The sequence below is a fragment of the Burkholderia sp. R-40 genome, assembly GCF_049942845.1.
Lineage (GTDB): Bacteria > Pseudomonadota > Gammaproteobacteria > Burkholderiales > Burkholderiaceae > Burkholderia > Burkholderia ambifaria.
The window spans coordinates 112,734-570,718 of sequence record NZ_CP187967.1 but is presented as its reverse complement, the minus strand read 5'-3'; the positions used below and the strand labels follow the sequence as shown (position 1 = coordinate 570,718).

The window sequence follows — 457,985 nt, the reverse complement described above, 5'->3', positions numbered from 1 at the left end:
GGCAACCTTGTACTGCTTGCCGCCGGTTTTTATGACCGCGTACATTGAGAACCTCACTCTGGATCCAAATTTTCCGCACACCACGCGCGGAAAACACGTGATTATACATGGGCTTAGCACCCAAGTCAAAGCCGATCCGCGATTGCCGCGCGCAGGCCCTGGCCGGACGGCCAAAATCACGGTGCACGCGCGTCCGACAGACCGGGATATCGCGGATTGGACTTATAATCCGCCGCATCACCCATTTCGATCATCATGTCGTCGTCCACCGCCTCCCCCACCCTCAGCGCCGCCCACCTGCTCGCCCCGATCACAAGCGACATGGAGCAGGTGAATCGCGTTATCCGGCAAAGCCTCGCGTCCGACGTGCTGCTGATCAACCAGATCGCCGAGTACATCATCGGCGCGGGCGGCAAGCGGCTGCGTCCGGCCCTGCTGTTGCTCGTCGCCGGCGCGCTCGGCGAGACGTCGCACCAGCGGCACGTGCTGGCCGCCGTCGTCGAGTTCATCCATACGGCCACGCTGCTGCATGACGACGTCGTCGACGAATCCGAGCTGCGGCGCGGCCGCCAGACGGCCAACGCGCTGTTCGGCAACGCGGCGAGCGTCCTGGTGGGCGACTACCTGTATTCGCGCTCGTTCGAGATGATGGTCGGCGTCGGCAAGATGCGCGTGATGGAAATCCTGTCGGAAGCAACGACGATCATTTCCGAAGGCGAGGTACTGCAGCTGCTGAACATGCACGACGCGGACGTCGACGAGACGCGCTACATGCAGGTGATCCGCTACAAGACGGCGAAGCTGTTCGAAGCATCGGCCCGCCTCGGCGCGGTGCTCGCGGGCGCCGATGCGCCGACCGAAGCCGCCGCGGCCGAATATGGCCGCCGGATCGGCACCGCGTTCCAGATCATGGACGACTGGCTCGACTACGCGGGCACGGCCGAAGCGATGGGCAAGAATGCCGGCGACGACCTGCGCGAAGGCAAGCCGACGCTGCCGCTCATCTATCTGATCGAACGCGGCACGCCCGAACAGTCGGCGCTCGCACGCGAGGCGATCGAACAAGGCGGCACCGATCGCTTCGACACGATTTTCGACGCGATCACGCGTTCGGGCGCGCTCGACCATACGCTCGAATGCGCGCGCCAGGAAGCACAGGCCGCCGCTGCCGCGATCACCGCGTTCCCGGATTCGATCTACAAGGAAAGCCTGCTCGCGTTGTGCTCGTACTCGACGTCGCGGCAGTCGTAAGCGCGCGGAAAACACGAGGCGCTATGCTGCCTCGAAAAATTTCTTCGCCAAGGTATTCCCTTTTTAAAAAAACATCGCTATAGTTATGTTCTTGCTCGACGACGCAGCGGTCTTGAAGAAGACGGCGAAGTCGGAAGAGTCCAAATCGGGGTGTAGCTTAGCCTGGTAGAGCGCTACGTTCGGGACGTAGAGGCCGGAGGTTCGAATCCTCTCACCCCGACCAGATTTAAAAAAACCGTGCACCGCGTGCACGGTTTTTTTTTGCCTGCTTTTGCCTGACCACGCGGGCCCTCGTGCCGCGCGCGACACATCACGGCCGCCGGCCTCTGCTATATTCCCTCCATCCCTGTCCTTCACTGCCCATTCTGACGCGTGGACCAAATTCCCTTATGGGCGCAAATCGGCGCCGTCTTCCTGCTTCTCCTCTGCTCCAGCTTCTTTTCCATTTCCGAGACCGCGATGATGGCGCTCAACCGTCATCGGCTGAAGCATCTCGCCGGCCAGGGCGTGCTCGGCGCGAAGACCACACAAGGTCTGCTCACGCGCACCGACCTGCTGCTCAGCGTGATCCTGATCGGCAACAACCTGTTCAACACGATCATCCCGGTCCTCACGACGTCGCTCGCGCTCCACACGTTCGGCCGTAACAACCTCGCGCTGTCGATCGCGACCGGCATCGTCGCGTTCCTGATCATCGTGTTCGCGGAAATCGCACCGAAGATCGTCGGCGCGACCTTTCCCGAGCGCATCGCGCTGCCCGCGAGTCTCGTGATCGCGCCGCTGATGCGCGTGTTCAAGCCGATCGTCTGGTTCGTCAACGCGCTCGCGAACGGCGTGCTCTGGGTGCTGCGCATCAATACGAAGAAGGGCCGCGACCAGCGGATGTCGGCCGACGAACTGCGCGCGATCGTGCTCGAGTCGAGCAGCTTCATGCCGACCAAGCACCGCAGCATCCTGCTCAATCTGTTCGACCTCGAGAACATCACGGTCGACGACGTGATGGTGCCGCGCCGCCAGATCGAGTCGCTCAACTTCTACGCGCCGCTCGACGACATCCTGCATCAACTCGAGACCTGCTATCACAACCGGCTGGTCGTCTATGAAGGCGACATCGACAAGGTGCTCGGCGTGCTGCACGTGCGCAAGACGCTCACCGCGCTGCACAACCAGGATTTCGACCGCGAAACGTTGCGCACGCTGCTCGCCGAGCCGTACTACGTGCCGTCGGGCACGCCGGTCGTCCAGCAGCTGCAGTATTTCCAGGAAAGCCGGCAGCGCACCGCGCTCGTCGTCAACGAGTACGGCGAGCTCGAGGGGCTCGTCACGCCCGAGGACATCATCGAGGAACTGATCGGCGAATTCACGACGTCGATGCCGCGCGGCGAACGCGCGGGCGGCTGGGATGAAAACGGCGAATGCATCGTTGCCGCCAGGATGCCGCTGCGCGAACTGAACCGCTGGCTGCATCTGCAACTGCCGACCGACGGGCCGAAGACGCTGAACGGCCTGATCCTCGAGATCCTCGAGGAAATTCCCGACGGCGACGTTTGCCTGAAAATCCGCGACGTGATGCTCGAAGTCATGCGCAGCGACGACCAGGCCGTGCGCACCGTCAAGCTCTTCAAGCCGCGCAGCACGCGCGCACGCGCCGTCGCGCGCTAGCCGAACGGCCGACTGTCGGCACCGCCCGCGATACGTGACCATTGACCGGTCACGATCAACAGGCGGCCGAGCGCCGGCTCACATGCACTTCCCACCTCCCGGGGCGCCGCTGCGCACGCAGCGGCCACCTGCCTCCACCGACGCATCGCCCGCCGAGCCGCCCCATTCGCTCGATGCGGCGCAACTCGACGACTCGCCCGCCGTACGGCTGCTGACCGACACGCTGCACGCCGCCCGCGTGCGCGACGCGTCCGACATCCACGTCGAACCATTCGAAGCAGGCTGGCGCATTCGCCTGCGCATCGACGGCGTCCTGCATGAACACGCGCGACCGCCCGTCCATCTGCGCGACGCGCTCGTGACGCGCATCAAGGTGCTCGCACGCATGGACATCGCCGAGCGCCGGCTTCCGCAGGACGGCCGGCTGCGCATCACGGTCGACGCAGGCCTGCGAGGCGATTACCGGGTCAGTTCGCTGCCCACGCTGTTCGGCGAGAAACTCGTGTTGCGCCGCCTCGAAACGCTGCCGCCCGACCTCACGCTCGCGCGCCTCGGCTTCGACGCGCGACAGGCCGCGGCGATGGAGGCCGCGATACGCGCGCCGCACGGTCTCGTGCTCGTCACCGGCCCGACCGGCAGCGGCAAGACACTGTCGCTCTACTGCGCGCTGCAGATGCTCGATCGCGACGCGCACAACGTATGCACGGTCGAGGATCCGGCCGAGATTCAGCTCGACGGCATCAACCAGGTCGGCGTGGTGGAGAAAGCCGGGCTGACCTTCGCCACGGCGCTGCGCGCGCTGCTGCGGCAGGATCCGGACGTCATCATGGTCGGCGAGATTCGCGATGCGGAGACGGCCGACGTTGCGATCAAGGCCGCGCAGACGGGGCACCTCGTGCTGTCGACGCTGCATACGAACGATGCGCCGGCCGCTGTCGCGCGACTGCTCGATATCGGCGTCGCGCCGTACAACCTGGCCGCCGCATTGCGCCTCGTCACCGCGCAACGGCTCGTGCGGCGTCTATGCGTGAGCTGCCGCACGCGTTCGGACGCGCCGGCGCACGCGCTGCGCGATGCGGGCTGCGATCCGGCGGCACTGGCATCCGGATGGCGCCCGTTCGTCGCACGCGGCTGTGCCGCCTGTCACGGTATCGGTTATCGAGGCCGCATCGGCCTGCATCAGACGATGCCGGTTTCACCGGAGATGGCCGAACGCATCGTCGCGCGCGCAAGCGTCGGTGCGCTCACGCAATGCGCGGCGGCCGAAGGCGTGCGCAGTCTGCGCGACGCGGCACTCGCGCACGTTCGCGACGGCACGACGAGCGTCGCGGAAGCCCTGGCCGCGACGCCCGACGCGTGATCGCCATGCATGCGCCGCCTCACGAAACCCGCTTCGCGTGGCGCGGCCGTCGTCGCGACGGCACGCCGTGCCGCGGCAACGTCATCGCATTCGATGCAGCCGCCGCACGTGCGGCGCTCGCGCGCGACGGCATCGCGGTGCTGGCGCTCGACATCCGCGGCACGGCCCAGCCACCGGCGGCCGGCGCACGCGAGGTCACGCGCTTCACGCGCCAGCTCGCGAGCCTGCTGCAAGCCGGGCTGCCGCTCGCACCATCGCTCGAGATGCTTGCCCGCACCCGTACGCGCGACGGGCTCCCGCGCATCGCCGCAGGTCTCGCACGCGAGATCGTCGGCGGGCAGCGCTTCGCCGCCGCGCTGGCACGCTATCCGTCCCAGTTCGGCACGCTGTATCGCCAGTTGATCGAGGTCGGCGAAGCATCGGGAGCGCTCGGCGTCGTGCTGACCCGCGTCGCGGAGCACCGCGAACGCGCCGACGCGCAATGGCGCAAGCTGTGTGCCGCACTCGCTTACCCGGTCGCCGTCATCGTGTTCGCGCTCGCGATCTCGGCCGCGCTGATGGTATGGGTCGTGCCAACATTCCGGCAGATCTTCGACGGATTCGGCGCAGCACTGCCGGCGCCGACCCGCGCGCTGCTCGCTCTGTCCTCCGCGACATCGGCCTGGGGCGGCACGTTCGTCGCCGGCGCCGCGGTGGCGGGGCTCGTCGCACACCACGCGCTGCGGCGCTCGCCGCCGCTGCGCTACACGGCCGCGCGGCACGTGCTGAATGCGCCGTTGGTCGGCAGCGCGCTTACGCGGTTCGCGGCCGCGCGCTGGTGCCGCTCGCTTGCCACGCTGCTCGGTGCCGGCGTACCGCTCGCCGATGCATTCGCCACGCTCGAACGCACGGCCGGCCACCCGGTGTTCGAGCAGGCCACCGCGCAGATCGCCGCGCGCGTGCTGCGCGGCGCGCGTCTTGCCGATGCGATGCACGCGGCGGGCTGCTTCCCCGACGACGTGGTACAGCCGATCGCCGTCGCCGAAGAAACCGGCGCACTCGACACGATGCTCGCCGACATCGCCGCGCTCTGCGAGCGTCAGCTCGACGCGCGTCTCGATGCGCTCGCCGCGCTCGGCGAGCCCCTGATCGTGATCGTCCTGGGTGCCCTCGTCGGCGGCCTCGTGATCGCGATGTATCTGCCCATCCTTCAGCTGGGCAACGTGGTGTAGCATCGCAACCGTTTCTGTCGCCTTTCAAGCCCGAACCCGAGCCCATGACGCCCGCGCCCCTGACCACCGTTTTCGATTCGCCCGACAGCACATTGCTCGCGCTGGCGATGCTGCCGCCCGCGGTGCAATATGCATTCGCCGTCGTGCTCGGGCTGTGCGTCGGCAGCTTCGTGAACGTCGTCGCGCACCGGATCCCGGTGATGATGCAGCGCGCATGGCAGGCCGAAATCGCCGAAGCGACGGGCAGCGCGAGTGCCGCGCCGGACGACGGCTATCCGCCGCACTACGATCTGTGGCGCCCGCGCAGCGCGTGTCCGCACTGCGGCCACGTGCTGCGCGCGTGGGAAAACATCCCGCTCGTCAGCTACCTGATGCTGCGCGGGCGCTGCCGCCAGTGCGGCCATGCGATCGGCGTGCGCTATCCGCTCGTCGAGGTCGCGGGTGCGCTGCTCGCCGCCGGCTCGCTCGCCGCGTTCGGCCCGACCGCCGCCGCACTCGCCGCGTTCGGGCTCTGCGCCGCGCTGCTGGCGATGAGCGCGATCGACATCCAGACCGGCTACCTTCCCGATTCGATGACGCTGCCGCTGCTGTGGGCAGGGCTCGCACTGAACCTCGGCGGCACGTTCACGTCACTGCGTTCGGCCGTGGTCGGCGCGATGGCCGGCTACCTGTTCCTGTGGTCGATCTACTGGCTGTTCAAATGGCTGCGTGGCATCGAGGGCATCGGCTTCGGCGACCTGAAGCTGCTCGCCGCGCTCGGTGCATGGATGGGCTGGGCCGCGCTGCCGCAGGTCGTGCTGTTCGCCGCGGTGACGGGCGCGGTCGTCGGGCTCGTCGCGACCTGGCGCGGGCGCATGCGCTTCGAGGAGCCGATTCCGTTCGGCCCGTTCCTCGCGGCCGGCGGCGTCGCGACACTGTTTTTCGGCACCCCTTTCTATCTGGCGCTCGGCGGCTGACATGACGCACCGAACCCGTCCGACTTGTTCGCTGCGTCGCGGGGAGGAGGTTCGTTTCCTCGTGGCGGCCCGGCGGAGGCTCACATGTTTGCAATAGGACTCACCGGCGGCATCGGCAGCGGCAAGACGACCGTCGCCGACATGTTCGCCGCACGCGGTGCATCGCTCGTCGATACCGACCTGATCGCGCACCGCATCACCGCGCCGGCCGGTCTCGCGATGCCGGCGATCGAACACGCATTCGGGCCGGACTTCGTCGCGGCCGACGGCTCGCTCGATCGCGCGAAGATGCGCGCACTGATTTTCAGCGACGACGACGCGCGCCGGCGCCTCGAAGCGATCACGCATCCGCTGATCCGCGCGGAGACCGATCGCGAGGCCCGTGAAGCGCGGGGCCCGTACGTGATCTTCGTCGTACCGCTGCTCGTGGAGTCAGGTAACTGGAAGGCGCGCTGCGATCGCGTGCTGGTCGTCGACTGTCCGGTCGAAACGCAGATCGCACGTGTGATGCGGCGCAATGGTTTCACGCGCGAACAGGTCGAAGCGATCATCGCAAGACAGGCGACGCGTGAAGCGCGTCTCGCGGCGGCCGACGACGTGATCGTCAACGATGCGACGGCGCCCGATATGCTTGCCGCGCAGGTCGATGCACTGCACCAACGCTATCTCGGATTCGCGGCCGCCGCGCACTGACCGCCGCCGCAATCGTGATGGTGTACGAAATTGGCGCGTTGCTAGGGTAGAGAGTGAGCATTAGAATGTCCTGCATTGTTTCAATTCCTACCCCGAGAGGCGAGCGCGCTTGATTCTTTACGAGTATCCGTTCAACGAGCGAATTCGCACGCTGTTGCGCCTCGAAGACTTGTTCGAGCGCTTCGCGTTCTTTTTGGCTCAGGAGGACCCGCGTGAACATCACGTCGCGCTGACGACGCTGTTCGAAATCGCCGAGGTCACGGGCCGCGCGGACCTGAAATCGGATCTGATGAAGGAGCTCGAACGTCAACGTCAGACGCTCGCTCCCTTTCGCGGCAATCCGGGCATCGAACAGAATGCGCTCGAAGCCGTGCTCGGTGAAATCGAGCAGACGCTCGCCAATCTTGCGCAGATGCAGGGCAAGACCGGGCAGCACCTGGTCGACAACGAGTGGCTCGCCAGCATCCGCAGCCGCGCGGTGATTCCCGGCGGCACGTGCAAGTTCGACCTGCCGTCGTACTATGCGTGGCAGCAATGGCCCGCGGAACAGCGGCGCCAGGACATCGCGAAATGGATCATGCCGCTGCTGCCGCTGCGCGACGCCGCGGCAATCGTGCTGCGGCTCGCTCGCGAATCGGGTCAGGCGTCGAAGGTGATGGCGATGCAGGGCAGCTACCAGCAGATGCTGTCGGGGCGCAGCTACCAGCTGATGCAGGTGCGCGTGCCGCCGGAACTGCGCGTGATTCCCGAAGCGAGCGCCAACAAATACATGCTGTGGGTACGGTTCACCATGCAGGACGGCGACGTGCGGCCGCGCGCGGTGGACATCGACGTGCCGTTCCATCTGACACTGTGCAATCTGTAACGGCCCCGCGCCGGTTCGACGCTTTCGTATGACTACCGTTGTGAAATGTCCTTCGTGCGGCGCAGAAGTGCGCTGGACGCCTGAAAACAAGTTCCGCCCGTTCTGTTCGGCCCGCTGCAAGCAGCTCGATCTCGGCGCATGGGCCGCGGAAAAGTACCGGATCGGCGGGTCCTCCGACGAAGGTCCGTCGTCCGAGGAAGACGGCACCGACGACCGCCGCGACAGCTGAGCGTCGCGCGGTACCGCCGCAGGCGGATGCGGCCCGCTTTTCAGGCGAGCCGCCGCGGCGTCATTGGGACGCTGCTTCCTTCTCGAGCAATTCCAGCACCGGCAGCGCCGCCGGCAACAGTGGCGCGACGTCGACCGGCAGTTGCTGCCACACGAACGCCTGGCCTTCCTTGCTGTGCGGCTCGCCCGTCCAGCCCGTCACCTTGCAGAAATAGAGCCGCACGTATGCATGCGGATAGTCGTGCTCGAGCGTATGCCAGCGGTGGCTCGCGGTGACGACGATGCCGAGTTCCTCGTGCAGCTCGCGCGCCAGCGCGTCCTCGACGCTCTCGCCGGCTTCCAGCTTGCCGCCCGGGAACTCCCAGTAGCCTTCGTACGGCTTACCCTGCAGCCGCTGCGCAAGCAGGTAGCGGCAGCCACCGAGCGGGCTGCCGGGCTGTACCATCACGCCGACCGCGACTTCGGTCACCTTGCGGCCGTCGGGCGCGCGCACGGCGCCCACTGCGGAATCCGTGCTCATGCCTGCTCCTTGCGACCCGACCAATCGCGCGCGAACTGCCACGCGACGCGCCCCGAGCGCGAACCGCGCTCGAGCGCCCACACGAGCGCGTCGCCGCGCGCCGTCTCGATCTCGCCGTCCGCGCAGCCGAAATGACGCAGCCAGTGCGCGACGATGTCGAGATAGTCGTCCTGCTTGAACGGGTAGAAGCTGACCCACAGGCCGAAGCGCTCCGACAGCGAAATCTTTTCCTCGACCACTTCACCGGGGTGGATCTCGCCGTCCGGCAGATGCTTGTACGACTCGTTGTCGCTCATGTACTCGGGCAGCAGATGGCGGCGGTTCGACGTCGCGTAGATCAGCACGTTGTCGGACTGCGCGGCGATCGAGCCGTCGAGCGCGACCTTCAGCGCCTTGTAGCCCGATTCGCCTTCCTCGAACGACAGATCGTCGCAGAACACGATGAACCGCTCCGGACGCTGCGCGATCAGGTCGACGATGTCGCCGAGATCGTGCAGGTCGTCCTTGTCGACTTCGATCAGGCGCAGCCCGTCCTTCGCATAGGCGTTCAGGCACGCCTTGATCAGCGACGACTTGCCGGTGCCGCGCGCACCGGTCAGCAGCACGTTGTTCGCCGGCTTGCACTGCACGAACTGTCGCGTGTTCTGTTCGATCAGCCCTTTCTGCCGATCGATGTTGTGCAGATCGTCGAGCGTGATCGACGACGCGGCCGGCACCGGCTGCAGATAGCCGCGCCCCTGGCGCTTGCGCCAGCGGAACGCGGTGGCGGCATTCCAGTCGACAGCCGCCGGTGCGGGCGGCAGCATCCCCTCGAGGCGGCCGAGCAGCGCTTCGGCACGCGTCAGAAACTGTTCGAGCTTGTCCATGTCGTCCGAGCGCTCCCGATCAGGAGCGGTAATCCGCGTTGATGCTCACGTAATCGTGCGACAGGTCGCACGTCCAGACGGTAGCCTGCGCGTCGCCGCGGCCGAGCAGCACGCGGATCGTGATTTCGCTCTGCTTCATCACGCGCTGGCCGTCCTCTTCCTGGTAAGCCGGGTTGCGGCCGCCGGCCTTCGCGACGAGCACGTCGTCGAGATAGAGATCGATCTTGTCGACGTCGAGATCCGTGACGCCCGCATAGCCGATCGCCGCGAGAATCCGGCCGAGGTTGGGGTCGGATGCGTAGAAGGCCGTCTTCACCAGCGGCGAATGACCGATCGCGTAAGCGATCTGGCGGCACTCGGCGACGCTCTTGCCGCCTTCGACCTGCACCGTCATGAATTTCGTCGCGCCTTCGCCGTCGCGCACGATCAGCTGCGACAGCACCTGGGCGACCTGCGTGACCGCTTCGCGCAGCGCCGCATAGGCCGGCGAGTCGGTCGACGTGATCGCGGGCAGCGTGCTCTTGCCGGACGCGATCAGGATGAACGAGTCGTTGGTCGACGTGTCGCCGTCGATCGTGATGCAGTTGAACGAGCGATCGGCCACTTCCTTCACGAGCGTGTCGAGCACCGCCTGCGCGACGTTCGCATCGAACGCCAGGAAGCCGAGCATCGTCGCCATGTTCGGCTTGATCATGCCCGCGCCCTTGCTGATGCCCGTCAGCGTGACCGTGTGACCGTCGATCGTCACCTGGCGCGACGTGGCCTTCGGCAGCGTGTCGGTCGTCATGATCGTCTGCGCGGCGTCGTACCAGTTCGCGGCCTGGCGGTTCGCGAGCGCGGCCGGCAGCCCTGCCTTCAGGCGGTCGATCGGCAGCGGCTCGAGAATCACGCCGGTCGAGAACGGCAGCACCTGTGCGGCGTCGATGCCCGCGAGGCGCGCAAGTTCCGCGCAGGTTTCGCGCGTGTGCGCGAGGCCCGGCTCGCCGGTGCCCGCATTCGCATTGCCCGTATTCACGACGAGCGCACGGATGCCCGCGCCGCCCGCACGCACGATGGCCAGGTGCTCGCGGCATACGATCACCGGTGCGGCGCAGAAGCGGTTCTCGGTGAATACGCCGGCGACCGTCGCCCCTTCGTCGACGGAGATGACCAGCACGTCCTTGCGATTCGGCTTGCGGATGTTCGCTTCCGCCCAGCCGAGCGTGACGCCGGCGACGGGATGCAGTTGGGCGGGATCGATCGACGGAAAATTGACAGCCATGGGGCACACCTGCCGGATGGAAAATGCCGGCACGCGCCGGCATTGATTGGAAGAACCGACGGCCGCACGAGCGGCCGCCGCAACTCACTTCACTGACTCGAAACTGCGGATGAAGCGGCACGCCGATGCGCGCCGCCGCCGATCATGACAGCTTCCCGTGACATTGCTTGTACTTCTTGCCGCTGCCGCACGGGCATGGGTCGTTGCGGCCGACCTTCGGCAGCTCGCCGGCGTGGCCGTGGGTCATCGCGCTGCCGACCATGTCGGCCGTCGCGGTGGCCGCCGTGGCGGCCGCGACGTTCGCCACCGGCGCGCCGGATTCCGCGTAGTCGGCGTGCTGGTACTCGACGTTCTCGAGATGACCGCTGCGCTCCTCGATCTGCTCGGCGGCCTCCTCGAGCTGCTCGGGCGACTGGATCTGCACGTTCATCACGATGCGCGTGACTTCCTGCTTGATCGCATCGAGCATCGCGGCGAACAGCTCGAACGCTTCGCGCTTGTATTCCTGCTTCGGGTTCTTCTGCGCATAGCCGCGCAGGTGGATGCCCTGGCGCAGGTGGTCGAGCGCCGCGAGGTGCTCGCGCCAGAGGCGGTCGACCGTCTGCAGCATCACCGAACGCTCGAACGCGCTGAACGATTCGCGGCCGACCATCGCGACCTTCGCCTCGTACTGCTCGTCGGCGGCGGTCGTCACGGCGTCGAGAATCTCGTCGGCCGTGATCGACGACGACTCGTTCACCATTTCCTGGATCGCGAGGTCGAGCTGCCAGTCGTTGCGCAGCGCTTCCTCGAGCTCGGGCACGTCCCACTGTTCCTCGATGCTGCCTTCCGGCACGAACTGGCGGACGACTTCAGTGATCACGCCGTGACGCATCGCCGAGATCGTCTCGGTGATGTCGTGGGCTTCGAGCAGTTCGTTGCGCTGCTGGTAGATCACCTTGCGCTGGTCGTTCGACACGTCGTCGTATTCGAGCAGCTGCTTGCGGATGTCGAAGTTGCGTGCTTCGACCTTGCGCTGCGCGGATTCGATCGAACGCGTGACGATGCCGGCCTCGATCGCCTCGCCTTCGGGCATCTTCAGGCGATCCATAATCGAACGCACGCGGTCGCCCGCGAAGATGCGCAGCAGCGGATCGTCCAGCGACAGGTAGAAGCGCGACGAACCCGGGTCGCCCTGGCGGCCCGCACGGCCGCGCAGCTGGTTGTCGATCCGGCGCGATTCGTGGCGCTCGGTGCCGATGATGTGCAGGCCGCCCGCGGCCTTCACCTGCTCGTGCAGCGTCTCCCACTCGTCGTGCAGCTGCTTGATGCGGCGCGCCTTTTCGTCGGCCGGGATCGCTTCGTCGGCTTCGATGAACGCCGCCTGCTTCTCGGCGTTGCCGCCGAGCACGATGTCGGTACCGCGGCCGGCCATGTTGGTCGCGATCGTGATGCGTTTCGGACGGCCGGCTTCCGCGACGATCGCGGCTTCACGCTCGTGCTGCTTCGCGTTCAGCACTTCGTGCGGCAGCCCGGCCTGCTTCAGCAGGTGCGACAGCAGTTCCGAGTTCTCGATCGACGTCGTGCCGACCAGCACCGGCTGACCGCGCTCGTAGCACTCGCGAATGTCGCGGATCACCGCGTCGTAGCGCTCCTTGGCGGTCTTGTAGATCTGGTCCTGCTTGTCGATCCGCTTCGGCGGCCGGTTGGTCGGGATCACGACCGTCTCGAGGCCGTAGATCTCGTTGAATTCGTACGCTTCGGTGTCCGCCGTACCCGTCATGCCCGCGAGCTTCGCGTACATCCGGAAGTAGTTCTGGAACGTGATCGATGCGAGCGTCTGGTTCTCGCTCTGAATCTTCACGTGTTCCTTCGCCTCGACCGCCTGGTGCAGGCCGTCGGACCAGCGGCGGCCCGCCATCAGGCGGCCCGTGAATTCGTCGACGATCACCACTTCGCCGTTCTGCACGACGTAGTGCTGGTCCTTGTAGAACAGCGTGTGCGCGCGCAACGCCGCGTACACGTGGTGCATCAGCGTGATGTTCTGCGGCGCGTACAGGCTCTCGCCCTCGCCGATCAGGCCCCACTCGGCGAGCAGCCGCTCGGCCTTCTCGTGGCCCGACTCCGTCAGGAACACCTGGCGCGATTTTTCGTCGAGCGTGTAGTCACCCGGCTTCTCGACGCCCGTGCCGTCGGCCTTCTCCTCGCCGATCTGGCGCTCGAGCAGCGGCGGCAGCGCGTTCATCCGCACGTACAGTTCGGTGTGATCTTCGGCCTGGCCCGAGATGATCAGCGGCGTACGCGCCTCGTCGATCAGGATCGAGTCCACTTCGTCGACGACCGCGAAGTTCAGTGCCCGCTGCACGCGCGCTTCGGTCTCGTAGACCATGTTGTCGCGCAGGTAGTCGAAGCCGAACTCGTTGTTCGTACCGTAGGTGATGTCCGACGCGTAGGCCTGCTGCTTCTGCTCGTGCTCCATGCCGGACAGGTTGATGCCGACCGACAGACCGAGGAAGTTGTAGAGACGCGCCATCCATTCGGCGTCGCGCTGGGCGAGATAGTCGTTGACCGTCACGACGTGCACGCCGCGGCCGGCCAGCGCATTCAGGTACACGGGCAGCGTCGCGACGAGCGTCTTGCCCTCGCCGGTGCGCATTTCCGCGATCTTGCCGTAGTGGAGCACCATGCCGCCGATCAGCTGCACGTCGAAGTGGCGCATCTTCAGCACGCGGCGGCTCGCCTCCCGGCAGACCGCGAACGCCTCGGGCAGCAGCTTGTCGAGCGACTCCCCGGCCGCGACCCGCTGGCGGAACTCGTCCGTCTTGCCGCGCAACTGGTCGTCCGTCAGCTGCTCGATCTGCGTTTCGAGCGCATTGATCGTCTCGACGGTCTTTTGATATTGCTTGACGAGCCGCTGGTTGCGGCTGCCAAAAATTTTCTGGAGAAAACCGGTTGTCATCGGATCGGATCCTGCGTCGCAGCACCGGCGCCCGGCGCGTGTTGCGCGCCCCGACGCCCGAGCCTCGGCGGCTTAGCGAATTAGTGGAATCAAACGAGGAATTTTAGCACGCGGGGACGCATGCGCCCGTGTGCCGGCTGGACGCGCGCCGCGCGGCGAACCCGCGCGGGCCGCCGGACGCACGGCCCGAAAGCCGCCCGTGCGCGTGCCGGCGCGGGTACAATCGGCGTCAACGTCCGCGCAGGTGCGCGCCCGAAGAATGCCTCGATGAACCGATTTTCCAAGCGTTTCGGCCCGCTCTCCGCGTATCGCCCCCAACCCGTGTCCGAAGTGCTCAACCGCACCGACGCGTTCGCCGCGCTGCGCGCCGGCGTCGAACAGGTGGCGTCGCTGCAGCGCGACCTCACCGCGCTCCTGCCCGACTATCTTGCGAATCATGTCGAACCGGGCTCGATCAAGGACGGCACCCTGACCCTCTTTGCCGCGCACAATGCGCTCGCTGCCCGGCTGCGACAGGTCGAGCCGCGGCTGCTTGCCGAGCTGCAGAAGCGCGGCTGGCCGGTGTCGGCGCTGCGCGTACGCGTGCGGCCGAAGGACGCGCCGGAGCCGCCGCACGTGAAGCAGGCGCGCATGACGACCGTCGGCGCCGCCGCGTTGCGCGAACTCGCCGATCACCTCGAGCCGTCGCCGCTGCAGGCCGCGCTCGCGCGGATGGCCGCGCGGCACGGCGCGAAATCGTCGCGCTGAGCGCGCCGCCGACCGCGCCGCCCAGCAAAAAAGCGACCCGAAGGTCGCTTTTTTTATTCGCTCGGGACGAACGCCGATCAGGCGAAGGCCGTCTGCGCGTCGAACGCAAATCCTTTCGGCGCGGCTTGCGGATCGTCGAACGTGACGATCTCGTACGCGTCTTCGTGGGCGAGCAGCTCGCGCAGCAGCGCGTTGTTCAGCCCGTGACCCGACTTGTATGCCGTGTACGACGCCAGCAGCGGATGGCCGACCACGTACAGGTCGCCGATCGCGTCGAGCATCTTGTGCTTCACGAACTCGTCGTCGTAGCGCAGCCCGTCGTTGTTCAGGATCCGGTATTCGTCGAGCACGATCGCGTTGTCCATGCTGCCGCCGCGTGCGAGACCCAGCTCGCGCATCATTTCGACTTCGTGGGCGAAACCGAACGTGCGCGCGCGCGCGATCTCGCGCACGTACGACGTGTTCGCGAAGTCGACCTCGAGTTCCTGGCCGGTCTTGTCGACCGCCGGATGACGGAAGTCGATCGTGAACTTCAGCTTGAAGCCGAAATACGGCTCGAGACGCGCGAACTTGTCGCCGTCGCGGATTTCGACCGGCTTCGTCACCTTGATGAAGCGCTTCGGCGCGTTCTGCTCCTCGATGCCCGCGGACTGGATCAGGAACACGAAGGACGCGGCGCTGCCGTCCATGATCGGGATTTCCTCGGCCGTCACGTCGACATAGAGATTGTCGATGCCGAGGCCGGCGCATGCCGACATCAGGTGCTCGACGGTCGACACGCGCGCGCCATCCTTCTGCAGCACCGACGCGAGCCGCGTGTCGCCGATCGACATCGCGGATGCCGGGATGTCGACAGGCGTGGGCAGGTCGACGCGCGAGAAAACGATCCCCGTGCCCGGCGCGGCCGGACGGAGCGTCAGTTCAACCTTGCGGCCCGAGTGCAGACCGATACCCACGGTCTTCACGATCGATTTGATGGTGCGCTGCTTCAGCATGGTCTTCTTCAACTTGATTGAGAATATCAATCAGGAGTTATATTCGATAGGTGAGATTATAGCGTAATTCCCTATTCAACGCTGTTGGAAACTGCGTATCAATCTGTTTCGACTGTTTACCCGCGCCGATACGGGACGGGCCGATGCCCGGAACGGAGGCGTTTCCGGTCATCGGCCCGTGTTACAACTGCCCCGACGGCGGTGAGCAGCGTTGCCGGCAGGCAACGGCGCACCGCACGATCAGGGCGTCAACGTCGCGAGAACACTCGCCGCATCGCTCACTTCGAACTTGCCCGGCGCTTCGACGGCCAGCGTCTTGACCACACCGTCGTCGACCACCATCGCGTAGCGCAGGGAACGGATTCCCATGCCACGCGCGGACAAATCCTGCGTCAGCCCCAGCGCATGAGTGAAAGCAGCGCTGCCGTCCGCCATCATGCGCACCTTGCCCGCGGTGTGCAGATCACGTCCCCATGCGCCCATCACGAATGCGTCGTTGACGGACACGCACCAGAGCTCGTCGATGCCCGCCGAGCGCAATTGCTCGGCGTGCTCGACATAGCCCGGCACATGCTGCGCCGAACAGGTCGGCGTGAAAGCACCGGGCAATCCGAAGATCACCACCCGCTTTCCCGCCACCTGGTCGCGCACGCTGAAGGCGTTCGGCCCCAGCGTGCAGCCTGCGCGCGCGTCGTCGATGAACTCGAACAATTGCGCGTCGGGCAGCGCGTCGCCCACTTGAATCATGGCTGGTCCCTCATAGCGATACGGTTTTTCAGCGTATTGCGGACAGCACGTCCCATCCCGCTCCACTCATGCGAAGAGGGCACGTTTCCCGGCCCGGCGTCGCATCCGACGCGGCCTGTCGTGGTCCGTGGCATCCGTCACGCCGGCGTTACCGCGGCAAATCTCAGCGATTGCGCCGCGGCTTCGCCTGTGTGCGTCGTCAGTCAGCCTGCTTGCGCAGGAAAGCCGGGATGTCGTACGTATCGACACCCTTCTCCTGCAGCGCCTGCACGTGCGATGCCGCGGTTTCGCGCGAGTTGCGCCACACCGCCGGCGTATCGAGCGCGCCGTAGTCGGCCGTGCTGACGTGTTGCGGCTGCGCGTAACCGTGCGAAACCGCGCTGACCGGCTGGTTGTCGGTGCCCGTGCGCAGCAGCGTCATCGGAGCCGATTGCTGCTTCTTCGCCGCACGGCCCAGACCCGTCGCCACGACCGTCACGCGCAGTGCATCGCCCATCGCGTCGTCGTACACCGCACCGAAGATCACCGTCGCATCTTCCGCCGCGTAGCTCTTGATCGTGTTCATCACTTCGCGCGTTTCCGACAGGCGCAGCGAACGGCTCGACGTGATGTTGACCAGCACGCCGCGCGCGCCCGACAGATCGACGCCTTCGAGCAGCGGGCTCGCCACGGCCTGTTCCGCCGCGAGGCGTGCGCGATCGACGCCGGCGACCGTCGCCGTGCCCATCATCGCCTTGCCCTGCTCGCCCATCACCGTCTTCACGTCTTCGAAGTCGACGTTCACGAGACCATCGACATTGATGATTTCGGCAATGCCCGCGACCGCGTTGTTCAACACGTCGTCCGCGCACTGGAAGCACTTGTCCATCTCGGCGTCATCGCCCATCACGTCGAACAGCTTGTCGTTCAGGACGACGATCAGCGAGTCGACGTGATCCTCCAGTTGCTGCGAGCCTGCTTCCGCGACGCGCATGCGCTTGCCGCCTTCGAATTCGAACGGCTTGCTGACGACGCCAACCGTCAGGATGCCCATCTCCTTCGCGATCTGCGCGACCACCGGCGCCGCGCCCGTGCCCGTGCCGCCGCCCATGCCAGCGGTGATGAACACCATGTGCGCGCCGCGCAGTGCATCGGCGATGCGCTCACGCGCTTCTTCCGCCGCGGCACGGCCCATTTCCGGCTTCGCACCGGCGCCCAGGCCCGTGTTGCCCAGCTGGATCACCGACGATGCGCGCGAACGCGACAGCGCCTGGGCGTCCGTGTTCATCACGATGAAGTCGACGCCCTGCACGCCGCGGTTGATCATGTGCTGAACGGCATTGCCGCCAGCGCCGCCAACGCCGACCACCTTGATGATGGTGCCGTTGGTTTCGGTTTCCAGCATTTCGAATTCCATTGTTGCCTCCGTCAAGAAAATAAGACTACTCGGCCGTTATTCGGCAGGAGATCGGGCAACCCCCTGTCGCGCGCCAGCCGCCGGCACCGGCGCGAATTTCGATTCGGTTCATCCCCAGGACAACATCGGGCCGCCCCGCGTTTTCCTGGCCCCCTCGGGGGCAGGCTCGGCGTACCGAGCCGTGGGGTACTCAAAAATTACTCAGGAACCATTCCTTCATCCGCGAGAAGATCTGCCCCGCGTTGCCGGACTGCACGGCGACCTTGCGGCCGCGCATGCGCTGCGCGCTGCCTTCGACGAGCAGGCCCATCGCCGTCGAATAGCGCGGATTGCGCACCACGTCGGCGAGGCCGCCCGCGTATTCCGGCGCGCCGATGCGCACCGGTTTCAGGAAAATGTCTTCGCCGAGCTCGACCATGCCCGGCATCATCGACGCCCCGCCGGTAATGACCACGCCGGAGCTCAGCAGTTCTTCGTAACCCGACTCGCGCACGACCTGCTGCACGAGCGAGAACAGTTCCTCGACGCGCGGCTCGATCACCGCCGCGAGCGCCTGGCGCGACAGCGTGCGCGGACCGCGTTCGCCGAGGCCCGGCACTTCGACCATCTCGTCCGGATCGGCGAGCGCCTGCTTGGCGATGCCGTAGCCGACCTTGATGTCTTCCGCGTCCGGCGTCGGCGTGCGCAGCGCCATCGCGATGTCGCTCGTGATCTGGTCGCCGGCGATCGGAATCACCGCGGTATGGCGGATCGCGCCTTCGGCGAAGATCGCGATGTCGGTCGTGCCGCCGCCGATGTCGACCAGCACCACGCCGAGATCCTTCTCGTCTTCCGTCAGCACGGCCAGCGACGACGCGAGCGGCTGCAGGATCAGGTCGTTCACTTCCAGCCCGCAGCGGCGCACGCACTTGACGATGTTCTGCGCGGCGCTGACCGCGCCCGTCACGATGTGCACCTTCACCTCGAGGCGGATGCCGCTCATCCCGATCGGCTCGCGCACGTCTTCCTGGCCGTCGATGATGAATTCCTGCGTGAGGATGTGCAGCACCTGCTGGTCGGTCGGGATGTTGATCGCCTTCGCGGTCTCGATCACGCGCGCGACGTCGGTCTGCGTGACTTCCTTGTCCTTGATCGCGACCATCCCGCTCGAGTTGAAGCTGCGGATGTGGCTGCCGGCAATCCCCGTGAACACGTTGGTGATCTTGCAGTCGGCCATCAGCTCGGCTTCCTCGAGCGCGCGCTGGATCGACTGCACGGTGGCCTCGATGTTGACCACCACGCCCTTCTTCAGACCTTTCGATTCGCTCTGGCCGAGGCCGATGACCTCGTAATGGCCTTCGCCCTTCAGCTCGGCGACGATGGCCACCACCTTCGACGTGCCGATGTCGAGGGAAACCAGCAGATCCTTGTAGTCTTTGCTCATAAAGTGCTCTTGCGTGTGATCTCTCGTTACTTCTTGCGCTTGTCGGTATCGGTCAGGAACCGCATGCCTGCCGCACGAATCGCGAATCCGTTCGGATAACGCAGGTCCGCGTACTCGATGTCGTTGCCCCAACGCTCCGTGACGGCCGGCCATGCGGCGACGAGGCGCTGGCTCCGGTCATGCAGGGTCTCGCTGGTGCGCTCCTTGCCCAGTTCGACCTGCATGCCGTTCGACAGCTTCACCGTCCACGCGTAGCGCGCCGACAGCGTCACTTCTTCCGGCGCCGCCTTCAGCGGCGCAAACCAATTCGCGAAGTCGCGATACCGCGTGACGACTTCCTTCGCACTGCCCTCCGGGCCGTCGAACGCCGGCAGTTCCTGATCGAGCTCGCCCTGGTTCGCGGTGAACAGCTCGCCGTCGACGCTCACGAGCTGCGCGCTGCCCCAGGTCCCGAGCGGTTTGTACTCCTCGAGCGTGACAGCCAGCGCATTCGGCCACACCCGGCGCACGCTCGCGTGACGCACCCACGGCATCTGCTCGAACGCGGCCCGCGCCGAGTCGAGATCGACCGTGAAGAAATTGCCTTTCAGCCGGCCGACCACGCCCGCGCGCACCGTCGGCGAGTTGATGTGCTCGGTGTCGCCGTCGATCCGGATCTCGCGCAACGCGAACGTCGGACGCTGGATCAGCCAGTAGCAGCCGGCCGCCGCCAACACGAGCAGCAGCAGCGCGTACAGCGCGCTGGCGGCAAGGTTGAGTTGGCGAACGTTGTTCCACATACGTCGTTCCGTTCCTGCGTCAGTCGTTGAGCGTAAGCGCCAGCACCTTCACGACCAGCTCCGAATAGCTGATGCCGATCGAGCGCGCGGCCTTCGGCGGCAGCGAATGGTCGGTCATCCCGGGGGCCGTGTTCACTTCCAGGAAATACGCGTTGCCAGCGGCGTCGAGCATGAAATCCGCGCGGCCCCAGTCGGTGCAGCCGAGCACGTCGAACGCGCGGCGCGCGATGCGCTTCAGTTCGGTTTCCTGCTCCGCCGGCAGCCCGCACGGAATCAGGTACTGCGTATCGTTGGCGACATACTTCGCGTGGTAGTCGTAGAACTCGCCCGCCGGCACGATCTTGATCAGCGGGAGGTCGAGATCGCCGGCGATGCACGCGGTGTATTCGCCGCCGCCTTCGATGCTCTTCTCGACGATCACGATCTTGTCGTGCGTCGCGGCTTCCGACAGTGCGGCGGGCAACGCGTCGGCCGTCTTGACCTTCAGCACCGCGACGCTCGAGCCTTCGCTCGCCGGCTTCACGAACAGCGGCAGGCCGAGCTTCGCCACGATGTCCGTCGCGCGCGCAGCGTAGTCGTCGCCGCGCATCACCGTCTCGAACGGCGGCGTCGGCACGCCCGTCTGCTGCCACACGAGCTTCGTGCGGAACTTGTCGAGGCCGAGCGCCGAGCCGAGCACGCCGCTGCCCGTGTAGCGGATCCCGTAGAAATCGAGCGCGCCCTGGATCTGGCCGTTCTCGCCATAGCCGCCGTGCAGCGCGTTGAACGCGCGCACGAAGCCTTCATCCTTCAGCGCCGACAGCGGCCGCTCGGCCGGGTCGAACGGATGCGCGTCGATGCCCGCGTCGCGCAGGCCCTGCAGCACGAGGCGGCCCGAGGTGAGCGACACCTCGCGCTCGGCGGATTCGCCGCCGAACAACACTGCCACCTTGCCGAAACGTTTCGGATCGATCCCGCTCATGTCATGCCTTCTGTTGAATGTGTTGCACGATCTTCGCCGGCACGCCGCCGATCGAACCCGCGCCCATCGTGATCACCACGTCGCCGTTCCGGGCGACCCCCGCCAGTGCGTCCGGCACGTCGTCGACCGACGCGACGAACACCGGGTCGACCTTCCCCACCGCACGCAGCGCACGCGACAGCGCATCGCCGTTGGCCGTCGCGATCGCCGCTTCGCCCGCGGCATAGACTTCCGTCAGCACCAGCGCGTCGACCGTCGACAGCACGTTGACGAAGTCGTCGAAACAGTCGCGCGTGCGCGTGTAGCGGTGCGGCTGGAACGCCAGCACGAGGCGGCGGCCCGGAAACGCGCCGCGCGCGGCCGCGACCGTCGCGGCCATCTCGACCGGGTGGTGGCCGTAGTCGTCGATCAGCGTGTACTGGCCGCCGTCCGCGCTCGGCACCTCGCCGTAGCGCTGAAAGCGTCGGCCGACGCCGTTGAATTCCGCCAGCGCCTGCTGGATCGCGTCGTCCGACACGCCGAGATCGGTCGCAATCGCGATCGCCGCGAGCGCGTTCTGCACGTTGTGCAGGCCCGGCAGGTTCAGCACCACCGCGAGCGGCGCACGACCTTCGCGGATCACCGTGAAGTGCATGCGGCCGTCGCGCGCGTCGATGTCTTCGGCGCGCACCTGCGCATCCGGCGACAGGCCGTAGCGCACGACCGGCTTCGAGATGAACGGGATGATCTGCCGCACGTTCGGATCGTCGACGCACACGACCGCGCTGCCGTAGAACGGCAGGCGCTGCGTGAATTCGATGAACGCCTGCTTGAGCCGCGCGAAATCGTGGCCGTAGGTGTCCATGTGGTCGGCGTCGATGTTCGTGATGACTTCGATCACCGGATACAGGTTCAGGAACGACGCGTCCGACTCGTCGGCCTCGGCGACGATGAAGTCGCCCGTGCCGAGCCGCGCGTTCGCGCCGGCGCTGATCAGCCGGCCGCCGATCACGAAGGTCGGATCGAGGCCGCCCGCCGCGAGCACGCTCGCGACGAGGCTCGTCGTCGTGGTCTTGCCGTGCGTGCCGGCAATCGCGATCCCCTGCTTCAGGCGCATCAGCTCCGCGAGCATCACCGCGCGCTGCACGATCGGCACGCCCTGGTGCCGTGCGGCCAGTACTTCGGGATTGTCCGAGCGCACGGCCGTCGACACGACGACCGCGTTCGCGCCCGCGATGTTCGCCGCGTCGTGGCCGATCGAGATCCGCGCGCCGAGCGCCTCGAGACGATCGGTCACCGCGTTGCGCGACAGGTCCGAGCCGCTGACCTCGTAGCCGAGGTTGACGAGCACTTCGGCGATGCCGCTCATGCCCGCGCCGCCGATCCCGACGAAATGAATCTGTTTGACGATGTGTTTCATTTGATTTCTTCCAGGTTCGCGCCGGCCACCGTCGCGCAGATGCGCGCGACTTCGTCGGTTGCCTCGGGCTTGGCCAGCGAGCGCGAACGTTCCGCCATGTCCGCGAGCGATGCACGCGACTGGCTGCGCAGCCAGTCGGCGAGCAACTCCGCCGACAGGTCGCGTTGTTGCACCAGCACCGCCGCGCCCGCATCGGCGAGGAACGCGGCGTTGGTCGTCTGGTGATCGTCGACCGCGTACGGGAACGGCACGAACAGCGCCGCCACGCCCACCGCCGCGATCTCCGACACCGTCATCGCGCCGGAACGGCAGATCACGAGATCCGCTGCCGCGTACGCGCTCGCCATGTCGTCGATGAACGGCACGAGCCGCACGGCGTCGCCGCCCGCGAAACCGGCCGCTTCGTAATTCGCCTTCAGCGCGTCGATGTGCTTCGCGCCGGCCTGGTGCACGACGCGCGGGCGCTCGCCCGGCGCCAGTAGCGCCAGCGCGCGCGGCACGACTTCGTTCAGTGCGGCCGCGCCCAGGCTGCCGCCGACCACCAGCAGGTTCAGCGGGCCGCTGCGCGATGCATAGCGTGCTTGGGGCGTTTCCGTGCGCGCAAGTTCCGCGCGAATCGGGTTGCCGGTCCATTCCGCGTGCGGCAGTGCGCCGGGGAACGCGACGAGCACGCGCTTCGCGAATTTCGCGAGCACCTTGTTCGCGAGGCCGGCAATCGAATTCTGCTCGTGCAGCACGAGCGGACGGCCCGACAGCGCGGCCATCACGCCCGCCGGGAACGTGATGTAGCCGCCCATCCCGAGCACGACGTCGGGCCGCACACGGCGCAATGCGCCGAGGCTCTGCCAGCACGCGCGCAGCAGGTTGAACGGCAGCGTCAGCTTGGTCTTCAGGCCCTTGCCGCGCAGCCCGCCGAAGCGCACGTATTCCATCGGAATGCCGTGTTTCGGCACGAGCGTCGCTTCCATCCCGGCCGGATTGCCGAGCCATACGACGCGCCAGCCCGCCGCTTCCATCCGGTGCGCGACAGCGAGCCCCGGGAACACGTGGCCCCCGGTGCCGCCTGCCATCACCATCAGCGTGCGTCGCGACGCGGTCATACCTTCCCTCCCCGCATCAGCACGCGATTTTCATAATCGACCCGCAGCAGCACCGCGAGCGCGACGCAATTCAGCAGAATGCCCGAGCCGCCGTAGCTCACGAGCGGCAGTGTCAGGCCCTTGGTCGGCAGCAGGCCGAGGTTCACGCCCATGTTGATGAACGTCTGCGCACCGAACCAGATGCCGATGCCCTTCGCCGTCAGGCCCGCGAACGTGCGGTCGAGCGCGAGCGCCTGGCGGCCGATCTCGAACGCGCGGCGCACGATCCAGTAGAACAGCAGGATCACGACCAGCACGCCGATGAAGCCAAGTTCCTCGCCGATCACCGCGAGGATGAAGTCGGTATGCGCTTCCGGCAGGTAGTTCAGCTTCTCGACGCTGCCGCCGAGGCCGACGCCGAACCACTCGCCGCGGCCGAACGCGATCAGCGAGTGCGTGAGCTGGTATGCCTTGCCCTGCGCGTAGCGTTCGTCCCACGGATCGAGATACGCGAAGATCCGCTCGCGACGCCACGGCGACAGCCACACGAGCATCGTGAACGTGCCGACCGCCGTCGCGACGAGGCCGCCGAACAGCTTGCCGTTCACGCCGCCGAGGAACAGCACGCCCATCGCGATCGCGGCGACCACCATGAACGCGCCCATGTCCGGCTCGAGCAGCAGCAGCGCGCCGACGAGACCGACCGCGAACGCCATCGGCAGAAAGCCCTTCGCGAAGCTCTGCATGTATTCCTGCTTGCGCACCGTGTAGTTCGCCGCGTAGATCGTCACCGCGAGCTTCATGATTTCCGACGGCTGCATGTTCGTGATGCCGAGCGGAATCCAGCGGCGCGCGCCGTTCACGCCCTTGCCGACGTGCGGAATCAGCACGATCACGAGCCCGACGAGTGCGATCAGGAAGAGATGCGGCGCGTATTTATCCCACGTCGACACCGGTACGCGGAACGCGATCACCGCCGCGATGAACGCGACGCCGAGCGACACGCAGTGACGCATCAGGAACGCGTAATCGTGATACGCCGCGTATTTCGGCGAATCGGGCATCGCGATCGACGCCGAATACACCATCACGACGCCGAGCCCGAGCAGCGCGATCGCGACCCACAGCAGCGAGTAGTCGAAATCGAGCATCCGCGAGCGGCTCGGCCGCACGCCGTTGACGACGCTGGCGAGACCGCCCGTCGCGGCGCGCGTGGCCGACGCGACGCGGCCGCCCGCGGCATTGCCGCCGGTGCCGCGCCGGTCGTTGAAACGGGAGACGAGGCGATCGGACCAGCTCATGTCGTCGCTCCTTTGTCGATGGCGATTTCGTCCACGGCCGCGCGGAACACGTCAGCGCGGTGGGCGTAGTTCCTGAACATGTCGAGGCTCGCGCAAGCGGGCGACAGCAGCACCGCGTCGCCCGGCTCCGCGAGCTCGGCCGCCGCATGCACCGCCGCCTCGAGCGTCGTATGGTCGGCAAGCGGCACGCCCGTCTCGGCGAGCATGTCGCGGATCGCCGGCGCATCGCGGCCGATCAGCATCACCGCGCGGCACCACCGCGCGACCGGCGCGACCAGCGGCGCGAAATCCTGCCCCTTGCCGTCACCGCCCGCGATCAGCACGATCTTCTGCGCGAGCCCGTCGAGCGCGGCCACCGTCGCGCCGACGTTCGTTCCCTTGCTGTCGTCGACGTAGTCCACGTCGTCGATCGTCGCGACCACTTCGACACGATGCGCTTCGCCGCGATATTCGCGCAGCGCGTGCAGCAGCGGCGCGGCCGGCAGGTCGATCGCACGCGCGAGCGCGAACGCGGCCAGCGCGTTCGCCGCGTTGTGCAGCCCGCGGATGCGCAGCGCGTCGGCCGGCATCAGGCGCTTTTGCGCGATGTCAGGCGTATGCGCGCCGTCGCGCTTGCGCCGGCGGCTCGTCGTCTCGTCCGGCGCGTCGCGGTCGACCGCCTCGACCAGCCACGCGATGCCGTTGTCGCGCGACAGGCCGTAGTCACCCTGCTGCGCCGGTTCGTTCAGGCCGAACGTGACCGTGCGCGCCGCATCGGCCGCGCCGACGGCCGGCGCGAACTTCATCACGGCCGCATCGTCGCGATTGAGCACGCGCGTCGTCGTCGCGCCGAAGATCCGGCCCTTCGCCGCCGCATACGCGTCGAAGCTGCCATGCCAGTCGAGGTGATCCTGCGTGATGTTGAGAATCGCGGCCGCATCGGGCGCGAACGTGCGCGCCGTCTCGAGCTGGAAGCTCGACAGTTCGAGCACCCATACGTCAGGCAGCGCCGTCTCGTCGATCGCGCCCGCGAGCCGGTCGAGCATCGCCGGGCTGATGTTGCCGGCGACGGCGACCTTCTTGCCCGAACGCTGGCACAGCAGGCCGGTGAGGTTCGTCGTCGTGGTCTTGCCGTTGGTGCCGGTAATCGCGAGCACCTTCGGCTGGTAGCCGCTCGTGCCGAGCGCGCGCAGCGCCTGCGCGAAGAATTCGAGCTCGCCCCACACCGCGATCGCGCGCTCGTTCGCGGCTGCGATCAGCGCGGCGAGTGCCGGTTCGAGCGGCGACAGGCCAGGGCTCAGGCCGACGATCTCGACACCGCCGTCGAGCAGCGCGGGCGTGAACGGCCCGCCGACGAACTCGGCATCGATGCCTTCGGCCTGCAGCGCGGCAAGGTTAGGCGGCGCCTCGCGGGTATCGGCAATACGCAGCCGGCACCCGTGCCTCGCGCACCATCGCGCGATCGCGAGGCCCGATTCCCCGAGCCCCAGTACGAGCACCATCGGCCGCTGCCGATCTCCAAACATCTCGCCAGACATCCTTTTACCTTTCCTTTACCGCAACTTGAGGGTGGACAGACCGAACAGGCACAGCATCAGCGTGATGATCCAGAAACGCACCACCACCTGCGTTTCCTTCCAGCCGGACAATTCGAAATGGTGATGCAGCGGCGCCATCTTCAGCAGGCGCCGCCCTTCGCCGTAACGCTTCTTCGTGTACTTGAACCACGACACCTGCAACATCACCGACAGCGTTTCCGCGACGAAGATGCCGCCCATGATGAACAGCACGATTTCCTGGCGCACGATCACCGCGACCGTGCCGAGCGCGCCGCCGAGCGCCAGTGCGCCGACGTCGCCCATGAACACCTGCGCGGGGTGCGTGTTGTACCAGAGGAACGCGAGCCCTGCCCCGCCCATCGCCGAACAGAAGATCAGCAGTTCGCCCGCGCCCGGAATGTGCGGGAACAGCAGATATTTCGAATAGACCGAGCTGCCCATCACGTACGCGAACACGCCGAGCGACCCGCCGACCAGCACGACCGGCATGATCACGAGGCCGTCGAGGCCGTCGGTGAGGTTCACCGCGTTGCTCGCGCCGACGATCACGAAGTAGGTCAGCACGATGAAGCCCCACACGCCCAGCGGGTAGCTGATCGATTTCAGGAACGGCAGCATCAGGTCGGCACGCGCGGGCAGCCCCATCGACAGGCCGCTGCGCACCCACGCCATGAACAGGTCGAACACGCGCACGTTGTTCGCCTCGGACACGCTGAATGCCAGGTAGACCGCCGCGAACAGCCCGATCACCGATTGCCAGAAATACTTTTCGCGCGACGACATCCCGCGCGGATCCTTGTAGACGACCTTGCGATAGTCATCGACCCAGCCGATCACGCCGAAACCGAACGTGACGAGCATCACGATCCAGATGAAACGGTTGGTCAGGTCGCCCCACAGCAGCGTCGCGACCGCGATGCCGATCAGGATCAGCACGCCGCCCATCGTCGGCGTGCCGGACTTCACGAGGTGGCTCTGCGGGCCATCCTTGCGCACGGCCTGCCCGACCTTCATTTGCGTCAGCTTGCGGATCACCCACGGTCCGCACACGAGCCCGATCCCGAGCGCGGTGATGGTGGCCATCACCGCACGGAACGTCAGGTACGTGAACAAGCGCAAAAAGCTTGCGTCGCCCTGCAGCCATTGCGCCAGCGCCAGCAGCATGCTTCCTTCCTTCTACTCAGTGTGCGGCGGGCACCGTGCCCGCCGCGGATTGGTTCGTCAGCGCGTCGACCACGCGCTCCATCTTCATGTACCGCGAGCCCTTCACGAGCACCGTCGCCTGCGCACCGTAGCCCGCCGCGAGCAACGCCGCCACCAGCGCGCCGACGTCGCCGAAATGGCGGGCCGTGTCGCCGTACGCCGTGCACGCATCGCGCGATGCGTCGCCGAGCGCGAACAGCGCATCGATGCCGCGCTCGCGCGCATACGCGCCGATCTCGCGGTGGAATGCCGGGCCTTCGTCGCCGACCTCGCCCATGTCGCCGATCACCAGCACGCGCGGCGCCGGTTGCGCGGCCAGCACGTCGATCGCCGCGCGCATCGAGTCGGGGTTCGCGTTGTAGGTGTCATCGACGACCGTCGCGCCCGCGAGGCTGCCGACGTCCGCCTGGCGGACCTGCAGACGCCCCTTGACCGGCTCGAACGATTCGAGGCCCTGCTTGATCGCGGCCAGTTCGATACCGGCCGCGAGCGCCGCCGCCGCCGCCGCCAATGCGTTGCGTGCGTTGTGCTCGCCGAGCGCGCGCAGGCGCACCTTCACCGCGCCCGACGGCGTGTCGATCGCAAGCTCGCCGCCGTGCAGGCGACCCGTGACCTGCGCTTCGACCTGCCGTTCGGCATCGTGCAGCGCGAAATCGAGGATCGGGTTGCCGGTCGCCGCGACGCGCCAGATGCTCGCGTACGCATCGTCGGCCGGGAACACCGCGACGCCGTCCGGCGTCAGCGCGTGGATCACGGCCGCGTGCTCGAGCGCAACGGCTTCGACGGTAGCCATGAATTCCTGGTGCTCGCGCTGCGCGTTGTTGACGAGCGCGACGGTCGGTGCCGCGAGGCGCGCGAGGACTTCGGTCTCGCCCGGATGGTTCATCCCGAGTTCGATCACCGCGACGCGATGCGCGCCGGACAGGCGCAGCAGCGTCAGCGGCACGCCGATGTCGTTGTTCAGGTTGCCGGCCGTCGCCAGTCGCGCGTCGGCGCCGACTGCCGCCGCGAAGATCGACGCGATCATTTCCTTGACGGTCGTCTTGCCGTTGCTGCCCGTCACCGCGACGAGCGGCACCGCGAAGCGCTTGCGCCAGCCGTGCGCGAGCGCGCCGAGCGCGGCACGCGTTTCACCGCCCTCGACGACCGGCATCGCGAGACCCGCCGGCACGTGCGCGACGAGCGCCGCGGCTGCGCCACGCGCGGCCACGTCGCCCAGGAAGTCGTGCGCGTCGAAGCGGTCTCCCTTCAGCGCGACGAACAAGTCGCCCGGGCCGACCGTGCGGCTGTCCGTCGACACGCGCTCGAACGTCGTGTCCGGATCGCCGTGCACGGTGGCGCCGGGGATCAGGCGGGCGGCTTCGCCGAGACTGAGCATCGTCATTCGCCGCCTCCCTTGACGTGCGTCGCGCGTGCAGCGAGCGCGAGCCGCGCGTGATCCTGATCGGAGAACGCGCGCTTCTTGCCCATGATTTCCTGCGTCGCCTCGTGCCCCTTGCCGGCCAGCACGACGACGTCCTCGCGGGCGGCGCCGCGCACGGCCTGCAGAATCGCGCTTGCGCGATCCTCGATGCGGCGCGCGTGATCGGGCGCCGTCATGCCCGCGATGACCTGGTCGATGATGCGCTGCGGATCTTCGCTGCGCGGGTTGTCGCTCGTGACGACGACTTCGTCGGCGAGCCGCTCGGCGATCGCGCCCATCAGCGGGCGCTTCGTCGCATCGCGATCGCCGCCGCAGCCGAACATGCACACGAGCCGGCCGCCGCGCGCGGCCGCGATCGGGCGCAACGCGTCGAGCGTCTTCTCGAGCGCATCGGGCGTATGCGCATAGTCGATCACGACGAGCGGTTCGTCGTTCTGCAGCCGGCCGCCCAGACGCTGCATGCGGCCATTGACGGACTCGAGCCGTGCGATCTCCGCGACCGCCGCGTCGAACGGCACGTCGGCCGCGAGCAGCGAGCCGAGCACCGCGAGCAGGTTGCTGACGTTGAACACGCCAAGCGTGCCGACCTCGACGTCCGCGTCGCCCCACGACGAACGCAGGTGGAATGCCGTGCCCGTGGCGGTGGCGCGCACGTCGAGCGCGACCAGCTCGCGATCGGCGTCGGGCGCCTGCGTGTCGCCGATTCCGTATGCGATCGTACGCACGCGGCCGGCCAGCTTCTCGAGCAGCCGGCGGCCGGCTGCGTCGTCGCGATTGACGACCGCCGCGCGCAGGCCGCGCCACGCGAACAGCTTCGCCTTCGCGGCTTCATACGCGTCGAACGTGCCGTGATAGTCGAGGTGGTCCTGGGTGAGGTTCGTGAACACGGCGATGTCGAATGCCGTGCCGTTCACGCGGCCCTGATGCAGCGCGTGCGACGACACTTCCATCGCGACGGCCTTCGCGCCCGCGTCGTGCAGCTGCGCGAGGCTGCGCTGCAGCTGCGGCGCGTCCGGCGTCGTGAAGCCGGTCGGCACCAGATGCCCGTGCATGCCGCTGCCGAGCGTGCCGATCACCGCGCACGGCTGGTGCAGCGCCGTCAGCGCGGCGGCGATCCATTGCGTGCACGACGTCTTGCCGTTCGTACCGGTCACGCCGATTGCGAGCAGGCTGTCGCTCGGGTCGCCGTACCAGCCGCTGGAGATCTCGCCGGCCAGTTGGTCGAGCGCCGGCACCGCGAGTGCGACGGGCACGGCCGGCGCGGCCGCGAGGCCTTCCGGCTGATACAGCACGGCGGCCGCGCCACGCGCGACGGCATCGGCAATGAAGGCGCGATTGTCTGCGCCGTCGACCGCATAGCCGAGAAACACGTCGCCGGCCCGCAGGCTGCGCGTGTCGGCATGCAGTTGCGCCGCGGGGGCCACATGCTGGCGCAGCCACGCAAGCGCGGCTGCGATCTGCTGATGCGCCGGATGGGAACTGCGAGCGGCGCTCATCGAACAACTCCTGGTGAATTACGTGTCGTGCTGGATACGATCATATGCTTCGCACCGCTACCCGCGGCGAGCTTTTGCGGACCCGGCTTCGCGGGTGCGCCCGGTGCGTCGTCGGACACGACCAGCTGCTTGATCGGCATGTTCGGCGGCACGTTCAGCGCGCGCATCGTATCGCCGGCGATCGCCGAGAATACGGGGCCGGACACCTGGCCGCCGAAGTGGCTGCCGGCGGTCGGTTCGTCGACCGACACCGCGACGACGATGCGCGGATTCGGCATCGGCGCCATCCCGACGAACGACGCGCGGTACTTGCGCGTATAGCCGTGGCCTTCATGCTTGTACGCGGTACCGCTCTTGCCGCCGACGCGATAGCCCGGCACGGCGGCGTCCGGCGACGTACCGCCCGGCGCGACGACCGTCTCGAGCATCGCGCGTACTTCGCGGGCGGTGGTCGGGTTGAACACCTGCGTGCCGGCGATCGGCTGATTGGGGTCGGTCTTGAAAATGGTCACGGGCATCAGCTCGCCGTCGTGCGCGATCGCCGTGTACGCGCGTGCGAGCTGGAACAGCGACACCGACAGGCCATAGCCGTACGACATCGTGGCCTGCTCGATGCGGCGCCAGCTCTTCCACGGACGCAGGCGGCCGGCTACCGCGCCCGGGAACCCGACCTTCGGCGCCTGGCCGAGGCCGATGCTCGTATACATATTCCACATTTCCTCGGGCCGCATCGTCATCGCGATCTTCGTCGCGCCGATGTTGCTCGACTTCTGGATCACGCCGCCGACCGTCAGCGTGCCGAAGCCCGCGTCGTCGGTGATCGGCGCGCCGTCGAGCACGAAGTGGCCGTTGCCCGTCTCGACGAGCGTGTTCGGCGTCACGCGGTGCAGGTCGAGCGCGAGCGATACCGTGAACGGCTTCATGATCGAGCCCGGCTCGAACACGTCGGTCATGATCCGGTTGCGCAACTGCTCGCCCGTCATCCGCGAGCGGTCGTTCGGGTTGTACGTCGGGTAGTTGACGAGCGCGAGCACTTCGCCGGTACGCACGTCGACGACCATCGCCGCGCCAGCCTTCGCCTTGAACTTCTCGACGGCGGCCTTCAGGTTCGCATAGGCGATGTACTGGATCTTGCTGTCGATCGACAGGCCGACGTCCGTCCCGTTGTGCGGGGGAACCTGTTCGGCGACGTCCTCGACGATGTGCCCCAGCCGGTCCTTGATCACGCGGCGCACGCCGGACGTGCCGGACAGCAGCTTCTGGTCGCCGAGCTCGACGCCTTCCTGACCTTCGTCCTCGACGTTCGTGAAGCCGATAAGGTGCGCGGTGATCTCGCCTTCCGGATAAAAGCGCTTGTACTCATTGCGCTGATAGATACCGGGGATATCGAGCGCGGCAACCTTGTCCGCGACGTCGATCGGCACCTGGCGCTTCACGTAGACGAAACCCTTGTCTTCCGACAGCTTCACGCGCAGTTCCTTCGGCGTCATGCCGAGGAGCTTGCCGAGCTGGTTGATCTTGTCCGCGCCGAGATCGTCCGGCACGGCGTCCGGAATCGCCCAGATCGCGCGCACGGGCAGACTCGTCGCGAGCACGAGCCCGTTACGGTCGAGGATCTTGCCGCGCGTGGCGGGCAGTTCGAGCGTGCGCTGATAGCGGCTTTCGCCCTGCTTCTGATAGAACGCGTTGCCGGGCCCCTGGATCCAGAACGCCCGCGCGGCGAGCGCGACGAACGCCATGAACAGCATGAACACGACGAGTTTCGAGCGCCACATCGGCAGGTGCACGCCGAGCACCGGGCTCGACGAAAATTTCACGTCCTGGCGCTTTTGCGACGGCTTCATCGCGCGCCTCCGTGGCCCTTGGCGGCCGCGTCGGCCGACGCGGGAATCGGCGCGTCGATCGCCTTCACGGCTCCCGGCGGCAGCGTCAGGTATTGGGTGCGGCCCGTCGTGATCGGCTGCATCTTCAGCGAATCGTTCGCGAGTTGCTCGATGCGCGACGTCTTCGACAGCGCGCTCTGCTGATATTGAAGCTGCGCATAGTCCTGCTGGAGCTGACGCTCCTGCGACTGCGCGCGCTGCAGCTGGATGAAGATCTGGCGCTGCTGGTTCGTCGAGTTGACGACCGACAGCGCGCAACCCATCACGATGATCAGCAGGAAGATGTTGAAGCGGCTCATGGCGTGACGCGCTCCGCGATGCGCATCACGGCCGACCGGGCGCGCGGATTCGTGACGACTTCCGCTTCGCTCGGGAATTGACGGCTGATTATCTTGAGCGGCGGGCTCGGGAGGTCGACGGCACGGATCGGCAGGCGACGATCGACCGCGGGCGCACTCGCGTGCGCCTGCATGAATCGCTTGACGATCCGGTCCTCGAGTGAATGAAAGCTGATGACCACCAGCCGCCCCCCTTGCTCCAGCAACGACAATGCCGCGTCTAGTACGACTTGCAGGTCCGCAAGCTCTTGATTGACGTGAATCCGTATAGCCTGAAAGGTGCGGGTTGCCGGATCCTTGCCCTTCTCACGGGTTTTGACGACGTGACCCACGATTTGGGCAAGCTCGCCCGTGGTGTCGAGAGGCCCAAGACGGTCGGACTCTGCCCGGCGAGCAACAAGCGCCTTTGCAATCTGAAAAGCAAACCGTTCTTCCCCATAATCCCGTATCACCTCCGTCAATTCCTGCACCGAAGCCCGCGCGAGCCATTCGGCCGCCGACTCCCCACGCGTCGGATCCATTCGCATGTCCAGCGGGCCATCGGCGCGAAAGCTGAAGCCGCGCGCCGGATCGTCCACCTGCGGCGAGGACACGCCCAGGTCCAGCAACACACCCGACACCTTCTCGATACCGCGCGCCGCAAGCGCGTCGCGCATCGATGCAAAGCTGTCATGCACGATCGAGAAGCGCGCATCCTCGATGCGCTGCGCCGTCTCGATCGCCCTCGGATCCTTGTCGAACGCGATCAGCCGGCCGGCCTCCGCCAGCCGCGCGAGTACCGCGCGGCTATGGCCGCCGCGCCCGAACGTGCCGTCGACATAAATGCCGTCCGGCCGCGTCACGAGCGACTCGACTGCTTCGTCCAACAGCACGGTCCGATGCTGCAATTCATTTCCCATCGCGGGCGTCTCCGTCACCGCAATCAGAACGTAAAGTTCTTGAGCGCATCGGGCATGCCCTGCGCCATCGCTGCCTGCTCCTTCGCGATGTAGGTCTGCGAATCCCACAGCTCGAAGTGACTACCCATTCCCAACAACATGACTTCCTTTTCCAGTCCGGCTGCCATCCGCAGCTCGGGCGATACGAGAATCCGGCCCGCGCTGTCGAGATCGACATCCATCGCATTGCCGAGAAAAATCCGCCGCCACCAATGGGCGTCCATCGGCAGCGCGGCGATCTTGGCGCGGAATACTTCCCATTCGGGGCGCGGAAACAGCAACAGGCAGCCGTCCGGGTGCTTGGTCACAGTCACCCGTCCTTCTGCCTGTCCTTGCAGCGCTTCGCGATAGCGAGACGGCACCGACATCCGCCCTTTCGCATCGAGCGTCAGCGCCGACGCCCCTTGGAACACTTTCCGCTCTCCCGTTCAGGGCACCGAAGCACCCGCCCAACGCTCAAGAATTTAGCCCGAACAGCCCGCCAAATCACACAAAAATACACTTTCTCACACTGTCTCCCACTTTAGAGGAAGGGTTTGGCACGGTCAAGGGAGCGGCCCGCTTTTTTGACGAATTTTGTTAGTTAGAACAAGGACTTACGCGCACATGCTCATGCCACCCCTCATACCAAAAACCGTTATAAATGAATGGGCTAGGGAAGCTTGTGAAGGTGATACGTGAGAAAGGCGGGCCAGACTGGCGTGCGGACGGGACTTTCGGGGGCGGGAAAACGCGGAAAAAACGGGCGGTATCGAGCTCTGCGGACCGGCGCGGCGTCGTGCGTCGCGCCGGCCCCGGATGTCAGAGATAGTACGCTGTGCGCGTCATGACTTTCGACGCGGCGCGCATCAGCATGCGCGCGGGCAGCGGCAGTTCGATGCCGCCGGCGTCGGTCGCGGCCTTGCCGTGCTTGACCTCGTCGACCCGCATCTGCTCGACGATCGCGCGCGACGCCGTGTCGGTGGCCGGCAACTCGGAAAGGTGCCCGTCGAGGTGGCTCTCGACCTGACGCTCCGTCTCCGCCATGAAGCCGAGGCTAACCTTGTCGCCCAGCGTGCCGGCAGCGACGCCGATCGCGAGCGCGCCGGCGTACCACAGCGGGTTGAGCAGGCTCGGACGCGAATCGAGTTCCTTCAGCCGATGCGCGGTCCACGCGAGGTGATCCTCCTCTTCGCGCGCGGCTTCCTCGAACATTGCCTTCGACGACGACGAGCGCGCGGTCAGCTTCTGCGCCTGATAAAGCGCCTGCGCACAGACCTCGCCGACATGGTTCACGCGCATCAGCCCGGCGGCATGCGCGCGCTCCGCGGGCGTCAGTTCGCCGACGGGCGGCTCCGCCGGCACGGGCACCGGGCGGCTCATCCGGCTAATGCCGGTCAGCGAGCGCAAGCCGCGATCGAATTCGCTGATCAGTTCATCCAACACCATCCTGTTCTCCTGGCTGCGTGTGCCGCCGCGGGCGGCAAAGGCACGTGCTCCGCTGCGTAACCGACTTGATTATTCAGCGGAAATTGCGGTTAACCCGTGATTTTAACCATTGTTGCATAAAGGAAACATGGCGACCTTGAGCGACGGCATTTCGCTTTGTCCGAAAAATCGGTTTTGCTACATTACGTGCGACTTCTTGCGAAGTTGGTGGGGCCCGTCAACAGAACATAACTATCCGCCCCGCCAAAAAAATTCAGTGATTCTTGGAGATCCGTTAATGAAAAAGTCGCTTCTCGCGCTCGTCGCGCTGGGCGCGTTCGCTGGCGCAGCTCATGCGCAAAGCAGCGTGACGCTTTACGGCATCATCGATGAAGGCTTCATCTTCAACAACAATGCGAAGGGCGGCCATCTGTACGGTCTGTCGAGCGGCGTGATGCAAGGCAGCCGCTTCGGCCTGCGCGGCACCGAAGATCTGGGCGGCGGCCTGAAGGCGGTCTTCGTGCTCGAGAACGGTTTTGACGTCAACTCCGGCAGGCTCGGCCAGGGCGGCCTGATGTTCGGCCGCCAGGCTTACGTCGGCCTGTCGAGCCAGTTCGGTACGGTCACGCTGGGTCGTCAGTACGACTCCGTCGTCGACTTCGTCGGCCCGCTCGAGGCAGGCGATCAGTGGGGCGGCTACATCGCTGCTCACCCGGGCGACCTCGACAACTTCAACAACGCGTACCGTGTGAACAACGCGGTCAAGTACACGAGCCCGACCTACGGCGGCTTCTCGTTCGGCGGCATGTACAGCTTCGGCGGTCAGGCCGGCCAGTTCTCGCGGAACCAGGTCTGGTCGCTCGGCGCCGGTTACAACAACGGCCCGCTGGTGTTGGGCGTCGGCTACTTGAACGCCCGCACGCCGGCGAACTTCGGCGGCATGTTCAACACCGGCGCATCGGCTGCCACGACGGCCGTGTCGTCGCCGGTGTACGGCGCGTACGCGAACAGCGCAAACACGTACCAGGTCATCGGTGCGGGCGGCGCATATACGTTCGGCGCGGCGACGATCGGCGCGACGTACTCGAACACGAAGTTCAAGGGCTTCTCGGTGGGTCCGTTCGTGAACCAGACCGCGACGTTCAACAACGGCGAAATCAACTTCAAGTATCAGTTGACCCCGGCGCTGATCGTCGGCGCCGCGTACGACTACACGCAAGGCAGCAAAATCGACGGCAACTCGGCAGCCAAGTACCACCAAGGCTCGCTGGGCGTCGACTACTTCCTGTCGAAGCGCACGGACGTCTACGTGATCGGCGTGTACCAGCATGCATCGGGCAACGCGCTCGACGCAGCAGGCAACGTCGTTCAGGCACATGCTTCGATCAACGGTCTCGACCCGTCGACGACCAGCAACCAGGTTGCAGCTCGCGTCGGTATCCGTCACAAGTTCTAATCAGCTTGTCTGACAAGCCGCTGCATATTGAAGGCGCCTTCGGGCGCCTTTTTCTTTGTTGAGCCGGGAAGCGAAGCGGTGAGCGGGACGGTCGCAGCACATCGCGGCGACTGCAACGTACCGTTCGCGGAGCTCCATCGACGCGCACGCCTTAGCCGATTGCTCGCGGAATGCGCCGAGCGCCAGTCGTCGCGCTTGAGGCATTCCATCGGCTGAGACGCATCCGGTCGAACGCGCGCGCCGTTCCAGCGATTGCCGCATCGGTGCCCCGCAGCCGCGACGTCGGCATCACAAACAAAAAAACCCGGCACAGGCCGGGCTCGTTGTTCGACTTCGGGGTTACGCGCGTCCGTCGCGCAATTCGCGCCGCAGGATCTTGCCGACGTTCGTCTTCGGCAGCTCCGTGCGGAACTCGACGAGTTTCGGCCGCTTGTAGCCGGTGAGCCGCTCCTTGCAGTACGCGAGGATGTCCTTGTCGGTCAGCGCCGGATCCTTCTTCACGACGAACAGCTTCACGGCTTCGCCCGAGTGCTCGTCCGGCACGCCGACCGCCGCCACCTCGAACACGCCCGGGTGGGACGCCACCACGTCCTCGACCTCGTTCGGATACACGTTGAAGCCGGATACCAGGATCATGTCCTTCTTCCGGTCGACGATCTTCACGTAACCGCGCGCGTCCATCACGCCGACGTCGCCGGTCTTGAAGAAACCGTCCGGGAACATGACCTTCTCGGTTTCATCCGGACGGTTCCAGTAGCCGGCCATGACCTGCGGTCCGCGGATACAGATCTCGCCCGGCTCGCCGAGCGCGACGTCCGCGCCGGCATCGTCGCGGATGGCAACCTCGGTCGACGGCAGCGGCAGGCCGATCGTCCCGCTGTACTCGGTCGCCGTCACGGGATTGCAGGTGGCGACCGGCGACGTTTCGGACAGGCCATACCCTTCGACGATCGCCGTATGGGTCTTCTCATACCAGCGCTTCGCGACGCTTTCCTGGATCGCCATGCCGCCGCCGTTGGCGATCGCGAGCTTCGACAGGTCGAGCTGGTTGAATTCGGGATGGTTCAGCAGCGCGTTGTACAGCGTGTTGACGGCCGGGATCGTCGAGATCTGGTAACCCTTCAGCTCCTTGATCATGCCGCCGATGTCGCGCGGGTTCGGAATCAGGATACCCATGCCGCCCGTGCGCATCGTCAGGAACCCGCAGACCGTCAGCGCAAACACGTGGTAGAGCGGCAGCGCGACGACCGTCACGAACTGCTTCACGTCGGGGTACTTCTCGTGCGCCGGATGGTGCCACGCGCCGGCCTGCAGCACGTTCGACACGATGTTCCGGTGCAGCAGCGTCGCGCCCTTCGCGACACCCGTCGTACCGCCCGTGTATTGAAGGAACGCGACGTCGTCGGGGCCGAGCTTCTGCGGCTTGAACGTCTGGCGCGCACCTTCCGACAGCGCGGCCTTGAAGCGCGTAAACGACGGAAGCTGCCAGGCCGGCACCATCTTCTTCACGTTGCGCACGACGTAATTGACCAGCCAGCCCTTGATGCCCAGCAGGTCGCCCATCGACGCGACCACCACATGCTTGACCGCCGTATTCGCAATGACGGCCTGCAACGTCGACGCGAAGTTCTCGAGGATGACGATCGCCTCCGCCCCGCTGTCCTTCAGCTGATGTTCGAGCTCGCGCGGCGTATAGAGCGGGTTGACGTTGACGACGGTGTAGCCCGCGCGCAGCACTGCGACGATCGCCACCGGATACTGCAGCACGTTCGGCATCATCAGGGCGACGCGCGCGCCGCGCGCCAGACCGCGCGATTGCAGCCATGCGCCGAACTGGCGCGACAGCGCATCGAGCTCGCCGTACGTGATGCTCTTGCCGATGCAGACGAACGCCTTGCGGTCGCGATACTGCCTGAAGCTTTCGTCGAGGAGATCCGGAATGGAAGGGTATGGGGACGCGTCAATTTCGGCTGGAACGCCGGGTGGGTACGATTTCAGCCAAATTTTTTCCATACTGCGCGTCTCCTCACAGATTTTCGAATGGTCGTGCTAAAACGCATCGTAACGGCTCGCAGGTCCCGCGACAACAGGGTTAGATGCTCACTTCCAACTTTCGAGCGATTTCGTCTGATCATATCTCGAAGTTCGGTCAAATCCGCTCAACTTCGACCAGACAATCGTAGAACGTCGCCGAGTTACCGAGATCGGTCAGCGCCTGGCTTGTCACTTCATTCGTGTTGCGCCCATCCGCCGATAGCTTCTTCCACCAGATCGACAGCCCGACGACGAGCCCTGGTCGCGCGCGGTCGGTGACTCTCGCAACTGCCTGCATCGAGCCGCGGTCGTTGAAGATGCGTACGACATCGCCCTCGTGGATGCCGCGCGCATCGGCGTCGGCCGGATGCAAGTCGAGGTGCGGCTGGCCTTCCGTGCTGCGCAGGCTGTCCACGTTGACGAACGTGCTGTTCAGGAAGTGCCGCGCCGGCGGCGAAATCATCGCGAGCGGATAGCGGGCGGCGAGTTCAGGCGCGGCCTCCGCCGATTCGAACGGCGGCAGGTAATCGGGCACCGGGTCCATGCCCATCTGTTCGAGTCGCGCGCTATGGAACTCGCATTTGCCGGACGGCGTACGGAAGCCGCCATTCGCGAAAGGCGCGTCCGCCACCTTGAGCTTCAGCCAGCCGGCACGCTTCAACGTATCCCAATTGCTGTCGAGCGCCGGGTCGTCCCAACGGAGCGCGGCCTGCGCGACCTCTTCATCGCTGTGAAAAAGCGCGGGCTCGTCGAGCCCCATGCTGCGGGCAATGCCACGAAAGATTTCGGTGTTTGGCCGTGCGTCGCCGACTGGCGGAATCGCCGGCAGATTCGCCATTACATAGGTGTGGCCGTACGACTTGTGGACGTCGAGATGCTCGAGCTGGGTTGTGGCCGGCAACACAATGTCGGCGAAATCGGCCGTATCGGTCTTGAAGTGTTCGAGAACGACCGTGAACAGATCTTCGCGCGCGAACCCCGCCGCTACTTTCGACGAGTCGGGCGCGACCGCGACTGGATTCGAATTGTAGACAATTACCGCTTCGACCCTCGGCCCGAAAGCCGCGTCGCCCGGATTCAGCAACGCATCGCCGATCGTGTTCATGTTGATGACGCGCGGCTGCTTGTGCGGCCAGCCGGGCATCAGATCGGGGCGCAGCAGCGCCGCGTGATTGACCGGCGCCGCTTCCGACGACGACAGCAGCAGGCCCCCTGCCCGGTCGCGCCACGCGCCCGTCAGCGCAGGCAGGCTCGCGACCGCGCGCACGGCATTGCCGCCGCCGCGGACGCGCTGCATCCCGTAATTGAGCCGGATCGCTGCCTTGCGAGTCGCACCGTAACGACGTGCGAGTTCGATCAGCTCCGACGCTTCGATGCCGCAGATCCGGGCGACACGTTCCGGCGGATAGGACAGGGCTCGCGCCTTGAGCGCGTCGAAGCCGAGCGTATGACGCGCGATGTAGTCGTGATCGAGCAGATCTTCGGTAATCAACACATGCATCATCCCGAGCGCGAACGCACCATCGGTGCCGGGTTTCAAAGCGATGTGCTGGTGACATTTCTCCGCCGTCAGCGAGCGGTACGGATCAATCGCGACCAGACGGGCACCGCGACGCTTGGCTTCCTGCGCGCGGGTCCAGAAGTGAAGGCTCGATGCGATGGGATTGGCGCCCCAGATCAGGATCAGCTCGCTTTCCTCGAAATGCTCGAGATGCATGCCGACGTTTCCGCCGTACGTATAGCGCAGGCCGGCCGCGCCGGCCGCGGAGCAAATTGCCCGCTCGAGCCGCGACGCGCCGATTTTGTGGAAGAACCGCTGCGCAATGCCTTCGCCCTGCACGAGCCCCATCGTTCCCGCATAGCTGTACGGCAGGATCGCCTCCGGCGCGCGCGCGGCGATTTCGCCGAGACGGCGGCCGATCTCGTCGAGCGCTTCGCTCCAGCTGATCGGCGCGAATCGCCCTTCTCCCTTCGCTCCGATGCGCTTGAGCGGAACGGTAAGACGGTCCGGATGATGAACGCGGTCCGCATATCGGCTGACTTTCGTACACAACACGCCTTGCGTGGGCGGATGGTCGGGATCGCCCGTGACCTTGAGCGCCCGGCCGTTTTCGACGGTCACGCGCATCGCGCAGGTGTCCGGACAATCGTGTGGGCATACGGCCCGAGCTATCTGAGTGGCGGCGTTCATCGTTTCGGATGCGACTGCGTGGAGAGGATTCGCAAATTTTACGTGGACGGGCCGAATAAGACGTCGATTCGTACGAATTTTCCGTCTATTTTGGAGAAAAGCAGAAGCGGAGGATGGAGAATATCGACGGTTGAGCGGCTTCGAACGGCCGGTGCGGCGGTACGGGTGTAGATGCAAACCCAGATGGCGGCTTCGCCGCGCCGATGCGGATAGCAAGGTTTGATCGGGGATAGAGACGAATAGGGCAATGAACTGATCTGGCTGCCATCGCTCTTTCCGCCGCGCCAATGCAAAAACCCCCGCCTTTCGGGCGGGGGTTTCTGGCTTAGGGAGCCTGACGATTACCTACTTTCACACGGGAATCCGCACTATCATCGGCGTAGAGTCGTTTCACGGTCCTGTTCGGGATGGGAAGGGGTGGGACCGACTCGCTATGGTCATCAGGCAAAGAGGGTTGTCACGTTGCTTCGCAACGCGACCAATCTGGGAAGAAGCAGTAATTTAGATTGTGTGTATCACACACGAGAATCCAACCGGTCCGACGCGCTCTGTCAGCGCGAAACAGACTTGTTATAGGATCAAGCCTTACGGGCAATTAGTATCAGTTAGCTGAACGCATTACTGCGCTTACACACCTGACCTATCAACGTCCTGGTCTCGAACGACCCTTCAAGGGGATCTAGTCCCCAGGGATATCTCATCTTAAGGCGAGTTTCCCGCTTAGATGCTTTCAGCGGTTATCTCTTCCGAACATAGCTACCCGGCGATGCCACTGGCGTGACAACCGGTACACCAGAGGTTCGTCCACTCCGGTCCTCTCGTACTAGGAGCAGCCCCCTTCAAATATCCAACGCCCACGGCAGATAGGGACCAAACTGTCTCACGACGTTTTAAACCCAGCTCACGTACCTCTTTAAATGGCGAACAGCCATACCCTTGGGACCGGCTACAGCCCCAGGATGAGATGAGCCGACATCGAGGTGCCAAACACCGCCGTCGATATGAACTCTTGGGCGGTATCAGCCTGTTATCCCCAGAGTACCTTTTATCCGTTGAGCGATGGCCCTTCCATACAGAACCACCGGATCACTATGACCTGCTTTCGCACCTGCTCGACTTGTCGGTCTCGCAGTTAAGCACGCTTATGCCATTGCACTATCAGCACGATTTCCGACCGTACCTAGCGTACCTTCGTACTCCTCCGTTACGCTTTGGGAGGAGACCGCCCCAGTCAAACTGCCTACCATGCACTGTCCCCGACCCGGATCACGGGCCAAGGTTAGAACCTCAAACAAACCAGGGTGGTATTTCAAGGACGGCTCCACCGAAACTAGCGTTCCGGTTTCATAGCCTCCCACCTATCCTACACAGATCGGTTCAAAGTCCAATGCAAAGCTACAGTAAAGGTTCATGGGGTCTTTCCGTCTAGCCGCGGGTAGATTGCATCATCACAAACACTTCAACTTCGCTGAGTCTCGGGAGGAGACAGTGTGGCCATCGTTACGCCATTCGTGCAGGTCGGAACTTACCCGACAAGGAATTTCGCTACCTTAGGACCGTTATAGTTACGGCCGCCGTTTACCGGGACTTCAATCAAGAGCTTGCACCCCATCATTTAATCTTCCGGCACCGGGCAGGCGTCACACCCTATACGTCCACTTTCGTGTTTGCAGAGTGCTGTGTTTTTATTAAACAGTCGCAGCCACCAGTTTATTGCAACCCCTTCACCCTCCTGGCGCAGGCCAGTCAAGCTACAAGGGCGTACCTTATCCCGAAGTTACGGTACCAATTTGCCGAGTTCCTTCTCCCGAGTTCTCTCAAGCGCCTTAGAATACTCATCTCGCCCACCTGTGTCGGTTTGCGGTACGGTCATCGTTAGACTGAAGCTTAGAGGCTTTTCTTGGAACCACTTCCAATTGCTTCGCTCCCTAAGGAGCTCGCGCCACACCCTTGAATTGCGCACCCGGATTTGCCTAAGTGCCTTCTCCAATGCAGCGACCGGGACTTCCAACACCCGGACAACCTTCCGCGATCCGTCCCCCCATCGCATCTAACAATGGTGCAGGAATATTGACCTGCTTCCCATCAGCTACGCATTTCTGCCTCGCCTTAGGGGCCGACTCACCCTACGCCGATGAACGTTGCGTAGGAAACCTTGGGCTTACGGCGAGGGGGCCTTTCACCCCCTTTATCGCTACTCATGTCAGCATTCGCACTTCCGATACCTCCAGCACGCTTTTCAACGCACCTTCGCAGGCTTACGGAACGCTCTCCTACCATGCGTGCATAGCACGCATCCGCAGCTTCGGTATATAGCTTAGCCCCGTTACATCTTCCGCGCAGGACGACTCGATCAGTGAGCTATTACGCTTTCTTTAAAGGGTGGCTGCTTCTAAGCCAACCTCCTGACTGTTTTAGCCTTCCCACTTCGTTTCCCACTTAGCTATATTTGGGGACCTTAGCTGGCGGTCTGGGTTGTTTCCCTCTTGACACCGGACGTTAGCACCCGATGTCTGTCTCCCGTGATTGCACTCTTCGGTATTCGGAGTTTGCTATGGCGGGGTAATCTGCAATAGACCCCCCAACCATGACAGTGCTCTACCCCCGAAGGTGAGACACGAGGCACTACCTAAATAGTTTTCGGAGAGAACCAGCTATTTCCAAGTTTGTTTAGCCTTTCACCCCTATCCACAGCTCATCCCCTAACTTTTCAACGTTAGTGGGTTCGGACCTCCAGTACGTGTTACCGCACCTTCATCCTGGCCATGGATAGATCACTTGGTTTCGGGTCTACGCCCAGCAACTGAACGCCCTATTCGGACTCGCTTTCGCTACGCCTGCCCTATACGGTTAAGCTTGCTACTGAACGTAAGTCGCTGACCCATTATACAAAAGGTACGCCGTCACCCCTTGCGAGGCTCCGACTGTTTGTATGCATGCGGTTTCAGGATCTATTTCACTCCCCTCCCGGGGTTCTTTTCGCCTTTCCCTCACGGTACTGGTTCACTATCGGTCGATCACGAGTATTTAGCCTTGGAGGATGGTCCCCCCATCTTCAGACAGGATTTCACGTGTCCCGCCCTACTTGTCGTACACTTAGTTCTTTCATACTGTTTTCGCCTACGGGGCTATCACCCGCTATGGCCGCACTTTCCAGAGCGTTCGGCTAACAATACAAATAAAGAGTACAAGGCTCATCCCATTTCGCTCGCCACTACTTTGGGAATCTCGGTTGATTTCTTTTCCTGCGGTTACTTAGATGTTTCAGTTCACCGCGTTCGCTTCGCATGGCCTATGTATTCAGCCATGGATACTCCAAAAGGAGTGGGTTTCCCCATTCGGACATCTACGGATCAAAGCTCGTTTGCCAGCTCCCCGTAGCTTTTCGCAGGCTACCGCGTCCTTCATCGCCTGTGATCGCCAAGGCATCCACCACATGCACTTGTTCGCTTGACCCTATAACGAGTCTGTCTCGTTACAGGTTGAGTTCTCGCGTTGTGCCGTATTCCAATTGAGCCGAACAATGAAGTTCGAATCATCTTGAGATACATCGATACAATCACAACCCGGATAGTTTTCACGTCCATCTCAAGACGCTTCCGCTATCCAAATTACTTACTTCTTCCAGATTGTTAAAGAACGACAGCCGATATCTGTTGATATCACTCTGACTGGCTCAATCGCCAATGACAAAAATTCGATGACGTCGAACACTTGTCATTGAGGATTGGTGGAGGCAGACGGGATCGAACCGACGACCCCCTGCTTGCAAAGCAGGTGCTCTCCCAGCTGAGCTATGCCCCCATGTGTACAGAGATCTCAGGTTTCAGCCTAGCGGTAGAGGTATTCGTAAGCGCTGAAGCGCTAACGATCACCGACACGTCAGACAATGGTGGGTCTGGTTGGATTCGAACCAACGACCCCCGCCTTATCAAGACGGTGCTCTAACCGACTGAGCTACAGACCCCTGAGTCTGTCTTTAATTTACAGCCGATAAGCGTGAGCGCTCAACTTTGCGAGATAGCTCTGGAAAGGAGGTGATCCAGCCGCACCTTCCGATACGGCTACCTTGTTACGACTTCACCCCAGTCATGAATCCTACCGTGGTGACCGTCCTCCTTGCGGTTAGACTAGCCACTTCTGGTAAAACCCACTCCCATGGTGTGACGGGCGGTGTGTACAAGACCCGGGAACGTATTCACCGCGGCATGCTGATCCGCGATTACTAGCGATTCCAGCTTCATGCACTCGAGTTGCAGAGTGCAATCCGGACTACGATCGGTTTTCTGGGATTAGCTCCCCCTCGCGGGTTGGCAACCCTCTGTTCCGACCATTGTATGACGTGTGAAGCCCTACCCATAAGGGCCATGAGGACTTGACGTCATCCCCACCTTCCTCCGGTTTGTCACCGGCAGTCTCCTTAGAGTGCTCTTGCGTAGCAACTAAGGACAAGGGTTGCGCTCGTTGCGGGACTTAACCCAACATCTCACGACACGAGCTGACGACAGCCATGCAGCACCTGTGCGCCGGTTCTCTTTCGAGCACTCCCACCTCTCAGCAGGATTCCGACCATGTCAAGGGTAGGTAAGGTTTTTCGCGTTGCATCGAATTAATCCACATCATCCACCGCTTGTGCGGGTCCCCGTCAATTCCTTTGAGTTTTAATCTTGCGACCGTACTCCCCAGGCGGTCAACTTCACGCGTTAGCTACGTTACTAAGGAAATGAATCCCCAACAACTAGTTGACATCGTTTAGGGCGTGGACTACCAGGGTATCTAATCCTGTTTGCTCCCCACGCTTTCGTGCATGAGCGTCAGTATTGGCCCAGGGGGCTGCCTTCGCCATCGGTATTCCTCCACATCTCTACGCATTTCACTGCTACACGTGGAATTCTACCCCCCTCTGCCATACTCTAGCCTGCCAGTCACCAATGCAGTTCCCAGGTTGAGCCCGGGGATTTCACATCGGTCTTAGCAAACCGCCTGCGCACGCTTTACGCCCAGTAATTCCGATTAACGCTCGCACCCTACGTATTACCGCGGCTGCTGGCACGTAGTTAGCCGGTGCTTATTCTTCCGGTACCGTCATCCCCCGGCTATATTAGAACCAAGGATTTCTTTCCGGACAAAAGTGCTTTACAACCCGAAGGCCTTCTTCACACACGCGGCATTGCTGGATCAGGCTTTCGCCCATTGTCCAAAATTCCCCACTGCTGCCTCCCGTAGGAGTCTGGGCCGTGTCTCAGTCCCAGTGTGGCTGGTCGTCCTCTCAGACCAGCTACTGATCGTCGCCTTGGTAGGCCTTTACCCCACCAACTAGCTAATCAGCCATCGGCCAACCCTATAGCGCGAGGCCCGAAGGTCCCCCGCTTTCATCCGTAGATCGTATGCGGTATTAATCCGGCTTTCGCCGGGCTATCCCCCACTACAGGACATGTTCCGATGTATTACTCACCCGTTCGCCACTCGCCACCAGGTGCAAGCACCCGTGCTGCCGTTCGACTTGCATGTGTAAGGCATGCCGCCAGCGTTCAATCTGAGCCAGGATCAAACTCTTCAGTTTAAACCTGTTACTGTTTTCGGTTCGGTTAAGAACCGGTCGCTCACTCAAAGCTGACAGGAATATGAATCACTTCATAAACCTGACTTACTTTAGTGTGAGACTCTTGATACTTTCGCCATCTGATCCGAAGATCAGCTCGCTTCCATCAAGCGCCCACACTTATCGGCTGTTAATTTTTAAAGAGCATTTCTGCGAGAAACCTTCTGTTTCTCAGCAGCGCTGCGTTTTCAGCAGCAGAGAAGCGAGATTATGAACCGTCTTTCTTCGCTCGTCAACAACTTTCTGAACTGCTTCGTTGCGACGGCGAGGGGTTCAACTTCGTGTGCGCCGGGGTTCCTACAGCAACCTTCGTCAGCACCGCTTCCCTTTCCTCCCGCGCTCCGTTTCCGTTAGCGCGAAAGAGGCGTGATTCTAAGCACCCGCCCCTGTCCACGCAACCCCTTTGTGAAAATATTTTGAAAAAGCCCCGGTGCGCTGCCGCGCACGGGGGCTTGGGGTTCGTTGCACCAGGAGATCCTGCCGGCGACCGACACCAGTCGCCACCGAATCAGCGGTGCTTGAATACCGGCTTCCGCTTCTCGACGAATGCCGCCATCCCTTCCTTCTGATCTTCGGTCGCGAACAGCGAATGGAACAGTCGACGCTCGAAATGAACGCCCTCGGCCAGCGTCGTCTCATACGCACGGTTCACCGACTCCTTGACCATCATGACCGCCGGCAGCGAAAACTCGGCGATCGTCGTCGCCGCGGCAATCGCTTCGTCGAGCAACTTGTCGGCCGGCAGCACGCGCGAAACGAGCCCTGCCCGCTCCGCCTCGGCCGCATCCATGAAGCGCGCGGTCAGGCACATGTCCATCGCCTTCGCCTTCGACACCGCGCGCGGCAGGCGCTGCGTGCCGCCCGCACCCGGCATCACGCCCAGCTTGATTTCGGGCTGGCCGAACTTGGCTGTATCCGCCGCGAAGATGATGTCGCACATCATCGCGAGCTCGCAGCCGCCGCCGAGCGCGAACCCCGCCACGGCAGCAATGATCGGCTTGCGGATTTCGCGGACGGTCTCCCAGTTACGCGTGATGTAGTCGCCGCGGTACACATCCATATAGGAATAGGTGGCCATCATGCCGATGTCGGCCCCGGCCGCGAATGCCTTCTCGCTCCCCGTCACGACGATCGCGCCGATCTCGTCGTCCGCGTCGAACGCTTTCAGCGCAGCGCCCAACTCATCCATCAACGCATCGTTCAGCGCATTGAGCGCCTTCGGGCGGTTGAGCGTGACCAGCCCGACACGCCCGCGGGTCTCCACCAGGATGTTCTCGTAAGACATCTATTTCTCCTCGATCAATGAAATGAGAAACGCCTCGCACACGCGAATAGTTTGATGCTACCATTCTCCGACCAACCGGTCGGTTAATTAATCGATCCAATCCCTCTCAACGTCCATCAGGCTGCCGTCATGACCCATGCACTGTTCACGAAGCACGAAGACACGCTGAAACACGCCCTCGCCGCCATCGAGAGCCGCGGGTACTGGAGCCCGTTCGCGGAGATGCCGAGTCCCAAAGTGTACGGGGAAAGCGCCAACGCGGAAGGTGAAGCGGCGTTCAAAGCACACCTCGGCAATACGTTCGCGCTCGGCCAGCCGGCGTCCGGCGGAACCGTGGGCGCGGAGCAGTCGCCTTACGGGATCGCACTCGGCATCCGCTATCCGAAATCGACGCCCGACGAGCTGATTGCGGCCGCGGCCGCTGCCCAGCGGGCATGGCGCGAAGCCGGCCCGAGCGCGTGGATTGGCGTCAGCCTCGAAATCCTTGCGCGGCTGAACCGTGCAAGCTTCGAGATTGCCTACAGCGTGATGCACACCACGGGCCAGGCGTTCATGATGGCGTTCCAGGCCGGCGGCCCGCATGCGCAGGATCGCGCACTCGAAGCGGTCGCCTATGCGTGGGACGAACTGCGTCGCATCCCCGCCGATGCGCACTGGGAAAAGCCGCAAGGCAAGAACCCGCCGCTCGCGATGCACAAGCGCTATACGATCGTCCCGCGCGGCACCGGCCTCGTGCTCGGCTGCTGCACGTTCCCGACCTGGAACGGCTACCCCGGCCTGTTCGCCGACCTGGCGACCGGCAACACGGTGATCGTCAAACCACACCCGGGTGCGATCCTGCCGCTCGCGATCACGGTTCGCATCGCCCGCGACGTGCTGCGCGAGGCCGGCTTCGATCCGAACGTCGTCACGCTTCTCGCAACCGAGCCGAACGACGGCGCCCTCGTCCAGGACGTCGCGCTGCGTCCTGAAATCAAGCTGATCGACTTCACGGGCAGCACGCAAAACGGCACGTGGCTCGAACGCCATGCCCATCAGGCCCAGGTTTATACGGAGAAGGCCGGCGTCAACCAGATCGTGATCGACTCGACCGACGACCTGAAGGCCGCGGCGAAGAACATCGCGTTCTCGCTGGCGCTGTACTCCGGCCAGATGTGCACCGCACCGCAGAACATCTACGTGCCGCGCGACGGCATCCGGACGGCGGACGGCCACGCGAGCTTCGACGAAGTCGCGCAGGCGATCGCCGTGTCCGTGCAGAAGCTGACCGGCGACCCGGCTCGCTCGGTCGAACTGATCGGCGCGATCCAGAACGACGGCGTGACCGCGCGCATCGACGACGCCCGCAAGCTCGGTCGCGTGCTCGCCGACAGCCAGACGCTCCAGCACCCGGCGTTCGCCGACGCGCGCGTGCGCACGCCGCTGGTGCTGCAGCTCGACGTGGCCGACCGCGCGAAATTCACGCAGGAGTGGTTCGGCCCGATCTCGTTCGTGATCGCGACCGACTCGACCGCCCAGTCGCTCGATCTCGCCGGCGAAATCGCCGCGGAGCATGGCGCGCTGACGCTCTCCGTCTACAGCACCGACGAGAAGACCCTCGACGCCGCGCACGATGCGGCGGTGCGTGGCGGCGTCGCACTGTCGATCAACCTGACGGGTGGTGTGTTCGTCAACCAGTCGGCCGCGTTCTCCGACTTCCACGGCACCGGTGCAAACCCGGCCGCCAACGCCGCGCTGGCCGACCCGGCGTTCGTCGCCAACCGGTTCCGCGTGGTGCAAAGCCGCGTCCATGTTGCGCCGAAGGCCGTGCCCGCGGAAGTCGGCCAGACTGCATAACCCGAATGGCCGACGTGCAAACGCCGCCACATTCCTTACCATGAACGAATTCGCCACCCGGCGGGTTCGTTGCACATCGACACACCCATGACCGACGCCTACATCTGCGACGCGATTCGCACCCCCATCGGCCGCTACGGCGGCGCCCTGAAAGACGTTCGTGCCGACGATCTCGGCGCGGTACCGCTCAAGGCGCTGATCGAACGCAACCAGAACGTCGACTGGTCGGCGATCGACGACGTGATCTATGGCTGCGCGAATCAGGCCGGCGAAGACAACCGCAACGTCGCGCGCATGTCCGCGCTGCTCGCGGGCCTGCCGACCGCCGTGCCGGGCACGACGCTGAACCGGTTGTGCGGCTCGGGCATGGACGCCGTCGGCACGGCCGCGCGCGCGATCAAGGCGGGCGAGGCACGCTTGATGATCGCGGGCGGCGTCGAAAGCATGACGCGCGCGCCGTTCGTGATGGGCAAGGCCGCCAGCGCATTCGCGCGCCAGGCCGCCATGTTCGACACGACGATTGGCTGGCGTTTCATCAATCCGCTGATGAAACAGCAATACGGCGTCGATTCGATGCCCGAGACGGCCGAGAACGTCGCGGTCGACTACAACATCAGCCGCGCCGACCAGGATCTGTTCGCGCTGCGCAGCCAGCAGAAGGCCGCGCGTGCGCAGCAGGACGGCACGCTCGCCGCCGAAATCGTCCGCGTCACGATTGCGCAGAAAAAGGGCGACGCGCTCGTCGTATCACTCGACGAGCATCCGCGCGAAACATCGCTCGAAGCGCTCGCGAAGCTGAAGGGCGTCGTGCGTCCCGACGGCTCGGTAACGGCCGGCAACGCGTCGGGCGTCAACGACGGCGCATGCGCACTGCTGCTCGCCAACGCGGAAGCCGCCGATCAATATGGGCTGCGCCGCCGCGCGCGTGTCGTCGGCATGGCGAGCGCCGGCGTCGAGCCGCGCGTGATGGGTATCGGCCCGGCGCCGGCCACGCAGAAACTGTTGCGCCAGCTCGGCATGACGATCGACCAGTTCGACGTGATCGAGCTGAACGAAGCGTTCGCGTCGCAGGGTCTCGCGGTGCTGCGCATGCTCGGCGTCGCCGACGACGATCCTCGCGTGAACCCGAACGGCGGTGCGATCGCGCTCGGCCACCCGCTCGGCGCATCGGGTGCCCGGCTCGTGACCACGGCGCTTCACCAACTCGAGCGTACGGGCGGCCGCTTTGCGCTCTGTACGATGTGCATCGGCGTCGGCCAGGGCATCGCGATCGCGATCGAACGCGTGTAACCGACGCGCCGCGCGCCTATAACGAAGTCATGAAGGAGACTCTGCATGTCATATCAGGCGATCCAGCTGGATATCGATCAGGCGGCCCGCGTGGCCACGATCACCCTCAACCGTCCGGACAAGCTGAACAGCTTCACGCGGGCGATGCACCGCGAACTGCAGTCGGCGCTCGATGAAGTCGACGCGAGCGGCGCGCGTGCGCTGATCCTGACGGGTGCGGGGCGCGGCTTCTGCGCGGGCCAGGATCTGGCCGACCTCGACTTCACGCCAGGCGCGTCCACCGATCTCGGCACGCTGATCGACGAGCACTTCAATCCGCTGATCCGCCGCCTGCAACGCATGCCGATTCCGGTGATCGCCGCCGTCAACGGTACGGCGGCCGGCGCCGGCGCGAATCTCGCGCTCGCATGCGACATCGTATTTGCCGCGCGCTCGAGCAGTTTCATCCAGGCCTTCGTCAAGATCGGGCTCGTACCCGATTCGGGCGGCACCTGGTTCCTGCCGCAACGCGTCGGCATGGCCCGCGCGCTCGGGCTCGCCCTGACCGGCGACAAGCTCGGCGCCGAACAGGCCGAACAATGGGGCTTGATCTGGCGTGCGGTCGACGACGACGCGCTCGCCGCGTCGGCCCGACGGGTCGCCAACCAGCTCGCGCAGCAGCCGACGCTCGCGATCGCATCGATCAAGCAGGCGATGCGCGACAGCATGACGAATACGCTCGACCAGCAGCTCGACCTCGAGCGCGACCTGCAGCGCAAGCTCGGCCAGTCGGCCGACTACGCGGAAGGCGTACAGGCGTTCATCGAGAAGCGCGCGCCGCGCTTCGAGGGGCGTTGACATGACCACGTCCACCGACACGCTCGCCCCCGATGCGCTCGCCCGTGCGACGGCGCAGGCCATGTACGATGCGGACGCCTGCAGCCGCGCGTTCGGCATGGAAATCGCCGAAGTGCGCGCCGGCTACGCTCGCCTGCAAATGCGCGTACGGCCGGAATTCCTGAACGGACACCAGACCTGCCACGGCGGCATCATCTTCACCCTCGCCGATTCGACGTTCGCGTTCGCGTGCAACTCGTACAACCTGAATACCGTCGCGGCGGGCTGCTCGATCGAATACCTGCGCCCTGTATACGGCAATGACCAACTGACGGCCGAGGCGATCGAACAGACGCGCAACGGCCGGTACGGCATCTACGACATCCGCGTCACGAACCAGGCAGGCGAAACGGTCGCCATGTTTCGCGGCAAATCGGCCCAGATCAAGGGCACGGTCCTCCCGGAAGACCGCTGACGCGCACGGCTCGCTCATAACAATCACTGGAGACACGCATGACCACCCCGCTACCGCTCGAGCCGATCGAGACCGCCTCACGCGACGAGTTGACCGCGCTGCAACTCGAACGCCTGAAATGGTCGCTCCGGCATGCGTATGAGCACTCCCCCGTCTATCGCCGCAAATTCGACGAAGCGGGCGTGCATCCCGACGACCTGAAAACGCTCGCGGATCTGTCGCGCTTCCCGTTCACGACCAAGAGCGACCTGCGCGACAGCTATCCGTTCGGGATGTTCGCGGTGCCGCAGGACCAGATCTCGCGCATTCACGCGTCGTCGGGCACGACCGGCAAGCCGACCGTCGTCGGCTATACGGCGCGCGACATCGACACGTGGGCGAATCTCGTCGCGCGCTCGATCCGCGCGGCCGGCGCGCGCCGCGGCGACAAGGTTCACGTCAGCTACGGCTACGGGCTATTCACGGGCGGGCTCGGCGCGCACTACGGCGCCGAACGCGCGGGGCTGACGGTGATCCCGTTCGGCGGCGGCCAGACCGAGAAGCAGGTGCAGCTGATCCAGGATTTCCGGCCCGACATCATCATGGTGACGCCGAGCTACATGCTGTCGATCGCCGACGAGATCGAGCGCCAGGGCCTCGATCCCGCGCAAAGCTCGTTGCGCATCGGCATCTTCGGCGCGGAACCGTGGACCAACGACATGCGCGTGGCCATCGAGCAGCGCATGGGCATCGATGCGGTCGATATCTACGGGCTGTCCGAAGTGATGGGTCCGGGCGTCGCGTCGGAATGCGTCGAGACCAAGGACGGGCCGACCATCTGGGAAGACTACTTCTACCCGGAAATCATCGACCCCGAGACCGGCGAAGTGCTGCCGGATGGCGAACTCGGCGAGCTGGTGTTCACGTCGCTGACGAAGGAAGCGTTGCCGATCGTCCGCTACCGGACGCGCGACCTCACGCGTCTGCTGCCCGGCACCGCGCGCACGATGCGCCGGATGGAAAAAATCACCGGGCGTTCGGACGACATGATGATCGTGCGGGGCGTCAATGTCTTCCCGACGCAAATCGAGGAACAGCTGCTGAAGCAGCACGCGCTCGCGCCGCACTATCAGATCGTGCTGACGAAGGAAGGGCCGCTCGACGTGCTGACGCTCAACGTCGAACCGTGTCCCGAAACGGCCCCCGACACGGCGGCGATCCACGCGGCCAGGCAGGCGCTCGCGCACGACATCAAGTCGCTGATCGGCGTGACGGCCGTGATCAACGTGCTGCCCGTGAACGGGATCGAGCGCTCGGTCGGCAAGGCACGCCGCGTGATCGACAAGCGCAAGGGCTGACATTCGCCGCGGCCCCCTCGCCCCGCGAAGCAGCAATCGCGTGCACAAAAAAACAGCCCGAACCGGCCAATAAACCGATCGGGCTGTTTCGTCTCGATGCCCGGCTACACGTGCACGCCGGCACCGCCGCGCATCACGAACATCACGAATTCGGGAACAGCAGCCACATCCGGCCGGTCTGCTTCATCCGCCCGGCCTGATCGCCGGCGTCGTCGCCGAGCCCCCAGAAATAGTCGGCCCGCACGCCGCCCCGGATCGCCGAGCCCGTATCCTGCGCGAACACGAGCCGGTTCATCGGCGTATTCGTCAACGGACGCGTGGTCTGCAGGAACACGGGCGTGCCGAGCGGGATCGACGAAGGATCGACCGCGATCGAACGCTCGGGCGTGAGCGGCACGCCGAGCGCGCCGATCGGGCCGTCCGCACCGCCGTGCGGCGCATCTTCCTTGGTCGGCATGTCACGGAAGAACACGAAGCGCGGATTCGTGTCGAGCAACGCGTCGACGCGAGTCGGGTTCGCCTTCGCCCACGCCTTGATGCCCTGCATCGTCGCCTGTGCAGGCGTCAACTCGCCGCGATCGAGCAGCCACTTGCCGATCGAACGGTACGGCTGGTTGTTGGTCCCGCCGAAACCGACCCGCATCACCGAGCCGTCGTCGAGCAGCACGCGTCCGGAACCCTGCACCTGCAGGAAGAACGCCTCGATCGGATCGTCGACCCACACGAGTTCGTTGCCGTTCAGGATGCCGGCGCGCTCGAGCTGCGCGCGAGCGGGCAGCGCGGCGCCGGCGCGATAGCCTGCCGGCCAGCGGTACAGCGCGTACTGGTAAGGGCCGCGACGCACGCGCGAGCCGTGCAGCAGCGGCTCGTAGTAGCCGGTCACGAGCCCGTCGAGCGTGCCGTCGGTGTTCGCCAGCTGAAACGGCGTGAAATACGTTTCGAAGAATGCCCGCGCGCCGCTGACGTCGAGTTCGTCGAGGCGATCGGCCGCCGCGCAGGCGCGCTGCCACGCCGGCTGGCGCGCGAGCCGCACGCAATTCTGCCGCAGCGCGGCCGCCGCGCCGATCAGCGAATCGTCCTGCCAGCCGGGCACCTGCTGCCAGGCGACCGGCGTCAGCCGCTTCGCGGCGATCTGCCCCGGCACGATCGCCGTGCCGGTCGGCGGCTTGAGCGTCGACGTTCGCGTCGGCGCGCCGCCGCACGCGGCAAGCAGTGCGGCCGTCGCGGCCGCTACAACCCAGCCGGCCAGCCGGGGCCCAAACCACATACAATGTCCGTTCTTGATGGAAACCGCCATGTCAGATTTTCTCGACCAATATCCGATGCTCATCTTCGCGCTCGAAGCTTTCGTAGCGCTCGCCCTGCTGATCTTCATCGTCGTGTGGACGTCGTCGGGCAGGAAGAAGCATGCCCGCGGCAACGACCGCCAGCCGCGCTGATCGCCCCGCCCGCACGCTCAATGCAGCGTGCGCGGCATGTGCAGCGCAAATTCCTCGACCGGCGCCTCGAACCGCTCGCCGTCCTCCGCCACGCAGAAGTACGCGCCGCGCATGGTGCCGACCGGCGTCGCGATCACGGCCCAGCTCGTGTATTCGAAGTGTTCGCCCGGCTGCAGCAGCGGCTGGTGCCCGACGACGCCGAGCCCCTTCACTTCCTGCACGTGGTTTTCGCTGTCCGTGATGATCCAGTGACGCGCGATCAGCTGCGCCGCGACCTGCCCGGTATTGCGGATGGTCAGCGTGTACGCGAATGCATATTGACGTCGATCGGGGTCGGATTGTTCCGGCAGGTAGCTGGTTTTCACCGAAACGGTGAACTGATACTGACTCATGATGTTTCCGCTGTAGGTAAGCACCCGCGCCAACTCGAGCGGCCAGGCCGCGGGCGCGCCGCATTGGTTCGGCATTCTATGCGCAATCGGGCCGCAACCGCACGGCCTGTCGCCGCGCAGCGGGTCGCCGGACGGTAGAATGACGGTTTTGCGCCGCAGCGTCCCCGCTCCCCTGTCATGACTCAATTCCGCATCGCTCCCAGCATCCTGTCGGCCGACTTTGCACGGCTCGGCGAAGAAGTCCGCAACGTGGTCGCCGCCGGCGCCGACTGGATTCACTTCGACGTGATGGACAACCATTATGTGCCGAACCTGACGATCGGCCCGCTCGTCTGCGAGGCGATCCGCCCGCACGTGCAGGTGCCGATCGACGTGCACCTGATGGTGCGCCCGGTCGACCGGATCGTGCCCGATTTCGCGAAAGCCGGCGCGAACCTGATCAGCTTCCACCCGGAAGGCTCGGACCACATCGATCGTACGCTGTCGCTGATCCGCGATCACGGCTGCAAGGCCGGCCTCGTGTTCAATCCCGCCACGCCGCTGAACTATCTCGACCACGTGATGGATCGCCTCGACTTCGTGCTGCTGATGTCGGTGAACCCCGGCTTCGGCGGCCAGTCGTTCATTCCGGAAACGCTGAACAAGCTGCGGGAAGCGCGTGCCCGCATCGACGCGTACACCGAGCGCACCGGCCGCGAGATCCTGCTCGAGGTGGACGGCGGCGTGAAGGCCGACAACATCGCGGAAATCGCGGCAGCCGGCGCGGACACCTTCGTCGCGGGTTCGGCGATCTTCGGCAAGCCCGACTACCGCGCGGTGATCGACGAGATGCGCGCCGCGCTCGCTACCGTCGAGCGGAGCTGACGCCGTGGCCGATTCCTCGCTGGCGGGTCGGGCACCGGCCGAAGCCGACGGCCCGATCCGTTTCGCGGCGCCGCGCATCGATGCGGCGCTGATCGACCTCGACGGCACGATGGTCGATACGGCCGACGATTTCACGGCCGGGCTGAACGGCATGCTCGCGCAGCTCGGTGCGCCGGCCACGTCGCGCGACGAGGTGATCGGTTACGTCGGCAAGGGCTCCGAGCATCTGATCCAGAGCGTGCTGAAGCCGCGCTTCACGCCCGACGAAGCGCACGCACGCTTCGACGACGCGCTCGCGATCTATCAAACCGAGTACGCAAAGATCAACGGCCGTCACACGCGCCTCTATCCCGAGGTCGCGGCCGGTCTCGACGCGTTGCGCGCGGCCGGCATCCGGCTCGCGTGCGTGACGAACAAGCCGCACCGCTTCGCGGTCGAGCTGCTCGAGCAATACGGGTTGATCGATCGCTTCGGCATCGTGCTCGGCGGCGACAGCGTCGCGCGCAAGAAGCCTGATCCCCTGCCGATGCTGGCGGCCTGCGACGCGCTCGGCGTCGCGCCGGACGCGGCGGTCGCGATCGGCGACTCGGAAAACGACGCGCTGGCGGGCCGTGCGGCCGGCATGGCGACGCTGACGGTGCCGTACGGGTACAACCACGGCAAGGCTATACAAACGATAAATTCGGATGGTATAGTCGATTCGTTGCTGGTCGCAGCACGCGCGATCACCGCGCACAACGCCGGCCGGCCAACCATCTGATTATTTCTTCCATCCGCATGTTTCTGAATAAAAAACGGAGTCTGAGCAGCATCGACCGGGGAGCCTGGCCCTGGCGTCGCTGGTCGCGCTAACCTCTTCGGTGAGGTACGCTGAGGCACGTCTTCAGCGCCGTTTTTTATCTCGCTGCGCATCCGCGCGCCGATCGTCGCACCACCTCGAGTTCTACCGCGCCCGAACGCTTGCGTTCAGGATCGGCCGCAGGCTCGCGACGCTCACGCCCGGAATGCCGGCCGGCAACAGGCACTTCTCGATCGACCGCCCTTTCGCCGACGGCAGCCCGCGCAGCGTCAAGTGATCCCTGGCGCACACCGCCGCTCGTCCCGAACAGGACCGGAACATGACCGAACTCGAATTCCAATCGCTCGCGAACGAAGGCTACAACCGTATCCCGCTGATCGCGGAAGCGCTCGCCGACCTCGAAACACCGCTGTCCCTCTACCTGAAGCTGGCCCAGCCTGAACGTGCGGGCGCCAACTCGTTCCTGCTCGAGTCGGTGGTCGGCGGCGAACGCTTCGGCCGCTATTCGTTCATCGGCCTGCCCGCACGCACGCTGGTGCGCACCCGCAACGGCGTGTCCGAAGTGGTGCGCGACGGCGAGGTCGTCGAGACGCACGACGGCGACCCGTTCGAATTCATCGAGTCGTTCCAGGCGCGCTTCAAGGTCGCGCAGCGCCCGGGCCTGCCGCGCTTCTGCGGCGGCCTCGCCGGCTATTTCGGCTACGACGCGGTGCGCTACATCGAGAAGAAGCTCGCGAACACCGCGCCGCGCGACGATCTCGGCCTGCCCGACATCCAGCTGCTGCTCACCGAAGAAGTCGCGGTGATCGACAACCTCGCCGGCAAGCTCTACCTGATCATCTATGCGGATCCGGCCCAGCCCGAGGCCTATACGAAGGCGAAGCAACGCCTGCGCGAGCTGAAGCAGCGCCTGCGTACGACCGTACAGCCGCCCGTCACGTCGGCGAGCGTGCGCACCGAGACGTTCCGCGAATTCAAGAAGGAAGACTATCTGGCCGCCGTGCGCCAGGCGAAGGAATACATCGCGGCCGGCGAACTGATGCAGATCCAGGTTGGCCAGCGGCTGACGAAGCCCTACCGCGACAATCCGCTGTCGCTGTATCGCGCGCTGCGCTCGCTGAATCCGTCACCGTACATGTATTACTACAACTTCGGCGATTTCCACGTGGTCGGCGCGTCGCCGGAAATCCTGGTGCGCCAGGAAAAGCGCGGCGAAGACCAGATCGTCACGATCCGTCCGCTCGCCGGCACGCGCCCGCGCGGCAACACGCCCGAACGCGATGCGGAACTCGCGACCGAACTGCTGAACGATCCGAAGGAAATCGCCGAGCACGTGATGCTGATCGACCTCGCGCGCAACGACGTCGGCCGCATCGCGCAGATCGGCTCGGTGCAGGTCACCGACAAGATGGTGATCGAGAAGTACTCGCACGTGCAGCACATCGTCAGCTCGGTCGAAGGCAAGCTCAAGCCCGGCATGACGAACTACGACGTGCTGCGCGCGACGTTCCCGGCCGGCACGCTGTCCGGCGCGCCGAAGGTGCGCGCGATGGAACTGATCGACGAGCTCGAGCCTGTCAAGCGCGGGCTGTACGGCGGTGCCGTCGGCTACCTGTCGTTCTCGGGCGAGATGGATCTCGCGATCGCGATCCGCACCGGCCTGATCCACAACGGCAACCTGTATGTGCAGGCGGCGGCAGGCGTCGTCGCCGATTCGGTGCCCGAATCCGAATGGCAAGAGACCGAAAACAAGGCTCGCGCGGTGCTGCGTGCGGCCGAACAGGTCCAGGACGGCCTCGATAGCGACTTCTGACCGGAGACTGACCATGCTGCTCATGATCGACAACTACGACTCGTTCACCTACAACCTGGTCCAGTACTTCGGCGAACTGGGCGAGGACGTGCACACGTACCGCAACGACGAAATCACGCTCGACGACATCGCGCGGCTGAACCCCGACGCCATCTGCCTGTCGCCCGGCCCGAGCAACCCGCAGCACGCGGGCATCACGCTCGACGTGCTGCGCGAATTCGCGGGCAAGAAGCCGATTCTCGGCGTCTGCCTCGGCCACCAGGCGATCGGCGAAGCGTTCGGCGGCCGCGTGGTGCGCGCGAAGACCATCATGCACGGCAAGGTGAGCCGGATCGAAACCGACTGCCGCGGCGTGTTCGCCGACCTGCCGAAGCATTTCGACGTCACGCGCTACCACTCGCTCGCGATCGAACGCGAGTCGCTGCCCGACTGCCTCGAGGTGTCCGCGTGGACCGACGACGGCGAGATCATGGGCGTGCGCCACAAGACGCTGCCGATCGAAGGCGTGCAGTTCCACCCGGAATCGATCCTCTCCGAGCACGGCCATGCGCTGCTCGAGAATTTCCTGAAGCAGAATCGCGCCGCGGCCCACGCGGCCGCGCCGGCCGCCTGACGGGAGACGCACGATGACGATTACCCCGCAGGAAGCGCTGCAGCGCACGATCGAGCACCGCGAAATCTTCCACGACGAGATGCTGCACCTGATGCGGCTCATCATGCGCGGCGACATGTCGCCCGTGATGGCGGCCGCGATCATCACCGGGCTGCGCGTGAAGAAGGAGACGATCGGCGAGATCGCCGCCGCCGCGACCGTGATGCGCGAATTCGCGAATCACGTCGAGGTGCAGGACAACTCGAACTTCGTCGACATCGTCGGCACGGGCGGCGACGGCTCGCACACGTTCAACATCTCGACCGCGTCGATGTTCATCGCGGCCGCGGCCGGCGCGAAGGTCGCGAAGCACGGCAACCGCGGCGTGTCGAGCAAGTCCGGCAGCGCCGACGTGCTCGACGCGCTCGGCGTGAACATCGACCTGCAGCCCGACCAGGTTGCCGCGTCGATCGCCGAAACCGGGATGGGCTTCATGTTCGCGCCGAACCACCACCCGGCGATGAAGAACATCGCTGCCGTGCGCCGCGAGCTGGGCGTGCGGACGATCTTCAACATTCTCGGCCCGCTGACCAATCCGGCCGGCGCGCCGAACCAGCTGATGGGCGTGTTCCACCCCGACCTCGTCGGCATCCAGGTGCGCGTGATGCAACGTCTCGGCGCGCAGCACGTGCTGGTGGTGTACGGCAAGGACGGGATGGATGAAGTGTCGCTCGGCGCCGCGACGCTCGTCGGCGAATTGCGCGACGGCCAGGTGCACGAGTACGAGATCCATCCGGAAGACTTCGGCCTGCAGATGGTGTCGAACCGCACGCTGAAGGTGGAAAATGCCGAGGAATCGCGCACGATGCTGCTCGGCGCGCTGGACAACCAGCCGGGTGTCGCACGCGAAATCGTTACACTGAACGCGGGCACCGCGCTCTACGCGGCCAATATCGCCGAATCGATCGCGGACGGCATCCAGCTCGCCCGCGAAGCGATCGCGAGCGGCAAGGCGCGCGCGAAGGTCGACGAACTCGTGCGCTTCACGCAGCAGTTCAAGCGCTGACTCCCCTTACGAATCAAGCAGGAACCCACATGAGCGACATTCTCGACCGAATCATCGCCGTCAAGCGCGAAGAAGTCGCGGCGGCCATGCGCAGCGCGCCGCTCGAGGCACTGAAACTGGAAGCATCGGCGCGTGACCTGCGCGACTTCGTCGGCGCACTGCGCGCGAAGCAGGCGGCCGGCCACGCGGCGGTGATCGCCGAAGTGAAGAAGGCGAGCCCGTCGAAGGGCGTGCTGCGCGAGCATTTCGTGCCGGCCGACATCGCGCGCTCGTATGCGGCCCACGGCGCCGCGTGCCTGTCGGTGCTGACCGACGAGCAGTTCTTCCAGGGCAGCGTCCGCTATCTCGAGGAAGCGCGCGCGGCCTGCACGCTGCCGGTGCTACGCAAGGACTTCATCGTCGACGCGTACCAGATCCTCGAAGCACGCGCGATGGGCGCCGACGCGATCCTGCTGATCGCGGCCGCGCTCGACACGCCGCTGATGCAGGACCTCGAGGCGTATGCGCACTCGCTCGGCCTCGCGGTGCTGGTCGAAGTCCACGACCGCGACGAGATGGAACAGGCGCTGACGCTGAAGACACCGCTGCTCGGCATCAACAACCGCAACCTGCGCACATTCGAGACGACGATCCAGACCACGCTCGACATGCTCGACATGATTCCGCCGGAACGGATTGTCGTGACCGAGTCCGGGATCCTGTCGCGCGCCGACGTCGACACGATGCGCGCGGCGAACGTGAACGCGTTCCTCGTCGGCGAAGCGTTCATGCGCGCCGACCAGCCGGGCGAGGAACTCGCGCGGATGTTCTTCTGATGGCGATCGAAACGGAAATCAAGCTCGCGCTGCCGGCCGGTCAGGCCGATGCCGCGCGGCGCTTTTTCGCCACGCTGACCGGCGAAGACGGCGACGTCATCACGCTCGCGAACGTCTACTACGACACGCCCGATCTCGCGCTGGCCCGTTCAAAGAGCGCGGTGCGCGTGCGCCGCACGCCGCATGGCTGGCTGCAGACCTTCAAGACGGTCGGCAGCGCGCAAGACGGCCTGCATAGCCGCCACGAATGGGAGTTGCCCGTTGCCGGCGATGCGCTCGAAATCGACGCGCTCGTCGCTGCGTGCGACGTGCCGGACGCTGCCGCCGCACTGCGCGACGCGGCGCCGGCGCTGCACGCACTGTTCCGGACGGATTTTTCGCGTACGCTGTGGCGCATCGCAATCGCCGGTGCAACCGTCGAGGCTGCGGTCGACGTCGGCGAGATCGTCGTCCAGACGGAAAACGATACGCGCCGCGAACCGATCAGCGAAATCGAACTCGAACTGATCGACGGCCCGGAAGCGGCGCTCGCGACGCTCGCCGCCGAACTGCAGCAAGCGCTGCCGGGCCTCGCCCCCGAAAACATCAGCAAGGCGCAGCGCGGCTACCGGCTGCGCGCGCAATAAACACGCATCACGCATGGCAACCCGCAAGACTCTCCGCACGCCGCAGCAGGCGTCGCTGTTCGACGATCCCGTGCCGGAAACGGCGCAGGACGATGTTTCCGCCATGGCACCCGCGCCGGCCGCTGCCGGGCGCAAGCCCGCAAGGAAGGCCGCGGCAGGCGCCCCGGTTTCCGCCGCGCCGCAACCCGCGCGCCCCGTCGGCGCGAACATTCCTCACCTCGCCGCGCAGTTCGACGCGCTGCCGGCAGTCTGGCGCGACGTGTTGAAACCGTTCACCGACAGCGACGCGTATGCGCCGCTGTGCCGCTTCGTCGACGACGAGCGCGCGGCTGGCAAGACGGTCTACCCGACCGACGTGTTCCGCGCGCTGCGCCTGACGAGCCCGGACGACGTGAAGATCGTGATTCTCGGCCAGGATCCCTACCACGGCGACGATCGCGGCACACCGCAGGCGCACGGCCTGGCGTTCTCGGTGCCGCCGGCCGTCCGCACGCCGCCGTCGCTGCGCAACATCTTCAAGGAAATCGCCGCGAATTTCGGTCACGACACGCCGCGCCACGGCTGCCTCGACACTTGGGCGCGCCAGGGCGTGCTGTTGCTCAACACCGTGCTGACGGTCGAGCGCGGCGCGGCCGCGAGCCACGCGAAGCGCGGCTGGGAGCAATGCACGGACACGCTGATCCACGAACTGGCCAATCGCCATCGCGGGCTCGTGTTCATGCTGTGGGGCGCGCACGCGCAGGCAAAGCGCGCGCTGTTCGATGCGAGCGCCCACTGTGTGCTCGAGGCGCCGCATCCGTCACCGCTGTCCGCGCACCGAGGCTTCCTCGGTTGCCGCCACTTCGCGCTCGCGAACGACTATCTCGTCGAAGCGGGCCGCGAGCCGGTCGACTGGCGCTTGCCGGAAGTGGCCGAAACGCTCGCGTAATCGCGTTCCGCTTTTACCCGCACCACGCAAAACGCCGCGCCCTTTCGGGACGCGGCGTTCTTTCATCCGGCGATGCAACGCGGGTGCGATGCACCCGTGCGGGCCTTACGCGGCAGCGATCGCTTCGCGTGCGCTGGCGAGTGCCGCGCTCTGCGAATCCGGCCCGAGGTTCAGGCCTTCCGCGTGGATGAAGCTCACGTCGGTCAAGCCGATGAAGCCGAGGAACGTGCGCAGGTACGGCGTATGGCTGTCATTCGGGGTACCGAGGTACTTGCCGCCGCGTGCCGTCACCACGTAGACCTTCTTGCCCTTGATCAGCCCTTCCGGACCGTTCTCGGTGTAGCGGAACGTGACGCCTGCGCGGGCGATCCAGTCGAAATACGCCTTCAGTTGCGACGAGACGCCAAAGTTGTACATCGGCGCACCGATCACGATGATGTCGGCGGCTTGCAGTTCGGCGATCAGCGCATCGCTCTTCGCGACGATCGCATTCTGTTCCGCGCTGCGCTGGTCGGCCGGCGTGAAGAATGCGCCGAGTACCGATTCGTCGAGGTGCGGCAGACCGTCGGCCAGCAGGTCGCGAACCACGACGTTGGCGCCAGCGTTCGATTGTTGCAGCTTTGCCGTCAGTTCGTTGGCCAGCAGCGTGGATTGCGCACCTTGCGAGCGCGCCGCGGAATTGATTTGCAGAATGGTCGTCATGTCAGGCTCCAGTTGGGCTGCGCTTCGGTAGCGCGAGTGACGCCATTGTGCGTGGCCGCATCGTCGCGAAAAAGCGGCTCAGGGGCGACGGATTGTTGCACCAGCAGAACAATCGATGGTCGCGCCCCTAAAGCCGCTCGTGCAGGATCAGCCCTTCAGCCACGCTTCCCTGGCCTTGCGCGCGGCGGCCGGTTTCGCGGCCGCCGTGAGCCGGTAGCGCATGACTTCAGGCCCGTCCAGCTTCAGCTTCGCGGTCCGCAGCTCGTCGCGGCGGAATGCGTGCACTTCGACCTTGTCGCCCGGCCGGTAGCGCGCGAGCAGCGCGTCGAGATTCGTGCCGGTGACGCGCAGCCCGTCGAGCGCGATCAGCGTGTCGCCGGCCGACAGCCCCGCGCGATGCGCGCCGCCGCCCTCGTACACCGCCGCCAGCGTGCAGTCCGCCCCGCCGCGCAGACGCGCGCCGATCGTCGGTTTCGCGGCCGCGCCAGCCGCGACCTCGGGCGCGAGCGTCACGCCGAACGGCGCGAGCAGTTCGGCGAGCGGCAGGTCGCGCGTGCCGTGCACGGCGTCGGCGAACAGTCGGCCGAGGGCCACGCCCGTCGCCTCCTCGATCAGCGCCTCGACCTCGTTTTCCTCGACGCCCGCCTGCTTGCCACGATAGAACTCACGGCCGTAGCGCTGCCACAGCAGACGCATCACGTCGTCCAGCGACTTGCGGTCGCGCGTCTGCGCGCGGATCGCGAGATCGAAGGCGAGCGCGACGAGCGAACCCTTCGTGTAATAGCTGACGATCGCGTTGGTCGCGTTCTCGTCCTGGCGGTAATACTTGATCCACGCGTCGAACGAGCTGTCCGCGACGCTTTGCTTCAGGCGCCCCGTGCCGCGCAGCACGCCGCCGACGGTACGGCCGAGCGCCGCGAAATACTCGTCCTGCGACATCAGCCCGCTGCGCACGAGCATCAGGTCGTCGTAATACGACGTGAAGCCCTCGAACAGCCACAGCAGCGACGTGTAGTTCTCCCGCGCGAGGTCGTACGGCACGAACGCGGCCGGCTTGATGCGCTTCACGTTCCACGTGTGGAAATACTCGTGGCTGCACAGGCCGAGATACGTGCGATAGCCTTCCGTCGTTTCCGACCGGCCCTTCACCGGCAGATCGGTGCGGTTGCAGATCAGCGCGGTCGACGCACGGTGCTCGAGGCCGCCGTAGCCGTCGCTGACCGCGAGCGTCATGAACACGTAGCGGTCCATCGGCGCCTTCTTCGATTTCGGCTCGAACAGCGCGATCTGCGCTTCGCACACGCGCTTCAGGTCGGCGCGCAGTCGTTCCATGTCGAGCTGCGTCACGCGCCCGGCGATCACGATGTCGTGCGGCACGCCGTGCGCGTCGAACGTCGCGAGCGCGAATTCGCCGATCGTCACCGGATGGTCGGTGAGTTCGTCATAGTTCGCGGCCCGATATGCGCCGAACCCGTAGCGCCTGGTGCCGCGCGCCTCGGGCAGCGACGTGCCGACGCGCCATGTGCGGAACGCCGCGCCCGCCGGTTTCGCGATGTCGACTTCGCACGGTGCATCCTCGCGGCCGGCGACGCTCAGGAACACGGCCGTGGCGTTGAAGAAACCGCCCGATTCGTCGAGATACGCGGAGCGGACCGACAGATCCCACGCGTACACGTCGTAGCGCAGCGTCAGCGTGCCGTTCACCGGCGCGGCCTGCCACGTGTTCTTGTCGGTTTTTGCGATCCGCACCTTGCGGCCCGCGTCGTTGAATGCGGCAAGCGTCACGATGTTGCGCGCGAACTCGCGCACGAGGTAGCTGCCGGGAATCCATACCGGCAGCGAGAAGCGCTGACCTTCGGGATCGGGATCGGTGACCGTCACCGACACTTCGAACAGGTGCGCGGCAAGATCTTTCGGGGCAATCGAATAACGGATCGGCTGGGTCATCGTGGCAATCGGTCGGAAATCGGACGGAATATGGCGGCGGAAACGAAGAGAGGCGCCGGCAGATACCACGGGCGCCCCTCGCTGGCCGGGCCATGCGGCCCGGCGTGCCGGTCGGTTACTTGCTCGACGCGAGCGCCTGGTTCAGCTGATCGGCCGACACCGCGCCCGGCAGGCGACGGCCGTCGGGCAGGAAGATCGTCGGCGTGCCCGTCACGTTCATCCCGCGGCCGAGCGCGAGGTTCTTGTCGAGCGCACTCGTATCGCAGTTGCCGGCGCCGGACGGCGCGCGATGCTCGAGCATCCAGCCTTCCCAGCTTTTCGCGCGGTCGGTCGCGCACCAGATCGCCTTCGACTTCGTGGTCGAATCGGGCGACAGCACCGGGTACAGGAACGTGTAGACGGTCACGTTGTCGACCGACTGAAGCGTCGTCTCGAGCCGCTTGCAGTACGGGCAGTTCGGATCGGAGAACACCGCGATCTTGCGTGCGCCGTTGCCCTTGACCACCTTGATCGCGTTCGCGAGCGGCAGGCTCGCGAAGTCGATCTTGTTCAGGTCGGACAGGCGCGCGTCGGTCAGGTTCTTGTGCGTCTTGGTGTCGACGAGATCGCCGAGCAGCACGTAGTCGCCGGCTGCATCGCTATAGATGATCTGCGTGCCGAGGTTCACTTCGTACAGGCCCGCGACCGGCGATTTCGACACGCTCTTGATCGGCGCGTCGCTGCCCAGACGCGCTTGCAGCGTGGCTTTCAACTTGTCGGTGGTCTGGTCGGCCTGCGCGGTGCAGCCGAGCGTCGCCATCGTGACGGCCAGCGCCAGCGACGCGATGCGGATCGTTTTTTTCATCCTGTTGTTCCTTCAGCTCAATCGGAGTGCACGTCACAGTGTACGCCGTAACGGAGCCCTGTCCGACAGGCCGGGCGCGCGAAGGTTCGATCAGCCGAGCGCGCCCGATACGAGCCAGCGCTTCACGAGCGGCTGCGCGCCGACGAACGCCATGCCCGCATTGCGCACCGCCTTCGCGAACGAGCCGGGCACCGCGAACAGCCGCTGCAGCCCGTCGGTCGCGACCATCAGCGCGCGGATGTCCTCGCGGCGCGAACGCTCGTAGCGGCGCAGCAGCACCGTGTCGCCGAGGTTGCGGAAGGATTCCTTGTTCGCGATCGCATCGGCGAGCGCCGCGACGTCGCGCAAGCCGAGATTCATCCCCTGCCCCGCGAGCGGGTGGATCAGGTGTGCGGCATCGCCGACGAGCGCGACGCGCGGGGCGATCAGCTTGTCGACGGTCTGCAGCGCGAGCGGGAAACCGGCGGCCGGCGTCACGCATTCGAGCGTACCGAGCTGCCCGTGCGACACGCGCTCGACTTCGGCCGCGAGTTGCGCGGGATCGAGCGCGAGCAGTTCGTCCGCGTGCGCGGTGTGTGCGGACCACACGAGCGACACGTGACCATCCGGCAGCGGCAGCAGCGCGATGATTTCGCCGTCGCGGAACCATTGGGTGGCGGTCTCGCGGTGCGGAAGCGATGCCTTGAAGTTCGCGACGACGCCCGTCTGACGGTAATCGCGCCGCTCGATCCTCGCCCCCATCTGGGAACGCACCCAGGAATGCGCGCCGTCCGCGCCGACCACGAGGTCCGCTTCGAGCACTTGCCCCGACGACAGCGTGAGCACGGCCGCATCGTCGCGCACGTCGAAGCCTTGCGCGCGCGCATCGAACCACGTGAGGTTCGGCTGGAACCGCAGCGCGGCGTCGAGCGACGTCTCGATCAGTGACGATTCGGCGATCCACGCAAGCTGCGGAACGGACGCCTGGTAGGCGGAGAAATGCAGTTCCGCATGGGCGTCGCCGTACACCCGCATGTCGTAGACCGGCGCGAGCCGGCCATGGTCGAGCGCCTGCCAGACCCGCAGCCGCTCCAGCAATGCCTGCGAGCTGGACGACAGCGCGTAGATGCGCGTGTCGAACGCGAGATCGGCGGGGCGCGGCGCCGCCGGCTGGGCGAGCAAGGCGGTCTTGTAGCCGGACTGGGTCAGCGCGAGCGCGGCCGTCTTGCCGACGAGCCCGCCGCCGACCACGGCGACGTCGAAGGTGTGGTGGGCAGTCATGGCGGGCATTATAGCCGCCGGGCCAATCCCTTACGCGGCCGGACTTTGCGGGAAATCAGCAGAATCGCGGGCCGGGCCGGCCGCGCGGCGGCCCGTCGCATCTGGCGTTCCGGGGCAAGGCCGGAAACCGGGGCGTCGGCACGGTACAATAGCGGCTTCGAACATCGGCCCGCCGCGCCCCAGGCGCCGGCCGTCCCTATTTTTCCCGCGCCGCCGCGCTTTGTCCGGCCGCGCCGCCTCACCGGTCCGAAGGATTCCATGAGCCTCAAATGCGGCATCGTCGGCTTGCCCAACGTCGGCAAGTCCACCCTGTTCAATGCGCTGACCAAGGCCGGCATCGCCGCCGAGAACTACCCGTTCTGCACGATCGAGCCGAACGTCGGCATCGTCGAAGTGCCCGACACGCGCCTGAAGGCGCTCTCCGAAATCGTGAAGCCCGAGCGCGTCGTGCCGGCCGTCGTCGAATTCGTCGACATCGCCGGCCTCGTCGCGGGCGCGAGCAAGGGTGAAGGCCTCGGCAACCAGTTCCTCGCGAACATCCGCGAAACCGATGCGATCACGCACGTCGTGCGCTGCTTCGAGGACGACAACGTCATCCACGTCGCCGGCAAGGTCAGCCCGATCGACGACATCGAAGTGATCAACACCGAGCTCGCGCTCGCCGACCTCGCCACCGTCGAGAAGGCGCTCACGCGCTACTCGAAGGCCGCGAAGTCGGGCAACGACAAGGAAGCGGTGAAGCTCGCCGCGGTGCTCGAGAAGGTGCGCGCGCACCTCGACCAGGGCAAGGCCGTGCGCGGCCTCGATCTGTCGGACGAAGAGCAGGCGCTGCTCAAGCCGTTCTGCCTGATCACCGCGAAGCCGGCGATGTACGTCGCGAACGTGAAGGACGACGGCTTCGAGAACAACCCGCACCTCGACGCGGTGCGCAAGTACGCGGAAAGCGAGAATTCGCCGGTGGTCGCGGTGTGTGCGGCGATCGAGGCGGAAATCGCCGATCTCGACGATGCGGACAAGGAAGCGTTCCTCGCCGACATGGGCATGGAAGAGCCGGGCCTCGACCGCGTGATTCGCGCGGGCTTCAAGCTGCTCGGCCTGCAGACCTATTTCACCGCGGGCGTGAAGGAAGTGCGCGCGTGGACGATCCACATCGGCGACACGGCACCGCAAGCGGCCGGCGTGATCCACACCGACTTCGAGCGCGGCTTCATTCGCGCGCAGACGATCGCGTTCGACGACTTCGTTTCCTACAGGGGCGAACAGGGTGCGAAGGAAGCCGGCAAGATGCGCGCGGAAGGGAAGGAATATGTCGTGCACGACGGGGATGTGATGAACTTCCTGTTCAACGTCTGAACGTTGCGTGATCGCTTCAGAGAAAAGCCCGCTCATGCGGGCTTTTTTCTTTTCGGCACACCGGCCGCGTCGTAACAGGCTCGTCGGGTTTCGATCCGGCTATGCCAGCGGCATGCTGACTACTCGACGCTGTCGCATTGGATTGCGCGAACCGACGCGTGCTCGATACGGTTGCGCGGATGGTATTTCGACCAGACAAACTGACTGAAATAGCTTTCTGCCACCTCCGTCCAAGTCCGGAGCCCGTCGTCTTCCTTCAGTACATGCCTGGCGTTGACCAGCAACCAGGAAATCACGGCCTGACTGTCGCGACACTTCGCGCATTCTCCTGACGTACAACAGCGCGCAAGCGAGGCAAAATCGGCGCGATACGCATTGAAGCTCGGTAGTGCGGGCCACCCTGATGCGAAACGATCCACGTTTTGCGGATGATCCTCACTGACGCTCGGACAACTCGCAGCATTGAATACTCCCCAAGCGGTCTCGCCCCGCATCAGGGCGGCCAGATAATAGGGATGGCTTGCAATGGTTTCAGGGTATTTCGCCTTCAAGTCGAGCAGCACGTCCAGCAACTGCTCCTCCCCCCGCCGCCGCAGCGGACCTTCAATGTCGTAGGGGCTGTAGTAATTGAACAGCAACCGATTCCCATTATCTCGAATCTTGCGCACCGTTTCCTCGATGTACGCAATACCGTCAATCGTCACTGCGTAGACAAAACCCGCACGCTCGTCATCGCGATAGTTTGCCAATGCCTTGCCGAGCAAGCCGGTGAAGCGCTTTCCGTTCGGGCCGATCGCACGCAATTCGTCGTCGAGTGGCCCACCGCCAAATACGGAAATCGCGATGGTGATGTCCTCGAAACCTTCATACGGGATTCTTCGAAGCCCGTTCGTCGATACGGATACCTTCGGCATGTGTTTCCGGAACATCCGTATCCGATCGAGATGCAATGCGGGCTCGCCGCCGATCAACAGCGGCGCATTGATCCCGCGCGCAGCCTCCTCCTTCACACGCTGCTCAAAGCGAAGCGCATCGTTCAACTCGTGTGATGCCGTATCGAATTCGTTCTCGAAAAACCAGCACCCTTTGCAACGAAGGTTGCATTGATTCGTGAGATGGTAAAGCGACGCACGCGTCTCCTTCGCCTCGTTTCTAACGGCCTTGAAGCGCGATTTCATTTCACTTGAATCATCCATCGTGGTCTCCTGATGAGAGGGTGAAAGCGACACGTGCCGTCAGCGCAGCAATCCCCTGGTGAGTTCCGGCCACAGCGACGAATGCTCGCGCCGGAACATGCCGACGTGCCCGATTGCTCGGCCGTCGGGGTTGTCGGGATGGATGAAGTGGACGTCGGACTTGGCTCTCGGCAGCAGGCGCAGCCAGTCTGCGATATTGGCTGGCGTGGCAAGGGGGTCGTCGGTTGCGGCCACAACGATGACCGGAGCGGTAAATTCGTCGTAGTAGTGGCGCGCCACCCCTGATCCGAATTCGTTTGCCACATATCCCGGCCGACTGCACCATCGGGCCCACTGAATTCCGACGCGCGGCGGCAGATCATCACCCCAGCCGAGTGCTTTAGCCGGAACGTACCCGAGCAAACGAACGGAAAGCGGCACATACATATGCGCAAGCAACAACGCCGCGAAACGTTTTGGCCAGCGAATGTTGCCGACATAGCCGGAAGACGCGGAGATTGCGCACAACGAACGAACCGACGCATGATTCGGCATCAGGCCGACCAATTGTGCGCCTGCGCTATGTCCGATCAAATGGGCGTCGCGCGCACCGGTTTCGCCAAGCAGCCAGTCGAGCGCCGCCGGCATGTCGAGCTGCCCCCAGTCCTGTTTCCGCGCACGGGAGTCGCGGACGTGACCGGTATCGAGCGACGCGCCGATCCCTCGGTAATCGAATACGAACGTCGAATGTCCGGCTTTGCTCAGCCAATCCGCGAACAGGAAGTAAAAAGACTGCCGGATTCCTGTCGCAGGGCAGATGAGCACGGGGGAACGATCGCCGTCGGCCGCGGGGAAATAGGTGCCGTTGAGCCGGAATCCGTCGAGGGCGGAGAAAGCGATGCTGACGCGAGTTGTCGAACGCCCAGTCATTGTTTCGACTTCGACACGGTCGACGAATGAAAAAGCGTATCGCTCGCGCAATTGGATATCAGGCCCTGCCCGATAATGCCGACCATCGACAAAGCGCCCCAAATTGATTCATTCATCGATTCACCTCGGTAATCGAAGCGATCAATGTAAGAGCAAGTCTTTGTCGATGAAATCAGACGAGTTCGATTATTACGCGCTAATTACGGCTTGCTTCTCGTCTCTCACAACGCGTCACGCGTTACCTTCAGCCGCCGCATTGGATAAAAAAACGGCCCGACCGGGAAATTACCGATCGGGCCATGTTTCGCGACGCGGGCTTTCCGCCCGCCATCACTTCACTCCATCACATCGCCGATACCCGCCGCCCCGCTCCTGCCCGCGCATCACGCCCCCGCTTGTTCACCCACGCGGCAAACAGCACGATCAGCGCCAGCACGGCCGTCGCCCCCACTTCCATCCGGTGTTCCTCGCTGACGAACATCACGGTCAGCGTACCGCAAATGAACAGGATCACCGCCCACGTGAGCCACGGGAACAGCCACATCCGCAGCGGCAGGTCGGCGCCGCCCGATTCGAGCGTCTTGCGCATCCGCAGCTGCGAGATCGCGATCACGAGATACACGAGCAGCGCGATCGCACCCGACGTCGCCAGCAGGAAGCCGAACACCTGTTCCGGCATCAGGTAGTTGGCGATCACGGTCAGGAAACCGAACGCCGTCGATGCGAGCACGGCCGCACGCGGCGTGCCGGTCGAATCGGTGCGGTGCAGGAACGCGGGCGCGTCCTTGCGCCGGGACAGCGAGAACAGCATCCGCGACGCGGTGTACAGCGCGGAATTCAGGCAGCTCGCGACCGACACGAGCACGATCACGTCGATGATCGCCTTCGCGTTCGGCACGCCGATCAGCTCCATCGCGCGCTGATACGAACCGTGCTTCGGCAGCAGCGGATCGTTCCACGGCACGATGGCCGCGACGACGAGGATCGAGCCGAGATAGAACAGCGTGATGCGCCAGATCACCGAGTTCGTCGCACGCACGATCTGGCGTTGCGGGTTATCCGATTCGGCGGCCGCGATCGTCACGATCTCGGTGCCGAGGAACGAGAACATCGTCGTCAGCATCGCCGCGAGCACCGCGCCGGCGCCGTGCGGCATGAAGCCGTCATGCGCGAACAGGTTCGACACGCCCGACACGGCCGGCGCAGGAACGATGCCGACGATCGCCGCACCGCCGATGCACAGGAACACGACGATCGCGACGACCTTGATCAGCGCGAACCAGAATTCGAATTCGCCGTAGTTCTTGACCGAGAAGAGGTTGGTGATTGTCAGCAGCAGCGTGATGCCGAGCGCGAAGATCCAGGTCGCGACGCCGGGGAACCACGCATTGAGAATGGTCGCGGCGGCCGTCGCCTCGATCGGGATCACGAGCACCCAGAACCACCAGTACAGCCAGCCGATGGTGAAGCCTGCCCAGTGGCCGATCGCGCGATCGGCGTAGGTCGAGAACGAACCGCTGTCCGGATGCGCGACGGCCATCTCGCCGAGCATGCGCATCACCAGCACGACCAGCACGCCCGCGATCGCATACGCGAGGATCGAAGCCGGGCCGGCCTCGGCGATCGCGTGGCCGGAGCCGACGAACAAGCCCGCGCCGATGACGCCGGCAATCGACATCATCGTCACGTGACGCTGCTTCAGGCCCGTGCCGAGGCCTGTGTTGCTTCCACTCATATGTCTCTCTCCAAAAAACGATTCCGGTACGACCGGGGGTCTCGTGAAGGCGGCGCGGGGAGTTGTCGTTGTTGAACCCGGCAGCCCGCCGCGCGTGCGCGGCATGCGGGCAGAAAGCCGGATCGAGCCTGTTTCGGTCGGTGCGCGACGCAGTCTGCGAAGCTGCGGGTGCGATGCGGCACTCGGGGATGCCGGCGCATCGCGTGCGCCCTTTCCGTCGGCTGTCGGTCAGCCGCCTTCGAAGCGAACGAGTGTAAGCATCAAACGGTTCTTCACTAAGAACCAATTGAAGAATTTCGATGGAACCACTTGTTGCATCGATGTGAATCGATGCAACGGTTGGTCCGGTTGGTATCCGCTTGGCGCTCCCGCCGGGATCGGGCAATCGAAGGCGAGGCTGCTCCCCGGTATCGCGGCGGCCCGTTCCGTCGAAAAGGTTCGTTCGCCGCGCGCAGGCGCCGCCCCGGACGCTCAATTCGCCGCGCCTGGCCCTTCGTCCCGCCATTTGGCCGGCACGATCGCCTGCCATTCTCGCAGAAGGAGATTTTTCACGGCGTCGGGATGCGCGGCCGACAGGCGCACCAGCACGATGGGCCAGCCCGCGTAGTGGTCCGTCACGTAATAGACGTCGGGCTCCGATTCGATCAGCCACGCGCGCTCGTCGGGGCCGACGCCCTTCACGACGAGCGTGTCACCGTCGTCGCGCAAGCGCGCGAGCATCTTGCCCTTCACCTTGAGCGCGGGCGTGCCGTACGACGTGCCCTCCTCGACACCGCGCCATGCCAGCGCGATCCGTCGCACTTCGTCGAATGTCACGATGCGCCTCCTTCCGTCGATGATCGACGCCCCGCACACCGTAGCGGAAATCGTGGATGGCGCCTAGCTGCGAGGTGTCAGGCCGCGCGGCCGGTGACGCGTGCCTAGCGGCCGGCCGCGCGCGCCGTCAGCGGCGCGCGTCCGGTAGTGGCGACGATCGCGAACGCAATCGCATTGGCGGCCGCGCTGGCCAGGATCGGCACGAGATAACCGCCGCCCGCGTCGTAGATGAAACCGGCCGCGGCGGGCCCGATCAGCGTGCCGAACGCAACGCTCGTGTACAGCACGCCTATGATCGCGCTCACGTTGCGGCCGCCGAAGTAGTCCATCACGACGGCCGGCAGCACGGCGACCCAGCCGCCGTAGAACACGCCGAACACGAGTGCGAACGCGGCGAGCGTCGCGACGCTTCCGGCACCGGCCCACGCAACGAGCGCGACGGCCATGCCCGCGAACATCGCGAGCAGCGACGCGCGGCGGCCGAAGCGATCGGCGAGGCCGCCGAGGAAGAAGCGCCCTGCCGTGCTGCCGACGCCGATCGCGCCGAGCAGCAGCACGGCCGTCGACGGCGCGACGCCATGATCGAGCGCGTACGGCACGAGGTGCACGAACGGCACGAAGACGCCGAACGAGCACACGAGACACGCCGCGTAGAGGCTCGCGAACGGCCGCGACGCGACGGCCTCGCGCACGGTCGCACCGGCCGGAACCGCTGACGCGGCACCCGGCAGCGCATCGCCCGCTTGCTTACGCGCCACATCGCCGTCGGGCAGCAAGCCGCGCCCGCGCGGGTCGTTCTCGATCAGCAGCGACATGCCCGCGCCCACCACCACCACGATCGCCGCCAACGTGACATACGCGCCTCGCCAGCCGACGTGCGCGATCAGCGCGGACGCGAGCGGCGGCATCACCAGCGTGCCGACGCCGATCCCTGCGACCGCGAGCCCCGACGCGAAGCCGCGCCGCCGCACGAACCAGCGTTGCACGGCACCGACGGCCGGCACATACGCGCAGCCGACGCCGAAGCCGACACCGAGCCCGTACGCGACATAGACCTGCAGCAGCGTATGCGCGGCACCGGCCGCAGCGAGACCGGCGGCCGTCAGCAACATGCCGGCGACGGCGAGCCGTCGGGAGCCGAAGCGATCGGCAAGCGGGCCGCTGACGATGCCGAAGCCGAAATACAGGAAGCCGGCCAGCGAGAACACGAGCGAGATCTGCCCGCGCGACGCGGCGAAATCCCGCTGCAGCGATTCGACGAACGCGCTGAACGTGTACGCACTGCCGAAGCCGACGAACGTGACGGCGAACGCGGCCGCCACCACATACCAGCCGTAGAAGACGCGCGATGCGCGCGGGCCGCTCATGACGATGCTCCTCCCGGGTTCCGCCGGGCGCCGCGCGGCACCCGAATTGCCTCATGGATATAGTTGAACTATGTTGATCGCATCGGCGCCGCAAGTCAGTCGCGACGAATGCGATCCGATGCGACAACGGTACTCGCGCGCACCCATTGCCTCAAACGATATTTCATCGGCCTTTCGCTTTAGAAAAACTGAATGAACCGTTCCCGCCTGCCGCCCCTCAACGCGCTGCGTGCGTTCGAGGCGGCGGCCCGCCACCTGTCGGTGAAATCCGCGGCGCAAGAGCTGTCGGTCACGCCCGGCGCGGTGAGCCAGATGATCCGCACGCTCGAGCGCCACCTCGGCGTGCAGCTGTTCGAGCGCGTGAACCGCGGCATCCTGCTGACCGCCGCGGGCCGCGACTACCTGCCGCCCGTGCGCAACGCGTTCCGGCAGATCGCCGACGCGTCGCAGCGCGTGTCGGGGGCCGCCGACAGCGGCGTGCTGACGGTGAGCGTCACGCCGTTTTTCGCGTCCGCGTGGCTCGTGCCGCGCCTCGCGCAGTTCCGCGACGCGTGCCCGGAAATCGACCTGCAGATCGTCACGAGCCATGCACTCGCCGATTTCTCGCGCGACGGCGTCGACGTCGCGATCCGCCACGGTCTCGGCCGTTACATCGGCTTGTGCAGCGAACGGCTGCTGACGGTGGAGATCGTCGCGCTTGCGGCACCGGCACTCGTCGCGCGGCTGGGCATGCCGGCCACGCCCGCCGACCTGGCCGGATGGCCGCATCTGCACGACGCGGAGCGCAAGGGCTGGCACATCTGGTTCGACGCGCAGCGGATCGACGATTTCGGTCCGCCGCGCGGCCCCGCATTCGACGATTCCGGTCTGTTGCTGCAGGCGATTCTCGCCGGCCAGGGCGCCGGCCTGCTGCCCGCGGCGATGGTGCGCGACGAGCTCGCGAGCGGCCGGCTCGTGCAGCTTGCCGACATCGCGTGGCTCGACGACTTCGCGTACTACCTCGTCTATCCGCCGCATCACGCGGAACGCACGAAAGTCGCGGCGTTCCGCCGCTGGATTCTCGAGGCCGCGCAAGCCGACGGCGCGGCATCGATGACCGGCGCGGCGTAGCGTCGCCGCACGTCGGTGCAGCAGCACCGATCGTCAGCCGATCGGCTAACATGCGGCCCGGGATCGACAGCAGATAACAACATCCGGAGAGAGACCATGCCTGCCCAGCTCCGCCGCGCGATGCGCATCGCAACCCTGTCCGCCGCGCTGTTCGCCGCGTGCGCTGCCGTGCCGCCTGCGGCGCACGCGTATCGCGCGTCACCCGGCCACGGCTACAGCAACGAAGCCGACCTCGACCGGCACGACACGTACCGCAATCGCGACGGCGACACCGTCCATGCGCCGGCCCATTCGAAATCGGGCCGCGTGCCCGAGGGCGCGAGCGCGCGCTGCCGCGACGGCACGTACAGCTTCAGCCGCCATCGGCGCGGCACCTGTTCGGGGCACGGCGGCGTCGCCGCGTGGCTGTGAACGCGGGTCGGCCGAATGGCCGGCGCGGTGCCAGCGGCAGCCGGCGGCGAAGTACAATACGCGCTCGCGCCGCCAACCCGCGGCGACACCGCCACGCCCCGCGCGGCACGCTCCGTACCGAATCACCCGACGCCACGCAGGCCCATGCGCCGCGAGGCAGTCTCAACCCATTCTGACTTTCACACCCAAATGGCCCAATACGTTTTCACGATGAACCGGGTCGGCAAGATCGTGCCGCCCAAGCGCCAGATCCTGAAGGACATCTCGCTGTCGTTCTTTCCCGGCGCGAAGATCGGCGTGCTCGGCCTGAACGGCTCGGGCAAATCGACGCTGATCCGCATCATGGCGGGCGTCGACAAGGACATCGAAGGCGAAGCGACGCCGATGCCGAACCTGAACATCGGCTACCTGCCGCAGGAACCGCAGCTCGACCCGACGAAGACGGTGCGCGAAGCCGTCGAGGAAGGCCTCGGCGACCTGTTCCAGGCGAACAAGAAGCTCGAGGAAATCTACGCCGCGTATGCGGAGCCGGACGCCGACTTCGACGCGCTCGCGGCCGAGCAGGCGAAATACGAAGCGATCCTCGCGTCGAGCGACGGCGGCAGCCCGGAGCAGCAGCTCGAAGTGGCCGCCGACGCGCTGCGCCTGCCGGCGTGGGACGCGAAGATCGAGCACCTGTCGGGCGGCGAAAAGCGCCGCGTCGCGCTGTGCAAGCTGCTGCTCGAGAAGCCGGACATGCTGCTGCTCGACGAGCCGACCAACCACCTCGACGCCGAATCGGTCGACTGGCTCGAGCAGTTCCTGGTGCGCTTCCCGGGCACCGTCGTCGCCGTCACGCACGATCGCTACTTCCTCGACAACGCAGCCGAGTGGATTCTCGAACTCGACCGCGGCCACGGCATTCCGTGGAAGGGCAACTACAGCAGCTGGCTCGACCAGAAGGAAGAGCGCCTGAAGCAGGAAGAAGCATCGGAATCGGCGCGCCAGAAGGCGATCAAGAAGGAACTGGAGTGGGTGCGCCAGAACCCGAAGGGCCGCCAGGCGAAGTCGAAGGCGCGTATCGCGCGCTTCGAGGAGCTGAATAGCCAGGAATACCAGAAGCGCAACGAAACGCAGGAAATCTTCATTCCGGTCGGCGACCGCCTCGGCAATGAAGTGATCGAGTTCAAGAACGTCAGCAAGGCGTTCGGCGATCGCCTGCTGATCGACAACCTGAACCTGAAGATCCCCGCCGGCGCGATCGTCGGCATCATCGGCCCGAACGGTGCCGGCAAGTCGACGCTGTTCCGGATGCTGACCGGCAAGGAACAGCCGGATTCGGGCGAAGTCGTGATGGGCCCGACCGTGAAGCTCGCGTATGTCGACCAGAGCCGCGACGCGCTCGACGGCTCGAAGACGGTGTTCGAGGAAATCTCGGGCGGCGCCGACGTGCTGACGGTCGGCAAGTACGAAACGCCGTCGCGTGCGTACATCGGCCGCTTCAACTTCAAGGGCGGCGACCAGCAGAAGATCGTCGGCAACCTGTCCGGCGGCGAACGCGGCCGCCTGCACCTCGCGAAGACCCTGATCTCCGGCGGCAACGTGCTGCTGCTCGACGAACCGTCGAACGACCTCGACGTCGAAACGCTGCGCGCGCTGGAAGACGCACTGCTCGAGTTCGCCGGCTCGGTGATGGTGATCTCGCACGATCGCTGGTTCCTCGACCGTATCGCGACGCACATCCTCGCGTTCGAAGGCGATTCGCAGGTCACGTTCTTCGACGGCAACTACCAGGAATATGAAGCCGACAAGCGTGCGCGCCTCGGCGAGGAAGCCGCGAAGCCGAAGCGCCTGCGCTACAAGCCGATCAGCCGCTGAACGGCGCGGCCCGGGCACCCGGCACTGCGGCAACGTGGGCCGGATGCCGAAAGCGGCCGCCACCGGATCGGCAAAACGAAAAAGCGGGCCGTTGGCCCGCTTTTTTTGTCCGGCTGCCGTTCGGCCGCCTACGCGAGCGCGCCCAGTTCACGCAGGCGCGCCTCGGTCGCGGCCGCGCTCGTGTGATGAATGCCATGCCAGCCGAGCGCCGTCGCGGCCGCCGCGTTCCCCGCGTTGTCGTCGATAAACACGAGCTCGTGCGGCGCGATGCCCGGCAGATGCGGATCGATCCGCGCGTGCATTTCGCGATAGATCGCCGGATCGGGTTTCACGAGCTTCACGCGGCCCGACACGACGATGTCCTTGAAGCGCCGCAGCACCGGGAAGTTGTCCCATGCATACGGAAAGGTCTGCGCGGACCAGTTGGTCAACCCGAAGAGCGGCATCCCTTGCGCGTCGAGGCGGTCGACGAGCGCGGCGCCTTCGTCGAGCACGCCGCCGATCATCTCGTGCCAGCGTGCATAGAACGCGCGGATCAGCGCCTCGTGCTCCGGAAACTTCGCGACGAGCTCGCTCGTTCCGTCGTCGATCGTCTGCCCGCCGTCCTGGCGGATCACCCAGTCCATCGCACACACGTGCGTGAGGAACCAGCGACGCTCGGTTTCGTCCGGAATCAGTTGCCGGTACAGATAGTCGGGGCTCCAGTCGATCAGCACGCCGCCGAAATCGAACACCACGGCCTTGATCGTCATGCGAACTCCGTTGCAAGCACGTCCGCGAGCGGGCGCGGGCGCACCGCGTTACCCGACAGCGTATTGTTTTCCCACACGAAGTGATGATGCGCGACGATCTGCGCGGCCGACAGGTGCGTGCGCTCGTTCGTCGTGTGCAGATCGGAGACGACGGTCGTCCGGTAGCCGAGCAGTGCCGCGCGGCGGGCGGCCGAATCGACGCAGAACTCGGTCGCATAGCCGCAGATCAGCACCGAACGGACACCGTGCCCGTCGAGCTGCGCGGCGAGCGACGTGTCGTGGAACGCATCGCTCACCTGCTTGCGAATGCGCCAGTCGGCGCCTCCGACGATCAACGCTTCGTGCAGTTCCCAGCCGGGCGTGCCGGGCACGATGTCGTCGTCCGCATCGCCGTCGTGCTGCACGAAGCACACGGGCGCGTGGGCCGCGCGCGCCGCCGCCGTCAGCCGGTTGATGCCCGATACGACGTCGTCGAGCCGGTACGCGGGCCTCGCCCGCTGCACCAGCCCGCGCTGCATGTCGATCACGATCACTGCGGTGTCTGCCATCGGTTGCCCTCTTGGTCATGGTCCGGCCGACGTGCCGGCCGGTATCGCGTATTGCGTATTGCGTCAGATCGGCTGCGTGCGCGCGTCGAGCCACGCCTTCGCGTCGCCGCTCACGTGCCGGCCGACACGCTCGCGCACGGTCGCGTGATACGCGTTCAGCCACGCGCGCTCTTCTTCATGCAGCATCTCGACGAGCACGCAGCGCGTGTCGATCGGGCACAACGTGAGCGTCTCGAACGCGAGGAAGTCGCCGAACTCGGTCTGCCCGCCCGCGCGGTTCACGACCAGGTTCTCGATCCGGATGCCCCACTTGCCGGGCCGGTACACGCCCGGCTCGATCGACGTGATCATCCCTTCTTCCATCGCCGTGTGCGGCTCGGCCGGCGCGTAGTGCGAGATGACCTGCGGGCCCTCGTGCACGTTCAGGAAGTAGCCGACGCCGTGGCCGGTGCCGTGGCCGTAGTCGAGCCCGGCCGCCCACATCGGCGCGCGCGCGATCGCATCGAGCATCGGCGAGCGGATGCCGCGCGGGAAGCGTGCGCGCGACAGCGCCATCATCGACCTCAGCACGATCGTGAAATCGCGGCGCTGCAGGTCGCTGAGCGTGCCGACCGGCACGACGCGCGTGATGTCGGTGGTGCCGGTCGTGTACTGGCCGCCCGAATCGACGAGCAGCAGGCCGTCGCCGGCGATCGTCGCGTGCGACTCGGGCGTTGCGCGATAGTGCGGCATCGCGCCGTTCGCGTTGAAGCCGGCGATGGTGGCGAAGCTCGGCGACACGTAGCCGGGGCGCCGTGCGCGCGCGGCCGTGAGTTGCTCGTCGATCGTCAGCTCGGTGATGGTCTCGCGGTTCACCGCCTGCTCGAACCACGCGAAGAATTCGGCAAGCGCGGCGCCGTCGTGCTCCATCGTCACGCGCACGTGCTCGATCTCGGCGGACGTCTTGCGCGACTTCGCGAACGTCGACGGGTTCACCGCCTCGATCAGCTTCACGCTGGCCGGCACGGCCTCGAGCGTGCCGAACGTCACGCGGCGCGGATCGATCAGCAGCGTCGCGCCGTCGGGCAGCGCCGCGAGCGACGCGTGCACGGCGTCGTATGCGCGGACCTCGACGCCGTCCCGCGCGAGCGACGCGGCCAGCGCCGGCGACACCTTGCCGTCGGCGACGAACAGCGTCGCGCGATCGGCGCCGATCAGCGCGTGCGCGACGAACACGGGATTGAAGTTGACGTCGGCGCCGCGCAGGTTGAACAACCACGCGAGATCGTCGAGCGTCGACACGAAATGCCATTGCGCGCCCTGCGCGTGCATCGCGCGGCGCACTTCGGCGAGCTTGCTCGCGCGCGTCGTGTCGGCCTGCGGCGCCAGGTGCTCGAACACCGCGTCGCCCGGCAACCCCGGGCGCTCCGGCCAGATCGCGTCGAGCAGGTCGAGATCGGTGCGCAGCGCGATGCCGCGCGCGCTCAGCGCGGCCGTCAGCGCACGTGCCGCCGTGACGCCGAGCACGGCGCCGTCGACGCCGACCGTCGCACCGGCCGGCACGTTCTGCGCGAGCCAGTCGACGTGGGGCGCGCTCTGCTGCCCGCCCGTCATCTTCATCAGCTGGACGCCCGTGCCGGCGAGTTCGGCCTCGGCCTGCACCCAGTAACGGCTGTCGACCCACAAGCCCGCGAAATCCGCGGTCACGACCAGCGTGCCGACCGAGCCCGTGAAACCGGACAGCCAGCGGCGCGCCTGCCAGCGCTCGGGCAGGTACTCGGACAGGTGCGGATCGGCGGACGGCACGAGATAGGCGGCCAGATCCTCGCGGACCATCGCGCCGCGCAGCAGCGCGAGGCGGGCCGGCACCGGCGAGACTTCGGGGAGACGGGCATTCATGATTTCACCTGAGCGCTTTCGCGACGGGCCGACAGGGCGACCGTCACGGCTACGGCGAGGAACGCGACGCCGGTGCAGACCGGCCATTCGAGCGTTTCGCCATCGTAAAACAGTCCAGAGAGGTTGCCGGCCATGCGCGCGGCGGCGGCCCCCGCGATGCCGACCAGCACCACGATCCACCATGCCGGCCGGCCCGTGCGCCGCATCGGATGCAGCCACCGGCCGAACAGCCCGACGGCCGCTCCCAGGACAAGGATTCCAAACCAGTTCATTCGACGCCTTCTATAAATTCAGATTCGTCCCATAGGCGTGAACGTTGCCAGCGGCTAGCATCGATTCATCCATCGAACCCGAGTCAGCCGGGCGCCGCGAACATTCGAGTGTAGGGGCCGACCCGACGTTATGGCAAGCGCGCACCGGCAGCCGTATTGAAGAAATCCTCATGCGAATCGCCCTGATCGAGCCGGAGGCACGTCATGCTGCGCTCCTGAACCGCCTGCTCTTCGCCGGCGGTCATGTGTGCCACGCGTTTCCGTCCAGCGCGGCATTCTTCGAGTGGCTCGCCACCGATACCTGCGACATGCTGATCACCGGCAACTGGGCCGGCGATCAGCCCGCCGAGGAAGTCATTCCGCGGGCGCAGGCGATCCTGCCCGGGCTGCCGGCCATCGCCGTGATGCAGTTGCCGCGCGAAAGCGAGGTCGTGTCGTGCCTGCACGCGGGCGCCGACGACTGCCTCGTGCGCCCGGTGAGCGGGCCCGAGCTGCTTGCAAGGGTCAATGCGCTGAGCCGGCGCGCCGGCGTCCGGCGGCCGCCGAATCGCTCCCGAGAAATGTTCGGAGAATACGCATTCGACGCGACCCACAGCCTCGTGCGCTTCGGCGACGCGGTCGTCGCACTCACGCCGAAGGAGTTCCGCTTCGCGCAGCTGCTGTTCGCGAATCTGTCCCGGCCCGTGTCGCGCGCCCATATCCTCGAAACCGTCTGGGCGCGCCGGCGCGACATGAAGTCGCGCACGCTCGACACCCACGCATCCCGGCTGCGCAGCAAGCTGCAGTTGCTTCCGGAGCACGGCTACCGGCTTCTGCCGCTCTACGGCTACGGCTATCAGCTCGACCGCGTGCCGATCGAGCCCCCAAATTCGAGGCCACGCCACGCTGATGCCCGGTATGCCGCGAGTGAGGAAATCGCTGAAACGCTATAATATGGGGCTAAACGATAGCCCTCGATATGCAACTCCTCACGATCGGAATCAACCACCACACTGCGCCTGTCGCCCTGCGCGAACGCGTGGCGTTTCCGCTCGAGCAAATCAAGCCGGCTCTCGTCACGTTCAAGAACGTGTTCCTCGGCCCGCACGCGCCCAATGCGCCGGAAGCGGCGATCCTCTCCACCTGCAACCGCACCGAACTCTATTGCGCGACCGACGATCGGGCCGCACGCGAGGGAGCGATTCGCTGGTTGTCGGAGTACCACCGGATTCCCGTCGACGAACTCGCGCCGCACGTCTACGCGCTGCCACAGTCGGAAGCCGTCCGGCACGCATTCCGCGTCGCGTCGGGCCTCGATTCGATGGTGCTGGGCGAAACGCAGATTCTGGGCCAGATGAAGGACGCCGTGCGCACCGCGACGGAAGCCGGCGCACTCGGCACCTATCTGAACCAGCTGTTCCAGCGCACGTTCGCCGTCGCGAAGGAAGTGCGCGGCACGACCGAGATCGGCGCGCAATCGGTGTCGATGGCCGCCGCCGCGGTGCGTCTCGCGCAGCGCATCTTCGAAACGGTGTCGGATCAGCGCGTGCTGTTCATCGGCGCCGGCGAAATGATCGAGCTGTGCGCGACGCACTTCGCCGCGCAGAGCCCGCGCGAGCTCGTGATCGCGAACCGCACGGCCGAACGCGGCCAGCGGCTCGCCGAACGCTTCAACGGCCGCGCGATGCCGCTGTCGGAGCTGCCCACGCGGATGCACGAGTTCGACATCATCGTGTCGTGCACCGCGTCGACGCTGCCGATCATCGGCCTCGGCGCGGTCGAGCGCGCGGTGAAGGCGCGCCGCCACCGGCCGATCTTCATGGTCGACCTCGCGGTGCCGCGCGACATCGAGCCGGAAGTCGGCAAGCTGAAGGACGTATTCCTCTACACCGTCGACGATCTCGGCGCGATCGTGCGCGAAGGCAACGCATCGCGTCAGGCCGCGGTCGCGCAGGCCGAGACGATCATCGAGACGCGCGTACAGAATTTCATGCAATGGCTCGACACGCGCAGCGTCGTGCCGGTGATTCGTCACATGCATACGCAGGCCGACGCGCTGCGCCGTGCGGAAGTCGAGAAAGCGCAGAAGCTGCTCGCCCGCGGCGACGATCCGGCCGCCGTCCTCGAAGCGCTGTCGCAGGCGCTCACCAACAAGCTGATCCACGGCCCGACGAGCGCGCTCAACCGCGTCAACGGCGCCGATCGCGATTCGCTGATCGACCTGATGCGCGGCTTCTACCAGCACGCGCCGCGCTCGAACGACCAGTCCGGCCACTAGCGCCGCCCGGTTGCCCTGCCGTCGGCCGCGAGCCGGCCTATCCTTTCCGAATACCCCTTTTGCCCGGGAGCGCCGCTCCACACCATGAAGACGAGCATGCAACGCAAGCTCGACCAGCTGTCTACCCGGCTGGCCGAACTGAACGACCTGTTGAGCCGTGAAAACGTCACGGCCGACCTCGACCAGTACCGCAGGCTCACGCGCGAACACGCGGAACTCGGCCCGGTCGTCGAGCAGTATGCGCTGTGGCGCCAGTCGCGCAACGACGAGACGGCCGCACAGGAACTGCTCGCCGATGCATCGATGCGCGATTTCGCCGAAGACGAGATTCGCAGCGCACGTGAGCGCATGGTCCGCCTCGAAGCCGAATTGCAGAAGATGCTGCTGCCGAAGGACCCGAACGACGATCGCAACATCTTCCTCGAAATCCGCGCGGGCGCCGGCGGCGACGAATCGGCGCTGTTCGCAGGCGATCTGCTGCGCATGTACCTGCGCTTCGCGGAGCGCCAGCGCTGGCAGGTCGAGATGATGTCGGAAAGCGCGTCGGATCTCGGCGGCTACAAGGAAGTGATCGTGCGGATCGCCGGCCAGGGCGCGTACTCGCGCCTGAAGTTCGAGTCGGGCGGCCATCGCGTGCAACGCGTGCCGGCCACCGAAACGCAGGGGCGCATCCACACGTCCGCCTGCACGGTGGCGGTGATGCCGGAAGCCGACGAGATCGGCGAGGTCGAGATCAATCCGGCCGACCTGCGGATCGACACGTTCCGCGCGTCGGGCGCGGGTGGCCAGCACATCAACAAGACCGATTCGGCGGTGCGCGTCACGCACATCCCGACCGGGATCGTCGTCGAGTGCCAGGACGACCGTTCGCAGCACAAGAACAAGGACCGCGCGCTGAAGGTGCTCGCCGCGCGCATCAAGGACAAGCAGTATCACGAGCAGCACGCGAAGGAAGCGGCGACGCGCAAGAGCCTGATCGGCTCGGGCGACCGCTCGGAACGGATCCGCACGTACAACTTCCCGCAAGGCCGGATGACCGACCACCGGATCAACCTGACGCTGTACCGGCTCGAGGCGCTGATGGACGGCGATCTCGACGAACTGATCGGCGCGCTCGTCACAGAGCACCAGGCCGAACTGCTCGCGTCGCTCGGCGATACCGACTGAGGCCGCGATGCCCGACACCACCGCCGACGATCTGCTGCGCGCGTCGCCGCTCGACGCGGTCGATGCGCGCGTGCTGCTCGCGCACGCGCTCGGCTGGACCCGCACGCAGCTGATCACGCGCGGCGATGCCCCGCTCGAGCCCGCGTCGATCGAGCGCTACCGCGCGCTCGAAGCGCGCCGCGTGGCCGGCGAGCCGGTCGCGCAGCTCGTCGGGATGCGCGAATTCTTCGGCCGGCCGTTCGATGTGACGCCCGACGTGCTGATTCCGCGCCCGGAAACCGAACTGCTCGTCGAAGCCGCGCTCGACGCGATCGACGGTCGGCCGCATCCGGCCGTGCTCGATCTCGGCACCGGCAGCGGCGCGATCGCCGTGTCGATCGCGGCGGAACGGCCCGACGCACGCGTATGGGCGCTCGACCGGTCGCCTGCCGCGCTCGACGTCGCCCGGCGCAACGCGGACAAGCTGCTCGACGCGCGCCGCCCCGGCGGCCCGCTGCACTGGCTGCAGAGCGACTGGTATGCGGCGCTCGATCCGGTGCTCGCGTTCGACACGATCGTCAGCAACCCACCGTACATTGCGCAGCACGATCCGCACCTCGCGCTGGGCGACCTGCGTTTCGAGCCGCGCGGCGCGCTCACCGACGACGCCGACGGCCTGAGCGCGATCCGCACGATCGTCGCAGGCGCCGGCGCTTTCCTGAAACCGGGCGGCACGCTCTGGATCGAGCATGGCTATGACCAGGCCGAAGCCGTGCGCGCGCTACTCGTGTCGCGCGGCTTCGTCGCGGTCGAATCGCTCGCCGATCTGGCCGCGATCGAACGCACGACCGGCGGCCGCCGGCCCGGCTGATGGCCGGCTCGCCCGGTTGAAATCCGCTATCATTTCGATCTAACGCCCCGCAAACGCAAGGTCAGTCATGGACACCCAACAACGTATCAAGCAAATCGTCGACGAAAACCAGGTCGTGCTCTTCATGAAGGGCAACGCGCAATTCCCGATGTGCGGCTTCTCGGGCCGCGCCGTGCAGGTGCTGAAAGCCTGCGGCGTCGACCAGTTCAAGACGGTCAACGTGCTGGAAGACGACGAAATCCGCCAGGGCATCAAGGAATTCTCGAACTGGCCGACCATCCCGCAGCTGTACGTGAAGGGTGAATTCGTCGGCGGCTCGGACATCATGATGGAGATGTACCAGTCGGGCGAACTCCAGCAACTGTTCGCTGCCGCGTAACGTCCCCTTCCCGATGGCATCTCCCAGCGCGCCGCCACGCCGGCTGATCGTCGCGATCACCGGCGCCACCGGCGCGGTCTACGGCGTGCGGCTGCTCGAATTGCTGCGCGCCGCCGGCGGCGTCGAAACGCATCTGCTCGTTTCGAACGCCGGCTGGCTCAATATCCAGCATGAACTGAAGCTGACAAAGGCCGAGGTCGAAAGCCGTGCGGATGTCGTGCATTCGGTGCGCGATGTCGGCGCGACGATCGCGTCGGGCTCGTTCGCGACCGACGGAATGGTGATCGCACCCTGCTCGATGAAGACGCTTGCGAGCGTCGCGCACGGGCTGTCGGACAACCTGATCACGCGCGCGGCCGACGTCACGCTGAAGGAACGCCGCCGTCTCGTGCTGATGGTGCGCGAAACGCCGTTCAACCTCGCGCATCTGCGCAACATGACCGCCGTGACCGAAATGGGCGGCATCGTGTTCCCGCCGCTGCCCGCGTTCTACGCGATGCCGAAGACGATCGAGGAACTCGTCGACCAGACGGTCACGCGCGTCCTCGACCTGTTCGCGCTCAGTGCGCCGATGACGACGCCATGGGCCGGCATCCGGCCCGCGCAGTAAGCTGCTCGCCGGCGCTTCCGCGCCGTTCTTCACGCATCTTCGTCGATTCAGCCGCCTTCCGGCTCGATCCGGCCATTTCAAGCTGCCGCCTCCCCTCGAGCACGCGGAAGCACCCGCATTAACAACCAGCACGATTCAATTAAATTCCTCGCGGCCGATTTATCAATGCGTGGTGCGCGCCTATAGTCACAGGCAAACCCTTTTGCAGGCTCCCCACCATGAACCGCTTGCCTTCGCTTTACCTGTCCCACGGCGCGCCGACGCTGCCGATCGACCCGACGCTGCCGTCCGGCGCGTTCACGCACCTCGGTGCCGAATTGCCGCGCCCGCGTGCGGTGCTGATGCTGTCCGCACACTGGGGCACGCAGCAGCCGGTCGCGAGCGTGGCCGCGCATCCGGAAACGATCCACGACTTCCATGGCTTCCCGCGTGCGCTGTACGAGATCCGCTATCCGGCCCCGGGCGCGCCCGAGGTCGCCGAGCGGGCGGCCGCGCTGCTGAACGCGGCCGGCATCGCGACCGCGACGACCGAGCACGGCCTCGATCACGGCGCGTGGGTGCCGATGCTGCTGATGTTCCCGGAAGCCGACGTGCCGGTCGCGCAATTGTCGATTCAGCCGCGCGCGGACGCCGCCCATCACTTCGCGCTCGGTCGCGCGCTGCGGCCGCTGCGCGACGAAGGCGTGATGGTGATCGGCTCGGGCCAGATCACGCACAACCTGCGCGCCGCGGATTTCGGCGCGGCGCCCGAGGATGCGGACCCGCGCGTCGCGGAGTTCACCGACTGGTTCGAGGCGAAGCTCGCCGCGCGCGATGTCGACGCGCTGCTCGACTATCGCCGCCAGGCACCGCACGCGGTGCTGATGCATCCGACCGACGAACACCTGCTGCCGGTGTTCACCGCGCTGGGTGCGGCCGATGACGATTACCGGCTCGGCATCCAGTCCCTCGGCACGTATCAACGCGTGCTCGCGATGACGAATTACGTGTTCACGAGCGCGGCCGTCTGAGCCCAACGGAACCGGCACAACCGGCGCGCCCCAAACAAAAAGCCCGCCCGAGCATCGCTCGGACGGGCTTTTATGCGCTTTCCGCCACCGCCGATTCCGGTGGCAGGTCAGGCGTCAGACACCGACCCCTTCGAGGATCTCGTCGTGCGCTTCGCGCTCGTCGAGATATTGGGTCCGGTAGCCCGTGTTCACGCCCCAGAAGTAGAACACCAGCGAGATCGCCGCGACGATCACCATGTCCCAGCCGTACGGCATCAGACCATGGCCGCCGAACTCCTTGCTGCCGATCAGCGACAGCACGGCCATCGTCGGCAGGTACGCGACCAGCCACCATGCGGCCTTCAGGTCGGCGCCCCAGCCGCTCCAGCCGGACTTGGCCTGGAAGAAGAAGTACACCGGCAGCGCGACGATCATCAGCAGGATGATCTCGCCCGTCAGCGGCCACTTCGCCCAGTACAGGATCAGCGATGCGCAGACGAACGCGAACGGTGCGATCAGCTTCATCAGCGGAATCGACAGCGGACGCTCGATGTCGGTCGCCGCGCGGCGCAGCGCCATCAGGCTGATCGGGCCGGTCAGGTACGAAATCACCGTCGCCACCGAGATCACCGCCGCGAGCGAGCTCCAGCCGCGGAAGAAGAACAGGAAGACGAACGACACGAGCAGGTTGAACCACATCGCCTGGCGCGGCACGCCGTAGATCGGGTGCACGTTGCCGAACATCTTCGGCATCGTGTTGTTGCGCTCCATCGCGTAGATCATCCGGGTGGTCGTCGCCATGTAGGTCGTGCCGGTACCGCTCGGGCTGACGAACGCGTCGACATACAGCAGGATCGCGAGCCAGTTCAGGTTCAGCGCGATCGCGAGTTCCGCGAACGGCGACGAGAAGTTGAAGTGCTCCCAGCCCTTCGCGACGTCGACCGGATTCACCGAGCCGATGTACGCCATCTGCAGCAGCACATAGATCACGAGTGCCAGCAGGATCGACGTGATCACCGCGAACGGCACGCTGCGCGACGGATCGCGCGCTTCGCCGGCCAGGTTCACCGGGCTCTGGAAGCCGTTGAACGCGAACACGATGCCGCTCGTCGAGACCGCGGTCAGCACGGCCGACCAGCCGTACGGCGCGAAGCTCGCGTTCGATGCGGTGCCGAGGTTCTCCGAGTGGAAGCTCGCCAGCATCAGGCCGAGGATCGTGAGGCCGGGGATCAGGAACTTGAAGATCGTGATCGCGGTGTTCGCCCGCGCGAAGGCCTTGACGCCCCAGTAGTTCAGCATGAAATAGATCACGACCAGCACGGCCGACAGCAGCAGGCCTGGTGTCGTCAACTCGCCGTTCACGAACAACGCGTGCGCCCAAGGATACGGCCACGTGCTCATGTACTGGATCGATGCTTCGGCCTCGATCGGGATCACCGAGACGATCGCGATCCAGTTCGCCCATGCGCTGATGAAGCCCACCAGCGAACCATGCGAGTAGCGCGCATAGCGCACCATGCCGCCGGACTCGGGGAACATCGCGCCCAGTTCAGCGTACGTCAGCGCAATCGCGAGAATCACGACCGCGCCGATGATCCATGCGCAGATCGCCGCCGGACCGGCGATCTTCGCGGCCTTCCAGGCGCCGAACAGCCAGCCCGAGCCGATAATCGAACCCAGTCCCGTCAGCATCAGTGCAAACGGGCCGATGTTCCGTTGAATAGAACTCTTCACATCCTCTCCTGTGTCTCAAAAAGCGTGGTCGGCCAGCTGTCCGGGATCGGCTCGGACAGCGCCGCGCGCGTCATTTTGGGGGGAGGGATTACCCGATCAGGGCAACCCCTCCAGCGGCGCGTAGTTTAACGGTTGCACCTGCAAGATGGCGCCAAAATCGTTCGTCCCCTACAAAAAATTCGCGTCGCTTGCAAGGTTTGTAAACCTGAACTCCGCAATAACCCTGAGTGTATGGAAATCCGGTTGACCGCGTGAGCGATTAGCCGTATAAACAACGTTGCAGGATTTCAAGCGGCGAGTGAATTGGTTCTTTCGTAGTTCGCCCATCAACGGTACTCCGGTTGGTCCTATTACCCCCTTCCTTGATTTTCCGCACCCCATGGGCCTCGGCCCCGTTTTATCTTTTTAGGAATAAGTAACATGGCAACCGGTACCGTCAAGTGGTTCAATGACGCAAAGGGCTTCGGCTTCATTACCCCGGAAGGCGGCGGCGACGATCTGTTCGCGCACTTCTCGGAAATCCGCGTCGAAGGCTTCAAGACGCTGCAAGAAAACCAGAAGGTTGAATTCGAAGTGAAGACGGGCCCGAAGGGTCTGCAAGCTGCGAACATCCGTCCGGTCTAAGTTCGGCGCGATTATTTCGTGTAAAAAAGCCCCGCTTCGGCGGGGCTTTTTGTTTTATGGCGCGGCAGTGATGCTGCCGCTGCCCGTCCGGCTTATCTTCGTTCAGCCGAACAGCCGCTGCGCGTGAATGCCGAGCCCCGTCGCGACGCTGGCGAGGCGATCGCCGAACACCGGCTGCGCGTCCGGAAATGCGCCGGCGAGCGCACCCGACAGAAACGCGAGCCCGGTCGAGCCGCCGGTGAAATACAGCGCGCCGAGGTCGCGCGGCGCAACGCCCGCCAGCCGCACCGTTTCGCGCGCGGCGTCGACGATGCGCGCGGTGTCGTCGACGCTCGCCTCGACGAGGCGTTCGGCGTCGAACGCGATCTGCAGATCCTCTTCCACGTCGTTCAGGTCGATCATCGTCTCCCCGCCCGCCGCCACGCCGATCTTCGCCTCTTCCGCGCGTGCCATCAGCGCATGCCCGAGCCGCTGCTCGACCACGCGGGTGAGTCGGTCGTACTGCCGCCCATCCTGGTACAGGTGCTTCATCAGCTTCAGCTCGCCCAGCCGCTTCGGCGTGTAGACCGTGTTGATCAGGTGCCAGGTCGCCAGGTCGAAGTAGATCCGGTTCGGCAGTTCGCGCCCCTCGGGATCGAGCGCGCGATAGCCGAACGCCGGCAGGATCGCCGCCAGCTCGACGCGGCGGTCGTAATCGGTGCCGGCGACGTGCACGCCGTGGTGCGCGAGCACGTCGTCCTTGCGCTCGAGGCGCGCCATCCGCTCCGGCCCGACCCGCACGAGCGAGAAGTCCGACGTACCGCCGCCGATGTCGGCAACCAGCACGAGCCGTTCGGCCTGCTGGCGCGACTCGTAGTCGAACGCGGCCGCGATCGGTTCGTACTGGAAATGCACGTCGGTGAAACCGACCGACCGCGCGGCCGCTTCGAGCTGGTCCTGCGCGAGGCGGTCGGCGCGCGGATCCTCGTCGACGAAGAACACCGGCCGGCCGAGCACCGCGCGGCCGATCGGCGCGCCCGCGCGTGCCTCGGCCTTGCGCTTCAGGTGCGTCAGGAAGCGCGCGATGATCTCCGTGTACGCCATCGCGCTGCCGTCGCCGAGATCGGTCGTGGTTTCCGCGAGCGGCGAGCCGAGGATGCTCTTCATCGAGCGCATCAGCCGGCCGTCGAAACCGTCGATATACGACGCGAGCGCCGCGCGGCCGTATTCGACCGTCTGCTCGTCGTTGTTGAAGAAGATCGCGGTGGGCAGCGTCAGGTGGTCGCCCTCGACGGGCGCGAGGCGCATTCCATCGCCGTCGGGCAGCGCCACGGCGGAATTGGACGTGCCGAAATCGATCGCGCAGTAAGTCATCGGAAGGTGCCGCAGCATGGCCGGCGCGGAAAACGGAAAGGACGGGCTTTTTAACATGAAGCCCGCCGGATCACAACCGGGGCCGGCCAGCGGTACGGCGCAACCGGCCCGGGGGCGCAGAGGGGGCGCGCCGGCAGGCGCGTCAGGGACGACAGGTGCGGCCGGGGGCCAAACGCATCCCGCCGCCTGCCCGGGGAATCAGGCTGCCGCTTCGAAACCCTTCTTCCATGCACCCGCATAGACGACCTCGCCGAGCGCGTGACGCGTGCGGGGCGCCTTTTCGCGGTCGCGCAGCACCGGATCGAGCTTGTCGACGTTGCCGTAGTGGCCGAGCGAGATGAGCGCCGGAATGGCGACGTCGGCCGGAATCTCGAACGCGTCGCGGAACGCCTTCGCGTCGAAGCCGCTCATCTGGTGCGCGGCAAGGCCCAGCGCGTGCGCCTGCAGCACCAGCGACATCGCAGCGGCGCCCGCGTCGTACAGCGCGGTCGACGCCGGCTCGCCCTTCGGCGTGAGCGTGTGCGAAGTCACGGCGATCAGCACCGGCGCCGGCGCGTTCCACGCCTGGTTGAACGGCACCAGCGTCGCGAATGCGCGCTTGAACGCCGCTTCGTCCCGCGTGCGATCGAATACGATGAAGCGCCACGGCTGCGCGTTGTACGCGGACGGCGCCCAGCGCGCGGCTTCGAGCACCGCGTGCAGATCGGCGGCGCTGATGGGCTCGTCCGAATACGCGCGCGGGCTCCAGCGGCCCGCGATCAGTTCGTGAATCGAAACAGTGGTGGGAGCAGGTTTGACAGACATGCGGTTCCTCGCTGACATCGATGAAGGGGCGCGAACGCGCGCCGAACCGCAAGCATAACCGCTTGAGCCATCACGCGCCCGATCGTCCCGCGCAATGCAAATCACCGATCCTGCATTGACCGGCCGCCCAACTTCCGTTCGGCCAGGGGAAGCCGCGTCTGCCGTCCCGCCTCGGAACGACGGCTCGGCTTCGTCGACGCGGCCGCCCCGGCCGCGCAGCCGCGCACGGGCCAGCCGAAGCGCCGCTCAGGCGGCCTGCGCGGCGGCGCGGGACGGGCCGCGGTTGATTCGCAGCACGATCAGCGCGCCGACGATGCAGAGCCCGCCCGAGATCATCGACGCGATCGTATAGGTGCCGAGGCTCGCACGCAGCAACCCCGCGCCGAGCGCCGCGAATGCCGCGCCGAGCTGGTGGCCGGCGACGATCCAGCCGAACACGACCGGCGCCGCGGCCTTGCCGAACACATCGGTGGCGAGCCGCACGGTCGGCGGCACGGTCGCGATCCAGTCGAGCCCGTAGAACATCGCGAACAGCGGCAGCCCGAAGAAATCGATGCCGAACGCATGCGGCAGGTAGATCAGCGACAGCCCGCGCAGCCCGTAGTACCAGAACAGCAGCACGCGGTTGTCGTAGCGGTCGGACAGCCAGCCCGACAGCGTCGTGCCGAACAGGTCGAACACGCCCATCGCGGCGAGCAGCGACGCGCCCTGCACTTCGGTCATCCCGTAGTCGCTGCACATCGCGATCAGGTGCGTGCCGACATAGCCGTTGGTGCTCGCGCCGCAGATGAAGAAGCTGAAGAACAACAGCCAGAAGTCGCGCGAGCGGCTCGCCATCAGCAGCGTGCGGAACGCGACCGCGAGCGGGTTCTCCTTCGTCGCGTCGGGCGCGGCCGGCGCATCGGCCGGCTCGCCGTACGGGCGCAGCTGCACGTCGGCCGGCCGCTCGGGCAGCAGGAACGCGACCAGCGGAATCACGATCGCGGCCGCGACCGCGACGACGAGCACGACCGGCCGCCAGCCGTGGCGCTGCGCGATGGCCGCGAGCATTGGCAGGAACACGAGCTGGCCGGTGGCCGTGCTCGCGGTCAGGATGCCCATCACGAGGCCGCGCCGCGCATGGAACCAGCGCGTGACGAAGGTCGCGGACAGCGTCAACGCGACGACGCCGGTCGAGCAGCCGACCATCAGCCCCCAGATCACGACCATCTGCCAGCTCTGCGTCATCATCGACGACAGCGCGACGCCCGCGCCCATCGTCACCAGCGCGGTCAGGATCGTCGGCCGCAGCCCGAAACGCTGCATCGCCGCGGCCGCGAACGGGCCCGTCAGGCCGTACAGCGCGATGTTCACCGATATCGCCAGCGAAATCGTCGCGCGGCTCCAGCCGAGTTCGCGCTCGAGCGGCACCATCAGCACGCTCGGTGTCGCGCGCGTGCCGGCCGCCGCCAGCAGGATCAGGAAAACCACCGCCGCCGCGAGCCATCCGTAGTGGAAGCGCCCGCCGATTCGTGTCACCGCCCAATTCATGTTGTCGCTCTCCAGTTGCCGGCCCGGCGCCCGCGCGCCCGCCCGCCTCACCACCAGGCCACCTCCGCCGCACGCTGCATCGGCTGACCCGGGCCGATACGTGGCATTTGTCTGTTGATCCGCTCGGCATTGTTACCGCTCGGTCACAAGTTTGTTGCGATCGTAGTGACCAGTCGGTAACATGTCAAGCAATTCCATCACGCAGTCGAGGGTCATCATGTCGGGCATCGAGGCCGTCAACAAGCCGCCGGCACGCCGCACGCGCCGGCCGATCGCCGCGGCCGCGGCGCACGAACATCTGCTGCGCGCCGCCGAGGAGCTGTTTTACAAGGAAGGGGTGCGCGCGGTCGGTGTCGAGGCGGTCGTGGAACGGGCGGGCGTCAACAAGATGAGCCTGTACCGCCAGTTCTCGTCGAAGGACGAGCTGATCCTCGCGTATCTGGAACGGATGGATGCGTGCTTCTTCGCGCGTTTCGATTCGAGCATCGCGAAGCATCCGGGCCAGCCGAAGGCGCAGTTGATCCAGTATTTCGTCGACCTCGCAGAGCGCGCGACGCAGAAGGACTATCGCGGCTGCCCGTTCGTCAACGTCGCGGCCGAATTCCCCGATGCGTCGCACCCGGCGCGCGAGCGCGTCGCGCAGAACAAGGAACAGCTGATGAAGCGGCTCGTCGCGTTGTGCGAAAGCGCCGGCGCACGCCAGCCGCAAGCGCTCGCCGATGCGCTCGCGCTGGTGGTCGAAGGCATCTACGCGGCCAGCCAGACGTACCGGCACGGCGAAACGCCGATCGGCACCGCGCCCGCGCTGGTCACGCAGCTGATCGAGGCCGGCTGCGCGTGACGGGCGGCGCACGCCCGAACTCCGCCGATCCGCTCCAGCTACAATGCGGCCCTCGCTGCCGCTTCGCCCGATTGCCTTCGCCATGACAGACACCCGCCCCGACTCGCACGACGACATCCTCGCCGCCACGCGGCACTGGCTCGCGCGCGCGGTGATCGGACTCAATCTGTGCCCGTTCGCGAAAAGCGTCTATGTGAAGGAACAGGTGCGCTATGCGATCAGTGAAGCGACGACGCTCGAGGACGCACTCGCCGACCTCGAAACCGAGCTGCGCGCACTCGAGGCGGCGGATCCGCAGCAGGTCGACACGACGCTCGTGATCTATCCGCGCGCGTTCGCGGATTTCGTCGACTACAACGATGCGCTGTTCTTCGCCGAGCGGCTCGTGCAGCAGTTGCGGCTCGACGGTGTGCTGCAGATCGCGAGCTTCCATCCCGAGTACCGGTTCGAAGGCAGCGAAGCCGACGACATCGAGAACTACACGAACCGCGCGCCGTATCCGATCCTGCACCTGCTGCGCGAGGACAGCATCGCGCGCGCGGTCGACGCGTTTCCGGACGCGTCCGCGATCTACGAGAAAAACCAGGAAACGCTGCGCCGCCTCAGCCACGACGGCTGGCGTGAATGGATGCGCCGGCCGGGCGACGACGTCTGACGCGTCGCGCGACGGCCGGCTACCGCGCGGCCGACGGGCCGCGCGCGTCAGTCGGCCTCAGTCTGCTGCCGGCTCGACGGTCTCGCCTTCCGCCGCCGCGGGCGCCGGCACGAAGAAGCGCTCGTTCAGTTCGGCGAGCCCGAACATGCCGAGGATCTCGTTCAGCCGCTCGCCGGGCTTGCGGCGCGGCAGGTTCTTGTACTGCGCGATGATCAGCTCGTTCTTCATCGAGTGCTCCCAGCCGACCAGCTCGGTCACGCTGACCTGGTAGCCGTGCGCCTCGAGTTGCAGACAGCGCAGCACGTTGGTGATCTGGCTGCCGAATTCGCGCGTATGCAGCGGATGCCGCCACACTTCCGTCAGCGCATTCGCGAGCGACTTGCCCTTGTTCCTGCGCAGCACGCCCGCGACCTCCGCCTGGCAGCACGGCACCAGCACGATGTGCTGCGCGCGCTTCGCGAGCGCGAAACGGATCGCGTCGTCAGTCGCCGTGTCGCATGCATGCAGCGCGGTCACGACATCGACCGTTTCGGGCAGCTTCGGCGACGTGATCGAGTCGGCAACCGACAGGTTCAGGAACGACATCCCGCCGAAGCCGAGTCGCGCGGCGAGTTCGGTGGAACGCGTGACGAGCTCTTCGCGCGTCTCGATGCCGTACACGTGCGACGCGAACGCCGGCGTGCCGTGCCCCGGCTGCTGCTTGAAGAACAGGTCGTACAGGATGAAGCCGAGATAGGACTTGCCGGCGCCGTGATCGACGAGCGTGACGGCGCCCTTGTCGGCCTGCACGCTCGCGAGCAGCGGCTCGATGAACTGGAACAGGTGATAGACCTGCTTCAGCTTGCGGCGGCTGTCCTGGTTCAGCTTGCCGTCGCGGGTCAGGATGTGCAGTTCCTTCAACAGCTCGACGGACTGCTCCGGACGGATTTCGTAGGTCTTGTTCGACATCGTGAAGCGGCGCCGGGCCATGGTCGGGTGACCACGGCCCGGCGGCGTGAATTCGTGAGGAATGGCGACAGTTTACCGAAAATGCGCGATCAGGCCCGCGCGCCGAGCCGCCAGAGCGACGTGAGCTCGGCGCGGCGTGCAGCGTGCAGCGGATCGTCCGCGTCGGTCGACTTCGGATGCGCGGGGCGGATGTCTTCGCGGCCGAGCACGACGAGACCGGCTTCATCGATCCATTGCAGCAGCGTGTCGCGCGGCCGCAGGCCGAGATGCTCGGCGAAATCGGACAGGATCAGCCAGCCTTCGCCGCCCGGTTCGAGATGCTCGGCGAGCCCGGCGAGGAACCCGCGCAGCATGCGGCTGTCGGGATCGTAGACCGCGTATTCGATCGGCGCGCTCGGGCGAGCCGGCACCCACGGCGGGTTGCACACGACGAGCGGCGCGCGGCCGGCCGGAAACAGGTCGGCTTCGACGACCTCGACGCGATCGGCGTGGCCGAGCCGCGCGATGTTCTCGCGTGCGCATGCTAGCGCGCGCGGATCCTGATCGGTCGCGACGATGCGCTCGACGCCGCGCGATGCGAGCACGGCCGCGAGCACGCCGGTGCCGGTACCGATGTCAAATGCGAGCGACGTTGCCGGCAGCGGCGCACGCGCGACGAGCTCGACGTATTCGCCGCGCACCGGCGAAAACACGCCGTAATGCGGATGGATCGGCGCACCGCCGAGCGCCGGAATCGGCACGCCCTTCTTGCGCCATTCGTGCGCGCCGACGAGACCGAGCAGTTCGCGCAGCGACACGACCGACGGCGCGCCGCCCGGCCCGTACGCTTCCTCGCATGCGGCGCGCACGTCGGGCGCGCGGCGCAGCGGGATCGTGTAGTCGGCATCGAGCGGGATCAGCAGCATCCCGAGCGTGCGGGCGCGCTGCGATTGCGCGAGCCGGTGCAGGTTGAATGCGTCGGCGCCGGCCGCGGCCTTCGCCTTCTTCGGCTTGCGTTCGACGCGGCGGGCCATCGCCTGCACGAGCTGGCGCGCATTCTGGAAGTCGCCCTGCCAGACGAGCGCGGTGCCCTCGCATGCGAGGCGGTACGCGGCATCGGCGGTGAGGCGGTCGTCGGCCGGCACGGCGCGCTTCGGCGGCTGCACGCCGGCTTCGGAGCGCCAGCGCACGGCATGTTCGGCGCCGTCGGCGTCGGTCCAGTGGAAAACGGGGAAATCGGTCACGCGAGCTCGGCTACGGTTGGCTTCAGACAGGCGGCGAGAATTCACCGCGCGGACGACACCATACCGCGCTTTGTCCGGCCTCGCAAAAACGGGGGCCGCGGCGCCCGCCCGAAGGCGTTTGCCGCGGCACGATCGTCTATCAGGCGAGATCGAAAGTCTCTGCGTCGGGCGCGTCGCGCTTGACGGCAGCAATCCCGTTGTCGCGGCCTTGCGTGCTCTTGTACGTTTCACTCGTACCGATAACCTGGCGGTTTGCGGCCTTCAGATTGAACATGTACTCGCCGTTGTGCGCAACCTTCCGCTCATAACGTTCGTCCAGCGGCGCATTCTCGCGGACGGAAGCGATGCCGGTTTGCGCGCCGCGCTTCTCCTCGTACCGCTCGCTCGCGAGGATGATCTCGCCATTCGCCGACTTCAAATGGAAGAAGTACTGACCGTTCGTCGCCTTTTTGATCTCGAACTTTGCAGCCATGTGCTTACTCTCCTAAAAGAACGTCCGACCCTCGGACATTGACCAGTGTAGGAGCCGCAACCACCACAATCCAACTTCCGCCAAGCAGACTGTTGAAGACTGTCAATTCGTCAACTTTTCGTGACATTTGGCCGACGTTGCCGGCACATCTACCCGCCCCATCCCGGCGTCGTCGGCATGCGCAACGTGCCCGCGTCGCGGAAATGCACGCTGCCGAGCACACCGCCCGCGAGCCGCCCGCGCAGCGCGTAGGGCAGCTCGCCGCTGGCCGCCGCACCGGGCAGGTTCCACGCCTGCCGCGCGGCGGCGAACGCCGAGACCGAAACCGGCACGTCGATCACCGTCTCGCCGAAACGCGGCACGACGCCCGAGCGATCGCTGACGCCGCTCGCGAACGGCGTGCCGTTCAGGTCGAGCGCGACCGAAATGCCGTCGTACTCGATCGGCGCGTCGTTCGGGTTCTGCACGCGCAGCTTCAGGCTGAAGCGCATCTCGAGGCCCTGCCCGATCAGCGGGTCGAGCCCGGCGACGGACACGCTCACGGGCTCGCGCGTGAAGCCCGCGCAACCGCCGAGCACGAAGGCGGCGGCGAACAGCAGCAGCACGGCGCGCAGCGGCGCGGTAAGGAACAGGGCTCGTGGCATCGGCTGGCCTCCTTGCGGCAATCGATCGACAGGTCGTCGATGCATTGTACCGAGCGCGCCCCCGCCACCCCGGACTTCGTAGTTTTCGCGTAGCGCCGCGATCGTTAATAGATTAAAACTACGGAAAGCGGCGACTAAACGGAAAGTGAATTAATGCCCGCCGGCATTCAATGGCACATGGAAAATTCAATTGAGTCACTTTCTAATTTTTTCGTTTCCTTAACCCAAAACCATCAAGTATATTTACGCATCCTTCGAGCAGGCCGACAAACCTTGATGCCGCATGACGGCGATTTTACGGAACGGCGACACGCCGTCCTTCCGTCCGGCGGCCTGGTACGGCCAGCCCCGTGGGTCGTCGGTTCAAAGGGAATGCACGCCCGTGCAGGGCGGGCAGCCGCGTGTCGTGCGCGCGAAATCAATTCAGTACAACACGCGCACGGCCATTTTGAACCGGCAAGTTAACCGACATCCGGAAACACAGAGGGGGCAGTAAACGATGATTACCTTCACGTAGTCGACTGACCGTCTTTTCGAATAATCCGTCATTGGCATTTCTCATCGCCGCTGATTAACGGCGAGGGATTGTCTTTGCCGGCGTTTTCGCAGCACTGAACGATTCTTTCAACAATCGAGGTTTCAGTCATGTCGATCAACATTCACAAGATGCGTTATCTACCGCTGGTCGCCGCACTCGTACTCGCCGGTTGCGGCGGCGACGACGGCGGCGTGGGCTCGGCTTCCGCACTCAGCTCGGCCGGCGCGCCGCACTCGGGCTCGGCGCCCGCCGCCAACACGCCGCCGAGTGCCTCCAACGTCGACAAGAGCGTGTCGCCTGTCGAGCTGCCGGACACCGTGGTGCCGGTCAACTACCGGCTGTGGTTCCGCCCGAACGACGCGCTGGACGCGTTCGACGGGCGCGCCGACGTCGAAATCAAGGTGCTGAAGCCGGTCAACAACATCGTGATCGCCGGCCACCGGATCAAGTTCACGAACGGCCGCATCACGCTGCAGCCGGGCAACATCCAGCTGATCGCGACGCCGCAGGACAAGGGCGACTTCTACCAGCTGCGCCCCGCGGCCGGCACGATCGCGCCGGGCAACTATTCGCTGCACATGGAGTGGTCGGGCATCATCAACTTCAAGTCGTACGACGATCCGGCCACGCAGACGGGCGGCAGTTGCGGCGACGATCCGTATCCGGGCTGCTCGGCCGCGGAAGGCGTGTTCCGCGTCGACCTGAAGGGCACCGACGGCAAGACGAGCGGCGCGATCCTCACGCAAGGCGAAACCAACCTGTCGCGCCAATGGTTCCCGGGCTGGGACGAGCCGGCGTTCCGTCCGACCTATGAAGTGACGGCCGAAGTGCCGCAAAGCTGGCGCGTCGTGTCGAACGCGGCCGAGAAGCCGGCGACCAACGTCGGCGGCGGCTACAAGCTCGTGCAGTTCGAGAAGACCCCGCCGATGCCGTCGTACCTGCTGTTCTTCGGCGGCGGCATGTTCGACACCTACGAGGACGATTTCTCGAGCCCGCTGCCGGGCGGCAAGGGCGGCCTGCACCTGCGCGTGTTCACGCCGCCGGGCATGAGCGACTGGGCGAAGCCCGCGATGGACCGCACCAAGCAGGCGCTCGATTACTACTACCGCTACACGGGCATCCCGCTGCCGCTGACGAAGTTCGATACGGTCGCCGCGAACGACGCGTTCAAGGAGCAGAAGGACCTGAACTTCGGCGGGATGGAGAACTGGGGGTCGATCCTCGAATTCGCCGACGACATCCTGCCGCAGCCGGGCCAGCCGATGTCGCGTTACGGTAACGAGGTGCTGACACACGAAGTCGCGCACCAGTGGTTCGGCGACCTCGTCACGACCGACTGGTGGGACAACGTCTGGCTCAACGAGTCGTTCGCGACGTTCTTCGAGACGAAGACGACGATCCAGTTCTTCCCCGACGAGTTCAGCTGGCTCGATCAGGTGAAGAACAAGTACCGCGTGATCAATCGCGACATCGGCCCGAACGCGTTCCCGGTCGCGCCGAACTTCAACGACTGGGCGTCGAACGACTTCGTGCTGAGCGCGAGCGCGTTCACGTACGACAAGGGCGGCCACGTGCTGAAGACGCTCGAGAACTATCTCGGCGAGCAGACGTTGCGCCAGGGCCTGCAGCAGTATCTGGTCGACTACTCGTTCGGCAACGGCACGCCGAAGCGCCTGTGGGATGCGCTGTCGAAGGCGAGCGGCCAGTCGGTCGGCCCGATCGGCGACAGCTACGTGCGCCAGACGGGCGTGCCGCTGATCTCGCTCGACACGCAGTGCGATATGACGAAGAACCAGACGATCGTCACGCTGAAACAGCAGCCGTTCCCGAACAAGAACGCGTATCCGGGCCTGCAATGGACGGTGCCGATCACGCTCGCGTACGGCCAGGGTCTCGCGAAACACACGACGCTCGCGCTGAAGGATACGCAGGCGCAGACGCGGATCGACGGCTGCACGGGCGTGGTCGCGGATCCGAGCGGTCTCGACTACTACGTCGTGAACTACAGCGACGCCGCGTGGAGCGGCCTGCTCACGCAGGTCAACGGCTCGACCGATCCGGTGCTGCTCGCGAACCTGAAGAGCGAGGCCGCGCTGCTCGTCGCGAACAACCTCGCGCCGGCTTCGCGTTCGACGTCGATCGGCTCGGTCGCTTCGCCGGCCGCGATGAAGCTGCGCCAGACGCCGAGCTTCGGCGGCATCGCGCCGACGGCGAAGGAACGTCCGTCGCTGCGCTATCAGGGCATGTTCAAGCCGCGCAAGACGCTGGTTCAGTAACGTTGTCCGGCCGGCCGGTGCCGCGCGGTTCGCGGCGCCGGCCGGCGTTCAAGTCCTCACGTCCTTCGGCAGGCCCCGCATGCGGGGCCTGTTTTTTTGTCGGGTCCGCTCGCGCCGCACCGGCAACGGCTAGCGATCGTCGCGCCGACGAAACGCCCACCATGCGGCGAGCGCGGTAAAGCCCGCGACGAGCAGCACCATCAGCCAGAAGCCGTGCTTGTTCTCGGAGAACGGCACGCCGCCGACGTTCATCCCGAAGAAGCCCGCGACGATGTTGATCGGCAGCGCGACCACGGTGACGAGCGTCAGCGTGAACAGCGTCCGGTTGTTCTGCTCGTCGAGCCGCGAGCCGATCTCTTCCTGCAGCAGCTTGATCCGCTCGTTGAGCCCCGACAGATCGGCGAGCACGAGCGAGAACTCCTCGGTCGATTCGCGCAGCTCCTGCACGTCTTCGGGATGCAGCCACGCGGGCGGTTTCGCGAGCAGCCGGAAGATCGAGCCGGGCTCGGGCGCCAGCATGCGCTGCAGGCGCGTCAACGTGCGGCGCATCGCGCCGAGTTCGACGCGATTCGACGTGAGCCGTTGCGACAGGAAGCGATCCTCGATGCGATCGACGTCGACGCTCGTGCGCCGCATGATCTGGATCAGCAGGTCGGCCTGGTCGTGCAGCAGGTGCACGAGCAGCTCGACCGGCGACCGGAACCGCTCGCCGTCGCGCACGCCCGCGCGCAGCGTGTCGACCGAGCGCAGCGGCTTGAGGCGCGCGGTGACCATGATGCGCCGTTCGACGTGGACGAACAGCGTCGCGATTTCCGACGGCGTCAGTTCGAGATTGAACATCACGTCGTTGACGATCGCGCGCAGTGCGCCGTCCTCCTGCTCGATGCGCGTCGAGCGCGACCCTTCGTGCAGGAATTCGAAGAAGCTGTCGGGCAATCCGAGGTGCGTGCGCATCCAGCGCTCGCTCGCGCCGTGCGCGAGATTGAAGTGCAGCCAGACGAAATCGTCCGATGCGCTCGCATCGCGCTCGCGGCACGTGCGCAGCCATGCAGCGGCCGCTTCGGCGTCGAGCATCACGCCCGCTCCGCCCGGGACGAAGCGGAATCCGCATACCATGCCGGACGTATCGGCACCGTAAGTCTGTACGATCAGGTCCATCGTGTCGAAGGTCGTGCGGCGCGCGCCGCGCCGCGCATCGCGCATCGCGGCGCCACGCCGGGAAATGAAACGAAACGTATGCCCGACGGATGTGACGTTCTCGTGACACTGTCACATACGCCCCGTCCCGGCCTCGTCAGCCTATCCCAAAAAGCAATGCGCCGCCCGTTGGGCGGCGCATGTGCGATAAGCGAGCCGGCGCGAAGCCTTGGATTACTGCCGCGGCTCCGACTGCGCGGCGGTAGGGCAGGCCGGATCCTTGCCCCAATGGCCGTCGCAGACGCGCCAGCGGCACAGCTGATCCTCGAAGAAGCCGCGCTCCGAGCAATCCTTCACGCGCGATGCGAGCGAACCGCCCGTCGTGGCGGCGGCCTTGTTCGGCACGGCCTGCCCCTTCTGTGCGGCGGCCTTCTTGTCGGCCGGCTTCGTGCGTGCGACGAGCGCGGCGAGCAGATCCGCATCCGGGTCGTCCTTGCCGGACGCCTTCGCGCTCGCGGTACGGGTCGTCGCTTCGCGACGCTTCTTCGCCTGCGCGAGTTCAGCCTGCTGTTCCTTGTGATGCTTGCGGGCATCCGCCTTCGTTTCGGCCTTGCCGCGTGCGGCGACCTTGTCGCCCTTCGCGGTGTCGGCCTTCGCCGTTTTCGTCGCTGCTGCTGCGGCGGCGGCCGTCGTGGCGGCGGCGCCTGCCGTGGCTGCGCCCGACGCATCGTCGGCACCGCTCGCGAGCGCGCGCGACAAGCGGCTGCTGTCCGCGCCCGACGCAGAGGATGCGGACGCAACGGTCTGGGACGCGGCATCGTCATTGACGATCGTCGCGGGTTGCGCGGCGGGCGCGGCCGACGCTGCATTCTGCGCGACCTGCGCGGCGGCACCGCTGGCCGTCTCGGCCTTCGCCGGTGCCGGCACGGGCGCGGCGGCCACGACGGCCTGCTCGCCCGATTGCTGCTGCCAGCGCCACGCGCCCCAGCCGCCGACGGCGACCACGAGCGCGACGACGGCCGCGATCGGCCCCTTCAGCGAACGGCGCGGGGCCTCGGCTGGCGGCGTGACACGTCCTTCCAGATTCGCGAGAATGCGCGATTGCTGCGGCCCACCCCCGCCTGCCGGTTTGGTATCGGACAGCAGGCTGGGCGGGGTTTTCGAATTTGAATTTTCCGGCGCACTCATTCAGCGTCTCATTGAATCCTGGTTTAATTCACCGCGATAATATAGCCCGGCCTCTCAAGGCAGCCTGATTCTAAGAGCAAGCATTGCAAAACACAATCAATTCCAATTTCCGGGGATTTCCTTGATTGCCGTCGCACTCGTCGCCTATTTCGCCCTCGCCGTCGCGGTCGCGGCCCTGTTGCTTTTACCGGGTATCCGGGCGACCGTTTTCGAATCCGTGGCCCAGTTTCACGGCCGCATGACGCGCCGCGCGAACGATCGCGCCGCACGCACGCGCAGTCAAATTGTTAAATCGGCAACCGCGACGCGCGGCGCATTAAGTGGCGTGCAAAATTTACTGGTTCGGCGGCGCTTGATGATTATGGTGTCGGCAGGTATTCTTGCGACGCCGCCATTGGTGGCCATTGCGTTACGCGGTCGGCAATTATTTCAGTACGACGACACGGCGCGCGTGCCCGACGAGAAGATCGCCGCGCTGTTGCAGGGCGAACAACTCGTGCCGCCGCCGCCGTTGCCGCCGGAAGTCTTTGCCACGAAGGAAGTCGAACAGGTGCGGCCGGCGCTGAAGGATGCGAGCCGCGACTGGAACCTGCTGGATCCCGATTTCCGTACGCGTTTGCTGCTGGTCTACAAGATCATGCACGAACAATATGGTTACGAGATGGCGCTGCTGGAAGGTTATCGGAGTCCGGAACGGCAGAACCGGCTCGCGCAGATGGGCACCAACGTGACCAATGCGGCGGCCTTCCAGAGTTACCACCAGTTCGGGCTCGCGACGGACAACGCGTTCCTGCGCGACGGCAAGCTGGTCATTTCCGAGAAAGATCCGTGGGCGATGCGCGGCTACCAGTTGTACGGCCAGGTTGCCGAGCAGGTCGGACTGACCTGGGGCGGCCGATGGAAGATGATGGATCTCGGGCACGTGGAATACCATAAACCCGGTTTTAAACTGGGACGCGGCAGCTAGTCACGGCTGCCGAACAAGAAATAATGAGGGCGGCATGGGGCTTTTTAATCACCCGGCAGGAAACGATTTGGGCGGCGCAATCGATCGGGCATTCCGGTGCGCGATTTTTTCAGGCCGCCGCATCCGTTTTAATTCTCACAGCGTCCTTTCGTTATTGCGCGCGCCTTCTCCGATGCCGCGGGCGCATTGATGCCAGCCCCCTTCATCCCGTTTGACAGCATGGCGACACATCGCAGCGCCACCCTTGCCGCTCGGCGCGCCTGCGTCGCCTCACTGAATCGCACCGGAACCTGAACGTCCTATGCAACGCATCCTCAACGTGCTGACTCATCCGCGTACGCTCTCGATTGTCGGGATCGTCGCGCTAGCGGCGATTCTCTTCATCGTCGCCGACATGCTGCAGCTGCCGCTCCTGTGGGCGGCGCTCGCCTTCGCGGCGATCCTCGTGCTGTGGCTCGGCGTCGCGTTGTGGCGCCGCTGGCGCGTGAAGCGCGCGAACCAGCAACTCGGCCAGGTGCTGGAGGAGCAGGCGGAAACCGGCAAGATCGCCGCGCCGGCCGCGGCCGCGCTTGCGCCCGACTCGAAGACAGCCGACCTCGACGTGCTGCGCACGCGCCTGTCCGACGCGGTGAAGACGATCAAGACGTCGAAGATCGGTCAGGTGTCGGGCGGCTCCGCGCTGTACGAACTGCCGTGGTACATCGTGATCGGCAACCCGGCCGCGGGCAAGAGCAGCGCCGTGCTGAACTCCGGCCTGCAGTTTCCGTTCGCGGACAAGAACAGCGCCGTGATCCACGGCATCGGCGGCACGCGCAACTGCGACTGGTTCTTCACGACCGAGGGGATCCTGCTCGACACGGCCGGCCGCTACTCGGTGCACGAGGAAGACCGCAGCGAATGGCTCGGCTTCCTCGGCCTGCTGAAACGCTACCGTCCGAAGGCGCCGATCAACGGCATCATCGTCACCGCGAGCATCGCCGAACTCACCGGCAACCGCCCCGAATTTGCGATCAACCTCGCGAAAAACCTCCGTCAGCGCGTTCAGGAGCTGACCGAAAAGCTCGAGGTGTTCGCGCCGGTCTACGTGATGTTCACGAAGGCCGACCTGATCACCGGCTTCACCGAATTCTTCAGCAGCAGCGACAAGCACGAGTACGACCGCGTGTGGGGCGCCACCCTGCCCTACGAGCCGGACGAGAAGCGTGACGTCGTCGCGCTGTTCGACGAGCGCTTCGAGGAGCTGTACGAAGGGCTGAAGGAAATCAGCGTCGCGCAGCTGTCGCTGTCGCGCGGCAACCAGCTGTCGCCGGGTCAGCTGAGCTTCCCGCTCGAATTCTCGACGATCAAGCCGTCGCTGCGCGCGTTCCTCGCGACGCTGTTCGAGAACAACCCGTTCCAGTACAAGCCGATCTTCCGCGGCTTCTACTTCACCAGCGCGCTGCAGGAAGGCGAAACCAACAGCGCCGCCGCGCAGCGCATCGCGCACCGCTTCGGCCTCGACGCGAACGCGCTGCCGAAACCGCACAGCGCGTTCTCGAAGAACGGCTTCTTCCTGCGCGACCTGTTCTCGAAGGTGATCTTCGCGGACCGCCAGACCGTGCGGCAGTTCGCTAGCCCGACCAAGACCCGGCTGCGCTACGCGACCTTCTTCGGCTTCGTCGCGGCCCTCGCGCTCGCACTCGGCGGCTGGACCTGGTCGACGATCGGCAACCAGCAGCTCGTCGCGAACGTGCAGGCCGATCTCGACAACGTCACGCGCCTTCAGCAGGGCCGCAACGACCTGCAGTCGCGCCTGCAGGCGATGGACATCCTCGAAGACCGGATCGAACAGCTCGAGCAGTTCCGCCGCGACAAGCCGGTATCGGTGTCGCTCGGCCTGTACCAGGGCGACCGTCTCGAGCAGCATCTGCTGACCGAGTACTACAACGGCGTGCGCCAGATCCTGCTCGCGCCGGTCTCGCAGAACCTCGCGTCGTTCATGAAGGACGTGAACGCGCACCCCGAACAGCTCGTGCCGATGACGCGCCCGCCCGAATCGGGTGCGGTGCAGGGCGGCGCGGTGCCGGTCTCGACGAACCCGCCGGGCGCCGCACCGCCGGCCGGCGCCGCGCAAGGCGCCTCCGCCGCGACGGCCGCCGCGCCGCAACAGCCGGCTGCGCCGCAGGGCGGGCTGTACAGCGACGCGTCGCCGACCAACGTGCAGGACGCGTACAACGCGCTGAAGACCTACTTGATGCTGTCCGACAAGCGTCATGTCGAACAGGCGCACCTGACCGACCAGCTCGCCCGCTTCTGGCGCGGCTGGCTCGAGACGAATCGCGGCAACATGCCGCGCGACGAGATGATCAAGAGCGCCGAGCGCATGATCTCGTTCTATCTGTCGCGCGTGACCGACGACGACTGGCCGATGATCGACGCGAACCTCGCGCTCGTCGACCAGACCCGCGAGAACCTGCGCCGCGTCGTGCGCGGCATGCCGGCCCGCCAGCGCGTCTACGAGGAAATCAAGGCCCGCGCGTCGACCCGCTTCGCGCCGATGACCATCGCGCGCATCGTCGGCGACGGCAACCAGGGGCTGGTCGCCGGCAGCTACGCGATTCCGGGGACGTTCACGCGTGAAGCCTGGTTCGACTACGTGCAGCCGGCGATCCGCGACGCGGCGACCAAGGAGCTGCAGGCGAAGGACTGGGTGCTGAACACGTCGACGCAGGACGACCTGACGCTGGAAGGCAGCCCCGAGCAGATCCAGAAGACCCTCGTCGGGATGTACAAGACCGAATACGCGCAGCACTGGCAGAAGTTCATGCAGGGCATCGCGGTGCAGGGCTTCAGCAGCTTCGGCCAGGCCGTCGACGGGATGAACCGCCTCGGCGACCCGCAGGATTCGCCGATCCGCAAGATCCTCGAGACCGCGTACGACCAGACGTCGTGGGACAACCCGTCGCTCGCGAACGTGACGATCAAGAAGGCGCAGACGGGTGTCGTGAACTGGGTCAAGCAACTGTTCACGCGCTCGCAGGCCGGCCAGATGGCGGCCGCGAACATCGACATCAACGGCAATCCGGCCGAGGTGCCGATGGGTCCGATCGGCCAGGAGTTCATCGGGCTCGCGCGGATCGTCGCGACGCACGACGGCACGTCGATGCTCAAGGGCTACATGGATTCGCTGTCGAAGGTGCGCACGCGCTTCAACGTGATCAAGAACCAGGGCGACCCCGGCCCCGGCGCGCGCCAGCTGATGCAGCAGACGCTCGACGGCAACGGCTCGGAACTCGCCGATTCGCTGAAGTTCGTCGACGAGCAGATGCTGACCGGCCTCACCGATTCGCAACGCAAGTCGCTGCGACCGCTGCTGGTACGCCCGCTGATGCAGGCGTTCTCGGTGGTGATCCAGCCGGCCAGCGCCGAAGTCAACAAGGTGTGGAACGCGCAGGTCTACCAGCCGTTCCAGAGCTCGCTCGCGACGAAGTACCCGTTCGCCGCGAATGCGAAGGTCGAGGCCGGCGCAGGCGAAATCGCGCAGGTGTTCGGCCCGGACGGTGCGATCGCCAAGTTCGTCGGCACGACGCTGGGCCCGCTCGCGGTGCGACGCGGCGACACGCTCGCGGCCCGCACGTGGGGCGACATGGGCATCGGCCTCACGCCTGACTTCACGAACGGCTTCGCGCGCTGGGTCGCTCCGCTCGCCGGCGGCGCCGCAGGCGGCGCGGCCGCGGCGGCCGAACCGCAGACCGTGTTCCAGATCCTGCCGCAGCCGAGCACGGGCACGACGGAATACACGATCGCGATCGACGGCCAGCAACTGCGCTACCGCAACACGCCGCCGCAGTGGACCAATTTCGTGTGGCCGAACCCGCAGGGTTCGCCGGGCGCGACGCTGTCCGCGACGACCTTCGACGGCCGCACGGTGCAGCTCGTCAACGAGCCGGGCCGCTACGGTCTCGAGAAGCTGATCAACTCCGCGCAGCGCAAGCGCCGTCCGGACGGCACCTTCGACCTCACGTGGATCCAGGGCAGCGTGAACGTGTCGGTGACGATGCGCATCATCAGCACGTCGCAGCCGACGGGCGGCGGCGGCGACCAGCCGCAGCAGCAGAGCCTGCGCGGCCTGCAGCTGCCGTCGTCGGTCGCCGACGCGAGCGCGGGCGCGGCACAGAACGCGACGCAGGCCGGCAACGGCGCGCCGGCCGCGGCACCGGCCGTCACGGCCGCCACCGCAACGAATGCACAGGGGGCGCAATGACGCAAACCGTTCAGGCGCAGATCGCCTACTTCGGCAAGATTCCGTCGCGCGGCGACTTCGTGAAGAGCCCGCACAATCCGCAGTTGCTGCAGACGCTCGATCGCTGGATCGCGCAGGCGCTCGAACTGCTCGCGGAAGATCCGCGCTGGAAGATCGTCTACGAGGATGCGAAGCCGATGCATTTCGCGTTCCTCGGCTCGCGCAGCAAGCTCGCCATCGCCGGCCACATGGTCGCGAGCCACGATGTGTCGATGCGCCGCTTCCCGTTCCTCGGCGCGACCGCGCTGGAAGTCGACCGGCCGCTCGCGTTCCTCGCGCGCAGCCCGCTCGCGTTCGCGCGGCTGTGGTCGCGCGTCGCCGCGCAGATCCCGCCGCTGCTGGCCAAGGAGGAGCCGCCCGGCGCGCTGCAGGCGCTCGGCGACACGCAGGTGCCGATCGACGTCGGCGGCCCCGGCACGTCGCATGACGGCACCTTCAACGACTTCATCGAACACCAGTCGCTGTACGGCCTGCAGCAGATGCTGCTCGAAAGCGGCCATCCGGTCCGGCTGCGCGGCGCGATGCTCGCGCTCGGCTCGCTGTTGCGGCCCGTGATGCAGAGCGGTTCGTCGCACATCGAGCGCGGCCTCACGCTGCCGCTGCCGGTCGATCCGTTCTATCGCAGCCTCGTCGCCGCGTTCTGGCTCGAACTGATCGCACCGTTCGTCGCGCAGGCCGACTTCGAGCTCGCGATCTTCATCGGCTCGATCGCCGAGCGCGAGCGATTGATCATCGGCTTCAACGGTGCGTCTTCGAAGACGCTGCTGAGCGTCGTCGACCCGCAGACCTACGCCGCCCACAACATCGACATCGACGATCCCGAGTGGATCGACGCCCATGCGCAAAACGATCACCAGATCAGCAAGCTCGTCAGCTACCTCGACCAACCGCAACTCTCGCTGCGCGTCGCCATCGACGCATTCCGCGAAGCGTTCATCGGAGGCTGACCGGATGCAACGCACGATTCACATCCGCCGCGCGCGCTTGTCGCACTTCTCGCGCTTCTCGCCCTTCGTGGCCGCCCTCGTCGCCGCCGGCTTCATCGGCAGCGGCGCGGCCTACGCGCAGAACACGGGCGGCGCGACCGTCACGCCGGTCGGCAACGGCACGGTCGCGACCGCCGCCCTGCCCGCGAATTCCAACCCCGCCGCCGCACCGGCCGCGGGGTCCGGCACGGTCGTGCACGGCACGGCCGGCACGATCGCGCCGCCGCCCGCGAACGCGACGCCCGGCCAGGTGGTGGCCGGCGGCAAGGTGCCCGACGAGGCGACCAAGGCCGCCGTGCTGCAGAAGCTGCGCGACACCTACGGCGCGGCGAACGTGGTCGACCAGATCGAGGTCGGCGACGTCGCGACGCCGCCGAACTGGAGCGCGAACGTGCAGAAACTGCTCGGCGCGCAGCTCAAGCAGATCAGCAAGGGGCAACTGAAGATCAACGGCACGCAGATCGAGGTGAAGGGCGAGGTGCATAACGAAGCGCAGCGCCAGCAGCTCGCGAGCGACATGGCGAACACGCTGAACCCGACGTATACGATCAAGAACGGGCTGCGCGTGTCGGCGTCCGAGCAGGGGCTGCTCGATCAGACACTCGCGAACCGCACGATCGAGTTCGAGACGGGCAGCGCGACGCTCACGCCGCAAGGCAGGCAGATTCTCGATCAGATGGCGGCCGCGTTGTCGAAGTTGCAGAACCGCACGGTCGACATCATCGGCCACACCGACAACTCGGGGAACCGGACGTCGAACATCGCGCTGAGCCAGGCGCGCGCGGATGCGGTGAAGGGGTATCTGATCACGAAGAGCATCCCGCCGCAGCAGATGACGACGACGGGGGTCGGCCCGGATCAGCCTATTGCGCCGAATGATACGGCGGAGGGACGGGCGAGGAATCGACGGATCGAGTTTCGGGTGGGGCAGTAAGCGGCGATTCCGCGACATGGCGAGCCGGGGGCACGATACCGGCAGACTCGTTCCGCGGATTGCGCACGCCCATCTACTCCGCTGTATCAACGCGCCGGTCGCCGGGCCGACCGACTACTGAATCCAGCCATATTCCAGTGAAATACGCACTGCGCTGCTTGCGGTCGGCCATTCTTCTGGTCGTCGGTGGGTTCTTCGTGCTGGCGGGTGCAGCTGCCACGATCAATTCGGCCATCCTCGTTCGCGCTCGTGCGTGGCCTCACGTCCCCGCCGTTGTCGAGCGATGTGAGGTGTCGCTGCGATATGGCAAATCCAGTGTGACATGGGAGGCGCGCGCCCTCTTCCGCTATGGCGCGGGGCAGATGCAGCAGTACGAGACGACGTGGCAGCCTGCCGGGTCGCCGGTGTACTCGCGTTCGGCCGCCTCGAACATCAGCCACGAACAGCTTGTTGCGTTCACGAAGACGTACTGCAACGCGGCCGCGAACGACGGCCTGCGCGTTTCGTCGATGTTTCCGGGTATTGCGCGGCGCAACGAAGCGGTGGTGGGCGGGGCGTGGGTACGGGAAATCGGATTCGGTCTGTTCGCTCCGGTTGGCGGGTTGATGCTGTGTGCGGTGGGTATTTCGCTGCTGCCGTGGATTGAGGAGCGCAAAAAGCCGTCGATGAATCGGAAAGCGCGGCGTGCACGGAATCGCGTCAGTGGTTCGTGATCGGGGGACGTGCTGACTGGTTTCGGATCACGCTTGGTCGCGCCCGCCCATGTGAGGCCGCCGACCGCCGTAGCGCGTAGCCCGGGCATTCACTGATCGCGTACCTGTTTCAGGTAATCCAGAAAGGTCTTCGTTCGTTGCTCCGTCAAATCGCACGCCACCATCCTGCTCGCGCAATCACCCCCCTTACTGCCCAAGAATTACCCTTTTTCCGGTTTCACGTTCCAGTTTGAGTGGCAGATAAATGTGGAAATATGCCAACCGTACAAAGAAGTGCCCGACGATGAGACAAGAAAATGGAAATCCAATGACCGATAGCATCATGAACAGGATGTGAGGACCACCCGATGCCTCATATAAGCGCCCCGCAAGCATCGCGTATGCAGTACCAGCCGAACCGATCAGTGAAATCAGCCAAATCGGCGGAGCCGGCAGCCAACGCCACGATCTCCGAAACATTGAGACACCACGGTCCAATGTATCGGGAAATATAATCGTGTCCGGCTCGACAACAATCATCCGCCCGACCAACCCTAACTGCTCCGTCGCACGTCGATAATTTTTCCAGGTCACTACTATCGAAGCCACGGTAATACCAATGCAAAACAAAAGCGCGGGCGCACGGATGCTAGCCGGCATCGGAGCAAACCCAAAATAGAACAACCAGTGCGATCCCATGACCATCCAGATGGGCAATGCCCCGAAGAGAGCCGCGATGCCCTCCCAGTACAAGCGCTTCGCGCGACGATTCAATAGATAATGTGCATAGAGGATCGCCGGACAGGTCAACTCTACTGTCAGAGCGATTTGCCATGGAAGATTTGAAGATCGAAATGCTTTGAACGCAATCCAGTAAAGCGCTAGTGGCACAAGACCAAGTACGCCACAAATCATTGCGAGCTTGGCATGATCATCGATTCTCGTTCTGCCTTTCAATTCTGCATCGCCATCATATAAACGCTCTCGCTCGACCTGCCTCACGGAATTGCTCCCATCGGAAAAATCTCCCATTTCGACTGAGAGTAGGTCGCCGGATAATCATTCGCCAACCGCTCCTCCAGAAAAACGCCGACTCCACGAATCATGTTGGCGAGATGATCGCCAATCTTTTGTCCTGCGTCGTCTTTCTGATTAAACGGCGCAGCGACGATATAGCTGAATGTCCATGTAACTATGACGGCCCCCACCGCGATCATCCAAACCGGCGCTGTAATAGCCGCACCCGCAACCATGGCGCCACCTGCGAATACAAATGAAATCGTCGCGGTTGCAGCAACGGTCGCGAGCCACATCTGCGCCACATCGATTCCGATCGTCGCGAGCAGGTTCGCAAAATCCTGCTTCCTTTTACCGTTCTTATCGACCGTTTCGTAGTCCTGCATCCACGCCATTGTGTCCATCGCGATGGCAAACCCCATCGCCCTTCCGGTCATCGTCTTGAGATTGATTGCGGCGTTGGCTGCTTCCCAAGTTGCACGCGTACCCGAGGAGAGAGATCCTGTCCCACCCAATAGCGTCATGACCTGGACGTCTTTTGATCTAGCCCGATATGTAGTCAGAAGAAAACCCAGCAGATCCCTTTCCTTCCTGGATGTCTGGAAGAACATCGTGAATTCGCCGTTCGAGTTGCGGACAATGATGAACACGCGATTCCAGAATCCCTTCAATGGACCATTCGGCCCAAAGGTATCCCATCCATACGCTAGTCCACCTGCAACTTGGGCAGTCAGGAAATTCCTGGAAATTGTGTCTAGTGGATCCCATTTGAACGACTCCGCCCCACTCGCAAAGAACGCGACGAGTTCAGGAGGAACCATCGAGCCACTGGTCTGTTTGATTTTGAACGCATGGACCGTAGGCAATACGTCTCTCGACCGGGTCGCTTTCGCCTCCGAAAAAGGTATCGGTGCCGATGCATATTGTCCAGGGTTGAGCAACCTCGCCCCGGCATCATTGCCCTTGACCGAAGCGCTCCTGGTTGACGGTATCGAGGTCGCAGGATGTTGTGCATCATGCGGCACGCTCCCGATCGAACTCAACTCTTTCGCGAGACTTTGATTATCGTGCAGGATGATCAGCATCGGTGCAGGCTTGTCCTTCGGGTCGTCCGTGCAACCCTTCGTGCAATCAAGCTTGCTGACGGGATAGCGGCCGAGCACCTTTTCACCCTGCTTTAGAACCAGACTCCCCTCGAATGTGCGGCCGAGCCAGATGTGGCACGGCTCCCCATCCTTGAACGTCGTCTTGCCGACATTCACTTTCTGCCTGGTGTCGTAAAAGCGCCCAGTCGGTCGATCAGGGTGCGTCGTGGTGACGGTATACGTCGCACCCGGGTGAAGCTTGATGTCGAATACCACGTCTCGATGCTTGCGCAACAGCACCGTCAATTCCGTCTCGGCCGCGCACTTGACCGGCTCACCCGGCAGATCGATACAAACGTTATGTTGGACAAGAGGCCGAGGCATGTTCACTCTCCCGTTCGTTTAACCTGACTGGCCACGAACTCGTCAAAATCGATGTTCTTCAGTTCCGCCCGGCCTTCCGCGTCGAGCGCGACGCTATGTTCGGTCCCGTCCTCGGTCGCGAACTTGATCGGCTCCCCGTGCGGCACGTTGCCGTCGGCATCCACATAGCGAATCCGCATGTCTGCCTTCTTGCCTTCCGCCTTGAATGTCTTGTGCATACTCGTCGGCCCGCTGAACGCATGCTGTCCGCCCTTCACGTCGATCTTGCCCGGCGCATGAATCTCGATGTTGCCTCCCTTGATCCGGACATACGCGCCGCCTGACGTCAGCAGAATTTCTTCCTTTGCGGCGGCTTCGACCGTTGCCGTCGCCGACAGCACCTTGACGGTCTTCTGCGCGACCATCTCGACGTTGTCCTTCTGCGCCTGTATCTCGACCGCGCCTTTCCCTGCAAAGAGCTTCATGCCCGCATTCTGTGCAAACAGACTGAGCTTCGCCTTGACGCTCGCCACCAGTGATTTGCCGCTGACGAGATGCGTGCTCTGACCGCTGACGACGTTGACGTGTCGGTCCGCTGCCAGATGCACCGACTGCTGCGACGCTACCCCGATCCCCGCCGGGCTGGCGAACAGCATCACCGGCTCCTTGAACGCATTCGCGTTCCCCGTCCCGCCGCCGGCGGTCCGGCCACCGCCCGCCGTCGCGCCCGGCACGCTATTCCGCGTCGCATCGGTGAATTGCTTCAGCGCGTCGTGACCGGTGCCGAGACTCTCCGCCTGGTGCGTCTCGCTGACCTGCGACATCGACTCGATCAGCCCCTCCGCATTGACGAGCTGCTGCTGCGCTTCGCTCACGTCGAGCGGCTGGCTGTTCGCCTGCTTGGGATGCGTCGTCACGTACAAGCCCTGCCCGGCACGCATCGCGCCGTACGCGTCGGTGCGCAGATCGAAGCCCGAGCCGAGATACGCGCCGCGCGTGTTGCCGTTCTGCTCGATCAGATAGCCGAGATGAAGGAGCGAATTCGCGCTGCTGCTGAACAGGCGCGCGCGGTTCTGCCCGGTCGCGTCGTCGAGCACCATCTCGTTGTGCCCCGATCCCGCATACTCCTTCGAGCGGAAACCCGACAGGATCCCGTTGCTATGCCATTGCGGCTTGACGGCCCCGTTGTAGACGCGGTGCATCACGATCGGCCGGTCGCAGTCGCCGCCGATGTAGCCGATCAGCACTTCCTCGCCAACGCGCGGAATATGAACGGCGCCGTAACCGCCACCGGTATCGGACTGCACGACGCGCATCCAGCACGACGCATTCTCGCGCCCTTCGCTCTGCCGGTCCCAGACGAACATGACCTTGATTCGGTTCAGCTCGTCCGTGTAGACCTCCTCGCCCTTCGGGCCGACGACGACGGCCGTCTCGAGCTGCATCGCGGGCTTGCGATGCTCGAAGGGGCTCCGATACGGCACGCTCGCGCGCTGCGCCTCGACCTCGACGAGATAAAACCCGGCGGAGCCGTCGTCATGCCCGACCTCGAACGCAGCCGCATCTGCATGACAGGCCTTCACCCGCGCCAGCTGGTCCTGCAGGCTATGCGGGAAGGTCGCCTCGTGGTCCGAGAGCGGCAGATTGTTCTCGATGTATCGCGTGACGCCGATGGCCGCGAACTCGCGATCGCCGGCCGAATCGCGGTCGTGCTCGGGATGACCGGTCAGCGTGAAGCGTCGGCCGGCATCGATCGCGCGCACGCCGCCCACGCCGAAGAAGCGCTTCGCGCGCGACTCCCACTCCTCGAGACGAATCTTCGACAGATGTTCGCCGCGCGCCTGGCCCGGATACGTATACGCGCCGGTGTATTCGTAGATTTCCGCCTGGCCAGGCAGGTCGCCCTGGCCGGCCTTCGTCGGCAGCATCGTGCCGTTCGGACTACCCGCCGACGACGGCGATTTGTAGTCGAACGTGCGCGTCGTGTGCTGCGTGCTTTGCAACGTCCGCGACGCCGCCCATTGCGTGAAACCGGCAGTTTCGGTGCCCATGCCCGACGGGTCGAACGTGACGGCATTCGGCGACAGCGCGTCGATCGCATGCAAGTCATCAGTGATGACGAGCGTGTGCGCCTTCCCGTCTTCGCTGTGCCGCCAGAAACCGAACAACCCTTCGTCCTCCATCAGCCGGTGCACGAAGTTCCAGTCGGTTTCGCTCTGGCGACAGTATGACCGGGACGGCAACGGCTTCGACAGCGCGAACTGGTATTGGCCCTTGGCCTGCGGATGGCTGTCGAACACATCGGCGAGGATCGCGTCGACGGGCTTGTCCTGCCAGTACCGCATGTCGCTGCGGAACTTGAGGAAGTGCATCCACGACGCGAAGCGCAGCTGGTAACTCGACAGGCCGCCGTCCGCGCCGAGCCGGCGCGCCGTGTGGATATAGCCGTTGATCGGCAGATACGACTTGTCGGCCTGCTGGATCCATAGCGTGATCGGCTGCGCGATCAGCGTCTTGAGCTCGATGTCGCTCGCGGTGGATACCAGATCGAGCACAACGCTGAAGTCGCGGCCGAGCTCGGAGCGCGCCACCGCGCGGCGCGGAACGAGCGCATTGCTCGGCAGCGACGGGATGTCCGTCTTCAGCAGGCGGTCCTGCTGAATCAGGCCGCCGCGAATCGCCTGTGCAAGTTCGGTCACGTTCATGCGTCACCCTTTCTTCTCGTTCATCGCGAGCCTGCCAGCCCGCGCTCTCAGGTCTCGAAGCCGTCGCCCACGACTGCCTCACGACTGCTCATCAGGCCTCACCCCCAGCAGCTCGCGGATATGCGACAGCGACCCGTCGTCCTTCACCACGCTCTCGAGCCACTTGTGCAGCGGCATGTCGGCCCATTCGGCGGCCTTGTCCGCGAGATACGCGACCGGGCTGTGCGGCTCGGTCTGCCGGAAGTAACGCGCGACGGCGCGCAGCTGGTCGACGGCCTGCGCGCGGTTCTGGATGCCGGCAATCATTTGCGTCATCGGAGGACGCGGAGCGGTCTGCGACTGCACATGGGTCTCCTGGATGGGGAACGCGTCGCCGAAGCTCGGCTCGACGCGCTCGGGCTGCGCCTGCGGTGCCGACGGCGCCTGCGGCGCGCTGCCCGTATAGCCCTGCTCGCGCGCAAAGCGCTCGGCGAGCCGGTACACGGTCTCGAACGCGTCGCGCGCCTGCCGGAAGCTCGGCGCCGAATCGCCCGCACGTTCGACGAGCCGCTCCTCGAACGCGTCGAGCGAGAACTCGAACGCCTTCAGATTGGCGAGCAGCGTCGTGTAGAACGCGATCGGCGTCACGCGCCGCGACGCATCGACCTGCTCGACCGACGGTTTGCCGCGCGCGATGTCGTCCGCGTGTTCGGGGTCGCGCTTCACGGCCTGCGCCACATGCTGCGCGACTTCCCAGTCGAGCGTGGTGAACGCGTTCGACGCGCCTTCCGTCACGGGGATGCCGCGCAACAACTCGGCCGTGCGGCCGGACAGCCACGCAACGTTGCCGAGCCGGTATTCGACGTCGTCGCCTTCCGGCAGCGGATGTACGGTGTCCCAATAGTCGCGGCACAGGCCTTCCAGCAGCGCATAGCCTTCGGTGAGGCCGGTGATGCCGTCCTCCAGCGCGAGCGCCTCGGTCAGCCACACGGCGAGCCGCAGGTCCTTGGTGCGCGTGCGCAGCAACTCGCCCGCGTGATCGACGACGAAGCCCCAGTCGGCCTCCTTGATCTCGGTCACCCACTCGCCCTGGTCGAGCGTCGGATCGTCGTAGCGCCGCGCGTCCTGGATCGCGTCGAATTCGTTCGAGAACAGCAGGTCGTCGCCGCTGGGCGACGCATCGCTGATCGGCGTCAGCAACTCGGGAAGATTGATCGGCATGGTTCGGTCAGTTCATCAATGCGTGTTGCGCGGCCGTGCTCATTCGACGGTGTACGCGAATTCGCCGGCCTCGTCCGCGCGCACCGCGATGCGCGCGATGGCCGCGCCGTCGGCGATCCGGCCGAGCACGTGGCCCGCGATCTCCGGCAGCAGCGTGCCGTTCAGGATGTGGTCGACGTTGCGGGCGCCCGAGTCGACCTCGGTGCAGCGCGCGAGCACCGCATCGACGAGCGATTCGTCCCATTCGAACGCGGCCTTGTGGTTCGCGTCGATGCGGCGGCGGATTCGCTCGAGCTTCAGCTCGATGATCTCGGCCAGCACGTCGTCGGAAATCGGGTAGTACGGCACGACCTTCATCCGGCCGAGGAACGCGGGCTTGAACGTCTTGTACAGCTGCGGGCGCAGCGCCTCGGCGAGCGCGTCCGGATCGGGCAGCTCCTCGGCCTGCTTGTTCAGGCACGCCTGCATCACCGCGGCCGACCCGACGTTCGACGTCAGGATGATCAGCGTGTTGCGGAAGTCGATCTCGCGCCCTTCGGCGTCGTCCATCGTGCCCTTGTCGAAGACCTGGAAGAACATCTCGAGCACGTCCGGGTGCGCCTTCTCGACCTCGTCGAGCAGCACGACGGAATACGGGTTGCGGCGCACGGCCTCGGTCAGCACGCCACCTTCGCCGTAGCCGACGTAGCCCGGCGGCGAACCCTTCAGGCCCGACACGCTGTGCGCTTCCTGGTACTCGCTCATGTTGATCGTGACCATCTTGCGCTCGCCGCCGTACAGGATGTCGGCCAGCGCGAGCGCCGTCTCGGTCTTGCCGACGCCCGACGGCCCGACGAACATGAACACGCCGCGCGGCTTGTTCGGATCCTCGAGGTTCGCGGTCGCCGTGCGCACGCGCTGCGCGATCGCGTCGAGCGCATGGTCCTGGCCGATCACGCGCGCGCTCAGCAGCGGCTGCAGGTTCAGCACGGTGTCGATCTCGTCCTTCACCATGCGGCCGAGCGGAATGCCGGTCCACGCGGCGACGATCTCGGCGACGACGTGGCCGTCGACCTGCAGCGGCACCATCGGCTCGCCGCCCTGCAGCGCGTGCAGCGCCGCGACGCGCTCCGTGAGCTTCTCGCGAGTGGCCGACACGTCGACCGGCTCGCCGTCTTCCGACGGGCCGCGCGCCTTGTCGAGCGCATCACGCAGTTCGGTGATCTCGGCGACGATCACGCGCTCGGCTTCATAGCGCGCTTCGTCCTCGGCCAATTGCGCGAGCGCCGTGTCGCGCGCGCCGCGCAGCTCGCCGAGCCGTTCGTCGTGCGACGCGCCGCCCGCCGATTCGCGCTCCAGCGACGCGATTTCCGCGTCGATGCGCTCGATGCGCTTCTTCGTGTCGTCGATCGCCGCCGGCGTCGCGCTGTGCGCGAGCGCGACCTTCGCGCACGCGGTGTCGAGCACGCTGATCGCCTTGTCCGGCAGCTGGCGGCCGCTGATGTAGCGATGCGACAGGCGCACGGCCTCGGTGATCGCGTCGTCGAGGATCCGCACGTTGAAGTGCGTCTCCATCAGCCCGGACATCCCGCGCAGCATCGCGGCCGCGAGCGGCTCGCTCGGCTCCTCGACCTTCACGACCTGGAAACGCCGCGCCAGCGCCGCATCCTTCTCGAAGTACTTCTTGTATTCGCTCCACGTCGTCGCGGCGATCGTGCGCAGCTCGCCGCGCGCGAGCGCGGGCTTCAGCAGGTTCGCCGCGTCGTTCTGGCCGGCCTGGCCGCCCGCGCCGATGATCGTGTGCGCCTCGTCGATGAACAGGATGATCGGGTGCGCGCTCTTCTTCACCTCGTCGATCACGCTCTTCAGACGGTTCTCGAACTCGCCCTTCACGCTCGCGCCGGCCTGCAGCAGGCCCATGTCGAGCACGTGCAGCGCGACGCCGCGCAGCGGCGGCGGCACGTCGTCGGCCGCGATCCGCAACGCGAGACCCTCGACGACCGCCGTTTTGCCGACGCCGGCCTCGCCGGTCATGATCGGGTTGTTCTGGCGGCGGCGCATCAGGATGTCGATCGCCTGGCGGATCTCCGCTTCGCGGCCGATCACCGGATCGATCTTGCCGTCGCGCGCACGCTGCGTGAGGTTGGTCGTGTACGTGTCGAGCGCGGGCGTCTTCGACGGGCCGGCCGCGGGCGCGGCGCCGTTGGCGGCCGGCGCGACGTCGCCGTCTTCCGCATCCGGCTGGCGCGGCTCGGCCTCGCTCGAGCCGCCCATGATCTCGTCGAACTTGTGCTTCAGGTCCGTCACGTTCATTTCCGCGAACTGCGGCGACATGCGCTGCGCGAACTGCGCGAGATCAGGCGCGGTCAGCAACGCGAGCAGCAGGTGCCCCGAGCGGATGCGGCCGAGCTGCGAATCGAGCGACGCGATCAGCCACGCCTGCTCGAACAGCGCGATCAGATGCACGGAGAAAACCGGCGTGCGCGTGTTGCCCGTCTTCAGCCGCGTGAGTTCGCGCTCCAGATCGGCACGCAGCGCATGCGGATCGACGCGGCTTGCGCGCAGCGCGAGCGGCAGGTCGCCCGTCGCTTCGTCGAGCAGCGCGAGGAACAGGTGCTCCAGATCGACCTCGTAATGGCCGCGCGCCAGGCACGCGCTCGCCGCACGCTCGGTCGCGTGCCGGCACAGCGGGTTCAGTTTCGTGATCAGGGTCTTCAGAGGCGTGCTCATGGCGTCGATCTCAGGTTCGATTGCGTGTTTGTTGTCGTTTGGAATCAGTGAATCACGTGCAGTTCGTAGCGGGCGTCCGAGCGGTCGTGGAGCGCGTCGCGCGTGCAGAGGAACGCGTCCCAGCCGAGCCGCGAGCCCGCGCCGAGCACGCTCGCGCCCACCTCGGTGCGCTTCAGCACGAGCTTCACCTCGTATTCGAGCGTGACGCCCGCGAGCAGCGTCAGCATTCGTTCGAGCGCGACGGCGTGCGCGCCGCCGGGCAGGAACGCCTCGTAGTCGCGCTTGGACAGCGGGCCGACGACGATCCTCGCGCGCATGTCGCGCTGCCACACACGTTCGCCGACGAGCGCCGTCGCGCCGAGCACCGCGTTGACCTCGCCGAGCACGCTCAACTGGTCGGGCGGCACGTCGTACCATTTGCCGACGAACTGGTCGATCTTCACCGGCACGCGGAAGTAGTCGGACAGCGCGCGCTGCAAGTACGCGGCCGACATCGGCCGGTGCCGCGCGGCGAGCGCGTAGCCTGCGACGGCCTCGTCGAGCACGCCGCCCGCGCCGGCCGCGAGGTTGTCGCGGATCTCGTCGCTCGGCACGCCGGCGATCGCGAGCAAGAGCGGCAGGTAGCGCTCGTCGCGATCGAGTTCGTAATGGAACGGCAGCCGGTATTTCTTCCACGCCGCGTAGAACAGCGCGGTCGCGCGGTTCGAGAACACGTCGAAGAACGCGCGTGCCGCGTGGTCGCGCTTCAAATGCTCGCGCGCGACGATTTGCTCGGTGTAGTGCAGCGGCAGCGCGCCCTGAGCGCCGAGCAGCCCGAAGAACGCCGGCGTCAGCTCGACGTGACCGAGCTCGCCGGCCGCGAGCGCGGCGCCGCGCTCCTCATCCGAATCGAGCAGCGCGCCGCCGTCGTGGAACGAGCGCGCGCCTTCGATCTCGCTCGGCGGAAAGCCGAGCGACAGCGTGTTGCGGAATTCGATGTGCTGCGCGACGACGTCGCCCTGCCGCCATGCGCCGGGCGCATCGGACGCCTGCCGCGCGAACAGCCCTTCGAGCACGCGCACCGCCTGGAAGAATTCGAAGCGGTGCGGCTCGTCGAGCAGCGCGTCGACTACGCCAGGATCGATTCGCCGGTTCGGGGCTTGCATCGGATGATCTCCTCGCCGGTGCGCTTCGACACCACGACTAGTTGAACGAAACTGTTGAGGTGGACATACAGCCCGAAGAAGCTGTCGAGCACGCGCACGAACGACGCGAGGCTCGCGCCGACGAAGTGCTCCTCGTCGATCGTCAGCCGGATCTCGATGCCGCGCACGAAGGTCGCGAACGGCTTGCCGGGCAGCCACTGCACGGCGCCGCGCTGCTCGACGCCGGCGAGGCCGTCGATCTGGCGCATCGACACGGCGGTGCGCCGCAGGTCGTACAGCGTCAGCATTTCCTTGAGCGGCGCGAGCCCGTGCGCGACCAGCGACACGTGGTTCAGCGCGAGGTGCGACACGAGCCGCCAGTGCGCGGCGCGGCCGCGCTCGAAACGTACGCTCTGGGTCGGGCGCCGCAGCAGCGAGATGCCGCTCGTCTGCGCGCCGCCTTCCTGGAACAGGTCGCCGCCTTCGAGGCCGAACGCGAGCATCGAAGGCAGGTCGCGGTTCGTGCAGGTGAGGTCGAGGCTCAGCGTGTCGGTCTGCGGCGACGTCGGCTCGAAGTCGATGTCGACGATCGAGATCTCCGTTTCGTATCCGGGGCTTTTCTGCGCGACCCAGTCGTTGCGGCGCGCGAACCAGTAATGACCGATCCGCGCCGATTCGCCGTGATGCAGCGAATAGAACGGCCGGAACTCGATCACCGATTCCTCGTGCGCCTGCTGCCGGACGAGCTTCACCGAATCGATCGAATACACCTCGTACGCGAACGCCCGGCGCGCTTCGGCGATCACCGGGTACGACACCGCGCGGTGCGTGATACGGATCGGCTCGCCGTGCTGGCGGAACAGGTTGACGATCGGCGTGCAGAACAGCCGGAAATGGCTGGCCGTCAGCAGCTCGAGCAGCCGCGCGACGTGCGAATCGCTGCGCACGTCCTGCAGCACCAGATGCAGCGTCGCGCGCTGGCAGCGGCCGGCCGCGCGCGCGATCGCCGCGACGTCGAAATCGACGAAATCGAACTTGTCGGGGAACGCGAAGTATTCGGTGAGCAGGCGATAGGCGGGGTGCGACTTCGCCGGGTAGTCGATCAGCGCGTCGTCCTCGTCGAAGCCGGCGTGCGCGATCGGCAGCTTGCGCAGCGCGGTCCAGCGGCCGTTGCGTTCGGGCTCGACATACGCGCCGAGCACGTTGACGAACAGGCAGTCGGTCAGCGCGGCGACGAACGACTGTTCGCCGTGCAGGTGCGCGCGCAGCGTCGGCAGCTTCAGCGCGCCGAGATCGAGCTGCGCGGCGAGCGATTCGAACGTGATCGAGATCACGCCCGTCGCGTTGGACGGCAGCACCGTCGCGCTCGGCGCGAGCGCGACCGGCATGTAGCGCGCCTCCGAAATGCGGATCGGCGCGAGCGTCACGTCGTACGCGGTGCGGAACCGGCACTGCACGCCGCGGATCGGACGGCTCTTCAGCTCGGTGCCGCGGTCGATCACGACCGGTTCGGTCTGCTGGCCGGGCGAAGCCGGCGTGAATTGCGCGATCGAGCACGACGGGAACGGCCGCAGGTAGTGCGGATACAGCACTTCCAGCAGCGCTTCGGTGAATTCCGGGTAGTCGTCGTCGAGCTTCTTGTTGATGCGCGCGCCCAGCAGCGCGAACGACTCGATCATCCGCTCGACGTGCGGATCCTCGCAGTGCTCGCCGGACAACGCGAGCCGCGCGGCGATCTTCGGATAGCGTTCGGCGAAATCTCGCGAATAGCGCCGCAAAAACGATAATTCGCGCTCGTAATACGGCAGCAATTCTTCCATCGACGACCCCGAACCTCAATATTTCCTGCCGGACCCTGTTCCTCCACCGGGCGGTCCGGCCCGCTCGGCGGCTTGACTCACAGCATTCTTGCCGCGCGTGTGCGCGTGACCGAATACTGCAGCGTCGACGGCTGCAGCATCGCGTCGAAACTCACCGGCTCCTCGGCCGGATGCACGACGAGCAGCGCCTGGATCGCGAAGTAAAGCGCGTTGGTCGACTGCTCATTCAGCTCGAACGTCACCTGCACCTGCTGCAACCGCGGCTCGTGGCGCGCGATGGCCTGCTGGATCGACTTGCAGATGAACGCGCGGTCGTAATGACTCGCGAGGCTCAGCCCCGCGAAATCGTTCAGCCCGTAGGTCAGCACCGACTTCTGGCATTCCGGCAGCTCCGCCAGTTCGAGTTCGGTGTGCGCGATACGGGTGTTGAGGATCGCCTCGACGTCGCGGGCGACCGTGTTCTTGAGCTCGTCCAGCGACAATTGCCGCATCGCTGCCGAGGCCGGCAGGTGCGGTTCGTCGTCGAACAGCTTGTCGAGAAAACTGGGTTCGAATCGTTTCATCAGCCGGCTCGCACAGCGAAAACGGCAACGGGACGCAGCGCGCCCCGTTGCCGCAACCGACCTTAGACCGCGTAGGTCTTGTCGTTCTTCGTCAGACTCCAGGCGCCTTGCGTGTTGCCGCCCTGGTTGCCGCCGATCTTCTGCTGGGTTTGCTTCCACTGCACAGCTGCGTACTTCAGCGAGAACGTCTCGAGCGGCAGACCTTCCTCGCGAACGCTCGGGGCGATGCTCGAGATGATCACGTACTTGAGCTTGACTTCCAGATACTGCACGCGCTTGCCTTCACCGTCAGCGCGCGAGAAATGGACCGTCACCTCGTCGAACGTGGTGCCGCCCGAAGCGTGTTGGTACAGCAGCGGGCTCGACGAATCGATTTCCTTCGTGAAAATCATGTCGCCGTGCTCGCAACGCGTCATCGTGTGACCGCCAGCGGTCGATGCGGTTGCCGAACGCGGTTGAACGATCGAGTGATCCCACGATTTCAGCTCGATCCAGCCCTGGTGGTCCTTGTCCGCGGACTCGCCCTTCACCGCGGGACTACCAAACTGCAAGTGCATATGTAACATGGCCCTTCGACTCCCCAAAGAGGTGGTTTTAACGTCCTACCCAGGCGGCCCGCCCGGGCGATTTGCTCGCTTATGAATTTGCCGGTTTGGGCAGATCAGCGACAAGTCGCAGAGAAATCGAGAGTTCGTCGAGCTGAAAGTGCGGGCGCAGGAACGCGACCGAACGATACGAGCCCGGCTTCCCCGGAATCTCTGACACTTGTATGGATGCCTCGCGCAGCGGGAATTGCGCCTTCTGTTCCTGCGATGCGTTGTCGTCGAGCAGGACGTACTGCGAAATCCACCGGTTGAGGAAAGTCTCCACGTTCTGCGCCGATGCGAAGCTGCCGATCTTGTCCCGCATCATCGCCTTCAGGTAGTGCGCGACGCGCGATACCGAGAAGATGTACTGAAGCTGGGCGGACAGGACGGCATTCGCATTCGCGCTGTCGGTGCTGTATTTTTTCGGTTTCTGCACCGATTGCGCGGCGAAGAACGCAGCGTAATCCGAGTTCTTGCAATGAACGAGCGGGATGAAGCCGAGGTCGCTCAGCTCCTTCTCGCGGCGATCGGTGATCGCGATTTCGGTCGGGCACTTCAGCGCGACTTCACCGTCGTCGGTCTTGAACGTGTGGGTCGGCAGATCCTCGACGAGGCCACCGCCTTCGACGCCGCGGATCGCCGCGCACCAGCCGAAGTCGTCGAACGCGGCGGTCAGGCGTGCCGCGAATGCCCATGCCGCGTTGCACCACAGGTACTTGTCGTGCTCGGTGCCGTCCACGTCCTCGACGAAGTTGAAGTTCTCCGCGGTCTGGCCGTCCTTCGGATTGAACGGCAGGCGGCCGAGGAAGCGCGGCAGCGTGAGGCCGACGTAGCGCGAATCCTCGGAATCGCGGAACGACTTCCACTTCGCGTATTCGACCGTGTCGAACACCTTGCCGAGATCGCGCGGCTTGCCGAGGTCGGAGAACGACTCGAGGCCGAGCAGCTCCGGCGACGCCGACGCGATGAACGGCGCATGCGCGGCGGCCGCGACGTGCGACATCTGCTCGATGAAATACATGTCTTCCGGCTGGCGCGAGATCTCGTAGTCGCCGATCAGCGCACCGAACGGCGAGCCGCCGAACGTGCCGAACTCTTCTTCGTAGACCTTCTTGAACAGCGCGCTCTGGTCGAACTCGCTCGCGCCCTTGAAGTCGCGCACGAGGTCGCGCTTCGGTGCGTGCAGCGCCTTGATCTTGATCGTCTGGCCCGTGTTGCTTTCCTTGACCAGGTAGTCCATCCCGCGCCACGTGCTTTCGAGGCGCTGGAATTCCGGCGCATGCATCACCGCGGAGAGCTGCGTGGAGATCAGGCGGTCGAGCTCCGCGACGCGCGCGTCGATCGTCGCCGACAGGTTGTCCGACACGATCACCGTGCCGTCGAGCACCTGATGCACGAGTTCGCCGATCAGGTCCTTCGCACGCGCATGCTCGGAATCGGATTTCGCGACCTTGCTCTTCTCGACGATGTCGTCGAGCAACGAAGTCCCGGCGGCGTATTCCGCGCCGCTCGCTTGGGCCGCAGCCGTTTGCTGGTTCATCTCAATACTCCGTCGTCATTCGCCGTCTTTGTCGCCGCCCGTGCCCTTCGCGAGCTCCTGCAGCTGCTGCGTGTTCTTCAGCACTTCCGACAGCAGATCCTCGAGCTTGTCGTTGCCGGCGAGCTTGTTGCGCAGGTCGGCGAGCTTCGAACGCGCGTCGAGCAGGCGGCGCAGCGGCTCGACCTGTTCGACGACTTCGTCCGGGCTGAAATCCGACAGCGAACGGAACTTCAGGTCGACCGCGAACTTGCCGCCTTCCGGGCTCAGGCGGTTTTCCACCTGAAACGCGGCGCGCGGCTCGATCGCCTTCATCACGTCGTCGAAGTTGTCGCGGTCGATATTGACGAACTTGCGGTCGCGCAGCTTCGGCTGCTCGATTTCCGACTGGCCCGCCAGATCGCCGACGACCCCGACGACGAACGGCAGTTCCTTCACCTCGATCGCATCGCCCTTCTCGACCTCGTAGGTCAATTGGACGCGCGGCGGCCGAATTTTCTGCAAGCTTTTCTGAATGCTTTCTTTCTTGGCCATCTCGACGGCTCCCAGGTTAGTTGTGGTTATCGCGTCAGTTGCGGTCAGTTGCGCAGCGCGCTGAATGGATCGGCTCCGCCCTTCTGCCCCGCGGCGGCCTGCGGTGCCGCAGGCGGCGTCGGCGCGGTCGTTGCCGCTTCAGCGGCCGGTGCCGCACCGGCCTTCGGACGATGAACGATACGGCGCGGCGTACGCGCCTTCGTGACGCGTTGCTCCGGCGGGAACAGCGCCGATTCGCCGAGCGTGTCGCGCAGCTGCTTCGCGAGCGCCTGCGCGTCCGACTTCGCGTCGCCGGCGAGCGACGCGTCCTGGCGCAACTCGCCGAGCGACTGCGTCGCGATCCGCAGGCCCGCGACGGCCAGCACGCTCTTCGCCTGGCGGTCGGTCGCGTCACGCTGCAGCGCTTCCTGCGCGGCGACGATCGCCTGGCCATAGTGGTTCTGGGCAAACTGGATCTGCGCGATGCGCGACCACGGCTCTTCGCGCGTCGGATCCGCCTTCGCGAGCTGCTGGTACAGGCCGAGCGCCTTGTCCTGGTCACCCGACTTCGCAACGGCGTCCGCATCGGCCAGCGACTTGTTGAACACCTCGGCAGTCGGCGCCGGCGGCTGGCTCGCGCAACCGGCGATCACGCCGCAAGCCAGCACTACCCCAGAAAGTTTTGCGAAGAGACGGTCTTTCATCTTATATCCACCGGCGCGTGAGTATTAAAATCGTTGAGAATCTGGTTCTTTTGCTTTGCATGAAGCGCGCGGGTATAGTACCGATCAATTTTTCATAATTCAATCGCTGCGTGCAGAGTAATTCCTTTTAAAACCGAGCGCTACCCCTCGAAACGCCTCCGGCAAAGGCCCGGCGGCGGCTTTCCCATCGACCGGAATGCGCAAGTTTTACTTGGCCAGCCAGGCGTCGCCGGGGCGACGGAAAAATTTTCCGGGGGCGCGCTGCGCCGCACGTTTGCTTAATAGTTGAACACCAGATAAGCCGGACAGGCGCGGAGCGCGCGGAAGGCCCGGTAGTTTTGACAGGGGAGTTAAAGGCGGCACGCCGGAAATACGATGAGATCAATGATTCGCTATGCGCTGCCGCTCATTGCCTGCGCGCTCCTGGCCGGATGCGCGGCCGCCCCGTTGCTCGGCTCCGCCGCGAGCGCCGTGCTGCAGGCTGCCGGCGTCGGCAAGCCCGATCTGCCGGATGCCCAGAAGCCCCCGCGCAACATCGGGCTCACGCTCGCCGCCGCGCCCAACCTGAATGCCGCGAACGATCGCAAGCCGCTCGCATTAGTGGTAAGACTCTACGCGCTGAAGGATCCGACGTCGTTCCAGCAGGCGCCGTTCGACGCGTTCACCGATCCGACCAAGGAAAAGGCCGCGCTGGGCGCCGATCTGCTGAACGTGCGTGAAATCACGCTGATTCCGGGCCAGCGCTATATCGCGACCGAAAAGGTATCGCGCGAAGCGCAGGCATTCGGCATCGTCGCGCTGTTCCGCGATCCCGCCATCCAGCGATGGAAACTGACGTTCGACCCGGCGAAGTCGGAGAAATCCGGCATAATCATCGGCCTGCATAATTGCGCGATGACGGTCACCGATGGCTCCGTGATCGCCCCGCAACAAGGGGCGCCTTCGCAACCGCTGAATTTGCTTTCGTCGGTCAGCTGCGGTTAAAGACATGACGCGCGAATGTCAATTAACAAGAGTTAACAATTGGCGAGTTAATTCGGGCATGACCAAATCGATTACATCGCAACGCCACATTAACCGGATTTGACATGAGTTATTCGGCCAAGGTGCTGTGGGGGGAAGGGCTGTTCCTCCGGCCTCAACACTTTCAGCGGCAGGACGCCTACCACGAGGCGCGCCTGTTCGAATCCATCCAGGCGATCCAGCCGTACAACTGGGGCGTGCGCTCGGTGCGCATCGATCGCGATGCGCTCGGCAGCAACGTGCTGCGCGTGGCCGAACTCGCGCTCGTGTTCCCGGACGGGGCGCTGTATGCCGCGCCGCAGGCCGACGACCTGCCGCCGCCGATCGCGCTCGACACGCTGCCCGACGGCATCAACGAATTCGTGTTCTACCTCGCGCTGCATCCGCTGCGCGAGAACGGCACCAACTACAGCGACGATCCGGCTGCGGGCTTCATGACGCGTTTCGTCAGCGAGCAGACGAGCGTCGCCGACAACTTCACCGACGCCGCCGAAGCCGACATCACGTTCCTGAAGACGCAGGTCAAGCTGATCGCGCACAGCGAGCCGCGCGACCAGCTGCTGTCGGTGCCGCTCGTGCGCGTGCGCCGCACCGCGACGTCCGGCTTCGAGATCGACGACAGCTTCGTGCCGCCGTGCCTCGCGATCGAGGCTTCGCCGATCCTCCACCAGCGCTTGCGCCAACTGGTCGACGCGCTGCAGGCCAAGGTCAACGCGCTGTACGGTTTTCACCGCGAGCCGTCGAAGAACATCATCGAGTTCCGCTCGGGCGACATCGCATCGTTCTGGCTGCTGCACACCGCGAACGCCGCGTTCGCGACGCTCGCGCACTTGCACCAGCATGCGGCGCTACATCCGGAACGGCTGTTCCAGGAACTGCTGCGCCTCGCGGGGCAACTGATGACGTTCTCGAAGGGCTATACGCTCGCCGACCTGCCCGTGTATCGCCACGATGATCCGGGCCCGAGCTTCGCGCGTCTCGACCTGATGCTGCGCGAGCTGCTCGACACCGTGATTTCGACGCGCTACTTCGCGATCACGCTCGACGAGGTGCGTCCGTCGTTCCACCTCGGCCGCCTCGATTCCGGCAAGATCGACGACAAGACCGAGTTCTACCTGGCCGTGTCCGCGGACATGCCGAACGTCGAGCTCATCGATGCCGTGCCGGCCCGCTTCAAGGTCGGTGCGCCCGACGACGTCGACAAGCTCGTGCTGTCGGCGATGCCCGGCGTGCGGCTGTCGTACACGCCGCAGGTGCCGCCCGCGATCCCCGTGCGGCCGGGCGCATGCTATTTCTCGCTCGATTCGCGCGGCGCGCTGTACGAGCGCATGCTGCAGGCCCAGTCCGCGATGATCTACGCGCCGACTGGCATCAATGACCTGAAATTCGAACTGATCGCGGTCACCTCATGAGCTACGCGCCCTCCCTGTTCGGCGACAACACGCCGGCACCGCTGCAGACCCCGGCGTCGACCGACGCCGCGTTCCAGGCCCGTTCGCTGGTCGACCTGCTGTACGACGGGTTCTTCATGCTGTTCCTGCTCAAGAACGGCCGCGAGCCGGACAGCGCGAGCGAGTTCAGCACGAAGATCCAGGAATTCCTGTCGGATTTCGAGCGTGGCGCGAAGAAGCTGAATATCGCCGCGGAAGACGTGTACGCCGCGAAGTTCGCGTATTGCGCGGCGGTCGATGAAATGGTGCTGTCGTCGCAGTTCAAGATCCGGACCGACTGGGAGCGCCGGCCGCTGCAGCTCGTGCTGTTCGGCGAGCAGCTCGCGGGGGAGAAGTTCTTTCAGTATCTCGAGGAGTGCCGCGCGCAGGGCGCGGCGCGGTTGCAGTCGCTCGAGGTGTTTCATATGTGCCTGCTGCTCGGCTTCCAGGGCAAGTATCTGCTCGAGGGGCCGGAGAAGCTGGCTTATCTCACCGCGCGGCTAGGCGACGAGATCGCGCATATGAAAGGCAAGCGCGCACCGTTCGCGCCGCATTGGCCGCTGCCCGATCAGATCGCGCATCGGTTGAAGCGTGAGGTGCCGGTGTGGGCGATCGGGGCGGTGTTCGCGCTCGTGGCGCTGCTGGGGTTTCTCGGGCTCAATACGTATCTCAAGGATAAGACGCTGCAGGCGTTGGCGCCTTATTCGCAAGTCGTCAAGGTCGGACCGGAGTCTGCGAATTTGACGATTTCGTTGCCTTGAGGGGCAGGCTTCGTTCCGCGCTGATGCTTCATCGAAAAAGGACCGCTCGGCGGTCTTTTTTCCTGTGGCGCGTGGCACGTTGCGCGCGCCGTCAGAGCAGGATGAACTCGTCGTTGTCGACGTAGAACACGAATGCATCGAACAATTGCGCGACTGTTGGTTCGTCGACCTGGTCATGCGCATTGATCACGATGTCCTCGATCGTCGCGCTGTTCAGGGTCACGCGCCAGTCGGGTTGTGTTGCGATCGCGGACGGCGTGGCGGCATCGGAGAACGCGCCCTCTGTCTCAAGCGTCCATGGCATCGGCGGCAGACAGAGCCAGCCGGAGAAATCGCCCGGGCTTTCGAGAATGTGTTTCAGCGACGCTGTGGTCGCGACGGTGGTCGACATGGGTTGCACAGTTGTAACGGGAAGTGCTTTGCGGGGCGCCGCAGGGTCGCTTTGGCAAGTCGTCATTATGCCAACTCCGCACGCATGAGGTTGGACCTGCAACCGTTGTCGACTCATGCTCTGCCGCCCATCAATCGAGGCACAGCGTGATCGCCTGACTCGCGAAGATCTCCGTCACCCCCTGCTTCAGGCGTTCGAGTCGGTGGGAAGGTCATGGTCCGTGAAGCCGACGATGTGGACGCCGTCCTCGAACGTGTAGGTCGCGACGTTCGCAAAGAAAGAATCTGAAGTCCATTGCGCGTGGCACCTTACGGACGAGCACGCCAGTTCCATCGAGCGCCTCGAAGGAAATATCCTTGCCTAACAAGAATCATCCGTTATCCGAAATGAACGAATAGAGCATCTCCAAAACTTCCTCTCTCGAATAAAAAAACTCTTCTCCTGCGCTCATCCCCCGAGCACATCAAATATTTCATTGAGCCTCTTATCCCCATAGCGATACACCCTCGCATCGAGGGACTTTAGATATACAAATTTCGCAAGCACTTCAGGATCCTAGGGTTGTTCAACGAAGAAATCGATTACCTCACGCATCAGTCGCAATTTCTCGTCACGATCATTCATTTTCAGCACCTACCGGTCAGGCAATTCTGCTTTGATACTCGCCAAAACACTTGGCGCAAACAGAGACAAGCTTGTCGAAGACAGCCGCATGCTGCTCCTCGAAATCCGGTCCAAACGGCGTATCACCAGGCTCGGGCAGACTGAACTGTTTCGCGACCTCCGTCGAGACGAAGTACGAAATGTCGGGGCGTCCGTCTCCCAGCCAGTCGATGTCGTAACGGAGCATTTCCAGGCGCCCTGCATCCGTTTTCATGTCGGCCGCGATATCGCTCGAAACGTGTATCACATCGGTCGCGCCATGCGATTTACAAAGTATCCTGCCCATGCCTCATCCTATTGACGTTTCCCATTCGCAATTATCCAGTTGATGGTTTCGCGCGTTGTGGTTGGTACATTCTGCGCGCCGCCCGCTCGCAAGATGTCTCCGACGTGCGTCACGCAACTGTTGGTATTTTCGTCATACACGCCATCGGGATGTCCCAAACGCTTGGCTTGCTCTTTGTACGCAGCGGTAGCATCCGGCAAATCGACGTGGATCGTGCTCTGAACCGTAGACGCGGGCGCCATATGCTGCCCGGTAATAACAGTATTGTGCTCAGGACTGAGTCCCGTGCAATACAGAACTCAGTCCTTGGGCGCCTAGCCTTTATTCGTCCAACTTCGTGGGTCAGTTCATCGGCAGTCTTTTTTCCTGCGGCGCGTGGCACGTTGCGTGCGTCGTTAGAGCAGGATGAACTCGTCGTTGTCGACGTAGAACACGAATGCATCGAACAATTGCGCGCCCGTTGGTTCGTCGACCTAGTCATGTGCGTTGATCACGATGTCCTCGATCGTCGCGCTGTTCAGTGTCACGCGCCAGCCGGGTTGCGGGGCCGTGGCGGGCGGCATGTCGGCTTCAGTGTGGTCGGCGTCTTCGGTGAACGCGCCCTCTGTATCGAGCGTCCATGGCGTCGGCGGCAGACATAGCCAGCCGGAGAAGTCGCCGGGGTGTTCGAGGATGTGCTGAGGGAAGCGGCTCGCCGACAACACCCGTGGAAGCCCGTCATCTTCTAGCACGTCAAAATCCGAGCAATGTCCTCAAGCTCATCAACGGAAAAATCACTAACCGCCTCAAGAGAAACTCCGTAATCCAGATCAAATTTCACATTGAACTGCTTTCCCATATACTCACAACACAAAACATCAGCCTCCGGCAGACGGACCACTTTTTGGAGGGAAATTCCACCCTTTCCCGCGAGCAACGCACTGCGAACGCTCTCGAAATCCAGAGCATTCAAACCTTTCGAATTAAATTCCCGCATCGTTAAGTACCTTATCGCAGTCAAGATCCCCGATCGTCGTCTTTCAATACCGGACCTCGATCGCTGCAGCCCGATCGGGTCTTTGCTGATGAACTGTCCGTTGCTTGAATCACGCGCCGGTTATAGATCATCTCCCGTTATGCCGCCGTCTCGAATGCTAGTCAGTGCGTCGACAAGGTCGCGAGCCAAAGGCTTGATTTCATCTTCTGTGAGCACGCCAAGCGGCACAACAACGAAGCGCTCGCCTCCTCTGAGATCGAGGGCAAAGCAGTAATCCCCGCCATCCGTACCAATACCCACGAACCCGTACCCCATGCGCTTCGTGATTGAATGCAAGGCATTAAGTTCGACGACCTGCTCGACGGTCCACAGGGCCAGATAGAGGTCACCAACCTTTCCCTCGCCCCCGTCCGACCACAGGAGGAGATCCTTATAGTTCGGTGGGAGCGAAGCGCACAGACTCGTTTCCAGGCTCGCGATGGCCGCCGGTGTGGACGGGGCGTTTCTGTGGAAGCCAGCGCCCAGCAATGTGGTGAAGTCCGTCATTTGATGGCTCCGAGTCGATCGAAGTATTTATCCGCCTTCTTCAAGGCACGCTTGCGGCAAGCATCCGAGACTCCGGTGGAAGCGTGCGGTCCTGATCTCACCTCTCCCCAAGCGCCTTTGAGATTCATCAACAGATCGGTAAGGCGTAGCACTCCACATACTGCGGCTCTTTACCTTTACTCCTTACTCCATCTTTTTATATCTATCAATCGAACCCCGTCCATCTCGAAGAAATCGAAATCAACAGCCAAAGACATGTCGGCCGATATAAAAACCAGATCATCCAATATCTCAGCCCCAAATTCGAGCGCTACGTTTAGCAACCCTATCGCCCCAACCTTCAGCAAGCCGCAATACTTCCAGTCCTCGTCAATCAGAATATAAAATTCGCGTCCAAAATTTTTAATGAGCGAAAATTCGGAACGAACTTCCTCCGTAGGAATGCGCATTGTTTCCCGACTAAGTCCAGCACGAATCAGCCTGAATCGCTCTAAAATCGAATCCGTTTCCTCAAGGGAAAGCAATTCTGGACGATCAAGCGATGGAAATAACGCCGCCACCTTGGAAAGGTAAGTGCCGCAAATCTTCTTTCCGTTGGCCCTCCTGAAAAGAAGCTCTTTCCGGTACTCACTTACATCGTTTTCACTCACTGACACCCCCTAATTGGCATTTTTTGCAGCGGATCGTTCTCCGGTACATAGCGGTCGGTACTCTTCCACTCCGGCGCGGTGCCCCCTCAACCGGTTCTGCCACATCTACGCGAGCGGTACAAATGTCCCCGCTCGTAGATTTCGTGTGTCCCCCGCTCACCATCGCTTTCGTACGCCAACGTGTCACCATCCCACCCGAACATCGGCCGCTCACCGTACGCCTCCTTCGCAATACGGCGACCGAACGTCGAATCCTTCGCGATAGACCGTCTCAAGTGCGGACGTTCTACCGATGTGGTTCGGTGCAACTTCGTCTCATAAGGATGTGTTCCTTCGCGGAGTTACTCGTATTGCTCGCGTTCCCGTCTGATCAATTTTTCGAGGTCCATCGGCGACATGAGTGTCCCGCGATCACTCGGTGCCGCAAAGACAGCGCAACTTCGCTGATCATTCGCCATCCCTGGCAGCCATCGCTCTAGAAAATCCTCTAGCGCAATCGCCTTTGGGCGAAATCCTTGCCATTGATCAGTCGCGCACAACGTTGCGAACGCCTCCTCAGGCCAGAAAGGCACCACCGTCGTCGCGCCGGCGCTGGCCGTGGCCCATCCCTGATCAAAGAGGCTCCAGACAACTTCAGAGTCGGCGACCTTGCGGAGGAAATATTCGCATCGGGATTGCGCATCGAGTCGTAGCACGTTCTCTATCTTCTTTGGATGTGCTGACATTAGTAACCTCCGATTTGATGCGGGGTCTTATGTAGGTCGGCGTAGTGTGGACTAAGGCTCGCTTTATTTAGCATTGAATTCCCCACATTTACACGTCACCCCAAACCCACCGCCACTATCGAACGATTTGACTCAGAAAATTACCCTCCACCAATTTCTTACCCCATTTGAAGGTAAAATCCTCCAAAATTACCTCCTTCATCATGGCCACCGCCATCCGATAAAAACAAATACCCCATCCCATCAGACAAAATACCGGTCGTTAATGGAAGCGCCAAATCGAGATCACCGCCGTATATCGAAAGCCGACGCCGAAACCCTTCGATATTGATCGGCGACTGGAGCCAGGCATCGACACCATCAACCTTGGACGCTAAATTTTCGTCATCGTCGATTTCTTTACTCATCGCCCTCTCCATTCTTCCACGTTCCAGCACAACACCCTGGCTTTCGCTTCGCTCAGAATCACCTTCATCATAAGCAATCACTACCGCATCAGATCGCACGTCTCGCGCGCGAAGTTTTTTGTAATGAGTCACAGTGCGCATCTCATAAGGAATAAACACGGATATCCATCGCGCACCGCTCACTTGATCGGAGAACCATGTTGCCGGGACGCTAAATAGGTGGACCAAAGGCTGCTCCTCAGCGCCAGTTGGCCATTGAATGCCTGAAGGAAGCTTGACGCCGCCGCCGACATATCCATCTCCTGGCGTAGGTCCCTTGTTGCTAAAGATCACTTCGGTATACATATTCGCCACCCCATATCATTCGCCAAATCAACACTTGAGCCACTTCAAATATGTGACCGAAATCGATTGATTTATCAATTAACGGCTCCCGACATACCCCCAGGCAACGCCCTCAATACGAATCCAATCGCATGAGAATTTCAACGCAACTTGGTTCTTGCAAGAAAACCGAACGGACACCCGATCGTCCATATCCTTTAAATCAACCTCTTCCACGATATTTTTTTGTCCCCATTGGAAAAACGAAAAATCGCACACCCCAACAAACGAAATTCCGATATAAACCTCATCGTAATTCTGCGGCCACCGCGTAGGGTGCTTTGTTGGTTTTTGTCTCGTTGCAAGCGTAATTGATATCCTTGGCTCGTCTCGAGCGACACGAACCTCGGTTAGCTCTGCTCCAACAAGGGAAGGAAATTCTCCATAAATTGAAGTGACCGCCTGGGGATTCATCACTTTCGTTGTCGTATTCATTTCCTGTTTTGATAGTTGCAGCAGTAGTGATCATTCATATGTTCGCGCACCAGATTGCCGACCGCATCAAAAAAAACTGCACGTGGCTGTATCGATTCACCGCGTCGATCCGCCTGCCGCTCCGATCGTAGGTCAACCGTTTCTCGCTTGTTCTCGCGTTCTGCCAGCTCGATGCCTCGGCCATCACCTCGCCGGCCCTCGGGCCGCTGCCTGACGCGCTACAGTTTGTCTTTTCTTCTTCATCGGCATATCCATGACCTTTACCTCTCATGATATGCCGCGCTCACAAAATGACGGATAGGTCCGCCCCTCCCCTCCTGACCTATTCTTCTTAGTTGAGTCCGGCGACCATGTTGCAGACATGCTCTAATCGACCGCACGAACTGATCGCTATCCTGCAAACGGAACGGTCTTTGAGGTGCCCCGCTCCACACACTCACACCCGACTAGCTTTCCGTCCAGTACAAAGCAAGAACCTATATATACCCCACTCTTAATCCCATAATTCTGCAATAGTGTATCGGGCGGCAACGCCTCCAACTCCGTTATCAAACTAGCTAGTCCAAACGTTTTCAGTTTGAGACTCGCAGTATTGGTCTGGCGCGACTTCGCCTGAGCAAGGACAAAAGACGCTCGCTCAACGCGAGGATAGCCAGGAATTTCAACCACATCCGCAGAGACCAGAACGGAATCTAGGGCGTCCTTCCATTCGTTGGCGAACATGTTCGCCAACATCATCGTGATGCGTTCGATTCCGCTCGTCATCGACATCCCTCCCGCGAAACATGCATACCTGTACGGGTATCTGTTTGCAACATTTCTGCCTGATCCCAATCATTGATATGCGTCCAGCTCCATGCCCAAGAATCGCCATGCGCAGGCGCTCCCCGCGCCCGGAAAGGACAAAGGCCGATCATGTGACTCCCACCTAAAAGTAGGTCTGAATCTCTGGATACTCGTCCAAGAAGGCTGAGCTATGTATGAACTCGTTCAGGTCACCCTGCGTGCTTTTGGCGGCATCTACTATCGCCCTCATCTTCTCTGCGTCGTTCGAATTCACAATCCTGCCGACCAACAGTAGCGGCCACTCGTGGGCGCTCGCGTTTCGGAGAAGGTCTGAAAACTTGATTGCAAGTCGCTCCGCATACAGTTTTGCATCGGCTTTATCAAGGACGACCAAAATTGATTCCTGTATCCCGTAGTCGTCGTCATCGCAAAAAGTATCTAACAACGTATCTATAACACGTCCGTCGAGCTGGTCTTGAACATCTCTTGCCAGCTTCACGAACGTCCTCGCGTCTGTCGGATGCTCATAGCGCGTCAACGAAAGCAGGTTATTTCGCCATTGCTCGAATTCGGTTTCAGCCATGGGAAATCCCCTACTTGGTTAAGAATCTACTGATGCCACACATAGCGGCACCGTTCGACGAGCAGATCGTACGCCTCGCGCGGCCCTTTTTTCCTATACCTGTGACGCAAAATACCAAATCAAGAAATCGTTAAATGTGGCCCAGCGAGCTTGGACCTTCCCTTTTATGAAATCATTTAGAACCAGAATATCGAGATCATAGACAGCACCATCGTTCTTGCTGTATAGGTACATCCCTTCGCCTTCATCCGAAGTTAAGGCTAGATAGTGCTCCGGAATACCATATCGATCCCTTGCATACTCTGTTTGGTCCGGAACAGTGGGAATAGACGGCCCTTCGATATCAAGCAACTCTGCAACAGGTCGAGGACTTATAAAGCTGCCCTGATATTTAAGGTAAAACTGGCCAAAATCGGTACCTGGCGCAACGCCCAGATCCTGAAGCGCCCTCATGGCTGTCTTCGGATCACCTCTAGCAATATCTCCCGTAGATTCGGCCAGATACTGGTCGACTGTTGATGGAATCACAGATTGCATCCTCCATTTTTTTGAGGTGTTCGCCTCTGACGCGTGATCCTGCCAGTATTTGTCTCGATCAATGTCAATCCGCTTGGCCTGAGTCGTTTCAAGAAAGAGATCTGGGGACCGTGTACAAAAGTACAGACCTCACATACACTGCTTTTTCCAGTAGGACATTGCTCGGAATATGGAGCATCGAAGGAATACTAATTTGCAACGAGCAATGGAAGGTGGCGCACCATTTATGATGAAAGATTTTGCACCACAGCAATCAATTGCATCGCCACCAATAAATCGACTCGCTGCTTCGCCGCCCCCACTTAACTCGAGCCCTACAAACCAATCAAGTACTTCGAAACTGCTGGATACTCGCCCCTGAATTCGCTAGATTTCAGAAATGAAATAAATCCCATCCTCTCTTCATCGCTCGACTGCAACACATTTCCCATCAAAAACTCAAAATCTCCGGATTCCAATTCGATCCCTACAAGCGTAACCGCCCATCGTTTTTGAGGAGCTCGTTCAATTATCCCCCCAAGCTCACGAATCAATGCGGGGTAAAATATGTGGCGATCGGCCGCCTCCACGACATTTCGAGTTCGTTCTTGAATTCCAAAATCGTCTGCATCCGAGAACGTTCTAAGAAGTTCCACTACGACTTCGTAGCTCATGTTCTCCTCAGCTGCTTTCAATAGCTCTAAGAATTCATCGCATTTTTCTTCGCTTGCGAAATCCGCACAAGCATGTAATCGGTCACGCCATGGATCAAAAGCAAAATAGGTTTTCTGTCTTTTTAGCATTTCAGATGTGCTTGCACGTCACAGCACTTCCGCCAAGCACTTCGCACAAACTGCAGTAAATAGCCCTATCGCCTTCTCCATCGCATGCTCATCGGTAAACCTGCACATTTCTACCGACTCCCAAATCCCGCCCATACCTCGAAGAACAGACAGGTCCTCCGCCATTCCGTAGCCGGGATATTCCAACTCCTCATAAACCAACGTTATGGGAAAAACGCGCCCCGCGGCGGGCTTCACGCCCGACCGGATCATATCGAGAACGTTTCTGGTTACCAACTCGGCAGGTTGAGAGCCGTGTTTTTCACATATCGCGTGAGCCATATTACCTAACCTTCATTTTAAATCCACGTTGCGTAAGATACCTCGACTGACCCAGCGGTCCCGAGGGAACGGTCTCGCCACCAGCCCGCAATACATTAGCAACGTGGTCAACGCAGCTATTCGATCTCTCATCATATTGACCCAATTCGCGTCCGATTTGGGACTGCTGATAAGCGATCGCCGCATTGGCGTTGGGAAGTGGCACTTCCGTAGTATGCAAAACAGGATCGTTAACCATCAGCCTTTCACGTCTCTCGTTTACCACCGTCGTAGTCGTATCGCCCGTGATGACTTGATGCGTATGAACGGACGCAGTCGGGCCCTGGACTTCAACCGTATAGTGCCCCGTCCGACTACCGGTGTCGTAGTGTCGGATCACCGCTTTGCCGGCGCATGGTGTGAGCCCGAGAGGATCGACCCATTGAATCGGATTCGGTGTATAGCGGAACTCGTTGATTCCACCGGCCAAACCGACAGGATCATTCGATATGAACCGTCCAATGTCGGAATCGTAATATCGGTGCCGGTTATACGAGAGCCCCGTCTCATCATCAACCTGCTGCCCCTGAAACCGCAGCGGGTTCTTCACCACGATCCCCGCCGCCTTCGACACCCGCGCAATAACCTCGCGCGCTTCCCCCCAAGCCTTGTACGACGCCTCCCACACCACGTCACCATCGCCATCAGTCAGCAGCTGCGGCGTGCCGATCTGGTCACAGTGATAATAGAACAGCGCCGCGCCACCCCGCCGCTCCGGTACCTTCTGCAGTGGATCCTCCTCCGGCACATACCGATCGGCACTCTTCCACTCCGGCGTCGCGATCCCCTCGACAGGCTCCGCCACATACTGCGCCAGCGGTACAAACGTCCCCGGCTCGTAGATATAGTGCGTGCCCCGCTCGCCATCGCTCTCGTACGCGAGCGTGTCGCCATCCCACCCGAACACCGTCCGCTCGCCGTTCACTTCCTTCGCAATGCGACGACCGAACGCGTCATAGAAATACCGCGCCTGACTCTGCCGCGACGTCTCCGCAACCCGCGCAGACAGCAAGCGATTGAACTCGTCCCACTCGTATTCCTGCTCGCCCGCCGGCGTACGCTTGCGCACCAGATTCCCGCGCGCGTCGTACTCGAAGTGCATCCCCGCATACGCCTTCAGCAGGTTGCCCAGCACCTTCGGCACCTCGACCGGCAACGTGCTTTCCGGCCGCACCGGGCTCGGACGAGAGGCCGGCGTCTCCGTGGTCCGCGCCGGATCGATGATGTTGCTCGCCGGATCGAACGCGAACCGTTCCTTCGCGACCGGACCGATCGCCTCGATCAACCGTCCGACCGGATCGTATCGATAGTCGATCCCACCCTTGCGGCTATCCTCGATCCGCGACAACTGCCCCGCCGCGTCATAGCGATACCGCCGCTCGGCGAGCGGCGCGGGCGATGTCGACCGTTGAATCGTCTGCTGCAGCACGCGCCCTGCCGGATCGTAGTGCGTGCGCTGGCCGATCTTGCTCGACAGCACGCGCACCGTCTCGCGATGAAGATCATCACGCTCGAACTGCACGCGCTCCTCGCCATCGAGCAGCATCCCGTGCACGTGGCCGGAACCGTACATCAACCAGTCGACGGCATGCCCATCCGGCCGCACGGTCCTTCGCCGGTTGCCGAGTTCGTCGTATTCGTGATGCCACACGTAGCTGCGTCGTTCGCCGAACAGATCGTACGCGTGATGCTCGCGCACCAGATTGCCGACCGGATCGAAGAAGAACTGCACGCGGCTGTATCGATTCGCGGCGTCAATCAGCCGGCCGCTCGGGTCGTAGGCAAACCACTCCTCGCTCTCCCCCGCGACCCGCTTCAGCAGACGGCCGTTTGCGTCGACATCGATCGACGTCACGCAACCTGCTTCGTCGACCGAAACAAGGCGGCCGCTGTCCGGATCGTATTGATAGCGCGTCGACTTGCCGTCGAACGCAACTTCCTCGATCAGCCGCCCGGCCGGATCGTAGTGGAACTGGTACGTCGCAAAGTTGGCATCGGTCAGCGCACTCAACCGGCCGAGACGGTCGTAGCGATACGCAATCGTCTGGCCGAGCGCATCCGCGCGGCTCGCAATGCGGCCAACCGCATCGTAGCCATATCGCGTCGATCGATTGAGTTGATCCGTATGCGCGAGCATTCGCCCTTCGGCGTCGTACTGCACGTGTTCGACACCTGCCGGCGAGCGAATCTCCGTCAATTGGCCATTCGCACCATAACCGTAGGCAACCACGCCACCGGATGCGTCCTTGGTCTCGATCACGCGGCCAATATCGTCGTACCGCCACTCCGTCTTCTTTCCGGAGCAGTCCGTATAGCTTGTGACCTGGCCCGCCTCGTTGTACTCGAGCACCTTCGAGCCGCCTTTCGCATCGGTGATCTGCGTCGGCAATCCCTTGTCGTTGTATTCGTACTTCGTCGAATGCTCGAGCGGATCGATCTCCTCGACGAGGTTGCCCGCATCGTCGTACTTGCGCTGCCACACGTGTCCGTTCGGATCGACGAGCCGGATCATCTGATCCTTGTCGTCGTATGCCATCGCGACGACGCTGCCGTCCGCACGCTCGTGCTGGACCAGATTGCCGCGCGCGTCGTATTCCCGCCGCTCGATGCTGCCATCCTGGCGGATATGCAGCACCAGATTGTGATGCGCATCGCGCCGGAACCACTCCTGGTTGCCGTCCGGATACACGATCCGGTACACGTAACCATGGATATTGAAGTAGTAGCGCGTCATCTGACCGAGCGCGTCGGTCACATAGGTCAGGCGGATATTCGGGTTCCACGCGAGCCGGAGATCGAGGCTGCCGTCATCGGCATATTCACGGATGCATTTCGCGTCCGCGTTGTCTTCGGCATCCGCGCCATCCCATTCGAGCGTCATCCCGCGGCCGGTGCGATCGGTGTAGCGCGTCACGAGGTGACGGCGATATTGATACGTCCGTGCATTGCCGTGCCGATCGACCGCGCGCACGAGGTCGCCTGCCGCGTCGTACTCGTAGCTCGCCAGCGTACGACGCGCACCGTCCTTGAGCACGTGCTCGATCTGCAGGATCCGGCCATGCTTGTCGTGCTCGAACGCGAGCACATTGCCGCTTGCGTCGATGACGCGCGCCAGGCGATCAAGCGCATCGTAGTCGAGCGTGATCGTGTTTCCGGCGCGGTCTTTCTGCATCGCGAGCCGGAACGCATCGCCGCGGCGCTCGTACACATGCAGCATGGCGTGGCCGTATGCGATCGTCACCCACGTATCGTCGAGTCGCGACAGCGTCAGGTTCTCCGACAGATCGTCGTGCACCGCGCCGGCTGCAAGCGCCGGATACTCGATGCTGCGCCCTTCCGCATCGCGATAGATCCACTGACCGTTCCTGATGTCGATGCGCGTCGTATAGGGGGTGATCCACCGCGCACCCAGTTCGCCGTCGTCATACGCGGAAAGCCGGGAGCGGTACGTCCGCTCCCACACGAGCGGCAGCGCGCCCGGCAGGTCGAAATCGACATGCGAGAACGTTTCGTCACCGAACGCGAAATCGATGGATGCGGGCGATGCCCCGACGCCGCAAGACTTGCACGCGCTCTTCCCCGGCCCTTCGGATGGGGCTTGCCCGTTGGTTTTCTCCAGCCCCTCCTGCCCGCGCGTCTTCTTCGCCTGGCTCGTCCCTGCCGCCTTGACGTCCGCACTCTGCTCATGAAGCTTCGCGCGTGCCTTGACGCGCCCGACAGCCTCGATCAGTTGCAGGACCAGCCACATCATCTTGCCTTCTTCGCTGCCGGCAAGCGAACGGATCGACTTCGCGATCTTCGGCGCCTCGGTCCGCAGGAACGTCACCGTGCCGCGAAACGGCTCCAGCCATGCGTCGGGCGCGAGCGTCGCCATGGTGCCGGCCGTCTTGTTCACGGCCTTCTTCCCGAGCGCCTTGGTGCCTTCGTACGCGAACTCGATGCCATCGCCGACACGGCTCGGGCTGTACCACGGCCGGGCGTCCGCCATTTTTTTGGCGAGCTGCTGCTGGCGCCTCAGATTGGCGTTGGCGTCGAAGAGCTGCCCGTGCAGCGCCTTGTCCATGCCCGTCGCCAGCGCGAGCATGATCTCCTCGGCTTTCGAGGCGCATCCGTCGAGCAGCTCGACGAGGCCGGCCTTCAGCTTGTTGAGAAAATCCTCGATCTCGGTCGCGCAAGTCGCGTTGATATGCGTGACCAGCACCGAGATGATCGCCGCGCCGAGATTGCTGCGTGTCGCCAGCAATTCGTGACGAACGAGCGCGAGCAGCGGGCGCGCCGACATCCGGAACGGCGCGAGCGTCGGCGGAATCGGAATGATGCCGAGCAGGTTGATCGCGAGGCTCATGTAGTCGAGCACCTGACCGCCGCGCTTCTCGACGATCTCGGCAATGTCGCCGAGCGCGTCGACCATCGCCATGATGTTGCCGACGATCGGCACCGCGCCGGCAAAGGTCTTTACATCCTCGAACGTGATGTGGTTGCCGCTGATCCGTCGCAACCACGCATCGAAGCGGTTGCCGCCCGCGGCGACATCCTTGGGGGAAACATCGCTGAGCCAGGTAACGGCCTGTTCCTTCTCGGCGCCCGGTGGAAGTTGTTGTGCCATGTCGTTTTTCGTTCAATTCGTTTTTTTTAGACGGCTGACAAGCCGCCCTCTCAGGATTTCAGCGGTCCGCCAAACCCGGGGGTCGGCAGCTTCATGCCGCCCGCGGCTGACGCCACCGTCGTGGCGCCCTTGCCCGCGATTCCAGTGACGCCGGGCAACGCACCCTGCAGCGCCCCGGACGCGGCATTCGCGGCCGGCGCGGCCAGCGCCGCAAGCCCGCCCTGACGTGCGGCCTGCACCATCCCGGCCACCTGCTTCGCGGCACCGCTCAGGCTGGAGGCCGTCTGCAACGCCGACGCGACGCCCGCCCCACCCAGCGCACTCGCGGCGGCCGGCAATGTGGAACTCGCGAGCCCGCCGAGCGCAGCGCCCGCGCTGCCGCCGCTCACGAGCCCCATCGCCGCCGTGGTCGCCGCGGGCGCCATTCCCTGCAACTGGCTCGCAAGCTGCCCGCTCGCCGCTGCCTGCGCGGCTTCCGGCGACGGCTCGACCGGCTCTGCCGGCCACTTCGCCTGCTTGAAGTAATTCGCCGGCTGATTCGACTCGCGCGGGTCCTTGCCGAACTCGACGCGTACCGCGCCCGGCGGCAAGCCGCTCACGACCGTATAGCCGCTGTTGTCGAGCGCGCCCTTCTTCAGCACGGCGCCGTTCACGTCTTTCACCGTAAACAACCCGCCCTTCACCGCTTCGCCGTTTACGTACTTGTGAAACAGTTCGAGCTGCCCCGGCTGATCCGGCCGCGGGCTCGGCAGCGGATAGCCCATGCTCGCCGGCCCCGCGAACGTATGCGACGCGCCCTTCACGTCCACCGCGCCCGGCGTATGAATCTCGATGTTGCCGCCCTGGATGCGGATATACCCGCCGCCGCTGGTCAACAGAATTCCCTGATCGGCCGCGATCTCGATTCGGTCGGTTGCGGACACAACCTTCACCGCCTTCTGCGCGGTCACCTCGACATTGTCCGACTGCGCCTGGATCTCGACCTTGCCCTTGCCAGCGAACAGCTTCATCCCCGCGTTCTGCACGAACAGGCTCAGCTTCTGCCCAATACTGCCGATCAGCGACTTGCCCGCCGCAACATGCACGCTCTGTCCGCTCGCGACGTTCACGTGATCGTTCGCTGCCATGTGCAGCGACTGCTGCGTCGACATCCCGATCCCAGACGGGCTGCCGAACAGCATCACCGGCTCCTTGAACGCGTTCGCGCTGCCCGTGCCGCCGCCTGCCGTTCGCCCACCCGACGTGCTGCCCGATACGTTGTTCTGCGTTGCGTCGGTGAACGCGCGCATCGTGTCTTGCGCGTCCTTCAGGCTCTCCGCCTGATGCTGCTCGCTCACGCCCGACATCGCCTCGACCAGGCTCTCGCCCGTCACGAGCTGCTGCTGCGCTTCCTTAACATCGAGCGGCTGGCTGTTCGGCGCCTTCGGGTGGGTAGTGACGTACAGGCCCTGGCTCGCCCGCACCGCGCCATACGCATCCGAGCGCAGGTCGAACCCGCTGCCCAAATACGAGCCGCGCGAATTGCCGTTCTGGTCGATGATGTAGCCCAGATGCAGCAGGCTGTTCGCGCTGCTGCTCATCAGCTGCACGCGGTTCTGCCCGGTCGCGTCGTCCATCACGAGCTGGTTGTAGCCGCCGCCTGAATACTCTTTCGACCGGTATCCGGACAGAATCCCGTCGCTATGCCACTGCGGCTGGTTCGCGCCGTTGTACACGCGCCCGACCGCGAGCGGCCGGTCGCAATCGCCGCCGACGTAGTCGATCAGCACTTCCTCGCCGATGCGCGGCACATGCACGCCGCCGTAGCCGCCACCAGTATCCGACTGCACCACGCGCACCCAGCACGACCCGTTCTCGTTACCCGGGTTCAGACGGTCCCACACGAACTGCACGCGAATCCGGTTCAACTCGTCGGTATAGACTTCCTCGCCCTGCGGCCCAACGACCATCGCCGTCTCGAGATGCATCTTCGGCTTCTCGTGTTCGAACGGGCTGCGATACGGCACGCTCACGCGCTGTGCCTCGACTTCGACAAGGTAGAAGCCGACCGAGCCGTCGTCATGCGGCACGCGAAACGCGGGATCGGCACCGTAGCCCTCCTGCGCTTGCGTCAACGCGTCGCGCAGGCTGTACGGAAAGTCCGCGCTGCTGCTCGCGACGGGCAAGTTGTTCTCGATCCACCACTCGACACCGATCGCCGCGAACTCGCGCTGATCTGCCGGATCGCGATCGTGTTCGGGATGATCCGACAGCACGAAGCGCCGGCCGGCATCGATCGCGCGCACGCCGCCCGCGCCATGGAAGCGCTTCGCCTGCGACTCCCATTCCTCCATCCTGATCTTCGTCAGATGGTCGCCGCGCGTCTGGTCCAGATACGTGTACGCCCCGGTGTACTCGTAGACTTCGAGCTGATCGGGCAATTCGCCCTGGCCGCCCATCGTCGGCAGCGTCGTGCCCTTCGGGTTCGACGGTTGCGATGGATTCTTGTAGTCGAATGTGCGCGTCGTCCGCGTCACGCTCTGCAGCGTGCGCGTGCCCGACCATTGCGTGAACGCGTCGGCTTCGCTCGCCGCGCCGCCGCGATAGAAGCGCACGGTTTCCGGCGACAGCGACGCGAACGCCTGCAGGTTGTCGGTGATCACGAGCGTATGCGACTTGCCGTCGTCGGCCTGCTGCCATGTGCTGTAGAGGCCTTCGCTCTCCATCAGCCGGTGCACGAAATGCCAGTCGGTGTCGTGCTGACGCGTGTATGAACGGCTCGGCAGCGGCTTCGACAGCGCGAACCGAAAATGCCCCTGCGCCTGTGGATGCTGATTCAGCACATCGCTGATGATCTGATCGACGGTCGTGTCGTTCCAGAGGCGCTGGTCGCGACGAAACTTCAGGAAATGGGTGAAATCGGCGAACGTGAGCTGATAGGTCGTGAGCCCGCCGTCGGCGCCGAGGCGGCGCGCGGTATGGACGTAGCCGTTGAGCGGCCGGTAGCTGCGATCGCCTTGCTGGATCCACAACGTGACGGGCTGCGCGATCAGTTTTTTGAGTTCCAGATCGCCATCGACCGACAGCACGTCGAGCGTGAATTCGTATGCGCGCCCGATGCGCGCACGGCCGACCGCCCGCTGCACGGTCAGCACGTTGGCCCCCAATGGCGTATCGAGCTTCAGCAGCCGGTCCTGCTGAAGCAACCCGCCGCGCAATGCGGCAATCGTGTTCTGCATGTTCATGGCAACGGCCTTTTCTTCTTGTGACGCGCCCTCGGATGGCGCGCAATGCGATTTCGCTCGCGCGATTTTACAGACAAATTACGGCATGAAAGGAAAAATGACCCTGATTTAAAAGCGCATTTCTAAACGCATCATGGGCGACGTCACGCTGCACGGCCACCGCCGCCCGCTGAAATCTGATTGCAATCAGGGCCAATTCGACTTTCGGCGCGCGCTGGTTGCGAGTAGTGTCTACGTGCCCGTATTCCGGCCCAGCCCGGGCACGCCCGATGCCCGGCGCACCATTACCACACTGAACACTGGAGATCTGCGATGAAACGTTCGAAGTTTCTGCTGTCGGGGCTGCTGCTCGCGTCGGCCCTCGGTTTCACGGCCGTCGCCGCACACGCGGAAGACCTGCTCGACTCAGTGAAGAAAGCCGGCGTGCTGCGCGTCGGGCTCGAAGGCACGTATCCGCCGTTCAACTCGCGCGGCACCTCGGGTCAGCTCGAGGGTTTCGACGTCGACGTCGCGAATGCGGTCGCCGGCAAGCTCGGCGTGAAGACGCAGTTCATCCCGACCGAATGGAGCGGGATCATCGCGGGGCTGCAGGCCGGCAAGTTCGACGTGATCGTCAACCAGGTCACGATCACGCCGCAGCGCAAGGAAGTGCTCGACTTCAGCCAGCCGTACACGTACTCGGCCGCGCAGCTGATCCAGCGCAAGGACGACACGCGCAACTTCAAGTCGCTCGAGGATTTCAAGGGCAAGAAGCTCGGCGTGACGCTCGGCACCAACTATGACCAGATGGCGCGCAGCGTGCCGGGCATCGAGGTGCAGACGTATCCGGGCGCGCCGGAAAAGCTGCGCGACCTCGCCGCGGGCCGGATCGAGGCGACGCTCGACGACCGCCTGATGCTGCCGTACATGATCAAGACGTCGAACCTGCCGCTGCGCTCGGGCGCGGTGCTGAACGGCGGCAAGCAGGAAATGGCGATCCCGTTCCGCAAGGGCAATCCGAAGTTCGAGAAGGCGATCAACGATGCGCTAGATTCGCTGCGCAAGGACGGCACGTTGAAGAAGATCTCGATGCACTGGTTCGGCAGCGACGTGACGGTGCCGCTCGCGCAGTAAGCGGTTCGCCGCGCTTTCATCGCGTCACGTCCTTCGCCGCGGCGAAGGCGTGACGCTCTTCTGCGGTCTGTTCGCTTCCCCTCAGGCAGCTTCGTCGAAGCGCGCGAGCAGCAGCTGTCCGATCGGCGTCAGCGCCGGGCGTGCAGCCACCGCATTCACGCGTACCTGCGTATCGTCGACGAGCCGCTTTTCGACGAGCACGGCGAAAGCCGGGTTCGACGGGTCGACGCTGTCCGGCGCGCGAGCAATGCGCAGCAGCATCGAAAATTCATGTGGACTCAGCATGGTCCGTGTCTCCTGATCGTCCGCGATTCAACTCAATCGGCGTCGATCGTGTTTTCGAATGGAATGGCGCGGTAAATGGTCGGTGCGCTGTCGGGAGCGAGATCCCGGTTGGCCGCTTGCGCGACGCGGGCACGGCGTCGCGTGCGGGGTGCGCACGCCCGGATCGCGACGATGGTGCCGCGACGGGAATGTGCAACGTTAGGGGTGCAGCGTGACGCGGGCGTGACAGGGGAAGGGGGGTGTTGCGAGGTTTGCTGGCTGGCGGAAATGCGCAGCGCGGGAGGCATGCCGATCCGCGCGACATGGCAGATGGGAGTGGATTGCGCCGAAAAGAAAAAAGGGGTTACGGAAAAATTCCGTAACCCCTTTTTCGGATTTGGTGCCGGCTGCAGGACTCGAACCCGCCACCTGATGATTACAAATCAACTGCTCTACCAGATGAGCTAAGCCGGCGTAAGCGCGAGATTCTACCTCATTTCACGATCTTGAGGCGAGGTCTGCTGCCGCCTTTCGAGCCGTCGCCGTCGGTTTTCGGCGGTTCGTCGGCACCTTCGGACGGCTCCTCGTTCGTGCCGATATCGACGACAGGCGTCAATACGGCAGGCGACTCGTCACGCGACGCCTCGTCGGCCGGCGCGGCATCGTCTTCGAACGCACCCGAATCCTCGCCCTCACCCGCCACTGCATCGACCTGGAACGCCATCCCTTGCCCGTTCTCCCGCGCGTAGATCGCGAGCACGTTGGCCACCGGAATCTCGATCTTGTGCGCCTTCCCGGAAAACCGGGCGGTGAACTCGATCCACTCGTTACCCATCTGCAGCTGGCTCGTCGCCTCGAAGCTGATGTTGAGCACGATCTCGCCGTCACGCACGAACTGACGCGGCACGCGCGTCGAGTTGTCGACCCTCACCGCGATATGCGGCGTGTAACCGTTATCGGTGCACCACTCGTACAGCGCGCGCAGCAGATATGGCTTCGTTGAAATCTCTTGCATCACAATCCTCGAACCCGGAGCGGGCACACGGCACGCCGCGCCGCCCGCTCCGTCATGCCTTCATTGCATCATCAACGACGCATGACCTTTTCGGACGGCGTCAGTGCTTCGATATAGGCCGGACGGCTGAAGATCCGCTCGGCATACTTCATCAGCGGCGCGGCGTTCTTCGACAGCTCGATGCCGTAGTGATCCAGACGCCACAGAAGCGGCGCGATCGCGACGTCGAGCATCGAGAACTCCTCGCCGAGCATGTACTTGTTCTTCACGAAGATCGGCGCGAGCTGCGTCAGGCGATCGCGGATCGCGAGGCGTGCCTTCTCGTGATTCTTCTCCGCTGCCTTGCCCTTCTCGTTCTCGAGCGTGCTGACGTGAACGAACAACTCCTTCTCGAAGTTGAGCAGGAACAGGCGTGCACGTGCGCGCTGCACCGGGTCGGCCGGCATCAGTTGCGGGTGCGGGAAGCGCTCGTCGATGTATTCGTTGATGATGTTCGATTCGTACAGAATCAGGTCGCGCTCGACCAGAATCGGCACCTGACCGTACGGGTTCATCACCGAGATGTCTTCCGGCTTGTTGAACAGGTCGACGTCACGGATCTCGAAATCCATGCCCTTCTCGAACAGCACCAGCCGGCAACGCTGGGAGAACGGGCAAGTTGTGCCGGAATACAGAACCATCATATTTGCGTTTCCTCAAAAAAGCCGAGGGCCGGCACGCGGCGCAACCCCTTTCACGGGTTCCGCCTTGCGCCGGCCCCACGCCGGTCAGGCGTGTTTACTTGATATCTTTCCAGTACGCGGCATTGAGCCGCCAGGCCAGGAAAGTCAGGACACCGAGAAAGATCAGCACCCACACGCCGAGGCGTTTGCGGGTCTGCTGGGCCGGCTCGGACATCCATGTCATATAGGCCACCAGGTCGGCCACCGCAGCGTCATAGTCCGGCGGCGACAACGTCCCCGGCGTGACCTGCTGGAAGCCGACGAGCGTGTGGACCTTCTCGCCCGTCTCCTCGTCCGTCTTGTCTTCGAATTTGGCAGTGCGCTGCCCCTGCAGTTGCCACAATACATGGGGCATGCCGACGTTCTCGAACACCGCGTTGTTCCAGCCGGTCGGCCGCGCATCGTCGCGGTAGAAACTCCGCAGATACGTGTACAGCCAGTCGCGGCTGCGCGCCCGCTCCTCGACCGACAGGTCGGGTGGCATGGTGCCGAGCCAGTTCTTCGCGTCTTCGGGCCGCATCGCGACGGACATCGTGTTCCCGACCTTGTCGGTCGTGAACAGGAGATTCGTTTCGATCTCCTTCTGGGATATGCCCAGATCCGTCAGACGGTTGTAGCGCATCAGGTTCGCGCTGTGGCAGTTCAGGCAATAGTTTACAAACAATTGCGCGCCGTGCTGAAGCGAAACGAGATTTTCCGTGTTATCGGGCGCCCGGTCGAGCGGAAAATTACCTTCCGCGCGAACGGCCGGCGCCGCCAGCAGCGCAACGGCCGTCGCCCCGATCAGCGCGAGCGTCGAAAGCAGTTTCTTCATGTCGTTCTCTCCTCGCTCACATTAATGGGGCTTGAAGCGCACCCGCTCCGGCGGCTGCTTGAACGTGCCAAGCGGCGTCCAGACGGGCATGCCGAGGAAGAACGCGAAGTAGATCAGCGCGCAGCCCTGCGCAATCAGCGTCGCGACCGGCGATGGCGGCCGTGTGCCGAGGAACGCGAGGGTCAGGAACGCCACGACGAAGATCCCGAGGAACACCTTGTGGAACAGCGGCCGGTAGCGGATCGACTTCACCGGGCTGCGGTCGAGCCACGGCAGGAAGAACAGCGTGATCACCGCCGAGCCCATCACGACGACGCCCCAGAACTTCGACTCCGTCAGGAACATGAACACGACGATCGCCGCGGCCAGCACCGGCAGGCCGACCTTCCACTTGCCGCGCGCGCGGATCAGCGCAAGCACGCCGAGCAGCGCGATCACGATCATCAGCACGATCTTGAACGGGTCGGTGGTCGCGCGCAGCATCGCGTAGAACGCGGTGAAGTACCAGACCGGCGCGATCTCCGGCGGCGTCTGCAGCGGGTTCGCCGGCACGAAGTTGTTCGCCTCGAGGAAGTAACCGCCCATCTCCGGCGAGAAGAACACGATCAGCGCGAACACCATCAGGAACACGCAGACCCCGAAGAAGTCGTGCACCGAGTAGTACGGATGGAACGGGATGCCGTCGAGCGGAACACCGGTCGCGTCCTTCTTCGCCTTGATCTCGATGCCGTCCGGGTTATTTGACCCCACTTCATGCAGCGCGACGAGGTGCGCGATCACGAGGCCGACCAGCACGAGCGGAATCGCGATCACGTGGAACGCGAAGAAGCGGTTCAGCGTGACGTCCGACACGACGTAGTCGCCGCGAATCCACAGCGACAGGTCCGGGCCGACGAACGGGATCGCCGAGAACAGGTTCACGATCACCTGCGCACCCCAGAACGACATCTGGCCCCACGGCAGCAGGTAGCCGAAGAACGCCTCGGCCATCAGGCACAGGAAGATCGCGCAGCCGAAGATCCACACGAGCTCGCGCGGCTTCCGATACGACCCGTACATCAGCCCGCGGAACATGTGCAGGTACACGACGACGAAGAACATCGACGCACCGGTCGAGTGCATGTAGCGGATCAGCCAGCCCCATGGCACCTCGCGCATGATGTACTCGACCGACGCGAACGCGAGCGTCGAGTCGGGCTTGTAGTTCATCGTCAGGAAGATGCCCGTGACGATCTGATTGACGAGCACCAGCAGCGCGAGGGAGCCGAAGAAGTACCAGAAGTTGAAGTTCTTCGGCGCGTAGTACTCGGAAACGTGCTTCTTCCAGGTGGACGTGAGCGGGAAGCGCTGGTCGATCCAGCCGGTGAGACCTGTGGTGGAGACTTCCTTGTTGTCGACGGCCATCACGCTTCTCCTTTCTCGTCCTTGCCGATCACGAGGGTCGTCGCCGACGTGAACATGTAGGGCGGGATGTCGAGATTCTGAGGCGCCGGCTTGTTCTTGAACACGCGACCGGCGAGGTCGTAGGTCGAACCGTGGCACGGGCACAGGAAACCGCCCGGCCAGTCGTCCGGCAGGTTCGGCTGCGGACCCGGCGTGAAGCGTTGGCTAGGCGTGCAGCCGAGGTGCGTACAGACGGCCATCACGACGAGAATGTTCTTGCGATCGGTGCGCGCGCGATATTCGTTCGCGCAATACGCGGGCAACGGCATCGAATACGGGGATTTCGTGGTCGGATCGGCCACTTCCTTGTCGGCCTTGACCACATCGGCCAGCATCGAATCGGTGCGATTCAGGATCCAGACGGGCTTGCCGCGCCACGGCACCGTGACCATCTCGCCGGGCTTCAGGCTGCTGATGTCGACCTCGACCGGCGCACCGGCCGCTTTCGCTCTCGCGGACGGCGCAAGCGACGCCGCGAAAGGTACAACGGTGGCAACACCTCCCACGCCACCTGCTACGGATGTCGCAATCAGCCAGGTACGGCGGCCGCTGTCGACGCGTTTCTCTTCCTTGTCTCGCATCACACGCCCCACTTCTGAGTTGGATTTTCCGTCACGACTTTCCATTCCGCCGCTAGTTTGCTCGAATGGAGTCGTCATTTACAAGGCCCGGAGATGAAAATCCCTTCGAAGTGGTTGATAGTTAAGGGTTTTCCCCCACTATCGGAGCAATTAAATCATTTCACTTTTAAGCACTTGCTACATTGTGAAATTTCGATGCGGTGCCGCAAATCCGTCGTTCAGACCGGATTATGAATATCGATAAAAAGGTGTTCGATATCGAATTCTTCGGACAAGTGGCGTCCCAGCGCCTGGATTCCGTAGCGTTCGGTGGCATGGTGCCCTGCCGCAACGAACGCGACGCCGCTCTCCGCGGCCGCGTGCGTGACGGATTCCGACACCTCGCCGGTCAGGAACACGTCGGCGCCGGCGTCGATCGCGGCATCGAAATAACTTTGCGCGGCGCCGGTGCACCACGCGATGCGGCGCAGCTGCATGTCCGCATCGCCGAGCACGAGCGGCGTGCGGCCGAGCGTGCGCTCGACCTTCGCGACGAAGTGCTCGAGCGTGACGGGCATCGGCAGCGTCGCCATCCAGCCGAGGTCGCCGTCGCCGAAACGCTGATCGCCGATCAGCCCGAGCTTCTGGCCGAGCTGCGCGTTGTTGCCGAGCTCGGGGTGCGCGTCGAGCGGCAGGTGGAACGCGAACAGGTTCAGGTCGTTCGCGAGCAGCAGCTTCAGGCGCTGGTACTTGCGGCCCGTGATCTGCGGCGCCTCGTTGCGCCAGAAATAGCCGTGATGGACGAGCACCGCATCCGCCCCCCATTCGAGCGCGGCTTCGAGGAACGCGACCGACGCCGTCACGCCGGTGGCGATCTTCTCGATCTTGCGGCGCCCCTCGACCTGGAGGCCGTTCGGGCAATAGTCCTTAAAGCGCGCGGTTTCAAGGGTATTGTTCAAGTACAATTCAAGTTCGATCCGATCCATATAAACCTCTAATCCATTCAGATGCTTAGACGCTTCTGGCTGTTCTTCGCGCAGGCGGTGACCGTACTGCTCGCGCTGATGTTCATCGTCGTGACGCTCAAGCCGCAATGGCTGCAACGGCAAGGACAGCTCGGCAAGCAGCTCGCCACGCCGATCGTTGCGCTGCGGGAAGTGGCGCCGGGCATCGGCGGCGCGCCGGCGACCACGTCGTACGCGGAAGCCGCGCAAAAGGCGATGCCCGCCGTCGTCAACGTATTCTCCAGCAAGGACGGCTCGCTGCCGCCCGATCCGCGGGCGAAGGATCCGCTGTTCCGCTATTTCTTCGGCGACCGCAACGCACGCAAGCAGCAGGACGAACCGGCCGCCAACCTCGGCTCCGGCGTCATCGTGAGCCCTGAAGGTTACATTCTAACGAACCAGCACGTCGTGGACGGCGCCGACCAGATCGAAGTCGCGCTCGCCGACGGCCGCACGGCCACCGCGAAGGTGATCGGCAGCGACCCCGAGACCGATCTCGCCGTATTGAAGATCAACATGACGAACCTGCCGACGATCACGCTCGGCCGCTCCGACCAGTCGCGCGTCGGCGACGTCGTCCTCGCGATCGGCAACCCGTTCGGCGTCGGCCAGACGGTCACGATGGGGATCATCAGCGCGCTCGGCCGCAATCACCTCGGCATCAACACGTTCGAGAACTTCATCCAGACCGACGCGCCGATCAACCCCGGCAACTCGGGCGGCGCGCTGGTCGACGTGAACGGCAACCTGCTCGGCATCAACACAGCGATCTATTCGCGCTCGGGCGGCTCGCTCGGCATCGGCTTCGCGATCCCCGTGTCGACGGCGCGCACCGTGCTCGAAAGCATCATCACGACGGGCTCGGTCACGCGCGGCTGGATCGGCGTCGAGCCGCAGGACGTCACGCCGGAAATCGCCGAGTCGTTCGGGCTCCAGCAGAAGACGGGCGCGATCGTCGCGGGCGTGCTGCAGGGCGGTCCGGCCGACAAGGCCGGCATCAAGCCGGGCGACATTCTCGTGAGCGTGAACGGCGACGAAATCACCGACACCACAAAGCTGCTGAACACCGTCGCGCAGATCAAGCCGGGCACGTCGACCAAGGTGCACGTCGTGCGCAAGGGCAAGGAGTTCGACGTGAACGTCGTGATCGGCAAGCGCCCGCCGCCGCCGAAGCAGGCGCTCGACGAACAGGACAGCGACAGCGAGTGACATCCAGCGGGCGGCGCGTCTGCGCCGCTTGCACGCAGCAGCCGGAAACGAAAAACCCCCAAGTGCTGGAATGATGTCCAACGCTTGGGGGTCGACTGAATTCGCGGCCCTTCCGCTTTGCAATGAAGCGCTTTCGTCGCGGTGAAGCCGTGATCCCACCCTCACCACCTGCCCTTCCCGCCGCTCGTCGGCTGCGATGTTGCTTGCGACGGCAGCCAGCATGCCGGCCACCGCGCACCGTTTCCTGCTCAACTGGCGGCGCCGTTCTCCGGCTCGGGTTCTTCCGTCGTCGGCTTCGGCACGAAGAACCGCGCGGCCAGCAGCCCGACCTCGAACAGCACGATGAGCGGCAGCGCGAGCATCAGCTGCGAGAACACGTCCGGCGGCGTGACGACCGCCGCGACGACGAACGCGCCGACGATCACGTACGGCCGCATCTCCTTCAGCTTCTTCAGCGTCAGCACGCCCATCCGCACGAGCAGCACGACGATGATCGGCACCTCGAACGTGACCCCGAATGCGATGAACATCCCGAGCACGAAGCTCAGGTAGTTGTCGATGTCAGTCGACATCTCCGCGCCGAGCGGCGCGTTGTAGTGCGCCATCACGCGGAAGATCGTCGGGAACACGAGGAAATACGCGAACGCCATCCCGCACAGGAACAGGAAGTAGCTGCTGCCGACGAGCGGCATGACGAGCTTCTTCTCGTGCTGGTACAGGCCCGGCGCGACGAACGCCCAGATCTGGTACAGCACGATCGGCAACGCGATCACGAGCGCGACGAGCATCGTGACCTTCATCGGCACGAAGAACGAGCCGGTGACGTCGGTCACGATCATCCTGCCGCCCTTCGGCAGGTTTTCCATCAGCGGCCGCGCGAGCAGCCGGAAGATGTCAGGCGCCCAGTACACGAGCCCGAGGAACACGACGATCACGGCCAGCCCCGCGCGAATGATGCGATCGCGAAGCTCGACGAGATGGGAAATGAAGGTTTCTTCCGGGGCGTCGCCCGGGTTCTGCTGGGGGTCGCTCACACCGGCCCTCGGTAGGATTGACGAGCGAGCATGCGCTCGACTCAGAGAAAGCGCGTCGGCCGGCGCAGGCTGGCCGGCTGGTGGCGCGCGACACGCGCGGCGCCCGACTGCACGTGCGTGCGGCGGGTCGTCGCGCGCTTGTACCAGACAGGCATCGCCGCCTGCTTCACACGCCAGTTGCGACGCTTGCGCGCAAGCGCGGCCGTACTGCCGCGCCACGACGGCGCCGCGGGGGTGTCGGAGCCGTACGTGCCGGCATCGACCGAGCCTTCGTTAAGACCGCCGACCGCGGAATGCCACGTGTCGTTCAGTTCCTTCTCGTGCTCGCGCAGGTTGTCGTGAATCGTCGTCTCGACGTTGCGCGCGGCCGACTCGAAATCGGTCTTCATCGTCCGCAGCGCGTCGAGTTCGATTTCGCGCGAGACCTCGGACTTCACGTCGTTGATGTACCGCTGCGCGCGGCCAAACAATGCGCCGGCCGTACGCGCGACGCGCGGCAGGCGCTCGGGGCCGAGCACCACGAGCGCGACGACGCCGATCAGCGCCATCTTCGAAAGACCGAGATCCAGCATCGCGTATGCCTGTCAGCTTGCCGGCGTTACGCCTTGTTCGAGTCGGAACGCGTCGTTTCCTTCGCGTTGACGTCGACCGTGCCCGTGCGCGGCAGTTGCTGCGCATCCGCCGGCGTCTCGCCTTCCTTCATGCCGTCCTTGAAGCCCTTCACGGCGCTGCCGAGGTCGTTGCCGATGTTGCGCAGCTTCTTCGTACCGAAAACCAGCGCGACGATCAGCAGCACGATCAGCCAGTGCCAAATGCTCAATCCACCCATGATGAAACCTCTCCTCAACCATGCCGCGTGGCGGCGCAAATCGCCGGCGGCACGCCGGCTTCGACTATCGATGCGGGGAAACGCCCCGCTACGTCAACCCATCCGCAACCACGGGCGCGGACCGGCCAGGATATGCGCGTGCAGGTGGTAGACCTCCTGCCCGCCGCCGGGGCCCGTGTTGATCACCGTGCGAAAACCGGTTTCGCCGCCCGTGTAGGCCACGCCGAGCTGGTCGGCCAGACGCGCGACGAGCAGCATCAGCCGGCCGAGCATCGGCGCATCGGCTTCGCTCGCCGCCGACAGCGTCGGCAGGTGCAGGCGCGGAATCACCAGCACGTGCGTCTCGGCCGCCGGGCGGATGTCGCGAAACGCGACGAATTCGTCGTCCTCGTGCACCTTCTCGCTCGGGATCTCGCCCGCCGCGATCTTGCAGAACAGGCAATTCGGATCGTGACTCATGTTGCTCCTGCGAAACGCCCCGCGCGCCGGTCAGAACCAGGCCTGCGGATCGAGCGTCTTGTTGTCGTTCAGGTACAGCCAACCCTTGATGATACGGTACAGCGTCCAGATCCACGTGACAAACATGATCACGAATCCCACCACCACGAACATCAGCGCGAAGCCGATCACGTAGGCGATCAGCGCGCGCCAGAACGTGCGGATCTGCCACTCGAAATGATCGGCGTACTGCGTGCCGGCCACGTCGTCGCGCTTCACGTAGTTGATGATGATCGCGATGATGCCGGTCACGCCGCCCGTCAGCCAATGAATCGCGTAGAGGCCGTACAGCACGTGCGTCAGCGTGCGCAAGCCCTTCAACCGCTCGGCGTCCGCTGCGCCCGGCAGCGACGGCGTCGGAAACTCGCTCGGCGTATCGGTCATGATGCTACCCCCGTTAGATGACAATTCTTACAGCTTACCGCACTGTTGCCGGCGCGGCAGGCCGCGAGCCGTCACCCGCCGTTTTCCTCGCGCTCGCGGCGCTTGCGCAGCGCCTTTTCCTCGATGCCCGACAGCCCTTCGCGGCGCTCGAGCTCGCCGATCACGTCGGCCGGGCTCAGGTCGAAATGCGACAGCATCACGAGGCAGTGGAACCACAGATCGGCCACTTCGCCGACCAGCGCCGTCGGCGCGCCGCCCTGGCGCACGTCCTTCGCGGCCAGCACGACTTCGGTCGCTTCTTCGCCGATCTTCTTCAGCACCGCGTCGTCGCCCTTGTGAAACAGGCGCGATACGTACGATTGATCGGGGTCGCCGCCCTTGCGGCTATCGATCACGGCCGCGAGGCGCAGCAGCGTGTCTTCGGTCGATTGCGTCATTTGTAGATGTGTTCGGGGTCTTTCAGCACCGGATCGACCGCGACCCAGTCGCCGCCGTCCACCGTGCCTTCGAATTTCTGGAAGAAGCACGAATGCCGGCCGGTGTGGCATGCGATGCCCGACACCTGCTCGACCTTCAGCAGCACGACGTCCTCGTCGCAATCGAGCCGCACCTCGTGCACGTGCTGCACGTGGCCCGACTCCTCGCCCTTGAACCACAGGCGCTTGCGCGAACGCGAATAATAAACCGCGCGCTGCGTTTCGATCGTCTTCGCGAGCGCTTCGCGATTCATCCACGCGAACATCAGCACGTCGTTCGTCGACGCTTCCTGCGCGATCACCGGCACGAGGCCGTTGTCGTCCCAGCGGACCTTGTCGAGCCACGCGGGCAGCGCTTTCGTTTCCGTATTCATCACAGCCTCACCGGAATGCCCTGGTCGGACATGAAGCGCTTCGCCTCGCCGACCGTGTGCTCGCCGTAGTGGAAGATGCTGGCGGCCAGCACCGCGTCGGCTCGGCCGTCCTTGATGCCGTCGGCCAGGTGCTGCAGCGAGCCGACGCCGCCCGACGCGATCACCGGCACCGGCACCGCGTCCGACACGCCGCGCGTGAGCGCGAGGTCGAAGCCCGACTTCGTGCCGTCGCGGTCCATGCTCGTGAGCAGGATCTCGCCCGCGCCGAGCTCGGCCATCTTGCGCGCCCATTCGATCGCGTCGAGGCCTGTGTTCTTGCGGCCGCCGTGCGTGAACACTTCCCAGCGCGGCGTCTCGCCGTCGGCCGACACGCGCTTCGCGTCGATCGCGACGACGATGCACTGCGAGCCGTATTTATCGGCCGCGTCGCGCACGAGCTGCGGGTTCGCGACCGCCGATGAATTCATGCTGACCTTGTCCGCGCCCGCGTTCAGCAGGCGCCGCACGTCCTCGACGGCGCGCACGCCGCCGCCGACGGTCAGCGGAATGAACACCTGCGACGCGACGGCTTCGATGATCGGCAGGATCAGGTCGCGCTGGTCGGAGGTCGCGGTGATGTCGAGGAACGTGAGTTCGTCGGCGCCCTGGTCGTCATAGCGGCGGGCGATTTCGACCGGGTCGCCGGCATCGCGCAGCTCGACGAAATTGACGCCCTTGACGACGCGCCCGGCGGTCACGTCCAGGCAGGGGATGATGCGTTTAGCTAGAGCCATGATGTTGCGCCAAAGGCCGCGATGGGACGGCCGGTTACGGAAGCCTCGCGCGAGGCTTCCGGTCGGGGCCGCCCGCAGGCAGCCCCGGCGAACGGGACAACCGCGCTTACGCGTTGTCGAGTTCGCCGTTCAGTTCGTCCGCGCGCTTTTGCGCGGCCGCGAAATCGAGATCGCCGGAATAGATCGCACGGCCGCAGATCACGCCTTCGACGCCGTGCTCTTCCACTTCGCACAGGCTGTCGATGTCCGCGAGGTTCGACAGGCCGCCGCTGGCGATCACCGGAATGCCGACCGCCTGAGCGAGCTTCACGGTCGCCTCGATATTGATGCCCTGCAGCATCCCGTCGCGGCCGATGTCGGTGTAGACGATCGATTCGACGCCGTAGTCCTCGAACTTCAGCGCGAGATCGATCACTTCATGACCCGTCAGCTTGCTCCAGCCGTCGGTCGCGACCTTGCCGTCCTTCGCATCGAGGCCGACGATGATGTTGCCCGCGAACGCGGTGCACGCATCCCGCAGGAAGCCCGGGTCCTTCACGGCCGCCGTGCCGATGATCACGTAGGACAGGCCGGCGTCGAGATACTTCTCGACCGTCTCGAGGCTGCGGATGCCGCCGCCGAGCTGTACGGGGATTTCGTCGCCGACTTCGTCGAGGATCGCTTCGATCGCGTCGAGGTTCTTCGGCTTGCCGGCGAATGCGCCGTTCAGGTCGACCAGATGCAGCCGCCGGGCGCCGAGATCGACCCACTTGCGGGCCATCGCCGCCGGGTCCTCGGAGAAAATCGTGGCCTGGTCCATATCGCCCTGTTTGAGGCGCACACACTGACCGTCTTTGAGATCGATGGCCGGAATCAGCAGCATAGCAATCGGGTGTCGTCGTGGAAGAAGAAAAGAATCCGGCGCGCACCGGTCGATCCGGTACCGCGCCGCCTCGCTAGTTTAGTACAACTCTTTCGGCGCTTTCGTGTGCGCGCATCGTGCGACAGGCCGTTCCGGCCCGCCGACTGTGGCACGCACGCGACGCTCACGGCTTCCAGTGTACGAAGTTGCGATACAGACGCAACCCGACTTCCGCGCTTTTCTCGGGGTGGAATTGGGTCGCGAAGAGATTGTCCCGCGCGACCGCGGACGTAAACGGCGCGCCGTATGCCGTTTCGCCGACCGTGTGGGCCGGGTTGTCCGGCCTCACGTAATAGCTGTGTACGAAGTAAAAGTACGCGTCGTCGGGCACGCCGTCCCACAGCGGGTGCGGCTGCGACTGGCGCACGCGGTTCCAGCCCATCTGCGGCACCTTGAAGCGCGAGCCGTCATCCTGCAGCCGGCCGTCGAGCTCGAAGCGCACGACCTTGCCGGGCAACAGGCCGAGGCCCTTCGTGTCGCCTTCCGCGCTCCAGTCGAACAGCATCTGCTCGCCGACGCACACGCCGAGCAGCGGCTTCGTGCGCGAGGCCTCGATCACCGCGTCCTGCAGCCCCGATTCGCCGAGGCAGCGCATGCAGTCCGGCATCGCGCCCTGGCCGGGCAGCACGACGCGGTCGGCCGCGCGAATCGCGGCCGGCGTGTCGACGATCGCCACGTCGGCGGCCGGTTCGGCCTTCTTGAGCGCCTGCGCGACCGAGCGCAGGTTGCCCATCCCATAATCCACAATCGCAATCGAAGTTTTCATCTCAGTGCAGGCAGTAGCGCCCTCAGTCCGTTGACGATGAATTCCACCGCCAGCGCCGACAGCATCAGACCCATCAGCCGCGTGGCGATGTTGATGCCGGTGCGGCCGATCCAGTTCGCGATCGGCTCGGCGAGCCGCATCGCGACGAAACACAGAAAAGCCAGGGCCGCGCCGATCGCGACCAGCCCGGCCCGCTCATACCAGTGATGCGAGTTCGCCGCATAGATGATCACCGTGCTGATCGAGCCGGGGCCCGTGAGCAGCGGAATCGCCAGCGGCACGACCGCGATGTTGTCCTTCGACTCGGCCTCGTAGCGCTCCTCCGGCGTCGATCGCGTGTTGCCGATCTGCGCGTTCAGCATGTTGATCGCCATCAGCAGCATGATGATCCCGCCGCCCACTTCGAGCGAGCCGACCGAAATGCCGAAGAAGTCGATGATCTGCTGCCCGAGCAGCGTCGTCACCGTCATCACGCAGAACACCGACACCGACGCGATCCGGATCGTGCGGCGCCGCTCGCCGTCCGTTTGCTGCGCGGTCAGGCTCAGGAAGAACGGCACCGCGCCGACCGGGTTGATCAGCGCCAGCAGCGAAATGAACGATTTGAGCAGATCCATCGCAAGCCGGCGCGTCGCGCCGAAGCCGTGAGGTTGTCCCGGGCTTGCGCCCGTCCGGAAGGTTAGAGGCTGCCCTTCGTCGACGGAATCTGCCCCGCCGCGCGCTCGTCGAGCTCCACCGCCGCACGCAGCGCCCGGCCGAAGGCCTTGAACACCGTTTCGAGCTGATGGTGCGCGTTGATCCCGCGCAGGTTGTCGATATGCAGCGTGACGCCCGCGTGGTTCACGAACCCGCGGAAGAATTCGATCGACAGGTCGACGTCGAACGTACCGATGCGCGCACGCGTGAACGGCACGTGGAATTCGAGACCCGGCCGGCCCGAGAAGTCGATCACGACGCGCGACAGCGCCTCGTCGAGCGGCACGTACGAATGGCCGTAGCGGCGAATGCCCTTCTTGTCGCCGATCGCCTTCGCGACGGCCTGGCCGAGCGTGATACCGACGTCCTCGACCGTGTGGTGGTCGTCGATATGCGTATCGCCATGCGCTTCAACCTCGAGATCGATCAGACCATGACGCGCGATCTGATCGAGCATATGGTCGAGAAACGGCACGCCGGTGGCCAGCTTCTGCCGGCCCGTACCGTCGAGATCGAGCTTCACACGGATCTGCGTTTCGCTGGTATTGCGAACGACTTCCGCCACACGCATGGCAATTCCTTGATTGAGTCTGATGTAAATGGGGATTGATCGTCGCGCGCCGCCGCGCCCTGGGCTCAACCGGGCAGCGCGAGTTTCAAGGCAGCCAGCAGGCGCGCGTTTTCGTCGGGAGAACCGACGGTCAGCCGCACGCATTCGGCCAGCAACGGATGCATTTTACTCACGTTTTTGATCAGCACCCGCTCGGTGAGCAGCGCATCGAACACGGCCGCCGCGTCCGGCACGCGCACCAGCAGGAAATTGCCGGCGCTCGGGAACACCGTCGCGCCCGGCAGCGCGGCCACGGCCTGCGCAAGGCGCGTGCGTTCCGCACGCAGTTCGGCCGCCTGCGCATCGAGCACGTCGAGGTGGTCGAGCAGGAAATCGGCGCTCGCCTGGGTCAGCACGTTGATGTTGTACGGCGGGCGCACCTTGTCGAACTCGGTCAGCCATGTGGGCAGCCCCGCGAGATAGCCGAGGCGGATGCCGGCCAGGCCGAGCTTCGACACCGTGCGCATCACGACGACGTTGTCGAACTCGGCGGCGCGCGGCAGCCACGAGCGTTCCGCGAACGGCTGATACGCCTCGTCGATCACGATCAGGCTGTGTTGCGCGGCCGCGATGATCCGCTCGACGTCGGCTTCGTCGTACAGCGTGCCGGTCGGGTTGTTCGGGTACGCGAGATAGACGAGCGCGGGCCGGTGCTCGGCGATCGCCGCAATCATCGCGTCGGCGTCGAGCGTCAGGTCTTCCTTGAGCGGCACGCCGACGAATTCAAGCTGCGCGAACTTCGCGGACAGCTCGTACATCACGAAGCCCGGCACCGGCGCGAGCACCTTGGCGCCCGGCTTCGCGCATGCCACCGACATCATGCTGATGATTTCGTCCGAGCCGTTGCCGAGCAGCACGTCGCATGCGGCCGGCACGCCCATCGCGCGGCGCAGCTTGTCGAGCAGCGCGCCCGGGCGCGGCGCCGGGTAGCGGTTCAGCGCGACCTGCGCGAGGCGTTCGCCGAGCGCGGCCGCGAGCGGCGCGGGCAGCGAATACGGGTTCTCCATCGCGTCGAGCTTCACGAAGCCGCTCGCGTCGGGCACCGGGTAGCTCGTCATCGCGAGCACGTCGCGGCGGATGATGTCTTGGGGCGTCGTCATGGTCTCAAGCCGGCGTGCTTCGCGCCGGCGTCAAATGGTCTCGGCACGGCGGCGGCTGCCGCCCTGCGCAGGGTCTCCTCGTCGACCGCGGCCGGTGCGTCGGCACCGGCCGCGGCGCGTGTCACCCCTTCATCCGCAGCTCGGCGCTGCGCGCGTGCGCCTGCAGCCCTTCGCCGTACGCAAGCTCGGAGGCGATTTCACCGAGCGTCTGCGCCCCTTCGGCGCTGACTTCGATCAGGCTCGAGCGCTTGATGAAGTCGTACACGCCGAGCGGCGACGAGAAGCGCGCGGTGCGCGAGGTCGGCAGCACGTGGTTCGGGCCCGCGCAGTAGTCGCCGAGGCTTTCGCTCGTGTAGCGGCCGAGGAAGATCGCGCCGGCGTGGCGGATCTGCTGGCCCCATTGCTGCGGCTCCAGCGCGGAAATCTCGAGGTGCTCGGGCGCGATGTCGTTCGCGATCCGGCACGCTTCGGCCATGTCGCGCACCTTGATCAGCGCGCCGCGGCCTTCGAGCGACGCACGGATCACCTCGCGGCGCGGCATCGTCGGCAGCAGCTCGTCGATCGCCTTCTCGACGCGCTCGAGGAACGCGGCGTCCGGGCACAGCAGGATCGACTGCGCGAGCTCGTCGTGTTCGGCCTGCGAGAACAGGTCCATCGCAACCCAGCTCGGATCGGTCGTGCCGTCGCACAGCACGAGGATTTCCGACGGGCCGGCGATCATGTCGATGCCGACCGTGCCGAACACGCGCCGCTTCGCCGATGCGACGTACGCATTGCCCGGCCCGCAGATCTTGTCGACCGCCGGCACCGTGGCCGTGCCGTACGCGAGCGCGCCGACCGCCTGCGCGCCGCCGATCGTGAACACGCGATCGACGCCGCCGAGCAGCGCCGCGGCGAGCACGAGATCGTTTTTCACGCCGTCCGGGGTCGGCACGACCATCACGATCTCGCCGACGCCCGCGACCCGCGCGGGAATCGCGTTCATCAGCACCGACGACGGATAGGCGGCCTTGCCGCCCGGCACGTACAGGCCGACGCGGTCGAGCGGCGTGACCTTCTGGCCGAGCACCGTGCCGTCGCTTTCCGTGTACTGCCAGCTATGCGTGCCGCACTCGATCTTCTGCTTCTCGTGGTACGCACGCACGCGTGCGGCGGCCGCTTCCAGCGCCGCGCGCGCCTTCGGCGCGAGGCCGTCGAGCGCCGTCTGCAGCGCGTCCTGCGGCAGTTCGAGCGCGGCGACGCTGCTCGCGTCCAGCCGGTCGAAACGGTTCGTGTACTCGAGCACCGCGGCGTCGCCGCGCGACTTCACGTCGGCGAGGATCTGCGCGACCGATTGCTCGATCGCTTCGTCCTCGCTCGCCTCGAACGCGAGCAGCGCGCGCAGCGCGGCGCCGAAGCCGTCGCTCGTCGAATCGAGTTTGCGGATGGTGATGGCCATGGGAGTTCCGTTACGGTGATGCGCTCAATTGCCATTCTGCGACGCGCGTTCGAACGCGTCGAGAATCGGCTTGAGCGCCGCGCGCTTCAACTTCAGCGCAGCCTGGTTCACGACGAGGCGCGACGAGATCGCCATGATCTCCTCGACCTCGACCAGATTGTTCGCCTTCAGCGTGCCGCCCGAGCTGACGAGGTCGACGATCGCGTCGGCCAGCCCGACCAGCGGCGCCAGCTCCATCGAGCCGTACAGCTTGATCAGGTCGACGTGCACGCCCTTCGCGGCGAAGTGTTCGCGTGCCGTTTCGACGTACTTGGTCGCGACCCGCAGGCGCGCGCCCTGGCGCACCGCGTTCGCGTAGTCGAAGCCGGCCGGCACCGCCACCGACATCCGGCAGCGTGCAATGTTCAGATCGATCGGCTGGTACAGGCCCGAGCCGCCGTGCTCGACCAGCACGTCCTTGCCGGCCACGCCGAAATCGGCCGCGCCGTATTCGACATAGGTCGGCACGTCGCTCGCGCGCACGATGATCACGCGCAGGTTCGGATCGGTCGTCGGCAGGATCAGCTTGCGCGACGTTTCCGGATCCTCGGCCACCTGCACGCCGGCGGCAGCCAGCAGCGGCAGGGTTTCCTCGAAAATCCGGCCCTTCGACAGGGCGAGGGTCAGCGGCGCGGTCATGCTTGGCTCCCGGAGAGGCGGCGCACGTTCGCGCCGACGGCGGTCAGTTTGGTTTCCATGCGGTCGTAGCCGCGGTCCAGGTGATAGATGCGGTCGACGAGCGTTTCGCCTTCGGCGCGCAGCCCGGCGATCACGAGGCTCGCCGATGCGCGCAGGTCGGTCGCCATCACGTTCGCGCCGGACAGCTTGTCGACGCCCGTCACGAGCGCGGTGTTGCCGTCGATCGTGATGTTCGCGCCGAGCCGGTTCAGCTCCTGCACATGCATGAAGCGGTTCTCGAAGATGGTCTCGACGATCTGCGCGGTGCCCGTCGCGACCGAATTCAGGGCCATGAACTGCGCCTGCATGTCGGTCGGGAACGCCGGGTATTCCGACGTGCGGATCGTCACCGCCGACGGGCGGCGGTCCATCCGCACGCGCAACCAGCTGTCGCCTTCCTCGATCGACACGCCAGCCTCGCGCAGCTTGTCGATCACCGCGTCGAGGATGTGCGGGCGCACGCCCGTCAGCAGCACGTCGCCGCCGGCCGCCGCGACCGCGCACAGGAACGTGCCGGCCTCGATGCGGTCGGGAATCACCGAATGGCGTGCGCCATGCAGCCGCTCGACGCCCTGGATCACCAGGCGATCGGTGCCGATGCCCGAGATTTTCGCGCCCATCGCGACCAGCAGATGTGCGAGATCGCTCACTTCCGGCTCGCGCGCCGCGTTTTCGATCACCGTCTCGCCGTCGGCCAGCGTCGCGGCCATCAGCAGGTTTTCCGTCCCCGTCACCGTGATCATGTCGGTCACGATGCGCGCGCCCTTCAGGCGCTTCGCGCGCGCTTCGATGAAGCCGTGCTCGATGCTGATCTCGGCGCCCATCGCCTGCAGGCCCTTGATGTGCTGGTCGACCGGACGCGCGCCGATCGCGCAGCCGCCCGGCAGCGACACCTTCGCCTCGCCGAAGCGCGCGAGCAGCGGCCCGAGCACGAGAATCGACGCGCGCATCGTCTTGACGAGCTCGTACGGCGCGACGAGATTGTCGACGCGCGACGCGTCGAGCTGCACGCGGCAGCCGTCCGTTTCGCTCTTCACGCCCATCTGGTTCAGTACCTTCAGCGTGGTGCGCACGTCCTTCAGGTTCGGCACGTTGTCGAGCTCGACCGGCTCGGCGCTGAGCAGCCCCGCGCACAGGATCGGCAGCGCGGCATTCTTCGCGCCCGACACGACGATCTCGCCCGCGAGCCGGCGACCGCCTTCGACCACCAGCTTGTCCATCCCGTGTCCCTGCGATTCCCCGTTGGCGGCCGGGTGTGCCGTGGCGACGCTCTGGACGGCGTCGCGCTCGTTGACGGTGACTTGCACTCAGTGGTTCCGGTTATGCGTTCTGCCATTCGGCGGGCGTCAGCGTCTTCATGCTGAGCGCGTGGATTTCCTGTTTCATGCGATCGCCGAGCGCCGCATAGACGAGCTGGTGCCGCTGGATCGGCCGCTTGCCTTCGAAGGCCGCCGACACGATCGTCGCGAAGAAATGCTGGCCGTCGCCTTCGACTTCCAGATGGGTGCAGGCGAGACCGCCGGCGATGTATTGCTTGACCTGTTCGGGAGTCGGCAACATGAGGGGGCTCCTGTCGGCGCGCGCCGCCCGTGGGCGGCCGCCGCCTGTCGATATCAATGACGCAGTTTGTAGCCGGTCGCGAGCAGCCGCATCGCGAAGATCGCGAGCAGCACGAAGAAACCGGTGACGATCGCGAGGCTCGCGAGCGGGTTGATGTCGGACGCGCCGAAGAACCCGTAACGGAAGCCGTCGATCATGTAGAAAAACGGGTTGAGACGCGAGATCTCGCGCCACACGGGCGGCAGCGAGTGCGTCGAATAGAACACGCCGGACAGGAACGTCAGCGGCATGATCAGGAAGTTCTGGAACGCGGCGAGCTGGTCGAACTTCTCGGCCCAGATCCCGGCGATCAGCCCCAGCGTGCCGAGGATCGCCGAGCCGAGCAGCGCGAATGCGATGATGAACAACGGCGCCGCGAAATGCATCGGGACAAACCAGATCGTCACGACGAACACGCCCGCGCCGACCGCGAGGCCGCGCACGACGGACGCGAGCACGTACGCGCCGAAGATGTCGCGGTACGACAGCGGCGGCAGCAGCATGAACACGAGGTTGCCGGTGATCTTCGACTGGATCAGCGACGACGAGCTGTTCGCGAACGCGTTCTGCAGCACGCTCATCATCACGAGGCCGGGCACGAGAAAGCTCACGTACTCGACGCCCGGATACACCTCGACGCGGCCCGACAGCGCGTGGCCGAAGATCGTCAGATACAGCAGCGCCGTCACGATCGGCGCGCACACCGTCTGGAACGACACCTTCCAGAACCGCAGCAGTTCCTTGTAGAACAGCGTGCGAAACCCGCTTCCCGCCACGACGGCGGGCTCGGGCGTTTGCAGGGAACGGGGCGGTCGCGCCTCGCCGGGCGAACGCAGTTCGCGTGTGGGTTGTTGATTCATGCCAGCCCCTCGATCACCTCGGCCCCGTTCATCACCTGGACGAACACATCTTCGAGGTCGGCCTTGCGGACCTCGATTTCGTCGAACGTGCAGCCCGCCGCGCGACACTGCGCGAGGATGCGCTCGACATCGTCGTAGTTCGTCAGACGCAGCAGATGCTCGCCCGGCGCGCGCGCGGCCGGATCGGTCTCCAGCCCTCGCAGCTCGGCGGGCAGCGCGCCCGTCGCGAGCCGCAGGTACAGCTGCAGCCCCGCGAAGCGGCGCAGCAGCGCGTCGGTGCGGTCGAGCGCGACGACTTCACCGCGACGCAGCATCGCGATGCGGTCGCACAGCGACTCGGCTTCCTCGAGGTAATGGGTGGTCAGGACGATCGTGTGGCCCTCGCGATTCAGCCGCGAGATGAATTTCCACAGCGTCTGGCGCAGTTCGACGTCGACGCCGGCGGTCGGCTCGTCGAGCACGATCACGGGCGGGCGATGCACGAGCGCCTGCGCAACCAGCACGCGGCGCTTCATCCCGCCCGACAGCGCGCGCATGTTCGCGTCGGCCTTCTCGGTGAGGTCGAGATTGGCCATCACTTCGTCGATCCAGTCGTCGTTGCGGCGCAGCCCGAAATAGCCGGACTGGATCCGCAGCGTCTCGCGAACGGTGAAGAACGGGTCGAACACGAGTTCCTGCGGCACGACGCCGAGCGCGCGGCGCGCACCGCGGAAGTCCTTGACGACGTCGTGGCCGAGCACGGAGATACTGCCTTCATCGGCCCGGGCGAGCCCGGCGAGGATACTGATGAGCGTGGTCTTGCCTGCGCCGTTCGGGCCGAGCAGACCGAAAAACTCGCCTTCCTCGACCGACAGGCTGACGCCCTTGAGCGCCTGAAGCGATTTGTAGCGCTTCTTGACGTGACGGATTTCTATGGCTGACATGACTGTGCGCGACGCAAGGGCCGCGACGCCTATTCTGTGCTTGCTGCGGATGAAAATGGGGGCCGGACGCCGATTGGCTGCCCCGCAAAACGCTTGATTATAGGGCAAACCGGCTGGAGAGGCCGGCGCTGAAGGCGCGCGGCCTGAAGCGTGCGCGCGCCGGCTGGCGCGGCAGGCTTCGATCGGACAGGGTCAATGTCGCCCGGTGCCTTCGATGAGCGCGTCGACGCCGTAGGCGTTCGCGAGGCTGGCGAGCTTCGGGGGGAGATTGAGGATGTCGAGGGTCGCGCCGCGGGCTTTCGCGGCGCGTTGCCATGCGAGCAGCACGGCGAGCGCGGACGAGTCGAACTGCGTCAGCGCCGCGCAATCGACGGCGGTGGCGCCCGCGTCGATGCGCGCGAGACCGTCCGCGAGCGCGGACTTCGCGCTCGCGACGGTCAGCGAGGAGCCGGCCGCGAAGCCGCTCACGAAGCTTGCTTGCCCGCGGCAAGTTCCTGGTTGCGCTGCGTCAGGAACTTGATCAGGCCGTCCACGCCGCTTTGCTGGATCTTCTCGTTGAACTGCTGCTGGTACGTCTGGATCAGCCACGCGCCGAGCACGTTCAGGTCATACACCTTCCAGCCGTTGGACGTCTTGTACAGGCGGTAGTCGATCTGGACCGGCTGGCCGTTGTTCAGCGCGACCGTCTTCACGACGACGTCGGTGTCGGCCGGATCGGCGCGGAACGGCGGGTACTGGATCTGCTGGTCCGGCTTCAGCTGCGCCAGCGCGCCCGAATACGTGCGGATCAGCAGCAGCTTGAACTGCTCCTGAATCTGCTGCTGCTGCTCGGCCGACGCCGCGCGCCAGTTGCGGCCCATCGCGAGCTGCGTGGTGCGACGGAAATCCGTGTACGGCAGGATGTCCTTGTTGACGATCGTGATGATGCGGTTGGTGTCGCCCTGCTTGATCGTCTGCTGCTTGACCTCGTCGAGCACCTGCTGGGTCGCCGTCTTGATCAGCGCCTGCGGGTTCGACTGGTCGACTTGCGCGTGAGCTGCGCTGCCGAACGAGAACAGCGCCGCGAAAACGGGAATCAGGAACAGTTTTTTCATCATAGTGACCTGCATGAAGAGTCGATGCGGAGGTTGGAGCCGGTAGCTTACGCGCAAGTTCGCGAACGCTACCGACTGAATCGTTTCCGGCTGTAACGAATGTAAATGGGTCAGTGCAGCCGGATGCTCGGGAAGCGGAACCCGCCCGGCGACGGCGGCGCCACCTGCATCGCCGGCACGTTCGTTTCGCTGGCCGGGTTCGGCGCTTCGGGCGTACCCGACGCCGGTGCGGGCGCCGCCGCGCCCGATGCGCCTGCCGGCGCCGTCGCGCCACCCACCGCCGCCGCGCCCGCCGTACCGGCCGCGCCGGCTGCCGCCGGTGCCGCGCCGTCGTCCGGCAGATCGTACTTCGGCAGCGCGTCGTTGCTCGATGTCGCCGCGGCCTCGCCGCGCGCGTTGCTGATCAGCATCTGGCGGCGTTGCAGGTACGCGTTACGGACGAACGAGTACTTGTCGAGCGCCGCGGCATCCAGCACGTCGCCCGCGCCGAGCAGGTTCGCGCGCGTATTGACGAGATTCACGCCGAACAAGCCCCAGCTCAGGCCGTCCGGCTTCACGTAGGTGAGCGGGTTGCCGACATAGTCGACGCCGAGGCCTGCCGTGTCGCGCAGCGTGCTTGGGCCGAGCAGCGGCAGCACGAGGTACGGGCCCGACGGCATGCCGTAGCGGCCCATCGTGATCCCGAAGTCGGCCGTGTGCTTCGGCAGTTTCGCGATCGTCGCGACGTCGAACAGGCCGCCGACGCCGAACACCGTGTTGATCACGACGCGCATGATGTCGCCGACGCCGTCCGCGATCCGCAGCTGCACGATGTTGTTCGCCGCGATGTAGACGTCGCCGATGTTCGAGAAGAAGTTCGTCACGCTGTCGCGCACCGGCTGCGGCACCACGTACTGGTAGCCCTTCGCGACCGGCTTCAGCGCATACGTGTCGACCGTGTCGTTGAACTTGTACATCGACCGGTTGAAACCTTCGAGCGGATCGCCCTTGGTCGGCGTCTGTACGGTCGCGCAACCGCTCAACGCGGCGACTGCCGCCACTGCGAGCGCGGCGTGCCTGATGCGGATCGTCTGCATGGTCATTCCCTCTTGTCTTTCTCTCGTGTGGTTATTGGGCGGCCGAGCCGGCCACCGCGGACGCCGGCACCGCGACCGGTGCGGGCGCGGCCGGCGCTGCCGGTGCAGCCGATGCGCCGGATGCCGGCTTCGCGCCGCCCGCGTCGGCCGCCTTGCTGTACAGGAACTGGCCGATCAGATTCTCGAGCACGATCGCCGACTGCGTCATCGTGATCGTATCGCCCGACTTCAGCATTTCGGTGTCACCGCCCGGATCGAGGCCGATGTACTGCTCGCCGAGCAGGCCGGACGTCAGGATCTTCGCCGACGAATCCTTCGGGAACGGGTATTGGCCGTCGACGTCGATCGTCACGAGCGCCTGATACGTATTGCTGTCGAAGCCGATCGCCTTCACGCGGCCGACCACGACGCCGGCGCTCTTCACGGCCGCGCGCGGCTTCAGCCCGCCGATATTGTCGAATTTCATCCGCACCGAGTAGGTCGGCTGAAAGGACAGCGAGCTCATGTTGCCGACCTTGAGCGCCAGGAACAGCACCGCAAGGAAGCCCACCACCACGAACAGGCCGACCCAGAAGTCGAGAGCAGTCTTTTTCATCGTCATCCCAAAATTTGGCTTGGCTGAGGCTTAGCTGAACATCAGCGCGGTCAGCAGGAAATCGAGGCCGAGTACGGCGAGCGACGCGAATACGACCGTCTTGGTCGTCGCGCGCGACACGCCCTCGGGCGTGGGCTTCGCTTCATACCCTTGAAACAGTGCAATGAAGGTCACGGCGAACCCGAACACGATGCTCTTGATCACGCCGTTGCCGACGTCGGCCCACACCTGGACCCCGCCCTGCATCTGCGACCAGAACGCGCCCGGATCGACGCCGATCAGCACGACGCCGACGAAATACCCGCCGAGCACGCCGACCGCGTTGAAGATCGCGGCGAGCAGCGGCATCGCGATGATGCCGGCCCACAGGCGCGGCGCGATCACCGTCTTGATCGGGTCGACGGCCATCATCTCGAGCGCGGTGAGCTGCTCGCCGGCCTTCATCAGGCCGATCTCGGCCGTGAGCGACGTGCCCGCGCGGCCGGCGAACAGCAGCGCGGTCACGACCGGGCCGAGCTCGCGCACGAGCGACAGCGCGACCAGCAGGCCGAGCGCCTGCTCGGACCCGTAGCGGTTCAGCGTGTAGTAGCCCTGCAGACCGAGCACGAAGCCGACGAACAGGCCCGACACGGCAATGATCACGAACGAATAGTTGCCGAGGAAGTGGATCTGCTTCGTGACGAGCCGCGGCCGGCGCAGCAGCGGGAAGAATTCCAGCACGAGGCGCACGAACAGCCGCGTGCCGTAGCCCGCGCGCTCGAGGCCGCCGATGACGTAACGTCCGATCGCGCTGATCATGCGCGCCCTCCGCCGAGCCCGAAATCCGCTGCCAGCGGCGGGCTCGTGTAATGAAATTTGAACGGGCCGTCCGGCGCGCCGTCGATGAACTGCCGCACGCTCGGCTCGGTGGACGCGCGCAGCTCGGCGGGCGTCCCCTGCGCGAGCACGCCGCCGTTGGCCAGAAAATACACGTAATCGGCGATCGCGAAGGATTCCGGCACATCGTGCGTGACGAGGATCGACGTCGCGCCGAGCGCCTGGTTCAGCGTGCGGATCAGGTTCGCGGTGATGCCGAGCGAGATCGGATCGAGGCCCGCGAACGGCTCGTCGTACATGATGAGCTGCGGATCGAGCGCGATCGCGCGCGCGAGCGCGATACGGCGCGCCATCCCGCCCGACACCTCGGACGGCATCAAGTCGCGCGCGCCGCGCAGCCCGACCGCGTTGAGCTTCATCAGCACGAGGTCGCGGACCAGGTCTTCGGGCAGGTCGGTGTGTTCGCGCAGCGCGAACGCGACGTTCTCGAACACCGACATGTCGGTGAACAGCGCGCCGAACTGAAACAGCATGCCCATCTTGCGGCGCAGCGCGTACAGGCCGTCGCGCGTCTGCGCGCCGACGTCGGCGCCGTCGAACAGCACCTGGCCGCGGCTTGCACGCACCAGGCCGCCGATCAGGCGCAGCACGGTCGTCTTGCCGCAGCCCGACCCGCCCATGACAGCGACGACCTGGCCGCGCCCGAAGCGCAGGTTCAGGTTCGACAGGACGAGGCGCTCGCCATAGCCAAAGTCGACGTCGCGAAGTTCCAGCAGAGTCTCGGTAGGAGTGGGGCTCACGGAGCGGACAGTCCTTTAACGCAGAACGCCGAATTATAGGGCCTGCATTGGAATGATGTCGTGACGGCGTTCCAGGCCCTGCGGTCAATGATTGTCAAATTGTCGGGCAAAACATTGCTGCAACGCAACAACCGCCGCCCGATAATCGCTAGCGCCCGTGATCGCACTGACGACCGCGACGCTGCCGACACCCGTCGCGAGCACGTCGGGCAACGCGTCGAGGCCCACGCCGCCGATCGCGACGAGCGGCGCCCGCGCGCCCGCGAAGCGCGCATAGCGGGCGATCCGCGCGAGTCCCTGCGGCGGCGCCGCAACCGCCTTGGTCGCGGTCGCGTACACGGGGCCGAGCGCGAGATAGCTCGGCCGCTCGTGCAACGCCCGCAACATTTCGTAATAGCCGTGGCTCGACAGCCCGAGCCGCAGGCCGGCGCGCGCGATCGCGGCCAGATCGGCCGTCTCCAGGTCTTCCTGACCTAGATGTACGCCGTACGCCCCTTCTTCTACCGCGATCTGCCAGTGATCGTTGATGAACACGCGCGCATCGGGATAGCGGCGCCCCGCCGCGACCGCACGCGCGATTTCAGCGCGCAACGCGGCAGGGTCCGCGTCTTTCACGCGCAGCTGCACGGTCCGCGCGCCGCAATCGAGCACGCGCTCGACCCATTCGGCGTCGGGGACGACCGGATAGAGGCCGAGTTGCGCGGGGCACGGCGGAAATGCGGGCTCCGGCGCGGCGGCCAGGCCGGCGACGCGCGGAAATCGCGCGGCGTCGACCGGCCACGCATCCGCGCCGCGCGTTTCGTCGCCGTCACGCCACGCGAGCGCCAGCACCAGCGCGTCGATCGGCGCGAAACCACAATCGAGGAATGCGGCGAGTGCCGCGATCCAGTCGTCGCCGAGCGGATGCGCGGCTTCCAGCGCATGGCGCACGCCCGCGGCATGCAACGTCGCGCCGTGTTCGTCGAACTCGATCGCGACCGCATCCGGCGCCGCGGGGCGCGATGCCGCCGACGCGCGCGCCTGCGCGGCATGGTCGCCGGCCGACACGATCAGCACGTCGCCGTCGACCGGCACGTCGGGCGCCGCGACGCACAGCCGCCACGGCGTCGTGCCGGCCGGCCAGTCGCCCAGGCGGGCGCGAATCCGCTCGGCCGCTTCGGCCAGCTCGTCGGCCGGCGGCCAGAACGCATCGGCGAAACGCGCGCTCATGCGCCGCCCCCGTCCTGGTGCCAGAACGGCATCCCGACGACCGGCGTGCTCGCGTGCGCGGTCTCGCGCGCATCCATCGGCCCGGCGAGGTAGGCCGCACGGCCGGCCTCGACGCCCTGCGCGAACGCGCGCGCCATGATCTCCGGATGCGTGGCCTGCGACACGGCCGTGTTCAGCAGCACGCCGTCGAAGCCCCACTCCATCACCTGGCACGCATGCGACGGCACGCCGAGCCCGGCGTCGACGATCAGCGGCACGTCCGGCAGCCGCTCGCGCAGCACGCGCAGCCCGTACGGGTTCACGACGCCCTTGCCGGTGCCGATCGGCGCGCCCCACGGCATCAGCGCCTCGCAGCCGACGTCGAGCAGGCGCCGGCCGATCACGAGATCCTCGGTGCAGTACGGCAGCACCTTGAAGCCGTCCTTGACCAGCTGCGCGGCCGCCTGGATCAGCCCGACCGGGTCGGGCTGCAGCGTGTAGTCGTCGCCGATCAGCTCGAGCTTGATCCAGTCGGTCTCGAAGACCTCGCGCGCCATGTGCGCGGTCGTCACCGCCTCGGCGACGGTCTGGCAACCGGCCGTGTTCGGCAGCAGCGGCACCGCGTGACGCTTGAGCAGGTCGAAGAAGCCGGCTTCGGCGGTGCCGCCCGTCATCTGGCGGCGCAGCGCGACCGTGACCATTCCCGGACGCGACGCGGCGATCGAATCGGACAGCGACTGCAGCGACGGATAGCGCGACGTGCCGAGCAGCACGCGGCTTGCGAAGGTTTCACCGTACAGCGTCAGCGCGTCGGCGGAAGTGAGGGACGTCATGTCGTTTTCCTGGAAGAGCGGGGGCGAACCGGCGGCGCTCAGCCGCCCGCGACGGGGTGCACCACGTCGAGCTTGTCGCCCGTCGCGAGCGCGCGCGCCGCATGCTGCGTGCGCGCGACGAAATTGCCGTTCAGCGCGACCGCGTACGGCGGACGCGCGCCGAACGCGACGAGCGCGTCGGCCACCGTCGCGCCGTCGGGCAGCGTCAGGGTCTGTTGGTTGATCTGGATATCCATGAGGCTTGATCGAATTCGGTCGGCGGCGCGCATCAGGCCGGCTGGCGCGCGTCGTCGCGGTGATGAAGGAGCGCCGGCCAGCGCGCGGCATCGCGCCACGCGGTGAACGCATCGGCATCGGAGAACGCGCCGCCGAGCGCGGCCTGCGCGAACGCGACCGCCGCATGCGCGACTTCCGGCGCGATCATGAAGCCGTGCCGGTACAGGCCGTTGACGGCGAGCGTCGTCGCGCCGTCCCAGATCACCGCCGGGCGGTGGTCGGGCAGCGTCGGGCGGCACTGCGCATTCAGTTCGAGGATGCGCGCCTCGCCGAACGCCGGGTGCACGGAGAACGCCGCGCTCAGCAGTTCGAGCGCGGAGCGCACGCTGACGGGAGACATGTCCTCGCCCTCCACCTCGGTCGCGCCGATCACGTACAGGTCGTCCTGCTTCGGCGCGATGTACAGCGGATAGCGCGGATGCAACAGCCGCACGGGCCGCGTGAGCCCGATGCCCGGCGCGTGCACCCGCGCGACTTCGCCGCGGATGCCGCGCAGCGCGGGCAGCGCGGCTTTCGCGCCGAGGCCACGGCAGTCGATCGTGAAATGTGCGTCGGGCCGGTTCGCGTTGTCGATCGTCGCGTGCCAGTGCAGCTCGACGCCGCGCTGCGCGAGGCCCGCCGCCAGCGCGCGCAGCGCCTGCCGGTTGTCGAGCTGCCCTTCGCGCGGCAGCAGCAGCCCGCGCGCGAAGCGCCCCGCGAGCGCGGGCTCGGCCGCGTCGACCTGCGCGCCGGCCAGCGTCACGAAGCCGCCGTCGAACAGCTCGGCCGGCGTGTTCGCGCGCACGCGCCGCTCGAACAGCGGCGCCTCCGCCCGATCCGCGTGATGCCAGACGACGAGCGTGCCGTGATGCTGGAAGAACACCGGTTCGGGCAGTTCCGCGAGCCACTGCGGCCAGCGCGCGAGTGATGCGACGCCGAGCTCGGTGATCAGCAGCTCGGCGCTCGCCGCCTCGGCGAGCGGCGCGAGCATCGCGGCCGCGATCCACGCGGCCGACTGCTCGCCGTCCGGGCCGCCGCGCTCGTACAGCGCGACGCGATGCCCGTCGCCCGCGAGCCGCCACGCGATCAGACGGCCGACGAGGCCGCCGCCGAGCACCGCGAAATCCGGTCGTGAAGCGTGGACGTTCATCGCGCGCCCTCCCCGCAAACCGCGCAGGCCCGTGCGACGGACGTCGACGTGCGCGCGCCGCCCTGTGCGAACGCACACGACAGCGGATCGGGAACAGCGCAAAAGACTGAAGATTGAGCGGTCATCATTCCTTCCGTAACGCGCAACGCGCGTACCCAAAAGGACGAAACCGGCAGCAAAGGCCGGCCGGGCGGGACTCGGGCGCTGACCATGTGGGATGGCGGCCAGCGCGGCCCGGCGGGATCAGAAACTTCCCTCGCCGGTATTACCCGGATCGGGTGCGAAGGGTCTTTCTCAGCCTCGCCGCGTCGCCCGGAATGAACCGTCGGCCGCGCTCGAAGCACCCCTGTTTCGTCGTCGGCCATTAGACCATAAAAGCGGAAAGCGCCGCAAACTGTCCCCCTTGCGGCAAATTCGCCGTCGCGCAGCGCCGCTCTGGCACAATGCCCGCAGGCCGGCCGCGCGAGCGGCCGGTTGCCGCGTCACCGCCGGCCCTTAAGCGCCGTTTAAGACGCGCGGGCGACCATCCGTGCGCCCGCCGTCAGTCGGCGCCGCGCCCCGGCATGCCTTATCGCGGCGCGCGCCCGGCTTCGCCCGGCCCGCGCGCCGGCTACTCATCAGGAAGCACATGACCCAATCGATCGATCCCGTCCGCTCCGCCTCAGACGCGCCGCAGGACGAGCGCCCGGTATCCGCATGGAGCCTCATCAAGCCCTACTGGGTGTCGTCCGAATGGAAAACCGCGTGGGGATTGCTCGTCACGATCATCGTGATCAATCTCTGCGTCGTCTGGATCAACGTCAAGCTGAACAAGTGGAACGCGCAGTTCTACAACGCGCTGCAGTCGAAGGACGTCCACGACTTCCCGAACCTGCTGATGCAGTTCTCGGCACTCGCGTTCGGCTTCATCATCCTCGCGGTGTACGGCCGCTACCTACGGCAGATGCTCGGGTTCCGCTGGCGCCAGTGGCTCACCGACCGCTTTCTCGGCCAGTGGCTCGGCGATCGCGCGTTCTACCGGATCGAACGCGACCGCCTCGCCGACAACCCCGACCAGCGGATCACCGACGACCTCCAGTCGTTCGCGACGACGACGCTCGCGCTGTCGCTCGACCTGCTGTCGACGGTCGTCACGCTCGTGTCGTTCATCACGATCCTGTGGTCGCTCGCCGGCGCGCTGACGCTCTCGCTCGGCGCGACGCCGATCACGATCCCCGGCTACATGGTGTGGGCGGCCGCGTTGTACGCGGTGGTCGGCTCGCTGATCATCCAGAAGGTCGGCCACCCGCTCGTGTCGATCAACTACCAGCAGCAGCGCGTCGAGGCCGATTTCCGCTTCGGGCTGATCCGCGTGCGCGAGAACGCCGAGCAGATCGCGTTCTACGACGGCGAGAAAACCGAGACCCGCAACGCGCAGAGCCTGTTCATGCGCATTCGCGACAACTGGTGGCGCGTGATGAAGTACACGAAGCGCCTCACGTTCGTGCTGAGCTTCTACGGGCAGATCGCGATCATCTTCCCGCTCGTCGTCGCCGCGCCGCGCTATTTCGCGGGCGCGTTCTCGTTCGGCGTGCTGATGCAGATCTCGTCCGCGTTCGGCACCGTCAGCGATTCGTTCTCGTGGTTCATCAACAGTTACTCGACCCTCGTCGAATGGCGCGCAACCGTCAACCGTCTGCGTGAATTCAAGCGCGTGATGGGGACGTCGCACCTGAAGGAAAGCCTGTCGCCGGCAACCGAGCACGGCGGCATCAACCTGCACTACGTCGATGCCGCGAAGCTGTCGACATCGTCGCTGAAGCTCGCGCTGCCGAACGGCACCGCGCTCGCGAACATCGGCAGCCTGACGATCGAACCCGGCTCGCGCTGGCTCGTGATCGGCAAGTCGGGTTCCGGCAAGAGCACGTTCATGCGCGCGCTTGCGGGCCTGTGGCCGTTCGGCGACGGCGCGATCGACGCGCCGGTCGGCGCGCGGATGATGTTCGTGCCGCAGACGAGCTACTTGCCGATCGGCACGCTGAAGGCCGCGCTCACCTATCCGGCCGCGCCCGACGCGTTCACCGACGACGCGTGCCGCGACGCGCTGCGCGCGTGCCGCCTCGAAGACTACGTCGGTCGCCTCGACGAGACCGGCCACTGGACGCGCGTGCTGTCGCCCGGCGAACAGCAGCGTCTCGCCGGCGCGCGCGTGCTGCTGCACAAGCCGGACTTCCTGTTCCTCGACGAAGCGACGAGCGCGCTCGACGCGGACAACGAAGCGCGGCTCTATCACCTGTTCGCCGAACGGCTGCCGAAGGCCGCGATCGTCAGCATCGCCCACCGCGAGTCGCTGGCCGCGTTCCACGTCGGCATGATTAACGTCGAGCGCGTGACCGACACCGACAAGGTTGCCGCGTAAGCGCAAAAACAAAAGGCCGGCGCACACCGCGTCGGCCTTCTCTCGTTCGTCCTCCCCCCTTCCCGCTACGCCCGCCCGATCGGCACCGACACGATCGGCACATGCGACACACCGTCGTGCGACAGCCGGCTTTCGAACAGCGTCAGCGCGACGAAGCGCACCGCGACCGGCCGGCCGGTCGCGCCGCCGTGCGCGGGCTGTCCGTCGGCATCGCGCGGCAGCCGCGCGAGCGTCACATGCGGCCGGAACGGCCGGCGGTCGGCCGGCACGCCCAGTTCGCGCAACAGCACGGATAAATCGGCATTCAGCGCCGTACAGGCGGGATCGGCGGCGAGTTCCGCGACGATCAGCCGCGCGCGCGGCAGGCTCGGCCACCACGCGATCCGCTCGACCCGCTGCAACGGCAGCGCATGCGCGCTCGCTAGCGCCGGCAGCCGTTCGGCCAGCGCGTCGCACCGTGCGCGTTCGATCGCGCCGATGAACGCGAGCGTCACGTGCAGTTGCGCGGGCAGCGTGCGCCGCGCACCGCGGGTCACCGGCAGCGCGTGCAGCGCGTCGCGCGATGCCGTATCGGGCATCAGCGCGACGAACGCACGGAGCCGGTCGCCGTTCATGACTCGCGCACCGCGACGCGGGCTTCGGCCACCACGTCGTTCACCGCATCGCCTGAAGCCGGACGCAGCGGCAACGGGCCGTGCTCGCCCCACACGTCGGCCGGCAGCACGCGTGCGAGCTCGGGAATCGTGTTGCGCGTGAACACCGGTTCGGCAATGCCCTGCGCGCGCTGGTGGCGATAGTCGCGCCACGCGGCATGCGCATACTTGCCGAGCGCGAGAATCGCGACCAGGTTGATGATCGCCATCAGCCCCATGCTCGTATCGGCCATCGCCCACACCAGCGGCAGTTGCCCGACGCTGCCGAACATCACCATCCCCAGCACCGCGATGCGGAACAGCGGCAGCACGCCGCGCCGCTTCGTGATGAACTCGACGTTGCCTTCCGCGTACGCGTAGTTGCCGATCACCGACGAGTACGCGAAAAAGAAGATCGCGACGGCCATGTAGATGCCGCCCCAACCGCCGACGTGGCTCGCGATCGCGCGCTGCGTGAGCGCCGCGCCTTCCATGCCGGTGCCGAGCTCGTACTGGCCCGACAGCAGGATCACGAACGCCGTCGCGCTGCAGATCACGATCGTGTCGACGAACACGCCGAGCATCTGGATCAGCCCCTGCACGACCGGATGCCGCACGCTCGCGGTCGCGGCCGCGTTCGGCGCGCTACCCATGCCGGCTTCGTTCGAGAACAGCCCGCGTTTCACGCCCATCGCGACTGCCTGGCTGACCGCATAGCCGGTCAGGCCGCCCGCCGCCTGCTCGAGCCCGAATGCGCTCTTCACGATCAGCGCGAGCACGCCCGGCACCAGTGCCGCGTGCGTCGCGACCGCGTAGACGGCCAGCGCGAGGTAGCCGATCGCCATCACCGGCACGATCACCTGCGCGACCGACGCGATGCGGCGAATGCCGCCGAAGATGAGCGGCGCGGTGAGCAACACGAGGCCGAGGCCGACCGTCTCGCGGCTCCAGCCGAACGACGTGTGAAACGCATCGGCGATCGCATTGGCCTGCACCGCGTTGAACACGAAGCCGAACGCGAGGATCAGCGACAGCGAGAACAGCACGCCGAAGCCGCGCGAGCGCAGGCCCGTCTGGATGTAGTACGCGGGGCCGCCGCGATAGCTGCCGTCCGGATGCGACACCTTGAAGATCTGCGCGAGCGTCGCCTCGACGAACGCGGACGACATGCCGACGAGCGCCGTCATCCACATCCAGAAGATCGCGCCCGGCCCTCCGACCGTCAGCGCGACCGCGACACCCGCGATGTTGCCGGTGCCCACGCGGCTCGCGAGGCCGGTCGCGAACGCCTGGAACGACGAGATGCTGCCCGGCTCGCCCTTGCTGCCGACCAGCTTCATGCTGAGGAACAGCGCCTTCAGCTGGATCATCCGGAACCGCAGCGTGAACCACGCGCCCACGCCGAGCAGCAGCGCGATCAGCACGTAGTTCCACAGCACACCGTTGACGGCATCGATCAGCCCTTGCACGAATGCTTCCATCCAGAATCCTTGTAAATGGGATAAGTCATATTCGGCGGTCGCGCGAACGCTGCCGGAGGGGCGACATGATATGACAGTTTCCAAGGATTATTACGAATTGAAAGGAAACGGAATCGGGGAAAATCAACGTCCGATGTGATCAGGTTAGGCGACGCTTCGGGGAGATGATGAGGAGTCGGAGCCGCCGCAAACCCGCACGGCCGGGGGGCATCGACGGCCGACGCCTGCGACACCTCCACGCGCCGGCCATAAAAAAAACGGGCGCCCTTTCGGACGCCCGGCTGGTACGGCAGTGGCCCGCGAACCGCGCTTATCGCGGCAGGTTCGAATGCCCCATCAGATACGCATCGACCGAGCGCGCGCACTGGCGGCCTTCGCGGATCGCCCAGACGACGAGCGACTGACCGCGACGCATGTCGCCTGCCGCGAACACCTTGTCGACCGACGTGTAGTACGAGCGATCGCCTTCGGTTGCCGCACGCGCGTTGCCGCGCGCGTCCTTCGCGACGCCGAACGCCTCGAGCACGGTGGCTGCCGGCTGCGTGAAGCCCATCGCGAGCAGCACCAGGTCGGCCTTCATCTCGAATTCGGAGCCCGGCACTTCCTGCATCTTGCCGTCCTTCCATTCGACGCGCACCGCGATCAGCTTCTCGACCTTGCCGTTCTTGCCTTCGAGACGCTTCGTCGCGACCGCCCAGTCACGCTCGCAACCTTCTTCGTGCGACGACGACGTGCGCAGCTTGATCGGCCAGTACGGCCACACGAGCGGCTTGTTTTCCTCTTCCGGCGGCTGCGGCAGCAGCTCGAACTGCGTGACCTGCTTCGCGCCGTGACGGTTCGACGTGCCGACGCAGTCCGAACCCGTATCGCCGCCGCCGATCACGATCACGTGCTTGCCCTTCGCGAGCAGCTGGTCGACGAGCTTGTCGCCCGCGTTCACGCGGTTCTGCTGCGGCAGGAAGTCCATCGCGAAATGGACGCCGGCGAGCTCGCGGCCCGGGACCGGCAGGTCGCGCGGCGTTTCCGAACCGCCAGCGATCACGACCGCGTCGAACTCTTCCTTCAACTGCTCCGGCGAGATGGTTTCCTTCGCGAGGCTGCCGATCGACTCGGGCAGCGGATCCTTGCCGATGAACACGCTGGTGCGGAACGTCACGCCTTCCGCTTCCATCTGGCGCATGCGGCGATCGATCAGCCACTTCTCGAGCTTGAAGTCGGGGATCCCGTAACGCAGCAGGCCGCCGATGCGGTCGTTCTTCTCGAACACCGTCACGTCGTGGCCCGCACGCGCGAGCTGCTGCGCGACGGCGAGGCCCGCGGGGCCCGAACCGACGACCGCGACCGTCTTGCCGGTCTTGTGCTCGGGCGGCAGCGGCTTCACCCAGCCTTCCGCCCAGGCCTTGTCGATGATCGCGTGCTCGATCGACTTGATGCCGACCGGATCGTCGTTGATGCCGAGCGTGCATGCTGCCTCGCACGGCGCCGGGCAGATGCGGCCCGTGAACTCGGGGAAGTTGTTGGTCGAATGCAGGACTTCGATCGCCTGCTGCCAGTCCTGGCGGTAAACGAGATCGTTGAAGTCCGGGATGATGTTGTTGACCGGGCAGCCGTTGTTGCAGAACGGGATGCCGCAATCCATGCAGCGCGCGCCCTGGACCTTCGCGTCCGCGTCGGTCAGCGCCGCGACGAATTCCTTGTAGTGCTTCACGCGCGTGAGCGGTGCTTCGTACGCCTCGTGGCGGCGTTCGAACTCCAGAAAACCGGTTGCCTTGCCCATAAGGTGCTCTTCTGTTCGGTGTATCGGGTGGGGGAGCCGCGCGCGGCAGTCATGCGCGCGCGGCATTCGCTATGTCGTTCGTCGCTCAGGCGGCCAGTACTTCCTTCGCCGCCTTCTTCGCACCGATCTCGCCCAGCGCGCGCTTGTATTCGTGCGGGAACACCTTCACGAACTGGCGGCGCGCCGCGTCCCAGTTTTCCAGCAGCGACTTCGCGCGCGGCGAACCCGTGAACTGGAAATGACGCTCGACGAGCCCCTTGAGCAGCGCTTCGTCCGTCATGCCTGCATGCCAGAGCGCGCGGTCGACCGTACGCTCCTGCTCGGCCTGCTGCAGTACCGGATCGAGTGCGACCATCGACTTGTTGCACTTCGCCGCGAACGTGCCTTCCGGATCGTAGATGTACGCGAGGCCGCCCGACATGCCGGCCGCGAAGTTGCGCCCGGTTTCGCCGAGCACGACGACCGTGCCGCCCGTCATGTATTCGCAACCGTGGTCGCCCGTGCCTTCGACGACCGCCGTCGCACCCGAGTTGCGCACGCAGAAGCGCTCGCCCGCGACGCCGCGGAAGAACGCCTCGCCTTCGATCGCGCCGTACATCACCGTGTTGCCGCAGATGATGTTTTCCTCGGACTTGCCGCGGAAGTCGTTGGTCGGACGGATGATGATCCGGCCGCCCGACAGGCCCTTGCCGACGTAGTCGTTGCCGTCGCCGACGAGGTCGAGCGTCACGCCCTTCGCGAGGAACGCGCCGAAGCTCTGGCCGGCCGTGCCCTTCAGCTGGATGTGCACCGCGTCGTCGGCCAGGCCGTCGTGGCCGTGCTTCTTCGCGATCACGCCCGACAGCATCGCGCCGACGGTACGGTTCACGTTGCGCACCGGCTGGATGAACGACACATGCTCGCCGTTCTCGATCGCGGCCTTCGCCTTCTCGATCAGCACGTGGTCGAGCGCGCGCTCGAGGCCGTGATCCTGCACGTCGACGTGACGCCGCGCGACTTCCTCGCACTCCTCCGGCTGGTAGAACACGCGCGAGAAGTCGAGGCCCTTCGCCTTCCAGTGCTCGACGCCCTTGCGCGTATCGAGCAGGTCGGCGCGGCCGATCAGGTCGTCGAACTTCGCGATGCCGAGCTGCGCCATGATCTCGCGCACTTCTTCAGCGACGAAGAAGAAGTAGTTCACGACGTGCTCGGGCTGGCCCTTGAACTTCGCACGCAGCACCGGATCCTGCGTCGCGACGCCGACCGGGCACGTGTTCAGGTGGCACTTGCGCATCATGATGCAGCCTTCGACGACGAGGGGTGCCGTCGCGAAGCCGAATTCGTCCGCGCCGAGCAGCGCGCCGATCACGACGTCGCGGCCCGTCTTCATCTGGCCGTCGGCCTGCACGCGGATCCGGCCGCGCAGGCGGTTCAGCACCAGCGTCTGCTGCGTTTCGGCCAGGCCGAGTTCCCACGGCGTGCCCGCATGCTTGACCGACGACAGCGGCGATGCGCCCGTGCCGCCGTCGTGGCCAGCGATCACCACGTGATCGGCCTTCGCCTTCGCGACACCGGCCGCGACCGTGCCGACGCCGACTTCCGACACGAGCTTCACCGAGATGCTCGAGCTCGGGTTCACGTTCTTCAGGTCGTGAATCAGCTGCGCCAGATCCTCGATCGAGTAGATGTCGTGGTGCGGCGGCGGCGAGATCAGGCCGACGCCCGGCACCGAGTAGCGCAGCTTGCCGATGTATTCCGACACCTTGTGGCCCGGCAGCTGGCCGCCTTCGCCCGGCTTCGCGCCCTGCGCCATCTTGATCTGGATCTGATCGGCCGATGCGAGGTACTCGGCGGTGACGCCGAAGCGGCCCGACGCGACCTGCTTGATCTTCGAGCGCAGCGAATCGCCATCCTTCAGCGGAATGTCGCTGACGATCTCGTCGCCGATCACCGACTTCAGCGTCTCGCCCGACTTGATCGGAATGCCGCGCAGCTCGTTGCGATAACGCTTCTCGTCCTCGCCGCCTTCGCCGGTGTTCGACTTGCCGCCGATCCGGTTCATCGCGATCGCGAGCGTCGCGTGCGCTTCGGTGCTGATCGAACCGAGCGACATCGCGCCCGTCGCGAAGCGCTTGACGATGTCCTTCGCCGATTCGACGTCGTCGATCGGGATCGCCTTGGTCGGCTCGACCTTGAACTCGAACAGGCCGCGGAACGTCATGTGACGCTTGGTCTGGTCGTTGATCAGGTGCGCGTATTCCTTGTACGTCTGGTACGAGTTGCTGCGCGTCGCGTGCTGGAGCTTCGCGATCGAGTCCGGCGTCCACATGTGGTCTTCGCCGCGCACGCGGTACGCGTACTCGCCGCCCGCGTCGAGCATGTCGCGCAGGACCGGGTTGTCGCCGAACGCATCGCGGTGCAGGCGGATCGCTTCTTCCGCGACTTCGAACAGGCCGATGCCGCCGACCTTCGACGCCGTGCCCTTGAAGTACTTCTCGACGAGGTCGCTCGACAGGCCGAGCGCTTCGAAGATCTGCGCGCCGGTGTACGACATGTACGTCGAGATGCCCATCTTCGACATCACCTTCTGCAGCCCCTTGCCGACCGCCTTCGTGAAGTTGTAGACGGCCTTCTCCGGCGACAGGTCGCCCGGCAGGCCTTCGGCCATCTTCGCGAGCGTTTCCATCGCGAGGTACGGGTGCACGGCTTCCGCGCCGTAGCCCGCGAGCAGCGCGAAATGGTGCGTCTCACGTGCCGAGCCCGTCTCGACGACGAGGCCCGTGCTCGTGCGCAGCCCTTGCTGGACGAGGTGCGTGTGGATCGCCGACGTGGCGAGCAGCGCCGGAATCGCGACGTGTTCGGCGTCCGTCTTGCGGTCCGACACGATCAGCATGTTGTAGCCCGACTTGACCGCGTCGACGGCTTCCGCGCACAGCGACGCGAGGCGTGCCTCGATGCCTTCCTTGCCCCATGCGACCGGGTAGCAGATGTTCAGCTCGTATGCGCTGAACTTGCCGCCCGTGTACTGGTCGATCGCGCGGATCTTCGCGATGTCCTTGAAGTCGAGCACCGGCTGCGACACTTCGAGACGCATCGGCGGGTTGATGTTGTTCGTGTCGAGCAGGTTCGGCTTCGGGCCGATGAACGACACGAGCGACATGACCATGTTTTCGCGGATCGGGTCGATCGGCGGGTTCGTGACCTGCGCGAACAGCTGCTTGAAGTAGTGATAGAGCGTCTTGTTCTTGTTCGACATCACCGCGAGCGGCGAGTCGTTGCCCATCGAACCGACGGCCTCCTCGCCCTGCTGCGCCATCGGCGCCATCAGGAACTTCAGGTCTTCCTGCGTATAGCCGAACGCCTGCTGGCGGTCGAGCAGCGCGGCGCCCTGCGTGCGGCCGGCCGCGACGTCCTCGGCCTTCGGCTCGATCTCGTCGAGCTTGATGCGCACGGCGTCGATCCAGCTCTTGTACGGCTTCGCGTTCGCGAGGTTGTCCTTGAGCTCCTTGTCGTCGATGATGCGGCCGTGTTCCATGTCGATCAGGAACATCTTGCCCGGCTGCAGGCGCCACTTCTTGACGATCTTCGATTCGGGGATCGGCAGCGTGCCGGCTTCCGACGCCATGATGACGAGGTCGTCGTCCGTGACGATGTAGCGCGCCGGGCGCAGGCCGTTACGGTCGAGCGTCGCGCCGATCTGGCGGCCGTCGGTGAACGCGATCGCGGCGGGGCCGTCCCACGGCTCCATCATCGCGGCGTGGTATTCGTAGAACGCGCGGCGGTTGTCGTCCATCAGCGTGTGCTGTTCCCACGCTTCCGGGATCATCATCATCACCGCGTGCACGAGCGGGTAGCCGGCCATCACCAGCAGTTCGAGACAGTTGTCGAACGACGCGGTGTCCGACTGGCCCGGGTAGATCAGCGGCCACAGCTTCGGCAGGTCGTCGCCGAGCACGTGCGATGCGATCGCGCCGGTACGCGCGTTCAGCCAGTTCACGTTGCCCTTCACGGTGTTGATCTCGCCGTTGTGCGCGATCATCCGGTACGGGTGAGCGAGTTCCCATGCCGGGAACGTGTTGGTCGAGAAGCGCTGGTGCACGAGCGCGAGCGCCGACACGACGCGCGCGTCCTGCAGGTCGCGGTAATACACGCCGACCTGGCCTGCCAGCAGCAGCCCCTTGTAGACGACCGTGCGCGCCGACATCGACGGCACGAAGTATTCCTTGCCGTGCTTGAGCTTCAGCGCCTGGATGCGGTGGCTCGCGGTCTTGCGGATCACGTACAGCTTCCGCTCGAGCGCGTCCGTCACCATGATGTCCTTGCCGCGGCCGATGAAGATCTGGCGGATCAGCGGCTCGCTCGCCTTTACCGTCGGCGAGATCGGCATCGCATGGTCGACCGGCACGTCGCGCCAACCGAGCACGACCTGCCCCTCGGCCCGCACCGTCCGCTCGAGCTCCTGCTCGCACGCGAGACGCGATGCGTTTTCCTTCGGCAGGAAGATCATCCCGACCCCATATTCTCCGGCCGGCGGCAGCGTCACGCCCTGCTTCGACATTTCCTCGCGATAGAACGCGTCCGGAATCTGGATCAGGATGCCGGCGCCGTCGCCCATCAGCGGATCGGCACCGACGGCGCCGCGGTGATCGAGGTTCTCGAGGATCTTCAGACCCTGCTGGATGATCTCGTGGCTCTTCTTGCCCTTGATGTGAGCGACGAAGCCGACGCCGCAGGCGTCGTGTTCGTTTTGCGGGTCGTACAGACCTTGTGCGGCGGGCACCGCGGCGAGCGGCTTCTGGTGGTCGTTCATGGGGACACCGTCGTAAAGGGGGCCTCGAGGGCCGTTGAACCATTTTTTTGTTGCCGTCGATCCCGCTCCCGACGGGAGACGGCACGGCCGACAGTGGTTGGGCGAGCTTCACCCGGGCCACCGGAATTCGGAATATACGCGACGAATCAAAGGAATAGCAACAAAAACCGCTTGATCGAACCCCAATTAAAGCCGCGCGCTGATCTGGTGCTCTTTTATTGGGGCCGTATCGTTTTGGTGCAAAAAGAAGCGGCGCCCGCGGCGCCGCCCCGTTATCCGCCTGTCCCGCGCTATTGCTGGATGGGCGGCGTGTTTTCACGCACCTTTCTGGGGCGTCCGCGCGGCAGCGGCGACACGCGACGATTCGCGGTGCGGGCCGCCCACTCGCGGTAATTCTCGCCGCCGAGCACCCAGCCCTTCAGCGTCGCTTGTTGAAGCTGATCGGCCTGCCGCTCGTCGAGCGGCTGTTCGCACAGCTCCTTGTACGCACGCTGCCGGTCGAACGGCGTGTTGCCGAGCGCCCAGTAGAGCGGATGGTCGGTGATCAGGCTGTCGACGGTGAGCCCGACGTGGTGCCGGTAGCTCGACCAGCGATAGGCGTCGGGCGTCGCAACCAGCTGCGCGCGCACCGGGCTCATCTCGACCACGCGGCTCGCGAGCAGGAAATAGCGCTCGCCTTCGATCACGGTCGCCCGATAGCGGCCTTCCCACAGCGTGCCGCGACGCGAATAGCGCCGGTTGAAATGCGCGACGTAGCGGCGGCCGACCGCCTGCATCGCCTTCGGCAGGCTCGCCTCGTCGCTCGGCGTCACGAGGAGTTGCACCTGACGCGGGAGCAGCACATAGGCATGCACCGAAAGATGGTGATCGCGTGCCGCGGCCTTCAGGCAATCGATGAAGAGTTCGTAGTCCTGGTCGTCGACGAACGCGGGTTGCTGATCCAGGCCGCGCAGTATCACGTGCTGCGGCTGGTCGGGAACGTAGAGTCGTGCTAACCGTGCCATGCTGAATGTCCGTTTGAACGCGTTAGGAAATACCCGAAGGTCCGAAAGTGCGCACCTGCGTAGAATGCCTGTCCCTACGGGGCGCGGAAGCGTACGGTCGTGCGAATCCTAGGGAGAAAGCTCTAACTTGCGAGCTTGTTTGGTTTTAAACGCAGTCGTCATAATGAGCACGCCTTTGATCGGAGGAGACACAATGAAACGAAAACTGGCCATTACGGGGGCCGCAGCGCTCGCATTCGCATTTGCGGGCGGCCCGGCACACGCACAATCCGCAGGTGACTTCTACGTCAGCACCGGCTGGCTGCACCTGTCACCGCAGGACAGCAGCGACCCGCTGTTCGTCTACCGCGTCGGCGGCACGCCCATCAACCAATCGATTCCCAATACGGGCGCCGGCATCAACGACGCCGATACGCTCGGCCTCGCCGCGGGCTACTTCGTTACCGACCACATCTCCACCGAGCTCGTCATGGGGATACCGCCGAAGTTCGACATCACCGGCAAGGGTCGGTTCGAAAACTTCGGCGTACTCGGCCGTGCGTACCAGTGGAGCCCCGCCCTGTTGCTTCGCTACCACTTCAACGACGCCAACGCGAAGTTCCGTCCGTATCTCGGCGTCGGCGCGACGTATGTCTGGTTCACCGGCGCAAAGATCACGAACAGCAGCTTCGAGAACGGCGTGCTCGGCGGCCCGACCAGCGCCACGACCAGCAACCAGTGGGCGCCCGTGCTCAACGCCGGCTTCACGTACAACTTCACGAAGCACTGGTTCGGGGGCCTGTCGATCTCGTACATCCCGGTCAGCGTGACCGCCACCTTCACGACGGCCCGCCGTACGCCGGTCGGCACCCTGACCGAAACGTCGAAAGCGAAGATCTCGCTGAACCCGATCGTCACGTACCTGAACGTCGGCTACCGCTTCTAAGCGTAGTCGAATATTTGGGGAATGGTTAATCCTGCTGCAATTTGTAGCGGATTTTTCCCGACGTAACGTCTCCACGATGCAAAACGCCCCGGTGGGAATCCCGCCGGGGCGTCGTTTTTTCGCGTCACGCAGGTTCCCGGACAGAATTTTGCCCGGGGTAAGCGGCGCTATACGAGGTCGTCGAGTGCTGTCGGGCCGATCAGGTCGATCCGGTCCGTGCAGACTGCGTCGACGCCCCAGCGCACGAGTTCACGCGCCCGGGCGAGGTCGTTGACCGTGTAGACCAGGATGCGCAGCCCGGCCGCCTTGATCGCCCGCACGAGCGGTTCGTCGAGCCGTTTGTGGTCTGCATGCAACGAAACGCAGCCGAGCGCCCCGACGACCTGCGCATGCCAGTCGTCCGGCACCGCTTCGTAGAGCATCCCGCGCCGCAACGCCGGCGCGGTCGCGCGCGCCTGTTGCAGCGCATCGAACGAAAACGACGACAGCAGCGGCGGCACCGCCGCGCCGTGCCAGTACGCAGCCGCGTCGGCCGCCACGCGCTGCCCGGTTTCGCGCTCGCGCCCCGGGCACGGCTTGATCTCGACATTCGCGGCCAGCCCGTGCGCGATGCAGCGCGCCGCCGCCGCCTCGAGCGTCGGCATCCGCTCGCCCGCGAAGCGCGCGTCGAACCACGCGCCGGCGTCGAGCGCGGCCAGCGCCGCATAACGCATGCCCGCCGCCGGCCCGCTGCCGTTCGACGTGCGCTCGACCGTGTCGTCGTGGAGCAGGAACGTCACGTCGTCGGCTGACAGCTTCGCGTCGAACTCGACCATCCGGTGCCCGCGCCGCGCGCCCTCGTCGAGCGCGGCGAGCGTGTTCTCCGGCGCGAGCGTGCCGCCGCCGCGATGGGCGACCACGCGCGGATAGGGCCAGTCGGTGCGAAGGGTCATCGTCGGTCTCTCGGCAAGTGCAGCAGGTTCAGCCGGCGCGCTTGCCGGTCTCGGGATCGAAGAAATGCAGCCGGTGCGCGGGCAGCGCGGCGCCCAGCGCCGTGCCGCGCGCGGGACGATCCGCGTGCGGCAGGCGTACCACGACGTCGTGGTTGCCCCAGCGGCCGTGCGCGAGGTTGTCCGCGCCGAGCAGCTCGCACGAATCGACCGGGAGCGATGCCTGCGCGACGCCGGGCTGCGGCGTCATGTGCTCCGGGCGCACGCCGAGCACCCAGTCGCGCCCGGTGGCGATCGTGGTGCCGATGCCGGGCGCGCCGGCGACCGGCAGCGCCGGGCCACCGCCCGCGACCGCAAAGGTCGCGCCATCCTCGGACAGCCGGCCATGCATCAGGTTCATCGCCGGGGAGCCGATGAAGCCCGCGACGAACACCGTCTCCGGCTTCTCATACACGTCGACCGGCGCGCCGATCTGCTCCGCATAGCCGCGGTTCATCACGATCACGCGCTGCGCGAGCGTCATCGCCTCGATCTGGTCGTGCGTCACGTACACGCTCGTCGTCGCGAGCCGCGCATGCAGCCGCTGGATCTCGAGCCGCATCTGCACGCGCAGCTTCGCATCGAGGTTCGACAGCGGCTCGTCGAACAGGAACACCGACGGCTCGCGCACGATCGCACGCCCCATCGCGACGCGCTGCCGCTGGCCGCCCGACAGTTCGCGCGGGCGCCGCGCGAGCAGCGGCTCGAGTTCGAGGATCTTCGCGGCCGCGGCCACCCGCGCGTCGATCGTCGCGCGCTCGATGCCGCGGATCTTCAGCCCGTAGCCCATGTTCTGCGCGACCGTCATGTGCGGATAGAGCGCGTAGTTCTGGAACACCATCGCGATGTCGCGATCCTTGGGCTCCAGCGCGTTGACCACGCGGTCGCCGATCGCGATCTCGCCGTCCGTCACCGTCTCGAGCCCCGCGATCATCCGCAGCAGCGTCGACTTGCCGCAGCCCGACGGGCCGACCAGCACGACGAATTCGCCGTCGGCGATCTCCACGTCGATGCCGTGCAGCACGTGCTGCTTGCCGTCGTAGGATTTCCTGACGCCCTTCAAGCTCAGAGCAGCCATACTTGGTCCTTCTCCCGGTTGCCGTCCGTGTTCATTTCTCGGAATCGACGAGGCCGCGCACGAACCAGCGCTGCATCGCCAGCACGACGACGAGCGGCGGAATCATCGCCAGCAGCGTCGCCGCCATCACGTATTGCCATTCGGTCGCGGCGTCGCCGCTCGCGATCATCGTCTTGATGCCCACCACCGCCGTCGACAGCGACGCCTCCGTCGTGATCAGGATCGGCCACAGATACTGGTTCCAGCCGTAGATGAAGGTGATCACGAACAGCGCCGCGATGGTCGTCTTCGACAGCGGCAGCACGACGTCCCAGAAGAAGCGCATCGGCCCCGCGCCGTCGATGCGCGCGGCGTCCATCAGCTCGTCGGGCAGCGTCATGAAGAACTGGCGGAACAGGAACGTCGCCGTCGCCGACGCGATCAGCGGCAGCGTGAGCCCCGCGTAGGCGTTCGTCAGGTGCAGCGTCGACACCACCTGCACGGTCGGGAAGATCCGCACCTCGACCGGCAGCATCAGCGTGATGAAGATCAGCCAGAACGCCGTGTTGCGGAACGGGAAGCGGAAATAGACGATCGCGTACGCGGACAGGATCGACACCGCGATCTTGCCGACCGCGATCCCGAGCGCCATCACGAAGCTGTTCGCGAGCAGCCGGCCGAACGGCGCGGTCGTGCCGCCGCTGCCGTGCCCCCAGATGTACGCGATGTTCTCCAGCAGGTGCGTGCTCGGCACCAGCGACAGCGGGATCGTGAACACTTCCTGCGCGTTCATCGTCGCCGCGCAGAATGCGACGTAGACGGGGAACACGATCGCCACGACGCCCGCGATCAGCACCGCGTGGCAGAACAGGTCGAAACCCTTGCGATTTTCGATCATGCGTATTGCACCCTGCGTTCGACGAAGCGGAACTGGATCACCGTGAGCCCGACGACGATGATCATCAGCACGACCGACTGCGCGCCCGAACTGCCGATGTCGAGCCCCTGGAAGCCTTCCGTGAAGATCTTGTAGATCAGCGTCTTGGTGCTTTGCGCGGGGCCGCCCGCGGTGGCCGCGTCGATCACCGGGAACGTGTCGAAGAACGCGTAGACGAGGTTCACGACGAGCAGGAAGAAGCTCGTCGGCGACAGCAGCGGCAGCACGATGTTGAAGAAGCGCCGCACCGGCCCGGCGCCGTCGATCGCCGCCGCCTCGATCAGCGAACGCGGAATCGCCTGCAGCCCCGCATAGAAGAACAGGAAGTTGTAGCTCACCTGCTTCCACACCGACGCGAGCACGACGAGGAACATCGCCTGGCTGCCGTTCAGCGCGTGATTCCAGACAATGCCGCCCTTTGCGAGCGCATAGGTGACGAGACCGATGCTCGGGTTGAACAGGAACGCCCACAGCACGGCGGCGATCGTCGGCGCGACCGCATACGGCCAGATCAGCAGCGTGCGGTACACGCGCGCGCCGCGGATCACGCGGTCGGCGCACGCGGCGAGCAGCAGCGACACGACGAGCCCGCTGACCGTGACGAGCGAGCTGAACACCAGTGTCGTGCGGAACGAGTCGAGGTACAGCGGATCGGCGAACAGGTGCGTGAAATTCGCGAAGCCGACGAATTCGCTCGACGTGCCGAACGCATCCTGCATCTGCGTCGACTGCCACAGCGCGACGCCGGCCGGCCACAGGAAGAACACGGCGGTGATCGCGAGCTGCGGCGCGATCAGCAGGTACGGCAGCAGGCTCGCGCCGAAACGGGAACGGGAACGGGATTCCATCGCGGGCATCCGGTCAGGCGAAACGGAAAGGGAACCGCGGCGCCGGCCCGCGCGCATGCGCGAGGCGGCGGCCGGCGGCACGGACGCGATGCGGGATCAGCCGCCCGACTTCTCGAAGCGGCGCAGCAACTCGTCGCCGCGCGAGGCGGCCGAGTCGAGCGCGTCCTTCGGCGACTTCTTCTGCGCCCAGACCTGCTCCAGCTCTTCGTCGACGACCGTGCGGATCTGCGGCATGTTGCCCAGACGCAGCCCCTTCGTGTAGGGCAGCGGCGGCTTGTTCAACATCTGCTTGATCGCGGTTTCCGCGCTCGGGTTCTTCGCATAGAAGCCCTGCTGGCGCGTGAGGTCGTACGCGGCCGTCGTGACCGGCAGGTAGCCCGTTTCCTGGTGCCACTTCGCGGCGACCGGCGGCGAGGCGAGGAACGCGAGGAATTTCGCGACGCCCTTGTAGGTCGCCGGATCCTTGCCGGCCAGCACCCACAGGCTCGCGCCGCCGATGATTGCGTTCTGCGGTGCGCCCTTCACGTTCGCGTCGTACGGCATCATGCCCGTGCCGTAGCTGAACTTCGCGAACTTCTGCACGTTCGCGAGCGCACCCGACGACGTCGTCAGGATCCCGCAGTCGCCGCTGTAGAACTTCGCCGACGCTTCGTCCTTGCGGCCCGCGTACGTGAACGTGCCGTCCTTCTGCATCTGCTGCAGGAACGCGATGTGGGCGATCTGCTGCGGCTTGTTGAATTCGAGCACCGCGTCGGCGCCGTCGAAGCCGTTGTTGCGGCTCGCGAACGGCAGCGCGTGCCACACGCTGTAGTTCTCGAGCTGGATCCAGCCCTGCCAGCCGGTCGTGAAGCCGCAGGTCATCCCGGACTTGCGCAGTTTCTCCGCATCGGCCTGCACGTCCGCCCACGTCTTCGGCGGCTGGTTCGGATCGAGCCCGGCCTTCTTGAACGCGTCCTTGTTGTAGTACAGCACCGGCGTCGAGCTGTTAAACGGCATCGACACGAGATGGCCCGTCTTCGCATCGCTGTAGTAGCTCGCGATGGTCGGCACGAACGCCTTTTCGTCCAGCGGCACGCCGGCCTGCTTGAACACGTCGTAGACGGGCACGACGGCCTTCTTCGCCTGCATCATCGTCGCGGTGCCGACTTCATAGACCTGGAGGATCGCCGGCGCGTTGCCGCTGCGATAGGCGGCGATGCCGGCCGCGAGCGCCTGGTCGTAGGTGCCCTTGAAGACCGGCACGATCTTGTAGTCGCTCTGCGATGCGTTGAACTGCGTGGCGAGCTCGTTCACGCGCTCGCCGAGCGCCGACTCCATCGCATGCCAGAACTGGATCTCCGTCGCGGCGAACGCCGCATGCTGCACACCGAACATCAGCGCGCCGCCAAGCGCGATCAAGCGAATCGTGGTCCCCGCAGGCTTCTTCTTCATCGACCTCTCCTATGAAAACGTTACCAACAGCGTGTGCAACATTCCCGTCGCCATTGAACCGGCGAAGTCTAGTGATCGTTTGTGACAGTCAGTTGTCGTTGACGACGAACAGGCGCTGGTATTCCTTCAGCGCGAAGCGGTCGGTCATGCCGGCGATGTAGTGCGCGACGAGGCGCGGCTGCTGCGCTTCGTCGTCCGACTGGTACGGCGGCGGCAGCAGGCGCGGATCGTCGATGAACGCGTCGAACAGCCCGGTGACGACGCGCTGCGCCTTGTTCGCCATGCGCATCACCTTGTAATGGCGGTACAGGTTCTTGAACAGGAAACGCTTGAGGGCGGCCGCTTGCGCGGCGACCGCTTCGCTGTGCGCGACGAGCGGCGGCGCCGCGCGCACGTCGTCGAGCGACGCGGGCGCGACGCGCATGAGATTGCGCGTGGTCTCGTCGATCAGGTCGACGATCAGCGTGTTGATGATGCGGCGCACCGTCTCGTGCACGAGGCGGCGGCCTTCGAGATGCGGGAATTCCGCCAGCGCGGCCTCGTAGTGACGCTGCCAGAGCTCGACTTCGGCGAGCTGCCCGATCGTGATCAGGCCCGAGCGCAGGCCGTCGTCGACGTCATGGTTGTTGTATGCGATTTCGTCCGCGATGTTCGCGAGTTGCGCCTCCAGCGACGGCTGGCGCCCTTGCAGGAACCGTTCGCCGAGCGCGCCGAGCTTGCGCGCATTCTCGCGCGAGCAGTGCTTGAGGATGCCTTCGCGCGTCTCGAAACACAGGTTCAGGCCGTTGAACGCGCCGTAATGCTCCTCGAGCTCGTCGACGACAGCCAGGCTCTGCAGGTTGTGCTCGAAGCCGCCGTGCTCGCGCATGCATGCATTCAGCGCGTCCTGCCCGGCATGGCCGAACGGCGTATGGCCGAGATCGTGCGCGAGCGAGATCGCTTCGACGAGATCCTCGTTCAGGCGCAGGTTGCGCGCGACCGAGCGCGCGATCTGCGCGACTTCGAGGCTGTGCGTAAGACGGGTGCGGAACAGGTCGCCTTCGTGATTGACGAAGACCTGCGTCTTGTATTCGAGCCGGCGAAACGCGGTCGAATGGACGATGCGGTCGCGGTCGCGCTGGAATTCGGTGCGCGCCGCCGGCGGCGTTTCCGGATGGCGGCGGCCGCGCGACTGCGACGCGTGGGCGGCATACGGAGCGAGATGGGCTTCCAGCGCCGCCAGCGTCGGCGGCTCGACCAGCGTCGCGACGGATGCGCGGCCGGCCTCGGGCAGTTTGCTGCTGGATGTCTCGCTCACGTCTGCTCCATGTCAGTGGCGCCGGGGCATCCGGGGCGCCGTTACCGGGTCGTCTGCGCCAGTGTAGCGAACACCGCTTCGTCGGGCGCCTGGGTGATCAGCGTATCGCCGAATCGCTTCAGCAGGATGAACTTGATCGCGCCGGCTTCGGCCTTCTTGTCGACACGCATCAGCTCCATGTAGCGCGCATCGCCGAGTGCCGGCCCGCGCACCGGCAAGTGCGCGGCGGCAATCACGGCATCGAGCCGCTGCCGCGACGCTTCGTCGAGGAGGCCGAGCCGCACCGACAGGTCGGCCGCCATCACCATCCCGCAGCCGACCGCTTCGCCGTGCAGCCATTCGCCGTAGCCGAGCCCGGCCTCGATCGCATGGCCGAACGTATGACCGAAGTTCAGGATCGCGCGCAGGCCGCCTTCGCGCTCGTCGGCCGCGACCACGCTCGCCTTGATCTCGCACGAGCGCTTCACCGCATGCGCGAGCGCGGCCGGCTCGCGGCGGTTCAGCGCATCGACGTTCGCGTCGATCCAGTCGAAGAATGCCGCATCGGCGATCGCGCCCGTCTTGATGACCTCGGCCACGCCGGCCGCCAGCTCGCGATCGGGCAGCGTGGTCAGCGCGCCGATATCGGCGATCACCGCCTGCGGCTGGTAGAACGCGCCGATCATGTTCTTGCCGAGCGGATGGTTGATGCCGGTCTTGCCGCCGACCGACGAATCGACCTGCGACAGCAGCGTCGTCGGCACCTGGATGAACGGCACGCCGCGCATGTAGCACGCGGCGGCGAAGCCGGTCATGTCGCCGATTACGCCGCCGCCGAGTGCGACGAGCGTCGTCTTGCGGTCGGCGCGCTCGGTCAGCAGGCCGTCGAAGATCAGGTTCAGCGTTTCCCAGTTCTTGTAGGCCTCGCCGTCCGGCAGCACGACCGTCGATACGCGCTTGCCGAGCGGCGCGAGCGCCGCGCGCAGCGCGTCGCCGTAGAGCGGATCGACCGTCGTGTTCGTGACGATCGTGACCGACGAACCGGTGACGTGAGGGGCGAACAGTTCGGTGCGGCCGATCAGGCCGGCACCAATGTGAATCGGGTAGGCGCGCTCGCCCAGGTCGACGTTGACGGTAATCATGCTTGTAGCGGCTTGGCGATGACGCCTGCGAGTTCGAGTTGCATCAGCACCATGTTGACGAGGCCGTTGACCGACGGACGGCCGGTCTCGATGATGAAGTCCGCGCATTCGCGGTACAGCGGGTCGCGCACTTCGTAGAGCGCTTCGAGACGCGCCTTCGGGTCGCCGGTCTGCAACAGCGGGCGGTTCTTGTCCTTGCGCGTGCGCAGCCACAGATCGTGCGGATTGGCGCGCAGATAGATGACGATGCCGTGGCCTTTCAGGCAATCGCGATTTTCGGCGCGCAACACCGCGCCGCCGCCCGTCGCGAGCACGATGTTCTCGCGCTGCGTGAGATCGGCGATCACCTGCGATTCGCGGTCGCGAAAGCCGGCCTCGCCCTCCATCTCGAAGATCACCGGAATGCGCGCACCCGTGCGAGCCTCGATTTCGTGGTCGGAGTCGAAGAACGTCCTGTCGAGCCGGCGCGCGACCGCACGGCCCACGGTGGTCTTACCCGCTCCCATAAGGCCGACGAAAAATACGTTTGCGTGTGGGTCCCGCGCTTGCAACGGCTTCCTCTGCTTGAATCTTGCTGGTGTGTGGCGCAGCTTACTGGCAAAGCGGCTGCCTTGTCGAGCCTGCGCCACCGGCTTCCGGCCCCCTTTTTCCCGCGTCCGCATCGCCCGCGCCGGACGTCGCGCACTGCGTGCCGACGACCGTCGGCGTGATGAAGACGACGAGTTCGCTGCGCTGGTCGCGCCGCGCGCGGTGCCGGAAAAGCGCGCCCAGTACCGGTATTTTGCCCAAGAGCGGCACCCGCGTCACATCATCCCGGTTCAACTGCTCATAAATCCCGCCGATCGCGACCGTCCCGCCGTTTTCGACCTCCACGCGCGTCTGGACGTGCTTCGTATGAATCGCCGGGCCGGCCGCGGTCGGCTCGCCCATGCTGTCCTTCGTCACGTCGAGGTCGAGCACGACGCGCCCGTCGGGCGTGATCTGCGGCTCGACCTCGAGCTTCAGCGTCGCGCGGCGGAACTGCACGCCGCTCACGCCGTTGCCGACCTTGGCCTGATACGGCAGCTCCGAGCCCTGTTCGACGATCGCCTTCACGCGGTCGGCCGTGACCACGCGCGGGCTCGAGACGATCTGGCCCCGCCCCTGTGCCTCGAGCGCGCTCAGCTCGACGTCGAGCACGCGGCTGAGCGGCGCGGCGAACAATGTGAAGCCGGCCGTCGCCGCCTCGAATCCGCCGAGCGGCCGCGCGGCGAGGTCGAGCGCGTTGCGCGTGTCGGTCGCGGATGGCGCGCCATCGGCGGTGGGTGCCCGCCCCTGCGCGCGCAACGCGACGCGAGCGCCGAGGTTACGCGAGAAGCCCTGTTCGCCTTCGACGATGCGCGCCTCGATCCGCACCTGTCGCGACGGCCGGTCGATCGCGTCGATCAGCCCCGCGATCTGCGCGATACGCGGCGCAAGATCGGTGACGAACAGCAGGTTCGTGCGCGGATCGGCCGCCGCGGCACCGCGTTTCGACAGCAGGCGCTGGCCGGTCGCACCGGCCAGCAGCCGCTGCACGTCCAGCGCACGCGGGTAATGCAGCGCGAAGGTCCGGCTCGCGAGCGGCTCCAGCTCGGCCGCACGGGCGTGCGTTTCGAAGCGCTCGCGCTCCCGCGCCGCGAGTTCGGCCGCCGGCGTGACCCAGATCACGTTGCCGCGCCGCGACATGGCCAGCCCGTGCGTATCGAGCAACGTATCGAACGCATCGCGCCAGCGGACATTGTTCAGACGTAACGTCACGGTGCCGCGCACCTGTTCACCGACGATGATGTTGAGCCCGGTGAATCGTGCGAGCGCATCGAATGCAGCCGCGAGCCCGGCGCCTTGCAGATTCAGCGAGATCCGCCGCGCGTCGTCCGCATCGCCGGGGTGCCGCGCCGCGGCGTCGCTCATGCGCGTGGGCGGCGGCAATGGGATCGGTGGCCCTTCCAGCAACGGCACCGGCGCGGTCGTGCCTGCCCGAACTGCTGCACGTGCGGCCTGATCGAACGGTTGGGGGCCGTCCTGAGTGGGGGTGGCACCGTTCATGCCGTCCGCGCCATCGAGCGCGCCGTGCGGCAGCGGTGTGTCTTCGACAGACGCCGGCATCGATGCGATCGACCAGCCGGCCGGCGGCAACGGGGGCAACGGAGGCAATGGCGGTAGCGCCGCGTGCGCCGTGGCCACGCATGATGCGACCTGGAATGCAATCGCCCACCATCCGTATTTCGTCATGGACGACCTCCGTCGTCCATGACGAACCGGCGCGCGCCATCGGCCGTCGCAAGCGTCACGGCGTCGGCATCGACGCGCATTAGCCGCGCGGCCCCAAGCGCTTCGCCCCGCGCGACGGTCGCGAATCCGCCGTCACCCGCGTCGAACAACGCGAGCCCGGCGCGCGCGTCGCGAATTGTGCCGGCCAGACGCGGCACCGCATCGTCGGCTACCGTGAGCGACCCCGCGCCGCCGAATGGATCGTCGCCTGACGCACCGGCGAGCATGGGCGCCGCGCCACCCGGCAAACGGGCTCCCGGCAGCGCCGGAAACACGTCTATCGTCATGTCGACCCGCGCCGTGGGCGGTTTTCGTTCGATATGCAGGACCGACGGCACCACCAGCGCGGGCAAACCCGCCAGCCCGCCCATCAGCCGCAGCAGCGCCGGAAAGCCGCCGTCCGCGACGATCCGCACCGTACGCCGGCCATCCGGTGCTGCATCGTCCGCGCGCTGCGGTTCGATCGACACGATCCGCAGACCGCTCGCTCCGGCCAGGTCGGCCAGTTCCAGCATCAGCGCGGGCCACGCCGGCGCACGCGTCGCGCTGACATTGCGCCCGGCGGCCGAGCCCGGGGCCGGGTCGTGCCGTTGCGCGGCGGCGAGTGCCCGCTGGGTGTCGGCGGCACGCGCCTGTGCCGTTGCGAGCAACGCGCGACTGCGCGCGAGCCCGCTCCAGTCGCCGGCATCCATCAGATGAATGCCGCCCACCAGCACGGACACGAATGCCACCACGCAGCCGATGGCGTGCGCGGTGGCCGGCGATACCCGCGCCACGTGGCCAAGCGCCCCGGCAACGCCCGGCACGGACTTATGCACGATCGCCGTCATGCGCCGCCTCCCGCTGCGCCTTGCGGCGACGCGTCGTGCCAGCGCACCTGTACGGAAAACCGGAACGGCGCGGCTGAAGCCGTGACCGGCGTGGCCGAAGCCTGTGTCAGCTCTCCGATATCGAATCGCCAGTCGCGCTGCTCGGCCGCGATCCGCGCGAGCCACCGCGCGGCCGCCCGGTAACTCGTCGCGCGCGCGTCGAGCACGGCGCCGGACGAAGTCGTGCGCAATGCGTCGAGCCGCACGGTGTCGTCGCGCACCTGCGCCAGCGTCGCGAGCAGCCCGGTGGCACGCCGGTAAGGCGCGGCAAGCACGACCGACCGCGCATCGCGTTGCGCGAGGTCGGCGGCCGCGCCGGCGGCACGCCGGAGGGCCGCGACCTTGGGCTCCAATTGCCGCAGTTGCGCCTCCACACGCGCCCGCTCGGCATCCACGCCCCATCTCCACACAGTCTGCGCGCCCGTCCATACGCAGGACCCGAATACGCCGAGCACGATCGCGGCCCCGCACTGTGTGGCACGGCGCCGCCGCAACGCGTGCGCCAGCCGCTCACGGTACGGCAGCAGATTGAAGCCGCCGAGCGCGGCGTGGCCGAGGATAACCCGCCCGAACCCCGTATCGGCCATCATTCCCACACCCCGCGCAGCGCCAGCCCGACCGCGAGGGCAAATGCCGGAGCGTCCGGCACACCGCCGGGCTCGCCCGGCAGCCCGTTCCATCCCGTGCAGTCGAACGGCACCGCCGCCACGCCGAGTGCATCTCCGATGTCGGCGACCGACGTACCGCAGCGGGCGATGCAGCGCGCGTCGCCGGCCACGAGCACGCAGCGCACCGGCTCGAATACGCACTGGCGCAATGCATCGGGGAGCGCCGCCTGCACGTCGCCGGATACCGCGAGCATAGGCGCGGCAACCGGACCGTCGACCCGCCATCCGCGCACACCCGTGTCGCCGAACCAGAATGCGGCGTACGGGCCGTGCGCGTCGAGCTCGAACTGCGCGGCATGGCGCAATGCGCGCAGCGCGGCGGCCGACTCGCCGTCGACGGCCGTCAGGTCGATGCCGGCCTGCGCGGCCACGTCGATCCGCCGCTCGAGCAAGGCCTGCGGCGCCACGGCGACCGCGATCTCGCCCGAATGCGCGCCGTCTTCCTGCCGCCAGTCGAACGCGAAACTGTCCGGCGCCAGCCCCGAGATGCGTTCGGCCGCCTGCCGGGCGGCGTGGGCGACATCCTCGCGCCCCGCCAGGTCAAGCGTTGCCGTGCGCATCTCGTCGTCGCGCAGCGCCATCACGCCATGCGCGCCGCAGCGCACGCCTGCCGCCGACAGCCGCGACACGGCGGCCGCCAACGCCCGTGCGACCGCGGCCCAGCGCGCGTCCTCCGGCCCGTCCGCGAGTCCTACCGGCTCCCGCTCGAGCCCTTCGACCCGCACATCCGCGCCCCGGCCGCGCCGGCTCAGCACGGCCACCCTCACCTCGTCCGCTCCGACGTCGATGCCCGTCGAACGGTGCCTGCCCGGCGCGAACCGCGCCGCCCATCGTGCTGTCATCCCAGCCTCCCGCGCTCGTTGCGGCCCACGCCGCGTTTCCGATGCCTGATTCTGCAAAGTGGCGCGTGCCTCCGACAGTCGGCCGGACGGCCAGGCATGGCGCGCGGCGGCCGCGCGGACGTTATGCTGGCGGCACCGCGATGCGCCGCTTTTCGCCGGCCACCCGTCGCGTCAGGGCCGGTCTTACCGGGCAGCTATAATCGCGGGACTGTTTTCCGGTATGCCTATGCAATCCACGTCTCCTACGTCCCCGCCTCCCCCGCCGGAGCCGAAGAAACGGCCCTGGTGGCAGAAAGCCCTGATCGGCGTCGCCGCGATGTGCGTGGCCCTCGTCGTGGCCGGCGGCCTCGTGCTTGGCTACGCGCTCGTCGTCGCGTGGCCGAACATGCCGTCGCTCGACGCGCTGACCGACTATCGTCCGAAGGTACCGCTGCGCATCTACACGTCCGATCACGTGCTGATCGGCGAATTCGGCGAGGAACGCCGCGACATCGTCCATTTCAAGGAGGTGCCCGACTCGCTCAAGAAGGCGATCCTCGCGATCGAGGACGCGCGCTTCTACGATCACGGCGGCGTCGACCTCACCGGCATCGCCCGCGCGGGTTTCGTCGCGCTGACGAACGGCCATGCGTCGCAGGGCGCGAGCACGATCACGATGCAGGTCGCGCGCAACTTCTTCCTGTCGAGCGAGAAGACCTACACGCGCAAGATCTACGAGATGCTGCTCGCGTACCGCATCGAGCGCGCGCTGACGAAGGATCAGATTCTCGAGGTCTACATGAATCAGATCTATCTCGGCCAGCGTGCGTACGGCTTCGCGAGCGCCGCGCGCGTGTATTTCGGCAAGGACCTGAAGGACATCACGCTCGCGGAAGCGGCGATGCTCGCGGGGCTGCCGAAGGCGCCGTCCGCGTATAACCCGGTCGTCAATCCGAAGCGCGCGAAGGTCCGCCAGGAATACATCCTGCAGCGGATGCTCGAGCTGAACTTCATCACGCGCGAGCAGTACGACGAAGCTGCCGCGCAGCCGCTCGTCGTCAAGGGCGCGGGCCGCGAGTTCAGCGTGCACGCCGAGTACGTCGCGGAAATGGTCCGGCAGATGATGTATGCGCAGTACCGCGAGGAAACCTACACGCGCGGCTTCAACGTCGTCACGACGATCGATTCCGCCGACCAACAGGTCGCGTACACCGCGCTGCGCAAGGGCATCATGGATTACGAGCGCCGCCACGGCTATCGCGGGCCGGAAGGCTTCATCGAGCTGCCGGCCGGCGCCGACGACCGCGAACAGGCGATCGACGACGCGCTGCTCGAGCATCCCGACAACGGCGAATTGATCGCGGCGGTCGTCACCGCGGCCACCCCGCGCCAGATCACGGTAGCCTTCATCGACGGCAGCACCGCGACGATCGAAGGCGACAACCTGCGCTTCGCGTCGAGCGCGCTGTCGGCCAACGCGCAGCCGAACCGCCGCATCCGCCCGGGCGCGATCGTCCGTGTCGTGAAGAACGATGCCGGCAAGTGGTCGATCACGCAGTTGCCGCAGGTCGAGGGCGCGTTCATCTCGATCGTCCCGCAGGACGGCGCGATCCGCTCGCTCGTCGGCGGCTTCGACTACAACAAGAACAAGTTCAACCACGTCACGCAGGCGTGGCGGCAACCGGGTTCGTCGTTCAAGCCGTTCATCTACTCGGCGTCACTCGACAAGGGCCTCGGGCCGGCCACGGTGATCAACGACGGCCCGCTGTATTTCAGCGCCGCGGAAACCGGCGGCCAGCCGTGGGAACCGAAGAACTACGGCGGCGGCTTCGAAGGTCCGATGTCGATGCGCACCGCGCTGCAGCGCTCGCGCAACCTCGTGTCGATCCGGATCCTGAACCAGATCGGCACGAAGTACGCGCAGCAGTACATCACGCGCTTCGGCTTCGACGCCGACCGCCATCCGGCCTACCTGCCGATGGCGCTCGGTGCGGGCCAGGTCACGCCGCTGCAGATGGCCGGCGCGTACTCGGTGTTCGCGAACGGCGGCTTCCGCGTGAACCCGTATCTGATCGCCGAAGTGACCGATCCGAACGGCGCGATCGTCGCACGCGCGCAGCCGCTCATCGCCGAGCAGAACGCGCCGCGCGCGATCGACGCACGCAACGCGTACGTGACGAACAGCCTGCTGCAGAGCGTCGCGCAGCGCGGCACGGGCGCACGTACCAACATACTGAAGCGCACCGACCTCGCGGGGAAGACCGGTACGACGAACGACTCGCATGACGCGTGGTTCGCCGGCTACCAGCACACGCTCGCGGCGATCGCGTGGATCGGCTACGACAACCCGCGCAGCCTCGGCGATCGCGAAACCGGCGGCGGCCTGTCGCTGCCGGTCTGGATCGAATACATGGGTGCGGCGTTGAAGGGCGTGCCGGAGTTCAAGCCGACGATGCCGGACGACGTCCAGTCGATCGGCGGCGAGCTGTACTTCACCGAGTTCACGCCGGGGCACGGTTTCGTATCGACGGTCGGCGTGCCGCAGGCGCCGGCGGTGCAGGACACCGAGGAACCGGTGCCGCACGTCGACGAGCAGGAAAAGCAGGACATCATGAACCTCTTCCGCGGCCACTGACGAACGGCCCGGCCATGAAAAAGCGCCCCGCTGGGGCGCTTTTTCTTTGTGCATTGATCCGACGTATCGGCGCCCGGCGGGCGAGCGAGCGTCGTTATGCGCGGAACGTGATCGGCAGGCCGGCCTGCTGCGTCGCGTAGTCGGTGAGCGCCGAGAAGAACTCGGTGCCGGTGCGCGTATCGCGCCATTCGCCGTCGACGAAACGGTAATGGAATCCGCCCGCCTTCGCGGCGATCCACAGCTCCTTCATCGGCGGCTGCAGGTTGATGATGATCTTCGAGCCGTTCTCGAACGTGAGCGTCAGCACGCTGCCGTTGCGCTCCAGATCGATGTCGTGATCGCCGTCGTTCGCGGCGTCCACGGTACGTTCGACGGACGCCAGCACAGCCTCGGCACGGGCCAGGTATTCAGTATCGGACATGCTAAACTCTATCGGTTAAATAATTGCTCAGGGACGATCATGCGAGTCGTTTTCCGGATGAGCGCGATTGTAGCGGCTTTGGCGATTCTTGCCGGCTGCGGGCAACGCGGTCCGCTCTATCTGCCTACCGTGCCCCCGTTGCCGGCGAAGCCCATCCAGCAGCAGGACACGCCGCCGTCGGACGTCAAGCCGACCGATGAAAACGCGTCCGACAGTATTCCCGATTCTTCCGGCACGCCGCTCACGCTGTCGCCCGAGCTGTCGAGCAGTGCGCCGAAGCCCGCCACGCCGGCATCAGGCCCGGCCGCCGCGCAGTAGTCGCGCGCCGCCGCCGCGGTTTCTCTCGCGCCCCAAGGCGATGACTTCCGGTCATCGCCTTTTGTTTTTTAGGTCCGCACGTCAGGTACGGACGCGCCGCCAGCCCCATGCAAGCAACCGCCAACCGAGCAGCACCGCGACGATCGTCGCGTAGAGCTTCGGCTGCGCGAGATCGTGCTTGCCGGCCCGCATCCACCAGAAATGCAGCACGGCGAACAGCGCGATCGCATAGATCGCGCGATGCAGCGTAGCCCAGCGACGGCCGAGCCGGCGCACCATCGCACGCGGCGATGTCACGGCCAGCGGAATCAGCAGCACGAACGCAGCGAAGCCGACCGTGATGAACGGACGCTTGCCGACATCCTTCAGGATCGCGAGCACGTCGAACCACTTGTCGAACCACAGGTACGTCGTGAAATGCAGCGTCGCATAAAAGAACGCGAACAGGCCGATCATCCGGCGAAAACGCAACAACGCAGGAACGCTCGTCACGTGCCGAAGCGGCGTGATGGCGAGCGTGATGCAGAGCATGACCAGCGTCCAGAGGCCGGTCGAACGCGTGATGAATTCGATCGGGTTCGCACCGAGCCGGTCGGTCAGCCCGAACAGCACGAGTCGCGCGAGCGGATAGAGGCCGGCCGCGAAAACCAGCACCTTGGCGGGCACCAGCCAGCGCGGCGTCGTACGCACGGCGCCGCCCCGGGAACTACCCGCGGCTGCCGTGCGCGTGCCGGACGCGCGCACGGGCTCCAGTGTCGAAGGAGGCATGTCGTTTCTCACCGTCGCGCTCAGAAATTCTTTTTCAGATCCATGCCCTGATACATCGATGCGACGAGATCGCCGTAGCCGTTGAACATCAGCGTCTTGCGCTTCGGCGTGAAGAAGCCGTCCTCGCCGATCCGGCGCTCGGTCGCCTGGCTCCAGCGCGGGTGGTCGACGTTCGGGTTCACGTTCGAATAGAAACCGTATTCGTTCGATGCATACGTGTTCCAGCTCGTCTTCGGCTGCTTGTCGACGAAGCGGATCTTCACGAGCGACTTCGCGCTCTTGAAGCCGTACTTCCACGGCACGACGATGCGCACCGGCGCGCCGTTCTGGTTCGGCAGCACCTGGCCGTAGACGCCCATCGTCAGCAGCGTCAGCGGATTCATCGCCTCGTCCATCCGCAGCCCTTCCGAGTACGGCCAGTCGAGCACCGGCGTCGACAAGCCCGGCATCTGCGACGGATCGGCCAGCGTGATGAACTGCACGTATTTCGCGTTGCCGGTCGGCTGCACGCGCTTGATCAGCTCGGACAGCGGCACGCCGATCCATGGAATCACCATCGACCAGCCCTCGACGCAGCGCAGCCGATACACGCGCTCCTCGAGCGGCGCGAGCTTCAGCAGTTCGTCGAGATCGAATACCTTCGGATGCAGCACCTCGCCCTCGACACTCACGCGCCACGGGCGCGGCCGCAACGTGCCCGCGTTCTGCGCCGGGTCGCCCTTGTCGGTGCCGAATTCGTAGTAGTTGTTGTAGGACGTGATGTCCTTGAACGGCGTCACCTTGTCGGCCGCGACGAACTTCGGGTTGGTTTTCGCCACGAGCTTCGCGGCCCGCGCGTCGGGCGACGCATACGCGGCGAACGCCGCGCCGCTGCCGCCCAGCAATCCGCCCGCCGCCGCCAGGCCGGCTGCCTGCAATACGCGCCGCCGGTTCTCGAACACCGCGCGCGGCGTAATCTGGCTCTGCGCGATATCACCGCCGGTCAGTACGGTGCGCAAAGGGGTTTTGATCCACATCGTGCTGCTCCTCCTGCATGCGCGGCGCGCACGCTTCATCAGCGTTCGACCCGGCCGATCATGCACCGTTCGGCGCCCCGGGCCCGCCGCCCGTTACAAAACAAAACCGCCGGGCACGCAGTGCGCCGGCGGTCTTTTGTCGGACGAGCGTCGGAAATCTTACAGCTTGCCGTAGCTGTGCAGCCCGGACAGGAACATGTTGACGCCGAGGAACGCGAACGTCGTCACGAGCAGGCCCGTCAGCGCCCACCAGGCGGCGACCGCGCCGCGCAGGCCCTTCATCAGGCGCATGTGCAGCCAGGCCGCGTAGTTGAGCCACACGATCAGCGCCCAGGTTTCCTTCGGGTCCCAGCTCCAGTAGCCGCCCCATGCTTCGGCGGCCCAGAGCGCGCCGAGGATCGTCGCGATCGTGAAGAACGCGAAGCCGACCGCGATCGACTTGTACATCACGTCATCGAGCACCTCGAGCGTCGGCAGGCGATCGGCGAGCACGCCGCGCTCCTTCATCAGGTACGCGACCGACACCATCGCCGACAGCGCGAAGCTGCCGTAGCCGATGAAGTTCGCCGGCACGTGGATCTTCATCCACCAGCTCTGCAGCGCCGGCACGAGCGGCTGGATCTGCTGCGCATCGCGCGCGACCGAGTACCACATCAGGAAACCGACGGCCGCGCTGATGACCAGCAGCACGAACGCGCCGAGTGCGCGCGTGCCGTAGTGGCCTTCGTAATACAGATAAAGCAGCGCGGTGATCAGGCTGAACAGCACGAACACTTCATAGAGGTTCGATACGGGGATATGCCCGACGTCGGCCCCGATCAGGTAGGACTCGTACCAGCGCACCATCAGGCCGGTGAAGCCCATCAGCACGGCGACCCACGTGAGCTTCTGGCCGATCGCGGAGCCCGACTCCGAGCGTGCGAGCAAGCCGATCCAGTAGAAGATCGTCGCGAGCACGAACAGCGCGCTCATCCACAGGATCGCGGACTGGCTCGACAGGAAGTACTTGAGGAAGAACGCCGAATCGGCGCGCGCGAGATCGCCCTGGTAGATCTGGATCGACAGCAGCGACAGCACCGCGATCGACGCCATCATCAGCCGGGCGGGCTTCCAGCGCCAGCCGAGCACGACAAGCGCCGGCACCGTGCCGATCATCACCGCCTTGTCGTAGTAATTCATGTGTTCGTTGTAGTGCACGAACGCATAGCCCGCGCCGACCACCAGCGCCAGCGCGAACAACCAGTCGATGACCGACAGGCGCGCGAGGAACGGACGGTCGTCGAACAACGGCGCCGGATTCGAGGCCTTTGCCGGCCCCGAAGGGGAAGAGGAAACTTGAGTGAGATCCATGATGTTACCGGGTGGAGTTCTCGGAATCGGAACCGCCGCCGGCGGGCGGACGGGCAGTCGCTGCCGCGCCTGCGGGCGCGGCGTCGCGCGGTGCGGCGCGCAAGGCGGCGCCGGCCGCGTCGCGCGTCTGCACGAATTCTTTCTCGAAATCGAAGGTCTTGCGGGCCGTGGACATCGCCATCACCACATCGACGCCCGAACCGGCATCCTTGAGCCAGAACCAGAGGCGCCGCTCGCGCACGTAGAACATCGAGAAGATGCCGGCGACCAACAGCAGGCTGCCAAGATACACCAGATTCTTGCCAGGTGCGCGCGTCAACTGAAATACCGAAGCTTGCACCTGCTTGAAGGAGTCAAGCTGCAAATAGACCGGCGATCCATACAAAAAGCTATCCGATAGCGCATTGATCGCGTTCTGCACGAAGCGGATCGTGTCGGTGCCCTGCTGGGCGGCCGGCTCGCCGGCGCGCTCGCGCGCGATCTGCCAGACCTCCCACATCGAGCCCTCGAGCATGCGCAGCAGCAGGCTCGCCGCCTTTTCCTGCTCGGCCTTCGGCACCGAACGGTCGATGAACGTCGCCACCGCCTGGAACCCGCCGATCGGCTGGCCGTCGGCGCCGCGACCCACGCTGTCGTCGCTTGCCGCGAAGAGGGTCAGCACCTTGAAGGCGCTGTCCTGCAGACGGCCGCGCAGCGACGCTTCGGTCGTCGGCAGCGAACGCTGAGCGAAACGCGCGGCGGCGTCGGCACGCACGGCCGGATCCTCGAGCGCGGCGCGCAGGCGCATCCATTCGCCGATCGAATCCTGGCTGTCGGCCGGAATTCGCATGTAGCGGAACGGATCGTTCGGGCTCCCGCGCACGCCGGCGAGGAACACACGCGTGCCGCCCATGTCGACCGGCAGCATGTAGTTGTTGAACTCGCGCGCCTGGCCGTCCTTGCCGCGAATCTTGTACTGCACCGACGGGCCGATGTTGTGCAGCTGCATCGGCTTCGACGTCTTCGCGCCCGAGCCGAGCCGCTCGTCGAACACTTCCTTCAGCGACTCCGTCTTCGCGACGCCGCGCACGTCCGGCTTGCCGTTCGCGTCGGCCATGTTTTCGACGTTGATCGCACGGAAGTCGGAGAACTCGATCGTGTCGCCGTCGCTGCCCGGCATCTGCAGCGGCGCCGTACTGCCGATCGTGCCCTTTACCGCGAAGGACTTCGCGTTGTCGCCCGTCATCGGGTAGGCCGTCATCTGCATCTGCGATCCGCCGTCCTGGAAGCTCGACTGGTAGATCGACACGCCCTTGTACGTGAATGGCTTGTTGACCTCGACGCGTGCCGGGATCTTCTGGCCCGTCTCGCGATCGATCACGACGATGTCGCTCGCGAACAGCTTCGGCATCCCCGTCGTGTAGTAGTCGACGATGAACTTGTTGAGCTGGATGGAGAACGGCAGGTCCTGGATCAGCGAGCCGCTCGGCTGGTTCAGGATCGCGGTCGACACGAACTGGCCTTCCGGCACCCACGCGTAGCCGCGGAACGTCGGGTTCGACGTGGACAGCCGGTGGTCGGGCGAGATTTCGCTGATCGTCGCGCTCGTGTTGACCGGGCTCTTGCCGAACATCCACATCTGGAATTTGATGGGCAGGTTGCTGTCGAGCAGGCCGCCGATGCAGATCACGACGATCGCGAGGTGCGCGGAGATGTAGCCCCACTTCGTCAGCGCGCCGCGCTTCGCGGAGATCAGCGTCGCGCCGTCGGTTTCGCGCACCACGTGCTTGTAGCCGGCCTTCGCGACGAACGTGGCGAGCGTGGCCGCGACGGTCGCACGCGTGCCGGACGCCGTGTATTCGGCCTTGTGATGGAACGCGCGCAGGCTGCCTTCGCGGACCTTGTCCTTCCAGCTCTTCGCATCGGCGAGCATCTTCGGCGCATTGCGGATCACGCACAGCGAGATCGACGTGACGAGGAAGATCAGGATCAGCATGAACCACCACGCGCTGTACACGTTGTACAGGCCCAGCGAGCGGAAGATGTCCGCCCAGAACGGGCCGAACTGGTTCACGTAATTCGGATACGGGTCATCCTGGGTCAGGACCGTGCCGATGATGCTCGCGATCGACAACACCACCAGCAGCGCGATCGCGAAGCGCATCGAGCTCACCAGCTCGATCGCGCGCCTGGACGCACTTTGACCCGACTTCGACTGCAACCCCGACGTGGTAACGCTCATTCAAACTCCGACTTTGGGGGAAACAGCCCCCACGCTCACTTTGTGTTCGCTGCCCCGGAAGGGGCGGTCAGCACTCCCGGGGCGGCCCGGCGAGTGCCGACAAAAAAGGGCGAGGCCACCGCGATCGCGCGGCGCCCCACCCTTTTCTTGTTCTGACTCCGGCCGCCCTTCGGGCGCCGGTCATTCCATTCGCGACGGCCCGTTCAACGCAGGCCCGCGATGTAATCCGCGACGGCCTTGATCTCGTTGTCCGACAGACGCGATGCGATCTGATGCATCGCCTCGTTGTTGTTGCGCGCGCCGGCACCCTGCTGGAACGCGGTCAACTGGGCAACCGTGTAATCGGCCCATTGCCCCGACAAACGCGGGTACTGGACCGGCAGCCCCTGCCCCGTCGGCCCGTGACAGCTCGCGCAGGCGGGGACACCCTTTTCCGCGATGCCGCCGCGATAGATCTTCTGGCCGATCGGCACGGTCGCCGCATCGCGCGCGGTGCCGAGCTTCGTTGCCTGCGAGCCGTAATAGGCGGCGACGTTGCGCATGTCGTCCGCACTCAACGCGCTCGCGAACCCGACCATCACCGGATTGGTCCGCGCCGGCCCCTTCGCGCCCGACTGGGTCTTGAAGTCGTTCAACTGCTTGACCAGATATTCGGGATGCTGGCCGGCGAGCTTCGGGAAACTGCCCGACGCGCTGTTGCCGTCGGCGCCGTGACACGACGCACACACCTGCCCGGCAATCGCCTTGCCGCGGTCCAGATCCGGCTTTGCCGCATCCGCCGCGTTTGCCTCCGCTACGAAACCTACGAACCCTGCTGCAACCTGAAGCACCATCAGAGACTTGCACAGTCGATTCATTCGCACACCCTGTTTCGTCTTGTGGGAATTTGAGGTTCTGCAAAAAACGACGTCGACCAGTCTACCGCAGAAGCTACATAAAAGCGCGAGGCAGGCGCCCGCAACTCTTCGGCAAAACCGGCGTATTGTACAATATCGCGCTGAAAGCTCCCGCGCCTATCGGGGCTACCCCGCCTCCACCCCAGCGGCTCGCGCCGCCCCGTCCCACCGGTTCCCCATGGCCTTTTTGCTCCATCAAGCCCGCTTCTATACGACCGTCAATCATCTGCGCGACCTGCCGCCGACGGTCCAGCCGGAAATCGCGTTCGCGGGCCGCTCGAATGCCGGCAAATCGACGGCGATCAACGTGCTGTGCAACCAGAAGCGGCTCGCCTTCGCGTCGAAGACGCCCGGCCGCACGCAGCACATCAATTACTTCTCCGTCGGCCCGGCCGCCGAGCCCGTCGCGAACCTCGTCGACCTGCCCGGCTATGGCTATGCGGAAGTGCCGGGGGCCGCGAAGGCCCACTGGGAAATGCTGCTGTCGTCGTACCTCGCGACCCGTTCGCAGCTGTGCGGCCTGATCCTGATGATGGATTCGCGCCGCCCGCTGACCGACCTCGACCGCCGGATGATCGAGTGGTTCGTGCCGACCGGCAAGCCGATCCACACGCTGCTGACGAAGTGCGACAAATTGACGCGACAGGAAAGCATCAATGCGCTGCGTAACACGCAAAAGGGGCTCGACGCGTACCGCGACCAGGGCGTGAAGGGCAAGCTGACCGTCCAGCTGTTCTCGGCGCTGAAGCGCACCGGGCTGGATGAGGCGCACGAACTGATCGAGAGCTGGCTGCGACCGTCCGTCGCCGACGAAAAAAGCGAGCCTGTAGCACAATGAGCGGGCAACGCGCGGCCAGGATTGGCTGTGCGCACCTGACGGCACCTGCGGATTCGGCCGGCTCATAAAAAAACCCGCCGTCGAACGGCGGGTCAAACAGCCTAATCGAATAACGACAGGCACCCGCTCAGGGAGGAGAAGCGGGGAGCAACACGCGACGCGTGCCGCTCGATCGCTATCATATACCAACGGTCTCGAAAATGACCTAAGGGTTCCGTAAGGTTCTTCTTGCCCTGATTTCTGCCAAATCGCCATGAGCTTCCATCCGCTTCATCGTCCGCGCCGGATGCGCCGCGACGACTTCTCCCGCCGCCTGATGCGCGAAAACCGCCTGACCACCGACGACCTGATCTATCCGGTGTTCGTCGTCGAAGGCACCAACGAACGCCAGCCGATACCGTCGATGCCCGGCGTCGAACGCGTGTCGGTCGATCTGCTGATGCAGGTTGCCGAGCAGTGCGTCGAACTCGGCGTGCCCGTGCTGTCGCTGTTCCCGGCCATCGAGCCGTCGCTGAAAACGCCCGACGGCCGCGAAGCGGCCAATCCGGAAGGCCTGATCCCGCGCGCGGTGCGCGAGCTGAAGAAGCGCTTCCCCGAACTCGGCGTGCTGACCGACGTCGCGCTCGATCCGTACACGAGCCACGGCCAGGACGGCGTGCTCGACGAAAACGGCTACGTGATCAACGACGACACGATCGAGATCCTGGTCGACCAGGCGCGCGCGCAGGCGGAAGCCGGCGTCGACATCGTCGCGCCGTCGGACATGATGGACGGCCGTATCGGCGCGGTCCGCGAAATGCTGGAAAGCGACGGCCACATCCATACGCGCATCATGGCCTACTCGGCCAAGTTCGCGTCGGCGTTCTACGGCCCGTTCCGCGATGCGGTCGGCTCGGCGTCCAATCTGGGCAAGGGCAACAAGATGACCTACCAGATGGATCCGGCGAACAGCGACGAAGCGCTGCGCGAAGTACGCCTCGACATCGACGAAGGCGCCGACATGGTGATGGTCAAGCCCGGCATGCCGTATCTCGACATCGTGCGCCGCGTGAAGGACGAGTTCCGCTTCCCCACCTACGTGTACCAGGTGAGCGGTGAATACGCGATGCTGAAGGCCGCCGCAATGAACGGCTGGCTCGACCACGACAAGGTCGTGCTCGAATCGCTGCTCGCGTTCAAGCGCGCGGGCGCCGATGGCGTGCTCACGTACTTCGCGCTCGATGCCGCGCGTCTGCTGAAAGCGCAGCGCTGAGCCGCGCGCCGGCAGGCACAATGAAAAACGGCGGGACACTTCGGTGTCCCGCCGTTTTTCATTTGCAGTCCGGTCGACGCAAAGGTCGCCGGTGCACGGGGACGAGCGCGTTACACCGTCGGTACCGCTGCGCGATCGAGGCTGCGCAGGAATGTGTCGGCCGCCTGATAGCCGACCACGCGGCCGATTTCGTGGCCGTTGCGATCGAAGAAGATGATGCCCGGCGGCCCGAACAGGTTGAAGCGCTTGAGCAGCGCCTGGTCGTCCGGATTGTTCGCGGTAACGTCCGCTCGCACCAGATGAAGCTGCGCGAGCCGCGCCTGCACGCGCGAATCCGTGAACGTCAGATGCTCCATCTCCTTGCAGCTCACGCACCAGTCGGCGTAGAAATCGAGCATCACGGGCCGGCCCGAGGTCTTCAGCAGCGTGTCGAGCTCGCCACTGGAGCGCACCGACGCGAACGCCGGCCCCTGTTGCGCGGCCGCCGGCGCATCGCCCGACGCAACCGTGCGCGCCGCGAGGACGGCCAGCGGCTTCACCGGGTCGTTGGAACCGGCCGCGAGACCGACGAGCAGCGTCGCGGCCCAGATCGCGAGCGCCGCACCGAGACCGCGGCCGAGGCGGCGCCAGATCGACGCGGCGCCGGCATGCGGCGTGAACAGGCCGAGTGCCGCGGCAGCAACCAGCAGCCACAACGCGGCGAGGACCATCTTCAGCCCGCCTGCGAGCACCGGCCACACGATCCACAGCGCGGCGGCGAGCAGCACGATGCCGAAGAACACCTTGACGCTGTCCATCCAGGCGCCCGCGCGCGGCAACACCGTACCCGCGCCGATGCCGACCACGAGCAGCGGCACGCCGAGCCCCAGCCCCATCGCGAACAGCGCGGCGCCGCCGAGCAACGCATTGCCGGTATGCGCGATGAACGCGAGCACCGCAAACAGCGGCGCCGTCATGCATGCGCCGACGACCAGCGCCGACAACGCGCCCATCGCGGCGACCGCGATGAAGTGGCCGCCCTGGCGCGCGCTCGATGCTTCGGCCGCGCCGTTCTGCCAGCGCTCGGGCAGCGCGATGTCCTTGCCCGAAATCAGCGATACCGCGAAGGCGGTGAGGAGCACGCCGAACGCGCCGAGCACCCACGGGTTCTGCAGCCACGCACCGAGGCTCTGGCCGACCAGCGCCGCAGCGATGCCGAGCACCGTATAAACGAGCGCCATGCCGACCACGTAGGTGAGCGACAGCGCAAAGCCGCGCGCATGCGTCGCGCGCGTGCCCTGACCGATGATGATCGCGGATACGATCGGAATCATCGGATACGAGCAGGGCAGCAGACTCAGCACGACGCCCGCGACGAAATACAGCGCGACGATCGTGAAGAAGCCGTGCCCCTCGAGCAGCGACTGCGCGAAATCCGCGCTCGTGACCTTGTCGAACCAGCTGCCCGAAGCCGTCGCGCCACCGGCCGGCGCGCTCGCGCCCAGCGCCGCGCCGTCGACCTTCACGACATGCTCGGCAGGCGGATAGCAGATCCCTTCGTCGGCACACCCCTGCGACGTCACCGCGAGCTCGAACGGCCCCGCCGCCTGCTTGACCGGCACGTGAATCACGACTTCGTCGCGATAGGTCTCGACTTCCTTCTGGAACGTCTGGTCGAACTTCACGTGTCCGGGCGGGAATGTCGGGTCGCCGAGCGTCGCCTGCCCGCTCTTCACCGCGAACGCGAACCGCTCGCGGTACAGGTAGTAGCCGTTGGCGACCTTGAAGCGGACGTCCACCTGCCCCGGCGATTCGCTCGCGCTGAACTTGAACGCCACCGACGGATCGAGAAAATCGTCGGCCGCGCGCGCGACCGACAGGCAGCCCAGCGCGAAAAAGAACGACAACAGGATCGCGAGGAATCGCGGTGCGCGCATGCGCACGGAAAGCGCCATACCGTTAAACATGAAATAGACGTTGAGTTTCGCTGTTCACCCACTGGCCGTACCCGGCCGAGGCCGTCGCCTGCCACGAGACGATTTCCGGCGTCTCGTACGGATGATGCGCGAGAATAAATCGCTCCAGTTCGAGCGAGCGCACGGGGCTTGTCTTGAACAGCAACTGGATCTCGTCGGCCGTTTCGACCTTCCCCTGCCAGTGATAGCGCGACTTGATCGCACCGAGTTCCGACACGCACGCGGCCAGCCGCGCGTCGAGCGCACCGTCGGCGAGCACTGCGGCCGTCGCCGCATCCGGCACCGTCGTCAGCATCAACACCACCACCATACGCCCTCCTGGCTGGTTTACCGGCTTTCGCCGCCGCCGATCGCGCGAGTACCCGCGCCGACCGTCCCGTATCGTAGCGCAGCGCGCGCGACGCTGCCGGCACGGGGCTGCGACAATCGATCGCAGCCAGTCGGCCGCCAAAAACAAAAAGGGCCAAGCAATTGCTCGGCCCCTTTCAGATACTGCTGCGTACGGGAAGCTTACTCAGCTTCTTGCACGTTTTCCGTTTCGTCGACTTCCGGACGATCGAGCAGCTCGACCAGTGCCATCGGTGCGTTGTCGCCAACGCGGAAGCCGAACTTCAGCACGCGCAGGTAGCCGCCCGGACGGTTCGCGAAACGCGGACCGAGCACGTCGAACAGCTTCGCCACCGAGTCACGATCGCGCAGGCGGTTGAACGCCAGGCGACGGTTTGCCAGCGACGGCTTCTTGCCGAGCGTGATCAGCGGCTCGACGACTTTACGGAGTTCCTTCGCCTTCGGCAGCGTCGTCTTGATGACTTCGTGCTCGATCAGCGAGTTGGACATGTTACGGAGCATAGCCAGACGGTGGCTGCTCGTGCGGTTCAGTTTCCGCAGACCATGACGATGGCGCATTTCAGTTTCCTTGATTCAAAGTTTTGATCCAGCTCTTCTATCGCACCGCTGGGGTGCACGGGCCGGTAACGAAAAAAGCAAGATGCGGATTTTAAAGGAAAATCCGCATCTTTGCCAACTACAGCAACAACCGGGCTTACTTGTCGAGACCAGCCGGCGGCCAGTTTTCGAGCTTCATGCCCAGCGTGAGACCGCGCGAAGCGAGCACTTCCTTGATCTCGTTGAGCGACTTGCGACCGAGGTTCGGCGTCTTCAGCAGCTCGTTTTCCGTGCGCTGGATCAGGTCGCCGATGTAGTAGATGTTCTCGGCCTTCAGACAGTTCGCCGAACGAACCGTCAACTCGAGATCATCCACCGGACGCAGCAGGATCGGATCGATCTGCGGCGCGCGCGACGGTGCTTCGGCAGCCGTTTCCGTGCCTTCCAGTGCCGCGAACACGGACAGCTGGTCGACCAGGATGCGGGCCGATTGACGGATCGCCTCTTCCGGGGTGATCACGCCGCTCGTCTCAATGTTCATCACGAGCTTGTCGAGGTCGGTACGCTGCTCGACACGTGCGCTTTCAACGGCATAGCTCACGCGGCGAACCGGCGAGAACGATGCGTCGAGGACGATGCGGCCAATGATCTTGGCCGTGTCTTCGCCGTAGCGACGGACGTTGCCGGGCACGTAGCCGCGACCCTTTTCGATCTTGATCTGAACGTCGAGCTTGCCGCCCTTCGACAGGTGTGCGATCACGTGATTCGGGTTGATGACTTCGCAATCGTGCGCCAGCTCGATATCGCCGGCCGTGACGACGCCTTCGCCTTCCTTGCGCAGGGTAACCGTCACTTCGTCACGGTTGTGCAGCTTGAACACCACACCCTTCAGGTTCAGCAGCAGGTTGACGACGTCCTCTTGCACGCCATCAAGCGTCGAGTACTCGTGCACCACGCCTGCGATCGTGACTTCGGTCGGCGCGTAGCCAACCATCGACGACAGCAGCACGCGGCGAAGCGCATTGCCCAAGGTGTGGCCGTAACCGCGTTCGAACGGTTCCATGACCACCCTCGCGTGGTTCTCGCCAAGCGATTCCACGGCGATGATCTTGGGTTTCAGCAAACTGGTTTGCATGGGCTTTCCTTTTCAATACCCTCGGCTCGTTACACCGATAAGGCTGACCGGTAACAACCAGAAAATAAACAGCCGAGGCCCCCCCTTGCGAAACGCAATCGGGGTACCTCGGCCGTCAATCGGATTAACGCGAATACAATTCGACGATCAGGCTTTCGTTGATGTCGCCTGCGATGTCAGCGCGTTCCGGCATTTGCTTGAACGTGCCTTCGAACTTCTTCGCATCGACTGCAACCCAGCTCGGCATGCCGCCTTGCTCGGCCAGCGACAGCGCTTCGACGATACGCGCCTGCTTCTTCGCCTTTTCGCGGATCGCGACGATGTCACCCGCCTTCACTTGCTGCGACGGCACGTTCGCGACGACGCCGTTCACGGTGATCGACTTGTGGCTCACGAGCTGACGCGCTTCAGCGCGGGTCGAGCCGAAGCCCATGCGATACACGACGTTGTCGAGACGCGACTCGAGCAGTTGCAGCAGGTTTTCACCCGTGTTGCCCTTGCGGCGGTCGGCTTCAGCGAAGTAGCGGCGGAACTGACGCTCCAGCACGCCGTAAATACGCTTGACCTTCTGCTTTTCGCGCAGCTGCGTACCATAGTCGGACGTACGTGCGCCCGAGGTACGGCCGTGCTGACCCGGCTTGCTGTCGAGCTTGCACTTGTCGGCGAGCGAGCGGCGCGCGCTCTTCAGGAACAGGTCGGTGCCTTCACGGCGGGACAGCTTGGCCTTGGGGCCGATATAACGTGCCACGTTGCATTCCTTTATCAATCAGTCACGCGGATCGCAATCCGCGCTAGTTCGCGCCCTTTGGGGCGAACGGTGGGCTTAGTCAATCAAAAAAGCAACGCCCGTCGACGCTACGCGGCGACAGGCAAATGCGCCAGCACGAACGTGCCAGCAGCATTCTTAGATACGACGGCGCTTCGGCGGACGGCAGCCGTTGTGCGGAATCGGGGTGACATCCGAAATCGCGGTGATCTTGATGCCGAGGCCATGCAGTGCGCGCACTGCCGACTCACGACCCGGGCCAGGGCCCTTGATCCGCACTTCCAGATTCTTCACGCCGTATTCCATCGCCACGCGACCGGCCGACTCAGCAGCAACCTGAGCAGCGAACGGCGTCGACTTCCGCGAGCCCTTGAAGCCCTGGCCGCCCGACGTCGCCCATGCCAGTGCATTGCCCTGGCGATCGGTGATCGTGATGATCGTGTTGTTGAACGACGCGTGAACGTGCACCACGCCTTCAGCGACGTTCTTCTTAACCTTCTTGCGAACGCGTTGCGCCGCGGTATTCGAAGCCTTAGCCATTACGTTTTCCTGTAACTGTCAGTTCCGCTTACTTCTTCAGCGCTTGCGCTGCACGACGCGGGCCCTTACGGGTACGTGCGTTCGTACGCGTACGCTGACCGCGCATCGGCAGGCCCTTGCGATGACGGACACCACGGTAGCAACCGAGGTCCATCAGGCGCTTGATGTTCATCGTCACTTCACGGCGCAGATCGCCTTCGACGATGAACTTGCCCACTTCTTCACGCAGCTTTTCGAGGTCTGCGTCGGTCAGGTCCTTGACCTTCTTCGAGAATTCCACGCCAGCTGCCGAGCAGATGCTGCGCGAGCGCGTGCGGCCGATACCGAAGATTGCCGTCAGGCCGATCTCGGTATGCTGGTGATTCGGGATGTTAACCCCTGCGATACGAGCCATTGTTTTTCCTCAAACAAAAAGCGCAAACAAACGCGCGGTCAGCCTTGGCGCTGCTTGTGGCGCGGATCCGAGCTGCAGATCACGCGAACGACGCCTTTGCGCTTGATGATCTTGCAATTGCGGCAAATGCGCTTAACCGATGCCATCACTTTCATGATAATACCCTTTTTTCAAATCACTTCGCCCGGAACACGATCCGCGCACGAGACAGATCGTAAGGCGTCAATTCAACCGTGACCTTGTCGCCCGGCAGGATGCGGATGTAGTGCATCCGCATCTTCCCGGAGATATGCCCCAACACGACATGGCCGTTTTCCAGCTTCACGCGGAAGGTAGCATTCGGAAGGTTTTCAATCACCTCACCCTGCATCTGGATTACATCGTCTTTGGCCATAGTCCTGAATTAACGCATTGGGATGTTGCCGCCCTTGAAGTTTGCCTTCTTGAGCAGCGACTCATACTGTTGCGACATAACGTACGACTGCACCTGCGCCATGAAGTCCATCGTGACGACGACAATGATCAGCAGCGACGTTCCACCAAAATAAAACGGCACGTTCCAGCGCAGCACCAGGAATTCCGGCAGCAGACACACGAAGACGATGTAGATCGCACCAGCCAGCGTCAGACGCGTGAGGATGCGGTCGATGTATCGTGCGGTCTGATCGCCCGGACGAATACCCGGAACAAACGCGCCGCTCTTCTTCAGGTTGTCCGCGGTTTCCCTGCTGTTGAACACCAGTGCGGTGTAGAAGAAGCAGAAAAACACGATTGCCAGCGTGTACAGCAGCACATAGACCGGCTGACCCGGCTTCAGCGCCTCCGCGACGTTATGCAACGTGTTGGAGATCCAGCTCCCCGTCGGCTGACCCGTGCTGAACCAGCCGAGAATCGTGGCCGGAAACAGGATGATCGACGATGCGAAGATCGGCGGAATCACGCCCGACATGTTCAGCTTCAGCGGCAAGTGCGACGACTGCCCACCGTAGATCTTGTTGCCGACCTGGCGCTTCGCGTAGTTCACGAGGATCTTGCGCTGACCGCGTTCGATGAACACGACCAGGTAAGTCACCGCGGCAATCAGAACGACGATGATGATCGCCGAAATGATGCTCATCGAACCCGTACGCACCAGCTCGAACAGCCCACCGACGGCATTCGGGAACCCTGCTGCGATCCCGCCGAAGATGATGATCGAGATGCCGTTGCCCAGACCACGCTCGGTGATCTGCTCACCCAGCCACATCAGGAACATCGTGCCGGTTACCAACGTCACAACCGTCGTCAGTCGGAACAGCATGCCGGGGTCGATCACGAGGCCAGGCTGGTTTTCCAGCGCAGCCGCGATACCGAACGCCTGGAAGGTCGCGAGCACCACGGTGAAATACCGCGTGTACTGCGTGATCTTCCGTTGCCCTGCCTGCCCTTCCTTCTTCAGCGCCTCGAGCTGCGGCGAGACGATCGCCAGCAACTGCATGATGATCGACGCCGAGATGTACGGCATGATCCCCAGCGCAAAGATCGTGAAGCGGGAAAGCGCACCACCCGAGAACATGTTGAACATGCCCAGGATGCCGCCCGCCTGGCTCTGGAACAGCTTCGCCAGTTGATCCGGATCGATGCCCGGCACGGGGATGTGCGCGCCGATGCGATAGACGATCAGCGCCAGGAGCAGGAACATCGCTCGCCGACGCAGATCGCCGAATTTCGCCGTGCTTCGACCGGGTTTTGCAAGACTCGGGCTGTTAGCCAAGTACCTTCTCCGATGAATGCAAGTAACGACGCGCTACGCGTGTCACTCGGCGAACGAACCGCCAGCCGCTTCGATCGCAGCGCGCGCACCCTTGGTGGCACCGAGACCCTTCACGACGATCTTGCGCTTCAGTTCGCCCGTCGCGATGATCTTTGCGCTCTTCGTCAGCTCGCCGACCAGGCCGGCTTGCTTCAGTGCGAGCAGATCGATCTCATCGACCGGCAGCTTCTCGAGGTCGCCCAGGCGCACTTCACCGACGAATTCCTTCGTCAGCGACGTGAAACCGCGCTTCGGCAGACGACGTTGCAGCGGCATCTGACCGCCTTCGAAACCGACTTTGTGGAAGCCGCCCGAACGCGATTTCTGACCCTTGTGACCACGGCCAGCCGTCTTGCCGAGGCCCGAACCGATGCCACGGCCGACGCGACGCTTGGCGTGCTTGGCGCCAGCGGCCGGCTTCAGGTTATTCAATTCCATATCAACTCCTTGATCCGTAGGGCCGCTTACGCGATGACCTTAACGAGGTACGAGACCTTGTTGATCATGCCGCGGACCGCCGGCGTGTCCTGCAGCTCGCTAACCGAGTTGAGTCGGCGCAGGCCCAGGCCACGCACGGTCGCGCGGTGCGATTCGCGGGTCCCGATCAGGCTCTTAACGAGCTGAACCTTGACAGTTTTTTCAGACATGGTGACCACCCGGGCTTAGCCCAAAATATCTTCGACGGACTTGCCGCGCTTCGCCGCGATGTCTGCCGGGGTCGACTGCTTGCGCAGACCGTCCAGCGTGGCGCGAACGAGGTTGTACGGGTTCGTCGAACCGTGGCTCTTCGCCACGACGTTCTGAACGCCCATCACGTCGAACACTGCGCGCATCGGGCCGCCGGCGATCACGCCCGTACCTGCCTTCGCCGGAGCGAGGAGGACAGCGGATGCGCCATGCTTGCCGTGCACTTCGTGCTGCAGCGTGCCGTTCTTGAGGGGCACCTTGAACATGTTGCGGCGAGCTTGTTCCATTGCCTTCTGGACAGCGACCGGCACTTCCTTCGCCTTGCCCTTGCCCATACCGATGCGGCCATCGCCGTCGCCAACCACGGTCAGTGCGGCGAAGCCGAGAATACGGCCACCCTTCACGACCTTGGTCACGCGGTTGACCGAAATCATCTTTTCGCGAAGGCCGTCGTCGCGCTCGTCAGCCTGAACTTTCGCTTGCATCTTTGCCATGACGAATTCCTTCCTTAGAACTTGAGCCCAGCTTCGCGAGCTGCCTCAGCCAGCGCCTTGACGCGGCCATGGTAGCGGAAGCCCGAGCGGTCGAAGGCGACGGATTCGATGCCGGCGGCCTTTGCCTTCTCGGCAATACGCTTGCCGATCAGCGTCGCAGCATTAACGTTGCCACCCTTGCCCGACTTGTCGGCCAGTTCGGCGCGCACTTCTGCTTCGAGCGTCGACGCGCTGGCGAGCACCTTGGTGCCGCACGGCGAGAACACTTGAGCGTAGATGTGCGTGTTCGTGCGATGCACGGCGAGACGCGCGACCTGCAGCTCAGCGATCTTGATACGCGTCTGGCGAGCGCGGCGCAGGCGAGATTGAGTCTTATCCATGATTGCGCACCCTTACTTCTTCTTCGTTTCTTTGAGGATCACAACCTCGTCGGAATAGCGCACGCCCTTGCCCTTGTAGGGCTCCGGCGGACGGTAACCGCGAACTTCCGCAGCTACTTGACCGACTTGTTGCTTGTTGATCCCCTTGATCACGATTTCGGTTTGCGTCGGGGTTTCAGCCTTGACGCCTTCCGGCATCTGGTGCACCACCGGGTGCGAGAAACCCAGCGACAGGTTCAGCTTGTCGCCTTGCGCCTGCGCACGATAACCGACGCCAACCAGCGTCAGCTTGCGCTCGAAACCCTTGGTCACGCCTTGCACGGCATTCGCGATGATCGCGCGCATCGTGCCCGACAGTGCATTTGCTTCGCGGCTTTCGTCGACCGGCGACAGATTCAGCGTGCCGTCGTTGTTCGCCACGTTCACGAGCGGATTGATCGCTTGCGTGATGGTGCCCAGCGGGCCCTTGACGGTGATTGCACCGTCGGCCAGCTTGACTTCCGCGCCTTGCAGCGCGATCGGGCTTTTACCTACTCGAGACATGTTTCTCTCTCCTCGGCTTTAAGCGACGTAGCAGATGACTTCGCCGCCGACGCCGGTAGCGCGCGCCTTGCGATCAGTCATCACACCCTTCGGCGTCGACACGATTGCCACGCCCAGGCCGTTCATGACCTGGGGAATGTCGTTGCGGCCGCGGTACACGCGCAGACCAGGCTTCGACACGCGCTCGAGGCGTTCGATGACCGGGCGACCTGCGTAGTACTTCAGCGCGATATTCAGTTCGGACTTCGCACCTTCCGCCTTGACGGCGAAATCGTCGATATAGCCTTCGTCCTTCAAGACTTGCGCGATTGCAACCTTGACCTTCGACGAGGGCATCGCGACCGATACCTTCTCGACCATCTGCGCGTTGCGGATGCGAGTCAGCATATCGGCGATAGGATCACTCATGCTCATTTACGTTTCTCCTATTACCAGCTCGCCTTGGTCAGGCCAGGAATCTCGCCACGGAATGCGATTTCACGAATCTTGTTACGCGCGAGGCCGAATTTACGGAACGTGCCACGCGGACGGCCCGTGATCGCGCAGCGGTTACGCTGGCGGGTCGGGTTTGCGTTGCGGGGCAGTTGCTGCAGCTCCAGGCGTGCTTCGTAGCGCTCTTCTTCCGACTTGCTTTGGTCTTCGACGATCGCCTTCAGCGCTTCGCGCTTTGCTGCGAACTTCGCGACCAGGCGGGCGCGCTTCTTTTCACGTTCGATCAGTGCCAGTTTAGCCACGGTAACCTCAGTTTCTGAACGGGAACTTGAAGCTGGCGAGCAGTGCCTTTGCTTCGTCGTCGGTCTTCGCAGTGGTCGTGATGCTGATGTTCAGCCCACGCAGTGCGTCGATCTTGTCGTAGTCGATTTCGGGGAAAATGATCTGCTCTTTCACACCGATGTTGTAGTTGCCACGGCCATCGAAAGCACGACCCGACACGCCGCGGAAGTCACGCACGCGGGGCAGGGCGACGGTCACGAAACGGTCGAGGAATTCGTACATCGCACGGCCGCGCAGCGTCACCATCGCGCCAATCGGATAACCTTGGCGGATCTTGAAGCCTGCGATTGCCTTGCGTGCCTTCGTGACGACCGGCTTCTGGCCGGCGATCTTCGTGAGGTCGCCAACGGCGTTCTCGATGATCTTCTTGTCAGCGATCGCTTCGCCAAGACCCATGTTCAGCGTGATCTTGGTGATGCGCGGCACTTCCATGACCGACTTGTAACCGAACTTCTCGATCAGGCCGGGCACAACCTTTTCTTTGTAAAACTCTTGAAAACGAGCCATTTTTTACTCCGCTGCGTCAGGCGCTCAGTACGGCACCGGTCGTCTTCAGGAAGCGAACTTTCTTGCCTTCCTCGACCTTGATGCCAACACGCGACGCCTTGCCATTCGCGTCGACCAGTGCGACGTTCGAAATATGCAGGGGCATCGTCTTCGCTTCCACGCCGCCCGTCGTACCCTTCATCGGGTTCGGCTTCACATGCTTCTTGACGAGGTTGATACCTTCAACCGTCACATGTTCAGCACCGACAGCCAGCACGACGCCGCGCTTGCCCTTGTCCTTACCAGTGACGACGATAACTTCGTCACCTTTGCGAATCTTGTTCATCGCGACTCCTTACAGCACTTCCGGCGCCAGCGAAACGATCTTCATGAATCGTTCGCTACGCAGCTCACGCGTCACCGGCCCGAAAATGCGGGTGCCGATCGGCTCAAGCTTGTTATTCAAAAGCACAGCGGCGTTGCCGTCGAACTTGATCAGCGAGCCGTCTTGACGGCGAACACCCTTGGCGGTGCGGACCACCACGGCGTTGTAGATTTCGCCTTTCTTCACGCGCCCGCGCGGCGTTGCTTCTTTGACGGTCACCTTGATGATGTCGCCAATGCCGGCATAACGACGCTTCGAGCCGCCGAGCACCTTGATGCACATGACTTCACGCGCACCCGTGTTGTCGGCTACTTCGAGCCGAGATTCGGTCTGGATCATGGTTTGTCTTTCCCAACTTAATCCGGATGCACCACCATGATGCATTCGGTCAGTCTTGGTCCCGTCAGCCAATCGGCTGCTTGGGTTGGAACAGCAGCGACGGCAAACGAAACCCGCCATCGCAATTCGGTGAATCTTTCGGACAGGCTGGCGCCAGTCCGCTTCCCCCACCAACTTCGCCCGCGACGGGGCTCCCATAAAGAGGGAAGACCAGGATTATAACAAATAATCCTGGTCACGCAAGCAAAAACTTTGCGATTTCAAGCACTTCGTGGAGAAGTGCCTGTTACTGCCTACTGCACGGACCCGCTTAGATCACGCGAGCCGCTTCGACGAGGCGCGACACCGTCCAGGCCTTCGTCTTCGAAACAGGACGGGTTTCCTGGATTTCGACGAGATCGCCTTCGTTGCAGGTGTTCGCTTCATCATGCGCGTGGTACTTCTTCGAGCGCACGACATACTTGCCGTAGATCGGGTGCTTGACGCGGTGCTCGATCAGCACGGTGACGGTCTTGTCCATCTTGTTGCTGACGACCCGACCGACCAGCGTCCGCTTCAGCGAGGTTTTCACGCTATCGTTCATTTCTGGTTCGCCTTCTGAGTCATGACGGTCCGCACACGTGCGATGTCGCGACGAACCTTCTTCAACTGGCTCGTGTTCGTGAGCTGCTGGGTCGCGAGTTGCATGCGCAGGCCGAATTGCGCCTTCAGCAGGTCCGCCAGCTCCTTGTTGAGCGCGGCCTGGTCTTTCTGGAGAAGTTCGGAAGCCTTCATGTTTTCTCCTTAGGCGCCGAGCTGGCGCACGATGAATGCCGTCTTCAGCGGCAGCTTGGCTGCAGCCAGACGGAACGCTTCGCGTGCCAGTTCTTCGGTTACGCCGTCCATTTCATAGAGCATCTTGCCCGGCTGGATCTCTGCGACGTAGTACTCCGGGTTACCCTTACCGTTACCCATACGCACTTCGGCCGGCTTCTGCGAAATCGGCTTGTCCGGGAAGATCCGGATCCAGATACGACCGCCACGCTTGATGTGACGCGTCATTGCACGACGCGCCGCTTCAATTTGACGTGCGGTCAAACGACCGCGACCGATCGCCTTCAGGCCGAAATCACCGAACGACACTGCGTTGCCGCGCGTCGCCTTGCCGGTGTTACGACCCTTCTGCTCTTTACGATACTTTCTGCGTTTCGGTTGCAGCATCGTTATTCTCCAGTCTTGCCGTCTTCGGGCTTGCCGGCGCCACGGCGCGGTGCGCCACGGCGAGCACCCGGAGCGCCGCCTTCGCCGTCACGGCGCGGACGACGGTCGCCCGGACGCGCATTGCGACGCGGACGCTTGTCTTCGGCTACTTCTTCGACCACCGGCGCATCGTTGCGGCCGAGCGTGTCGCCCTTGTATACCCACACCTTGACACCGATGATGCCGTAGGTCGTCTTCGCTTCCGAAGTCGCGTAGTCGATATCGGCACGCAGCGTGTGAAGGGGCACGCGACCTTCGCGATACCACTCCGTACGAGCGATTTCGATACCGTTCAGACGGCCTGCGCTCATGATCTTGATGCCCTGGGCACCCAGACGCATCGCGTTCTGCATCGCACGCTTCATCGCGCGACGGAACATGATCCGGCGCTCGAGCTGTTGCGTGATCGAGTCAGCGATCAGTTGCGCATCGGTTTCCGGCTTGCGGATCTCTTCGATGTTGACGTGAACCGGCACGCCCATGCGGCGTTGCAGTTCCGTCTTCAGCTGTTCGATATCCTCGCCCTTCTTGCCGATGACGACGCCCGGACGCGAGCTGTAAATCGTGATGCGCGCGTTCTTTGCCGGACGCTCGATGACGACCCGACCGACCGAAGCGTTCTTCAGCTTCTTCTTCAGGTACTCACGAACACCGATGTCTTCCTGCAGCATCGCCGCGAAATTGTTGTTGTTCGCGTACCAACGCGAAGCCCAATTGCGGCTGACAGCCAGGCGGAAGCCAGTCGGATGAATTTTCTGTCCCATCGTATGGCTCCTTAATTCCCGACCGTCACAGTGATGTGACAGGATTGCTTCTCGATGCGGTTACCGCGGCCCTTGGCGCGCGCGGTGAAACGCTTGAGCGATGCAGCCTTGTCGACGTAGATGCTCTTGATCTTGAGCTCGTCGATATCAGCGCCTTCGTTGTGCTCCGCATTCGCGATTGCCGACAGCACAACCTTCTTCACGATGCCAGCCGCCTTCTTCGGCGAGAACGTCAGGACGTTCAGCGCCTTGTCGACCGGCAAACCGCGGATCTGGTCAGCCACAAGGCGCGTTTTTTGCGCCGAGATGCGGGCACCGCGATGAATTGCTTTCACTTCCATCTTGATTGCCCCTTATTTCTTGGCCTTCTTGTCGGCCGCGTGACCCTTGAACGTACGGGTCAGTGCGAACTCGCCAAGCTTGTGGCCGACCATGTTTTCCGAGATGTACACCGGAACGTGTTGACGGCCGTTGTGAACAGCGATCGTCAGGCCGATGAAATCCGGCAGAATCGTCGAGCGACGCGACCAGGTCTTGATCGGCTTTTTGTCGCGCGAAGCTGCAGCCGCCTCAACTTTCTTCAGCAAATGGGCGTCGCAGAACGGACCTTTTTTTACAGAACGTGCCATTGCCTACTCCTTAACGCTTGTGACGGCGCTGAACGATCATCGTCGTCGTGCGCTTGTTGCTGCGGGTGCGATAACCCTTAGCCGGCGTACCCCACGGGCTCACCGGGTCGCGACCTGCAGCCGTCTTGCCCTCACCACCACCGTGCGGGTGATCAACCGGGTTCATCGCAACGCCACGCACCGTCGGGCGGATACCGCGCCAGCGGTTCGCGCCAGCCTTGCCGATCTGGCGCAGGCTATGCTCTTCGTTGCCGACTTCACCGATCGTTGCACGGCACTCGATGTGCACGCGGCGGATTTCGCCCGAACGCAGACGAACCTGCGCGTAGACGCCTTCGCGTGCCAGCAGCATGGCCGACGTGCCAGCCGAACGCGCCATTTGCGCGCCCTTGCCCGGCAGCATCTCGATGCAGTGGATCGTCGTACCGACCGGAATGTTGCGGATCGGCAGCGTGTTGCCTGCACGGATCGGCGCTTCCGAACCCGACATCAGCTGTTGGCCGACGGTCAGGCCCTTCGGGGCGATGATGTAGCGACGCTCGCCGTCTGCGTAGAGCACCAGCGCGATGTTCGCGCTACGGTTCGGGTCGTACTCGAGACGCTCGACCTTTGCCGGGATGCCATCCTTCGTGCGACGGAAATCGACGATACGATAGTGCTGCTTGTGACCACCACCCTTGTGACGCGTGGTGATACGGCCGTTGTTGTTACGGCCGGCGGTCGAGCTCTGCGAGTCGAGCAGTGCCGCGAACGGCTTGCCCTGGTGCAGATTCTTGTTGACCACCTTGACCATCGCGCGGCGACCCGGCGAAGTCGGTTTAACTTTCACGATTGCCATGATTACTTGGCCTCCGCTTCAAAGTTGATTTCCTGGCCGGGCTTCAGGCAAACGTACGCCTTCTTCACGTCCTTGCGGCGACCCATCGAACGGCCGAAACGCTTTTGCTTGCCCTTCTGGACCAGCACGTTGACCGAATCAACTTCAACCTTGAACAGCAGCTCGACAGCCGCCTTCACTTCCTGCTTCGTGGCATCCGGTGCGACTTCGAACACGACTTGCTCGTTCTTGTCGGCAACCAGCGTCGCCTTTTCCGAGATCACCGGTGCGAGCAGGACCTGCATCAAACGATGATCGTTTTTGCGAATCTCGCTCATGACAGCAACTCCTCGATCTGGGCGACCGCAGCCTTCGTGACCAGCACTTTCTTGAAGTAGATCAGCGACAGCGGGTCAGCGTAGCGCGGCTCGACAATCGCCACGTGCGGCAGGTTGCGCGAAGCCAGGTACAGGTTCTCGTCGACCGTATCCGTAATGATCAGCACGGAGTCGAGACCCATGGTCTTGAATTTGTCAGCCAGCAGCTTGGTCTTCGGCGCTTCGAGGATGATGTCCTCGACGACCGACAGACGGCCTTCACGGGCCAGCTGCGAGAAGATCGAGCAGAGACCTGCGCGATGCATCTTCTTGTTGACCTTGTGCGAGAAGTTTTCTTCCGGCGAGTTCGGGAAGATGCGACCACCGCCACGCCACAACGGGCTCGACGACATACCGGCACGAGCGCGGCCCGTACCCTTCTGACGCCACGGCTTCTTGGTGGTGTGCTTGACTTGCTCACGGTCCTTCTGTGCGCGGTTACCCTGGCGAGCATTCGCCTGGTACGCGACGACGACCTGGTGGATCAGCGCTTCGTTGTAGTCACGACCGAACACGACGTCCGACGCGTTGACCACTGCACCTTCCTGACCATTTTCGTTCAGGAGCTTGAGTTCCATTATTTCGCCCCCTTGGTCTTGACGGCCGGCGTCACGAAAACCTTGCCGCCCTTCGCGCCCGGAATCGCGCCCTTGACGAGCAGCAGCTTGCGCTCTGCGTCGATACGAGCGATTTCGAGGTTCTGCACCGTCACCGTAACGTCACCGAGGTGACCCGTCATGCGCTTACCCGGGAAAACACGACCCGGATCCTGCGCCATACCGATCGAGCCCGGCACGTTGTGCGAGCGCGAGTTACCGTGCGTGGCACGGCCGGAGGAGAAGTTGTAACGCTTGATCGTACCGGCGTAGCCCTTACCGATCGACACGCCCTGCACGTCGACCTTCTGGCCTACTTCGAAAAGATCGGCACCGACAACGGCGCCATTCGACAGCTCAGCTGCCTTGGCCGCGTCAATGCGGAATTCCTTGAGGATTTCACCGGCTTCGACACCGGCTTTGGCGAGATGACCTGCCAGCGGCTTCGTCACGCGCGATGCGCGGCGGGAGCCGAATGCAACCTGCACGGCCGTGTAGCCGTCGGTTTCAACAGTCTTGATCTGCGTCACGCGGTTGTCCGACACGTCCAGCACGGTGACGGGAATCGAATCCCCTTCAGCCGTGAAGATACGGGTCATGCCAACCTTGCGACCTACGAGTCCAAGGCTCATCATTTTCTCCATTCCCGACTGCGATTGGTCGGGGCTGATTTACAAAATGCCGGGCACGCAAGGCCCAACTTTTTTATGCGAATACGCGAAAAGCCAAGCATTATAGCCCGACTTCACGATTTCCGCAAGCAATCAAAGACTTAGCGCCACCCGACAAGCCGGTTGGCGCTGAAAGCCTTACTGCAGCTTGATTTCCACGTCGACACCAGCCGGCAGATCGAGCTTCATCAGCGCGTCAACCGTCTTGTCGGTCGGATCGACGATGTCCATCAGGCGCTGGTGGGTACGGATTTCGAGCTGATCGCGCGACGTCTTGTTGACGTGCGGCGAACGCAGGATGTCAAAACGCTGGATGCGCGTCGGCAGCGGCACCGGGCCACGGACGATTGCACCAGTCCGCTTCGCGGTATCGACGATCTCGGCAGCCGATTGATCGATCAAACGGTAGTCGAAAGCCTTCAGGCGAATGCGGATTTTCTGTTGCTGCATGACGATTCCTTGAAAAGAGCGAGGCGATGTTGCATCGCCGGACACTAAAAGAACGCGAAACCTGTTGCCTGCGGGGAGCGAGGCGACACGTCCCGAACGGTACTTCCACTGCTAAGCCCGCGATTCTACACGAAAATTCGCAGCGGTGGTGGGCGTTTGTCAATACCGCGACGCACGCCACAAAGACAAAACCGGGTGCCAGATCAGACTGGACACCCGGTTTCGACGGTACAACTGCCTACCGTGGAATCGCGGACCCCGGAGGGATCCGCGGATCGTCGATATTACTCGATGATCTTGGCGACGACGCCGGCGCCGACGGTACGGCCACCTTCGCGGATTGCGAAGCGCAGACCTTCTTCCATCGCGATCGGAGCGATCAGCTTCACCGTGATCGACACGTTGTCGCCCGGCATCACCATTTCCTTGTCCTTCGGCAGCTCGATCGAGCCCGTCACGTCCGTCGTACGGAAGTAGAACTGCGGACGGTAGTTGTTGAAGAACGGCGTGTGACGGCCGCCTTCGTCCTTGCTCAGCACGTACACTTCAGCCGTGAAGTGCGTGTGCGGCGTGATCGAACCCGGCTTCGCCAGAACCTGGCCACGCTCCACGTCTTCACGCTTCGTGCCGCGCAGCAGGATACCGACGTTGTCGCCTGCCTGACCTTGGTCCAGCAGCTTGCGGAACATTTCAACGCCCGTGCAGGTCGTCTTCACCGTCGGCTTGATACCGACGATTTCGATTTCTTCGCCGACCTTCACGATGCCGCGCTCGACACGACCCGTCACCACCGTACCGCGGCCCGAGATCGAGAACACGTCTTCCACCGGCATCAGGAACGCGCCGTCAACTGCACGCTCCGGCGTCGGGATGTACGTGTCCAGTGCGTCTGCCAGGCTCATGATCGCCACTTCGCCCAGCTCGCCCGTGTCGCCTTCCAGCGCCAGCTTTGCCGAACCCTTCACGATCGGCGTGTCGTCGCCCGGGAAGTCGTACTTCGACAGGAGTTCGCGAACTTCCATCTCGACCAGCTCGAGCAGTTCAGCGTCGTCCACCATGTCGCACTTGTTCAGGAACACGATGATGTACGGAACGCCAACCTGACGCGCCAGCAGGATGTGCTCACGCGTTTGCGGCATCGGGCCGTCTGCTGCCGAGCAAACCAGGATCGCGCCGTCCATCTGCGCTGCGCCCGTGATCATGTTCTTCACATAGTCAGCGTGGCCCGGGCAGTCGACGTGTGCGTAGTGGCGGTTAGCCGTTTCGTACTCGACGTGTGCCGTGTTGATCGTGATGCCGCGCGCCTTTTCTTCCGGTGCCGCGTCGATCTGGTCGTAAGCCTTCGCTTCGCCGCCGAACTTCTTCGTCAGAACCGTCGTGATCGCTGCCGTCAGCGTCGTCTTGCCGTGGTCGACGTGACCGATCGTACCAACGTTCACGTGCGGCTTGGTCCGCTCGAATTTACCTTTTGCCATGATTCTCTTCTTTCAAAAATAATCGATTGTGATAACGAATTACTTCGACTTCGCGCTGATGATCGCTTCAGCAACGTTGCGCGGAGCTTCGGCGTAGTGCTTGAACTCCATCGTGTACGTTGCACGACCTTGCGTCAGCGAACGCAGCGACGTCGAGTAACCGAACATTTCCGACAGCGGCACTTCGGCGCGAACGATCTTGCCGCCGCCAACCATGTCTTCCATGCCCTGGACGATGCCGCGACGACCCGACAGGTCGCCCATGACGTTGCCCATGTAGTCTTCCGGCGTCTCGACTTCGACAGCCATCATCGGCTCGAGGACGACCGGGTTCGCCTTGCGCATCGCTTCCTTGAACGCCATCGAACCGGCCATGCGGAACGCATTTTCGTTCGAGTCAACGTCGTGGTACGAACCGAACGTCAGGTGAACCTTCACGTCGACGACCGGGAAGCCAGCCAGCACGCCCGACTTCAGCGTGTCCTGGATACCCTTGTCGACCGCCGGGATGTATTCACGCGGAATCACACCACCCTTGATCTCGTCGAAGAACTCGTAGCCCTTGCCCTGTTCGTTCGGCTCGAGCGTGATGACCGCGTGACCGTACTGGCCGCGACCACCCGACTGCTTGACGAACTTGCCGTCGACGTCCTTCGCCGTCGAACGGATCGTTTCGCGGTATGCAACCTGCGGCTTGCCGACGGTCGCTTCCACGCCGAATTCACGCTTCATCCGGTCGACCAGAATTTCGAGGTGGAGCTCGCCCATGCCCGAAATGATGGTCTGGCCCGACTCTTCGTCGGTCTGCACGCGGAACGACGGGTCTTCCTGCGCCAGGCGGTTCAGCGCGAGGCCCATCTTTTCCTGGTCAGCCTTGGTCTTCGGCTCGACAGCCTGCGAAATCACCGGCTCCGGGAACACCATGCGCTCGAGAACGATCGGGTTTGCCGGATCGCACAGCGTGTCGCCCGTGGTCGCTTCCTTCAGGCCGACTGCAGCGGCGATGTCGCCCGCACGGACTTCCTTGATTTCTTCACGCTGGTTCGCGTGCATCTGCAGAATACGGCCGAGGCGTTCCTTCTTGCCCTTGGTCGAGTTCAGCAGCGTGTCGCCCGAATTGACGACGCCCGAGTACACACGGAAGAAGATCAGCTGGCCGACGAACGGGTCGGTCATGATCTTGAACGCGAGCGACGAGAACTTCTCGTCGTCCGACGCCTTGCGCTCCGCTGCTTCGCCGTTTTCCAGCTCGCCCTTGACCGGCGGGATGTCGACCGGCGACGGCAGGAAGTCGATCACGGCGTCGAGCATACGCTGCACGCCCTTGTTCTTGAACGCGGTACCGCACAGCATCGGCTGGATTTCGCACGCGATCGTACGGTCGCGCAGCGCCTTGACGATGTCGGCTTCCGGCAGATCGCCTTCTTCCAGGTACTTGTTCATCAGGTCTTCGTTGGCTTCAGCAGCCACTTCGACCATCTTTTCGCGCCATTCCTTGCAGGTCTCGGCGAGCTCTGCCGGGATGTCGACGTAGTCGAACTTCGTGCCTTGGGACGCTTCGTCCCAAATGATCGCCTTCATCTTGATCAGGTCGACCACGCCCTTGAAGTTTTCTTCCGAGCCGATCGGCACCACGACCGGAACCGGGTTCGCCTTCAGGCGCAGACGGAGCTGGTCGTAGACCTTGAAGAAGTTCGCGCCGGTACGGTCCATCTTGTTGACGAACGCGAGACGGGGAACCTTGTACTTGTTGGCCTGGCGCCACACCGTTTCCGACTGCGGCTGCACGCCGCCCACTGCGCAGTACACCATGCACGCGCCGTCGAGCACGCGCATCGAGCGCTCCACTTCGATCGTGAAGTCGACGTGGCCCGGGGTGTCGATGATGTTGATGCGGTGTTCCGGATAGTTGCCGCCCATGCCCTTCCAGAAGGCCGTGGTAGCAGCGGACGTGATCGTGATGCCACGCTCCTGTTCCTGCTCCATCCAGTCCATCGTGGCTGCGCCGTCGTGGACTTCACCGATCTTGTGGTTCACACCGGTGTAAAACAGAATGCGCTCGGTCGTCGTCGTTTTGCCGGCGTCGATGTGAGCGCTAATACCGATATTACGGTAGCGCTCGATAGGAGTCTTGCGAGCCACTTTGATCCTCTACTGGGATGACATGATGCAGCCCTGCTGCATCATGCTTCAACACAAACGGGCGAGGCGCCTGAAAAGCGCACCCGCCCGGAATTTATTTCCGCTAACAGCCCTGACAGGCGCTTAGAAACGGAAATGCGAGAACGCGCGGTTGGCTTCTGCCATGCGGTGAACTTCGTCGCGCTTCTTCATCGCGCCGCCACGGCCTTCGGCCGCTTCGGAGAGTTCACCTGCCAGGCGCAGAGCCATCGACTTCTCGCTGCGCTTCTTCGCAGCCTCGCGCAGCCAGCGCATCGCCAATGCCATACGACGCGACGGGCGCACTTCGACCGGAACCTGATAGTTGGCACCACCAACGCGGCGGCTCTTCACTTCGACCACCGGCTTCACGTTGTTGAGCGCAACCGTGAACACTTCCAGCGGGTCCTTGCCACCCTTGGTCTGGATTTGTTCGAATGCGCCATAAACGATGCGCTCTGCGACCGACTTCTTGCCGGACAGCATCAGCATGTTCATGAACTTGGCTACATCAACGTTGCCGAACTTCGGATCCGGCAACACTTCCCGCTTGGGGACTTCGCGACGACGCGGCATGATTCTTCCTTTACCTGTTCAGTTGGAGCTGTATCCAGCTCCGCGGCCACCAACAAACCCGATCACATCTTCACGACTAACCAGCTTGGCCGGGTGACCACTTACTCGACAGCACCGGCAATCCGGCACTCCCGCCTTGACCGCCCTTGGGCGATCCCTGATCAAAAACTGCTTACTTGGCAGCCTTTGCACGCTTCGCGCCGTACTTCGAGCGCGCTTGCTTACGGTCCTTGACGCCCTGGGTATCCAGCGAGCCGCGAACCATGTGGTAACGCACACCCGGCAAGTCCTTCACACGGCCGCCGCGGATCAGCACAACCGAGTGTTCCTGCAGGTTGTGGCCTTCACCGCCGATGTACGAAATCACTTCGAAGCCGTTCGTCAGACGAACCTTGGCGACCTTACGGAGTGCCGAGTTCGGCTTCTTCGGCGTCGTCGTGTACACACGGGTGCACACGCCGCGACGCTGGGGGCAGTCCTGCAGGGCCGGGCTCTTGCTCTTCGTCGTTTCCGACTGACGGCCTTTGCGAACCAGTTGGTTGATGGTTGGCATTGTTTATTCCTGAAATTGAACAAAATCTGCACATCGATTTCGGGCAAAGCGAGAATCGACGCACAGTTGACTTCCGACACCGGCGAGTTGGACACGAACGTTGGAACGCGACGCGGCCTGCCGATTACCGGAACCCAACATCATATTCCGGAAATACCAACTAAGTCAACGGCTTGCGTGATTTGCCGGCCGCGCGGCCGGTTTACCGGAAGGGTCGGAACACCTGTGTCATGCCGATTCGACGACGTCGATGATCTCGTCGCCGAAGCGTTCGAGCTTGCGCACGCCCATGCCGGGGATATGGCGCAGGTCCTCGATCGTCTCGGGCGCATTGCGCGCGATCTCGGCGAGCGTGGCGTCATGGAAGATCACGTAGGCCGGCACGCCGTCGGACTTCGCGGTTTCCGCGCGCCACGCACGCAACGCATCCCAGCGGGCCCGCTCGCGCGCGCCCATGCCCGCCGTCGGGTCGACCCGCGTGCCGCTGCGGCTGGACGACTGGCGCGTGCGCTGCGGCTTCACGTAGCGGCGCAGCGTGACCTTCTCCTCGTTCTTCAGCACCGGCTTCGCGGCCTCGGTCAGCATGAGCGCGCCGAATCCGCCATGGTCGACCGCGAGATAGCCGTACGCGACGAGCTGCCGGAAAATCGCGCGCCACTCTGGCTCGGACAGCGACGCGCCGATCCCGAACGTACTGAGCTGGTCATGACCGCGCTGCAGCACCTTCTCCGTGCGGCCGCCGCGCAGGATCTCGATCAGATGGCTCGAGCCGAAATTGAAGCCGCTCGCGCGCTGCGCGCGGAACACGCACGACAGCGCCATCTGCGCCTCGCGCGTCGCATCCCACGAATCGGGCGGCTCGAGGCAGGTGTCGCAGTTGCCGCACGGCTGGCTCGCCTCGCCGAAGTAGTTCAGCAATCGCACGCGTCGGCACGAGATCGTCTCGCACAGCCCGAGCAGCGCGTCGAGCTTCGACGTCTGGACGCGCTTGTGCGCGTCGTCCGCATCAGACTCGTCGATCATCTTGCGCTGCTGGACGACGTCGCCGAGGCCATACGCCATCCACGCGTTCGCCGGCATCCCGTCGCGGCCCGCACGGCCCGTTTCCTGGTAGTAGCCTTCGACGCTCTTCGGCAAATCGAGGTGAGCGACGAAGCGCACGTCCGGCTTGTCGATGCCCATGCCGAACGCAATGGTCGCGCACATCACGACGCCTTCCTCGCGCTGGAACATTTCCTGGTGCTTCTGCCGCACCTCGAACTCCATCCCCGCGTGATACGGCAGCGCCCGCACGCCCTGCGCCTTCAGCCATTCGGCCGTTTCCTCGACCTTGCGGCGCGACAGGCAGTAGACGACGCCCGCGTCGGTCGTGCCGTCTGCGTTCGTATGCTCCGCGCGGATGAAGTCGAGCAGCTGCGCGCGCGCGTTGTCCTTCTCGACGATCCGGTACCGGATGTTCGGGCGATCGAAGCTCGACACGAACACGCGCGCATCGTCGAGCGCGAGGCGATGGATGATCTCGTCGCGCGTGATCGCGTCGGCGGTGGCCGTCAGCGCGATACGCGGCACCGACGGGAAGCGCTCGTGCAACACCGACAGCTGAATGTATTCGGGACGGAAGTCGTGACCCCACTGCGACACGCAGTGCGCCTCGTCGATCGCGAACAGACCGATCCTCGCGCGTTCGAGCAGCTCGAGGAAGCGCCCCGTCATCAGCCGCTCGGGCGCCACGTACAGCAGATCGATCTCGCCTTCGCGCAGCGCGCGCTCGGTGGCCGCGGCTTCGGCGCCCGACAGCGTCGAATTCAGATACGCCGCGCGCACGCCGACTTCGCTGAGCGCGGCGACCTGGTCCTGCATCAGCGCGATCAGCGGCGACACGACGATGCCCGCGCCCTGCCCCGCCTCGCGGCGCAGCAGCGCCGGGATCTGGTAGCACAGCGACTTGCCGCCGCCGGTCGGCATCAGCACGAGGCAATCGCCGCCGCCGGCGACGTGTTCGACGATTTCGCCCTGCTGGCCGCGAAATGCGGAATAACCAAAGACTTCGTCGAGGATTTCGAGGGCGCGGGACATGAATGAGAAGGAGGACGGCGGAACGATGACCGCAATTTTAACAACCCGCTCGCGCAGCGCACGGCGAATCGTGAAACGTTGGCCCATCGGACAGGGTTCGTGCGCGCGCATGACGGGCCTGCGCAACCGTGCGGCAAGCCCGTCATGAACGTGAACGACGGATAAAAAAAACCGCCCGGCGGACCGGGCGGCTTCGATGACAGCGAATACGGCAACGTAAGGCGGCTCGCGCCGCCCATGCTGCTTACTCGGCTGCCGGGTGTTGCGGCTCTTCCGCCGGCGTGCTCGGCGTACCGAAGTCGAATGCCTCTTCCGCAGCGATCTGGTCGAAACGCTCGCGGTCGGACATCTCCTTCGCCTTGCGCGCCTTGTGGAACGCGAGACCCGTACCGGCCGGGATCAGACGGCCGACGATCACGTTTTCCTTCAGACCGCGCAGATCGTCGCGCTTGCCCATGATCGCCGCTTCGGTCAGCACGCGGGTCGTTTCCTGGAACGATGCCGCCGAGATGAACGAGTCGGTCGACAGCGACGCCTTCGTGATACCGAGGAGCACGTTGTCGTACGAAGCCGGGCGCTTGTCCTCGGCGATCATGCGATCGTTCTCGTCCAGCATGTCGGAACGCTCGACCTGTTCGCCCGGGATGAAGCGCGTATCACCGTTGTCGGTGATCTGCACACGACGCAGCATCTGGCGAACGATCACCTCGATGTGCTTGTCGTTGATCTTCACGCCCTGCAGACGATACACGTCCTGCACTTCGTCGACGATGTAGCGCGACAGCGCCTCGATACCCTGCAGACGCAGGATGTCGTGCGGATCGGCCGGGCCGTCCACGATCATTTCGCCCTTGTTGACGACCTGAGCATCGTGGACCAGCACCTGCTTTTCCTTCGCGATCAGGAACTCGTGCTGATTGCCTTCGAGGTCCGTGATGACGAGACGCTGCTTGCCCTTCGTGTCCTTACCGAACGACGTCGTACCGGTGACTTCCGCGAGAATGCCGGCATCCTTCGGCGAACGCGCTTCGAACAGTTCCGCCACCCGCGGCAGACCGCCGGTAATGTCACGCGTCTTCTGCGCTTCGGTCGGGATACGTGCAAGCACTTCACCCACCTGCACTTGCTGGCCGTCCTTCACGGTGATCAGTGCGCCGACCTGGAAGCCGATCTGCACCGCGTGTTCCGTGCCCGGGATCTTCACTTCCTCGCCGTTCGCGTCGAGCAGCTTCACCTGCGGACGCACGCTCTTCGAAGCTTGCGAACCACGACGCTTCACGTCGATCACGACCAGCGTCGACAGGCCGGTCACGTCGTCGATCTGCTTCGCGACGGTCACGCCTTCCTCGACGTTCTCGAACTTCACCGTACCACCGTACTCGGTGATGATCGGACGCGTCATCGGATCCCACGTCGCCAGCTGCGTGCCGGCCTTGATCGCCGCGCCGTCGAGCTGCAGCAGCGTCGCGCCGTACGGGATTTTGTGACGTTCGCGCTCGCGGCCGATATCGTCGGTGATCAGCGCCTCGCCCGAACGCGAAATGACGATCTGCTCGCCCTTCGCGTTGGTGACGTAACGCATCGTGGCCGTGAAGCGCACGATACCGTTGCTCTTCGCTTCGACCGACGACGCCACTGCCGCACGCGATGCCGCACCACCGATGTGGAACGTACGCATCGTCAGCTGCGTGCCCGGTTCACCGATCGACTGTGCCGCGATCACGCCGACTGCTTCGCCGACGTTCACGAGCGAGCCGCGGCCGAGGTCACGGCCGTAGCAGGCCGCGCACAGACCGTAACGCGTTTCGCAGGTCAGCGGCGTGCGCACGCGCACTTCGTCGATGCCGAGGCGTTCGATTTCCTCGACCGCCGTTTCGTCGAGCAGCGTGCCCGATTCGTACAGCGTTTCCTGCGTTTCCGGGTTCACGACGTCCGCGACCGCGACGCGGCCGAGGATACGGTCGCGCAGTGCCTCGACGACTTCACCGCCTTCGACCAGCGCCTTCATCGCCACGCCGTTCGACGTGCCGCAATCGTCCTCGACCACCACCAGATCCTGCGTGACGTCGACGAGACGACGCGTCAGGTAACCCGAGTTCGCGGTCTTCAGTGCCGTATCAGCCAGACCCTTACGTGCACCGTGGGTCGAGATGAAGTACTGCAACACGTTCAGGCCTTCGCGGAAGTTCGCGGTAATCGGCGTCTCGATAATCGAGCCGTCCGGCTTCGCCATCAGGCCTCGCATACCGGCCAGCTGACGAATCTGCACCGCCGAACCCCGGGCGCCCGAGTCGGCCATCATGTAGATCGAGTTGAACGACTCCTGGCGCGTCTCGTTGCCGTCGCGGTCCGTCACCGGCTCCGTCGACAGCTGCTCCATCATCGCCTTGCCGACCGCTTCCGACGTTGCCGACCAGATGTCGACCACGTTGTTGTAGCGTTCCTGCGCGGTGACGAGACCCGACATGTACTGGCGGTCGTACTCCTTCACCTTCTTCGCGGCGTCGCCGACGATCGTTTCCTTCTGCGGCGGCACGAGCATGTCGTCCACGCAGATCGAAATGCCGGCACGCGTCGCGAGACGGAAACCCGACTGCATCAGCTGGTCGGCGAACACGACCGTCGCACGCAGACCGCACTTGCGGAATGCGGTGTTGATCAGGCGCGAGATTTCCTTCTTCTTCAGCGGCTTGTTCAGCACCGAGAACGGCAGGCCGTGCGGCAGGATCTCCGACAGGATCGCGCGACCGACGGTCGTCGCGTACAGCGAGATCTTCGGCACGAATTGCGGCGCGCCTTCGGACGTGTCCTCGTTGCGAACCATTTCGGTGATCCGCACGTTGACGCGCGACGCCAGCTCGACTTCCTTGTTCTCGTACGCGCGGATCACTTCCGACACGCCGGTGAACGACAGGCCTTCGCCCTTCGCGTTGATCGCTTCGCGGGTCGCGTAGTACAGACCCAGCACGATATCCTGCGACGGCACGATCGACGGATCGCCGTTGGCCGGGAACAGCACGTTGTTCGACGCCAGCATCAGCGTACGCGCTTCCATCTGCGCTTCGAGCGACAGCGGCACGTGAACGGCCATCTGGTCACCGTCGAAGTCGGCGTTGAACGCCGCGCAGACGAGCGGGTGCAGCTGAATCGCCTTGCCTTCGATCAGCACGGGTTCGAACGCCTGGATACCGAGACGGTGCAGCGTCGGCGCACGGTTCAGCATCACCGGGTGCTCGCGGATCACCTCTTCGAGGATGTCCCACACCACCGGCGTCTGGTTCTCGACTTCCTTCTTCGCAGCCTTGATGGTCGTCGCGACGCCCATCACTTCCAGCTTGTTGAAGATGAACGGCTTGAACAGTTCGAGCGCCATCAGCTTCGGCAGACCGCACTGGTGCAGCTTCAGCGTCGGGCCGACCACGATGACCGAACGGCCCGAGTAGTCGACGCGCTTGCCCAGCAGGTTCTGACGGAAACGGCCGCCCTTACCCTTGATCATGTCGGCGAGCGACTTCAGCGGACGCTTGTTCGCGCCCGTCATCGCCTTGCCGCGACGACCGTTGTCGAGCAGCGAGTCGACGGCTTCCTGCAGCATCCGCTTTTCGTTGCGGACGATGATTTCAGGCGCCTTCAGCTCGAGCAGACGCTTCAACCGGTTGTTACGGTTGATCACGCGGCGATACAGGTCGTTCAGGTCCGACGTCGCGAAACGGCCGCCGTCCAGCGGCACGAGCGGACGCAGTTCCGGCGGCAGCACCGGCAGCACTTCGAGGATCATCCACTCGGGCTTGATGCCCGAGCGCTGGAATGCCTCGAGGACCTTCAGGCGCTTCGCGTACTTCTTGATCTTCGCTTCCGAGCCGGTGTTCTTCAGCTCGGTGCGCAGCGTCTCGACCTGCTCGTCGATGTTGATCGCGCGCAGCAGTTCACGCACGCCTTCCGCGCCCATCTCGGCACGGAATTCGTCGCCGTATTCCTCGACCTTGTTGTAGTAATCCTCTTCGGTCATGATCTGCCGCGCCTTCAGCGGCGTCATGCCCGGTTCGATCACCACGTACGCTTCGAAATACAGCACGCGCTCGATGTCGCGCAGCGTCATGTCGAGCACCATGCCCAGACGCGACGGCAGCGACTTCAGGAACCAGATGTGCGCGACCGGCGAGGCCAGCTCGATGTGGCCCATGCGTTCGCGACGCACCTTCGCCAGCGTCACTTCGACGCCGCACTTCTCGCAGATCACGCCGCGGTGCTTCAGACGCTTGTACTTGCCGCACAGGCACTCGTAGTCCTTGATCGGCCCGAAGATCTTCGCGCAGAACAGACCATCGCGTTCCGGCTTGAACGTGCGGTAGTTGATGGTCTCCGGCTTCTTCACTTCGCCGAACGACCACGAACGGATCTTGTCCGGCGAGGCCAGACCGATCTTGATCGCGTCGAAAACTTCTTCCTGTTGGACTTGCTTGAATAGATCGAGCAGAGCTTTCATTGCCTTCTCTCCGTAGTCCGATTAATTGCGGTCGAGATCGATATCGATACCGAGCGAGCGGATTTCCTTCACGAGCACGTTGAAGGATTCCGGCATGCCTGCATCGATGACATGATCGCCCTTGACCAGGTTCTCATAGACCTTGGTCCGGCCGTTCACGTCGTCCGACTTCACCGTCAGCATTTCCTGCAGCACGTAGGACGCGCCGTACGCTTCGAGTGCCCACACTTCCATTTCACCGAAACGCTGGCCACCGAACTGCGCCTTACCACCCAGCGGCTGCTGCGTGACGAGCGAGTACGGGCCGGTCGAACGCGCGTGCATCTTGTCGTCGACCAAGTGGTGCAGCTTCAGGTAGTGCATGTAGCCAAGCGTCACGCGACGTTCGAACATTTCACCCGTGCGGCCGTCGTACAGACGGACCTGGTTCTTCGACGGGTTCATGCCGAGCTGTTCGGCGATGTCGTCCGGGAACGCGAGGTCGAGCATCTTGCCCATTTCTTCCTCGGTCGCACCGTCGAACACCGGCGTCGCGAACGGCACGCCTTCGCGCAGGTTCTTCGCGAGTTCGAGGATCTCGTCGTCGGTGAAGCTTTCCAGATCTTCCTTGCGACCCGAGTCGTTGTAGATCTTCGTCAGGAACGAACGCATTTCCTCGATCTTCGCCTGACGCTGCAGCATTTCGCCGATACGCCAGCCGAGGCCCTTCGCGGCCCAGCCGAGGTGCACTTCCAGAACCTGACCCACGTTCATCCGCGACGGCACGCCGAGCGGGTTCAGCACGACGTCGGCCGGACGGCCGTCGGCCATGTACGGCATGTCTTCGATCGGGACGATCTTCGACACGACACCCTTGTTACCGTGACGGCCTGCCATCTTGTCGCCAGGCTGCAGACGGCGCTTCACCGCGAGGTACACCTTGACCATCTTCAGCACGCCCGGCGGCAGTTCGTCGCCTTGCGTGAGCTTCTTGCGCTTCTCTTCGAACGCGAGGTCGAACTGGTGACGCTTTTCCTCGATCGAGTTCTTGATCGCTTCGAGCTGCGCCGCTGCTTCGTCGTCCGCCAGGCGGATGTCGAACCAGTGGTAGTGGTCGAGGTCTTCCAGGTAAGCCTGGTCGATCTTCGTGCCCTTCGCGAGCTTCTTCGGGCCGCCGTTCGCGACCTTGCCCACGAGCATGCGCGCGAGACGCTGGAACGCGTCGCCTTCCACGATGCGCAGCTGGTCGTTCAGGTCGAGACGGTAGCGCTTCAGTTCGTCGTCGATGATCTGTTGCGCACGCTTGTCGCGCTGGATGCCTTCACGCGTGAACACCTGGACGTCGATCACGGTGCCGCTCATGCCCGACGGCACGCGCAGCGACGTGTCCTTCACGTCCGATGCCTTCTCGCCGAAGATCGCGCGCAGCAGCTTCTCTTCCGGCGTCAGCTGGGTCTCGCCCTTCGGCGTGACCTTGCCGACCAGCACGTCGCCCGCTTCGACTTCCGCACCGATGTACACGATGCCCGATTCGTCGAGACGGCCGAGCTGGACTTCCGCCAGGTTCGAGATGTCGCGCGTGATTTCTTCCGGCCCGAGCTTCGTGTCGCGTGCAACGACGTTCAGCTCTTCGATGTGGATCGACGTGTAGCGATCGTCGGCGACCACCTTCTCCGAGATCAGGATCGAATCCTCGAAGTTGTAGCCGTTCCACGGCATGAACGCGATCAGCATGTTCTGGCCGAGCGCGAGCTCGCCCAGGTCCGTCGAGGCGCCGTCGGCCAGCACGTCGCCGCGCGAGACCTTGTCGCCCATCTTCACGATCGGACGCTGGTTGATGTTCGTGTTCTGGTTCGAACGCGTGTACTTGATCAGGTTGTAGATGTCGACACCGACTTCACCTGCGACCGCTTCGTCGTCGTTCACGCGAATCACGATACGGCCTGCGTCGACATAGTCGACGACGCCGCCGCGGAACGCCTGAACCGTCGTGCCCGAGTCGACCGCGCAGGTACGCTCGATGCCCGTACCGACGACCGGCTTCTCCGGACGCAGACACGGCACGGCCTGACGCTGCATGTTCGAACCCATCAGTGCACGGTTCGCATCGTCGTGCTCGAGGAACGGGATCAGCGAGGCTGCAACCGACACGATCTGCGACGGCGCGACGTCCATGTACTGGATACGGTCCGGCGTGACCATCATCGTTTCGCCGGCTTCACGCGACGACACGAGTTCGTCGACCAGCTGGCCGTTCTCGTCGATCGCGGCGTTCGCCTGAGCGATCATGTAGCGGCCTTCCTCGATCGCCGACAGGTAATCGATCTGGTCGGTCACCTTGCTGTCCACGACCTTGCGGTACGGCGTCTCGAGGAAGCCATACTCGTTCAAGTGCGCGTACAGTGCGAGCGAGTTGATCAGGCCGATGTTCGGACCTTCCGGCGTTTCGATCGGGCACACGCGGCCATAGTGGGTCGGGTGCACGTCACGAACTTCGAAGCCTGCGCGTTCGCGCGTCAGACCGCCCGGGCCCAGTGCGGAAACACGGCGCTTGTGCGTGATTTCCGACAGCGGGTTGGTCTGGTCCATGAACTGCGACAGCTGCGACGAACCGAAGAACTCGCGAATCGCCGACGAAATCGGCTTCGAGTTGATCAGGTCGTGCGGCATCAGGTTTTCGCTTTCGGCCTGGCCGAGGCGTTCCTTGACCGCGCGCTCGACACGCACGAGACCCGCGCGGAACTGGTTTTCGGCCAGTTCGCCGACACAACGCACGCGGCGGTTGCCGAGGTGGTCGATGTCGTCCACTTCGCCCTTGCCGTTGCGCAGCTCGACGAGGATCTTGATCGTCGCGAGGATGTCGTCGTCCTGCAGCGTCATCGGGCCGGTGATCTCGTCACGGCCGACGCGGCGGTTGAACTTCATGCGGCCGACCTTCGACAGGTCGTACGCTTCTTCGCTGTAGAACAGACGGTTGAACAGCGCCTCGACCGCTTCTTCGGTCGGCGGCTCGCCCGGGCGCATCATGCGGTAGATCGCAATGCGCGCGGCCGTCTTGTCGGTCGTTTCGTCGACACGCAGCGTCGACGAGATGTACGGACCCTGGTCCAGATCGTTCGTGTAGAGCGTCTGGATTTCCTTGATGCCCGCTTCGCGCAGCTTCTCGAGCACGCTTTCCGTCACTTCGTCGTTCGCGCTCGCGATCACTTCGCCGGTGTCGCCGTCGACGACGTTCTTCGCCAGCACGCGGCCGAGCAGATAGTCTTCCGGCACCGAGATGAACTTGGTCTTCGCGGCTTCGAGGTCGCGAATGTGCTTCGCGTTGATCCGCTTGTCCTTCTGGACGATGACCTTGCCGTCGCGATCCGTGATGTCGAAGCGCGCGACTTCACCACGCAGGCGCTCGGGCACGAACTCGAGTTGCGCGCCTTCGTCCATCAGCGTGAAGTTGTCGAACACGAAGAAGTTCGCGAGGATCTGTTCCGGCGTGAGGCCGATGGCCTTCAGCAGGATCGTGACCGGCATCTTGCGGCGACGGTCGACGCGGAAGTACAGGATGTCCTTCGGATCGAATTCGAAGTCGAGCCACGAGCCGCGGTACGGAATGATCCGTGCCGAGAACAGCAGCTTGCCCGAGCTGTGCGTCTTGCCCTTGTCGTGTTCGAAGAACACGCCCGGCGAACGGTGCAGCTGCGAGACGATGACACGCTCGGTGCCGTTGATGACGAACGAGCCCGTCGGCGTCATGAGCGGAATTTCGCCCATGTACACTTCCTGCTCCTTCACTTCCTTGACGACCGGCTTGTTCGGCGATTCCTTGTCGAGGATGACGAGGCGGACCTTCGCGCGCAGCGCGGAGCAGTACGTCAGGCCCCGCTGCTGGCATTCCTTGATGTTGAATGCCGGCGAGGACAGCGCATAGCTCACGAACTCGAGGCGCGCGAAACCGTTGTGCGAAACAATGGGAAATACCGATGTGAAGGCGGCCTGCAAACCTTCAGGCTTGCGTTGCGTGCCCGGCACATCGGCTTGCAGAAACGTGCTGAATGATTCAAGCTGGGTGGCCAGCAAGAACGGAACTTGGTGAACGATGGGGCGCTTCGCGAAACTCTTGCGAATGCGCTTCTTCTCGGTGAAGGAATATTGCATACGATCTCCGAATCACGGCGGGTGCTGTCGAGGCGGGATACCTGGACGTTTCTAACCCGAGTGTTCACCGACTGAGACCCGATGGCCGCCCGATGGCTTGAACGAGCCGAGAAGCTTGGTGGTTGGCCGCTACCAACCGCTGGCTGACGGCAGCGGATGCCTGTGTTGCCCGCTACCCGACCAAACTTGCCTTCTGCAGTCGCTTCAGAAGACAAAGAGAAACGCCAATCGTGACCATTGACAACGATTCGGCGGTTTTCTTTGGCTTCTGGGGCCAATTATTCGGGCTCCCAAAAGAGTGCCAGAATAACGTCCCCACAAAGCACAAAAAGGCCGGCGGTGAAAATACCGCCAGCCTTCGCACAGCGCGTCGAAACTTACTTGACTTCGACCTTCGCGCCCGCGTCTTCCAGCTTCTTCTTGGCTTCGTCAGCAGCAGCCTTGTCGACGCCTTCCTTGACAGCCTTCGGTGCGCCGTCAACGACGTCCTTCGCTTCCTTCAGGCCCAGGCCCGTCAGTTCGCGAACTGCCTTGATGACTGCAACCTTGTTGCTGCCTGCTTCAGTCAGGACGACCGTGAATTCGGTCTTCTCTTCTGCAGCAGCAGCAGCGCCGCCGCCTGCCGGGCCAGCGACTGCCACTGCAGCTGCCGACACGCCAAACTTCTCTTCGAACGCCTTGACCAGTTCGTTCAGTTCCAGAACGGTCATCCCTTCGACTGCTGCCAGGATGTCTTCTTTTGCGATTGCCATTTGAAATACTCCTAAATTGAATTCGGATACAGCCAGCGATCAGTGACGCTGATGCATGTTCGCTTACGCAGCTTCTGCTTGCTTCTTCTCGGCCAGCGCGGCGAGAGCACGCGCGAAGCCCGAAACAGGCGATTGCATAACGAACAGCAGCTTCGAGAGCAGTTCTTCACGGCTCGGGATGCTTGCCAGCGCTTGCACGCCAGCCTTGTCCATCACCTTGCCATCGAACGAACCAGCCTTGATGACCAACTTGTCATTGCCCTTGCTGAAGTCGTTGACGACCTTAGCAGCGGCAATTGCATCTTCAGAGATGCCGTAGATCAACGGACCAGTCATCTGCTCTGCCAGCGGAGCAAACGGCGTACCTTCAACAGCGCGACGCGCCAGCGTGTTCTTCAACACGCGCAGGTACACCTGCTTCTCACGCGCTTGCGCGCGCAGCTTGGTCAGATCGCCAACCGCAATTCCACGATACTCAGCCAGCACAACGGTCTGGGCCTTCGCGACTTGCGCGGCAACCTCAGCGACGACGGCTTGCTTGTCTTCTCTATTAAGCGGCACGGTTAGCCTCCAGAAACGATACGTTCGGTGCGGCCGGCATGGCCGAAACCTCACGCACCTCGTTCAACAACGGCGTCCGACCTCGTTAGGAGTATTTCCACCTCACGCCGTGAATCGCTTCACGACCTGCGGCTTCACCACTGCAAAACTTTTTCGGGTTCGCCATCTGCGTTGGCTTGAATTAAGGGATCGCCTGCCTGCTGCGCCCCACCAACGGTCTTTGATAACCGGTTGCCCGCCCTACTGCACGAACAACCGCCCAAAGCCCATGTAGGCCGCCTCGCGAACGAAGCGGCCCGAATACTTGCTTACTGTGCTGCCAGCGTAGCCTGGTCGACACGCAGGCCAACGCCCATCGTGCTCGACAGAGCGACCTTGCGCAGGTAGACACCCTTGCTCGTTGCCGGCTTCGCCTTCTGCAGCGCTTCGATCAGTGCCGACAGGTTCGAGCGCAGTGCTGCAGCTTCGAACGATGCACGGCCGATGGTCGCGTGGATGATACCGGCCTTGTCGACACGGAATTGCACCTGACCAGCCTTCGCGTTCTTGACTGCCGTCGCGACGTCCGGCGTGACCGTGCCGACCTTCGGGTTCGGCATCAGGCCGCGCGGGCCGAGGATCTGACCGAGCGTACCGACGATACGCATCGTGTCCGGCGAAGCGATCACGATGTCGAAGTCCATCTGGCCAGCCTTGATCTCCTCAGCCAGGTCTTCCATACCGACGATTTCCGCGCCAGCTGCACGTGCTTGCTCGGCCTTCTCGCCTTGCGCGAACACGGCAACGCGAACCGACTTGCCCGTACCTGCCGGCAGAACGACCGAACCACGAACGACCTGGTCCGACTTCTTCGCATCGATGCCGAGCTGGACTGCGACGTCGATCGATTCGTCGAACTTCGCGCTCGCGCATTCCTTCACGAGTGCCAGTGCGTCTTCGATCGCGTACAGCTTCTGACGGTCGACCTTGGCGGCAAATGCCTGACGGCGCTTGGAGATCTTAGCCATTTACACGCCCTCCACAGTGATGCCCATCGAGCGTGCGCTACCAGCGATGGTGCGAACGGCTGCGTCCAGATCAGCTGCCGTAAGATCCGGCATCTTGGTCTTCGCGATTTCTTCGGCCTGAGCGCGCGTGATCGAACCGACCTTGTCGGTGTGCGGCTTGCTCGAGCCCTTGTCCACCTTCGCCGCCTTCTTGATCAGGACGGTCGCCGGCGGCGTCTTCATCACGAACGTGAAGCTCTTGTCAGCGAATGCCGTGATGACCACCGGCACCGGCAGACCCGGCTCCATACCTTGAGTCTGCGCGTTGAACGCCTTGCAGAACTCCATGATGTTCAGGCCGCGCTGGCCCAATGCCGGACCGACCGGCGGCGACGGGTTGGCTTTACCTGCAGGAATCTGCAGCTTGATAAAGCCGACAATCTTCTTTGCCATTTGTAAACCTCGTTGGAACGCCAGGCGGCGTTCGGTGAGTGATAACGCGCGTTCGCCGCTGGCTACTGACGCTCCTCAACGGCCATAACGCGGGCCGTAAGCGCGAAGGTGGGCAGCCAAGGCTGCCCACCGAATCGGGATCAAACTTTTTCGACCTGACCGAACTCGAGTTCGACCGGGGTGGAGCGGCCAAAGATGGTGACCGACACACGCACGCGCGATTTTTCGTAGTTGACTTCTTCGACCGTGCCGTTGAAGTCCGTGAACGGGCCTTCCTTGACACGCACCATCTCGCCAACTTCGAACAGGGTCTTCGGGCGCGGCTTCTCGACGCCTTCCTGCATCTGCGACATGATCTTTTCGACTTCCTTGGGGGAAATCGGAGTCGGGCGGTTACGCGCACCGCCGACGAAACCGGTGACCTTCGCCGTATTCTTCACGAGGTGCCACGTTTCGTCCGTCATTTCCATTTCCACCAGCACGTAGCCGGGGAAGAAACGACGCTCGGTCACTGCCTTGTGGCCGCCTTTGACTTCGACCACTTCTTCGGTCGGAACCAGGATCTGGCCGAATTTGTCCTGCATGCCAGCACGTTCGATGCGCTCTTGAAGCGCGCGCTGCACGCTCTTCTCCATGCCGGAGTAGGCGTGCACGACGTACCAACGCTTTCCGCTCGGGGATGCCGGAGTATCGCTCATATCATTTCCATCCCAGAATCGCCGAGAAAATCACCCACTCGATCGATTTGTCGCTCAACCAGAGAAAAATCGCCATCACGAGCACGAAGCCGAACACGACGAGCGTGGTTTGCGTTGCTTCCTTGCGGGTCGGCCAAACGACCTTGCGGACTTCCTTGTACGAATCCTTGGCAAACGCGATAAGGCCCTTGCCGGGCGCGGACATCAGACCGACGGCCACGCCGGCGATGATACCTACCGCCAATGCGGCACCGCGGACATACCACTGCTGGTTGGCCAGCCAGAAGAAGCCCACGAATCCGGCCAAGACCAACAATACGCCCAGGGCCAGCATCAGCTTATCGCCGGAGGTATTTACAGTTTCGACGGATGGATTCGCCATAACACCTTAAAACAAATGCCACGTGGGACCACGTGGCGATTTTTGGCAGGGGCAGAGGGAATCGAACCCCCAACCTTCGGTTTTGGAGACCGACGCTCTGCCAGTTGAGCTATACCCCTAAACCATGTTGGGGCCGGCTGCTGCCAGCCCCAAAACTGTCGATCAACGAATAACTGGCTTACTCGATGATCTTGGCGACGACGCCGGCGCCGACGGTACGGCCACCTTCGCGGATTGCGAAGCGCAGACCTTCTTCCATCGCGATCGGAGCGATCAGCTTCACCGTGATCGACACGTTGTCGCCCGGCATCACCATTTCCTTGTCCTTCGGCAGCTCGATCGAGCCCGTCACGTCCGTCGTACGGAAGTAGAACTGCGGACGGTAGTTGTTGAAGAACGGCGTGTGACGGCCGCCTTCGTCCTTGCTCAGCACGTACACTTCAGCCGTGAAGTGCGTGTGCGGCGTGATCGAACCCGGCTTCGCCAGAACCTGGCCACGCTCAACGTCTTCACGCTTCGTGCCGCGCAGCAGGATACCGACGTTGTCGCCTGCTTGACCTTGGTCCAGCAGCTTGCGGAACATTTCAACGCCCGTGCAGGTCGTCTTCACCGTCGGCTTGATACCGACGATTTCGATTTCTTCGCCGACCTTCACGATGCCGCGCTCGACACGACCCGTCACCACCGTACCGCGGCCCGAGATCGAGAACACGTCTTCCACCGGCATCAGGAACGCGCCGTCAACTGCACGCTCCGGCGTCGGGATGTACGTGTCCAGTGCGTCTGCCAGGCTCATGATCGCCACTTCACCCAGCTCGCCCGTGTCGCCTTCCAGCGCCAGCTTTGCCGAACCCTTCACGATCGGCGTGTCGTCGCCCGGGAAGTCGTACTTCGACAGGAGTTCGCGAACTTCCATCTCGACCAGCTCGAGCAGTTCAGCGTCGTCCACCATGTCGCACTTGTTCAGGAACACGATGATGTACGGAACGCCAACCTGACGCGCCAGCAGGATGTGCTCACGCGTTTGCGGCATCGGGCCGTCTGCTGCCGAGCAAACCAGGATCGCGCCGTCCATCTGCGCTGCGCCCGTGATCATGTTCTTCACATAGTCAGCGTGGCCCGGGCAGTCGACGTGTGCGTAGTGGCGGTTAGCCGTTTCGTACTCGACGTGTGCCGTGTTGATCGTGATGCCGCGCGCCTTTTCTTCCGGTGCCGCGTCGATCTGGTCGTAAGCCTTCGCTTCGCCGCCGAACTTCTTCGTCAGAACCGTCGTGATCGCTGCCGTCAGCGTCGTCTTGCCGTGGTCGACGTGACCGATCGTACCAACGTTGACGTGCGGCTTGGTCCGCTCAAATTTACCCTTGGCCATTTTCGACTCCCAAAAGGAATTCACATGTTGCGCCGCGCGCAAACAGACACTGACTTGTAACTGCTGGTGCCCATGGGCAGGATCGAACTGCCGACCTCTCCCTTACCAAGGGAGTGCTCTACCACTGAGCCACATGGGCGGTATTACGCTTCAACTGCACGAACTGGAGCGGGTGAAGGGAATCGAACCCTCGTCGTAAGCTTGGAAGGCTTCTGCTCTACCATTGAGCTACACCCGCACGGGCCACTAACGATTCCCTACCGCTCTTTGCGCTGATGTTCTGGTGGAGGAGGTTGGATTCGAACCAACGTAGGCGTAAGCCAACAGATTTACAGTCTGCCCCCTTTAGCCACTCGGGCACCCCTCCGTAGAGAACTGACGATTATGGGGGTGCATCGCACTCTTGTCAAGCACATCCGGAAGATTATTTTCATTCTCTTCCAGCGCGCTGCGCGACTCACCCGACACCCACGCTCGCCCGGCTAAGGCAAGCACGAGAGGATCGCCACACGGCGCCCACATCCTCGTCAGACTCCGCCTTCAGCTTCGATTTGCATCTTCGCTGAAAACGAAAGACCGCCATCATACGGCCTCCCGCTCATAATGCCAAGCGGGTAGATGAAAAAAATCCGCAATTTCCATGCCGGGCGGATTTGCGGGGCGTCCGTAGAGGGCTCGGGGCGGGTGAAGTTGGTTATCAGGAACGCGCTCCGACGTAACGCCAGGCATGGGACGGCCGATGTCTCTGTGGTTGTCAGGACACCAACGCTGAACCCGGATTCGGAGAACAGGGGCTACCGCTCTCGTCGACGTCCCCGCGGCCCATCTAACCGTCAGGAAAGGGGCCGTCTGGTCGCGCCGATTCGTCACCCAGACAAAAAGCTGCGCGTTGCCAATCCGCGCCGCACGATCAAGCCGACTCCCCTGCCCTCTCACGCCGCGAGCGAAATCCTGCCTTTCTTGTTGCCCGCGCGCGCGCCGTTCTTCGCACCTACCCCCGGCCCATGCGGGGCACCCCAAATGCGTGGTGCCGCCTAGAGAGGATCGCGGCAATCCCGCCGCAGTCGCTTTCCGAGAGCAGCGCCTCAGAGCGCGGGAACACACGGTGGCCGTCACGGAAGGTGACACGTTAAAGCCGGCCATCGACGCCGGGTGTGCGATCGCGGCCGAGAACGGGATGACGCCCGCCCACCCAACCGCACGCGCCACCGGCTCGCAAGCCGCAGCGCGCGTGGCAGCATCCGCGTCGCCGACTGGAAAGGCGGCGTCCCGGCCCGGCGCGCGCATGCGAACCATCGCGTGAGGGTGCATACGCGCCACGAGCGCCGGCAGATGCGATCAGTGCGCGTGGCCGCAGAACGACGTATCGACCTACCGTATCGGGGCGCGCAGCGACCATGACGCCTCCCAGGGCGACACCGACAGCTCGGCCGGCTTTGATGTCCTGCAGCGGCTGATACGCTACGATCCGCGCGCGCATGCATAGCTGCCACACTGGCTGCGCGGCGGGGGGCTCGGCGACCGTGCGGCACGCGCAGCCCGCGCTGCGCGGGCCCTCGTGCAAGCCGACCGACATGAGCGCCTGGTCGGGCTATCGCAGTGAAGCCGCGCTCATCCTACTTATCGATACGACGCTCGCCGTGTTCAGTTGAGCGCGGATAGTGACTGTTTTGGCGGCCCCGCCTATTCGCACGGCGAAGAAGTCCATGTCCTTCGAGACGGTCAGCCTGTTCTCATCAAAAGCAACCGCGCGGGCTCTGACGAAATCGGATCGGCAGCCCAGGGTTTTGTCTCCCTGTCGTCTCAATGTCGGCGGAAGGCCTGACGAGAATTTCGCTCGGCACTCGGGCGCCGAGAAGCACGGTCTTGCAGGTGCGTTCTGCCCGCAAGAGCGTCACTGATTTGCGGCTAGACGCATCAGTCGCGCGCCGGCACCCCCAACGACATTACCGATATTGAACGGAGATAGCCGACGTAAGCACGCCGATGGGCTGCAATAATGGCTCGCCCCGGCGTGACGAATCGGCGAGTCGTGCATTGCGCTCGAGGCGGCAAATTACGGGAGAAAGGTCGGGAAACGAGATCATTCCGGGCATGAAGCGACCACCAATGACAGCCAGAAGAATGACGAACCCTTTGCCTTCCGCAAGGGTGATCGGCGGGGTTGCCGATGGTCAATCGTTCGAATGATGGAAGCTGGCGTGGAGCTCAATGGCAGCGCCAACAAGAACCTCCGATGCCGCAGATCTCGCTGCGCGGTTTCGATGCTGTCGAGCGTGATGAGAACCGGGATGCCCCGGCCTGACGTCGTCAGATCAAACCCAACGATTCGGCGTCGCTCCCATTCCCGCTCTGCGCGCGGTGCAAGCTCACTGTCGTGGCCGCGGAGATAGCGACGATACGGATGCGACCTGCGTGAGGATCCTGCCCGGCCAGCTCACCTGCCCGCCGGCGCCAAGGGCCCCACCTCGCTGTCATCGCGTTTCCGCCGCGCCAATGCAAAAACCCCCGCCTTTCGGGCGGGGGTTCTTGGCTTAGGGAGCCTGACGATTACCTACTTTCACACGGGAATCCGCACTATCATCGGCGTAGAGTCGTTTCACGGTCCTGTTCGGGATGGGAAGGGGTGGGACCGACTCGCTATGGTCATCAGGCAAAGAGGGTTGTCACGCTGCTTCGCAACGCGACCAATCCGGGAAGAAGCAGTAATTTTGGTTGTGTGTATCACACACGAGAATCCAACCGGTCCGACGCGCTCTGTCAGCGCGAAACAGACTTGTTATAGGATCAAGCCTTACGGGCAATTAGTATCAGTTAGCTGAACGCATTACTGCGCTTACACACCTGACCTATCAACGTCCTGGTCTCGAACGACCCTTCAAGGGGATCTAGTCCCCAGGGATATCTCATCTTAAGGCGAGTTTCCCGCTTAGATGCTTTCAGCGGTTATCTCTTCCGAACATAGCTACCCGGCGATGCCACTGGCGTGACAACCGGTACACCAGAGGTTCGTCCACTCCGGTCCTCTCGTACTAGGAGCAGCCCCCTTCAAATATCCAACGCCCACGGCAGATAGGGACCAAACTGTCTCACGACGTTTTAAACCCAGCTCACGTACCTCTTTAAATGGCGAACAGCCATACCCTTGGGACCGGCTACAGCCCCAGGATGAGATGAGCCGACATCGAGGTGCCAAACACCGCCGTCGATATGAACTCTTGGGCGGTATCAGCCTGTTATCCCCAGAGTACCTTTTATCCGTTGAGCGATGGCCCTTCCATACAGAACCACCGGATCACTATGACCTGCTTTCGCACCTGCTCGACTTGTCGGTCTCGCAGTTAAGCACGCTTATGCCATTGCACTATCAGCACGATTTCCGACCGTACCTAGCGTACCTTCGTACTCCTCCGTTACGCTTTGGGAGGAGACCGCCCCAGTCAAACTGCCTACCATGCACTGTCCCCGACCCGGATCACGGGCCAAGGTTAGAACCTCAAACAAACCAGGGTGGTATTTCAAGGACGGCTCCACCGAAACTAGCGTTCCGGTTTCATAGCCTCCCACCTATCCTACACAGATCGGTTCAAAGTCCAATGCAAAGCTACAGTAAAGGTTCATGGGGTCTTTCCGTCTAGCCGCGGGTAGATTGCATCATCACAAACACTTCAACTTCGCTGAGTCTCGGGAGGAGACAGTGTGGCCATCGTTACGCCATTCGTGCAGGTCGGAACTTACCCGACAAGGAATTTCGCTACCTTAGGACCGTTATAGTTACGGCCGCCGTTTACCGGGACTTCAATCAAGAGCTTGCACCCCATCATTTAATCTTCCGGCACCGGGCAGGCGTCACACCCTATACGTCCACTTTCGTGTTTGCAGAGTGCTGTGTTTTTATTAAACAGTCGCAGCCACCAGTTTATTGCAACCCCTTCACCCTCCTGGCGCAGGCCAGTCAAGCTACAAGGGCGTACCTTATCCCGAAGTTACGGTACCAATTTGCCGAGTTCCTTCTCCCGAGTTCTCTCAAGCGCCTTAGAATACTCATCTCGCCCACCTGTGTCGGTTTGCGGTACGGTCATCGTTAGACTGAAGCTTAGAGGCTTTTCTTGGAACCACTTCCAATTGCTTCGCTCCCTAAGGAGCTCGCGCCACACCCTTGAATTACGCACCCGGATTTGCCTAAGTGCCTTCTCCAATGCAGCGACCGGGACTTCCAACACCCGGACAACCTTCCGCGATCCGTCCCCCCATCGCATCTAACAATGGTGCAGGAATATTGACCTGCTTCCCATCAGCTACGCATTTCTGCCTCGCCTTAGGGGCCGACTCACCCTACGCCGATGAACGTTGCGTAGGAAACCTTGGGCTTACGGCGAGGGGGCCTTTCACCCCCTTTATCGCTACTCATGTCAGCATTCGCACTTCCGATACCTCCAGCACGCTTTTCAACGCACCTTCGCAGGCTTACGGAACGCTCTCCTACCATGCGTGCAAAGCACGCATCCGCAGCTTCGGTATATAGCTTAGCCCCGTTACATCTTCCGCGCAGGACGACTCGATCAGTGAGCTATTACGCTTTCTTTAAAGGGTGGCTGCTTCTAAGCCAACCTCCTGACTGTTTTAGCCTTCCCACTTCGTTTCCCACTTAGCTATATTTGGGGACCTTAGCTGGCGGTCTGGGTTGTTTCCCTCTTGACACCGGACGTTAGCACCCGATGTCTGTCTCCCGTGATTGCACTCTTCGGTATTCGGAGTTTGCTATGGCGGGGTAATCTGCAATAGACCCCCCAACCATGACAGTGCTCTACCCCCGAAGGTGAGACACGAGGCACTACCTAAATAGTTTTCGGAGAGAACCAGCTATTTCCAAGTTTGTTTAGCCTTTCACCCCTATCCACAGCTCATCCCCTAACTTTTCAACGTTAGTGGGTTCGGACCTCCAGTACGTGTTACCGCACCTTCATCCTGGCCATGGATAGATCACTTGGTTTCGGGTCTACGCCCAGCAACTGAACGCCCTATTCGGACTCGCTTTCGCTACGCCTGCCCTATACGGTTAAGCTTGCTACTGAACGTAAGTCGCTGACCCATTATACAAAAGGTACGCCGTCACCCCTTACGAGGCTCCGACTGTTTGTATGCATGCGGTTTCAGGATCTATTTCACTCCCCTCCCGGGGTTCTTTTCGCCTTTCCCTCACGGTACTGGTTCACTATCGGTCGATCACGAGTATTTAGCCTTGGAGGATGGTCCCCCCATCTTCAGACAGGATTTCACGTGTCCCGCCCTACTTGTCGTACACTTAGTTCTTTCATACTGTTTTCGCCTACAGGGCTATCACCCGCTATGGCCGCACTTTCCAGAGCGTTCGGCTAACAATACAAATAAAGAGTACAAGGCTCATCCCATTTCGCTCGCCACTACTTTGGGAATCTCGGTTGATTTCTTTTCCTGCGGTTACTTAGATGTTTCAGTTCACCGCGTTCGCTTCACATGGCCTATGTATTCAGCCATGGATACTCCAAAAGGAGTGGGTTTCCCCATTCGGACATCTACGGATCAAAGCTCGTTTGCCAGCTCCCCGTAGCTTTTCGCAGGCTACCGCGTCCTTCATCGCCTGTGATCGCCAAGGCATCCACCACATGCACTTGTTCGCTTGACCCTATAACGAGTCTGTCTCGTTACAGGTTGAGTTCTCGCGTTGTGCCGTATTCCAATTGAGTCAAACATAGAGTTCGAATCATCTTGAGATACATCGATACAATCACAACCCGGATAGTTTCCACGTCCATCTCAAGACGCTTCCGCTATCCAAATTACTTACTTCTTCCAGATTGTTAAAGAACGACAGCCGATATGGTGTTACTCATATCACTCTGACTGGCTCAATCGCCAATGACAAAGATTCGACGACGTCGAACGCTTGTCATTGAGGATTGGTGGAGGCAGACGGGATCGAACCGACGACCCCCTGCTTGCAAAGCAGGTGCTCTCCCAGCTGAGCTATGCCCCCATGTACAGATGACCTCAGGTTTCAGCCTAGCGGTAGAGGTACTCGTAAGCGCTGAAGCGCTAACGATCACCGACACGTCAGACAATGGTGGGTCTGGTTGGATTCGAACCAACGACCCCCGCCTTATCAAGACGGTGCTCTAACCGACTGAGCTACAGACCCCTGAGTCTGTCTTTAATTTACAGCCGATAAGCGTGAGCGCTCAACTTTGCGAGAAGCTCTGGAAAGGAGGTGATCCAGCCGCACCTTCCGATACGGCTACCTTGTTACGACTTCACCCCAGTCATGAATCCTACCGTGGTGACCGTCCTCCTTGCGGTTAGACTAGCCACTTCTGGTAAAACCCACTCCCATGGTGTGACGGGCGGTGTGTACAAGACCCGGGAACGTATTCACCGCGGCATGCTGATCCGCGATTACTAGCGATTCCAGCTTCATGCACTCGAGTTGCAGAGTGCAATCCGGACTACGATCGGTTTTCTGGGATTAGCTCCCCCTCGCGGGTTGGCAACCCTCTGTTCCGACCATTGTATGACGTGTGAAGCCCTACCCATAAGGGCCATGAGGACTTGACGTCATCCCCACCTTCCTCCGGTTTGTCACCGGCAGTCTCCTTAGAGTGCTCTTGCGTAGCAACTAAGGACAAGGGTTGCGCTCGTTGCGGGACTTAACCCAACATCTCACGACACGAGCTGACGACAGCCATGCAGCACCTGTGCGCCGGTTCTCTTTCGAGCACTCCCACCTCTCAGCGGGATTCCGACCATGTCAAGGGTAGGTAAGGTTTTTCGCGTTGCATCGAATTAATCCACATCATCCACCGCTTGTGCGGGTCCCCGTCAATTCCTTTGAGTTTTAATCTTGCGACCGTACTCCCCAGGCGGTCAACTTCACGCGTTAGCTACGTTACTAAGGAAATGAATCCCCAACAACTAGTTGACATCGTTTAGGGCGTGGACTACCAGGGTATCTAATCCTGTTTGCTCCCCACGCTTTCGTGCATGAGCGTCAGTATTGGCCCAGGGGGCTGCCTTCGCCATCGGTATTCCTCCACATCTCTACGCATTTCACTGCTACACGTGGAATTCTACCCCCCTCTGCCATACTCTAGCCTGCCAGTCACCAATGCAGTTCCCAGGTTGAGCCCGGGGATTTCACATCGGTCTTAGCAAACCGCCTGCGCACGCTTTACGCCCAGTAATTCCGATTAACGCTCGCACCCTACGTATTACCGCGGCTGCTGGCACGTAGTTAGCCGGTGCTTATTCTTCCGGTACCGTCATCCCCCGGCTATATTAGAACCAAGGATTTCTTTCCGGACAAAAGTGCTTTACAACCCGAAGGCCTTCTTCACACACGCGGCATTGCTGGATCAGGCTTTCGCCCATTGTCCAAAATTCCCCACTGCTGCCTCCCGTAGGAGTCTGGGCCGTGTCTCAGTCCCAGTGTGGCTGGTCGTCCTCTCAGACCAGCTACTGATCGTCGCCTTGGTAGGCCTTTACCCCACCAACTAGCTAATCAGCCATCGGCCAACCCTATAGCGCGAGGCCCGAAGGTCCCCCGCTTTCATCCGTAGATCGTATGCGGTATTAATCCGGCTTTCGCCGGGCTATCCCCCACTACAGGACATGTTCCGATGTATTACTCACCCGTTCGCCACTCGCCACCAGGTGCAAGCACCCGTGCTGCCGTTCGACTTGCATGTGTAAGGCATGCCGCCAGCGTTCAATCTGAGCCAGGATCAAACTCTTCAGTTTAAACCTGTTACTGTTTTCGGTTCGGTTAAGAACCGGTCGCTCACTCAAAGCTGACAGGAATATGAATCACTTCATAAACCTGACTTACTTTAGTGTGAGACTCTTGATACTTTCGCTATCTGATCCGAAGATCAGCTCGCTTCCATCAAGCGCCCACACTTATCGGCTGTTAATTTTTAAAGAGCATTTCTGCGAGAAACCTTCTGTTTCTCAGCAGCGCTGCGTTTTCAGCAGCAGAGAAGCGAGATTATGAACCGTCTTTCTTCGCTCGTCAACAACTTTCTGAACTGCTTCGTTGCGACGGCGAGGGGTTCAACTTCGTGTGCGCCGGGGCTTCTACAACCTTCCTCGTCAGCACCGCTTCCCTTCCTCCCGCGCCGTGTTTCCGTTAGCGCGAAAGAGGCGTGATTCTAAGCACCCGCCCCTGTCCACGCAACCCCTTTGTGAAAATATTTTGAAAAAGCCCCGGTGCGCTGCCGCGCACGGGGGCTTGGGGTTCGACGGACTACACACCACCCGCGATCCTGATGCAGCTGGCGACTGGTCGCACTCCCTCTCTATATATATGTACTGGGCGATTTCACTTGCCGCCAACCGCGGCGTGCAGTTGCTCCATCGGCACCGCGTCGGCCATTGCCGTATAGCCGGCGTCGCTCGGGTGAATGCCGTCACCGCTGTCGTATCGGCGCAGCAGCACGCTCGGGCGCGCCGGGTCGCGCAGCACCGCGTCGAAGTCGACCACACCGTCGAACCCGCCGCCGCTCCGAATCCACCGGTTCACCTCGAGCCGGATCGCCTCGCGCCCGGCCGGCAATGCCGCAGGCGTAAGCGTTGCACCGAATACCTTCACGCCCTGGCGGTGCGCGGCCTCGATCAACCGGCGGTAGCCGTCGATCAACGATGCGGCCGTGACCTGCGTATGCGGGCTGTCACAATCGAGCCCCGCCCGCGGCGGCATCGCCGCGAAGTTGATGTCGTTGATGCCGATCAGCACGATCGCCGCCTTCACCCCCGCGCGCGAAAGCGCATCGCGCTCGAACCGCGACGCGAGCGACGTGCCGTAGCACGCCGAATCGCTGAGCAACCGGTTGCCGCTGATCCCGAGATTCACCACGCCGAGCGTATTCGAACCTGCCGCGGTCAGCCGAAGCGTCAGCGCATCCGGCCAGCGACGGTTGCGGTTCAGGCTCGAGCGCAGCCCGTCGGTGATCGAATCCCCGATCGCCGCGACACTCGCCCGCGCGGCTCCGGCCTCGACGGCCAATTCGGTCACCCACGCATATTGGGTAAAGCGCGTGCGGAATGCGCCGGCACCCGGGTCGTTCACGTGATCGCCCGGCGCCGATACGTAATTGAATTGGTTCGACACGCGGTGCCAGGCGGTCATCCGCTGGTTCGCCCCCATCCGCAGGCTGATCGCATACGGCCGCCCGGCTGTCACGTCGATCGCCACCGGGTCGCTTTCGAGCTCCTGGCCCGACGCGAGCGTCACCGATGCCTTGCCGCCGAAGCGCACGGCCGTGCTCGCCCCATCGGCAAGCGTCGCGCCGTCACCCGCGCGCGCAAGACCTGCGGCGTCGATCACCAGCGGCGCGCGACCGTATGCATTGCTCACGCGAATCCGCGCGGCATGTCCCGATACGGTCGGATAGACGATCTGCCGAACGGTCCGCCCGGCCACGTCGGGCGCACGATAGAGCGGCGGCGGCGCAGCCAGGTCGGGAATCGGCTGCAAGGCAGTCGCCCACGCGGCGACCCAACCGGCCTGGGCCGAGGCCGAGGCCGCGAGCGGCGACAGGAACATGGACGCGCCCAGCACGGTCGCGACGAAACTGCTTCGAAATGACATCGGCGAAATCCTCATCGGAAAGCGGGCATTGTGCCGCAGAAGCCGCCGATCTCACGCGCCGAACCGCCTTCCCGTGCAGCGATCGAGCCCCGACGCCTCTCGTTTACCCCCAGTCTTGCCGCAAATGCACAAGAAATTTATTAACCGACCGGTCGGTTGGTTTATACTTCGCACACATTCAACCGGACGGGAATCTCCGCCATGTACACGCAATCCCTCGACATCCCCGGCAACGTCGCGCCGCTCGACGCCGCAGCCGAGTCGCCCGAGCAGGCGCGGTTCGACGCGGTCATGGCCGCGGACGGCAAGATCGAACCGCAGGACTGGATGCCCGACGCCTATCGCAAGACGCTGGTCCGCCAGATCTCGCAGCATGCGCACTCGGAAGTGGTCGGCATGCTGCCGGAAGGCAACTGGATCTCGCGCGCGCCGAGCCTGAAGCGCAAGGCGATCCTGCTCGCGAAAGTCCAGGACGAAGCCGGCCACGGCCTCTATCTATATAGCGCGGCCGAAACGCTCGGCGTTTCGCGCGATGCGCTGATCGACGCGCTGCACGCCGGCAAGGCGAAATACTCGAGCATCTTCAACTACCCGACGCCGACTTGGGCCGACGTCGGCGTGATCGGCTGGCTGGTCGACGGCGCCGCGATCATGAACCAGATCCCGCTGTGCCGCTGCACGTACGGCCCGTACGCGCGCGCGATGATCCGCGTGTGCAAGGAAGAGTCGTTCCACCAGCGCCAGGGTTTCGATGCGCTGCTGTCGATGATGAAGGGCACCGACGCGCAGCGCGCGATGGTCCAGCAGGCCGTGAACCGCTGGTGGTGGCCGGTGCTGATGATGTTCGGCCCGAGCGACGCCGACTCGGTCCACAGCAGCCAGTCCGCGAAATGGGGCATCAAGCGGATCTCGAACGACGATCTGCGGCAGAAGTTCGTCGACGCGACGGTCGACCAGGCGAAGGTCCTCGGCGTGACGCTGCCCGACCCGGACCTGAAATGGAACGACGCGCGCGGCCACCACGACTACGGCGCGATCGACTGGGATGAATTCTGGCGCGTCGTCAACGGCGACGGCCCTTGCAACAAGGAACGCCTCGCGACCCGCGTGAAGGCGCACGACGACGGCGCGTGGGTACGCGAAGCCGCGCTCGCGCACGAAGCGAAGCGCCGCGCCCGCGCCGAACAGCACGCCGCCTGAGCGGCAACCCTCGAATACAGGATTCAGGAGAGAGTGATGAACAAGGAATGGCCGATCTGGGAAGTGTTCGTGCGCAGCAAGCAAGGGCTCGACCACAAGCATTGCGGCAGCCTGCACGCGGCCGACGCGTCGATGGCGCTGCGCATGGCGCGCGACGTCTACACGCGCCGCCAGGAAGGCGTGAGCATCTGGGTGGTGCCGTCGTCGGCGATCACCGCGTCGGATCCGGCCGAGAAGGCCGAGCTGTTCGAACCGGCGGGCGACAAGATCTACCGTCACCCGACGTTCTACACGCTGCCCGACGAAGTCAACCACATGTAACGCCCGCGCCATGACGATCACGCCCGAACACCTCTCCTACGTGCTGCGCCTTGCGGACAACGCGCTGATCCTCGGTCAGCGCAACGCCGAATGGTGCGGCCACGGCCCGATCCTCGAGGAAGACATCGCGCTCACCAACATGAGCCTCGACCTCATCGGCCAGGCCCGCATGCTGTATACGCACGCAGCCGAACTCGAGCGCCAGCTCAACGGCGCGGCGAAGACGGAAGACGATTACGCGTACTTCCGCACCGAGCGCGAATTCGCGAACTTCACGCTCGCCGAGCTGCCGCACTACGGCCCGATCGCCGGCACCGCGCACGCCGACAAGGACTACGCGGTGACGATCGTGCGCAACTTCCTCTACGCGACGCTGATGCTGCACGTGTGGACGGCGCTCGAAACGTCGACGGACGCGCACCTCGCCGCGATCGCCGCGAAATCGGTGAAGGAGACCCGCTATCACGTGCAGCACGCGCGCGAATGGCTGGTGCGCCTTGGCGACGGCACCGACGAATCGCATCGCCGCGCGCAGGCCGCGCTCGATTACCTGATTCCGTACACGCGCGAATTCTTCGCGGCCGACGCGATCGACGACGCCGTCGCCGCACTGGGCATCGCCCCGGCACCGGCCGCGCTCGAAGCCGCGTGGCGCGCGGACGTGGACGATGCGCTCGCGGAGGCGACGCTCACCCTGCCGGCACCCGTCCAGCATGTGACGACCGGCAAGCAGGGCGAGCACTCCGAGCACATGGGCTACCTGCTCGCGGAAATGCAGAGCCTCGCGCGCCAGCACCCCGGCGCGAGCTGGTAACCGGCCGACCCAACGGAGCCCGACGATGTCCGTCCAGACCGCCACACCCGCCGACGCCACGCCCGCCGCGCACCGCAACGATCCGTTGCTCGCGCGTGCGTGGGACGTGCTCGAAGCGGTGCCCGATCCCGAAATCCCGGTCGTGTCGATCCGCGAGCTCGGCATCCTGCGCGACGTCCGTCGCGCGGACGACGGCCTGCTCGAAGTCGTGATCACGCCGACCTACTCCGGCTGTCCGGCCATGTCGCAGATCGCCGAGGACATCGCCGCCGCGCTGCAGGCCGCCGACCTGCCGCCGCACCGGATCGAGACGGTGCTCGCGCCCGCGTGGACGACCGACTGGATCACGCAGGAAGCGCGCGAGAAGCTGCGCGCCTACGGCATCGCGCCGCCCGTCGGTCAGTGCGGCAGCGCCGCGCCACGGGAAACCGTCGTGCGTTTCGTGCCGCGGCCGGTCGCGGCGCCCGTTTGCCCGCGCTGCGGCTCCGCCCGCACCGAGCGTCTCGCGCAATTCGCGTCCACGGCCTGCAAGGCGCTGTATCGCTGCGTCGACTGCCGCGAACCCTTCGACTACTTCAAACCCTATTGATCATGGCGACTCCGCAATTTCACCCGCTGCGTATCCGCGACGTGCGCCCCGAGACCGCCGACGCCGTTACCGTCTCCTTCGACGTGCCGCCGGAGCTGCGCGACGCGTTCCGCTTCACGCAGGGCCAGTTCGTCACGCTGAAGACCCATATCGACGGCGAGGAAACGCGCCGCTCGTACTCGATCTGTGTCGGCACGACCGACTACGACCGCGACGGCGAACTGCGCATCGGCATCAAGCGCGTGCGGGGCGGCCGTTTCTCGAACTTCGCGTTCGACACGCTGAAGCCCGGCCACACGATCGACGTGATGACGCCGGACGGCCGCTTCTTCACGCACCTGAACGCCGATCACGGCAAGCAGTACGTCGCGTTCTCCGGTGGCTCGGGCATCACGCCGGTGCTCGCGATCGTGAAGACGACGCTCGAACTCGAACCGCGCAGCACGTTCACGCTGATCTACGGCAACCGCAGCGTCGACGCGATCATGTTCGCGGAGGAGCTCGAGGACCTGAAGAACCGCTACATGGACCGCTTCGTCCTGTATCACGTGCTGTCGGACGACCAGCAGGACGTCGAGCTGTTCAATGGCGTCCTCGACCAGGCGAAATGCGCGGAATTCCTCGCCACGCTGATGCCCGCCGACGCGATCGACGAAGCGTTCATCTGCGGCCCCGCGCCGATGATGGACGCAGCCGAAGCCGCGCTGAAAGCAGCCGGCGTGCCGCAGGCGAAGGTGCATGTCGAACGCTTCGGCACGCCGCTGCCGCAGGCCGGCGCCCCCGTCGTCGAGATCACCGACACGACGCCGGCCGCGGACCTCGAAATCGTGCTCGACGGCAAGAAGCGCAAGCTGCGTCTGCCGTACGAAGGCGTGAGCCTGCTCGACGTCGGCCTGCGCGCGGGCCTCGCGCTACCCTACGCGTGCAAGGGCGGCGTGTGCTGCACGTGCCGGGCGAAGGTGGTCGAAGGCGAAGTGCGGATGGAAAAGAACTACACGCTCGAGGAACACGAAGTGAAGGACGGCTTCGTGCTCACGTGCCAGTGCCACCCGATCAGCGACAAGGTAGTCGTAAGCTTCGACGAGCGTTGAGCGGCGTCGGACCGGCACGGCGTGCCGGTTTCTCGTCGTCACACATCTCGCTTACACTAGGGGCCGCCGGCCGGCTGGACGTCATCGCGTCCGCCCGTCCGGCGGTTTTCTTTTGTTCGATGACAGGCCGATGAGTACCATTCACGTGATTCAGGGCGGCACCGCCGCCGCGTCGCTACGCGAGGCGCTCGCGCAAGCCGGACGCGACGAGCGCGTCGTCGGATTGCTCGACGATCTCGCGGTCGGGCCGCTGAAGGGCGCCGACGAGACGCCCGACACGCGCGCCGCCTTCTGGCAGCGCGTGCTCGGCGATCAGATTCCCGACTGGAATGCGGAAATCCAGGGCGAGTTCGCCCGCCTCGACCAGCTCGCGATGGACACCGGCCAGGTGGTCGTGTGGCACGCGCCGAGCGTTGGCGACAAGCTGCTGCTGCGCCGCGTCGCCTATCACCTGCGCAACGTGCCGCAGCGCCTGAACGAGGTGCGGCTGTCGGCCGCCGACCTCGACGCACCGCAGCGCGCAGCGCTGACCCGCACCGACCAGGCCTGTTCGACCGGGATGTTCTCGCCGGCGGCGCTCGCCCGCAAACGGCCGATGGCCGCGCCGGTCTCGGTGCTGCGCATCGGCCGCCTCGCGCTCGAATGGCAGGAGGCCAAGCACCTGAATGCCGAGTTGCGCTACTGGGTGAGCAACACGATCAAGAGCGGCCAGTACGCCGACCTCGACGCGCTGATCGCCGCGCATGCGGAACCCGGCTGGCAGCCCGCACGGCGCGTGGTCGGCGGCATCATGGCCGGCGCCGACCGCGGCGGGCTATTCGTCAGCGACTCGATCGCCTGGTGGCGCTGCCGCGAGCTCGCGGCAGCCGGCCGGCTCGAGCTGCAGGACGACGCGCCGGCCGCCCTCTCTTTCACGCAGGTACGCGCGCCCGCCGCGCCCCGCTAACGCTACTCTTTCGCATTCCACCATGGCCCGTACCCGAGCGCCCGACCACGAATCCCAGCGCGAGCAGATCCTCGATCTCGCCGCCGAGAAATTCGCGCAAACGAGCTATCCGAGCACGTCGATGTCCGATCTCGCGACCGCGAGCGGCACGTCGAAGGCGCGTCTCTATCACTATTACGAGAGCAAGGAAGCAATCCTGTTCGACCTGCTCGACCGCTACACGAAACGGTTGATGCTGATCATCGCCGAGGTCGAAGGCGCGAGCCAGCGGCGCGGCCTCAGCGAGCGCGACGCGTTCGCCGAACTGGTGCGGGCGTTCCTCGCCGAGTACGAGACGTCGCACAGCCGCCACGTCGCGCTGCTCAACGACGTGAAGTATCTGGAGGATGCGCAGCGCGAAATCGTGCTGGATCGCCAGCGCGACATCGTCGCGGCCTTCGCGCGCCAGCTCGCGCGCGCCTATCCGGACCGGATCTCCAAGGAAAACCAGACGTCGGTCACGATGATGGTGTTCGGGATGATCAACTGGACGTTCACGTGGCTCAAGCCGGGCGGGCGCCTCGGCTACCGCGACTTCGCCGAACAGGTGATCGACCTGATGGAGCGGGGGCTGTCGGCCAGCGCGTGATTGCCGCAGAGCAGCATGCGTTGCGTGGCGGGCACACTGCGGCAGCCCGCCGGGCATTTCATATGATGAATTTTTAATCCGTTAAAAATCAAATAGATAGAAAATGAACTAAGCGGATTTAGAATTTCCCCTCAGCACAAATAACGTCAAATACGGGTTTTCCCCAACCCCGCTCGGGTAAAATGCTGTTGCGTCGCACAACACACATGTGCAGCAACACACTGAGGAACCCACGATGAACACGCAATCCAACCGCCGTGCCGATGCCGTCGGCCACGCCGGTACTGCGCCGGTTCTCGTCAGGGAACTGGCTTCCAAAGACCGTGAGCGCATGCTCACCCACTTTCTCTCGCTCGACGAAGAGGACCGCCTGCTGCGCTTCGGGCAGATGGTGCCCGACCACGTGATCGAGAACTATGTCCGGACGCTCGACTTCGGGCGCGACACCGTGTTCGGCGTGTTCGACCATGCGCTCGAACTGATCGGCGTCGGCCACCTGGCTTACCTGCCGGTCGAAGGCGACAAGCGCACGGCCGAATTCGGCGTGTCGGTGCTCGAAAGCGCCCGCGGCCGCGGCGTCGGCTCGAAGCTGTTCGAGCGCGCGGCGATCCGCAGCCGCAACACCCGCGTGACGATGCTGTACATGCATTGCCTGTCGCGCAACGCGACGATGATGCACATCGCGAAGAAGTCCGGCATGCGGATCGAATACGCGTACGGCGAAGCCGATGCGTACCTGTCGCTGCCGCCGGCCGACCACTCGACGATCCTCGCCGAGATGCTGCAGGAACAGGCCGCGGTGTTCGACTATGCGCTGAAGCGCCAGGCGCACCGCACGTCGAAATTCATCGAATCGCTGATGCCCGCCACGCTGACGGCGTGACATCGGCCGACCGGGCTGCCCCGCGGGGCGCCCGGCCTTCTTTTCTTGCCCCCTTCTCCCGGCGCCGCGCGCTAGCGCACTGACCGGATCGGCAACGCCGTCGTCTCCTTGAAGCACTCGAGCGAGAAGCTCGTCTTCACGTCGATCACCGACGGGTGGTGCAGCAAATGCTCCTGCACGAAGCGGGAGAAGTGCGCCATGTCCTCGACCTGCACGCGTAGCAGGTAATCCATGTCGCCCGTCATCGCATGACACGCGACCACTTCCGGCCAGGTCTGCACGGCCGCGCGGAACAGTTCCGCGTGGGTCGCGCCCGCGCGCGCCGATGTCTCGTCGGCACGGACCGGCGCCAGGCCGCCGCGCTTCTCAAGCCGCACGCTCACATAGGCGAGCAGGTCGAGCCCGAGCTTCTGCGGATCGAGCAGCGCGACGTAGCCGGTGATCACGCCGATTTCCTCGAGCCGGCGGATCCGCCGCAGGCACGGGCTCGGCGACAGGTTCACGCGCTCGGCGATCTCCTGGTTCGACAGGCGGCCGTTCTCCTGAAGAATCGCGAGAATCCGCCGGTCGATGGCATCCAATTCGGCCTGCGCCATTTTCTGCCCTCCGATGATTATTTCGAGACTGTAAATTGCGTCATCGTAGGCACCGACAACTAAGTTCGCAAGTTTACGCTCCACCCTGCCCGCTACACTTTGTCGCATGGAGCGATGCGTTGCGCGCGCCGCGGCACGCATCTCCTTCGACTTGAAACCGGCCGGGTTCCCCACCTCGCCCCGGCCGCTCGCACCGCACACAGGAGACACGGCATGCAGATCCCCAACTGGGAGAATCCCGTCGGCACCGACGGCTTCGAATTCATCGAATACACCGCACCGGATCCGAAAGCGCTCGGACAGCTGTTCGAGCGGATGGGTTTCACCGCGATCGCACGCCATCGCCACAAGGACGTGACGGTCTACCGCCAGGGCGACATCAACTTCATCATCAACGCCGAACCCGATTCGTTCGCACAACGCTTCGCGCGCCTGCACGGCCCGTCGATCTGCGCGATCGCGTTCCGCGTGCAGGACGCCGCGAAGGCGTACCAGCACGCGCTCGACCTCGGCGCGTGGGGCTTCGACAACAAGACGGGCCCGATGGAGCTGAACATCCCGGCGATCAAGGGCATCGGCGATTCGCTGATCTATTTCGTCGACCGCTGGCGCGGCAAGAACGGCGCGCAGCCGGGTGCGATCGGCGACATCAGCATCTATGACGTCGACTTCGAGCCGATCGCCGGCGCGAACCCGAACCCGGTGGGCCACGGCCTCACCTACATCGACCACCTGACGCACAACGTGCATCGCGGCCGCATGCAGGAATGGGCCGAGTTCTACGAGCGCCTGTTCAACTTCCGCGAGGTGCGCTACTTCGACATCGAAGGCAAGGTGACGGGCGTGAAGTCGAAGGCGATGACGTCGCCGTGCGGCAAGATCCGGATCCCGATCAACGAGGAAGGCTCGGACACGGCCGGCCAGATCCAGGAGTACCTCGACGCGTATCACGGCGAAGGCATCCAGCACATCGCGCTCGGCACGAACGACATCTACCGCGCGGTCGACGGCCTGCGCGGCAAGGAAGTGAAGCTGCTCGACACGATCGACACCTATTACGAGCTGGTCGACCGCCGCGTGCCGAACCACGGCGAATCGCTCGACGAGTTGAAGAAGCGCAAGATCCTGATCGACGGCGCCCGCGACGACCTGCTGCTGCAGATCTTCACCGAGAACCAGATCGGCCCGATCTTCTTCGAGATCATCCAGCGCAAGGGCAACCAGGGCTTCGGCGAAGGCAACTTCAAGGCGCTGTTCGAATCGATCGAGCTCGACCAGATCCGCCGCGGCGTGGTCCAGGACAAGGCCTGACGCTCACGGCCGCGCGCACATCGGCGGCACAAGAAAAAAGGGCGGGAATCTTGCGATTCCCGCCCTTTTGTCGTTCTGCGCGTTTCGGCGCGGCCCGGCGGCCGCGCGAACGGATCAACGCACGTTCGCCTTCGCTGCGATGGCGCGCTGGGCGGCCGGCTGCGCGGCGGCGTCCTGCGCCGGCGCGATCTGACGCATCTGCGCGCCGGCTGCCGCCAGTGCGCTCGCGCCGCGCGCGTGCACCGGGCCGGTCATCGCGAAAAACGCCGCGGACACGATCAGGAAACTCTGGATATGACGTGTGTTCATTGCACCTCCTTAAAAACTGCCGGCGCCTCCCCGGTTGCGTCGAAACGGGCCGACGCGGCCGGGCACCTCCGGCAGGCCGACAAGATTAACGGCATTTGTACGAAGATGGGGCCGGCTTTACATGCTTTTACATGATGTAACGCATGGCGGCACGCCGTTTTGTCGACGCGCGGTGGCCAACCGGCCGATGGGCGACGGGTTTATCCCAGTGCTACCATCGCTTAAAACCGGCCAATATGCCGGCCACTGCCGAGACGTTCACAAGACGTCGACGCACTTGAAGCTTTGGTGATCCCAAACTGGGTGGAGGAGACTGTTCAATGAATGCCCCGCTAGACGCAGACCAACGCGCTTCCCTCGAAGCCGCGCTGAAGTCCGTCACGCTCGACGACAAATACACGCTCGAACGCGGCCGCGCGTACATGAGCGGCATCCAGGCGCTCGTGCGCCTGCCGATGCTCCAGCAGGAACGCGACCGCGCCGCCGGCCTCAACACGGCCGGCTTCATCTCCGGTTATCGCGGTTCGCCGCTTGGCGGCCTCGACCTCTCGCTGTGGAAGGCCAAGCAGCACCTCGCCGCCCACCAGATCGTCTTCCAGCCCGGTCTCAACGAAGATCTCGCCGCCACCGCCGTATGGGGCTCGCAGCAGGTGAACCTGTACCCCGGCGCGAAGTACGACGGCGTGTTCGGCATGTGGTACGGCAAGGGGCCGGGCGTCGACCGCACCGGCGACGTCTTCAAGCACGCGAACTCGGCCGGCTCGTCGCCGCACGGCGGCGTGCTGGTGCTCGCCGGCGACGACCACGCGGCGAAATCGTCGACGCTCGCGCACCAGTCCGAACACATCTTCAAGGCCTGCGGGCTGCCGGTGCTGTTCCCGTCCAACGTGCAGGAATATCTCGACTTCGGCCTGCACGGCTGGGCAATGAGCCGCTACTCGGGCCTGTGGGTCGCGCTCAAGTGCGTGACGGACGTGGTCGAATCGTCGGCGTCGGTCGACATCGACCCGCATCGCACCGAGATCGTGCTGCCGACCGACTTCATCCTGCCGGAAGGCGGCCTGAACATCCGCTGGCCCGACCCGCCGCTCGTGCAGGAAGCGCGGCTGCTGGACTACAAGTGGTACGCGGCGCTCGCCTATGTGCGCGCGAACAAGCTCGACCGGATCGAGATCGACTCGCCCACCGCGCGCTTCGGGATCATGACGGGCGGCAAGGCGTACCTCGATGTGCGCCAGGCGCTGAGCGACCTCGGCCTCGACGACGAAACCTGCGCCCGGATCGGCATCCGCCTCTACAAGGTCGGCTGCGTGTGGCCGCTCGAGGCGCAAGGCGCGCAGGCATTCGCGCGCGGCCTCGACGAAATCCTCGTCGTCGAGGAAAAGCGTCAGATCCTCGAATACGCGATCAAGGAAGAGCTGTACAACTGGCCCGATGCGCAGCGCCCGCGCGTATTCGGCAAGTTCGACGAGAAGGACGGCGCCGGCGGCGAATGGTCGGTGCCGATGGGCAACTGGCTGCTGCCCGCGCACTACGAACTGTCGCCCGCGATCATCGCGAAGGCGATCGCGACGCGCCTCGAGAAGTTCGAGCTGCCGTCCGACGTGCGCGCGCGCATCGCCGCGCGGCTCGCGGTGATCAACGCGAAGGAAATGGCGCTCGCGAAGCCGCACGTGCAGACCGAGCGCAAGCCGTGGTTCTGCTCGGGCTGCCCGCACAACACGTCGACCAACGTGCCGGAAGGCTCGCGCGCGATCGCCGGGATCGGCTGCCACTACATGACGGTGTGGATGGACCGCAGCACGAGCACCTTCAGCCAGATGGGCGGCGAAGGCGTGCCGTGGATCGGCCAGGCGCCGTTCACGGACGAAAAGCACGTGTTCGCGAACCTCGGCGACGGCACCTATTTCCACTCGGGCCTGCTGGCGGTGCGCGCGGCGATCTCGTCGAAGGCGAACATCACCTACAAGATCCTCTACAACGACGCCGTCGCAATGACGGGCGGCCAGCCGGTCGACGGCGTGCTGACGGTGCCGCAGATCACGCACCAGCTCGCGTCCGAAGGTGCGAAGAAGATCGTGATCGTCACCGACGAGCCGGAAAAGTACGACGACCAGAAGGCGCTGCTCGCGCCGGGCGTGACGATCCATCACCGCGACCAGCTCGACGACGTGCAACGCGAGCTGCGCGAGATCGCCGGCACGACGATCCTGATCTACGACCAGACCTGCGCGACGGAGAAGCGCCGCCGCCGCAAGCGCGGCACGTATCCGGATCCGGCGAAGCGCGTCGTGATCAACGACGCGGTGTGCGAAGGCTGCGGCGACTGCTCGGTGCAGTCGAACTGCCTGTCGGTCGAGCCACTTGAAACCGAATTCGGCACGAAGCGCCAGATCAACCAGTCGAGCTGCAACAAGGACTTCTCGTGCCTGAAGGGCTTCTGCCCGAGCTTCGTCACGGTCGAAGGCGGCCAGTTGAAGAAGCCGAAGGCCGTGTCGGTCGACGGCGGCGCGCTGCCGACGATTCCGGAGCCGGCGCTGCCGGCGATCGATCGTGCCTACGGCGTGCTCGTCACGGGCGTCGGCGGCACGGGCGTCGTGACGATCGGCGCGCTGCTCGGCATGGCCGCGCACCTGGAGAACAAGGGCGTGACCGTGCTCGACGTCACGGGCCTCGCGCAGAAGGGCGGCGCCGTGATGAGCCACGTGCAGATCTCGCACGCGCCGACCGACATCCACGCGACGCGGATCGCGATGGGCGAAGCCGACCTCGTGATCGGCTGCGACGCGATCGTCACGGCCGGCGACGAATGCACGTCGCGGATGCGGCACGACACGACGCGCGTGGTCGTCAACAGCGCGCAGACGCCGACCGCCGAGTTCATCAAGAACCCGAACTGGGCGTTCCCGGGCGTGTCCGCCGAAAACGACATCCGCGCGGCGGCCGGCTCGGCCGTCGACTTCATCGACGCGAACCGCTTCGCGGTCGCGCTGCTCGGCGACGCGATCTACACGAATCCGTTCGTGCTCGGCTACGCGTGGCAGAAAGGCTGGCTACCGCTTACGCTCGCGTCGCTCGAACGCGCGATCGAGCTGAACGCGGTGTCGGTCGAGAAGAACCGGGCGGCGTTCGACTGGGGTCGCCGCGCCGCGCACGACCTCGCGAGCGTGAAGCAGGCCGCGGCCGGCGACGCGCGCCCCGTGCAGGGCGCGACGGTGATCGCACTGCACACGAAGAAGGCGGTCGATGCCTTGATCGCGAAGCGCGTGGAGTTCCTCACCGCGTACCAGAACGCCGCGTACGCATCGCGCTATGCCGCCTTCGTCGACCGGGTGCGGGCTGCCGAACGCGCGCTGGCGGACGGCGACGCCGTGCAGGAGCCGCTGACCGAAGCGGTCGCCCGCAATCTGTTCAAGCTGATGGCGTACAAGGACGAATACGAGGTCGCGCGGCTGCAGTCCGATCCCGCGTTCCTCGCGCGCCTGTCATCGCAGTTCGAAGGCGACTGGAAGCTGAAATTCCACCTCGCGCCGCCGCTGTTCGCGAAGACGGACGCACACGGCCATCTCGTGAAGAAGGCGTACGGCCCGTGGATGATGTCCGCGTTCCGGTTGCTCGCGAAGGCGAAGTTCCTGCGCGGCACGGGGCTCGACCCGTTCGGCCGCACCGAGGAGCGCCGCACCGAGCGCGCACTGATCGGCGAGTACGAAGCGCTGATTGGCGAAGTGCTCGGCAAGTTGAACGCGGCCAACCGCCCGCTCGCGCTCGCGCTCGAGCTCGCGGCGCTGCCGGACGGCATTCGCGGCTACGGCCACGTGAAGGAGAACAACCTGCGCGCGGTGCGCCAGAAGTGGAACACGCTGCTCGCGCAGTGGCGTTCGCCGACGGCCGGGCAGACGAGCCAGCAGGTCGCGTAACGGTACGCGGCGGGCGTTCGCGGTCGGGACGCCCGCCCCGTGCGGCAAGCAGGGCACAAAAAAACGCCACGGAACGCGGGTTCCGTGGCGTTTTTCATGGCGCCGCGCGTGATGCGCGGCCCACGCGGGCGCGAACTTACTTCGTGTTCGCGTTCGCGGCGGCAACCGCCGTCATGTTGATGATCCGGCGCACGGTCGCGGCCGGCGTCAGGATGTGAACCGGCTTCGCCGCGCCGAGCAGGAACGGGCCGACCGTCACGCCTTCGCCGCCGACCATCTTCAGCAGGTTGTACGCGATGTTCGCCGCTTCGACGTTCGGCATGATCAGCAGGTTCGCTTCGCCCGACAGCGTCGTGCCCGGGAACGCGGCCTTGCGGACCGCTTCGGACAGCGCCGCGTCGCCGTGCATTTCGCCGTCGACTTCGAGGTTCGGTGCACGCTCGCTGATCAGCTTGCGGGCTTCCGCCATCCGGCGCGACGACGACGACGGCGCGCTGCCGAAGTTCGAGTTCGACAGCAGCGCGGCCTTCGGCGTGATGCCGAAGCGCTCGATCTCGGCGGCAGCCTGGATCGTCATGTCGGCGAGCTGTTCCGCGCTCGGCACTTCGTTCACGTACGTGTCGCACATGAACAGGTTGCGGCCCGGCAGCATCAGCAGGTTCATCGCCGCGTAGTGCTCGGCGCCGTTCGCACGGCCCAGCACCTGCTCGATGAACTTCAGGTGCGTGTGGTACGTGTCGATCATCCCGCAGATCATCCCGTCCGCATCGCCCAGGTGCACGAGCATCGCACCGATCAGCGTGTTGAACTTGCGCAGCGCGGCCTTCGCGACTTCCGGCGTGACGCCGTCGCGCGCGCCGATCTCGTGGTACGCCTGCCAATAGCGGTGGTAGCGCGTGTCGTCTTCCGGATTCACGATCTCGAAATCGACGCCGGCCTTCAGCTTCGAGCCGATCTTCTGCAGGCGCATCTCGACGACCGACGGACGGCCGATGATGATCGGCTTCGCGATCTTTTCCAGCAGCACGAACTGCGCGGCGCGCAGCACGCGCTCGTCCTCGCCCTCGGCGAACACGATGCGCGCCTGCTTCTGCTTCGCGGTCGCGAACACCGGACGCATCACCATGCCGGTGCGGTAGACGGTCGCGCCGAGCTGCTCGCGGTACGCGTCCATGTCCTGGATCGGGCGCGTGGCGACGCCCGAATCCATCGCGGCTTGCGCGACGGCCGGCGCGATCTTGATGATCAGGCGCGGGTCGAACGGCTTCGGAATCAGGTATTCCGGCCCGAACTCGAGCGAGTGGCCTTCATACGCCTTCGCGACTTCCTCGCTCTGCTCGGTTTCCTGGGCCAGTTCGGCGATCGCGCGCACGCACGCGAGCTTCATTTCTTCCGTGATCGTCGTCGCGCCGACGTCGAGCGCGCCGCGGAAGATGAACGGGAAGCACAGCACGTTGTTGACCTGGTTCGGGTAGTCCGAACGGCCGGTCGCGACGATGGCGTCCGGGCGCACCGCCTTCGCGTCTTCCGGGCGGATTTCCGGTTCCGGGTTCGCGAGCGCCAGGATCAGCGGGCGGTCGCCCATCGTCTTGACCATGTCCTGCTTCAGCACGCCCGCGCTCGAGCAGCCGAGGAACACGTCCGCGCCGACGATCGCGTCGGCGAGCGTGCGCGCGTCGGTGGTCGCCGCATAGCGCTGCTTCGACGGATCGAGGTTGCCGCGCCCTTCGTAGATCACGCCCTTCGAGTCGGCGACGAGGATGTTCGACTTCGTCAGGCCGAGGTTCACGAGCAGGTCCAGACACGCGATCGCTGCCGCGCCCGCGCCCGAGCACACGAGCTTCACGTCGGCGAGGTTCTTGCCGACGACCTTCAGGCCGTTCAGGATCGCGGCCGACGCGATGATCGCGGTGCCGTGCTGGTCATCGTGGAAGACGGGAATCTTCATGCGCTCGCGCAGCTTCTGCTCGATGTAGAAGCATTCCGGCGCCTTGATGTCCTCAAGGTTGATGCCGCCGAGCGTCGGCTCGAGCATCGCGATCGCCTCGACGAGCTTGTCGGGGTCGGACTCCGACAGTTCGATGTCGAACACGTCGATGCCCGCGAATTTCTTGAACAGGCAGCCCTTGCCTTCCATCACCGGCTTCGCAGCGAGCGGGCCGATGTTGCCGAGGCCGAGCACGGCGGTGCCGTTCGTGATGACGCCGACGAGGTTGCCGCGCGACGTGTACTTCTGTGCGTCGAGCGGATCGGCGTGGATCGCTTCGCACGCAGCGGCGACGCCCGGCGAATACGCGAGCGACAGATCGAGCTGGTTCGACAGCGGCTTGGTCGGGGTGACCGAAATCTTGCCGGGTTTCGGGTTCAGGTGATAAGCGAGTGCAGCCTGCTTCAGTTGTTCGTCCATGATTGACCTGCGAGAGACATGCGAAATTTTGACGGTTCAGTACACAGCACCTTGAGCCGCGTCTGCCGGGATCGAGGGGATGGTCGACTGCGAGACGGCTCGCGACGCGCCGGGTCGGCACGCCACCGAACCTTGGCGGGTGGGCAAGAGGAAGTACAAAGTACTGAACGATTTCTAAGGGTCGCCTAGTGTACACCCCCTAAATGACCTCTGTTGGTGCACCGCGGCATCCCTGGCATCGGCCTCCGCGTGATCGTGCCCCGTTTGTTTCGCCGGTGGTGAGCCGCGCGTCGAACCTGCGCGAGTTCCGCCGAAAACTGGCCCGAATCGGGTAAAATAGCGGGCTACGCGCGCAGCGATGCGATTGGCCCGCCGATCGCACCCCCGCCCCTCCGGCAGGTTCCCCTTGCTGCGCCGCCGGGCCCGCGCCCGCTCTTCGCTCATCACCCAAGGAATGCCCATGACAGGCTACGATCGTCAGTCGATCTCGGATACGACCGCCAAAATCCTGCTCGAAGTGCAGGCGGTGCACTTCAACGCCGAAAAACCGTTCATCTTCACGTCCGGCTGGGCAAGCCCCGTCTACATCGACTGCCGCAAGCTGATCTCGTATCCGCGCGTGCGTCGTGCGCTGATGGAAATGGCGGAAACGACGATCATGCGCGACGTCGGCTTCGAGCAGATCGACTCGGTGGCGGGCGGCGAGACGGCCGGCATCCCGTTCGCGGCATGGCTCGCGGACCGCATGATGGTGCCGATGCAGTACGTGCGCAAAAAGCCGAAGGGTTTCGGCCGCAACGCGCAGATCGAGGGTCATCTGGAAGAAGGCTCGCGCGTGCTGCTGGTGGAAGACCTGACGACCGACAGCCGCAGCAAGATCAACTTCGTCAACGCGCTGCGCACCGCGGGCGCGACGGTGAACCACTGCTTCGTGCTGTTCCACTACAACATCTTCAAGGAAAGCGTGTCGGTCCTGAAGGACATCGACGTCGACCTGCACGCGCTGGCGACCTGGTGGGACGTGCTGCGCGTCGCGAAGGCATCGGGCTACTTCGAGACCAAGACGCTCGACGAAGTCGAGAAGTTCCTGCACGCGCCGGCCGAGTGGTCGGCCGCGCACGGCGGTGCCACGGCCCCGAAGGAATGACGCCGCGCCGGCCCGCAGGCCGGCACCGTGGCTGAAAGAGCCGCTCGCCTGATCGCGAGCGGCTTTTTTTCGTCCGTCGATCCGCATCACGCCGCGCCCGATTGCCGGCAATGGCATGCATCGCTCATCGAACCCTAATGCTAGACTTGATCCATCGCCTCCATTAGCTGCGCAGGCAACGCACAACGCCAACAATGCCGGGAGCATCGATCCGGTTCACGTGACGGGAGAAGCGCCATATGCGTGTGGATCGCCGGATCACTTCGCCTGCGTGCCCGGGTCGTCCGTCTCCGTTCATCGTCGCCGTTCTCTGCGCTGCCGCGTGCGCTGCGTTCGCCGCCCTGCCCACGCGGGCGGAAGGCCCGTTCACCGTGTCGAGCGACGCGCTGACGCCCGGCGGGCGCGTGCCCGCCGCGAACGTGTTCGACCGCGGCGACTGCAAGGGCGAGAACCGCTCGCCGCAGCTCAGCTGGCACAATCCGCCGCCCGGCACGCGCAGCTATGCGATCACGATCTTCGATCCCGATGCGCCGGGGCACGGCTGGTGGCACTGGGCCGTCACCGGCATCCCGGCGAGCGTCACGAGCGTGCCGGCCGATGCGAGCGCGTCGGGCTTTCTGCGGCGCATCGGCGCGAGCGAGGCGCGCAACGACTTCGGGATCGACGGCTACGGCGGCCCGTGCCCGCCGCCCGGCAAGCCGCACCGCTACGTGATCACCGTCCATGCGCTGAAAGGCACCGACCTGCGCGTCGCGCAAGGCCGCCCCGCCCCGATGTTCGAGCACGAGATCGGCACGCTGACGATCGGCACCGCCCGGCTCACGGTCAATTACGGGCAGTAAGCGGTCGCGCACGTCCGGCGTCGCGACTGCCCGCGCCAGTGAAATCCCGTGCGTGCGACGCACGCTTTTCTCCCGTCATTTCGGCTTGCTAGACTCCGCTGCACCGCTCGCGGCATCCCGCCGCGCATCGGTCGCGCCGCCCGAGTGCGGCGCGTGTCGCGGCAGGCCATCGCGCCTGCCCTTTCGCCCCCTTCCGGAGAACGCTTCATGTCGAACATCGTCATCGTCTATCACAGCGGCTACGGTCACACGCAGAAACTGGCCGAGGCCGTCCATGCAGGCGCGCAGGATGCCGGCGCCACCGCGCGCCTGATCGCCGTCGGCGAACTCGACGACGCAGGCTGGGCCGCGCTCGACGCGGCGGACGCGATCGTCTTCGGCGCGCCGACCTACATGGGCGGCCCGTCCGCGCAGTTCAAGCAATTCGCCGATGCCACGTCGAAACCGTGGTTCACGCAGAAATGGAAGGACAAGATCGCCGCGGGCTTCACGAACTCCGCGACGATGAACGGCGACAAGTTCTCGACGATTCAGTATTTCGTCACGCTGGCGATGCAACATGGGATGGTGTGGGTCGGCACGGGCATGATGCCGGCCAACTCGAAGGCGGCCACGCGCAACGACATCAACTACGTCGGCGGCTTCACGGGTCTGCTCGCGCAGTCGCCGGCGGACGCGACGCCCGACGAGGGCCCGCTGCCCGGCGACCTCGAGACCGCGAAGGCGTTCGGCGCGCGCGTCGCCGAAGCGACGACGCGCTGGATGGCCGGCGGCCGCTGAACGCGCCGTGGCGCCCGCCCGCTCGCGCCGCGGGTCGCGGGTTCGCGGTTCGGGGGGCAGCGCAGCGCACGCGCGTGAAAGGGACGCAAGACGGCCCGCGGGCCGTCTTTTTTCGCCCCGTGCGGTGCAGGTCCGCCGGATGACGTCTTAAAATGGCGGTTTCAGGGCGCCGCGGCTCCCGTTTCATTCAGCGAGAACGAAATGAGCACCAAAGTTTTTGTCGACGGCCAGGAAGGTACGACGGGCCTCAAGATCTTCGAATACCTGTCGGCGCGCAACGACATCGAGATCCTGCGCATCGAAGAAGCGAAGCGCAAGGACGTCGACGAGCGCCGCCGCCTGATCAACGCGTCGGACGTCACGTTCCTGTGCCTGCCGGACGTCGCGTCGCGCGAATCGGCATCGCTGGTCGAGAACCCGGACACGACGCTGATCGACGCAAGCACCGCGTTCCGCACGAGCGCCGACTGGGCATACGGCCTGCCGGAGCTGACCCGCGCGCAGCGCGAGAAGATTCGCACGTCGAAGCGCATCGCCGTGCCGGGCTGCCACGCCTCGGCCTTCGTGCTCGCGATGCGTCCGCTCGTCGACGCGGGCATCGTCGCGCCGACCTTCGCCGCGCACAGCTACTCGATCACCGGCTACAGCGGCGGCGGCAAGTCGATGATCGCCGAATACGAAAGCGCGGCGCCGGGCGGCAAGCTCGCGAGCCCGCGTCCGTATGCGCTCGCGCTGGCGCACAAGCACCTGCCGGAAATGGCCGCGCACACGGGCCTCGCGCACGCACCGATCTTCACGCCGATCGTCGGGCCGTTCCTGAAGGGCCTTGCCGTGACGACCTACTTCACGCCCGAACAGCTCGCGAAACGCGCGACGCCACAGGACGTGCAGCGCGTGTTCGCCGAGTACTACGCGGACGAACCGTTCGTGCGCGTCGCGCCGTTCAACGCGGACGCGAACCTCGACAGCGGCTTCTTCGACGTGCAGGCGAACAACGACACGAACCGCGTCGACCTGTTCGTGTTCGGCAACGAAGAGCGCTTCGTCACGGTCGCGCGCCTCGACAACCTGGGCAAGGGTGCATCGGGCGCCGCGATCCAGTGCATGAACCTGAACATCGGCGCCGCCGAGGACGCCGGCCTCAACCGCTGATCCCGCTTGCACGCGATGCAAAGCCGGCCGCTGGCCGGCTTTTTATTTATGCGTCGCAGGCAATATATAAAATCCGGCTCGTGCATTTACAAATATTTACAAGCTTTCCATTGCGCGATTACCGGTGAATTAATTTCGTTCTCCTTTTCTCCTGTCAATCCCGAATAGGGATAAACCGGATACCCTCGCTTTAAACGCTTCCGTTATACGCGGGAAGGCTCCGCGAGCCGCCCGTGCGTGGCAATCGCCCAACTTCAGCGGCACTCTAGCGCCCTCCGCGCGTTTTAATTCTTACTGAAATCGCCAGCCTGCAAGGATTCCTAACGCCCGCTTTGTTTCAATCGCCTTTTTTAGACGAGTTCATCAATTGACAGCAAAAATCCGCGCAGCGACATTAGCTCGCACAATTAAACGATTGGAGACAGCGGCATGTCGCACGCCTTATCGAAGGGGGTGGCAACGGCCTTTGCCATCGCACCTTTCCTGATTGCCTGTGGTGGAGGGGACGGCGGCTCGCCCGCGCCCATCAACACCCCCCAATGTTCCGGATCGGACTGCGGCACGCAAGGCCCGCCGCCGTCGCAGCCCGTCAACGGCTCGCTGTGCCCGGCCGATGCCGACATCGTGAAGAGCACGTACCTCGGCGGCGCCGGTAGCGGCGAGGTCGTCAGCGTCAACATCGACGCGGTGGCGATGACCTACACGCTGAAGTGGCTCGAATCGCCGATTCCGCTCGCGACCGGCACGGTCACGCCGACCCGCGCCGGCACCACGATCACCGGCAAGGTCATCCACCCGCCGACCGGCACGCTGCCGACCGCGGAGCAGACGCGCTGCGCGTTCGTCCTCACGCCGGGTTCGGGTAAAGCACCGAACGGCTCGACCTATTCGACGGCCGCCGACTTCAACCATGCGAACCCGCCGATGCTGCTGGTCGGCATGGGTGTCGCGGGCGGCGGCATCCCCGGCGCGACGGTCCAGTACGACGGGCTGACGATCAGCGTGGTCGGCCTGCCGGTCTTCAAGAACGTCGGCCAGGTGCCGAACCGCCATTTCGACTTCTATCCGTTCCTCGGCTTCGCGAACACGACGACCGACCTCACGAAGCTGCCGGGCACGTACAACGCGCTGCTCTACCACCTCGTGCCGTCGGGCAACTACGCGACGAAGGGCACGAATTCGAGCGAGACGTTCGATGCGAACGGCGCGTGTACGTCGACGAGTGCGGGCGGCTGCCAGACGACCGGCGATCCGTGGACCGTCAACACCGCGAACGGCGGCTATCTCGACAGCGCGAAGGCACCGCAGATCCTGCCGCAGACGCAACTGCCGCTGATCGGCGCGACCGGCAAGTCGGCGACCGCGCACATGGTCATCGGCCAGCTCAACGGCGCGACCGTGCCGGTGGTGGTCCGCACGGGTTCCGTGTATCTGGGCACCGACCTCGCGCTGCATACCGATGCGAAGGTCGACGACGAATCGGGCATCGCGGTGCTCGGCGCGGCGAGTGCGATCCAGTCGGGCGCGATCGATGGCGGCTACGCGGGTGCGGACTCGAACTTCAAGTACACGGCCGCGCTGATCCGTGGCAGCAACGCGTCGTTCATCAACCCGACCACGCAGGCTGAAGAAGACGGCTTCACGCTCGACTACGGCCAGACGACGGCCGGCCTGCTGAACGCGACGACGAAGCCGCCGAGCGGGGCAACCTACCCGTCCGCAACAGGCGTCGTGATCGCGACGGGCGGACTGTACGCGGCGCTGATCCAGGGCACGGTGAACGGCGGCGTCACGCCGACGTCGGCGAACTCGAGCACGTCGTCGACACCGTACTTCGGCGTGGGTGCGCAGATCAGCAAGTAACGATGGGGACGCGGCGGCGGCCGGTTCGCCGCCGCGGGATGCAGGGAAGGCACGAAGCGACGGCGCCCGGCACGGCGCGGGCAGCACGAGCACAAGCAATAGAAGCGGTCGACAGGGAGCTGGCCGCCGGACAAGACAAATCTGGAGGAGCAACATGAAGCGCAACCTCATTCTGGCGGCGGCCTTTGCCGCCCCCCTTCTTTCCGCCTGCGGCGGCGGCAGCGACAATCCGCCCCCGCTCGTCGAAGACCGGCTCTGCCCCGCGTCGCTCGACTACAACACCGTCTACACGGGCGGCGCCGGCAGCGGCGAACTGGCCAAGGTGCAGCTCGACACGACCAAGATGACCTGGCAGGTCACCTATGTCGAATCGCCGGTGCCGCGAACGACCGGCACCGTTACCCCGACCCGCGCGGGCACCATCGACAGCGGCACGCTCACGCAGGAAACGATGCTGCCGACCAACAAGCTGAACCAGTGCGCGTTCCGCCTGAACGGCGCGAGCCTCGATGCGTCGCGTCCGGCGCGCATCTTCGTCGGCTTCGGCGTCGCGGGTGGCACGATTCCCGGCAAGGAAATCCAGTTCGCCGGCGTGCTCGGCCAGGCTGCCGTGCCCGACACGAAATTCCCGTACTACCCGTTCATCGGCTTCTCGTCGATCGAGACCGACATCACGAAGGTCGCGGGCACATACAGCCACGTCGGCTTCGGCGAAGTGCCGTCGCAGAACTTCGCGCCGGCGTCGATCGACGCGAAGGTGACGATCAACGCGAACGGCACGTGGACCAAGTGCGATTCGACCGGCCAGTTCGCCGGCGGCGCGTGCACGCAGCAGGGCACGAACTTCGTGCAGTCGGCCGACGGCAGCGGCGCGTTCCAGACGAACAACTACGCGAGCCAGCTGAAGCCGACGCTGTCGGCGACGCCGCAGGGCAAGGGCTTCATGATCGTCGGCAAGCTGCGCAACCAACTGGTGCCGATCCTCGTGCGCACGGGTGTCGCGAACCCGAACCCGACGCCGGACAGCAACGGCGTGCCGGGCCTGACGGCCGACGACGAATCGAGCATCTCGATCCTCGCGCCGCAGACCGCGGTCGCGGCCGGCTCGCAGAACGGCGAGTACATCGGCGTCGACAGCCGGTTCGACTACCGGACCACCGCGCTGATCAATAACCAGGCCACGCTGCTCGATCCGTTCCAGCCGTCGCAGGCCTCGCTCGCGACGCCGCTCGACCTGGACTACACGCAGAAGGTGCCGGGCACGGTCACGACGATCCATACGGGTTCGGGCAGCACGTCGCCGACCGGCAAGTTCATCTTCACGGGTGGCGTGTTCGGTTTCCTCGACAACGCGGGTTCGACGCCGTATTTCACGATCGGCGCGTTCGTCCAGTAAGCGGAGGCAAGCCGTGATGAAGAAGACCCTTCTCTGCGCGGCGGCCGGCGCCGCCGCCCTGGCGCCGCTCGCGGCGCACGCGCAGAGCGCCGGCAGCAACGTCGTCACGCTGGGGTGGTTCCACGTGATGCCGCAGCAGAGCAGCACGCCGATGACGACCAACGTCGCGCCGACGCCGATCAACACGCCGCTGCGGCTGCCGCCGTCGTTCACGTCGCAGGGGACCGGGCTGCGCACGAGCGGCGCGGATACCGTCGGCCTGACGGTCAGTCATTTCCTGACCGATCACATCGCGGTCACGTCAGTGGCCGGCGTACCGCCGGTGTTCAAGGTATCGGGCCAGGGGACGATCCGGCCGCCGGGCCCGGCCGGCGCGCTCGGCACGCAGAACATCGGGCTCGGCTCGGTGAACCCGATCGTGAAGAGCGTGCGGCAGTGGAGCCCGGCGCTGATCCTGCAGTACTACTTCGCCCAGGCGAACGCGAAGTTCCGGCCGTTCCTCGGCCTCGGCGTGTCGTACAACTGGTTCAGCGACCTGCAGCTCAACACGAACTTCATCAAGCAGACGCAGGACAACCTCGGCGCGATTCTCGCGGCGGGCGCGGGCAAGCCGGGTACGACCTCGGTGGAGGCGAAGGCGTCGTCGTCGTGGCAGCCGGTGTTCAACGCGGGCCTGCAGTACAACATCACCGAGCATTTCGGGCTGGTCGCGTCGGTGACCTACATCCCGCTGAAGACGACGTCCACGGTGACGATCAAGGCGGCCGACGGCACGGTGCTCTCCGAGTCGAAATCGGACCTGAAGGCCGATCCGATCATCAGCTATGTCGGGATGACGTACAAGTTCTGACGCCGGCGACGGAAGGGACGCAGGAAGGGGGAATGGATGAATGGATGGCCCGCGGCAAAATCGCGGGCAAAAAAAAGCCCGCCTAAGAGGCGGGCTGAATCCATATCAGAGGAGACATGGAGGAGACAGGTGTAACTATAGCGAATCGATTTCCGCATTGCAACATTTCCGTCGAGAAAATCAGGATTTTCCCTCGAATGCGCACTCTAGATCGCTAGTTCGACTCCGACCCCTTCTTGTTCTCCCTGTCGAGCACGCCTGCCAGCGCGTCGCGCAGCAGCGCGACCGGCCGCGTCAGGCGGCCCGGCAGCGCGCCGTGCACGACCCACACGTTGATCCGCGTCTCCAGCCCCGCCGTTTCCACCACCCTCAGCGCGTCGCGATGCGCGCTGCGCGCCAGCGCGTTCGGCGGCGCGATGCCGATGCCGGCGCCGCGCGCGACGAGCGACAGCTGCAACTCCGAACCGAACGCCTCGACCGCGACGTCGAACGGCAGCCCGGCCGCCCCGAGCGCACGGCTCAGCGCCGAACGCATCCCGCAGCCGTCCTGGCTCAGCACCCACGGGAAACGCGACAGCACGTCGAGCGACAGCGGGCCGTCCGGCAGCGGGAAATCGCGCGCGGCGACGAGCACCGTCGGCTGCGTGCCGAGCAGCGTGGCCGTCAGCGCGTCGGGCAGCGCCGCGCCGGCCGGCGCCATCACCGTCGCGACATCGAGCGTGCCGCGCTCGATGCCCTGCACGAGCGCCGGCGACCAGCCGGCCGTCACGCGCAGCGTGAGCCGCGGAAACGCGTCGCGCAGCCGGTCGATCGGCTGCTCGAGCGCCAGCTCGGACAGGAACGGCGGCACGCCGATGCGCAGTTCACCTGACGGCTCGCTGTCCGGTGCGCCGGCCGCCATCAATTCGTCGACCGCGCCCAGCACGTTGCGCGCGAGCGCATAGACGTCGCGGCCGGCGGCGGTCGGCTTCAGCGGCTTGCTCTGACGCTCGAGCAGCGGCATGCCCAGCAGCGTCTCGAGGTTCTGCACGCGCCGCGTGAGGCCCGGCTGCGTCAGATGAAGCTTCGCGGCGGCGGCGACCATCGACCCGCTGTCGACGACCGCGACGAACGCCTGGAGATCACGCGTATTCAAAGCAAACTCGCATAATCATGTTAGACATATTTCAATTGTCGCATAAACATCGGCCACCTACGATGGGGATTCCTTCGCTCTGCTCCCCAGGCTTCCGATGAACTGCCCTGCCGACTCCCACCCCGCCGCCGGTCGCTCCGCGCTCGGCGCACCGCCCGCGCTGAGCGCGGGCATGACGCTCTTCTTCGCCGCGACGGTCGGCGTGATCGTGATGGACCTGTTCGCCGCGCAGCCGCTGACCGGCCCGATCAGCGCCGACCTGCGGCTGCCGCCCGGCCTCACCGGGCTCGTCGCGACGCTGCCGCAGCTGGGCTACGCGGCCGGCCTCGTGCTGCTGGTGCCGCTCGTCGATCTGCTCGAGAACCGCCGCCTGATCGTCGTGACGCTCGTCGCGTGCGCAGCCGCGCTCGCGCTGCCGGCCTTCACGCGGTCCGGCACCGTGTTCCTGCTCGCGACGCTGGCCGCCGGCGCCGCGTCGAGCGTGATCCAGATGCTGGTGCCGATGGCCGCGTCGATGGCGCCCGAAGCGCAGCGCGGGCGCGCGGTCGGCAACGTGATGAGCGGGCTGATGCTCGGCATCCTGCTGTCGCGGCCGCTCGCGAGCCTGATCGCGGGCACGGCCGGCTGGCGCGCGTTCTACGCGCTGGCCGCGCTCGCGAATGCGGCGATCGCGGCGGTGCTCGCGCTGCGCTTGCCGCCACGCGTGCCGTCGGTGACGGCCAGCTATCGTGCGCTGCTCGCCTCGATGGGCCGCCTGCTGGCCGACGAACCGGTGCTGCGCCGGCATGCGCTGTCGGCCGCGCTCGCGATGGCCGCGTTCAGCGCGTTCTGGACCGCCGTCGGGCTGCGGCTCGCGCAGCCGCCGTTCGGCCTCGACCTGCACGGAATCGCGCTGTTCGCGTTCGCCGGCGCGAGCGGCGCGATCGTCACGCCGCTGGCCGGGCGCGCCGGCGATCGCGGCCATGGGCCGGCCGCGCAGCGCCTCGCCCACGTGACGATGCTCGCGGCGCTCACCGTGCTCGGCATCGCCGGCGCCGGCTGGTTCGGCTTCGATGCGCACGCGCATCGCGACGTCGCGCTGGCGCTGCTGGCCGGCGGCGCGGCGCTGCTCGATGCAGGCGTGATCGTCGACCAGACGATCGGCCGCAGGGAAATCAATTTGCTGAACCCGGCCGCGCGCGGGCGTCTGAACGGGCTGTTCGTCGGGCTTTTCTTCGTCGGCGGCGCGCTGGGCGCCGCGCTCGCGGGCAGCGCGTGGGCGTTGGGCGGGTGGAGCGCCGTGTGCGGTGTCGGCTTCGCGTTCGCAGGCGCGGCCGCCGCGTTCGGCGTGTCGGCCGGGCGCCGCAGCGGCATCACCGTGCGGCCGCGCGCGTGACGCGCTCCCGATGTGAAAACGCCCCGCCCTCTGACGAGGTGCGGGGCGTGCGGCGGGCCGCGCGGCCGGAATCAGTGGCGAACCAGCGCCATCATCGCGCCGAAGCCGACGAAGATGCCGCCCGTCAGCCGGTTGAAGACCTTTGCGACGCTCTGGCTCTTCAGCGTCGCGCCGATGCGCGTGCCGAACGACGCGTAGACGAGATACCAGCTCACCTCGATCACCGCGAACGTGACGACGAGGATGCCGAATTGCGGCAGCGTCGGCTCGGCTGCATTGATGAATTGCGGCAGCAGCGCGGCCGCGAACAGGATCGCCTTCGGGTTGCTGCCCGCGACCAGGAAACCATTGCGGAACAGCGTCCAGCGCGATGCCGACGCGCCCTGCGAAACGGCGTCGACGTCGCCGGCCGGCGCGTCGTCGATGCGGGCGCGCCACGCCTTCACGCCGAGATAAATCAGATAGGCCGCGCCCGCGAGGCGCAATCCATCGAACATCGCCGGCCATGCCTCGAGGACCGCCCCGAGCCCCGCCGCGGACACCGCCAGCATCAGCACCAGCGCGCTCAGGCAGCCAGCCATCGTCGCCGACGAGCGGCGCAGCCCGTGCCGCGCGCCGTGCGTCATCACGAGCAGCATGTTCGGACCCGGAATCGCCGACACGACGAACACCGTCGCCACGAAAAGCCACCACGTATGCAGGTTCATGACCGCCCCGACCGAAAGAGAAACGAAATGTCGATTATGCCGCGTGCGCGGCGTTGCTGTCGCGCGTCGGCTCAGCGGCCCGCGCGGCGCAGCGCGACTTCGCCGAGCACCGCGAAGTCCTGTTCGCCGCCGCCGTGCGCGAGCGCATCGAGCAGGCTGTCGCGCACGACGCTCGCCACCGGCAGCGGCACCGACACCGCGTCGCCGGCCTGCAGCGCGAGCCGCACGTCCTTCAGCCCGAGGCGCGCCTTGAAACGCGCGGGTTCGTAGCTGCGCTCGGCGATCATCCCGCCGTAGCCTTCGTAGACCGGCCCCGGAAACACGCTGTTCGTGATCACGTCGAGGAAATCGCGCATCGCGACGCCGTGCGCGCCGAGCAGCGCGGACGCCTCGCCGAGCGTCTCGATCGCCGACGCGAGCGTGAAGTTCGCCGCGATCTTCGCGACGTTCGCATGCTGCGGCAGCGAGCCGAACCGCCAGGTCTTCTGGCCGATCGCGTCGAACAGCGGCTGCACGCGGTCGATCGCCTCGGCCGGCCCGCCGGCCATGATCGTCAGGCGCGCGGCGGCCGCGACGTCCGGGCGCCCCATCACGGGCGCGGCGACGTACTGGAGGCCGCGCGACGCGTGGGCGTGCGCGAGCGATTCGGCGAGCGCGACCGACACCGTCGCCATGTTCACGTGGATCAGGCCGCGCGGCGCGTCGGCGAGCAGCGCATCGTCGAATACTTCGCGCGCGGCCGCATCGTCGGCGAGCATCGAGAACACGGCATCGCCGCGAAACGCATCGGCCGGCGTAGCGACGATCCGCGCGCCCAACGCGGCGAGCGGCTCGGCGCGCTCGCGCGACCGGTTCCAGACCCGCACGGCGTGCCCGGCCTTCAGCAGGTTCGTCGCGATCGCCTGCCCCATTTCGCCCAGTCCGATAAATCCAAGATCCATTTCCCGCTCCTTCGACCCGTGAAGCGGGGAGTTAAACACAGATGGCGGCGGCCTGCAGCCCCCCGCCACCGGCCGCGCGCGGTGCGATACTGCGCGCATGGCGACCGCGACCTTCCGCTTCCACGGCGAACTGAACGCGTTTCTCGCACGCGCGCAGCGCGAGTGCGCGTTCGCGCACGCGTTTGCGCGCGATGCGACGGTCAAGCACGCGGTCGAGTCGCTCGGCGTCCCGCATACGGAAATCGGCCGGCTCTGCGTGAACGGCGCGCCGGCCGCGCTCGACCGGCCGCTTGGCGACGGCGACCGTGTCGACATCCATCCGGAACGCGCGCGGCCGGCCACCGAATCGCCGCTGCTACAGCAGCAACCCGAGCGCTGGCGCTTCATCGCCGACGCGCATCTCGGCGGCCTCGCGCAGCTGCTGCGCCTCGCCGGCTTCGACACCTGCTACGACAACCACTACCGCGACGACGAACTCGTCGCGCTCGCCGCGCGCGAAGGCCGGATCGTGCTGACCCGCGACCGCGAGCTGCTGAAGCGCCGCGCGGTCGTACGCGGCTGCTACCTGCACGCGCAGCAGCCGGACGCGCAGTTGCACGAGCTGTTCGCGCGGCTCGACCTCGCGCCGCACATGCGCCCGTTCCGGCTGTGCCTGCGCTGCAACGCGCCGCTGCACGCGCTCGATGCGGCGGACGCCGCGCCGCGCGTGCCGCCCGGTGTCCGCCAGCGGCACCGGCGCTTTGCCGCGTGCGACGTGTGCCGGCGCGTGTTCTGGGAAGGGTCGCACTGGCGGCGCATGCGCGCGGTGGTCGACGCGATGCGCGCGCTGCCGCCCGTCGCGGCGGACGCACCGGACGCGTAAAAAAACCCCGCAGGCCGGAGCGTGCGGGGTTTCTCGACGGGCGGCCGGCGCTGCCGGCCCCGACGAAGCGTGCTTAGTTTGCTGCGCCTGCGTCGTTCGTGCCGGCTGCCGAAGCGGCTGCGGCCTTCGCCTTGCCCTTGGCCGAGCCGTGCTGCTTCAGTGCGTGCTTCGGCTTGGTGTGATCCTTCTTCATCGGTGCCGAGGCGGGAGCCATCGCGCCGCCGTCTACCGGCTGCGAAGCCTGTGCGAATGCCGAAACCGATGCGAGAGCGAGTGCTGCGGTCATGATCGAAGCGAGCGTCTTCTTCATTGTTCTTCCTTTAGCGGAGAAAAAATCAAACGTACCGGTAAGAGATGCGAGGCATCCGCATCGGGACATCAGTCGCGCCGGGTTGACGGTCGCCGCCGGGCGGGTCGGCTTTCGCCTCTTCGCCGCGGCAAATACTGACGCACTCGGTCCATAACGCACCGCCCGCACCGCGAGTTGACACGCTGCACCCAACCCTCGGGTTTCCCCCGACGTACGGGCTTGCGGCCCGCCCGACGCGCCGCCACGACCGGCGTCAATCGTCCGACAAACCGGCTCTCGCGCCCGCCGCGGCGACGCTATACTGGCGTCCTTCCGTCCCAACCGGAGCGCGGCCGGTCACACTACCGCCGCCGTCGCGAGGCGCCCAAATTGCCCGACCACAATCTGGACAAACTGAAAATCGACCGGCGTCCGATCGCGCCCGCGCCCCGCCGGCGCCGGTGGGTCCGCTATGCGGTCGCCGCCGTGCTCGTGATCGTCGCGATCGTCGCCGCGCTCGCGCTCACCGGCCGGCCGACAGTCGACACGACCTCCGTCACGTCCGCGTACCCGTACCAGAACGACACCCAGCTCAATGCGACCGGCTATGTCGTGCCGCAGCGCAAGGCGGCGGTCGCGTCGAAGGGCCAGGGGCGCGTCGAATGGCTCGGCGTGCTCGAAGGCACGCGCGTGAAGAAGGGCGAGATCATCGCGCGGCTCGAAAGCCGCGACGTGGAAGCCTCGCTGGCGCAGGCCCGCGCGCAGGTGCTGGTCTCCCGCGCGAACCTCGGCGTCGCGCAGGCGGAACTGAAGGACGCGCAGATCGCGCTGCGCCGCAGCGCCGTGCTCGCCCCGAAGGGCGCGGTGCCGGCCGCCCAGCTCGACACCGACACGGCCCGCGCGAACAAGGCGCGCGCGACGCTCGGCAGCGACCAGGCCGCGATCGCGTCCGCCGAAGCGAATGCGCAGGCCGCGCAGGTCGCGGTCGACCAGACGGTGATCCGCGCGCCGTTCGACGGCATCGTGCTCGCGAAGCACGCGAACGTCGGCGACAACATCACGCCGTTCTCGTCGGCGTCGGACAGCAAGGGCGCCGTCGTGACGATCGCCGACATGGACACGCTCGAGGTCGAGGCCGACGTCGCGGAATCGAACATCGCGAAGATCCGCGCGGAACAGCCGTGCGAGATCCAGCTCGACGCGCTGCCCGACATGCGCTTCGCGGGCCGCGTGTCGCGCATCGTGCCGACCGTCGACCGCTCGAAGGCGACGGTGCTCGTGAAGGTGCGCTTCGTCGACCGCGACGAGCGGGTGCTGCCCGACATGAGCGCGAAGATCGCGTTCCTGTCGAAGCCCGCGTCGGCGCAGGACCGCCAACCGGTGACGGCCGTGCAGGCGAGCGCCGTGGTGGAGCGCGACGGCCGGCCGGTCGTGTTCGTCGTGAAGGACGACACCGTGCGCGCAACGGCGGTGACGACCGGCACGCGGATCGGCGAACTCGTCGCGATTCGCGGCGTGAAGCCCGGCGACACGGTCGTGCTCGCGCCGGGCGCGAAGCTGAAGGACGGCGCGAAAGTGACCGTCGCGAAGAAGTAGCGTGGCGCGCGTGAACGACGCCTCGCCTCCCCTCGTCGAGATCAGCCACGTCGCGAAGTCGTACCGGCGCGGCAACCAGGTCGTGCCGGTGCTGACCGACATCACGCTCGACATCGGCGAAGGCGACTTCGTCGCGCTGATGGGGCCGTCGGGTTCCGGCAAGAGCACGCTGCTCAATCTCGTCGCCGGCATCGACCGGCCCGACAGCGGCGAGCTGCGCGTGGGCGGCCTCGACATCTCGCGGCTCGAGGAAGCGCAGCTGGCCGAATGGCGCGCGGCGAACGTCGGCTTCATCTTCCAGTTCTACAACCTGATGCCCGTACTCACCGCGTTCGAGAACGTCGAGCTGCCGCTGATGCTCACGCACCTGTCGCGCCGCGAACGGCGCGAGCGCGTCGAGCTGGTGCTCGACATGGTGAACCTCGGCGACCGGACCAGTCATTACCCGTCCGAGCTGTCGGGCGGCCAGCAGCAGCGCGTCGCGATCGCGCGCGCGCTGATCACCGATCCGGTGCTGATCGTCGCCGACGAGCCGACCGGCGACCTCGACCGCGCGTCGGCCAGCGACGTGCTCACGATGCTGCAGCGGCTGAACGCCGAGCTCGGCAAGACGATCATCATGGTGACCCACGATGCGCACGCGGCCGGCGCCGCGCAGTCGCTCGTGCATCTGGAAAAAGGGGAGCTGATCGATGGGCACGCCGTCTGACCGGCGGGAGCGCGCGCGATGTACGTGCTGAAGCTGATCGCGCGCAATGCGCTGCGGCACCGGCTGCGCACGCTCTTGACCGTGCTCGGGCTGACCATCGCGGTGCTGGCGTTCGGGCTGCTGCACACCGTGGTCGACGCGTGGTACGCGGGCGCGGCCGCCGCGTCGAGCGGCCGGCTCGTCACGCGCAACGCGATCTCGCTCGTGTTCCCGCTGCCGGTCAGCTACGAGAACCGGATCCGCGGCGTCGACGGCGTGACGGCCGTGGTTCGCTCGAACTGGTTCGGCGGCGTGTACCGCGACCCGAAGAACTTCTTCGCGAGCTTCGCGGTATCGGAAAACTATCTCGACCTGTATCCGGAATTCCTCCTGCCCGCGCAGCAGCGCGCCGACTACGACCGCGACCGCCGCGGCTGTCTGGTCGGGCGCCAGCTCGCGACGCAGTTCGGCTTCAAGGTCGGCGACGTGATCCCGCTGAAGGGCACGATCTATCCGGGCACGTGGGACTTCGTCGTGCGCGGCATTCTCGACGGCCGCGACGACTCGACGATCACGCGCCAGCTGGTGTTCCACTGGGACTACCTGAACGAGACGGTGCGCAAGCGCACGCCGAAGCAGGCCGATCAGGTCGGCGTGTTCGTGCTCGGCGTCGCGAATCCGGACGACGGCGCCGCGATCGCGCGCAACGTCGACGCGGTGTTCAAGAACTCGCTCGCCGAAACGCTGACCGAGACCGAGCAGGCGTTCCAGCTCGGCTTCGTCGCGATGTCGAACCAGATCATCGCGGCGATCCGCGTCGTGTCGTACGTGGTGATCCTGATCATCATGGCCGTGATGGCGAACGCGATGGCGATGAGCGCGCGTGAACGGACCGCCGAATACGCGACGCTGAAGGCGCTCGGCTTCGGCCCTGGCTTTCTCGCGCTGATCGTGTTCGGCGAATCGGTGGTGATCGCGGTGGCCGGCGGCGGGCTCGGGATACTCGCGACGCCGCCGGCCGCGAGCCTCTTCAAGCAGGCCGCGGGCGGCATCTTCCCGGTGTTCAAGGTATCGACCGAGACGATGGCGCTGCAGGCCGCATGCTCGATCGCGGTCGGCATCGCGGCCGCGCTCGTGCCGGCGTGGCAGGCCGCGCGCGTGCGCGTGGTCGAAGGCCTGCGGGCGATCGGCTAGGCGCGCTCATGGCGATTCCGTTGACCTACATCGCGCGCAACCTGTGGACCCGGCGGCTCACCACCGCCCTCACCGCGGGCGGGATGGCGCTCGTGATCTTCGTGTTCGCGACGGTGCAGATGCTCGATGCGGGGCTCACGAAGACACTCGTGTCGACCGGCGAGCCCGACAACGCCGTGGTGATCCGCAAGGGCGCCGAAACCGAGATCCAGAGTTCGATCGACCATCAGCAGGCCAACGCGCTCGAGATGCATCCGGCCGTCGCGCTCGGTCCCGACGGCCGGCCGCGGGTGTCGAAGGAAGCCGTCGTGCTGATCTCGCTCGTGAAGACGTCGACCGGCAAGCCGTCGAACGTCGTGATCCGCGGCGTGTCGCCGGCCGGCCTCGCACTGCGACCGCACGTGAAGCTCGTGGCCGGCCGCACGTTCGCGCCGGGTTCGTCGGAGATCGTCGTCGGCAGCGCGATCGCGAAAGGCTTCAGCGGCACCCAGCTCGGCGACAGCCTGCATTTCGCGCAGCGCGACTGGACCGTGGTCGGCGTGTTCGACGCCGGCGGCAGCGGCTTCGACTCGGAGATCTGGGGCGACGTCGACCAGCTGATGCAGTCGTTCCGGCGCACGAGCTACTCGTCGATGGTGCTGCGCATCCCGAGCGCCGACGGCTTCGCGCGCTTCAAGGCCGATATCGACGTCGACCCGCGGCTGACCGACGAGGCAAAGCGCGAACAGACTTTCTATGGCGACCAGTCGAAGGCGCTGTCGCGGTTCATCAACATTCTCGGCATCACGCTGTCGACGATCTTCTCGATCGCCGCGATGATCGGCGCGATGATCACGATGTACGCATCGGTCGCGAACCGCACCGCCGAAATCGGCACGCTGCGCGCGCTCGGCTTCAAGCGCATGAACGTGCTCGCCGCGTTCCTGCTGGAGGCGCTGCTGCTCGGCTTCGTCGGCGGCGTCGCGGGGCTCGCGTGCGCGTCGCTGATGGAGTTCGCGTCGTTCTCGACGACCAACTTCCAGACCTTCTCCGACCTGTCGTTCCGTTTCGTGCTGACGCCCGCGATCGTCGTGAAGACGCTGGTGTTCTCGCTGGTGATGGGCCTCGTCGGCGGGTTCCTGCCGGCGATGCGCGCCGCGCGGCTGAACATCGTCGACGCGCTGCGCGCGCGGTGACGCGCGCGGCCGCTCACGCCCGGCGCTCGCGCGGCACCCACGCGCCGTGGAAGCCGGCGGGCACGCGACGCGGCAGGTGCACCGTCGCGACCGGCGCCGCATCGATCGCGCGGGCATCGAGGATCACGACGTCGCTCGTATCCGTCGCCGCGCGGTAGACCACCACCAGCAGCCAGCCGTCGTCTTCGTCGGTACCGCCCGGGCGCTGCACGAACACCGGCTCGCCGTTCTGGTCGCCGGCCGGCACCGCGTAACGCGTCGTCGTGCCGCGCACGTGGTCGAAGCGCATCACGCCGCGCATTTCCGCGTTGTTCGGCTGCTCGACCGCATACAGATAGCGGTAGCCGCGCCCCGTCCTGCTTTCGTTGATGCGCGGCAGCTCGATGCCGCCGTCGGCGAGCGGCCCTTCGTCGACCAGCCCGTTCGCGGTATCGATCACGTAGCGCCACAGCTCGCCGAGCGGGTTGTCGGCAAAGCGGCCGGTGCGCGCGTCGAGCCGCAGGAACCACGGATAGCGAACCACGTCGAGCACGATGCACGACGCGTCGCAGTCGTACGCGTTCACGACGTGCTGGATGAAGCACGGCTCGATGCCGAACCAGCGCACGTCGCCGCCGTGGCGCGGGATCACGCCGATCCGTGCGTCGCGGTCGTCGTGCCAGCGCAGCGGCATCCGGTGCCCCTGCTTCAGCATCGCGAAGTCGTAGCCGACATTCAGGTCGAGCAGCAGGCTGCGGGTTTCGGTGATCGCGAGGTCGTGCATCATCGACGGCGCGCGCACGTCGACGGCGAGGTCGACGCGCTGCACGCCGTGCGCGTCCGCAACGCCATAGCGCAGCCACGGTTCGCGCCAGTCCGCGCGAAACAGGATCAGCTCGCCCGTCACCGGATCGACCTTCGGATGCGCGGTCATCGCGCCGCCAAGGGCCGCGTGCCGCGCGGGCGCGCCGAGCGTGTCGAGCGCGGCCGTGATCGCGAGCGGCGCGCCGCCTTCGGCCAGCGCCAGCAATTCGCCCGCGTGCTGCAGGAGGTTCACGTTCGGATTGGTGTCGGGCAGGTGCGGCGCCTGCGCGGGTGCATGCACGGCGGCCCAGCGCCGCGTGCGCGCCCAGCGGTTCCGGTAGCCGGCCGCGCGGCCGTTTTCGAATGCGATCGCATGCAGCATCGCCGCTTCCGGCCACCACGACAGTACGTCGTTCCCGTCGAAGCGGCCGCCCGGCGGATTCGGGCCGTTGCGCAGCAGCGTGCCGTCGAGTTCGGGCGGGATCGTGCCGGTCACGCGCAGCCCGACGACGTCGACTTCGTCGGCGACCGGCGCGATCGCACCCCGGTTCAGGTCGAATACGGTCATCGCATCGGCGCGCCGTCAGCAGTCTTCGGTCGACGGCGGCAGATCGCCGCGCGCCAGCGCGAGCGCATGGTCGCGCACGTCGTCCGGCCAGCCGGCGATCAGCTCGGCCAGCCGCGCGAGGTCGTTCGCATACAGCGCACGCGCGGCTTCCTCGAAACCCGGCAGGTCGCCCGCGATCGCGGACATGAAGTGGTACGCACGCGCTTGCGCGTCGCGACGCCGGTCGGCCGCCGCATGCGTGCGCCGCGCGTCCTCGACGAGCTTGCGCAGCGCGACCGACGCGCCGCCCGGCTGCGCGGCGAGCCAGTCCCAGTGACGCGGCAGCAACGTGACTTCGCGCGACACGACGCCGAGCTTCGGGCGGCCGCGGCCGCGTGGTTCGCCCTCGCCGGTCGGCTCGCCGGCGGGTGCGGACGCATCGGCTGGCGCCGCCGCGTATCGCGCGCGGACTTCGTCCGCCGTGCCGCGCAGGTCGAGGTCGATCGCGCGGCCGGTCGCGTCGTCGAAGATCAGGATCGTGCCGGGCGTTGCGTCGCCGGCAGCCTGCCGGACCGCAGGCGCGACCGTCGCGAGCGGACCCGACACGAGCCGCCGGTGGCCGTCGAAGGCCGTGTACGAAGGAAGGAGCGTGGAGAGTGTCATCGTGGTCGCCCGCAGGCTGGAATCAGAATGACGCTATTTTTATCCGGGTATAAATTGAATGTCAATATTATCCGGGTAAAAAATGTTGCTCGACGCGCCACCGATTGATTCAATTCCTGAATCGATCAAGTCAGCAATTGGCATGAAAGCGCAATATTCGCCATGACAGAATGATCCGGACGCCCCGACTCGCGGGGCATCGACATCCGGTCTCCGGCCGGCAATACCACCACGAAAAGACGCGCGCACCCGACGCGCCGCCGCACGACGGCACCTTCCGCCCTTCGGAGGAGACAGTCATGAATCCGCTTCACGCATTGCCGGCATCCGTGTCGGCAACGGCCCGGCGCACCCGCGTGCGCTGGCTCGTGCTGACCGTGCTGTTCGCGGTCACGACGATCAACTATGCGGATCGCGCGGCGATCGCGATCGCCGGCCCGGCGCTCGCCCGCGCCATGCACCTGAGCCATGTGCAGATGGGCTTCATCTTCTCGGCGTTCGGCTGGTCGTACGTGATCGCGCAACTGCCGGGCGGCTGGCTGCTCGATCGCTTCGGGTCGCGCATCGTCTATGCGTTCAGCATCTTCTTCTGGTCCCTGTTCACGCTGCTGCAGGGCGGCATCGGCTTCTTCAGCGGTGCGGCCGCGTTCGCGCTGCTGTTCGGGCTGCGCTTCCTGGTCGGTGCGGCCGAGGCGCCGTCGTTCCCGGCCAACAGCCGGATCGTGTCCACCTGGTTCCCGGCCGCCGAACGCGGCACCGCATCGGCAATCTTCAACGCCGCGCAGTACGCGGCGACCGTCGTGTTCGCGCCGCTGATGGGCTGGCTCGTGCACGCGTTCGGCTGGCAGTCGGTGTTCGCGGTGATGGGCGTGCTCGGCTTCGCGTTCGTGCTGGTGTGGAACCGCACGATGTACGACCCGAAGGCGCACCCGCGCGTCAACGATGCGGAGCTCGACTACCTCGCCGAAGGCGGCGCGCTCGTCAACATCGACCAGGCGACCGGCGCGCGCGACGGCGGCCCGTCGATGCGTCACGTGAAGGCCCTGCTGAGGAACCGGATGCTCGTCGGCGTGTACGTCGCGCAGTACTGCATCAACGCGCTCACCTACTTCTTCATCACGTGGTTTCCCGTCTATCTCGTGCAGGCGCGCGGTATGTCGATCCTCAACGCGGGGCTGGTCGCGTCGATCCCGGCCGTGTGCGGGTTCCTCGGCGGGATTCTCGGCGGCCTCGTGTCCGACGGGCTGCTCAAGCAGGGCCGGTCGCTGTCGGTCGCGCGCAAGGTGCCGATCGTGATCGGCATGCTGCTGTCGATGTCGATGATCGTCTGCAACTACACCGACTCGCACGTGCTTGTCGTGCTGTTCATGGCGCTGTCGTTCTTCGGCAAGGGCCTCGGCGCGCTCGGCTGGGCCGTCAACGCCGACACCGCGCCGCGCCAGATCGCCGGCCTGAGCGGCGCGCTGCTCAACACCTGCGGCAATCTTTCCAGCATCACGACGCCGATCGCGATCGGCTATATCGTCGACCGCAGCGGCTCGTTCAACGGCGCGCTGGTGTATGTCGTCGCGCACGCGCTCGTCGCCGTGATCTGCTATCTGTTCGTCGTCGGCGAAATTCGCCGCGTCGAGCTGAACTGAACTGAACGGCGCGGGCCGCGCCGGCGCGTCCGGCGGCCCGTGCATCACCGGAACCAGGAGCGAACCGATGTCCGAATCCCGCCGTGCCGGCACGCCGCGCGTCACGCGCATGCAGGTGATCCCCGTCGCCGGCCGCGACAGCATGCTGCTGAACCTGTGCGGCGCGCACGCGCCGTATTTCACGCGAAACCTCGTGATCCTCGACGACAGCAGCGGCCACACGGGCGTCGGCGAAGTGCCCGGCGGCGAAGGCATCCGGCATGCGCTCGAACGGATGACCGACCTCGTCGTCGGCCAGTCGATCGGGCGTTACCAGGCGACGCTCAACGCGGTGCGCGCGGCGCTGTCCGGCGCGGCGGCGGGCGCCGGCCGCACGATCCAGCACGAAGTGACGTCGGCCGGCGAGGCGGCCGTGCTGCGCCAGCCGCACGAGATCAACCTGCGGCTCGACAACGTGATCACCGCGATCGAGGCCGCGCTGCTGGACCTGCTCGGCCAGCATCTCGACGTGCCGGTCGCCGCGTTGCTCGGCGAAGGGCAGCAGCGCGACGCGGTGCCGATGCTCGCGTACCTGTTCTACATCGGCGAGCGGCGCCGCACCGACCTGCCGTATCGCGACGAAACGCAGGCAACCGATCCGTGGTTCCGCCTGCGCAACGAAGCCGCGCTCACGCCGGCCGCGATCGCGCAGCAGGCCGAGGCCGCGGTCGAACGCTACGGCTTCGCCGATTTCAAGCTGAAGGGCGGCGTGATGGCCGGCGCGGACGAGATGGAGGCGATCGCGGCGATCAAGGCGCGCTTTCCCGACGCCCGCGCGACGCTCGACCCGAACGGCGCGTGGTCGCTCGACGAAGCGGTCGCGCTGTGCCGCGGGCAAGGTCATCTGCTCGCGTACGCGGAGGACCCGTGTGGGCCGGAAGCCGGCTACTCGGGCCGCGAGGTGATGGCCGAGTTCCGGCGGGCGACCGGCATCCCGACCGCGACCAACATGATCGCGACCGACTGGCGGCAGATGGATCACGCGGTGCGGCTGCAGGCGGTCGACATCCCGCTCGCCGATCCGCACTTCTGGACGATGCAGGGTTCGGTGCGGCTCGCGCAGCTGTGCCGCGACTGGGGGCTCACGTGGGGTTCGCACTCGAACAATCACTTCGACGTGTCGCTCGCGATGTTCACGCACGCGGCCGCGGCGGCGCCCGGCACGATCACCGCGATCGACACGCACTGGATCTGGCAGGAAGGCGACGCGCGGCTCACGCGCGAACCGCTCGAGATCGTCGGCGGCCAGGTGGCCGTGCCCGAGCGGCCGGGGCTCGGGATCGAGCTCGACATGGCGCAGGTCGAGGCCGCGCATGCGCTGTATCGGGAGGTGGGCGGCACGGCGCGCGATGATGCGATGGCGATGCGGTATCTGGTGCCGGGGTGGACGTATGATCCGAAGCGGCCGAGTTTCGGGCGCGGGTGATGGCGGCTGCAGCCGGCCTCATGCGCAAACCGCGCGAGCCGGTCGCCGGCTCGGCGGCCGATGCACTACGCATTGCATTGCGCTGCGCTTTGCGCCGAACCCATGCACGTTATCGGTATTCATCGATTTCGAGCACGCCCCCGATCGATTCAATGAGCTTGCGCGTGGCCTCCGACACATAAGGCACACGATTACCCGTCTCGTTGTCCCAGTAGCAGAAGAATCGCATGCGCGCGCCAGCCCGTTCGATGCGCTCACGGAGATCGTCGCGGGGCAATGAGAGGCGGTCGATCAGGTACCGAAGATGCGGCTCCAATCGATCGCTACGAACAGCAGGCTTGCTTTCCAACGCCCAAAGGTTGAGCTTTCCGGGCCGCGAACCGAGGCGTCCCGACGGTAGCAGATAGGGCTTTCCTCGCGTGATCGTTCGACTGGGGAAGACGCCGAAAAAGGCGGTCCACGTGTCCGGGTGCACGTCCTCCGACGAAATAATGAACGTCGCGTATGCGAAGATGTTTTCAGAAGGCGCCGGAGAGTCAGGGTGCATAGTCATGAATGTTGTCCAGAATTACGCCTTTGAACTCGACGTCTCCGCTGTCGTGAAAGATGAGATTGTCGGCTGGTCCCAAGCCGTTTGCCGGCTTCAGCACATGCAGCATCTGCCCGAACGTCTTGCGATCGTACCCGAGCATCTTTGCCGCAAAGTTCGGGTTGTTGGTCGAGGCGGCCAATGATTCGACGCCATCGCTCGCTGCCCCACCAACGTAATCGAACGGATGCGCATCCCCGAGCAAAGTATCGGCACGTTGCGCAAACTCGGCTGTGTGCCCTTCAGCGACAACGCCTTCCAGATAATCGATCAACGAGTCGGCAGATACGTCGCTCCACGTTGCCCACTCCGGAAGCGGCTTGTCTACCGGTAATGCGGGCACCGACGGCACGCTTGCGCGCCGAAGGCGCCGTGAAAACGGCCGTGTCGACGGTTGATCGGCAACACCGCCAATACTTGGCACCGCACGGTCGATGGATACCGACACTCGTCCGTCCTCGATCGCTGATTTCAGCGCAGCAACCGGATCGCCTTTGAATAGACCAAGCTGCAATTCCCGAAGAAAGCCGGCAGCGCCTGTCGTCAGCCCCGTGTACTTCGGCCAATGGAGCATCAATTCCAAGACAGCGGAGCGGTGTTCGAGCGACTGTCGTGATCCACCGTCGGTGGACAGCGTCGCTCGCCTGCCGAACCCCATATCGATCGTCACCGAGGCCATGCCGCACTACTCCGCCATTATCATCCGGCGAATTGGGCAATGCGGAGCAGTTTCCGGTCAACCGGTGACGGAGGACTCCGCCAGCAGAATACGACTCGTGTCCGTTGAAAATTGCAGAGCTGTCACGTGAGGAGATGCCGATAAGGGTGTAACGGAGCCCCCGATCAAATTGCGCCCAACCGTTACGGTTCGGTACGCCCCAGATGGGCTCCTGCATGCTATGCGTCTTCAGCGCGCGGCGAGTCGGAAGCGGCCGAGTTTCGGGCGTCGCCAATAGGCACGCGTTCGCGTCGGCGGTCAGGCGTCTTCCGTCAGGCGGCCCGCACTATCGGCTCCGCGCACCCGGCAGCGCGGCCGCGCTCCGCGCGATGCTGCGCGCGATCCGGTCCGCATGCGCCAGCCCGGGATCGAGCCCCGGGTCGTAGATCGTGAAGTCGATCCCAGCAACGCGCCCGGACGCGACGAGCGGCCCGAGCAATGCATCGAGCCCATCGAAGTCCAGCCCCGGCGAGCCGGGCGAATCCACGGCAGGAAGTTGCGACTGATCGAGCACGTCGAGATCGACGTGCAACCACACCTGTCGAAGCGCGCGCCTGTGCAGCCAGTCGACGAGTTCGCCAGCGACCGCGGCAGGCCCGCGCGCGAGCAACTGCTGGATCGTCGTTTGTGTGATCGCCGTTCGAACGATATCGCCGTAGGCCGCCTCGAACTCGGCGGTTTCCGCGTCGCGCTCGCCGACCTGGCATACGTCGCGATCGTCGACGAGCGGACCATCGAGGTCCGGCCAGCACGTCAGCAGCGGCTCGCCGCGGCCGGTCGCCAGCGCGAGATCCATCCCGGCCGCGGAGCCGAGCCGCGTCGCCGTGTCGTAATTGCCCGGATGGAAGAAGTCGCTGTGCCCGTCGACGTGGACGAGCCCGCGGCCCCCTGCGTGCCGGTTGCCCAGCAGGCACCCGAGCAGGATGCTGCAGTCGCCGCCGAGCACGATCGGAAAGGCGCCCCGTGCGAGCGCACCGGCGACGTGCGCGGCGAGTTCCAGCGAGAACGCGCGGATCGACATGCCGTTACGGATGCGGGTGCCGGGTTGCGGCTCGAACGCGTAGGCAGGATGCGGAAGCCACGCGACGCGCGCGCCCAGACGCGCGGCGAGGCCGGTGGCGAGCAGCGCGTCCGGGCCGCGCCACGTGTCGGGCTCGCGGCCGGCGCCGTTCGGCTTCAGGCCGAGGCTGCTCGGCGCGGCGATGAGTTCGATCGGCCGAATGACGCCGGTTGATGAATGTTCGGCCTGCAGGTCGGATGAAGCGGTCGGCTCCGTCATGACTTCTCCTCGCGCAATCGCGGTCGTCGGGCGTGATAACCTGTAAAAATGCCATCAAAGGTTAGCATCGATTTAACCCATGTCAATGACTTCACCGGTTATGGAAGCGCACACGTTCGTGGCGCGCGATTTCATCGGCGGTCACGCCGTCCTCGACTTCGTCAACACGGTGACCGGCCGCGACGACACGCCGCGCGACTGGCTGCCCGATTACGACGCGTATCTGGCGTGGCTGGCGTCGGCGACCTTGCTCCCCGCGCTCGACCTGAAGCGGCTCGCGGCCCGCGCGGCCGAAGCCCCGGCGGCGGCCGACCGCGCGTTGCGCGATGCCAAGGGCCTGCGTGAAGCGTTGTTCGGGATCTTCGATGCGCTCGCACACCGCGCATCGCCGGCCGCAGCAGATCTCGCCACGCTGGAGCACGCGTGGCGGAGGGCGGTGAACAGGCAGCGGCTGGTCGCGACGGCTGGACGAGTGGCATTCGGCTACGCGCCGGATACGCGCGGCGACGCGGATCTGCACCTGCCCGCCGAGCGGATTGCGCTCGACGCCGTGAAGCTTCTCGACGCGATACCGGACGGCCGGCTCCGAATGTGCGCGGGGCCGAATTGCGCGTGGCTGTTCATCGACGGGTCGAAGACCGGGCGTCGCAAGTGGTGCGACATGGCAACCTGCGGAAACGTCGCGAAGGCGCGACGGCACTACCACGCGACGAGGCAGGGGCTGGCGGGGGCGGCGCACGATCACGACGCGGCCGAATAGGAGCGGGCCGCGTCGAAAGGGATACACGGGGCGCCGGCGCTATGCGCGGCATGCTGGAAAACAAAAAGGGCTCGGTCTTGCGACCGAGCCCTTCGGATTCCGTTGGTGGAGCGGAGGAGGATCGAACTCCCGACCTTCGCATTGCGAACGCGACGCTCTCCCAGCTGAGCTACCGCCCCAACAGACAACCATCATACACATGCATTTCCGCGCTTGGCAATAGGGCTTGCCTCACCCCCGACGGGTCACTTCGACGGCGCGCCGGCCAGCACCCAATCGACCACGGAACGCAGATCCGCGTCGCTCAGGCGCGGGTGCGCCGGCATCGGAATCGCGCCCCAGACGCCGGAGCCGCCGTCCTTCACCTTCTTCGACAGCTTCGCAACGGCCTGCGGATCGGACTTGTAGCGGGCGGCGATGTCCTTGAACGACGGGCCGACGAGCTTGCGGTCCACCGCGTGGCAGCCCATGCACGCATTGCTGCGCGCGACCTTCAGGCCGTCGCCGACATCCGCGTGCGCGGTGCCGAGCGCGCCGGCCGCGAGCGCACCGGCCGCGGCGCCCTGCACGAACCACTGCTTGATTCTGATTTGCATCGACTTCATTGCGGCGTTGCCTTCGGGTTGCCCGGATGCACGCTCGACGAATTCGAGATCGGCGCGGGCGGTTGCAGCGGGGCGGACTGGACCGATGCATCGGGCACCGCACCGACCGTCGCGGCGTCCGCGGGCGCGGCGGCGGCCTGCGCGCCGGACGCAGTGCTCGGCGACGCTGCCTGCAACGCCTGCGCGTCCTGCGGCTTGATGTACTGGAACACCTTCACGACCTTCTCGACGCCCGGCACCTGGCTCGCCGCGTCCGCGCCGCGATTGCCTTCGTCGACCGTCACGAGACCCAGCAGGTAGATGTTGCCGCGCTCGCTGACGACCTTGTAATAGTTCGCCGACAGCCCCTTCGTCGCGATCAGCTCGGACTTCACGCGCCCTTCGAGGTACGAGTCGTTCGCGCGCGACGACAGCGACGATGCCGGCTCGACCGACAGCTCGTTGACGATCGCGCTCACGTTGTTGATGCCGCGCACGATTTCCTCGGCGCGCTGCTTCGATGCGTCATTCGGCACTTCGCCCGTCAGCAGCACGCGACGGTTGAACACCGTGACGTTCACGTGCGACTGGTCCGGCAGCCCGTTGTTGATCTGCGTGAGCGACTTGACCTGGATCTCGCGATCCTCGGTCTGCGCGCCGAGCGTACGGCGATCGGTCGCGATCAGCGCGCCGCCGCCGGCCGCCGCACCCAGCACGCCGAGCACGCAGCCCTGCAGCGACATCGCGAGGCCCGCCGTCAGCGCGGCGAGCAACGTGGTTCTGACGAGCGTCTGTTTGACGCGGCTTTGATTCATCGACGGCTCTCCTTCGTTCAATCCTCACCCAGCAGCATCGCGTCGATGCCGTCGCACAGGCAGTGGATGGTCAGCAGATGGACTTCGTGGACGTGCGCCGCGCGCGAGGCGGGCACGCTGATTGGAATATCGGTATCGGACAGCGCGGCTGCGACAGCATGGCCGTCGCCGCCCGTCAGCGCGACGACGGTCATCTCGCGCTCGTGCGCCTCGTCGATCGCGGCCAGCACGCGCGGCGACGCGCCGCTCGCGTCGAGCACCAGCAGGATGTCGCCGGTCTGCCCGAGCACGCGCACCTGCTGCGCGAACAGCTGATCGGCAGCGGCCGCCCCGGTGAGGCCGCTCTGCGACGCATCGGTGGCCAGCGCGATCGCCGGCAGGCCCGGACGCTCGCGCTCGAAGCCGCCGACGAGCGACACGGCGAGGTAATGCGCGGCGGCGGCCGACAGGCCGTCACCGCATGCAACGATCTTGTTGCCGTTCGCCAGCGCGGCGAACATCGCGTCGACCGCGGCTGCAATCGGCAGCGACAGCGCATCGGCCGCTTCGGCGTGAAGCGCGGCGCTGTCGCGAAAATGTTGCTGAATACGTTCGACTGACATCGATTCCTGGTGAACTGGGCGCGTGGCACGCAGCACGCAACGTCATGGGTGCGGCGAGTTTACCGCACTCCGGCACCGTCTCCAGCGGTATGGCAAGAACTCTTTACATCTCGTCACAGCTCGCGGCTACACATCGTCGGCACGAAATGCGTCATGCAGCCACTCGAGCCGGCCGGCCTCGAACGCGACGACGTCGAAACGGCACGCGGCACCTGCGCCGTGCCGCACCCAGAAATGAAGCGCGGCCGCGACCAGACGCCGCCGCTTGCGCCAGCCGACGCTCGCGGCCGCACCACCGTGCCGAGTGCTGCGCCGCGCGCGCACCTCGACGAACACGAGCGTGCCGTCGGGCGTGCGCATCACGAGATCGAGCTCGCCGCCGCGCATCGTCACGTTGGCCGCGACGAACGCGAGACCGCGGCGTTCAAGGAACTGCCGCGCGCGCTGCTCGAACGTCGCGCCGACCGATCTGGATCCTGCCGCGCCGGAAAAGTTGCCGCCGCCGCGCGGCAAACCGCGCCCGCTAGCCGGCGCGGCCGGCGCCGCGTGGCACAATGCCGTCCTTGTTCCGCTTGCGCCGCGATTGCGCGCATTGCCTGCCATGACTGCCCTCCTCGAACTCGCGCAAACGCAGCACTACCCGGACGCCGCGCTCTATGTGGTCGCGACGCCGATCGGCAACACCGCCGACATCACGCTGCGCGCGCTGCACGTGCTCGGCCTCGCCGACCGCATCGCGGCCGAAGACACCCGCAACACGGGCCAGCTGCTGGCCCGCTACGGGATCTCCAAACCGCTCGTCGCCGTGCACGAGCACAACGAACGCGAAGCGGCGCTGCGCGTGATCGAGCTGCTGCGCGCCGGCGAACGCGTCGCGTACGTGTCGGACGCCGGCACGCCCGGCATTTCGGACCCCGGCGCGCGGCTCGTCGACGCCGTGCGCGCGGCCGGCTTCCCGGTGATTCCGCTGCCGGGCGCGAGCGCGGCCGTGACCGCGCTGAGCGTGACGGGCGACTGGGCCGGCGCGTTCACGTTCGCGGGCTTCCTGCCGCCGAAGGCGAAGCAGCGCGCGAACGCGCTGCAGGCGCTCGCGCGGCACCCGTACGCGCTGGTGTTCTACGAAGCGCCGCACCGGATCGCCGACACCGTCGCCGCCCTCGCCGACGCGTTCGGCCCCGCGCGCCGGCTGCTGATCGCACGCGAGCTCACCAAGCTACACGAGCAGCTGTTCCAGGGCACCCTGGCCGAAGGACAGAGCTGGCTCGACGGCGATGCGAACCGGCAGCGCGGCGAGTTCGTGCTGGTCGTCGAAGGCGCGCCGGCCGACAGCGGCGAAGCCGACGACACCGCGCACGACGCGTTGCTCAAGCTGCTGCTGGAAGAAGTGCCGGTGAAGAGCGCGGCGAAGCTCGCGGCCGCGCTGACGGGCGCGTCGCGCAACACGCTGTATGCGCGCGCGCTCGTGCTGAAGGAAGGCTTGATGGAAGACTGACGGGCGAGCGCGGGCGGCACGCGCCGCCCGACCCGCGAAAACGCAAAAGGGCTGCCCGAAGGCAGCCCTTTTTGCATGAGCGGACGAACCGCCGCGTTACTTCGACGATAGCGACGCGAGCATTTCGTCGCGTGCCTCGCGCGCTTCCTGCGGCGACAGCCCTTCGATCTTCACGCGACCCGTGCCGGAGTGCACGAGGCCGATCACCCTGGCAGCGGCATACGACAGGTCGAGCACGCGGCCACGCTTGTACGGCCCGCGATCGTTGACCTTCACGACGACCCACTTGCCGGTCGACGAGTTCGTCACCTTGATGTACGAGGACAACGGCAGCGTGCGGTGCGCGGCGGTCAGCGCGTTCATGTTGAAGCGCTCGCCGTTCGCGGTGCGGCGGCCGTGGAAATCCCGGCCATACCACGATGCCCGGCCCGTCTGGCGGAAGTCGGACACGTCCTTGCCGTCGATCGGCTCGGCGTCCGCCAGCGACGACTTCTTCGCGTCCTTGCTGTCGGCAGCCGGCATCGATGCCAGCGCAGAATCGAAACTCAGTTGCTGCTTGTCGTCGTCCGCCTTGGCGGCCGCGGCCGTCTTGCTGACCGCGTTCTTCTGGTTGGCGCTGCCGGTGGTCTGGCTGGATGGCACCGCACAGCCCGTCAGCGCAAAAAATAATGCAATGGTCCCGAATCGAGTCGGAAAACGAAAATTCATCGACGTGTCGCCTTGTGGTTCGGGCCGCACCGATACAACGCTGCTCAACAACGCGGATACACGGCCCGGACGGCAAATGCGGGCACGCCCCGCTCGGATGCGAGCAGGCGGCTAGCATGGGCGCGGCTTTCGTCTCTGCCGCAACCGTCCTGATTAGTTTTCACGTCTGGCGCAACCTGTCCCCGGCAGCCTGACCAGACCCCACATGCCGCCATCGAACATGGCTTTCACGTTCGCGCGCGTCGCGTACAGCCAACGCACAGGAACGGCGGCACAGGCCTCATCCGGCGGCGCGGCAGCAAGGCCGCAGACGGGCGCGCAGCACCCGGCCGGACAAGACGTGAGCACCGAATGCTCGGTGCTGGATACACCGCCGGACTCCCCGGCGGTCGATGCTTGACGGTGAATCCGACGCCCTCATTTAACGGGGCCGAAACACCAGCGAATTGCGTGAAATTCACGCGCAATGGGCGGCATTATACATAAATCAAAAGGTCATCTCGAAAAGGCCCCCGCCCGGACCATTGATTCTCTCTATGGCGGTAACAATCGGGATGCTCGGGGATTGCCCGCACGCGCGCGTCCGGCGCTGCGCCGCAGGAGCGGCAGGCCGTGCGCGCGACCGGTACAATCGCTCCTTTTAGCCGCCGGTGTCTCCATGAAAGTCACGCTCATTCCGGTCACGCCGTTCCAGCAGAACTGCTCGCTGATCGTCTGCGAAAAGACCGGCCGCGCCGCCGTCGTCGATCCGGGCGGCGATCTCGAACGGATCGAAGAGGAGATCGCGCGGCAGAACGTGCAGCTCGAGAAGGTGCTGCTCACGCACGGCCACATCGATCACTGCGGAGGCGCGAAGGCGCTCGCGACGCGCTACGGCGTGCCGATCGTCGGGCCTCAGGAAGACGAGCGCTTCTGGATCGAGCAGCTGCCGACGCAGAGCCAGCGCTTCGGCTTCCCGGCCGCCGAGACGTTCGAGCCGGACCACTGGCTGAACGACGGCGACACCGTGCAGGTCGGCGACGAGACGCTCGAGGTCTATCACTGCCCGGGCCACACGCCCGGCCACGTCGTGTTCTTCAGCCGCGCGCATCGCGTCGCGATCGTCGGCGACGTGCTGTTCGCCGGCTCGATCGGCCGCACCGATTTCCCGCGCGGCAACCATGCGGACCTCGTGCGCTCGATCAAGGAGAAGCTGTGGCCGCTCGGCGACGACGTCACGTTCGTCCCGGGCCACGGCCCGGTGTCGACCTTCGGCGACGAGCGCCGCACGAATCCGTTCGTGTCCGACAAGGTGTTCGGATGAACCAGACCGCCATTCCCGAAATCTACGTCAGCACCGACGTCGAGGCCGACGGCCCGATTCCCGGCCCGCACTCGATGCTGAGCTTCGCGTCGGCCGCCTATACCGAGGACAAGCAGCTGATCGCGACGTTCTCCGCGAACCTCGAGACGCTGCCGGGCGCTCACGCCCATCCGGTGCAGGAAGCGTGGTGGAAGACCGAACCGCAAGCGTGGGCCGCGTGCCGGCGCGACCTGCAGGCGCCCGAGGCCGCGCTCGTCGCGTACGTCGAGTGGGTCGAGGCGCTGCCGGGCAAGCCGGTGTTCGTCGCGATGCCGGCCGGCTTCGATTTCACGTTCATGTTCTGGTACATGATGCGCTTCACCGGGCGCTGCCCGTTCTCGTGGTCGGCGCTCGACATCAAGACGCTCGCGTTCGCGATGACGGGCCTGCCGTACCGCAAGGCGATCAAGCCGCGCTTTCCGAAGCACTGGTTCGACGATCATCCGCACACGCACGTCGCGCTCGACGACGCGATCGAGCAAGGCACGCTGTTCTGCAACATGCTCGCCGACCTGCGCCGTCAGCAGGCGGCGCTCGCGGGCCTCGCGGTATCCGATACCGACCGGTCGGAACAGGCAGGGGCGGGACAAAACCCCACGGATCCGCGCGCAAATTAGAGAATCTCGCTCACCGGCACGCCGCCAGATTGCCTTTCCTTTCCCGGCCCTCTAACATTGAGCATGTTGTAGCTGCCGCATGGAGGCGCAGGTGACGCTCGATTCCTTTTCGCAAAAAATCCTTCGCCTGTTGCAGCTCGACGCGCGCCGTTCCGTACAGGAAATCTCCGACCAGGTCGGCCTGTCGAGCACACCGTGCTGGCGCCGCATCAAGGACATGGAACAGTCCGGCGTGATCCAGCGCTACACCGCGCTGCTCGATCGCGAGAAGCTCGGCCTGCACGTGTGTGCGCTCGCGCACGTGCACCTGACCCGCCACAACGAAGGCGGCGTCGAGCAGTTCGAGCGTGAAATCGCGACCTGCCCGGAAGTGACCGAGTGCTACAGCACGACGGGCGAAGCCGATTACATCCTCAAGATCGTCGCGCCCGACATCAAGGCCTACGACGTCTTCCTGCACGAACGGATCTTCAAGATCCCGGCGGTGTCGCAGGTGCGCACGAGCGTTGTGCTGCGCGAAATCAAGTTCGACACGCAGTTGCCGCTGTAACGCGCGGCCCGCGGCCGCCTGCGCCGCTCACGGCTGCGCGGGCAACCCGCGCGTGAATCCGATCCGGCGCGCGCCGAACTGGCGCTTGAGCGTGTCTACATCGAGCCGACCGGCCAGCGCCGCGTCGGTGTCGCCCGCGCCGGCGTCCAGCGTCACGTCGATCTCGAGCCCCGTACTCAGATAGTGCAGGTTGATCGCGGCCGGATGCAGCCCGCGCTGCGCGAGCGCGGCCTCGAGCCGCGTCGCGATCTCGGCGCGCGGCGGCAACGCGAGCGCCGGACGGCGCGCTACGTCGTTCTCGGGATCGACGTGGATCAGCGCGTCGAGCACGCGCGGGTCGCGCAGCACGCGCGCACGCGCGGTTTCCGCGATGTAGTGCCCTTCGGATACGGAGATCATCGGATCGACGAGGATGTGCGCGTCGACGAGCGCCGCATCGCCCATCTTGCGCGTGCGCAACTCGTGCACGTCGCGCACGCCCGGCGTGGCCACGAGCAGCGCGCGGATCTCGGCCGACGCGGACGTGTCGAGCGCGCGATCCGACAGGTCCTGCAACGCGTCATAGCCGAACGTCCAGCCCATGCGCGCGACCATGAAGCCGACGATCGCGGCGGCGATCGGGTCGAGCAGCCGCACGCCGGCGAGGCTGCCGACGATGCCGATCGCGACGACGAGCGACGACGCGGCATCCGAGCGCGCATGCCACGCGTTCGCGACGAGCATCGCCGACCGCACGCGCCGCGCCTCGCGCAGCATGTAGCGGAACAGCGCCTCTTTCGACACGAGCACGGTCAGCGCGACGATCAGTGCGGAAAAATGGACGGCCGGAATGTTCTCGAGGTTCACGAGACGGTTGCCCGCGCGCCAGAGCATGCCGATACCGACCGCGATCAGGATCGCCCCGAGGAACAGCGATGCGACCGTCTCGTAGCGGCTGTGTCCGTAATTGTGATCGGCATCCGGCGATGCACCACTATGGCGATTCGCAACCAGTACGACAAAATCCGAGATCAAATCGGAAATCGAATGGACGCCATCGGCAATCAATGCCTGCGAATGCGCAACCACACCCACGGCGATCTGAAACGTCGCAAGCACCACATTCAGCACGATACTGACGAGGGTGCTCTTGCGCGCCACCGTGTGCTTATCCGCGCTTTGCGCGTCGCCAGAAAACGTGGACATGAAATACGAGATATCGGTTGGGATACTGAATTCTATCAAACAGCGCCCGCGCGGCATTCGAGTAACACGAAATTTTCCATTTAAATCAACCGCTTATGCGAACGGGTCGCATTTTCATTCACGCACGTTTTCTGACATTTTCATGACAACGCGCAACCACTCGGATGCCACAATGCAAAAAGCCGCGCTCCTCGACGGACACGCGGCTCTTTTTGAGGCGACGACTTAAACAGATGTTTAAATCGTGAACTGTTCGCGGTTCTTGCCGGCGATCCAGCGCGGCGGCTTGCCGCGGCCCGACCACGTCGCGCCCGTTTCAGGATCGCGGTACTTGGCGGCCACGCCTGCGCGCGGGCGACCCACCTTGCCTGCCTTCGCGCGGTTGAGGCCGAGTTCGGCGAGCGAAAAGCCGTAGTCGGCAATTTTCTGCTTCACGTCATTCAGCACTTCGGCGTATTCGCGCGACTTCGCTTCTTCGATTTGCTTCTCCAGCTTTTCCCGCTGGGCCAGCAGGTCCTTGTAAGAAGACATAGTTTCCCTTTCTATATGATCAATGGCGCCGGTCTCAGCCAGCTCACCATTCATGGAATATTTGTGCCTCGGATTTTCGAAGGCAGAGATTAGCACAAAAAAGATTTGATAGAAGCGGGATTCATGGAAATCCCGAGACCAATTGTAATTCACGCATGTCATTTTGACCGGCAACGGCCTTTTCTCAAATTTTCATGCGCTTGCATAGAGATTAGGACATTACCGATTCCGGTAATAGGGCTATCAACATACGCAATTACCCTGCATTCTGGAAAATCAAACCTTTCATCCCACGACAGGTTTGTGTAAATCGTATGGCGTGGTTCGCCATACAGACAAATCGGCATGCGCGGCGTCACGTCACATCCGCCGCGCATGCGATTAACCGCTCGCGCAGGGCGCCGGCGTCGCCCGGCAGCGGATCGAAAGGCGTGCGGACGCGGCGGCCGTCGCAGCGCCAGTCGGCGCCGTGGCGGTCGACGCCGAGCAGGTCGAGCCCGTCGCGGCGCGCGCCGCTCGATTCGTACGCGTCCCACAACGCCCGCTCGTCGTCGAACCCGAGCGGCGGCAGTGCATCGAGGCTCGTGCCGTCCACCCAGCCCATCCGGCCGAACCCGCCGATATAGCGCAGCCGCTCGATGTCGAGCGCCCAGAACGCGAAATCGCCGAGCGCGAGATAGCGCGCCGCGTCGGGCTCGTAGCGCGTGTAGCGCGCGGCGACATGCGGATCGTCGCCGAGCGGCACGAAGCGGCCGAGCAGCGTCGCGCGCTCGGCGTTCAGCACGTCGCCGTCCGGCGCGTCGACGACGAGAAAGCCCGCGCGCGGATCGGCGGCGAGGTTGCGCGTGTGCTCGGCGAGGCCGCTCACCAGGATCACGGGCCGATGATTCGGATCGGGTGCAAACGGCACGACCGTCGGATACGGAAAACCTTGCGGGTCGCGCGCGTGGGTCGCGAGCGTGCCGAGCGCGCAGCGGTGCAGCAGATGCAGGGCAAGGGCTGGATCGATGTTCACGGTGACTCCTGCGGTCGGAAGGACTGGGCGGCAAGGATGGCGAAGGCGCGCAGCACGGGCAAGCTTCGGCGCACGCCGCCTGCGCATCGATGTTACCCGCGGCGGCGGCCGGCCGGGCATCGGCCGGATGGCTGATGCGGCCCACGCCGGCGGAGCACGCGGAGCACGCGGCGTGGGTGGCGTGGGTGGCGTGGGTGGCGTGGGTGGCGTGGGTGGCGCAGGTGGCGCAGGTGGCGCAGGTGCCTCAGGTTGCGCAGGCGGAGACCGAGATCAGCCGAATGGCCAGCGCGCCGGCAAGACCGTAAGCGATTCGATAGAATCGGACGAATCCGATGGGCGCGACGCGCCCGTATCTCGTCAATTCAAGCGAGTTCCATGTCCGAGTCCTCCTCCCGATCGTCGTCCGACTTCGCCGCGCCGCCCGACGCGCATCGCACGCTGGCCTTGCCGGTCCGCCAGCGCGCCCGCACGGCCACGATGGCGCTGTTCTTCGTCGCCGGCATGATGTACGCGTCGTGGGGCGTGCATGTGCCGACCGTACGCGACAAGTTCGCGTTGAGCCCCGGCCTGCTGTCGATCGCGCTGTTCGCGGTCGCCGGCGGCTCGATCGCCGCGATGCTGACGATCGCGCGCTGGATCGCGCGGGTCGGCTCGCGCACCGCTTGCCTCGTCGGCGGCCTCGTGATGTCCGCGTGCGCGGCGCTGATCCTCGTCGTGCCCGACTACTGGATGCTGCTCGTCGTGCTCGCGCTGTTCGGCTTCTCGATGGCGACGCTCGACGTCGCGATGAACGCCGAGGCGAGCGCGGTCGAGATCGCGCTCGGCAAGCCGATCATGTCGTCGCTGCACGGGATGTTCAGCATTGGCGGGATGTCGGGGGCGGCAGCCGGCGGCGCGCTGCTGTCGGCCGGCATGGCGCCGGCCGTGCATCTCGCGCTCGCGGCGGCCATCAACGCGGCGGTGCTGCTGGCCGCGATCCCGGCCGTGCTCCCGCACGTCCCGCATCACGAGCACGCGCACGGCGGCGGCAACCGCTGGCGCTCGGCCGCGCTGTGGATGCTCGGCGGCATCGCGTTGCTTGCGCTGATCGCCGAAGGCGCGATGTACGACTGGGCGACGGTCTACATGCGCGACGTCGTCGCGGCGAGCCCCGCGCTCGCGAGCGCCGCCTACGCGGCGTTCTCCGGCGGAATGGCGATCGCGCGTTTCGCGGGAGACGCGGTGCGCGCGCGGTTCGGCGCGCCGCAGCTCGTGTTCGCGAGCGCGTCGCTCGCGTGCGCCGGGATGATCGGCGCGCTGCTGCTGCCGAACCCGATCGCCGTGCTGACGGGTTTCACGCTGATGGGCCTCGGCCTCGCGAACATGATGCCCGTGCTGTTCGCCGCCGCCGCGCGCGTGAAAGGCATCCACGCGGCCGAAGGTCTCGCGCACGTGGCCGGGCTCGCGTACTTCGGACTGCTGTTCGGTCCGGTCGTGATCGGCGCGGTCGCGCAAACCGCGAACCTGACGGTCGGCCTGGCGGTCGTCGCGCTGTGCGCGGCGCTCGTCGCGGTGATCGCGCCGAAGGTGCTCGCGCATCTGAAAATCTAGCGCACGACGCACGGGGTACGGGGCACGGGCCACACCACCCGCCGCGAGCCCGCCAAAAAGAAAGCGCGCCCGCGTTGCCGCGGGCGCGCCTTCACCCCTTCTGTCGACCGCTTGTCAGCTTACATCTTCACTTCGTCGAGCAGCGTCTTCTTGCCGCTCTTGTAGTTGTACAGCGAGATCACGCCGTGCCGCAGGTCGCCCTTCGAATCGAAGGTCGTCGTGCCGATCACGCCCGTGTAGTTCGTCGCCGGCATCGCCGCGAGGATCTTCGCCGTGTCCGTCGAGTTCGCGCGCTTCATCGCGTCGGCGATGATGTACACGGCGTCATACGTGAACGGTGCGTAGATCTGGATCGGCTGGCCGAAACGCTTCTCGTACTTCGCCTTGAACGCGCCGCCGCCCGGCATCTTCTCGAGCGATGCACCGGCTTCCGAGCACACGACGTTGTCGGTCGCGTCGCCGGCCAGGTCGGCCAGCTTCTCCGTGCACACGCCGTCGCCTGCGAGGATCTTCGCGCGCAGGCCGAGCTGCTTCGCCTGTTTCGCGAACGGGCCGCCGGTGGCGTCCATGCCGCCGTACATGATCGCGTCCGGGTTCTCGCCCTTGATCTTCGTCAGAATCGCGCGGAAGTCGACCGCCTTGTCGTTGGTCGCGTCGTGCGACATCACCTTCAGGCCGAGCGCCTTCGCCTTCTTCTCGAACTCGTTCGCGAGACCCTGGCCGTATGCGGTCGAATCGTCGACCACGGCGACGCTCTTGATGCCCTTCGAGTGCGCGTAGTTCGCGAGTGCCGGGCCCTGCTGCGCATCGGTCGCCACCACGCGGTACGTGGTCTTGAAGCCTTGCTGCGTGTAAGCCGGGTTGGTCGCCGACGGCGAGATCTGCACGATGCCCGCATCGCTGTAGATCTTCGAGGCCGGGATCGACGTGCCCGAGTTCAGGTGGCCGACCACCGCGACGACCTTGTCGTCGACGAGCTTCTGCGCAACCTGCGTGGCCTGGCGCGGGTCGGCCGCGTCATCCTGCGCATCGAGTTGCAGCGTGATTTTCTGGCCGCCGACCGTGAGACCCTTGGCGTTGATCTCCTCGACTGCGAGACGTGCACCGTTTTCGTTGTCCTTCCCCAGGTGTGCAATGCCGCCCGTCAAGGGCGCGACGTGGCCGATCTTGACGACTTGATCGGCGGCCGCGTTGCTTGCAGCTGCAACGCACAGCATCGCCGCGGCGGTGATCGGCAGCAGCTTTTGCATCTTGATATTCATGTAAGTCTCCAGTTTCGGTCCCAATAAAACGCCATCGCCCGGTGCCCCGCTGCCATCCCTGTGTTTGCATCACTGGACGATTCGCCGGTTGCATCGTTCATGCACTTGGCATCAAGCACGTGAAGACAGTCGCTTTTAGCGGCTCCCCGTCCGTACTTGCGCGCAAGTGTAGGTGATCAAATTAATTTGTGGGACTTTTTTGGGGTAGTGGTAACACTACCGATACGGTGCTTTGGAATGACTGCTCGAATATCGTCGCAAGCCCCGCCCGATAAGGGTTTCCGCTAATTACGGACGGCTGGAGGGAAGGTCGATTTAAAGCATTCCCGGGTCATTTCGATTCGGTATTTTGTGCCCGGGATCATTGAATGAAACGCGCGTGACAGCGCGCGCGTTTCTTCATGCGACAGACGCGCCGACACGAAGCGGTCACACGGGCGCGACGTCGCGTTCATGCGACGATTGCGCGCCATTCGGCGTCGAGCGCGTCGACGAGTTGCGACGTCGTCAGCGCGGCGTCGCGCCGCCGCGCGAGCGGCGCGCCCTGCCCGGCCCACAGCGACAGGTAGTCGCCGTCGTTCGCGCGCGCGGCGGCCTGGCGCAGCGGCTGGGTCAGCGCGTTCTGCACCGGATACGGTGCGGCATCGGCCACGCGTTCGCCGAGCCGCGCCATCAGCGTGTTGCGCAAGCCGCGCGCATGACGCCCGGTGATCGCGCGCGTCACCTGCGTCGACGTATCGGCGCTCGCGAGCAGCCGCGCCTTCCAGTCCGCCGCGATCGCGCTTTCCGCGCACGTCAGGAACGCGGTGCCGAGTTGCGCGGCCTGCGCGCCGAGCGCGAGCGCGGCAGCGATCCCGCGGCCGTCCATGATGCCGCCCGCGGCAAGCACGGGCAGGCCGGTCGCGTCGACGAGCTGCGGCACCAGCGCGAGCGTGCCGATCAGCGCATCCTCGGCCGGGCCGATGAAGGTGCCGCGATGGCCGCCGGCTTCTGCGCCCTGCGCGGACAGCGCGTCGGCACCGGCCGCCCGCCATGCGAGCCCTTCGGCGACGTGCGTCGCGGTGCCGATCACGTAGGTGCCGGCCGCCTTCAGGCGCGCGACGTCGGCCGCGTCGAGCACGCCGAACGTGAAGCTCGCGACCGGCACCCGCAGCGCGACGAGCGCATCGAGCTGCGCGCGGAAGTCGGGGGCGTAGCGCGCGGGCGCGGTGCCGGGCGGCAGCCCAAGTTCCGCGTTCAGCGGATCGATCGCGGCGAGCGCGCGGGCGACGCTCGCCGCATCGGGCGCGGCTTCGGACAACACGAACAGGTTCACGGCGAACGGCCGCGCGGTCGCCGCGCGAATCGCGTCGACTTCGGTCGCGAGACGCGCCGGCTCGAACGCGCCGGCGCCGAGGCTGCCGAGCGCGCCGGCATTGGACGCGGCCGCGACCATCGCGGCCGTGGTGGCGCCGACCATCGGCGCCTGCACGAGCGGCAGGCGCAGGCCGAAGCGTTCGGAAAACGGGGTGGAAAATGCACGGGCGGACATGGCGAATCCTTCGATGACGATGCGCGAAAGCGCTTTGTAAAAGCCGATACGTCGACTCTAGCGAAGCCGCGCAGCGCCGAAAAATGAATAATCGAGATCGAAACGATCGCTGCACGAGAAGCGGGTTCGGGCGCGGCTGCGACCAGCGCTAACACCCGGCACGCCCGCGCCTGCACCCGCTGCAACACCACAGGATTGGTGGCACACTAGGCCGCCCCTTTTTTCCATCCGCGGCGCGCCCGTCGCGCGCCCGTTCGCCAGGAGTTCAAACGTGACTGCCCAATGGATCGACATCCCGACCGGTAACGACAGCTTCGGCGCCTATCTCGCGCTGCCCAAGCGCGGCAAGGGCCCCGCCGTCATCATCATCCAGGAGATCTTCGGCGTGAACGCGCACATCCGCGCGGTCGCCGACCAGTACGCGGCCGACGGCTTCGTCGCGCTCGCGCCGGACGTGTTCTGGCGCACGCAGCCGCGTGTCGAGCTGACCTACGAAGGCGCCGACCGCGACAAAGGCATCGAGCTGATGAAGAAGACCGACATCGGCCTCGCGGTCGCGGACATCGGCGCGGCCGCCGACGCATTGCGCGCACGCCCCGAAGTCGCCGGCAAGCTCGCCGCGATCGGCTACTGCTTCGGCGGCCAGCTCGCGTACCGCGCGGCAGCCGCGGGCAAGGTCGATGCGGCAGTCGCCTATTACGGCGGCGGCATCCAGAATGCGCTCGACCTCGCCGGCAAGGTCACGCAGCCGATCCTGTTCCACTACGCGGAGAACGACCACGGAATCCCGCTCGACGCCGTCGAACAGGTGAAGGGCGCGTTCGCGGGCCGCCACAACGCGTCGTTCCACGTGTACCCGGGCGCCGAGCACGGCTTCAACTGCACCGACCGCGCGTCCTACAACCAGCGCGCGGCGGCCCTCGCGCACGGCCGCACGCTGACGTTCCTCGCCGAGCAGCTGTAAAGGCCGCCCGGCCGGTAACGGGCCCGGCACGCCGGGCCCGCGTTATCCTCCTTTCATCGCCACAGGTCACAACGGGGGTGACTGCGATGCACTCGGACTACTTGGCGCATGACGCGATCGGCCTCGCCGCACTCGTGCGCGAACGCAAGGCGAGCCCGCGCGAGCTGCTCGACGCCGCGATCGGCCAGGCCGAAGCGGTGAACGGCGCGGTCAACGCGATCGTGCTGCAGGACTACGAAGCCGCGCGCAAGCGCACGGAGTCGGCCGTCGACGCCGGCACCGACGCGCCATTCGCGGGCGTCCCGTATCTCGTGAAGGATCTCGGCGCGGCGGTCGCCGGGCTGCCGCTGTCGATGGGCAGCCGGCACTACCGCTACTTCGTGCCCGCCGACGATTCGCCGCTGATCGCGCGCAGCCGCGCGGCGGGGCTCAACGTGTTCGGCAAGACCAACACGTCGGAAATCGGCCAGATGCCGTACACCGAGCCCGAACTGTTCGGCGCGTGCCGCAATCCGTGGAACCTCGATCACACGCCCGGCGGCTCGAGCGGCGGTGCGGCAGCCGCCGTCGCGGCCGGCATCGTGCCGCTCGCGCATGCGTCCGACGGCGGCGGCTCGATCCGGATCCCCGCGTCGTGCTGCGGGCTGTTCGGGCTGAAGCCGAGCCGCAACCCGGTGCTGGTCGACCTGCCGTCGAACGGCGAGCTGGTGGTCCAGCACGCGGTGTCGCGCAGCGTGCGCGACAACGCGCTGCTGCTCGACGTGACGACCGGCCAGACGCTGCCGCCCGGCGCACCCGGCACCTTTCTCGGCGAGCTCGACACGCCGCCCGGCCCGCTGCGGATCGGCCTCGTCACCGACCCGATGCTCGCGCCGGCGCTCGACGACGACACGCGCGCCGCGCTCGACGACGCGGCCGCGCTCGCCGAATCGCTCGGCCATCACGTCGAACCGGCGACGCTGCACATCGACTATGCGCGCGCGGCCGAGACCTTTCTCACGCTGTGGGCGACGATCGCCGAGGAGATGGTGCTCGGCGCGCGCACGATCACCGGACGCACGCCGAAGCGCGCCGAATTCGAACCGGCGACGTGGGCGATGGCCGTGATCGGCCGGCGCATCGCCCGCGCGCGGCTGCAGGACGTGCTCGAATGGCAGCGCCAGCTCACCGTGCAGATCGCGGGCCTCGTGTCGCGCTACGACGTGGTCCTGTGCGCGACGCTCGCGGGGCCGCCGGTCAGGATCGGCGCGCTGCAGCCGACGCCGTTCGAAGCCGCGCAGATGAAGCTGCTCGGCGCGCTGCCGGTGAAGCCGCTGCTGCGGGAAATGCTGGCGAAGACGTCGGAGAAGGCGTTCGCGTGGGCCGGCTGCACCGAGCTGTTCAACCTGACGGGCCAGCCGGCGATGTCGGTGCCGCTCTACTGGAATGCGCGCGGGCTGCCGATCGGCGTGCAGTTCGTCGCGCGTCACACCGACGATGCATTGCTGCTGAAGCTTGCACGCCAGCTCGAACAGGCGCGGCCGTGGTTCGACCGGCGCCCGCCGTTGATGCAGGCGCAGCGCTGACGCCAGCACCATCGCCACCGCCATCGCGCTCGGCCGATGGCGAAAAAAAACCCGCCGGTTTTGGCCGGCGGGGTTTCATCGCATGCAACCGCGCGATGGCGCTTACATCGCGAGCAGTTCGCAGATGGTCCGCGTCGCGGACGCCGTGTTCAGCGTATAGAAGTGCAGCCCCGGCACGCCCGCGTCGATCAGGCGCTGGCACAGGCTCGTGACGACGTCCGCGCCGAACGCGCGGATCGCGTCGCGATCGTCGCCGAAACTCTCGAGCCGGCGCGCGACCCAGCGCGGCACTTCCGCGCCGCACATTTCCGAGAAGCGCATCAGTTGCGTGAAGTTCGTGATCGGCATGATGCCCGGCACGATCGGCACGTCCACACCCAGCTTGCGCGCATCGTCGACGAAGCGGAAATACGCGTCGGCGTTGAAGAAGTACTGCGTGATCGCGGAATTCGCGCCGGCCTTCACCTTGCGCGCGAAATTCTCGAGATCGGCTTTCGGCGAGCGCGCTTGCGGGTGGTACTCCGGATAGCCGGCGACTTCGATGTGGAACCAGTCGCCATGCTCGGCGCGGATGAAGCTGACGAGTTCCGACGCATAGCGGAGCTCGCCCACCGCGCCCATCCCCGACGGCAGGTCGCCGCGCAGCGCGACGATGTGGCGGATGCCGTGCGAGCGGTACTGGTCGAGGATCGCGCGCAGGTCGGCGCGCGACGAGCCGATGCACGACAGGTGCGGCGCGGCTTCGAGGCCGTCCTTCTGCATGTCGAGCACGGTGTCGAGCGTGCCCTGCTGCGTCGAGCCGCCGGCGCCGAACGTCACGGAGACGAATTTCGGCTTCAGCGGCAGCAGCTGCGCACGCGTCGCGCGCAGCTTCTCGACGCCTTCCGCCGTCTTCGGCGGGAAGAATTCAAACGAGAGTTCGATCGGTTTCATGATTCGCAAGAGTGGGCCCGGCCGTCAGCCGATGTCGCGCTGCCCGAAGATCAGCGCGGACAGCAGCCACGACACGATGCTGTACAGGATCGAACCGAAGAACGCGGACCAGAAACCCGACACCTCGAACCCCTTGAGCAGCGACGACGCGAACCAGAAACACAGCGCGTTCACGACGAGGATGAACACCCCGAGCGTGACGATCGTGACGGGCAGCGTCAGCAGGATCAGCACCGGACGGATCACCGTGTTGATCAGGCCGAGCACGACCGCGATGATCAGCGCGGTGCCGAAGCTCTTGATGTGGATCGACGGCACGAGGTACGTGATGATCAGCAGCGCGAGGGCGTTGATGACCCAGGTGAGGATGACGCTCATGGAGGGCTCCGGTTCGATTGTCGATCTGTACGGTCAGTGGCCGCCGCCGGCCGCCACGCGTGCCCGCGGGCACGGCGCGACGGCCGGCGATCCGGCACCATGCCGCGATGCCGCGCACGCCCGAAGCGGGACGCGCACGGCACGGCGGCGGCGCATCAATAGCGGTAGTGGTTCGGCTTGAACGGGCCGTCCTTCTGCACGCCGATGTACGAAGCCTGCTCGTCCGACAGCACGGACAGGTTCGCGCCGATGCGCGCGAGGTGCAGGCGCGCGACCTTTTCATCGAGATGCTTCGGCAGCACGTACACCTTGTTCTCGTACTCGGCGCCGCGCACGAACAGCTCGATCTGCGCGAGCGTCTGGTTCGCGAACGAGTTCGACATCACGAACGACGGGTGGCCGGTCGCGCAGCCGAGGTTCACCAGGCGGCCTTCGGCCAGCAGGATCACGCGCTTGCCGTCCGGGAAGATGATGTGGTCGACCTGCGGCTTGATGTTTTCCCACTGGTACTGGCGCGTCGACGCGACGTCGATTTCCGAGTCGAAGTGACCGATGTTGCAGACGATCGCGTTGTGGCGCATCGCCTTCATGTGATCGTGGTTGATCACGTGGTAGTTGCCGGTCGCTGTCACGAAGATGTCGGCCTTGTCGGCCGCGTATTCCATCGTCACGACGCGGTAGCCTTCCATCGCCGCCTGCAGCGCGCAGATCGGATCGATTTCGGTGATCCACACGGTGGCGCCCAGGCCGCGCAGCGACTGCGCGCAGCCCTTGCCCACGTCGCCGTAGCCCGCGACGACCGCGACCTTGCCCGCGATCATCACGTCGGTCGCGCGCTTGATGCCGTCGACGAGCGATTCACGGCAGCCGTACAGGTTGTCGAACTTCGACTTCGTGACCGAGTCGTTCACGTTGAACGCCGGGAACGGCAGGCGGCCGTCCTTTTCCATCTGGTACAGGCGGTGCACGCCGGTCGTGGTTTCTTCGGTCACGCCCTTGATGTGCGCGAGGCGCGTCGAGTACCAGGTCGGGTCGGCGTCGAGGTGCTTCGCGATCGACTTGTACAGCGCGACTTCTTCCTCGTTGGTCGGCTTCGCGATCACCGAACGGTCCTTCTCGGCCTTCGAACCGAGGATCAGCAGCAGCGTTGCGTCGCCGCCGTCGTCCAGGATCATGTTCGCGAATTCGCCGTTCGGCCATTCGAAGATGCGGTGCGAGAACTCCCAGTATTCGTCGAGCGACTCGCCCTTGAACGCGAACACCGGCGTGCCGGCTTCGACGATCGCGGCAGCGGCGTGGTCCTGGGTCGAGAAGATGTTGCACGACGCCCAGCGGACATCGGCGCCGAGCGCCTTCAGCGTCTCGATCAGCACGCCGGTCTGGATCGTCATGTGCAGCGAGCCCGCGATGCGCGCGCCCTTCAGCGGCTGCTGCGCCTTGTATTCGTCGCGGATCTGCACGAGGCCGGGCATTTCGGTCTCGGCGATGTTCAGTTCCTTGCGGCCCCAGCCGGCAAGCGCCATGTCGGCGACGACGTAATCCTTGGAAGCTTGCGAATCGATAATGGCGTTCATCACGCCCTCCTTTCTAAAAAAGTTCTAGAAATTGGTGACGTGAGCGCCGTTCAGGAAGCGGGGCCGGCGCGAATCTCGCCGCACGGCTGCTTGGTGAAGCTTTCCGAGCCTGGCGGACGCAGAAGGTCCGTCGCAACGCTCCTCGGAAAACGGGAGGGATTGTAGCAAATCGCGACGAAAATTTCTTGTGTCGGACCGTTGAATGCCCTACGCGGCGACGCGCGGGCCGAAGCGCGCCCTTTTATTGAGACTGGGACGTGCGTGGGCGGATTGCGCGGCAATCGAGCGCACCGCCTTCGATGGAGGACCTGCCCGGCGAATGACCCGCCGCTCCCCCGCCGTCCGCACGTTCAATTCTCCGCGCCGACCCACGCCTGTTCGCGCAACCGCGCGCGCAGGCGCGCGACGGCCTGGCTGTGCAGCTGGCACACGCGCGACTCGCTCACTTCGAGCACCGCGCCGATCTCGCGCAGGTTCAGCCCGCGCTCGTAGTACAGCGACATCAGCAGCTTCTCGCGCTCGGGCAGCCGGTCGATCGCGTCGACGAGCGCCTCGCGCAGGTGGTCGTCGAGCAGCGCCGACAACGGATCGGCGTGATCGACGCGATAGCGGTCGAGGAACGGCTCGTCGTCGGCCGCGCGGTCGAAATCCTCGTAGTAGATGAGCTGGCTGCCGTGCAGGTCCTGCAGCATCCCCTGGTATTCGTCGAGCGGCATCTTCAGGTGCTCCGCGATCTCGGTCTCGCTCGCCGAGCGGCCGAGCTGCTGCTCGACCTGGTGCACCGCGTACTCGACCTCGCGCGACGTCTTGCGCAGGCTGCGCGGCAGCCAGTCGTTGCTGCGCAGCTCGTCGAGCATCGCGCCGCGGATACGCTGCGTCGCGTAGGTCTCGAACTGCGCGCCCTGGTCTTCCTTGTAGCGGCCGGCCGCATCCATCAGCCCGATCATGCCGGCCTGGATCAGGTCGTCGAGGTCGACGCTCGCCGGCATCTTCGCGACGAGCTGCAGCCCCAGGCGCCGCACGAGCGGCGCGTATTGCGCGAGCACGTCGGCCTGGGTCATCTTGCCTTGAGCGTTGTACATCATGGCTCTCTCCTTCCTCACGCGGCGTGGGCCGCTCCCGCCTCGTACGACGGCTTGCCGCCCGCATGCACGGCACGCCCCGCCCCCGAACTCGGGCGCATCGGCCAGTACAGCAAATCGGCGGCAATCTGCCGGTAATCGCGCGCGGCCGCCGACGACGGGAACGCATCGACCACCGTATGCATCAGGTCGCGCGCATGCTCGGCGAGCGGATCGGCGCTCACGCAGCCGGCGTCGGCGATCGACACCGTCAGGTAGCGGCTCGCGACGCCCGCGAGGTTGTCGAAGGCGGTCCTGGCGTCGGCGTGGCTGCCGACGTGATTGGTCAGCACGCGGAACTGCGCGACCGCGTGCGCGAAATGCAGCCGCTTCATGCACGCGTACGCCTCGGTGATCGCCTGCGCGGCAACCCGCGTGACGATCAGCACGTCGTGCGCCTCGCGCGCGAGCGCGGAGAACGCGCCGTCCGCACCGAGCTGCGCGTCGACCAGCACGATGTCGGCCTGGCCGTCGATGAAGTCGCTCAACTGCGTATCGCTGTAGCCGTCGCGAGCGAACCCCGCGGCCGCGCACAGGCCGAACCCGGCGGCGACGCGCGTGCGTTCGCCGTCGCGCAGCCATGCGCCCGCCAGCGTCGCCGAGGCCGAATGCACGTCGGCACGCTCGTCGACGACGAGCACGTCCTTGCCGAGCGCGGCGAGCGCCGCCGCAACGTTCACGATGGTGGTCGTGCAGCCGACGCCCGCCGGCCCGCCCGTCACCGCGACGATGCGCGACGCGCGCCCGGCCAGCAGGCGCCGCAGCCCTTCTGCTTGGTCGATGATCCGTTTATCCAAATCGCACCTCGTGCAGATCGGCGGTGGAACGGGCGGTCAGTGCGGAAAGCAGCGTCGGCATGTCCTCGTCCTCGGGCACGAAGGGCGAACCGTCGCGCGGCACACAGAACGCGCTTTTCAGCAGGAATTTGGTCGACGCGACGTACAGGTTCTCCGGCACCTTCTGGCCAGTCGACACGTAGTGAATGGGCAGCTTGTAGCGGATCACGGTGTCGAGTACGCCGCCGAGGTGAGTCGCCTCGTCGAGCTTCGTCAGGATGCAGCCGGCGAGGTCGGGATACTCGGCCGCGCTGCGGTAGGCCTGGACGACTTCGTTGAGCGTGTCGCCGTGGCTCGTCGCGTTGAGCAGCAGCAGGCGCTGCACCGGCGCGTTCGCGCCGTGCAGCATCGCGATCTGGTCGGACAGCGCGCGATCGCGCTGGCTCATGCCGATCGTGTCGATCAGCACGATGTGCTTGTTGCGCAGCTCGGACAGCGCGAGCTCGAGGTCGCCGGCATCCTTCACCGCGTGCACGGGCACGCCGAGGATCTTCCCAAAGATGCGCAGCTGCTCGTGGCCGCCGATCCGGTAGCTGTCGGTGGTCAGCAGCGCGACCTTGCTCGCGCCGAAGCGCATCACGCAGCGCGCCGCGAGCTTCGCGGTGGTGGTCGTCTTGCCGACGCCGGTCGGCCCCATCAGCGCGAACACGCCGCCGCGCTCCATCAGCGCGTCTTCGTTCTCGAGCACCGGCAGGTTCGCCGCGAGCACCGACTGCGCCCATTCGGCGGCCTGCTCGAAGGTCTGCGCGCCGTCGCCGGACGGCAGGTTGTCGACCATCATGCGCACCAGCTGCGCGGAGAAGCCAGCCGAGAACAGGTGCTTGGTCAGCGCGCCGTGCACCGGGCTACGGCGCTGGCGGTCGTGCCACATCAGGCTGTCGAACTGCTCTTCCATCATCCCGCGCATCGCGCCGAGCTCGTGCATCACCGTGTCGTTGACGATGCTCTCGATGCGCGCCTTCACCGCGTCGGCTACCACGGCGGCCGCGTCGGCGGACAGGCGCGTGCGTTCGGCCGGCTTCGCGGCGTTCGTTTCATTCGTTTCGCTTGCGCGGACGGCGGCGGCCGCGGACGGGATCCGGCGTTCGGCGTTGCGCACGATGTCGCGCGCCCAACCGGCCGGCGTCGCGGCTGCCGCGTCCTGCTGCATGCGGGCCGGCGCCGGTGCTTGCGGCGCGGCCGATGCCGCCTGCGCGCGGGCGATCAGCGCTTCGCGCTGCTGCGTCAGGCGCTTCGCGTGCTCGACGAGCCACGGTGCGGGTTCGGACGACGCTGCCAGCGCGCCGGCAGCGGACGTAGCCGGCGACGGCGCTGCCGCGTCCGTTGCGTGTGCGTCGGCATCGAAGGCGGCCGGTTGCGCGGCCGGTTCCGTCGCTTCGGCGCTTGCGCCGAACACCGATGAGAACACGTCCGGCAGCCCGCCGTCGCCGGCTGCGTACGGATTCACGGCCGGGCGCGCAAGCGCGGCGCCCGGGCGCGACACGATGCCGGGCACGGCCGCGGCCGGCACGGATTCCGGTGCGCGCGACGCGACGGTGCGCGGGCGCGCGGCGGCCGGCGGCGTGACCGCGGCGAGGTCCGAGTCGGCGAGTGCGACGATTTCGACGCTGCCGTCATCGAGCGTGCGGTTCGACAGCACGACGGCGTCGGCGCCCAGGGCCTCTCGCACGAGGCGAAGCGCGTCGCGGCTGGTCGCGCCAGTGAATTTGCGAATGTTCAAGCGGAACCCCCGATGACGTTAACGACTTTGATCGTGCGTGTGTCCGGCACTTCGGCGTACGACAGCACTTTCAGTTGCGGCAGGCTGCGGCGCAGGAAACGCGCGAGCATCGCGCGCAGCGCGTGCTGCACCAGCAGCACGGGCGGCAGCCCGAGATTCTGTTGACGCAGCATCGCCTGTTGCGTGCCGGTCAGAAGGTTGTGCGCGAGGCCGGGCTCGAGGCCCGGGTTCGCGCCGGTGGCGAGCGCTTGCGACAGCACGCGCTCCAGATTCGAATCGAGGCCCATCACCTGCATCTCGCCCGCGCCCGGATACCACTGCTGCGTGATCGCGCGGCCGAGCGACAGCCGCACCGCGGCGGTGATCTCGTACGCATCGCCGCGGCCGGCGTGTTCGGACACGGCCTCGAGGATCGTGCGCATGTCGCGGATCGGCACGCCTTCCTCGAGCAGGTTCTGCAGCACTTTCTGCAGGGTCGTCAGCGAGATCGTCTTCGGCACGAGGTCCTCGACGAGCGACGGCGCATCCTTGCCGGTGCGCTCGACGAGCGCCTGCACTTCCTGGCGGCCGAGCAGTTCGGCCGCGTGCTGGACGACCAGATGGTTCAGGTGCGTCGCGACAACCGTGCTCGCATCGACGACCGTGTAGCCGTACACCTGCGCCTGCTCGCGCATCGCGACGTCGATCCACACGGCCGGCAGCCCGAACGCCGGGTCCTGCGTCGCGGCGCCCGGCAGCGCGGCCGTCACCTGGCCCGGGTTGATCGCGAGCCACTGGCCCGGGAACACTTCGCCCGCGCCGATCTCCACGCCCTTCAGCGCGATCCGGTACGCGTTCGGCCGCAGCTCGAGGTTGTCGCGGATATGGATCACCGGCGGCAGGAAGCCGATTTCCTGCGCGAATTTCTTGCGAATGCTCTTGATGCGCTTGAGCAGTTCGCCGTCGCTGTTCTTGTCGACGAGCGGAATCAGCCGATAGCCGACTTCGAGGCCGAGCGGGTCGATCAGCTGCACGTCGTCCCAGGTCGCCTCGTGGCTGTCGCCCGGCAACGCGGCGGGCGGCGCGACCTCGGTCACGTCGCCGGCGGCCAGCCGGGCCGCCGCGCGGCGGCTCTGCGTGCGGGCCAGCCAGATCGCGCCGGCGCCGAGCGCGAGGAACGCGAAGTGCGGCATGCCGGGGATCAGCCCCATCAGCACGATGATCGCGCCGGTGATGTTCAGCACGCGCGGGTTCGTGAACAGCTGGCCGGTGATCTGCGTGCCGATGTCCTCGTCGGTCGCCACGCGCGACACGATCACGCCGGCCGCCGTCGAGATCACGAGCGACGGGATCTGCGCGACGAGGCCGTCGCCGATCGTCAGCAGCGTGTAGTTGGTGCCGGCCGCCGCGAAGCTCATGTCGTGCTGCACCATCCCGACGATCAGCCCGCCGATCACGTTGATCGCCATGATGATCAGGCCCGCGATCGCGTCGCCGCGCACGAACTTCGACGCGCCGTCCATCGACCCGTAGAACTCGGCTTCCTGCGACACGGCCAGGCGGCGCTTGCGTGCCTGCTCTTCGTTGATGAGGCCCGCGTTCAGGTCGGCATCGATCGCCATCTGCTTGCCGGGCATCGCGTCGAGCGTGAAGCGCGCGGACACTTCGGCGATCCGCCCCGCGCCCTTCGTGATCACCATGAAGTTGATGATCATCAGGATCACGAACACGACGATGCCGACCGCGAAGTTGCCGCCGACGAGGAAGTGGCCGAACGCCTCGATCACCTGGCCGGCCGCGTCGGGGCCGGTGTGGCCCTCGAGCAGCACGACGCGCGTCGACGCGACGTTCAGCGACAGGCGCAACAGCGTCGAGAACAGCAGCACGCTCGGGAACGCCGCGAAGTCGAGCGGCTTCATCGTGTACATGCTGACGAGCAGCACCATCACCGACAGCGCGATGTTGAAGGTGAACAGCAGATCCAGCAGCAGCGGCGGCAGCGGCAGGATCATCATCCCCAGGATCATGCAGATGAGGATCGGGCCCGCGAGCCCGCGCAGGTTGGCGCCCGCGAACGGGTTCGCGCGTTTGGCGAACAGGCCGGTGGTCGGGGTGCTCATGCTGCGTTCCCTTGCTGGCCGAGCGTGTCATCGGCTTCTTCACGCGCGTCGTCGGCCGATACCGACGTCCCCTTGTCGAGGTCGGCCGGCACCTCGAGATCGACCGGCGCGGCCGGGAACGCGCCGCCTTCCGAGCGGAAGCGTCGCAGCTGGTACACCCATGCGAGCACCTCCGCGACGGCCGAGTACAGCGAGCCGGGAATCTCGCGTTCGATTTCGACGTTGTGATACAGCGCACGCGCGAGCGGCGGCGCTTCGAGCAGCGGCACGTTGTGCTCGGTGGCGAGTTCGCGGATGCGCGCGGCGACGAGGTTCACGCCCTTCGCGACGACCTTCGGCGCGCGCATCTCGCCGTCCGTGTATTGCAGCGCGACGGCGAAGTGCGTCGGGTTCGTGACGACCACGTCGGCCTTCGGCACGGCGGCCATCATCCGGCGCCGCGCGATCGCGCGCTGCTGTTGGCGGATGCGGCCCTTCACGTGCGGATCGCCTTCGTTCTCGCGATGCTCGCGCTTCACTTCTTCCTTCGTCATGCGCAACTTCTTGTTGTACTGCCAGATTTGGTAAGGCACATCGAGCGCGGCGACCACCAGCATCCCGGCGACCGTCGTGCCGCAGCACACGGCGACCAGATGCATCGCATCGGCAACCGCCGAGCCGAGCGGCTGGGTCGCGAGACCGAGCAGCTCGTCCTTGCTGCGCCAGATCGCGATGCCGCCGATCCCGCCGACGACCAAAGTCTTCGCGAGCGACATCCCGAGCTGGATCGGCCCCTGGATCGAGAAGATGCGGCCGAGGCCCGAGATCGGGTTCAGGCGGTCGAACTTCAGCTCGAAGGTCTTCTGCGAGATCAGCCAGCCGCCGAGCGCCATCGGCGCGAGCAGCGCGGCAAGGCCGGTGAGCGCGAGGATCGGCAGCAGCGCGGCGAGCCCTTCGATGCTCGCGCTGCCGGCCGCCGACAGCATCCGGTGCGTGTCGAACGCGGTGGCGCGATCGAACGCGAACGCGCCGCGCAGCATGGCCTGGAGATGGGCGCCCGACGGAGCCGCGAGCAGCCACGCGCCGTAGAACCCGGCCGCGAGCAGCGCGAACGAAGCCAGCTCGCGCGAACGCGCGACCTGCCCCTCCTCGCGCGCCTTTTCGCGGCGCCTCGGAGTGGCGGCTTCGGTTCTGTCGAGATCGCTCTCGTCTGCCACGTGGCCTCCAGTCGGGTACGGCGAAATGCCGCTTTCCAGTGACACCGATTATTCATGCGCGGGTCAAACGCCGATCGGTCGAGCAAAGCCGGGAAAGGGGGGTATTTCGGGGAATCGGGCAAGGCGGTGCGGGGAGAGGCGGCGGGGGGGTGTGGCGGGGGGAGGATGGTGGGGGAAACGCGTGTGCGGGCGGGTGTGGTGAAGCGGAGGAGGTGGTGAGGTGGTGAGGTGGTGAGGTGGTGAGGTGGTGAGGTGGTGAGGTGGTGAGGCGGTCAGGCGGTCAGGCGGTCAGGCGGTCAGGTGGTCAGGCGGTCAGGCGGTCAGGTGGTCAGGCGGTCAGGCGGTCAGGCGGTGAGGCGGTGAGGCGGATGAGATGGTGAGGCAAGGAGTCGGTGAGGCGGTGAACTATCGGCCCGCCCCGACGCGACGGCCGCGCGTCGGGGCGGGCGGCGCTCAGATCGCCGGAATCGGATCCGTGCCGAAACGGTTCGGCCCGTTCGTGCCGCGCGAGCACATCCACACGAGCAGCAGGATCCCGCCGATGAGCGGAATGAACGCGATCAGCAGGAACCAGCCGGAGCGGCCCGTATCGTGCAGGCGGCGCACGGTGACCGCGAGGCTCGGCAGCACCAGCGCGAGCGACACGACCAGCGCGACAATCGCCAGCAGCAGCGGAATCGCGCCGCTTTCGCGGCCGGCGGCGGCGAGCAGCTGGCAGGCGATCGACACGACGCCGGTGAGCAGCGCGAAATACCAGTATTCGGCGCGGCGTGCGCGGCCTTCGAATTTCGCATACTGATTGAATACGGAACGAATGGCTTCGGTGAAATTCATCTTATTGCCCTCCTGTTTTTTAATCGACGACCCCGGAAACAACGGGGGCATTATAAGTTTGAATTTCGACACGTCGCATCTCTTTTCGCGTGACGATCGCCGTGGTGACGCCTTCACGGCCCCGGAGCGGCCACAGAAACGACGCGCCGGACCGCCGCGTGCATGTCACGCCATTTTTATAATCGCAACGCCCCAACAAAAAGATCAGCCGGATAATCAATGAATTGATTACGCCATGATGAAACGGATCATGGTCGATAATCCAACCGGTCAGATGGCGACCGATTTACCGGCCGGCCGGGAATCGCTTCGTGCATCGCATGCCCGCATCGAAAATACCGCCTCCCGGCCGGCATTCCCGCTAGCCGGCCGCCGCCTGCTGCAGCGCATCGAGATCGAGCTTCTTCATCTTCATCACCTGCGCCATCACGCGTTCGGCGCGTGCCGGGTCGCCCGTCATCAGCTCGGCCATCTGCACGGGCACCACCTGCCACGACACGCCGAAGCGATCGCGCAGCCAGCCGCACTGTTGCGCGCGCTCGTCACCGCCTTCGGCCAGCGCCGCCCAGTAGCGGTCGATCTCCTGCTGGTCGCGGCAATTGACGACGAACGACACGGCCGGCGTGAGCGGAAACACCGGGCCGCCGTTTAGCGCGAGAAACGCCTGCCCGTCCAGTTCGAACGACACCGTCATCACCGTGCCCTCGGCCTGGCCCGACGCCTGCGCGCCCGATTTGCCGTAGCGGGCGACGTGCAGGATGCGTGCGTCGTCAAACACCGACACGTAGAAACGGGCGGCCGCCTCGGCGTCCTGGTCGAACCACAGAAACGGCGTGATGCGTTGAATGCGCTGAGTCATGGCGCTGTCTCCTCGATGTCGTGCCGGCACCGATGCCGGTCTTATATCGTAGGCGCTATGCCGGCGCGGCGCGGCCGCCCGGTACGTAGTCCGCCCGCGCCCGCGGAATCAAAAAAAGGGGGCGATCGCTCGCCCCCTCCTGCTGCCGCCGTTCGTGCGCGCTCAGAACGCGACGTAAGGCTGCTGGCCGCCTGTCGACGTCTTGTCCATCCCGAAGTAGATCGTCTTGCCGTAGAAGTGCGGCATGCCGAGATCGAGCCAGCCGGCCACGCCGAACGGGCCGGCGATGTCGTTGAACGCGAACGTCGACGCGTTCGCGAACACCGCATCGGCGTTCACGACGGGCATCGACACGCCGCCCGACGCACCGTTCCTGCCGGTCAGCGTCGCCGTATAGGTGGTCGACGACGTCGGGCAATAGAACTGCGTATTGGTCGAGCACTTCCTCTGCAACGAATCGTCGAAGAAGTACGCGTTCGACCCCGTATCGAAGAACGCGGTCGCGCTGCTGCCGAGGAACGTCGCGCTGACGTCGCCCGTCGTCGTCGACGTCAACACCGTCGATGCCCCGAGCGCGTTGTTGCTCTGCGTGCCGATCCCGAACGTCAGCAGGCCCGTCGCGCTGCCCTGCCCGCTGTTCGAGATGTTCGGCATCTGCACGATCACGCCGTTGTTGTCGGTCGCGAAGCGATGGACCGGGTTGGCCACCTGCTGCGCCACCGGCACCAGCGCCACCGTGCAGCTCGAATTGCCGTTCGGGCACGCGTAGTAGTTGTTGTACGTCGCCGACGTCAACGTCGCGCAGTTGATGCCGCAATCGACCGGCGCCGGCCCGATGCCGAGGATGCCGTTCGCGCCGAGGTCGCGCGCCGTGTTGGCCGACGCGCCGCCGTTCGTGCACGAGCTCGGTACGTTGCTGGTGCCGAGGTCGCCGATGATCTGCACCGGCAGCGAAGCCGCGTGCTCGGAGCCGATCGTCAGGTCGACGGTACGCACCGTGCCCCACGTGTAGCTCGACACGAACTTCCCGCATTCGGCGACCGGCGCGCCGCCGCTCGTCACCTGCGGCAGGTTGTTCAACACGCCCACGGCGCTGCCGACCAGCCGCAGCCCGTACGACGCGGTGTCGACGAGCACGTTGTTGACCACCTGGCAGTTCGACGTGCCCGGCGCGCAGATCTTCACGTTGACGGTCGGGATGTTGATCACTTGCGCGACGCCGCTGTTGACCGTGATCACGGCCGTGTTCGCGGTGTTGCCGTCCGATACGTTGCCGCCGCCGCTGCCGCCATTGCCGCCGTTGTTGTCGTCGCCGCCGCCGCATGCGGTCACGAGCAGGGCCGTGGCAGCCGCCAGGCCGAGCACGCCGACCCAGCGCTTGAAGGTACGAGGAATTCTCAAGATCGCTCTCCCGCTGTCACTGGATGTCGGTGCCGGACAGGCCGGCAGGCAGCGCGGCCGGCAGCCACGCCTGGCCCGCGAAGGCGCCCATGTGGCCGCCCGTGCGGATCACGAGCCCGCTCGTATCGACGGACACGGGTGCGCGCCAGCCGCGCGCCGCGTGCGCGGCCTGGACGCCGGCGGTGTACTGCGGGAAATAGCTGCCGAGCAGCGACGCGAGGTCCGGCATGCTCGGCCCGCGCCAGGCAAGGCCGAACACGGTGCCCGCGGGGCTCGTGTATTCGTGGATGACGGTGCCCGATCCGAGCGTGATCTCGCGGACGGTGTAGGCGGCCGTGTTCGCCTGCGCGCCGTCGGCCGAGCGCATCGCGCGCTGCATCGCGCGCACGGTGGCGGCGTGATCGTCCGCCGGCGGCGACATCGGCGCGCCGCCCAGTTCGGCGTGTGCGTGGACGCTCCACAGCACACCCATTGCAGCCGCCGCATGTGCGGCGGCCCAGCCCAAGCGTTTCAGCTTCACGTTCCCCCCCAAAGGGACTGGCTTCGTTGCCGGCGGGCCCCATCAGGCTCGGCGCCACCGGCCAACATATGAAAGTCGTAAAAATGACGCGTCGTTACTGCTGATGCGTAGTATGCCTGCGGAGTGTGTCAGAGTGTCAAATCGTCGCGGCACGAAGGGCACGAATGGCACGACGCGCGCAACGGCTCCGCTCCCGGCCGGTGGGGGGAAACCGGCGAAAGCCACGCGCGTCGGGCCGCTCCGCGACAGGGAACGGCGCCGATGCGATGAGAAGCCGCGGGGCCGCCTCAGAAGCCGAGGCTTGCGAGCAGGTCGTCGACCTGCCCCTGGTCCTGCACGACGTCGGACTTGCCTTCCGGCGCGATCTGCGGCCCGTTCAGCAGCGACTCGGGGCTGCCGGTCGCGCTGATCTGCTCGGCCGCGAGCGCGGCGGCGGTCGCCGCGAACTGCTCGCGCCGCTCGGGCGCGATGTTCTCGACGAGCACGGTGAGCAGCTGCTGCTCGATCAGGTAGACCATGTCCATGATCTTCTTGATCACCTGCCCGGTCAGATCCTGGAAATCCTGCGCGAGCATGATCTCGAGCAACTGCGCGCTGGTCGCCGACGTCGCGTCGGGCAGCGCGTGCAGGAACGTGCGCGTGTCGTCCATCAGCTCGCGCACTTCCGCGTGCTCGATCGGCGCCGCGTACCACTGCGTCCAGCGCGCGTCAAGCGCCTCGGCCTCGTTCTGGATGCGCTCCTGCACCGGCTTCGCGATCTCGATCGCGTTCAGCACGCGCTCGGCCGCCTGCTCGGTCATCGTCGCGACGTAGCGCAGCCGGTCGCGCGCATCGGGCACGGCTTCCGCCGCGCGCTCGACGTGCTTGTCGAGCCCCAGTTCGCGCATCGAGTCGCGCAGCGCGCGCGTGACCTGGCCGATGCGCGCGAGGATCCGGTCGCTCGCGAAATCGGCGCCTTCGGCGTGGCTGTCGGCGCTGAACGCCGCGCTGGCGAGCGCTGCATGGATCGGCTGGTTCACGTCAGCTCCCGGCCTTCGCCATCTTGTCGATGATCTTGTTCAGCTTCTCGTCGAGCGTCGCGGCCGTGAACGGCTTCACGACATAGCCGCTCGCGCCCGCCTGCGCGGCCGCGATGATGTTCTCCTTCTTCGACTCGGCCGTGACCATCAGCACCGGCAGGTGCGTGAGCGTCGCGTCCGCGCGAATTTCCTTCAGCATCGCGAGGCCGTCGAGGTTCGGCATGTTCCAGTCGGAGATCACGAAGTCGAAGCCGCCGCCGCGCAGCCGCGCGAGGCCGGCCGCGCCGTCCTCGGCTTCGTCGACGTTCGTGTAGCCCAGTTCCTTGAGCAGGTTGCGGACGATCCGGCGCATCGTCGGGAAATCGTCCACCACCAGGATTTTCATGCTCTTGTCCATCGTCGTTCCTTTCCAGATTCGTTACCGTCAGGGCCCGTAGCAACCCACGTGCCCCGTGACATTTGATTCAGACGCGCTGCACCCGATCGCCCATCGTCGCCAGGCGCGCCATCACGCGCCGGCTCATCTCGGCCAGCGAGACGACCTCGTCCGCGCCGCCGAGCGCGATCGCCTCGCGCGGCATCCCGAACACGATGCAGCTCGCCTCGTCCTGCGCGAACGTGTGGGCGCCCGCGCGCTTCATGTCCAGCAGGCCGGCCGCGCCGTCGCGGCCCATCCCCGTGAGGATCACGCCGATCGCGTTCTTGCCCGCGTGCTGCGCCGCCGAGCGGAACAGCACGTCGACCGACGGCCGGTGGCGGTTCACCGGCGGCTCGTCCGACAACTGCGCGATGTAGTTCGCGCCGCTGCGCGCGAGCAGCAGGTGCGCATGGCCCGGCGCGATGTACGCATGGCCCGGCAGCACGCGTTCGCCGTGCTCGGCTTCCTTCACCGCGATCCGGCACAGGCCGTTCAGCCGCTGCGCGAACGACTTGGTGAAGCCCGGCGGCATGTGCTGCGCGATCAGCACCGCCGGCGCATCCGGCGGCAGCGGCGTCAGCACCTCGCGGATCGCCTCGGTGCCGCCCGTCGACGCACCGATGATGATCAGCTTCTCGGTACTGACGAGCGGGTTGTTGATCATCGGCGCGGCCGGCTGGCCGCTCGCCGTGGGCGCGGCGGCCTGCGGCTGCGGCGTCTGCCGCACGCGGGCGCGCGACGCCGCGCGGATCTTGTCCGCGAGCTTTTCCGCGTAGTCGAGCATGCCGTCGCGAATCCCGACGCGCGGCTTCGTGACGAAATCCACCGCGCCGAGTTCGAGCGCGCGCAGCGTGATCTCGGAGCCGCGCTCGGTCAGCGACGACACCATCACGACCGGCATCGGCCGCAGGCGCATCAGCTTCTCGAGGAAGTCGAGCCCGTCCATGCGCGGCATTTCGACGTCCAGCGTCAGGACGTCCGGGTTGTGCTGCTTGATGAGATCGCGCGCGACGAGCGGATCGGGCGCGGTCGCGCACACCGTCATGTCGGGCTGGCTGTTGATGATCTCCGTCATCAGGCTGCGGATCAGCGCCGAATCGTCGACGCACAACACTTTGATCTTCTGCACTGCGGTCATGCCTCCTGCTTTCTCGAAAGGTTGGCCGCGCTCGGGCTGCCGGCGTACGAGCTGCCGGTCTTGGTAGTCGTCGTCTGCGCGCCGCCGGCGCCGCGTGCGCCGAACAGCTCGATGCGCGGGCGCGCCGGCGGCGGCGCGGCCGGCCGCTTCGCCGCGAACAGCTCGACGTGCGCGCGCTGGCGGCCGGCCCGCACGCGGTCGGCCTCGCGCGCCAGCGCGGCTTCGCGCTCGGTCACGCCCGGCACCTGCAGCCGCAGCTTCTTCACCATCGCGCGCCCGGTGCGCGGCATGAACGCGACCTTGCGCGGGTGCACGCCCTGCAGATCCTCCGCGGTGATGCGGATGCGCTCGAGCGCGAGATAGCGGCGCACGAAATCCGCGTTGCGATCGCCGATGTTGATCGTCGTCATCCCGGCCAGCACGGCCGCGCCGCCGAACACCTTCGCCTCGAAGCGCTCGCGGCGCCCGCCGGCCTTGATCAGTTCGTTGATCAGCACTTCCATCGCGTACGCGCCGTAACGCATCGAATCCGACGCGGCCGCGCCGGCATCGGCGCCGTCGTCGGGCAGCATGAAGTGATTCATCCCGCCGATGCCCGCGAGCGGGTCGTGCAGGCACGCGGCGACGCACGAGCCGAGCACCGTCATCAGCACCATGTCCTCGGACGTCGTGTAGAACTCGTTCGGCAGCAGCTTCACGCCCGGGCGTTCGAAGTGGTTGTCGAAGTAGCGATTGGTCGCGATCGGCAGGCCGCTCATTCGCGTTCTCCGTAAGCGAGCGCGGCACGCGCGGGCGCGCGCGGCGGCGCTGCGGCGACCGGCGTCGCGCCGCGCGGGCGCGAGCCCTGCGCGGCATCGCGCGTCAGTTCGTACACCGTCTGCCCGCGCAGCCGGAATGCCTGCGACACGTACGTGAAATTCTCCGAATGCCCGGCGAACAGCAGCCCGCCCGGCTTCACGAGGGGCTCGAAGCGCGACAGCACCTGCCCTTGCGTCGGCTTGTCGAAATAGATCATCACGTTGCGGCAGAAGATCGCGTCGAACGGCTTCGCGATCCCGTAGTCGGCATCGGTCAGGTTCAGCTGCTCGAAGCGGATCATCGCGCGCAGTTCCGGGCGCACCTTCACGCGGCCGGCCTGCGCGCCGGTGCCCTTCAGGAAGAAGCGCTTGAGCCGCTCCGGGCTCAGGTGCTTGACCTGGTCGTACGTATAGATGCCGGCCTCGGCCTTCGCGAGCACCTGCGTGTCGAGGTCGGTCGCGAGGATCGACGCGCCGCGCGCGGCCGATTCGCCGAGCGCCTCGATCAGCGTGATCGCGATCGAGTAAGGCTCCTCGCCGGTCGATGCCGCCGAACACCACACCGACACGGGCGCCGCACGCCCCTTCACGAAGTCGGCCAGGATCGGGAAATGGTGCGACTCGCGGAAGAACGCGGTCAGGTTCGTCGTCAGCGCGTTGGTGAACGCCTCCCACTCGAGCGGATCGTCCTCCTGCTCGAGCAGGTCGAGGTAGTCGCGGAACGTGTCGAGGCCGCGGGCGCGCAGCCGGCGTGCCAGCCGGCTGTACGCCATGTCGCGCTTGTGCTCGGACAGCGAGATGCCTGCGCGTTGATGGATCAGCGCGCGGATGCGTGCGAAATCCGCGCCGGTAAACGCGAAGTCGCGCCCCGGCTCGCCCGCGCGGGGCGAGGTATCCGGTGCATCGGGTCGAAACGGTGCGCGCGCGGACGGCATGGCTTAGAAGGTCTCCCAGTCGTCATCGGAGGCACCGGCCGCGGCCAGCGCCGGCTTCTCGCCGTTCAGCGCCGGACGCACCAGTGCGGGCTTCTCGGCCGGCTTGGGCGCCGCGGCCGCCTTCGCGAGACGCGGGCCGTAGCCGCCGGCGGCCGGCGCTTCCTTCGATGCGCGTGCGGCGGAATCCGTCGCGGGCTTCGCTGCATTGCGCGTCGCCGGTGCCGCGGCATGCGGCGCGGGCGCCGCGCGGCGGGCCGGCTGGGCGGCGGGTTGCGCTGCCTGCGGTGCGTGCGCAGCCGGCGCGGCCTCGTGACGGCTCTCCGACGGCGACGCCGGGGCCTGGGCTTGTGCGGCCGGGCGCGCGGCGCCGCGCACCGGCGCCATCGCGATGCCGCCCGTGACGCGCCAGCCCGACACGATCGCCTTCATCTGGCGCGTCTGCTCCTCGAGCGACGCGGCCGCCGCCGCGGCCTCTTCGACGAGCGCCGCGTTCTGCTGCGTGACCGAGTCCATCTGGCCGACCGCGCGATTGACCTGCTCGATGCCGGTCGACTGCTCGTCCGACGCGGCGCTGATCTCGCCCATGATGTCGGTCACGCGGCGCACGGCCTGCACGATCTCGTCCATCGTCGAACCGGCCCGCGCGACGAGCGCCGACCCGCTTTCGACCTTCTCGGCCGAATCGCCGATCAGCTGCTTGATTTCCTTCGCGGCGCTCGCGCTGCGCTGGGCCAGCGAGCGCACTTCGCCCGCGACCACCGCGAAGCCGCGGCCCTGCTCGCCCGCGCGCGCGGCCTCGACCGCCGCGTTCAGCGCGAGGATGTTGGTCTGGAACGCGATGCCCTCGATCGTGCCGATGATGTCGACGACCTTGCCCGAGCTCGCCGCGATGTCCTGCATCGTCGACACGACCTGGCCGACGACTTCGCCGCCGTGCGTCGCGATGTCGGACGCGTTCACCGCGAGCTGGCTCGCCTGCCGCGCGTTCTCCGCGTTCTGGCGCACGGTGCCCGTCAGCTGCTCCATGCTCGATGCGGTTTCCTGCAGCGACGCGGCCTGCTCCTCGGTGCGCTGCGACAGGTCGGTGTTGCCGGTCGAGATCTCGCGCGCGCCGACGTCGATCGACTCGGTGCCGCGATGCACGGCCTGCACCATCGTCGTCACCGCGTCCTGCATCCGCTTGATGCCGCCGAACAGCCGGCCGATCTCGTTGGTGCTGGACACGTTCACCGGCTGCGTGAGGTCGCCGCCGGCGATGCGCTCGAAGTGCGCGATCGCGTCTTCGAGCGGATTGATGATCAGCCCGCGCAGCGCGAAGCGGATCGCGATCACGACGACGAACGCGATCGCGACGCCGGCCGCGATCAGGCCGATCATCATCGAGATCTGCGACTGCGTCGCGGTCTGGCGTTCTTCCGCGCGCTTCTGCAGCGACGCGACCACGGCCGCCGCCGCCTGGTCGTACGCGACGAACATCGGGCTGATCTTGGTGTCGGCGACCGCGTGATAGGCCGCCATGTCGCCCGCGCGCGCGGCCGCGAATTCCGGCTCGACGCCTTCCTTCATGATCGTCGCGTAGCGCGCGGCGAGGTCGTCGACGAGCGCCTGCTCGATGCCGAGCTTCGGCGTCGCCTGGAACGCCTGCCAGTTCTGGTTCGACTTCGTGTACAGCTCCTGCGCGCGCTCGAGCACCTTGCTCGCGTCGGCCGTGTTACCGGCCTCGCTCAGCGAGCGGAAGCGGTCGAGCGACACGCGTGTGCGCAGCAGGTACGACGACGTGTCGTCGAGCGTATGGATCGCCGGCAGATCGACGTGCGCGATCTCGTCGAGCGAGCGGCTCGCGTGATCGAGCGCGTAAAGGCCGAGGCCGCCGACCGCGGCGGCCAGGCCCACGAGGATGAGTCCGACCGCCGTGAGCGTCGTGCGGATCGACCAGTTATGCAACATTGCAGATTCTCCCGAAATTCCTGCGTGCGCGGCGCACTTATCCGCCGAGCGTCTCGATCAGCGCCATTTCCCGGCTCGACATCAGCTTCTCGATGTCCATCAGGATCAGCATGCGGCCGTCGACGGTGCCGAGGCCCGTCAGGTACTCGGTCGTCAGCGTCGCGCCGAATTCCGGCGCCGGCATGATCTGGTCCGTCTGCAGCGTCAGCACGTCCGACACGCCGTCGACCACCATCCCGACCACGCGGTTCGATACGTTCAGGATGATCACGACGGTCTGGTGGTCGTACTCGACGCGGCCGAGATGGAACTTGATCCGCATGTCGACGATCGGCACGATGATGCCGCGCAGGTTGATCACGCCCTTGATGAACTCCGGGGCGTTCGCGATGCGCGTGACGCTGTCGTAGCCGCGGATTTCCTGCACCTTCAGGATGTCGATCCCGTATTCCTCGTCGCCGAGCGTGAAGACGAGGAACTCCTGCCCCGTCGCATCGCCATGCGCGGCGTCGCGGCCTCTGGTAGCCGCGTTCGCCGCGGCCGGATTGATCATTTGGACTTCAGCAGACACGTGTGCCCCCAATCGGTTGAATGGCGAGAGTCAGAAGATCGCGAGCTCGGCGCCGACTCGGGCGCCGTGCATCGCACGGGTTTCGCGGTTCAGCGCCGCGACGTCGACGATCAGCGCGACACTGCCGTCGCCGAGGATGGTCGCCGCCGAGATGCCGTGCACCTTGCGGTAGTTGGTTTCGAGGTTCTTCACGACGACCTGCTGCTGGCCGACCAGCTCGTCGATCAGCATCGCGAAGCGGCGCCCCTCGGTTTCCATGATCGTGACGATCCCCTGGGTCGGATCGGTGCGCGCGTCCTCGACCGAGAACACCTCGTGCAGCGCGACGAGCGGCAGGTATTCGCCGCGCACGCGCACCACGCGCTCGCCGTTGCCGACCGTGTAGATGTCGTCGTTCGACGGCTGCAGCGACTCCATCACGAAGTTCAGCGGCAGGATGAAGATCTCGCTGCCGACCTTCACCGACATCCCGTCGAGGATCGCGAGCGTGAGCGGCAGCACGATCCGCGTGGTCGTGCCGCGGCCGGCCTGCGACGAGATCTCGACGTGGCCGCCCATCGACTGGATGTTGCGCTTCACGACGTCCATCCCGACGCCGCGGCCCGACACGTCGGTCACGGTCTCGGCGGTCGAGAAGCCCGGCGCGAAGATCAGTTGCCACACTTCGTCGTCGCTGATGTTGTCGGACACCTGCATGCCCTGCTTCGCGGCCTTCGCGAGAATCCGCTCGCGGTTCAGGCCGCCGCCGTCGTCGCTGACCTCGATCACGATGTTGCCGCCGTGATGCGCGGCCGACAGCACGAGCTGACCGACCGCGTCCTTGCCGGCGGCGACGCGCTTGTCGACGGTTTCGATCCCGTGATCGAGGCTGTTGCGCACGAGGTGCGTGAGCGGGTCGATGATCCGCTCGATCAGGCTCTTGTCGAGCTCGGTCGCCTGGCCGAACGTGACGAGCTCGACCTGCTTGCCGAGCTTGCCGGCCAGATCGCGCACGAGCCGCGGGAAGCGGCTGAACACGTAGTCCATCGGCATCATGCGGATCGACATCACCGCTTCCTGCAGGTCGCGCGCGTTGCGCTCGAGCTGCGCCATCCCGTTGAACAGGCGGTCGTGCAGCGCCGGATCGAACGCGCTCGCGGTTTCCGCGAGCATCGCCTGCGTGATCACGAGTTCGCCGACCAGGTTGATCAGCTGGTCGACCTTCTCGACGCCGACGCGGATCGAGCTGCCTTCGGCGCCCGCTGCGGCGCCAGCCGGGCGCGGACGCTTGTCGTCGTGGTGCGCGGCGGCCGGCGCGGCGGGTTCGGCGTGCGGTTGCGGTGCGGGCTGCGGTGCCGCTTGCGCGGCGGCGCTCGGCTGGGCCTGCGGTGCGGCGGCGGCCGGTGTGGCACCGGGGGCTTGCGCGAATACCTCGACCCGCGCGGCCGGCTCCGGCGCGGCTGCCGGCGCGGCTGCCGGCGTGGCTAACGGTTCGGCGGCCGGCGCGGCGGCAGGCGCCGCCGGTGCGGCCGGCGCGGTGCCACGCGCGATGCGGATCTGGCTGTCGTCGATCACGAAGCAGCACACGGCGGTGATGTCGTCGGACGACACGTCCGATTCGAGCCACAGCGTGAGATCGGCGCCCGCTTCCTCGCGGCCGACGATCCGGCCGAGATTGCCGAGTTCCTCGGTGAGCAGCGCCTGGTCCTTCGGGTCGACGCCGACGAGCGTGATCTTCAGGTGCGGGCCGTCCGCGCCGACGTCGGCCGCCGGATGCGCAGCGGCGACCGCCTGTTCGACCACGTGATCGGGCGCGCCGTTGCTGCCAGCGGCCGGTGCCGGCGCCGGCGCCGGTGCAGCCACCACGGCAGGCGCGGCCGGCGCGACGTCGGCGGCCGCGGGCGCACCCGCGCCGCTCTCGGCCTTCAGGCGTTCGAGCTTCGCGCAGATCGTCGCGGCGGCTGCCGCGTCCGGTTCGGCGCTCGCGCGATAGTCGACCAGCTGGTCGGACAGCACGTCCTTGGTCTCGAGGAACGCGTCGACCATTTCCTTGGTCAGCGTCAGCTCATGGTTGCGCGCGCGGTCGAGCAGCGACTCGAGGATGTGAGTCGTCTCGGTCAGCGCGGAAAAGCCGAACGTCGCCGCGCCGCCCTTGATCGAATGCGCGGCGCGGAAGATCGCGGCCAGGTCCTCGGGGTCGGGCGAGCCGACGTCGAGGTTCAGCAGCAGCTGCTCCATCTGCGCGAGCAGCTCGTCGGCTTCGTCGAAAAAGGTCTGGTAGAACTGCGTGATGTCGAGAGTCATGCCCGGTCACCGGTTGGATTCGTCGCGTTCATGTCAGGAGGCCGTCTGCTCGGACAGCGTCGCGACCAGGTCGACCAGCACGGCCGGGTCGATCGGCTTTTCGATCCAGCCGGTCGCGCCCGCTTCGCGCGCGGCGTCCTTGAATGCATCGCTGCCTTCGGTCGTCAGCACGAGGATTGGCGTGTCCGCGTACGCGCTCAGCTTGCGCAGCGCGGCGATCACCTCGAGCCCGCTCCTGCGTGGCATGTTCTGGTCGGTCAGCACCAGGTCGTACGGCACGGTGGCCGCCATGTCGAAGCCGGCTTCGCCGTCCGGCGCCACCGTCACGTCGTAGCCGGCCTGCGCGAGCGTCGCCTGCAGCAGCGCACGCATGGTCGCGGAGTCGTCGATCGCGAGAATGGTCCGGATCATGTCAGCCTCCGCGGGGCCGCCCCGACGGCGCAGCAGGCAATGCGCGGCGCATCGCTTCGCGCGTGGGCGTCCGGCCGGCTTTGCAGAGCCGGCCGTGGGCGGCCGAGCGCCCCCTCGGGGGGCAGCGAACAAAGTGAGCGTGTCGATCGTTTCATGCGTGTCTCGGAATCGGGGAAACGTCAGGGTTTCGGCGCCACGGCGACGGCGCTCGCGAGCTCCGGTCGCGCGGCCGGCGTCGGGCCGCCGAGCTGCTGGGCCAGCAGCTTCGAGCCCGCCGCGTCGGCCGACAGCGTCGTGGTCGTCGCGTCGTCGCGCATCAGCGCGTCTTCGGATTTGCGATTCAGCACGATCACGCTGATCCGGCGGTTTTCCGGATCGAGCGGATCGGCCTTGTTCAGGTTCTGCGTCGACGCGAGGCCGAGCACGCGCAGCACCTTCGACTCGTCCATGCCGCCCGTGATCAGCTCGCGGCGCGACGCGTTCGCGCGGTCGGCCGACAGCTCCCAGTTGCTGTAGCCGCCTTCGCCGCCCGCGTACGGCACCGCGTCGGTGTGGCCCTGGACGATGATCCGGTTCGGCACGTCGTTCAGCGTCTTGCCGATCTCGCGCAGGATGTCGCGCATGTACGGCTCGACGTGGTCGCTCGACATCGCGAACATCGGCCGCTTCTGCGAATCGACGATCTCGATGCGCAGCCCCATCAGCGTCGAATCGATGCGGATCTGCTGCTTGAACTGGCGCAGCGTCGGGTTCGCCTCGATCGCCGCCATCAGCTTGATCTGCAGGTCGTGCAGGCGCGCCTGCTCGAGCCGGTCCTGCGCGCCTTGCGCCTGCGCGCGCGAATTCTGGTCGCCCGCTTTCGCGACCCGGTCGGCCAGCGACGTCGTGCCGTCGGTGCGGCGCAGCGTGCCGGCGTCGGCGCTCGACAGGTCGCGGCCGCCGCCGTTGATGATGCTGGAGTCCTGCGAGCTGCGATCGCCGCTGCCGAACAGCGCGGCCTTCAGCGGCGTGTTGAAGTACTCGGCGATCCCCTTCAGCTGCACCGGCGTGACCGAGCTCAGCAGCCACATCAGCAGGAAGAACGCCATCATCGCGGTCATGAAGTCCGCATACGCGAGTTTCCATGCGCCGCCGTGATGGCCCTTCTTCTGCGGGGCCACCCGTTTCACGACGATCGCGCGATCCTTGCCATTGCTCATCGAACGCTCCGCGTCACTTTGCCTTCACGCGGCGCACGTGCTCTTCGAGCTCCGTGAACGACGGACGCTCGGTCGAGAACAGCACCTTGCGGCCGAACTCCACCGCGATCGCCGGCGCATAGCCGTTCAGGCTCGCGAGGATCGTCACCTTGATGCACTGGAACATCTTGGTGGACTCGGCGACGCGCTGCTCCGCGAGGCTCGCGAGCGGCCCGATCAGCCCGTACGACAGCAGAATCCCGAGGAACGTGCCGACCAGCGCCTGCGCGATCATCGCGCCGAGCACCGCGGGCGGCTTGTCGGCCGACGCCATCGTGTGCACGACGCCCATCACGGCCGCGACGATCCCGAATGCCGGCATCGCGTCGCCCACACGCATCAGCGCGTGCGCGGGGCCTTCGCCTTCCGTGTGGTGCGTCTCGATCTCCTCGTCCATCAGGCTCTCGATCTCGAACGCGTTCATGTTGCCGCCCACCATCAGGCGCAGGTAGTCGGTCAGGAATTCGACGATGTGGCGATCGGCGAGGATCTTCGGGTATTGCGTGAAGATCGGGCTCTTGTCCGGATCGTCGATGTCGGCCTCGAGCGTCAGCGTGCCTTCCTTGCGCGCCTTCGCGAGCAGCACGTACAGGAGCGCCATCAGCTCCATATAGACGTCCTTCGTGTACTTCGAGCCCTTGAAGAGCGTCGGCAGCACGCGCAGCGTCGCCTTGATGGTCTTCATGCCGTTGCCGAGGATGAACGCGCCGACGCCCGCGCCGGTGATCATCAGGATCTCGAGCGGCTGGACCAATGCGCCCAGATGCCCGCCTGCCAGCGCATAACCGCCGAAGACGGACAACAGCGTCACGAGTGTTCCCACGATAATCAGCACTGCCTGTCCCTCACGAAAGAACCGGCGGGGAGGCCGCCGTTAATCAGGTTTACGGCAGTCGGCAGGAAAACTTTCGCGGCAGCGCCGCGGTGGCGCGGCGGTGTTTACCAGCAAGCCCCGGCCGGTTCGCGCGGCCCGCGGCAGCCGTCCCGCTGCCGCTCGGCCCCGCCCGGCGCCGTTCAGGCCGCGGCGGCAGCCAGTTCGGCGCGCGCGGCGGCGGCCTTGCGGGTCTTGCCGGCGCGCGACGGCGGCTGGCAGAGGCCGCACACGAAACCTTGATGTGGATCATGCGCATGGGCGACGAAGTGGCCGCCGCAGCGCGTGCACGGGGTCATCTGCAGCATCCCCGAGTCGAAGAAGCGCACGAGCGTCCATGCGCGCGTGAGACTCAGCGCGGCTTCGTCGCCGGACAGGTTCACGTGCTCCTGGTAGAGCCGGTACGCCTTCACGATCGACTGGATCGGATCGCAACGGCCGTGGTCCTGCATGAACCGGTAGATGTTGTAGAACAGCGACGAGTGGATGTTCGGCTGCCACGTCATGAACCAGTCGGTCGAGAACGGCAGCATCCCCTTCGGCGGCGACACGCCCTTCAGCTCCTTGTACAGCTTGATCAGGCGATCGCGCGACAGGCTCGTCTCCGCCTCCAGCAGCTGCAGGCGGGCGCCCAGTTCGATCAGTTCGATGGCGAGGGTGATTTCCTTCACCTCGATCACGACGCTTTTGCTTGCCATGGTGAATAACTGTCCGCTTGACGTGGTTCGGATGAGTGGCCAATACGCCGCCCGCCGGCGCGGCGCGCCGGGACGAACGCAAGGCGAAAAAAAAAGATCAGCGGACGCTTTCGACCGGCTGGCCGGCCATCAGGATGGCCGAGTGCGCGTGCGTGACGACGTCGCTGCGACCCTTGTCGGCGAGCGACGACAGCAACGCGTGGTCGTCGAAGCGGAAACGGCACAGGATCTGGTTCGACGCGGCGAGCTTCACGGTCTGGGCGAGCGTGAGGTTCGCGAGTACGTCGGCCAGTTCCTGGGAAACGCCCATGCGGAACATCCCCATCGCTTTGTCTTCCCGCAGCAGTCGTTGCGCGAGGAGGAGGTACGACAGGTTGACCTCTTTGATCTCACTGAGCATTTCGCTGGTGGCGCTCATGATTCCCCCGTTAAGAGCTTTGCTGTTGGCCTTTCATGTTATGAAAACGTTTGCTCGGTCGGGCCCTACTAAGCTCCGCCGGCACGTTTATCAGTCTTACAGGGCGAATTTTGGCCAAACCGCATTTATGTCGGTATCAGCGAAGTGGCGTATGCCGCGCAGGATTTGTCTGTAAACCGTGTAGGAATTTTTCCGACAAGGCAAATTGAAAGGGGACAAAAGGCGGGGCAAATAGGGGCGCGAATTCGTCGGAGATGCGGTTCCGCATGGGACGAATCCGGCTGGAGGCCGTCCGGCAAGGCTGCCGGCGTGTGAATCGGTAAAAATTATAGTGGTTTTTCACGATAGCGCAACAATAGTTGCGTCTGTCTCGCGTGATGATTCCGGACCCTTTTTATCCGGGTTTTCTCGTATTTCACGGTGTAACAAGCCTTAAGTGTTTGAAAAAACACTCGAACCCTTCTAGGCGATATCGATAATGGACTCAAACGGGCGGCGGCGTGAGGCGCACCGCCCCGCCCCCGCAGCTTGCCGCCCGGCGTCCGGCGCATCCTGCCCCGGACCCGGCCACGTACCGCTCAGAGCGTGCGTCGGCGAGTTCCGTAACCTTGTATCGGACCGGCATGCGCATCGAGCGCCCACGCCGGTCGACACCGGAGAACGCCCATGCGTATTGCCCAGATCGCGCCGCTTTACGAAGCTGTCCCGCCGAAACTCTACGGCGGCACCGAGCGTGTCGTGTCCTACCTCACCGAGGCGCTCGTCGAGCTCGGCCACGATGTGACGCTGTTCGCCAGCGGCGACTCCGTCACGTCGGCCCGTCTCGAGGCGGCATGGCCGCGCGCCCTGCGGCTCGATCCGTCGATCCGCGATTCGATGGCGCCCCATATGCGCCTGATCGAGCAGGTCGCCCGTGTCGCGCACGAATTCGACGTGCTGCACTTCCACCTCGACTACCTGCCGTTCTCGCTGATGTCGCGCCTCGACACGCCTTACGTGACGACGCTGCACGGCCGCCTCGACCTGCCGGAGCTGCAGCCGGTGTTCGACGCGTTCCCGAATTCGCCGGTCGTCTCGATCTCGAATTCGCAGCGCAAGCCGCTGCCGCAGGCCGCGTGGGCCGGCACCGTGTATCACGGGCTGCCCGACACGCTGCTCACGCCGCAGCCGCACGTGAAGCCCGAATACCTCGCGTTTCTCGGCCGGATCTGTCCCGAAAAGCGGGTCGACACGGCGATCCGCATCGCCGCGAAAAGCGGGCTGCCGCTGAAGATCGCCGCGAAGGTCGACAAGGCCGACGCCGACTACTTCAAGGAAGTGATCGAGCCGCTGCTCGGCGAGGCGCATGTCGAATTCATCGGCGAGATCAACGAGGCGCAGAAGCCCGCGTTCCTGTCCGGCGCGAAGGCGCTGCTGTTCCCGATCGACTGGCCGGAGCCGTTCGGCCTGGTGATGATCGAGGCGATGGCCTGCGGCACGCCGGTCGTCGCGTTCAACCGCGGCTCGGTGCCGGAAGTGATCGAGGACGGCGTGACGGGCTTCATCGTCGAGGACGTGCAGGGCGCAGTCGGTGCGCTGCACCGGATCGACAGCCTGTCGCGCGACGCGATCCGCGCGCGCTTCGATACGCGTTTCAGCTCGAAAGCGATGGCGCGACGTTATGTCGAAACCTACGAATCGCTTTGCACGGCGGCAAAACGACCGACCTTGCGCCAGGTCGCGGGCGCCTGACGCCCCGAAATTCGTCAGGAAATATTCCGTAAAATTCGCGCCGAAATCGGCGCGGAAAAACCAAAGAGCCGCATCGTCGATGCGGCTCTTTCTTTTTGCGCGGTCATTCGATCAGGAAACGATCGCGGTTTTTCCCGACGATCCAATTCGGCGGCTTGCCGCGCCCGCTCCAGGTTGCACCCGACTTCGGATCGCGGTATTTCGGCGGCAGCGGCGCCTTTTTCGGCGGACGCCCGCGCCGCGCGCGCTCCACGAACCCCAGATCCTGGGCCGTGAGCCCATATTCGGCAATCATTCGCTGGACTTCGGCGATCACCGTCGCCACTTCCTGACGGCGCACGTCATCCGCCTGAGCTTGCAGATCGGCGATCTGCGCCTTGAGTTTCGCGTATTGAGACATTTTTCGACTCCCTTTTTCCATGATGCGGCTCCGGCGAGTCCGGCCGGAACACCCACACCCGTTACGTCGTCCGCACTGCCGCCCTGCTCTTCAAAATTAATGCTGCCATCTTTAACCGATTTGGCTATATGGAGAATGCGGACTTATTCTAATAAAGGCCATTCGCCAGCATTCAAATTTAACAATCGTTGACCCTCTTGAACCCGATTCATTTCCTATAATCCAGACCAATTCCGGGCGGCGGAATAAATCATCCGCCCGCCCGTTTGTCTTCAACCCACTTGAACGAGGTCCCTACATGAATCTTTCTCAGCGTCTGGCTGCAGAGGCATTCGGCACGTTCTGGCTGGTGCTCGGCGGGTGCGGAAGCGCCGTGCTGGCCGCCGCCTTTCCGGGCCTCGGCATCGGCTTTGCCGGCGTCGCGCTTGCCTTCGGCCTGACCGTGCTGACGATGGCATTCGCGATCGGCCATATTTCGGGTTGCCATTTGAATCCGGCTGTGAGTGTCGGCCTGACGGTCGCCGGCCGCTTCCCGGCACGCGATCTCGCGCCGTACATCGTCGCGCAGGTGGTCGGCGCGACGCTCGGTGCGTTCGTGCTGTACCTGATCGCGACCGGCAAGCCGGGCTTCGACCTCGTCGGCGGCGGCTTTGCGACGAACGGCTTCGGCGAGCGCTCGCCCGGCCACTACTCGCTCGGCGCGGCGTTCATCTGCGAAGTCGTGATGACGGGCTTCTTCCTGTTCGTGATTCTCGGCGCCACCGACAAGCGCGCGCCGGCCGGCTTCGCGCCGATCGCGATCGGCCTGTGCCTGACGTTGATTCACCTGATCTCGATCCCGGTCACCAACACGTCGGTGAACCCGGCCCGCTCGACCGGCCCCGCGCTGTTCGTGGGCGGCGAGGCGATCGGCCAGCTGTGGCTGTTCTGGATCGCGCCGATCATCGGTGCGGCCATCGCCGGGATCATCTATCCGCTGGTCGCGGGGCGTGACAACGCCGTCGGCCTGCTGCCCGCATCCGCTCGCACAAGCGAATAAAACACTACGGGGTGACGCGAGCAGAACAGCGAGCCTCACGCTGTCGAACAACATCGAGGCAGGTAATTTGGACGGGCGCCGCTGGCGCCCGTTTTTCATTTGCGTTCAGGAAGCGGCGACGCCGTCGAGGGTGTCCTCGAGCGAGAACAGCGTGCGCAGGTGGCGGGCGACGCCCGCGTCGAAGTTGTTGCCGATCCGTGGAATGTGCGGCAGCTGCGCGATCAGGTCGGGATTCGCGTTGTTCATCATGAACGCGTGACCGGCCGTTTCGAGCAGGTCGATGTCGTTCATGTTGTCGCCGAACGCGATGCAGTGGCCGGTATCGACGCCGAGCCGCGCGAGCACCGCGCGCAGTGCGCGGCCCTTCGACACGTTCGCGGTCATCACTTCGAGGCAGTCGGGCAGCGAATACGTGACGTACAGCGCATCGCCGAACTGCACGCGCATTTGCTCGGCGACCACCGCCAGATCCGCCGGCTCGCCGATGTACAGCACCTTCGCGATGTCCGCGCCGTCGTGCGCGGCCATGTCGATCACGTCGTACCGGAAACCCGAATCCTGGTGGAATTCGAGCAGGTGCGGCGCTTCGCGGTCGATCAACCAGCCGCGGTCGGTGAACAGGTTGACGATCACGCGTCCGTGCGCGCCGGTCACGCCCGGCTGCACGAGGCCGCGGACGATCGCGGGATCGATGTCCTGCGCATGCATCGCCGTGTCGTCCGGCGCATGCACGCGCGCACCGTTCGACGTGATCAGGTACGGCCGGATGCCCAGCACGTCGCGGATGCCGGCGACGTCCGCGTAGTGGCGGCCTGTCGCGATCACGAACTGCAGGCCGTCGCGGTCGAGCCGGCGGACGGTCTCGATCGTGTACGGATCGAGCTGGTGATCGCTGTTCAGCAGGGTGCCGTCGAGATCGGTGGCGATGACTTTGTACATGGGACGGAAGAATGGCGCTCAGGGCTCTGCGGAACGGCCATTTTAACGTCGTGCCCGGTTGCCCGCCGGACGGTTCCCGGTCGATCGCCGCCAGCGGCGCGGTTGCGGTGTGCTTTCCTCCCGCCTCGACACGCCGTCAGCGCCCTTCCGCCGCCCGCAGCGCCTGCAGCGCGAGCCGCAGCGCGCCGTGCGCGGAATCGTCGAGCGGCGCGCGCAGCCGGGCGGCATGGCGCGCCGGCACGGCCGGTGCGAGGGCGTCCGCCAATCCGCCGCACAGCGCGACCGGCAGCGCCTGCTGCGGATCGAGCGCGTCGATCATCTTGCCGATCTCGTCGCCCGCCTGCGCGATCAGCGCGCCCGCGACCGGATGCGAACGATGCGCGAGCACGATCGGCGCAAGCCGCGCGTAGGTCGTCTGGTTCGCATCGCACGACCACTGGACGAGCGCGTCGCGATCCTGGGCGCCCGTTTCCGCGAGCAGCGCACTGGCGAACGCATCGCGCGGCACGCGGCCGTCGAGCGCCTGCTGTGCATACGCGAGCGCGCGCACGCCGAGCCATGCGCCGCTCGCCTCGTCGCCGGACGGGAAGCCGAAGCCGCCCGCGATCCGGCACGCGCCGGCCGCATCGAGCGCCGCCGCGATGCTGCCGGTGCCGAGCGCGACGATCAGCCCCGGCGCGCCGCCGTGCGCGCCGACGACGGTCGTATACGCGTCGCTCTCGACCGCGAGCGCGCCGAGCGGCGCCTGCGCGCGGAACGCGGCCAGCCACGCCGCATTGTTGACGCCCGCGAGCCCGCAGCCGAGCGCGCACTGCGACCAGTCGAATGCATAACCGGCCTGGGTGAACGCATCCGCGCAGGCCGCGCCGATCGACGCCCACGCGCGCTCGATGCCGAGCCCGAGCCCCGACGGGCCGCCGCGCCCCTGCGCGAGTTCGCGCCCGTGCCGGTCGGCCAGCACCGCACGCGTGCCCGTGCCGCCGCCGTCGATGCCGATCGCAAAAAGTAATGCCGCCATGCCTTCATCCCGCTGATTCGAACAGGCGCCAAGCTTAACCGGATCGGCGCCGCGCGCCCATCTGCCGTTCGGCCGGCTGTTCCGTGAAAAGGGCTTCCGCTATGCTGACGCGATCGAAACGATACGGAAAGCGAGGCAGACGATGTCGCAGCGGTGCAACTGGGTGAAGACGGAAGCGGATGCTCACTATCACGATACCGAGTGGGGCGTGCCGTCGCACGACGATCGCCACCTGTTCGAAATGCTGATCCTGGAAGGCGCGCAGGCCGGCCTGTCGTGGTCGACGATCCTGAACAAGCGCGCGGGCTATCGCGAAGCCTTTGCGGATTTCGACGTCGATGCCGTCGCGCGCTTCACGCCGAAGCGCATCGAGAAGCTGCTGGAGAATCCCGGCATCGTGCGCAACCGCGCGAAGGTCGAATCGGCGGTCAACAACGCGCGCGCCGTGCAGCGCATCCGCGAAGAGCACGGGTCGCTCGCCGCGTTCCTGTGGTCGTTCATCGGCGATGCGCCGATCCAGAACGCGTGGCAGTCGTACCGCGACGCGCCCGCGTCGACCGAACAGTCCGACGCGCTCAGCAAGGCGCTGAAGGCGTATGGCTGCAAGTTCGTCGGTTCGACGATCTGCTATGCGCTGATGCAGGCCACCGGCATGGTCAACGATCACGAGGTCGGCTGCCCGTGCCACGCGCAGTGCGCGGCGCTCGGCGGCAAGCAGCCCGCACGCCGCCGCAAGGCGGGTTGACGGTGCGGGCGTCCGCCGCCCGTCGTTTACCGCGGCCCTGCGCCGGTTACACCGTCTCGACTTCTGAACGGCGGGCCGGCGGCCGCAAACCGCCGGCCGTCAGCCATCAGCCGGAACGACCGTCCCGCCACGGCCTCGGGATTTTCCCGGACCCCAAAAGCAAAACGGCGGAGCGGCTTCTTTCGAAGCACGCTCCGCCGTTTCGCGGCGAACCGTAAGACGCTCTTAGTGGAGCTTCTTCGGCAGCATCTGGCTGCGCAGGCGCTTGTGCAGGCGCTTGACGGCTGCTGCCTTCTTGCGCTTGCGGACTGCGGTCGGCTTTTCGTAGGACTGGCGTTCGCGCAGTTCAGCGATCAGGCCATTTTTTTCGATAGCACGGCGAAAGCGGCGAATCGCCACTTCGAACGGCTCGTTTTCTTTCAGAAGAATCGTCGTCATGTCGTTCCTAAATTGCTTAAACGGTCAAAAACGTAGCGGCCAAGCGCCACGCACCGGCCATCCGAGCGTCCCCACAAACAGGCGAAACGAGCGGAAATACGGCCTCGGAGGCCGGAAAAGAGAGGCGGAAAGCACCGCGGGTACGCTTCACAAGCCGCGTGCAGCGCCGCGTTTGACTGCCAGCAGACATGCCGAAAACGGCAGAGGCTTGACAGAAATCTCAATTCAGCCCGCCATCATAGCAGAGAATCACAGACAAAACCACCCTTTTGCATCGCCCGGTTCGTCGCTCCGCGTGGCGCGGCCGATCGCCCCGTCGAACGGGGCCGGGTGCCGCACCTGCCCGCGGGCGGGCCGGCCAAGCCGGACGGGCCTTTCGGCCGACAGCCATCCTTCCGTCCCGAATTTACCCAAACATCCCTCTAAAGTTTTCGCCGGGTGCCGCCGTCAACCAGGAAAGGCGGGGCAGCGCCAGTCGCGATAAAGCGCAACGCCGAAATCAGAACCTGTCTGTATCCCAGCCATTTTCTAAAACGAGGAAGCAAATGCTGAACATCAACACCAACATCCTTTCGCTGACGACGCAGACGAATCTGTCGGGCTCGCAAAGCGCACTGTCGCAAGCAATCAACCGCCTGTCGTCGGGCAAGCGCATCAACACCGCTGCTGACGATGCAGCAGGCCTGGCGATCTCGACGTCGCAAACGGCGGCAATCAATGCGCTGACGCAAGGTGTTGCAAACGCGAACAACGGCATCTCGATGATCCAGACCGCCAACGGCGCGCTGCAATCGACGGTCGACAACCTGCAGCGTATCCGTACGCTGGCGCAACAAGCGGGCGACGGCTCGCTGGATTCGAGCGCTCGCGCGAACCTGCAAGCTGAAGTGACGACGCGTCTCGGCGAAATCGACCGTGTCGCATCGCAAACGACGTTCAACAGCCAGACCATCCTGGGCGGCACCGGCAGCGTCACGTTCCAGATCGGCGCAGCAGCGAACCAGGTCGTTACCGTCGACTTCGGCACGGCGAACTGGAACAGCACGGGCATGAGCGTGAACACCCTGAGCGTCGCCTCCCAGTCGGGCGCGCAATCGGCGATCACGGCGATCGACGCGGCGCTGAAGCAAGTCAACACGTTCCAGGCAACGCTGGGCGCAGCACAGAACACGTTCCAGGCTGCGATCTCGACGACGCAAACCCAGGCGACCAACATGACCGCCGCTCGCTCGCAGATCACCGACGCGGACTTCGCGACGGAAACGGCGAACCTGAGCAAGGCGCAAGTGCTGCAACAAGCTGGTATCTCGGTTCTGGCGCAAGCGAACTCGCTGCCGCAGCAAGTCCTGAAGCTCCTCGGCTAATCGAGCAGCACCCGCGGCGGGCCACGCGCCCGCCCGCCTCCGGGCCCGGCGGCGTCGCCATGCGACGCATCGCGACGCCGCCGAAACCGCCCGGATCAGAATTCTCCAGGGAGGCACGCCTCCCTCTTTGCATTGAACCGCGGCGCCCCGCCGCATCGCGCACGTTGATTGCGCGGACGACCGGAGCAACGGCATGGCCACCACGACCCCCGTCAGCAGCACGGACATCAGCACCATCCTGGCGAATGCAGGTCAATCGATCATCAGCGGCGCGACCAATTCGTCGCTCGACGTCAATACGCTCGTCACGACGCTGGTGAACGCGAAGACGGCCGGGCAATTGCAGACCCTGCAGACCCGGCAGACGAACGACAACACGCAGCTGTCCGCCATCGGCCAACTGAAGGGGGCGCTGTCCGCGCTGCAGACCGCGCTCACCGGCCTCTCGGACGGCACCGCGCTCGGCAGCCTGGCCGCGACGGCGAGCGGCACGGGCATCGCGACGTCGATCAAGAGCGGCAGCGGCGCGGTGGCCGGTTCGTATTCGGTCAATGTCACGCAGCTCGCGACCGCCAACAAGCTGTCGTCGGCCGGCGTGACGTCGACGGACACGATCTCGGCCGGCTCGCTGAGCATCACCTTCGGCAGCAACGCCGCGTTCAACGTCAACGTGGCGGCCGGCGCGTCGCTGTCCGACATCGCGTCGTCGATCAACTCCGCGTCCGGCAATGCCGGCGTCACCGCGTCGGTCATCACCGGTTCGGACGGCCAGCATCTCGTGATGCAGTCGAACCTCACCGGTGCAGCCAACACGATCTCGATCACGGGCACGGGCGTCAACTCGAAACTGACGTCGGGGTACACGACGGTCACGCCGGCCGCCGACGCGAAGCTGACGATCGACGGCACGCCGGTGTCGAGCGCGTCGAACAACGTGTCGGGCGCGCTGACGGGCGTCACGCTGGCGCTGTCGCAGGCCGCTGTCGGCACGACGCAAACCATCACGCTGTCGCAGGACACGGCCGCGGCGACGACCGCGATCAACAATTTCGCGACCGCGTATACCAACTTCGTGAATACCGCGAAATCGCTGACGAGCTACGACCCGACGGCGAAGACCGCCGGCCCGCTGCTCGGCGACGCGATGATGAACACGATCAGGAACACACTCGCGACGACGCTCAGCAGCGGCGTCACGACGGGCGGCACGACCTATGCGCTCGGCAGCATCGGCATCAACGTGGACTCGACCGGCGCGATGTCGGTCGACACCGCCGCGCTGACCACCGCGCTCAAGTCGAACAGTTCCGCGGTGACGGCGATCTTCAACCAGACGAACGGCATCGCCCAGGCGCTCAATGCGAACATCAACTCGTACACGCAGACGTCCGGCCTGATCGACCAGCGCACCAACGCGATCAACGCCGATCTGAAGAGCGTGCAGGGTCAGGCGACGCAGCTGCAGACCTACTCGGACCAGCTGACCAAGCAATACAATGCGCAGTTCACCGCGCTGAACACGCTGATGGCGACGATGGCGAACAACACCCGCTACCTGACCCAGCTGTTCGGCGGCCAGAACAGCGCCGGCGCGATGGCCAACAACAAGTAAGCCTTGGCCGCCCCCCCCCTTCGGAGCCGAACCATGACGAACGACACCCTGTCCCGCGCCTTCGACCTGACCCGTGCCATGCAGTCGGCGGCCGACGCACGCGACTGGGTGCGCGTCGCGGCACTCGTCGACGAACGCTCGCCGCTGCTGATGAACCTGTCCGGCGAGCAGACCCCGGACGTGCTGGACCAGGTGCGGCAGATCATGGCGATCGACGCGTCGATCACGGAGCATGCGCAGACGGACCGTGACCGCCTGGCTGCGGAATTTGCGCAGTCCCAGGAGCGGATCAAGGCCGCGAGCCAGTACCAGAAGGCCGGCATGCTGTGACCGGCCGGGCGTCTCGCCCGCCGCGCATATCGAATTAAAAGACGCCGCCAGTCGAGCGGTCCGTTGTCGCCGTACCGTCGAGCCGCTTCAATGCGGCTTTTTTTTCGCCTGCAGGCGGGAGCGCGCGCCGGATCGCGCCGGCTACGCCCGCGTCGCCCGCTCGACGGCCGCGTCGATCATCTCGGGCGGCCGGCCCGACGATGCGCGAGCGCGGCTTCCAGCCGTGGCGCGATCCCGCTCGTCACGAGTCCCGGGTCGCCGTCTCGCCGGCCGCGTAGCTTGCCCACATGCCGTGCAGCGCGTCCTCGAGGTTGCGTGCGAAGCGCGACGCATCGCACAGCGGCGACGCCAGCGCGCGCTCGCGCAGGGTTGCACGCAGCGTCGCCAGCCCGTCGCGGTCGCGCGCGAACGCGACGGCCTTCGCGAGGTACGCATCCTCGTCCGTCGCGATCCAGTCGCCCATGCCCGCCGCGTGCAGCAGGCTTTCGCAAATGTGCGTGACGAACCGGCTGCCCTTCATCCCGAGCACCGGCACGCCCATCCACAGCGCTTCGGCCGTGGTCGTGCCGCCCGGGTACGGGAACGGGCTCAGCGCGACGTCGATGCGGTTGTATGCGGCGAAGTATTCCGCACGCGGCGAGCCGCCTTCGAGGATCAGCCGATCCGCACCGATGCCGTGCCGCGCGAAGCGGTCGAGCGTCGCCTGGTTCACGTCGCCGGCGCCGAGCTCATGGGCCTTCAGCAGCAGGCGCGCGTCCGGCAGCGCGTGCAGGATGCGCGACCACAGCGCGACGACCTCGTCGCTGATCTTGATCAGCTTGCCGAAGCAGCCGAACGTGACGCCGCCATGAGTCGCCATCGGCAGCGGGCCGACCGCGACATCGTACGGCGGCGGCGTGAAGCACAGGTAGCTGTCCGGCAGCCGCCACGGCCGTTCGGTGAAGTGATGCGCCTCGTCGGCCGGTAGCGTATGCGCATCGCCGATGAAATAGTCGATCGCGCGGCAACCGGTCGTCGCGAAGAACCCGAGCCAGCTCGCCTGCACCGGCGCGGGCTTGTGCCCGAAGATCGGCAGGCCGCTCCAGTTGGTATGGCCTGCCATATCGATCAGGATGTCGATGCCGTCGTCGCGGATCAGTTGCGCGGCCTCCTCGCGGCCCAGGCTGACCACCTTCTTCCAGCTCGCGAAGTTCGGCCTGAGCCGCGCGGTCACATCGTCCTCGCCGACGAAGGTCACATAGGCATGCGGCTCGATGCGCGACCGGTCGATCCGCGCGAGCACGCTTTCCAGGAAGATGCCGACCGGGTGCTGCCGCAGGTCGCCCGACACGAAGCCGACGCGCAGCGGCCGCCCCTGCGCCTGCGCGACACGCTGCGCGCGGTCGTGCTCGAACGCAAGCGCATCGCGCTCGAGATGTTCGCCGTAGCGGCGCGCTTCAGCGACCCACTCCTGCGGCTCGAACGCGGGCGAACTCGACATGTTGAACAGCATCCGCGAATACGCGCGATGCAGGTCGTGCCGGATCGCCGAGCGGAACGCATCCAGCGCGCCGGCGAGATCCCCTTTCGCCCACAGGATGTCGCCGAGCGTCATCTGGACCTTCAGCGGATCGATGCCGAGCGCCCGCGCGATCTCGGTGTGCTTCATCGCCTCGTCGAACTTCTCGAGCCGAAACAGCGCGGCGGCGAGGTTGTGATGCGCGTCGGCATCATCGGGGTTCAGGTCGATCGCGTGCCGGTGGCTCAGCTCCGCCGCAGCCAGCAGGTTGAGGTTGTGATACGCGAAGCCGAGGAAATTGTACGCATCGGCCAGTTCGGGATCGAGCTCGATCGCGTGCCGGCACGCCTGCACGGCCTGCCCGTATTCGCCCTGCTGGTTGCGCAGGTCGCCGAGCCAGGCCCACGCCCGCGCATGCGCGGGATCGATCGCGATCGCCCGCTCGAGCAGTTCGACCGCCTTGTCGAACTCGCTCATGCGCTGCAGCAGCCTGGCCAGTACGCAGTGCGCGTCCGCGTCGCCCGGATCGAGCCCCTCGCGCGCATGGTCGACCGCACCCCGCAGATCACCTGCCGCGCGCAGCGTCTCGCTCAGCCCCTGGTGCGCGACACGGAAGCCCGGTTGCAGCGCGATGGCGCGACGATAGGCATCCGCGGCATCGTCGAATTTCTCCTGCGCACGCAGCGCGTTGCCGAGATTGCAGTACGCATCCGCGTATTGCGGCTGGTGCGCGACCGCCTTGGCGTAGCTCGCCGCCGCCGCCTCGTGCTCGCCCAGGTCCTGCAGCGCGTTGCCGAGGTTGTTGTACGCCTCCGCGTAACCGGGCCGCAGCTCGATCGCGCGCGCGCAGCTCGCCATCGCGGCCGCCGGCTCGCGTGCGTCGCGCAACGCGTTGCCGAGGTTGTTGTGCGCCTCCGGATAGTCCGGCCGCAGCCCCACCGCGCGCCGGTAGTGCGTGATCGCGTCGTCGAGCCGGCCGCTTTCGCGCAGCATGTTGCCCAGGTTGTTGAAGTACGACGCGTCCGGCCGCGCGACGAGCGATTGCTCCATCAGTGCGAGCCCCGCGTCGTACTGCTTCAGCTGGCACGCCAGCAGCCCGAGGAAATGCAGCGCATCCGGCTGGCCCGGCTGCGCGGTGAGGATCGCGTCGTACAACGTCTTCGCTTCGGCGAGACGCCCCGCCTGATGGTGCGCCAGCGCGGACTGCAGCGTGTCGTGGATATCGTTCATGCTTCGTGTTCCGAGTTCGTATAGCGTTGCCACATGCCGATGAACGCCGCTTCGAGATGCGCCGCGAACCGGCGCGCGTCGCACAACGGCGACGCGAGCAGCTGCGCGCGCAGCTCGGCGCGCAGCGTCGCGAGCCGCTCGCGGTCGCGCACCGCCGCGATCGCCTTCGCGACGTAGGTGTCCTCACCGTCAGCGACCCATTCGCCCATGCCCGCCGCGTGCAGCACGCTTTCGCAGATGTGCGTGACGAACCGGCTGCCCTTCATCCCGAGCACCGGCACGCCCATCCACAGCGCTTCGGCCGTGGTCGTGCCGCCCGGGTACGGAAACGGGCTCAGCGCGACGTCGATGCGGTTATATGCGTGGAAGTATTCCGCGCGCGGCGAACCGCCCTCGAGGATCAGCCGGTCCGCGCCGATGCCATGCCGCGCGAAGCGCGCGGCGGTCGCGTCGCGCACGCCCTCGCGGCCGAGCTCGTGCGCCTTGAGCAGCAGCCGCGCGTCCGGCAGCGCGTGCAGGATGCGCGACCACGCGCGCACGACGTCGTCGCCGATCTTCACGAGCTGGCCAAAGCAACCGAACGTCGGATGGCCGCTCGCCGCCATCGGCAGCGGGCCGACCTCGACGTCGCAGGCCGGCGGCGTGAAGCACAGGAAGCTGTCCGGCAGCCGCCACGGCTTCTCGACGAAGTGATGCGCTTCGGCGTCCGGCAGCGTGTAGCGGTCGCCGATGAAGTAGTCGATCGCGTCGCAGCCGGTCGACGCGAAGAAGCCGAGCCAGCTCGCCTGCACCGGCGCGGGTTTCCAGCCGAACACGGGAAGCCCGCTCGACTGCGTATGGCCCGCGAGGTCGACGAGGACGTCGATTTCGTCGTCGTGAATCATCCGCGCGGCCGCCTCCGGATCCAGCGCGGCGATCGAACGCCAGCCGCTCGCGTGCGGCTTCAGTTTCGCGGTGATCGCGTCCTCCTCGTCCGTGGTCACGTACACGCGCAGGTCGATGCGCGTGCGCTCGAGGTGCGCAAGCACGCTTTCCAGGAAGATGCCGACCGGATGCAGGCGCAGGTCGCCAGACACGAAGCCGACGCGCAGTGGCCGCCCCTGCGCGCGCGCGGCCCGCTCGCGCGGATCGTGCGCATGGCGCGTCGAACGTGCGGCCAGGTGCCGGCCGTAGCGCCGCGCGTCGGCCAGGTAGTCGGCGGGGTTCACGCAAGCGGACGCCGCCGCGCTGAACAGCAGCCGGTTCAGCACGGTCGCCGCGACGTCGTCGGCGTCATCGCGCACCAGCGCAAGCGCATCGCGATACGCGTGGACCGCGGCATCGACGTTGCCCTGCGCGCGCAGGATGTCGCCGAGATTGACGTGCATCAACACGGCCGGCGGGCCGGCCTGCAACGCCTGCCGGCAATACACCAGCGCCTCGTCGAGCCGCTGCAGCTTCAGCAGCACGACGGCCAGGTTGTGGCACGCGCCGGCGTCCGCCGGATTCAGCGTGACGGCCGTGCGATGGCTGGCTTGCGCCGCGTCGAGCCGGTCCAGTCCGTGATACGCGTTGCCCGCGTGGTTGTGTGCTTCGGCGAGGTTCGGCGCGAGCCGGATCGCGTCCTGCGCATGCACGAGCGCTTCCGCGCAGCGCAGCTGCCGGTGACGCACCGCGCTCAAGTTCGCGTGGGCCATCGCCATCGACGGGTCCAGCTCGATCGCGCGGCCGTAGTGCGTGGCGGCGCCATCGAGGTCGTCCAGGTCTTGCAACGCGTTGCCGAGGTTGTTGTACGCCTCCGCGTAACCGGAGCGCAGCTCGATCGCGCGCGCGCAGCTCGCCATCGCGGCCGCCGGCTCGCGTGCGTCGCGCAACGCGTTGCCGAGGTTGTTGTGCGCCTCCGGATAGTCCGGCCGCAGCGCCACCGCGCGCCGATAGTGCGCGATCGCGTCGTCGAGCCGGCCGCTTTCGCGCAGCATGTTGCCCAGGTTGTTGAAGTACGACGCGTCCGGCCGCGCGACGAGCGATTGCTCCATCAGCGCAAGCCCCGCGTCGTACTGCTTCAGCTGGCACGCCAGCAGCCCGAGAAAATGCAGCGCGTCCGGCTGGCCCGGCTGCGCGGTGAGGATCGCGTCGTACAGCGTCTTCGCTTCCGCGAGACGCCCCGCCTGATGATGCGCCAGCGCCGCCTGCAATGCCTGTCCTGTTCCGTCCATCTCGTCTGCTTTGCTCATTAGGAATGCGGATCGTGTCCGAAGTCGATCCGCCTGCCGCCATGCCCGATCATCACGGCCGACGCCGCCATCCCATCGCGTGCCATCCCGACGACGGTGTCGCGCACGCGCCCCCCGTCGGAATGACGATCACGTCGGCCGGCGCGGTGTTCCGCTTGCCGCCGGCGTGGAAGTGCCCACGCACGTCACGTCGTGAGCGGCCTCACACCGATGCGGCCGGCGCGGCTTCGACGTGCTGCGCCCACATGCCGTGCAGTGCGTCCTCGAAGTGGCGCGCGAAGCGGGGCGCGTCGCACAGCGGCGACGCGAGCACCTGCGCGCGCAGCGTCGTGCGCAGCGCCGCCAGCTCGGCGGGCTGGCCGACCTGCGCGACGGCCTTCGCGACATACGCGTCGTCGTCGTGCGCGATCCACTCGGGCAGCCGCGCCGAATGCAGCAGGCTCTCGGCGATGTGCGACAGGAAGCGCTCGCCGCGGCGGCACAGCACGGGCACGCCCATCCACAGCGCTTCGGCGGTCGTCGTACCGCCCGGATACGGGAACGGGCTCAGCATCAGGTCGACGCGCCAGTACGCGGCCAGGTATTCGGCGCGCGGCGAGCGGCCTTCGAGGATCAGGCGCTGCGCGTCGATGCCGTGCGCCGCGAAGCGCGCGGCAAGCGCCTGCTGCTCGCGCGGATCGTCGAGATGCTCCGCCTTCACGAACAGCTTCGCGCCCGCGACCGATTGCAGCACGCGCGACCAGACCGCGACGACGTGATCGGTGAGCTTCGCGAGCTTGCCGAAATAGCCGAAGGTCGGATGGCCGTTCGCGAGCATCGGCAGCGCGCCGACGTCGATCGGCTCGGCCGGCGGCGTGAAGCACAGATAGCTGTCCGGCAGATGCCACGGCCGCTCGGTGAAATGCGCGGCCTCGGCGGGCGGCAGCACGTGACGGTCGCCGATCACGTAGTCGATCGCGCGCACGCCGGTGCTCGCGAAATAGCCGGGCCAGCTCGCCTGCAGCGGCGCCGGCTTCCACGCGAACAGCGGCAGGCGGTTGTAGACCGTGTGGCCCGCCGCGTCGAGCAGCACGTCGATGCGGTCCGCGCGGACACGCGCGGCCGCCGCTTCGTCGCTCAGGCCGGCAATGCAGGTCCACGTCGCGAAGGCCGGCTTGATGCGGGCGGTCACGTCGTCCTCGACGTCGCGGGTCGGGTACGCATGCATCTCGATCCGGTTCGCGTCGAGATGCTTCAGCATGCTCTCGATGAAATAGCCGACCGGATGCGCCTTCAGGTCGCCCGACACGATGCCGACCTTGAGCGGCCGCCCGGCGCGGGCGGTCAGGTCGACGAGCCAGTCCGTCCACGGCGTCGCGCACCGCGTGACGACTTCGTCGTAGCGCGCGGCCTCGGCGAGATAGGCGTCGTGGTCGAACGCTTCGCTGCAGTGGCTCGCGAACAGCAGGTTGCTGCGCGGCTCCGGCAGTTCGGGGCGCAGCGCGACCGCGTGCCGGTAAGCCTCGAGCGCGGCCGGAATCTCGTTCAGGTCGAACAGCGCATTCGCAAGGTTGTTGTAGGCCTGGCCGTTGTCCGGCTTCAGCGCGATGGCCTGGCAGAACGCATCGACGGCCGCGCGGGCGTCGCCGGCGAGCCGCAGCGCGTTGCCGAGGTTGTTGTACGCATCGACGTAGTCGGGTCGCAGCTCGATTGCGAGACGGAAGCACTCGGCGGCGGCGGCGTGACGGTTGTCCGCCTGCATCACGTTGCCGAGGTTGTAGTAGTACATCGGGTCCGGCCTGGTCTCGATCGCCGCCATGATCAGGTCGGATGCCTCCTGATAGCGCCCGTACTGATGGCCGATCAGGCCGAGCAGGTGAAGCGCGTCCGCGTGCCGGGGATCGGTGTCGAGGATCTGCCGGTACAGCGTCTCGGCCTCGTCCAGCCGGTCGGCCTGATGGTGCGCCAGCGCCTGTTCGATCGTGGCGGCGGCGGGGGAGGTGGGCATCATGAGCTATGTCGTCCTGGTAGCCAATACGGGATTCGAATCGCGGCCGGCGCCGCTGCGTCGGCGCACGCCTTCGCCCGCGGACGCACGCACACGACGATCTCCGACGTGTCCGAATTCTCCTCGCGCACGCCGCGTTCCAATTTGGCGAGCAGGTGCTGGAATTGGTCGCTATTCCCGCTACTGCAAGCCGCACCCGCGGGCGCCCCGAATTCGCGCCGGAACCCGCGCATCCATCGAAATGCGGGGTGAAACCACCCGCTAATCCGACATTCGATCCTGGCTGTGCTCGCTAGACTTGATCGCAGAAAGATGTCCGACCTGCGACGCTCGGACGGTTGCGCATTTCGATGCCACCGCGCCGACACGCGCTCGTCCGGTCACACCCTTTGTGCCTGGAGCCCTGTGTATGCACGAATCAGCGATCATCACCAACGCAGATGGCGATCAGCTCGCGGCGCGCCGCGAACTGTTCGACCTGATGCAGACCTACCCCGCGACGCGCGAGGAACTGGAACGGTCGCTCGGCCTGTTCGTGCGCGGCTCGCTCCTCGCACGCATTCTCGCGACCTTTGAGATCTATCAAAAAATCGTGCCGCTGCCGGGCGCGATCCTCGATCTCGGCACGTGGCGCGGGCAGACCGCCGTGCTGTGCGAGAACTTCCGCGCGATTCTCGAGCCGCTGAACTTCCAGCGCCGCATCCATGCATTCGACACGTTCACGGGCTACACGGGCTTCGCCGAGCACGACACGCGCGACCGCAAGCTGTTCTCCGACGGCACGTACTCGCTGTCCGGCGAGTACGCCGACCTGCTGCGCAAGCTGCTGAACCTGCACGAGCGCAGCAACGCGATGGGGCACGTGCATGACAAGCACCACGTGTGGGAAGGCGACTGCCGCGACACGCTGGCGGCGTTCGACGAAGCGCATCCCGGCGAGATGGTCGCGCTCGCATGGTTCGACCTGAACGTGATCGAGCCGACCCGGCACGCGTTCGACGTGGTGATGGAGCGGCTGGTGCCCGGCGGCGTCGTCGCGTTCTGGCAGCTCACCCGCGGCGGCCAGCTGCCCGCGGAAGGCGTCCATTACCTGCGCGACCTGCTCGGCAACCGTCCGCACCGGATCCACAAGGCGGCGGCCTATCCGTCGCTGTGCTACCTGTCATTCCCCGAAGGTGGAGGCGCACGCAAATGAAAATCGCCATCCTCGGCAACGGCATTCTCGGCCTGATGACGGCCCGCGCATGGCAGCGGGCGGACCCGGGCGTCGAGCTCGTGATCGTCGGCCACGCGCATCGGCCCGGCTCGGCCACGCGCGCTGCGGCGGCGATGCTCAATTCGTTCACCGAGCTGGAAGGCGATTCGCTCGGCACGCCGATCGACCGCTTCAAGTTCGAGCTGAGCCGCGGCGCGACGGCGGCCTGGCCCGCCGTATTCGCTGAAATCTGCACGCCGGAGCGCGCGGTCGCGCACGGCTTCGGCACCTTCGTGCTGAACAACGCGGCGACCGACGCGCTCGACGACGAGAACTTCGCGGCCATGCAGCGGTTCTGCCGCGAATTCGAGGAGCCCTGCGAGGCGGTCGATCCGTCAGGCATCCCGAACTATCATCCGGACCCGCGCTATCGCGCGCTGAAGGCGGTCTTCCTGAAGCGCGAAGGCTGGGTCAATCCGAAACAGTTTCTCGACGCGCTGACCGAGTCGGTCGCGCAAGCCGGCAACGTGCGCTTCATCGACGCCGAGGTCGAGCGGCTCGACACCGCGGCCGGACGCGTCACCGGGGCGCGCCTGTCCGATGGCAGCGTGCTCGGCGCGGACCGCTTCATCCTCTGCAACGGCGCCAACGTGACGCGCGTGCTGCAGGCGAGCCTGCCCGAGCTGCCGGTGCAGCGGATGTTCTACGGCGTCGGCATGTCGATCGAACTGCAGAGCGCGGAGAACGTGCACACGCACTGCGTGCGCACGACCAACCGCGGCCTCGCGTGCGGTGTGTATTCGGCGCCGCACGGGCCTGACCGGACCCTCGTCGGCGCCAGCAACTACATCAGCCCGGTGCCGCACGAGCACGGCCACGCCGGCAGCGCGTACACGCTGCTCAAGTCCGCGATGGACCAGATCAACACCCGCTTCTCGCGCGCGAACCTGGTCAACGTCAACGTCGGCTGGCGGCCGACGACGTCCGACCTGTATCCGCTGTTCGGCGAAACCAGCGTGCGCGACCTGTGGATTCTCGGCGGCACCAAGCGCGACGGCTTCCACCTGTCGCCGGTGCTGAGCCGTGATCTCGTCGCGGCGATGCGCGGCGAGCCGATCGATCCGCGCTACGCGGAACTCGCGCCCGAACGCCCGCTGATCCGCAACATGACGCGCGAGGCCGCGATCGCGAAGACGGTACGCCATCAGATCAATGCCGCATACCAGCACGACTTCGTGCCGGCGCGCAACCGCATGGTCGAACAGCTCCAGAACGCGATGCGCGCGGACCTGGAGGCGCTGCACGACAAGCTGGGCGCAACGGACTGGGGCATTCCGCCCGAGCTCGTCGACATGTACCGGTACGGCCACATTCCGGCATGAGCGGTGCGACCATGAACCGCGACGCGAAGCGGGTGGCGATCGTCCAGTCCAACTACATTCCGTGGAAGGGCTACTTCGACCTGATCGCCGCCAGCGACGAGTTCATCCTCTACGATGACGCGCAGTACACGCGCCGCGACTGGCGCAACCGCAACCAGATCAAGACGCCGCAGGGCGTGCAATGGCTGAGCGTGCCGGTGAAGGTGAAGGGCAAGTATCACCAGTCGATCCGCGAAACCGAGATCGACGGCGCCGACTGGGCGCCGCTGCACTGGAAGGCCCTGCAGCAGAACTACGCGCGCGCCCCGCACTTCGCGCGCTATGCGGACGAGCTCGAAGCGCTCTACACCGGTCGCACCTACGGGATGCTGAGCGAGCTGAATGTCGCGATGCTGACGTGGGTCCTCCGGCAACTGGAGATCGGCACGCGCGTGTCGTCGACGTCGGACTATGCGCTGCACGGCGACCGCACCGAGAAGCTGCTGAACCTGTGCGTGCAGGCGGGCGCGACCGAGTACCTGTCCGGCCCGGCCGCGCGCAGCTACCTCGACGAGAACCTGTTCGCCGATGCCGGCGTCGCGGTGCGCTGGTTCGACTATCCGACCTATCCCGAGTATCCGCAGCAGTGGGGCGACTTCGTCCACGGCGTGACGGTGCTCGACGTGCTGTTCAACTGCGGTCCCGAAGCGCGCCGGTACGCGCTGACCTCGAAAGACTGAGGCGATGTCCATGAGCGAATCCCGGCATGCGAGCCTGCTGGAAGAAGTGGCCGCGTACTACAGCGCGCGGCTGGCGGAGCACGGCGCGACCGCGCGCGGCGTCGACTGGAACGGCGAAACCGGCCAGTTCCTGCGCTTCGAACAACTGACGAAGATCCTGCCCGCGTCCGGCGGCCACTCGGTGAACGACATCGGCTGCGGCTACGGTGCGCTGGTCGATTTCATGAAGGCGCGCGCGCTGCCGGACGGCTTCGCGTATGCGGGCTACGACATCTCGTCCGACATGGTCGACGCCGCGCGGCAGCGCTACCGCGACGACGCGAACGTCGCGTTTCATGTCGGCGCGGTGCCGCAGGCCGCGTCGGACTACGGGATCGCATCCGGCATCTTCAACGTCAGGCGCGGTCACGACGACGACGCGTGGCTCGACTACATCCACGCGACGCTCGACACGCTGCACGCGACGAGCCGACTGGGCTTCGCGTTCAACTGCCTGACGTCGTATTCCGATCCGCCGTTCATGCGCCCGGACCTCCTGTACTACGCGGACCCGTGCGCGCTGTTCGATCGCTGCAAGCGCCGCTATTCGCGCCACGTCGCGCTGCTGCACGACTACGGCCTGTACGAATTCACGATTCTCGTCCGCAAGGACATCTGAGCGGCGCCGCGCGCGAGCCGCGCGGCCGAACGTCCCACCCCTTGACGCGGAGCCTGACCATGTTCGGCCCACCCAACCTCGACTGCATTCCGTTCGGCCGCCCGTTCGTGGTCGGCAAGGAGCTCTACTACATCGCGAAAGCGGTCGAGCAGGGCGGCCTCGCCGGCGACCAGGCGTTCACGAAGCTCTGCCACCGCTGGCTGGAAGCGCGCGTCGGCTGCCAGCGCGCGCTGCTCACGCACTCGTGCACGGCCGCGCTCGAGATGGCCGCGATCCTCGCCGACGTGCAGCCCGGCGACGAAGTGATCATGCCGTCCTACACGTTCGTGTCGACCGCCAACGCGTTCGTGCTGCGCGGCGCGACGCCGGTGTTCGTCGACATCCGCCGCGACACGCTGAACCTCGACGAGACGCAGATCGCCGCCGCGATCACCAGGCGCACGCGCGCGATCGTGCCGGTGCACTACGCGGGCGTCGCATGCGACATGGACGCGATCGGGCAGCTCGCGGCGGACCACGACCTGTGGGTGATCGAGGACGCCGCCCAGGCGCTGCAGTCGACGTGGAACGGCAAGCCGCTCGGCAGCCTCGGCCACCTCGCGTGCCTCAGCTTCCACGAGACCAAGAACGTGATCTCGGGCGAAGGCGGCGCGCTGCTGGTCAACGACCCGCGCCTCGTCGAGCGCGCGGAGATCATCCGCGAGAAGGGCACCAACCGCAGTCAGTTCTTCCGCGGGCAGGTGGACAAGTACACCTGGGTCGACGTCGGCTCGTCGTTCCTGCCGGGCGAGCTGATCGCGGCGTTCCTGTACGCGCAGTTCGAGCACGCGGACGTGATCACCGCGCAGCGGCGCGCGACCGTGCAGCGCTACCAGGACGCGCTGCAGCCGCTGCACGCGGACGGGCTGATCGAGCTGCCCGCGATTTCGCTCGCCGAGCGCGGCAACGGCCACATGTTCTATTTCCTCGCACGCGACCTCGCCGAACGCACCGAGCTGCTGCAGCAGATCCGCGCGGTGGGCGTGAATGCGGTGTTCCACTACGTGCCGCTGCACAGTTCGCCGGCCGGCCAGCGCTACGGGCGCTGCGGGTCCGGCATGGCGGTGACGGACCTCGTCGCCGACCGGCTCGTCCGGCTGCCGCTGTACCACGACATGACCGAAGCCGAACAGGATCGCATCCTCGACGTGGTCTTCGACTTCTACCGCACCCGATAACGATGACGACTCCCCAACCTGGCTTGGCGCACGGCGGTTCGCGCATCTTTACGCGACTCGACCACCCGTACTACATACACGCGCCGAATTTCCGGCAAACCTCCGGCGGGATCCGCGCGATGCACTACCTGTGCCACGTGCTGAACCTGCTCGGCCACGAAGCGTACGTCTGCACGCCGGTCGTGCATCCCGACCTGCGCACGCCGCCGCTGACCCACGACATCGTGCAGGCGCACGCCCGCGCGAATCGCAGCCCGATCGTCGTCTATCCGGACGTCGTCGCCGGCAATCCGTTCAACGCGCGCTGCGTCGCGCGCTACCTGCTGGCCGAGCCCGGCCGCATCAACGGCGAACCGATCAGCCTGCAGCCGGACGACCTCATCTTCACGTTCGGGCCGTCGCTGGTGCCCGAAGATTGGAAGGCGGACCTGCTGCGCATGCCGCTGGTCGACACGCGCATCTTCAACAGCGACGGTGTCGACGACACCCGCCGCAACGGCACGGCCGTCTTCATCAATCGCCACCTGCGGCGCGGCGGCACGCTGCATCCGGTCACCGCCGAGTCGATCGAAATCTCGACCCGCGTGCCGGAACGTTCGGCGCACGAACTCGCGGCGCTGTTCCGACAGGTCGAGTGCATGTACATGTACGAATGGTCCACCGCCGTGTTCGAAGCGCTGATGTGCGGCTGCCCGGTCGTGTGCATCATGAATGACGCGTCGCTGTCGGAGCCGACCCGGTGGGTGATGGACGGCAAGGGCATCGCGTGGGGGCTCGACGAACACGAGATCGCCCACGCGAAGGCCACCGTTCACGAAGCGCGCAGCGTCTACCTGAAGGAAGAGGAGACGTTCTGGCAGCAGTTGCAGAACTTCGTCGAGCGGACCCAGGCCCACGCGGACAAGCTGGATGCGCAGGCCGTCGCGACGGGCGCCGCCGCCCAGGGACAGCCCGCGTCCGCGCCGCGCGCGTGCATCGCGGTCGTCACCGCCGAACCGGCCGACCACGCGCGCACCAGCCTGCGCTTCGCGCAGCCGTTCGCGCGGCTGGACCGCGAATGGGCGCTGACTTTCCCTGTCACGCAAGCCGGCATCGATCCCGACGCGCTGCAGCGCGCGGACCTGATCGTGCTGCAGGGCGACACGCCGGGCCTGCTGTCCGCCGCCACGCTGGAACACCTGTTCTCGCTCGGCAAGCCGGTCGTCCTCGAGATCGACGCGCCGCTCGACACGCTGCTCGCCGACATCCCCGGCGCGGCCGACAACGCGCGCCGCAAGGCGGGCATCCGCAGCGCCGTGCAGCGCGCGCATGCGCTCGTCGTGCCGTCGGAAGCGCTGGTGCGGCAGTACCGTCATGTCAACGCATCGGTCCACGTGCTGCCGACCGGCGTCGATCTCGAACGTCTGCACCGTGCAGCGCCCGGCGTGCGCGACCACGTGAACCTCGCGGTTTCCGGCACCGGTCTCGACGGCGTGCGTCTCGAGCAGGTCCGCCAGGCGCTGGCCGAGCTCCGCCGCCGGTTTCCGGGGAGGCTCCGGGTGTCGTTCGTCGGCGCGGCGCTGCCGGCCGGCTGGGACCGCGAACCGGACGTCACGCTGATCGCGGAGCCTGCCCCTTACGACAGCTACGCCGACGCGCTGAAGCGCGCGGACCTCGACATCGCGCTGGTCACGGCACCGGTCACGTTGCGCGACGATGCGCCGCCGCGCGCATGGCTCGAATGCTCGGCGGCCGGCGCGGCCACGGTGCTCGTCGCCACGCCGGCGGAAGGCTGCCCGGTTGTCCACGGCCGCACGGGCTGGCTCGTCGCCGACACCGCCGACGCGTGGGTCGACGCGATCGCGCACCTGATCGAGCATCCGCAAACCCGCGCGCAACTCGCCGCGGCCGCGCAGGATGCGATCCGCGCGCAGCACGACATCGGCCGCAACGCCGCGCGCCACGGTGCGCTGTACGCACGGCTGCTGGCGGAGAACCGGACGCTGGCGCCCGTCGCCGCAACTGCGGACGCCGCACCGCGCCGCAAGCGCCTGATCGTGTATTCGATCGATCCGGACGCATGCGCGTCGTCGCGAATTCGCCTCACGCTGCCGTTCGGTCTGCTGAACGACGAATGGGAACTCGTCCCGGGCTTCCGGGACGGCCAGCTCGACAGCAGCGCGCTGGCCACGGCCGACGCCATCCTGCTGCACCGGCTGACGCCCGGCATGCTGACGGGCAACGACCTGTATACGATCTTCAAGCATGAAAAGCCGGTGATCTACGAGACCGACGACCTGCTGACCGACCTGCCGGCCACGCATCCGCTCGCCGCGCAAGGCGGGATGGCCCGCGCGGGGATCGAGCTCGTGCTGCGCAACGCGGACGCCGTAATCGTATCCACGCCGTTCATCGCCAGCCGCTACCGGCTGTCGCACCCGCGCGTTCACGTGCTGCCCGACAGCGTGGACTTCGACCGGTTCTACCGCCCCGTGGCGGCGCGCGGCGACGACTGCGTGACGATCGGCATCGCCGGCGCGTCGCTGCGCGCCGACAACTTCGCGCTCGTCGACGCGGCGCTGCAGGCGATCTGCGCGCGCCATCCCGGCAAGGTCAGGGTGAGTTTCGTCGGCGCGGACGTCCCGCCGGGCTGGGCCGGCCACCCGGCCGCCGGGTGCGAGCCCGAGCTTCACGACTACGACGCGCACGCACGACGCCTGCCGGAACGGCGCTGGGACATCGCGCTGCTGCCGCTCGCCGACCACGACTACAACGCCGGCACGAGCACGATCCAGTGGCAGGAATACGCGGCGGCCGGCATCGCCTCGATCGTCAGCGACCGGCCAGCCTATCGCTTCGCGCTGCACGACGGCTGCGACGGCCTGCTGGTCCCGGATGCGCCGCAGGCCTGGGTCGACGCGCTCGACCGGCTGATCGCGAACCCGGCGCTGCGCCGCGGGCTCGCGCGCACGGCGCAGGCGAAGGTCCGCAAGCATCACGCGCTGCAGCAGGCGCTGCCGCGCTATCGCCACGTGTATCAGCAGTGCATCGACAAAGGCGCGATCGGCAACCCGCCCGGCCGGCCGGATGCGCCGATCCCCGGCGCGCTGATCCTGGACGCCGACGGCGACCTCGACAAGGTCCGGCTGAGCCTGCAGGAAATCGCACGGCGGCCGGAGCAGGATCTGCTGGCGGTCGTGGTGACTTCGTCGCAGGCGCCGCTGCCCGAATGGACCGACAAGGTGCGCTACCTGCACGCGCCCGCGCACGAGTACACGGCCACCGTCGAGCAGCTCTGCGCACAGCCGGCGTTCGACTGGACGCTGATCGTCGAGGCGGGCGACGGGCGTGCCGCGCAGGCACGCACGCCCGCCGATGCCGCGATCGCGTAAGTCGGCGCGCGCCGTGCCGCCTGCCTGACGCTGGCGGCACGGCGCGCTATCCCGGCAGCGCGCCCTGTGCTCAGTTGCTCGAACAGCCGCCGCAACTGCTCGAGCTGCATGAGCTCGACGAACCGCACGAACTCGAACTGCTGCTGTCCCCGGCGTCCGAGTCGGACGAACCGCTCGACCCGCCGGTTTGCACGGCGACGGGCGGCGGCGCCATCAGCACTTTCGAATGCGTGGCCCACACGGTGCCGGCGAGCGCGCCGGCGCCGAACAGCGCGGCCGTCCACAAGAGCCCGTCCGGCGTCGCGCGGTCGCCCCGGCGTTGGTCGCGGTGCGCGTCGAGCGCCGCCTCGCCGCCGCGCGTCATGCCGCCGCGCCCGAAGCCGGGCAGGCGTCCGACCATGAAGTGGTACGCGACCATGAACGCCGCCATGACAATCATCAGCAGCAGCACGGGCCGGCCGCGGGTCAGGCCGACCGCGAGCTTCGCCGCGCCCGCGCCGAACACGAGCAGCAGGATCGCGCGCGCGGCCATCCGCGTCGCCCGCATCTCGCCCGGTGCCCAGAGCCAGCCTTTGCGCTGCAACGCTGCCGCGCAGTCGGCTTCGCGCCACGCGAGACGCTGACGAAACGCGTCGCAGCTCGTCTCGCCGCCGGGTTGCCGCCTCAGCCATTCCCAGTCGGCGCCATACGCGCCTGCGTGTCGCGGATCGTCGATCCGCACCCGCGCGCCGTGGACCTTGCTCATCCGCAGCTCAATCGCACCGGCATGCGCGAGCGACAGCATCGCGACCTGCGCCATCCGCGCACCGCCGCCCGCGAGATACGCCGCTTCCTCCGCGCTCAGGTCGGGTGACGATTCGGGGGCGCGCGTTCCCCACGCACGGTGGCGGTATTCGATCCACTGCAGGCCGGCGATCAGCAGCAGCGCGGCGACGCAGAGCGGCACGTAGAACAACCCGAGAAAGTCCGGCCCCGAGAAGTCCAGCACATTGAAATCGCTCGCGCTCGCGCAGGTCGCCGCGACGCTGATCGCCGCCGTCGGCCACGCGAACTTCGCGAAGCGCCGCCAGCGTCGCGGGCTCGCGGCGGGCTCGCTCGACGGGCCGTCGCGCAGTTCCGCGCGCTGCACCGGGGCGTCGGCGGGCACGGCCGGCTCGGCGACGGGGCGCGGCCAGATCGCTTCGGGCGGCTCGCAGCCGAACAGCCTGCGGTAGCTGTCGAGCGTCTGCCGGTAGTGCCGCGCGTACTGCGCGGCCTCGTCGGGCGCGCCCGCGCCCGGCACGTGATGCAGCGGCGCGCGCAGCACGTCGGCACAGAACACGTCCCAGTATTCGCGCGTGTATTGCAGGTGCAGGTGCCATGCGGCATCGACCGCGACCGACGGCGTGACCCGGTGTCCGGCTGCCTGCGCGAGAAACGCGAAGCGCTTGTATTCGTCGATCACGGCCAGCGCGCGCGCATGCGTCCAGCCTTCCGCTTCGGCGAGGCGGCGGCTGTATGGCAGCGCGGCGTGCGGGTCGTCGGGGGAATAGGCAAGCAAGCGCGTGAGGAGTGCCTGCTGCGCATCGGTCAGCGCGCGGGGATCGCCTGCGCTCGGGAGAGACGGGATGGCTGCCATCGGGAGAGTCGGCGCGATGCGCGGACGGCCGCCGCGATCGACGCTTGGAGTTGTCGGTGTGGGGGATTCTCGCATGACGGCGCGGCAGCGAACCGGCGCTGGAAACGACCGGCGGATGCCGAGATGCCACGGTGCCGACGAGACGACGCGACATCGGAAGCCACAGGGATTCGGCCGATTGCGCAATGCAACGCTTCAGCGAATTCGGGGAAAACGGATCGGGAAATTCGGTGCCTGGAATCAGGCCATTTGGCGCGCCCGGCTGGGATCGAACCAGCAACCCCTGCCTTCGGAGGGCAGTACTCTATCCATTGAGCTACGGGCGCGTGTGACAGTGAACCGACCCTGATAAACCGGCCGCCCACCATTGGCAAGACGGCAAGGATACCCGGTTTCCCATGACGCGTCCACCTTGCCCGCCCGAATCCCCACCCGGCTCCCTTTCGTGCGGGTAAACACGCGCCTTCGCACCGCTCGCCGTGATGTAAACGTTCCGTCTATAATCGTCCGTGCTTCATTGGACTGCCATTTGCCGTTGCACCGCGCTCACAATTCCTATTAATGGAGACGAGGCAAGCATGAGCGAAGCACCCCACGAATCTCCCGTCAAAACTCCCGGGCAGCTGATTGCCGTCATCATTGCGTCGTTCGCGATTCCGATCGCCGTGATCGTCCTGTTTGCCACCTATGCCAACCATGCGTTCCGTGCGGGCGCAGGCACGGACGCGCTCTCCGACGAACAGGTCGCCGCGCGCATCGCACCGATCGCGAAGGTCGACGTGAAGGACGCCAACGCGCCCCGCACGTACAAGACCGGCGAGGAAGTCTACAAGGCCGTGTGCGTGACCTGTCACGGCACGGGCGCCGCCGGCGCGCCGAAGGTCGGCAACAAGGACGACTGGGCGCCGCGCATCTCGCAGGGCTTCGACACGCTGCTGAAGACGGCGCTGTCCGGCAAGGGCGCGATGCCGCCGCGCGGCGGCACGAACCCCGACGACGTCAGCGACTATGAAATCGCCCGTGCGATCGTCTACATGGCGAACAACGACGGCGCGAACTTCCCCGAGCCGGCTGCCCCAGCCGCCAATGCGGCGCCGGCAGCCAGCGGCGCGGCGGGCGCGGCGGCCACGGCTGGCGCATCGGGCGCCGACGCATCCAACGCGCAAGCCGCCGCCGCAATGGCCGCGATCGCCGCGATTCCGAAGGCTGGCGAAAAGCCCGCGGCCGCACCGACCAGCGCCGACGCCGCATCGGCCGGCAAGGCGCTGTACACGCAGGTGTGCCAGGCGTGTCACGCGGCCGGCGTGCTCGGCGCGCCGAAGTTCGGTAACAAGGACGACTGGGCGCCGCGCCTGAAGGAGTCGATGGATACCGTCTACAACTACGCGCTGCACGGCAAGGGCGCGATGCCGCCGAAGGGCGGGTCGAACGCGTCCGATGCCGACGTGAAGGCGGCCGTCGACTACATGGTCAACGCGTCGAAATAACGCCTGCCGGCCAGAAAAAACCCCCGCGATGCACACGCATCGCGGGGGGTTTTGTTTTGCGGAGGCCGAAACGAAGGCCCGCGCGCATATCACTTCTGCAACAACGCCTTCAGGCTCGCGAGCCGGTCCTTCGGCGTCATCGGCGCTTCTTCCGGCGTCGGCGGCGGCGCTTCGTCGAGCCCCATCTCGGGGATGAAGCGCGACGGCTCGCACACGACCGTCTCGCGCGCCCGCTTGCGCTTCTTGCACCAGTTCAGATGCAGACTGCGCTGCGCGCGCGTGATCGCGACGTACATCAGCCGGCGCTCCTCCTCGATCCGCTCGCTGTCGATCGGGCCGTCGTCCTCGCTGCCGCCGCGGTGCGGCATGATGCCTTCCTCGACGCCGACCAGGAACACGTGCGGATACTCGAGGCCCTTCGATGCATGGACGGTCGACAGCCGCACGGCGTCCGGATCCTCGTCCTTGCCTTCCAGCATCGACATCAGCGCGACGGTCTGGATCAGGCCGAGCAGGTTCTTGCCGGTATCGGCGAGCCCGTCCGCGTTGTGGAACCCTTCCGCCTCGCCGTCGACGGCTTCCGTCTCGGGCTTCGTGCCCTTGCGCTTCAGCCACTCGAGGAATTCGAGCACGTTCTGCCACTTCGACTGGGCCTGCCGCTCGTCAAACGCGTCGTACAGGTAGGCCTCGTAGTGGATGGCCTCCATCATGTCGTCGAGCACGACGGTCGCGGGCTCCTTGTCCGCGCGATCCGTCAGGCGCTGGATGAAGTCGCAGAACATCCGCAGCGGCTCGACCTGCCGCGCGGACAGCCGCGCCTCGATCCCGCCCATGTACACGGCCTCGAACAGCGACACCTTGGCCTGGCCGGCGAACGAGCCGAGCGCCTCGAGCGTCGTGTTGCCGATCCCGCGGCGCGGCGTCGTGACCGCGCGGATGAACGCGGGATCGTCGTCGGCGTTGGCGATGAGGCGCAGGTACGCGCACAGATCCTTGATCTCGGCCTTGTCGAAGAACGACTGGCCGCCCGACAGCACGTACGGGATCCGTTCGCGCCGCAACACCTGCTCGAAGATCCGCGCCTGGAAGTTGCCGCGATACAGGATCGCGTAGTCGCGGAACTGCGCGCGCCGCTCGAACTTGTGCGCGGACAGCCGGAACACGACCGATTCGGCTTCGTGTTCCTCGTCGTTGCACGGCGTGACGGTGATCGAGTCGCCCATCCCGTGCTCGGACCACAGCTTCTTCTCGAACAGCTTCGGGTTGTTGGCGATCACGTTGTTCGCGGCGGTCAGGATCCGCACGGTCGACCGGTAGTTCTGCTCGAGCTTGATCACGTGCAGCTTCGGGAAATCCTTGCCGAGCTGCGCGAGGTTTTCGAGCGTCGCGCCGCGCCAGCCGTAGATCGCCTGGTCGTCGTCGCCCACCGCCGTGAACGCGGCGCGCGGGCCGGCGAGCTGCTTCAGCAGCTCGTACTGGCACGCGTTGGTGTCCTGGTATTCGTCGATCAGCAGATAGCGCAGCTTGTTCTGCCAGCGGTCGCGCACCTGTTCGTTCTTCGCGAACAGCTCGGCCGGCAGGCGGATCAGGTCGTCGAAGTCGACCGCCTGGTACGCATGCAGCGTCGCGACGTAGTTGCGGTAGACCAGCGCCGCCTGGTGCTCGTCCTCGTTGGCCGCGATCGTCATCGCCTCGTCGGGCATGATCAGGCCGTTCTTCCACAGCGAAATGGTGCTCTGGATCTTGCGGATCAGGCCCTTGTCGGTGGTGCCGATCTGCTCCTGGATCATCCCGAAGCAGTCGTCCGAATCCATGATCGAAAACTGCGGCTTCAGGCCGACGTGCTCGGCCTCCTGACGCAGGATCTGCACGCCGAGCGAGTGGAACGTGCACACGGTGAGCTGATTGACGGGAACCTTGCGGCCTTCCTTGCCGGGCGTGGTGAGCGTCTTGCCCTCCAGCAGCTTCGACACGCGCTCGCGCATTTCGGCGGCGGCCTTGTTCGTGAACGTGACGGCCGCGATGTGGCGCGGCTCGAAGCCTTTCGCTTCGATCAGGTGCGCGATCTTCTGCGTGATCACGCGGGTCTTGCCGCTGCCCGCGCCGGCGAGCACGAGGCAGGGACCGTCGAGGTAGCGCACCGCTTCGTTCTGAGCGGGGTTGAGGCCTGCGGACATGATGGCGGATGATGTTGCGGTTGACGGCGGAACGCCGGGAGGATGCCGCGCGCGGCAGGCCTGGAATGCAGGCGGACACACGGGCAGGACGCGCATGTTAACACGTCGGCGGCGCACTTTTCGGGAACCCCGCCGGATGGGGGCCGCGCAGGCAGGCTGCCGTTTTCGTCCGCTGTCCGATCGGCTAATCCGGCCCCATCGGCGGCCCGATCGGCCACAATGGACGCACGTCGGCGCGGCCCCGCGCTGCGCCCGCCAGCATCGTTACCGGATCGATTTCATGGGATACCCGTTCGCCACCGCCGCCCTCGGCCCGCTACTGTTCCTCCAGGGGCGCCACGTGCGCCGTGTCACGCCGCGGCTGCCCGAGGCGGCCGGCCCGCGCGACGGCGTGGCCGGCGACGGCCCACCGCTGCGCGTGCTGGTGGTCGGCGACTCGGCCGCCGCGGGCGTGGGCGTCGCCTCACAGCACGACGCGCTGTCCGGGCAGTTGGCGCGCACGCTCGCGGCCACCCACCGGGTCGGCTGGAAGCTGCTCGCGCGCACCGGCCTGACCACGTGCGAGCTCGTCGACTGGCTCGCGACCGAGCCGGCCGAGCCGTTCGACGTGGCCGTGACCTCGCTCGGCGTCAACGACGTGACGGGCGGTGTGCCGCCGGCCCGCTGGCAGGCGCAGCAGGCCGAGCTCGTGCGGCTGCTCGCCGCGCGCTTCCAGGTCGGGCACGTGATCCTGTCGGCGGTGCCGCCGATGGAGCGCTTTCCGGCGTTGCCGCAGCCGCTCGCGTGGTATCTCGGGCTGCGCGCGAAGCGGCTCAATGCCGCGCTCGCCGACTGGGCAGCGACCCAGCCGAACTGCACGTTCCTGCGCGTCGCGCTGCCGCTCGAACGCCACCTGATGGCCGCCGACGGCTTTCATCCGGGCGCGGTGGCCTGCGCCGCGTGGGCCGCGCAAGTGGCCGACGCACTTGCGCGGCAGCGGGCGCCGGATCTCGCGGCACGTTGACGGCCTGCCGGCCGGCGCTCCCATGCCGCCACCACGCGGCGGCAGCGCGCGCCGGATCTCGCGATACGGTGACGGCCTGGCGGCGGCGACCCCATGCCGCCCGCGGCACGACCAACCGCGCGCCAGTACCCTTCGAGCGCCGCGCCAAACGCCAGCCACAACCGCGCATTCGCCGCCGCCTGCCGCGCGTTTTGCCGAAGGCCTCGATGCGTGCCGCCGGGCCATGCCAAAATAGCCGGTCATCCACGCGCCTTCCACGGCGCGCCATCCTTTCGTTTCGTACGCAGCCAGGGATTGCCATGTCGTCATTGCTCAGGATTGGTTTGATGGGTTTCGGTTTCGCCGGCGCGACGTTCCACGCGCCCGTGATCGCCGCGAGCGGCCGCACCGAGGTCGCCGCGATCGCGACGGGGCAGCCCGATCGCGCACGCGCCGCGTATCCGGGCGCGCGCATCGTCCCCGATCTCGATACGCTGCTCGGCCTCGACGATATCGACTGCGTGGTGATCGCCACGCCGAACGACACGCACTTCACGCTCGCGCGCCAGGTGCTCGAAGCCGGCCGGCACGTCGTCGTCGACAAGCCGGTCACGCTCACGGCCGACGAGGCGCTCGCGCTCGCGCGGCTCGCGAACGCGCGCAGCCGCCTGTTCGCGCCGTTCCACAACCGCCGCTGGGACGGCGACTTCCTCACCGTGCGCCGCATCGTCGAATCCGGCGAACTCGGCCGGCTGACGTATTTCGCGTCGCACTTCGACCGTTTCCGGCCGACCCCGCGCACGCGCTGGCGCGAGGAGCCCGCACGCGGCGGCGGCCTGCTGCTCGACCTCGGCCCGCACCTGATCGACCAGGCGCTCGCGCTGTTCGGGCTGCCGGACACGGTCAGCGCGACGGTCAAGACGCGCCGCGACAACGGCACGGCACCCGATTTCGTGCACCTGCTGCTCGGCTATCCGGACAAGGACGTCGCGCTGCACGCGAGCGCGCTGTCGGCGATCGAGCCCGCGCGCTTCACGCTGCACGGCACGTGCGGCAGCTACCAGAAGTTCGGGCTCGATACGCAGGAAGACCAGTTGAAGGCAGGCCTCACGCCCGATCACGTCGAGTTCGGCGGCGGCAACCCGCCCGGCGTGCTGCGCACGCTCGAAGGCGAGGTCGAGGTCGAGCGGCCGGTGCCGACGCTCGACGGCCAGTATGCGGAGTTCTATCGCGCGCTCGCCGCGTCGGTCCACGACGGCGCACCGTTCCCGGTCACGCCGCAGGACGCGGTCGACGTGATGACGATCATTGAGCTTGCCGCGCAGAGCGAGCACGAAGGCCGTCGGGTACCATTCGTGCGCCGCATCGTGTGACGGCCACCGGCCGGGTCGGTGCCGACCCGGCCACAAAGCCGCCATCCCGCGGCAATCCGCGCCATTGCGCGCCGCCCCGCACGCCGGCGGCGGCCATGCGTCAGCCCCACGGCGCCCTGCCCCGAACATTCCGTTACAAATGGTGCGGGAACGAAAGTCAGCGGTCGCCCGGTCTGACGCGTTTCTCAAAAAGTCGATCCGACTCCAAACCGTCAGGAGAATGTGATGCAACGGTTGATTCGCGCAGCGGCATGCTGCGTCCTGGTTTCCTCGCTCGCCGCGTGTGTCGTGCAGCCGCAGCGGCCGGTCCGGCAGGCGCCGCCGCCTCCCCCGCGACCGAATCCGCAGGTCATCGCGAATGACCGCATGCAGGAGGTCCAGGGCCGGATCGACAACCTGCACCGCCGGATCGACACGCGCGTCAACGGCGGCTACTACCCGCCGCCGTACGGCGCGCAGCTGCACCACCGTCTCGACGTGATCCGCCAGGAAGCGAACGACATGTCGACCCAGCACAACGGCGGCCTGTCCGGTGACGAGCAGCGCGTGCTGAACCAGGAACTCGACACGGCCGCACGCGCGATCGGCGAGTGACGCCGGCGCCCGCCGGCCCCGGCAAAAGCGGCGGCGCCCGACGTCGCCGCTTGTCGCGAAGCGACATTCTTTTGCTCAAATTGACAACGCCCACCCGCTCGCGTACAGTCGCCCGCACGCGTCGGGAGAGCGTGTGACCGCGTAGCTAGGAACGCCGGTCGCGCCGCCGAAGGGGCACACCCGCAAACTCTCAGGCAAAAGGACCGACCGCGTCGGGGAATCCCGTCCGCGCATTGCGCGGGCCGCACTCCCCGCACTCTGGAGAGCGGCAGTAGCCCGTTGCGCCCATGCGGCGCGGGCAAGCTGCCCACCGAAGGGGCGCGCGTTCGCAGGCTCACGGCCGCAGCGCAATCTCTCAGGTATCGAGGACAGAGGGGCATGTACCGGATCGCTCGCAGGCACACGGCCGCGGCGGTCGGCACATGGCCGTTCTGACCCGCGCGCAAGCGCCTTGCCTGAGGCCTCGATGACTGCACTGAATCACACCCCGCTCAACGCCGCGCATCGCGCGCTCAATGCCCGCATGGTCGACTTCGGCGGCTGGGACATGCCCGTCAACTACGGCTCGCAGATCGAAGAACACGAAGCCGTGCGCACCGACGCCGGCATGTTCGACGTGTCGCACATGTGCGTCGTCGATTTCACCGGCAGCCGCGTGCGCGCGTTCTTCGAGCACGCGATCGCGAACAACGTCGGCAAGCTCAAGACCCCCGGCAAGGCGCTCTACTCGTGCCTGCTCAATCCGCAGGGCGGCGTCATCGACGACCTGATCGTCTATTACTTCACCGAAGACTTCTTCCGCGTCGTCGTCAACGCCGGCACGGCCGAGAAGGACATCGCGTGGTTCAACCAGCTCAACGAACAAGGCGGCTACGGCCTGACCATCGCGCCGCGCCGCGATTTCGCGATCGTCGCCGTGCAGGGCCCGAACGCCCGTGAGAAGGTCTGGACGACGGTGCCCGCCGCGCGCGCCGCCACCAGCGAACTGAAGCCGTTCAACGCCGCGCGCGTCGCCGGCACGCCGTTCGGCGAGCTCACCGTCGCGCGCACCGGCTACACCGGCGAAGACGGCTTCGAAGTGATCGTCCCGGCCGTGCACGTCGAAGCGCTGTGGACCGCGCTGCAGCAAAACGGCGTGCGCCCGTGCGGGCTCGGCGCGCGCGACACGCTGCGCCTCGAGGCCGGCATGAACCTGTACGGCCAGGACATGGACGAGACCGTGTCCCCGCTCGACGCGGGCCTCGCATGGACGGTCGACCTGTCGGCACCGCGCGACTTCGTCGGCCGCGCCGCGCTCGAGCGCGACGGCACGCGCGCCGCGTTCGTCGGGCTGATCCTGCAAAAGGAAAACGGCAAGGCGGGCGGCGTGCTGCGCGCGCACCAGAAGGTCGTCACGCCGCACGGCGAAGGCGAGATCACGAGCGGCACGTTCTCGCCGTCGATGCAGGAATCGATCGCGTTCGCACGCGTGCCAGCGGCCGTCCACGTCGGCGACACCATACATGTGCAGATTCGAGACAAGCAACTTCCCGCGCGCGTGGTAAAACTGCCGTTCGTGCGCAACGGCAAGGTCCTCGCTGCGTAACGACCGGGGGGCCACCTCCCGGCAAGCCGGGAAATGGCGCCCGGCGCAACCCCATCCGGCGCGCCCCGGCGGCGCGCCAGCATAACGAACATACCTTTTATCCAGGAGCATCCGATGAGCAACGTCCCGGCCGATCTGAAGTACACCGACGAACACGAGTGGATCCGCACCGAAGCCGACGGCACGCTGACGGTCGGCATCACCGATCACGCGCAGAGCACGCTCGGCGACATCGTCTTCCTCGAGCTGCCGGCAGTCGGCAAATCGGTGAGCGCAGGCGACGCAGTCGGCGTCGTCGAATCGGTGAAGGCGGCATCCGACATCTACTCGCCGGTGTCCGGCGAGATCATCGCCATCAACGAAGAAGCCGCCGACTCGCCGGAAGAAGTGAACAGCGACGCATACGCCGTGTGGCTCTTCAAGATCAAGCTCGCGGACGGCGCATCGACCGACAAGCTGATCGACGCCGACGCATACGGCAAGCTGATCGACTAATTTTCCTTACCCGAACCGCGCGCGGCCGGCCAGCCAGCCGGCCCGCGCGGGACCAGAGTCACGCCATGAAGCTCGAACACCCGGACCGTCTGATGAACCGCACGCCCCTCTCGCTCGCCGCGCTCGAAACGCACGACGCGTTCGCAGAACGCCACATCGGCCCCGATGCCGCCAGCCAGCAGGCCATGCTCGACACGCTCGGCTTCGCGTCGCGCGCCGCCCTGATCGACGCCGTGATCCCGGCCTCGATCCGCCGCGCCGAAACGCTGCCGCTCGGCCCGTTCGCGCAACCGAAGAGCGAGGCCGAAGCCCTCGCCGCGCTGCGTGCCCTCGCGGACAAGAACCAGGTGTTCCGCTCGTATATCGGCCAGGGTTATCACGACACGCACACGCCGGCCGTGATCCTGCGCAACGTGCTCGAAAACCCGGCGTGGTACACGGCCTACACGCCGTACCAGCCCGAAATTTCCCAGGGTCGCCTCGAGGCGCTCCTGAACTTCCAGCAGATGGTCGCCGACCTCACGGGCCTCGCGATCTCGAACGCATCGCTGCTGGATGAAGCCACCGCCGCGGCCGAAGCGATGACGCTGCTGCAGCGCACCGGCAAGCCGGCGTCGAACGTGTTCTACGTCGCCGACGACGTGCTGCCGCAGACGCTCGAAGTGATCCGCACGCGCGCGCTGCCGGTCGGCATCGAAGTGAAGACGGGCCCGGCGGCCGACGCCGCGCAGGCCAACGCGTTCGGCGTGTTGCTGCAATATCCGGGCGTCAACGGCGACGTGCGCGACTACCGCGCGCTCACCGAAGCGATCCACGCGGCGGGCGGCCATGTCGTCGTCGCGGCCGACCTGCTCGCGCTGACCGTGCTGACGCCGCCCGGCGAATGGGGCGCGGACGTCGCCGTCGGCAACACGCAGCGCTTTGGCGTGCCGATGGGCTTCGGCGGCCCGCACGCCGCGTATCTCGCGGTGCGCGACGAATTCAAGCGCCAGATGCCGGGCCGCCTCGTCGGCGTGACCGTCGACGCGCAGGGCAAGCCCGCGCTGCGCCTCGCGCTGCAGACGCGCGAACAGCACATCCGCCGCGAGAAGGCGACGTCGAACGTGTGTACCGCGCAAGCGCTGCTCGCGATCATGGCGAGCATGTACGCGGTCTACCACGGCCCGCACGGCCTGAAGACGATCGCGCTGCGCGTGAACCGCATCGCGGCGCTGTTCGCCGCCGGCGTGAAGCAGCTCGGCTTCGCGCCCATCAACGACACGTTCTTCGACACGCTGACGATCGACACCGGCGCGCGCACCGCGCAGGTCCACGAATTCGCGAAGGCCCGCCGCATCAACCTGCGCCGCGTGAGCGACACGCAAGTCGGCGTGTCGATCGATGAAACGACGACCCGCGACGACCTCGCCGATCTCCTCGCCGTGTTCGCGCAGGCCGCGGGCGGCACCGCGCCGTCCGTCGACGCGCTGGACGCGGGCCTCGCCGGCGTCGCCGCGCTGCCGGCCGGCCTCGAGCGCACGAGCGCGTACCTGACGCACCACGTGTTCAACCGTCACCATTCCGAGACCGAAATGCTGCGCTACCTGCGCGGCCTGTCGGACAAGGATCTCGCGCTCGACCGCTCGATGATCCCGCTCGGCTCGTGCACGATGAAGCTGAATGCGACGTCGGAAATGCTGCCGGTCACGTGGCCCGAGTTCGGCAGGATCCACCCGTTCGCGCCGGCCGAGCAGACCGTCGGCTACCGCGAGATGATCGACCAGCTCGAGCAGATGCTCGTCGCGGCCACCGGCTACGCGGCCGTGTCGCTGCAGCCGAACGCCGGCTCGCAGGGCGAATACGCGGGCCTGCTGATCATCCACGCCTACCACGCATCGCGCGGCGAAGCGCATCGCGACGTGTGCCTGATCCCGGCTTCCGCGCACGGCACGAACCCGGCCTCCGCACACATGGCCGGCATGAAGGTCGTGGTCGTCGCGTGCGACGCGCAGGGCAACGTCGACATCGCCGATCTCAAGGCGAAGGCCGAGCAGCACGCGAACGACCTCGCGGCGATCATGATCACGTATCCGTCGACGCACGGCGTGTTCGAGCAGAACGTGCGCGAGATCTGCGAGATCGTCCATGCGCACGGCGGCCAGGTGTACGTCGACGGCGCGAACATGAACGCGATGGTCGGCCTGACCGCGCCGGGCCAGTTCGGCGGCGACGTGTCGCACCTGAACCTGCACAAGACCTTCTGCATCCCGCACGGCGGTGGCGGCCCGGGCGTCGGCCCGGTCGCGGTCGGCGCGCACCTCGCGAAGTTCCTGCCGAACCAGCGTTCGACCGGCTACACGCGCGAAGAAGACGGCATCGGCGCGGTGTCGGCCGCGCCGTACGGCTCGGCTTCGATCCTGCCGATCTCGTGGATGTACATCGCGATGATGGGCGCGAAGAACCTGACCGCCGCCACCGAGATCGCGATCCTCAACGCGAACTACATCGCGAAGCGCCTCGCGCCGCACTACCCGGTGCTGTATTCGGGCCCGGGCGGGCTGGTCGCGCACGAGTGCATTCTCGACCTGCGCCCGATCAAGGAAACGAGCGGCATCAGCGTCGACGACGTCGCCAAGCGCCTGATGGACTACGGCTTCCACGCGCCGACGATGAGCTTCCCGGTGCCGGGCACGCTGATGGTCGAGCCGACCGAATCGGAATCGCAGGAAGAACTCGACCGCTTCATCGCCGCGATGATCGCGATCCGCGAGGAAATCCGCGCGGTCGAGGAAGGCCGCGCCGATCGCGAGGACAACCCGCTGCGTCACGCACCGCATACGGCCGCCGTCGTCACCGCGAACGAGTGGCCGCACGCGTACTCGCGCGAGCAGGCCGCGTACCCGGTCGCATCGCTCGGCACGAACAAGTACTGGCCGCCGGTCGGCCGTGCGGACAACGCTTACGGCGACCGCAACCTGTTCTGCTCGTGCGTGCCGATGTCGGACTACGCATAACGCCTGCCGCGCGCCGGAGTCCGATCGTGACCACACCGCACGCAACCATCGGTTGCGTGCGGTTTTTGCGTTCGTCGCCCGGCCAATCGATTCACGCTCGCCCGCCAATCCGGCTAACATCACACGCGATCCAGCCAATCAAGGAGTTCCGCATGGTGCGTCCGATGTTTCCGGGCCAGGGTGCAACGCAGGAGCGGCCGCGCACGCGCCGCTTCGTGCCGCTGCTCGTCGCGTCGTTGTCGTTCGTCACCGTCGGCCTCGGCACGGCCGGCAGCGCGCATGCAGCGATGAATTTCTGCGCGGCGCCCGCGTTGCAGGCGAGCGAGACGATCCAGGCCGAGCCGGGTGTGCAGGCGCTGATCCGCAGCGTCGACGCGCGCATCGGCGAGCAGCCGAAGGCGATGCCGCGCGTGCACACCGAGGGCACGCTGCCGCACGAGGGCATCTACGACCAGAGCGCCGACGCGCTGAAGGACATGGAGCTGATGCGCGACGCCGCGCTCGCGTGGCGCGTGACGAATGCGCCACGCTACCTGCAGCTCGTCGACCGCTTCCTGTCCGCGTGGGTGTCGACCTACCAGCCGAGCTTCAACCCGATCGACGAGACGCGCTTCGACAGCCTGATCGTCGCGTACGACATGACGGCGAGCGCGCTGCCGGTCAAGACGCGCAACGCCACCGCGGCGTTCATCGCGAAGCTGGGCGCCGGTTATGTCGCGCAGATCGACGCGCAGAAGCGCCCGCTCACCGGCACATGGCGCAACAACTGGCAGAGCCACCGGATCAAGCTGATCGCGCTGTCCGCGTTCACGCTCGGCGATCGCAAGATGATGAACGCCGCGCAGCGGCTGTTCGTCGAGCATCTCGCCGACAACATCGGCCCGGACGGCAAGACCTGGGATTTCGACGAACGCGATGCGCTGCATTACGCGGTGTACGACCTGCAGCCGCTGGTGACGGCCGCGCTCGCCGCGCGCCGCTTCAACCGCAACTGGCTGCGCGAGCGCGGCGCGAACGGCGCGTCGCTCGCGGCCGCGCTCGACTGGCTCGTGCCGTACGCGCTCGGCGAGAAGACCCACGAGGAATTCGTGAATTCGCCGGTGCCGTTCGATGCGAAGCGCCGCGAAGCCGGCTTGCCGGGCTACACGGGGCAGTGGGACCCGAAAAATGCCACCGAACTCTTTCATCTGGCCGCGCGGCTCGACGGGCGCTATGCCCGTGTCGCGCGGCAGTTATCCGTCATGCCGCCCGCATGGCTGGCCGCGTGCCTGCCATTGCAGGCGCGCTAGCATCATTCTCAAAGCAAGGCAGATATCAAAATGGCAGTCAGCGTGTTTGACCTCTTCAAGATCGGCATCGGCCCGTCCAGTTCGCATACGGTCGGACCGATGCGCGCGGCGCTGATGTTCGTCCAGGGCCTCGAGCGCGACGGGCTGCTCGACGCGACGGCCACCGTGAAGGTCGAGCTGTACGGCTCGCTCGGCGCGACCGGCAAGGGCCACGGCACCGACCGCGGCGTGATGCTCGGCCTGCTCGGCGACGCGCCCGACACCGTCGATCCCGACACGATCGACGCGCGGCTCGACGACGTCCGCAAGTCGAAGCAGCTCGCGCTGCTCGGCACGCATCCGGTGCCGTTCGTGCTGAAGGAGCACATCGCGTTCTACCGGCAGGCGCTCCCCGAGCATCCGAACGGGATGAAGCTGCGCGCGTCCGATGCGAACGGCGACGTGCTGGTCGAGCGCACCTATCTGTCGGTCGGCGGCGGCTTCGTCGTGACGGCCGGCGCGCCGAACACGAAGGTGCTGAGCGCGGCCGAGCAGATGACGCACCCGTTCCGCACCGGCGCCGAGCTGCTCGCGCTGACCGAGGCGACCGGCAAGTCGATCGCGCGGCTGATGTGGGAAAACGAGCGCGCGTGGCACACCGAGGAAGAGACGCGCGACGGGCTGCTGAAGATCTGGGCCGTGATGCAGTCGTGCGTGTCGCGCGGCTGCGGGATCGGCAACCCGGACGCCGACGGCAACCTGCCCGGCCCGTTCCAGGTGAAGCGCCGCGCGCCGCAGCTGTATCGCACGCTGACCGGCAACCCCGAACAGGCGCTGCAGGATCCGCTGTCGATGATCGACTGGATCAACCTGTATGCGATCGCCGTCAACGAGGAAAACGCGGCCGGCGGCCGCGTCGTCACCGCGCCGACCAACGGCGCGGCCGGCATCATTCCGGCCGTGCTGCACTACTACACGCGCTTCACGCCGGGCGCGAACGAACAGGGCGTGATCGACTTCCTGCTGACGGCCGCGGCGATCGGCATTCTTTACAAGCTGAACGCGTCGATTTCGGGCGCGGAAGTGGGCTGCCAGGGCGAAGTGGGCGTCGCGTGCTCGATGGCGGCCGGCGCGCTCGCGGCCGTGCTCGGCGGCACGCCGCGCCAGGTCGAGAACGCGGCCGAGATCGGGATGGAGCACAACCTCGGCCTCACCTGCGACCCGGTCGGCGGGATGGTGCAGATCCCGTGCATCGAGCGCAACGCGATGGCGTCGGTGAAGGCCGTCAACGCGGCGCGCATGGCGCTGCGCGGCGACGGCTCGCACTACGTGTCGCTCGACTCGGTGATCAAGACGATGCGCGAGACGGGCGCCGACATGAAGACGAAGTACAAGGAAACCTCGCGGGGCGGCCTGGCGGTGAATATCGTCGAGTGTTGATGCGGGGTCGGACGGTAATGCGGGGCGGATCGATGCCCCTGCGTCACGGCCACTGCCGTCGCGCATGCAACACCCGGAGGACCTCCACGATCCGGTCAACTGGTCGGATGCGATACACGAGCACATAGTTGGGCGCGACCACCAGCTCGCGCGTGCCCGCCACCCGCCCTTGCCGATACAACTCGGCATGGGCCGGCAACGACCGTGCCCTTTCTTCCAGCAGTTCGTCGAGTTCGAGCGCAGCCAGCGGGTCGTCCTCGCCGATGTAGTCCATGATCGCGGCGCGATCCTCGTACGCCTTCGGATTCCAGTACAGCGCAAGGGTCAAGAAGCATCCCCTCGCCTGCCCGCGAGCCGCTCACGCAGCGCCGCACGGCGCGACGCGAAGTCGGCGCTGACCTCGGCGTCGGCAATCGGCGCCCGCGGATCGTCCAGCGCCTGCTGCACCTGCTCGCGAATCCAGCGATCGTGGGCCGCTGCCTCGTGCGCCGCCTTCAACGCGGCTGCGCGATCAGGCCGGGTCGCCCGGCCGGCCGCAGCCGGGTCGAATGTCGACGCGTCCACATCGAACCGGGTGATGCCGATGTCGCGTAGAAATCCGACCAGCGTTTCGAAACGGCGAAACACCCGCACGTCGCCGCGCTTGGCCGACAGGAAACGGTCGTGCGCGCCGCACCGGGCCGAGAGCGCCCAGCCGTTGCCACAGCCGACCACGCGGGCCGCGCGTACGGCACCGGCTTCGACCAGTTCCGTCAGCGTCTTTTGATCGATCGTTTCGGTTGCCATGTGATCCTCGATGCGGTTTATCCATCCGTTCGCTGAATTTTACTATTGAATGGCATCCCACTTTATTGTTGATTGGGATACGCCATTTCCGAATCGACACAGATTCCGACCCAACATCCATAGCGATACTTTTCACCGCCCAGGGCGTAGGCACAAGCCGGCCGTTCGGCCAGCCGAAACCCCGGCGCGCGTTCCGAAGCGCCCGGCGATCCGACACTTTTCAGCGGCCGGCGTACCGGCGCCCCGCCAACCGGCGTAAGCTGTACGTCCCGCTACCAAGGAGACGGCAGCCCATGTCGCATTCCAAGGATCTCGAGCAGAGCGTCACCACCGGCGCGCGACTGCTCGTCGATGCGTTGCTCGCCAATCACGTCGAACGCGCGTTCTGCGTGCCGGGCGAGAGCTTCCTCGCCGTACTCGATGCGCTCGCGGATCACACCGCGCGCATCCAGACGGTCGTCTGCCGCCACGAGGCGGCCGCCGCGAACATGGCGGAGGCGGTCGGCAAGCTGACCGGCCGCCCCGGCATCGCGTTCGTGACGCGCGGGCCCGGCGCGACCCACGCGTCGATCGGCGTGCACACCGCGTTCCAGGATTCGACGCCGATGATCCTGTTCGTCGGCCAGTGCGCGCGCGAGCACCTCGACCGCGAAGCGTTCCAGGAAATCGACTACCGGCGGATGTTCGGCCAGATGGCGAAATGGGTCGCGCAGATCGACGACCCGCGCCGCATTCCCGAATACCTGAGCCATGCGTTCCACGTCGCGACCGCCGGTCGGCCGGGCCCCGTCGTGCTCGCGCTGCCGGAGGACGTACTGTCCGAAGCGTGCGCGTCGCAGCCGGTCGTGCCGGCCGCGAAACGCGTCGCGGCGTCGCCGTCGGCCGCGCAGCTCGACGAGCTGCGCGAACGGCTCGCGCGCGCGGAACGGCCGTTCGCGATCGTCGGCGGCAGCGGCTGGACGCCCGACGCATGCGCGAACCTGCGCACCTTCGTCGAGCGCTGGCAGTTGCCGGTCGCGTGCGCGTTCCGCTTCCAGGACACCTTCGACAACGCGCACCCGAACTACGCGGGCGACGTCGGCCTCGGGATCAATCCCGCGCTCGGCAAGCGGATTCGCGACGCCGACCTGCTGCTGGTGCTCGGCCCGCGCCTCGGCGAAGCGACGACGGGCGGCTACACGCTGCTCGACATCCCGAAGACGCGCCAGACGCTGATCCACGTGCACCAGGGCGCGGACGAGCTCGGCCGCGTGTATGCGGCCGACCTGCCGATCGTGTCGGGGATGCCGGAGATCGCGGCGCCGCTCGCCGCGCTCGAACCGCCGGCGCACCCCGCGTGGGCCGGCACGGCCGCCGACGCGCACCGCGCGTACCGCGAATGGCATGCGCCGCTGCCGATGCCCGGCGACGTCCAGCTCGGCGACGTGATGGTGCAGCTGCGCGAGCGCCTGCCGCACGACGCGATCCTGACCAACGGCGCCGGCAACTACGCGATCTGGCTGCATCGCCACTTCGCGTACCGGCACTTCCGCTCGCAGCTCGCGCCGACCAGCGGCGCGATGGGTTACGGGCTGCCCGCCGCGCTCGCCGCCAAGTCGCTGTATCCGGAGCGGGCAGTCGTCGCCCTTGCCGGCGACGGCTGCTTCATGATGGCCGGCAACGAACTGGCGACCGCGATGCAGTACGGGCTGAACATCGTCGCGATTGTCGTCAACAACGGGCATTTCGGTACGATCCGCATGCATCAGGAGCGCAACTATCCGGGGCGCGTGCACGGCACGGGGCTCACGAACCCCGATTTCGCCGCGTATGCGCGCGCGTTCGGCGCGCATGGCGAGACGGTGGAGCGCACCGCCGACTTCGCGCCGGCACTGGAGCGCGCGCTGACTTGCGGGCTGCCGGCGCTGATCGAGATCCGCATTCCGCAGGACGCCAGCACGCCGGCCGCGACGCTCGAGCAGATCCGCGAGCAGGGCCGCCGGGCGCGCGGCGCATGAGCATGGGCATGCACGCCGCACCGGCCAGTCTCGCGTTGTCGCACGACGACGCACTCGTCCTCCCCGGCACGCTGCTCGCGCCCGACGGCACGCTCGTCGCGCCGTACGACATCGAGCACGGCAGCGATCGCGCGGAAGGCTGCGTGCCGGCCGCGGCGGCGCTCGGCCTGCTGCATGCCGTTCATCGGCCGTTCCGGCGCGATTACGGCCGCACATCGGACGTGCACGTGATCAACGGGATGGGTGTCGCACTCGGCGACTCGGTGATTGGGCTGACCGCGCTCGCCGCGCTGCGCGCGATGCATCCCGGCGTGCGCTTCACGCTGTACCGGCCGGCCCGCGCACCGCGCTACGTCGAAGCGCTGTATGCGCTCGCGGCCGACGTCGTCGCCCCGTCACGCGCGCTGCCGTACGCCGCAAACGCACTGCCCGCGCACGCGCCGTGCATCGATCTCGGCAATCACCTGTACTGGCCCGCGTTCGCGCGGCAGCCGATGGTCGACTTCTTCCTCGACGCGCTCGGTGTGGATCCGGCCACGGTGCCGGCCGCCGCGAAGCGCAATCGCTGGCTCGCGCGGCTGCGGCTGCCGGCGCTGCCGGCCGAATGGCAGCGGCCATACGTGCTGTTTTGCCCGACGGCGAGCACCGCGGTGCGCAGCGTGCCGCCCGCGCTGCGCGCGGCATTCGTGGAGCGGCTCGCGCAGCGTTACGGGCTGCCGGTGGTCGGGTTCGGCCCGGTCGCGCATCCGGCCTACGTCGACGTGAGCCGCCACGCGCCCGACACCGCGCACTTCATTGCCTGGGTCAAGGGTGCCAGCGTGCTGTTCGCGCCCGACACGGCCGCGCTGCATGTCGCCGACGGCTTCGACGTGCCGACGCTCGCTTGTTTCACGACGATCGGGCCGGCGCTGCGCGTGCGCGACTATCCGCACTGCGTGCCGGTCGAGCTCGACGTGCCGGCCGAATTGCGCGGGCTGCATCGCAGCGAGCGGCCGGAGGATCTGACGGCGGTCGAAGCCGCTTACCGGGCGATCGACTGGGATGCGTTGCCGTGGCCGGCGCCGCGCGAAGCGGCCGCTGCGGCCGCCGCGGGCGCTGCAGCCGAATAGAAAAACGGAAATCGTCCGAAAGATCGAACCTTCAGTGGCCGGGTGAACGCGCCGCCGCCGCCGCGCTTACCCGGCTGCGACCATCACGGCGCGATCGCGCAGCGTCTCCGACGGCCGCTTGCCGAACAGCCGCCGGTAGTCGGTCGCGAACTGGCTCAGGTGCCAGAAGCCCCACGCCTCCGCGACGTCCTGCACCGAACCGGCCGCTCGCCCGCACAGGTCGCGCCGCGCGCCGTTCAGCCGCAGCGTGCGCAGGTAGGTCGCGGGCGCCATGCCGAGCACGTCCTGGAAGCAGTACTGCAGCGTGCGCCGGCTCACGTGCAACTGCTCGCACAGCTCGGGCACGCCGACCGGGCGCGTACGGTGCGCCAGCACGTACTCGCGCGCCTGCTCGACGATCCAGCGCCGGGTCGACGGCGCGCCGCCCGCGCCGTCGTCGGCCGGTTGCGCGCACGCGTCGAACAGCGCGCCCAGCACCTCGGCCTGCAGGTCGTCGCGCTGCGCGTCGGGCAGCGGGCCGCCGACGGCCGCCGCGTCGTCGAGCCGGCGGCCGAGCAGCGCGCACAGGCGCGCGAGCCGCGTGTCGCCGACCTGGATCACGTGCTGCGTGAACAGCCGCTCGTCGAGCGCGCGGTGTTCGACCTCCTCCGCGTAACGGCGCAACACGTCGCCGCGCACGACGACGCCGTAGATCGAGAACTGCGCGGGCGTCAGCAATTCGAATTCGACGTTGCCGGGCCGGAACGCGAGCGCGCCGGGGCCGATGCGGCATGCATCGACGCGCGCGCTGCCGTCGCTCACCAGCGGGATGCCGAACCAGTACGCGTCGCCGCGCACCTCGCACGCCTGGCGCAGCAGGTGGCTGGTCGATTCGCGAAACAGCTTCATCGTGTCGAGCGGCAGCTCGGTCAGCGTGCCGACGAAGCGGCCGGCCGCGAGCTGGTCGTAGGTCTGCCGCCAGCCGATCAGATTGCGCGCCTGCTCGTCGGCGTCGTGCGCGACGCTGACCACGGCCTGGCCGGCCAGCGCGTCGTCGCCCTGCGCGCTGCACCGCGTGTCCTCGGCCGTCGGTTCGGCCATGCACTCCGTTCGTTGCTCCATCGTGTTCTCCTCACCTGCCCGGGACCGCGTCCATCACGCAAGTCCCGTGCCGAACCGCGCGGCCCGGCGACAAGCCCGTCATTGCACGCCGTACGGCCGCCGCGCGCCATGCGGGCGCACCCGGAGGCGGCGTGCCGCGCACCGCGCGGGTGCGGCATGCATGCCGCCGGCGGCCCGGCCACACACTAGGTGCGCGGCTGCAGCCGCACGACCCGCGTGCCGCAGTTGCCATACGCCTGGGCGACCGCCAGCTCGACGATCGGGCTGCCGGCCGGCCAGGGCGCCGCGTCCGCTTCCGGCAGATCGGCCCGCAGCGTCGCACGGCCGTTGATCCGGTAGCGGATGCCGCGCACGAAATCGATGAACAGCAGCCCGACGCCCCGGCCGTCGCATTCGCGCACATCGATCCGGTCGCCGTCGCCGGGCGTCGGCAGCGCAAAACGCAGCGTCTTCGTGTCGATCACGCGCACGACCGGCCACAGATCGCCGTTCGCGTCGCGCATGCCCTGCACGATGTCGCAGGTCACGCGCGCCGGTTCGCCGCCAGTCGTGCCGACGAACATGAACGGCTGCGACTCGACGAACTGGCGCACGCCGATGCTCAGCCGCGTCGTCACGACGTCGCTCATCCGCTCGGCTTCGTCGACAACGCCGAACCGGTGATGCGCGTCGAGCTCGCCCGCATGGAACACCGGGTGGCGCGGATAGGATCGGGATGGTTCTGTCATGCTGGTTTTCCGTGGGGCCCACCGGTGCGCGATGCGGCCGCGCGACTGGCGGGGGTGGGCGACGCCGCGAGTCGAATGTCTCGAGGCGAAAGCGGCGAAGTGCCGGGCGAACGGGTGTCAGCGCGTCGCATCGCCGCGGGCACCGCTTGACGACGGCAGATGCGTCACCCGAGCGTCGCACCTCGCCCGGAATCGGCAATCGGCAATCGGCAATCGGCAATCGGCAACCGGCAACCGGCAACCGGAAATCGTGAACCGGCAACCGCACCGGGCAGCATTCCCCCGCCGCCCGGCCGGCCCCGGCACCTCGCCCCCTGCTTCGGCGATCAGAAGAACCCGAGCGCCTCGGCCTGGTAGCTGACCAGCAGGCACTTCGTCTGCTGATAGTTCGACAGCGCCATCTTGTGCGTCTCGCGACCGATGCCCGACTGCTTGTAGCCGCCGAACGCCGCGTGCGCCGGGTACAGGTGGTAGCAGTTGGTCCACACGCGGCCGGCCTCGACCTCGCGGCCCATCCGGTACGCACGCGTGCCGTTGCGCGTCCACACGCCCGCGCCGAGCCCGTAGAACGTGTCGTTCGCGAGTTCGATCGCTTCCTGCTCGTCCTTGAACGTCATCACCGACGCGACCGGCCCGAAGATCTCTTCCTGGAACACGCGCATCTTGTTGTTGCCGAACAGCATCGTCGGCTTCACGTAGTAGCCCGTGCCGAGATCGGCGCCCGGTGCCGTGCGCTCGCCGCCCGTCAGGCATTGCGCGCCTTCGTCGCGGCCGATGTCGATGTACGACAGGATCTTGTCGAGCTGCTGCTGCGACGCCTGCGCGCCGATCATCGTCTGCATGTCGAGCGGGTGGCCGGACTTGATGCGCTCGACGCGCGCGACGGCCTTCTCGATGAAGCGTTCGTAGATCGATTCCTGGATCAGGATCCGCGACGGGCACGTGCACACCTCGCCCTGGTTCAGCGCGAACATCGCGAGGCCTTCGAGCGCCTTGTCGAGGAACGCGTCGTCCTGGTCGAGCACGTCCGCGAAGAAGATGTTCGGGCTCTTGCCGCCGAGTTCCACCGTCGACGGGATCAGGTTGTCGGCCGCCGCTCGCAGGATGTGCTTGCCGACCGGCGTCGAGCCGGTGAACGCGATCTTCGCGATCCGCTTGCTGGTCGCGAGCGCTTCGCCCGCTTCCTTGCCGAAGCCGCTCACGATGTTGATCGTGCCGGCCGGGAACAGGTCGCCGATCAGCTCCATCAGCACCATCACCGACGCGGGCGTCTGCTCGGCCGGCTTCATCACCACGCAGCAGCCGGCCGCCAGCGCCGGCGCGAGCTTCCACGCGGCCATCAGCAGCGGGAAGTTCCACGGGATGATCTGGCCGACGACGCCGAGCGGCTCGTGGAAGTGATACGCGACGGTGTTGTCGTCGATCTCGGAAATGCCGCCTTCCTGCGCGCGGATGCAGCCCGCGAAATAGCGGAAGTGGTCGATCGCGAGCGGCAGGTCGGCCGCCATCGTCTCGCGCAGCGGCTTGCCGTTGTCGATCGTCTCGGCCACCGCGAGCAGCTTCAGGTTCTTTTCCATCCGGTCGGCAGCGGCAAGCAGCAGGTTCGCGCGCTCGGCGACCGACGTCTTGCCCCACTTGCGGCGCGCGGCGTGCGCGGCGTCGAGGGCGACCTCGATGTCGTCGGCGCTCGAGCGCGGCACGCGGCAGAACGGCTTGCCGTTGATCGGCGACACGTTCTCGAAATACTCGCCCTTCACCGGCGGAACCCACTTGCCGCCGATGTAGTTGTCGTACTGCTGACGGTACGGATATTCGACGTCGAGGCCCAGTTGTTTCAGGTCAAACGGGTTCATACATGTCTCCTGTTCATCGTGCTTGTGTGAATGCAGCGCCGGTTGGATCGCGCTGCACGGTTTACGCAACATGCGTGCCACACGGGCCGAAAACGGAACAGGAGCGGTGCGTCCGGCCGCCCGCCGGGCGCGGTGCCGGCGCCTGGGAAACGAGTGTGCCGATTCTGAACACCGCGACGGCACAGCGGCGCGGCGGGTGTTCGGATTTTTCACAGCGCACCTGTGCACGCGTCGCCGCGCGCCACGCGCGCCGCATGGCATGTCGCTTGCGTGAGCAATGCGAATCCGCATGCCGCGGCCACGCACCGACCGACACCATGAACGAACCGGGCCCCCTCAGCGACGATGCCGTCGCGTTCATTCGCGAACAGGCGTTCCTGCTCGTCGCAACCGCGAACGCGGCGGGCGACAGCGACTGCTCTTATCGCGGCCGGCAGCCGCGCGCGGACGGTTCGTTCGCGCCGCTCGTCGACCTGCCCGATCGCCGTACGCTCGTGCTGCCCGACTTCGCGGGCAACAACCTGTTCAACACGATCGGCAACCTGCTCGCGAATCCGGCGATTGCGCTGCTGTTCGTCGATTTCGTCCGGGAGACGACGTGGCTCGTGCAAGGGCGCGCGACGATCGACGAGGACGCGGGAAGCCACGCACACCTGTGGCCGGCTGCGCTGCGGTACGTGGTCGTTGAAGTCGAAAGCGCGCACGCGCGCGCCGAAGCGGGGCTGCCGCCGCTCGTGCTGGCGTGATGTTGCGCCATGTCGCCGTTGAAACGGCGGGTGCATGCGCGCGCACCGACGCGGCGGCGCCCACCGCGCGTGCCGACATGACGCGGGAGCCGGCTCCTCCTGCAGCGGGGTGACGCGCACGAAATACCCGACCGCTCCCGCGGAAGCGCCAGCCCCCGTCGACGCCCCCACCGTTCACCGCCCGTTTGCCTCCGCACAAGCCGGCTCGGCCCGGCGCCGCGCTGGTGCGTCGGCACGCGCATGGTCGCTTTCATCGCCGCGCCCCTCCGAAACCGCCGGCCGCGCGCCAAGAAACGCGAACACGACGCCCGCGCACAGCACCGTGACGACCGCGAGGCCGATCAGCAGCCGGTCGAACGCGTGCGTATAGCTCGCGAGCAGCGCCGCACGATCGACACCCGGCAACACGGCCGCCGCGCCGGCGAGATCGCCGGTCGCGAGCCGCGCGGCGGCCCGCAGCGTCGCGCCGGACGGGCCGGCCGCCATCCGCCGCAAATCGGCGTGCGCGAGCGTCGCGAGCACCGCGCCGACGATCGCGAGCGCGATCCCCTCGCCCGCCACGCGCGTCGTGCTGAAGATCCCGGTCGCCATCCCCGCGCGCTCCTTCGGCACGACGCTGACCGACAGCCCGTCCATCAGCCCCCACGGCATGCCGGCTCCGACGCCGATCGCGAGCATCGGCGCGATCGCCGCCGGCCCCGCGCCGCCGCGCAGCGCGACGCCCAGCCACACGAGGCCCGCCGCCGCGAACAAGAGCCCGAGCCCCGAGATCACGCCGGCCGACAGCCGGCGCGTGAGCGTCGCCGCGACGAACGGTACGACCAGCATCGGCGCGGAGATCGCGAGCATCAGCCAGCCCGTGTCGATCTCGCTGAAACCGTCGATGCCGATGAAGCGCAGCGGCAGCACGACGAGCAGCACGATGTAGCAGCAGCAGGTCGACACCGGCAGCACCTGCACGCCGACGAAGCGCGGAATCCGGAACAGCGAAAGATCGAGCATCGGCCGCGCGACGCGCGTCTCGATCGCGACGAACGCGCATGCGCCGAGCGCCGCGCCCGCCAGCAGCGCGACGACGAGCGGATGCGTCCAGCCGCGCGCGGGCGCCTCGATCACGCCGAACGTGAACAGCGTGAGCGCGGCGGTGAACGCGGTCGTGCCGGGCCAGTCGAGCCCCGTCGCGTGCGGGTCGCGCGATTCGTGCATGCGCGGCAGCCCGAACGCGAGCGATAGCGCGCCGGCCGCTGCGCCCGTGACGAAGATCGCGCGCCAGCCGTAGTGCGCGATCAGGCCGCCGGCGAGCACGGGCCCGAATGCGAGCCCGATCCCGAACGTCGTGCCGAGCAGGCTGAACGCACGCGTGCGCGCCGCGCCGTCGAACTCCTGCGCGAGCGCGGCCGTGCCGCCCGCCAGCGCCGCGGCCGCCGCGAGTCCGTGCGCGGCGCGCAGCAGGTCGAGCGCGAGCATCGACGGTGCGAACGCCAGCGCGACCGACATCAGCGTGAAACCGCCGACGCCGATCGCGAACACGCGCTTGCGGCCGAACTGGTCGGCCAGCGCGCCCGCCGCCATCAGGAAACTGCCGAACGCGAGCATGAACGCGTTGGTGATCCAGTTCATCGCGACCGGCCCGCCGTGCAGGTCGCGGCCGATCGCGGGCGTCGCGACCGCGCCGCCCGAAAACGACAACGGCAGCGCGACGGCGGCCATGCAGACGGCGGCCAGCACCCACGCGCGCCGGCGCGCCGAGCTGGCCGAATCGGGTGAAAACGGGTGATCCATCATCGCTCCTCGAAAAGCGGGCGCGGATGCGCCGCCAGAGCGATCAAAGATAAATCCGATTCAATCGGCGAAAAACCGTGCAAGACTCCGGATATAACGGACTAATATTCCGCAATCTGTCTCTTCGCTTCTTCTTGCCGGCCCGCTTATGTCGATGGAAAACCTGAACGGCATCGCCGCCTTCGTCCGCACCGCCGAGGCGCTCAGCTTCGTCGCGGCCGGCCGCGCGCTCGGCATTTCCGCGTCCGCCGTCGGCAAGACGATCGCGCGGCTCGAGCAGTCGCTCGGCGTGCGCCTGTTCAACCGCACGACGCGGCGCGTCACGCTGACCGACGAAGGGCGCCATTTCTACGAACGCTGCCAGCGGATCCTCGAGGATTTTCGCGATGCGGAAGCGACCGTGACGGCCTCCGCGCAGCGCCCGCGCGGCAAGCTGCGCGTGAGCCTGCCGGTGATCGGCTACCGGTTCCTGCTGCCGGTGCTGCCCGAATTCAGGCAACGCTATCCGGACGTCGAGCTCGACCTGGATTTCAACGACCGGATGGTGGACGTCGTCGAAGGCGGTTTCGACGCGGTGATCCGCAGCGGTCCGCTGTCGGATTCGAGCCTGATGTCGCGGCGGCTCGGCCCGTTCGCGTTCGTGCTGTGCGCGACGCCCGCGTATCTCGCGCGGGCCGGCACGCCGCGCGCGCCGCACGATCTCGAAGCGCACGATTGCGTGCGCTATTGCTTCCCGACCACCGGCAAGCTGCAGGACTGGGCGCTCGCCGCCCGCGACGGCACGCCGCTGAAGCTGCGCACCGCGATGACCTGCAACAACATGGAAGCGCTGCGCGGCGCGGTCCTGGCGGGGCTCGGCATCGGCTACATGCCCGACTTCCTCGCGCGCGACGCGCTGGACACCGGCGCGCTCGTCACCGTGCTCGACGACTACCGGATCGCGCCGGGGCAGTTCTCGATCGTGTGGCCGTCGAGCCGGCAGTTGTCGCCGAAGCTGCGCGTGTTCGTCGACTTTCTGTGCGAGCGGCTGTTCAAGTAGACGGCTGGCGCGCTAGGCACCGCCGCCCGGTCATTCCGCGCCGATCCGCTGCTCGTCCGCCTGCGGCAGCAGCGCATCGCTGTCGTCCTTCAGCCCGACACCCGTGAGCCCGAGCCGGCGCGCCTGCGTCATCAGGTAATGCAGCTTGTGCGCGGCGGCGGCATGCGGCAGCCCTTCGGGCCGCACGTTCGAGATGCAGTTGCGCAGCGCGTCGTGGCAGCCGACCTTCGGCGCCCACGTCAGGTACACGCCGAGACTGTCCGGCGAGCTGAGCCCCGGCCGTTCGCCGATCAGCATCGCGACGACCTTCGCGCGCAGCAGCTCGCCGATCTCGTCGCCGAGCGCGACTCGCGCCTGCGTCGCGACCACCACCGGGCCGATCCGCCAGCCGTCCGCGTCGAGCCGCGGCCGCACCGCCTGCAGCAGCGGCAGCGCCTGCTTCGCGGCCGCGAACGCCGACAGCCCGTCGCCGACCACGAACACCACGTCGGGCGCATCGTCCAGCGCCGCGCCGTAGCCGGCCAGCAGCCCGCGGCTGTCGTCCGACAGCTTGCGGCCGAGGTCGGGCCGGCGCAGATAGTGGTCGCGGTCGGGCGCGGCGCTCTGCACGCCGAGCGTCGGCAGCAAGCCGGCCGCCTCGATCTCGCGCCGCAGCGCGTCTGCGTCGAGCGGCTGGTGCACGGCGTCGCGCGCCTGCGCGTGAGACAGGTTGAACGCGAGCAGCGGCGCGGTCGGCAGGCTGTTGCCCGCGCGGCCGAGCGCGATCCGCGCGTTCGTGAACGACCTCAGCTGCGCCCACGGATTCTTTTCGACGGCGTCGCTCATGCGGAAATCCCCATCCAGTCATTCGCGCCCGCGAGCAACGGCACGCGCGAACTCGCCACACGCAGCGCGCCATGCGCGTCGGCGATCTCCATCGTCTTCAGCCATTCCTCGAACTCGGGCGCGCGGCGCAGGCCGAGCACTTCGCGCACGTAGAGCTGGTCGTGAAACGACGTGCTCTGGTAGTTCAGCATCACGTCGTCCGCGCCCGGAATCCCCATGATGAAGTTGATGCCGGCCGCACCCAGCAGCGTCAGCAGCGTGTCCATGTCGTCCTGGTCGGCTTCCGCGTGGTTCGTGTAGCAGATGTCGCAGCCCATCGGCACGCCGAGCAGCTTGCCGCAGAAGTGATCCTCGAGCCCCGCGCGGATGATCTGCTTGCCGTCGTACAGGTATTCGGGCCCGATGAAGCCGACCACCGTGTTCACGAGGAACGGGTCGAACTTGCGCGCGACCGCGTACGCGCGCACCTCGCAGGTCTGCTGGTCGACGCCGAAATGCGCATTCGCCGACAGCGCGCTGCCCTGACCCGTCTCGAAATACATCAGGTTGTTGCCGACCGTGCCGCGCCCGAGCGACAACGCGGCCTCGCGCGCCTCGCCGAGCAGCGCGAGCGAGATCCCGAAGCTCGCGTTCGCCTTCTCGGTGCCCGCGATCGACTGGAACACCAGGTCGACCGGCGCGCCCTTCTCGATCGCGGCGATCGTGTTCGTCACGTGAGTGAGCACACACGACTGCGTCGGCACGCCGTAGCGTTCGCGGAACCCGTCGATCATCGCGAGCAGCTTCACGATCGCCGCGAGGCTGTCGGTCGCCGGGTTGATGCCGATCATCGCGTCGCCGCAGCCGTACATCAGCCCGTCGAGCATCGACGCGGCGATGCCCTTCACGTCGTCGGTCGGATGGTTCGGCTGCAGCCGCACCGACATCCGGCCGGCCAGCCCGACCGTGTTGCGAAAGCGCGTGACGACGCGGCGCTTCCTCGCGGCCGCGATCAGGTCCTGGTTGCGCATCAGCTTCGACACGGCCGCGACCATCTCCGGCGTGAGGCCCGGCGCGATCCGCTCGAGCGCGGCGCCGTCGGCCACGGGCGACAGCAGCCAGTTGCGGAAATCGCCGACCGTCAGGTGCGAGATTTCCGCGAACGCGGCCGCGTCGTGATCGTCGAGGATCAGGCGCGTGACCTCGTCGTGTTCGTACGGAATCAACGCCTCGTTCAGGAATGCCTTCAGCGGCACGCCCGCGAGCGCGATCTTCGCGGCGACGCGCTCCTCCTCGCTCGCCGCCGCGACGCCGGCGAGCTGGTCGCCGGAGCGCAACGGGCTCGCTTTCGCGAGCAGCGTCTTCAGGTCCGCGAAGCGGTACGTGCGCGGGCCGATCGTCTCCGTATAGGCCATCGTTCGAATCTCCTTGCCAGTCCTTGCTCATCCGTGCCAGACGCCGACGGCGCGCCCGTTCGACGGGGCGCGCCGGATGCCGTCAGGCGCGGCCGTGCGGGTTCGCCATCCTCACTCCTCGAGCGCCACGTCGCCCGGCGCGCTCGCGCGCTGCGAACGGGTCGCGAGGAAGTACGCGTAGCCGAGCGCGAGGAAGCCGACGAACACCATTGCCACCAGCCCGTTGAAGTACACCATCGTTCCGAGGCAGACCAGCGCCGCCACGATCGCGAACGCCGGGAAGAACGGGTACAGCGGCGCGCGGAACGGCCGCGCCATGTCCGGCTGCGAACGGCGCAGCTTGAACAGCGCCGCCATGCTTACGATATACATCACGATCGCACCGAACACCGACATCGTCACGATGTTCGCGGTGAGCGTCTGGCCGCCGAACTGGATCAGCTCGTCGCTGTAGATCGCGGCGATCCCGACCACGCCGCCCGCGAGAATCGCGCGATAAGGCGTGCGAAAGCGCGGATGCACCTTCGCGAGCCATTCGGGCAGGTAGCCCTCGCGCGCCAGCGCGAAGATCTGGCGCGAATAGCCGAGGATGATCCCGTGGAACGACGCGACCAGCCCGAACAGCCCGAGCCACACGAGCATGTGCATCCAGCCGCTGTTCGCGCCGACGATGTACTTCATCGCCTGCGGCAGCGGGTCGTTGATGTTCGCGAGCTTGGTCCAGTCGCCCGCGCCGCCGGCGAACACCATCACGCCGATCGCCAGCGCGACGAGGGTCAGGATGCCGGCCACGTACGCGATCGGAATCGAGCGCTTCGGGTTCTTCGCCTCCTCGGCGGCCATCGCGACGCCTTCGATCGCGAGGAAGAACCAGATCGCGAACGGGATCGCCGCGAACATCCCGTGGAAGGCGCCGACGCTGAAATGATCGGCGCCCGACCAGCCGCCCTTCATGAAGTTGCTCCACGCGAAGCCCGGCGACACGACGCCCATGAACACCAGCAGCTCGAAGATCGCGAACAGCGTGACGACCAGCTCGAACGTCGCGGCGATCTGCACGCCGACGATGTTCAGCGCCATGAATACGAGATACGCACCCATCGCCGCGTGTTTCGGTTCGAGCCCCGGAAACTGCACGTGCAGATACGCGCCGATCGCCAGCGCGATCGCGGGCGGCGCGAACACGAACTCGACGAGCGTCGCCGCGCCGGCGAGATAGCCGCCCGCCGGGCCGAATGCGCGGCGCGCATATGCGAACGGGCCGCCCGCGTGCGGGATCGACGTCGTGAGTTCGGTGAAGCTGAAGATGAAGGTGGTGTACATCGCCGCGACGAACACCGCGGTGATCACGAAACCCAGCGTGCCGGCACTCGCCCAGCCGTAGCTCCAGCCGAAGTATTCGCCGGAAATCACGAGGCCGACTGCGATGCCCCACAGTTGCCAGGTCCCGAGCGTCTGCTGCAGCGCGGGCTGGCCGGACGACTTGGCGCCGGCGGCGGGCCGGCCATTCGACTCTGCTTTCATCGGATTCTCCTGAAAGGCGCCGGCCTGCCGGCCCGCGCGACTGAGAATCGATGCTAGAGAGTCATTAAAGGACGTGTTATCGAAATTCGGCAAAGATGAGGGCGGGCGTTTCGCGGCCGACAACGCCGGCCGCGGCGTGCGATCGTCCTGCGCTCCTTCATCAGCGCGCCATCCGGCCGCACGAGGCGGCCGGATGGGCGGCAACACGACGCCGCTTACTGGCCGCCGCCGCGCTGGTTGAACCAGCGGTCGAGCAGCTTGCCGGCTGCTTCGCGGCCGCCGAGGCCGAACGACAGCGCGACCGCCACCGCGATCGCGCCGAGCACGAGGCCGAACGCGAGCTGCACGATCTCGTTGGCGATGCCCATCGCGCGCAGCCCCATCGCGAACACGAGGCCCAGGATCGCGAATTGCGCGATCCGCGCGAACAGCACGCTGTGTTCGCGGTCGGCCTGCTCGATCACGCGGCGCGCGAGGCCCGCGAGCCACACGCCGATCACGAGGATCACGCCGCCCATCAGCACGTGGCCGCCGAATTCGATGAACAGCGTGACGACGTCGCGCACCTGCGTGAAGCCGAGCCGGTTCGCGGCCTCGACCGCCGCGAACAGCATCGCGAAGAACACGATCAGCCGCGCGACCAGCACCGACGGCTGCAGGATTCCCGAGAACACGCGCTCGACGCCGAGCATGGCCGGCAGCCCGTCGACGCCGGCGGCTTCCAGCAGCCGCTGCGCGAGCGACGCGACGAAGCGCGCGAAATAGTACGTGACCAGCACGATCACGATCGCCGCGACGATGTCCGGCACCGCGCCGAGAAACTGGTTCAGCATGTTGGTGGCGGGAATCGAGATCGCGTCGATCTTCAGCGCGTCGAGCGCGGAGATCAGCGTCGGCACGAACACGAACACGTAGACGATCGTGCCGACCAGGCTCGACACGCGCACCGGCGTCGGGCTGTCCAGACTCGCGGTGAGGCGGTCGGCGCCGGCCGCGACCAGCAGGTTCGTCACGAGGCCGCGCAGCACGCGCGCGACGATCCAGCCGACGACGCCGATCACCGCGGCCGCGAACAGGTTCGGCACGATCGCGAGCAGCTTGTCGACCATCCCCTGCACCGGCGACAGCAGGCCGGACAGCGCGAACGACCCGAGGATCGCCGGCAGGAACATCAGGATCACGAGCCAGAACAGCACGTCGCCGAGATAGCCGCTCATCGGCTGCATGCCCGCGCTTTCGGACAGCTTGTCGTCGACCTTGCTCGCTCGCAGCGCGCGGTTCGCGAGGCTGCGCAGCAGCGAGGCGATCAACCACGCGATCAGCGTCAGCGCCGCGCCGCCGATCAGGTTCGGCAGGTAGTTGACGATGTGCGTGACGAGCAGCGAGAACGGATTGGAGACCGCGTACAGGTTGAGCACGTTGAAGATGCCCACCGCGGTGACGAGCAGCACGAGCCAGAACAGCCCGCCGGCGATGATCCGCTCGACGCGTGCGCCCTGGCCGGTGCTTTCGGTGATCCGCTGATCGACCTTCAGCGCGTTGAGCAGCCGGAGCGTGCCGGCCCGCACCACCACGGCGATCAGCCAGCCGATCACCAGGATGCCGATCGCACCGGCGATCTTGGGCAGGTATCCGCCTAGCGTGGTCTGCAGCGACGTGATGAAGCTGGAAGCATCCATTTCTTATTCTCCCGAAAAACGTGGCGTTGCCATTGAACATCGACGAACTACCTGCGTACTTCGAAAACCGTGCGGTGCGGCCCGACCAACTTACCCGAGAAAAATGACACGTTCACCCGATTTCACCGTCTTTAACTTTAGACAAGATCGACGGGGACGAGACCCAATTTGTTCGAAATAAAAAGGGGCAGATTTGGTGGTCCTACGTATCTCCGCAAGATTTGTCGATCGGCGGCGTGCTACCGTGGCCTCGGTTCGTGCCGGGGATGGACGCGGGGGCGTCGATACGAAAGCCGGAAAACCCGCGTGGTCTCCGCCATGCGATACGCGTCGCGCACTGTGCGGCGAGTCGATCGTGCTGACGGTGCGGCGGGGCAAGTCCACCGGCCGATTTATCCGTTACAGAGAGGAGAGGAAGACATGTTCAGCCATGAAGTCGAGATCCGGCGGCTGCCGGAACTGCGCGGTTATGCGGTGCCGCATACGGGCGCGTACCTGAAGATCGGCGACGCGTTCGGGCAGATCGGCGCGTGGGTCGCGCAGCACGGGCTGATCGGCCCCGGTGCGAAGATGATCGGAATCTTCTACGACGATCCCGATACCACGCCGCAAGCGCAGTTGCGCGCGAAAGCGTGCTTCGTGCCGGCCAACGGCGCGCCGGATGTCGAGCCGACGCCGCCCGTCGAGCGCGTGACGGTCGCCGGTGGCGAGTACGCGGTGCTGCTGCATACGGGACCCTACGCGGACCTGAAGGCGGCCTACCAGTGGCTATATGGCGACTGGCTGCGTCAGTCGGGCCGCGAAGCCGCCGACGCGCCGCCGTTCGAGCTGTATCTGAATACGCCGATGGATGCGGCGCCGGCCGACCTGCGCACCGAGATTCATTTGCCGCTGCGTTGATCGGCGGGCTGGGGTCGGGGATTCGGGCGTTGCGGTGTTGTGGCGTTCTGGCGTTGCGGCGTTGTGGCGTTGCGGCGTTCGGGCGTTGCGGCATTCGGGCCCTCGGACCAAGGCCCGCCGCGACACCATGGCCGTTGTGTGCGCCATGCCGTCGCCGAGATCGGCTGTCACGCCAGCCACAAACCCCGCGAGCGAGCCTTACCCGGCCTGCGTCCCGCAGTTCGGACAGAAGCGCGCGTCGGCGGCCAGCGCCGCGTGGCAGCGGCTGCACGCGTTGCCGCGCTGTGATGCGCCGCACTGCGCACAGAAACGCGCATCCGCCGCGTTGATCGCGCCGCAGCCCGCGCAGGCGAGCTGGCGCAGCGGCACGTTGCCGCCCGGACTGCCCTGCGCATCGGCCGACTGCTGCCAGCCCCAGCCGTGACGGTCGCGGCCGCGCGCATCGTGGCCGCCGTGGCCTTCCGGGCCCGCTCCGCCATGATGCCCGTCGCCATGGCCACCACCACCGTGTCCGCCGCCATGACCACGCCCGTGGCCGCCCAGGATCCGTTTCAGAAAGCTCATCACCGGCACCTCATCGCTGCGTCTGCGCGCCGTCGAACACGCCTGTTTTCGACAGCAGCCGCAACCCGTTGCCGACGACGATCAGGCTCGCCCCCGCGTCGGCGAACACGGCCATCCACATCGTGCCGAGCCCGGCGACGGTGAGGCCGAGGAACACGATCTTCACGCCGAGCGCGAAGCCGATGTTCTGCACCAGCACTCGGTGCGTCGCGCGCGACAGCCGCACGAACGCGGGAATCTTGCGCAAGTCGTCGTCCATCAGCGCGACGTCGGCGGTCTCGATCGCCGTGTCGGTGCCCATCGCGCCCATCGCGAAGCCGATGTCGGCGCGCGCGAGCGCCGGTGCGTCGTTGATCCCGTCGCCGACCATCCCCACCGCGCCCGCGCCGCCCGCCGACAGTTCCTCGACCGCCGCGAGCTTGTCCTCGGGCAACTGGTTGCCGCGCGCATCGTCGATGCCCGCCTGCTGCGCGATCGCCTGCGCGGTGTGCGGGTTGTCGCCGGTCAGCATCGCGGTGCGGATGCCGAGCGCGTGCAGGTCGGCGATCGCCGCGCGGCTGGTGTCCTTGATCGTGTCGGCCACCGCGAAGATGCCGAGCACGCGCGTATCGTCGACCAGCATCACGACGCTCTTGCCCTGCCGCTCGAGCGCGTCGAGCTTCGCCTCCAGCGCGGGCGAGCAGCGCTCGAGCTCCTCGACGAGCCGATGGTTGCCGAGCCAGTAACGCGTGCCGTCGATGGTGCCGCGCACGCCGCGCCCGACGAGCGCTTCGAACGCGTCCACCTCGGCGAACGCCGTCGCCTGCGCGTCGCGGGCCGCCGTGGCGATCGCCTGCGACACCGGGTGATCGGAGCGCGCCGCGAGGCTCGCGCCGAGGTGACGCACGCGTGCGGCGTCGACGTCCGTTGCATGCAGGTCGAAATCCGTCTGCACCGGCTTGCCGTGCGTGATCGTGCCGGTCTTGTCGAGCGCGAGCCAGGCGAGCTTGCGGCCTTCTTCCAGATACACGCCGCCCTTCACGAGTATCCCGCGCCGTGCCGCGGCCGCGAGCCCCGACACGATCGTCACCGGCGTCGAGATCACCAGCGCGCACGGGCACGCGATCACGAGCAGCACCAGCGCGCGGTAGATCCAGTCATGCCACGCGCCGCCCATGACCAGCGGCGGCGCCACCGCGACCAGCAGCGCGATCGCGAACACGATCGGCGTGTAGACGCGGGCGAACTGGTCGACGAAGCGCTGCGTCGGCGCCTTCGCGCCCTGCGCTTGCTCGACCGCGTGGATGATCCGCGCCAGCGTCGAGTTGGCGGCAACCGCCGTCACGCGATAGTCGAACGAACCGGCCTCGTTGATCGTGCCCGCGTACACCGCATCGCCCGCCGTCTTGTCGACCGGCAGGCTCTCGCCGGTGATCGGCGCCTGGTTCACCGTCGAGCGGCCCGCGACGACTTCGCCGTCCAGCCCGATCCGCTCGCCTGGCTTCACGCGCACGAGCGCGCCGAGCGCGACCTGCGCAGCCTCGATCGTGCGCCACGTGCCGTCAGCGTCCTGCACGGTCGCGGTGTCCGGTGCGAGCTGCATCAGGCCCTGGATCGCATTGCGCGCGCGGTCGAGCGACTTCGCCTCGATCAGCTCGGCGATCGTGAACAGCACCATCACCATCGCGGCTTCCGGCCACTGGCCGATCGCCATCGCGCCCGTCACCGCGATGCTCATCAGCGCGTTGATGTTCAGGTTGCCGTTGCGGATCGCGATCCAGCCCTTCTTGTAGGTGGTCAGCCCGCACGCGAGCACCGCCGCGAGCGCCAGCACGGCCGATAGCCACACCGGCTGGCCGGCCCAGCTCACGGCCTCGGATGCGATCGCGGCGACGCCGGCCAGCGCGAGCGGCCACCACGGCTTCGCGGGCGGCGGCGCGGCGGGCGTTGCAGGCGCGTCGGCCGCTGCGGCCTCCGGCGTCATCCCGAGCGTGCGGATCGCGCTTTCGATCGCGGGCTGCGCGCCCGGCACGTGTTCGACGGTCAGCATCCGCTGCATCAGGTTGAATTCGAGCGCCGACACCTGCTGCATCCCGCCGAGCTTCTTGCGGATCAGCGTTTCCTCGGTCGGGCAGTCCATCTGCATGATCCGGAACGCGGAGCGCACGTGACCCGACGCGGTCGCCCGCGCGACCGGCAGCGGCACGAGCGTCAGCGCGGCAGGCGCGCAGCAAGCGCCGGCGGCGTGGTCGTGGTCGTGGTCGTGGTCGTGGTCGTGGTCGTGGTCGTGGTCGTGACCAGCATGGTCATGCGCCGCATGATCGTGCGAGCACGCAGCGCCGTGCACATGCCCGTCGCCATGCGCGTGGTCGCGCGCGGATGCGTGATCGTGGTCATGGTCGTGGTCGTGACCGCGTTCATGCGGCTGCGCGCCGCGCACTGCCGCGTCGCCGTGCGCATGGTCGGCCTGATCACCGCGGTCGTGCGCCGTGCCGTGCGCGGATGCGTGATCGTCGTCATGGTTGTGACCGCATCCACGCGGCTGCGCGCCGCGCGCTGCCGCGTCGCCATGCGCGTGGTCGGCGTGGTCGCCGTGATCGTGCCCCGTACCGTGCGCGGACGCGTGATCGTGGTCATGCTTGTGACCGCATCCATCCGCCTTCGCGCCGCGCGCTGCCGCGTCGCCGTGCGCGTGCTCGCCGGCCGCCGGCCCCGCATCGGCAACGGTCGCCGCCTGCGTATCGCGCGCGTCGGCGCTGCAGGTCGCGGCGCCGCCGGCATGACGGTGTCGTGGGTCGTGGGTACGCTGCGCGTCGGTCATGACAACCTCCTCTGTGGCTTGACGGTGTAGAGTTAACACCCTGAAGCCACTACAAGGTCAACCCTTGCAACGGAGAAAGCCATGAAGATCGGCGAATTGGCCAAGGCGGCCCGCTGCACGCCCGAAACGATCCGCTTCTACGAGCGGGAGGGGCTGATGCCCGACGCCGAGCGCACCGATGCGAACTACCGCAACTACACCGACGTGCACGTCGAACGGCTGCGCTTCATCCGCAACTGCCGCGCGCTCGACATGGCGCACGACGAAATCCGCACGCTGCTGCAACTCACCGACACGCCGGCCGACCCGTGCGATTCGGTCAACTCGCTGCTCGACGAGCACATCGGCCACGTCGATGCGCGCCTCGCCGAACTGACGCATCTGCGCGACCAGCTCACCGAATTGCGCCGCCAGTGCGTCGGCGAACATTCGGTCGAGGATTGCGGAATCGTGCATGGTCTCGCGACGATGGAAACCGTCGCGCCGGCCGCGAAGCGTTCGCATCTCGGCTGACACTCTTGTGGAATATGATGGTCTAGTTAATACTAGTCATATTCTTACTAGATATAAATTAACTATTCATGACATCGAGCCGCCCGTCTCCGCTCGCGCTCGCGGTCCTCGCGACGCTCACCGAAACGCCGATGCATCCGTACGGGATGCTGCAGCAGCTGAAGGCGCGAGGCTACGACGAAGTCGTCAACGTGCGGCAGCGCACGAGCCTCTACCAGACGATCGACCGTCTGCTGCGCGACGGGCTCATCGCCGTGCACGACACCGAGCGCGATGGCGCGTTTCCCGAGCGCACGCTGTACACCCTGACCGAGGCCGGGCACACCGCCGGCCAGGCGTGGCTGCATGCGCTGCTCGCGGAGCCTGCGCGCGAGTTTCCGGCGTTCGGCGCCGGCCTTGCATTCCTGCCGCTGCTCGACGCGGAGGACGCACGCCACCAACTCGAGCGTCGCATCGCCGCGCTCGAAGCCGAGCGCGAACGTCTCGAGTCGCTGCGCAACGCCGCGCAGAACGACCAGGTGCCGCGCCTGTTCCTGCTGCAGAACGAGCATGCGCTCGTGCTGCTCAACGCGGAGCTCGACTGGGCACGCAGCGTCGTCGAACACCTGAAGATCGGCGCGCTGCGCTGGGTCGACGTCTGACGCGCGTCACCGTCGGCTCGCGCCGCTCAAAGCACCTTGCCGGGATTGAGTAGGCCTGCTGGATCGAGCGCGGTCTTCAGGCGCCGCATCAAGCCGATTTCGGCTTCGCCGCGCGTGTGGCCGAGATAGGCGCGCTTGAGCATGCCGATGCCGTGCTCCGCCGACACCGAGCCGCCCATGTCGCGCACGACCGCGTACACGCACCGATCGATCGCGTCAGCATCCGCGTCGCGCATGCCGGCGAGCGATACGCCGATATGCACGTTGCCGTCACCGACGTGGCCGAAGAACAAACACACGATGTCGGGCCAAAGCGCGCGCAATGCCGCTTCGCAGCGCTCGGCGAACAGGCCGAGTTCACCGGTCGGCAGGCTCACGTCGAAGTTCACCAGATGCGGCAGCGCATCGATTGCGAGGCCCTCGCGCAATGTCCACAGGTCACGCGCCTGCCGTTCCGAGGTTGCGAGCGCGGCATCGTCCACCAACGCCATGTCGATCGCATCCTCAAGCGCGGTTTCCAGTGCCTCACGCGCATCGCCGCGCGGGGCGCTCGTCGCGCACTCGATCAGCACCGCGAAGCTGCCGTCGCCGGCGAACGGCGCGACCACGCCGGGCGTATGACGCGCGACGTAGTCATAGAAAGCCGGCCACATCGCTTCGAAACTGACGATCTCCGGTAGTGCGCGCATGCGGTTCCACAACGCGACGACGGCGTCATAGCCACGCACCCGACAGAGTGCGGTGGCCGGCGCGCCGAGCTTGGGATGCAGCCGCAGCACCGCGCGCGTGACGACGCCGAGCGTGCCTTCGCTGCCGATGAACAGTTGCTTCAGGTCGTAGCCCGCGTTGTTCTTCAGCATCCGGTTCATCGACGACACCACGGTGCCGTCGGCCAGCACCGCCTCGAGCCCGAGCACCTGCTCGCGCATCATGCCGTAGCGGATCGCGCGCGTGCCGCCCGCGTTGGTCGCTAGCATGCCGCCGATCTGGCACGAACCGCGTGCGCCGAGATCCACACCGAACGTGAAACCCGCCGCGTCCGCCGCTTCCTGCACCGTCTGCAGCGGCGTCCCGGCGCGTACCGTCATCGTCCCTGCCGCCGTGTCGATCGCTTCGACGCCGGCGAACCGTTCCAGCGACAGCACGACCTCGCCGCCCAGCGCGACCGCGCCGCGCGCAAGCCCCGTGAGGCCGCCCTGCGGCACGACCGGCTGCCCGAGCCGCGTGCACAGCGCAAGCGTGCGCGACACGTCATCGACGCTGCGCGGCCGCACCAGCGCGCGCGGCCGCACGCCGGCCGGCTCGTTGTACGCGGTGAAGTAGTGCGGATCGATGTCGGCCGCCCGCGTGACGAGTGCGTCGCCCAAGCCGGCGACGAGCGCCGCCTCGAGCGCGTCGTCCGCCGCGCCGCAACCGTTTTTCCCCGCAGCCGTATCGAGGCTCTGCATCACACGCGCCCGCTTACTTGGTAGAAATGTCGATGTCGCCGAAGTACTTCTGGCCGAGCGACTTCACCGTGCCGTCCGCCTTCAGCTTGTCGATCGCCGCATCGAGCTTCGCCTTCAGCGCGTCGTCGCCCTTGCGCAGGCCGAACGCGATCCCGCTGCCGAGAATCTTGTCGTCGCGCACCGGCTGACCGACGAACGAGAAGCCCTTGCCGTCCGGACGGGACAGGAAGCCGCGCTGGCCGGCCGGCGCGAGCACCAGCGTCGCGTCGACGCGGCCCGCCACGAGATCCGCATACGCCTGGTTCTGGTCCTGGTACGCGACGATCGACACGCCGGCCGGCTCCCAGTGCGCCTTCGCGTAGGTTTCCTGGATCGACGCCTGCAGCACGCCGACGCGCTTGCCCTTCAGCGCTTCCGGCGTCGGCAGCAGGCCGCTGCCGGTGCGCGCGATCAATTGCGTCGGCACACGGTAGATGATCGTCGTGAAGTCGATCGCCTGGCGCCGCTGTTCGGTCGCATTCATCGCCGAGTTGATCGCGTCGAACTTGCGGCCCTTGAGCGCGGGAATCAATCCGTCGAACGACGTCTCGACCCACTTGCACGACAGCTTCGCGCTCTGGCAGACGGCGTTGCCGACATCGATGTCGAAGCCCTGCAGGTCGCCGTTCGGCGCCTTCGATTCGAACGGCGGGTATTGCGCCTCCAGGCCGAAACGCAGGGTCTGGCCGTCAGCGAACGCCGCACCGGCGCCGAGCGCGCATGCGAGTGCGAACGCGAGTTTCAGGGTGTGTCCGTGCTTCATCGTGAATCTCCTGACTTGTCGACCGGCGCCGCGCTTCGGCACGTGCTCCGGTCCCATCCGTGGCCTTCGGTGCGACGTACATGTCGCCTGCTTGGGTGCGGGCTCGCGCCCGCGATTTACAGCGACCGCAATCGCCGCGCGCCTTCGATCAGCGTCGCGTCGTCCTTCGAGAAACTGAGGCGAATCACGCCCGCGTCGGTGCCGTCGGCATAGAACGCCGACAGCGGAATCATCGCGACGCGCGCATCGCGGATCAGGCGCAGCACGAAATCGCTGTCGCGCTCGTCCGAGATGTGCCGGAACCGCGCGAGCATGAAGAACGAGCCTTCGCTCGGCAGCAGCTCGAAGCGCGAATCGGTCAGCTCGCGCGCGAGCAGGTCGCGCTTGGCCTGGTAGAACGCCGACAGGCCGAGATAGCTGTCGGGCCGCGCAAGGATCTCCGCGAACGCGACCTGCATCGGCGTATCGGCCGAGAACACCATGAACTGGTGCACCTTGCGGATCTCGCCCATCAGCTCGGCCGGCGCGAGGCAATGGCCGACCCGCCAGCCCGTCACGTGGAACGACTTGCCGAACGACGACACGATCACGCTGCGCTCGGCCAGCGCGCGATGACGCGCGACGCTCTGGTGCTGCGCGCCGTCGAATACGACGTGCTCATAGACTTCGTCGGACAACACCACGATGTCGGTATCGCGCGTGAGCTGCGCGAGCCGTTCGAGATCGTCGGCGGAAAACACCGTCGCGGTCGGGTTGTGCGGCGTGTTGACGATGATCATCCGCGTGCGCGGCGTGATCGCCGCGGCCACTTCGTCCCAGTTCACGCGGAAATGCCCGGACGACAGCTTGATCGCGACCGGCGTCGCGCCCTGCATCCGCACGATCGGCGCATAGCTGTCGAATGACGGCTCGAAATAGATCACTTCGTCGCCCGGATGCACGAGCGCGCTGATCGCCGCGTAGAGCCCTTCGCTCGCGCTCGCGATCACCGTGACCTCGGTGCCCGGGTCGTAGCGCGTGCCGTACAGCGCCTCGGTCTTCTCCGCGAGCCGCTCGCGCAGCGACGTGAGGCCGGCCATCGGCGCGTACTGGTTGTGGCCGTCGCGCATCGCGCGCGCGACGCCCTCGACGAGCGCCGGATCGGGCGCGAAATTCGGCGCGCCCTGCGACAGGTTCAGCGCATCGTGCTGCGCGGCGAGCTGGCCGATCACCGTGAAGATCGTCGTCCCGACGTCCGGCAGCTTCGAACGGGGCGTGGTGGCGCTTCGCATGACTCCTCCTTCTGATGTCCTTTCGGGCTGGCCCGCGCAACGCAACGCGCGCGGCCCGGCTCATGCGGGATGATTTAGCCCGAGCCAATAACCGTGGACAACCGAAAGTTCATCATGGAGGCCATGCATTTTTCTCATGGCCTTGCATCAGAAAGGCTCGACGCCACCGTGGTGCTGCCGGCCACGCATGCGAATCAGGCATTACCCCTAGGGCCTGTTCACGCTAATAACGGGCTTGCGCTGCCCCCCAGAAGGGCCGAGCGCAAGGAATGCAACGAAGCGAATACTCGACGTATTCGCGAGGCGCATGACGCGGCGATCGGCCCTTCTGGGGGCCAGCCCAACGAATGGTTTTTCCAAACAGGGGAACGTGCCTTTCCGCCCGCATTGCGGCGTCGTTCGTCGTTGCAATAGCTACGGCTATTGCGCCTCCTCACTCCTTGCCCTGCGGGCGGAAAGGCACGTTCGCAAGCCCGTTATTAGCGTGAACAGGCCCTAGGGCCGTGCGGCCGCGGCGTGCATCACTCGCCCGCTGCCGCCAGATAGGCGCGCAGCACGGCCTGAAGCTCGGCGCGCAACGCGGCGAAATCGAGCGAGGGCCCGAGCGTGAGCAGCGCCTGCGACACGCCGCCGTAGCAGATCGTATGCGCCATCCGTGCGATCCCGTCGAGCCGCGCGGCCGGCGGCGGATCGGCGGCCTGCGCGAACGCGTCGCGCCACAGCGCGACATACGCGTCGTAATGCCGGCGGTACGCGGCGAGCGGCGACACCTGCCGCTCCAGCGCGAAGAAAACGCTCCAAAGCGCGGCGTCGGCGCCGATCGCGTCGATCTGCACATCCACCAGCGCAGCCGCGAGTTCGGCGCGCGGCACGCCGGCCAAGCCGTGCGCCGCATCGCGCAGCCGGTCGGCCAGCGCCTGCACGCGCCGATGGATGCACAGCGCGGCGAGGCTCTGCTTGTCGCCGAAGTATTCGTAGAAGGTGCCGATGCTCACGCCCGCGACGGCCGCGATCTCGCGGATCGTCGCCTTCGCGTAGCCGCGCTCGAGCAAAAGCTGAACGAAGGCCTGCTGGAGCGCGTCGGACGTGGCCTGCGCGCGCGACTGGCGCGGCCGGCGGCGCAATGCGGGCGCGGGTTGCGCCGCCGGCTGGCCGGGCGGCGCCGGAACCTGAACATGTCGCGGCGGCATATTTGCTACTCTGAAATTCAGCGGATAGACGTTTGACCCGGAGCCGGCACCGGCGCTGGCGCGCAAACGCCAGCGCTGCGGCACCCGCGCGGCAGACCGCGAAGCACGAGACCGGAGACAGCCCGATGACCGAATCGAACCATGCCGTCACGAACCAGTTCGACGAACTGGTCGACTATAACCTCTTCGCCACCGACATCGCGCTGCGCGACGCGCTGGCCCGCGCGGGCGCCGACTGGGCCGTGCCGCAGCTCGACGCATACGGCGCGCGCCTTGGCAGCGCCGACACCGCACAGCTCGCCGACGAAGCGAACCGCCACACGCCGGAGCTGAACGCGTTCGACCGGCGCGGCCGGCGCATCGACCGCGTCGACTTCCATCCGGCCTGGCACACGCTGCTCGGCCTGTACCGCAACGAAGGCTTCGTGTCACTGCCGTTCCGCGATACGCGCCCCGGCCGCTGGGCCGCGAGCGCGGCCGGCTTCTACCTGCACGGCCAGATCGAGGCCGGTACGCTGTGCCCGGCGACGATGACGCAGGCCGCGATTCCGGTGCTGCAGAAGGAGCCCGCACTGTGGGGCCTGCTGCGCGACAAGCTCTACAGCGACGACTACGATCCGCGCGACGTGCCGGTCGCCGACAAGCGCTCGATCTGGTTCGGCATGGGGATGACCGAGAAACAGGGCGGCTCCGACGTGCGCGCGAACACGACGCTCGCGACCGCGGTCGGCGCGGGCGGGCGCGGCGGCGAATACCGGCTGCGCGGCCACAAGTGGTTCTTCTCCGCGCCGATGTGCGACGCGCACCTGGTCGTCGCGCGTACCGAGGCCGGCGGCCCGTCGTGCTTCTACGTGCCGCGCTGGCGGCCGGACGGCGCGAAGAACGCGGTCGAAATCCAGCGGCTGAAGAACAAGGTCGGCAACCGTAGCAACTCGAGCAGCGAGATCGAGCTGAACGACGCGTGGGGCATCATGCTCGGCGACGAAGGCCGCGGCATTCCGACCATCATCGAGATGGCCACCTACACGCGGCTGAGCTGCGTGCTCGGCAGCGCGGCGATGCTGCGCCAGGGCGTCGTGCAGGCGATCGCGTACACGCGCCAGCGCCATGCGTTCGGCCGCGCGCTCGCCGAGCAGCCGCTGATGCGCACCGTGCTCGCCGATCTCGCGCTCGAAAGCGAGGCCGCGCTCGCGCTCGCGATGCGGCTCGCCGATGCGTTCGAACGCGACGACTCGCCGCGCGAACGCGCGTGGAAACGGATCGTCACGCCCGCCGCGAAGTTCTGGGTCTGCAAGCGCGCGGTCGAACTGACCGGCGAGGTGATGGAAGTGTTCGGCGGCAACGGCTACGTCGACGACGGCCCGATCGCGCGGCTGTTCCGCGAAGCGCCGGTCAACTCGATCTGGGAAGGCTCCGGCAACGTGATGTGCCTCGACGTGCTGCGCGCGGTGTCGCGCGAACCCGACGCGGCCGCGGCGCTGCTCGCCGAACTGACCGACCTCGGCGCGGGCGAACCGCGCATCCGCGCGGCGCTCGATGCGCTGCGCGCGATGCTCGCGGCGCCGGCCGACACGCTCGAGGCGTCGGCCCGCCTGTTCGCGCAGCGGCTCGCGCTCGTCGCGCAGGCGTGCCTGCTGCGGCGTGACGCGCCCGCGGCCGTCGCCGACGCGTTCGTCGCGACGCGGCTCGCCACGCCCGACTGGGGCCGCATCGCGGGCGGCTTCGATCCGCATGCGCTCGACGTCGCTGCGTTGCTGCAACGGGCCTATCCGGCTTGATGGCCTCCCGCCCCTGTCGCCGCGATGATCGTCGTCATCCTTTGTGCGCGAATGCCAGCACGATCGCGTTGCCCAGCTCATCGACAACCCGGGCCGACGCGCCCGGCGCCGCGAACATCGTGAACTCGACATCGGGCAGGGCCGGCAGGCCGGCATCCGGCGGGATCGCACGCAAGCCGTGCGCAAGTTGTGTGTGCACGATCGGCGTCACCGCAAAGCCCGCATGCGCGGCAGCGCACAGGCCGGCGCTGCTCGGGGACACGAGCACGATCCGGTAATCCACGCGCGTGCGGGCCAGTGCTGCCAGCGCAGCCTCACGATACGGGCACGGTTCCGGCAGCAGCGCAATCGGCACCGGTACGCCAGGCGTGAGCGACGCCCAATCCGCACCGGCCCACACGAGCGGCTCGCGCCAGAGCACGCGTCCGGTGGGCCCGTCGTGGCAGCGTCCACCCATCACCACATCCAGTTCACCGTGATCCAGCGCCTGGAGCAGTTCGCCCGGGATGCCGACTCTGATGCTGAATGCGATGCGCGGGTACCGCACGGCAAACGCCTGCATCACATGCATCAGCCTGACATTGGCGAGGTCTTCCGACAGACCCACGCGGATCGTGCCGGCGCTCGGTTCGCGCAGCAGTTGCGCCCGCGCGTCCTGATTGAGCGCGAGGATGGCGCGCGCGTAACCCAGCAGCAGTTCGCCGTCCACTGTGAGCGTGACCGAGCGGGTGGTGCGCACGAGCAGGTCACGGCCGATCTGTTTTTCCAGGCGCCGCAGATGCGCGCTGACCGCGGACTGCGTCAGATTCAGACGGGCCGCGGCATGCGTGAACCCGCCTTCCTGGACGACGGCCACGAAAGAGCGCAGCAAAACGGTATCGAACATGAGATGCCCCGCCATATAGTGCGAATGCTACTGATTAGCGCGATGATACTTCGTTTATATTTTGAATCGAACTATGTTCTGATGAGGGCCATCAACCTGTCAGGAGTGGCTCCATGCCGACCTTGCTGCATATCGAATCTTCCCCGCGCAAGTCGCGGTCCGCATCGCTCGACGTCGCGCACGCGTATCTCGACGCCTGGCGCGACGCGCATCCGGAGCATCGGGTCGACGTGCTCGACCTGTGGGCGACGCACTTGCCGGAACTCGACGGCGATGCGCTCGATGCCAAATACGCGGACTTGAGCGGCACGCCGCTCAGCGAAGGCCAGCAGCAAGCGTGGGCAGGTTTTCGGCAGCTGGCGCAGCGGATGCACGACGCGGATACGCTGTTGTTCTCCGTGCCGCTGTGGAATTTCTCCATCCCCTACAAGCTCAAGCATTTCATCGATGCCGTGTCCCATCGCGGCATCCTCTTCTCATATGACGAGGGCGGGTTGGCGGGATTGCTGAACGGCAAGAAAGCAGTCGTGATCTATGCGAGAGGCCTCGACTATTCAAGGCAATCGAGCACGCCCGCCGAGTCGTTCGACTTTCAGCGGCCGTTTCTTGAAGCGTGGCTGCGCTTCATCGGTATCACGGATATCGAATCGATCGTCGTCGAGAAAACGCTGTTTGGACCTGAAGTCGATCACGCGGGCAGAGAGGCTGCCCGCGAACGGGCTGTGACGCTGGCACACGCGGCTTCGTCATCATCAGCAGCGTCAGCTTCGGTTGACGGCTGAACTGGCCAACGGCTGGAGATCGCCGAGCACCGTGCGGTCGTCGGCGATCGAAAATCATTGCAGACGTAAAAAAACGCCCGCCACAAGCGCATCGCGCTTGCAGCAGGCGTTCGACGCTGGCCGCCGACACCGCAAAACTCCCGTTTCACGGCGCCGCGCCCCCCGTCATACCATCGTGCTTACTTGCCGCCGATGCTCTTCAGCGGCTTCCACTCGCCCTTCTCGACCTTGTACATCGTGATGCCGCCGTTCTTCAGGTCGCCCTTCGCGTCATACGCGACGTGCGTCGACGTGACGCCGGCCATGTCGGTCTTCGCGAGCACCGGCAGGTACTTCGCCGGGTCGGTCGAATCGGCCTTCTTCATCGCGTTCATCATCGCCATCGCGCCGTCGTAGGCGTACGGCGAGTAGGTCTGCACGTCTTCGCCGAAGCGCTTCTTGTACTTCTCGGCGTACGACTTGCCGCCCGGCATTTCGTCGAGCGGGAGGCCTGCCAGCGATGCGATCGTGCCTTCGGCCGCGTTGCCCGCGATCTTCAGGAACGTCGGCGTCTTCACCATTTCGCCGCTCATCAGCGGTGCGGTCATGCCGAGCGTCTTCATCTGCTTGACCATCGGCGCTGCCTGCGAATCCGCGCCGCCGTAGTAGACGAGGTCCGGCTTCGCCGCCTTCAGCTTGGTCAGGATCGCCTTGAAGTCGACAGCCTTGTCGTTCGTGAACTCACGGTCGACGATCGTCGCGCCGCCGGCCTTCGCGGCCTTCTCGAACTGATCGGCGAGACCCTGGCCGTAAGCCGTGCGGTCGTCGACGATCGCGATCTTCTTCATGCCGAGATCCTTCGACGCGAACGTGCCCGCCACCGAGCCCTGCTGCGTGTCGGACGTCATCATGCGGAAGGTCGTCTTGTAACCCTGCTGCGTGTATTCCGGCGCCGTCGCCATCGCGATTTCCGGAATGCCGGCGTTCGCGTAGATGCGCGAGGCCGGGATCGTCGTGCCCGAGTTGAAGTGACCGAGCATGCCCTTGATGCCGTCGTCGACGAGCTTCTGCGCAACCGTCGTGCCGGTGCGCGGGTCTGCCTGGTCGTCCTGCGTCTCGAGCATGAACTTCACCGGCTTGCCGCCGATCTTCGGGTTCGTCGCGTTGAAGTCTTCCAGCGCGAGCGCGATCCCGTTCTGCATATCCTTGCCGTAGTGAGCCTGGGCGCCCGTCATCGGCCCTGCGTAACCGATCTTCACGTCATCCGCATGGGCCGTCCCCGCCAGCGACATGACAGCGACGAACGTCGCGCCTGCCACCTTTTTCATCGTGTGTTGCATAGCATCTCCTTGGTACCAGGGTAAATGGAGCGGCTTCGGGATCGCCTTGCCGCTTCCTTTGTTTGATCCGAACGGCAAGGATGGTCAGCCGATCGTCATCAAATTCGCATTGCCGCCCGCCGCGGCCGTGTTCACGCTGACCGAGCGCTCGGTCAGCAGCCGCTCGAGTGCGTAGTCTTCCGCGTCGCCGTTCTCGAACGCGCCCGCCGACACGCCCTGCACCGACACGATCGGGCCCGGCCGCTGCGCGACGTCCTTCACGAGCGTCTGCAGTTCGTCGCTGTCGCCTTCGAACAGCACCGCGTCGAACGGCGCGTCGGGCTGCTTGCGCACGGCCGCATGCGCCTTCAGCGCGGCCGGCAGCGCCGCGACCAGCGCCTCGCCCGCCGCACCGGCGAACAATGCGCGGTTGCCCGTCGCCAGCACCGCCGCGAACTGCGCGCGCGCACCGCTCGGCGTCGCCGCGACGCACAGCACCGTGCCGCGCGGGCCGAGTGTATACGTGTTTCGCTCGCCCGTCGGGCCGGTCAGCACCGCGGTCGCGCCGGCCGGCACCTGCGCCAGATAGCCGTCGCAGCGCGCGGCCAGCGCCGGTTCGCGCTGCTCGATCAGCCAGTCGCGCAGCGTGGTGAGCGCCGCCGCCGGGTTGCCGCGCTGGTCGCCTTCGACCGCGCCGTCCGCGATCAGCATCTGCGCGAGCGAACGCGGCAGGCCCGACGGACGCGTCGCGAGCAGGCGCTGCAGGTACAGCGCGCCGCCGGCCTTCGGGCCCGTGCCCGACAGCCCTTCGCCGCCGAACGGCTGCACGCCGACCACCGCGCCGATCACGTTGCGGTTCACGTAGATGTTGCCGACGTGCGCGTTCGAGATCACGTGCGCGATCGTCTCGTCGATCCGCGTGTGGATGCCGAGCGTCAGGCCGTAACCCGTCGCGCGGATCTGCTCGAGCAGCTTGTCGAGCTGATTGCGGCGATAGCGCACGACGTGCAGCACGGGGCCGAACACCTCACGCTTGAGCTCGTCGATGCTGCCGATCTCGATCAGCGTCGGCGGCACGAACGTGCCGTGCGCGCAGGCTTCCGGCGCCGGCAGCTGCGTGACCGTGTGGCCCTTGTCCGTCATCGTCGCGACGTGCGTGTCGATCGTCTGCTTCGCTTCGGCGTCGATCACCGGGCCGACGTCGGTCGACAGACGGTCCGGGTTGCCGAGCGCCAGCTCGTGCATCGCGCCCTTGAGCATCGTCAGCGTGCGGTCCGCGACATCGTCCTGCAGACACAGAACGCGCAGCGCCGAACATCGTTGACCGGCCGAGTCGAACGACGACTGCAGCACGTCGGCGACCACCTGCTCCGCGAGCGCCGACGAGTCGACGATCATCGCGTTCTGGCCGCCCGTTTCCGCGATCAGCGGAATCGGCTTGCCGTCCGGGTCGAGCCGCGCGGACAGCGTCTTGTTGATCAGGCGCGCGACTTCGGTCGAGCCGGTGAACATCACCGCGCGCGTGCGCGGATCGGCGACCAGCGCCGCGCCGACGGTCTCGCCGGTGCCCGGCAGCAACTGCACCGCGCCGGCCGGCACGCCGGCCTCGCGCAGCAGGCGCACGGCTTGTGCGGCGATCAGCGGCGTCTGTTCGGCCGGCTTCGCGAGCACCGTGTTGCCGGCTGCCAGTGCAGCGGCCACCTGGCCCATGAAGATCGCGAGCGGGAAGTTCCACGGGCTGATGCAGACCACAGGGCCGAGCGGACGGTGCGTGTCGTTCGAGAATTCGTCGCGGATCTGCGCCGCGTAGTAGCGCAGGAAGTCGACGGCTTCGCGAATTTCGGCGATCGCGTTCGGCAGCGACTTGCCGGCCTCGCGCACGATCAGGCCCATCAGCGTGTGCATCTGCGCTTCGAGCAGGTCGGCCGCGCGCACCAGGCAGTCGGCGCGCGCATCGACCGGCGTCGCCTGCCAGATCGGCGCGGCAGCCACCGCATGCGCGAGCGCCGCGCTCACGTGTTCGGCCGTCGCTTCGCTGACCGTGCCGACCACGTCGCGCAGGTCGGCCGGGTTGCGCACGTCGCGCGCCGGTGCGTCGGCGAGCGCGTCGTCGGCGAGCATCGGCGCCGCGCGCCACGGATGATGCGCGCTCGCGAGCAGCGCGGACGACAGCGACGCGAGACGGTGTTCGTTCGACAGGTCGAGGCCCATCGAATTGGGACGCTCGTCGCCGTACAGGTGGCGCGGCAGCGGGATCTTCGCGTGCGGCGCGCCGAGCGGCACGACCTTCGACGCCTCGTCGACCGGATCGGCGACGAGTTCCTTCACCGACACGGTCTTGTCGGCGATGCGGTTCACGAACGACGTGTTCGCGCCGTTCTCCAGCAGGCGGCGCACCAGGTACGCGAGCAGCGTTTCATGCGTGCCGACCGGCGCGTACACGCGGCACGGACGGTTCAGCTTGTCGCGGCCCGTGACTTCCTCGTACAGCGGCTCGCCCATCCCGTGCAGGCACTGGAATTCGTACTGGCCCGGGTAGTAGTTGTGGCCGGCCAGGTGATAGATCGCGGCCAGCGTGTACGCGTTGTGCGTCGCGAACTGCGGGTAGACGGCGTCGGGCGCCGCGAGCAGCTTCTTCGCGCACGCGAGGTACGACACGTCCGTGTAGATCTTGCGCGTGTAGACCGGATAGCCTTCGAGGCCGTCGACTTGCGCGCGCTTGATCTCGCTGTCCCAGTACGCGCCCTTGACCAGGCGGATCATCAGGCGGTGACGGCTGCGGCGCGCGAGGTCGATCAGGTAGTCGATCACGAACGGGCAGCGCTTCTGGTAGCCCTGCACGACGAAGCCGATGCCGTTCCAGCCCGCGAGCTCCGGATCGAAGCACAGCGCCTCGAGCAGATCGAGCGACAATTCGAGACGGTCGGCTTCTTCCGCGTCGATGTTCAGGCCGATGTCGTAGCGGCGCGCGAGCAGCGCCAGCGCGCGCACGCGCGGCAGCAGTTCGCTCATCGTGCGGTCCTGCTGCGAGCGCGCGTAGCGCGCGTGCAGCGCCGACAGCTTGATCGAGATGCCCGGGCCTTCGTAGATGCCGCGGCCGCCGGCCGCCTTGCCGATCGCGTGGATCGCCTGCTCGTACGATGCGTAGTAGCGCAGCGCGTCCTCTTCGGTCGTCGCCGCTTCGCCGAGCATGTCGTACGAGTAGCGGAAGCCGCGCGCTTCGTACTTGCGGCTGTTCGCGAGCGCCTCGGAAATCGTCTCGCCGGTGACGAACTGCTCGCCCATCAGGCGCATCGCCATGTCGACGCCCTTGCGGATCAGCGGCTCGCCGCCGCGGCCGATCAGGCGCGTGAGCGCCGACGACAGGCCCGCTTCGCTGTTGGTCGTCACGAGCTTGCCGGTGATCATCAGCCCCCAGGTCGCCGCGTTCACGAACAGCGACGGCGCGTGGCCGACGTGCGAGCGCCAGTCGCCCTTGCTGATCTTGTCGCGGATCAGCGCATCGCGCGTCGCGCGGTCGGGAATGCGCAGCAGCGCTTCGGCGAGACACATCAGCGCGACGCCTTCCTGGCTCGACAGCGAGAACTCGTGGATCAGCCCTTCGACGCCGCCGCCCGAGTTCTTCTCGCGCAGCGCCTCGACGAGCGTCGTCGCGAGCGCCTGCGCGTCGGCCTGCAGGTTAGCCGGCAGGCGCGCCTGGCCCAGCAGGAACGGCACACATTCCGGCTCGGGGCGGCGGTACGCGGCCGTGATCGCCGCGCGCAGCACCGATTGCGGCTGCACGTTCTGCGCGAACTCGAGGAACGGATGCGGCGAGTTGTCGTCGTCGCTGTCCGCCGCCTGACCGTCGGCGAGCTCCGTCACGCCGCTGTGGCCCGACAGCTCGGGCGGCAACTGGCCGTGCTCGATCCGCTCGAGATACGCGAAGATCGCCTGCTTGATCAGCCAGTGGGGAGTGCGCTCGAGACGCGCGGCCGCGTCTTTCAGGCGCGAGCGGAGAAGGTCGTCGACTTTGACGCCGAGAGTCGTGCTTGCCATGGTGGGTTCGTGCGCCGGTGCGGGCCCGGCAATGTGGTGTGAGAGGATGCGCGAAATCCTACGGCACGCAATAAAAAGGTGCAACCGAATTGCGAGATTGGTTGCACCTCAATCTTATCTAAGATAATCAATAGCTTAGGTCGTCGCAACCTAGGGGTTGCCCGCGCGGTGGGGATCGGTGTTTTCCCTGATCGATGGCGTACGGACGTGCGCGGACGGCGCAGGTCGCCTGTGGGATGCGTGAAAAGCGGGTTGCGCCGGCGAATGCGGGCGGCTTGGGTGGCGTCTTGGTGCGACCGCGACAGTCGCGCGAGCGTCGCGTCTCGTGCTCCCTGCGCGCGCGTGAACAACCCCGTACAAAACTCCACCCGCTTGAGGAGAGTAGCGCTGAACCTGCCGCATCGGGATGCGTACGACCAAAGCCGGATTCAAAGCCAACCGCTGCATGCATGCAAGCGCCAATAGGCGTCATTTGGTACAGCTCGTTAGCTGACCGCCAACCGCTCGATCCACACGCCCACTCCTCTTAATGTTTCCCACAAAAGCTCTGCGTTAGAAACGAAGAGCTTTAGATTCGGACCTGTCTCATGGACCTTATCCCGAGGATTTGCTCTACTTCTGCAAGCTTAACGGCATTGCCTCCTCAGCCTTGAGGCCGGCAGTCCTGCCAATGTGCAACCTCTCCATGCGCCGGCGGCCATATGAATCATCCGCGACGCACTTGGCCACAGGCGAGATCGCAACACTGTGGTCACCGATTTCCATTTTTCGTTTGTTCTTGCCGTGAATGCGAATACGCCGCACCACTGCCTGCGCTCAAAAACGCACCGAGAACATCTGACCGATATCCTGCGCGCGATAACCCATGATCATCAGCCCCCCGTTTCTGCCAGAAGAAGGCTTGACCTCCGACGCTCCGGCCGCGACCGATCCGATGATGGATGCCGTGGACACGTTCGAACTTTCACATCACGGCCTCTACCCGATCGCGTTCGACCGGCGCTGGCATTGCGGCATTCATCTCGTGCCAAAGCTGCGATACGAGCCCGTGCGTGCCATCGCGGACGGAGAAATCGTCGCCTATCGGGTCAGCCAGAAAGCCGTGTCGGACGGACAACGCGATACGCAGGGCCAACACGTGCTGAATTGCAACAACGGCTTCGTGCTGCTCAAACACACGACCGATACCGGCGACGGTCGGACGATTACGTTCTATTCGCTATACATGCATCTGGTGGACATCGCGACGCTCGCGCAAGACCGGCCACGGATAGGCGAGCCGCCAGCCAATAGCTCGTCAATGGGACTCGCAAAATGGCTGGAGATCGATACCGACGGCGTTCAGGGCGGGCAAGGCAAGAAGGTCTATCGCAAAGACATCCTCGGCTACATGGGGCGCAACCACGGGTACTCCCACCTACATCTCGAAATCTTCATGACCGAGGAGGATTTCAGCGCATGGTTCGAGCAGGAGGGACACACGGTCCAACTCGGCGAGCAACATCTGGTTCAGCCGACGTCGACGGACTATTGGGGGCACACATATTTCGTGATTCCCGGTGGAACGACGTTTGTGGCGACGCCGCCGGGACAGGATGACAGTCCTTACTTCCCGCCCCAGTCTGCCAGTACCCTTGGCGCAAACAGCACGCTTTACGTCGAGGCATGGTTTCACAAGGGGCAGCGTTATGTACGTTCGTGGATCGATCCAGACGGCAAGGGCAAGCTGACCCTGTTGACGCCCGAGCCGGTCAGGGACCCCTGCAAGGACTACGAATACAACCTGTATCAGCGGGCGACCGATCTTTACAAGGCTTGTCCGAGTGATGGATATGAACTGCTGCGCTTTGGTCGGATTCTCTCCACGGACAATCCAACGCTACCCGCGGCCTCTCACGCAACATACGTCGCGGTGCCCTTCGACACGGCCGGTACGCTGGGCTACGTCGACGTCAATCGGCGCACCATCCTGAAGCTGTCGGACGCAAATTTTCCTTCCTTCATGGGTTGGAGAAAAGTCGACAACGTGAATGCGCCGCTCGACGTGGCGGGGCGATGGGATATCGATAGGTTCCGGGAAATGATTGGGGACACTGCGATGCTGTATCTAAGCGAGCGCTCATCGGAATTCACCCTGGACGACGAAATGGCGTCCTACATGCAGGGGAGTGATGAGGCGCGGGAGAGGCTCAAGGGCTTCGTGTGTCATGCGGTGAGCGAATGGGACCCCGCCAACAATGACTTGCGCTACAGCGGGCTGAACGAGCCGAATGGCTTCTTCGGGAGCCGGGCCGACACCAATCCACAGGGGTACCAGAAATTCCTGGGATTTCTGAGCAAGCTCCAGTTTCTGGACCAAACGCCGCTCGGTGGTGGCAAGAAATTTTGGTACTTCCATCCGCTCTCGTTCATGAGGCATTTCAGAAAATGCGGATGGTTGAGCGACAGGGAGTTGACACAATTGCTGCCCACCACCCTGCTTCGAAAAGCGAAGGGAGGGTGGGTGTCGGAGCCTGTGACAATGACGGATCGAAGGAAGAAAATCATTCAAGAGACTCGCGTCGAACTGAACAGGTCCATGCGAAAGTTCGCGATTGCGCCCAGTCCGCGGCGCTTGGCGGCATTCTTCGGCAATTCTACCGAAGAGACTCAATGGTTTGATAAGTTATACGAACAAAACGCTGCCGCATGGTATTCACCGTGGGACGGCCGAGGCTTCCTGCAACTTACGGGACCGGACAATTACATCAAGTACTGGCGATTCCGAGGCCGGGCGATTACCGACACACTCAAAACTGAACTAAGCACTGCCGCCAAGAAGGCACACCAAGAGCAGAAGAACGACGCGTTGCTCGATATCAAGCATTCGGAACTGACTGCGGGGATGATTCAGTGGCGAGATGATGTGGCAGTCAAAGCCATCGATGCATCTCAGAGTGCCGGGGCCTACTGGAGCTGGACCGGAGCGGCGAAATTTGCAGATCAACCCACGGAACTGAAGCGCGAAATCCAAATCGTCAAAGGTATTTCGCATGCCTACTACAGCTGCAGGTCCTTTGGCCAAGTGGCGGCCACCGTAAATTTCGGCAGCCCCGTCAAAAACCTGGCAAGCATCGCCAAAGTCAATGGCATCGTAGCGCGCTATCAAGCCTACGTGAATGCCATGGTGGTTTTGGCTGATTACACACCCTTTATTTTTGCAGATGGGCATGTGGAAATTGTGCCTGATGGCTATGATCGGAGAAAAGCGTGATGAATGTGACGGCAATTGTCGGCATAGCGTTTTGGTTGACGGTGACAGCTACTTTTGCAAAGGAGTCGACTTTCAATCAGGCAAGCGTGCATGAACTGGCCTTTGATGGCTGTCACTTTAAATTTTCCGACCCGTACCATGCGCGAATCTCAACGGATATGGAAAGTGCGACGCACTCAGCAAGTTACATCGCCAACATCAATCCCAAGGCTCGCCATCCGTTCGAAACATGGATTCACTTCAGGTGTGAAAATCCGGCTACATCAAAAACATATCTGGAAAGCGCCAGTATCAAACTGACCCCTCACGGATGGATCTCGGATACGTCAAAGGAGGATCCAAATTTTCCGAGTCCTCGCACCACGTTTTATGCGTTGTATGGCAAGAGCTGGCATGGCGGCGGAACAACGCAGGATGAAACCGACGGTGACGAAGATAAGCGTACACGCGCCTTCAATTTCTGCATCCCACACAACAAACTTGCACTTTGCGGTTCGATACAGAGCGTGTCATATCTTAGCTATCCAGATGAATCGACATTACCCCAAGTCATTCGACTCTTGGAGAGCATTGAATTCATCGATAGGTCCCTTGCACCACATACTGACTCGGTGAGCCCATCATCAAGCCAGTGAGTCAGTGTGAAGTTCAAAAGATCCGCTCAGAGGCGATCAATCTCGCAATGATCGCCATCCAGCCGATCGTTGTCGGTCTTCGGCGGCTTGCCGGAAGAGTGCCAGATCGAGCCGCCAGCTCACGCGGCCGCGCGCAGTAGACGTAGGGGGACCCTCCGGGCAATCAGCCGACATGCCCTCACCACACACCGACGCTGCTCACTTGAGTCAGCCCGTCAGATATCCAGCGGATCGACCTCGAGGTTCCACCGATGTACGCCCTTCAGCGCGCGCAGCTCGGGCAGCCACGCGCGCAGCGCATGCTGCAGCGCCGCCCGCGACGCGCTTTCGAGCAGCAGCTGCGCGCGGTGGACGTTCGCGACCTTCACGATCGTCATCGGCACCGCGTCGTATACGGTCACCCGATCGGCGCCCGGCAGCCCCGGCAGCGCGGCGGCGGCCTGCAGCAGGAACGCGAGCGCCGCGTCGAGCGTGCGCCCTTCGGCGCGCAGCAGCGCCTGATAGACGAACGGCGGCAGGTGCGCGTCGCGGCGCTCGCCGAGCGTCGAATTCGCGAAGCCGACGTAATCCTGCCGGCCGAGCGCGTGATACAGCGCGTGACGCGGATAACGCGTCTGCACGAGCACCTCGCCCGGCAGCCCGGCGCGCCCCGCGCGGCCGCTCACCTGCATCAGCTGCGCGAACAGCCGCTCGCTCGCGCGGAAGTCGTGCGAGAACAGCGCGGTGTCCGCATTGAGCACGCCGACGAGCGACACGCGCTGGAAGTCGTGCCCCTTCGCGATCATCTGCGTGCCGACCAGGATGTCGACTTCACCGGCGTGCACGTCCGAGAACAACGCCTGCGCGCTGCCCTTGCGTCGTGTGCTGTCCGCGTCGATCCGCAGGATCCGCGCGCCCGTCACGGCCTCGGCGAGCGCCTCCTCGATGCGCTGCGTGCCGCGCCCGAGCGGCGCGATGTCGACGTTCCCGCATTCCGGGCACGAGCGCGGAATACGCGCTTCCCAGCCGCAGTGATGGCAGCGCAGCGCATGCTCGGGCTTGTGCAGCACGACGTAGGCGCTGCAGCGCGGGCAACCGGCGACCCAGCCGCACGCGTCGCACGCGAGCTGCGGCGCGTAACCGCGCCGGTTCAGGAACACGAGGCTCTGTTCGCCGCGCTCGAGCCGCGCCTTCAGCGCCGCGACGAGCGGCCCCGACAGCCCGCCCAGCGACGCGCGCCCGCGCCGCCGCTCCTCTTCGAGATCGATCAGCCGCACGGTGGGCAGCGTCGCGTCGGCCACCGCGCGGCGCGACAGCGTGAGCCGCGTGTAGCGCCCCTGCTCGGCTTGCCACCAGCTTTCGAGCGACGGCGTCGCCGAGCCGAGCACGACCGGAATGCCGAGATGTTTCGCGCGCCATACCGCGAGGTCGCGCGCCGAATAGCGCAACCCTTCCTGCTGCTTGTACGCGGGTTCGTGTTCCTCGTCGACGACGATCAGCGCGAGCGTCGGCAGCGACGCGAGCACCGCGAGCCGGGTGCCGAGCACGATCCGCGCGCGGCCCGTGTGCGCGGCGAGCCAGTTGCGCGCACGCTCGCCCTCGGCGAGCCCGCTGTGCAGCGTGACGATCGCGTCGTCCGCGAGCGTGCCCGCGAAGCGCGCGCGAAACGCGGCCTCGAACTGCGGCGTCAGGTTGATTTCGGGCACGAGCACGAGCGCCTGCGCGTCGGGCCGCGCGTCGAGCAGCGCGGCAAGCGCGTGCAGATAGACCTCGGTCTTGCCGCTGCCCGTCACGCCATGCAGCAGGAACGGCGCGAAACCCTGCGCGGCGCGGATCGCGTCGAGCGCCTCGGCCTGCTGGTCGGTGAGCGCCGGCGGCACAGCTCGTCCACTGGTTGTCGACAGGTTATCCACAGCTTTGGGCACAGGCGCATCGGCCCAGCCGATCTCCTCGATCGCCACCCAGCCGCGCGCCGCCCAGTCGTCGAGCGTGGCGGCCGCCTTCGGGTGCAACGCGCGCACGTCGGGCAAGGTCAGCGAATCGGTGTCGGCGAGTGCCTGCGCGAGCCGCCGCAGCGCGGCCCCGCGCGCGGGCAGTGCGTCGGGAAGCGCGGCGCGGCCGGCTTCGCTCAGCCGGTAGCGCACTTCCGGCGCCAGCAGCCGCCCCCAGCGCTGCGCATCGCGCAACGCCTGCGGCAACGCCGGCAGCGCGACTTCGCCGCGGCCGCGCTGGTAGTAATCGGCCGCGAACGACACGAGCGCGAGCCAGTCCGGCGCCAGCGGCGGCAGTTCGGTACAGATGGCGTCGATCGCGCGCAACCGGGACGGCGGCACGTCGGTGTGAGTCGTCACTTCGCAGACGAGCCCGACGACTTGCCGCTTGCCGAACGGCACCTGGACGAGCGTGCCGGGCTCGGGCGCCGGCTGGACGTCGCAGCGGTAGTCGAACAGGGTGGCGAGCGGGTGGTCGAGCGCGACGCGCAGGTAGGTATCGGCCATCAGCGCGCTCCGGCGGCGGTTCGCAGCGCGCGAACGGCCGGCGCCCACGTTCGCGTCAAGGTGGCGAACTTAAAGTAAAACTTCAGATTCGGCGCTAAGTTTTGGATTCGCATTAGGAATCGCCGTATACCCTGAACTGCCTGTGGATAACTTTGTTGAGAACTCGCCGTTCAACAGCCGCAAAGCGCGCGGGGCCGTGCTTTCCGCCGATTTGGCCCGCCCGCTGCCGCATCCCGCGAAGCCTTATTCCATAAGGCTGCTATTCAAATTCCCAAACCATAGCGAGACAATTCGACCGATACAGGGCTCTACCGCGCTGCAACGTGGAAAATGTGCATAAGTCAAGTCTTGACAAGCGATGAATCGGCAACCGGTGCGGGCTTGCGCCCTGTTTAGTGCCGACCGCGAAACGCCGTCACGCCGCGGTGCAGCATGACGGCGCTTGCGCTCAGACCGCCGCTCCGCTAAGGATCTTGCGGCTGTGGCTATGCACTTCGTCGACGAGTTCGGCGACGTGATCCGGCGACGTGAACTGCGAAATACCGTGGCCGAGGTTGAATACGTGGCCCGGATGATTGCCGTAGCTGTCGAGTACCGCTCGCGCCTGCTCGCGCACCGCGGCCGGCGGCGCAAACAGGATCGTCGGGTCGAGGTTGCCCTGCAGCGCGACGCGCCCCGCGACGCGCTCGCGCGCGGCGCCGAGGTTGACCGTCCAGTCGAGCCCGACCGCGTCGACGCCGGTCGCCGCGATTTCCTCGAGCCACAGCCCGCCGCCCTTCGTGAACGTGATCACCGGCACGCGTTCACCGTCGTGCTCGCGCTTGAGCTGGCCGACCACGCGGCGGATGTAGTCGAGCGAGAAGCGCTGGTACGCGCCGTCCGCCAGCGCGCCGCCCCACGTATCGAAGATCATCACGGCCTGCGCGCCGGCTTCGATCTGCGCGTTCAGGTACGCGGCCACGGCCTGTGCGTTCACGTCGAGGATCCGGTGCATCAGGTCGGGGCGCGAATACGCCATTGACTTCACCGTGCGGAAATCGTCCGATCCGCCGCCTTCGACCATGTAGCACGCGAGCGTCCACGGGCTGCCCGAGAAGCCGATCAGCGGCACGCGCTGGCGGCCCTGGCCATCGGTCAGCGCGCGGCGGATCTCGCGCACGGCGCCCGTCACGTAGCCGAGCGTCGCTTCGATGTCCGGCACCGCGAGCTTCGCGACGTCGGCCTCGGTGCGCACCGGATGCGCGAACTTCGGCCCTTCGCCAACCTGGAAGTCGAGGCCGAGACCCATCGCGTCGGGAATCGTCAGGATGTCCGAGAACAGGATCGCGGCGTCGAGCGGGAAGCGCTCGAGCGGCTGCAGCGTCACTTCGGTCGCGTAGTCGGGATTCTTCGCGAGGCCGAGGAAGCTGCCGGCGCGTGCGCGCGTCGCGTTGTATTCGGGTAGGTAGCGGCCCGCCTGGCGCATCAGCCAGATCGGCGTGTAGTCGGTCGGCTCGCGCAGAAGCGCACGCAGGAAGGTGTCGTTGAGCAGGTTATGGGCCACGGTAGGAGCGACGATGCGAAGGCAAAGCGGCATTTTACCGGAGCGGGGCCGTGCCGCCGCGTATGCCGATGCGATGGCGGCCATATGACGCGCGCGAGGGCTCCGTTATGATCGGACGCTGATATCAACCCGAACGAAGGAGGAGACCGATGAAGACATTCGCCCCGCTGGCCGCGCTCGCCGCAGCCGCCCTGCTTTGCTGCGCCGCCGCGCACGCTCAGAGCGCCGCAGCCGCGTCCCCGGCCGCCAGCGCCAACGCCGGCTCGCGACTCGACGACGTGCTCGCCCGCGGCACGCTGCGCGTGTGCACGACAGGCGACTACAAGCCGTATTCGTACTACCGCACGGACGGCCGCTTCGAGGGCATCGACATCGACATGGCCGAATCGCTCGCGAAATCGCTCGGCGTGAAGGCCGACTTCGTGAAGACGAGCTGGTCGAACCTCACCAACGACTTCGTCGCGAAGTGCGATATCGCGGTGGGCGGCGTATCGACGACGCTCGAGCGCCAGAAGCGCGTGTTCTTCACGCAGCCATACGTGGTCGACGGCAAGACGGCGATCGCGCGCTGCGCGGATGCAGACAAGTACCAAACCGTCGCGCAGATCGACCGGCCCGAGACCCGCGTGATCGTGAACCCGGGCGGCACCAACGAGCGCTTTGCGAAGCAGTTCTTCACGCACGCGAACCTCACCGTCTATCCCGACAACGTGACGATCTTCAAGCAGATCCTCGCGGGCAAGGCGGACGTGATGGTGACGGACGCGTCCGAGACGATGCTGCAGCAAAAGCTGAATCCGGGCCTCTGCTCGGTGCATCCGGACAAGCCGTTCCAGTTCGGCGAAAAGGCGTACATGGTGCCGCGCGGCGACGTCGCGTTCCAGCAGTACGTCGACCAGTGGCTGCACCTCGCGCTGTCGAGCGGCGAGTATCAGGCGATTTCCGACAAGTGGCTGAAATAAGCGCGATCGCGCACGGCAACGGCCGCCGATAACGCGCACCGACCCCGCGCCCCTCTCATCGAATGCGAAGCGCCGTTACATCTCGGCGCGGGACGCGGCGGTCGCAAAACCGGGAAACTGGCCGAATGGCCGACTATCGCCGCCGCCGATCACGTTTCAAAATCTTTCCGACGAATGAATCGTCATACACGGTAGCTGTCATGCGATGCACGTTCGGTCGTGTAAATCGGCAATTCATCGATGCCGATACGCATGAAAAACGCATTGCGCGCACACGATGAAAACTCTGCGGAAAGGATAAGTAAATATGACCATTTTCAGGATCCCGAAAACAGCAAAAAATCCCGGAAAGCCTTATCTGGCGGGCGTTACAACCTGAAACACTTTGTTACCGCGAGGGGTCATTAATTCGCCCACAATGGGCCTCAACGGTTTCAACACGGATGCGGTCTCGTGTGCCAAGTGTGAGCGGACGCGAAGCGCTGCGAGCCAGTCGGTCACGTACCGAAGCCCTTCCGAGGGGCATCCCTGTTGGAGTCGTTTCCGGCCCCCGCCGGACACGGTTTCATCTTTGGTCTCCTCGCGCTAACCCCGTAGCGTGTGGTTTTTAGCGGGCTAATAAGCCCGCTTTTTTTCGTCCATCGAAAACGCAGCGTCCCGCATCGGGCGACCCGAAGGCCGCCGCGCTTTTCCGCCTTCGAGCCGCCGGTCGTTTCAAGCGGTCTTCTGCACGTCGAGCTTCAGTTCCTCGATCATCCGTTCGCGCATCACGAACTTCTGCACCTTGCCCGTCACCGTCATCGGCAGCTCGTCGACGAAGCGGATGTAGCGCGGAATCTTGTAGTGCGCGATCTGGCCGTTGCAGAACGCGCGCACGTCGTCCTCCGACATCTGCTCGTCCGCACGCAGCACGATCCACGCGCACAGCTCCTCGCCGTACTTCGCATCGGGCACCCCGAACACCTGCGCGCTCTGAATCTTCGGATGCCTGAACAGGAATTCCTCGATCTCGCGCGGGTACACGTTCTCGCCGCCGCGGATCACCATGTCCTTCAGCCGGCCCACGATGTTGCAGTAGCCATCCGCATCGAGCGTCGCGAGGTCGCCCGTGTGCATCCAGCCGTCGACCAGCACCTCGCGCGTCTTCGCGTCGTCGTCCCAGTAGCCGAGCATCACCGAATAGCCCTTCGTGCACAGCTCGCCCGTCGCGCCGACCGGCACGATGCGCCCTTCCGGATCGACGATCTTCACTTCCAGATGCGGCTGAATGCGGCCGACCGTCGTCGTGCGCTTCTCGAGCGGATCGTCGGTCGAGCTCTGGAACGACACGGGGCTCGTCTCCGTCATCCCGTACGCGATCGTGATCTCGGACAGATGCATCTGCGACACGACGCGCTTCATCGTCTCGATCGGGCACGGCGAGCCGGCCATGATCCCGGTGCGCAGCGTCGACAGGTCGAATTTCGCGAATTCCGGATGATCGAGTTCCGCGATGAACATCGTCGGCACGCCGTGCAGCGCGGTGCAGCGTTCGTCGGCGACGGCCGCGAGCGTCGCGACCGGGTCGAACGCCTCGCCGGGGAACACCATCGCCGCGCCCGTCGATACGCACGCGAGCACGGCCAGCACCATCCCGAAGCAGTGATACAGCGGCACCGGGATGCACAGCGCGTCCTGCTCGCTGAACCGCATCGCCATCGCGATGAAACGCGCGTTGTTGACGACGTTGCGGTGCGTGAGCGTCGCGCCCTTCGGGCTGCCGGTCGTGCCGCTCGTGAACTGGATGTTGATCGGATCGGTGGCCGCGAGCGTCGCGCCGATCGCATCGAGCCGCGCGACGTCGAGCGTGTCGCGGCCGCGCGCCATCACGTCCGCGAAGCGGAACATGCCGGCCGGCGCGACCTCGCCCATCGACACGACCGTGCGCAGGCTCGGCACCCGCGCCGCCCGCAGGTCGCCCGGCGTCGCGCTCGCGAGCTCCGGCGCGATGGTCTGCAGCATCTCGACATAGGCCGACGTCTTGAAGCGCTCGGCCGCGATCACGGCCTTGCAGCCGACCTTGTTCAGCGCGTATTCGAGTTCCGCGAGCCGGTAGGCCGGATTGATGTTGACGAGGACCGCGCCGATGCGCGCGGTCGCGAACTGCGTGAGCAGCCATTCGCTGCGGTTCGGCGACCAGATGCCGACGCAATCGCCCTTCACGATCCCGAGCGCGGCCAGGCCGGCCGCGAGCACGTCGACCTCCTGCACGAACTCGCGCCAGGTCCAGCGCACCTGCTGTTCGCGGAACACGACGGCCGGACGATCGGGAAAGCGGCCGGCCGTGTCGAGCAGGAACCGGCTGATCGTCGCTTCGGATAGCGGCACGTCGGTCGCGCCGCGCACGTACGACAGTCCGTTTTCGGGCGCGACCAGCGCCCCCACGTCAAGGTCTGCTGCCATCGATGTCTCCGTCCATTTTTTGTCTGATCGGGCGCGGCACGCGGCTCACGCGCGCCTGCTCCGCCGCGATCGCGGCGGACCGCCTCTGCACGAATGATGCCGCGCGCCGCTGACGACACTCTGACATCAAATCGCGGCGGACGGACGAAATAGCACGACCGGACGATACGATCCGGCCCGCAAAAAACAGACGAAAACGACGGACGAAAAAAAGCAGCCCGAAGGCTGCTTTCTTTCGCGGGATACGCGCGCGCGGCTTAGTGCCGGCTGCGAATCTTCGCGAGGCGCTGGATCGCCTCGAGCTGCGCCATCGCGGTCGCGAGCTCGGATTGCGCCTTTGCGAGGTCGAGGTCCGACTTCGCGTTCTGCAGCGTTTCCTCGGCACGCTTGCGCGCTTCCTCGGCTTTCGCCGCATCGAGGTCCTTGCCGCGGATCGCGGTGTCGGCGAGCACCGTCACGGCGCCCGGCTGCACTTCGAGAATGCCGCCCGCGACGAACACGAATTCGTCGTTGCCGCCCTCGACTTCGATGCGCACCGCACCCGGACGAATCCGCGTGATCAGCGGCGTGTGACCCGGCAGAATGCCCAGCTCACCCGTTTCGCCCGGCAGCGCGACGAATTTCGCCTCGCCCGAGAAGATCTGCTCTTCCGCGCTGACGACGTCTACTTTGATGGTTGCCATATCGACTCCTGCCGACGGGAGTTGGCGCTTTAGCGCTTACTCCCGTCCCATGCCGCGCTTGGAAAGAGTTGGCGCTTCAGCGCTTACTCTTTCCTCGCGGCGGTCGATCGGAGCGGACACTTGCGCGCTGACTCCGATCCCATGCACGGCGGGTTGAGCGTGTCGCGTGGGCTCCGATCCGCGAAAAGATACCATCATGGTATCCATCACGGACGCACGGCGCCCGCTGCGTTACGCCCGCCCCTTACGAGATCTTCTTGGCCTTTTCGAAGGCTTCGTCGATCGTGCCGACCATGTAGAACGCCTGTTCCGGCAGGTGGTCGCACTCGCCGTCGACGATCATCTTGAAGCCACGGATCGTTTCCTTCAGCGGCACGTACTTGCCCGGCGAACCCGTGAACACTTCAGCGACGTGGAACGGCTGCGACAGGAAACGCTGGATCTTACGCGCACGTGCGACCGACAGCTTGTCTTCCGGCGACAGTTCGTCCATGCCCAGAATCGCGATGATGTCGCGCAGTTCCTTGTAGCGCTGCAGCGTCTGCTGAACGCGACGGGTGATCGAGTAGTGCTCTTCACCGATCACGTTCGGGTCGATCTGGCGCGACGTCGAGTCGAGCGGGTCGACCGCCGGGTAGATACCCAGCGAAGCGATGTCACGCGACAGAACGACGGTTGCGTCCAGGTGGCCGAAGGTCGTGGCCGGCGACGGGTCGGTCAAGTCGTCCGCAGGGACGTACACGGCCTGAACCGACGTAATCGAGCCCTTCTTGGTCGACGTGATGCGTTCCTGCAGCTTGCCCATTTCTTCAGCCAGCGTCGGCTGATAGCCCACTGCCGACGGCATACGGCCGAGCAGTGCCGACACTTCGGTACCGGCCAGCGTGAAACGGTAGATGTTGTCGACGAAGAACAGCACGTCGAGGCCTTCGTCACGGAAGTGCTCGGCCATCGTCAGGCCGGTCAGCGCGACGCGCAGTCGGTTGCCCGGCGGCTCGTTCATCTGGCCGTACACCAGCGCGACCTTGTCGAGAACGTTCGAGTCCTTCATTTCGTGGTAGAAGTCGTTCCCTTCACGGGTACGCTCGCCCACGCCCGCGAACACGGAGTAACCGCCGTGTTCCTTCGCGATGTTGTTGATGAGCTCCATCATGTTGACGGTCTTGCCCACGCCAGCACCGCCGAACAGGCCAACCTTGCCGCCCTTCGCGAACGGGCAGATCAGGTCGATGACCTTGATACCCGTTTCGAGCAGTTCGGTCGACGGCGACAGTTCGTCGAACGCCGGAGCCTTCTGGTGGATCGAACGCGTCACTTCGCTTTCGATCGGGCCAGCTTCGTCGATCGGACGGCCAAGCACGTCCATGATTCGGCCGAGGGTCGGCTTGCCGACCGGCACCGAAATCGGTTTTGCCGTGTTCTTCACGGTCAGGCCGCGGCGCAGGCCGTCGGATGCACCCAGACAAATGGTACGGACCACGCCGTCACCCAGCTGCTGCTGGACTTCGAGCGTCAGTTCCGAGCCATCGAGAATGAGCGCGTCGTAGATCTTCGGCATGCTTTCGCGCGGGAATTCCACGTCGATAACGGCGCCGATGCACTGTACGATCTTGCCTTCTACCAAAGCAGCAGTACTCATCGCTTTTCCTTTAAATACCTGATTCTTTACTCGCGCAAAGGCGCAGTTGTCGTCCCGGGCGCGCGCTTAAACAGCGGCTGCGCCGCCGACGATCTCCGACAGTTCTTTCGTAATCGCGGCCTGGCGGCTCTTGTTGTATACGAGCTGCAGTTCGCTGATCACCGTCTTCGCGTTGTCGGACGCGGCCTTCATCGCGACCATCCGCGCCGATTGCTCGGACGCCATGTTCTCCGCGACAGCCTGGTAAACCAGCGCCTCGACGTAACGCACGAGCAGCTCGTCGACGACTGCCTGCGCGTCCGGCTCGTAGATGTAATCCCACGACGTGGCCGGCGTACCGTCATCGGCCTCGAAGTGCTCCGACGACAGCGGCAGCAACTGCTCGATCACGGCTTCCTGCTTCATCGTGTTGACGAAGCGCGTGTAAGCGATATAAACCGCCGACAGCTTGCCTTCCGAGTACAGGTCGAGCTGCGTCTTCACGGCGCCGATCAGCTTGTCCAGATGCGGGGTGTCGCCGAGGTGCACGACCTGCGACATCACCTTCGCGCCGAAGCGGTTCAGGAACCCGAGGCCCTTGCTACCGATCGCGGTGGCTTCGACCTTCTGGCCCTTCTCTTCCAGTTCCTTGAACTTCTGCACCGTCGCACGCAGCACGTTGGTGTTCAGACCACCGCACAGACCCTTGTCCGTCGTGACAAGGATGATGCCGGCCGTCGTCGCGCCGTCGTTCGCCACCATGAACGGGTGGCGGTACTCCGGGTTCGCACGGCTCATGTGCGCGGCGATGGCTCGGACCTTGTCCGCGTACGGACGAGCGGCGCGCATGCGTTCCTGCGCGCGGCGCATCTTCGATGCGGCCACCATCTCCATCGCCTTCGTGATCTTGCGCGTGTTTTGCACGCTCTTGATCTTGCCGCGAATTTCCTTCATTCCAGCCATAGCTTGCTCCTTGACCGAAGCGGCGCGGGCGCATCAACACCCGCGCGGCCTCAGTGTGTCACTCGCGGATCAATAGGCACCCGACTTCTTGAAGGACTCGATCGCCGCGCGCAGCGCGCCTTCGTCGTCCTTCGAGAGATCCTTGGTGTCTTCGATGCGCTTGATGAGGTCAGCGTGGCTGGTCTTCAGGTTGTCGCGCAGGCCCTTCTCGAACGGCAGCACTTGCTTCACGTCGAGATCGTCGAGGTAGCCGTTGTTCGCGGCGTACAGCGACACGGCCAGTTCCCACACCTGCAGCGGCTGGTACTGCGGCTGCTTCAGCAGTTCCGTCACGCGGCGGCCGCGCTCGAGCTGCTTGCGGGTCGCTTCGTCGAGGTCCGATGCGAACTGCGCGAATGCCGCCAGTTCACGGTACTGCGCGAGGTCGGTACGGATACCGCCCGACAGCTTCTTCACGACCTTCGTCTGAGCGGCGCCGCCGACGCGCGACACCGACACGCCGGCGTTGATTGCCGGGCGGATGCCTGCGTTGAACAGGTCGGTTTCCAGGAAGATCTGGCCGTCGGTAATCGAGATCACGTTCGTCGGAACGAACGCGGTCACGTCGCCAGCCTGCGTTTCGATGACCGGCAGTGCCGTCAGCGAGCCGCTCTTGCCCTTCACTTCGCCGTTCGTGAACTTCTCGACGTACTCTTCCGACACGCGAGCAGCACGCTCGAGCAGACGCGAGTGCAGATAGAACACGTCACCCGGATAAGCTTCACGGCCCGGCGGGCGGCGCAGCAGCAGCGAGATCTGACGGTATGCCCAAGCCTGCTTGGTCAAGTCGTCATAGATGATCAGCGCGTCTTGACCGCGGTCGCGGAAGTATTCGCCCATCGTGCAGCCGGCGTACGGTGCGAGGTACTGCATCGCGGCCGAATCCGAAGCCGAAGCGGCGACGACGATCGTGTATTCCATCGCGCCCGTTTCTTCGAGCTTGCGCACCACGTTCATGATCGACGAAGCCTTCTGGCCGATCGCGACGTAGATACAGACCAGGTCCTTGCCCTTCTGGTTGATGATCGCGTCGATCGCCACCGCGGTCTTGCCGCACTGACGGTCGCCGATGATCAGCTCACGCTGGCCACGGCCGATCGGCACCATCGCATCGATCGACTTGATGCCCGTCTGCACCGGCTGCGACACCGACTTACGCCAGATCACGCCCGGAGCGATCTTTTCGATCGCGTCGGTCAGCTTCGCGTTGACCGGGCCCTTGCCGTCGATCGGGTTGCCGAGCGCGTCGACCACGCGGCCGACGAGTTCCGGACCAACCGGAACTTCGAGAATGCGGCCCGTCGTCTTGACGACGTCGCCTTCCGAGATGTGTTCGTATTCGCCGAGAATCACAGCGCCGACCGAGTCGCGCTCGAGGTTCAGCGCGAGGCCGAACGTGTTGCCCGGAAACTCGAGCATTTCGCCCTGCATCACGTCCGACAGGCCGTGGATGCGCACGATACCGTCGGTCACGGAGATCACGGTGCCCTGGTTGCGAACGTCTGCGCTCGCTTCAAGGCCCTGGATCCGGCTCTTGATCAGCTCGCTGATCTCAGAGGGATTGAGTTGCATTATTCGCTCCTGATAGTCAATTCTGTTGCGTGCCGGCGTGGCGCTCAGGCGGTCAAGGCAGCCTGCATCGATGCGAGGCGCGCGCGAACCGAGGTGTCGAGCACTTCGTCGCCGACCGTCACGCGCACGCCGCCGATCAGCGACGAATCGACTTCGACCGTCGGCTTCAGCTTGCGCTTGAACTTGCGTTCGAGGCCAGAGACGAGACTTTCGAGATCCGCGCCGTTCAGCGGGAACGCGCTCACGATCTCGGCGTCGGCTGCACCTTCACGTTCGTTCTTGAGCGCCTCGAACTGCTCGGCGATTTCCGGCAGCAGCGCGATACGATGATTGTCGACCAGCATCTGCACGAAGTTCTTCGCTTCCGCGCCGGCCGCGACCGGCGACTTCACCGCAGCAAGCAGCAGCTCGACCACTTGCGTGCGCGTCACCTTCGGGCTCGACGCGACCGACAGCACTTCCGGCAGACGCGCAACCTGGGCCAGCTCTTGCACGAGCGTGGACCAGGCGGCGATGTCACCTCCCTCGGCCACGCGGAACAGCGCTTCTGCGTAAGGGCGGGCGATGGTTGCAAGTTCGGCCATGATCAGAGCTCGGCTTTCAGTTGATTCAGCAGTTGGGCGTGGGCCGTTTGATCGACTTCGCGCTTCAGGATCTGCTCGGCGCCCTTCACGGCCAGCGAGGCGACTTCGCCACGCAGCGCTTCGCGCGCCTTCACGATTTGCTGTTCTGCTTCCGCTTTCGCCTGGGCGACGATGCGGGCGGCTTCAGCCTGGGCGTTGGCCTTGATTTCCTCGGCGACCGCCTGGGCACGCTTTTCAGCGTCGGCGATGCGCTGCTGGCCGTCGTTGCGGGCCTGCGCGAGTTCCTGGTCCACGCGCTTGTGCGCTGCGTCGAGTTCCGCCTTGCCCTTCTCCGCGGCGGCGAGGCCGTCGGCGATCTTCTTCGAACGTTCGTCGAGGGCGTTGATCAACGGCGGCCACACGAATTTCATCGTGAACCACGCGAGGACCAGGAACACGACCATTTGCGCAAACAGAGTTGCGTTGAGATTCACGGTGTTTCCTTATCTGCTATCCGGAAAAATGAAACGGTAAGGCGCTCATCGAGTTGCATTCGATCAGCGCCCCAAGTCTCCGTTCCGCCCTGCGCCGGCTTGCGCCGGGCGCATATTTCCGAGGAACCTTAGCCTGCGAGCTTCGACAGGAGCGGGTTCGCGAACGCGAACAGCATTGCGACACCAACACCGATCAGGAATGCAGCGTCGATCAGGCCGGCCAGCAGGAACATCTTCGTTTGCAGCGGGTTGATGAGTTCCGGCTGACGTGCGCACGCTTCGATGTACTTGCCACCCATCAGCGCGATACCGATACAGGCGCCGATTGCACCCAGGCCGATGATGATGCCGATACCGATGGCGGTCAGACCCTGGATGTTGGCGATGTAAGCTTGCATGATCACTCCTTTGTGAAAAGACTTGGAACTGAGATTTAAAAAACTAAAACGAAGACTCTTTGTTGCACGCCGCGCTTAGTGCTTGTCGTGCGCCTGGCCGAGATACACCAGCGTCAGCATCATGAAAATGAATGCCTGCAACAGAACAATCAGGATGTGGAAGATTGCCCAGACGCTGCCCGCGATCACGTGACCAATGAAGCCGAGGAACGTTGCGTCGCCACCGAAGCTCCACATGCTGCCGAGCAGGGCGATCAACAGGAACAACAGCTCACCCGCGTACATGTTGCCGAACAGCCGCATGCCGAGCGAAACGGTCTTTGCGACGTATTCGACGATGTTGAGCGCGAGGTTGGGGATCCACAGCAGCGGGTGGCCGCCGAACGGGGCCGACAGCAGCTCATGCACGAAGCCGCCCGCGCCCTTGATCTTGATGCTGTAGTAGATCATCAGGACGAACACGCCGAGCGCGATGCCGAGCGTGCCGTTCAGGTCGGCCGTCGGGACGATGCGATGGTGGGAAATCACGTCCGACAGACCGAGCAGGCCGATCACGCGGCCCGGCAGGTCGACCGGGAGGAAGTCGAGCGAGTTCATCAGCGTGACCCACACGAACACCGTGAGGGCGAGCGGCGCGATGAACGTACGATTGCCGTGGACGATGGCCTTCGACTGGTCTTCGACCATTTCGACGAGCATCTCGATCGCGCACTGGAAACGGCCCGGCACGCCCGACGTCGCCTTGCGGGCGGCCAGACGCAGCACGAGGATCGTCACGATGCCGCACACGATCGACCAGAACAGCGTATCGAGATTCCAGACGTGGATATCGAAAATCGACGTCTGATGCGAGGTGGAGAAATTCTGCAAGTGGTGCGCAATGTACTCGGACGGATCCGGACGCGTGCCTTCGCTAGCTGCCATATCGTTAATGCCACCCAAATTGTCGAAAATCGTTTTGCCCCGTTCCGCAATACGCTATTGCGGGAACGGGCCGGTGCGGTTCGTTGTCGAAACCGCACGCTGCTTGTTTCTTACCGCCAGGCCAGCGCGATCCAGTACGTCTTCAGCACGACGAGGTACGTGACCAGGAACGGCACCCAGTGCACGCCGGCCCAGCCGAACGCCACTGCTGCGAACATCCCGATCGTCAGGCCGAGTTTCAGGGCTTCGCCCATCACCCAGCTCATGACGGTGGCCGAGCCACCTGCCTTCAGTCGTGCCACGAACAACGCGCTTGGCACCCAGCCGATCGCCCCGCCCAGAAACGCGGACTGCGCAGCGGCGCCCGGCGACTTTGAAAACAGCCACCACGCCAGCGTTGCAACCAGGGACAAGACCACCTGCGCGGCCACCACCTTGGAGGGGGTCACGCGCGACGGCTTGCTCACGTTCGGACCGAACAGCCTCTCGGCTTCCGTCCTCGTGAGCGGAACGATGTTGTTATCTTGCTGCTCGGCATCCCAGTCGTCGGCATCGGACTCGCGCCGTTCGCCGGCCGCTGAAGCGGTGCGTTGCGCTCGGTGATCATCGTGCCTGTCGTTCGGCGCCTGACCCGCCATCGCAATTTTCCGCAAAATCCTTGAACCCGGCCCCAGACTTTCCGAAAGCTTTCAGGGGTGCCTAGCTAACAAATCCGGGCGATTGTAAGCGATAGTTGCAAGTGATTCAAGGCTTTAGACGCGACAAAAACCTGTGCAAAACGACGCCTCATCATGTGAAAAACGCGCGAATCGACGACGTACGATGACAGTTGTAAGGTCGCTTTCCCGCACCGGTATTTCTTGCCCGAAAAAGTGCGGCGACGAGGAAATGACGCGACATCGATGCCTGGCACGGGCGTCGTCGGCGCGACGCGATCGCAGCAGGAATGCTGCTGTGACGCGACCACGGAAAACGACCGTGCGCAGCGATGCGGAACGAAGGAAATAGCGCGACCACCGCGTTGGGCGCAACGCGCGAAATGCGCGCGGCCGCGAGCGGGCCGAGGCTCGCAATCAGTTGTTGTGCCGCCACAGAATATCGACTGTGAATCGCCGCACTTATCAACAGCCCGGGTTTGCCACGGCCGGGAACGCCGCGCGCCCTCCCCGTCACGCTTGCAGCACGCCTGCACCGCAGGCGGCCGCGCCGCTCAACCGTGAACGAGCAACCACGCGCCCAGTGCCGCGCTCACGATCGCGAACGGAATCGACACCAGGTGAAACGGCAGCCACATGCGCGGCTCCTTCGCGAGACGCACCGCGATCAGGTTCGCGAGCGAACTGATCGCGAAACCGAAGCCGCCGACCGATACGCCGAATGCGAGCGCACGCCAGTCGTGCGTGAATTCCGATAGCAGGATGGCCGCCGGCACGTTGCTGATTCCCTGTGACAGCACCACACCTGCCCCGAACACACGCAGCGGCGAATCGAGATGGGTCCGCGCGATCGCGTCGTGCACGACGGGCAGCGCGGCCGCGCTGCGCAGCACGACGAACATCAGCACGAAGATCAGCAGCAGCAGCCAGTCGATCTTCAGGACTGCGTCACGTCTTGCCACCAGCAGCGCGATCACGACGGCGATCAGGCCCGGCACCGGATGGTGCGCATCGGCCAGCAGCACGAACGCACCGAACAGCACCGCCGCGAGCAGCGCGTGCATGCGCTGCACGGGAACGACCTCGACGTCTCCCGACAGGTCGAGCGGTTTCGCGCGAAACGCGCACGCCGTCAGCACAAGCAGCAGCGCCATCAGCGCCAGCGCGAGCGGCCCGAGCGTGACGACGAAGCGGCCGAACGACATGCCGCTCAATTGCCACAGGAAAAGGTTCTGGGGATTGCCGAGCGGCGTCGCGACGGACCCCGCGTTGACGGCCAGCGCGACCACGATCACGAGCCGCCGGAACGGCAGCGGCGTCAGCGTGCGCAGCGACACCATCAGCGGCACGACGACGAACAGCGCAACGTCGTTGGTGAGCCACATCGCGAGTGCCGCCGCGAACACGACGAGCAGCATCGCGAGCCCGCGCTCCGAATGCACGTGATGCACGATGCGATGCGCGAGCCACATCAGGCATCCGGACAACTCGAGCGCCTTGGTCAGCATCAGCAGGCCCGCGAGCGTCGCGACGGTCTGCCAGTCGACGCGCTCGGCCAGTGCGGCGATTGGTTGCGGATGCAACCATTGCAGAATAATTAGTGCAAGTGCCAGTACCGACAGCACCGGCTCCTTCAATAGCCACGCAAGCCACCGGCGTGGCGCTGCCGCGCCCGTGTTCTCTATCAATCGCGCCTCGTTATTCTTCGGTCGCGACGTTGCCGCGCAGGCGCACGAGAATGCCCTCGAGCGCATCGAGGTTGCCGAAATCGATCATCACCTGCCCTCGCCCGCGGCGGCCGAGCTTGATCTTCACCGTCGACGCGAGCAGGTCGGACAACTCCTCTTCGAGACGGCGCGTGTCGCGGCCGCCGTCATCCTTCGCGCGCGCCTTCACCGTCGGCGCTTCCTTCGTCGTGTGCGCGACCAGCTTCTCGGTCTCGCGCACCGACATGCGCTTGTTGACGACCTGGTGCGCGAGCGTGATCTGCGTCGCCGCGTCGACCGCGAGCAGCGCACGCGCGTGGCCCATGTCGAGATCGCCGGCCAGCAGCATCGTCTGCACCGGCGAAGCGAGGTTCAGCAGGCGCAGCAGGTTCGACACCGCGCTGCGCGAACGGCCGACCGATTCGGCCGCCTGTTCGTGCGTGAAACCGAACTCGTCGAGCAGGCGCTGAATACCGTGCGCCTCTTCCAGCGGGTTCAGGTCCTCGCGCTGGATGTTCTCGATCAGCGCCATCGCGGCCGCAGCCTGATCGGACACGTCCTTCACCAGCACCGGCACTTCGTCGAGACCGGCCAGTCGTGCCGCGCGGAAACGTCGCTCGCCGGCGATGATCTCGTATTTGTCAGACGAAATGGGCCGCACCAGGATCGGCTGCATCACGCCTTGCGCGCGGATGCTCGCCGCCAGTTCCTGCAGGCTGCCTTCGTCCATCCGGGTCCGCGGCTGGTACTTGCCGGCCTGCAGCTTGCCGAGCGCGAGCGTGTTCGGTGCTCCTTCGATCTTCACCGCTTCGGTGATGTCCGCACTGCCGCCGAGCAGCGCTTCGAGGCCACGTCCCAAGCCCTTCTTCTTTGGTACCGCGTTCATGTCTTTCTTCCTCGCTTCGCTCATGTCCGGATCACGACACCTCGAACGCGCGCACGCGGTCGATCATCTCGGCACCGAATTGGATATACGCCTGCGCACCGCGCGAGTTGCGGTCGAACACGACGCCCGGCAACCCGTAACTCGGCGCTTCCGCCAGGCGCACGTTGCGCGGGATCACCGCGTCGAACACCTTGTCGCCGAAGTGCGCTTTCAGTTGATCGGAGACTTGCTGCTGCAGCGTGATGCGCGGATCGAACATCACACGCAGCAAGCCGATGATCTTCAGGTCGCGGTTCATGTTCGCGTGGACCTGCTTGATCGTGTTGACGAGATCCGACAGCCCTTCCAGCGCGAAATACTCGCACTGCATCGGGATCACGACGCCATGTGCCGCGCACAGTCCGTTCAGCGTCAGCAGCGACAGCGTCGGTGGGCAATCGATCAGCACGAAGTCGTAGTCGTCGGCCACGTGCTCGAGCGCGGCCTTCAACCGACGCTCGCGGTTGTCGATGCCGATCAGCTCGATCTCGGCACCCGACAGCTCGCGGTTGGCCGGCAGCACGTCGTACGTGACGCCCTCCGGACGCACGCGTGCGTCCATCACCGATACGCCGTCGATCAGCACTTCGTACACGGTCGACTCGCAGGCGGCCTTGTCGATCCCGCTGCCCATCGTCGCGTTGCCCTGCGGGTCGAGATCGATCAGCAGGACTCGTTGCTCCTGCGCTGCAAGGCTTGCGGCGAGATTGACCGATGTCGTCGTCTTGCCGACGCCCCCCTTCTGGTTCGCAACGCAGAAGATCTTTGCCATCGTTGGTGTGTTCCCTTTACCTTCAAACAAACGGCGCGCTACCGCGCGCCTTCAATTCGCCTCGTCGACGACGACCTCAATCAGGTGCCGTTCGGCATCGAGCATCGGTACTGCAAGCCGCATCGTCTGCTTTACGCGGCTGCCTTCCGGCAGTCGTGCAATTTCGTCGTCCGGGTGAACACCCTTCATTGCCCAGATCGATCCGCCGGGCGCGACGAGATGACGAGCAAGTTTAACGAAGTCGGATAGATCCGCGAAGGCGCGGGACACGATCATGTCGAATTTTTCCGGCACGTCGACACCCGGCTGCAGCAATTCGACCCGCCCGGTGACGACCGACAGGTTCGCGAGCTTCAGCTCCGCGCGCATTTGCGTCTGGAATGCAGACTTTTTCTGCACGATATCGTTCAACGTCACCTGCCAGTCCGGCTGGACGATCGCCAGCACGATGCCGGGCAGCCCACCACCCGAACCCACGTCGAGCACACGCGCCGATGCACGGTCGCGCAGATGCGGAACGATGGAGAGCGAATCGAGAATGTGCTGGATCAGCATCTGCTTCGGGTCGCGGATCGCGGTCAGGTTGTAGACCGCGTTCCACTTGCCGAGCAGCGCGACATAGTCGAGCAGCTGATTGCGTTGTGCATCCGTCAATGCGATGTCGAGCGCGGCCGTGCCGTCGACGAGCATCTGTTCAAGTACGTCCCGATTAACCGCCGGCGCGCGACGCGCCGTCATTGTTGCGTCGGGACGGTGCCGCCCCCCTGCTCCGTCGCCTCTGCGGCGGTGCCGTTACGACGGCCGAGACCACGGCGCTTCAGGTGCACCATCAGCAGCGAGATCGCGGCCGGCGTGACGCCCGAGATCCGCGATGCCTGGCCGATCGTTTCCGGCCGGAACTCGTTGAGCTTCTGGCTCACTTCGAACGACAGGCCGCGAACCTCGCGGTAGTCGATACCGTCCGGCAGGCGCGTGTTCTCGTTCGCATCGTTGCGCTCGATCTCGCTCGCCTGCCGCTCGATATAGCCCTGATACTTGATGCCGATCTCGACCTGCTCCTTGATCTGCTCGAGCAGAACCGGATCCTCTGCCAGCGGTTCGGCCGGCCCGCATTCGCCACCCTTCAGGCCGCACACGCCGTCGTAGCTGATGCCCGGGCGGCGCAGCAGTTCGGCGAGGCTGTACTCGTGGTCGATCGCCTTGCCGAGCAAAGCCGTCGCCTCTTCCGGCAGCAGCGTCTTCGGCGTGACCCACGTCGACTTCAGGCGTTCGGTTTCACGTGAAACAGCGTCGCGCTTCCGGCTGAATGCGTCCCAGCGCGCGTCGTCGACGAGCCCCAGTTCGCGGCCGATCTCGGTCAGACGCATGTCCGCGTTGTCTTCACGCAGGCTCAGGCGGTATTCGGCACGGCTCGTGAACATCCGGTACGGCTCGGCCACGCCGCGCGTGACGAGGTCGTCGACCAGCACGCCCAGGTAGGCCTGGTCGCGACGCGGGCACCATGCGCCCTTCTCCTGCACGTAGCGGCCTGCGTTCAAGCCGGCCAGCAGGCCTTGTGCGGCCGCTTCTTCGTAGCCGGTCGTGCCGTTGATCTGGCCCGCAAAGAACAGCCCGTTGATCGCCTTCGTTTCGAGCGACGCCTTCAACGCGCGCGGGTCGAAGTAGTCGTACTCGATCGCGTAGCCGGGCCGCAGGATGTGCGCGTTCTCGAGGCCGCGCATCGAGTGCACGAGCTCGAGCTGCACGTCGAACGGCAGGCTCGTCGAAATCCCGTTCGGGTAGAACTCGTTGGTCGTCAGCCCTTCCGGCTCCAGGAAGATCTGGTGCGATTCCTTCGACGCGAACCGGTGAATCTTGTCCTCGATCGACGGGCAGTAGCGCGGGCCGACGCCTTCGATCACGCCTGTATACATAGGCGAACGGTCGAGGCCGCCGCGAATGATGTCGTGCGTGCGCTCGTTCGTATGCGTGACCCAGCACGGCAGCTGCTGCGGATGCTGTTCCGCGCGGCCCAGGAACGAGAACACGGGAATCGGATCAAGGTCGCCCGGCTGCTCGTCCAGCTTCGAAAAGTCGATCGAGCGGCCGTCGATACGCGGGGGCGTGCCCGTCTTCAGGCGGCCCTGCGGGAGCTTCAGCTCCTTCAGGCGCGCCGACAACGACACGGCCGCCGGATCGCCCGCGCGACCGCCCGTATAGTTGTTCAGACCGACGTGGATCTTGCCGTCGAGGAACGTCCCTGCCGTCAGCACTACCGCCCGCGCGCGGAAGCGGATGCCGATCTGCGTGACGGCGCCGACCACGCGGTCGCCTTCGACCATCAGGTCGTCCACGGCCTGCTGGAACAGCCACAGGTTCGGCTGATTCTCGAGCCGATGGCGGATCGCAGCCTTGTACAGGATACGGTCGGCCTGTGCGCGGGTCGCACGCACGGCCGGGCCCTTCGACGAATTGAGGATCCGGAACTGAATACCGCTCTCGTCCGTCGCGGCAGCCATCGCGCCGCCGAGCGCATCGACTTCCTTGACCAGATGGCCCTTGCCAATGCCGCCGATCGACGGATTGCAGCTCATCTGCCCGAGCGTTTCAATGTTATGGGTCAGCAGCAGCGTCTTCGCGCCCATACGGGCCGAGGCCAACGCGGCTTCCGTGCCGGCGTGCCCGCCACCGACAACGATGACGTCAAATTCTGTGGGAAAAAGCATGGTGGATTCCGCACACAGGACTGTGCACGAACCTATCTGAGAAATGTATGGGGCGAATTATAGCGGGTTCGCTTTTCACCCGAAGGCCATCCGAATGGTAGGGCCGGTTCATTTCGGTGTTTTTTGGGCCGATTGGCCTAGCTGTGCCGGCCCAGCCTGCTACGGCGATGTGCGCCCGCGGCCTCGACGCACATCGCCAAGCTGTGCAAAACACGCGTCGACATCCGTCCGAGGTCACAGTATCTCCGATCGATCGCCCGATACTTATCCACTGTGCCATTCGTCTCACGGGAAGAGCAGGCTGTCGCGCACACAACGCTCGTTATCCTGTTCCGCCCGGCACGATAGGCACCCCGCCCCCATCACAGCGCCTCGGCTGGATGCTCCGGCACTTATCCCCAAACCCGATTCGTCGGAGCATCGCCCTGCCCCCGAAAACAAAAACGGCGTGTTTCACGTGAAACACGCCGCCCGTTTCCTGCCACCCGCCCTAACCATCAAGCCATCTTCTTCGCCAGCCCGAGGTACGTTTCGATCACGCGCGGATTCTGTGCCAGTTCGGCCGCCGGCCCCTCCAGCGCCAGCTCCCCCGTTTCCAGCACGTAGCCGTAGTCCGAGATCTGCAGTGCCGCCCGCGCGTTCTGCTCGATGAGCAGCGTCGCCACACCTGTGCCGCGCAACGCGCTGATGATATGAAAAATCTCCTTCACGATCAGCGGCGCCAGCCCGAGGCTCGGCTCATCGAGCATCAGCAGGTCGGGTTTGCCCATCAGCGCGCGGCCCACCGCAAGCATCTGCCGCTCACCGCCCGACAGCGTACCGGCCGCCTGCTTGCGCCGCTCCTTGAGCCGCGGAAACAGCGCAAACACATGATCGAGCTGGTCGAGAAAGTTCGACTCGCCCGCGAGCTTGCGGCGATACGCGCCCAGCACGAGGTTGTCCTCCACCGTCATCGTGCTGAACAGCTCGCGCTTTTCCGGCACGAGGCACATCCCGCGCGCGACGCGCTGCTCGACCGGCAGCGCGCCCACGTCGTTGCCGCGGTACATGACCGCGCCCGACGCATGCCCGGTCACGGGCAACGCACCCATGATCGCGTTCAGCATCGTCGACTTGCCTGCACCGTTCGGGCCGATCACGCTGACGATCTGCCCGGCGCCCACCTTGATCGCCGCACCGTGCAGCGCCTCGACTTTCCCGTACCGCACCGCCAGTCCGCGCACCTCGAGAATCGGCATCGTCGTGTCCGCCGTCATCACTCCACCCCGCCCAGATATGCTTCGAGCACCGCCGGGTCCTGCTGCACGTCTTGCGGCAGCCCTTCCGCGATCCGCGTGCCGAATTCCATCACCACCAGCCGGTCGGTGAGATTCATCACGAAATCCATGTCATGTTCCACGAGCAACACGCTCATCCCTTCGGCCTTCAGGCGCCGCAACAGATCGGCGAGTTGCTGCTTCTCCTGGTAGCGCAGCCCGGCGGCCGGCTCGTCGAGCAGCAGCAGCGTCGGGTCGCAGCACAGCGCGCGTGCGATTTCGAGAATCCGTTGCTGGCCGAGCGCGAGGCTGCCCGCTTCGTCGTACATGTGCTTTTCGAGCCCGACGCGGCGGATCTGGCGTGCCGCTTCGGCCAGCAGTTGTGCCTCCTCGTGCGCGTTGAGCCGCGCGATGCTGCGCCACACGCCCGTATGGCCGCGCAGATGCGCGCCGATCGCGACATTCTCGAGCACCGTCATCGTCGGCAGCAGCTTCACGTGCTGGAACGTACGGCCGATCCCGCGCCGGACGATCTGACGCGACGTGAGCCCGTCGATCCGCTCGCCGCGGAACGTGATCGTGCCGCCGGTCGGCTGCAGCACGCCGGTCACGAGGTTGAACGTGGTCGACTTGCCGGCGCCGTTCGGGCCGATCAGGCCGATGATCTGCCCCGCCTTCACGTCGAAACTGACGTCGTTGACGGCCACCAGCCCGCCGAACTGCTTGCGCGCATTGTCGACGACGAGCAGCGGCTCGCCGGCCACCGGTTTCGCACGCTGCGGCAGCGGATCGGCCTGGTCGGGCACATGGGCGCGCGGCCCGCGCGGAAACAGCTTCGCGACGAACGGCCAGACGCCCTGGCGCGCGTACTGCAGCAGCAGCACCATCAGCACGCCGAACACGATGATCTCGAAGTTGCCTTCCGAGCCGAGCAGCTTCGGCAGCAGCGTCTGCAGGTAGTCCTGCAGCACGGTGAGAATCGCCGCACCGAGCACCGCGCCCCACACGTGCGACACGCCGCCGACCACGGCCATGAACAGGAATTCGATCCCGTGGTTCAGCCCGAACGGGGTCGGGTTCACCGCGCGCTGCAGGTGCGCATACAGGAAGCCCGATACCGCGGCGAGCACGGCCGCGTAGACGAAGATCACGACGCGCATCCATGCGGTGTTCACGCCCATCGCCTCGGCCATCACACCGCCGCCGCGCAGCGCGCGGATCGCGCGGCCGGGGCGGCTGTTGAGCAGGTTCTGCACCGACACGATCGCCGCCAGCACGACGGCCCAGATCAGGAAGTACAGGCTGCGGCCGCTTCCGAGCTCGATGCCGAACAGGTTCAGCGCCGGAATCCCGTTGATCCCGTCGTACTTGCCGAGCAACTCGAGGTTGCCGAACAGATAGAACAGCGCGAGGCCCCACGCGATCGTGCCGAGCGGCAGGAAGTGCCCGGACAGCCGCATCGTGACGGCACCCAGCACGAGCGCGACGAGCGCCGTCAGCACGACGCCGACGATCAGCGCGAGCCACGGCGACACGCCGTATCGCGTCGTGAGGAACGCCGTCGCATACGCGCCGATGCCGACGAACGCGGCCTGCCCGAAACTCGTCATCCCGCCGACACCCGTCAGCAGCACGAGCCCGATCGCGACGATCGCGTAGAGGCCGATGTAGTTCAGCAGCGTGATCCAGTATTCGGGCACCTGCAGCGCGCCGGGCAGCACCGGCAGCGCGAACAGCACCACGAGAAACACCCAGAAGGTCTTGTTCCGTACCATCGTCTTCATCGCGTCACTCCTCTTCCTCTTCCGCATGCGGCGTCGCGAAACTGCGCCACAGCAGCACCGGGATGATCAGCGTGAACACGATCACTTCCTTGTACGCGCTCGCCCAGAACGACGAATACGATTCGAGCACGCCGACGAGCAGCGAGCCCGCGGCCGCGAGCGGATAACTGACCAGCCCGCCGATGATCGCGCCGACGAAGCCCTTCAGGCCGATCAGGAAGCCGGAGTCGTAATAGATGGTCGTCAGCGGACCGACGAGGATGCCTGACAGCACGCCGAGCCCCGCTGCCAGCGTGAACGCCAGCCGCCCCGCTTCGGTCGTGCCGATGCCCACGAGCCGCGCGCCGAGCCGGTTCACCGACGTCGCGCGCAGCGCCTTGCCGGCGATCGTGCGACCGAAGTACACGTAGAGCGCACCGATGAGCACCAGCGCGGTCACGACCACGAGAATGCTCTGCACCGACACCGTCATGCTGCCGACCGACAGCGACGCATCCGCGAATCCGTTGGTGCGCGAACCTTCCGCGCCGAACATCACGAGCCCGAGGCCGACCATCGCGAAATGGACGGCGACCGACACGATCAGCAGCAGCAGCGTCGTGCCTTCGGCGATCGGCTGATAGACGAGCCGGTAGACGAACGGCCCCATCGGCACGACGATCGCCAGCGTCAGTGCGATCTGCGCGAGCATCGGCAACGGCTGCGCGGCAAAGCTGCGCGTGAGCGCGAACACCGCAAGCGGCAGCAGCACGTAGCGGCTCGCCAGCGTCGCGAGCGTGCGGCCGAGCTGATGGCGGCGTTCGCGATGACGGACCAGGCCGCCGACTTCCAGCATGAAGCACGCGATGCCCATCACGAACAACAGCCAGCAGGTAGCGGGAAATTTCTGCGCCTGCAACGCTGCCAGCGTGAGCGCGCCGTAGGCGACGAATTCGCCCTGGGGAATGAAGATCACCCGCGTGACGGAAAACACCAGCACGAGCGCCAGCGACAGCAATGCATAAATGGCGCCGGTCGTGATGCCGTCTTGCGCGAGGATCGCCGCAATCGAGAAATCCATACGTTTCGTGTATCGAGAATGCTGCGGAGAAACGGCGACGGGAGCGGCCCGCGCACGCCGACGGCACGACCGGAAGGTCAAGCGTCGCGCGGCGGCTTCCCGGACATTCCATGCGGCGCGAGCGCGGGCCGCCAGGCCCGCCGCGCTGCCGACGGCGCGCACGGCGCCATTCGCGCCGCGCCGCCGGTTTCACGTGATGCTTACTCGGCCTGCAGCTTCCACTTGCCGTCGACGATCTGCACCATCACGCGCGCACGCGTGTCGAAGCCGTTGTGGTCGGTCGACGTCATGTTGATCACGCCGTGCGACACAGGCAGGTCCTTCACGCTCTCAAGCGACGCGCGCAGCGCCTCGCGGAACGCCTCGGTGCCCGGCTGGCCCTTCTTCAGCGCGTCGGGAATCGCGCGCTGCAGCAGCAGCCCCGCATCCCACGCATGCCCGCCGAAGGTCGACAGCGAGCCCGCGCCGTATGCCTTCTCGTACGCAGCCTTGTAGCCGAGCGCCGGCTTCTTCACCGGATTCGAATCCGGCAGCTGGTCGGTCACGAGCACCGGGCCGGCCGGCAGGATCTCGCCTTCGCAATCCTTGCCGCACACGCGCAGGAAGTCGTTGTTCGCGACGCCGTGCGTCTGGTACACCTTGCCCTTGTAGCCGCGCTCCTTGAGCGTCTTGGCCGGCAGCGCGGCCGGCGTGCCGGAACCGGCGATCAGCACCGCGTCGGGATTCGAGCCCATCAGCTTCAGCACCTGCCCCATCACCGACGCATCGGTGCGGTTGTAGCGCTCGTTCGACACGACCTTCAGCCCGTTCTTCGCCGCGGCCGCGTTGAACGTGTTGTACCAGCTGTCGCCGTACGCGTCGGCGAAGCCGATGAAGCCGATCGTCTTCACGCCGTGCTTCGCCATGTAGCCGGCGATCGCGTCGGCCATCAGCTGGTCGTTCTGCGGCACCTTGAACATCCACGCGCGCTTCGCGTCCATCGGCGCGATGATCTGCGCGCTCGCCGCGAGCGAGATCGTCGGCGTCTTGCCCTGCGACACCGGGTCGAGCATCGCGAGCGAATTCGGCGTGACGGACGAACCGATGATCGCGTCGACGTGATCCTCGTCGATCAGCTTGCGCACGTTCTGCACTGCGCGGCTCGTGTCGGACGCATCGTCGAGCACGATGTACTGGACGCTCTTGCCCGCGATTTCCTTCGGCAGCAGCGCGATCGTGTTCTTTTCCGGAATCCCGAGCGATGCGGCCGGCCCGGTGGCCGACAGCGTCACGCCGATCTTCACCTGTGCCGACGCCGTGGCCGCCGCACACACGAGGCCCGCGGCAAGCAGAACCTCCATCCATCGATTCATCTTCATTTATGTCGTCTCCAAACGCTGCTCGAAAAATCCACGGGTCGCTCGGGCGGCTCCCGGTCCTCAAAACAAGTTAATAATTTAACTATCTCGCCATGCCGCGCCTACGCTCGTTTTCCCGTGAAACGCGCGCGTGCGCCGCCGCGCATTCCGAAGCGGTCGTTCGACCGTCACGATGCGCGGCAGCAATGTCGTCAGGATGAAGCAAGCACGGAAAGGCGGCTTGGCGGGAAAGGCGATCGATGCGCACGCAACGATCGTCGGCAGATCGACCGGCCAAAGCGAATTCGGCCACGCGCGCGGGCGGCGCAAGATCGGAAGCGCGGCAGTTCATGTGGATGCGAACGCAACGACCGGAGAAAGAGCCGTGCCGGCCAATCGCGCCGGAGCGCGCATACCGGCCGCAGAACGGCTCGCGAAAGCGCGGGCATACCCATGCGCTCCCCACCCCGTACGAGCGGCGCCAGCCGCCCGTCGTGCCCCGATCCATCGTCCTGCGCTTCTCATCCAACCGTACTCCCTCTTCTGCATTTTGCTTGTAGGAGAACTGCCGACCGATTTTCCCGACCGCGCGGTCGGCGAAAGCTGAGTGTAACGGACGCTTTTTGCGCACGCCAACCGGGTAAGCCCGGACGGCATGCACGCGGCTGCCCGCCAGTGGCGATCGACCGGCAGGCATGACGAAAACGGGAGGACGGGGTGAAACTGAAACGCGCGCAGTGCGAAGCCGAATATGGGCGCGCGGAACGCGGCGCCGCTTCCCTGCACCATCGAGGGAAATTCGCGCACACAAATGAAAAAGCGCTGTTGGATTCCGTCCAACAGCGCTTTGGGGTCCGGGCACTTTGTGCCTCGATTGTCTCCTCGTTCTCCACCTGCAAATTCGTTTCGCGGTGCATCAGAACTGAACGAAGATTAAAGGACCTTTCATGCCGGGACAACTTAGCATTTACCCCTATGGTGCATCGCCGCACGAAAATGGGGCACCAGCGCTGCCGCACGGGGCCGGCCGGAGGCCGCCGAAACGCCCTTTCCGGCCACGCCGGATGGTGCTTCGCATCAACCTCGCACCCACCTCGGAGCAATCCGCCGCACCGGCGCGATGCACTCAGGACGGCCTGAGCGTCTTGACCCGCGCGACCATCTCGCCGACGATCCCGCGCCGGAATGCCAGCACGCACGCGATGAAGATCAGCCCCGTGACGATCGTCGTCGATTCGCCGAGCGAGTGGAACCAGCCGATGCCGGTGACCGACGCGAGCCATTCGCCGATGTCGCCGAGCCGATCCTCCAGCGCGACGATCAGCGCCGCGCCGAGCAACGGCCCGAACAGCGTGCCCATCCCGCCGACGAGCGTCATCAGCACGACGAGGCCCGACATCGTCCAGTGCGCGTCGGACAGCGTCTCGAAGCCGAGCACCAGCACCTTCAGCGAACCGGCCAGCCCCGCGAGCCCGGCCGACAGGATGAACGCGAGCAGCTTGAAGCGGTCGGTGTCGTAGCCGAGCGAGATCGCCCGCGCCTCGTTCTCCTTGATCGCGACGAGCACCTGGCCGAATGGCGAGTGCACGATACGCACGATGAACGCGCACGCCGCCACGATCACCGCGAGCACGACGTAGTAGAGCGCGACGTCGTTCGACAGGTCGACGAGCCCGAACAGGTGTCCGCGCGGCACGCCCTGCAGGCCGTCCTCGCCGCGCGTGAACGGCGCCTGCAGGTAGATGAAGTAGACCATCTGCGCGAACGCGAGCGTGATCATCGCGAAGTAGATGCCCTGCCGCCGGATCGCGAACAGCCCGACGACGAGCCCGAGCAGCGTCGCGGCGAACGTGCCGACGAGCACGCCGAGCTCCGGCGTGAAGCCGAGCGTCTGGATCATATAACCGGTGCCGTAGCCGGCGGTCGCGAGGAACATCGCATGGCCGAACGACAGCAGCCCCGTATAGCCGATCAGCAGGTTGAACGCGGCCGCGAACAGCGCGAACGTGAGCACCTTCATCACGAAGACCGGATACGCGCCGATGAACGGCGCGGCGAGCAGTGCGGCGAGCAGCACGCCGTAGAGCACTTTTCTCTGCATCATTTTTCCTTGCCGAACAGGCCCGCCGGGCGGATCAGCAGCACGATCGCCATGATCACGAACACGACCGTGGCCGACGCTTCCGGATAGAACACGCGCGTGAAGCCCTCGATCACGCCGAGCATCAGCCCCGTGATGATCGAGCCGAGAATCGAGCCCATCCCGCCGATCACGACCACCGCGAACACGGTGATGATCATCGGCTGACCCATCAGCGGCGACACCTGGATCACCGGCGCGGCGAGCACGCCGGCAAACGCCGCGAGCGCGACGCCGAAGCCGTAGGTGAGCGTGATCATCATCGGCACGTTCACGCCGAACGCCTCGACGAGCTTCGGGTTCTCGGTACCGGCACGCAGATAGGCGCCCAGGCGCGTCTTCTCGATCACGAACCAGGTCGCGAGACACACCGCGAGCGACGCGACGACCACCCACGCGCGGTAGTTCGGCAGGAACATGAAGCCGAGATTGGTCGCGCCGGACAACTGCGACGGCACGTCGTACGGCTGGCCGGACGAGCCGTAGACCGAGCGGAACACGCCTTCGACGACGAGCGTGAGGCCGAACGTGAGCAACAGCCCGTACAGGTGATCGAGCTTGTACAGCCAGCGCAGCATCGACCGCTCGACCAGGATCCCGAACGCACCGACGAGCAGCGGCGCGAGCGCGAGCATCGCCCAATATGGCAACCCGAGGTACGACAGCCCCATCCATGCGAGCATCGCGCCCAGCATGAACAGCGCGCCGTGCGCGAAGTTGATCACGTTGAGCAGCCCGAAGATCACCGCGAGCCCGAGGCTCAGGATCGCGTAGAACGAGCCGTTGACGAGCCCGAGCAGCAACTGGCTCAGCATCGCCGGCAACGGAATGCCAAAGATTTCCATCGACTTAGCCGTCAGTATGAGTTTCGTTGCGTGCGCAACCTTCAAGCCGCGGCGCACGCGGGCGGCGCGGCGAGTACCTCGCCGCGGCCGCCGCCCCGCTGCTGCGTCGCTACGTCGCGCTTACTTCCACAGCGCGCAGCGCGATTCCTTCTTGGTGCCGAACGCCTGGTCGCCCGGAATCGTCGCGAGCACCTTGTAGTAGTCCCACGGCTCCTTCGACTCCGACGGCTTCTTCACTTCCATCAGGTACATATCGTGAATCATGCTGCCGTCCTGGCGGATCGCGCCCTTCGCGTAGAAGTCGTTGATCTTCATCTTCTTCAGCTCGGCCATCACCTTGTCGGAGTCGGTCGTGCCGGCGGCCTGCACGGCCTTCAGGTAGGTCGTCACCGACGAGTAGTCGGCCGCCTGCAGGCTCGACGGCATCTTCTTCATCTTGCCGAAGTAGCGCTGCGCCCACTGGCGCGACGCCGCATCGCGGTTCCAGTACCAGCTGTCGGTCAGCACGAGGCCCTGCGTCGTTTCGAGGCCGAGGCTGTGCACGTCGTTGATGAACATCAGCAGCCCGGCGAGCTTCATCGTCTTCGTGATGCCGAATTCCTTCGCGGCCTTGATCGAGTTGATCGTGTCGCCGCCCGCGTTCGCGAGGCCCAGGATCTGCGCCTTCGACGATTGCGCCTGCAGCAGGAACGACGAGAAATCCGACGCGGACAGCGGGTGGCGCACCGTGCCGAGTACCTGGCCGCCATTCGCCTTCACGACGTCGGACGTGTTCTTCTCGAGCGCCTTGCCGAACGCGTAGTCGGCGGTCAGGAAGAACCACGTCTTGCCGCCCTGCTTCACCACCGCAGAGCCGGTGCCTTTCGCGAGCGCCATCGTGTCGTACGCATAGTGCACCGTGTACGGCGTGCACTCCTCGTTCGTCAGCGTGTCCGCGCCCGCACCGATGTTGATGTAGACCTTCTTCTTCTCCGCGGCGAGCTTGGCCATCGCCAGCGCCGTTCCCGAATTCGTGCCGCCGACGAGCAGGTCGAGCCCGCCGCGGTCGATCCATTCGCGCGCCTTCGACGCGGCAATGTCCGCCTTGTTCTGGTGATCCGCGTACACGACCTCGATCGGCTTGCCGAGCACCTTGCCGCCGAAGTCGGCGACCGCCATGCGGATCGCCTCGAGGCCGCCCTGACCGTCAATGTCCGCATACAGCCCCGACATGTCGGTGACGAAACCGATCTTCACGGTATCCGCGGCATGCGCGGCGCCGGCGGTGAACGCGGCGGTCGCGAGCGCGAGACAGGCCTGCGCGAGGGTCTTCATTTTCATTGACGTCTCCTGTTGTTCTGATGCGTTGTGGTTATTCGAGAGCCGCCACGGCTAGCGGCAAGGGAAACGGGGCGGCGTCACACCCCAAGCAGGTCGTGAAGGATCGGCATCTTGCCTTCCAGTTCGGATGCACGGAAATGCTCGACGATGCGGCCATGCTCCATCACGTAGAAGCGATCGGCGAGCGGCGCGGCAAAGCGGAAATTCTGCTCGACCATCACGACCGTGTAGCCGCGCGCCTTCAGCGCGATGATCATGCGCGCGAGTGCCTGCACGATCACCGGCGCGAGGCCTTCGGAGATTTCGTCGAGCAGCAGCAGGTTCGCGCCGGTGCGCAGGATCCGCGCCACCGCGAGCATCTGCTGCTCGCCGCCGGACAGCCGCGTGCCTTGGCTCTGCCGGCGCGACGCGAGATTCGGGAACATCGCGTAGATCTCGTCGAGCGGCATCGCATGCTCGCGCGGCCCGATCAGCGGCGGCAGCATCAGGTTCTCCTCGCACGACAGGCTCGAGAAGATCCCGCGCTCCTCCGGACAATAGCCGACGCCGAAATGCGCGATGCGGTGCGTCGCGAGGCCGATCGTCTCGTTGCCCGCGACCTTGATCGACCCGCTGCGGCGGCCGGTGAGGCCCATGATCGCGCGCAGCGTCGTGGTGCGGCCCGCGCCGTTGCGGCCGAGCAGCGTCACGACCTCGCCGCGATGAACGCTCAGGTCGACGCCGTGCAATATGTGGGATTCCCCGTACCAGGCCTCGAGGCCCGTGATCTCCAGCGCGGGCGTGCCGCTCTCGACGCCGCTCAATTCGCGTTCCTCCCGTTCGCTGCGCTTCATGCGTGCGCCCCCGCGAGCGCCGCGTCGGCGCTGCCCATGTAGGCTTCGATCACGAGCGGATTCTTCGATACCTCCGCATACGAGCCTTCGGCCAGCACCTCGCCGCGCTGCAGGACGGT

General features: G+C 65.7%; 405 protein-coding genes, 12 tRNA genes, 6 rRNA genes, 3 pseudogenes and 4 riboswitches (2 of these 430 cut by a window edge). Of the genes and pseudogenes, 124 read left to right on the top strand and 302 right to left on the bottom strand.

Annotated features, from left to right (window positions below):
- Window positions 1-45, bottom strand: partial view of a 50S ribosomal protein L21 gene (gene rplU / locus ACP26O_RS02635; protein ID WP_006025184.1) — the 5' portion only. The gene continues 267 nt to the left of window position 1, outside the view; 45 of the gene's 312 nt are visible here — the first part of the coding sequence; the start codon lies at window positions 43-45; its stop codon lies beyond the left edge, outside the window.
- A gap of 210 nt (window positions 46-255) precedes the next feature.
- Between rplU and ACP26O_RS02630 the strand changes: the two genes are divergently transcribed.
- From ACP26O_RS02630 to ACP26O_RS02590, 9 genes are all read left to right on the top strand, one after another.
- Window positions 256-1,251: a polyprenyl synthetase family protein gene (locus tag ACP26O_RS02630; RefSeq protein WP_006752232.1), complete on the top strand. Its 996-nt coding sequence runs from the start codon at window positions 256-258 to the stop codon at window positions 1,249-1,251.
- Between the two features lie 146 nt (window positions 1,252-1,397).
- A tRNA-Pro gene (locus ACP26O_RS02625) sits at window positions 1,398-1,474 on the top strand.
- Window positions 1,475-1,623: 149 nt separating this feature from the next.
- A complete protein-coding gene (locus ACP26O_RS02620; RefSeq protein WP_126227117.1) occupies window positions 1,624-2,913 on the top strand; it encodes an HlyC/CorC family transporter in 1,290 nt (429 codons plus the stop codon).
- Window positions 2,914-2,995: 82 nt separating this feature from the next.
- On the top strand, window positions 2,996-4,273 hold the full coding sequence (locus tag ACP26O_RS02615; protein WP_175665345.1) for a GspE/PulE family protein: 1,278 nt from the start codon (window positions 2,996-2,998) through the stop codon (window positions 4,271-4,273).
- Between the two features lie 5 nt (window positions 4,274-4,278).
- Complete coding sequence (locus tag ACP26O_RS02610) at window positions 4,279-5,484, top strand: type II secretion system F family protein (RefSeq protein ID WP_175665346.1); 1,206 nt, start codon at window positions 4,279-4,281, stop codon at window positions 5,482-5,484.
- A 44-nt stretch (window positions 5,485-5,528) separates the two neighbouring features.
- Complete coding sequence (locus tag ACP26O_RS02605; protein ID WP_175665347.1) at window positions 5,529-6,440, top strand: prepilin peptidase; 912 nt, start codon at window positions 5,529-5,531, stop codon at window positions 6,438-6,440.
- 84 nt (window positions 6,441-6,524) lie between these two features.
- Window positions 6,525-7,133 (top strand): dephospho-CoA kinase, encoded by a 609-nt coding sequence (coaE, locus tag ACP26O_RS02600; protein WP_175665348.1) that lies wholly within the window; start codon window positions 6,525-6,527, stop codon window positions 7,131-7,133.
- A gap of 109 nt (window positions 7,134-7,242) precedes the next feature.
- Window positions 7,243-7,998 carry a cell division protein ZapD gene (gene zapD, locus ACP26O_RS02595; RefSeq protein ID WP_006754990.1) on the top strand — a complete coding sequence of 252 codons (756 nt, stop codon included), beginning with the start codon at window positions 7,243-7,245 and terminating at the stop codon, window positions 7,996-7,998.
- Between the two features lie 28 nt (window positions 7,999-8,026).
- On the top strand, window positions 8,027-8,227 hold the full coding sequence (locus tag ACP26O_RS02590; protein WP_006756830.1) for a DNA gyrase inhibitor YacG: 201 nt from the start codon (window positions 8,027-8,029) through the stop codon (window positions 8,225-8,227).
- Window positions 8,228-8,287: 60 nt separating this feature from the next.
- Here the strand turns inward: ACP26O_RS02590 and ACP26O_RS02585 are convergent, their stop codons facing one another.
- From ACP26O_RS02585 to secA, 4 genes are all read right to left on the bottom strand, one after another.
- On the bottom strand, window positions 8,288-8,746 hold the full coding sequence (locus tag ACP26O_RS02585) for an NUDIX domain-containing protein (protein WP_105834678.1): 459 nt from the start codon (window positions 8,744-8,746) through the stop codon (window positions 8,288-8,290).
- Window positions 8,743-9,612, bottom strand: a complete 870-nt coding sequence (locus tag ACP26O_RS02580; protein ID WP_011655899.1) for an ATP-binding protein — start codon at window positions 9,610-9,612, stop codon at window positions 8,743-8,745. The genes ACP26O_RS02585 and ACP26O_RS02580 overlap by 4 nt, the downstream gene beginning before the upstream one ends.
- Window positions 9,613-9,631: 19 nt before the next feature.
- A complete protein-coding gene (gene argJ / locus ACP26O_RS02575) occupies window positions 9,632-10,873 on the bottom strand; it encodes a bifunctional glutamate N-acetyltransferase/amino-acid acetyltransferase ArgJ (protein ID WP_175665349.1) in 1,242 nt (413 codons plus the stop codon).
- Window positions 10,874-11,015: 142 nt separating this feature from the next.
- Window positions 11,016-13,811, bottom strand: a complete 2,796-nt coding sequence (secA, locus tag ACP26O_RS02570; RefSeq protein WP_165750833.1) for a preprotein translocase subunit SecA — start codon at window positions 13,809-13,811, stop codon at window positions 11,016-11,018.
- A 267-nt stretch (window positions 13,812-14,078) separates the two neighbouring features.
- Here secA and ACP26O_RS02565 point away from each other — a divergent pair, with 267 nt between their 5' ends.
- Window positions 14,079-14,558, top strand: a complete 480-nt coding sequence (locus tag ACP26O_RS02565; protein ID WP_006756825.1) for a DUF721 domain-containing protein — start codon at window positions 14,079-14,081, stop codon at window positions 14,556-14,558.
- Between the two features lie 77 nt (window positions 14,559-14,635).
- Here the strand turns inward: ACP26O_RS02565 and lpxC are convergent, their stop codons facing one another.
- The 18 genes from lpxC to coq7 form a co-directional block, all read right to left on the bottom strand.
- Entirely contained in the window at window positions 14,636-15,553 is a 918-nt protein-coding gene (gene lpxC, locus ACP26O_RS02560) for a UDP-3-O-acyl-N-acetylglucosamine deacetylase (RefSeq protein ID WP_006756824.1), read from the bottom strand.
- A gap of 240 nt (window positions 15,554-15,793) precedes the next feature.
- Complete coding sequence (locus tag ACP26O_RS02555) at window positions 15,794-16,300, bottom strand: peroxiredoxin (protein ID WP_175665350.1); 507 nt, start codon at window positions 16,298-16,300, stop codon at window positions 15,794-15,796.
- 199 nt (window positions 16,301-16,499) lie between these two features.
- Window positions 16,500-17,696 carry a cell division protein FtsZ gene (gene ftsZ / locus ACP26O_RS02550; protein ID WP_006752448.1) on the bottom strand — a complete coding sequence of 399 codons (1,197 nt, stop codon included), beginning with the start codon at window positions 17,694-17,696 and terminating at the stop codon, window positions 16,500-16,502.
- Window positions 17,697-17,886: 190 nt separating this feature from the next.
- On the bottom strand, window positions 17,887-19,119 hold the full coding sequence (gene ftsA / locus ACP26O_RS02545; RefSeq protein ID WP_006752447.1) for a cell division protein FtsA: 1,233 nt from the start codon (window positions 19,117-19,119) through the stop codon (window positions 17,887-17,889).
- 26 nt (window positions 19,120-19,145) lie between these two features.
- The gene (locus ACP26O_RS02540) at window positions 19,146-19,898 is read right to left on the bottom strand and encodes a cell division protein FtsQ/DivIB (protein ID WP_006752446.1); all 753 of its coding nucleotides are present in this window, start codon (window positions 19,896-19,898) and stop codon (window positions 19,146-19,148) included.
- Between the two features lie 19 nt (window positions 19,899-19,917).
- Entirely contained in the window at window positions 19,918-20,859 is a 942-nt protein-coding gene (locus ACP26O_RS02535; protein WP_011655894.1) for a D-alanine--D-alanine ligase, read from the bottom strand.
- A 1-nt stretch (window position 20,860) separates the two neighbouring features.
- On the bottom strand, window positions 20,861-22,258 hold the full coding sequence (murC, locus tag ACP26O_RS02530; protein WP_175661554.1) for a UDP-N-acetylmuramate--L-alanine ligase: 1,398 nt from the start codon (window positions 22,256-22,258) through the stop codon (window positions 20,861-20,863).
- The gene (murG, locus tag ACP26O_RS02525) at window positions 22,255-23,358 is read right to left on the bottom strand and encodes an undecaprenyldiphospho-muramoylpentapeptide beta-N-acetylglucosaminyltransferase (RefSeq protein ID WP_011655892.1); all 1,104 of its coding nucleotides are present in this window, start codon (window positions 23,356-23,358) and stop codon (window positions 22,255-22,257) included. The genes murC and murG overlap by 4 nt, the downstream gene beginning before the upstream one ends.
- Entirely contained in the window at window positions 23,355-24,638 is a 1,284-nt protein-coding gene (gene ftsW, locus ACP26O_RS02520) for a putative lipid II flippase FtsW (RefSeq protein ID WP_175665351.1), read from the bottom strand. Before ftsW ends, murG begins: the two co-directional genes overlap by 4 nt.
- Window positions 24,635-26,143 carry a UDP-N-acetylmuramoyl-L-alanine--D-glutamate ligase gene (gene murD, locus ACP26O_RS02515; protein ID WP_175665352.1) on the bottom strand — a complete coding sequence of 503 codons (1,509 nt, stop codon included), beginning with the start codon at window positions 26,141-26,143 and terminating at the stop codon, window positions 24,635-24,637. Before murD ends, ftsW begins: the two co-directional genes overlap by 4 nt.
- A gap of 27 nt (window positions 26,144-26,170) precedes the next feature.
- Window positions 26,171-27,340 carry a phospho-N-acetylmuramoyl-pentapeptide-transferase gene (mraY, locus tag ACP26O_RS02510; protein WP_006752439.1) on the bottom strand — a complete coding sequence of 390 codons (1,170 nt, stop codon included), beginning with the start codon at window positions 27,338-27,340 and terminating at the stop codon, window positions 26,171-26,173.
- A 16-nt stretch (window positions 27,341-27,356) separates the two neighbouring features.
- Window positions 27,357-28,763, bottom strand: a complete 1,407-nt coding sequence (locus ACP26O_RS02505; protein ID WP_175665353.1) for a UDP-N-acetylmuramoyl-tripeptide--D-alanyl-D-alanine ligase — start codon at window positions 28,761-28,763, stop codon at window positions 27,357-27,359.
- A complete protein-coding gene (locus tag ACP26O_RS02500; RefSeq protein ID WP_175665354.1) occupies window positions 28,760-30,298 on the bottom strand; it encodes a UDP-N-acetylmuramoyl-L-alanyl-D-glutamate--2,6-diaminopimelate ligase in 1,539 nt (512 codons plus the stop codon). Before ACP26O_RS02500 ends, ACP26O_RS02505 begins: the two co-directional genes overlap by 4 nt.
- Window positions 30,295-32,142, bottom strand: a complete 1,848-nt coding sequence (locus tag ACP26O_RS02495) for a peptidoglycan D,D-transpeptidase FtsI family protein (protein ID WP_105834670.1) — start codon at window positions 32,140-32,142, stop codon at window positions 30,295-30,297. Before ACP26O_RS02495 ends, ACP26O_RS02500 begins: the two co-directional genes overlap by 4 nt.
- Window positions 32,139-32,480 carry a cell division protein FtsL gene (gene ftsL / locus ACP26O_RS02490; RefSeq protein ID WP_011655887.1) on the bottom strand — a complete coding sequence of 114 codons (342 nt, stop codon included), beginning with the start codon at window positions 32,478-32,480 and terminating at the stop codon, window positions 32,139-32,141. Before ftsL ends, ACP26O_RS02495 begins: the two co-directional genes overlap by 4 nt.
- Window positions 32,477-33,418, bottom strand: a complete 942-nt coding sequence (gene rsmH / locus ACP26O_RS02485; protein ID WP_175665355.1) for a 16S rRNA (cytosine(1402)-N(4))-methyltransferase RsmH — start codon at window positions 33,416-33,418, stop codon at window positions 32,477-32,479. Before rsmH ends, ftsL begins: the two co-directional genes overlap by 4 nt.
- A gap of 23 nt (window positions 33,419-33,441) precedes the next feature.
- Entirely contained in the window at window positions 33,442-33,870 is a 429-nt protein-coding gene (mraZ, locus tag ACP26O_RS02480; RefSeq protein WP_006752433.1) for a division/cell wall cluster transcriptional repressor MraZ, read from the bottom strand.
- 388 nt (window positions 33,871-34,258) lie between these two features.
- Window positions 34,259-34,885: a 2-polyprenyl-3-methyl-6-methoxy-1,4-benzoquinone monooxygenase gene (coq7, locus tag ACP26O_RS02475; protein ID WP_175665356.1), complete on the bottom strand. Its 627-nt coding sequence runs from the start codon at window positions 34,883-34,885 to the stop codon at window positions 34,259-34,261.
- 277 nt (window positions 34,886-35,162) lie between these two features.
- Between coq7 and ACP26O_RS02470 the strand changes: the two genes are divergently transcribed.
- On the top strand, window positions 35,163-36,320 hold the full coding sequence (locus ACP26O_RS02470; protein WP_011655884.1) for a porin: 1,158 nt from the start codon (window positions 35,163-35,165) through the stop codon (window positions 36,318-36,320).
- Window positions 36,321-36,659: 339 nt separating this feature from the next.
- Here the strand turns inward: ACP26O_RS02470 and ACP26O_RS02465 are convergent, their stop codons facing one another.
- From ACP26O_RS02465 to ACP26O_RS02430, 8 genes are all read right to left on the bottom strand, one after another.
- Window positions 36,660-38,333 (bottom strand): long-chain fatty acid--CoA ligase, encoded by a 1,674-nt coding sequence (locus tag ACP26O_RS02465; RefSeq protein WP_426356286.1) that lies wholly within the window; start codon window positions 38,331-38,333, stop codon window positions 36,660-36,662.
- A gap of 136 nt (window positions 38,334-38,469) precedes the next feature.
- Window positions 38,470-40,545 (bottom strand): molybdopterin-containing oxidoreductase family protein, encoded by a 2,076-nt coding sequence (locus ACP26O_RS02460; protein WP_175665360.1) that lies wholly within the window; start codon window positions 40,543-40,545, stop codon window positions 38,470-38,472.
- A gap of 332 nt (window positions 40,546-40,877) precedes the next feature.
- Window positions 40,878-40,990, bottom strand: a 5S ribosomal RNA gene (rrf, locus tag ACP26O_RS02455).
- Between the two features lie 129 nt (window positions 40,991-41,119).
- A 23S ribosomal RNA gene (locus tag ACP26O_RS02450) occupies window positions 41,120-44,001 on the bottom strand.
- Between the two features lie 272 nt (window positions 44,002-44,273).
- Window positions 44,274-44,349, bottom strand: a tRNA-Ala gene (locus ACP26O_RS02445).
- 86 nt (window positions 44,350-44,435) lie between these two features.
- A tRNA-Ile gene (locus tag ACP26O_RS02440) sits at window positions 44,436-44,512 on the bottom strand.
- Between the two features lie 63 nt (window positions 44,513-44,575).
- Window positions 44,576-46,108, bottom strand: a 16S ribosomal RNA gene (locus ACP26O_RS02435).
- Together the 16S, 23S and 5S rRNA genes with 2 tRNA genes alongside form the textbook arrangement of a ribosomal RNA operon.
- 547 nt (window positions 46,109-46,655) lie before the next feature.
- On the bottom strand, window positions 46,656-47,432 hold the full coding sequence (locus ACP26O_RS02430; protein WP_121859163.1) for an enoyl-CoA hydratase: 777 nt from the start codon (window positions 47,430-47,432) through the stop codon (window positions 46,656-46,658).
- A gap of 129 nt (window positions 47,433-47,561) precedes the next feature.
- Between ACP26O_RS02430 and paaN the strand changes: the two genes are divergently transcribed.
- From paaN to paaK, 5 genes are all read left to right on the top strand, one after another.
- Window positions 47,562-49,268: a phenylacetic acid degradation protein PaaN gene (paaN, locus tag ACP26O_RS02425; RefSeq protein WP_175701417.1), complete on the top strand. Its 1,707-nt coding sequence runs from the start codon at window positions 47,562-47,564 to the stop codon at window positions 49,266-49,268.
- Between the two features lie 87 nt (window positions 49,269-49,355).
- Window positions 49,356-50,558 (top strand): 3-oxoadipyl-CoA thiolase, encoded by a 1,203-nt coding sequence (gene pcaF, locus ACP26O_RS02420; protein ID WP_175665960.1) that lies wholly within the window; start codon window positions 49,356-49,358, stop codon window positions 50,556-50,558.
- Window positions 50,559-50,603: 45 nt separating this feature from the next.
- The gene (gene paaG, locus ACP26O_RS02415; RefSeq protein ID WP_175665961.1) at window positions 50,604-51,395 is read left to right on the top strand and encodes a 2-(1,2-epoxy-1,2-dihydrophenyl)acetyl-CoA isomerase PaaG; all 792 of its coding nucleotides are present in this window, start codon (window positions 50,604-50,606) and stop codon (window positions 51,393-51,395) included.
- Between the two features lies 1 nt (window position 51,396).
- Window positions 51,397-51,849 carry a hydroxyphenylacetyl-CoA thioesterase PaaI gene (gene paaI, locus ACP26O_RS02410; protein WP_126227100.1) on the top strand — a complete coding sequence of 151 codons (453 nt, stop codon included), beginning with the start codon at window positions 51,397-51,399 and terminating at the stop codon, window positions 51,847-51,849.
- A gap of 38 nt (window positions 51,850-51,887) precedes the next feature.
- A complete protein-coding gene (gene paaK, locus ACP26O_RS02405) occupies window positions 51,888-53,186 on the top strand; it encodes a phenylacetate--CoA ligase PaaK (RefSeq protein ID WP_175665962.1) in 1,299 nt (432 codons plus the stop codon).
- 142 nt (window positions 53,187-53,328) lie between these two features.
- On the opposite strand, the gene mltA is transcribed toward paaK, so the two are convergent.
- The gene (gene mltA, locus ACP26O_RS02400; RefSeq protein ID WP_244099053.1) at window positions 53,329-54,453 is read right to left on the bottom strand and encodes a murein transglycosylase A; all 1,125 of its coding nucleotides are present in this window, start codon (window positions 54,451-54,453) and stop codon (window positions 53,329-53,331) included.
- A gap of 28 nt (window positions 54,454-54,481) precedes the next feature.
- On the opposite strand from mltA, the gene ACP26O_RS02395 reads away from it, so the two are divergent.
- Entirely contained in the window at window positions 54,482-54,625 is a 144-nt protein-coding gene (locus ACP26O_RS02395) for a hypothetical protein (protein WP_006758475.1), read from the top strand.
- Window positions 54,626-54,642: 17 nt separating this feature from the next.
- On the opposite strand, the gene apaG is transcribed toward ACP26O_RS02395, so the two are convergent.
- Window positions 54,643-55,017 (bottom strand): Co2+/Mg2+ efflux protein ApaG, encoded by a 375-nt coding sequence (gene apaG, locus ACP26O_RS02390; protein ID WP_011655875.1) that lies wholly within the window; start codon window positions 55,015-55,017, stop codon window positions 54,643-54,645.
- Between the two features lie 177 nt (window positions 55,018-55,194).
- On the opposite strand from apaG, the gene rpe reads away from it, so the two are divergent.
- Both rpe and ACP26O_RS02380 read left to right on the top strand, forming a co-directional pair.
- Window positions 55,195-55,881 carry a ribulose-phosphate 3-epimerase gene (gene rpe, locus ACP26O_RS02385; protein ID WP_105834578.1) on the top strand — a complete coding sequence of 229 codons (687 nt, stop codon included), beginning with the start codon at window positions 55,195-55,197 and terminating at the stop codon, window positions 55,879-55,881.
- Window positions 55,882-55,885: 4 nt separating this feature from the next.
- Entirely contained in the window at window positions 55,886-56,641 is a 756-nt protein-coding gene (locus ACP26O_RS02380) for a phosphoglycolate phosphatase (RefSeq protein ID WP_175665964.1), read from the top strand.
- 183 nt (window positions 56,642-56,824) lie between these two features.
- Here the strand turns inward: ACP26O_RS02380 and ACP26O_RS02375 are convergent, their stop codons facing one another.
- On the bottom strand, window positions 56,825-57,001 hold the full coding sequence (locus ACP26O_RS02375; protein WP_175701416.1) for a hypothetical protein: 177 nt from the start codon (window positions 56,999-57,001) through the stop codon (window positions 56,825-56,827).
- Between ACP26O_RS02375 and trpE the strand changes: the two genes are divergently transcribed.
- The 6 genes from trpE to ACP26O_RS02345 are packed head-to-tail and all read left to right on the top strand — an operon-like array spanning window position 57,000 to window position 62,520.
- Window positions 57,000-58,493, top strand: coding sequence for an anthranilate synthase component I (gene trpE / locus ACP26O_RS02370; protein WP_011655873.1), 1,494 nt, complete (start codon window positions 57,000-57,002; stop codon window positions 58,491-58,493). The genes ACP26O_RS02375 and trpE overlap by 2 nt on opposite strands.
- Before the next feature lie 13 nt (window positions 58,494-58,506).
- Window positions 58,507-59,106 carry an aminodeoxychorismate/anthranilate synthase component II gene (locus tag ACP26O_RS02365; protein WP_011655872.1) on the top strand — a complete coding sequence of 200 codons (600 nt, stop codon included), beginning with the start codon at window positions 58,507-58,509 and terminating at the stop codon, window positions 59,104-59,106.
- 13 nt (window positions 59,107-59,119) lie between these two features.
- Entirely contained in the window at window positions 59,120-60,151 is a 1,032-nt protein-coding gene (gene trpD / locus ACP26O_RS02360; protein WP_012363010.1) for an anthranilate phosphoribosyltransferase, read from the top strand.
- 29 nt (window positions 60,152-60,180) lie between these two features.
- Window positions 60,181-60,966 carry an indole-3-glycerol phosphate synthase TrpC gene (trpC, locus tag ACP26O_RS02355; RefSeq protein WP_175665965.1) on the top strand — a complete coding sequence of 262 codons (786 nt, stop codon included), beginning with the start codon at window positions 60,181-60,183 and terminating at the stop codon, window positions 60,964-60,966.
- Window positions 60,966-61,592 (top strand): CYTH domain-containing protein, encoded by a 627-nt coding sequence (locus ACP26O_RS02350; RefSeq protein ID WP_175665966.1) that lies wholly within the window; start codon window positions 60,966-60,968, stop codon window positions 61,590-61,592. The genes trpC and ACP26O_RS02350 overlap by 1 nt, the downstream gene beginning before the upstream one ends.
- A 13-nt stretch (window positions 61,593-61,605) precedes the next feature.
- A complete protein-coding gene (locus ACP26O_RS02345) occupies window positions 61,606-62,520 on the top strand; it encodes a uracil-DNA glycosylase (protein WP_175665967.1) in 915 nt (304 codons plus the stop codon).
- 105 nt (window positions 62,521-62,625) lie between these two features.
- Here the strand turns inward: ACP26O_RS02345 and ACP26O_RS02340 are convergent, their stop codons facing one another.
- The 4 genes from ACP26O_RS02340 to ACP26O_RS02325 form a co-directional block, all read right to left on the bottom strand.
- A complete protein-coding gene (locus tag ACP26O_RS02340; RefSeq protein ID WP_011655867.1) occupies window positions 62,626-63,222 on the bottom strand; it encodes an FMN-dependent NADH-azoreductase in 597 nt (198 codons plus the stop codon).
- Window positions 63,223-63,369: 147 nt separating this feature from the next.
- Complete coding sequence (locus tag ACP26O_RS02335) at window positions 63,370-65,169, bottom strand: M61 family metallopeptidase (protein ID WP_175665968.1); 1,800 nt, start codon at window positions 65,167-65,169, stop codon at window positions 63,370-63,372.
- A 115-nt stretch (window positions 65,170-65,284) separates the two neighbouring features.
- The gene (locus ACP26O_RS02330; protein ID WP_012363004.1) at window positions 65,285-66,013 is read right to left on the bottom strand and encodes a DsbC family protein; all 729 of its coding nucleotides are present in this window, start codon (window positions 66,011-66,013) and stop codon (window positions 65,285-65,287) included.
- 90 nt (window positions 66,014-66,103) lie between these two features.
- A complete protein-coding gene (locus tag ACP26O_RS02325; protein WP_426356285.1) occupies window positions 66,104-67,282 on the bottom strand; it encodes a UbiH/UbiF family hydroxylase in 1,179 nt (392 codons plus the stop codon).
- 249 nt (window positions 67,283-67,531) lie between these two features.
- Between ACP26O_RS02325 and ychF the strand changes: the two genes are divergently transcribed.
- Window positions 67,532-68,626: a redox-regulated ATPase YchF gene (ychF, locus tag ACP26O_RS02320; protein ID WP_175665969.1), complete on the top strand. Its 1,095-nt coding sequence runs from the start codon at window positions 67,532-67,534 to the stop codon at window positions 68,624-68,626.
- A 119-nt stretch (window positions 68,627-68,745) separates the two neighbouring features.
- On the opposite strand, the gene ACP26O_RS02315 is transcribed toward ychF, so the two are convergent.
- The 5 genes from ACP26O_RS02315 to ACP26O_RS02295 form a co-directional block, all read right to left on the bottom strand.
- Window positions 68,746-69,822, bottom strand: a complete 1,077-nt coding sequence (locus ACP26O_RS02315) for a radical SAM protein (RefSeq protein ID WP_175665970.1) — start codon at window positions 69,820-69,822, stop codon at window positions 68,746-68,748.
- A 39-nt stretch (window positions 69,823-69,861) separates the two neighbouring features.
- Window positions 69,862-70,782: an alpha/beta hydrolase family protein gene (locus tag ACP26O_RS02310; RefSeq protein WP_244103694.1), complete on the bottom strand. Its 921-nt coding sequence runs from the start codon at window positions 70,780-70,782 to the stop codon at window positions 69,862-69,864.
- Between the two features lie 292 nt (window positions 70,783-71,074).
- Complete coding sequence (gabP, locus tag ACP26O_RS02305) at window positions 71,075-72,466, bottom strand: GABA permease (RefSeq protein WP_175665971.1); 1,392 nt, start codon at window positions 72,464-72,466, stop codon at window positions 71,075-71,077.
- 471 nt (window positions 72,467-72,937) lie between these two features.
- Window positions 72,938-73,282 carry an MmcQ/YjbR family DNA-binding protein gene (locus ACP26O_RS02300; RefSeq protein WP_105834587.1) on the bottom strand — a complete coding sequence of 115 codons (345 nt, stop codon included), beginning with the start codon at window positions 73,280-73,282 and terminating at the stop codon, window positions 72,938-72,940.
- A gap of 104 nt (window positions 73,283-73,386) precedes the next feature.
- Entirely contained in the window at window positions 73,387-74,649 is a 1,263-nt protein-coding gene (locus tag ACP26O_RS02295; protein ID WP_175665972.1) for an MFS transporter, read from the bottom strand.
- A gap of 192 nt (window positions 74,650-74,841) precedes the next feature.
- Between ACP26O_RS02295 and gcvA the strand changes: the two genes are divergently transcribed.
- The 3 genes from gcvA to ettA all read left to right on the top strand — a co-directional run bounded on the left by gcvA (window position 74,842) and on the right by ettA (window position 78,027).
- Window positions 74,842-75,759 carry a transcriptional regulator GcvA gene (gcvA, locus tag ACP26O_RS02290; RefSeq protein ID WP_175665973.1) on the top strand — a complete coding sequence of 306 codons (918 nt, stop codon included), beginning with the start codon at window positions 74,842-74,844 and terminating at the stop codon, window positions 75,757-75,759.
- Between the two features lie 96 nt (window positions 75,760-75,855).
- Window positions 75,856-76,170: a DUF3761 domain-containing protein gene (locus ACP26O_RS02285; RefSeq protein WP_175665974.1), complete on the top strand. Its 315-nt coding sequence runs from the start codon at window positions 75,856-75,858 to the stop codon at window positions 76,168-76,170.
- A 189-nt stretch (window positions 76,171-76,359) separates the two neighbouring features.
- Window positions 76,360-78,027 carry an energy-dependent translational throttle protein EttA gene (gene ettA, locus ACP26O_RS02280; protein WP_006752677.1) on the top strand — a complete coding sequence of 556 codons (1,668 nt, stop codon included), beginning with the start codon at window positions 76,360-76,362 and terminating at the stop codon, window positions 78,025-78,027.
- A gap of 128 nt (window positions 78,028-78,155) precedes the next feature.
- On the opposite strand, the gene ACP26O_RS02275 is transcribed toward ettA, so the two are convergent.
- From ACP26O_RS02275 to ACP26O_RS02260, 4 genes are all read right to left on the bottom strand, one after another.
- Window positions 78,156-78,779, bottom strand: coding sequence for an HAD family hydrolase (locus tag ACP26O_RS02275; RefSeq protein WP_175665975.1), 624 nt, complete (start codon window positions 78,777-78,779; stop codon window positions 78,156-78,158).
- Window positions 78,776-79,327: a cysteine hydrolase family protein gene (locus ACP26O_RS02270; protein ID WP_175665976.1), complete on the bottom strand. Its 552-nt coding sequence runs from the start codon at window positions 79,325-79,327 to the stop codon at window positions 78,776-78,778. The genes ACP26O_RS02275 and ACP26O_RS02270 overlap by 4 nt, the downstream gene beginning before the upstream one ends.
- Before the next feature lie 63 nt (window positions 79,328-79,390).
- Complete coding sequence (locus ACP26O_RS02265) at window positions 79,391-81,205, bottom strand: aminopeptidase P family protein (protein ID WP_175665977.1); 1,815 nt, start codon at window positions 81,203-81,205, stop codon at window positions 79,391-79,393.
- The gene (locus tag ACP26O_RS02260; protein ID WP_006755625.1) at window positions 81,202-81,477 is read right to left on the bottom strand and encodes a hypothetical protein; all 276 of its coding nucleotides are present in this window, start codon (window positions 81,475-81,477) and stop codon (window positions 81,202-81,204) included. The genes ACP26O_RS02265 and ACP26O_RS02260 overlap by 4 nt, the downstream gene beginning before the upstream one ends.
- Before the next feature lie 170 nt (window positions 81,478-81,647).
- Here ACP26O_RS02260 and ACP26O_RS02255 point away from each other — a divergent pair, with 170 nt between their 5' ends.
- The 7 genes from ACP26O_RS02255 to ACP26O_RS02225 all read left to right on the top strand — a co-directional run bounded on the left by ACP26O_RS02255 (window position 81,648) and on the right by ACP26O_RS02225 (window position 87,750).
- Entirely contained in the window at window positions 81,648-82,409 is a 762-nt protein-coding gene (locus tag ACP26O_RS02255; protein ID WP_011655852.1) for a response regulator transcription factor, read from the top strand.
- A 26-nt stretch (window positions 82,410-82,435) separates the two neighbouring features.
- Complete coding sequence (hemA, locus tag ACP26O_RS02250; RefSeq protein ID WP_175665978.1) at window positions 82,436-83,734, top strand: glutamyl-tRNA reductase; 1,299 nt, start codon at window positions 82,436-82,438, stop codon at window positions 83,732-83,734.
- Between the two features lie 84 nt (window positions 83,735-83,818).
- The gene (prfA, locus tag ACP26O_RS02245) at window positions 83,819-84,901 is read left to right on the top strand and encodes a peptide chain release factor 1 (RefSeq protein ID WP_006755622.1); all 1,083 of its coding nucleotides are present in this window, start codon (window positions 83,819-83,821) and stop codon (window positions 84,899-84,901) included.
- Window positions 84,902-84,908: 7 nt separating this feature from the next.
- Window positions 84,909-85,751 carry a peptide chain release factor N(5)-glutamine methyltransferase gene (prmC, locus tag ACP26O_RS02240; protein ID WP_175665979.1) on the top strand — a complete coding sequence of 281 codons (843 nt, stop codon included), beginning with the start codon at window positions 84,909-84,911 and terminating at the stop codon, window positions 85,749-85,751.
- A 67-nt stretch (window positions 85,752-85,818) separates the two neighbouring features.
- A complete protein-coding gene (grxD, locus tag ACP26O_RS02235; RefSeq protein ID WP_006753626.1) occupies window positions 85,819-86,130 on the top strand; it encodes a Grx4 family monothiol glutaredoxin in 312 nt (103 codons plus the stop codon).
- Between the two features lie 13 nt (window positions 86,131-86,143).
- A complete protein-coding gene (locus tag ACP26O_RS02230; RefSeq protein ID WP_011655849.1) occupies window positions 86,144-86,740 on the top strand; it encodes a UbiX family flavin prenyltransferase in 597 nt (198 codons plus the stop codon).
- Between the two features lie 218 nt (window positions 86,741-86,958).
- Window positions 86,959-87,750, top strand: a complete 792-nt coding sequence (locus ACP26O_RS02225) for a DODA-type extradiol aromatic ring-opening family dioxygenase (protein WP_175665980.1) — start codon at window positions 86,959-86,961, stop codon at window positions 87,748-87,750.
- 114 nt (window positions 87,751-87,864) lie between these two features.
- Here the strand turns inward: ACP26O_RS02225 and ACP26O_RS02220 are convergent, their stop codons facing one another.
- Window positions 87,865-89,463 (bottom strand): APC family permease, encoded by a 1,599-nt coding sequence (locus ACP26O_RS02220; RefSeq protein ID WP_011655847.1) that lies wholly within the window; start codon window positions 89,461-89,463, stop codon window positions 87,865-87,867.
- A 420-nt stretch (window positions 89,464-89,883) separates the two neighbouring features.
- On the opposite strand from ACP26O_RS02220, the gene ACP26O_RS02215 reads away from it, so the two are divergent.
- A complete protein-coding gene (locus ACP26O_RS02215; RefSeq protein ID WP_006477070.1) occupies window positions 89,884-90,087 on the top strand; it encodes a cold-shock protein in 204 nt (67 codons plus the stop codon).
- Between the two features lie 102 nt (window positions 90,088-90,189).
- Here ACP26O_RS02215 and ACP26O_RS02210 read toward each other — a convergent pair whose 3' ends face one another.
- The 3 genes from ACP26O_RS02210 to ACP26O_RS02200 all read right to left on the bottom strand — a co-directional run bounded on the left by ACP26O_RS02210 (window position 90,190) and on the right by ACP26O_RS02200 (window position 93,774).
- The gene (locus ACP26O_RS02210) at window positions 90,190-91,440 is read right to left on the bottom strand and encodes an Hsp70 family protein (RefSeq protein ID WP_175657431.1); all 1,251 of its coding nucleotides are present in this window, start codon (window positions 91,438-91,440) and stop codon (window positions 90,190-90,192) included.
- A 198-nt stretch (window positions 91,441-91,638) separates the two neighbouring features.
- Window positions 91,639-92,244 (bottom strand): nitroreductase family protein, encoded by a 606-nt coding sequence (locus tag ACP26O_RS02205; protein WP_175665981.1) that lies wholly within the window; start codon window positions 92,242-92,244, stop codon window positions 91,639-91,641.
- A gap of 246 nt (window positions 92,245-92,490) precedes the next feature.
- Complete coding sequence (locus ACP26O_RS02200) at window positions 92,491-93,774, bottom strand: MFS transporter (protein WP_105834596.1); 1,284 nt, start codon at window positions 93,772-93,774, stop codon at window positions 92,491-92,493.
- Window positions 93,775-93,991: 217 nt separating this feature from the next.
- Here ACP26O_RS02200 and ACP26O_RS02195 point away from each other — a divergent pair, with 217 nt between their 5' ends.
- Both ACP26O_RS02195 and ACP26O_RS02190 read left to right on the top strand, forming a co-directional pair.
- On the top strand, window positions 93,992-94,615 hold the full coding sequence (locus ACP26O_RS02195; protein ID WP_175666041.1) for a TetR/AcrR family transcriptional regulator: 624 nt from the start codon (window positions 93,992-93,994) through the stop codon (window positions 94,613-94,615).
- An 82-nt stretch (window positions 94,616-94,697) separates the two neighbouring features.
- A complete protein-coding gene (locus ACP26O_RS02190) occupies window positions 94,698-95,270 on the top strand; it encodes a DUF1415 domain-containing protein (protein WP_175665982.1) in 573 nt (190 codons plus the stop codon).
- Window positions 95,271-95,327: 57 nt separating this feature from the next.
- Here the strand turns inward: ACP26O_RS02190 and ACP26O_RS02185 are convergent, their stop codons facing one another.
- The 4 genes from ACP26O_RS02185 to ACP26O_RS02170 form a co-directional block, all read right to left on the bottom strand.
- Window positions 95,328-96,218, bottom strand: coding sequence for a class I SAM-dependent methyltransferase (locus ACP26O_RS02185; protein WP_175666042.1), 891 nt, complete (start codon window positions 96,216-96,218; stop codon window positions 95,328-95,330).
- A gap of 89 nt (window positions 96,219-96,307) precedes the next feature.
- Window positions 96,308-97,441 (bottom strand): methyltransferase, encoded by a 1,134-nt coding sequence (locus ACP26O_RS02180; protein WP_175665983.1) that lies wholly within the window; start codon window positions 97,439-97,441, stop codon window positions 96,308-96,310.
- Between the two features lie 139 nt (window positions 97,442-97,580).
- Window positions 97,581-97,913, bottom strand: coding sequence for a YegP family protein (locus tag ACP26O_RS02175; RefSeq protein WP_175665984.1), 333 nt, complete (start codon window positions 97,911-97,913; stop codon window positions 97,581-97,583).
- 149 nt (window positions 97,914-98,062) lie between these two features.
- Window positions 98,063-98,557: an LEA type 2 family protein gene (locus ACP26O_RS02170; RefSeq protein ID WP_175665985.1), complete on the bottom strand. Its 495-nt coding sequence runs from the start codon at window positions 98,555-98,557 to the stop codon at window positions 98,063-98,065.
- 645 nt (window positions 98,558-99,202) lie between these two features.
- Between ACP26O_RS02170 and ACP26O_RS02165 the strand changes: the two genes are divergently transcribed.
- Window positions 99,203-101,371 (top strand): M1 family metallopeptidase, encoded by a 2,169-nt coding sequence (locus ACP26O_RS02165; protein ID WP_175657406.1) that lies wholly within the window; start codon window positions 99,203-99,205, stop codon window positions 101,369-101,371.
- A gap of 129 nt (window positions 101,372-101,500) precedes the next feature.
- Here ACP26O_RS02165 and ACP26O_RS02160 read toward each other — a convergent pair whose 3' ends face one another.
- Both ACP26O_RS02160 and ACP26O_RS02155 read right to left on the bottom strand, forming a co-directional pair.
- Window positions 101,501-102,529, bottom strand: coding sequence for a transporter (locus ACP26O_RS02160; protein ID WP_175666043.1), 1,029 nt, complete (start codon window positions 102,527-102,529; stop codon window positions 101,501-101,503).
- Window positions 102,530-102,742: 213 nt separating this feature from the next.
- On the bottom strand, window positions 102,743-103,696 hold the full coding sequence (locus tag ACP26O_RS02155; RefSeq protein WP_175665986.1) for a phage tail protein: 954 nt from the start codon (window positions 103,694-103,696) through the stop codon (window positions 102,743-102,745).
- A gap of 121 nt (window positions 103,697-103,817) precedes the next feature.
- Between ACP26O_RS02155 and ACP26O_RS02150 the strand changes: the two genes are divergently transcribed.
- The 5 genes from ACP26O_RS02150 to ACP26O_RS02130 all read left to right on the top strand — a co-directional run bounded on the left by ACP26O_RS02150 (window position 103,818) and on the right by ACP26O_RS02130 (window position 111,578).
- Window positions 103,818-104,663 carry a M15 family metallopeptidase gene (locus ACP26O_RS02150; RefSeq protein ID WP_041491077.1) on the top strand — a complete coding sequence of 282 codons (846 nt, stop codon included), beginning with the start codon at window positions 103,818-103,820 and terminating at the stop codon, window positions 104,661-104,663.
- 301 nt (window positions 104,664-104,964) lie between these two features.
- Complete coding sequence (gene tssM, locus ACP26O_RS02145) at window positions 104,965-108,906, top strand: type VI secretion system membrane subunit TssM (RefSeq protein ID WP_165750795.1); 3,942 nt, start codon at window positions 104,965-104,967, stop codon at window positions 108,904-108,906.
- Window positions 108,903-109,892, top strand: coding sequence for a type VI secretion system-associated protein TagF (tagF, locus tag ACP26O_RS02140; RefSeq protein WP_006755789.1), 990 nt, complete (start codon window positions 108,903-108,905; stop codon window positions 109,890-109,892). Before tssM ends, tagF begins: the two co-directional genes overlap by 4 nt.
- A gap of 4 nt (window positions 109,893-109,896) precedes the next feature.
- Window positions 109,897-110,865: an OmpA family protein gene (locus tag ACP26O_RS02135; protein ID WP_175665987.1), complete on the top strand. Its 969-nt coding sequence runs from the start codon at window positions 109,897-109,899 to the stop codon at window positions 110,863-110,865.
- Window positions 110,866-111,002: 137 nt separating this feature from the next.
- Entirely contained in the window at window positions 111,003-111,578 is a 576-nt protein-coding gene (locus ACP26O_RS02130) for a hypothetical protein (RefSeq protein WP_175665988.1), read from the top strand.
- Window positions 111,579-111,764: 186 nt separating this feature from the next.
- On the opposite strand, the gene ACP26O_RS02125 is transcribed toward ACP26O_RS02130, so the two are convergent.
- From ACP26O_RS02125 to ACP26O_RS02070, 12 genes are all read right to left on the bottom strand, one after another.
- The gene (locus ACP26O_RS02125) at window positions 111,765-112,559 is read right to left on the bottom strand and encodes a hypothetical protein (RefSeq protein WP_175665989.1); all 795 of its coding nucleotides are present in this window, start codon (window positions 112,557-112,559) and stop codon (window positions 111,765-111,767) included.
- Window positions 112,556-114,043 carry a hypothetical protein gene (locus ACP26O_RS02120; RefSeq protein ID WP_175665990.1) on the bottom strand — a complete coding sequence of 496 codons (1,488 nt, stop codon included), beginning with the start codon at window positions 114,041-114,043 and terminating at the stop codon, window positions 112,556-112,558. Before ACP26O_RS02120 ends, ACP26O_RS02125 begins: the two co-directional genes overlap by 4 nt.
- Before the next feature lie 2 nt (window positions 114,044-114,045).
- Window positions 114,046-116,727 (bottom strand): type VI secretion system Vgr family protein, encoded by a 2,682-nt coding sequence (locus tag ACP26O_RS02115; RefSeq protein ID WP_175665991.1) that lies wholly within the window; start codon window positions 116,725-116,727, stop codon window positions 114,046-114,048.
- Window positions 116,728-116,805: 78 nt separating this feature from the next.
- The gene (gene tssA / locus ACP26O_RS02110; RefSeq protein ID WP_175665992.1) at window positions 116,806-117,927 is read right to left on the bottom strand and encodes a type VI secretion system protein TssA; all 1,122 of its coding nucleotides are present in this window, start codon (window positions 117,925-117,927) and stop codon (window positions 116,806-116,808) included.
- 39 nt (window positions 117,928-117,966) lie between these two features.
- On the bottom strand, window positions 117,967-120,636 hold the full coding sequence (tssH, locus tag ACP26O_RS02105; RefSeq protein ID WP_175665993.1) for a type VI secretion system ATPase TssH: 2,670 nt from the start codon (window positions 120,634-120,636) through the stop codon (window positions 117,967-117,969).
- Window positions 120,637-120,680: 44 nt separating this feature from the next.
- Window positions 120,681-121,781, bottom strand: a complete 1,101-nt coding sequence (tssG, locus tag ACP26O_RS02100; RefSeq protein WP_105834609.1) for a type VI secretion system baseplate subunit TssG — start codon at window positions 121,779-121,781, stop codon at window positions 120,681-120,683.
- Window positions 121,745-123,580 carry a type VI secretion system baseplate subunit TssF gene (gene tssF / locus ACP26O_RS02095; RefSeq protein ID WP_105834610.1) on the bottom strand — a complete coding sequence of 612 codons (1,836 nt, stop codon included), beginning with the start codon at window positions 123,578-123,580 and terminating at the stop codon, window positions 121,745-121,747. The genes tssG and tssF overlap by 37 nt, the downstream gene beginning before the upstream one ends.
- A gap of 77 nt (window positions 123,581-123,657) precedes the next feature.
- Window positions 123,658-124,143 (bottom strand): type VI secretion system baseplate subunit TssE, encoded by a 486-nt coding sequence (gene tssE / locus ACP26O_RS02090; RefSeq protein WP_105834611.1) that lies wholly within the window; start codon window positions 124,141-124,143, stop codon window positions 123,658-123,660.
- A gap of 62 nt (window positions 124,144-124,205) precedes the next feature.
- Window positions 124,206-124,709, bottom strand: coding sequence for an Hcp family type VI secretion system effector (locus ACP26O_RS02085; RefSeq protein ID WP_006477093.1), 504 nt, complete (start codon window positions 124,707-124,709; stop codon window positions 124,206-124,208).
- A 70-nt stretch (window positions 124,710-124,779) separates the two neighbouring features.
- Entirely contained in the window at window positions 124,780-126,270 is a 1,491-nt protein-coding gene (gene tssC, locus ACP26O_RS02080) for a type VI secretion system contractile sheath large subunit (RefSeq protein ID WP_006751237.1), read from the bottom strand.
- A gap of 15 nt (window positions 126,271-126,285) precedes the next feature.
- A complete protein-coding gene (gene tssB / locus ACP26O_RS02075) occupies window positions 126,286-126,801 on the bottom strand; it encodes a type VI secretion system contractile sheath small subunit (protein ID WP_006751238.1) in 516 nt (171 codons plus the stop codon).
- Between the two features lie 44 nt (window positions 126,802-126,845).
- A complete protein-coding gene (locus tag ACP26O_RS02070; protein WP_011655822.1) occupies window positions 126,846-127,484 on the bottom strand; it encodes a tetratricopeptide repeat protein in 639 nt (212 codons plus the stop codon).
- Between the two features lie 375 nt (window positions 127,485-127,859).
- Between ACP26O_RS02070 and tssJ the strand changes: the two genes are divergently transcribed.
- The 3 genes from tssJ (at window position 127,860) to icmH (ending at window position 130,698) form a co-directional block, all read left to right on the top strand.
- Window positions 127,860-128,468 (top strand): type VI secretion system lipoprotein TssJ, encoded by a 609-nt coding sequence (tssJ, locus tag ACP26O_RS02065; RefSeq protein ID WP_011655821.1) that lies wholly within the window; start codon window positions 127,860-127,862, stop codon window positions 128,466-128,468.
- Between the two features lie 104 nt (window positions 128,469-128,572).
- Complete coding sequence (tssK, locus tag ACP26O_RS02060) at window positions 128,573-129,919, top strand: type VI secretion system baseplate subunit TssK (RefSeq protein ID WP_006751241.1); 1,347 nt, start codon at window positions 128,573-128,575, stop codon at window positions 129,917-129,919.
- Window positions 129,916-130,698: a type IVB secretion system protein IcmH/DotU gene (icmH, locus tag ACP26O_RS02055; protein WP_126227064.1), complete on the top strand. Its 783-nt coding sequence runs from the start codon at window positions 129,916-129,918 to the stop codon at window positions 130,696-130,698. Before tssK ends, icmH begins: the two co-directional genes overlap by 4 nt.
- Before the next feature lie 91 nt (window positions 130,699-130,789).
- Here icmH and ACP26O_RS02050 read toward each other — a convergent pair whose 3' ends face one another.
- From ACP26O_RS02050 to ACP26O_RS01980, 15 genes and pseudogenes are all read right to left on the bottom strand, one after another.
- Window positions 130,790-131,089 (bottom strand): DUF7716 domain-containing protein, encoded by a 300-nt coding sequence (locus ACP26O_RS02050; protein ID WP_175665994.1) that lies wholly within the window; start codon window positions 131,087-131,089, stop codon window positions 130,790-130,792.
- A 640-nt stretch (window positions 131,090-131,729) separates the two neighbouring features.
- Entirely contained in the window at window positions 131,730-132,038 is a 309-nt protein-coding gene (locus ACP26O_RS02045; RefSeq protein WP_175665995.1) for a hypothetical protein, read from the bottom strand.
- A 395-nt stretch (window positions 132,039-132,433) separates the two neighbouring features.
- Window positions 132,434-132,739: pseudogene (locus ACP26O_RS02040) on the bottom strand (DUF7716 domain-containing protein).
- Window positions 132,740-133,134: 395 nt separating this feature from the next.
- Window positions 133,135-133,560: an SMI1/KNR4 family protein gene (locus ACP26O_RS02035; RefSeq protein WP_175665996.1), complete on the bottom strand. Its 426-nt coding sequence runs from the start codon at window positions 133,558-133,560 to the stop codon at window positions 133,135-133,137.
- A 176-nt stretch (window positions 133,561-133,736) separates the two neighbouring features.
- Window positions 133,737-134,210: a hypothetical protein gene (locus ACP26O_RS02030; RefSeq protein WP_175665997.1), complete on the bottom strand. Its 474-nt coding sequence runs from the start codon at window positions 134,208-134,210 to the stop codon at window positions 133,737-133,739.
- Between the two features lie 8 nt (window positions 134,211-134,218).
- Window positions 134,219-134,455 (bottom strand): annotated as a pseudogene (locus ACP26O_RS02025) (RHS repeat-associated core domain-containing protein); the annotation flags it as partial.
- A 96-nt stretch (window positions 134,456-134,551) separates the two neighbouring features.
- Window positions 134,552-134,935, bottom strand: a complete 384-nt coding sequence (locus ACP26O_RS02020) for a DUF2750 domain-containing protein (protein WP_175665998.1) — start codon at window positions 134,933-134,935, stop codon at window positions 134,552-134,554.
- A 158-nt stretch (window positions 134,936-135,093) separates the two neighbouring features.
- Window positions 135,094-135,687, bottom strand: coding sequence for a hypothetical protein (locus ACP26O_RS02015; RefSeq protein WP_426356284.1), 594 nt, complete (start codon window positions 135,685-135,687; stop codon window positions 135,094-135,096).
- Window positions 135,688-135,765: 78 nt separating this feature from the next.
- Entirely contained in the window at window positions 135,766-136,161 is a 396-nt protein-coding gene (locus ACP26O_RS02010) for an immunity 50 family protein (RefSeq protein WP_175666000.1), read from the bottom strand.
- A gap of 928 nt (window positions 136,162-137,089) precedes the next feature.
- The gene (locus ACP26O_RS02005) at window positions 137,090-137,530 is read right to left on the bottom strand and encodes a hypothetical protein (RefSeq protein ID WP_175666001.1); all 441 of its coding nucleotides are present in this window, start codon (window positions 137,528-137,530) and stop codon (window positions 137,090-137,092) included.
- A 93-nt stretch (window positions 137,531-137,623) separates the two neighbouring features.
- On the bottom strand, window positions 137,624-138,067 hold the full coding sequence (locus tag ACP26O_RS02000) for an SMI1/KNR4 family protein (protein ID WP_175665958.1): 444 nt from the start codon (window positions 138,065-138,067) through the stop codon (window positions 137,624-137,626).
- A gap of 314 nt (window positions 138,068-138,381) precedes the next feature.
- Window positions 138,382-138,849 carry a hypothetical protein gene (locus tag ACP26O_RS01995; protein ID WP_175666002.1) on the bottom strand — a complete coding sequence of 156 codons (468 nt, stop codon included), beginning with the start codon at window positions 138,847-138,849 and terminating at the stop codon, window positions 138,382-138,384.
- 18 nt (window positions 138,850-138,867) lie between these two features.
- Entirely contained in the window at window positions 138,868-139,170 is a 303-nt protein-coding gene (locus ACP26O_RS01990; protein WP_175666003.1) for a hypothetical protein, read from the bottom strand.
- Between the two features lies 1 nt (window position 139,171).
- The gene (locus ACP26O_RS01985) at window positions 139,172-143,815 is read right to left on the bottom strand and encodes an RHS repeat-associated core domain-containing protein (protein ID WP_175701412.1); all 4,644 of its coding nucleotides are present in this window, start codon (window positions 143,813-143,815) and stop codon (window positions 139,172-139,174) included.
- Between the two features lie 50 nt (window positions 143,816-143,865).
- On the bottom strand, window positions 143,866-147,039 hold the full coding sequence (locus ACP26O_RS01980) for a type VI secretion system Vgr family protein (RefSeq protein WP_175666005.1): 3,174 nt from the start codon (window positions 147,037-147,039) through the stop codon (window positions 143,866-143,868).
- A 312-nt stretch (window positions 147,040-147,351) separates the two neighbouring features.
- Here ACP26O_RS01980 and ACP26O_RS01975 point away from each other — a divergent pair, with 312 nt between their 5' ends.
- Entirely contained in the window at window positions 147,352-148,152 is an 801-nt protein-coding gene (locus ACP26O_RS01975; RefSeq protein ID WP_006751250.1) for a cystine ABC transporter substrate-binding protein, read from the top strand.
- Between the two features lie 81 nt (window positions 148,153-148,233).
- Here the strand turns inward: ACP26O_RS01975 and ACP26O_RS01970 are convergent, their stop codons facing one another.
- The 8 genes from ACP26O_RS01970 to ACP26O_RS01935 form a co-directional block, all read right to left on the bottom strand.
- The gene (locus ACP26O_RS01970; protein WP_006757125.1) at window positions 148,234-148,437 is read right to left on the bottom strand and encodes a hypothetical protein; all 204 of its coding nucleotides are present in this window, start codon (window positions 148,435-148,437) and stop codon (window positions 148,234-148,236) included.
- A 377-nt stretch (window positions 148,438-148,814) separates the two neighbouring features.
- Window positions 148,815-148,890 (bottom strand) — tRNA-Thr (locus ACP26O_RS01965).
- Window positions 148,891-148,909: 19 nt separating this feature from the next.
- A complete protein-coding gene (locus tag ACP26O_RS01960; RefSeq protein ID WP_175666016.1) occupies window positions 148,910-149,431 on the bottom strand; it encodes a ClpXP protease specificity-enhancing factor in 522 nt (173 codons plus the stop codon).
- Window positions 149,432-149,502: 71 nt separating this feature from the next.
- A complete protein-coding gene (locus ACP26O_RS01955) occupies window positions 149,503-150,114 on the bottom strand; it encodes a glutathione S-transferase N-terminal domain-containing protein (protein WP_006400565.1) in 612 nt (203 codons plus the stop codon).
- Between the two features lie 94 nt (window positions 150,115-150,208).
- On the bottom strand, window positions 150,209-150,967 hold the full coding sequence (locus ACP26O_RS01950; RefSeq protein ID WP_175666017.1) for a cytochrome c1: 759 nt from the start codon (window positions 150,965-150,967) through the stop codon (window positions 150,209-150,211).
- 21 nt (window positions 150,968-150,988) lie between these two features.
- Entirely contained in the window at window positions 150,989-152,371 is a 1,383-nt protein-coding gene (locus ACP26O_RS01945) for a cytochrome b (RefSeq protein ID WP_175666018.1), read from the bottom strand.
- Window positions 152,371-152,991 carry a ubiquinol-cytochrome c reductase iron-sulfur subunit gene (gene petA / locus ACP26O_RS01940; protein WP_006751790.1) on the bottom strand — a complete coding sequence of 207 codons (621 nt, stop codon included), beginning with the start codon at window positions 152,989-152,991 and terminating at the stop codon, window positions 152,371-152,373. The genes ACP26O_RS01945 and petA overlap by 1 nt, the downstream gene beginning before the upstream one ends.
- Before the next feature lie 218 nt (window positions 152,992-153,209).
- The gene (locus ACP26O_RS01935; RefSeq protein ID WP_011655806.1) at window positions 153,210-153,956 is read right to left on the bottom strand and encodes a Nif3-like dinuclear metal center hexameric protein; all 747 of its coding nucleotides are present in this window, start codon (window positions 153,954-153,956) and stop codon (window positions 153,210-153,212) included.
- Window positions 153,957-153,977: 21 nt separating this feature from the next.
- Between ACP26O_RS01935 and ACP26O_RS01930 the strand changes: the two genes are divergently transcribed.
- On the top strand, window positions 153,978-155,183 hold the full coding sequence (locus ACP26O_RS01930; RefSeq protein ID WP_006751792.1) for a Do family serine endopeptidase: 1,206 nt from the start codon (window positions 153,978-153,980) through the stop codon (window positions 155,181-155,183).
- 248 nt (window positions 155,184-155,431) lie between these two features.
- Here the strand turns inward: ACP26O_RS01930 and tatC are convergent, their stop codons facing one another.
- From tatC to ACP26O_RS01785, 29 genes are all read right to left on the bottom strand, one after another.
- The gene (gene tatC, locus ACP26O_RS01925; RefSeq protein WP_006751793.1) at window positions 155,432-156,217 is read right to left on the bottom strand and encodes a twin-arginine translocase subunit TatC; all 786 of its coding nucleotides are present in this window, start codon (window positions 156,215-156,217) and stop codon (window positions 155,432-155,434) included.
- Between the two features lie 41 nt (window positions 156,218-156,258).
- Window positions 156,259-156,789, bottom strand: coding sequence for a Sec-independent protein translocase protein TatB (tatB, locus tag ACP26O_RS01920; RefSeq protein WP_006751794.1), 531 nt, complete (start codon window positions 156,787-156,789; stop codon window positions 156,259-156,261).
- Window positions 156,790-156,815: 26 nt separating this feature from the next.
- Window positions 156,816-157,046: a Sec-independent protein translocase subunit TatA gene (tatA, locus tag ACP26O_RS01915; protein WP_006751795.1), complete on the bottom strand. Its 231-nt coding sequence runs from the start codon at window positions 157,044-157,046 to the stop codon at window positions 156,816-156,818.
- A 93-nt stretch (window positions 157,047-157,139) separates the two neighbouring features.
- Window positions 157,140-157,505 (bottom strand): histidine triad nucleotide-binding protein, encoded by a 366-nt coding sequence (locus ACP26O_RS01910; RefSeq protein ID WP_105788609.1) that lies wholly within the window; start codon window positions 157,503-157,505, stop codon window positions 157,140-157,142.
- Between the two features lie 30 nt (window positions 157,506-157,535).
- The gene (locus tag ACP26O_RS01905) at window positions 157,536-157,928 is read right to left on the bottom strand and encodes a DUF4870 family protein (RefSeq protein WP_011655805.1); all 393 of its coding nucleotides are present in this window, start codon (window positions 157,926-157,928) and stop codon (window positions 157,536-157,538) included.
- Between the two features lie 71 nt (window positions 157,929-157,999).
- A complete protein-coding gene (locus ACP26O_RS01900) occupies window positions 158,000-158,365 on the bottom strand; it encodes a phosphoribosyl-ATP diphosphatase (RefSeq protein ID WP_006751798.1) in 366 nt (121 codons plus the stop codon).
- Window positions 158,362-158,778 carry a phosphoribosyl-AMP cyclohydrolase gene (gene hisI / locus ACP26O_RS01895; RefSeq protein WP_006751799.1) on the bottom strand — a complete coding sequence of 139 codons (417 nt, stop codon included), beginning with the start codon at window positions 158,776-158,778 and terminating at the stop codon, window positions 158,362-158,364. Before hisI ends, ACP26O_RS01900 begins: the two co-directional genes overlap by 4 nt.
- A complete protein-coding gene (hisF, locus tag ACP26O_RS01890) occupies window positions 158,778-159,551 on the bottom strand; it encodes an imidazole glycerol phosphate synthase subunit HisF (protein WP_006751800.1) in 774 nt (257 codons plus the stop codon). Before hisF ends, hisI begins: the two co-directional genes overlap by 1 nt.
- Before the next feature lie 106 nt (window positions 159,552-159,657).
- The gene (hisA, locus tag ACP26O_RS01885; protein WP_006751801.1) at window positions 159,658-160,413 is read right to left on the bottom strand and encodes a 1-(5-phosphoribosyl)-5-[(5-phosphoribosylamino)methylideneamino]imidazole-4-carboxamide isomerase; all 756 of its coding nucleotides are present in this window, start codon (window positions 160,411-160,413) and stop codon (window positions 159,658-159,660) included.
- A gap of 163 nt (window positions 160,414-160,576) precedes the next feature.
- On the bottom strand, window positions 160,577-161,218 hold the full coding sequence (gene hisH, locus ACP26O_RS01880; RefSeq protein ID WP_006757059.1) for an imidazole glycerol phosphate synthase subunit HisH: 642 nt from the start codon (window positions 161,216-161,218) through the stop codon (window positions 160,577-160,579).
- A complete protein-coding gene (locus ACP26O_RS01875; protein WP_006751803.1) occupies window positions 161,215-161,835 on the bottom strand; it encodes a YchE family NAAT transporter in 621 nt (206 codons plus the stop codon). The genes hisH and ACP26O_RS01875 overlap by 4 nt, the downstream gene beginning before the upstream one ends.
- 62 nt (window positions 161,836-161,897) lie before the next feature.
- Complete coding sequence (hisB, locus tag ACP26O_RS01870; protein ID WP_006751804.1) at window positions 161,898-162,485, bottom strand: imidazoleglycerol-phosphate dehydratase HisB; 588 nt, start codon at window positions 162,483-162,485, stop codon at window positions 161,898-161,900.
- 65 nt (window positions 162,486-162,550) lie between these two features.
- Window positions 162,551-163,624 (bottom strand): histidinol-phosphate transaminase, encoded by a 1,074-nt coding sequence (gene hisC / locus ACP26O_RS01865; RefSeq protein WP_175666019.1) that lies wholly within the window; start codon window positions 163,622-163,624, stop codon window positions 162,551-162,553.
- Window positions 163,625-163,745: 121 nt separating this feature from the next.
- Window positions 163,746-165,062 (bottom strand): histidinol dehydrogenase, encoded by a 1,317-nt coding sequence (gene hisD / locus ACP26O_RS01860; protein WP_011655803.1) that lies wholly within the window; start codon window positions 165,060-165,062, stop codon window positions 163,746-163,748.
- 24 nt (window positions 165,063-165,086) lie between these two features.
- Entirely contained in the window at window positions 165,087-165,740 is a 654-nt protein-coding gene (gene hisG / locus ACP26O_RS01855; RefSeq protein WP_006751807.1) for an ATP phosphoribosyltransferase, read from the bottom strand.
- On the bottom strand, window positions 165,737-167,086 hold the full coding sequence (murA, locus tag ACP26O_RS01850; protein ID WP_165750773.1) for a UDP-N-acetylglucosamine 1-carboxyvinyltransferase: 1,350 nt from the start codon (window positions 167,084-167,086) through the stop codon (window positions 165,737-165,739). The genes hisG and murA overlap by 4 nt, the downstream gene beginning before the upstream one ends.
- 13 nt (window positions 167,087-167,099) lie before the next feature.
- On the bottom strand, window positions 167,100-167,339 hold the full coding sequence (locus tag ACP26O_RS01845; protein WP_006477131.1) for a BolA family protein: 240 nt from the start codon (window positions 167,337-167,339) through the stop codon (window positions 167,100-167,102).
- Window positions 167,340-167,392: 53 nt separating this feature from the next.
- The gene (locus ACP26O_RS01840; RefSeq protein WP_011655801.1) at window positions 167,393-168,238 is read right to left on the bottom strand and encodes an ABC transporter permease; all 846 of its coding nucleotides are present in this window, start codon (window positions 168,236-168,238) and stop codon (window positions 167,393-167,395) included.
- Window positions 168,235-169,161, bottom strand: coding sequence for an ABC transporter ATP-binding protein (locus ACP26O_RS01835; protein ID WP_012362928.1), 927 nt, complete (start codon window positions 169,159-169,161; stop codon window positions 168,235-168,237). The genes ACP26O_RS01840 and ACP26O_RS01835 overlap by 4 nt, the downstream gene beginning before the upstream one ends.
- A 192-nt stretch (window positions 169,162-169,353) precedes the next feature.
- Window positions 169,354-169,629 (bottom strand): STAS domain-containing protein, encoded by a 276-nt coding sequence (locus tag ACP26O_RS01830; protein WP_006751811.1) that lies wholly within the window; start codon window positions 169,627-169,629, stop codon window positions 169,354-169,356.
- Window positions 169,626-170,255, bottom strand: a complete 630-nt coding sequence (locus ACP26O_RS01825) for an MlaC/ttg2D family ABC transporter substrate-binding protein (protein WP_105834661.1) — start codon at window positions 170,253-170,255, stop codon at window positions 169,626-169,628. The genes ACP26O_RS01830 and ACP26O_RS01825 overlap by 4 nt, the downstream gene beginning before the upstream one ends.
- A 110-nt stretch (window positions 170,256-170,365) precedes the next feature.
- A complete protein-coding gene (locus ACP26O_RS01820) occupies window positions 170,366-171,331 on the bottom strand; it encodes an MlaA family lipoprotein (RefSeq protein WP_175666046.1) in 966 nt (321 codons plus the stop codon).
- A 31-nt stretch (window positions 171,332-171,362) separates the two neighbouring features.
- A complete protein-coding gene (gene mlaD / locus ACP26O_RS01815) occupies window positions 171,363-171,932 on the bottom strand; it encodes an outer membrane lipid asymmetry maintenance protein MlaD (RefSeq protein ID WP_105788605.1) in 570 nt (189 codons plus the stop codon).
- Window positions 171,933-171,956: 24 nt separating this feature from the next.
- Window positions 171,957-172,724 carry a lipid asymmetry maintenance ABC transporter permease subunit MlaE gene (gene mlaE / locus ACP26O_RS01810; RefSeq protein WP_011655796.1) on the bottom strand — a complete coding sequence of 256 codons (768 nt, stop codon included), beginning with the start codon at window positions 172,722-172,724 and terminating at the stop codon, window positions 171,957-171,959.
- Entirely contained in the window at window positions 172,721-173,542 is an 822-nt protein-coding gene (locus ACP26O_RS01805; RefSeq protein WP_011655795.1) for an ABC transporter ATP-binding protein, read from the bottom strand. The genes mlaE and ACP26O_RS01805 overlap by 4 nt, the downstream gene beginning before the upstream one ends.
- 84 nt (window positions 173,543-173,626) lie before the next feature.
- Entirely contained in the window at window positions 173,627-174,751 is a 1,125-nt protein-coding gene (thiE, locus tag ACP26O_RS01800; RefSeq protein WP_175661893.1) for a thiamine phosphate synthase, read from the bottom strand.
- Window positions 174,748-175,563: a thiazole synthase gene (locus ACP26O_RS01795; protein WP_175666020.1), complete on the bottom strand. Its 816-nt coding sequence runs from the start codon at window positions 175,561-175,563 to the stop codon at window positions 174,748-174,750. Before ACP26O_RS01795 ends, thiE begins: the two co-directional genes overlap by 4 nt.
- A gap of 38 nt (window positions 175,564-175,601) precedes the next feature.
- Window positions 175,602-175,799, bottom strand: a complete 198-nt coding sequence (gene thiS, locus ACP26O_RS01790) for a sulfur carrier protein ThiS (RefSeq protein ID WP_006762101.1) — start codon at window positions 175,797-175,799, stop codon at window positions 175,602-175,604.
- 32 nt (window positions 175,800-175,831) lie between these two features.
- The gene (locus tag ACP26O_RS01785) at window positions 175,832-176,968 is read right to left on the bottom strand and encodes an FAD-dependent oxidoreductase (protein ID WP_175666021.1); all 1,137 of its coding nucleotides are present in this window, start codon (window positions 176,966-176,968) and stop codon (window positions 175,832-175,834) included.
- Window positions 176,969-177,202: 234 nt separating this feature from the next.
- A riboswitch (TPP riboswitch) is annotated at window positions 177,203-177,326 on the bottom strand.
- A 270-nt stretch (window positions 177,327-177,596) separates the two neighbouring features.
- On the opposite strand from ACP26O_RS01785, the gene ACP26O_RS01780 reads away from it, so the two are divergent.
- Window positions 177,597-179,366: an ABC transporter ATP-binding protein/permease gene (locus ACP26O_RS01780; protein ID WP_011655791.1), complete on the top strand. Its 1,770-nt coding sequence runs from the start codon at window positions 177,597-177,599 to the stop codon at window positions 179,364-179,366.
- Between the two features lie 65 nt (window positions 179,367-179,431).
- Here the strand turns inward: ACP26O_RS01780 and thpR are convergent, their stop codons facing one another.
- From thpR to ACP26O_RS01755, 5 genes are all read right to left on the bottom strand, one after another.
- Window positions 179,432-179,980, bottom strand: a complete 549-nt coding sequence (gene thpR / locus ACP26O_RS01775) for an RNA 2',3'-cyclic phosphodiesterase (protein WP_175666022.1) — start codon at window positions 179,978-179,980, stop codon at window positions 179,432-179,434.
- Entirely contained in the window at window positions 179,977-181,479 is a 1,503-nt protein-coding gene (locus tag ACP26O_RS01770; RefSeq protein WP_175666023.1) for an alanine/glycine:cation symporter family protein, read from the bottom strand. Before ACP26O_RS01770 ends, thpR begins: the two co-directional genes overlap by 4 nt.
- 310 nt (window positions 181,480-181,789) lie before the next feature.
- Entirely contained in the window at window positions 181,790-183,256 is a 1,467-nt protein-coding gene (locus tag ACP26O_RS01765) for a glutamate synthase subunit beta (protein WP_012362916.1), read from the bottom strand.
- A gap of 85 nt (window positions 183,257-183,341) precedes the next feature.
- The gene (locus ACP26O_RS01760; protein WP_175666024.1) at window positions 183,342-188,045 is read right to left on the bottom strand and encodes a glutamate synthase-related protein; all 4,704 of its coding nucleotides are present in this window, start codon (window positions 188,043-188,045) and stop codon (window positions 183,342-183,344) included.
- Between the two features lie 290 nt (window positions 188,046-188,335).
- Entirely contained in the window at window positions 188,336-189,049 is a 714-nt protein-coding gene (locus ACP26O_RS01755) for a transposase (RefSeq protein ID WP_006752972.1), read from the bottom strand.
- 193 nt (window positions 189,050-189,242) lie between these two features.
- On the opposite strand from ACP26O_RS01755, the gene ACP26O_RS01750 reads away from it, so the two are divergent.
- Window positions 189,243-189,974, top strand: a complete 732-nt coding sequence (locus tag ACP26O_RS01750; protein WP_011655784.1) for an OmpW/AlkL family protein — start codon at window positions 189,243-189,245, stop codon at window positions 189,972-189,974.
- Window positions 189,975-190,141: 167 nt separating this feature from the next.
- On the opposite strand, the gene ugpQ is transcribed toward ACP26O_RS01750, so the two are convergent.
- From ugpQ to ACP26O_RS01690, 12 genes are all read right to left on the bottom strand, one after another.
- Window positions 190,142-190,906, bottom strand: coding sequence for a glycerophosphodiester phosphodiesterase (gene ugpQ / locus ACP26O_RS01745; protein WP_175666025.1), 765 nt, complete (start codon window positions 190,904-190,906; stop codon window positions 190,142-190,144).
- 28 nt (window positions 190,907-190,934) lie between these two features.
- Window positions 190,935-192,020 carry a sn-glycerol-3-phosphate import ATP-binding protein UgpC gene (locus ACP26O_RS01740; RefSeq protein WP_012362913.1) on the bottom strand — a complete coding sequence of 362 codons (1,086 nt, stop codon included), beginning with the start codon at window positions 192,018-192,020 and terminating at the stop codon, window positions 190,935-190,937.
- Window positions 192,021-192,051: 31 nt separating this feature from the next.
- Window positions 192,052-192,897, bottom strand: coding sequence for a sn-glycerol-3-phosphate ABC transporter permease UgpE (ugpE, locus tag ACP26O_RS01735; protein WP_175666026.1), 846 nt, complete (start codon window positions 192,895-192,897; stop codon window positions 192,052-192,054).
- Window positions 192,894-193,784, bottom strand: a complete 891-nt coding sequence (ugpA, locus tag ACP26O_RS01730) for a sn-glycerol-3-phosphate ABC transporter permease UgpA (protein ID WP_105834638.1) — start codon at window positions 193,782-193,784, stop codon at window positions 192,894-192,896. Before ugpA ends, ugpE begins: the two co-directional genes overlap by 4 nt.
- Before the next feature lie 96 nt (window positions 193,785-193,880).
- Window positions 193,881-195,215 carry a sn-glycerol-3-phosphate ABC transporter substrate-binding protein UgpB gene (ugpB, locus tag ACP26O_RS01725; protein ID WP_175666027.1) on the bottom strand — a complete coding sequence of 445 codons (1,335 nt, stop codon included), beginning with the start codon at window positions 195,213-195,215 and terminating at the stop codon, window positions 193,881-193,883.
- An 88-nt stretch (window positions 195,216-195,303) separates the two neighbouring features.
- The gene (locus ACP26O_RS01720; RefSeq protein WP_085963048.1) at window positions 195,304-196,488 is read right to left on the bottom strand and encodes a deoxyguanosinetriphosphate triphosphohydrolase; all 1,185 of its coding nucleotides are present in this window, start codon (window positions 196,486-196,488) and stop codon (window positions 195,304-195,306) included.
- A 65-nt stretch (window positions 196,489-196,553) separates the two neighbouring features.
- Window positions 196,554-197,633: a 3-dehydroquinate synthase gene (aroB, locus tag ACP26O_RS01715; RefSeq protein WP_426356283.1), complete on the bottom strand. Its 1,080-nt coding sequence runs from the start codon at window positions 197,631-197,633 to the stop codon at window positions 196,554-196,556.
- Window positions 197,630-198,184 carry a shikimate kinase gene (locus ACP26O_RS01710; protein WP_011655776.1) on the bottom strand — a complete coding sequence of 185 codons (555 nt, stop codon included), beginning with the start codon at window positions 198,182-198,184 and terminating at the stop codon, window positions 197,630-197,632. The genes aroB and ACP26O_RS01710 overlap by 4 nt, the downstream gene beginning before the upstream one ends.
- Before the next feature lie 40 nt (window positions 198,185-198,224).
- Window positions 198,225-199,886, bottom strand: a complete 1,662-nt coding sequence (locus ACP26O_RS01705) for a type IV pilus secretin PilQ (protein WP_175666028.1) — start codon at window positions 199,884-199,886, stop codon at window positions 198,225-198,227.
- Window positions 199,883-200,755: a pilus assembly protein gene (locus tag ACP26O_RS01700; protein WP_175666029.1), complete on the bottom strand. Its 873-nt coding sequence runs from the start codon at window positions 200,753-200,755 to the stop codon at window positions 199,883-199,885. The genes ACP26O_RS01705 and ACP26O_RS01700 overlap by 4 nt, the downstream gene beginning before the upstream one ends.
- Entirely contained in the window at window positions 200,752-201,384 is a 633-nt protein-coding gene (locus ACP26O_RS01695; RefSeq protein WP_175666030.1) for a fimbrial protein, read from the bottom strand. The genes ACP26O_RS01700 and ACP26O_RS01695 overlap by 4 nt, the downstream gene beginning before the upstream one ends.
- Window positions 201,381-202,304, bottom strand: coding sequence for a competence protein ComA (locus tag ACP26O_RS01690; RefSeq protein WP_175666031.1), 924 nt, complete (start codon window positions 202,302-202,304; stop codon window positions 201,381-201,383). Before ACP26O_RS01690 ends, ACP26O_RS01695 begins: the two co-directional genes overlap by 4 nt.
- A gap of 220 nt (window positions 202,305-202,524) precedes the next feature.
- Between ACP26O_RS01690 and ACP26O_RS01685 the strand changes: the two genes are divergently transcribed.
- Window positions 202,525-204,918 carry a penicillin-binding protein 1A gene (locus ACP26O_RS01685; RefSeq protein ID WP_422110893.1) on the top strand — a complete coding sequence of 798 codons (2,394 nt, stop codon included), beginning with the start codon at window positions 202,525-202,527 and terminating at the stop codon, window positions 204,916-204,918.
- Window positions 204,919-205,012: 94 nt separating this feature from the next.
- Here ACP26O_RS01685 and cyaY read toward each other — a convergent pair whose 3' ends face one another.
- Complete coding sequence (gene cyaY / locus ACP26O_RS01680; RefSeq protein WP_006758798.1) at window positions 205,013-205,339, bottom strand: iron donor protein CyaY; 327 nt, start codon at window positions 205,337-205,339, stop codon at window positions 205,013-205,015.
- A gap of 39 nt (window positions 205,340-205,378) precedes the next feature.
- Here cyaY and lptM point away from each other — a divergent pair, with 39 nt between their 5' ends.
- Window positions 205,379-205,657, top strand: a complete 279-nt coding sequence (gene lptM, locus ACP26O_RS01675; RefSeq protein ID WP_011655770.1) for an LPS translocon maturation chaperone LptM — start codon at window positions 205,379-205,381, stop codon at window positions 205,655-205,657.
- 81 nt (window positions 205,658-205,738) lie between these two features.
- Here lptM and msrQ read toward each other — a convergent pair whose 3' ends face one another.
- The 5 genes from msrQ to ACP26O_RS01650 form a co-directional block, all read right to left on the bottom strand.
- Window positions 205,739-206,425, bottom strand: coding sequence for a protein-methionine-sulfoxide reductase heme-binding subunit MsrQ (msrQ, locus tag ACP26O_RS01670; protein ID WP_175666033.1), 687 nt, complete (start codon window positions 206,423-206,425; stop codon window positions 205,739-205,741).
- Window positions 206,426-206,445: 20 nt separating this feature from the next.
- Window positions 206,446-207,441: a protein-methionine-sulfoxide reductase catalytic subunit MsrP gene (gene msrP / locus ACP26O_RS01665; protein WP_175666034.1), complete on the bottom strand. Its 996-nt coding sequence runs from the start codon at window positions 207,439-207,441 to the stop codon at window positions 206,446-206,448.
- Window positions 207,442-207,600: 159 nt separating this feature from the next.
- Entirely contained in the window at window positions 207,601-208,791 is a 1,191-nt protein-coding gene (gene ccsB, locus ACP26O_RS01660) for a c-type cytochrome biogenesis protein CcsB (RefSeq protein WP_011655767.1), read from the bottom strand.
- Between the two features lie 4 nt (window positions 208,792-208,795).
- A complete protein-coding gene (locus tag ACP26O_RS01655) occupies window positions 208,796-211,012 on the bottom strand; it encodes a cytochrome c biogenesis protein ResB (protein WP_175666035.1) in 2,217 nt (738 codons plus the stop codon).
- 203 nt (window positions 211,013-211,215) lie between these two features.
- The gene (locus ACP26O_RS01650) at window positions 211,216-211,869 is read right to left on the bottom strand and encodes a c-type cytochrome (protein ID WP_006758792.1); all 654 of its coding nucleotides are present in this window, start codon (window positions 211,867-211,869) and stop codon (window positions 211,216-211,218) included.
- Window positions 211,870-212,086: 217 nt separating this feature from the next.
- Here ACP26O_RS01650 and yihA point away from each other — a divergent pair, with 217 nt between their 5' ends.
- Window positions 212,087-212,746, top strand: coding sequence for a ribosome biogenesis GTP-binding protein YihA/YsxC (gene yihA, locus ACP26O_RS01645; protein ID WP_006752938.1), 660 nt, complete (start codon window positions 212,087-212,089; stop codon window positions 212,744-212,746).
- Between the two features lie 253 nt (window positions 212,747-212,999).
- The gene (gene hemB / locus ACP26O_RS01640; protein WP_011655765.1) at window positions 213,000-213,998 is read left to right on the top strand and encodes a porphobilinogen synthase; all 999 of its coding nucleotides are present in this window, start codon (window positions 213,000-213,002) and stop codon (window positions 213,996-213,998) included.
- 110 nt (window positions 213,999-214,108) lie between these two features.
- Here the strand turns inward: hemB and dsbD are convergent, their stop codons facing one another.
- The 55 genes from dsbD to ACP26O_RS01365 all read right to left on the bottom strand — a co-directional run bounded on the left by dsbD (window position 214,109) and on the right by ACP26O_RS01365 (window position 261,373).
- The gene (gene dsbD, locus ACP26O_RS01635) at window positions 214,109-215,944 is read right to left on the bottom strand and encodes a protein-disulfide reductase DsbD (protein WP_175666036.1); all 1,836 of its coding nucleotides are present in this window, start codon (window positions 215,942-215,944) and stop codon (window positions 214,109-214,111) included.
- Window positions 215,937-216,263, bottom strand: a complete 327-nt coding sequence (gene cutA, locus ACP26O_RS01630) for a divalent-cation tolerance protein CutA (RefSeq protein WP_175666037.1) — start codon at window positions 216,261-216,263, stop codon at window positions 215,937-215,939. The genes dsbD and cutA overlap by 8 nt, the downstream gene beginning before the upstream one ends.
- A gap of 200 nt (window positions 216,264-216,463) precedes the next feature.
- Complete coding sequence (gene rplQ / locus ACP26O_RS01625; protein ID WP_006477175.1) at window positions 216,464-216,859, bottom strand: 50S ribosomal protein L17; 396 nt, start codon at window positions 216,857-216,859, stop codon at window positions 216,464-216,466.
- A gap of 136 nt (window positions 216,860-216,995) precedes the next feature.
- On the bottom strand, window positions 216,996-217,973 hold the full coding sequence (locus ACP26O_RS01620) for a DNA-directed RNA polymerase subunit alpha (protein ID WP_006477176.1): 978 nt from the start codon (window positions 217,971-217,973) through the stop codon (window positions 216,996-216,998).
- 124 nt (window positions 217,974-218,097) lie between these two features.
- Window positions 218,098-218,721, bottom strand: a complete 624-nt coding sequence (gene rpsD, locus ACP26O_RS01615; RefSeq protein ID WP_006752934.1) for a 30S ribosomal protein S4 — start codon at window positions 218,719-218,721, stop codon at window positions 218,098-218,100.
- A 156-nt stretch (window positions 218,722-218,877) separates the two neighbouring features.
- A complete protein-coding gene (rpsK, locus tag ACP26O_RS01610; RefSeq protein ID WP_004197937.1) occupies window positions 218,878-219,279 on the bottom strand; it encodes a 30S ribosomal protein S11 in 402 nt (133 codons plus the stop codon).
- A gap of 28 nt (window positions 219,280-219,307) precedes the next feature.
- A complete protein-coding gene (gene rpsM / locus ACP26O_RS01605) occupies window positions 219,308-219,673 on the bottom strand; it encodes a 30S ribosomal protein S13 (RefSeq protein WP_006752933.1) in 366 nt (121 codons plus the stop codon).
- Window positions 219,674-219,711: 38 nt separating this feature from the next.
- A complete protein-coding gene (rpmJ, locus tag ACP26O_RS01600; RefSeq protein ID WP_004199844.1) occupies window positions 219,712-219,828 on the bottom strand; it encodes a 50S ribosomal protein L36 in 117 nt (38 codons plus the stop codon).
- A 20-nt stretch (window positions 219,829-219,848) separates the two neighbouring features.
- The gene (gene infA / locus ACP26O_RS01595) at window positions 219,849-220,067 is read right to left on the bottom strand and encodes a translation initiation factor IF-1 (RefSeq protein WP_004521905.1); all 219 of its coding nucleotides are present in this window, start codon (window positions 220,065-220,067) and stop codon (window positions 219,849-219,851) included.
- A gap of 9 nt (window positions 220,068-220,076) precedes the next feature.
- Window positions 220,077-221,426: a preprotein translocase subunit SecY gene (secY, locus tag ACP26O_RS01590; protein ID WP_011655761.1), complete on the bottom strand. Its 1,350-nt coding sequence runs from the start codon at window positions 221,424-221,426 to the stop codon at window positions 220,077-220,079.
- 42 nt (window positions 221,427-221,468) lie between these two features.
- The gene (gene rplO / locus ACP26O_RS01585) at window positions 221,469-221,903 is read right to left on the bottom strand and encodes a 50S ribosomal protein L15 (RefSeq protein WP_006482880.1); all 435 of its coding nucleotides are present in this window, start codon (window positions 221,901-221,903) and stop codon (window positions 221,469-221,471) included.
- Window positions 221,904-221,929: 26 nt separating this feature from the next.
- A complete protein-coding gene (gene rpmD / locus ACP26O_RS01580; protein ID WP_006400644.1) occupies window positions 221,930-222,112 on the bottom strand; it encodes a 50S ribosomal protein L30 in 183 nt (60 codons plus the stop codon).
- A gap of 15 nt (window positions 222,113-222,127) precedes the next feature.
- Window positions 222,128-222,646, bottom strand: a complete 519-nt coding sequence (gene rpsE / locus ACP26O_RS01575) for a 30S ribosomal protein S5 (protein WP_006752931.1) — start codon at window positions 222,644-222,646, stop codon at window positions 222,128-222,130.
- 14 nt (window positions 222,647-222,660) lie between these two features.
- Window positions 222,661-223,026, bottom strand: coding sequence for a 50S ribosomal protein L18 (rplR, locus tag ACP26O_RS01570; protein WP_006477183.1), 366 nt, complete (start codon window positions 223,024-223,026; stop codon window positions 222,661-222,663).
- A 12-nt stretch (window positions 223,027-223,038) separates the two neighbouring features.
- Window positions 223,039-223,569: a 50S ribosomal protein L6 gene (gene rplF, locus ACP26O_RS01565; RefSeq protein WP_006752930.1), complete on the bottom strand. Its 531-nt coding sequence runs from the start codon at window positions 223,567-223,569 to the stop codon at window positions 223,039-223,041.
- A gap of 18 nt (window positions 223,570-223,587) precedes the next feature.
- Window positions 223,588-223,983 (bottom strand): 30S ribosomal protein S8, encoded by a 396-nt coding sequence (rpsH, locus tag ACP26O_RS01560; RefSeq protein ID WP_006477185.1) that lies wholly within the window; start codon window positions 223,981-223,983, stop codon window positions 223,588-223,590.
- Between the two features lie 14 nt (window positions 223,984-223,997).
- A complete protein-coding gene (gene rpsN, locus ACP26O_RS01555; protein ID WP_006482884.1) occupies window positions 223,998-224,303 on the bottom strand; it encodes a 30S ribosomal protein S14 in 306 nt (101 codons plus the stop codon).
- A gap of 7 nt (window positions 224,304-224,310) precedes the next feature.
- The gene (rplE, locus tag ACP26O_RS01550; protein WP_006482882.1) at window positions 224,311-224,850 is read right to left on the bottom strand and encodes a 50S ribosomal protein L5; all 540 of its coding nucleotides are present in this window, start codon (window positions 224,848-224,850) and stop codon (window positions 224,311-224,313) included.
- Window positions 224,851-224,866: 16 nt separating this feature from the next.
- The gene (gene rplX, locus ACP26O_RS01545) at window positions 224,867-225,175 is read right to left on the bottom strand and encodes a 50S ribosomal protein L24 (protein ID WP_006477187.1); all 309 of its coding nucleotides are present in this window, start codon (window positions 225,173-225,175) and stop codon (window positions 224,867-224,869) included.
- A gap of 9 nt (window positions 225,176-225,184) precedes the next feature.
- The gene (gene rplN / locus ACP26O_RS01540; RefSeq protein WP_006752929.1) at window positions 225,185-225,553 is read right to left on the bottom strand and encodes a 50S ribosomal protein L14; all 369 of its coding nucleotides are present in this window, start codon (window positions 225,551-225,553) and stop codon (window positions 225,185-225,187) included.
- A gap of 310 nt (window positions 225,554-225,863) precedes the next feature.
- Window positions 225,864-226,136, bottom strand: coding sequence for a 30S ribosomal protein S17 (gene rpsQ, locus ACP26O_RS01535; protein WP_006752928.1), 273 nt, complete (start codon window positions 226,134-226,136; stop codon window positions 225,864-225,866).
- Complete coding sequence (rpmC, locus tag ACP26O_RS01530; RefSeq protein WP_006400652.1) at window positions 226,133-226,327, bottom strand: 50S ribosomal protein L29; 195 nt, start codon at window positions 226,325-226,327, stop codon at window positions 226,133-226,135. Before rpmC ends, rpsQ begins: the two co-directional genes overlap by 4 nt.
- Before the next feature lie 9 nt (window positions 226,328-226,336).
- Window positions 226,337-226,753 carry a 50S ribosomal protein L16 gene (gene rplP / locus ACP26O_RS01525; RefSeq protein ID WP_006752927.1) on the bottom strand — a complete coding sequence of 139 codons (417 nt, stop codon included), beginning with the start codon at window positions 226,751-226,753 and terminating at the stop codon, window positions 226,337-226,339.
- A gap of 2 nt (window positions 226,754-226,755) precedes the next feature.
- Entirely contained in the window at window positions 226,756-227,556 is an 801-nt protein-coding gene (rpsC, locus tag ACP26O_RS01520) for a 30S ribosomal protein S3 (RefSeq protein ID WP_006482899.1), read from the bottom strand.
- A gap of 11 nt (window positions 227,557-227,567) precedes the next feature.
- Window positions 227,568-227,897: a 50S ribosomal protein L22 gene (rplV, locus tag ACP26O_RS01515; RefSeq protein ID WP_004199272.1), complete on the bottom strand. Its 330-nt coding sequence runs from the start codon at window positions 227,895-227,897 to the stop codon at window positions 227,568-227,570.
- Between the two features lie 12 nt (window positions 227,898-227,909).
- Window positions 227,910-228,185 carry a 30S ribosomal protein S19 gene (gene rpsS, locus ACP26O_RS01510; RefSeq protein WP_004199273.1) on the bottom strand — a complete coding sequence of 92 codons (276 nt, stop codon included), beginning with the start codon at window positions 228,183-228,185 and terminating at the stop codon, window positions 227,910-227,912.
- A gap of 10 nt (window positions 228,186-228,195) precedes the next feature.
- Window positions 228,196-229,023 carry a 50S ribosomal protein L2 gene (gene rplB / locus ACP26O_RS01505; protein WP_006482900.1) on the bottom strand — a complete coding sequence of 276 codons (828 nt, stop codon included), beginning with the start codon at window positions 229,021-229,023 and terminating at the stop codon, window positions 228,196-228,198.
- Between the two features lie 2 nt (window positions 229,024-229,025).
- The gene (rplW, locus tag ACP26O_RS01500) at window positions 229,026-229,340 is read right to left on the bottom strand and encodes a 50S ribosomal protein L23 (protein WP_004199275.1); all 315 of its coding nucleotides are present in this window, start codon (window positions 229,338-229,340) and stop codon (window positions 229,026-229,028) included.
- Window positions 229,337-229,957 carry a 50S ribosomal protein L4 gene (gene rplD, locus ACP26O_RS01495; protein WP_006477192.1) on the bottom strand — a complete coding sequence of 207 codons (621 nt, stop codon included), beginning with the start codon at window positions 229,955-229,957 and terminating at the stop codon, window positions 229,337-229,339. Before rplD ends, rplW begins: the two co-directional genes overlap by 4 nt.
- Entirely contained in the window at window positions 229,957-230,607 is a 651-nt protein-coding gene (gene rplC / locus ACP26O_RS01490) for a 50S ribosomal protein L3 (protein ID WP_006752926.1), read from the bottom strand. The genes rplD and rplC overlap by 1 nt, the downstream gene beginning before the upstream one ends.
- 177 nt (window positions 230,608-230,784) lie before the next feature.
- Complete coding sequence (gene rpsJ / locus ACP26O_RS01485) at window positions 230,785-231,096, bottom strand: 30S ribosomal protein S10 (RefSeq protein ID WP_004199280.1); 312 nt, start codon at window positions 231,094-231,096, stop codon at window positions 230,785-230,787.
- A gap of 284 nt (window positions 231,097-231,380) precedes the next feature.
- Window positions 231,381-232,571: an elongation factor Tu gene (gene tuf / locus ACP26O_RS01480; protein WP_011350666.1), complete on the bottom strand. Its 1,191-nt coding sequence runs from the start codon at window positions 232,569-232,571 to the stop codon at window positions 231,381-231,383.
- Between the two features lie 39 nt (window positions 232,572-232,610).
- Complete coding sequence (fusA, locus tag ACP26O_RS01475) at window positions 232,611-234,713, bottom strand: elongation factor G (protein ID WP_006753598.1); 2,103 nt, start codon at window positions 234,711-234,713, stop codon at window positions 232,611-232,613.
- A gap of 123 nt (window positions 234,714-234,836) precedes the next feature.
- Window positions 234,837-235,307, bottom strand: a complete 471-nt coding sequence (rpsG, locus tag ACP26O_RS01470; RefSeq protein WP_006477195.1) for a 30S ribosomal protein S7 — start codon at window positions 235,305-235,307, stop codon at window positions 234,837-234,839.
- 172 nt (window positions 235,308-235,479) lie between these two features.
- Entirely contained in the window at window positions 235,480-235,860 is a 381-nt protein-coding gene (rpsL, locus tag ACP26O_RS01465) for a 30S ribosomal protein S12 (RefSeq protein ID WP_006400662.1), read from the bottom strand.
- Between the two features lie 228 nt (window positions 235,861-236,088).
- On the bottom strand, window positions 236,089-237,936 hold the full coding sequence (recQ, locus tag ACP26O_RS01460; RefSeq protein WP_175666038.1) for a DNA helicase RecQ: 1,848 nt from the start codon (window positions 237,934-237,936) through the stop codon (window positions 236,089-236,091).
- Window positions 237,937-238,180: 244 nt separating this feature from the next.
- Window positions 238,181-242,422: a DNA-directed RNA polymerase subunit beta' gene (gene rpoC / locus ACP26O_RS01455; RefSeq protein ID WP_006753596.1), complete on the bottom strand. Its 4,242-nt coding sequence runs from the start codon at window positions 242,420-242,422 to the stop codon at window positions 238,181-238,183.
- A 21-nt stretch (window positions 242,423-242,443) separates the two neighbouring features.
- Window positions 242,444-246,550: a DNA-directed RNA polymerase subunit beta gene (gene rpoB, locus ACP26O_RS01450; protein ID WP_011655757.1), complete on the bottom strand. Its 4,107-nt coding sequence runs from the start codon at window positions 246,548-246,550 to the stop codon at window positions 242,444-242,446.
- Between the two features lie 377 nt (window positions 246,551-246,927).
- Entirely contained in the window at window positions 246,928-247,302 is a 375-nt protein-coding gene (rplL, locus tag ACP26O_RS01445; RefSeq protein WP_006759674.1) for a 50S ribosomal protein L7/L12, read from the bottom strand.
- A gap of 63 nt (window positions 247,303-247,365) precedes the next feature.
- Window positions 247,366-247,863 carry a 50S ribosomal protein L10 gene (gene rplJ / locus ACP26O_RS01440; protein ID WP_006753593.1) on the bottom strand — a complete coding sequence of 166 codons (498 nt, stop codon included), beginning with the start codon at window positions 247,861-247,863 and terminating at the stop codon, window positions 247,366-247,368.
- Between the two features lie 308 nt (window positions 247,864-248,171).
- A complete protein-coding gene (rplA, locus tag ACP26O_RS01435) occupies window positions 248,172-248,870 on the bottom strand; it encodes a 50S ribosomal protein L1 (RefSeq protein ID WP_426356282.1) in 699 nt (232 codons plus the stop codon).
- Complete coding sequence (gene rplK, locus ACP26O_RS01430; protein ID WP_006753591.1) at window positions 248,871-249,302, bottom strand: 50S ribosomal protein L11; 432 nt, start codon at window positions 249,300-249,302, stop codon at window positions 248,871-248,873.
- Between the two features lie 140 nt (window positions 249,303-249,442).
- Entirely contained in the window at window positions 249,443-250,000 is a 558-nt protein-coding gene (gene nusG, locus ACP26O_RS01425) for a transcription termination/antitermination protein NusG (protein WP_006400672.1), read from the bottom strand.
- A 1-nt stretch (window position 250,001) separates the two neighbouring features.
- The gene (gene secE / locus ACP26O_RS01420; protein ID WP_006753590.1) at window positions 250,002-250,382 is read right to left on the bottom strand and encodes a preprotein translocase subunit SecE; all 381 of its coding nucleotides are present in this window, start codon (window positions 250,380-250,382) and stop codon (window positions 250,002-250,004) included.
- A gap of 43 nt (window positions 250,383-250,425) precedes the next feature.
- A tRNA-Trp gene (locus tag ACP26O_RS01415) sits at window positions 250,426-250,501 on the bottom strand.
- 59 nt (window positions 250,502-250,560) lie between these two features.
- Window positions 250,561-251,751 carry an elongation factor Tu gene (gene tuf, locus ACP26O_RS01410; RefSeq protein ID WP_011350666.1) on the bottom strand — a complete coding sequence of 397 codons (1,191 nt, stop codon included), beginning with the start codon at window positions 251,749-251,751 and terminating at the stop codon, window positions 250,561-250,563.
- A gap of 64 nt (window positions 251,752-251,815) precedes the next feature.
- Window positions 251,816-251,890, bottom strand: a tRNA-Thr gene (locus ACP26O_RS01405).
- A gap of 25 nt (window positions 251,891-251,915) precedes the next feature.
- Window positions 251,916-251,989, bottom strand: a tRNA-Gly gene (locus ACP26O_RS01400).
- 43 nt (window positions 251,990-252,032) lie between these two features.
- Window positions 252,033-252,118 (bottom strand) — tRNA-Tyr (locus ACP26O_RS01395).
- 2,174 nt (window positions 252,119-254,292) lie between these two features.
- Window positions 254,293-254,405 (bottom strand): 5S ribosomal RNA (gene rrf / locus ACP26O_RS01390).
- 129 nt (window positions 254,406-254,534) lie between these two features.
- Window positions 254,535-257,416 (bottom strand): 23S ribosomal RNA (locus ACP26O_RS01385).
- Between the two features lie 275 nt (window positions 257,417-257,691).
- Window positions 257,692-257,767: transfer RNA gene (locus ACP26O_RS01380), tRNA-Ala, on the bottom strand.
- A gap of 85 nt (window positions 257,768-257,852) precedes the next feature.
- Window positions 257,853-257,929: transfer RNA gene (locus ACP26O_RS01375), tRNA-Ile, on the bottom strand.
- Between the two features lie 62 nt (window positions 257,930-257,991).
- Window positions 257,992-259,524: ribosomal RNA gene (locus tag ACP26O_RS01370) — 16S ribosomal RNA — on the bottom strand.
- A gap of 580 nt (window positions 259,525-260,104) precedes the next feature.
- Complete coding sequence (locus ACP26O_RS01365; protein ID WP_175661438.1) at window positions 260,105-261,373, bottom strand: SGNH/GDSL hydrolase family protein; 1,269 nt, start codon at window positions 261,371-261,373, stop codon at window positions 260,105-260,107.
- 201 nt (window positions 261,374-261,574) lie between these two features.
- Between ACP26O_RS01365 and paaA the strand changes: the two genes are divergently transcribed.
- The 8 genes from paaA to ACP26O_RS01325 all read left to right on the top strand — a co-directional run bounded on the left by paaA (window position 261,575) and on the right by ACP26O_RS01325 (window position 267,845).
- On the top strand, window positions 261,575-262,573 hold the full coding sequence (gene paaA, locus ACP26O_RS01360; protein WP_011655753.1) for a 1,2-phenylacetyl-CoA epoxidase subunit PaaA: 999 nt from the start codon (window positions 261,575-261,577) through the stop codon (window positions 262,571-262,573).
- Between the two features lie 36 nt (window positions 262,574-262,609).
- Window positions 262,610-262,894: a 1,2-phenylacetyl-CoA epoxidase subunit PaaB gene (gene paaB / locus ACP26O_RS01355; RefSeq protein WP_006752453.1), complete on the top strand. Its 285-nt coding sequence runs from the start codon at window positions 262,610-262,612 to the stop codon at window positions 262,892-262,894.
- 10 nt (window positions 262,895-262,904) lie between these two features.
- Window positions 262,905-263,708 (top strand): 1,2-phenylacetyl-CoA epoxidase subunit PaaC, encoded by an 804-nt coding sequence (gene paaC / locus ACP26O_RS01350; RefSeq protein ID WP_126227012.1) that lies wholly within the window; start codon window positions 262,905-262,907, stop codon window positions 263,706-263,708.
- Between the two features lie 25 nt (window positions 263,709-263,733).
- On the top strand, window positions 263,734-264,297 hold the full coding sequence (paaD, locus tag ACP26O_RS01345; RefSeq protein ID WP_006752455.1) for a 1,2-phenylacetyl-CoA epoxidase subunit PaaD: 564 nt from the start codon (window positions 263,734-263,736) through the stop codon (window positions 264,295-264,297).
- A gap of 2 nt (window positions 264,298-264,299) precedes the next feature.
- A complete protein-coding gene (gene paaE / locus ACP26O_RS01340; RefSeq protein ID WP_011655750.1) occupies window positions 264,300-265,388 on the top strand; it encodes a 1,2-phenylacetyl-CoA epoxidase subunit PaaE in 1,089 nt (362 codons plus the stop codon).
- A 130-nt stretch (window positions 265,389-265,518) separates the two neighbouring features.
- Window positions 265,519-266,334, top strand: coding sequence for a DUF1835 domain-containing protein (locus tag ACP26O_RS01335; RefSeq protein ID WP_175665479.1), 816 nt, complete (start codon window positions 265,519-265,521; stop codon window positions 266,332-266,334).
- Window positions 266,335-266,356: 22 nt separating this feature from the next.
- A complete protein-coding gene (locus ACP26O_RS01330; protein WP_175657550.1) occupies window positions 266,357-266,962 on the top strand; it encodes a TetR/AcrR family transcriptional regulator in 606 nt (201 codons plus the stop codon).
- Window positions 266,963-267,197: 235 nt separating this feature from the next.
- Window positions 267,198-267,845, top strand: coding sequence for a GNAT family N-acetyltransferase (locus ACP26O_RS01325; RefSeq protein WP_011655747.1), 648 nt, complete (start codon window positions 267,198-267,200; stop codon window positions 267,843-267,845).
- Between the two features lie 71 nt (window positions 267,846-267,916).
- Here ACP26O_RS01325 and ACP26O_RS01320 read toward each other — a convergent pair whose 3' ends face one another.
- Complete coding sequence (locus ACP26O_RS01320; protein WP_011655746.1) at window positions 267,917-268,441, bottom strand: Lrp/AsnC family transcriptional regulator; 525 nt, start codon at window positions 268,439-268,441, stop codon at window positions 267,917-267,919.
- Window positions 268,442-268,654: 213 nt separating this feature from the next.
- Between ACP26O_RS01320 and hppD the strand changes: the two genes are divergently transcribed.
- Window positions 268,655-269,752 (top strand): 4-hydroxyphenylpyruvate dioxygenase, encoded by a 1,098-nt coding sequence (hppD, locus tag ACP26O_RS01315; RefSeq protein WP_175665480.1) that lies wholly within the window; start codon window positions 268,655-268,657, stop codon window positions 269,750-269,752.
- 114 nt (window positions 269,753-269,866) lie between these two features.
- On the opposite strand, the gene ACP26O_RS01310 is transcribed toward hppD, so the two are convergent.
- Window positions 269,867-270,061 (bottom strand): hypothetical protein, encoded by a 195-nt coding sequence (locus tag ACP26O_RS01310; protein ID WP_006752462.1) that lies wholly within the window; start codon window positions 270,059-270,061, stop codon window positions 269,867-269,869.
- A gap of 320 nt (window positions 270,062-270,381) precedes the next feature.
- Here ACP26O_RS01310 and ACP26O_RS01305 point away from each other — a divergent pair, with 320 nt between their 5' ends.
- The gene (locus ACP26O_RS01305; RefSeq protein ID WP_175665481.1) at window positions 270,382-273,978 is read left to right on the top strand and encodes an indolepyruvate ferredoxin oxidoreductase family protein; all 3,597 of its coding nucleotides are present in this window, start codon (window positions 270,382-270,384) and stop codon (window positions 273,976-273,978) included.
- Window positions 273,979-274,114: 136 nt separating this feature from the next.
- Here the strand turns inward: ACP26O_RS01305 and ACP26O_RS01300 are convergent, their stop codons facing one another.
- Window positions 274,115-276,385 carry an NADP-dependent malic enzyme gene (locus tag ACP26O_RS01300; protein WP_105832052.1) on the bottom strand — a complete coding sequence of 757 codons (2,271 nt, stop codon included), beginning with the start codon at window positions 276,383-276,385 and terminating at the stop codon, window positions 274,115-274,117.
- 460 nt (window positions 276,386-276,845) lie between these two features.
- Between ACP26O_RS01300 and ACP26O_RS01295 the strand changes: the two genes are divergently transcribed.
- From ACP26O_RS01295 to ACP26O_RS01265, 7 genes are all read left to right on the top strand, one after another.
- Window positions 276,846-277,532 carry an orotate phosphoribosyltransferase gene (locus ACP26O_RS01295; protein ID WP_006752465.1) on the top strand — a complete coding sequence of 229 codons (687 nt, stop codon included), beginning with the start codon at window positions 276,846-276,848 and terminating at the stop codon, window positions 277,530-277,532.
- 239 nt (window positions 277,533-277,771) lie between these two features.
- A complete protein-coding gene (locus ACP26O_RS01290) occupies window positions 277,772-278,374 on the top strand; it encodes a YbhB/YbcL family Raf kinase inhibitor-like protein (protein ID WP_011655741.1) in 603 nt (200 codons plus the stop codon).
- Between the two features lie 207 nt (window positions 278,375-278,581).
- Window positions 278,582-279,154 (top strand): flavodoxin family protein, encoded by a 573-nt coding sequence (locus ACP26O_RS01285; RefSeq protein WP_126227005.1) that lies wholly within the window; start codon window positions 278,582-278,584, stop codon window positions 279,152-279,154.
- Window positions 279,155-279,355: 201 nt separating this feature from the next.
- Window positions 279,356-280,306, top strand: a complete 951-nt coding sequence (gene argC, locus ACP26O_RS01280) for an N-acetyl-gamma-glutamyl-phosphate reductase (protein ID WP_012362872.1) — start codon at window positions 279,356-279,358, stop codon at window positions 280,304-280,306.
- Between the two features lie 429 nt (window positions 280,307-280,735).
- Window positions 280,736-282,169, top strand: coding sequence for a DUF2957 domain-containing protein (locus tag ACP26O_RS01275; protein ID WP_175665482.1), 1,434 nt, complete (start codon window positions 280,736-280,738; stop codon window positions 282,167-282,169).
- 154 nt (window positions 282,170-282,323) lie between these two features.
- Window positions 282,324-283,565, top strand: a complete 1,242-nt coding sequence (locus ACP26O_RS01270; protein WP_175665483.1) for a DUF2957 domain-containing protein — start codon at window positions 282,324-282,326, stop codon at window positions 283,563-283,565.
- A gap of 16 nt (window positions 283,566-283,581) precedes the next feature.
- Complete coding sequence (locus ACP26O_RS01265) at window positions 283,582-284,415, top strand: OmpW/AlkL family protein (protein ID WP_175661429.1); 834 nt, start codon at window positions 283,582-283,584, stop codon at window positions 284,413-284,415.
- Window positions 284,416-284,629: 214 nt separating this feature from the next.
- On the opposite strand, the gene ACP26O_RS01260 is transcribed toward ACP26O_RS01265, so the two are convergent.
- The gene (locus ACP26O_RS01260) at window positions 284,630-285,550 is read right to left on the bottom strand and encodes a LysR family transcriptional regulator (protein WP_175665484.1); all 921 of its coding nucleotides are present in this window, start codon (window positions 285,548-285,550) and stop codon (window positions 284,630-284,632) included.
- A 97-nt stretch (window positions 285,551-285,647) separates the two neighbouring features.
- On the opposite strand from ACP26O_RS01260, the gene ACP26O_RS01255 reads away from it, so the two are divergent.
- On the top strand, window positions 285,648-286,925 hold the full coding sequence (locus ACP26O_RS01255) for an MFS transporter (protein ID WP_175665485.1): 1,278 nt from the start codon (window positions 285,648-285,650) through the stop codon (window positions 286,923-286,925).
- A gap of 71 nt (window positions 286,926-286,996) precedes the next feature.
- Here the strand turns inward: ACP26O_RS01255 and ACP26O_RS01250 are convergent, their stop codons facing one another.
- Together ACP26O_RS01250 and ACP26O_RS01245 are read right to left on the bottom strand one after the other, a co-directional pair.
- Entirely contained in the window at window positions 286,997-287,632 is a 636-nt protein-coding gene (locus tag ACP26O_RS01250; RefSeq protein ID WP_011655733.1) for a LysE family translocator, read from the bottom strand.
- Between the two features lie 71 nt (window positions 287,633-287,703).
- Window positions 287,704-288,573: an NAD(P)-dependent oxidoreductase gene (locus tag ACP26O_RS01245; RefSeq protein WP_175661426.1), complete on the bottom strand. Its 870-nt coding sequence runs from the start codon at window positions 288,571-288,573 to the stop codon at window positions 287,704-287,706.
- A 97-nt stretch (window positions 288,574-288,670) separates the two neighbouring features.
- On the opposite strand from ACP26O_RS01245, the gene ACP26O_RS01240 reads away from it, so the two are divergent.
- Complete coding sequence (locus ACP26O_RS01240) at window positions 288,671-289,435, top strand: Mut7-C RNAse domain-containing protein (protein ID WP_175665486.1); 765 nt, start codon at window positions 288,671-288,673, stop codon at window positions 289,433-289,435.
- Window positions 289,436-289,508: 73 nt separating this feature from the next.
- Here ACP26O_RS01240 and ACP26O_RS01235 read toward each other — a convergent pair whose 3' ends face one another.
- A complete protein-coding gene (locus ACP26O_RS01235) occupies window positions 289,509-289,745 on the bottom strand; it encodes a hypothetical protein (protein ID WP_105832044.1) in 237 nt (78 codons plus the stop codon).
- Between the two features lie 369 nt (window positions 289,746-290,114).
- Here ACP26O_RS01235 and ACP26O_RS01230 point away from each other — a divergent pair, with 369 nt between their 5' ends.
- From ACP26O_RS01230 to ACP26O_RS01215, 4 genes are read left to right on the top strand one after another with little or no spacing between them, the layout of a single operon-like run.
- Window positions 290,115-291,320: an efflux RND transporter periplasmic adaptor subunit gene (locus ACP26O_RS01230; protein WP_175661423.1), complete on the top strand. Its 1,206-nt coding sequence runs from the start codon at window positions 290,115-290,117 to the stop codon at window positions 291,318-291,320.
- 10 nt (window positions 291,321-291,330) lie between these two features.
- The gene (locus ACP26O_RS01225; RefSeq protein WP_175665487.1) at window positions 291,331-292,029 is read left to right on the top strand and encodes an ABC transporter ATP-binding protein; all 699 of its coding nucleotides are present in this window, start codon (window positions 291,331-291,333) and stop codon (window positions 292,027-292,029) included.
- 18 nt (window positions 292,030-292,047) lie between these two features.
- Window positions 292,048-293,202 (top strand): ABC transporter permease, encoded by a 1,155-nt coding sequence (locus tag ACP26O_RS01220; RefSeq protein ID WP_175665488.1) that lies wholly within the window; start codon window positions 292,048-292,050, stop codon window positions 293,200-293,202.
- Window positions 293,203-293,210: 8 nt separating this feature from the next.
- Window positions 293,211-294,377, top strand: coding sequence for an ABC transporter permease (locus ACP26O_RS01215; protein ID WP_175665489.1), 1,167 nt, complete (start codon window positions 293,211-293,213; stop codon window positions 294,375-294,377).
- Window positions 294,378-294,390: 13 nt separating this feature from the next.
- Here ACP26O_RS01215 and ACP26O_RS01210 read toward each other — a convergent pair whose 3' ends face one another.
- Window positions 294,391-295,728, bottom strand: coding sequence for a carotenoid oxygenase family protein (locus ACP26O_RS01210; RefSeq protein ID WP_175665490.1), 1,338 nt, complete (start codon window positions 295,726-295,728; stop codon window positions 294,391-294,393).
- A 15-nt stretch (window positions 295,729-295,743) separates the two neighbouring features.
- Window positions 295,744-296,370, bottom strand: a complete 627-nt coding sequence (locus ACP26O_RS01205) for a DUF2239 family protein (RefSeq protein ID WP_175665491.1) — start codon at window positions 296,368-296,370, stop codon at window positions 295,744-295,746.
- 299 nt (window positions 296,371-296,669) lie between these two features.
- Between ACP26O_RS01205 and ACP26O_RS01200 the strand changes: the two genes are divergently transcribed.
- Complete coding sequence (locus ACP26O_RS01200) at window positions 296,670-298,010, top strand: MFS transporter (protein ID WP_011655724.1); 1,341 nt, start codon at window positions 296,670-296,672, stop codon at window positions 298,008-298,010.
- Between the two features lie 67 nt (window positions 298,011-298,077).
- Window positions 298,078-299,475, top strand: coding sequence for an enolase C-terminal domain-like protein (locus ACP26O_RS01195; RefSeq protein ID WP_165750721.1), 1,398 nt, complete (start codon window positions 298,078-298,080; stop codon window positions 299,473-299,475).
- Window positions 299,476-299,584: 109 nt separating this feature from the next.
- On the opposite strand, the gene ACP26O_RS01190 is transcribed toward ACP26O_RS01195, so the two are convergent.
- From ACP26O_RS01190 to ACP26O_RS01180, 3 genes are all read right to left on the bottom strand, one after another.
- The gene (locus ACP26O_RS01190; protein ID WP_175665583.1) at window positions 299,585-300,022 is read right to left on the bottom strand and encodes a DUF4279 domain-containing protein; all 438 of its coding nucleotides are present in this window, start codon (window positions 300,020-300,022) and stop codon (window positions 299,585-299,587) included.
- On the bottom strand, window positions 300,012-300,743 hold the full coding sequence (locus ACP26O_RS01185; protein ID WP_175665492.1) for a hypothetical protein: 732 nt from the start codon (window positions 300,741-300,743) through the stop codon (window positions 300,012-300,014). The genes ACP26O_RS01190 and ACP26O_RS01185 overlap by 11 nt, the downstream gene beginning before the upstream one ends.
- A gap of 325 nt (window positions 300,744-301,068) precedes the next feature.
- On the bottom strand, window positions 301,069-302,061 hold the full coding sequence (locus tag ACP26O_RS01180) for an arginase family protein (RefSeq protein ID WP_175665493.1): 993 nt from the start codon (window positions 302,059-302,061) through the stop codon (window positions 301,069-301,071).
- Between the two features lie 79 nt (window positions 302,062-302,140).
- Here ACP26O_RS01180 and ACP26O_RS01175 point away from each other — a divergent pair, with 79 nt between their 5' ends.
- Entirely contained in the window at window positions 302,141-302,821 is a 681-nt protein-coding gene (locus tag ACP26O_RS01175) for a CGNR zinc finger domain-containing protein (protein ID WP_244099030.1), read from the top strand.
- 103 nt (window positions 302,822-302,924) lie between these two features.
- On the opposite strand, the gene ACP26O_RS01170 is transcribed toward ACP26O_RS01175, so the two are convergent.
- The 5 genes from ACP26O_RS01170 to ACP26O_RS01150 all read right to left on the bottom strand — a co-directional run bounded on the left by ACP26O_RS01170 (window position 302,925) and on the right by ACP26O_RS01150 (window position 305,377).
- Window positions 302,925-303,000 (bottom strand) — tRNA-Ala (locus ACP26O_RS01170).
- A gap of 66 nt (window positions 303,001-303,066) precedes the next feature.
- Window positions 303,067-303,426 (bottom strand): c-type cytochrome, encoded by a 360-nt coding sequence (locus tag ACP26O_RS01165; RefSeq protein ID WP_175665494.1) that lies wholly within the window; start codon window positions 303,424-303,426, stop codon window positions 303,067-303,069.
- Window positions 303,423-304,220 (bottom strand): BON domain-containing protein, encoded by a 798-nt coding sequence (locus ACP26O_RS01160; RefSeq protein ID WP_012362849.1) that lies wholly within the window; start codon window positions 304,218-304,220, stop codon window positions 303,423-303,425. Before ACP26O_RS01160 ends, ACP26O_RS01165 begins: the two co-directional genes overlap by 4 nt.
- Before the next feature lie 17 nt (window positions 304,221-304,237).
- Window positions 304,238-304,822, bottom strand: a complete 585-nt coding sequence (locus ACP26O_RS01155) for an SIS domain-containing protein (RefSeq protein WP_175665495.1) — start codon at window positions 304,820-304,822, stop codon at window positions 304,238-304,240.
- 126 nt (window positions 304,823-304,948) lie between these two features.
- Window positions 304,949-305,377, bottom strand: a complete 429-nt coding sequence (locus tag ACP26O_RS01150) for a YraN family protein (RefSeq protein WP_175665585.1) — start codon at window positions 305,375-305,377, stop codon at window positions 304,949-304,951.
- 46 nt (window positions 305,378-305,423) lie between these two features.
- On the opposite strand from ACP26O_RS01150, the gene rsmI reads away from it, so the two are divergent.
- Window positions 305,424-306,314: a 16S rRNA (cytidine(1402)-2'-O)-methyltransferase gene (rsmI, locus tag ACP26O_RS01145; RefSeq protein WP_175665496.1), complete on the top strand. Its 891-nt coding sequence runs from the start codon at window positions 305,424-305,426 to the stop codon at window positions 306,312-306,314.
- Between the two features lie 96 nt (window positions 306,315-306,410).
- Here rsmI and ACP26O_RS01140 read toward each other — a convergent pair whose 3' ends face one another.
- Complete coding sequence (locus tag ACP26O_RS01140) at window positions 306,411-307,022, bottom strand: septal ring lytic transglycosylase RlpA family protein (RefSeq protein ID WP_175665497.1); 612 nt, start codon at window positions 307,020-307,022, stop codon at window positions 306,411-306,413.
- A 658-nt stretch (window positions 307,023-307,680) separates the two neighbouring features.
- Between ACP26O_RS01140 and ACP26O_RS01135 the strand changes: the two genes are divergently transcribed.
- The 3 genes from ACP26O_RS01135 (at window position 307,681) to ACP26O_RS01125 (ending at window position 309,531) form a co-directional block, all read left to right on the top strand.
- Entirely contained in the window at window positions 307,681-308,325 is a 645-nt protein-coding gene (locus ACP26O_RS01135) for an MBL fold metallo-hydrolase (protein WP_175665498.1), read from the top strand.
- Entirely contained in the window at window positions 308,322-308,981 is a 660-nt protein-coding gene (locus ACP26O_RS01130; protein ID WP_011655707.1) for an exonuclease, read from the top strand. The genes ACP26O_RS01135 and ACP26O_RS01130 overlap by 4 nt, the downstream gene beginning before the upstream one ends.
- A gap of 79 nt (window positions 308,982-309,060) precedes the next feature.
- Window positions 309,061-309,531 (top strand): Lrp/AsnC family transcriptional regulator, encoded by a 471-nt coding sequence (locus tag ACP26O_RS01125; RefSeq protein ID WP_006477376.1) that lies wholly within the window; start codon window positions 309,061-309,063, stop codon window positions 309,529-309,531.
- Window positions 309,532-309,558: 27 nt separating this feature from the next.
- On the opposite strand, the gene ACP26O_RS01120 is transcribed toward ACP26O_RS01125, so the two are convergent.
- From ACP26O_RS01120 to ACP26O_RS01110, 3 genes are all read right to left on the bottom strand, one after another.
- Window positions 309,559-310,716, bottom strand: a complete 1,158-nt coding sequence (locus tag ACP26O_RS01120; RefSeq protein WP_041489740.1) for a cation diffusion facilitator family transporter — start codon at window positions 310,714-310,716, stop codon at window positions 309,559-309,561.
- Window positions 310,717-310,953: 237 nt separating this feature from the next.
- A complete protein-coding gene (locus ACP26O_RS01115) occupies window positions 310,954-311,247 on the bottom strand; it encodes an H-NS family nucleoid-associated regulatory protein (RefSeq protein ID WP_011655705.1) in 294 nt (97 codons plus the stop codon).
- 355 nt (window positions 311,248-311,602) lie between these two features.
- Window positions 311,603-312,262 carry a HugZ family protein gene (locus ACP26O_RS01110; RefSeq protein WP_175665499.1) on the bottom strand — a complete coding sequence of 220 codons (660 nt, stop codon included), beginning with the start codon at window positions 312,260-312,262 and terminating at the stop codon, window positions 311,603-311,605.
- 375 nt (window positions 312,263-312,637) lie between these two features.
- Between ACP26O_RS01110 and ACP26O_RS01105 the strand changes: the two genes are divergently transcribed.
- A complete protein-coding gene (locus ACP26O_RS01105) occupies window positions 312,638-313,852 on the top strand; it encodes an MFS transporter (protein WP_011655703.1) in 1,215 nt (404 codons plus the stop codon).
- Window positions 313,853-313,971: 119 nt separating this feature from the next.
- On the opposite strand, the gene ACP26O_RS01100 is transcribed toward ACP26O_RS01105, so the two are convergent.
- Together ACP26O_RS01100 and ACP26O_RS01095 are read right to left on the bottom strand one after the other, a co-directional pair.
- A complete protein-coding gene (locus ACP26O_RS01100) occupies window positions 313,972-315,114 on the bottom strand; it encodes a branched-chain amino acid ABC transporter substrate-binding protein (RefSeq protein ID WP_011655702.1) in 1,143 nt (380 codons plus the stop codon).
- A gap of 451 nt (window positions 315,115-315,565) precedes the next feature.
- On the bottom strand, window positions 315,566-316,645 hold the full coding sequence (locus ACP26O_RS01095; RefSeq protein WP_175665500.1) for an NAD(P)H-dependent flavin oxidoreductase: 1,080 nt from the start codon (window positions 316,643-316,645) through the stop codon (window positions 315,566-315,568).
- A gap of 271 nt (window positions 316,646-316,916) precedes the next feature.
- Here ACP26O_RS01095 and ACP26O_RS01090 point away from each other — a divergent pair, with 271 nt between their 5' ends.
- Window positions 316,917-317,609: a dienelactone hydrolase family protein gene (locus ACP26O_RS01090; RefSeq protein WP_175665501.1), complete on the top strand. Its 693-nt coding sequence runs from the start codon at window positions 316,917-316,919 to the stop codon at window positions 317,607-317,609.
- An 86-nt stretch (window positions 317,610-317,695) separates the two neighbouring features.
- Window positions 317,696-319,174, top strand: coding sequence for an amidase (locus ACP26O_RS01085; protein ID WP_175665502.1), 1,479 nt, complete (start codon window positions 317,696-317,698; stop codon window positions 319,172-319,174).
- Between the two features lie 102 nt (window positions 319,175-319,276).
- Here the strand turns inward: ACP26O_RS01085 and metF are convergent, their stop codons facing one another.
- The 25 genes from metF to flhD form a co-directional block, all read right to left on the bottom strand.
- Window positions 319,277-320,107 (bottom strand): methylenetetrahydrofolate reductase [NAD(P)H], encoded by an 831-nt coding sequence (metF, locus tag ACP26O_RS01080; RefSeq protein ID WP_175665503.1) that lies wholly within the window; start codon window positions 320,105-320,107, stop codon window positions 319,277-319,279.
- A gap of 24 nt (window positions 320,108-320,131) precedes the next feature.
- Complete coding sequence (locus tag ACP26O_RS01075) at window positions 320,132-320,485, bottom strand: phage holin family protein (RefSeq protein WP_006477367.1); 354 nt, start codon at window positions 320,483-320,485, stop codon at window positions 320,132-320,134.
- 155 nt (window positions 320,486-320,640) lie between these two features.
- On the bottom strand, window positions 320,641-322,059 hold the full coding sequence (gene ahcY, locus ACP26O_RS01070) for an adenosylhomocysteinase (RefSeq protein WP_105786836.1): 1,419 nt from the start codon (window positions 322,057-322,059) through the stop codon (window positions 320,641-320,643).
- 34 nt (window positions 322,060-322,093) lie between these two features.
- A riboswitch (S-adenosyl-L-homocysteine riboswitch) is annotated at window positions 322,094-322,209 on the bottom strand.
- Window positions 322,210-322,409: 200 nt separating this feature from the next.
- A complete protein-coding gene (locus ACP26O_RS01065; protein ID WP_006760814.1) occupies window positions 322,410-323,144 on the bottom strand; it encodes an RNA polymerase sigma factor FliA in 735 nt (244 codons plus the stop codon).
- Between the two features lie 14 nt (window positions 323,145-323,158).
- Window positions 323,159-323,977, bottom strand: a complete 819-nt coding sequence (locus ACP26O_RS01060) for a flagellar biosynthesis protein FlhG (RefSeq protein WP_105833520.1) — start codon at window positions 323,975-323,977, stop codon at window positions 323,159-323,161.
- Entirely contained in the window at window positions 323,970-325,736 is a 1,767-nt protein-coding gene (gene flhF, locus ACP26O_RS01055; RefSeq protein ID WP_175665504.1) for a flagellar biosynthesis protein FlhF, read from the bottom strand. The genes ACP26O_RS01060 and flhF overlap by 8 nt, the downstream gene beginning before the upstream one ends.
- Complete coding sequence (flhA, locus tag ACP26O_RS01050) at window positions 325,733-327,835, bottom strand: flagellar biosynthesis protein FlhA (protein WP_175665505.1); 2,103 nt, start codon at window positions 327,833-327,835, stop codon at window positions 325,733-325,735. The genes flhF and flhA overlap by 4 nt, the downstream gene beginning before the upstream one ends.
- Window positions 327,832-329,031, bottom strand: a complete 1,200-nt coding sequence (flhB, locus tag ACP26O_RS01045) for a flagellar biosynthesis protein FlhB (protein ID WP_175665506.1) — start codon at window positions 329,029-329,031, stop codon at window positions 327,832-327,834. The genes flhA and flhB overlap by 4 nt, the downstream gene beginning before the upstream one ends.
- A gap of 453 nt (window positions 329,032-329,484) precedes the next feature.
- Window positions 329,485-329,865 carry a DUF805 domain-containing protein gene (locus ACP26O_RS01040; RefSeq protein ID WP_012362832.1) on the bottom strand — a complete coding sequence of 127 codons (381 nt, stop codon included), beginning with the start codon at window positions 329,863-329,865 and terminating at the stop codon, window positions 329,485-329,487.
- 361 nt (window positions 329,866-330,226) lie between these two features.
- The gene (locus tag ACP26O_RS01035) at window positions 330,227-330,724 is read right to left on the bottom strand and encodes a VOC family protein (RefSeq protein WP_006754876.1); all 498 of its coding nucleotides are present in this window, start codon (window positions 330,722-330,724) and stop codon (window positions 330,227-330,229) included.
- Window positions 330,725-330,886: 162 nt separating this feature from the next.
- Complete coding sequence (locus ACP26O_RS01030) at window positions 330,887-332,125, bottom strand: DUF3443 domain-containing protein (protein WP_175665507.1); 1,239 nt, start codon at window positions 332,123-332,125, stop codon at window positions 330,887-330,889.
- A gap of 16 nt (window positions 332,126-332,141) precedes the next feature.
- Window positions 332,142-332,645, bottom strand: coding sequence for a DUF2844 domain-containing protein (locus ACP26O_RS01025; RefSeq protein ID WP_175665508.1), 504 nt, complete (start codon window positions 332,643-332,645; stop codon window positions 332,142-332,144).
- Between the two features lie 287 nt (window positions 332,646-332,932).
- A complete protein-coding gene (gene cheZ, locus ACP26O_RS01020) occupies window positions 332,933-333,664 on the bottom strand; it encodes a protein phosphatase CheZ (protein ID WP_006754879.1) in 732 nt (243 codons plus the stop codon).
- 1 nt (window position 333,665) lies between these two features.
- A complete protein-coding gene (gene cheY / locus ACP26O_RS01015) occupies window positions 333,666-334,061 on the bottom strand; it encodes a chemotaxis response regulator CheY (RefSeq protein WP_006754880.1) in 396 nt (131 codons plus the stop codon).
- Window positions 334,062-334,128: 67 nt separating this feature from the next.
- Window positions 334,129-335,220, bottom strand: a complete 1,092-nt coding sequence (locus tag ACP26O_RS01010) for a protein-glutamate methylesterase/protein-glutamine glutaminase (protein WP_006754881.1) — start codon at window positions 335,218-335,220, stop codon at window positions 334,129-334,131.
- Complete coding sequence (cheD, locus tag ACP26O_RS01005; protein WP_105833972.1) at window positions 335,217-335,978, bottom strand: chemoreceptor glutamine deamidase CheD; 762 nt, start codon at window positions 335,976-335,978, stop codon at window positions 335,217-335,219. The genes ACP26O_RS01010 and cheD overlap by 4 nt, the downstream gene beginning before the upstream one ends.
- Window positions 335,975-336,952 carry a CheR family methyltransferase gene (locus ACP26O_RS01000; protein WP_175665509.1) on the bottom strand — a complete coding sequence of 326 codons (978 nt, stop codon included), beginning with the start codon at window positions 336,950-336,952 and terminating at the stop codon, window positions 335,975-335,977. The genes cheD and ACP26O_RS01000 overlap by 4 nt, the downstream gene beginning before the upstream one ends.
- A gap of 3 nt (window positions 336,953-336,955) precedes the next feature.
- Entirely contained in the window at window positions 336,956-338,899 is a 1,944-nt protein-coding gene (locus ACP26O_RS00995) for a methyl-accepting chemotaxis protein (protein WP_175665510.1), read from the bottom strand.
- Between the two features lie 37 nt (window positions 338,900-338,936).
- Entirely contained in the window at window positions 338,937-339,452 is a 516-nt protein-coding gene (gene cheW / locus ACP26O_RS00990) for a chemotaxis protein CheW (protein ID WP_011655683.1), read from the bottom strand.
- 48 nt (window positions 339,453-339,500) lie between these two features.
- The gene (cheA, locus tag ACP26O_RS00985) at window positions 339,501-341,753 is read right to left on the bottom strand and encodes a chemotaxis protein CheA (protein ID WP_175665511.1); all 2,253 of its coding nucleotides are present in this window, start codon (window positions 341,751-341,753) and stop codon (window positions 339,501-339,503) included.
- Window positions 341,754-341,786: 33 nt separating this feature from the next.
- Window positions 341,787-342,164, bottom strand: coding sequence for a response regulator (locus ACP26O_RS00980; RefSeq protein ID WP_006755772.1), 378 nt, complete (start codon window positions 342,162-342,164; stop codon window positions 341,787-341,789).
- A gap of 179 nt (window positions 342,165-342,343) precedes the next feature.
- A complete protein-coding gene (gene motB, locus ACP26O_RS00975; protein ID WP_011655681.1) occupies window positions 342,344-343,363 on the bottom strand; it encodes a flagellar motor protein MotB in 1,020 nt (339 codons plus the stop codon).
- Window positions 343,364-343,376: 13 nt separating this feature from the next.
- Window positions 343,377-344,237 (bottom strand): flagellar motor stator protein MotA, encoded by an 861-nt coding sequence (gene motA, locus ACP26O_RS00970; protein WP_006755770.1) that lies wholly within the window; start codon window positions 344,235-344,237, stop codon window positions 343,377-343,379.
- A 179-nt stretch (window positions 344,238-344,416) separates the two neighbouring features.
- The gene (gene flhC / locus ACP26O_RS00965) at window positions 344,417-344,971 is read right to left on the bottom strand and encodes a flagellar transcriptional regulator FlhC (RefSeq protein ID WP_011655680.1); all 555 of its coding nucleotides are present in this window, start codon (window positions 344,969-344,971) and stop codon (window positions 344,417-344,419) included.
- 97 nt (window positions 344,972-345,068) lie between these two features.
- Entirely contained in the window at window positions 345,069-345,389 is a 321-nt protein-coding gene (gene flhD, locus ACP26O_RS00960) for a flagellar transcriptional regulator FlhD (protein ID WP_006751074.1), read from the bottom strand.
- Window positions 345,390-346,055: 666 nt separating this feature from the next.
- Here flhD and ACP26O_RS00955 point away from each other — a divergent pair.
- Window positions 346,056-347,120: a glycosyltransferase family 4 protein gene (locus tag ACP26O_RS00955; RefSeq protein ID WP_006751073.1), complete on the top strand. Its 1,065-nt coding sequence runs from the start codon at window positions 346,056-346,058 to the stop codon at window positions 347,118-347,120.
- 103 nt (window positions 347,121-347,223) lie between these two features.
- Here the strand turns inward: ACP26O_RS00955 and ACP26O_RS00950 are convergent, their stop codons facing one another.
- Entirely contained in the window at window positions 347,224-347,520 is a 297-nt protein-coding gene (locus ACP26O_RS00950; protein WP_006751072.1) for an H-NS histone family protein, read from the bottom strand.
- Window positions 347,521-347,818: 298 nt separating this feature from the next.
- Here ACP26O_RS00950 and aqpZ point away from each other — a divergent pair, with 298 nt between their 5' ends.
- Window positions 347,819-348,559 carry an aquaporin Z gene (gene aqpZ, locus ACP26O_RS00945; RefSeq protein ID WP_175665512.1) on the top strand — a complete coding sequence of 247 codons (741 nt, stop codon included), beginning with the start codon at window positions 347,819-347,821 and terminating at the stop codon, window positions 348,557-348,559.
- 105 nt (window positions 348,560-348,664) lie between these two features.
- On the opposite strand, the gene ACP26O_RS00940 is transcribed toward aqpZ, so the two are convergent.
- Together ACP26O_RS00940 and ACP26O_RS00935 are read right to left on the bottom strand one after the other, a co-directional pair.
- Window positions 348,665-349,498: a Cof-type HAD-IIB family hydrolase gene (locus ACP26O_RS00940; RefSeq protein WP_175665513.1), complete on the bottom strand. Its 834-nt coding sequence runs from the start codon at window positions 349,496-349,498 to the stop codon at window positions 348,665-348,667.
- A 136-nt stretch (window positions 349,499-349,634) separates the two neighbouring features.
- Window positions 349,635-350,516: a BadF/BadG/BcrA/BcrD ATPase family protein gene (locus ACP26O_RS00935; RefSeq protein ID WP_175665514.1), complete on the bottom strand. Its 882-nt coding sequence runs from the start codon at window positions 350,514-350,516 to the stop codon at window positions 349,635-349,637.
- Window positions 350,517-350,658: 142 nt separating this feature from the next.
- On the opposite strand from ACP26O_RS00935, the gene ACP26O_RS00930 reads away from it, so the two are divergent.
- A complete protein-coding gene (locus ACP26O_RS00930) occupies window positions 350,659-351,261 on the top strand; it encodes a DNA-3-methyladenine glycosylase I (RefSeq protein ID WP_175665515.1) in 603 nt (200 codons plus the stop codon).
- Between the two features lie 225 nt (window positions 351,262-351,486).
- Here ACP26O_RS00930 and rpsU read toward each other — a convergent pair whose 3' ends face one another.
- Window positions 351,487-351,699, bottom strand: a complete 213-nt coding sequence (gene rpsU / locus ACP26O_RS00925; RefSeq protein WP_006401410.1) for a 30S ribosomal protein S21 — start codon at window positions 351,697-351,699, stop codon at window positions 351,487-351,489.
- Window positions 351,700-352,244: 545 nt separating this feature from the next.
- Here rpsU and ACP26O_RS00920 point away from each other — a divergent pair.
- From ACP26O_RS00920 to ACP26O_RS00910, 3 genes are all read left to right on the top strand, one after another.
- Window positions 352,245-353,063: a flagellin domain-containing protein gene (locus tag ACP26O_RS00920; protein ID WP_175665516.1), complete on the top strand. Its 819-nt coding sequence runs from the start codon at window positions 352,245-352,247 to the stop codon at window positions 353,061-353,063.
- Window positions 353,064-353,256: 193 nt separating this feature from the next.
- Window positions 353,257-354,675 (top strand): flagellar filament capping protein FliD, encoded by a 1,419-nt coding sequence (gene fliD, locus ACP26O_RS00915; protein ID WP_175665517.1) that lies wholly within the window; start codon window positions 353,257-353,259, stop codon window positions 354,673-354,675.
- Between the two features lie 33 nt (window positions 354,676-354,708).
- A complete protein-coding gene (locus ACP26O_RS00910) occupies window positions 354,709-355,005 on the top strand; it encodes a flagellar protein FliT (RefSeq protein WP_069246849.1) in 297 nt (98 codons plus the stop codon).
- 241 nt (window positions 355,006-355,246) lie between these two features.
- Here ACP26O_RS00910 and ACP26O_RS00905 read toward each other — a convergent pair whose 3' ends face one another.
- From ACP26O_RS00905 to ACP26O_RS00895, 3 genes are all read right to left on the bottom strand, one after another.
- On the bottom strand, window positions 355,247-357,733 hold the full coding sequence (locus ACP26O_RS00905; RefSeq protein WP_175665518.1) for a tetratricopeptide repeat protein: 2,487 nt from the start codon (window positions 357,731-357,733) through the stop codon (window positions 355,247-355,249).
- Window positions 357,730-359,928: a tetratricopeptide repeat protein gene (locus ACP26O_RS00900; RefSeq protein WP_175665586.1), complete on the bottom strand. Its 2,199-nt coding sequence runs from the start codon at window positions 359,926-359,928 to the stop codon at window positions 357,730-357,732. Before ACP26O_RS00900 ends, ACP26O_RS00905 begins: the two co-directional genes overlap by 4 nt.
- 220 nt (window positions 359,929-360,148) lie before the next feature.
- Complete coding sequence (locus ACP26O_RS00895) at window positions 360,149-361,936, bottom strand: tetratricopeptide repeat protein (RefSeq protein ID WP_175665519.1); 1,788 nt, start codon at window positions 361,934-361,936, stop codon at window positions 360,149-360,151.
- Between the two features lie 406 nt (window positions 361,937-362,342).
- Between ACP26O_RS00895 and ACP26O_RS00890 the strand changes: the two genes are divergently transcribed.
- The 6 genes from ACP26O_RS00890 to ACP26O_RS00865 are packed head-to-tail and all read left to right on the top strand — an operon-like array spanning window position 362,343 to window position 370,475.
- Window positions 362,343-363,128, top strand: a complete 786-nt coding sequence (locus ACP26O_RS00890) for a class I SAM-dependent methyltransferase (protein WP_174947690.1) — start codon at window positions 362,343-362,345, stop codon at window positions 363,126-363,128.
- Window positions 363,125-364,510, top strand: coding sequence for an NAD(P)/FAD-dependent oxidoreductase (locus tag ACP26O_RS00885; RefSeq protein WP_174947688.1), 1,386 nt, complete (start codon window positions 363,125-363,127; stop codon window positions 364,508-364,510). Before ACP26O_RS00890 ends, ACP26O_RS00885 begins: the two co-directional genes overlap by 4 nt.
- Window positions 364,507-365,229, top strand: a complete 723-nt coding sequence (locus ACP26O_RS00880; protein ID WP_155624608.1) for a WbqC family protein — start codon at window positions 364,507-364,509, stop codon at window positions 365,227-365,229. Before ACP26O_RS00885 ends, ACP26O_RS00880 begins: the two co-directional genes overlap by 4 nt.
- Before the next feature lie 10 nt (window positions 365,230-365,239).
- The gene (locus tag ACP26O_RS00875) at window positions 365,240-365,887 is read left to right on the top strand and encodes a class I SAM-dependent methyltransferase (protein ID WP_175665520.1); all 648 of its coding nucleotides are present in this window, start codon (window positions 365,240-365,242) and stop codon (window positions 365,885-365,887) included.
- A gap of 59 nt (window positions 365,888-365,946) precedes the next feature.
- Window positions 365,947-367,104: a dTDP-4-amino-4,6-dideoxygalactose transaminase gene (gene rffA, locus ACP26O_RS00870; protein ID WP_175665521.1), complete on the top strand. Its 1,158-nt coding sequence runs from the start codon at window positions 365,947-365,949 to the stop codon at window positions 367,102-367,104.
- A 2-nt stretch (window positions 367,105-367,106) separates the two neighbouring features.
- A complete protein-coding gene (locus ACP26O_RS00865) occupies window positions 367,107-370,475 on the top strand; it encodes a glycosyltransferase (protein ID WP_175665522.1) in 3,369 nt (1,122 codons plus the stop codon).
- Between the two features lie 70 nt (window positions 370,476-370,545).
- Here the strand turns inward: ACP26O_RS00865 and ACP26O_RS00860 are convergent, their stop codons facing one another.
- Together ACP26O_RS00860 and ACP26O_RS00855 are read right to left on the bottom strand one after the other, a co-directional pair.
- Window positions 370,546-372,093, bottom strand: a complete 1,548-nt coding sequence (locus ACP26O_RS00860) for a TIGR04222 domain-containing membrane protein (RefSeq protein ID WP_175665523.1) — start codon at window positions 372,091-372,093, stop codon at window positions 370,546-370,548.
- Window positions 372,094-372,343: 250 nt separating this feature from the next.
- Window positions 372,344-372,419 (bottom strand) — tRNA-Arg (locus tag ACP26O_RS00855).
- A 252-nt stretch (window positions 372,420-372,671) separates the two neighbouring features.
- Here ACP26O_RS00855 and ACP26O_RS00850 point away from each other — a divergent pair.
- The gene (locus tag ACP26O_RS00850; protein ID WP_011655658.1) at window positions 372,672-373,580 is read left to right on the top strand and encodes a c-type cytochrome; all 909 of its coding nucleotides are present in this window, start codon (window positions 372,672-372,674) and stop codon (window positions 373,578-373,580) included.
- An 89-nt stretch (window positions 373,581-373,669) separates the two neighbouring features.
- Here ACP26O_RS00850 and ACP26O_RS00845 read toward each other — a convergent pair whose 3' ends face one another.
- Window positions 373,670-375,757 carry a UvrD-helicase domain-containing protein gene (locus ACP26O_RS00845; RefSeq protein ID WP_006751043.1) on the bottom strand — a complete coding sequence of 696 codons (2,088 nt, stop codon included), beginning with the start codon at window positions 375,755-375,757 and terminating at the stop codon, window positions 373,670-373,672.
- A gap of 280 nt (window positions 375,758-376,037) precedes the next feature.
- On the opposite strand from ACP26O_RS00845, the gene ACP26O_RS00840 reads away from it, so the two are divergent.
- From ACP26O_RS00840 to ACP26O_RS00805, 8 genes are all read left to right on the top strand, one after another.
- Entirely contained in the window at window positions 376,038-376,760 is a 723-nt protein-coding gene (locus ACP26O_RS00840) for an SGNH/GDSL hydrolase family protein (protein ID WP_175665524.1), read from the top strand.
- Window positions 376,761-377,059: 299 nt separating this feature from the next.
- Entirely contained in the window at window positions 377,060-378,112 is a 1,053-nt protein-coding gene (locus tag ACP26O_RS00835; protein ID WP_165750677.1) for an oxidoreductase, read from the top strand.
- Between the two features lie 225 nt (window positions 378,113-378,337).
- A complete protein-coding gene (locus ACP26O_RS00830; protein WP_175665525.1) occupies window positions 378,338-378,706 on the top strand; it encodes a hypothetical protein in 369 nt (122 codons plus the stop codon).
- A gap of 112 nt (window positions 378,707-378,818) precedes the next feature.
- Window positions 378,819-378,922, top strand: a riboswitch (glycine riboswitch).
- A 32-nt stretch (window positions 378,923-378,954) separates the two neighbouring features.
- Window positions 378,955-379,088, top strand: a riboswitch (glycine riboswitch).
- Window positions 379,089-379,172: 84 nt separating this feature from the next.
- Window positions 379,173-380,291, top strand: coding sequence for a glycine cleavage system aminomethyltransferase GcvT (gene gcvT / locus ACP26O_RS00825; RefSeq protein WP_006754102.1), 1,119 nt, complete (start codon window positions 379,173-379,175; stop codon window positions 380,289-380,291).
- 114 nt (window positions 380,292-380,405) lie between these two features.
- Window positions 380,406-380,786: a glycine cleavage system protein GcvH gene (gcvH, locus tag ACP26O_RS00820; RefSeq protein WP_105831295.1), complete on the top strand. Its 381-nt coding sequence runs from the start codon at window positions 380,406-380,408 to the stop codon at window positions 380,784-380,786.
- A gap of 65 nt (window positions 380,787-380,851) precedes the next feature.
- Complete coding sequence (gene gcvP / locus ACP26O_RS00815) at window positions 380,852-383,779, top strand: aminomethyl-transferring glycine dehydrogenase (RefSeq protein ID WP_175665526.1); 2,928 nt, start codon at window positions 380,852-380,854, stop codon at window positions 383,777-383,779.
- A 152-nt stretch (window positions 383,780-383,931) separates the two neighbouring features.
- A complete protein-coding gene (locus tag ACP26O_RS00810) occupies window positions 383,932-385,068 on the top strand; it encodes an alginate lyase family protein (protein WP_175665527.1) in 1,137 nt (378 codons plus the stop codon).
- Between the two features lie 30 nt (window positions 385,069-385,098).
- A complete protein-coding gene (locus ACP26O_RS00805; protein ID WP_105831292.1) occupies window positions 385,099-386,487 on the top strand; it encodes an L-serine ammonia-lyase in 1,389 nt (462 codons plus the stop codon).
- Window positions 386,488-386,530: 43 nt separating this feature from the next.
- Here ACP26O_RS00805 and ACP26O_RS00800 read toward each other — a convergent pair whose 3' ends face one another.
- Together ACP26O_RS00800 and ACP26O_RS00795 are read right to left on the bottom strand one after the other, a co-directional pair.
- Window positions 386,531-386,815 carry a type II toxin-antitoxin system RelE/ParE family toxin gene (locus ACP26O_RS00800; RefSeq protein WP_175665528.1) on the bottom strand — a complete coding sequence of 95 codons (285 nt, stop codon included), beginning with the start codon at window positions 386,813-386,815 and terminating at the stop codon, window positions 386,531-386,533.
- A complete protein-coding gene (locus tag ACP26O_RS00795) occupies window positions 386,812-387,273 on the bottom strand; it encodes a hypothetical protein (RefSeq protein ID WP_175665529.1) in 462 nt (153 codons plus the stop codon). The genes ACP26O_RS00800 and ACP26O_RS00795 overlap by 4 nt, the downstream gene beginning before the upstream one ends.
- Window positions 387,274-387,566: 293 nt before the next feature.
- On the opposite strand from ACP26O_RS00795, the gene ACP26O_RS00790 reads away from it, so the two are divergent.
- Entirely contained in the window at window positions 387,567-389,270 is a 1,704-nt protein-coding gene (locus ACP26O_RS00790) for a thiamine pyrophosphate-binding protein (RefSeq protein ID WP_175665530.1), read from the top strand.
- Window positions 389,267-390,379 carry a glycosyltransferase family 9 protein gene (locus tag ACP26O_RS00785; RefSeq protein WP_426356281.1) on the top strand — a complete coding sequence of 371 codons (1,113 nt, stop codon included), beginning with the start codon at window positions 389,267-389,269 and terminating at the stop codon, window positions 390,377-390,379. The genes ACP26O_RS00790 and ACP26O_RS00785 overlap by 4 nt, the downstream gene beginning before the upstream one ends.
- A gap of 66 nt (window positions 390,380-390,445) precedes the next feature.
- Here ACP26O_RS00785 and ACP26O_RS00780 read toward each other — a convergent pair whose 3' ends face one another.
- The 3 genes from ACP26O_RS00780 to exaC all read right to left on the bottom strand — a co-directional run bounded on the left by ACP26O_RS00780 (window position 390,446) and on the right by exaC (window position 394,061).
- Window positions 390,446-391,480, bottom strand: coding sequence for a helix-turn-helix domain-containing protein (locus tag ACP26O_RS00780; protein WP_175665532.1), 1,035 nt, complete (start codon window positions 391,478-391,480; stop codon window positions 390,446-390,448).
- Window positions 391,481-391,665: 185 nt separating this feature from the next.
- Entirely contained in the window at window positions 391,666-392,208 is a 543-nt protein-coding gene (locus tag ACP26O_RS00775; RefSeq protein ID WP_175665533.1) for a hypothetical protein, read from the bottom strand.
- A 326-nt stretch (window positions 392,209-392,534) separates the two neighbouring features.
- A complete protein-coding gene (exaC, locus tag ACP26O_RS00770; RefSeq protein WP_011655645.1) occupies window positions 392,535-394,061 on the bottom strand; it encodes an acetaldehyde dehydrogenase ExaC in 1,527 nt (508 codons plus the stop codon).
- A 317-nt stretch (window positions 394,062-394,378) separates the two neighbouring features.
- Between exaC and ACP26O_RS00765 the strand changes: the two genes are divergently transcribed.
- On the top strand, window positions 394,379-394,807 hold the full coding sequence (locus tag ACP26O_RS00765; protein ID WP_175665534.1) for a pyridoxamine 5'-phosphate oxidase family protein: 429 nt from the start codon (window positions 394,379-394,381) through the stop codon (window positions 394,805-394,807).
- A gap of 174 nt (window positions 394,808-394,981) precedes the next feature.
- Here ACP26O_RS00765 and ACP26O_RS00760 read toward each other — a convergent pair whose 3' ends face one another.
- Entirely contained in the window at window positions 394,982-396,589 is a 1,608-nt protein-coding gene (locus ACP26O_RS00760) for an MFS transporter (protein ID WP_175665535.1), read from the bottom strand.
- A gap of 154 nt (window positions 396,590-396,743) precedes the next feature.
- Here ACP26O_RS00760 and ACP26O_RS00755 point away from each other — a divergent pair, with 154 nt between their 5' ends.
- The gene (locus ACP26O_RS00755; protein ID WP_175665536.1) at window positions 396,744-397,628 is read left to right on the top strand and encodes a LysR family transcriptional regulator; all 885 of its coding nucleotides are present in this window, start codon (window positions 396,744-396,746) and stop codon (window positions 397,626-397,628) included.
- Window positions 397,629-397,658: 30 nt separating this feature from the next.
- On the opposite strand, the gene eutC is transcribed toward ACP26O_RS00755, so the two are convergent.
- The 4 genes from eutC to ACP26O_RS00735 all read right to left on the bottom strand — a co-directional run bounded on the left by eutC (window position 397,659) and on the right by ACP26O_RS00735 (window position 403,050).
- Window positions 397,659-398,453 carry an ethanolamine ammonia-lyase subunit EutC gene (gene eutC / locus ACP26O_RS00750; protein ID WP_175665537.1) on the bottom strand — a complete coding sequence of 265 codons (795 nt, stop codon included), beginning with the start codon at window positions 398,451-398,453 and terminating at the stop codon, window positions 397,659-397,661.
- Entirely contained in the window at window positions 398,450-399,847 is a 1,398-nt protein-coding gene (locus ACP26O_RS00745) for an ethanolamine ammonia-lyase subunit EutB (RefSeq protein ID WP_175665538.1), read from the bottom strand. Before ACP26O_RS00745 ends, eutC begins: the two co-directional genes overlap by 4 nt.
- Before the next feature lie 111 nt (window positions 399,848-399,958).
- Window positions 399,959-401,371 carry an ethanolamine permease gene (gene eat, locus ACP26O_RS00740; protein WP_006754010.1) on the bottom strand — a complete coding sequence of 471 codons (1,413 nt, stop codon included), beginning with the start codon at window positions 401,369-401,371 and terminating at the stop codon, window positions 399,959-399,961.
- Window positions 401,372-401,586: 215 nt separating this feature from the next.
- The gene (locus ACP26O_RS00735) at window positions 401,587-403,050 is read right to left on the bottom strand and encodes a mechanosensitive ion channel (RefSeq protein WP_011655639.1); all 1,464 of its coding nucleotides are present in this window, start codon (window positions 403,048-403,050) and stop codon (window positions 401,587-401,589) included.
- Between the two features lie 381 nt (window positions 403,051-403,431).
- On the opposite strand from ACP26O_RS00735, the pseudogene ACP26O_RS00730 reads away from it, so the two are divergent.
- Window positions 403,432-403,950: pseudogene (locus tag ACP26O_RS00730) on the top strand (AraC family transcriptional regulator); the annotation flags it as partial.
- A gap of 198 nt (window positions 403,951-404,148) precedes the next feature.
- Here ACP26O_RS00730 and ACP26O_RS00725 read toward each other — a convergent pair.
- Together ACP26O_RS00725 and ACP26O_RS00720 are read right to left on the bottom strand one after the other, a co-directional pair.
- Window positions 404,149-404,514: a zinc ribbon domain-containing protein gene (locus ACP26O_RS00725; RefSeq protein ID WP_175665540.1), complete on the bottom strand. Its 366-nt coding sequence runs from the start codon at window positions 404,512-404,514 to the stop codon at window positions 404,149-404,151.
- Window positions 404,515-404,524: 10 nt separating this feature from the next.
- Window positions 404,525-407,314 carry a heavy metal translocating P-type ATPase gene (locus ACP26O_RS00720; protein ID WP_425101400.1) on the bottom strand — a complete coding sequence of 930 codons (2,790 nt, stop codon included), beginning with the start codon at window positions 407,312-407,314 and terminating at the stop codon, window positions 404,525-404,527.
- Between the two features lie 81 nt (window positions 407,315-407,395).
- Between ACP26O_RS00720 and cadR the strand changes: the two genes are divergently transcribed.
- Both cadR and ACP26O_RS00710 read left to right on the top strand, forming a co-directional pair.
- Window positions 407,396-407,827 carry a Cd(II)/Pb(II)-responsive transcriptional regulator gene (gene cadR / locus ACP26O_RS00715; protein ID WP_011655635.1) on the top strand — a complete coding sequence of 144 codons (432 nt, stop codon included), beginning with the start codon at window positions 407,396-407,398 and terminating at the stop codon, window positions 407,825-407,827.
- 68 nt (window positions 407,828-407,895) lie between these two features.
- Window positions 407,896-408,468, top strand: a complete 573-nt coding sequence (locus ACP26O_RS00710; RefSeq protein ID WP_011655634.1) for a PadR family transcriptional regulator — start codon at window positions 407,896-407,898, stop codon at window positions 408,466-408,468.
- A gap of 26 nt (window positions 408,469-408,494) precedes the next feature.
- On the opposite strand, the gene ACP26O_RS00705 is transcribed toward ACP26O_RS00710, so the two are convergent.
- The 3 genes from ACP26O_RS00705 to ACP26O_RS00695 form a co-directional block, all read right to left on the bottom strand.
- Window positions 408,495-409,916 (bottom strand): FAD-binding oxidoreductase, encoded by a 1,422-nt coding sequence (locus ACP26O_RS00705; RefSeq protein WP_175665541.1) that lies wholly within the window; start codon window positions 409,914-409,916, stop codon window positions 408,495-408,497.
- A 13-nt stretch (window positions 409,917-409,929) separates the two neighbouring features.
- Window positions 409,930-410,718, bottom strand: coding sequence for an ABC transporter substrate-binding protein (locus ACP26O_RS00700; protein ID WP_175665542.1), 789 nt, complete (start codon window positions 410,716-410,718; stop codon window positions 409,930-409,932).
- Between the two features lie 116 nt (window positions 410,719-410,834).
- Window positions 410,835-411,989 carry a pyridoxal phosphate-dependent aminotransferase gene (locus ACP26O_RS00695; protein ID WP_175665543.1) on the bottom strand — a complete coding sequence of 385 codons (1,155 nt, stop codon included), beginning with the start codon at window positions 411,987-411,989 and terminating at the stop codon, window positions 410,835-410,837.
- Window positions 411,990-412,082: 93 nt separating this feature from the next.
- Here ACP26O_RS00695 and ACP26O_RS00690 point away from each other — a divergent pair, with 93 nt between their 5' ends.
- The gene (locus ACP26O_RS00690; protein ID WP_175665544.1) at window positions 412,083-412,403 is read left to right on the top strand and encodes a hypothetical protein; all 321 of its coding nucleotides are present in this window, start codon (window positions 412,083-412,085) and stop codon (window positions 412,401-412,403) included.
- A gap of 107 nt (window positions 412,404-412,510) precedes the next feature.
- Here the strand turns inward: ACP26O_RS00690 and ACP26O_RS00685 are convergent, their stop codons facing one another.
- Window positions 412,511-413,179: a TetR/AcrR family transcriptional regulator gene (locus tag ACP26O_RS00685; protein WP_175665545.1), complete on the bottom strand. Its 669-nt coding sequence runs from the start codon at window positions 413,177-413,179 to the stop codon at window positions 412,511-412,513.
- Window positions 413,180-413,304: 125 nt separating this feature from the next.
- Between ACP26O_RS00685 and ACP26O_RS00680 the strand changes: the two genes are divergently transcribed.
- A complete protein-coding gene (locus ACP26O_RS00680; RefSeq protein ID WP_175665546.1) occupies window positions 413,305-414,957 on the top strand; it encodes an acyl-CoA dehydrogenase family protein in 1,653 nt (550 codons plus the stop codon).
- A gap of 34 nt (window positions 414,958-414,991) precedes the next feature.
- On the opposite strand, the gene ACP26O_RS00675 is transcribed toward ACP26O_RS00680, so the two are convergent.
- The gene (locus tag ACP26O_RS00675) at window positions 414,992-415,843 is read right to left on the bottom strand and encodes a LysR substrate-binding domain-containing protein (protein ID WP_175665547.1); all 852 of its coding nucleotides are present in this window, start codon (window positions 415,841-415,843) and stop codon (window positions 414,992-414,994) included.
- Between the two features lie 113 nt (window positions 415,844-415,956).
- Between ACP26O_RS00675 and ACP26O_RS00670 the strand changes: the two genes are divergently transcribed.
- Window positions 415,957-416,625 carry an FMN-dependent NADH-azoreductase gene (locus tag ACP26O_RS00670; protein ID WP_175665548.1) on the top strand — a complete coding sequence of 223 codons (669 nt, stop codon included), beginning with the start codon at window positions 415,957-415,959 and terminating at the stop codon, window positions 416,623-416,625.
- Between the two features lie 179 nt (window positions 416,626-416,804).
- Here ACP26O_RS00670 and ACP26O_RS00665 read toward each other — a convergent pair whose 3' ends face one another.
- Complete coding sequence (locus ACP26O_RS00665) at window positions 416,805-417,944, bottom strand: branched-chain amino acid ABC transporter substrate-binding protein (protein ID WP_175665549.1); 1,140 nt, start codon at window positions 417,942-417,944, stop codon at window positions 416,805-416,807.
- A gap of 84 nt (window positions 417,945-418,028) precedes the next feature.
- Window positions 418,029-421,961 carry a trifunctional transcriptional regulator/proline dehydrogenase/L-glutamate gamma-semialdehyde dehydrogenase gene (putA, locus tag ACP26O_RS00660; protein WP_126226915.1) on the bottom strand — a complete coding sequence of 1,311 codons (3,933 nt, stop codon included), beginning with the start codon at window positions 421,959-421,961 and terminating at the stop codon, window positions 418,029-418,031.
- 865 nt (window positions 421,962-422,826) lie between these two features.
- Between putA and ACP26O_RS00655 the strand changes: the two genes are divergently transcribed.
- Both ACP26O_RS00655 and ACP26O_RS00650 read left to right on the top strand, forming a co-directional pair.
- A complete protein-coding gene (locus ACP26O_RS00655; RefSeq protein ID WP_175665550.1) occupies window positions 422,827-425,214 on the top strand; it encodes a M23 family metallopeptidase in 2,388 nt (795 codons plus the stop codon).
- Window positions 425,211-425,849 (top strand): hypothetical protein, encoded by a 639-nt coding sequence (locus ACP26O_RS00650; RefSeq protein WP_175665551.1) that lies wholly within the window; start codon window positions 425,211-425,213, stop codon window positions 425,847-425,849. The genes ACP26O_RS00655 and ACP26O_RS00650 overlap by 4 nt, the downstream gene beginning before the upstream one ends.
- Window positions 425,850-426,064: 215 nt before the next feature.
- Here the strand turns inward: ACP26O_RS00650 and ACP26O_RS00645 are convergent, their stop codons facing one another.
- Together ACP26O_RS00645 and hemE are read right to left on the bottom strand one after the other, a co-directional pair.
- Entirely contained in the window at window positions 426,065-428,326 is a 2,262-nt protein-coding gene (locus ACP26O_RS00645) for a primosomal protein N' (protein ID WP_175665552.1), read from the bottom strand.
- Window positions 428,327-428,774: 448 nt separating this feature from the next.
- Window positions 428,775-429,869, bottom strand: coding sequence for a uroporphyrinogen decarboxylase (gene hemE, locus ACP26O_RS00640; RefSeq protein ID WP_041491061.1), 1,095 nt, complete (start codon window positions 429,867-429,869; stop codon window positions 428,775-428,777).
- 149 nt (window positions 429,870-430,018) lie between these two features.
- Here hemE and ACP26O_RS00635 point away from each other — a divergent pair, with 149 nt between their 5' ends.
- Window positions 430,019-430,831, top strand: coding sequence for a transporter substrate-binding domain-containing protein (locus tag ACP26O_RS00635; RefSeq protein ID WP_175665553.1), 813 nt, complete (start codon window positions 430,019-430,021; stop codon window positions 430,829-430,831).
- 714 nt (window positions 430,832-431,545) lie between these two features.
- On the opposite strand, the gene ACP26O_RS00630 is transcribed toward ACP26O_RS00635, so the two are convergent.
- The 19 genes from ACP26O_RS00630 to ACP26O_RS00540 all read right to left on the bottom strand — a co-directional run bounded on the left by ACP26O_RS00630 (window position 431,546) and on the right by ACP26O_RS00540 (window position 452,749).
- Entirely contained in the window at window positions 431,546-433,273 is a 1,728-nt protein-coding gene (locus ACP26O_RS00630) for an AMP-binding protein (RefSeq protein WP_175665554.1), read from the bottom strand.
- 257 nt (window positions 433,274-433,530) lie between these two features.
- Window positions 433,531-433,956 carry a F0F1 ATP synthase subunit epsilon gene (locus ACP26O_RS00625; protein WP_006477288.1) on the bottom strand — a complete coding sequence of 142 codons (426 nt, stop codon included), beginning with the start codon at window positions 433,954-433,956 and terminating at the stop codon, window positions 433,531-433,533.
- Between the two features lie 244 nt (window positions 433,957-434,200).
- Complete coding sequence (atpD, locus tag ACP26O_RS00620) at window positions 434,201-435,595, bottom strand: F0F1 ATP synthase subunit beta (protein ID WP_011655620.1); 1,395 nt, start codon at window positions 435,593-435,595, stop codon at window positions 434,201-434,203.
- Window positions 435,596-435,661: 66 nt separating this feature from the next.
- The gene (atpG, locus tag ACP26O_RS00615) at window positions 435,662-436,537 is read right to left on the bottom strand and encodes a F0F1 ATP synthase subunit gamma (protein WP_006751770.1); all 876 of its coding nucleotides are present in this window, start codon (window positions 436,535-436,537) and stop codon (window positions 435,662-435,664) included.
- Window positions 436,538-436,606: 69 nt separating this feature from the next.
- Window positions 436,607-438,148: a F0F1 ATP synthase subunit alpha gene (gene atpA / locus ACP26O_RS00610; protein WP_011655619.1), complete on the bottom strand. Its 1,542-nt coding sequence runs from the start codon at window positions 438,146-438,148 to the stop codon at window positions 436,607-436,609.
- A 44-nt stretch (window positions 438,149-438,192) separates the two neighbouring features.
- Entirely contained in the window at window positions 438,193-438,732 is a 540-nt protein-coding gene (locus tag ACP26O_RS00605; RefSeq protein ID WP_006756468.1) for a F0F1 ATP synthase subunit delta, read from the bottom strand.
- A gap of 2 nt (window positions 438,733-438,734) precedes the next feature.
- Window positions 438,735-439,205, bottom strand: coding sequence for a F0F1 ATP synthase subunit B (locus tag ACP26O_RS00600; protein WP_006751767.1), 471 nt, complete (start codon window positions 439,203-439,205; stop codon window positions 438,735-438,737).
- A gap of 128 nt (window positions 439,206-439,333) precedes the next feature.
- On the bottom strand, window positions 439,334-439,603 hold the full coding sequence (gene atpE / locus ACP26O_RS00595) for a F0F1 ATP synthase subunit C (RefSeq protein WP_006482730.1): 270 nt from the start codon (window positions 439,601-439,603) through the stop codon (window positions 439,334-439,336).
- 75 nt (window positions 439,604-439,678) lie between these two features.
- Window positions 439,679-440,527, bottom strand: a complete 849-nt coding sequence (gene atpB / locus ACP26O_RS00590; RefSeq protein WP_011655618.1) for a F0F1 ATP synthase subunit A — start codon at window positions 440,525-440,527, stop codon at window positions 439,679-439,681.
- Between the two features lie 110 nt (window positions 440,528-440,637).
- Window positions 440,638-441,165, bottom strand: coding sequence for an ATP synthase subunit I (locus ACP26O_RS00585; protein ID WP_006751765.1), 528 nt, complete (start codon window positions 441,163-441,165; stop codon window positions 440,638-440,640).
- 572 nt (window positions 441,166-441,737) lie between these two features.
- Window positions 441,738-442,868, bottom strand: coding sequence for an SLC13 family permease (locus ACP26O_RS00580; protein WP_175665589.1), 1,131 nt, complete (start codon window positions 442,866-442,868; stop codon window positions 441,738-441,740).
- Window positions 442,869-442,881: 13 nt separating this feature from the next.
- Entirely contained in the window at window positions 442,882-443,775 is an 894-nt protein-coding gene (locus ACP26O_RS00575) for a ParB/RepB/Spo0J family partition protein (protein WP_105830793.1), read from the bottom strand.
- 31 nt (window positions 443,776-443,806) lie between these two features.
- Window positions 443,807-444,586, bottom strand: a complete 780-nt coding sequence (locus ACP26O_RS00570; protein WP_011655613.1) for a ParA family protein — start codon at window positions 444,584-444,586, stop codon at window positions 443,807-443,809.
- Window positions 444,587-444,637: 51 nt separating this feature from the next.
- Window positions 444,638-445,324 (bottom strand): 16S rRNA (guanine(527)-N(7))-methyltransferase RsmG, encoded by a 687-nt coding sequence (gene rsmG / locus ACP26O_RS00565; protein WP_175665555.1) that lies wholly within the window; start codon window positions 445,322-445,324, stop codon window positions 444,638-444,640.
- Complete coding sequence (gene mnmG / locus ACP26O_RS00560; protein WP_175665556.1) at window positions 445,321-447,291, bottom strand: tRNA uridine-5-carboxymethylaminomethyl(34) synthesis enzyme MnmG; 1,971 nt, start codon at window positions 447,289-447,291, stop codon at window positions 445,321-445,323. Before mnmG ends, rsmG begins: the two co-directional genes overlap by 4 nt.
- A 497-nt stretch (window positions 447,292-447,788) precedes the next feature.
- Window positions 447,789-448,547 carry an ABC transporter ATP-binding protein gene (locus tag ACP26O_RS00555; protein ID WP_126226906.1) on the bottom strand — a complete coding sequence of 253 codons (759 nt, stop codon included), beginning with the start codon at window positions 448,545-448,547 and terminating at the stop codon, window positions 447,789-447,791.
- Window positions 448,547-450,331 carry an ABC transporter permease subunit gene (locus ACP26O_RS00550; RefSeq protein ID WP_175665557.1) on the bottom strand — a complete coding sequence of 595 codons (1,785 nt, stop codon included), beginning with the start codon at window positions 450,329-450,331 and terminating at the stop codon, window positions 448,547-448,549. The genes ACP26O_RS00555 and ACP26O_RS00550 overlap by 1 nt, the downstream gene beginning before the upstream one ends.
- Before the next feature lie 4 nt (window positions 450,332-450,335).
- Window positions 450,336-451,391 (bottom strand): branched-chain amino acid ABC transporter permease, encoded by a 1,056-nt coding sequence (locus ACP26O_RS00545; RefSeq protein ID WP_105830751.1) that lies wholly within the window; start codon window positions 451,389-451,391, stop codon window positions 450,336-450,338.
- Between the two features lie 200 nt (window positions 451,392-451,591).
- Window positions 451,592-452,749 carry an ABC transporter substrate-binding protein gene (locus tag ACP26O_RS00540; protein WP_175665558.1) on the bottom strand — a complete coding sequence of 386 codons (1,158 nt, stop codon included), beginning with the start codon at window positions 452,747-452,749 and terminating at the stop codon, window positions 451,592-451,594.
- Window positions 452,750-452,921: 172 nt separating this feature from the next.
- On the opposite strand from ACP26O_RS00540, the gene ACP26O_RS00535 reads away from it, so the two are divergent.
- Window positions 452,922-453,335: a hypothetical protein gene (locus tag ACP26O_RS00535; protein ID WP_175665478.1), complete on the top strand. Its 414-nt coding sequence runs from the start codon at window positions 452,922-452,924 to the stop codon at window positions 453,333-453,335.
- A 519-nt stretch (window positions 453,336-453,854) separates the two neighbouring features.
- Here ACP26O_RS00535 and ACP26O_RS00530 read toward each other — a convergent pair.
- From ACP26O_RS00530 to ACP26O_RS00510, 5 genes are all read right to left on the bottom strand, one after another.
- Window positions 453,855-454,829, bottom strand: coding sequence for a branched-chain amino acid ABC transporter permease (locus tag ACP26O_RS00530; protein ID WP_164714849.1), 975 nt, complete (start codon window positions 454,827-454,829; stop codon window positions 453,855-453,857).
- Entirely contained in the window at window positions 454,829-455,713 is an 885-nt protein-coding gene (locus ACP26O_RS00525; RefSeq protein ID WP_011655604.1) for a branched-chain amino acid ABC transporter permease, read from the bottom strand. The genes ACP26O_RS00530 and ACP26O_RS00525 overlap by 1 nt, the downstream gene beginning before the upstream one ends.
- A 120-nt stretch (window positions 455,714-455,833) precedes the next feature.
- Entirely contained in the window at window positions 455,834-457,033 is a 1,200-nt protein-coding gene (locus ACP26O_RS00520; protein ID WP_012362755.1) for an ABC transporter substrate-binding protein, read from the bottom strand.
- A gap of 77 nt (window positions 457,034-457,110) precedes the next feature.
- A complete protein-coding gene (locus tag ACP26O_RS00515) occupies window positions 457,111-457,866 on the bottom strand; it encodes an ABC transporter ATP-binding protein (protein ID WP_011655602.1) in 756 nt (251 codons plus the stop codon).
- Window positions 457,863-457,985: the final stretch of an ABC transporter ATP-binding protein gene (locus tag ACP26O_RS00510; protein WP_011655601.1), read on the bottom strand. 657 nt of this gene lie beyond the right edge of the window; the window shows 123 of its 780 coding nt (coding positions 658-780); its start codon lies beyond the right edge, outside the window — the gene reads right to left on this strand; it ends in the stop codon at window positions 457,863-457,865. The genes ACP26O_RS00515 and ACP26O_RS00510 overlap by 4 nt, the downstream gene beginning before the upstream one ends.

What these genes read in the sequence shown, in the direction of transcription:
- ACP26O_RS01980 (WP_175666005.1), bottom strand. Translation starts at nt 147,039, where the DNA reads ATGAACATGCAGAACACGATTGCCGCATTGCGCGGCGGGTTGCTTCAG.
- hisH (WP_006757059.1), bottom strand. Translation starts at nt 161,218, where the DNA reads ATGAAAACTTCGATTGCGATTGTGGATTATGGGATGGGCAACCTGCGC.
- rpsC (WP_006482899.1), bottom strand. Translation starts at nt 227,556, where the DNA reads ATGGGACAGAAAATTCATCCGACTGGCTTCCGCCTGGCTGTCAGCCGC.
- ACP26O_RS01935 (WP_011655806.1), bottom strand. Translation starts at nt 153,956, where the DNA reads ATGGATCGGATCGAACTTGAATTGTACTTGAACAATACCCTTGAAACC.
- rplO (WP_006482880.1), bottom strand. Translation starts at nt 221,903, where the DNA reads ATGGAATTGAATAACCTGAAGCCGGCCGCTGGCGCCAAGCACGCCAAG.
- rpe (WP_105834578.1), top strand. Translation starts at nt 55,195, where the DNA reads ATGACTCAATTCCGCATCGCTCCCAGCATCCTGTCGGCCGACTTTGCA.
- rsmI (WP_175665496.1), top strand. Translation starts at nt 305,424, where the DNA reads ATGACTGCCCTCCTCGAACTCGCGCAAACGCAGCACTACCCGGACGCC.
- ACP26O_RS01085 (WP_175665502.1), top strand. Translation starts at nt 317,696, where the DNA reads ATGCACTCGGACTACTTGGCGCATGACGCGATCGGCCTCGCCGCACTC.
- ACP26O_RS01305 (WP_175665481.1), top strand. Translation starts at nt 270,382, where the DNA reads ATGAATGCCCCGCTAGACGCAGACCAACGCGCTTCCCTCGAAGCCGCG.
- rplP (WP_006752927.1), bottom strand. Translation starts at nt 226,753, where the DNA reads ATGCTGCAACCGAAACGCAGAAAGTATCGTAAAGAGCAGAAGGGTCGT.
- ACP26O_RS01770 (WP_175666023.1), bottom strand. Translation starts at nt 181,479, where the DNA reads ATGGAAGCATTCGTGCAAGGGCTGATCGATGCCGTCAACGGTGTGCTG.
- ACP26O_RS01275 (WP_175665482.1), top strand. Translation starts at nt 280,736, where the DNA reads ATGTCGCACGCCTTATCGAAGGGGGTGGCAACGGCCTTTGCCATCGCA.
- ACP26O_RS02610 (WP_175665346.1), top strand. Translation starts at nt 4,279, where the DNA reads ATGCATGCGCCGCCTCACGAAACCCGCTTCGCGTGGCGCGGCCGTCGT.
- yihA (WP_006752938.1), top strand. Translation starts at nt 212,087, where the DNA reads ATGGCCTTTTTGCTCCATCAAGCCCGCTTCTATACGACCGTCAATCAT.
- ACP26O_RS01010 (WP_006754881.1), bottom strand. Translation starts at nt 335,220, where the DNA reads ATGACCGCAGTGCAGAAGATCAAAGTGTTGTGCGTCGACGATTCGGCG.
- ACP26O_RS02200 (WP_105834596.1), bottom strand. Translation starts at nt 93,774, where the DNA reads ATGAATTGGGCGGTGACACGAATCGGCGGGCGCTTCCACTACGGATGG.
- ACP26O_RS00755 (WP_175665536.1), top strand. Translation starts at nt 396,744, where the DNA reads ATGGAAAACCTGAACGGCATCGCCGCCTTCGTCCGCACCGCCGAGGCG.
- ACP26O_RS02430 (WP_121859163.1), bottom strand. Translation starts at nt 47,432, where the DNA reads ATGTCTTACGAGAACATCCTGGTGGAGACCCGCGGGCGTGTCGGGCTG.
- ACP26O_RS01270 (WP_175665483.1), top strand. Translation starts at nt 282,324, where the DNA reads ATGAAGCGCAACCTCATTCTGGCGGCGGCCTTTGCCGCCCCCCTTCTT.
- tssE (WP_105834611.1), bottom strand. Translation starts at nt 124,143, where the DNA reads ATGAAACGATTCGAACCCAGTTTTCTCGACAAGCTGTTCGACGACGAA.
- petA (WP_006751790.1), bottom strand. Translation starts at nt 152,991, where the DNA reads ATGCGAGACAAGGAAGAGAAACGCGTCGACAGCGGCCGCCGTACCTGG.
- ACP26O_RS02085 (WP_006477093.1), bottom strand. Translation starts at nt 124,709, where the DNA reads ATGTTACATATGCACTTGCAGTTTGGTAGTCCCGCGGTGAAGGGCGAG.
- rpsQ (WP_006752928.1), bottom strand. Translation starts at nt 226,136, where the DNA reads ATGAACGATAGCGTGAAAACCTCGCTGAAGCGGACGCTGGTCGGTCGG.
- tatA (WP_006751795.1), bottom strand. Translation starts at nt 157,046, where the DNA reads ATGGGTGGATTGAGCATTTGGCACTGGCTGATCGTGCTGCTGATCGTC.
- mlaE (WP_011655796.1), bottom strand. Translation starts at nt 172,724, where the DNA reads ATGATCAGCGCGATCGGACGTTACGTCATCGGCGGCCTCGAGCGCGCG.
- rsmG (WP_175665555.1), bottom strand. Translation starts at nt 445,324, where the DNA reads ATGACGGCGCGTCGCGCGCCGGCGGTTAATCGGGACGTACTTGAACAG.
- ACP26O_RS01700 (WP_175666029.1), bottom strand. Translation starts at nt 200,755, where the DNA reads ATGACGGCGATCGTGCATAAGTCCGTGCCGGGCGTTGCCGGGGCGCTT.
- rplV (WP_004199272.1), bottom strand. Translation starts at nt 227,897, where the DNA reads ATGGAAGTGAAAGCAATTCATCGCGGTGCCCGCATCTCGGCGCAAAAA.
- ACP26O_RS01955 (WP_006400565.1), bottom strand. Translation starts at nt 150,114, where the DNA reads ATGATGGTTCTGTATTCCGGCACAACTTGCCCGTTCTCCCAGCGTTGC.
- ACP26O_RS01655 (WP_175666035.1), bottom strand. Translation starts at nt 211,012, where the DNA reads ATGAGCGTTACCACGTCGGGGTTGCAGTCGAAGTCGGGTCAAAGTGCG.
- mnmG (WP_175665556.1), bottom strand. Translation starts at nt 447,291, where the DNA reads ATGCTTTTTCCCACAGAATTTGACGTCATCGTTGTCGGTGGCGGGCAC.
- paaN (WP_175701417.1), top strand. Translation starts at nt 47,562, where the DNA reads ATGACCCATGCACTGTTCACGAAGCACGAAGACACGCTGAAACACGCC.
- hisB (WP_006751804.1), bottom strand. Translation starts at nt 162,485, where the DNA reads ATGCGTGTGGCGGAAGTCGTTCGCAATACCAGCGAAACGCAGATCCGT.
- ACP26O_RS00760 (WP_175665535.1), bottom strand. Translation starts at nt 396,589, where the DNA reads ATGGATCACCCGTTTTCACCCGATTCGGCCAGCTCGGCGCGCCGGCGC.
- thiE (WP_175661893.1), bottom strand. Translation starts at nt 174,751, where the DNA reads ATGAGCGCGCGTTTCGCCGATGCGTTCTGGCCGCCGGCCGACGAGCTG.
- rpsL (WP_006400662.1), bottom strand. Translation starts at nt 235,860, where the DNA reads ATGCCAACCATCAACCAACTGGTTCGCAAAGGCCGTCAGTCGGAAACG.
- paaB (WP_006752453.1), top strand. Translation starts at nt 262,610, where the DNA reads ATGAACAAGGAATGGCCGATCTGGGAAGTGTTCGTGCGCAGCAAGCAA.
- ACP26O_RS02630 (WP_006752232.1), top strand. Translation starts at nt 256, where the DNA reads ATGTCGTCGTCCACCGCCTCCCCCACCCTCAGCGCCGCCCACCTGCTC.
- rpmC (WP_006400652.1), bottom strand. Translation starts at nt 226,327, where the DNA reads ATGAAGGCTTCCGAACTTCTCCAGAAAGACCAGGCCGCGCTCAACAAG.
- ACP26O_RS02255 (WP_011655852.1), top strand. Translation starts at nt 81,648, where the DNA reads ATGCGAATCGCCCTGATCGAGCCGGAGGCACGTCATGCTGCGCTCCTG.
- ftsZ (WP_006752448.1), bottom strand. Translation starts at nt 17,696, where the DNA reads ATGGAATTCGAAATGCTGGAAACCGAAACCAACGGCACCATCATCAAG.
- ACP26O_RS02505 (WP_175665353.1), bottom strand. Translation starts at nt 28,763, where the DNA reads ATGACGATGCTCAGTCTCGGCGAAGCCGCCCGCCTGATCCCCGGCGCC.
- gcvH (WP_105831295.1), top strand. Translation starts at nt 380,406, where the DNA reads ATGAGCAACGTCCCGGCCGATCTGAAGTACACCGACGAACACGAGTGG.
- ACP26O_RS02230 (WP_011655849.1), top strand. Translation starts at nt 86,144, where the DNA reads ATGGCATCTCCCAGCGCGCCGCCACGCCGGCTGATCGTCGCGATCACC.
- ACP26O_RS01120 (WP_041489740.1), bottom strand. Translation starts at nt 310,716, where the DNA reads ATGTCCACGTTTTCTGGCGACGCGCAAAGCGCGGATAAGCACACGGTG.
- rpoB (WP_011655757.1), bottom strand. Translation starts at nt 246,550, where the DNA reads ATGCAATATTCCTTCACCGAGAAGAAGCGCATTCGCAAGAGTTTCGCG.
- hisC (WP_175666019.1), bottom strand. Translation starts at nt 163,624, where the DNA reads ATGACGACGCCCCAAGACATCATCCGCCGCGACGTGCTCGCGATGACG.
- ACP26O_RS02365 (WP_011655872.1), top strand. Translation starts at nt 58,507, where the DNA reads ATGCTGCTCATGATCGACAACTACGACTCGTTCACCTACAACCTGGTC.
- ACP26O_RS02160 (WP_175666043.1), bottom strand. Translation starts at nt 102,529, where the DNA reads ATGGACCTGATCGTACAGACTTACGGTGCCGATACGTCCGGCATGGTA.
- paaG (WP_175665961.1), top strand. Translation starts at nt 50,604, where the DNA reads ATGTCATATCAGGCGATCCAGCTGGATATCGATCAGGCGGCCCGCGTG.
- ACP26O_RS00725 (WP_175665540.1), bottom strand. Translation starts at nt 404,514, where the DNA reads ATGAGCTTTCTGAAACGGATCCTGGGCGGCCACGGGCGTGGTCATGGC.
- ACP26O_RS01825 (WP_105834661.1), bottom strand. Translation starts at nt 170,255, where the DNA reads ATGAAAAAACTGTTCCTGATTCCCGTTTTCGCGGCGCTGTTCTCGTTC.
- ACP26O_RS01265 (WP_175661429.1), top strand. Translation starts at nt 283,582, where the DNA reads ATGAAGAAGACCCTTCTCTGCGCGGCGGCCGGCGCCGCCGCCCTGGCG.
- ACP26O_RS01185 (WP_175665492.1), bottom strand. Translation starts at nt 300,743, where the DNA reads ATGGCCTCGGTGACGATCGATATGGGGTTCGGCAGGCGAGCGACGCTG.
- ACP26O_RS02035 (WP_175665996.1), bottom strand. Translation starts at nt 133,560, where the DNA reads ATGACGGACTTCACCACATTGCTGGGCGCTGGCTTCCACAGAAACGCC.
- ACP26O_RS01135 (WP_175665498.1), top strand. Translation starts at nt 307,681, where the DNA reads ATGAAAGTCACGCTCATTCCGGTCACGCCGTTCCAGCAGAACTGCTCG.
- ACP26O_RS01705 (WP_175666028.1), bottom strand. Translation starts at nt 199,886, where the DNA reads ATGACGAAATACGGATGGTGGGCGATTGCATTCCAGGTCGCATCATGC.
- ACP26O_RS01320 (WP_011655746.1), bottom strand. Translation starts at nt 268,441, where the DNA reads ATGGCGCAGGCCGAATTGGATGCCATCGACCGGCGGATTCTCGCGATT.
- prmC (WP_175665979.1), top strand. Translation starts at nt 84,909, where the DNA reads ATGCCCGACACCACCGCCGACGATCTGCTGCGCGCGTCGCCGCTCGAC.
- mlaD (WP_105788605.1), bottom strand. Translation starts at nt 171,932, where the DNA reads ATGACGATGAAAAAGACTGCTCTCGACTTCTGGGTCGGCCTGTTCGTG.
- ACP26O_RS01100 (WP_011655702.1), bottom strand. Translation starts at nt 315,114, where the DNA reads ATGAATATCAAGATGCAAAAGCTGCTGCCGATCACCGCCGCGGCGATG.
- ACP26O_RS01300 (WP_105832052.1), bottom strand. Translation starts at nt 276,385, where the DNA reads ATGGACGAACAACTGAAGCAGGCTGCACTCGCTTATCACCTGAACCCG.
- rpsM (WP_006752933.1), bottom strand. Translation starts at nt 219,673, where the DNA reads ATGGCTCGTATCGCAGGGGTTAACATCCCGAATCACCAGCATACCGAG.
- ACP26O_RS00695 (WP_175665543.1), bottom strand. Translation starts at nt 411,989, where the DNA reads ATGCGAAGCGCCACCACGCCCCGTTCGAAGCTGCCGGACGTCGGGACG.
- ACP26O_RS00665 (WP_175665549.1), bottom strand. Translation starts at nt 417,944, where the DNA reads ATGCAACACACGATGAAAAAGGTGGCAGGCGCGACGTTCGTCGCTGTC.
- ACP26O_RS00680 (WP_175665546.1), top strand. Translation starts at nt 413,305, where the DNA reads ATGACCGAATCGAACCATGCCGTCACGAACCAGTTCGACGAACTGGTC.
- icmH (WP_126227064.1), top strand. Translation starts at nt 129,916, where the DNA reads ATGAGCTACGCGCCCTCCCTGTTCGGCGACAACACGCCGGCACCGCTG.
- ACP26O_RS01290 (WP_011655741.1), top strand. Translation starts at nt 277,772, where the DNA reads ATGCGTGTGGATCGCCGGATCACTTCGCCTGCGTGCCCGGGTCGTCCG.
- thpR (WP_175666022.1), bottom strand. Translation starts at nt 179,980, where the DNA reads ATGAACGGCGACCGGCTCCGTGCGTTCGTCGCGCTGATGCCCGATACG.
- ACP26O_RS02270 (WP_175665976.1), bottom strand. Translation starts at nt 79,327, where the DNA reads ATGGCAGACACCGCAGTGATCGTGATCGACATGCAGCGCGGGCTGGTG.
- rplB (WP_006482900.1), bottom strand. Translation starts at nt 229,023, where the DNA reads ATGGCAATCGTGAAAGTTAAACCGACTTCGCCGGGTCGCCGCGCGATG.
- ACP26O_RS00780 (WP_175665532.1), bottom strand. Translation starts at nt 391,480, where the DNA reads ATGGAGCAACGAACGGAGTGCATGGCCGAACCGACGGCCGAGGACACG.
- ACP26O_RS02495 (WP_105834670.1), bottom strand. Translation starts at nt 32,142, where the DNA reads ATGAAGCCGTCGCAAAAGCGCCAGGACGTGAAATTTTCGTCGAGCCCG.
- ACP26O_RS01650 (WP_006758792.1), bottom strand. Translation starts at nt 211,869, where the DNA reads ATGAATCGACTGTGCAAGTCTCTGATGGTGCTTCAGGTTGCAGCAGGG.
- ACP26O_RS01240 (WP_175665486.1), top strand. Translation starts at nt 288,671, where the DNA reads ATGGCGACCGCGACCTTCCGCTTCCACGGCGAACTGAACGCGTTTCTC.
- ACP26O_RS02325 (WP_426356285.1), bottom strand. Translation starts at nt 67,282, where the DNA reads ATGCCCGCCATGACTGCCCACCACACCTTCGACGTCGCCGTGGTCGGC.
- ACP26O_RS01075 (WP_006477367.1), bottom strand. Translation starts at nt 320,485, where the DNA reads ATGAGCGTCATCCTCACCTGGGTCATCAACGCCCTCGCGCTGCTGATC.
- ACP26O_RS01205 (WP_175665491.1), bottom strand. Translation starts at nt 296,370, where the DNA reads ATGACACTCTCCACGCTCCTTCCTTCGTACACGGCCTTCGACGGCCAC.
- tssJ (WP_011655821.1), top strand. Translation starts at nt 127,860, where the DNA reads ATGAGATCAATGATTCGCTATGCGCTGCCGCTCATTGCCTGCGCGCTC.
- ACP26O_RS01695 (WP_175666030.1), bottom strand. Translation starts at nt 201,384, where the DNA reads ATGATGGCCGATACGGGGTTCGGGCGGGTTATCCTCGGCCACGCCGCG.
- ACP26O_RS00530 (WP_164714849.1), bottom strand. Translation starts at nt 454,829, where the DNA reads ATGCAGAGAAAAGTGCTCTACGGCGTGCTGCTCGCCGCACTGCTCGCC.
- infA (WP_004521905.1), bottom strand. Translation starts at nt 220,067, where the DNA reads ATGGCCAAAGACGATGTAATCCAGATGCAGGGTGAGGTGATTGAAAAC.
- ACP26O_RS00930 (WP_175665515.1), top strand. Translation starts at nt 350,659, where the DNA reads ATGTCGCAGCGGTGCAACTGGGTGAAGACGGAAGCGGATGCTCACTAT.
- ACP26O_RS02350 (WP_175665966.1), top strand. Translation starts at nt 60,966, where the DNA reads ATGGCGATCGAAACGGAAATCAAGCTCGCGCTGCCGGCCGGTCAGGCC.
- secA (WP_165750833.1), bottom strand. Translation starts at nt 13,811, where the DNA reads ATGACAACCGGTTTTCTCCAGAAAATTTTTGGCAGCCGCAACCAGCGG.
- tuf (WP_011350666.1), bottom strand. Translation starts at nt 232,571, where the DNA reads ATGGCAAAAGGTAAATTCGAGCGGACCAAGCCGCACGTGAACGTTGGT.
- ACP26O_RS01820 (WP_175666046.1), bottom strand. Translation starts at nt 171,331, where the DNA reads ATGCAGACGATCCGCATCAGGCACGCCGCGCTCGCAGTGGCGGCAGTC.
- putA (WP_126226915.1), bottom strand. Translation starts at nt 421,961, where the DNA reads ATGGCAAGCACGACTCTCGGCGTCAAAGTCGACGACCTTCTCCGCTCG.
- ACP26O_RS02185 (WP_175666042.1), bottom strand. Translation starts at nt 96,218, where the DNA reads ATGTCGAACAAGACCTACGAAATCCGTCCGGAGCAGTCCGTCGAGCTG.
- rplD (WP_006477192.1), bottom strand. Translation starts at nt 229,957, where the DNA reads ATGGAACTCAAGCTCCTGAACGAAAATGGTCAGGAAGGTGCAGTGGTC.
- ACP26O_RS01295 (WP_006752465.1), top strand. Translation starts at nt 276,846, where the DNA reads ATGACAGGCTACGATCGTCAGTCGATCTCGGATACGACCGCCAAAATC.
- atpD (WP_011655620.1), bottom strand. Translation starts at nt 435,595, where the DNA reads ATGAGTACTGCTGCTTTGGTAGAAGGCAAGATCGTACAGTGCATCGGC.
- paaC (WP_126227012.1), top strand. Translation starts at nt 262,905, where the DNA reads ATGACGATCACGCCCGAACACCTCTCCTACGTGCTGCGCCTTGCGGAC.
- ACP26O_RS00940 (WP_175665513.1), bottom strand. Translation starts at nt 349,498, where the DNA reads ATGTACAAAGTCATCGCCACCGATCTCGACGGCACCCTGCTGAACAGC.
- ACP26O_RS02000 (WP_175665958.1), bottom strand. Translation starts at nt 138,067, where the DNA reads ATGCAATCTGTGATTCCATCAACAGTCGACCAGTATCTGGCCGAATCT.
- ACP26O_RS00905 (WP_175665518.1), bottom strand. Translation starts at nt 357,733, where the DNA reads ATGAACGATATCCACGACACGCTGCAGTCCGCGCTGGCGCACCATCAG.
- ACP26O_RS01040 (WP_012362832.1), bottom strand. Translation starts at nt 329,865, where the DNA reads ATGAATTTCACCGAAGCCATTCGTTCCGTATTCAATCAGTATGCGAAA.
- rplN (WP_006752929.1), bottom strand. Translation starts at nt 225,553, where the DNA reads ATGATCCAGACCGAATCTCGGCTCGAAGTAGCCGACAACACGGGTGCG.
- ACP26O_RS01035 (WP_006754876.1), bottom strand. Translation starts at nt 330,724, where the DNA reads ATGACTCAGCGCATTCAACGCATCACGCCGTTTCTGTGGTTCGACCAG.
- murC (WP_175661554.1), bottom strand. Translation starts at nt 22,258, where the DNA reads ATGAAACACATCGTCAAACAGATTCATTTCGTCGGGATCGGCGGCGCG.
- flhA (WP_175665505.1), bottom strand. Translation starts at nt 327,835, where the DNA reads ATGAGCACCCCGACCACCGGCCTGTTCGCCAAACGCGCGAACCCGTTC.
- ACP26O_RS00535 (WP_175665478.1), top strand. Translation starts at nt 452,922, where the DNA reads ATGCGCGGCAGCAATGTCGTCAGGATGAAGCAAGCACGGAAAGGCGGC.
- tuf (WP_011350666.1), bottom strand. Translation starts at nt 251,751, where the DNA reads ATGGCCAAGGGTAAATTTGAGCGGACCAAGCCGCACGTCAACGTTGGT.
- pcaF (WP_175665960.1), top strand. Translation starts at nt 49,356, where the DNA reads ATGACCGACGCCTACATCTGCGACGCGATTCGCACCCCCATCGGCCGC.
- ACP26O_RS02175 (WP_175665984.1), bottom strand. Translation starts at nt 97,913, where the DNA reads ATGGCTGCAAAGTTCGAGATCAAAAAGGCGACGAACGGTCAGTACTTC.
- cadR (WP_011655635.1), top strand. Translation starts at nt 407,396, where the DNA reads ATGAAGATCGGCGAATTGGCCAAGGCGGCCCGCTGCACGCCCGAAACG.
- hppD (WP_175665480.1), top strand. Translation starts at nt 268,655, where the DNA reads ATGCAGATCCCCAACTGGGAGAATCCCGTCGGCACCGACGGCTTCGAA.
- ACP26O_RS02265 (WP_175665977.1), bottom strand. Translation starts at nt 81,205, where the DNA reads ATGAATGCCCGTCTCCCCGAAGTCTCGCCGGTGCCGGCCCGCCTCGCG.
- ACP26O_RS00710 (WP_011655634.1), top strand. Translation starts at nt 407,896, where the DNA reads ATGACATCGAGCCGCCCGTCTCCGCTCGCGCTCGCGGTCCTCGCGACG.
- ACP26O_RS01140 (WP_175665497.1), bottom strand. Translation starts at nt 307,022, where the DNA reads ATGAATTTTCGTTTTCCGACTCGATTCGGGACCATTGCATTATTTTTT.
- ACP26O_RS00845 (WP_006751043.1), bottom strand. Translation starts at nt 375,757, where the DNA reads ATGTCCGCAGGCCTCAACCCCGCTCAGAACGAAGCGGTGCGCTACCTC.
- recQ (WP_175666038.1), bottom strand. Translation starts at nt 237,936, where the DNA reads ATGTCCCGCGCCCTCGAAATCCTCGACGAAGTCTTTGGTTATTCCGCA.
- ychF (WP_175665969.1), top strand. Translation starts at nt 67,532, where the DNA reads ATGAGCCTCAAATGCGGCATCGTCGGCTTGCCCAACGTCGGCAAGTCC.
- lptM (WP_011655770.1), top strand. Translation starts at nt 205,379, where the DNA reads ATGCGAGTCGTTTTCCGGATGAGCGCGATTGTAGCGGCTTTGGCGATT.
- ACP26O_RS00860 (WP_175665523.1), bottom strand. Translation starts at nt 372,093, where the DNA reads ATGGCAGCCATCCCGTCTCTCCCGAGCGCAGGCGATCCCCGCGCGCTG.
- trpE (WP_011655873.1), top strand. Translation starts at nt 57,000, where the DNA reads ATGACCGAACTCGAATTCCAATCGCTCGCGAACGAAGGCTACAACCGT.
- ACP26O_RS02155 (WP_175665986.1), bottom strand. Translation starts at nt 103,696, where the DNA reads ATGAGTGCGCCGGAAAATTCAAATTCGAAAACCCCGCCCAGCCTGCTG.
- ACP26O_RS01620 (WP_006477176.1), bottom strand. Translation starts at nt 217,973, where the DNA reads ATGCAAACCAGTTTGCTGAAACCCAAGATCATCGCCGTGGAATCGCTT.
- ugpQ (WP_175666025.1), bottom strand. Translation starts at nt 190,906, where the DNA reads ATGACCCTTCGCACCGACTGGCCCTATCCGCGCGTGGTCGCCCATCGC.
- ftsA (WP_006752447.1), bottom strand. Translation starts at nt 19,119, where the DNA reads ATGAGCAAAGACTACAAGGATCTGCTGGTTTCCCTCGACATCGGCACG.
- apaG (WP_011655875.1), bottom strand. Translation starts at nt 55,017, where the DNA reads ATGAGTCAGTATCAGTTCACCGTTTCGGTGAAAACCAGCTACCTGCCG.
- ACP26O_RS00765 (WP_175665534.1), top strand. Translation starts at nt 394,379, where the DNA reads ATGAACGAACCGGGCCCCCTCAGCGACGATGCCGTCGCGTTCATTCGC.
- ACP26O_RS02345 (WP_175665967.1), top strand. Translation starts at nt 61,606, where the DNA reads ATGGCAACCCGCAAGACTCTCCGCACGCCGCAGCAGGCGTCGCTGTTC.
- mraY (WP_006752439.1), bottom strand. Translation starts at nt 27,340, where the DNA reads ATGCTGCTGGCGCTGGCGCAATGGCTGCAGGGCGACGCAAGCTTTTTG.
- ugpA (WP_105834638.1), bottom strand. Translation starts at nt 193,784, where the DNA reads ATGGAATCCCGTTCCCGTTCCCGTTTCGGCGCGAGCCTGCTGCCGTAC.
- ACP26O_RS02295 (WP_175665972.1), bottom strand. Translation starts at nt 74,649, where the DNA reads ATGAGCGGCCCGCGCGCATCGCGCGTCTTCTACGGCTGGTATGTGGTG.
- ACP26O_RS01165 (WP_175665494.1), bottom strand. Translation starts at nt 303,426, where the DNA reads ATGAAGTCGATGCAAATCAGAATCAAGCAGTGGTTCGTGCAGGGCGCC.
- ACP26O_RS02535 (WP_011655894.1), bottom strand. Translation starts at nt 20,859, where the DNA reads ATGAGCGGGATCGATCCGAAACGTTTCGGCAAGGTGGCAGTGTTGTTC.
- ACP26O_RS00900 (WP_175665586.1), bottom strand. Translation starts at nt 359,928, where the DNA reads ATGGACGGAACAGGACAGGCATTGCAGGCGGCGCTGGCGCATCATCAG.
- ACP26O_RS02205 (WP_175665981.1), bottom strand. Translation starts at nt 92,244, where the DNA reads ATGTCTGTCAAACCTGCTCCCACCACTGTTTCGATTCACGAACTGATC.
- ftsW (WP_175665351.1), bottom strand. Translation starts at nt 24,638, where the DNA reads ATGAGCTGGTCCGATCGCCTCGTCTCCCGTTTCAACGACCGGCGCGGC.
- ACP26O_RS01845 (WP_006477131.1), bottom strand. Translation starts at nt 167,339, where the DNA reads ATGTTGCCGACTCCCGAACAGGTCAAGCAATACATCGCCGGCGGTCTC.
- coaE (WP_175665348.1), top strand. Translation starts at nt 6,525, where the DNA reads ATGTTTGCAATAGGACTCACCGGCGGCATCGGCAGCGGCAAGACGACC.
- cheY (WP_006754880.1), bottom strand. Translation starts at nt 334,061, where the DNA reads ATGGACAAGAGCATGAAAATCCTGGTGGTGGACGATTTCCCGACGATG.
- secE (WP_006753590.1), bottom strand. Translation starts at nt 250,382, where the DNA reads ATGGCGAATCCATCCGTCGAAACTGTAAATACCTCCGGCGATAAGCTG.
- ACP26O_RS00720 (WP_425101400.1), bottom strand. Translation starts at nt 407,314, where the DNA reads ATGACCGACGCGCAGCGTACCCACGACCCACGACACCGTCATGCCGGC.
- ACP26O_RS02330 (WP_012363004.1), bottom strand. Translation starts at nt 66,013, where the DNA reads ATGAAAAAAACGATCCGCATCGCGTCGCTGGCGCTGGCCGTCACGATG.
- ACP26O_RS01065 (WP_006760814.1), bottom strand. Translation starts at nt 323,144, where the DNA reads ATGATGTACAACGCTCAAGGCAAGATGACCCAGGCCGACGTGCTCGCG.
- ACP26O_RS00585 (WP_006751765.1), bottom strand. Translation starts at nt 441,165, where the DNA reads ATGGCGGGTCAGGCGCCGAACGACAGGCACGATGATCACCGAGCGCAA.
- ACP26O_RS00875 (WP_175665520.1), top strand. Translation starts at nt 365,240, where the DNA reads ATGAGCGAATCCCGGCATGCGAGCCTGCTGGAAGAAGTGGCCGCGTAC.
- trpD (WP_012363010.1), top strand. Translation starts at nt 59,120, where the DNA reads ATGACGATTACCCCGCAGGAAGCGCTGCAGCGCACGATCGAGCACCGC.
- tssF (WP_105834610.1), bottom strand. Translation starts at nt 123,580, where the DNA reads ATGGAAGAATTGCTGCCGTATTACGAGCGCGAATTATCGTTTTTGCGG.
- ACP26O_RS00625 (WP_006477288.1), bottom strand. Translation starts at nt 433,956, where the DNA reads ATGGCAACCATCAAAGTAGACGTCGTCAGCGCGGAAGAGCAGATCTTC.
- ACP26O_RS02605 (WP_175665347.1), top strand. Translation starts at nt 5,529, where the DNA reads ATGACGCCCGCGCCCCTGACCACCGTTTTCGATTCGCCCGACAGCACA.
- exaC (WP_011655645.1), bottom strand. Translation starts at nt 394,061, where the DNA reads ATGAACCCGTTTGACCTGAAACAACTGGGCCTCGACGTCGAATATCCG.
- ACP26O_RS01000 (WP_175665509.1), bottom strand. Translation starts at nt 336,952, where the DNA reads ATGCCGTCCGCGCGCGCACCGTTTCGACCCGATGCACCGGATACCTCG.
- rplA (WP_426356282.1), bottom strand. Translation starts at nt 248,870, where the DNA reads ATGGCTAAGATCTCCAAGCGCCGTCAGGCATTTGCCGCCAAGGTCGAC.
- tssK (WP_006751241.1), top strand. Translation starts at nt 128,573, where the DNA reads ATGAGTTATTCGGCCAAGGTGCTGTGGGGGGAAGGGCTGTTCCTCCGG.
- ACP26O_RS01365 (WP_175661438.1), bottom strand. Translation starts at nt 261,373, where the DNA reads ATGTCATTTCGAAGCAGTTTCGTCGCGACCGTGCTGGGCGCGTCCATG.
- ccsB (WP_011655767.1), bottom strand. Translation starts at nt 208,791, where the DNA reads ATGGATCTCACTCAAGTTTCCTCTTCCCCTTCGGGGCCGGCAAAGGCC.
- nusG (WP_006400672.1), bottom strand. Translation starts at nt 250,000, where the DNA reads ATGAGCGATACTCCGGCATCCCCGAGCGGAAAGCGTTGGTACGTCGTG.
- ACP26O_RS01250 (WP_011655733.1), bottom strand. Translation starts at nt 287,632, where the DNA reads ATGAACCTGCATACGTGGTGGCTTTTCGTGGCGACGGTGTTCGTCGTG.
- ACP26O_RS00885 (WP_174947688.1), top strand. Translation starts at nt 363,125, where the DNA reads ATGAAAATCGCCATCCTCGGCAACGGCATTCTCGGCCTGATGACGGCC.
- ACP26O_RS00840 (WP_175665524.1), top strand. Translation starts at nt 376,038, where the DNA reads ATGGGATACCCGTTCGCCACCGCCGCCCTCGGCCCGCTACTGTTCCTC.
- ACP26O_RS01175 (WP_244099030.1), top strand. Translation starts at nt 302,141, where the DNA reads ATGTCAATGACTTCACCGGTTATGGAAGCGCACACGTTCGTGGCGCGC.
- atpA (WP_011655619.1), bottom strand. Translation starts at nt 438,148, where the DNA reads ATGCAACTCAATCCCTCTGAGATCAGCGAGCTGATCAAGAGCCGGATC.
- ACP26O_RS00775 (WP_175665533.1), bottom strand. Translation starts at nt 392,208, where the DNA reads ATGACAGAACCATCCCGATCCTATCCGCGCCACCCGGTGTTCCATGCG.
- ACP26O_RS00515 (WP_011655602.1), bottom strand. Translation starts at nt 457,866, where the DNA reads ATGAAGCGCAGCGAACGGGAGGAACGCGAATTGAGCGGCGTCGAGAGC.
- ugpE (WP_175666026.1), bottom strand. Translation starts at nt 192,897, where the DNA reads ATGATCGAAAATCGCAAGGGTTTCGACCTGTTCTGCCACGCGGTGCTG.
- prfA (WP_006755622.1), top strand. Translation starts at nt 83,819, where the DNA reads ATGAAGACGAGCATGCAACGCAAGCTCGACCAGCTGTCTACCCGGCTG.
- hisI (WP_006751799.1), bottom strand. Translation starts at nt 158,778, where the DNA reads ATGAATACGGAAACGAAAGCGCTGCCCGCGTGGCTCGACAAGGTCCGC.
- ACP26O_RS01125 (WP_006477376.1), top strand. Translation starts at nt 309,061, where the DNA reads ATGGAGGCGCAGGTGACGCTCGATTCCTTTTCGCAAAAAATCCTTCGC.
- aqpZ (WP_175665512.1), top strand. Translation starts at nt 347,819, where the DNA reads ATGAATCTTTCTCAGCGTCTGGCTGCAGAGGCATTCGGCACGTTCTGG.
- ACP26O_RS01285 (WP_126227005.1), top strand. Translation starts at nt 278,582, where the DNA reads ATGTCGAACATCGTCATCGTCTATCACAGCGGCTACGGTCACACGCAG.
- ACP26O_RS01785 (WP_175666021.1), bottom strand. Translation starts at nt 176,968, where the DNA reads ATGAACGTCCACGCTTCACGACCGGATTTCGCGGTGCTCGGCGGCGGC.
- ACP26O_RS01835 (WP_012362928.1), bottom strand. Translation starts at nt 169,161, where the DNA reads ATGTCAGCCATAGAAATCCGTCACGTCAAGAAGCGCTACAAATCGCTT.
- msrP (WP_175666034.1), bottom strand. Translation starts at nt 207,441, where the DNA reads ATGTGGATCAAAACCCCTTTGCGCACCGTACTGACCGGCGGTGATATC.
- ACP26O_RS02375 (WP_175701416.1), bottom strand. Translation starts at nt 57,001, where the DNA reads ATGTTCCGGTCCTGTTCGGGACGAGCGGCGGTGTGCGCCAGGGATCAC.
- ACP26O_RS02005 (WP_175666001.1), bottom strand. Translation starts at nt 137,530, where the DNA reads ATGGCTGAAACCGAATTCGAGCAATGGCGAAATAACCTGCTTTCGTTG.
- rpsJ (WP_004199280.1), bottom strand. Translation starts at nt 231,096, where the DNA reads ATGCAGCAACAGAAAATCCGCATTCGCCTGAAGGCTTTCGACTACCGT.
- mltA (WP_244099053.1), bottom strand. Translation starts at nt 54,453, where the DNA reads ATGTGGTTTGGGCCCCGGCTGGCCGGCTGGGTTGTAGCGGCCGCGACG.
- rplR (WP_006477183.1), bottom strand. Translation starts at nt 223,026, where the DNA reads ATGGATAAGACTCAATCTCGCCTGCGCCGCGCTCGCCAGACGCGTATC.
- ACP26O_RS02120 (WP_175665990.1), bottom strand. Translation starts at nt 114,043, where the DNA reads ATGCCTCGGCCTCTTGTCCAACATAACGTTTGTATCGATCTGCCGGGT.
- ACP26O_RS00835 (WP_165750677.1), top strand. Translation starts at nt 377,060, where the DNA reads ATGTCGTCATTGCTCAGGATTGGTTTGATGGGTTTCGGTTTCGCCGGC.
- ACP26O_RS00525 (WP_011655604.1), bottom strand. Translation starts at nt 455,713, where the DNA reads ATGGAAATCTTTGGCATTCCGTTGCCGGCGATGCTGAGCCAGTTGCTG.
- ACP26O_RS02555 (WP_175665350.1), bottom strand. Translation starts at nt 16,300, where the DNA reads ATGATTCAAGTGGGCGACGCGCTGCCCGACGCGCAATTGTTCGAGTTC.
- flhD (WP_006751074.1), bottom strand. Translation starts at nt 345,389, where the DNA reads ATGAGCGCCACCAGCGAAATGCTCAGTGAGATCAAAGAGGTCAACCTG.
- ACP26O_RS00880 (WP_155624608.1), top strand. Translation starts at nt 364,507, where the DNA reads ATGAGCGGTGCGACCATGAACCGCGACGCGAAGCGGGTGGCGATCGTC.
- ACP26O_RS02615 (WP_175665345.1), top strand. Translation starts at nt 2,996, where the DNA reads ATGCACTTCCCACCTCCCGGGGCGCCGCTGCGCACGCAGCGGCCACCT.
- ACP26O_RS02460 (WP_175665360.1), bottom strand. Translation starts at nt 40,545, where the DNA reads ATGAACGCCGCCACTCAGATAGCTCGGGCCGTATGCCCACACGATTGT.
- ACP26O_RS02045 (WP_175665995.1), bottom strand. Translation starts at nt 132,038, where the DNA reads ATGGGCAGGATACTTTGTAAATCGCATGGCGCGACCGATGTGATACAC.
- ACP26O_RS02565 (WP_006756825.1), top strand. Translation starts at nt 14,079, where the DNA reads ATGAACCGATTTTCCAAGCGTTTCGGCCCGCTCTCCGCGTATCGCCCC.
- ACP26O_RS02225 (WP_175665980.1), top strand. Translation starts at nt 86,959, where the DNA reads ATGAACCGCTTGCCTTCGCTTTACCTGTCCCACGGCGCGCCGACGCTG.
- hisD (WP_011655803.1), bottom strand. Translation starts at nt 165,062, where the DNA reads ATGGCCATCACCATCCGCAAACTCGATTCGACGAGCGACGGCTTCGGC.
- ACP26O_RS01190 (WP_175665583.1), bottom strand. Translation starts at nt 300,022, where the DNA reads ATGCACCCTGACTCTCCGGCGCCTTCTGAAAACATCTTCGCATACGCG.
- ACP26O_RS01945 (WP_175666018.1), bottom strand. Translation starts at nt 152,371, where the DNA reads ATGGCCGTCGACAACAAGGAAGTCTCCACCACAGGTCTCACCGGCTGG.
- ACP26O_RS00645 (WP_175665552.1), bottom strand. Translation starts at nt 428,326, where the DNA reads ATGGCCGATACCTACCTGCGCGTCGCGCTCGACCACCCGCTCGCCACC.
- paaD (WP_006752455.1), top strand. Translation starts at nt 263,734, where the DNA reads ATGTCCGTCCAGACCGCCACACCCGCCGACGCCACGCCCGCCGCGCAC.
- ACP26O_RS00705 (WP_175665541.1), bottom strand. Translation starts at nt 409,916, where the DNA reads ATGCAGAGCCTCGATACGGCTGCGGGGAAAAACGGTTGCGGCGCGGCG.
- ACP26O_RS01950 (WP_175666017.1), bottom strand. Translation starts at nt 150,967, where the DNA reads ATGAAGAAACTGCTTTCGACGCTCGCGCTGATCGGGGCGACGGCCGTT.
- rplW (WP_004199275.1), bottom strand. Translation starts at nt 229,340, where the DNA reads ATGAGCGAGATTCGCAAAAACGATCATCGTTTGATGCAGGTCCTGCTC.
- ACP26O_RS00675 (WP_175665547.1), bottom strand. Translation starts at nt 415,843, where the DNA reads ATGTTCGATACCGTTTTGCTGCGCTCTTTCGTGGCCGTCGTCCAGGAA.
- ACP26O_RS01840 (WP_011655801.1), bottom strand. Translation starts at nt 168,238, where the DNA reads ATGAATCAACAACCCACACGCGAACTGCGTTCGCCCGGCGAGGCGCGA.
- ACP26O_RS02395 (WP_006758475.1), top strand. Translation starts at nt 54,482, where the DNA reads ATGTCAGATTTTCTCGACCAATATCCGATGCTCATCTTCGCGCTCGAA.
- ACP26O_RS01930 (WP_006751792.1), top strand. Translation starts at nt 153,978, where the DNA reads ATGCTTAGACGCTTCTGGCTGTTCTTCGCGCAGGCGGTGACCGTACTG.
- ACP26O_RS01905 (WP_011655805.1), bottom strand. Translation starts at nt 157,928, where the DNA reads ATGACCGATACGCCGAGCGAGTTTCCGACGCCGTCGCTGCCGGGCGCA.
- msrQ (WP_175666033.1), bottom strand. Translation starts at nt 206,425, where the DNA reads ATGCCTCCTTCGACACTGGAGCCCGTGCGCGCGTCCGGCACGCGCACG.
- ACP26O_RS00980 (WP_006755772.1), bottom strand. Translation starts at nt 342,164, where the DNA reads ATGATCCGGACCATTCTCGCGATCGACGACTCCGCGACCATGCGTGCG.
- grxD (WP_006753626.1), top strand. Translation starts at nt 85,819, where the DNA reads ATGGACACCCAACAACGTATCAAGCAAATCGTCGACGAAAACCAGGTC.
- ACP26O_RS00895 (WP_175665519.1), bottom strand. Translation starts at nt 361,936, where the DNA reads ATGATGCCCACCTCCCCCGCCGCCGCCACGATCGAACAGGCGCTGGCG.
- hemA (WP_175665978.1), top strand. Translation starts at nt 82,436, where the DNA reads ATGCAACTCCTCACGATCGGAATCAACCACCACACTGCGCCTGTCGCC.
- rplE (WP_006482882.1), bottom strand. Translation starts at nt 224,850, where the DNA reads ATGGCTCGTTTTCAAGAGTTTTACAAAGAAAAGGTTGTGCCCGGCCTG.
- ACP26O_RS00545 (WP_105830751.1), bottom strand. Translation starts at nt 451,391, where the DNA reads ATGGATTTCTCGATTGCGGCGATCCTCGCGCAAGACGGCATCACGACC.
- ACP26O_RS01990 (WP_175666003.1), bottom strand. Translation starts at nt 139,170, where the DNA reads ATGGCTCACGCGATATGTGAAAAACACGGCTCTCAACCTGCCGAGTTG.
- cutA (WP_175666037.1), bottom strand. Translation starts at nt 216,263, where the DNA reads ATGGTGGTGGTGTTGATGCTGACGACGGTGCCGGATGCGGCGACGGCC.
- rpsK (WP_004197937.1), bottom strand. Translation starts at nt 219,279, where the DNA reads ATGGCTAAGGCTTCGAATACCGCGGCGCAACGCGTTCGCAAGAAGGTT.
- ACP26O_RS01220 (WP_175665488.1), top strand. Translation starts at nt 292,048, where the DNA reads ATGTACGTGCTGAAGCTGATCGCGCGCAATGCGCTGCGGCACCGGCTG.
- ACP26O_RS00605 (WP_006756468.1), bottom strand. Translation starts at nt 438,732, where the DNA reads ATGGCCGAACTTGCAACCATCGCCCGCCCTTACGCAGAAGCGCTGTTC.
- rsmH (WP_175665355.1), bottom strand. Translation starts at nt 33,418, where the DNA reads ATGGGAAATGAATTGCAGCATCGGACCGTGCTGTTGGACGAAGCAGTC.
- tatB (WP_006751794.1), bottom strand. Translation starts at nt 156,789, where the DNA reads ATGCTGGATCTCGGTCTTTCGAAGATGGCGCTGATCGGCGTCGTCGCG.
- ACP26O_RS00735 (WP_011655639.1), bottom strand. Translation starts at nt 403,050, where the DNA reads ATGGATGCTTCCAGCTTCATCACGTCGCTGCAGACCACGCTAGGCGGA.
- ACP26O_RS00830 (WP_175665525.1), top strand. Translation starts at nt 378,338, where the DNA reads ATGCAACGGTTGATTCGCGCAGCGGCATGCTGCGTCCTGGTTTCCTCG.
- tssG (WP_105834609.1), bottom strand. Translation starts at nt 121,781, where the DNA reads ATGCAAGCCCCGAACCGGCGAATCGATCCTGGCGTAGTCGACGCGCTG.
- metF (WP_175665503.1), bottom strand. Translation starts at nt 320,107, where the DNA reads ATGAAACCGATCGAACTCTCGTTTGAATTCTTCCCGCCGAAGACGGCG.
- gcvA (WP_175665973.1), top strand. Translation starts at nt 74,842, where the DNA reads ATGAACCGTTCCCGCCTGCCGCCCCTCAACGCGCTGCGTGCGTTCGAG.
- ACP26O_RS02500 (WP_175665354.1), bottom strand. Translation starts at nt 30,298, where the DNA reads ATGAGCGCCGCTCGCAGTTCCCATCCGGCGCATCAGCAGATCGCAGCC.
- ACP26O_RS01685 (WP_422110893.1), top strand. Translation starts at nt 202,525, where the DNA reads ATGCCTATGCAATCCACGTCTCCTACGTCCCCGCCTCCCCCGCCGGAG.
- ACP26O_RS01325 (WP_011655747.1), top strand. Translation starts at nt 267,198, where the DNA reads ATGAACACGCAATCCAACCGCCGTGCCGATGCCGTCGGCCACGCCGGT.
- ACP26O_RS02165 (WP_175657406.1), top strand. Translation starts at nt 99,203, where the DNA reads ATGTCGATCAACATTCACAAGATGCGTTATCTACCGCTGGTCGCCGCA.
- ACP26O_RS02540 (WP_006752446.1), bottom strand. Translation starts at nt 19,898, where the DNA reads ATGTGGAACAACGTTCGCCAACTCAACCTTGCCGCCAGCGCGCTGTAC.
- ACP26O_RS00790 (WP_175665530.1), top strand. Translation starts at nt 387,567, where the DNA reads ATGTCGCATTCCAAGGATCTCGAGCAGAGCGTCACCACCGGCGCGCGA.
- ACP26O_RS00630 (WP_175665554.1), bottom strand. Translation starts at nt 433,273, where the DNA reads ATGGCAGCAGACCTTGACGTGGGGGCGCTGGTCGCGCCCGAAAACGGA.
- rpmD (WP_006400644.1), bottom strand. Translation starts at nt 222,112, where the DNA reads ATGTCTGAAAAAACTGTCAAGGTTCAGCTCGTTAAGAGCCTGATCGGG.
- ACP26O_RS00700 (WP_175665542.1), bottom strand. Translation starts at nt 410,718, where the DNA reads ATGAAGCACGGACACACCCTGAAACTCGCGTTCGCACTCGCATGCGCG.
- ACP26O_RS00850 (WP_011655658.1), top strand. Translation starts at nt 372,672, where the DNA reads ATGAGCGAAGCACCCCACGAATCTCCCGTCAAAACTCCCGGGCAGCTG.
- ACP26O_RS01105 (WP_011655703.1), top strand. Translation starts at nt 312,638, where the DNA reads ATGTCCGAGTCCTCCTCCCGATCGTCGTCCGACTTCGCCGCGCCGCCC.
- ACP26O_RS00555 (WP_126226906.1), bottom strand. Translation starts at nt 448,547, where the DNA reads ATGACGGCGGACACGACGATGCCGATTCTCGAGGTGCGCGGACTGGCG.
- rffA (WP_175665521.1), top strand. Translation starts at nt 365,947, where the DNA reads ATGTTCGGCCCACCCAACCTCGACTGCATTCCGTTCGGCCGCCCGTTC.
- ahcY (WP_105786836.1), bottom strand. Translation starts at nt 322,059, where the DNA reads ATGAACGCCATTATCGATTCGCAAGCTTCCAAGGATTACGTCGTCGCC.
- ACP26O_RS02070 (WP_011655822.1), bottom strand. Translation starts at nt 127,484, where the DNA reads ATGAAAGACCGTCTCTTCGCAAAACTTTCTGGGGTAGTGCTGGCTTGC.
- ACP26O_RS02470 (WP_011655884.1), top strand. Translation starts at nt 35,163, where the DNA reads ATGAAAAAGTCGCTTCTCGCGCTCGTCGCGCTGGGCGCGTTCGCTGGC.
- tssA (WP_175665992.1), bottom strand. Translation starts at nt 117,927, where the DNA reads ATGCCGATCAATCTTCCCGAGTTGCTGACGCCGATCAGCGATGCGTCG.
- ACP26O_RS02580 (WP_011655899.1), bottom strand. Translation starts at nt 9,612, where the DNA reads ATGGACAAGCTCGAACAGTTTCTGACGCGTGCCGAAGCGCTGCTCGGC.
- atpB (WP_011655618.1), bottom strand. Translation starts at nt 440,527, where the DNA reads ATGGCAGCTAGCGAAGGCACGCGTCCGGATCCGTCCGAGTACATTGCG.
- ACP26O_RS01750 (WP_011655784.1), top strand. Translation starts at nt 189,243, where the DNA reads ATGAAACGAAAACTGGCCATTACGGGGGCCGCAGCGCTCGCATTCGCA.
- rplF (WP_006752930.1), bottom strand. Translation starts at nt 223,569, where the DNA reads ATGTCTCGAGTAGGTAAAAGCCCGATCGCGCTGCAAGGCGCGGAAGTC.
- fliD (WP_175665517.1), top strand. Translation starts at nt 353,257, where the DNA reads ATGGCCACCACGACCCCCGTCAGCAGCACGGACATCAGCACCATCCTG.
- ACP26O_RS01985 (WP_175701412.1), bottom strand. Translation starts at nt 143,815, where the DNA reads ATGGCACAACAACTTCCACCGGGCGCCGAGAAGGAACAGGCCGTTACC.
- murG (WP_011655892.1), bottom strand. Translation starts at nt 23,358, where the DNA reads ATGACCGCGTCGCGACGCACGCTGATGGTGATGGCAGGCGGCACCGGG.
- ACP26O_RS01210 (WP_175665490.1), bottom strand. Translation starts at nt 295,728, where the DNA reads ATGACCGTATTCGACCTGAACCGGGGTGCGATCGCGCCGGTCGCCGAC.
- ACP26O_RS02210 (WP_175657431.1), bottom strand. Translation starts at nt 91,440, where the DNA reads ATGACTTACTGCGCGATCGATTTCGGCACGTCCAATTCCGCCGTGGCG.
- ACP26O_RS01910 (WP_105788609.1), bottom strand. Translation starts at nt 157,505, where the DNA reads ATGAGTCACGATCCGAATTGCCTGTTCTGCAAGATCGCGGCGGGCGAG.
- ACP26O_RS01310 (WP_006752462.1), bottom strand. Translation starts at nt 270,061, where the DNA reads ATGAACACACGTCATATCCAGAGTTTCCTGATCGTGTCCGCGGCGTTT.
- ACP26O_RS01900 (WP_006751798.1), bottom strand. Translation starts at nt 158,365, where the DNA reads ATGACGCAATCGACCGAAGACACGCTGCTGCGCCTCGCGGCCGTGATC.
- tagF (WP_006755789.1), top strand. Translation starts at nt 108,903, where the DNA reads ATGACGCAAACCGTTCAGGCGCAGATCGCCTACTTCGGCAAGATTCCG.
- ACP26O_RS00910 (WP_069246849.1), top strand. Translation starts at nt 354,709, where the DNA reads ATGACGAACGACACCCTGTCCCGCGCCTTCGACCTGACCCGTGCCATG.
- rpsU (WP_006401410.1), bottom strand. Translation starts at nt 351,699, where the DNA reads ATGACGACGATTCTTCTGAAAGAAAACGAGCCGTTCGAAGTGGCGATT.
- atpG (WP_006751770.1), bottom strand. Translation starts at nt 436,537, where the DNA reads ATGGCTGGAATGAAGGAAATTCGCGGCAAGATCAAGAGCGTGCAAAAC.
- ACP26O_RS02585 (WP_105834678.1), bottom strand. Translation starts at nt 8,746, where the DNA reads ATGAGCACGGATTCCGCAGTGGGCGCCGTGCGCGCGCCCGACGGCCGC.
- ACP26O_RS00520 (WP_012362755.1), bottom strand. Translation starts at nt 457,033, where the DNA reads ATGAAAATGAAGACCCTCGCGCAGGCCTGTCTCGCGCTCGCGACCGCC.
- tssB (WP_006751238.1), bottom strand. Translation starts at nt 126,801, where the DNA reads ATGGCCAAGAAAGAAAGCATTCAGAAAAGCTTGCAGAAAATTCGGCCG.
- rpsS (WP_004199273.1), bottom strand. Translation starts at nt 228,185, where the DNA reads ATGGCACGTTCTGTAAAAAAAGGTCCGTTCTGCGACGCCCATTTGCTG.
- rplK (WP_006753591.1), bottom strand. Translation starts at nt 249,302, where the DNA reads ATGGCAAAGAAGATTGTCGGCTTTATCAAGCTGCAGATTCCTGCAGGT.
- paaK (WP_175665962.1), top strand. Translation starts at nt 51,888, where the DNA reads ATGACCACCCCGCTACCGCTCGAGCCGATCGAGACCGCCTCACGCGAC.
- ettA (WP_006752677.1), top strand. Translation starts at nt 76,360, where the DNA reads ATGGCCCAATACGTTTTCACGATGAACCGGGTCGGCAAGATCGTGCCG.
- ACP26O_RS00570 (WP_011655613.1), bottom strand. Translation starts at nt 444,586, where the DNA reads ATGGCAAAGATCTTCTGCGTTGCGAACCAGAAGGGGGGCGTCGGCAAG.
- ACP26O_RS00810 (WP_175665527.1), top strand. Translation starts at nt 383,932, where the DNA reads ATGGTGCGTCCGATGTTTCCGGGCCAGGGTGCAACGCAGGAGCGGCCG.
- ACP26O_RS02115 (WP_175665991.1), bottom strand. Translation starts at nt 116,727, where the DNA reads ATGAACGTGACCGAACTTGCACAGGCGATTCGCGGCGGCCTGATTCAG.
- ACP26O_RS01115 (WP_011655705.1), bottom strand. Translation starts at nt 311,247, where the DNA reads ATGTCTTCTTACAAGGACCTGCTGGCCCAGCGGGAAAAGCTGGAGAAG.
- flhC (WP_011655680.1), bottom strand. Translation starts at nt 344,971, where the DNA reads ATGGCAAGCAAAAGCGTCGTGATCGAGGTGAAGGAAATCACCCTCGCC.
- ACP26O_RS01970 (WP_006757125.1), bottom strand. Translation starts at nt 148,437, where the DNA reads ATGCTGAGTCCACATGAATTTTCGATGCTGCTGCGCATTGCTCGCGCG.
- ACP26O_RS01195 (WP_165750721.1), top strand. Translation starts at nt 298,078, where the DNA reads ATGTCCGAATCCCGCCGTGCCGGCACGCCGCGCGTCACGCGCATGCAG.
- ACP26O_RS01200 (WP_011655724.1), top strand. Translation starts at nt 296,670, where the DNA reads ATGAATCCGCTTCACGCATTGCCGGCATCCGTGTCGGCAACGGCCCGG.
- aroB (WP_426356283.1), bottom strand. Translation starts at nt 197,633, where the DNA reads ATGATTACCGTCAACGTCGACCTGGGCGAGCGCGCCTACCCGATTCAC.
- tssH (WP_175665993.1), bottom strand. Translation starts at nt 120,636, where the DNA reads ATGAGCACGCCTCTGAAGACCCTGATCACGAAACTGAACCCGCTGTGC.
- hemB (WP_011655765.1), top strand. Translation starts at nt 213,000, where the DNA reads ATGAGCTTCCATCCGCTTCATCGTCCGCGCCGGATGCGCCGCGACGAC.
- cheD (WP_105833972.1), bottom strand. Translation starts at nt 335,978, where the DNA reads ATGAGCGGCCTGCCGATCGCGACCAATCGCTACTTCGACAACCACTTC.
- rplC (WP_006752926.1), bottom strand. Translation starts at nt 230,607, where the DNA reads ATGAGCCTTGGACTCGTAGGTCGCAAGGTTGGCATGACCCGTATCTTC.
- ACP26O_RS01160 (WP_012362849.1), bottom strand. Translation starts at nt 304,220, where the DNA reads ATGAATCAAAGCCGCGTCAAACAGACGCTCGTCAGAACCACGTTGCTC.
- ACP26O_RS02275 (WP_175665975.1), bottom strand. Translation starts at nt 78,779, where the DNA reads ATGACGATCAAGGCCGTGGTGTTCGATTTCGGCGGCGTGCTGATCGAC.
- murD (WP_175665352.1), bottom strand. Translation starts at nt 26,143, where the DNA reads ATGTTTGGAGATCGGCAGCGGCCGATGGTGCTCGTACTGGGGCTCGGG.
- thiS (WP_006762101.1), bottom strand. Translation starts at nt 175,799, where the DNA reads ATGGATATCCAGATCAACCAACAGACCCTGACGCTGCCCGACGGCGCG.
- ACP26O_RS01995 (WP_175666002.1), bottom strand. Translation starts at nt 138,849, where the DNA reads ATGCTAAAAAGACAGAAAACCTATTTTGCTTTTGATCCATGGCGTGAC.
- rplL (WP_006759674.1), bottom strand. Translation starts at nt 247,302, where the DNA reads ATGGCAATCGCAAAAGAAGACATCCTGGCAGCAGTCGAAGGGATGACC.
- ACP26O_RS00920 (WP_175665516.1), top strand. Translation starts at nt 352,245, where the DNA reads ATGCTGAACATCAACACCAACATCCTTTCGCTGACGACGCAGACGAAT.
- ACP26O_RS02340 (WP_011655867.1), bottom strand. Translation starts at nt 63,222, where the DNA reads ATGACGACCATTCTGCAAATCAATTCCGCGGCGCGCTCGCAAGGTGCG.
- coq7 (WP_175665356.1), bottom strand. Translation starts at nt 34,885, where the DNA reads ATGGTGTTGGATGAACTGATCAGCGAATTCGATCGCGGCTTGCGCTCG.
- ACP26O_RS01245 (WP_175661426.1), bottom strand. Translation starts at nt 288,573, where the DNA reads ATGGATCTTGGATTTATCGGACTGGGCGAAATGGGGCAGGCGATCGCG.
- paaA (WP_011655753.1), top strand. Translation starts at nt 261,575, where the DNA reads ATGTACACGCAATCCCTCGACATCCCCGGCAACGTCGCGCCGCTCGAC.
- ACP26O_RS00745 (WP_175665538.1), bottom strand. Translation starts at nt 399,847, where the DNA reads ATGGCCTATACGGAGACGATCGGCCCGCGCACGTACCGCTTCGCGGAC.
- cheW (WP_011655683.1), bottom strand. Translation starts at nt 339,452, where the DNA reads ATGATCAATCCGGCCGCGGCGAACGCGGCTACCAGAGGCCGCGACGCC.
- ACP26O_RS00670 (WP_175665548.1), top strand. Translation starts at nt 415,957, where the DNA reads ATGCCGACCTTGCTGCATATCGAATCTTCCCCGCGCAAGTCGCGGTCC.
- ACP26O_RS00955 (WP_006751073.1), top strand. Translation starts at nt 346,056, where the DNA reads ATGCGTATTGCCCAGATCGCGCCGCTTTACGAAGCTGTCCCGCCGAAA.
- paaE (WP_011655750.1), top strand. Translation starts at nt 264,300, where the DNA reads ATGGCGACTCCGCAATTTCACCCGCTGCGTATCCGCGACGTGCGCCCC.
- rpsG (WP_006477195.1), bottom strand. Translation starts at nt 235,307, where the DNA reads ATGCCGCGTCGTCGCGAAGTCCCCAAGCGGGAAGTGTTGCCGGATCCG.
- rpsH (WP_006477185.1), bottom strand. Translation starts at nt 223,983, where the DNA reads ATGAGCATGAGTGATCCTATCGCCGATATGCTGACTCGCATCCGCAAC.
- argJ (WP_175665349.1), bottom strand. Translation starts at nt 10,873, where the DNA reads ATGGCTGTCAATTTTCCGTCGATCGATCCCGCCCAACTGCATCCCGTC.
- paaI (WP_126227100.1), top strand. Translation starts at nt 51,397, where the DNA reads ATGACCACGTCCACCGACACGCTCGCCCCCGATGCGCTCGCCCGTGCG.
- ACP26O_RS01690 (WP_175666031.1), bottom strand. Translation starts at nt 202,304, where the DNA reads ATGACAGCACGATGGGCGGCGCGGTTCGCGCCGGGCAGGCACCGTTCG.
- gabP (WP_175665971.1), bottom strand. Translation starts at nt 72,466, where the DNA reads ATGAGTGGAAGCAACACAGGCCTCGGCACGGGCCTGAAGCAGCGTCAC.
- motB (WP_011655681.1), bottom strand. Translation starts at nt 343,363, where the DNA reads ATGAGCAATGGCAAGGATCGCGCGATCGTCGTGAAACGGGTGGCCCCG.
- ACP26O_RS02260 (WP_006755625.1), bottom strand. Translation starts at nt 81,477, where the DNA reads ATGAACTGGTTTGGAATCCTTGTCCTGGGAGCGGCCGTCGGGCTGTTC.
- ACP26O_RS01235 (WP_105832044.1), bottom strand. Translation starts at nt 289,745, where the DNA reads ATGAAGAAGACGCTCGCTTCGATCATGACCGCAGCACTCGCTCTCGCA.
- tssM (WP_165750795.1), top strand. Translation starts at nt 104,965, where the DNA reads ATGCAACGCATCCTCAACGTGCTGACTCATCCGCGTACGCTCTCGATT.
- ACP26O_RS01975 (WP_006751250.1), top strand. Translation starts at nt 147,352, where the DNA reads ATGAAACGTTCGAAGTTTCTGCTGTCGGGGCTGCTGCTCGCGTCGGCC.
- gcvT (WP_006754102.1), top strand. Translation starts at nt 379,173, where the DNA reads ATGACTGCACTGAATCACACCCCGCTCAACGCCGCGCATCGCGCGCTC.
- rpmJ (WP_004199844.1), bottom strand. Translation starts at nt 219,828, where the DNA reads ATGAAAGTGATGGCATCGGTTAAGCGCATTTGCCGCAATTGCAAGATC.
- ACP26O_RS00785 (WP_426356281.1), top strand. Translation starts at nt 389,267, where the DNA reads ATGAGCATGGGCATGCACGCCGCACCGGCCAGTCTCGCGTTGTCGCAC.
- ACP26O_RS01780 (WP_011655791.1), top strand. Translation starts at nt 177,597, where the DNA reads ATGACCCAATCGATCGATCCCGTCCGCTCCGCCTCAGACGCGCCGCAG.
- gcvP (WP_175665526.1), top strand. Translation starts at nt 380,852, where the DNA reads ATGAAGCTCGAACACCCGGACCGTCTGATGAACCGCACGCCCCTCTCG.
- ACP26O_RS01155 (WP_175665495.1), bottom strand. Translation starts at nt 304,822, where the DNA reads ATGTCAGTCGAACGTATTCAGCAACATTTTCGCGACAGCGCCGCGCTT.
- rpsE (WP_006752931.1), bottom strand. Translation starts at nt 222,646, where the DNA reads ATGGCAAAGATGCAAGCGAAAGTTCAGGCTGACGAGCGCGACGACGGC.
- ACP26O_RS00540 (WP_175665558.1), bottom strand. Translation starts at nt 452,749, where the DNA reads ATGAAGATGAATCGATGGATGGAGGTTCTGCTTGCCGCGGGCCTCGTG.
- ACP26O_RS00950 (WP_006751072.1), bottom strand. Translation starts at nt 347,520, where the DNA reads ATGTCTCAATACGCGAAACTCAAGGCGCAGATCGCCGATCTGCAAGCT.
- rplX (WP_006477187.1), bottom strand. Translation starts at nt 225,175, where the DNA reads ATGAACAAGATTCGCAAAGGTGACGAAGTTATCGTCGTCACTGGTAAG.
- ftsL (WP_011655887.1), bottom strand. Translation starts at nt 32,480, where the DNA reads ATGAGCCGCTTCAACATCTTCCTGCTGATCATCGTGATGGGTTGCGCG.
- ACP26O_RS02215 (WP_006477070.1), top strand. Translation starts at nt 89,884, where the DNA reads ATGGCAACCGGTACCGTCAAGTGGTTCAATGACGCAAAGGGCTTCGGC.
- ACP26O_RS01765 (WP_012362916.1), bottom strand. Translation starts at nt 183,256, where the DNA reads ATGGGCAAGGCAACCGGTTTTCTGGAGTTCGAACGCCGCCACGAGGCG.
- ACP26O_RS01255 (WP_175665485.1), top strand. Translation starts at nt 285,648, where the DNA reads ATGAACTGCCCTGCCGACTCCCACCCCGCCGCCGGTCGCTCCGCGCTC.
- ACP26O_RS02590 (WP_006756830.1), top strand. Translation starts at nt 8,027, where the DNA reads ATGACTACCGTTGTGAAATGTCCTTCGTGCGGCGCAGAAGTGCGCTGG.
- ACP26O_RS00655 (WP_175665550.1), top strand. Translation starts at nt 422,827, where the DNA reads ATGATCATCAGCCCCCCGTTTCTGCCAGAAGAAGGCTTGACCTCCGAC.
- ACP26O_RS02285 (WP_175665974.1), top strand. Translation starts at nt 75,856, where the DNA reads ATGCCTGCCCAGCTCCGCCGCGCGATGCGCATCGCAACCCTGTCCGCC.
- ACP26O_RS02050 (WP_175665994.1), bottom strand. Translation starts at nt 131,089, where the DNA reads ATGTCGACCACCGTCGCGACCACAGCGTCGCTGAAACACATTCTCGAA.
- argC (WP_012362872.1), top strand. Translation starts at nt 279,356, where the DNA reads ATGAGCACCAAAGTTTTTGTCGACGGCCAGGAAGGTACGACGGGCCTC.
- ACP26O_RS02335 (WP_175665968.1), bottom strand. Translation starts at nt 65,169, where the DNA reads ATGACCCAGCCGATCCGTTATTCGATTGCCCCGAAAGATCTTGCCGCG.
- ACP26O_RS01095 (WP_175665500.1), bottom strand. Translation starts at nt 316,645, where the DNA reads ATGTCCGCCCGTGCATTTTCCACCCCGTTTTCCGAACGCTTCGGCCTG.
- ACP26O_RS02010 (WP_175666000.1), bottom strand. Translation starts at nt 136,161, where the DNA reads ATGAATACGACAACGAAAGTGATGAATCCCCAGGCGGTCACTTCAATT.
- ACP26O_RS02315 (WP_175665970.1), bottom strand. Translation starts at nt 69,822, where the DNA reads ATGGATGATTCAAGTGAAATGAAATCGCGCTTCAAGGCCGTTAGAAAC.
- ACP26O_RS01180 (WP_175665493.1), bottom strand. Translation starts at nt 302,061, where the DNA reads ATGACGGAGCCGACCGCTTCATCCGACCTGCAGGCCGAACATTCATCA.
- trpC (WP_175665965.1), top strand. Translation starts at nt 60,181, where the DNA reads ATGAGCGACATTCTCGACCGAATCATCGCCGTCAAGCGCGAAGAAGTC.
- ACP26O_RS02015 (WP_426356284.1), bottom strand. Translation starts at nt 135,687, where the DNA reads ATGTATACCGAAGTGATCTTTAGCAACAAGGGACCTACGCCAGGAGAT.
- ACP26O_RS01330 (WP_175657550.1), top strand. Translation starts at nt 266,357, where the DNA reads ATGGCCCGTACCCGAGCGCCCGACCACGAATCCCAGCGCGAGCAGATC.
- ACP26O_RS00575 (WP_105830793.1), bottom strand. Translation starts at nt 443,775, where the DNA reads ATGAACGCGGTACCAAAGAAGAAGGGCTTGGGACGTGGCCTCGAAGCG.
- eutC (WP_175665537.1), bottom strand. Translation starts at nt 398,453, where the DNA reads ATGAGCGACGCCGTCGAAAAGAATCCGTGGGCGCAGCTGAGGTCGTTC.
- lpxC (WP_006756824.1), bottom strand. Translation starts at nt 15,553, where the DNA reads ATGCTGAAGCAGCGCACCATCAAATCGATCGTGAAGACCGTGGGTATC.
- tssC (WP_006751237.1), bottom strand. Translation starts at nt 126,270, where the DNA reads ATGAACCAGCAAACGGCTGCGGCCCAAGCGAGCGGCGCGGAATACGCC.
- hisA (WP_006751801.1), bottom strand. Translation starts at nt 160,413, where the DNA reads ATGCTGCTGATTCCGGCCATCGATCTCAAAGACGGTCAGTGTGTGCGC.
- ugpB (WP_175666027.1), bottom strand. Translation starts at nt 195,215, where the DNA reads ATGAAGAAGAAGCCTGCGGGGACCACGATTCGCTTGATCGCGCTTGGC.
- ACP26O_RS00935 (WP_175665514.1), bottom strand. Translation starts at nt 350,516, where the DNA reads ATGGCGGCATTACTTTTTGCGATCGGCATCGACGGCGGCGGCACGGGC.
- cheA (WP_175665511.1), bottom strand. Translation starts at nt 341,753, where the DNA reads ATGACTCTCGACATCACGCAGTTCTACCAGACCTTTTTCGACGAAGCC.
- rplQ (WP_006477175.1), bottom strand. Translation starts at nt 216,859, where the DNA reads ATGCGCCATCGTCATGGTCTGCGGAAACTGAACCGCACGAGCAGCCAC.
- ACP26O_RS01960 (WP_175666016.1), bottom strand. Translation starts at nt 149,431, where the DNA reads ATGCAAGAGATTTCAACGAAGCCATATCTGCTGCGCGCGCTGTACGAG.
- ACP26O_RS01215 (WP_175665489.1), top strand. Translation starts at nt 293,211, where the DNA reads ATGGCGATTCCGTTGACCTACATCGCGCGCAACCTGTGGACCCGGCGG.
- eat (WP_006754010.1), bottom strand. Translation starts at nt 401,371, where the DNA reads ATGAAAGCAGAGTCGAATGGCCGGCCCGCCGCCGGCGCCAAGTCGTCC.
- ACP26O_RS00635 (WP_175665553.1), top strand. Translation starts at nt 430,019, where the DNA reads ATGAAGACATTCGCCCCGCTGGCCGCGCTCGCCGCAGCCGCCCTGCTT.
- ACP26O_RS00995 (WP_175665510.1), bottom strand. Translation starts at nt 338,899, where the DNA reads ATGTTGCATAACTGGTCGATCCGCACGACGCTCACGGCGGTCGGACTC.
- ACP26O_RS00795 (WP_175665529.1), bottom strand. Translation starts at nt 387,273, where the DNA reads ATGGCAACCGAAACGATCGATCAAAAGACGCTGACGGAACTGGTCGAA.
- dsbD (WP_175666036.1), bottom strand. Translation starts at nt 215,944, where the DNA reads ATGTTTAACGGTATGGCGCTTTCCGTGCGCATGCGCGCACCGCGATTC.
- hisG (WP_006751807.1), bottom strand. Translation starts at nt 165,740, where the DNA reads ATGACCGCGCCGCTGACCCTCGCCCTGTCGAAGGGCCGGATTTTCGAG.
- ACP26O_RS01875 (WP_006751803.1), bottom strand. Translation starts at nt 161,835, where the DNA reads ATGGATCTGCTCAAATCGTTCATTTCGCTGCTGGCGCTGATCAACCCG.
- hisF (WP_006751800.1), bottom strand. Translation starts at nt 159,551, where the DNA reads ATGGCTCTAGCTAAACGCATCATCCCCTGCCTGGACGTGACCGCCGGG.
- ACP26O_RS01760 (WP_175666024.1), bottom strand. Translation starts at nt 188,045, where the DNA reads ATGAACGACCACCAGAAGCCGCTCGCCGCGGTGCCCGCCGCACAAGGT.
- ACP26O_RS01335 (WP_175665479.1), top strand. Translation starts at nt 265,519, where the DNA reads ATGAGTACCATTCACGTGATTCAGGGCGGCACCGCCGCCGCGTCGCTA.
- ACP26O_RS01130 (WP_011655707.1), top strand. Translation starts at nt 308,322, where the DNA reads ATGAACCAGACCGCCATTCCCGAAATCTACGTCAGCACCGACGTCGAG.
- ACP26O_RS02465 (WP_426356286.1), bottom strand. Translation starts at nt 38,333, where the DNA reads ATGGAAAAAATTTGGCTGAAATCGTACCCACCCGGCGTTCCAGCCGAA.
- rpoC (WP_006753596.1), bottom strand. Translation starts at nt 242,422, where the DNA reads ATGAAAGCTCTGCTCGATCTATTCAAGCAAGTCCAACAGGAAGAAGTT.
- ACP26O_RS00550 (WP_175665557.1), bottom strand. Translation starts at nt 450,331, where the DNA reads ATGAAGACGATGGTACGGAACAAGACCTTCTGGGTGTTTCTCGTGGTG.
- ACP26O_RS01795 (WP_175666020.1), bottom strand. Translation starts at nt 175,563, where the DNA reads ATGACGTCCCTCACTTCCGCCGACGCGCTGACGCTGTACGGTGAAACC.
- cyaY (WP_006758798.1), bottom strand. Translation starts at nt 205,339, where the DNA reads ATGTCCGATACTGAATACCTGGCCCGTGCCGAGGCTGTGCTGGCGTCC.
- ACP26O_RS00865 (WP_175665522.1), top strand. Translation starts at nt 367,107, where the DNA reads ATGACGACTCCCCAACCTGGCTTGGCGCACGGCGGTTCGCGCATCTTT.
- ACP26O_RS01740 (WP_012362913.1), bottom strand. Translation starts at nt 192,020, where the DNA reads ATGGCTGCTCTGAGCTTGAAGGGCGTCAGGAAATCCTACGACGGCAAG.
- ACP26O_RS02135 (WP_175665987.1), top strand. Translation starts at nt 109,897, where the DNA reads ATGCAACGCACGATTCACATCCGCCGCGCGCGCTTGTCGCACTTCTCG.
- ACP26O_RS02020 (WP_175665998.1), bottom strand. Translation starts at nt 134,935, where the DNA reads ATGTCAGCACATCCAAAGAAGATAGAGAACGTGCTACGACTCGATGCG.
- atpE (WP_006482730.1), bottom strand. Translation starts at nt 439,603, where the DNA reads ATGCAAGCTTACATCGCCAACATCCAGGGTCTGACCGCCATCGGTATC.
- ACP26O_RS01755 (WP_006752972.1), bottom strand. Translation starts at nt 189,049, where the DNA reads ATGGCACGGTTAGCACGACTCTACGTTCCCGACCAGCCGCAGCACGTG.
- ACP26O_RS02170 (WP_175665985.1), bottom strand. Translation starts at nt 98,557, where the DNA reads ATGCCACGAGCCCTGTTCCTTACCGCGCCGCTGCGCGCCGTGCTGCTG.
- ACP26O_RS00890 (WP_174947690.1), top strand. Translation starts at nt 362,343, where the DNA reads ATGCACGAATCAGCGATCATCACCAACGCAGATGGCGATCAGCTCGCG.
- ACP26O_RS02195 (WP_175666041.1), top strand. Translation starts at nt 93,992, where the DNA reads ATGTCGGGCATCGAGGCCGTCAACAAGCCGCCGGCACGCCGCACGCGC.
- ACP26O_RS02190 (WP_175665982.1), top strand. Translation starts at nt 94,698, where the DNA reads ATGACAGACACCCGCCCCGACTCGCACGACGACATCCTCGCCGCCACG.
- ACP26O_RS00685 (WP_175665545.1), bottom strand. Translation starts at nt 413,179, where the DNA reads ATGCCGCCGCGACATGTTCAGGTTCCGGCGCCGCCCGGCCAGCCGGCG.
- ACP26O_RS00805 (WP_105831292.1), top strand. Translation starts at nt 385,099, where the DNA reads ATGGCAGTCAGCGTGTTTGACCTCTTCAAGATCGGCATCGGCCCGTCC.